The sequence below is a fragment of the Mesorhizobium sp. ArgA1 genome, from assembly GCF_053714375.1.
On record NZ_JBSKBQ010000004.1, the window covers coordinates 1 to 445,927 of the forward strand.

Genomic DNA, 445,927 nt, shown 5'->3' on the forward strand with positions numbered 1-445,927 from the left:
CCTGCCGGCAAACATCCGCGAATAGCTGTCTCATACGCAACGATCTGGGGATCGTGTGGTGCTAAGGAAACTTGGGGGCCGCACATCTCATTGATTATAAAGATCTATTCAAAAACAACTGTTGAAGTCGGGCCTGGATCCGCGATCCCAACGGCGTGAAGATCGAGCTGTTTGAATACACGGCCAGAAGCGCGCAATTCATCGGCGGCGACCGCATCGCCGACTGGTGATGGCGACGCGGCGCAGTTACTTCAACTCGATCTCGATAAAAGCATATTCGCCCTCATTGGCGCTGATGACGTCGTGCTCGACACCCTCCTTGCGGAAGTAGGGCGCACCCTTCTTCATCTCTGCGAAGCTCTCTCCGTCCTTGGTCACCAGCTTCACCTTGCCGTCCATCAGCGGCACGACGACATAGTCGTGGCCGTGCCGGTGCCAGCCGGTGTTGTCGCCGGGCTGGAAGCGGTACTCGGTGACGATGACGCGCTCATTGTCGATGAAGACGGTGGCCTTGGCGGATCCGGTCATTTGTCCCTCCTGTCCTGCCTCAAGCAGATGACATGGAGTGCGCAGATGCCAGCGCCAGAGGGGGCGGGCTATGACGCCAAAGAAAAGCCCGGCGCGACGCCGGGCTTCGAATATCGGTAATGCTTAGGCGAATCAGGCGAGGCTGCCGTTGATCCAGTGCGAAAGGGCGGTCTTCGGCGCCGCACCGACCTTCATGTCGGCCACTTCGCCGCCCTTGAAGATCATCAGCGTCGGGATCGAGCGCACGCCGAACTGCGCCGCAAGCTCGGGATTCTCATCGATGTTCAGCTTGGCAATTTTAATCTTGTCGCCGAGCTCATTGGCGATCTCTTCCAGCGATGGACCGATCATTTTGCAGGGACCGCACCATTCCGCCCAGAAATCCACCACGACGGGCTGCGAGGCGTTGAGCACATCGGCCTGAAAATTGCTCTTGTCGACCTTGACGGTGGCCATGCGAAAATCCTTTCGAAATTTATCTCGCACCAAATGTGGTGGTTGAGCAGTCCTTCTTCAAGCAGAACTTGTGTCACGCTCCCGTGAGTCGGGCAAGGGCGTCGTCCATAGCCTGCCCCGGCAGTTCGATCAGCCTCGGCGCCTCGGTAAACAGCAGCGCTGCCGTCACGTCGCGGCCGGGATAAAGCGGCTGGAGCAGCGCGCGATAGAGCGCCAGCTGCAGCATATAGGCCGGCGGCACCTGTGCGAGTGTGGCCGGTGCCGGCCGGTTGGTCTTGTAGTCGACGATCGAAACGCGCTCCGGTGTCACCGCCAACCGGTCGATCTTACCGGAGATCGACCGCAATCTGCCTTTGACCTCGAGGCTGCCCATAACAGCGACTTCGGCACGCGAGGAGGGCGAAAACAGCTCGGCAAAACGCGGATCCCCGAGGATCGCCATCACCGAGGCCAGCGCCGCGCTGCGTTCGGCTTCAGTCCAGTCGGAGCCGGCACGGCTAAGATACTGTCCCGCGGCGCCTTGCCGTTCGCCCTCGGGGATGCCCGGCAACATCTGCAGCAGCTTGTGCATCGTCAGCCCGCGCATCACCGCAAAACCGGGCTCCGCCTCGCTGTCGAGTACCGGCGAGCGCGTATCGACGACCGCCTCCTTGTCCTCGTCGATCAGGGCCGAAGCGCCGGAGGGCGACAGCGGGCGCGGCAGCTCCTCATAGGGCGGCAAGGCCCGGTAGAGGCTCGCCGGCAGCGGCAGAACCTGCTGCGGCAGTCGCGTCTCGTCTGGCGCCGCCTGCGCCACCGGCGGCAGCTTGGTCATGACAAAGCGGTGCACCGGTTCGCCGCTGGCGGGATGGCGGCGCTCGGTGCTTTCGGGCGCACCTGTCAGCGCGCGGCTGACGATCGAATGCCAGGTACCGGTGCTCGGTGCGCGCTTGCCGTGATAGCCGCAGACGATCAGCCGATCCTCGGCGCGCGTCATACCGACATAGAGCAGCCGGCGGTATTCGTCGTCGGCCAGCTCTCGCGCCCGGGTCGAGGCAGCTTTGGAAAAGCCGTTGGTCACGTCGGCGGCCGAGCGCCAGAGGTAGCCCTTGCCGTCAAAGTTGCGGCCGGAACCGTCGAATGGCATCAGCCGCGGCAGATGCTGGTCGCTGAACGGCGCCGACCCGCCGTCGACAAGGAAGACGACAGGCGCTTCCAGACCCTTGGCGGCGTGCACGGTCATGACGCGGACCTCGTCGCGCGTCTGGTCCATTTCCCGTTTGATCTCCGGGCCGGTGTTCTCCAGCGTCGCCAGGAAGGCCTCCAGCCCTGGCAGCCCAGTGCGTTCCTCGGCCAGGCAAAAGCTCAGGAACTCGTCGAGAACATCGCCGGCCTCCGGTCCGAGCCGGGCAATCATCTTCTTGCGCAGGCCGTCGCGCGCCAACAGGCCGGCATAGAATTCGAACACCGGCCGGAACGCCGCCTCATTGGCCCAGCCGTCGAGTCGGGCGACGATAGCGGCCAGCGCCGCATTGTCGCCGGCGTGCCGCCGCAGCGATGCGATCATCGACATTCCGGCCGGCCTTCCCGCGCCAAGCGTAAAAAGCGTCTCTTCCGACACGTCGAAGATCGGGCTGCGCAGGACGGCGGCGAGCGACAGATCGTCCTGCGGCTGGATAAGGAAATGGCCGAGCGCGATGAGGTCCTTCACCGCGATATGGCCGGGCAGGCTCAGCCGGTCGGCGCCGGCGACCGGGATGTCGCGGTCCTTCAGCGCCCGCGACAGCGCATGCACGAACCGGTCGCGCTTGCGCACCAGCACAAGAATGTCGCCGGCTCTCAACCTGCGCCCCTTGCCCTCGATGATCTCGCGGTCCTTGAGCCAGGCCTGGATCGTCGCCGCCACATGTTCGGCAACCCGCACCGCAGGCGCACTGGCATGGTTGACCGGCAGCGTCCAGTCGTCGGGTTCCTCGACGGCGTCGGCGCCGAGCGACGGCCAGACCTCGACATAGCCCGGCGCATCGTTGCGGATCGCCTTGTGGTCGAGCGGATCGGGGTCATGGCTGATGCCGCGCCGCACGCCCGGGTCGGCAAAGACGCGGTCGACGGCGGCCAGCACGTCGTCGGTAGAGCGGAACGACCAAGTCAGCTTGAGGTCGGCAAACGAAGCCTCGGCATCGCGCACGCGTCCGGCAAACAATAGCCGGCTGTCGGCAAAGGAATCCGGCGCCGCGCCCTGGAACGAATAGATCGACTGCTTTTCGTCGCCGACGGCAAACACCGTGCGGTTGGCCGTGCCGCGCTGGCCATGGCCGGCAAAGAACTCTTCCGCCAGCCGCTTCACAACCTCCCACTGGTCAGGGCTGGTGTCCTGGGCTTCGTCGAGCAGGATGTGGTCGATGCCCTGGTCGAGCTTGTACTGCACCCAGGGACCGGCATCGGGCCGCGCCAGAAGATTGACCGTGCGCGTGATGAGGTCGTTGAAGTCGAGGAAGCTGCGGCCGCGCTTCAGGCGCTCGTAACGCACGATCAGCCAGTCGGCGATGGTCAGCGCTGCAACCGTGCCTTCCAGCATCCGGAACAGTGCCAGCCGGTCGGAGACTTCGACGATCGCCTTGACGGCCGCCAGATAGCGATCGGGAAGGTCGGGCAGCCGATCGAGCAGCGCTTTCTTGAAGGTCTTTGCCGGATCGTAGGGGTCGCCATCGGCCTTGAGGAAGGCCTTGCCGAGCATCTGCAGCCGGCGGATCGGGTCGGTCTCGGCAAAGGCGGGAATGGCGTAAGGCAGCAGATTGCTCAGCACCCTGCCGGCATCGGCCGCTTCCGCCGCACGGGCAAAGCCGGCAAAATACTCCGGCGGAAAGCCCGGCAGCGGCCAGACCGAGGCTGCGATGTCTTCGGCACTCTGTCCCGGGCGGAAATGGAATTCGTCGAACAGAGCCTGAAAGCCAGCGCCGTCGCGACGAACCGCATCGATGAAGCCGCGTAAGCCGTCGCGCTTGCGCACGATCTCAGTCAGCAGCGCGTCGAGCCCGTGTTCGCCGCCGCGCTCCAGCACGGTGGCAAAGGCTTCGGCCAGTCCGGCGTCACCGGCTGACGTGCCCGAAATCATGTCGCGGCGGGCGGCTGCGAACAGCGAGGCCTCCATCTGCGGGTCGAGCAATTCGAAATGCGCGGGAATGTTGGCCTCGAGCGGAAACTGGTGCAGCACCGATTCGCAAAAAGCGTGGATGGTCTGGATTTTCAGCCCGCCCGGCGTCTCCAGCGCTTCGGCAAACAACCGGCGCGCCCGGCGCATGGTGTCGCGGTCGGGCCGGCGCTCGTCCAGTGCCTCAATCTTTGTGGCAAGCTCCGCATCGCCAAGCGCCGTCCATTCCGACAGCGTCGAGAACACGCGGTTCGACATGTTGGCGGCCGCCGCCCGCGTATAGGTCAGGCACAGGATCTTCGACGGATCGATGCCGTTGAGCAGCAGCCGGATGACGCGCTGCGCCAGCACATGCGTCTTGCCCGAGCCGGCATTGGCCGACACCCAGGCCGAGTTCTTCGGGTCGGAGGCGCGCGCCTGGCTGGCTGCGGTTTCGCTGGGGATGGGATAGGCCTTCTTCATGCCTCCCCTCCCTCATCGTTGCTGTCACCGCCGGCCGACCATTCGAGCACGCGTGCCAGATGGTCGTAATCGCCGTCGCTTTCGCCCTCGCGAAACGGCAGGGCTCGCGACAGATAGCCTGTCGTCGGATCGGCATAGTGGATGAGCAGCTTTTCCAGACGCGCCCAGGCTTCTTCCGCCAGGTCTTCGGCGGTTCTGGGTTGGCGGTTGTAGTCGAGGATGGATTCCTCGAACACTTCGCCATTCGGCTTCAGCCGCACGAATGCAAGTTGCGAGGGTTCGCGCGCGCCAAGCCCCCTGAAGGCGCCGCGCCGCAGAAGCGCGCCTTCCAGCGCCAGCTGCGGCGCCAGCAGCGTGTGCGCCTGGGCCTTGGAGGGCGAGGAACCCGTCTTGTAGTCGAGAATGTCAGCCATGCCGCCGGCCAGCAGGTCTACCCGGTCGGCATAGCCGGACAGCGTCACGCCGGTGCGGGCGACAGCGGTCTTTTCGGCGCGCTCTTCGGCATGCCGCCTTGCGACGGCGGGAGCCCTGCCACGCTCCCATTCGATGATGTTGGCGGCGAGCTTTTCGAAGCGCGGCCACCACACGGCCTCGACATCGGCGGGGAGGGCTATCTCAGCAAAGCACGTCCGGGCGGCGGCGATAAGCCTCTCCAGAGCTTCCGGTGCGCGCGGGTCGGCGACCTCTGTCGAAAATACATGCAGTATGTCATGAAACAGCGTGCCGCGCTCCGCGGCACCGGGATCGCGGATCACCGGCTCAAGCGGCAGAAGGCTCAGAATGCGTCGGGCATAGACCGCATAGGGGTCGCGGCGCAGCGTCTCGATCTCGGTGACCGAGAAATGCTGCGGCCGGACAGAAAGCGGCGGCTTCGGCTGCGGTCGTGGCGCGAAACGCTGCCGCTCGCCGGCATCGAGGGTTCGGGCCCAGGCCAGCAATTCATCGCCGCGCTGGCGCAGCGCGGTGGCGGGATCCTTGCCTATGAAGGTGAGGATGCGCTGCAGCCAGCGCGACGGCACCGCTGGTGCATCGCCGGCGCGGGCGGAGCGCGTCAGCACCACCTTCTTCGCGCCCATCGCCATCTGGAAATCATGGGCGGCAAGGCCGATGCGGCGTTCGGGCGGCTCGAGGTCGATACCGGTCTTCATCAGCCGCGACATGAAGCGGTCGCTCTCCGGCTTGCGCGGCCACACGCCTTCGTTCAGCCCGCCAATGATCAGCGTGTCGACGCTCTGCAGCCGCGCCTCCAGCGCGCCCCAGATGGCGATGTTGCGATCCGTGCCTTGCCCCGGCTTGACCGTCTCGGGCGCCACCAGCGCATCCATCACATCAGGCCATTCGTCGGCGGCGAAGTCGAAGGATGCCGAAGCGGCAACCACGCCGCGTAGCAGCTCGGCGAGTTTTTCGCCGGCGTCGCCGGCATAAAGTTCGGCAAGACTGCCATCGGCCGTGCGGCCGAGGTTCTCCAGCGCGGCGACGCTTGCCTTGGTCAGCGCGACCAGGTCGGCATTCTCTCCACCACGAAAGGCTGTGAGTGGCGCGAGCGCTGTCGTAAGCCGGCTCAGCAACTCACGCGCCTCCTCGATGCCGCGCACGTTCAGCCGCGAAAACCAGAAGGGTTGGCGCTTGTCGCCGCTCAACCCAGCAAGACGCTCCTCGAACAGCGCCGGCAGCGACGCGATGTCGGGGCGTCCGGTGCCGCCGCGGAGCGCCACCAGTTCGATGAGTTCAGCGGCATGGCGCACGCCGGCGCGCTCCAGGCTAAGACCAAGCAGCGGATGCTTGAGCAGCGACAGCAGGCCGACGGGATCGCCGGGTCGGAACACGGCCTGCAGCGTCAGCCGGAGCAGGCTGGCCGCCGGCGTGTTGGCAAGCGGCGTGCCGCCGGAATCGTCGGCGGTGACGCCGAAGCGCAACAGCTCGGCCGAGACGCGCCGCGCCAGCGCGCGGTCGCCGGTGACGAGTGCTGCCCGCTGTCCCGGCTGCTCGACGGCTGTCTTGAGCGCGATGGCGATCGCCAAGGCCTCGTCGCGTTCGCTGGCGGCTTCGACCAGCGTCACATTGGCGAAGGTCTCGGCGATGTCGCGGGCGTTGAAGCGGATGCGTGTCTCTGCCCAGAGTTCGGTGGTCTCGGCCGGCCGCAGCGCCTCGCCGACAAGCGCCGCGCGCAGCGCCAGCGCGGGTTCTGCTGTCACCACCTCCTCGACATCGCCGCGCAGCACGCCGATCTTGCCGATCAGTTTGGCCATGCCGTATTGCGGGTGGCCGAGCAAAGCCGGCCGCGCGCCAGGCGCCGCAATCGCCGCGAAGGACGGCTCGTCCAGCAGCCCATCGAGACCGGGCAGCACCACGGCGCCGTTGGGCAGGCCGGCGACCGCGGCAAGCAGTTCCGCCGTGGCGGGAATAGAGCCCGTCGAACCGGCAGCGATCACCGGGCCTTTGGGCGGGTTGCGTTCCAGCCGCTTCGCCTCGCGCCGGATCAGCGCGTTGCGGTGTGCGGCCGGGTTGGAGCGGTCGCGCTCCTCCAGCAATTTCGGCCAGGCATCGGTGACGATGCGGAGGAAATCGAGCGTCACCAGCCACCAGCCGGCAAGATTGCCGGTTACCAGATCGGCAAGCCTGGTCCAGTCGGTGCCTTCGGTTTCGATTTCGTCCATCAGTCGGGCAAGGTCGCGCGCCAGCCAGATCGCATCGGCGGCGGAAGCCGGCACGACGATCTCCTCATCGAACATCGCCAGCACATGCGCCGGCAAGGTGCGCTTCCAGGCCCGCACCAGCGGCGCCAGCAGCAGCAGCCGTTCGATGGCCGCGATCGGCGGCGCCATTTCAAGCTCGGCTGGAGTGTCTGCGCTGAAGGCGGCCTCGTCCTCGTCGAATTCGCCGAGCGGGCGGATTACCGGCAGGATGGCCGAACGGCCGCCCAAATGATCGACGAAGGCACCACGCAAGGCGCGGGCCGCGCGCCGCGTCGGCACATAGATGGTGACATCGGCGAGCGCCAGCGGGTCGCCTTCATACCGGAATCCGGGCACCAGTTTGCCGGCCAGCAAGGCTTGCGCCAGAGTCGGCAGGAATGGCGCTCCGGGCGGGATCGAGAGAACGCGGCGCGAGCCGCTCATACTGCCCTTTTGAGGGCGCCAGCGACCGCGGCTTCCGCAGAGGCAATGGCATCGGGCGTGCCGACCGTGATCCAGCGACCACGCATCTGCATGCCGACCAGGCGGCCGGTCGCAATCGCCTTGTCGAAATAGGCGTTGAGCGAATGCGCCCCGGCCGGCGCATCGCTGAAGATGGCGGGATTAACGATCGCCGCGCCGGCATAGATCAACCCGGCCGGGTCGCCTTTCGAGCGCCGCAGGTCGCCATCCGGCGCCATCAGGAAATCCGTGCCGACACTGTGGCCGGTCGCCGAGTCGAGATCGGTAAGCATCAGCAGAATATCCATTTTCGCGCCGTCCCATGCAAGGGCAAGGCGCTCGAGGCTGGGCTCTCCGCTATCGATCCAGAATGTGTCGGCATTGATGGTGTAGAAGGGTTCGGCACCCAGCAGCGGCAATGCCTTGACGATGCCTCCGGCCGAATTCAGCAGCGCGTCGCGCTCGTCGGAAATGACGATCTTTGGCGTTCGCCTTCCGGCGACATGGGCGACGATCTGATCCGGCAGATAGTGCACATTGACGATGGCCTTGGTGACGCCGGCAGCTTCAAGACTGTCCAGCCCCCAGTCGAGCAAGGTCTTGCCGGCGATCTTCACGAGCGGCTTCGGCATGGTGTCGGTGATCGGCTGCATGCGCTTGCCGAGACCCGCCGCCAGCACCATTGCAGTCTTGGGACCAGCCGTCACGGCGAGCGTTCCTCCAGCAGCCCATGGGCGACATAGAAATCGTGTAAACCCTTCAGGGCCGGGTGCGCCAGCGCCCGCCTGAGATAGTCGCGGATGCGTGGCAGGTGTTTCAGATAATAGGGCTTCCCGTCGCGCTTTTCGAGCCGCACGAAAATGCCGAGGATCTTCGAATTGCGCTGCGCCGCCATGATCGCATAGGCCTGGCGGAAGGCGGCCTCGCCGAAGGCCCCAGCGGCATGGCGCGCCGCGACATAGGCATCGACCGTATGGTGTTCGATGTCAGGCGAAACGGTGACGCGGGCATCCATGGCCAGCGACGCGACGTCATAGGCGGCCGGACCGATCAGCGCATCCTGGACATCGACGATGCCGAGACGGTCATGGCCGGTACGGTCGCCGCGCCAGATGATGTTGGGCGAATGAAAATCGCGCAGCATCAGCGTGTCGTCGCGTTCGTCCAACCGGTCGAGAACCGCGCTCCATTCCTTGTGATAGCCGGCGCGCAATGCCTCGCTTGCCGGCTCGCCGGTCACCATCGGCACATACCAATCGACCAGAAGGTCAGCCTCGATCAGCATGGCGTCGCGATCGAAAGGCGGCACGTCGTGCAAAACGCCCGGCACCGCCTCCATGCGCTGCGGCCAGGTCTTGCCATGCATCATCGCCAGCAATTCGGCGGCTGCCGCATAACGTTCTGCCACCGGCTCGCCCTGGCCGTCGAGAAAGCCTTCCGAGCCCAGATGCTCCAGCAGCAGAAACCCTTGATCGAGATCCTCGGCGTGAATTTCCGGGACGCTGACGCCTTGCGCCAGCAGCGCTTTGTCGATGGCGACGAAGGCCGTCACCGATTGCGCGGTGTGGGCGATCACCGCATAGGGTTTGCCGTCGCGTACCGGCGGCCCCAACACCAGCCGTGGCGAGTTCATCAGCACGCGCGGCGCAAAGCCGGCGAGCGAGACGATCTCATAGGAACGCGCCGAAGCGTCGCCGACGAAATGCCGCCGCGCGGCCTCGCCCCAGCCAGCCTTTTCAAGGAAATCGCGCATCGCCAGCGATCGTGCCACCCGCTCGAAGGCGGCACCTTCGCCCGACAATTTCGCCAATCGACCTTCACCCTGATGGACGAGTTCGATCCAGATCGACGTCCTGGGCAGCGCGGCCTCGGCCCGTTCCGGCCATTCGACAAGGGCAGTGCCCTGCAGCAGCGCTTCGTCGAAACCCAGTTCGTCGATCTCACTGGGCGAGGACAGCCGATAGAGATCGAAATGATGGACCGGGATGCGGGTGTCGTAGCTCTGCACCAACGTGAAAGTGGGGCTCGGCACATCGAGACCGGTGTCGTCGGCCAATGCCCTGATCAGCGCGCGCGCCAGGGTTGATTTGCCAGCGCCGAGGTCGCCCTTGAGCGCCACCACGTCGCCCGGCCGCAGCGCCATGGCCAGATCTTCGCCGAGCCTTGTGGTCGCAGCCTCGTCGGCGAGAAAACGCTCCAGCACCACAGTCGTCATCGAGCGCGCTACTCGGCCGCGGCGCGGACGCCCGACGGTGCATCGGGGAAGGTGCAGATGACGGTGGTGCCCTTGTCCTTGCCGGTCTCGATACGCACCGAGCCGCCATGCAGCTCGACAAAGCTCTTGACGATCGACAGGCCAAGCCCCGCACCGCGCCGGCGTCCGCCATTGGTGCGCGGCTCGAAGCGGCGGAACACCGAATCGACCAGGTCCGGCGGCATGCCGGGGCCGTCATCATGGACGGAGAACTCCACGCCTTGTTCCAAATGGCGGCAGGCCAGCGTGATCGTGCTCGCCTCCGGCGCGTAATTGGCGGCGTTGCTTAACAGATTGTAGAGGATCTGGCGGACCCGGGTCTCGTCGCCGTGGAAACTCTTCGGCGCTGCAGCGGCGTCTATCCTAAGCTTGATCGCATGCTCGTCCAGCCGGTCGGCGACCAGTTCGGCGGCCGCCTGGATGGTGCGCTCGACGCTTACCTCCGAAATGTCGAGCTGCATGATGCCGGCGTCGACGGTGGCGAGGTCGAGTATGTCGTTGACGATGGTCAGCAGCACCGAGGATGACGAGCCGACATGCTCGACATATTCGCGCTGCTTCGGGGTCAGCGGCCCGGTCGTCGGCAGCGACAACAGCTCGGTGAAGCCGATAATGTTGGTCAGCGGCGAGCGCAGCTCATAGGACACGTGCTGCACGAACTCGTTCTTCAGCTGGTCGGATTTCTGCAGCGCCTCGTTCTTGTCCTTCAGCGCCCGCTCGACATTGACGCTGTCGGTAACATCGACAAAGGTCATCATCACCTGCCCGTTGGGCAGCGGGATGACGGCGTAGCTGAGCACGGTGCCGTTCTTCAGCTCGGTCTGGCCGTGGCGCTCGCGGCGCTCGTCGTCGAAGCCGGTGATGGCGGCGACGAACCCGCCCCACGGGCTGTCGACGGCGCGCTGATCGCTGAGATCGCGGATAGCCGAGACATGGACGTTGGGCTTGACCACATCCTGGCTCAGCCCCCACAGCGCGACAAAGGCCGGGTTTGACAGGCGCAGCCGCCCATCCGGGCCGAACACCGCCACGCCTTCGGCCAGATTGTCGAGCGTCTCGCCCTGGACCCGCACCGCCGTCTGGTAGCGGCTTTCCAGATCCATCTTCTCGGTCAGGTTTTCGAACACCCAGGTCACGCCGCCCTTCGGCTGCGGGTTGGCCACCACCCGGATGGTCTTGCCATCAGGCAGATGCCACCAGTGCTCCTGCGATTCCACCGCGCGGTAGGCGCCAAGCAGGCCTTCCTTCCAGCGCCGCCATTCCGGCTGTTCGGCGATCTTGCCTTCGCTGCGCAGCCGGTCGAGCAAAAGCGCATTGTCCGGCGCGCTGTGCAGGAAGCCAGAGTCCAGCCCCCACAGTTTCTGGAATGCCTGGTTGAAGAAGCGCAGCTTCTCGTCGGTATCGAAGATCGCCACCGCCGTGTTCAGCTGGTCGAGCGTGTCGGCATGGCTGCGCACCGTGCGCTCATATTCGCCGCGGATCGTCTCGGTGGCGCTGGTGTCGCAGGCAAGGCCTGCCGAGCCGTCGCTGCCGGCGTAGTCGGTGACGGAGAAGACGCGGCGGTCGCCCTCGATCACCGTCGACAGCGTCTGCTCGAACACCGGGCGCGATTTGTGCAGTTCGGCGATCTGTTCGCGCGCCTGGCCGCCGAGAAATTCCTTCGCCTCGCGCACGGCGGCTTCGGCGCTCGGTGCCTCGACCGCTCCGGCATAGGCGCGGTTGACCCATTTCAGCCGCCCGTCCGTGGCGCGCAGCCATGCCGGCATCGGCAAGGCGTCGAGCAGGCCGATGATGGTGTCGTAATCGGCGGCAAGCCTCTGGTTCTCAATCTTGAGCCTCGCCTGGCTTCGCTGCGTTTCCGACAACGAGACGAAGCGCACCAGCACATGGGCAGCACTCTTGCGGCCGTGCACTTCCAGCGGCGCCCCGGCCTGCGATTCGATGACCAAATCGAACGGCTTCGCTTTCTCGCGCAGGCCCGCGACCGCATTTTCGAGCGCGGCCGCCGAACGCGGCATCAGCCAGCGGCCGAAGGCCAGGAACGCAGCGCGGTCTTCTGGCGCACCGCTTTCGAGCGGCAAGGTTCCGATCAGCTCGGGCTTCTTGTTTTCCGAAGCCCAGACGATGATGCGCTGGTCGCGCAGATTGAGCAGCGCTTCCGAACGCTGCAGCGCCGCGTTGACGTCGGCGATGCGGGCCCTGAGCTCGACATTTTGCGCCGAGGTGCGGGCTCTTTCGCGGATGAGGAAGATGGCGGAGACCAGAGCGGCGCCCATGACGCCGACGAACATGGCGAGCTGGATGACCTCGACCGCGCTGACCGACAGCCCGGCTTTCTGCGCAATGGATGGCTCGGCATGCGCGGCAAACGAGGTGAGTGGGGCAAGAGCGGACGTGGCGAGAAAGGTTCCCAGGCGGGCGCCCGCGCGCTTCTTCAGGCCGCCGCCTGCGATGGCGGAGCCAGTGATATCGGAATCGTCGTGGCCGCCGGAAACGGCCCATCCCGCGCGAGGCGGGTTTTCCCCCGGCATGTCTTGGTCCTCTTCGCCGCCTGAATGCAAGACCGCCCAGATCAGGATGACGTCGGCAGAACGCCCTCCTGATCTAACTCTTTTTTGAAGAGCATGATCTTTTCCGAAAACCGGTTCCCACTTTTCGGGATCATACCCTCGATGCGTGCGCCGGCCCTCGTCCCCGGCCCGCGAATCACCACAATAGCGCGTGCTGGAATCGGCGTGAAGAATCATTCAGCGCAAAAAAGAAGCCGGGCGAAATGTCAATCGCCCGGCTTCAATATCTAGTGGTAACTTGCGCTATGCTTAATAGCGGTAGTGTTCCGGCTTGAACGGACCCTGTGGGGTCACGCCGATATAGGCGGCCTGTTCGCCGGACAGTTCGGTCAGGCGGGCGCCAAGCTTGTCGAGATGCAGGCGCGCCACCTTCTCGTCGAGGTGCTTGGGCAGCACATAGACCTGGTTCTGGTACTGGCCGGGCTTGGTGTAGAGCTCGATCTGCGCCAGGACCTGGTTGGTGAACGAGGCCGACATAACGAAGCTCGGATGGCCGGTGGCGTTGCCGAGGTTGAGCAGACGTCCCTCCGACAAAAGGATCATGCGCTTGCCGTCCGGGAAGGTGATCATGTCGACCTGCGGCTTGACGTTGGTCCATTTTAGGTTGCGCAGCGACGCCACCTGGATCTCATTGTCGAAGTGGCCGATATTGCCGACGATTACCATGTCCTTCATCGAGCGCATGTGGTCGAGGGTGACGACATCCTTGTTGCCGGTGGTGGTGATGACGATGTCGGCGGTCGGCGCTGCATCTTCCAGCGTGACGACTTCAAACCCGTCCATCGCCGCCTGCAGCGCGCAGATCGGATCGACTTCGGTAACCTTGACGCGGGCGCCGGCGCCCTTGAGCGAAGCCGACGAGCCCTTGCCGACGTCGCCATAGCCGCAGACGACCGCGACCTTGCCGGCCATCATCGTGTCGGTGCCGCGGCGGATGCCGTCGACCAGCGATTCCTTGCAGCCATATTTGTTGTCGAACTTCGACTTGGTGACCGAGTCGTTGACGTTGATCGCCGGGAACGGCAGCAGGCCTTTCTTCTGCAGCTGGTAGAGCCGGTTGACGCCCGTGGTCGTCTCTTCGGTGACGCCGCGGATCGCTTCCTTCTGCTTGGTCAAGAAGCCCGGCGAAGCCTTGAGACGCTTCTTGATCTGGGCGACGAAGTATTCCTCTTCCTCGCTCTGCGGGTTGGACAGCACGTCCTCGCCGGCTTCGGCGCGGGCGCCGACCAGAATGTACATGGTGGCGTCGCCGCCATCGTCGAGGATCATGTTGGAGAGGCCGCCATCAGCCCACTGGAAGATCTTGTCGGTGTAGTCCCAGTAGTCTTCAAGCGACTCGCCCTTGACGGCGAACACCGGGATGCCGGCTTCGGCGATCGCCGCCGCGGCATGGTCCTGGGTCGAGAAGATGTTGCACGAGGCCCAGCGGATCTCGGCGCCGAGCGCCTTCAGCGTCTCGATCAGCACCGCCGTCTGGATGGTCATGTGCAGCGATCCGGTGATGCGCGCGCCTTTCAGCGGCTTCTTGGCGCCGAATTCCTCGCGGCAGGCCATCAGGCCCGGCATTTCGGTTTCGGCGATATCGAGTTCCTTGCGGCCCCAGCCGGCAAGCGAGATGTCGGCGACCACATAGTCCTTGCTACCTGTCATGGCAGTGCTCCGGTGCGATTTGTCTGCGAATGCGCCTGCGCCAACACGGCGCGTCGAAGGGCGCGGGAATGCCGGCCTGACTAGCAGATCGCCGGCTGAACGACAATGGGATATAAAGAAATCTTTATGCGCGTATGTGTTTAGCGGGTCAGCACTCTTCGCCGAAGCGCGAGGCGACCAGCTCCTCCAGCGCGTCCATCGCCGCCACGGCTTCAGCGCCGCTGGCGGTCACGCGGATGGAATAGCCGGGGCTCGCTGCCAGCATCATCAGCCCCATGATCGAGGTGCCGCCGACTCTCAGGCCGTCCTTCTCGACATGGACGGTGGCGTCGAAGCCGCTGGCCACCTGGACGAACTTGGCCGAGGCGCGCGCATGCAGGCCACGCTGGTTGATGATCGGAAACTCCCTGGTGATCGAATCTTTGGCTATCTGGTCCTTTTCCGATGTCATGCTCATTTGCTGCTCAGGAGCTGGCTGGCGACGTTGATGTATTTGCGCCCCGCGGCCTGCGCCTCGTCGAGCGCGGTCGCCATATTGTCACCCTTGCGGATCGACGACAGCTTGATCAGCATCGGCAGGTTCATGCCGGCGATGACCTCGGTGCGGCCGGATTCCATCACCGAGATGGCGAGGTTGGACGGCGTGCCGCCGAACATGTCGGTCAGGACGATGACCCCGGTCCCGGTGTCGACGCGGCCGACGGCGTCGACGATGTCGCTCCGGCGCTGCTCCATATCGTCATCGGCGCCAATCGCCACGGTTTCGAAATTGTCTTGTGGCCCCACGACATGTTCCACGGCAAGGCGGAACTCGGCGGCCAGTTGACCGTGCGTTACAAGCACGAGTCCGATCATTCGTTGGTGGCTCCCGTCATCGCCGCTTCACAGGCGCTTTTTATGCTCGCCGGCCATCCCAGGCGGCGGGAGCGCTATCTTGTCGACGCGCGGCGCGTTGACAAGCCCAAAATTGCGCCGGCCGTGGCCATTTTGACGCATTGCAGCAAAAAACCGGGGGCGGATCATACGAAAGGCGCAATCGCCAGCCGCGCCATCACCGCCGGCAAAGCCGCAGTGACGTTGCGCTCGGCGAGGTCGATGCGCGGCACAGTGCAGCCGGCGATCATCTCGGTCAACTCGTCCTGGAAACGGACCATTTCCTCGGCGGCAATCAGCTGGATCGCCAGGTCGATCACCGCCCCGGGTTCGAACAAAAGCGGCTTCGGGCCAAGCCCGGGCACTTCCGTGAGGCCGGCGATGCTGGCCGGCGCACGGCAGACCAGCCGCCCGAAATGCGCCTCGACAAACAGCTGGTCGTCGCCGATCAGCCGCGCAAACAGCCCGCGCCGGCCAAAATGATCGATCAGCGCCAGCGCCAGCGTCGTCTTGCCCGAGCCGGACGGTCCCGTGATCAGGATGCCGCGCTCGCCGATCAGGATCGCGGTGGCGTGGATGTTTTCAGGTTTCTTGATGGGCATACGCGGCTGCAATCAGCCTTCGGCCGGCAGCGTCACGACGAAGCGCGCGCCCTTGATGTCGCCGGGCTTGGTGCCGGGGATGTTCTCGGCGGTCAGCGTGCCGCCATGGGCTTCGACGATCTGCCTGGAGATCGACAGGCCGAGGCCGGAATTCTGGCCGAACGCCTCGCCGGCCGGCCGGTCGGTGTAGAAGCGCTCGAAGATGCGGTCGATGGCATCGGCGCGGATGCCGGGGCCGTTGTCATCGACGGTGACGATGTTGACCTTACCCGAGCGTGCCAGGGAAATGGCGATATGGCCATGGTCCTCCGGCACGAAGGAGCGAGCATTCTCGACCAGATTTGTGATGACCTGGCCGATCCTGAGATCATGGCCGGTGACGAAATAGCCTTTGACGCCCTGCGGCAGCTTGGCGGCCTTGAACTCGATCTCGACGGCCTTCTTGTTGCGCGTCGCCTCGCGCGACACGGCAACGAGATCGGTGATGAATTTCTTCAGGTCGACGATCGCCGCGTCTTCGCGCGCCAGTTCGGCATCGAGGCGCGAAGCATCCGAAATGTCGGTGATCAGCCGGTCGAGCCGCCGGACATCATGCTGGATGATCTCCATCAGCCGCGCGCGCGAATTGTCGTTCTTGGCCAGCGGCAGCGTCTCCACCGCGCTGCGCAGCGAGGTCAACGGGTTCTTCAACTCGTGCGAAACGTCGGCGGCAAAGCTTTCGATCGCCTCGATGCGGGCATAGAGGGCATTGGTCATGTCGCGCACCGCGATCGACAGATTGCCAATCTCGTCCTGGCGATCGGAAAAGTCGGGGATTTCCTCGCGGCTCTTGACGCCGCGCCGCACCCGCACCGCCGCCGCCGACAGCCGGCGCAGCGGATTGGCGATGGTGGACGCCAGCAGCATCGACAGGATGGCGGTCACCAGGGCGGCAATGCCGAACACGCGCAAAATCGCCTTGCGTTCGGCGGCGACGATCTTGTCGATGTCGCCGCCTTCTGTCGACAGCATCAGCACGCCGAGAACGGCGCGGAAGCGCTGGATCGGCACCGCCACCGAGACGATCTGCTCGCCCTGTTCGCTCACCCGCACGATCGTCGACGGGCTGCCGGTCAGCGCCTTGACCACCTCCGGGAAGGCGGCGCCATTGCCGCCGGGCTGCTCGTGATAGACGGGCAGGTCCTTGTTGCGGAAGACGTCGAAGACGAATTTCTGCACCCGCTCCAGCATATCCGGCTGCTCGTCCTCGACCGGCGGCAGGTCGTAGCGCAGGATCTGGCCGCGCGAATAGAGATGGCGCGAATCGAGCAGCAGATTGGCGTCGCGGTCATAGATGCGGGCGCGCGTACGCGTCGGCGAGATCAGCCGCCGCAGCACCGGCGCGACGCGCTCGGGATTGATCGGGAAATCGAGGTTATCGAGCTGGTCGGAGCCCGGCCCCAGACTTTCGCCGGCCTGCAGCTCGAGCAGCTTTTCCGGATCGATGCTGATCGAATCCGTCTCGACCGTCGCCGACGCCGCGATCGCTCCGGCGATGATCTCGCCCTGCGTCATCAGGCTTTCGACGCGGGCGTCGATCAGCCCGTCGCGGAAAGTGTTGAGATAAAGGATGCCGGTGACCAGCACGGCGAGGCCGGCCAGGTTGAGGAACAGGATGCGCCGGGTCAGGCTGGAAAAGATGTGATGGCCGAGGAAGCGGCGCATAGGCACCGTGATCCTCGACAGGAATGCGGGCAGAATCCTGGACTGCCGCCTGCCGGCGCCCGCCCGTCTGCCTCGCTCTACGTCCACTGCCATCGAATAGCAGCTCCCGGGTCCGTTCTCAGGCTTCGCGGAACCGGTACCCGACTCCGTAAAGCGTTTCGATCATTTCAAAATCATCGTCGACGGCCTTGAACTTCTTACGCAGCCGCTTGATGTGGCTGTCGATGGTGCGGTCGTCGACATAGACCTGCTCATCATAGGCCGAATCCATCAGCGCATCACGGCTTTTTACCACGCCGGGGCGCTGCGCCAACGAGTGCAGGATGAGAAATTCGGTGACCGTCAGCGTCACCGGCTCGCCCTTCCAGGTGCAGGTGTGGCGTTCCTGGTCCATCACCAACTGGCCGCGCTCGAGCGAACGGGCCTGCTGGCTGGGCGCCTTTGCCGCAGCCTCGCGAGTGCTGGCACGGCGCAGCACGGCGCGCACACGCTCGACCAGCAGGCGCTGCGAGAACGGTTTGCGGATGAAATCGTCGGCGCCCATCTTGAGGCCGAAAAGCTCATCGATCTCGTCGTCCTTCGAGGTCAGGAAAATCACCGGCAGATCGGACTTCTGGCGCATTCGGCGCAGCAGCTCCATGCCGTCCATGCGCGGCATCTTGATGTCGAGGATGGCGAGATTCGGCGGACGCGCCGCCAGGCCTTCCAGCGCCGACGCCCCATCCGTGTAGGTCTCGACACGATAGCCCTCGGATTCGAGGGCAATCGAGACTGACGTCAGAATGTTGCGATCGTCATCGACAAGCGCGATTGTTGCCATTTCAAGCGGCTCCCTCATGAGCTGTCCCTCCTATCTTAGAGAAGGGGCTTTTGCAGGACAAATTAGGTACAAAATGTGGCGCAGGCTCCATCCGCTGTCGCGGACGGCTTGCCGGCGGCCCCAATCGCACCTCTATACGGATTGGACGAACACTGTGTGCCAATCCTTTGGGCAACCACTGTGATTTTTTGCACATATAAACGATTTAAACAACTTTCAAATTTTTTAAATCGATTAATGATTTGATATCATTCGAGTTTTCTGGTTCTGACCGTCTCAGGCCCCATCGCGGGCATGCCGGAAATGCGCCGGCAAAGTGCGGCGAATGCAGGAGAAGGGACCCTTGATGTCGGAAGTCGGCAAACGCAATTCTGCCCGCGCGATCGATTGTATCGGCCTGAAAACCACCGGCACGGTGCATTATAATTTTGGTGCGGCCGCCCTTTACGAAGACGCGATCCGCCGTGGCGAGGCCAGGTTGACCGCGGGTGGCGCGCTGCTTGCCGAGACCGGCCAGCACACCGGCCGCTCGCCCAAGGACAAGTTTGTCGTGCGCGACGGCGCCACCGAACCCCACATCTGGTGGGACAGTAACAAGGCGATTTCACCGGCTCAGTTCGAAACGCTGCTCGCCGATTTCTGCGCCCATGCGGCGGACAAGGACCTCTATGTGCAGGACCTCATCGGCGGCGCCGATGCCGATCTGAAGCTGCCGACGCGGGTCATCACCGAATTCGCCTGGCACTCGCTGTTCATCCGCAACCTTTTGATCCGCCCGCAGGCCGCCGAGCTCGAGCAATTCGTGCCGGAGATGACGATCATCGACCTGCCGTCCTTCCGCGCCGATCCGGCCCGCCACGGCAGCCGCATCGAAACCGTGATTGCGGTCGATCTGACCCGCAAGATCGTGCTGATCGGCGGCACCTCCTATGCCGGCGAAATGAAGAAGTCGGTGTTCACCATGCTGAACTATCTGCTGCCGGAGAAGGGCGTCATGCCGATGCACTGTTCGGCCAATGAGGGGCCGGCCGGCGACGCGGCGATCTTCTTCGGGCTGTCCGGAACGGGCAAGACGACGCTGTCGGCCGACCCGTCGCGCACGCTCATCGGCGACGACGAGCATGGCTGGGGGCCGCACGGCATCTTCAATTTCGAAGGCGGCTGCTACGCCAAGACGATCCGGCTGTCGGCCGAAGCCGAGCCGGAAATCTTCGCCACCACGCAGCGTTTCGGCACGGTGCTGGAAAATGTCGTGCTCGATGCAAACCGCGTGCCGGATTTCAACGACGGCCGGCTCACCGAAAACACACGCTGCGCCTATCCTCTGGACTTCATCCCCAATGCCTCGAAGACCGGACGCGCCAGCCATCCGAAAAATATCATCATGCTGACGGCCGATGCTTTCGGCGTCATGCCGCCGATCGCCCGGCTGACCCCGGCGCAGGCGATGTATCACTTCCTCTCCGGCTACACGGCCAAGGTGGCTGGTACCGAAAAGGGCGTGATCGAGCCGGAAGCGACGTTCTCGACCTGCTTCGGCGCCCCGTTCATGCCGCGCCACCCCAAGGAATACGGCAATCTGCTGCGCGAGTTGATCGCCCGCCACGACGCCGATTGCTGGCTGGTCAACACCGGCTGGACCGGCGGCGCCTATGGCACCGGCAAGCGCATGCCGATCAAGGCGACGCGCGCCTTGCTGGCCGCGGCGCTCGACGGTTCGCTGAAATCAGCCGGTTTCCGCACCGATGCCAATTTCGGCTTCGAAGTGCCGGTGGCCGTGCCGGGCGTCGACAGCGCCATTCTCGACCCGCGCTCGACCTGGGCCGACAAGGCTGCCTATGACCGCCAGGCGGCGCGGCTGGTCGGCATGTTCGCCGTCAATTTCGAGAAATTCGAGAGCCATGTCGACGCCGTCGTGCTCGGCGCCGCGCCGCGCCTGCAGGAAGCTGCCGAATAGTCGAGGCATCGTCCTCGCCGCATCCTTGAAAGGCCCGGTCCCGATCGGGCCTTTTCTTTTTTGATCCGCCGAGCCATGACTGCGGCATGCCGATCGACGACAACATCATCATATCCGACGAAGCCGTGATCCATCCGGGCGACCTGCACGAGGATTTCATCCGCTCGTCCGGCCCCGGCGGCCAGAACGTCAACAAGGTGGCCACCGCCGTGCAACTGCGCTTCGACGCGGCCAATGCGGCCGGCCTGTCGGAACGCGTGCGCGCGCGCACGATCAAGCTTGCCGGCCAGCGCGCCACCAAGGACGGCGTCATCGTCATCGAAGCCGGCCGCTTTCGCACCCAGGAGCAGAACCGGGCCGATGCCCGGGCAAGGCTGACGGCGCTGGTCGCCAAGGCCGCCGAACCGCCGCCGCCGCCGCGCAAGAAGACGCGGCCGTCGAAGGGGGCGGTCGAGCGGCGGCTGAAAAGCAAGGCCGGGCGCGGTACGATCAAGAAGCTGCGCGGCCGGGTGGAGAACGATTAAGCACCACACCAGCATGATGCCGAAAACTGTGGGCGGCTTTCGGGTCGCCGTTTTTGTTTGGCGGTGGCATTGTCGGCCAGATCAATCAGGTGAAGCGTCCCCATGCTCGTACTGCCCAAAGGCGTCCGCCACATGCCCGGCTACTTGCCCCGCGCGGCGCAGGAAGCGCTGGTCGAAGACGTCCGCAAGGTGGTGCAGCAGGCACCGCTGTTCGTGCCGGCCATGCCGCGCACCGGCAAGGAGATGAGCGTGCGCATGACCAATTGCGGCCCGCTCGGCTGGGTCACCGACAAGGAACTGGGATATCGCTACCAGCCGACGCATCCGCTGACCGGAGAGCCATGGCCGCCGATCCCCGACGCGCTGCTGCAATTATGGCAAGAGGTCTCCGCCTATCCGCAGCCGCCGGAAGCCTGCCTGGTCAATTTCTATGCGCAGGACGCCAAAATGGGCCTGCACCAGGACCGCGACGAGGCCGATTTCTCGGCACCGGTGGTCTCCGTCTCGCTTGGCGACGACTGCCTGTTCCGGGTCGGCCAGACGACACGCGACGGCGGCACCAAATCGTTCAGGCTGAAAAGCGGCGATGTCGTCGTGCTCGGCGGCGAGGGACGGCTCTGCTTCCACGGCGTCGACCGCATCTACCCGTCGACCTCGGCGCTGCTGAAGAATGGCGGGAGGATCAACCTGACACTGCGGCGGGTCAACCCTACCCTGGAGCAGTAGGGGTATTCTTCGGCTTACTGTTTATTAAAGTATAGGTGCGACACAAAGGAATATTGTGTAAAAATTTGGTCTTGATGTTCTTCGGCTCGATTCACCTCGGATGGCACTATGCCGTGGACGGTATTGTCGGTATTGCCGCAGCGCTCGCCATCTGGTGGGGCTGTGGCAAATTGGGCCTGGAGAAGGACGACACTTTTCTGAGCGAGCGCGTTCTGGCACGGCACTAACCGATTCTACAGATTCTCCCTATAAAGTGCCCGAGCATTGCAACGTCGGCTCGGGGACAATGACAAAGAGCAGTGTGGTTTTCCGTCAGCTATGGGTAGTCACCAAACAAGCGATCCCGCTGGTTCGCCGGGATTCAGGCGTTTATCTGTTCATCGTCATCTACACATTGGCCGGACTGGTTTTTCTGTATGCAATAGGCGCTGCCGACCGTAGCGCGTATTCGATATATTTCGGGCGGTGGATATTGTTGAACGGCCTGATGCTGCCGACGTTCGCCATAATTGTCGACATAAGCCTGCTCCTACATCGCTTCGACAGCAGGCGCCGTCTGGCGGCGAAATATGTGTTTTCGACATCGCGGCTGGCATACTCGCTCTCGGGCCTATGCCTGCTCATGGCGCTCATGATCTTTCAAGGCACATTCACCTCGGTGAAGAACGGAATGCCGGTCTGGCAGGGCGGCTTTCCGTTTGACGTGCTGCATGCCGACATTGATGCGTTTCTGCATTTCGGCGCCGATCCGTGGCGATGGCTCTACCTGGTGGCCGAAAATGATTTCGTGCGGGCCGCCATCGAGTGGAATTACAACGTATTCTGGTTTGTCCTCAATTTCGGCGCCTTGTTCTTCGTCGCCACATCGCCCAGGACGGCGTCGGTTCGAACGCGCTATGTCATCTGCTTCATGGTGGTTTGGATCGTCATCGGCAACATATTGGCTGGACTGTTCCTGTCGGCTGGTCCGGCGTTTTACGGAATGGCCACGGGCGACACGGCACGGTTTGGCGAACAGCTCGCATTCCTGGCCCGTGGCGCCGAATCCTCCAATTCTGCTGTCTCCTACCAGCAATATTTGTGGAGGCTTCATGAGGCCAGGCAGACCGGCTTCGCGTCAGGCATTTCGGCCTTTCCCAGCGTGCATGTCGGCCTGGCGATGCTCAACGCGCTTTTTGCATGGGAGTACAATCGCCGTCTCGGCGCTGTAGCGTTTGTCTATGTGGCCCTTGTTACCGTCAGCTCGGTCTATCTGGCGTGGCACTATGCAATCGACGGCTATGCCGCAGCAGCTGTCTCGGTGATTGTCTATGTCGCCGCGCGCAAACTCGTCCCAGCCGACCGGCCCTATCTCCGGCGACTGGTGCAGGATACGCAACCGACCGATATAGCGACCAGCCCGGAGGCGGCCGTCACAGTTTCCTGAGCGCGACTTCCTCGACCAGGTGATTGGCGCCTTTGCGCAGGATGAGGTCGGCGCGCGCCCGCGTCGGCACGATGTTCTCGCGCAGATTTTTCAGGTTGATGTTGGCCCACAAGCCTTCCGCAATGGCGCGCGCGGCATCCTCGGAAAGCTGCGAATAGCGGTGGAAGAAGGAGTCCGGATTGCGGAAGGCGGTCTCGCGCAGCCGCATGAAGCGGGCAATGTACCAGTGATGGATCAGTTTTTCGTCGGCGTCGATATAGATGGCGAAGTCGAAGAAATCTGACAGGAACGGCACGATCTTGCCGTCCTTCGGCAGCTTGCCCGGCTGCAGCACGTTGATGCCTTCGAAGATCAGAATGTCGGGCCGGTCGATGGTGACGAACTCGCCAGGAATGACGTCATAGGTCAAATGCGAATAGACCGGCGCCTGTACATTGCGCTGCGCCGACTTGATGCCCGACAGGAATCTGAGCAGCGCGCCGACGTCGTAGCTGTCGGGAAAGCCCTTGCGCTCCATCAAATTGTCGCGCCGCAACACCTTGTTGGGCAAGAGAAAACCGTCGGTGGTGATGAGATCGACCTTGGGGCTCGACGGCCAGCGCGCCAGAAGCTCCTTCAGCACGCGCGCCGTGGTTGACTTGCCGACCGCGACCGAGCCGGCAATGCCGATGATGAACGGCGTCTTGACCACGTCCAGCGCATTGAAGAAGGCCTGGCGCTGACGAAACAGCAACTGGCTGGCCTCGACATGTGCTGACAGCAGCCGCGACAGCGACAGATAGATGCGCTTGACCTCCTCGAGGTCGACCGGGTCGTTGAGCGAGCGCAGACGGTTGATCTCGTCTTCGCTCAGCGTCATCGGCGTGTCGGCGCGGAAGTTCGACCATTGCTCGGCCGAAAAGAAACGATAGGGAGAATATTTCTCGGTCGGAGCAAGCTGGTCCATCGAGTTTCCTGCCCTCCTCGCAGTCAGCTTTTCGGCCGGGATGCCTTTTCGGCGACGCCCGAACGGCCGGTACGGCCCTCAAGCTCCCTCAGCACGTCGCCCAGCGGGACCCCCGCGATGCCGAGCACGACAAGCCAATGATATATAAGATCGGCACTTTCGGAAACGAGGGCTTTTTTATCCCCCGTGACGGCGGCAATCACCGTCTCGACCGCTTCCTCGCCGAGCTTCTGCGCCGCCTTGTCCATGCCCTTGGCGAACAGTTTTGCTGTCCACGAGTCCGGATCGTCGGACCGGGCGCGTTCCCCAATGATTGTCTCCAGGTCGGAGAGCGAAAAGTCAGCCATGGCGAGGTCGCTTTCTTAGCCGGAAACGCTCTAGGGCCGATCGACGGACGAGTCCAGCCGCATCGGCAGGCCGGCTTTGGCCATATGCGCCTTGGCCTGCGCAATCGTGTAGGTGCCGAAATGGAAGATCGAGGCCGCGAGCACGGCACCCGCATGGCCGTCGCGGATGCCCTCGACCAGATGATCGAGCGTGCCGACGCCACCGGACGCGATGACCGGCGCGCGCACCGCATCCGCAATCGCGCGGGTCAGCGCAATGTCGTAGCCGGCCTTGGTGCCGTCACGGTCCATCGAGGTCAACAGGATCTCGCCGGCGCCGCGCTCGACCATTTTTCGCGCGAAGTCGACCGCATCGATGCCGGTCTTCTCGCGGCCGCCATGGGTGAAGATCTCCCAGCGGTCTGCCTCGCTGGGCGCCGACACCTTCTTGGCATCGATGGCCACGACGATGCACTGGTTGCCGAACTTGTCAGCGGCCTCCGCGACAAAATCCGGGTTCTTTACCGCCGCCGTGTTGATCGACACCTTGTCGGCGCCGGCCAGCAGGAGCTTGCGGATATCGGCGACCTGGCGCACGCCGCCGCCGACCGTCAGCGGCATGAAACACTGTTCGGCGGTGCGGGCGACGACGTCGAAGATGGTCTCCCGGTTGTCTGACGATGCGGTGATGTCGAGGAAGCAAAGCTCGTCGGCGCCGGCCGCGTCATAGGCCTTTGCCGCCTCGACCGGGTCTCCGGCATCGACCAGGTCGACGAAATTGACGCCCTTGACGACGCGGCCGTTCTTGACGTCGAGGCAGGGAATGACGCGGGCCTTCAGCATCAGTCCTTCTCCATCGTAGCCAGCAACTCGCTGAGCAGCTCGCCGACCAGCGGCGGAACCTCGGACTGCGCGTCGAATGCCGGATCGTAGGCCGAGATGGTGATGCCGGAAATCGGCAGCAGACCAGCCATGCCGCAGACAGCCTGGCGCAGCTGTTTCGGCTCCGGGCCGCCCGGTGTCGTGTAGCGATTGGCCTGCAGCGCCTCGGGATCGTGTACGTCGAGATCGAGATGCAGGTGCACCCGCTTTGCGTCCGGTGCCTTCAGCCTGCCGCAGGCGGTCGCCCAGTCCGGGCATTCGGTGCGGATCACCGGCAGCGTCTTCAACAGTTCCTTTTCAGCCGGATCGAGATCGCGCGCATTGACCAGCACGCAGCGGGCCGGATCGATCGGTTTGAAGCCTGGGATGGCCGATGCCATCGGCTTCCAGCACAGGCCCAGGACCGTGGCCAGCGCCATGCCGTCGAGAAAGCCGTAGACGGAGGTTTCGGGTGTGTTGAGATCGCCATGCTGGTCGACCCAGATGATCGCATCGGCGCCTTCGCCGGCGACCGCACCCGCTGATGTCAGGCAGTTGCCGGCCAGAACGATCGGAAAGCGGCCGCGGTCCAGGGCGATGCGGACCTCGCCGGAGACGGCATTGCATACGGCAAAGCCGGTTGCGATCTCGCGCTCCTGCTCGTCGCCCACCCTGCCGATATCGGTGACGGCCACGTCATGCCCGGCTAGCGTCAGCGCATCGACGAGCCCGCCTGAGATCAGCGCGTCCGGTCCCTGGCCCATGCCGCCGTGATAGTGGCCGCTGTCATAGGAGGCCAGGATGATGGAGATTTTCAAGATCGGGTCTCCATTGCCTTGCCCTGCAGCACCGCCAGCGCCTCGGCCGGATCGATGCGCCCGTCATAGAGCGCGCGGCCGGAAATGGCGCCCTCGAGCTTTTTCGCATCGGGCATGGTCATGCGCACGATGTCGGCGATCGAGGCCAGCCCGCCCGAGGCGATGACCGGAATCGACACCGCGTCGGCGAGGTCGATCGTGGCATCCCAGTTGATGCCGGTCAGAACGCCGTCGCGGTCGATGTCGGTGTAGATGATGGCGGCGACACCGGCGCCTTCGAATTTCTGTGCCAGTTCGATGACGCCGAGGCTGGACGCCTCGGCCCAGCCCTCGACCGCCACCTTGCCGCCCTTGGCGTCGATGCCGACGGCGATCTTGCCGGGGAAGGTCTTGCAGGCTTCCCTGACTAGGTCGGGATCGCGCACCGCCACGGTGCCGAGAATGACGCGCGCCAGCCCGCGGTCGAGCCAGTCCTCAATCTGCGCCAGCGTGCGGATGCCGCCGCCGAGTTGCACCGGGTTCTTGGTCGCCTTGAGGATGGCGCCGACCGCCGCGCTGTTGACGCTCTGGCCCTTGAAGGCGCCATTGAGGTCGACGACGTGCAACCACTCAAAACCCTGGTCCTCGAAGGCCTTGGCCTGCGCCGCCGGGTCGTCATTGTATATGGTCGCGGTCGCCATATCGCCATGCTTCAACCGCACGCATTTGCCGTCCTTGAGGTCGATGGCGGGAAACAGGATCACGATCAGGCGCCCTCGACGATGACGAAATGGCCGGTCGAGGCGGCGAGCCTGTATTTCGATGCTTCCTGATACTCCGGCGAGTGATAGCAGGCGACGGCCACATCGTAGGACTCGAACTCAACCACGACATGACGGTTGCCCGTCAACGTCTCCGGATTTTCATAGCGCCCGGCCCGCACGATGAAGTTCGCGCCATATTTGGCGAAGGCTTTGGCGTTGGCCTCGATATACTGCTTGTAGATGTCGGGGTCGTGAACATCGATCAACGCGATCCAATAGCCCTTCTTGCTCATGGTTCTCAGGGCCTCCAGCGCAGGAAATTGGTGATAAGGGCCAGGCCGAGCGCCTGGCTTTTCTCGGGGTGGAACTGCGTGCCAGCGAGGTTGCCGCGTGCAACAGCTGCGGTCACCGCGCCGCCATAGTCGGCAACAGCCAGCACTTCGTCCGGCTTCGTCGCGTCAAGATGATAGGAATGGACGAAATAGGCGTGCAGGCCCTTGGCTCCCGTGGCAATGCCGGAAAACAGCGGATGCTTGCGGGTGAGATCGATCGTGTTCCAGCCGATCTGCGGAATCTTCAGCGCCGGATCGGCCGGCGTGATCTCCTTGACGTCGCCGGCAATCCAGCCAAAGCCTTTGGTCACGGTCTTTTCCAAGCCACGTTGCGACATCAGCTGCATGCCGACGCAGATGCCGAGGAATGGCCGCGCCTTGGTGATGGCGACCTCTTCCACCGCTTCCCACATGCCGGCGACGCCGCGCAGGCCCGCCGCGCAATCGGCGTAAGCGCCGACGCCGGGCAGGACGATGCGGTCGGCGCTGCGCACGCGCTCGGCATCGGCGGTCAGCTCGATTGTCGCGGCAATGCCGGCCTCATGCGCGGCGCGCTCGAAGGCCTTGGTGGCCGAGCGCAGATTGCCCGACCCGTAATCGATGATCGCAACCCGCATGTCAGGCTTTTCCAGGCGTATGGGTCAGCCCCAGCGTCAGGCCGGTCTGCGCCGGCCGGGCAAGGCTGGCGTCGGGCACGATGCGCGGCATCGGCGCCGGTTCGTCGGCCAGCGCCTCGGCATCCAGCGTCTGGCGAATATCGGCATCGTCGAGATTGTGAGCCTCGACGACGCCCCATTCATGCCAGCCGCGGCGGCGAAGCGCTGCGATCCGCAATCCCTGGCCTTCCAGGCCGATATAGAACGAGACCAGCAAAGACAGCGCCGAGCTTGCCCAATCCAGCCCCAGCCATTGGCCGAACAGCGAGATGAGGCCCATGGCGACGAAGGCGAGCGCGGCCTCGACCCACAGCCTGTGCCAGGCAAGCCACAGCGGCGCCAGCAGGAAAGCCAGCCAGGAAAAGCCGTCACGGACAAAAATGGTTGCGTCGGCCGCCTCGGTGCGGCCGCGCCCAGGTTCCATCACGACATAGATGGCCATCAGCCTACCCTTTCAGAGATCCCTTGGTGGAGGGAACCGCATCCGGCTGGCGCGGATCCCGCTCCAGCGCAAAACGCAGCGCGCGCGCCACTGCCTTGAAGCAGGTCTCGGCGATGTGGTGGTTGTTGGCGCCATAATGGTTGGCGACATGCAGCGTTATGCCGGCATTCTGCGCCAGCGCCTGGAAGAATTCACGCACCAGTTCGGTGTCGAACGTGCCGATCTTCGGCGACGAGAAGGCAACGTTCCAGACCAGGAACGGCCGGCCCGATACGTCTATCGCCGCACGTGTCAGCGTCTCGTCCATGGCGAGATCGATCGAGGCATAGCGCATGATGCCGCGCCGCTCACCCAGCGCCTTGGCCAGTGCCTGGCCGATCGCAATGCCGGTATCCTCGACAGTGTGATGGTCGTCAATGTGCACGTCGCCCTTGGCCTTGACCGTGATATCGATCAGCGAATGGCGCGACAGCTGGTCGAGCATATGGTCGAAGAAGCCGACGCCTGTAGACATGTCGGACTTTCCGGTGCCGTCGACATGGACCGACACGGCGATGTCGGTTTCCTTGGTCTTGCGGCTGACTTCGGCGGATCGGGACGCCATGACCTTGTCCTTGTCTTTGGGCACACGACTCTTTGGGCAAACGATTGGGGGCAAAACGAAAAGACAATGCCTCCAGACGCTCATTTGCTTGAAAGCGAAAGCCTTCTAGCAGCATGATCCGGCGATGGCCAGTTGCGATGCGGGCTTCCATCGGCCATGCCGGTGGCGGTTTGCAATCGTTAGCCCCATGCATACATATGGCCGATCGAAATCCCGCGCCAATCGCCTTATCGGGATTGCGCGAATCGGAGCAGAAAATGTCGAATGAACTGACCATGCACGCCACGACCATCGTGACAGTGCGCAAGGGCAACAAGGTGGTGATCGCTGGCGACGGCCAGGTCAGCCTTGGCCAGACCATCATGAAAGGGAATGCCAAAAAGGTGCGCCGCATCGGCAAGGGCGGCAATGTCATTGCCGGTTTCGCCGGCGCCACGGCGGACGCTTTTACCCTGCTTGAGCGGCTGGAAGCCAAGCTCGAACAATATCCCGACCAGCTGACGCGCGCCTGCGTCGAGCTTGCCAAGGACTGGCGCACCGACCGCTATCTGCGCCGGCTGGAAGCGATGATGCTGGTGGCCGACAAGTCGGTCTCGCTGGCGCTGACCGGCACCGGCGACGTGTTGGAACCCGAATTCGGCGTCATGGCCATCGGCTCCGGCGGCAACTATGCCTTGGCGGCCGCCCGCGCACTGATGGACACCGACAAGGACGCCGAGGAGATCGCCCGCAAGGCGATGCAGATCGCCTCCGATATCTGCGTCTACACCAACAACAACTTTGTCATCGAAACGCTCGATGCCGCCTGAGCCGCCGGTGCTCTACGATTTTCGGCCAGTGACGGAAAAAGACCTGCCGATGATTGCCGGATGGCTGGGCGAGCCGCATGTCGCCGAATGGTGGGATGATCCGGAGACGGAAATCGCCGCCATTCGGGAACTTATCGATTCGATTTCCGTCGAGCCGCTGATCGTCGAACTAAACGGCAGGCCGATCGCCTATCTGCAGAGCTACGATCCGCATCTCGAAGACGGTCATCCTTATGCCGACCAGCCGTTCGGCACGCTCGGCATCGACCTGTCGATCGGCGTGCCGGACCTTGTCGGAAAAGGTCATGGCTCGGCCATCGTGCGGCAGTTCGTGGAACAGCTGTTCGAGGAGGGCGCGCCGCGCGTCATCATCGATCCGCATCCCGACAATGGCCGCGCCATCCGGGCCTATGAAAAGGCTGGATTCTGGCCTATCGACCGCAGGCACTCGGAATATGGGGACGTCGTGCTGATGGCGGTCGATGCCGAAGGCGACGCACAAGAGAGGGAATAACCTGATGACGACACGGGACGGGGACAAAAACCACTCGGCCTATGAAGACAGCTGGCGGATGGGGCTTCTGCTCGTGCTCGCTCTGCTCATCTTCCAGGCCGGCGCGCTGTACGGCATGGGGCGCACGCCGATCTGCACCTGCGGCTACGTCAAACTCTGGCACGGCGTGGTGAACAGTTCGGAGAATTCCCAGCACATTTCCGACTGGTACACCTTTTCGCACATAATCCACGGATTCCTGTTCTACGCCTTGGCCTGGTTTCTGTTCCAGCGTTCGCCGATCGGTCTGCGCCTGGCTTTTGCCGTCGTCATCGAAGGCGGCTGGGAGCTCCTGGAAAACAGCCCGTTCATCATCGACCGCTACCGCGCCGGCACCATTTCGCTGGATTACTATGGCGACTCGATCATCAATTCGGTGTCCGACACGCTGGCCATGGTGCTGGGATTTGTGATGGCGCGAAAGCTACCTATATCAGTCGTCGTCGGCCTCGCCCTCATCTTCGAACTGGGTGTCGGCTACCTCATCCGGGACAATCTGACGCTCAACGTGATCATGCTGCTGCATCCGTTCGAGTCCATCAAGCAGTGGCAAAGTGGAATTTAGTGATATGACCACCTTCTCTCCCCGTGAAATCGTTTCGGAACTTGACCGCTTCATCATCGGCCAGAAGGACGCCAAGCGCGCCGTGGCCATCGCCTTGCGCAACCGCTGGCGCCGCCAGCAGCTCGAAGGCCAGATGCGCGAAGAGGTGATGCCGAAGAACATCCTGATGATCGGCCCGACCGGCGTCGGCAAGACCGAGATCTCGCGCCGCTTGGCGCGGCTCGCCGGAGCGCCCTTCGTCAAGGTCGAGGCGACCAAGTTCACCGAGGTCGGCTATGTCGGCCGTGATGTCGAGCAGATCATCCGCGACCTCGTCGAGATCGCCATCGGCCTGGTGCGCGACAAGATGCGCGAGGACGTCAAGGCGCGCGCCCACCTCAACGCCGAGGAGCGCGTTCTGGAAGCCCTGGTCGGCAAGACGGCGAGCCCGGCAACGCGCGATTCCTTTCGCAAAAAGCTGCGCGACGGCGAGCTCGACGACAAGGAGATCGAGATCGAGGTTGCCGATACCGGCACTGGCGGCATGCCCGGCTTCGAGATTCCCGGCATGCCGGGCGCCAATATCGGCGTGCTCAACATCAACGACATGCTGTCGAAGGCGATGGGCGGCAAGAAGACCAAGGCGCGCAAGACCACCGTGAAGGAGTCCTACGCGCTGCTGGTCAACGACGAGTCCGACAAGCTGCTCGACCAGGACGAGGTGGTGCGCCGGGCGCTGGATGCGACGGAAAATGACGGCATCGTCTTCCTCGACGAGATCGACAAGATCGCCTCGCGCGAGGGCGGCATGGGCGCCGGCGTTTCACGCGAAGGCGTGCAGCGCGACCTTCTGCCGCTGATCGAAGGCACGACCGTGGCAACCAAATACGGACCGTTGAAGACCGACCACATCCTGTTCATCGCCTCGGGCGCCTTCCATGTCTCGAAGCCGTCAGACCTGCTGCCGGAATTGCAGGGCCGCCTGCCGATCCGCGTCGAACTGAGGGCGCTGGAAAAGGACGATTTCGTCCGCATCCTCACCGAGACCGAGGCCAGCCTGATCAAGCAGTACATCGCGCTGATGAAGACGGAAGGCGTCGACCTGACCTTCGCCGACGACGCCATCGATTCGCTGGCCGGCATCGCCGTCGACCTCAACGCCAGTGTCGAGAACATCGGCGCCCGACGCCTGCAGACGGTGATGGAGCGCGTGCTGGACGAGATCTCCTATGACGCGCCGGACCGCAACGGCACCAGCGTCACTATCGACGCCGCCTATGTGGAAAAGCATGTCGGCGACCTCTCCAGAAACACAGATTTGTCGCGATTCATCCTTTAAACGGGGGCGCCGGATCAGTCCGGCGCCGGTTCAGGCAACAATTTCCGGCAAACTGCATGATGTGTGGCCGGATGGTACCATGCGGCCACCTTTCGTCTTGCCGTGCGACGGGGCGCTCTCGACTCAACCGGGAGCACTCCCTAGTTTGCGCGGCAATTCTTTAGGCGGCGGCATGAAAAAACTGATCCTGATCATTCTCGGCTTGACGCTGGCGGCGACGCTGTTCGCCGCCGACGCGGCAACATTGGTGCCGGCGGGCAACCGCAACGCCGTGCAGCCAGACATACCCGGCGCCTCCAGCCGTCGCACCCAGGCCACCAACACCACCTTCCAGGCCAAATACCGCAAGGTCTATGCGCTGCTGCAGAGCGACGCGGAACTGCGCGGCAAGATCAAGAAGGCGGCCGCCGCTTACGGCATCAACCCCTTGCACATCGTCGGCGCCATCGTCGGCGAGCACACCTACAATGTCGACGCCTATGACCGGCTGCAGACCTACTACGTCAAGGCGATTTCCTACCTCTCCAGCAAATTGTCCTTCGCCTATGACGGCGAGGACATCACCGATTTCGTGCAACGGCCGGAATTCAAGAAATGCACAATGTCGGACAGCTACGATCTGTGGGAATGCCGCGAGCAGGTGTGGAACCACTCTTTCCGCGGCAAGACCGTCGGCGGGACGAGCTTTCCCAACGACCGCTTCGGCGCCACCTTCTTCCAGCCCTATTATGCCGGCCAGACCTTTGGCCTGGGCCAACTCAACCCGTTGACCGCGCTGCAGATGAGCGATCTCGTGCACAAGGTTTCGGGACTGCCGGAGCTCGATGTCGGCGATCCGAATGGGGTCTACAAGACGATCATGGATCCGGATCTGACGCTGCCCTATGTGGCGGCGACGATCCGCAAGTCGATCGACGCCTATAAGAACATTGCCGGCTTCGACATTTCGGGCAATCCGGGGCTCACCGCCACGCTGTACAATGTCGGCAACCCCGAACAGCGCGCCTATGCGCTGAAGGCCGAGAACGACAAGCGCCGCGCCGCCGGCGAGCCGGTGAAACTGCCGGAAGAGAATTATTACGGCTGGCTGGTCAACGACAAGCTGGACGAGCTGAAGGCGCTGTTTTAGGCGCGCGGCCCTCTACCTCCCCCTTGTGGGGAGGTCGGACCAAAGGTCCGGGTGGGGCGGTGCCGCTCCCGCAGGTCTGGGTAAGTCAGCCCTTACGCCGCCAGCAATGACTTCAGCTTCACCGCCTGCGATCCCAAAGCCTCCGGCGCCGGCCTCGCCCGCTTGGCGATCAGCATCTCGGCCAGCCTGATGTCGCGCGCCACCGCATTGCCGGGGCCGATGCCGCTCGCCGCCACCAGCCTGCCATCCTCGGCGAGGTGGAAAAGAATGAATGCGCCGTCGCCGAGGTCGCGGCGCACGGCGCCTTTTCCTTCGTCGGAAAGCCCGGCAATCTGCAGCGACAGGCCGTACTGATCCGACCAGAACCACGGCACCGCCGCATGTGCCTCGGCCGCCCCCAGCATATTGTTCGCCGCCAGCGCACCCTGTTCCTGGGCGTTGCGCCAGGCCTCCAGCCGCACGCGCCGGCCGTTATAGACAGCGAGTGGAAACGAACAGCAGTCGCCGGCGGCAAAGATATCCGGATCGTCGGTGCAAAGCGTGGCGTCAACGGCAATGCCGTTGTCGATGGCCAGCCCCGCTTCCGCTGCCAGCGCGGTGACCGGAACGGCGCCGATGCCGATGACGGCGAGGTCGGCGACGATTGATCGTCCATCGGCGAATGTGATGCTGACCTCGGCGCCATCGTCGGCTATGGAAGCGATCCCTGCGCCGGTGAGCACGGCCACGCCTTCGGCCTCATGCGCCGCATGGATGACTTCAGCGATCTCGGCCGGCACCCCGCGCATCAGGATGCGCGGCTGCGCCTCGATGACGGTGACCGCCGCTCCGAGCTTGCGCGCCGCCGCAGCGAGTTCGAGGCCGATGAAGCCGCCGCCAATGATGGCGATGCGGTTTGCCGGGCTCAGGTGGCTGCGAATGGCGAGCGCATCAGCAAAGGTGCGGAGATAGACACAGCGCTCACCCAACCCCGGCATCGGCAGTTTGCGCGGCGTCGAGCCGGTTGCCAGCAGCAGCTTGTCATAGGGCAGGACCGAGCCGTCGGTCAGCCGGACCGTATGTGCCGTGCGGTCGATCGCCACCGCTTGAACCGAATGGATATGCCGGATCGCGCGTTCGGCCAGAAGCGAATCACTGGCGATCGCCTTGATCTCGGGCGCATCGCTCGTCATCGCGTCCTTCGACAAAGGCGGCCGCTCATAGGGCAGATGCGGTTCGTCACCGACCAGCGTCACCGGCCCGCCATAGCCGAGTTCGCGCAGCGTCAGCGCTGCCCGTCCGCCACATTCCCCGGCGCCGATGATGACCATCCCGCGCTTCATATCAGTCATCCGATCTGGATCAGCACTTTGCCGGCCTCGACCTTGACTGGATAGGTCCTGAGGTTGACGCATACCGGCGCGCCACGGGCGTCGCCCGTCTTGTAGTTGAAGCGGCCATTGTGCTTGGGGCATTCGATGATGTCGTCCATCACCAGCCCGTCGGCGAGATGCACCTTTTCATGAGTGCAAAGGCCATCCGTGGCGAAATAGTCGTTGTCCGGGCTGCGATAGATGGCGAAGGTGCGGCCGCCATGATCGAAGCGCATCACATCCTCTTCATCAATGTCACCGGCGGCGCAGGCCTCGACCCAGTCGCTCATTTGTACCTCCCCGAAAATCGGATCGCCGCGCTCATTCCGCCGCTGCGGCGGCGACGGCATCGTTGTGGAATTCCTCGCGGTACGGCCTGGCGGTCGGCGGCAATTCGCGCTTGATGAAATAGTCCTCGTTGCGCAACTGGCGCAGGAAAGCGGGGATCATCTCGCGATAGCCGGCAAGCATCGACGGCGTCGGCGCCGGCAGATCGTGCTTGATCAGTGCATGCAGCCTGGGCAGCGCGTGAAAGGGCACCATCGGGAACATGTGGTGTTCGACATGGTAATTCATGTTCCAGTAGATGAAGCGGCTGACCGCGTTCATCAGCACCGTGCGGCTGTTCAGGCGGTGGTCAATGACATTGTCGGCGAGGCCGCCATGCTGCAGCAGCCCGGTCATGACGTGATGCCAGGCGCCATAGAGGCGGGGCAGGCCGATCAGCATCAGCGGCAGCCAGGAATGCAGGTAGAGGGCCAAGCCGATGGCCGCGATGTAGATGGCGAGCCATATGCGGGCCACACGGATCGCCTTAGGCTGCTCCTGCTCGGGAATGAAGGTTTTTTCGGCGGCGCTGATGACGCCGGCGGCATTGCGCAGCATGTCTGACATCGCATTCCAGGCGTCGAGAATGCCGAAGAAGTTGAGCACCACACGCAAAAGGTCCGGCGGCCGCATGACGGCGATTTCGGGATCGCGGCCGACGATGATGGTGTCGGTGTGGTGGCGCGTGTGGCTCCAGCGCCAGGTCACCGGGTTGCGCATGATCATGAAGCAGGCGAGCTGGTAGACGGCATCGTTCATCCACTGCGTGCGGAAGGCCGTGCCATGGCCGCATTCGTGCCAACGGGAGTCGGTCGAGGAGCCGTAGAGCACGCCATAGACGAACAAGAACGGCACGCACCACCACGTACCCCAGAACCAGGCGCCGCCGGCCGCACTCAGGATCAACGCGGCGAGCCAGATCGCGGTGTCGCGGATCGCCGGCCCGTCGGAGCGCTGCATCAGCTCCTTCATCTGCTTGCGCGGAATGTCGGTGTGATACCACTCGGCGGCCGAAAGCCCTGTCTCGACGGCGAGCTTGGCGTCGCGGCCGATCAGGCTGTAGTCGCGCCGGAAGGGTGTTGCGGTCATGATTGCCTCCCACGGCAACGGCGCTCGCTCCAGCGAATGCCAGCCTGGCTTCGAGCGTGAAAATAGCGCCGACCGATGATAGACTCAACATCACAAAGATAGTTTCTATCATTTCCTATCAGGATGATGTAGTAAGCTTCGGACGAACCCGACGAGGCGAGCATGGCAAAACGGCCGACCATCACCGACCTGGCGCGCATTTCCGGCGTCAGCGTTGCTACGGTCGATCGCGTGCTCAACAGCCGCCTGCCGGTGCGCGAGGAAACGGCGCGCCGCGTCTATGAGGCGGCGACGGAGATCGGCTATCACGCTGCCGGCCTGATCAAGCAGCGCCTGCGCCATGAGCTACCGGAGTATCGGCTCGGCTTCCTGCTGCTCAGGGGCAATTACGTCTTCTACAGCGAATTTGCGCGCCAGCTTGAGCTGGCCGTATCGCAATCGCCGCGCTTTCGTGGCGTCGCCATGATCGATTTCGCAGACTCGCTGACGCCTGAAGAAATCGTCGAGCGCGCCCGCAAGCTGGCTTCCAAATGCCGGGCCGTCGCTTTGGTCGGGCCAGATCACCCGACAGTGACGGCCGCCGTCGAGGAGATGAAGGCCAAGGGTCTGCCGGTTTTTTCGCTGCTGTCCGACTTCGCCGCCGGCATTCGCGAGGGCTATGTCGGCCTCGACAACCGCAAGGTTGGCCGCTCCGCGGCCTGGATGATCTCGAAAGCGGCGATGCGACCAGGCAAGGTCGCGCTGTTCGTCGGCAGCCACCGCTTCCACGGCCATGAACTGCGCGAAATCGGCTTCCGCTCCTTCTTCCGCGAGCAGGCGCCGGAGTTCACCTTGCTGGAAACATTGGTCAATCTCGAGGCCAACGAGATCACCCAGGACACGCTGCTCAATCTTCTCGGCCGCCACCCCGATCTCGTCGGCTGCTATGTGGCCGGCGGCGGCATGGAAGGCGCGGTCGCGGCGTTAAGGCAAGCCAAGCCGGCCGAAATGCCGGCCGTCATCTGCAACGAGATCACGGCGGTGTCGCGCGCGGCTTTGGCAGACGGCATCCTGACCATGGTCATCTCGACACCGCTGGCGGCACTCAGCCGGGAGCTGGTCGACCTGATGGCGCATGCCATAGAGACGGGCGCCGCCAACGCGCCGGGCCAGACGTTTTTGCCGTTCGATATTTATCTGCCGGAGAATATCTAACGTTTGCGACGCCAGCGGAGGTCGCAGCATGGATCCCGGGGTTCCCGCGACGTCGCTTCGCACTGCTCCACCCTACGATGGCGAAGTGACAGGCCCATCCTCCGAAAATCCTTCACCCGGTTTTGGAATGGCTCTTGACGTCTCGGAAAAATGGAATAAATATTTCACCAGCTAGGGATTTTGGTTCTTTCGTTCCGGAACATCTGTTTCAAACAGGGAGCCTGGCGTTCCAATCCTTGGGAAAACGCCATCCGGAACAGAGACGATATCAGGGAGAGATTCCTCGGGCGATCGGGGATTCCGGGTAGATCGGTGCAGCCGGACACCAAATGTGGAGGAGAAACACAATGAAGAAACTGATTTTGGGCGTCGCCTTCGCGGCGCTGATGAGTTCGTCCGCTTTCGCCGCCAAGATCGGCGTCTCGATGGCCAAGTTCGACGACAACTTCCTGACCGTGCTGCGCAACGGCATGATCGAGCAGGCCAAGGGCATGAGCGGCGTTGAGCTGCAGGTCGAGGACGCGCAGAACGACGTCGCCAAGCAGCTCGACCAGATCAAGAACTTCGCCGCTTCGGGTGTCGACGCCATCATCGTCAACCCGGTCGACACTTCGGCCACGCAGGCGATGTCGGATGCCGCGGCGGCAGCCAAGATCCCGCTCGTCTATGTCAACCGGGAGCCGGTCAATGTCGACACGCTGCCGGACAACCAGGCTTTCGTCGCTTCCAACGAGGCCGATTCCGGCACGCTCGAGACCAAGGAAGTCTGCCGCCTGTTCACTGAGGCCGGCAAGAAGGAAGCCAATGTCTATGTCATCATGGGCGAGCTTTCCAACCAGGCCGCCGTGCAGCGCACCAAGGACATCGACGATGTCATCGCCACGCCGGAGTGCAGCTTCATCAAGATCATCGACAAGCAGACCTCGAACTGGAATCGCGACGAAGCCCAGAACCTGATGACCAACTGGCTCTCGACCGGCAAGCCGTTCGACGGCGTCATCGCCAACAATGACGAAAGCGCCATCGGCGCCATCCAGGCGATGAAGGCCGCCAACGTCGACATGAAGTCGGTCGTCGTCGGCGGCGTCGACGCCACTCAGGACGCGCTTGCAGCCATGCAGGCCGGCGACCTCGACGCCACCGTGTTCCAGGACGCGGCCGGCCAGGGCGCTGGCGCACTCGATGCAGCACTGAAGCTCGCCAAGGGCGAGAAGGTCGAGCACAAGGTCTACGTGCCCTTCCAGCTCGTGACGCCTGCCAACATCGACAAGTTCCTGAAGAAGAACTGAGCCGTACGCATACGGAGCGGCGCTCTCACACAAAAGACAGCGCCGCTCCTTCTTCCCTCGCTGCCGGCAAGGCGGCGAGGAACGACCGCGGCTGACGGAGGATCGAAGATTGTCACAGACATCGCATGGCGTCGGCGGGGTCAGCTATGACGCAAAGAAGCGCATATGGCCGGCCGAATTCAACGTCTTCCTGGCGCTCGTCATCCTCGTCATCGTCTTCGAACTGATCGGCCGCATCTTTCTCGGCGACTCCTTTTTGTTCAACACCCGCGACAACGTCGCCGGCATCTTCAATGAAGCCCGCCTGCAGATCATCATCCTTCAGGTGTCCATCGTCGGCATCATCGCCATCGGCGTCACGCAGGTGATCATCTGCGGCGGCATCGACCTGTCTTCGGGCTCGATCGTCGGCGCCACCGCCATGATCGCCATGAGTTTTGCCCAGGTGGCGACGGTCAACGGCAACCCCAACCCCAAGGCGATGTTCCTGGCGCAAGGCTGGACCGACCTGCCGGTCATCGTGCCGGTGCTGGTCGCGATCGGCTGCGGCATGCTCGCCGGCCTGATCAACGGCTCGTTGATCGCCTACACGCGCATCCCGCCCTTCATCGCCACCCTCGGCATGATGATCACCGCGCGCGGCATCGCCAAATGGTGGTCCAAAGGCCAGCCGATCTCGTTTCCCACCGACAGTTTTGCCGCCATCAGCACCGGCTCGAGGCCGGTGATCATCTTCCTGGCGCTGGCGGTGCTGTTTCAGCTGATCCTGACCTATACGCGCTACGGCAAGCATTGTTATGCCATCGGATCCAACGAGGATGCCGCGCGTATGTCCGGCATCAAGATCCCCAATCACAAGATCCTCGTTTACACGATCGCCGGCATTCTTGCCTCGCTCGCCGCGGTCGTGCTGTGCTCCAAGAACCTGACCGCCCAGTCCGGCATGGGTGTGATGTATGAACTCGACGCCATCGCCATGGCGGTCATCGGCGGCGTCTCGTTGTCGGGCGGCCGTGGCTCTATCATCGGCACGGTGATCGGCGCGTTGATCTTCGGCGTCATCATCTCCGGCTTCACCTTCCTGCGCCTCGACGCCTACTATCAGGAGATGGTGAAGGGCGTGATCATCGTCGGCGCGGTCGTTCTCGACCAGTGGCGTCAGCGCATGCGGGCATTGAGGGCTTGACCATGTCAGACATCGTCCTGAAGACCGAAAACCTCACCAAGCGCTATGGTGGCGTGCATGCGCTCGAAGGCGCCAATTTCGAGCTGCGCAAGGGCGAGCATGTCGCCATCATGGGCGACAATGGCGCCGGCAAGTCGACCTTCGTGCGCCAGATCACCGCTGTTGAGCAACGCACCAGCGGCCAGATCTGGTTCGACGGCAAGGAAGTGAATTTTGCCGGGCCGATCGAGGCCCGCACGGCGGGCATCGAAACGGTGTTCCAGAACCTGGCGCTGGCCGACGATCTCGATGTGCCGTCGAACCTGTTCCTCGGCCGCGAAAAGGTGCTGTTCAACCTCGGTCCGTTCTCGATCCTCGACCGCAAATACATGCGCAAGGCGACCGAGGCGGCGCTCGTGCGGACGGCGGTGAAAATCCCCAATCTGTCCAACACCATCCGCCACATGTCGGGCGGCCAGCGGCAATGCGTGGCGATCGCCCGCACCGCGACCTTCGCCTCCAAGCTGATCATCATGGACGAGCCGACGGCGGCGCTCGGCGTGCAGGAGACCGCGCAGGTCGAAAACATCATCCGTACGCTGAAGGACAATGGCGAGCCGCTGATCCTGATCAGCCACAATATGCGCCAGGTGTTCGACCTGTGCGACCGCATCGTCGTCTTCCGGCGCGGCCGCATCGTCGCCAATCTGCGCAAGGAGAACACTGACGGGAACGACATCGTCTCCTACATCACCGGCGCCAAGACCGGCGAGGCAGACCTTGCGGCCTGAACAGGATGGTCATCCGGTTTCTGGCGCGCTGGAAAAATAGCCTTGCCACCTTTCCCTGACAGGAAGGTGGATCCACCTCTCTCTCGAACCAATCCCTCAAAGGAAATTTCCATGACTGTTCGCTTCGCCCTCCTCGGTGCCGGCCGCATCGGCAAGGTCCACGCCCGCGCCGTCGGCTCCAACCCGCAGGCCAGACTGGTTGCCGTCGCCGACGCCTTCGAGAAGGCAGCGACAGAACTGGCGTCAGCCTATGGCGCCGAAGTGCGCACCATCGACGCCATCGAGAAAGCCAAAGACATCGACGCCGTCGTCATCTGCACGCCGACCGACACCCATGCCGACCTGATCGAGCGCTTCGCCAAGGCCGGCAAGGCGATCTTCTGCGAGAAGCCGATCGACCTCGACGTCAAGCGCGTCGAGAAGTGCCTGGCCGTGGTCGAGAAGGCCAAGGCGACGCTGATGGTAGGCTTCAACCGCCGCTTCGATCCGCATTTCGCCGCTGTGCGCAAGGCGATCGACGACGGCGCCATCGGCACGGTCGAAATGGTCACCATCACCTCGCGCGATCCGGGCGCGCCGCCGATAGACTACATCAAGCGCTCGGGCGGCATTTTTCGCGACATGACCATCCACGACTTCGACATGGCCCGCTTCCTGCTCGGCGAGGAGGTGGTGGCGGTCAGCGCCCATGCCTCGGTGCTTGTGGACAAAAAAATCGGCGAAGCCGGCGATTTCGATAGCGTCAGCGTCATCCTCGAGACCGCTTCCGGCAAACAGGCCGTCATCTCGAACTCGCGCCGCGCCACCTATGGCTATGACCAGCGCATCGAGGTGCATGGCTCCAAAGGCATGGTCGCCGCCGAAAACCAGCGGCCGGTGTCGATCGAGGTCGCCAACGACAAGGGCTATACCCGCCCGCCACTGCACGACTTCTTCATGACCCGCTATCTCGACGCCTACGCCATCGAGATCGCCGCCTTCATCGCCGCCGCAACCTCGGGCAAGAAGGCATCGCCCAGCGGCGCCGACGGCCTCGTGGCGCTGAAGTTGGCCGATGCCGCGCTGAAGTCGGCGACGACGGGCAAGACCGTCCGCCTCGACAAGTAAGAACCGGAATCCCAAGCCAGGAGCAGAGCGATGAGCACATCAGCCGATCGCAATTCGAAAACGCGCGCCATCGTCACCGGCGGCGCGCAAGGCATCGGCTTCGCTGTCGCCACAGCACTTGCCGATGAGGGCTGCCGGGCGCTGGCGCTTATCGGCCGCTCGCAGGAGAAGGGCGACAAGGCCGTTGCCCATTTCAAGAAGCTGGGCGTCGACGCCATCTTCATCAGCGCCGACGTCTCGAAAGTGGCCGACTGCAAGCGTGCGGTGACGACCGCCATCTCGCATTTCGGCACCATCAACGCGCTGGTCAACGCCGCCGCCACGTCCGCGCGTGGTTCGCTGGTGGAAACCTCCGAGGAAACGTTCGATCAGATATTTGCCACCAATGTGCGCGGCCCCTTCTTCCTGATGCAGGGCGTCGTGGCGCATCTGCTGGAGAAGAAAGCGCCGGGCTCGATCGTCAATGTCCTGTCGATGTCGGCGCATTGCGGTCAGTCGTTCCTCGCGCCCTATTCCTCCAGCAAGGGCGCGCTGGCGACGCTGACCAAGAACGTCGCCAACGCCTACCGCTCCAACCGCATCCGCTGCAACGCCGTGCTGCCCGGCTGGATGGACACCGAAGGCGAGGACATCGTGCAGAAGAAGTGGCACGGCGCCTCCGACGACTGGCTGGCAAAGGCCGAGGCCGGCCAGCCGATGGGCCAACTGGTGAAACCGGACCAGCTAGCGCGGCTGATCAGCTACATGGCCAGCCCGCAATCCGGCGTCATGACCGGGTCGCTGGTGGATTATGATCAGAATGTAGCGGGGACATCGCCGGAGTAAGGCCGGCGAGTCCGCTGGCCCTTTCTCCCCGTCACTATACGGGGAGAAATGCCCGGCAGGGCAATGAGGGGCAGCGCCGACTTTAACAGTTTCCGGGTCCAAGCTCAGCATGAAAGCCAATGCCCGCCTCATCTCTCCGGCGTTCGCGCCGCCCCTCACCTGCCTGCCGTCACCCTCTCCCCGTATAGGGACGGGGAGAGGGGCGCTAAACACCCCCGTGACAAGCGCCTCCGCATCGACTATATGAGCCCCCATGATCAACCTGTTCGCCACGTATTGGTACTTTAGCAGCTCGCTGGCGGCGGGAGGATTGCGCTCGATCTGAAGATTGCAGCAACAAGTCCGACAAGCCGCCAGACCTGGCGGCTTTTTTGTTTCAGCCGGCAGGTCTCCTAAGAAAACAGGAGCAGAAAGCCGTGTTGACCACCACAGACGACCTTCGGGTCATGGAAATTCGAGAACTGAGCACGCCGGACCAGGTGATGCGGGAGATTCCGCGCACGCTGACGGCAACGCGCACCGTTGCCGCATCACGCAACGCCATCCACTCCATCCTGACCGGGGCCGACGATCGACTTGTTGTCATCGTCGGCCCTTGTTCCATCCACGATCCGGTCGCGGCCGTTGACTATGCCAGCCGTCTGGCGGCGCTGCGCGAGACCCTGTCCGATCGGCTCGAGATCGTCATGCGCGTCTATTTCGAAAAGCCGCGCACCACTGTCGGCTGGAAGGGCCTGATCAACGATCCTGATCTCGACGGCTCCTTCAACATAGAGAAGGGGCTGCGGATGGCGCGCAACGTGTTGTCGGCCGTCAACAATCTCGGCCTGCCGGCGGCGACCGAATTCCTCGACATGACGATCCCGCAATACATTGCCGACCTCGTCGCCTGGGGCGCCATCGGCGCGCGTACCACCGAAAGCCAGATTCATCGCGAGCTGGCGTCAGGCCTGTCCTGCCCAGTCGGCTTCAAGAACGGCACCGACGGCAATCTCAGGATTGCCGCCGAAGCGGTGAAGTCGGCTGCCCAGCCGCATCATTTCATGGCGGTGACCAAGGGTGGGCGCAGCGCGATCGCTGCGACATCCGGCAATGAGGACTGCCACGTCATCCTGCGCGGCGGCGTCCAGCCCAACTATGATGCGGCGAGCGTCGAGGCCGCCTCGGTCGAACTCGCCCGCATCGGTGTGGCGCCCCGGCTGATGATCGATGTCAGCCACGCCAATTCGGGCAAAAAGCCGGAGAACCAGCCCAAGGTGGCGGCCGATGTGGCCGGCCAGGTGGCGGCGGGCGACGAGCGCATCATCGGCGTCATGATCGAGAGCAATCTGGTCGCAGGCCGCCAGGACGTGGTGCCGGGCAAGCCGCTCACCTATGGCCAGAGCATTACCGATGGCTGCATCGACTGGGCAACCACCGAGACCGTGCTGCACGGCCTGGCAGGTGCGGTGGAATGGCGCCGCTCAGCCCGCCGCGCCATGCTGGACAGCCGGCAGGGCGCGGCTTGAGAGGCAATCGCACACGGCAGCGCCATCCTCCTCTCCGACCGCTTCGCGGCCACCTCTCCCCCATTTCATGGGGGCGAGGAAACGCCAATCGCTGAGGTCGCCGCGTTGAAAGGCTTGGGTTCCTCGCCCCCACAAAGTGGGGGAGAGGTGGCTCGGCGAAGCCGAGACGGAGAGGGGGAGCGCCATCTACGCTGCCCTCAACCCCTCCCATGCCGTAAACACCGAAACCGCAAACAGCAGCAGCCCGGCCGCCCGGCCGGCAATCGCCGTCGCCCGCGGATTAGCCACCAGCAGCGTGCGGCTGCGGCCGGCCGTGATGGCCAGCCCGCCATAGATGGCGGCTTGGGTCAGAACCGTCAGCAGGCCCATGACGGTCGCCTGCATCCAGATCGGGCCGTAAGCCGGCTTCAGAAACTGCGGATAGACGGCGAGGATGAACAGATAGGCCTTCGGGTTGATCAGGCAGGTCATAAGACCCTGGCGGAACGCCTTCCATGCCGAACGGCTGCCGGCTGGCCCGTCATGGCCGACGGTGATGGAACTGCGCATCAGTGTGATGCCGATAAAGGCCATGTAGGCGGCGCCGGCCAGCAGCAGCGGCTTGAACAGGATCGGCACGAAATGCATCAGCAGACCGACGCCGATGGCGCCATTCAGCGTGTGCACCATGCCGCCGACCATGATGCCGCCGGTCGCTGCGAGGCCCCTGTCGCGGCCACCGGTCAGCGCATTGGCAAGCACGAACAGCATATCCATCCCGGGCACGATGATGATGCCGAACAGCAGGATAAAGAACAGCCAGAGATTTTCTGCGTAGCTCATGTCAGTTGCCTGTCGCCTCGCGCCGGGATGCCCCAGAGGAATTTGTTGATTTTCAAGCCGATAGGCAGTGCTATAAGCCAGCCCAACTGACGGGGGTGTGTCAGTAGCGTTTGATCGGGGAGAGGAAATGCGCAAGGCGTCGCGCCTGTTCGAGATCATCCAGATCCTGCGGCTGGCAAGGCAGCCGGTAACGGCGGCGATGATTGCCGGGCAGCTGGAAGTGACGGTGCGCTCGATCTATCGCGACATCGCCGCCCTGCAGGCGATGCGCGTGCCGATCGAGGGCGGGCGCGGCATCGGCTATATATTGCGCCCCGGCTTCGACCTGCCGCCGCTGATGTTTTCAATCGAGGAGATGGAGGCGATCGTGCTGTCGCTGGCGCTGCTCGAACGCACCGGGGATAGCGAGCTCAAGCAGGCGGCCAAGCGCGTCAGCGCCAAGATCGCCGGCGCGGTGCCGCCACCCTTGCGCCAGGCGTTCGACACCAACGCTCTTCATGTCTGGGGTTTTGCCGCGCCCGCAATCGGCACCATCGATCTGGCGCTGGTGCGGCGCGCCATACGCGACGAGGAGAAGCTCGACCTCTCCTATCGCGACGAAATGGGCCGCGCCTCCGAGCGGCTGATCCGCCCGATCGCGCTGATCTACTATGCCGAGACCGCCAACATCGTCGCCTGGTGCGAGTTGCGCCAGGCGATCCGCAATTTCCGCAGTGACCGCATCGAGGATTGCCAGCCGACCGGCTTACGCTTCAAGGGCGAAGGTGATCGCCTGCGGCAGGTCTGGGTCGACGGCTGGGAGGCGAACGCCTCTGCTGCGGCCGGTTGAAATGAGTGGGTTTAACGCACGTCCACCCAGCGCTTCTCTTGGAAAGAGCGCGCCATCGCATGGACGGTGCGCTCGATCTCCAGCCCTTGGGCGAATTCGATCACCCGCGCCGGCTTGCCGGCAAGCCGCGTCAGCAATTCGTGGCATTCGATGATCTTGAGGTCGTTGAAACCGAGGCCATGGCCCGGCGCCGGCAGGAAGGCGTCGTAGGGCTTGTGGTGCGGTGCCACCAATATTGTGCGGTAGCCTTGCTCCGTCGGGCGATCGGCGGTGACATAGAGCTGGATTTCGTTCATCCGCTCCTGGTCGAACAGGATCGAGCCTTTCGAGCCGAAAATCTGGATGGCGATGCGGCCCTTGCGGCCCCAGGCCGAACGGTTGACCAGCAGCGTGCCGGCAATGCCGTTCTCCAGATGCATCAGCACGCTGGCAATGTCGTAGGTCTCCACCGCGCGGCGGCCGCCGCTGGCAACCTTGCGATCGGCATAGGGCTTTGCCATGTCGCAGATGACTTTGGCGACGCGGCCGAACAGTGCCGAGACCAGCGACAGCGGATGCACGGCGAAATCATCGAGCGCGCCATAGCCGGAGGCGGCCTCATGCTTCCAGAAGAACAGCGCTTCCGGGTCGGCCATGAAGTCCTCGTCCATCTCGATGCGCAGATGGTTGACCTCGCCAATGATCTTCTCGTCGAGCAGCGCGCCGATGTGGCGGATCGCCGGGCTCTGAATGTAGTTGTAACCCAGCGCCGCGACCTTGCCCGATTTCTTCGCCGCGGCTGCCATCGCCTCGGCCTCGGCAAAGCTCGGCGCCATAGGCTTTTCGCACCACAGATGCTTGCCGGCTTCGAGGATGGCGATGGCCATTTCCGGGTGAAACTGGTTGGGCGTGGTCAAGGAGACGATATCGACCTCCGGGTCGTCGACGACGGCGCGCCAGTCGCCCGACGCCTTGGCGAAGCCGAACTCGCCGGCCTTGCGCCTGGCCAGCTCCTCATTGACCTCGCCGAGATGGACCAGCCTGGGCTTGGCGACATCGGGAAAGACGGCGCCGACGGCGCTCCACGCAATGGCGTGGCACTTGCCCATGAAACCCGTGCCGATAAGACCGACGCCGACCATCTTCTTCTCCACTGGATAAAATCCTCGGTGGATGAATTAGTCCATTTTGCTCCGAAATGGAATGTCTGCCTCATTTTTTATGGCGTTCTTGCGCAGGCTCGCTATGATGGGGCACAGAGGACGTTTCACGGATAAGCTTGGACGGGCCGACGATGGACGAACGGGTACCTCGCGACTTCGAGACGCTGCGCGCCACGATCCTCGATCGCCGCGAAACCTTGCCCAAGCGCATTGCCCAGATCGCCGCCTACGCGCTCGACAATCCCGACGATATCGCCTTCGGCACCGCCGCCAGCATCGCCGCTTCCGCCGGCGTGCAGCCATCGACACTGATCCGCTTTGCCCAGCAGCTGGGCTTCGACGGCTTTACCAGCCTGCAGCAGGTGTTTCGCGAGCGGCTGCGCGAGCGCAACTCGTCCTACGACGAACGCTTGCAGGCGCTGCGCGCCAAGGCCGATGCAGGAGCGGGCCACCGCGCTATCTTCGACGGCTTCGTTGCCGCCGCCAGCACCTCGCTCAACGACATTTCGCGCACGCTGGACGAGACGCATCTCGAAGACGCGATCTCGCTGCTGGCCAAGGCCGAGACCATCTATGTGCTGGCCAAGCGTCGCTCCTATCCGGTGGCGACCTACATCGCCTATGCGCTGGGCAAGCTGAAGATCCGCAACCAGCTGATTGAATCGGCCGCCGGCCTGAATGCCGAAATGATCGCGTTCGCCACCCCGGCGGACGCCGTCATCGCCATCAGTTTCTCGCCATACGCCCCGGCCACCATCGAGGAAGCCCGCAGCATTTCCGAACAGGGCGTGCCGATCGTTGCCATCACCGACAGCTCTTTTTCGCCGCTGGCGCAGTTCGCCGAGGTCTGGTTCGAGGTTGCGGAAGCGGATTTCGCCGGCTTCCGCTCGCTGTCGGCAACCATGGCGCTGGCCATGGCGCTGACCGTCGGCGTCGGCGAGAAGCGGCGCAGCATCGGCCGCAAGCGCAAGGCCTAGATCACCTCAACGGCCTCCTCGCCTGCCGCGGAAAGCCGCGCCGCGTCGCGCGCCGGCGGTGACCCGAACTGGCGGGCGTATTCCCGGCTGAACTGGGAAGCGCTCTCATAGCCGACGGCAAAAGCGACGCTGGCAACGTTGCCCGGCTGGGCAAGAAGGAGATGGCGGGCCTCCAGCAGCCTTATCTGCTTTTGATACTGGATCGGGCTCATCGCCGTCGCCGCCTTGAAGTGACGGTAAAAGGCAGCCTCGCTCATATGGGCGATCTGCGCGAGGTCACTGACCCGGATCGGCTGATGGCAATGCGTCCGGATCCAGGCGATCGCCTGGCCGATGCGGGACAGATGGCCATCGGTGCGCGCCAGCTGGCGAAGCTTCCCGCCCTGGGGTCCCTGCAGCAGCCGAAACAGCATCTCGCGTTCGAGCATGCTGGCCAGCACGGGAATCTCCGCCGGCCGGTCGAGCAGCCGCAGTATGCGACGCAATGCGTCGAGCAAATCGTCATTGACGGGCGAGGTGGCGAAACTGTCGCCGCCAAGCGCCGGCTCGTGCTCGACAAGGAGGGCGGCAACGGCCTGCAGATCAAGGGTGAAGCCGATGGCAAGGTAGGGACGCCCAGCGCTCGCTTCGACGATCTGGCTGATGGTGGGCGTTTCCACCGTGTAGATGAAATAGCTGGCGGGATTGTAACGCAGAGCCCTGTCGCCGATCAGAACCGTCTTCGCGCCCTGCAGCACGAACAGAATCCCGGAACCCCACACGCCCGCCACGGGTGCTGTCGTGGCTTCGCTGCGGCCGATCGAAACATGCGGGATCGCCGTTCTCGCCCGGCGTCCCTGCGCATGGCGACCGGCGATATCGATCAGTTCCCGCAATGCCTCGCGCATGGCGCCAACATCGCGCATCAATGAACGCCGCGCAAGCTGCATGAGAGGATTAGGCAAGAGTGGGAGAGTTTTCGGCGCGCGCCGTTCCCCACGACACGCCATCTCTGGGTCTTCGACGTGGATAGATGGAGATATGAAAATGACCCGATCGAAAACCGCTGTGGTGACCGGCGCCAACAAGGGCATCGGCCGCGAAATCGCCCGGCGGCTGGCGACAATGGGCTTCAAAGTGTGGCTCGGTGCCAGGGATGCCGAGCGCGGCACGGCCGCAGCGCAGGAATTGCGCGCCGAAGGCCTGGACGTTCAATGGCTTGAACTGGATGTCACGCTGGACGACAGCGTGGCCGCTGCCGCCAAAACTGTCGGCGCTGAAAGCCCCGGTCTCGATGTGCTGGTCAACAATGCCGGTATCGCCATCAATTATGAGTTGCCGCCGAGCGAGCAGCATCTGGCCGATATCAGGGCAACCTATGAGGTCAATGTGTTCGGACCGATCCGCGTAACCCAGGCCTTCCTGCCGCTGCTGCTTGTAGCGCCGGCCGCCCGCATCGTCATGGTGAGCAGTTCCACGGGATCCATCGGCCGGGCGCTCGATTCCGGCACCGCGAACCAGGCGGTGAACCTGATGGGCTATGGCAGTTCCAAGACGGCGCTGAACGCCATCACCGTGGCCTTCGCCCGCGAGCTCGCGCCGAGCGGCATCAAAATCAACGCCGCGGCGCCCGGCTATACCGCTACCGACCTGAACGGCTTCAAAGGCCACCGCACCGTGCAGCAGGCGGCTGACATCGTCATTCGCCTTGCGACCCTGGATGCCGATGGACCGAACGCCGGCTATTTCAACGACGATGGTCCGCTTCCCTGGTGAACGGAGCCGGACCCGCAGAGCCTCCCCGACCTACCGCTTGTTGGCACTTTTAACAGAAGGAATGCTCATTCCATATTGACTATGGATTGGAATTATTATTTCATATTGCTGGCGCCACGCTGCCGCTCGCGCGTGTCCCCCAACTACGTTGCAAGAGCAATTCCAGGGAAAGTGTGAGCGGTTTCCCCGGGAAAAAGCGCGAAAGCGCTTTTCCCTTGGGAATTGCGTAAAACAAAGAAATAGAACGGGTTCTCCGTTTCGGGAAACGGTGAACCACTCTAAAGACAACAAGACCGACGGGAGGTTCCAATGAGCGAAGCCGTGGATGCGAAATACGCTCCGCTCGATGTCATCACCATCGGCCGCGCTTCGGTCGACCTCTATGGCCAGCAGATCGGTTCGCGGCTGGAGGACATCACTTCGTTCGCCAAGTCGGTCGGCGGCTGCCCCGCCAACATTTCGGTCGGCACGGCCCGGCTCGGGCTGCGCTCGGCGCTGCTCACCCGCGTCGGCGACGAGCAGATGGGCCGCTTCATCCGTGAACAGCTGCGGCGCGAAGGCGTTAATGTCGACGGTCTCAAGACCGACAAGGAGCGGTTGACGGCTTTGGTGCTGCTCTCGGTCGAGAGCGAAGGCGTTTCGCCGATGATCTTCTACCGCTCGGACTGTGCCGACATGGCGCTAGCCGAGGAAGATATAGACGAGGCCTTCATCGCCTCGGCGCGGTCTATCGTCGCCACCGGCACGCATTTTTCCCGCCCCAACAGCGACGCCGCCCAGCGCAAGGCGATCCGCATCATCAAGGCCAAGGGCGGCAAGGTGGTGTTCGACATCGACTATCGCCCCAACCTTTGGGGTCTCGCTGGCCATGCTGAAGGCTTCGAGCGCTATGTGAAGTCCGACCGCGTCTCGGCGCAGCTGAAGACAGTATTGCCCGATTGCGATCTCATCGTCGGCACCGAGGAAGAGATCATGATCGCCTCGGGCGCCGACGATTGCCTGAGCGCGCTGAAGACCATTCGTTCGCTGTCCTCGGCGACCATTGTACTTAAACGCGGCGCCATGGGCTGCATCGTCTATGACGGGCCGATCAGCGACGGTCTCGAAGACGGCATCGTCGGCAAGGGTTTTCCGATCGAGATCTACAATGTGCTCGGCGCCGGCGACGCCTTCATGTCCGGCTTCCTGCGCGGCTGGCTGGGTGGCGAAGACCATGCGACGTCGGCGACCTGGGCCAATGCCTGCGGCGCCTTCGCCGTGTCGCGGCTGCTCTGCGCGCCGGAATATCCGACCTTCGAGGAGCTGCAATTCTTCCTCAAGAACGGCAGCAAGCATCTCGCGTTACGCAAGGACGAGGCGATCAACCACATCCATTGGGCAACGACGCGTCGGCGCGACATCCCATCGCTGATGGCGCTCGCCTGCGACCATCGCGTGCAGCTTGAGGATGTCGCAGCCAAGACCGGCGCCGATCCGGCCCGCATTCGTGACTTCAAGGTGCTGGCGGTCAAGGCTGCGGCCAAGGTCGCTGCCGGCCGCGACGGTTACGGCATGCTGATCGACGAAAAGCATGGCCGCGAGGCGATGTTCGAATTCGCCCGCCATCCCTTTGCCTGGCTCGGCCGTCCCGTCGAATTGCCGGGCTCGCGGCCGCTGCGCTTCGAATTCTCGCAGGACATCGGCTCGCAGCTGGTGGAATGGCCGGTCGACCACTGCATCAAGTGCCTGTGCTTCTATCACCCCGACGATCCGTCAGAACTCAAGCAAGAGCAGCAGCAGAAATTGCGCTCCCTGTTCGAGGCGGCGCGAAAGGTCGGCCGCGAATTGCTGGTCGAGATCATCGCCGGCAAGCACGGCAAGCTCGACGACACGACGATCCCGCGCGCGCTTGAAGAGCTTTACGCACTTGGCATCAAGCCGGACTGGTGGAAGCTCGAGCCGCAGGCCTCGGTCGGCGCCTGGGCCAAGATCGAAGCGGTGATCCTGAAGCACGATCCCTGGTGCCGGGGCGTCGTGCTGCTCGGCCTGGAAGCGCCGCAGGACGAGCTGGAAGCCGCTTTCGCCGCGACCGCCAAGGCGCCGATCGTCAAGGGTTTTGCCGTTGGCCGCACCATCTTCGTCCACGCCGCCGAACAGTGGCTGGCCGGCAAGATGTCGGATGACGAGGCTATCGCCGACATGGCTGCGCGCTTCGAACAGTTGACCGAAGCGTGGCTTGCCGCGCGTGGCCGTAAAGCAGCATAAAGGCGCGGCACAGGACTGCGGAGGAAAACACCATGAGCAAGACAATTCGCCTGACGATGGCGCAGGCGCTGACCCGCTTTCTGAGCAAGCAGATGACCGAGATCGACGGCAAGAAAGTGCCGATCTTCGGCGGCGTCTGGGCGATCTTCGGCCACGGCAACGTCGCCGGCATGGGCGAGGCGCTCTACCAGGTGCGCAACGAACTGCCGACCTTCCGCGCCCACAACGAACAGGCGATGGCGCATGCAGCGATCGCCTATGGCAAGGCCAATTTCCGCCGCCGCTTCATGGCCGCGACTTCGTCGATCGGCCCGGGCGCGCTCAACATGGTGACGGCGGCGGCACTCGCGCATGTAAACAGGTTGCCCGTCCTGTTTTTGCCGGGCGATGTCTTCGCCAACCGCATCCCCGATCCGGTGCTGCAGCAGGCCGAGGACTTTTCCGACGGCACGGCGACAGTCAATGACTGCTTCCGTCCGGTGTCGCGCTATTTCGACCGCATCACCCGGCCGGAGCAGATCATCCCGGCGCTGGCGCGCACCATGCAGGTGCTGACCGATCCGGCCGATTGCGGCCCGGTGACGCTGTCGCTCTGCCAGGACGTGCAGGCCGAGGCGTATGACTATCCCGAGAGCTTCTTTGCCGAGCGCGTCTGGCATCAGCGCCGGCCGCGCCCGGACCGCGGCGAACTGGCGGCCGCTGTGGCTGCGCTGAAGGGCGCGAAGAAGCCGCTGATCATCGCCGGCGGCGGCGTGCTGTATTCGCAGGCATCGGACGAGCTGGCGAAATTCGCCGAGGGCGCCGGTATTCCCGTCTGTGAGACGCAGGGCGGCAAATCCTCGCTGCCGGACACGCATCCGCTCAACATGGCGGCGGTCGGCGTCACCGGCACCTCGGCCGCCAACCGGCTGGCCGAAGAAGCCGATGTCGTGCTCGCCATTGGCACCCGCCTGCAGGATTTCACCACCGGCTCGTGGGCACTGTTCAAGAATTCCGGCAAGACCATCGTCGGCTTGAATGTGCAGCTCTTCGACGCCGGCAAGCATCGCGGCCTGCCTTTGGTCGCTGACGCGGCGGAAGGGCTCGCTGAACTCGGTGCGGCGCTCAAGGGCTGGAAGGCGCCGACCGTCTGGACCGACAATTCGGCCACGGGCAAGAAAGCCTGGCAGCTTGACGCCAGCAAGGTCACGGCCTCGACCAACGCCGACTTCCCCTCCGACGCGCAGGTGATCGGCGCCGTGCAGCGTGCCATGGGTTCTGAGGTCACGCTGCTGCATGCCGCCGGCGGTCTGCCCGGCGAATTGCACAAGCTCTGGCAGGCCGGCGCGCCGGGCTCGTACCACGCCGAATACGGCTTCTCGACCATGGGCTACGAGATTGCCGGCGGGCTCGGCGCCAAGATGGCTAAGCCCGATGAAGAGGTCGTCGTCATGATCGGTGACGGCTCTTACTTGATGCTGAATTCCGAGATCGCCACCTCGGTGATGCTCGGCCTGAAGCTCACCATCGTGCTCCTCGACAACAGGGGGTATGGCTGCATCAACCGGCTGCAGATGGCCACCGGCGGCGCCAACTTCAACAACCTCCTGAAGGACTCGCGTCACGAAATCCTGCCCGACATCGACTTTGCCGCGCATGCGGCGAGCATGGGCGCGATTTCGGAAAAAGTGCCGTCGATCGCCGGCCTGGAGAACGCGCTGCAGAAAGCGAAAAAGAACGACCGCACCACCGTGCTGGTCATCGACACCGACCCGCTTGTCTCCACCGATGCCGGCGGCCATTGGTGGGATGTCGCGGTGCCGGAAGTCTCCGCGCGCAGCCAGGTCAACGCGGCGCGCAAGGCCTATGACGAAAAGCGGCAGATGCAGACCATCGGCGATTGACGCGGTCTAGCTTGCCTTCTCCCCGTCACTATACGGGGAGGTGAGAAGTGGTCCGCGCAGCGGACGAAAAGCCAACTGCTTCGCTTTTCGAGTGACGAACGCCGGCAGGCGGATGAGGGGCAGCGCCAGCGGCCGAAGATGAACTGTTAAACCGGAGTGACGACTTGAAAGCCAAACTGGGCATGTCCCCCATTGCGTGGTGGAACGACGATCTTGCCGAACTCAGCGACGACGTCTCGCTGGAAGAATGTCTGCGCCAGTCGCGCTCGGCCGGCTTCACCGGCATGGAAATGGGTCGGCGGTTCCCCAACGACCCAGCTGTCATGCTACCGATCCTCAAAGCGGCCGACGTCACGCTCTGCGGCGGCTGGTTCTCCGGCACGCTGGTCGATGAGGACATGGGCAAGAACAAGGACCGCATCCAGCCGATGATCGACCTGTTCAAGGCGGTGAATGCACCTTGCATCGTCTATGGCGAGGTCGGCCGCTCGATCCAGGGCGACCGCTCCAGGCCGCTCGCCACCAAGCCGAAACTCACCGGCGACGAGATGAAGGCTTATGGCCGTCGTCTGACCGAATTCGGCGAATGGTGCGCCGAACAGGGCATGCCGCTGTCCTATCACCATCACATGGCCGCCGTGGTCGAGACGGAGCCGGAGCTTGACGCCTTCATGCGCCATTCCGGCGACGGTATTCCGCTGCTGCTCGATGCCGGCCATCTCGCCTTTGCTGGTGGCGACGTGCTGCGCGCCATCGACAACCACCACAAGCGCATCAGCCACGTCCATGTGAAGGACGTGCGCATGGCCGTGATCGACGGGCTCGACCGCACGAAGCAGTCCTTCCTCGACGCCGTGGCGCTCGGCGCCTTCACCGTGCCGGGCGACGGCTCGCTCGATTTCGGCGCCATCGTGCAGCGCTTCGCCGACCATGGCTATGAAGGCTGGTTCGTCGTCGAGGCCGAGCAGGACCCGAAGAAGAACCCGCCGCTGAAGATGGCGCAAGTCGGCCACAAGGAACTGATGCGGGTGATGACGGCCGCCGGCTACACGGTGGAGACGCAAGGCTTTCCCAATGCGTGAGCCGATCCGATGAAGGATTACGAGCACCCGTTCTTCCGGCCGTTGTGGCGGCGCGTTGCCGTCGTCGCCGTCTGCGTGATCTGGGCGGGAATAGAATTCGCCTCCGGCACCCCGTTCTGGGGCGTCATCGCGCTTGGCTTCGCCGGCTATGCCGTCTGGCAGTTTTTCTATCTCTACAAGCCGGCTGAAGAGAACAAGCCTCCAGCCGAACCGAAGGAATGACCGCAATGTCGAAACTGCTCGTCAAAGCCGACAAGGGCCATGGCCGTGTCGCCCATGTCACGCCCAAAAGCGCCGGCTGGACCTATGTCGGGTTCGACCTGCATCGGCTGAAGCCGGGTCAAAACGCCTCGGGAAAGACGGGCGATCGCGAAGTGTGCCTGGTCTTCGTCACCGGCAAAGGCAAAGCGGAAGCCGGCGGCCGGGAACTCGGCCTGCTGGGCGAGCGCATGTCGCCCTTCGAGGGCAAGCCTTGGTCGGTCTATGTGCCTGAGGGTTCGGACTGGTCGGTCACCGCCGACACCGAACTCGAACTCGCGGTCTGCTCGGCCCCAGGCCTTGGCGGCGGCCTGCCGGTTCGGGTCATCGCGCCCGACGATCTTGGCCAGGAAATTCGCGGCAAGGGCACCAACACGCGCTACGTCACCAACATATTGCCGGAAGGCAAGCCGGCGGACTCACTGCTGGTGGTCGAGGTCATCACGCCCGGCGGCCACACCTCGAGCTACCCACCGCACAAGCACGACCAGGACAATCTGCCTGAAGAGTCCTATCTCGAGGAGACCTACTACCACCGCCTCAACCCGCCGCAGGGCTTTGCCTTCCAGCGCGTCTACACCGACGCCGACAAGAACGGCGCCCGCGAGCTCGACGAAGCGATGGCGATCGAGGACGGCGATGTCGTGCTGGTGCCCAAGGGCTATCACCCCTGCGCCGCCTGCCACGGCTATGATCTCTATTATCTCAACGTCATGGCCGGACCGAAGCGGACGTGGAAATTCTACAATGCGCCCGAGCACGAATGGCTGATGAAGGCCTGAACAGCGCAAGCTGTTGGTCCAGCTGGAAAAAATCGTCGGCTAAGGACTTTTCTGGTCGATTTGCCATCGAAAACCCTCAGAAGCTTCGTCAATCCGTCATGGAAATCACCTATGGCAGCGGGACGGTGCATGTCGCCCAAAAGTGCGAAGCGGTTTTGGGATAACGACATGCCAAAGCAAACAGACTTAAAGCGCGCCGCATCGAGCCCTCTAGAGGCGGCGCGCTTTAACGAGGATTTTCGATGCGCTATGCCATTTATTTCACCCCAAGGCAGGACGAACCGCTGGCGCGGCTCGCTGCCAACTGGCTGGGACGTGACCCTTTCGGCGCCCCCACAAGGCCGGTCGAGGCCGTGGGCGACCTGTCGGCGGCCGAAGTCGCGTTTCATACCGCATCGGCGCGGCGCTATGGTTTTCATGCGACGCTGAAGGCACCCTTCCGGCTGGCCGCCAACGAAACGGAAACCTCGCTGCGTGCAGCACTTGACGCTTTTGCCGAAGCGACTCCGACGGTCACCATCCAGCGCCTTGTAGTCAGCCAGATCGACGGCTTCTTCGCTTTGGTGCCGGAAGGCCCGCTGCCGCCGCTCAACCGGTTCGCCGATGACGTCGTGCTCGGCTTCGACCGTTTTCGCGCGCCGCTGACCGAGGCCGAGATCGAGCGGCGCAGCCCGGATTCGCTTAAACCCGCCGAATTCCGCAATCTTTGCCAGTGGGGCTACCCCTATGTCTTCGAGACCTTTCGCTTCCACATGACGCTGTCCGGCCGGGCCGGGCCACAGGAAAGCCAACGTCTGCGTGCAGCAATCGACGGCCTGTTCGCAGAGGTGCTGCAGCAGCCGGTGCTGGTGGATGCGTTGACGCTGTTTGTCGAAACCGAACCGGGCGCCCCGTTCATGGTGCTCTCCCATCATGCGCTCGGGCGCCGCCCGGCCAGAAAAACCGCTTGACCGCGCCACCCTCGAGGACTGCCTGAAATGACCGCCGAAACTGTTCTCTCAAATGCCCGCATCGTGCTTGCCGACGAGATCGTCGAGGGTTCGCTGGTGCTGCGCGACGGGCTTGTCGCCGGCATCGACGCCGGGACAAGCCGAAACGGCGAAGATATGGGCGGCGACTACATCATTCCCGGCCTGGTCGAACTGCACACCGACCATCTCGAGGGTCACTATGCGCCGCGGCCGAAAGTGCGCTGGAATCCGATCGCCGCCGTGCTCGCCCATGATGCGCAGGTCGCCACCGCAGGGATCACCACCGTGCTCGACGCCTTGCGCGTCGGCATGGATGAGGATGCCGACCTCACCTCCGACGATATCCGCAAGCTGGCCGACGCCATCGAGGACAGCGTGCGTGAAGACCGCCTGCGGGCCGACCATTTCCTGCATCTGCGCTGCGAGGTTTCGGCGCCGGACTGCCTGGCCGCCTTCGCCAATTTCGATGGCGACGAGCGGGTCAAACTGGCCTCGCTGATGGATCACTCGCCGGGCCAGCGCCAGTTCGTCAGCCTCGAAACCTATGCCTATTACTACCAGCGCAAGCTGAAGCTGACCGACCGCGATTTCAAGCTGTTCTGCGAAAAGCGGATGTCGGACTCGGCGAAGAATTCCGCGCCGAACCGGGTGGCGATCTCGGCTGCCTGCAAGGAGCGCGGCATCGTGCTGGCGAGCCATGACGACGCCACATCAGGCCATGTCGATGAGGCGATTGAGCAAGGCGTGCGCGTCGCAGAATTTCCAACCACGCTGGAAGCCGCCAAAGCCTCGAAGGAGGCCGGGCTCGGCGTGCTGATGGGCGCGCCCAACGTCATGCGTGGCGCCTCGCACTCGGGCAATATCTCGGCCCGCACGCTGGCCGGCGACGGCCTGCTTGATATGCTGTCGTCAGACTACATTCCGTTCAGCCTGATCCAGTCGGCCTTCTTCCTCGGCGACGTCGTCGAAGGCATTTCCCTGCCGCAGGCGGTCGCCATGGTGTCGAAGAACCCGGCCGAGGCTATCGGCCTCAGCGACCGCGGCGTCATTGAACAAGGCCGACGCGCCGACCTCGTGCGCGTGCGCGTCGATGACCATGTGCCGGTTGTGCGCACCGTCTGGCGCCAGGGCCGCCGGGTAGCATGATGGTTTCGGCCTCGATCGAACGCGAACTCGCCAGCGAGGCCTTTCCGGTCCGCAACGGCGTCTTTGTCGCTGTCGTCGGCCCGAGCGGCGCCGGCAAGGATACGGTGATCGGCTACGCCAGGTCGCTGTTTGCAGATGAGACAAGGCTGGAGTTCGTACGTCGGGTCATCACCAGGCCGAGCGACGCCGCAAGCGAGGATCACGACACGCTGGCAGACGCCGCCTTTGTCGAGGCCGAGGCCGACGGCGCTTTCGCCATTTCCTGGGAGGCGCACGGCCTGCGCTACGGAATCCCGGCCGATGTCGACTGGTCGATCGCCAACGGCCATGTCGCGGTCGCCAATGTGTCGCGTGCGGTCATTCCGGTGCTGCGTGAACGCTACGCCAATCTGGCGGTTGTCGAGATCACCGCCTCGCCGGAAATCCTCGCCGAACGCCTGGCCAAGCGCGGCCGCGAATCGCGCGGCGAAGTGCTGGCTCGCCTTGCTCGCAGCGCCAATGTCGCTTTGTCAGGACCCGGCGTCACCTCGATCGAAAATGGCGGCCCGCGCGAAGCTGCCGGCGAGCGCTTCGCTGAGGTGCTGCGCAAGGCGATGGCCTTCTCCGACATGTCGGGCGTGATTTAGCGCTATTCCGCTGCCACAGCGCCCTTGCGGCTGGCCTCGAGCATTAGCCGCCTTGCCCGGAACACGCCCCATTGCTGGTCGACCAGCACACCGATCAGGATGACGCCGCCCATCACCGCGAAGTTGAGCGAGGAGGGGATGCCGAGCAGGTTGACCAGGTTCTGCAACTCCTGCAACAGCACGGTGCCGAGGATGACGCCGACCAGCGAGCCTTCGCCGCCACGCAGCGAGAAGCCGCCGAGCACGGCCGCCGCAATGGCGTAGAGTTCGTAGAACTGGCCATGGCTGGCCGGCGAGATCGAGCGCGTATACATGGCGAAATAGATCGCCGACAGCGCCGTGAGCACGCCGCAGATGACATAGGCGGCCATCACGACGCGGCCGGTGCGAATGCCGGAATATTTCGCCGCCTCCTCATTTTTGCCGATGGCGTAGAGATAGCGTCCGAACACCGAACGGTGCAGCACCACCCACATGACGATGGAAATCACGATCAGCGCGATGAAGCTGTTCGGCACGCCCCATGACCGGCCCGCGGTGAGGAATTCCAGCTCCGGAAAATTCTGCCCGAAGCCGAAGCCCGCGGTGCCATCGGCGGTGTAGAAGCGCGCCACGCCGCGATAGATCAGCAGGCCGCAGAGCGTCACCACGAAGGGCTGCAATTTGAGCCGGGTGATCAGCCAGCCATGCACAAGCCCGATAATGCCGCCGAGCACCAGGATCAGCGGCAGCGCAATCGGCCATCCCAAACCGCGTACGGCGATGAAGTCGATGAACAGCGTACCGAGCAGCGCAACCACCGAGCCGACCGACAATTCGATGCCGCCGGTGATGATCACGAAGGCCTGGCCAATCGACAGGATGCCGAAGAGGCCGATCAGGTTCGACGTATTGGCAAGATTGATTGGCAGCAGGAAGCGAGGGTTGATGATCGCCACCACTGCTCCGACCACCAGGATCAGGATCAGCAGGCCGAGATCTTTCTTGCTCATTGTTTTTCTCCCCAAAGCAGGTTCCGCAAAAGCGTTCCGTGGTTTTGCGACCGGAACCTGCGGCAGGCAAAATGCTATTTTGGCTTCTTGCCGACCGCCAGCAACAGCACGTTTTCCTGGCTGAATTGATCCTTGTCGAGAATGCCTGAGATCTGGCCCTCATGCATGACGGCGATGCGGTCGGACACGCCGATCACCTCTTCCATGTCGCTGGAGATCATCAGCACGGCGACGCCGGCATCGGCCAGCGCCCGCATCAGCCCATAGATTTCGGCCTTGGCGCCGATGTCGATGCCGCGCGTCGGTTCGTCGAGGATCATCACCTTCGGGTTCATGGCCAGCCATTTGCCCAGCACCACCTTCTGCTGGTTGCCGCCCGACAGCGAGCCGGTGCGCGTCTGCACCGACGGCGCCTTGATGCCGAGATTGCTCTTCTGCTTCTCGGCGGTGACGGTCTCGGCGCTTGCAGACACCAGCTGGCGCTTCGCATGTGCCGGCAGGTTGGGCAGCGAAATGTTCTGCGCGATCGACAGATCGAGCAGGATGCCGGTCAGCTTGCGGTCTTCCGGCACAAGAAATATGCCGTGCGCGACCGCATCGGCGGCCGAGCCCAGCACGAGCGGCTTGCCGTGGAGTTCGAGCGCGCCGCCAAGCGTGCTGTCGATGCCGAAGAACACCCGCGCCAGTTCGGTGCGGCCGGAGCCGACAAGACCGGCAAGGCCGAGGATTTCGCCACGCCTGACGTCGAGGTCGACCGGCCGGGCAGGGTAGGCGGGGGTGCGAACAGCTTTGGCCGAGAGTGCGGTCGCGCCCGGTGCCCGCGCCGCTTCGGAGGCTTTCTCGCGCTCCTTCAACATGCGGCCGATCATCAGCTTGACCATCTGGTCATGGTTGATGGCGCTCTTCGGCAAGGTGCCGGCCAGCATGCCGTCGCGCAGCACGACGACGCGGTCGGCGACACGCTCGATCTCGTGCAGGCGGTGCGAAATGAAGATGACGCTGATCCCGTCGGCCTTCAGCGCCTTGATGACGTCGAGCAGCTTGTCGGTCTCGGCGATCGGCAGGCTCGATGTCGGTTCGTCGAGGATGACCAGCCGCGCCTTGATCGACAGCGCCTTGGCGATCTCGACCATCTGCTGCTGGGCAAGCGACAGCGCCGAGACCGGCGTATCGGCGGAGAAATTGGCGCCGACGCGCTTCAACAATGGCGCCACCATGTCGCGCAGCCTGGCGCGGTCGACCAGTCTCAGTGGCCCGCCGCGCAACGGTTCGCGGCCGAAGAAGATATTGGCGGCGACGTCGAGGTTTTCGAACAGATTGAGTTCCTGGTGCACGAAGGCGATGCCCGACCCCAGGCTGCCTTCGACGGTCAGCCCGTCATGCGCAACGCCGTCGACGGCAATGGTGCCGCTGTCCGGCCTGGTGACGCCGCCGAGGATCTTCATCAAGGTCGATTTGCCGGCGCCGTTTTCGCCGACGAGGCCAATCACCTCGCCCGGCCTGACCTCCATGGAAAAACCATCCAGCGCGACAACGCCCGGATAGGTCTTGCGCACGTTCTCGAGGCCGAGGAACGGGGTAGTCGCTGCAATGGATGTGTCGGAATAGTTCATCAAGCCTGACAGCAGCCGCTGGGCCAAAACGGCCCCTTCAGCAGACTGACGGGCCTGACAGGGCCCGTCAATACGATCGCCGGCTCAAGGCGAACCCTGAGCCGGCGTAACTGCTCGTGGTCTCAGCCTCCGGACATCGCCTTCAGATTGGCGGCATAGGCGTCGACATCGTCCTTGCCGATGATCTTGGTCGGGATGATGATCAGGCCACCCTCCGGAATGCCCGACTTGTCGCCCTTGAGGTAGGCGGCCATCAGCTTCATGCCCTGATAGGCCCATTCGAAGGGCTGCTGCACGACGGTCGCGGCAACGGTGCCTTCCTTGACGCCGCCCAGCGTGATCGGATCGTCGTCGAAGCCGACGACGGTGATCGAGCCGAGCTTGCCGGCGTCGCGCAGCGCTTCATAGATGCGCGGCGTGTTGTAGGAATAGAAGCCGACCATGCAGGTGATGTCGGGGCTGGCGACCAGCGCGTCCTCGACATTCTTCTTGGCGCGCGCCTGGTCGATATCGTCGCCTCGCACGTCGACCAGTTCGATCTTGCTCCCGGCGAGCCCGTCCTTCATGCCCTGGATGCGTTCCTTGGCATTGTCGGCGCCGAGCAGGCCGACGAAGCCGAGGCACTTGCCGCCGTCCGGCATCGCCTTCTTGGCGATTTCGGCCGCCTGCTTGCCGGCATCGACATTGGACGAGCCGATATAGGCGACGCGCTTGGTCTGCGGGGCGTCGCTGTCGGTGGTGAACAGCGCCGTCTCAGAGGCGATCTTGTTCAGGCCGTCGGTCGAGGTCTTGGGGTCGACGGCCGAAACCATGATTCCCTTGACGCCGGCCGTCACCAGATCGTCCATCAGCCGTTGCTGGATGGCGACCGAGGACTGCTCGGGATATTTGAGCTCGAGATTGTAGTCTGGCAGTTCGGCCTGCGCCTTCTTGACGCCGGCCTCGGCCGCCTTCCAGAAGTCGGAAGCGCCGTTGACCACGAAGGCCAGCGTCGGCTTGTCGTCGGCGCGCGCGATCGCCGTCACTGTCAGGCCAAGCAGCAGGGCTGCGGTGGCAACGGATGCATGTCGTATCAAGGAATTCATGTTCAACCTCCCATTTTGGTTCAGTCGTCGGACTGACCGTTCTTGCCTTCACCTGAATTTGCCGCTTGCGGCTTGGACGCCCTCCTCCTCAGGGGTTCCCGGCACTCAAAAAGAATGGCGTCGTTCCAGTCACGATGCGGACTTTAGAGACTCATCTCGCGCTCGTAAATAGTCCGATTTGTCTGACATATCACATGTCGGAGATAAAGCTTGCGGAGGCAAATCCCGCTCGCCATCAGGCTGTTCACGGCACTTTCTGCCGCGCTGGCCATAACCGGAGCCGGGCGCGACGGATTGACGTTACAGCGCATTTTTGTATTAGTAAACAGTATTAGTAGAAGGCCTCGAGCCAGCGCTCGACGGGGCCATGAGGCTCTTTCCGAACGCGTTCCGCATCGGCTCTGCATCCAGGTGGATGCCTTGCAGTCTATAAGTTTCAAGAGCGCGGAGTCGCATGGTGGAGGAACTTCAAACCTGATAATAAACATAAACGCCCTCGACTATTTTCATTAATCGACGGCGCCACGCCATCTTGTCGGCCTGACAGGCTGCCGCTAGAGAGGCGAGGGATTAGGGACAAGAAATACCATGAGCGAGACGAAGGATCCGGAGACCACCGATACGGCGCGGCGGCGCAAAGCGCCGGCGAAGGGCGACAAGGTCGGTCGCGTCACCATGACCGATATCGCCAGGGCGGCCGGCTGTTCACAGGCGACCGTTTCCTTCGTTCTTAACAGCTCGCCGGGGATCAGGCTATCTCAGCAGACCCGCGATCGGGTGATCGAGGCCGCACGGGCGCTCGGCTACGCCGCCCCCGCCTTCTCGGCGCTGCGCAAGCCGGTTCCCGCCTTCGAGGGGCTTGATGGGGTCATCGGCTTCGCCGTCGATCAGCTGGCCACCAGTCCGGAAGCCGTCGTCGCCATCGAGGGAGCGCGCCAGGCGTCGTGGAACGCCGGCAATGTGTTGCTTGTGGCGCAGACCATGGGCGACGCCGTGATGGAGCCACGCGCCATTGCCGCACTCAGCAAGCGCGGCATCTCGGCGCTGATCTACATGACCATCTTCACCCGCGAGATCACGGCGCCGGACTTCCTCTACGGCCTCGACATCCCGGTGATCCTGCTCAACTGCTACACGTCGGACTATGCCTTCCCGGCCGTGGTGCCTTCCGAGATTGCCGGCGGCCAGAGCTCGACCCGGCATCTGATCGGCCATGGCCACCGCCGCATCGCCACCATCACCGGCGAGCCATGGATGCAGGCCGCGCAGGACCGGCTGAAGGGCTATCGCAGGGCGCTCGCCACCGCCGACATCCCGTTCGATCCGGAGCTGGTGGTCGAAGGTGACTGGTCGGCCAGCGCCGGCTATGCCGCGACCGTCAAGCTTCTGGCGTTGAAAGATCGACCGACCGCCATCTTCTGCCAGAATGACCGCACCGCCATCGGTTGTTACGAGGCGCTGAAGGAGGCGGGGCTGCACATACCGCAGGACATTTCGGTCGTCGGCTATGACGACGAGGAGATCGCCCGGCATCTGTTTCCGCCGCTGACGACATCGATCCTGCCGCACATGGCGATGGGCCAATGGGCGATCGAGCAGCTCGAAGTTCCGCCGCCCCCCGGCCGTGGCCGCTATCCCATCACCAAGCTGGAGTGCCCGCTGGTCGAGCGCGACTCGGTGGCGGCCGTGGCGGCGCAAGCCTGAACGGCCCATCCCGAAGCAAATCGGGATGGGCCGGTTTCAGTATTTGCGCATCAGGGCAGGATTTTTCCGAACCCCCGGGAACGTGCTGCGGCTAGAACCGCAAGATGACAAAGGAGCGCCTGCGATAGCAGCGCCGGCGCAGCCGGCCATGCCGCCAGAACGTGCGGCAGTGCCGTCTCCAGACGCGCCGCCTGTGATGGCGACGGTGCCATCGCCGATGATAGATCTGCTCGACATCGCCCGGGCCTTCGTCGTCACCGAAAGCACCGGCATCCTGCTTGTCGAGCTCATCGAGAATGCCGTTGCCGAGATTGGGAACCCCGGCCATGGCCTCGAGAGGCCGAACCGTAGTAGCAAGCGCCGCGGCCCCCGCAACGCCGAACAATGCTGTCAAGAATGATCGCCGATCCATCAAAACCTCCATCAGCAAGACCTAACGAAATGGAGATAGCGCGGCGGATTGAAAAGGCCAGAGGGTAAGTACCAGCAAGGTGCAAGGTATCTTAACGATGTCTTAGTCTGTCATCTGGCCAACCTGGAAAGGATGGGCGTCAACAAGGCAGAGTGTGCCAGATGTTGGCGCCGCTACGCGTTCTGCCAAGCGTGCGTCAAGTCCGAAGCAAGCTCAACGAATCGAGATCCAGCTCCATCGAATTCCCACTTGACTCGACCGCAACATCTAATTTTCAAATGACTGGAATCGCTGCCAGTGTCCAGCTAACTTTCCCTGAGGTATTCAAATGGCATTGAACGGGCCGCGCCCGACCTGGCTGACATTCGATTGCTACGGAACGCTGATCCAGTGGGACGAAGGCCTGATGGCGGCGATGGAAAAGATCCTCGCGCGCAAGGGCCGCAAGATCGAAGCGAAAGACTTCATCCCGGCCTATGACCAGCACGAGCACGAGCTCGAGCACACCAGGCCGCATTTGTCCTTCGCCGACGTCACCGCAAAGGCCCTGCAGCTGGCGCTGCGTGAGTTCTCGCTGGAAGCGGCGGCCGATGATGCGGAGCTGCTGACCTCGTCGATCGGCAAGATGCCGCCTTTTCCCGAAGTCGTCGCAGCGCTGCGCCGGCTAAAGGATGCCGGTTTCAAGCTGGCGATCATCTCCAACACCGATGACGCCATCATCGCCGGCAACGTCGCGCAGCTCGGCGGCGCCATCGACCGGGTCATCACCGCCGAACAGGCGCAGGCCTACAAGCCGTCGCGGCAGATTTTCGAACATGCGTGGCGAACCCTTGGCGTGACAAGGGACCAGCTTGTGCACATCTGCGCCAGCCCACATCTCGACCTGACCGCCGCGCGCGATCTCGACTTTCGCGCCGTATGGGTCGACCGCGGCACAGGGCGGCGCCCACCGGCCGACTACCAGCCGGACGCGATCGCCCACGGCCTGGATGACGTGCCCGGCGTCTTCGAAGCGGCAGGCTGGCTTCCGGCCCGGTAGGCGCGCATACGAAGCGCGCTACGTCCGATGTGACGGCCTGGCGCACCCGACAGGATTCGAACCTGTGACCTCTGCCTTCGGAGGGCAGCGCTCTATCCAGCTGAGCTACGGGTGCCTTCAGGAAGCCTGAAAACGAACCAGCCGATAGGCCGGCCAGCCACGGCTTCTTAGCGGAAGCCGGCGCGGGCTTCAACGGGGAATTGCGCCGTGAACTTGGCCCGGTCCGCAAAGGTTTGGCCGGATTGTCCCGCGTCCTGCCTTCGCAGGCCCAGGGCGTTCGTCATTCGAACAGCCAAGCAATTGGCTTTTCGTCCGCTTCGCGGACCATTCCTCACCCCGCCGTCTCCACCTTCGCCACCCTCCTCCGCACCCTGCGTGGCGCTCGCTTCGGCTTCTTCGCACCCGTCAGCTCGTGCATCGCGTCCAGCTGCATCTGCTGCATTTCGGCCAGCCGGGTCCATTGGCGCGAGATCAAATAGTCGAGCTTTTCGTGCAGATGGCGCACTTCCAGCTCGGCTTTCAGGTTCACCCGGTAGTCGTTGAAGGAGCGCAGGCGGTCCTTGGCCTCCGTCCGTCTCTGGCTCATCATGATGATCGGCGCCTGGATGGCGGCGATGCAGGAGAGCAGAAGATTGAGCAGGATGAAGGGGTAGGGGTCGAAGGCGCTGCTCATGCCCGCGATCAAATTGATGCCGATCCAGACGGCAAGCACGCTGCCGAACGAGATCAGGAACCACCAGCTGCCGCCGAAGGCCGCCATATTGTCGGAGACGCGGTCGGCGAACGACCTGTGCTCCTCGAACTCCTCTTCCGAGTTTTCCGAAATGGTGTCCTGCCTGGCGATCGATTCGACCACCTGGCGGTCGAGCTCGGAGAATTCGCCATGCTCCTGCTGCAGCAACTCCTCCATGTAGCGCATGCGGTAGCGGCCGAGTTCCTCGCGGCTGATGCGGGCGCCGCGCGGCAGGTCGGGATGGTCGGAGCGGATGCGGTCGGCCAGGCTCGGCCTGAGATCGTCGATGCGCACCAGGTCGCGCTTGCGGAATTTGCGGCCCGATATCGCCGACGGTTTCCGCTTCGGCTTCAGGCGGCCATGCCCGGCGGGTTCGGAGTCCGGCACATCGGGCGCTTCGAGCGCCTCGTCGGCAACCAGCTCGGCTTCGTGATCGCCGATGGGCGGCGCCTCGAAATACTCGCCGCCGCTGTCGTTTTCATCGGCGGCCTGTTCGGAAGGTTTTGGGGCGGTGCTCATGGTGCCGGCTCCTGCTGTCGCGCCCACGATATACGCCAAGCCGGCGCGGCATAGCCACTGTGGCGATGAAGATTCGGGGTTTGTGCAAGCGGTTGTGATCAATGGCGGCGGGCGTCCGGCGAGTCTGCCCGCAATCGCGCAGGGGAAACAGCCTGTGCGATTGCTTGGCCCCCTCCAGGAAGGATCGCGAGCATGGCCATCGCACTGGCGCCATGGTCATCGCCGGCTGGCCCCATCCTCACCCTGTGGCCAACATGGCGGGGCGCTTATATCCATGGGAGAGCTGACGGTGTCGCCATGAAGCGCTTCGCCAGGCCACCGGGGCAAAGGTCCGCCCCACAACAGGGATTGTCGCCATGTACAAGCATATCCTGATTGCCACCGACGGTTCGGAACTCGCCGGCAAGGGCGTTGCCCACGGGCTGACATTGGCCAACAGCCTTGCGGCCACGGTCACCTTCGTCAACGTCTCCGAGCCGTTTCCGGTCCTGGCATGGGGCGGCGCCGTCGCCGGGTTCACGGCCGGCGACGAACTGGTCAATTATGAGGAAACTGCCCGCCGTTACGCCGGCGAGGTGCTCGACCGCTGCAAGGCCTCGGCCGACGAACTCGGCGTGCCGGCCAGGACATTGCACATCGAAAACAAGACGCCCGCCGAAGGCATCCTCGACGTCGCCCGCACCGAGGCCTGCGACCTGATCGTCATGGCCTCGCACGGCCGCCGGGGCCTCGGCCGCCTGCTGCTCGGCAGCCAGACGGCCGAAGTGCTGTCGCTGACGGAAACGCCGGTTCTGGTGGTGCGGTAGGATTGCCGGCTATTTACTGAGCTGGGAAACCAGGCAGACCAGGAAGCGATGAATCGGTTGGCGGCAGGCCGGGTAGCGGCGAAGCCGGTTGCTGCTGCTGCGCAAACATCAGCCGCGTCTTCGTATCCGCCATGGTCGGCGACAGGCTGCGCTGGATCAGCGCTTCGACATGGTCGTTGCGCTGGCGGGCGCTGTCGGCGCCCATCACCACCACGATCAGCCGGCGGCCGTCGGCATTGTAGGACGTCACGATGTTGAAGCCGGAGGCCTTGATGTAGCCGGTCTTGATGCCGTCGACGCCGCGCACGCGGCCCAGCATGTCGTTGTGGCCGCGCACCAGCCGTCCGCGGAACATGAAGTCGCTCTCGGAGAAATAGTGGAACTGCTGCGGGAAGCGGGCGCGCAGCGCCATGCCCAGCACCGCCATGTCGCGCGCCGTCGTGTGCTGGCCGCTGTCGGGCAGGCCCGATGCGTTGCGGAATACGGTGCTCGTCATGCCGATCTGGCGCGCCTTCGATGTCATCATGGCGGCGAACTGGTCCTCCGAGCCGCCGAGATATTCGCCCACTGCCACCGCCACGTCATTGGCTGATTTGACCACGATCGCCCGGATCGCCGAATCCACATCGATGCTCTCGCCGCGCTTGAAGCGCAGCTTGGTCGGCGGCTGTCTCGCCGCATTGTCGGAAACCGGGATCTGCGTCTCCTTGCTGACGCGGCCGCTCTCCAGCGCCTCGAAAAGCAGATAGAGGGTCATCATCTTGGTCAGCGACGCCGGATAGCGCTGCGCCGTCGAACTGACCTCGAAGAGTGTCTTGCCGCTGGCACTGTCGATAACGATGGCCGCATATTTCTCCTGCGCCGCCGGCACCGCCAGCACGCTGTCGGGCGGCGCCGTGGTGCTGCAGCCGGCAACGAACACGAGCAGCAGGAAGGCTGCAAAGAATCTTTGGATGAGGGGAGGGAAACGGAAGTCGGGCAAGGCAGATCCGGCGTTGCTGAGAGGGGCCGGAACCTAGCCTAACCCATTGTGTTCGTCCATTTGGTTAATGGTGAAACTGCCAATCTCCCCCCTTGCGGGGGAGATGCCCGGCAGGGCAGAGGGGGGTGCTGGCCCGCCAACCTGTCGCCGAAGTTCAGCTCGTCCTTTTGTCATCGTACCCCTCCAATGGTTTGGAGGCCGGCGATCCTTCACACCCCCCTCTGGCCTGCCGGCCATCTCCCCCGCAAGGGGGGAGATCGGATGTGGCACCGGAATTCGCAAACCACCATACCGCCCGAAATCGCCTGTTTCCTGCCCTGTTTTGCCTGCGGGGTCGCGCTGCTGCTATAGCTGCCGCAATTGCTTGGGGGATTTGACAATGACCGGTGACATCGGCGCGGCCGCGCCATCTCTTATCAGGGCTTCGCTCAGCCGCACCGGCAAATGGGCCGGCAGCGTCGCTTTCATAGGCGGGGCGGCGTCCGACATCCTCAATCCGCTGGCGCCGTTCGCCGCCTATATCGCGCTGGTCGCCTCGGTCGCCGCCGCCATCATCGCCATCGCCATCGTGCTCAGGCTGGTGCTGGCGGCCAAGGCGCTGCCGGCGCTGATCTTTGCCACCAGTGCGGCGGCCGTCGCCGGCGGCGTCTACGGCCTGCAGCAGCAGACCAATTCGCAGAACGGGGTGATCGCCGGTCTGGTGCCGGCCGTCGCGCAGCTGCAGCAGCAGATGGGCATCGTCTCGGCGGGCGTGGCCAGGATCGAGCAGACGGTGACCGAGACCCAGCAGACCGTCGACCAGGTCAAGCAATCGACCGACGCGGTGGCGAAAAAGACCGAGGAGATCGCCTCGAACCAGCAGCAGCAGACTGAGCAGGGCGCGCAGACGCAAAAGACGGTCGATCAGGTCAAGCAGACCACCGAAACGCTCGCTGCCGGCCAGCAGAAACAGGCCGAGCAGGCCGACAAGCTGCAGGCGACCACCGAGCAGATCGCTGCCTCCATCGACACCATCGCCAAGGGCTTTGCCGCGCTCGCCGCGCAGGGCGGAGCGATCGCCGAGCCGAAGCGGCCTGACGAATTCTACCACAATGCCCGCGTCTACGAGCTGTCCGGCGACATGCTCAATGCCCGCCGCTCCTATCTCGCCTTTGCCGGCTTCGACGTCGACGCCGTCGATCCCTATACACGCTTCGCCACGCTGCTGCGGGTGCAGGACGGCAAGGCCGGCGCGCGCGAAGTGTTCGGCCAGCTTGCCGACAAGGCCAAGGCGCTGTCGATCAAGCTGGTCCACGTCATGCAGTTCGACGATGCCCAGCGCCTCGACAAGCTCAACGCCTTCATCACGGCCAATCCGGATTTCGCGCCGGCTTATTATCTGCTCGCGCAGGAGTTTTCCGAGGACCGCCTCGGCGTCCAGTCGCTGTCCGACAAGCGCAGCGAAGCCGAGGCGCTGACCAAATTCATGGGTTACGAAAAGGATGGCGGGCTGCTCAAATATTTCGTCGACCAGCGCGAGCTTGCCGACTGGCTGGACCGCAGCCGCAGCCGGCTGACGGCCCTTGGCGACGTGCTCGACCCCGCCCGCTTTGCGCCGTCGCTGACGCCGATGCGCTCCAATGCCGGCTGGACGATCTCCATCTCGCTGCCCGAGGCGGCGACCGGCATTTCCTGGCGCCTGGGTGAATCCGGTCCGTTCACCGACACCGGGCTGATGGCGATGAACGACCAGCGCACCGGCAAGCCGATGCCCAATCCGAGCTTCGAATTGCCCGACAGCACCACGGCCACCACCATCGGGGTAAAATATCTCGATCTCAGGGGCCGCGAGACCGGGCCGTTCAACATAAGTTTTGATCCGGAAGCCGCCCTGCAGCAGGGCAACAAGCAAGTCCTCGACCAGTTCTGGACGTCGTGGATCGCCTTCGATGCCAGCGGCAATCACGGCCTGGTCTATTTCTCCCAGATGCTGTCGTTCCGCTGCGGCATCAAGGAGGTGCGCTACAGCCTGAACGGCACCGCGCTCGACAAGGAGATCAAGCTGCCGCCTTGCGACAAGAAGGATCCCTACGCCATCCCCTACGACTACCAGCCTTACTTCAAGGTCGCCGACAGCGTGACGTCGATGGCGGTGCAGGTCACCTACACCGACGGCACCAAGTCGCCGATCAGGGAATACAAGCGGCAGTAGGCGCCCCGCCCTCCCGGCGGAGGGTGGAACTGGTCTGATGCAAAATGCCGGAAGCTGTGCTTGCGCATCCATCGCGGAGCGGGTTTGTTCGCTGCCATCAGAATCAGCAGGTGCACGGATGGACAGGGTCACGATCAAGGCAAAGGGCATTTCGGTCACGCTCGACCTCACGGTCGGGCACATCGCCGACATGACGGTCGACAGCGATGGCCGCCAGCTGAAACCGCTGCACCGTGCGCCATGGGTCGATGCCGGCGAGACGCTGCCGCCGGACCTGCCTGAAGGCACCGTGCGGCTGTCGGGCGATTTCCTCTGCGCGCCGTTTTCGGTCAGCGATATCGAGGCCGCCCCCCTGCATGGCTGGCCGGCCAACAGCGGCTGGGATGTCGTCTCCAATCAGGCGACATCAGACGGCTGGCAGGCCGTGTTCCGGCTGCGCCGCAGGGTGATGGGCGCCACGGTCGACAAGATCTTCACCCTGTGTCACGGGCACCCCTTCCTCTACCAGGAACATGTCTTTTCCGGCGGCTCGGGTGCGGTTTCCGCCGCCCATCATCCGATGACGGCAATGCGGGACGGCGGCCGGCTGGCCTTTTCACCCAAGCGCTTTGCCGCGACGCTGGACACACCGCTGGAGCCTGATCCGGCCCGCGGCCGCTTCAAGCTTGCCTATCCGGCGCGCTCGACCGATCTGACGCGCTTTCCGGCCGCCGACGGCGGCACGCTCGATCTCACCGACTACCGCATGGAGGATCGGCGCGAGGATTTCATCACCATGGTCGAGGCCGATCATGGCGGTCCGGGCTGGACGGCGCTGGCGCGCCGGGCCGAGCAGGATCTGGTGCTGGTGCTGAAGAACCCTGGCGAATTGCCGGTCACCATGCTGTGGTTCAGCAATGGCGGCCGCGACTACGCGCCATGGAGCGGCCGCCATCGCGGCGTGCTCGGCATGGAGGACGGCCGCGCCGCCGTCGGCCATGCCGCATCGGTCGGCGACAACTGGCTGAAGCGCGAAGGCGTGGCGACCGCCTTTGAACTCGGCGGCGAAGTCTCCTTCCGCCATGTCATCGGCGCGCTGCCGCAGGCTAGCGGCGAGCCGCCGCGCGATGTCGCGACGACCGGTGGGCAGTTGCGCGTCACTGGAGCCGACGGTTCGACCCGCGACATCGCTTTCGACATCGCTTTCCTGCGCATCGGCAAGTCAGCGTAGCCCTGCCGGCATCGCAAGTTCAGGGTTTGAAATTTCCACCGACAGCGGCCAAGATGCAGCCTGAAACCATCCGGCTGCAAAAAAGGCTCTCATGTCCGAAATCGCCCATCTCGCCGCCACCATCTTCAAGCGCGCCGGCAAGGCAAAGCGCTTCATCGTCGCCATTGCCGGCCCGCCCGGCGCCGGCAAGTCGACGCTGTCGTCCGGCCTGCATGATCTGTTGCCGGAAGGCGCTTCGGAAATCGTGCCGATGGACGGGTTTCACTATGATGACATCGTCCTCGACCAGCGCGGTCTGCGGCCAAGAAAAGGCGCGCCCGAAACCTTCGATTTCGCCGGTTTTGAGGCGCTGTTGAAGCGCATCCGCGCGGGCGAAACCGACATCGCCATTCCGGTGTTCGACCGCAGCATGGAGTTGTCGCGCGCGGCAGCCTCCATCGTTGCCGCCGAGACCAAGTTCATCCTGGTCGAAGGCAATTACCTGCTGCTCGACGAGGAGCCGTGGTCGCGGCTGGCGCCGCTGTTCGACTTCACCATCTTTGTCGATGTGCCGCGTACTGAACTCGAGCGCCGCCTGCTGGAGCGCTGGCACGAGCATGGCCGTTCCGACGAAGACGCCCGCGCCTGGATCGCTTCCAACGACATGCCCAATATCGACCGCGTGCTAGGCCGACGCAGGTCCGCCGACCTGGTTGTCGGCGATCAGGCGTAATTCGCCGGATTTCAGAACGGGAACCTTAAGACTTTCAGGTCGTTATTCTCCGACCGGCAATCGTGCCGCCGTGAGGGAACCGTCAAAATGGCAACCAAGGCAAAAACACCCGTCAAGAGTAAGACAGCTCAGTCCAAGGCATCGCCGGCAAAAGCCACTCAGGCAAAAGCAGGCGCGGGTCCCGCGATCGCGGCGCGCTCCAAGGATGCAAAGCCGGCTTTCGGCAAGGCCGCGCCGAAGAAGGTGGTGCCGGGCGTAGCGGCCAAGGCGGCGGCAAAGCCTGCCAAGGCCAAGAAGCCGGCAACCAGCGGCAGCTCGGTGGGCACCATGCGCAATGCAGCCAATGTGGCCGCCGGCGCGGTCGTCGCTACGGCCAAGGGCGCAGCATCGCTAGCCGCGTCTGTCATGGGCAGAGGCGGCTCCAAGGCCAAAGCCAAGGCGAAATAGAGCAATTCCAGGAAAGTGTGACGCGGTTTTCGTCCGGAATTGCGTCAAATGAAAGAGATCAGAGCCGCTTTCAAGCGGCTTTGATCGTCAGCCCTTGGCCGGGATGGTGAGGCCGCGTTGTACCGCGGGCCGCGCCAGGCCGCGTTCCAGCCATGCGGCGACGGTGGGGAAATCGTCGAAGCCGACGAGTTCGCGCGCCTCGTAGAAGCCGATCAGATTGCGCACCCAGCCCAGCATCGAGATGTCGGCGATGGTGAAATCGTCATCCATGATCCAGCTGCGACCTTTCAGCCTTGTCTCGATCACGCCGATCAGCCGCCGCGATTCGTTGCGGTAGCGATCCAGCGGCCGCTTGTCGGCGATCTCGCGTCCGGCGAATTTGTTGAAAAAGCCGACCTGTCCGAAGATCGGCCCGATCGCCGCCATCTGGAAGAACACCCATTGGATGGTTTCGTAGCGCCGCGCCGGATCGGCCGGGATGAGCTTGCCGGTCTTGTCGGTGAGGTAGAGCAGGATGGCGCCGGATTCGAACAGGCCTAACGGCTTGCCGCCCGGGCCATCGGGATCGATGATGGCCGGTATCTTGCCGTTCGGGTTCAGCGCCAGGAATTCCGGCGTCCAGCTCTGGTCCTTGCCGATATCCACCAGATGCGCCTCGTACGGCAGGCCGAGTTCTTCCAGCGCGATAGACACTTTCACGCCGTTCGGCGTCGTCGCGGAATAGAGCTGCAGCCGGTCGGGATGGCTGGCCGGCCAACGCTTGGTGATCGGAAAAGCGGACAGGTCGGTCATCGAAAGCTCCGGTCGGGAATTTGGCGCGGCATCGCGCCGTTTGGCGGGTTGCGAAGGATTATCCGCGACGTCTTTGCCGATCAACCGGCCGGTGGTGCACACACATTTTCACCAGCAGCCTGTCGTCAGACCGCCTTGAACGCCACCACGGCATTGGTGCCGCCAAAGGCAAAACCGTTGCTGATCGCCGCCCGCACCTTGCGCTCGCGCGCCACATTGGGCGTGACGTCGAGATCGCAATCGGGGTCGGCCTGCCGGAAATTGGCCGTCGGCGGCACGATGCCTTCGCGGATCGCCATCACGCAGGCGATCATCTCCAGCCCGCCCGAGGCACCGAGGCAATGGGCGTGCATGGACTTGGTCGAGGACACCGAGAGCTTGTAGGCATGGTCGCCGAACACGCGCTTGATCGCCGCCGTCTCGATCTGATCGTTGGCCTTGGTGCCGGTGCCGTGGGCGTTGAGATAGTCGACGTCCTCTGGATTGAGCCCGGCCTCGGCAAGACAGGCTTGCATCGCCCCCGTCGGACCCTCGACGGTCGGTGCGACGATGTCGGATGCGTCGGCGGAAAGGCCGGCCCCGGCAATCTCGGCCAGAATGTCAGCGCCGCGCGCCATGGCGTGCTCATAAGTTTCCAGAACCGCCATGCCGGCGCCTTCACCGAGCGACAAGCCCTGGCGGTCGGCCGAGAACGGCCGGCAAGTGTCGGGCGCCAGCACCCGCAGCGCTTCCCAACCCTTGAGAATGCCCCAGACCAGCGGCGCATCGGTGCCGCCGGCGACCATGACGTCGGCGCGGCCGAGCCGGATCTGGTCGACCGCCGAAGCAAAGGCGTGGTTGGACGACGAGCAGGCCGAGGTGACGCCGAACACCGGCCCGCGCAGGCCAAGCACCATGCTGACCTGGCCGGCCGCGGCGCTTGGCATCACCTTCGGCACGGTGAAGATGCCGGCCCGGTTTCTTCCATCGATCAGGATGGCGCGATAGTTTTCCTCGATCGCTTCCCAACCGCAGACGCCGACGCCGACGACCGTGCCCATCCGCCTGGTGGTGGCCTCGTCAGCGGTAAGCCCCGCTTGCTGCATGGCCTCGCGCGCTGCAATGGCCGCCAACAGGCTGAAGCGGTCCATCGACACGGTCTGCCTGTGAGCGATGCCATGCTCGGGCATCGCCTTGATTTCGCAGCCGACCTTGACCTTCAGATCATGCAGCAGCGGATTGTCGATCTGGCCGATGGCGGAACGTCCGGCGCGCATCTCGTTCCAGATCGCGGGCGCATTGGTGCCGAGCCCGCATATGCCGCCTATCCCGGTAATGACGACGCGCTTGTGCATTCAGGCTTTCTTCGCGATCAGCGCGCGAACAGCCTCGACCATGTCGCCGACATTTTTCAGATTGCTCCAGGCATCGACCGTGTTCATCTCGATCTCGATGCCGTACTGTTCCTCGAGATCGAAGATGATCTCGGTCAATTCCAGCGAATGGATGCCAAGCGCGGTCAGCTCCGTATTGGTGGTGATCTCTTCGCCGCTAGGCTCGGCATGAGCCTTGATCTTGGCGATGATTTCCGTTGCCAGCTCGTCAGCCATTCGATTCCTTCCCCAATTTTATCATTTCACGGTGCCGATTGGTTGGCGCCGCTGTTGCCTGGACTGAAAATCGCCGTCGCCTTCAAAACCCGCCAGGCGCGGCATGACCGTTCCAAAGCGGCTCCCTCTATAGAAACGGAAACGCTGTCAAGCAACAAGCTATATCAACAAGCACCATATCGACAAAGCAGCCGGAGTGCTTAACGTTGGGGCGATGGATACGTTGCAACATGGCTTGACCCCGGTGCTGCCGGCCCAGCGCGTCGCAGGGGCGGCTCGGCTTGCATGCGGCGTCAGCGCCGGCCGCACCAGGCTTTCGCGCCTCTATCAGGACGGATCGGCCAAGATCCGCATGCCGGCGGTCGCGGCCGATCCACTCGAAGCCGTGCTCATCAACACCGCGGGCGGGCTGACTGGCGGTGATCGGCTTGGCTGGGAAATCGATGTCGGGCCAAATGCCTCCGCTTCGATCACCAGCCAGGCCTGCGAAAAGATCTATCGCGCCGAAAGCGACCGTGCCGAAGTGCGGGTAAAACTCAAAGTCGGCGCGGATGGCCGTATTGCCTGGCTGCCGCAGGAAACCATCGTCTTCGACCGCTCGGCCTTTGCCCGCACGCTCGACGTGGATCTCGCCGCAGGCGCCGAGGCATTGCTGCTCGAGGCCACCGTCTTTGGCCGCCTGGCGATGGGCGAACAGGCCGCGCACGGGTATTTCCACGACCGCTGGCGAGTTCGCCAGGATGGTGCGCTCATTCATGCCGAGGATTTTCGCATCGGGCCGGCCATAGCGGCAGGCCTTGGCCGTCCGGCGGTCTCCGGCGGCGCCATTGCCGTGGCGACGCTGTTGATGGTTTCACCGCAGGCCGAAGCCTTGCTCGAGCCGGCCCGCGGCATCATCGGCGCTGAGGGCGGTGCCAGCGCCTGGAGCGTGAAGAAATCTGGCAAGCTTCTTGCGAGGCTGTTTGCCGAGGACGGTTACCAGCTGCGCAAGCGGCTGGTTCCGCTTGTCGAACTGCTCAACGGGCGGGCCGGTCTGCCCAAATTATGGTCACTCTGAACCAAATCCAGGCCAAACCCAGGGAAGCGCATGAACCTTACGCCGCGTGAAAAGGACAAGCTGCTCATCGCCATGGCGGCGATCGTGGCGCGCAAGCGGCTGGAACGCGGCGTCAAGCTCAATCACCCCGAAGCGATCGCGCTGATCACCGATTTCGTCGTCGAGGGGGCCCGCGACGGCCGCCCGGTCGCCGAACTAATGGAGGCCGGCGCCCATGTCGTCACCCGCGCGCAGGTCATGGAAGGCATCGCCGAGATGATCCACGACGTGCAGGTGGAGGCGACGTTTCCCGACGGCACCAAGCTGGTCACCGTGCACGAACCGATCCGGTGAGGGGAAAGAGATGCTCGAACTCAGGCCCAACTGTGAATGCTGCGACAAGGACCTGCCGCCGGATGCGACGGATGCGCTGATCTGCACCTTTGAGTGCACCTTCTGCGCCGGCTGCGTCGAGAACGTGCTGGGCGGTGTCTGCCCGAACTGCGGTGGCAATTTTTCGGCCCGGCCGATCCGGCCGGCAGAGAAGCTGAACAAATATCCGGCCTCGACCAGACGCGTGCTCAAGGCGGAGGGCTGCGGCCCGCGCAAGGCCGCTTGATTGTTATCCTGAATTGGAAGGTAGACCGATGATCTCCACTTCGACCAAACGCACCACGCTTGCCGCGCTCCTGCTGTTGGCGGCGGCCATGCCCGCCTATGCCCATGTTGGCATCGGCGCCACCTCGTCCTTCGCTGCCGGCTTCGCGCATCCGCTGTCCGGTCTCGACCACATGACGGTCATGGTCGCGGTCGGCCTGTGGGCAGCGCTCAAGGGCGGCAAGGCGATATGGGCCTGGCCGCTGGCTTTTGTCGGCGTCATGCTGGTCGGCGGCGCGCTCGGCATGCTGCATATGCCTGTGCCTTTCGTCGAGCCGGGAATCCTCGCCTCCGTCGTCGTGCTCGGCCTGCTGGTGGCGCTTGCGGTCGATCTGCCGGTTACGGCCGGCGTCGCCATCATCGGCCTGTTCGCGCTGTTCCACGGCCATGCCCACGGCACCGAAGTGCCGGAAAATGCCGGCGGGCTTGACTATATGGCCGGTTTTGCCGTCGCCACCGCGCTTTTCCATGTCATAGGCATCGCCGCTGGCCTCGGCCTCGGCATGCGCTTTCGCGGCCTTGCCCGCGCTGCCGGTGCTGCGTGTGCCGCGGTCGGAGTCGGCCTGGTCTTCGGCGTTATGTGAGGCCTGAGATGATCCCCGGCGAAGTCATCACCGCAAGCGGCGAAGTCGAGCTCAACAAGGGTTTGCCGACCGTGACGCTCAAAGTCGCCAACAGCGGCGACCGGCCGATCCAGGTCGGCAGCCACTACCACTTCTTCGAAACCAATGAGGGGCTGAAATTCGACCGCGACAAAGCGCGCGGCATGCGCCTCGACATCGCCGCCGGTACCGCGATGCGCTTCGAGCCGGGACAGCAGCGCGACGTCACGCTGGTGCCGCTCGGGGGAAGACGCGAGGTCTATGGTTTCCAGCAGAAAATCATGGGCAAGCTGTGAGATCGACGGGGTCGAACGCCCTGGGATCAGTTCGACGGCCTTGCCGCTGCATAGATGACGATTCCTGCGGGACCGTCGAATTCGACGGCGAGAACGTCCTCGGCCAGCACGCGCCGGGAATCGATAGCATTGAACAGCAGCGCGTTGGCGTCGATCTCCTTGCGCAATTCGGTAATGTCGTCCTGATGCTGCTTGACCTTGTTTTCGACGGCCGGCGGCGGACCGCCTTCGCTGCGCGCCGCATCTGTGAGGAAGACGATATCGACCGTATCGAGCTTGGATGTCTTGCGCACTGTGCCGATGTTTTCACGCGTCCGCTCGATCGCGGCGATGAGCTTTCCGGTCTCCGTCGTCGTGTGCGCCTCTTCCTGCCGCACGTCGGAGCCGACGATCCGGTTGACGGTCTCCTGGCTTTCAACGGCCTGCGCGGCTGGCGGGCCGTAGGCCGCGAGGAACACGCAAGTCGCAATGCTCTGGAGCCATCTGGCGTCGGCAAAGGGAATGGTCGGCATAGATCGCTCCTGGCGAACTTTTCTGCGCAACGCCGTTCGGCGCCAAAGAAGCCAAACGACTCCCGTCCGGCGAAGGTTCCCTCTGCGATAGGGCCGGCGGGCCGGATGCCGACCCGCCAGGCCTTGTCGTCAGCTCGCCTTCTTGGTGACCAGGGTCAGTGCGCCATCGGTGGTCATGCTGGCGGCAACCACCTGTGCGGAGGTGAGGCCCTTGGCCTGCAGCGCAGACTTGATCTGCGGCGTCGCGTCGATCGAGCTGCGCAATTTCTGCAAGCCGGCATCGCCGCGCTGGGCGATCACCTGATTGACCTGCGTCTGGGTGGCCTGGGGCAATTCGCTTATGTCGACGATGTTCACCTTCTGGATCGCCGGCGCTGCCGGCTGAGCGTTGGGCGCCGCAGGCTTGGGTTGCGGCGTGGGCTGCTGCTGGGCGCCGGCAATTGTCGCGGAAGCCAGCGTGGCGGCAGCTGCAAGAACGATGATTTTGCGCATGGATTTTCCTTCCATCGTATGGGCCAGGGATTTGGCAAACGGTCGGTTCGGGGTTGCATGTCAACCTCAACCGCCAAATGGGATCAGAAGGTGTCGCCAAGCGGGTCATTGCATGACCATTGGATGGCGACGATGTGGAGTTCGGCTTCGGCCAGACCGGTTTTAGGAGCATTTGCAGATGGCTAGAATTACCCGCGCCGCCTATGCGCAGATGTACGGTCCGACGGTCGGTGACAAGGTGCGCCTTGCCGACACCGAATTGTTCATCGAGGTTGAAAAGGATCTCACCATCCATGGCGAAGAGGTGAAATTCGGCGGCGGCAAGGTCATCCGCGACGGCATGGGCCAAAGCCAGGTTTCCCGCGCGGGCGGTGCGGTCGACACCGTCATCACCAATGCGCTGGTGATCGACGCAACGGCCGGCATCTTCAAGGCCGATATAGGCCTTCGGGACGGCCGCATCGCGGCCATAGGCAAGGCCGGCAATCCCGATATGCAGGACGGCGTCACCATCATCATCGGCCCCGGCACCGAGATCATCGCCGGCGAAGGCAAGATCCTCACCGCCGGCGGCTTCGACGCGCATATCCACTTCATATGCCCGCAGCAGATCGACGAGGCGCTGATGTCAGGCATCACCACCATGCTCGGCGGCGGCACCGGCCCGGCGCATGGCACGCTGGCCACCACCTGCACGCCGGGCCCCTGGCACATGGCGCGTATGATCCAGTCCTTCGACGCTTTTCCCATGAACATCGGCCTGTCGGGCAAGGGCAATGCCTCCCTGCCGGCAGCGCTGGAAGAGATGGTGCTGGGTGGCGCCTGCTCGCTGAAGCTGCACGAGGACTGGGGCACGACGCCGGCGGCCATCGACTGCTGCCTGTCGGTCGCAGATGACTATGACGTGCAGGTGATGATCCACACCGACACGCTGAACGAATCCGGCTTTGTCGAAAACACCGTCGCGGCGATCAAGGGCCGCACCATTCATGCCTTCCACACCGAAGGCGCCGGCGGCGGCCATGCCCCTGACATCATCAAGGTCTGCGGCCTGCCCAACGTGATCCCGTCCTCGACCAATCCGACCCGGCCCTACACCGTCAACACATTGGCCGAGCACCTCGACATGCTGATGGTCTGCCACCATCTGTCGCCGTCGATCCCCGAAGACATTGCCTTTGCCGAAAGCCGCATCCGCAAGGAGACCATTGCCGCCGAAGACATTTTGCACGATATCGGCGCCTTCTCGATCATCTCGTCGGACAGCCAAGCCATGGGCCGCGTCGGCGAGGTGGCGATCCGCACCTGGCAGACCGCCGACAAGATGAAGCGCCAGCGCGGGTCGCTGCCGCAGGAGACCGGCGACAACGACAATTTCCGTGTTCGCCGCTACATCGCCAAATACACCATCAACCCGGCCATCGCGCATGGCCTGTCCAGGGACATCGGCTCGATCGCCGTCGGCAAACGCGCCGATCTGGTGTTGTGGAACCCGGCCTTCTTCGGCGTCAAGCCGGACATGGTGCTGATCGGCGGCATGATCGCCGCCGCCCCGATGGGCGACCCCAACGCCTCGATCCCGACGCCGCAGCCAATGCATTACCGGCCTATGTTCGGCGCCTACGGCAAGGCCCGGACCAACTCGTCGGTGACTTTCGTTTCGAAGGCAGCACTCGAGTCGGGCCTGCACGGCCGGCTCGGCGTGGAAAAACAGTTCGTCGCGGTCGAGAACACGCGCGGCGGCATCGGCAAGCATTCGATGGTGCTCAACGATGCCACGCCGCATGTCGAGGTCGATCCGGAGACGTACGAAGTGCGCGCCGATGGCGAGTTGTTGACTTGCGAGCCGGCAACCGTGCTGCCGATGGCGCAGCGGTATTTTCTGTTTTGATGCGAGGGGCGATTTGATCGACCCGGCAAAATCCGTTGCGACCCGGTCGGGGCGGCCGCAATATGCGGCTCAAAGAAACCGCGTAACTGGTCATGGCCACCGAAATCGTCTCTGCCCACGACGTCTTCCCGCATATCCGCATCGTCATGGGCATGGTGATCGGGCTTGGCGTCACGCGCCTTTTGTCGGGGCTCGCCCGCATCGTCCAGCATCCCGACCAGTACAAGCTCTATCCCGTGCACCTCGCCTGGGTCGCTTCCATGTTGTTGCTGCTGGTGCATTTCTGGTGGTGGGAGTTCGGCCTCTACACGATCGAGACCTGGACCTTCGGCAAATACCTCTTCATCATCTCCTATGCCGTCACCTTGTTCCTGCTGTGCGCGCTGCTGTTTCCAGACTCCATGCTCGATTACACCAGCTATGAAGACTACTTCTATTCGCGGCGCGCCTGGTTCTTCGGCCTGCTCGGCGTCACCTACCTGCTCGACGTGGTCGATACGCTTTTGAAAGGGCCTGAGCACTTCGCTCATTACGGCCATGAATATCTGTTCCGCACGCCGGTCTTTGTTGCGCTGTGCATCGCCGCCATACTGGTGCGCGACCGCCGCTTTCACATCGCCTTCGTCGTCGGCACGCTGATCTACCAGGTATCGTTCATCCTGCGGCTCTTCGACACCATCGTCTGAGCAGGCGCGATGGTCTAGGGTTCGGGGGAAAGAGGTTCAACCATGTACAAGGCCATCGGATCGCGCGGATCCCGGGTCAGCCGCGTTCTCTGGATGCTCGAGGAACTCGGGCAGCCCTATGAATTCGTCGAGGTCAAATTGCGCTCGCCGGAAGCCTATGCGCTCAACCCGTCCGGCAAGGTGCCGATCCTGATCGACGATGAGCTGACGGTGACGGATTCGGCGGCAATCTGCGTCTATCTCGCCGACAAGCACGCCGACAAGGGCATGGGCGCCAATCCAGGTGTCGCCGGGCGCGCCGAGATGGATTCCTGGATGCATTTCGCCCAGTCGGAATTCGAGGCGCCGCTGTGGAACAAGTTGCGCCACCGCTTCCTGCTGCCGAAGGAAGTACGGGTCGATGTCGGCCCCGCCGCCGCCTACGATTTCGCCTCCGAGACCAAGGCGCTCGACCGCCGGCTGGGCGACAAGCCGTTTGCGCTCGGCGACCGGTTTTCCGCCGTTGACGTGCTGCTCGGCGACATGGGCAGCTGGGCTCGCGCCGGCAAATTTTCGGTCGAGTCAGAACGGGTCAATGCTTATTTCGACCGCGTGCTGTCGCGGCCGGCCCGGGCGCGGGCGCAAGCGAACGGAGGTTCCATCCGATGAAACTCAACCTCAACACCGATTTCACCAAATTCCCGCGTGCCGTCTCGGTGTTGCCTGCCGGCCGTGCCGAAACCACAACCCCGTCCGGTCGCGCCGTTCTGCCGCATGACGAGCGCCATCTGCGCCGCCGCGCCATCGAACTTGCCGACGGCAGCAAAGTGCTGGTCGACCTGCCCGAGCCTGTGACCCTGAACGATGGCGACCGGCTGGTGCTGGAGGACGGCCGCCATGTCGAAATCACAGCAGCGCCTGAAGAAATCTACGACATCCGCGCCCGCGATGGCGTGCATCTGACCGAACTCGCCTGGCATATCGGCAACCGGCATCTGGCGGCGGCGATCGAGCCCGGCCGCATCCTGATTTTGCGCGACCACGTCATTAAGGCGATGCTGGAAGGTCTCGGTGCCACGGTGCGTGACGTTTCCGAGCCGTTCAAGCCGGTGCGTGGCGCCTATTCCGGCGGCCACGACCACGGCCACGCGCACAGCCACGCCGAAGCGCATTCCCATGATGGGCATTCTCACGCGCACAGCGAGTCCCATTCCCACAGCCATTCTCATGCCGGGCATCACCACGATCATGATTGACCAGCCTTCCGGCATCGCTTTGCTGCGGATGATGGCATGGCTGTCGCCAACCTTTCCGGTCGGCGGCTTCTCCTACAGTCACGGCCTCGAACGGGCGGTGCATGGCGGGTTGGTGGCCGACGGCGAAGGCCTGGCCGGCTGGCTCGAAACGCTCGTCGAGATGGGCTCAGGTTGGAACGACGCCGTGCTGTTCGCCGAGGCCTGGCGTCGTGCCCGCGATAAGGGCGATCTCGATGACATCGCCGCGGTCGCCGAAGCGCTGGCCGGCTCGCGGGAGCGTCATGCCGAAACCATGCTGCAAGGCGGAGCCTTCCTGAAAGCGGCATCGGCCTGGCCCAACCCCGTGCTCGGGCGTTTGCCGGCCGAATGCGCCTACTGCGTCGCTGTCGGCGCCGTTGCCGGCGGCAACGGCATTGCGCTTCAGGACGCGCTGTCCGCCTTCCTGCAGGCCTTCTTCTCCAACCTCGTCCAGGCGTCGATCCGGCTCGGCGTCGTCGGCCAAAGCGGAGCGACTGCCCTGCTCGCCGGCTTCGAGCCGCTGGCGCTGGCCACCGCCGCGCGCGCTTCCGGCTCGACATTGGACGATCTCGGCGGCTGCGCCTTCGTCTCCGACGTCATGGCGATGAAGCACGAGACGCAATATTCCAGGCTGTTCCGCTCATGACTGTCCTCGCTTTCGCCCTCTCGGCCGTCCTGCTTTTGATCACCGCGCTGCATGTCTATTGGGGCCTCGGCGGCATCTGGCCGGGCAGGGACGGTGCTTCCTGCGCTCACGCCATTGTCGGCTTTCGCGGCATCGACGAGATGCCGACGCCGTTTGCCTGTTTTGCCGTTGCCGCGTGCCTGTGTCTGGCAACGCTGTGGCCGCTGGCGCTCACAGGTGTCTTTGCCTCACCTTTTCCCAGGGAAGGCCTCGCCGCCACGGCGCTGCTCATCGGGCTGGTGTTTCTCGGCCGCGGCATTGCCGGCTTCACGCCTTGGTGGCGCCGGCTGGCGCCGGAACAGCCTTTTGCGCGGCTGGACGTTAGTTTCTATTCGCCGCTCTGCCTGCTGATCGGGCTCAGCTTCGCAATCCTCGCCATCACGGAGTTTTCTGCATGACTCAGGCCAATGGTCCTCTGCGCATCGGCATCGGCGGTCCCGTCGGATCCGGCAAGACGACGCTCACCGAGAAGCTCTGCAAAGCGCTGCGCGACGACTTCTCCATCGCCGTCGTCACCAACGACATCTACACCAAGGAAGACGCCATGATGCTGGCCCGCCTGCAGGCGCTGCCCGAGGATCGCATCGTCGGCGTCGAGACCGGCGGCTGCCCGCACACCGCTATTCGCGAAGATGCTTCCATCAATCTGCAGGCGATCGCCGGCTTGAACAAAAGATTTCCGGATCTCGACATCGTCTTCATCGAATCCGGCGGCGACAATCTTGCCGCCACCTTCTCGCCCGACCTTGCCGACCTGACCCTTTATGTCATCTCCGTCTGCCAGGGCGAGGAAATCCCGCGCAAGGGCGGGCCGGCAATCACCCGTTCCGATTTCCTCATCATCAACAAGAGTGATCTGGCTCCCTATGTGAACGTCAACCTCGACGTCATGGAGAGCGACGCCACCCGCATGCGCGGCAAGCGCCCCTTCGGCTTCACCGACCTGTCGCGCGGCAAGGGCCTGCAGGAAGTGATCGACTTCATCGTCGAGCATGGCGGGCTGCAGTCGGCCCGCTCCGCCGCCTGACCCAGCACTTACCGGTTGCTGGCCACGGTTGGGCGCGGCATTCTCACGGGAAATGGAGGATCTTAGGATGAGCATCGCCCGTCTGCAGAAAGAGCCGCTGACCAACCTGCCCTATTACGAGGAGCGCGTCGATCTCGCCGCTGCCTTCCGCTGGACGGCGCGGCTCAACATGCATGAAGCGGTGGCCAATCATTTCTCGCTGTCCGTCAACGAGGACGGCACGAAATTCCTGATGAACCCCAACCAGGTGCATTTCTCACGCATCAAGGCGAGCGACCTGCTGCTGATCGACGCCAACGATCCCGAAACACTGTCCGGCCCGAATGCACCGGACCCGACGGCCTGGGGCCTGCATGGCGCCATCCATCGCAACGTCCCCCACGCCCGCTGCGCCATGCACGTGCATTCCATCCACGCCACCGTTCTGGCGTCGCTGGCCGACTCGACCCTGCCGCCGATCGACCAGAACTCGGCCATGTTCTTCAACCGCCATGTCGTCGACGCCCACTATGGCGGACTGGCTTTCGAGGAAGAGGGCGAACGCTGCTCGCAACTTCTGACCGACCCCAAGGTCAAGGTGATGGTGATGGGCAATCACGGCGTGATGGTCATCGGCGATACCGTCGCCGACGCCTTCAACCGCATGTTCTATTTCGAGCGCGCCGCCGAGACCTACATCAAGGCGCTGTGGACCGGCCGTCCGCTGCGCACGCTGTCCGACGCCATTGCCGAAAAGGCCGCCAGCGAGATGGACGACTATCCCGGACAGGCGGAGCGTCACCTTGCCGAGCTGAAGGCAATCCTCGACGAGGAAGAACCGGTCTACCGGAGCTGAGCGCTCTTGCCTTCTCCCCGTTCAACGGGGAGAAGGTGCCCGAAGGGCGGATGAGGGGCAGCGCTGACGTTCGCAATCGGTCTCAGAGACCGAGTTCGGCCCGCAGCTCTTCAGCACTATTGATAACAACAGCACCCTTCGGTCCTGCCATCGGCGCTTCCGGCCAGAAAATCGTCCGCATCCCGGCTGCCAGACCGGATGTGGCGCCGGTGACGCTGTCATCGACCGCCACCGCGTCCGCGGGGTCGACGTCGGCCAGCCAGGCGGCGCGCAGGAAGGGTTCTGGATGCGGCTTGCCCTCGCGCACATCGTTGCGGCTGATCGTGCGCATGCCGGGATAGATCAGGCCAACCGCGCTCAGATTGGCGTCGACGATCACGCGGTCTGAATTGGACACCACCGCCTGCTGCACGCCAAGCGCGCGCAATTCGTTGAAGACCTCGATCGCGCCGGGGCGCGGCTTCAGCGTTTCGGCCATCGGCATGTAATGATCGTATTTGCGCACGATCCAGTCATCGAAGGGCAGGTCGAGGCCGAACTCGGCGCGCAGCATCTCGTAGACTGGCCATGCGGCGATGCCCAGCACCCGCTCATGCAGGTCGACCGGCGGCGCGATGCCGACGCTGCGCAGCGCCGCGACCAGGGCGGCTTCATGCAGCGGCTCGCTGTCGACCAGCGTGCCGTCCATATCCCAGAAAACCGCTTTCGGCGTCATGCGAGGCTCCTTTTGCCGATCCCCTTAGAGCAATTCCAGGAAAAGTGTGAGCGGTTTTCCGTTTGGAATTGCGTAAAAACAGAGAGTTAGAGCGGGTCGCCGTTTCCGTGAAACGGGATTACGCTCTAAAGTGTTTGTATCCGGAGATAAACCGCCGAACCCGTTCGCCGGCGATTTTGGCTGGGGCGATTGCCTCGCTGCCTTCAGGCCGGTGCGGCAGGCAATTGCCCTTCGCATAGACAATTGCGCGCAGGCGCATTCCCTGCAAGACTATGACGCTTCGCCCAAACGGGCAGGCTTGGGAGACGGATTTTGAATTCGCGGCAGGACGGCGGCAGCAACAGGCTGGACGAGGCGGCGCGCGCCGGCTGGCTTTATTATGTTGCCGGCAACACGCAGGACCAGATCGCCGCCACGCTCGGCATCTCCCGGCAGACGGCGCAGCGGCTGGTATCGCTGGCGGTTTCGGAAGGGCTGATCAAGGTGCGCGTCGACCACCCGATCGCCAATTGCCTCGACCTTGCCGCGCGGCTGCGGTCGCGCTTCGCGCTCGATTTGGTCGAAGTCGTGCCGAGCGATCCGACCTCGTCCTCGACCACGATCGGCATTGCCGAGGCGGCCGCGGCCGAGATCGAGCGGCGGCTCAGGTCGCCGACGCCGATTGTCATGGCCATCGGCACCGGCCGCACGCTGAAGGCGGCGATCGAGCAGTTACCGCCGATGGAATGCTCGCAGCACAAGGTGGTGTCGTTGACCGGCAACATCTCGCCCGACGGCTCCGCCGCATTCTACAACGTCATCTTCACCATGGCCGACAGGGTCAAGGCGCGCTCGTTTCCGATGCCGTTGCCGGTTATCGCCTCGTCACCCGAAGAACGCGAAATGCTGCTCGCCCAGCCGATGATCCAGCCGACGCTGGCGCTTGCCGCGGAAGCCGACGTCACCTTTGTCGGCATCGGCGATCTCGGCCCGAAGGCGCCGCTCTATGAGGACGGCTTCATCTCGGAAAGTGAATTGAAGGCGCTGCAAAAGGCCGGCGGGGTCGCCGAGATCGTCGGCTGGGTGTTCGACCGGGAAGGCCGCATGATCGACGGCATCACCAACGACCGGGTGTCGTCGGCGGCCTTGCCGTCACGCGAAAAGTCGCTGGTTATTGCGCTCGCCATGGGCGAGCGCAAATTGCCGGGCATTCTGGCCGCGGTGAACCGGCGGCTGGTCAATGGCCTCATCACCGACGAGCGGACCGCCGCGGCCCTGCTCGGCGCCTGAGCGAGCGATAAAATCGGCACGGCTATTTATGCCGCCCGCAAACGTCGTTGCCATCGAGGAAACCCATGTCGCGCTGCAAATGCGGTGACAATTCCCGGACGTCGACATAGCCGCGCCGGCGGCTCAAAAGCTGAGAGAATTCGTGCGCCAGCACGGAAAACCAGCTCTGCGCCGGGGTCGAATGGAGCTTTTGCTGTACCGTGGTCATGATCTTCAGCCTCCGCTATGCTTGAACTGGATTGATCTTCGACACCAAATATCGGTCTGATTGGCCCCTGCCGCCAATCAAACGTCGATCATGACCCATAAGGAGGCCTTATGCCCCATCTCGGCTCGTCACCGTCGATTTCCCAACTGCCGCCGCTGCAGGCCATCAGGGTGTTCGAGGCCGTCGCACGGCATCTCTCCTTCACCAAGGCTGCGCAGGAACTCGGCATGACCCAGGCCGCCGCCAGCTACCAGATCAAGCTCCTGGAGGAGCGCATCGGCTCGCCGCTGTTCCTGCGCCAGCCGCGCCAGATCGTGCTGACCGAATCCGGCCAGCGCCTGGCGCCTGCGGTCAGCGAGGCGTTCAGCCTGCTCTCGAGCGCCTATTCGGCCGTACGCGGCGGCGCTGATGGCGTGCTTTGCGTGTCGACGCTGCTGACCTTCGCCTCGAACTGGCTGGCGCAGCATCTCGGCTCCTTCCAGCTGTCGCATCCGTCGCTGGCGGTGCGCGTCGATACCTCGAACAGGGTCATCGATTTCACCCGCGAGGACATGGACATTGCCATCCGCTCCGGCAGCGGCAAATGGCCGGGGGTGGAAACACATCTTCTGTTCAAGGCCGATTTCACGCCGGTGCTCAGCCCGGCACTCGCCGCCAGCATTGGCGGCGTCCACGAACCGGCCGACCTGTTCAAGCTGCCAATTCTCGATCCCGGCGACATCTGGTGGCGGGAATGGTTCGCCCTGGCCGGCGTGCCTGCGGATGAACTTGCCAGCCGTCCCGGCACCAGCATGGGCGCGCAGGCCTATGAGGCGAATGCGGCGATCGCCGGCCATGGCGTGGCGATCCTGACCACGGCGCTGTTCAAGACCGAACTCGCCGACGGCCGCCTGATCCAGCCCTTCGACCTAGTTGGCGACGACGGCCACGCCTATTGGCTGGTCTATCCGACGGCGCGCCGCAACGTGCCGAAGATCCGCGCCTTCCGCGACTGGATCCTGGCTGAGATCGCCTGCGCCTAGGGCAGAGGACCCCGTGGGCTTTTCCAAGAAGACATACTAGCACGCAGTTGCACTGCGGCGGGGCCGTTAACCAAGCCTGACAAAAACGCTGTCGATATCGCTGGCCTGGCAGGCCCCGTGCTTGTGGCGACTCAATCGAAGAGGATCAATCGTCCGCGGATTGAAACAGGATCGATCAGCGGGCTGATGAAAGTCTATCGTGTCGAAGAAATCGAAAACAACACCGTGCGTGTGACGCACGTGATCGAAGCATTCGCGCCGTTTCAAGCTGCTGCAAAAGCAATCGGCCGGGAAGTTAGGCTGCGCAAGGACGAACGCAACTGGATCCGGGTGACGGAAACGCTGACCAGAGCCAAGCAAGCCCGCGATGGAACGGTTTTCGAATATTCTATCGGAAGCTACCCGGCCCACGGCTGAGGGCATTGGTCCCTGGCTCCATTATGGATGGGGTTGCTGTGGCGAGCATGAAGCCGGTCTGCTAATCGCCGACAGCTACCCCCCAATCCATTTCAATATTCTCTCCCCGCCAGATGCCTCGCGGCACCGCGCTTGCTGCGCTGCAGCATCGAATCCGGCTTGACATAATTAAGGTCTAGTGAGTAATTGCTCAGTACCAAGGCAAATGCTCATCTTGGTTCATGGGAGGAATTTGATGAAACTGCGCACGCTCACCCTGGGCTTGTTGTCGGCCAGCGCTCTTGCCTTCGCCGCACATGCCGAATCCATCACCATCGCCACCGTCAACAATGCTGACATGGTCCGCATGCAGACGCTGACGGAGGACTTCACCAAGGCGAACCCCGACATCACGCTCAACTGGGTCACGCTCGAAGAGAACGTGCTGCGTGAGCGTGTCACCACCGACATCGCCACCAAGGGTGGTCAGTATGACGTGATGACCATCGGCACCTACGAGGTTCCGATCTGGGCCAAGCAGAGCTGGCTCCTGCCGCTCGACAAGCTCGGCGACGACTACGACGTCAAGGACATCCTGCCGGCCATCGCCGGGGGCCTTTCGGTCGACGGCAAGCTCTATGCAGCACCGTTCTACGGCGAGAGCTCCTTCGTCATGTACCGAAAGGACCTGATGGAGAAGGCTGGGCTGACCATGCCCGACGCGCCGACCTGGGACTTCATCAAGCAGGCCGCCGACAAGATGACCGACCGCGCCAATGGCGTGAACGGCGTCTGCCTGCGCGGCAAGGCCGGCTGGGGCGAGAACATGGCCTTCCTCACCGCCATGTCGAACTCCTTCGGCGCACGCTGGTTCGACGAGAACTGGAAGCCGCAGTTCGACCAGCCGGAATGGAAGAACACGCTGCAGTTCTACGTCGACCTGATGAAGGCCGACGGCCCCGAGGGCGCCTCGTCCAACGGCTTCAACGAGAACCTGGCGCTGTTCCAGCAGGGCAAGTGCGGTATGTGGATCGACGCCACGGTCGCCGCATCCATGGTCTCCGACCCTAAGAGCTCGAAGGTCGCCGACAAGGTTGCCTATGCGCTTGCGCCTGACACCGGTCTCGGCAAGCGCGGCAACTGGCTGTGGGCATGGTCGCTGGCCGTTCCGGCCGGTACGCAGAAGGCCGACGCTGCCGAGAAGTTCGTCGCCTGGGCAACCAGCAAGCATTACTCCGAGCTCGTCGCTTCCAAGCTAGGCTGGGCCAGCGCTCCTCCAGGAACGCGCACGTCGCTCTACGCCAATGCCGAGTACCAGAAGGCGGCTCCGTTCGCCAAGATGACGCTGGACTCCATCAACGCTGCCGACCCGACGCATCCGACCGTCAAGCCGGTGCCCTATGTCGGCGTCCAGTTCGTCGCCATCCCTGAGTTCCAGGGCCTTGGCACCACCGTAGGCCAGCTCTTCTCGGCGGCTCTTGCCGGCCAGTCGAGCGTCGACGATGCCCTGAAGCAGGCCCAGGACGCTGCCACCGCGGCAATGACCGAAGGCGGTTACATCAAGTAGGCTCCTCCCGGCGCCGACTGCCGGTCTCCTCCTTGACCGGCAACGGCCGCCCGAATCCCAGTTCGGGCGGCCCCTTTCACACTCTTGAAAATTTGGCTGACCTTGAAGGGTGACCGTCATGGCTACTCAGCAGACCCGTTCGCTTGCCCGTTTCATGATGGCGCCATCCGTGGTGCTGCTGTTCGTCTGGATGATCGTGCCTCTGGTCATCACCCTGTGGTTCTCCTTCCAGCAGTACAATCCGCTCAATCCGGTCCGCGACGGGTTCGTCGGCTTCTCCAACTATGCGCTGTTCTATTCCAACCCTGCCTTCCTGCAGTCGATCCTCAACACGCTTCTCCTGGTGGGCAGCGTGCTGCTGATTACCGTCGTCGGCGGCATCCTGCTGGCGCTTTTGATCGATCAACCGATGTGGGGACAGGGGATCGTGCGCATCCTCGTCATCTCACCGTTCTTCGTCATGCCGCCGGTCGCGGCACTGGTCTGGAAGAACATGATCATGCACCCGCAATACGGCGTCTTTGCCGACATTGCGCGTTTCTTCGGGGCTCAACCGATCGACTGGTTCGGGCAGCATCCGATGACGGCGATCATCATCATCGTTGCCTGGCAATGGCTACCCTTCGCCACGCTGATCCTGTTGACCGCACTGCAGTCGCTCGACGGTGAGCAGAAGGAAGCCGCCGAGATGGACGGCGCCGGCTTCGTCAGCCGCTTCATCTATCTGACGCTGCCGCACATGTCGCGCGCCATCACCGTCGTCATCCTGATTCAGACCATCTTCCTGCTGTCGGTCTATGCCGAGATCCTGGTCACCACCAATGGCGGCCCCGGCTACGCCTCCACCAACCTGCCCTTCCTCGTCTACCAGAAGGCATTGCTGGAGTTCAAAATCGGCCAGGCATCCGCCGGCGGTGTCATCGCCGTCATTCTCGCAAACATCGTCGCCTTCTTCGCCATGCGCGCAGTCGGCAAGAACCTGGACAAGTAAGGGAGGATACGATGGCACGTGCAGTCACCACCCAACACAAGGTCATTGCGACGGGCGCCGCCTGGATCGTCGCGCTGCTGATCTTCTTCCCGATCCTCTATACGATCATCACCTCGTTCAAGTCGGAGCAGGAAGCCATCCAGGGCTTCGCTCTGATCCCGTCGGGGACGTTCGAGAGCTATACCGAGGTTCAGGCGCAGAGCGGCTACTTCAAGTTCTTCTTCAACTCGGTGCTGCTCGCGGTCGGCTCGACCATCCTGGCCCTGATCGTTGCGGTTCCGGCCGCCTGGTCGATGGCCTTCTCGCCGGGCAAGTGGACCAAGGACATCCTGATGTGGATGCTCTCGACCAAGATGATGCCGGCGGTGGCGGTGCTGTTCCCGATCTACCTGATCTTCCGCGACACCGGTCTGCTCGACAGCCGCGTCGGCCTGATGGTCATGCTGATGCTGATCAACCTGCCGATCGTGGTGTGGATGCTCTACACCTACTTCCGCGAAATCCCGGGTGAAATCCTCGAAGCGGCGCGCATGGACGGCGCTACTCTGTGGGGCGAGATCGCCTATGTGCTGACCCCTATGGCTGTGCCGGGCATCGCCTCGACCATGCTCCTCAACATCATCCTGGCATGGAACGAAGCGTTCTGGACCATTCGTCTCACCACCACCGAGGCGGCGCCGCTGACGGCCTTCATCAGTTCGTTCTCAAGCCCGCAAGGCCTGTTCTGGGCCAAGCTTTCGGCAGCCTCGACGCTGGCGATCGCCCCGATCCTGATCATGGGCTGGTTCAGCCAGAAGCAGCTGGTGCGCGGCCTGACGTTCGGAGCCGTGAAGTAAACCGAAACTGCCTGAAGCAACCGGCGAAAGCAATTCCAGGAAAAGTGTGCAGCGGTTTTCCGTCCGGAATTGCGTAAAACCAAATACTTACCCCTCGGGGAGGAAACCATGGGAAATATCACGCTCAAGAACGTCTCCAAGCATTTCGGATCGACGGTCATCATTCCGGGTCTCGACCTGGTCATCGAGAATGGCGAGTTCGTCGTCTTCGTCGGCCCGTCGGGTTGCGGCAAGTCCACGCTGCTGCGTCTCATCGCTGGTCTCGAGGATACCAGCGGCGGCACCATCAACATCGATGGCCGCGACGTCACCGGCGAGGCGCCGGCTAAGCGCAAGCTGGCCATGGTGTTCCAGTCCTATGCGCTCTACCCGCATATGACGGTGGCCAAGAATATCGGATTCCCGCTGAAGATGGCGGGCGAGGATGTGGCGACGATCGACAAGAAGGTGAAGGACGCCGCGCGCGTGCTCAACCTCACCAACTATCTCGAGCGCCGGCCGGGCCAGCTCTCCGGCGGCCAGCGCCAGCGCGTCGCCATCGGCCGCGCCATCGTGCGCCAGCCTTCGGCCTTCCTGTTCGACGAACCGCTGTCCAACCTCGATGCGGCACTGCGCGGCACCATGCGTCTCGAGATCAGCGAGCTGCATCATCAGCTCAAGACGACGATGATCTACGTCACCCACGACCAGATCGAAGCCATGACCATGGCCGACAAGATCGTCGTGCTCAACGCCGGCAACATCGAGCAGGTCGGCTCGCCGATGGAACTCTACAAATCGCCGAAGAACCTGTTCGTGGCGGGCTTTATCGGTTCGCCGAAGATGAACCTGGTCGAAGGGGCGCCGGCCGCCAAATACAATGCAAAGACCATCGGCATCCGTCCCGAGCACATGAACATCTCGACCACGGCGGGCGACTGGAAAGCCACTGTCGGTGTTGCCGAACATCTCGGCTCCGACACCTTCCTGCACGTCCAGGCTGACGGTGTCGGGACGCTGACCGTGCGCGCTGACGGCGAAATGCCCGTCCGTCACGGCGACACCATCTATCTCACGCCCGACAAGGTCCGGATGCATCGCTTCGGCCCCGACGGAAAGGCGCTGACGCAGTGAGGCTGGAAGGCAAATCGGCGCTGATCACCGGGGCGGCGCGCGGCATCGGCAGGGCTTTTGCCGAAGCCTATGCGCGTGAAGGTGCCACGGTGGCGATCGCCGACATAAACCTGGAGGCTGCGCAGAAAACGGCGGCGGCGATCGGCGCGGCGGCCTATGCGGTCAGGCTGGACGTCTCCGAGCTCGCTTCGATCGAGGCGGCGGTGAAGGCGGTCGAGGCCAAAGCCGGCGGCCTCGACATATTGATCAACAACGCCGCTCTGTTCGATCTGGCGCCGATCGTCGAAATAACGAAGGCAAGCTACGACAGACTGTTTTCGGTCAATGTCGCCGGCACGCTGTTCATGCTGCAGGCCGCCGCCCGCTCGATGATCGCGCGTGGCAAGGGCGGCAGAATCATCAACATGGCGAGCCAGGCCGGCCGGCGCGGGGAGCCTCTGGTCGCCGTCTACTGCGCCACAAAGGCGGCTGTCATTTCACTGACCCAGTCTGCCGGGCTCGACCTGATCAAGCACCGCATCAACGTCAACGGCATCGCGCCGGGCGTCGTCGACAGCGACATGTGGGATGACGTCGACGCGCTGTTCGCCAGATACGAGAACCGGCCGAAGGGCGAGAAGAAGCGGCTGGTCGGTGCGAAGGCGTGCCTTACGGCCGCATGGGCAAGCCTGAGGATCTTGCCGGCATGGCGGTGTTCCTCGCCAGCGACGAGGCCGAATACATCGTCGCCCAGACCTACAATGTCGATGGCGGCCAATGGATGAGCTGAGGCGGATGAGTTGAGGGGGAGGCGCCCCTATCCTTTCCTCCGGGAGAAAGGCGTCGCGGGGCGGGGCGGCACGAATGCCAAAGGCACGTGCCGTCCCCGCACTCTCCTCGGAGGGTTGAGGGCGTAATTGTCAGGCCGGCAACGGGTAAGCACCGGCAAAAGGGTAAAGCAGATGACCGTGAAACTCTCCTCCTCCATCCTCGCCAAGCTCCCCGCCAAGGTTGCCGGTCCGCAGTACGAGCGCGCCAGGCTCAAACCCGGCATCGTCCATTTCGGCGTCGGCAATTTCCATCGCTCGCACCAGGCCGTCTATCTCGACGACCTCTTCAATTCGGGCATCGGCCATGATTGGGCGTTGATCGGCGCCGGCGTCTTCGAGGGCGAAAAGGTTGGCCGCACCAAGCTGCAGGAGCAGGACTGGCTGACCACCGTGGTCGAGCAGGATTCCGACCATATGAGCGCCCGCGTCACCGGCGTCATGATCGACTTCCTGACGCCGGGCGATGCCGACGCCATCATCGACCAGCTTGCCGATCCGGCGATCAAGATCGTTTCGCTGACCATCACCGAGGGCGGCTATTTCATCGATCCGGCCTCCGGCAAGTTCAACCCGACCCATCCCGACATCGTCGCCGATGCGCAGGCCGGCACGTCGCCGAAGACGGTGTTCGGCCTCATCCTGGCCGGGCTGATGCGTCGCCGCGCCGACGGCATCGTGCCGTTCACAGTCATGTCCTGCGACAACATTCCTCATAACGGCCATGTCACCTCGGACGGCGTCATTGGGCTGGCCCGCCTGATCGACGAGGATCTGGCCAACTGGGTGAGCGACAACGTCGCCTTTCCGAACGGCATGGTCGACCGCATCACGCCGGCCACCTCCGATCGCGAGCGCGGCATTCTGGCGACGGAATTCGGGCTTGAAGACAATTGGCCGGTATTCTGCGAGCCGTTCAAGCAATGGGTTCTGGAGGATCATTTCACCCACGGTCGCCCGCCGCTGGAAAAGGTCGGCGTCCAATTCGTCAAAGACGTTGCGCCCTACGAACTGATGAAGATCCGCATCCTCAATGGCGGCCATGCAACGATCGCCTATCCCGCGGGACTGATGGACATCCACTTCGTCCATGAGGCGATGCAGGAGCCGCTGGTGCGCGGCTTTCTCGCCAAACTCGAACAGGACGAGATCATTCCGACCGTGCCGCCGGTGCCGGACACCGTGCTGGAAGACTATTTTCAGCTCATCGAGCACCGCTTCTCCAACCCCAAGATCGGCGACACCATCCGCCGGCTTTGCCTCGACGGTTCCAACCGGCAGCCGAAATTCATCATCCCGACCATCGCCGACCGGCTGAAGGCCGGCAAAGGCGTTGCCGGTCTGGCGCTGGAATCGGCGCTTTGGTGTCGTTATTGCTTCGGCACGACCGACAGCGGCGCCGTCATCGAAGCCAACGACCCGAGCTGGGACCGGTTGCAGGCAACCGCCAAGGCGGCGAAGGACAAGCCCGGCGCCTGGCTTGCGATGGAGGACGTCTATGGCGATGTTGGCCGCGCAGCGCCGTTCGCCGAGGCCTTTGCCCATGCGCTCAACGTCTTGTGGGCGAATGGCGCGCGCGCGACGCTGACGCGCTACATTGCCGGCAAGCTCTGACGCGAGCCGCAATGACGCCCGAACTGGTCATCTTCGACTGTGACGGCGTGCTGGTCGACAGCGAGGCGCTGTCGGTCTCGGCCCTGCTCGGCATGATCGCGGCTGCCGGCGGCTCGGTCAGCGAAGATGCGGCCTACGAGCATTTCCTCGGCAAGAGCATGAAGAGCGTGCGCGAAATTCTCGGCCGCGATTTCGCGGTCGACATCACCGACGGCCATCTGACCGACATGCGCGTCGAACTGATGCGCAAATTCCGCGAGGAGCTGAAGCCGATACCCGGCATCACGGAGATCCTGCCGAAGCTGGGCGTACCCTGCTGCGTCGCTTCCTCCGGCACGCTCGACCGCATTCGCTATGCGCTCGACGTCACCGGGCTTCTCGGCCTGCTCGAACCGCATCTGTTCAGCGCCGCCATGGTCGCGCGCGGCAAGCCGGCGCCGGATCTTTTTCTGCATGCAGCCGCCGCCATGGGCGCTCATCCTGGCAACTGCATCGTCGTCGAGGACAGCCCGGCCGGCATCGCGGCTGCGCGTGCCGCCGGCATGCGCGTTTTTGCCTTCACCGGCGGTTCGCACGCGGGCAACCCGGCCTTGAAAGCGCGGCTTGCGTCGAGTGAACCGGACTTTATATTCGCTGACATGCTGCAATTGCCCGATCTGATTGCAGGCCTGGGAGCGAGAGTAAAAGCATCTTGACGAAAAGCTTCGTTTGCGCGGTCGATGTCGGCACCGGGAGCGCCCGCGCGGGCATTCTCGACACGTCAGGCACCTTGCTCGGCCGCGCCGAGCATCCGATCGTGATGCACCAGCCGAGGGCCGATCACGCCGAGCACAATTCGCAGGATATCTGGTCGGCGGTGTGCATTGCCGTGCGGGCGGCACGCGAAAAGGCAGGGGTGGCGGCGCAGGACATCGTAGGCATGTCGTTCGACGCCACCTGTTCGCTGGTGGTGCTGAACAGGGACGGCGGCCAGCTCAGTGTGTCGGTTACGGGCGAACGGCGCTGGGACACCATCGTCTGGCTCGACCATCGCGCCATCGCCGAAGCCGACGAATGCACGGCAAGCGGCCACCCCGTGCTCGACTATATAGGCGGCGTCATGTCGCCGGAAATGGCGACGCCGAAGCTGATGTGGCTGAAGCGCAATCTGCCCGGCACATGGCATGAAGCCGGCTATCTATTCGACCTCACCGATTTCCTGACCTGGAAGGCGACCGGTTCGCTGGCGCGCTCGCAATGCACGCTGACCGCCAAATGGACCTATCTGGCGCATGAGCAGGCCGGCTGGCGGCGTGACTTTTTCGAGACCGTCGGGCTCGGCGATCTGTTCGAGCACGGCAACCTGCCGGAGAAGGCGAGTGCGGTTGGCGCCGACATCGGCACGCTCTCGGCAGAAGCGGCAGCGGAGCTTGGCCTGACCGAGAACTGCCGGGTCGGCGCCGGCGTCATCGATGCCTATGCCGGCGCGCTCGGCGTGCTCGGCGGCTTTGCCGGCGACGAACAGAATATCGGCCGGCATCTGGCGCTGATCGCCGGCACGTCGTCCTGCGTCATGGCGATGTCGCCCGACCCTCAGCCTTTCGCCGGCGTCTGGGGCCCTTACTACGGCGCCGCACTGCCAAAACTGTGGCTGTCGGAAGGTGGCCAGTCGGCAACCGGCGCGCTGCTCGACCACATCATCCGCTGGCATGGCGCCGGCGGCGAGCCGGATGCGGCCATGCATGCGAAGATCGCCAGGCGCGTTGCCGAACTGCGCGCCACCGAGGGCGACAAGCTCGCCGCCAGGCTGCATGTGCTGCCCGACTTCCACGGCAACCGGTCGCCGCTTGCCGATCCGCATGCCGTCGGCGTGGTCAGTGGGCTGACGCTGGACTCCTCCTTCGACAGCCTGTGCAAACTCTACTGGCGCACCGCCGTCGGCATCGCGCTCGGCGTGCGCCATGTGCTGGAGGCGCTGAACGAGAACGGCTATTTGATCGACACGCTGCACGTCACCGGCGGCCACACCAAGAACCCGCTTTTGATGGAGCTCTATGCCGACGCCACCGGGTGCGCGGTGATCGAGCCGCTGGCCGACGAAGCGGTGCTGCTCGGCACCGGCATGGTCGCGGCTACCGCCGCAGGCCTATTCCCTGATCTGAACGCGGCTTGCGTGGCCATGCAGCAAGGCGGCAGGACGCGTGCCTCGAACCCGGCCGCATCAGGCCGCTTCGACCGCGACTATAAGATTTTCCTCGAAATGCACCGCCAGCGGCAGGCGCTCGACGCCATCAGCTAGAGCAATTCCAGGAAAAGTGTGAAACGGTTTTCCCGGGAAAAGCGCGTAGCGCTTTCCCTTGGGAATTGCGTAACAACAAATACTCTCGTCACGTCAGCGATTTCAACGCCGGCTCTCGATGATCTCGATGAAACGGGCGAACAGTCCGGCCTGGGATTTGATGCCGAGTTTGCGGTGGATGTTGCGGCGGTGAACCTTCACGGTTCCCGGCACGATGCGCATGGCTCTCGCGATCGACTCGGTGGAATGCCCCTGCAGCACCAGATCGACGACATGCTTTTCGCGCGGTGTCAGCGACAGGCTCTCCCAGATGTGCGCGCGGTCGAACTCGTTGACTGCGGCGATCGTCTCGTCCTGTTCCGCTTCGTCCGGCTCGTCGGCTGGAAGAGCGGGCCAGCGCAGTCGGGCGAAGCCGATCACCGCCGGCGCCATGTCGCGCAGCAGCCTGGCGTCGGCAGTGCCGAAGGGGCCCGAGGCCTGTAATCGCATCAGCGACAGCACCAGCGCATCCTTGCCCGGCAGCGGCACGAAGAAGCCGACCTCCTCGGCTAGCCTTGTCTGGCTGTAGTAGGTGCGAAAATACTCGCTGGCATAGAAACGGTCGGGCGCCAGTTCGCGCATGCGCCAGAACCCCTCCTTGCGCTCCACCGCCGCGTGATGAAACGGGTCGAGCAGATAGGGCCCTTCTTGATAGAGCGTGACGAAGACATGGCTCTCGGCCGGCGAGAAGGTTTCGAACAGCAGCGGCGGTCGTGAGGCGCCGCGATAACCGAAGATCACGCAGTGGTCGAAGCTGACATGCTGTCGCAGCCAGCCGACCATCGCCCTGCCGAACAGGTCGCCGCTGGTCTCTCGCGTTGCCGCGACAAGCGCAGCGAGTTGGCTGTATTCGTCGCTGCGGGACGCACTCAAACCATACCCCCTTAAACGAGAAAATAGATCTGATATACCACCTGCGAGGTATATACTAGCCGCCATTGGCTCTGGTAGCGTCCGGAAATAGCCCTGTTGCTGGAGCCAGCACGTTGACCGCAGTGCCCGACATCGAGTTTCGCGGCGTCACCAAGCGCTATGGCGCCGTGACCGCTGTCAGCGGCATCGATCTGACGGTCCCTCCGTCCGCCTTTGTCGCCCTTCTCGGACCGTCCGGCTGTGGCAAGACGACATGCCTGCGCATGATCGGCGGCTTCGAGCAGCCGAGCGAAGGCCAGGTGTTCATCCGCGGCCGGGACATGGCCGGCACGCCGCCCTATCGCCGGCCGGTCAACATGGTGTTTCAGCAATATGCGCTGTTTCCGCACCTCGATGTGGAAGCCAACGTGTCTTACGGACTGCGTCAGGCACGGCCGCGCCTCGCGTCGCAGGAAATCGGCCGCCGCGCCGGCGAGGCGCTCGAAATGGTGCGGCTCGCCGGCTATGGCGGCCGCAAGATCCACGAACTCTCCGGCGGCCAGCAGCAGCGCGTGGCGCTGGCGCGCGCGCTGGTGAACAAGCCGGCGGTGCTTTTGCTCGATGAGCCGCTGGCCGCGCTCGACAAGAAACTGCGCACCGACATGCAGATCGAGCTGCAGAACCTGCAGCGTGAGATCGGCATCACCTTCGTGCTGGTCACCCACGACCAGGAGGAGGCGCTGTCGATGAGCGACTTCGTCTGCGTCATGAACGGCGGTCGTATCGTCCAGCTCGGCCAGCCGAGCGAGATCTATGACGAGCCAGCCGACCTGTTCGTCGCCGACTTCGTCGGCAAGACCAATCTGCTGAGCGGCAAGGTCGCTGGGCATACAGGAGACCTCGTCAACGTGGTGCTGGCGGACGGAACCGTTATTGCCGCGCGCAAGCGAACCGCCTTGCAGCAGGGCGAGACCGTTTCGGTCAGCCTGCGCCCTGAATCGCTAAGCCTCGGCGCCCCGGGAGGCAGCCCATTCAAGGGCATCGTGCGCAACCGGATTTTTTTGGGCTCGACCGCGGAATACGCGATCGAGGTGCAGGGCATCGGAACGCTGCTGGCCAAGGCCGACCATGTGATCGGCCATGGCAATCTCTTCAAGCCGGGTGAACCCGTCGCCATCGGCTTTGCCTCCGGGACGCCGCTGGCGTTTCCGGAGAACAAGAACAACGGGACCAACCAGAGGGTAGCAAAAAATGTCGAAATCATATCGTGACGGACTGCCGATAAGCCCTGAGAACTTCGTCGACCAGCTGATGCGTTTGAAGCGCGGCTCGATCGGCCGCCGCGACTTCCTCGGCCTCACCGGCCTGGGCATCGCAACCGCGGTCATGGCGCGCGAAATCGGCATCATGCCGACGTCGGCCTTCGCCGCCGAAAACCTCGGCGACCGCATGTCGATCGCCACCTGGCCGAACTATCACGACCCGCAGACCTTCGAGAATTTCAAGAAGGACACCGGCGTCGCCGTCGAGGTCAACGTCTTCGGCTCCAACGAGGAGATGCTGGCCAAGCTGCAGGCCGGCGCCTCGGGCTGGAGCCTGTTCGTGCCGACCAATTACACGATCTCGACCTACAAGAAGCTCGGCATCATCGATCCGCTCGATATGGCGAAGCTGCCGAATTTCGACGGCTCCCAGGAAGACCCACGCTTCACCTCGGAAGGCACGATCGACGGCACGACCTACGCGGTGCCGAAGAACTGGGGCACGACGGGCTTTGCCGTCAACACCAAGAAGCTGACGAAACCGATGACCAGCTGGAAGGAGTTCTGGGATGTCGCCATGGCCGAGGGCGATGGCCGCACCATGGTCCACGACTACCAGCTGACCACCATCGGCAACGCGCTGAAATATTACGGCTATTCCTTCAACTCGTTGAAGCCGGACGAGCTCGCCAAGGCGGAAGAACTGCTGCTCAAGGTCAAGCCGCATCTGTTTGCCGTCTCGTCCGACTACCAGCCGGGAATGCGGGCGGGCGACGCCTGGATGACCATGTGCTGGACCAATGACGGCGCGCAGCTCCACCGCGATATCCCGGAGATCGCCTATGTGCTGGGCAAGGAGGGAGGCGAGATCTGGACCGACTTCTACGCCATCCCGAAGGACGCGCCGAACAAGCCGGCCGGCTACGCCTTGCTCAACTATCTGATGACCCCTGAGGTCGCGGTGAAGGAGCATCTGGCCAATGGCGCGCCCTCGACGGATGCGCGGGTCAACAAGCTGCTGCCCAAGGAAGTGCTCGACAATCCCATCCTCTATCCGGCGGCGGATCTTTTGACTCCCTTGGAATTCGGCGCGGCGGCGACGCTGACCGATCCCGGTCGCGCCGAGCTGATGGCCCGCTTCAAGTCGGCTTGAAGCCGGCTTGGATGAGACAAGCAACCGGCGGGCATATGTCCGCCGGCATCGGGGCGGTTTCCATGCACGGCAACAGATTTCGGCATAATATCCTGACAGCGCTGCTGCTCGCTCCGGCTACAGCGTGGCTGGTGGTGTTTCTGGTATTGCCGTTCATCGCCATTGCAGTATTCAGCCTCGGCGAGCGGGCGCCGGAAGGCGGCTACCAGGCCGCCTTCACGCTGGCGCAATACGCCAACCTTCCGGCGCGGGCGACCGCCTTCTGGAACACGATGATGCTGGCGCCGGTGGGCGCGCTCGCCTGTCTGCTCGTTGCCTACCCGGTCGCCTACTACCTTGCCTTGAAGGCACCGCAGCGCTGGCGGCTGATCCTGCTTGCGCTCGTCGTCATTCCGTTCTGGACCAGCCTTCTGATGCGCACCTATGCCTGGATGTACATTCTGGGCGGACGCGGCATCCCGGCGCTGCTGGCCTTTATCGGCATCGAGGATGTCAGGCTGATCAACACGCCGGGCGCCGTCCTGCTCGGCATCGTCTACGGCTATCTGCCGCTGATGATCCTGCCGATCTATGTCAGTCTCGAGCGGCTCGACCGGCGGCTGCTGGAAGCCTCCGCCGATCTCGGCGCGACGCCGCTCTCGACATTCCTGGGCGTGACGCTGAAGCTTTCGCTGCCCGGCGTGATGACCGGCTTCTCGCTGGTCATGATCCTTCTGCTCGGCGAATACCTCATCCCGACGCTGCTTGGCGGTGGCAAGGTGTTCTTCATCGGCAACGCGCTGGTCGACCTGTTCCTGCAGTCGCGCAACTGGCCGTTCGGCTCGGCCATCGCCATCACGCTGGTGGCGGTTTCGGTGGTGGTGCTGATTGCCGCCAACCGCATTTCGACACGGGTGTCGGGCGCCCGCAGGGTGGATCTGATCTGATGCGCGCCTTCGTCACCGCCGTCTTCGCCTTCCTTTATCTGCCGATCGCGCTGGTCGTGCTGTTCTCCTTCAACGCCGGCCGTCACGCCAGCGAGTTCACCGGCTTTTCGGTGCAGTGGTACGGCACGGCGCTGTCGAACCCGTTCCTGGTCGAGGCGCTGAAGAACAGCCTGTTCATCGCCACCACCAGCGCGCTTCTGGCGGCGGTGTGCGGCACGGCAGCAGCGCTCGGCCTGGCACGGGTCGGGCTCAGAACCCGTGCCATCTTCGACGCGCTGATGGGTGCCGCAATCGTCGTTCCCGGCGTCGTCATCGGCATCTCGACGCTGGTGGCGCTGGTCCAGCTGCTTGGCGTGCTCAACCCGTTCCTGGCCTCGATCTGGCCCGACGACCAGCCGCCGCGCCTGTCTCTCGGCTATGGATCGATCATTGCCGCGCACGGCCTGTTCTCGATGGCGCTGGTGACGATGATCGTCGGCACGCGGCTTGCCAGCCTCGACCGCAATCTGGTCGAGGCCTCGAGCGATCTCTACGCCACGCCGCTGACGACGTTCCGCTCGATTGTCCTGCCGCAGATCATGCCTGCGGTGGTCGCCGGCTTCCTGCTCGCCTTCACCTTCTCCTTCGACGATTTCATCGTCGCCTTCTTCGTCGCCGGCGCACAGACGACGCTGCCGATCTATGTCTTCGCCTCGATCCGGCGCGGCGTCACGCCGGAAATCAATGCCATCGCCACCATCGTGCTCGTCGCCTCGGTCCTGCTCGTTGTGCTTGCCCAATGGCAGCTGCGCCAGCGCAAGCCATCCAGCTGAAAGACGCATCATGATCCTCAAAGACCGCATCGCCGTGGTGACGGGCGCCGGCTCCGGCATCGGCCGCGCCGGCGCCATGATCATGGCCAGGGAAGGCGCGCTGGTGGTCATAGCAGACCGGGATCTGGCAAGCGGCGAGACGACGGCGGCCGACATCCTCGCGGCAGGCGGGCAGGCTGAGGCGATTGTCACCGAGGTCTCTGACGACGCGGCGGTAGGACAGCTCATCACGGCCACGCTTGGCAAACATGGCCGCATCGACATCCTGCACAATCACGCTGGCATCCAGGTCGGCGGAGCACTGACCGAAGTCGAAGTCGATGGCATGGATGCGTCCTGGCGCATAAATGTACGGGCGCAGTTTCTGGCCGCGCGGCTGGTCATGCCGGCGATGGTCGCGCAAGGCGGCGGCGTCATCCTCAACACGGCCTCGAATTCCGGCGTGTTCTACGATCGCGAGATGATCGCCTATGCCACCTCCAAACATGCGGTGGTGGCGATGACCAGGCAGATGTCGCTCGACTATGCCCGCCACAATGTGCGCGTCAACGCGCTCTGCCCCGGCTGGGTCGACACGCCCTTCAACGAGCCGTTCATCGCCCAGATGGGCGGCCGTGAGGCGATCGAGACCTACGTCCGCACCAAGATCCCGATGGGGCGCTGGGCCAGCGCCGAAGAGATCGCCGAAGCGATCCTGTTCCTCGTCTCCGACCGCTCATCCTTCATGACCGGCCAGGCGCTGGTCATCGACGGCGGTGAGAGCATCGGCTGAGCAAGGGGCTCTTTGCCCAAGCGAGAAGGCGGAATTTGCCTTCTGGCTCAATCGCTGCCCGCCCGTCCTCCCTTGCCTTCATGTCGCGTTTCGTTCATGGAGATGCCGCAAACGCCGCAAAACCGAAGGTTTCGCCGTTTGGAAGTGCGGCTTCCGGCCAATTGCCGACGCGCCGCAATCGGAAAGAGCAGGACAATGTCTGCGATCGAAGCCGGCGCTCGTGCGCCGGAAAATCTTTGGCGTCAGGAAATCAGGGCGACGCTGGCGCTCGCCTGGCCGATGGTGCTGACCAATCTTGGCCAGACGGCGATGACAGCCACGGACGTGATGATGATGGGGCGCCTGGGCGCCGACACGCTGGCCAGCGGCGCGCTCGGCGCCAACCTCTACTTCATGCCGCTGATCTTCGGCCTCGGCCTGATGCTGGCGACCTCGCCGATGATCGCGACAGAGCTTGGCCGCCGCCGCCATTCCGTGCGCGACCTGCGCCGCACTGTGCGACAGGGTCTGTGGCTGGCGATCCTGATCGCAATCCCGATCTGGATCTTCCTGTGGCATGGCGAAGCCGTTCTGCTGGCCATGGGCCAGGAACCGGCGCTGGCTCACCAGGCCGGTATCTACATGCGCTGGCTCGAATGGGCGGTGCTGCCCTTCTACGGCTATATCGTGCTGCGCTCGTTCATCTCGGCGCTGGAACGGCCGGGCTGGGCGCTGGTCATCGTCTTCGTCGCCGTCGCCTTCAACGCCTTCTTCAACTGGGTGTTCATGTTCGGCAATCTCGGCGTCACCTCTATGGGCATTGCCGGCTCGGGGCTTGCCACCACCCTCTCGAGCACGCTGATGTTCTGCGGCCTGGCCGCTGTGGTGATGCTTGAGAAGAAGTTCCGCCGCTACCGCCTGTTCGGCCGCTTCTGGCGGTCCGACTGGCCGCGTTTCAAGGGCCTTCTCCGGCTTGGCCTGCCGATCGCCGGCATCCTCGCCTTCGAGGTGACGATCTTCAACGCGGCAGCTCTGCTGATGGGCCTGATCGATGCGGATTCGCTGGCCGCGCACGCCATCGCCATCCAGATCGCCTCGATCTCCTTCATGGTGCCGCTCGGCCTCAACCAGGCTGTCACCGTGCGCGTCGGCCTGGCCCATGGCGCCGCCAATCAGGCAGGCGTTTCGCGCGCCGGCTGGACCGCTTTCGTCATCGGCGTTTCGTTCATGGCGCTGATGGGTCTGGTGATGGTCCTGTGGCCGCATCTGCTAATCAGCGCCTTCATCGACCTGACCGATCCGGTCAATGCCCGAGTGATCGCGCTTGCCGTGTCGTTCCTGGCCTTTGCCGCGCTGTTCCAGATCTTTGACGGCGCGCAGGCCGTTGCCGCCGGCATGCTGCGCGGCCTGCACGACACCAAGGTGCCGATGATCTATGCCGCGATCGGCTATTGGGGCATCGGTCTGCCGCTCGGCGTGCTGCTTGCCTTCCATTTCGGCTTGCACGGCGTCGGCATCTGGATCGGCCTAGCCTCCGGGCTGGCGGTGGTGGCGGTGCTGCTGCTCGCGCGCTGGCTCAGGCGCGACCGCATCGCGCCGCCGCTCGTCTTCAGCCATTGAAAACAAAAAGCGGACCGTCCAGTTGCCTTTTTGAGCTATAGCGGGAGCCCCCGTTGGCTACTGACCCCAACTTACGCCTGCCGGCTTTCGGGCCAGCCCTCTCCCATAGTCGAAACTGATAAGGTAGATTGTTGCATCGGAAAGGGGCGATGCAACACGCATTTGGACAATTCGAACTTGATGAAGCTGCGCGCAAGCTGTCGTTAAGCGGCGTTGGGCAGAAGATCCAGCCGCTTGTCTTCGATTTGCTGGTGTACCTGGTGCGCAACGCTGGCAGGGTCGTCCCCAAAGACGAGCTGATGGACGCTCTTTGGCCGGATGTCATCGTGACCGAAGCATCGCTTCAGCGCGTGGTCAGCCTCACTCGAAAGGCGCTTGCAGCTGGCGGCCTGCAGGACGCGATACACAGCTACGTTCGCCATGGCTATCGCTTCGCCATCGATGAGCCGGGACTGGGATATCTGCAGCCTGTCTCGTTAAAAGGAGCCGACGATATTGCCGAGGCTCGCAGGCTTGCAGCCTCGCGCGACTGGAGCGCGGCCGCAAAATTGTTCGCGCATTTGGCGGACAATGGCGATCTCTCTCCTGCGGACGTCGATCTCTGGGCTCTGGTCGTCGAATGTGGCGGGCGACCGACCGAGGCGATCCCTGTGCTGGCCCGTGCGGTGGCTGCCCATATCGAGGCCGGCGACCTCGCCCGCGCCGCAAGATCGGCAGTCACGCTCGCAAAGATCCAGGCCGAGCGCGGATCGGGGGCCGTGGCAGAGGGATGGCTGGAACGTGCGGCGTCGCTTCTGTCTCAGTCGCCAGACGATGATACGCAAGCCTATCTGCTGTGGATGAGGTCGCGCCTGGCATCCTCGGGCGGCCGCCCTGAGGAGGCGCTGCAACTAGCGTCAGCCGCTTACGCGATTGCTGAAAATTGCGACGATCCCGGCCTTCGGGCTCTGACTTTGACCTACAAGGGATTTTTCAATCTCGCCCTCGGCAAGATCGAAGAGGGCAGCGAGCAGCAAAACCATGCGGCGGCCATCGCTTTGTCGAGCCAGGTCGACCCGATCACCGGTAGTCTGGTTTACTGCAATATCCTCTGGAGCTGCAGGACGTACGCCGATTGGCCGCGTGCTCGCCAGTGGAGCGAAGGCTTCGAAAGCTGGTGCACCGCAAGTTTTGCGCAGACCTCGGGCGCGTGTGACCTTCATCGTGCCGAAGTGGTCGCGGCGCAGCAAATATTGCCTGAAGCCCTGAGCTGCATAAACGAAGCGCTTCCCAAACTCTCCGCCGAGGAATCCTGGTCGCTCGGCGAAGGCTTCCGCGTCCGCGGCGATATCTTTGCCATGATCGGCGACCTTGCATCGGCGCGCGCCGACTACGACCAGGCTTATGCGATGGGCTGGGACGCGGAGCCGGGCAATGCTGTGTTGTTGTTCGAAACAGGCGATCTGGACGGAGCGCTTGCCGCGCTCGATCGGGCTCTGCAAGGGATGTCGTGGTTCCATCTGCAGCGGCGCGGAAACCTGCTGGTGAACGCAGCCTGCATTGCGGCGCGCGGCGGGCGCTCTGCCCAGGCGTCGATTTATCTCAACGAAATCGATGCCCAGCCCGAACGCTGGCGGCAACCCGCAACGCAGGCATTGATAGCCGAAACCAAGGCGGCGCTTTGCGAGCCAGGCGACCCGAACGGCAATCGGCTGCTGCTGTTGGCCCGGCAGCTCTGGACCAGCGCAGGCGTCGAGTATCACGCGGCAAGGGTTCGGCTGCGGCTCGCAACTGCCTTGTTGCGGTCGGGCGACGTCAGCGGGGCGAAAGTGGAAATCACCGCAGCAGAGAGAGCGGCCCGCCATCTGGGATCTCGGCGCCTGGAAGAGGAAGCCGCAAGGCTTCGCCACAGCTTTTCGCGCGAGACCCAGCCTCTTGTCGATGGCTCTACGCAAGAACTCACCCTCTGACCCATGCCTCCTTTGACAGGACGAGCTGCTGATCGAGCCTATCGGCAGTGGCAGCGAAAGATCAGCCAGAGATCAGGTGCCGATAAGGACGATCAGTCCCCTCGACGGTAATTTTTCCCCAGCCAGGCAGACACGCCTGGCACTCAATAGCGCCGACGACGGTTGGCGCGAAATCGAAAGGGAAAGATCATGAACCTGTTTGTTATCCGCCGCCCCAGCGCCTGGGCATCTTTGCAGGAACTCGAAGCCGCCGGTGCCAAATCGGCAAAGGTCGCCAAGGAACAGATGTCGGGCACGGTCAGCTGGATCCGCAGCTATGTCGTGCACGAACCCGATGGGCGCATCGGCACCTTCTGCATCTACGAGGCCAAGGACGGCGAGGCCATCCGGGATCACGCCAAGCGCGTCGGCATGCCCGGTGAGGAATTCTACCCGATCGCCGACACGGTCATCATTCGCAATGATCCGATGACGGCGGCGGCCTGACGACCTCCAGTCGCTGCCTCGCGCAACCAGCGGGGCAGCGTCATCCAACCAGCAAGCATTAACAACACGGCGTTTGGAGCGGGATTCCCGTTCCATGCGCTGCGATTCCCCACGAATGCTGCGATTCCCCACGAATGGAGAAACCAATGTTTCACTACCTAAAACGCGTTTCGATCGGGCTGAGAGCACGCAGGGCCGAGAGGACCTTGCAGGAACTGCCTGACCACATCCTGAAGGACATAGGCATTCGCCGCGGTGCGATCTCCTATGCCGTTCGGGAACACTTCAAGGACCGTCTCGTCTGAGTGGCCAGCCCAATTGGAAACCAGGGACATGGAACTTCTGATAAACATGGCGAACATCATGTATGTGATCGCCTACTTCACGCTGGACATTTTGCGGTTGAGGATTCTCACCACCGCGGCCGCAATCTGTCTTGCCGTGTATTTCTATAGCCAGCCGGCGCCGCTCATGAACGTCGTCGGCTGGAACGTTTTCTTTGTGCTTCTGAATCTGGTCCAGATCGGCCGCATTTTGAAGGCGCGCTACGCGCCGGCCGGCGGCGCCTTTTGGCGCGGTCGAGCTGGATAGGCACTGCGTCCATGGCGCAACGGTATCGCCATTCTGCCAATCTTGCTCCTGTTCATGACCGGAGCCGGACATATCTACCAGCCATCGCCAGGTGCCCAATCAATGAGGAGGCAGTTCTGATGAAGGCAATCGTAGTAACGGACCAGGCCGCGGGAACGCCGGGGATGAAGCTTGCGCAGCGACCCGAGCCACAGGCAGCGATAAACGACGTCGTCGTCCAGGTTCATGCTTCGGGGTTCGTGCCGACCGAGCTGGCGTGGCCCTCGACCTGGACTGACCGCGTCGACCGCGACCGGACGCCATCGATCCCGGGGCACGAGTTGGCCGGAGTGGTCACCTCCCTTGGCTATGGCACCACGGGGCTGTCGGTGGGACAGCGGGTCTTCGGCCTTGCGGACTGGTATCGCGACGGCACACTCGCGGAGTATGTGGCCATGGAAGCACGAAACCTTGCGCCATTGCCAGGCGACGTGGACTTCACGGTGGGCGCTAGTTTGCCGATCTCAGGCCTGACCGCATGGCAGGGTCTGTTTGACCATGGCCGCCTTAGGGCGGGGCAGAGCGTCCTTGCACATGGTGCGGCCGGCGCGGTCGGATCGATGGTGACGCAACTCGCACGAGAGGCTGGCGCCTACGTCATTGGCACCGGACGCTCTGCCGACCGGCAGAAGGCGCTCGACTTCGGCGCGAACGAGTTCGTCGACCTCGAGAACGACGTCCTGGAAGACGTCGGCGGCGTCGATCTGGTGTTCGATGTCATCGGCGGCGACATCCAGAAGCGATCCGCTGCTCTGATTCGAGCCGGAGGAACACTGGTGACCGTCGTCGGGCCGCCCGAAGCGCGGCCCGCCAATGGCCTGGCGATCGACTTTGTTGTCGAGTCCGATCGCGCCCAACTAAGTGAGATTGTCCAGCGGGTGCGGGACGGACGACTGCGGACAAACATCGGCCACATCTCGACCCTGGACGATGCAGTTTCCGCGTTCAACCCGACCGAGCGACGCTCGGGGAAGACAATCATCCGCATTCGTTCGTGAACGACATGTCTGTCGATGCACGCGGCCGGTTGCTATTGCACAGATGCGCTCAGTTGCCGTCCGACGACATCGCGCCGAGCAGCCGGCGTATATCGCCGAACCTGGCGATCGAGCCGAACACCAATGCCGCAACCGCAACGAAGAACACCGACACAGCGGCCATGGTCGGCGTGTAGCCATAGCGCAGTGCGTTGAAGATCTTGATCGGCAGCGTCTCGGTGGTGAAACCGATCGTCATATAGGCGACGATGTATTCGTTGAGCGACAGCACGAAGGCAAAGGCATAGCCGGAGACGAGATAGGGCAGGATCAGAGGCAGCACCACGGTCTTCAGCACCGTGCGGTCGTCGGCGCCCATGGTGGCCGCGGCCTCGACCAGCGAGCGGTCGATCGAGGCAAAGCCCAGCGACAACGTCACCAGCGGCAGCGTCACGAAGAAGATGGCGTGGCTGATGATGGCGGTGAAGAACTGGCCGAACAGCCCGACCGTCGCCCAGAAGGAGAGGAAGCCGAGCGCGGTGATGACAGGCGGCAGGATGAAGGGCGCCAGCCCCAGCACCTGAAAGATGTTTGCCCATGGCGCGATGCGCCGCCACAGGAACCAGGCCAGCGGCAGCGCGACTGCAACGGCAATCGCCGCCGAGCAGACGGCCAGCGTCACCGAATGGACCAGCGCCAGCCGCCATTCCGGGTCAGTGAAGATTTGCGCATACCAGCCGAACGAGAAGCCGATCGGCGGGAAGGTGAGCTCCTGCCGCGAGTTGACCGACACGCCGGCGACGACGATCAGCGGCGCCGCTAGAAACAGCGCAATGACGGTGAAATAGACACGGCGCAGCAAGGTCGCGGTCATAGTGCATTCTCCCGGCGTCCGACGAGCAGCGTCAGTCCAACCAGCGCCAGCGAGATCAGCACCAGGAACACGGCCATTGCCGCGGCGAACGGCATGTTGGACTGGTAGATCGCCTGGTCGGTGATTAGCACCGACAGCGTCCAGTGTTGCGGCCGCCCAAGGATCTGCGGCAGCAGGTAGGAACCGAGGGCAAAGACGAAGACCATGATCAGCGTCGCCACGATGGTGTTGCGCAGCGCCGGCGCGACGACGTTGAAGAAGGCCCGCACCGGCGAGGCGCCGAGCGTGCGCGCGGCCTCGAGCAGCGTAGGGTCGAGGCGCACGAGAGCGGGGTAGAGCACCAGGATGGTGTAGGGCAGCGCCTGGTAGACCATGCCGGTCAGCACTGCGCCGAAGGTCGGCAGCAGCGCCACCGGCTTGTCCATCAACCCGATCGCCACGAACAGGTTGGTGATTCCGGCGGTGCGCGAAAACAGTGTCGACCAGGCAAAGCCGATGATGACTTCCGACAGCGACAGCACCGACAACAGGCCGACCAGCCACAGCGTCTGCACGCGGCGCGGCCGGCGGGTCAAAAGATAGGTGAACGGGAAGGCAATAGTGACGCAGCAGACGGCGACCAGCACCGCCAGCATCAGCGAAAAGCCGAGCACGCCGCCGAAGAACACCGACAGGAACCGGGCGTAATTGTCGAACACGAAATCCGGCGTGTAGAAGCCGGAAGGATTGCGTTTGAAAAAGCTCACCGCGATCATCGTCGAGAACGGCACGACGAAGAAAACGATCAGCATCAGCGCCGGAAAGAACAGCGGCGTGTAGTCGGCTACCGACTTCGGAGCTTCGCGTCTCATGCCCCAAGCACCACGCAACTGGCCGGCGGCAGCGTGACGCCAACCTTGGCGCCGACCGGCACGTCATGCCGCTCGCGCGGCGTCGTCACCGCAATGATGCTGGTGCCGCCAACATCGACAAAGGTCTCGATGGTGCCGCCGAGATCGCGCACGAAACTGACCTCGCCGGTAATGGCCGAGCCGCCGGGGCTGCCCAGATGCACGTCCTCGGGGCGGACTGACACCGAAGCCTTGGTCTGACCCGCCGGCATGGCAAGGCCCGGAATGGCGGTGCCCAAAATGGTGGTGCGCCCGGTGCTGTCGACTTCGGCCGGCAGCAGATTGGTGATGCCGATAAAGTCGGCGACGAAGGCGTCGGCCGGCTTGCGGTAGATCTCGATCGGCGGCGCCGCCTGCAGGATTCTGCCATGGCCCATGACGACGACGAGGTCGGCCATGGTCATGGCCTCGCGCTGGTCGTGGGTGACGACGATGGTGGTGATGCCGAGCCGCTGCTGCAACTGGCGCAGTTCCACCTGCATGGCCTCGCGCAGCTTGGCGTCGAGCGCCGACAGCGGCTCGTCGAGCAGGAATAGTTTCGGCGACAGGGCGAGTGCCCGCGCAATCGCCACGCGCTGGCGCTGGCCGCCCGACAGCTTTGCCACCGGACGGTCGGCAAAGCCGGGCAGATGGATCAGGCTCAGTAGCTCGTCGACGCGTTTCTTCTGCTCCTCCTTCGAGGCGCCGCGAATGCGCAGCGCATAGGCGATGTTGTCGCCGACGGAGAGATGCGGAAACAGCGCCAGCGACTGGAACACCATGCCGAGATTGCGCTTGTGCGTCGGCAGCGGCGTGATGTCCTCGCCGTCGAGCACGATGGCGCCGCTGGTCGGCTCCTCCAGCCCGGCAATCATGCGCAGCAGCGTGGTCTTGCCGCAACCCGACGGGCCGAGCAGGCACACGAACGTGCCATGCGGAACGTTGAGCTGGACATTGTCGACGGCGGCGAAATTGCCGAATGTCTTGGTGATGGCGTTGATGTCTAGTCCGGACATGCTCATCCCTCTCAGGCAGTGCACTGGAGCAATTCCAGGAAAAGTGTGTAGCGGTTTTCCGTCCGAAATTGCTAAAAAGCAGGAAGTAGGCCGCCGTTTCCATGAAACGGTGAACTGCTTCTAACGTGGCCGCCGGAAGAAATCCGGCGGCCAGTCAGTTTTCAAGCGAATCGAACGGCTCAGCCTACGATCAGCTCGGTCCACTTCTGGTTGATCCAGTCAGCCTTCGACGTATAGAGGTCGTAGCGCGGGATGATCGGATCGATGTCCGACGACACCGAGGCGAACTCTTCCGGCTTGAGGTCGAGCACCTCTTTCTTCAAGGTCGGCGTGGTGCCGACCTTGCGCGACATGACGCCCTGCATCGACGGCTGGCTCATATAATCGATGAAGGCATGCGCCTCGTCGACCTTGGTCGAGGCGCGCGACAGCACCCAATTGCCGGAATCCTGGATGCCGCCTTCCTTCGGGAAGGTCGAGCGGACATGGAAGCCATCGGCGGCCGCGAGCCCGGTGACGTCGTGATAATACTGGCCCATCGGGATTTCGCCCGATTTCAGCGCCTGCTCGAACTGCGCCTCGTCGCGATACCACAGGCGCACATTCGGCTTGAGCTCGGCGAGCTTCTCGAACGCCTTGTTCAGCCCGTCCTCGGTGTCGAGGGCGTTGGTGCCGCCCATGAACGTCTTGGCCGTCACTTCGAGCAGGAACGAGTTGGAGGCAAGCGCCAAAAGACCGAGCTTGTCTTCATTGGCCTTGTCCCACAGCGCATCCCACGATGTCGGCGCGTCCTTGTAGACGTCGGTGTTGGAGACCAGCGTGATCCACCAGGCGACGGCGCCGATGCCGGCGACGCGGCCATCCGGATATTTGTTGATGAAGCGCGGTAGCAGGTCGCCATAGTGCTTGAACTTGGACGTATCGAGCGGCGTCCACAATTCCGTCGACTGGCCCTTCAGCGTAGAAGTCTGCGACATCATCGAAAGGTCGGCCGGCGCCTGACCGGCCTTGGCCGCCTGTTCCAACTGCACCAGCCAGGCTTCGCCGGTCGGCTCGGCGACCGATTCCACCGCAATGCCGGTGGCCTTGGTGAAGTCGGGGAAGACGTTCTCGTCGAAGGATTTCTTGAAATAGCCGCCATAGACGCCGACCTTCAGCGACTTGTCCTGCGCCCGCAGGATGGACGGCATGGCAAGCACGCCGGCTGTTGCGAGGCCCGCGCCAAGCACGCCGCGCCGTGTCATGGATTTTCCGATCAGTCTGTTCATCCGATTTCTCCTCAGTTGATGCCGGCCTTTCCGGCAGGTTCCCTTCACACGACTGTCGCCGCTTGGGCGTCAGTGGGCCGCCGCTCGTTGTTCGAGCGTACGGGCGTATTGCGTCAGTGGAAAGCACATGACGAAGAAGATCAGCGCCACCAGCCCGTAGACCTTGAACGGTTCGAAGGTGGCGTTGTTGATGGCGTTGGAGGTCCTGACGAGCTCCTCGAAGCCGATGATCGAGGTCAGCGCCGTCGATTTGATCAATTGCACCAGGAAGCCGACGATGGGCGCCCTCGTGATCGAGAACGCCTGCGGCAGGATGATCAGCCTGAGCTCCTGCAGGCGGTGCAGGCCGAGGCTGGCGCCGGCATCCCACTGCCCGCGCGGCAGCGCATCGACGCCGCTGCGCCAGATCTCGGCCAGATAGGCGCTGGCGAAGAAGGTGAGGCCGAGCACGGCTGCCGTCCACGGCTCGATGCGCAGGCCCAGCATCGGCAGGCCGAAGAACATCAGGAACAGCTGCATCAACAGCGGCGTGCCCTGGAACAGCGCGATGTAGCCGGAAGCGATGCGCCGGCTCCATTTATTCTGAGCGATGCGGAAGAACAGCACGATCAGCCCGACCAGCGCCCCGCCGACGAAGGCGGCGAGCGACAACAGCACCGTCCAGCGCGCGGCGAGCACAAGGTTGCGCACGATATCCCAGAAGGTGAATTCGATCATGACACGCCGGCCCCCAAGACGCGGCGCCCGCCTGTGACCAGCAGCCGGCGCAAGGCCATCGACATCAAGAGATAGACCAACGTCACGATGAAATAGGTCTCGAAGGAACGGAAGGTGCGTGCCTGCAGCATGTCGGCCTCATAGGTCAGTTCGCGCACGGCGATCTGCGAAACCACGGCTGATTCCAGCATCATGATGACGATCTGGCTGGTGAGCGCCGGATAGATCACCTTCAGCGCCTGCGGCAGCACGATCTTGATGAACACCTGTCGTGGCCGAAGCCCCAGTGAAAGAGCGGCTTCCGTCTGTCCGCCGGGCACGGCATCGAGGCCGGCGCCGACAATTTCAATCGTGTAGGCCGCCATGTTGAGCGTCATTGCCAGCATGGCGGCCAGGATCGGATCGAGCCTTATGCCGAGGCTGGGCAGACCGAAGAAGATGAAGAACAGCTGCACCAGGAAAGGCGTGTTGCGCATCACCTCGACATAGACCGCGATGGCGCGCTTCACGAATACCGGGCCGTTGCGCCGACCGGCAGCGCCCAGGATGCTCAGCAGCGTACCCACGAGCGTGGTCACGACGATCAATAGGATCGTCGTGAGCGCGCCGCGCGTGATGTCGCCCAGAGCAGCTGGAAGCCAGGCAAAGGCCACGGAAACTCAATCCTTGAGGTTGTCGGGATTGAGCGGCGTCTTCAGCCAGGCCTTCGAGCTCTCGTCGAGCTTGCCGTCGGCAAGCATCTTGGCGACCGCATCATTGACCGCCGTCTTCAGCCGGTCCTCTTTTTTGTTGAGGCCGATATGCGAGGGCGAGGTTAAAAGCTGGAACTTCTGCTCCGGCTTCAGCGCATCCTGCTTGGCCAACACCTGGGCGCCGACGTCGTTGCCCACCACCATCAGCTGGGTCTGGCCGGAGATGAAGGCCTGGATGACGGAGTTGTAGTTGTCGAAGCGCTTGATGTCGGCCGATGCCGGCGCAGCTTCGGTCAGCGACGTATCCTCCAGCGTGCCGCGGTTGACGGCGATCGACTTGTCGGCAAGGTCTTCCTTGCCTTTGACCGAGAGCGCTGCCGGACCGATTACGGCGATGTAATAGGGCGCATAGGCGGCGGCGAAATCGATCACCTCCTCACGCTCCTTGGAATAGCCGACGCTCATCAGGATATCGACGCGCTTGTCGGTGAGATAGGGGATGCGGTTCTGACCGGTGACGCTGACCAGGTTGAGCTTCACTTTCAAGGCATCGGCGATTGCCTGCGCCACGTCCACGTCATAGCCCTTGATGCTCATATCGGCGCTGGCCGAGGAGAAGGGCGGGAAGTCGGAGAAGATGCCGACATTGATAGCGCCGGCCTTGGTGATGTCGTCGACGGCGTCGGCATGAGCCTGGGAGGCGAGGCCGAGGCCGGCGAGCATCAGCGCGGCGGCTACGGAAGATTTGAGTTTCATGTGGAGTGTCATTGGTATTCCCCTTCTGGATGCTTGTTTGTTTGAAACGGCCGCCGGCTCCAGCGCGGCGGCCGCCTTGCGATTGAAGTCAGGCCCCCTTGCTCGTAATGGCGGGGCTGAACACCATCAGGCTCAGGATCTCGAACAGGACCTGCGCGCCGACATGGGCGGTGTTGGTGGTGGCGTCATATTGCGGCGCCACCTCGACGACGTCGCCGCCGACAATGTTGAGGCCCTTGAAGCCGCGCAGCAGTTCAAGCACCTCACGTGTCGTCAGGCCGCCGACTTCCGGTGTGCCGGTGCCCGGCGCAAAGGCCGGATCGACGCTGTCGACATCGAACGAGATGTAGGTCGGGCCGTCGCCGACAATCTTGCGCGCCTTCTCGATGATGGCGGGGATGCCGAGCCCGGTCACCTCTTCGGCATGCACGACCGTCATGCCGGATTCGTAGGTGAACTCCCACAGATATTCGGCCGAGCCTCTGATGCCGATCTGGATGGTGCGGGTCGGGTCGAGCACGCCGTCCAGCACCGCGTTGCGGAACGGGCCGCCATGGTGGAACTTGGTCATGTCGAACAGCCCGCTGGTGTCGCAATGGGCGTCGATATGGATCATGCCGACCGGCGCCTTCTTACCGACCGCCTTCAGGATCGGGTGGCTGATCGAGTGGTCGCCGCCGACCGAGAGCGGCAGCACGCCGGCATCGACGATCTGGTTGGTGCGCTTCTCAATGTCTTCGTGGCTGATCTCCAGCCGGTAGCGGCTGCGGAACGGCGTATCGCCGATGTCGGCGACTCGCAGCTCATGCGTCGGCGCGCATTCCAGCACATGATTGTAGGGGCCGATGCGCTCGATGGCGCGCAACGCCCTCGGTCCAAAGCGTGAACCGGGACGGTTGGTGACGCCGAGATCCATCGGCACGCCGATGATCGCCACCTGCAAATCGCCGAAATCCGGATTGTCGGCAGCGACTTCGCGGTAGGGTGCGGCGAGGAAGGTGGGGATGCCGGAATAGGGCGCCAGCCTGGTGCCGCTCTTGGAGAAGATCTTGTCGGCAACCTTGCGGAATTTAGGGTCGAACATCTCGCCGCCATGGCTCTCGCCATATTTGCGGCGCAACGCGTCGAGCTTGCCACGATCGTAACCCATGTCGGTCTCCTCCTGCCGGGCTTGTGCATGCGGCAGCGTTTGCGAACTGACCGTCATCCGGCCGGGTCGCTGTCCCGCTGGCTGCCTGCAGATTTCACGTCATTGATGCTGTTGACCTGCCAAAGTGTCCGGCAGCCGCATTGAAAAATCAATTGATATTGTTACGGTGTTGATTGTGAGAAAATCTCACAGAGTATCCGGTTACTCATGGCCAAGCGTCTACCGCCCCTGAATCCTCTGCGTGCCTTCGAGGCGACGGCGCGGCACGCCTCGCTGACCAAGGCGGCGGCCGAGCTCAATGTCACCCATGGCGCGATAAGCCACCAGATCAAGGCGCTCGAGCAATCACTCGGCGTCAAGCTGTTCGAGCGCACCGGACAGCGGGTAAAGTTGACACCGCACGGCGCCGAACTGCTGCCGGCGGTGTCGACCGCGTTCGACGGCATCGCCGCCGCCACCCAGCGCATGACCAGGCCGGCCAGCGCCGGCACGCTGTCGGTCTCCTGCGTGCCGGCCCTGCTGCTTCTGTGGATGACGCCGAGGCTCGGCAGCTTCATGGCGCAATATCCCGACATCAGGCTGACGCTGATCCCTTCCAACGACCCCAAGGATATTCGCGCCCCGCAGGTCGATGTCTGCGTGCTCTATGGCGACGGCAGCTGGACCGACTGTTGGATGCGCAAATGGTCGGGCCTCGAACTGTTCCCGGTGGTCAGCCCGACGCTGATCAACAACCGGCCGATCCGCATCTGCCGGGATCTTGCCGACCACGTCATCCTGCATGGCGATGACGGCCGCGAATGGCACACCTGGCTGGCCGCCGCCGACGGGCTGGATCTCGAACGTGGCCGCCGTCACCATCTCGGCGATGCGCGCACGGCTATCGAGGCCGCGGTGCATGGCCATGGCGTGGCGCTTGGCGATTCCGTCACCGCCAGCATGCTGCTCGCCAGGGGCCTGTTGGTGGCGCCCTTCAGCCTGTCGGTGCCGGCGGTCGACGATTTCTATGTCGTTTGCCGCAACGAGATGCGCTCGGCGCCGATCGTGCAATTGTTCATCGACTGGCTGTTCGCCGAGAAGGAACAGGCCGACAGCCGCGCCGATGCGCCGGTGGCCGGCCGCATCGGCATCCGCAGGAAGCGCCCGGCGCTGAAAGTGATTGGCGCCAAGGCCGCATCCTAAGAGCCGTAAGCACCACAACAATACTGCCGCAGCGTCCTCTTTTTGTCGGGCCAGCCCGGAAAGCGGGAAGCGCGTTCAAAAATTCAATGCTAAGAGGCATTTGGCCAAGAGCAATTCCAGGAAAAGTGCCTAGCGGTTTTCCGTCCGGAATTGCGTAAGACAAAAGCTAGAGCCAGCAGCGAAGGCGGCAACAGACATGGCAAAGACCGATATAGCGCGGCGCGTCTACAACCACACCTGGAAGCTGGATCCGATCGTCCGAAGCCTGCTCGACACCGATTTCTACAAGCTGCTGATGCTGCAGATGATCTGGGGGATGTATCCCAAGGTCGACACCACCTTCTCGCTGATCAACCGCACCACCTCGGTGCGCCTTGCCGATGAGATCGACGAAGGCGAACTGCGCGACCAGCTCGACCATGCCCGCACGCTGCGCTTCTCCAAGAAGGAGATGATCTGGCTCGGCGGTAACAATTTCTATGGCCGCAAGCAGATATTCGAGCCGGAATTCCTCGCCTGGCTGGAAGGTTTCCGGCTGCCCGAATACGAGCTGTCCAAACGCGACGGCCAGTACGAGCTCTCCTTCAGCGGCCCCTGGATGTACACTACCCTGTGGGAAATCCCGGCGCTGGCCATCATCAATGAGCTTCGTTCCCGCGCGGCGATGCGCGCCTTCGGCCCGTTTGCGCTCGACGTGCTCTATGCCCGCGCCAAGGCCAAGATGTGGGCCAAGACGGAGCGGCTGAAGGCGCTGCCCGGCATCCGCATCTCTGATTTCGGCACCCGCCGTCGGCACTCCTTCCTGTGGCAGCGCTGGTGCGTCGAGGCGCTCAAGGAAGGCATCGGCGAGGCCTTCACCGGCACCTCCAACGTGCTGCTGGCCATGGACAACGACCTCGAAGCGCTCGGCACCAACGCGCATGAACTGCCGATGGTGTTTGCGGCGCTTGCCAAGACCGAAAAGGAATTGAAGCAATCGCCCTATAAAGTGCTGCAGGACTGGCAGCGCTATTACGGCGGCAACCTCTTGATCGTGCTGCCTGACGCCTTCGGCACCGCATCCTTCCTGCGCGATGCGCCGGACTGGGTTGCCGACTGGACCGGCTTCCGGCCCGACAGCGCGCCGCCGATCGAAGGCGGTGAAAAAATCATCGACTGGTGGCGCGAGAAGGGCAAGGACCCCAGGCAGAAGCTGCTGATCTTCTCCGACGGGCTCGAGGTCGAGACCATCGAGGAGACCTACAAGCACTTCCAGGGCAAGGTGCGCATGTCCTTCGGCTGGGGCACCAACCTCACCAACGACTTCGAAGGCTGCGCGCCGACCGAGACCAACAGCCTCGATGCGATATCGCTGGTCTGCAAGGTCACCGAGGCCAATGGCAGGCCGGCGGTCAAGCTGTCGGACAATCCGGCCAAAGCGACGGGCGACCCCGAGGAGATCGAACGGTATTTGCGGATTTTCGGGGCGAAAGATCGGGTGAGGCAACTGGTCAAGGTTTGAGATGGCGGATCATTTCGCCAGGCAAATGGAAATCCGGATAAGTTGAGTTCCCGCCCACCCCCCTCTGTCCTGCCGGACATCTCCCCCGCAAGGGGGGAGATTGGCGGCGTCGGGCGCCGCGCCTCTTTCTTCGCCGTTGAAAATCGGCGAAAGCCTAAGCGAAATCCAATCTCCCCCCTTGCGGGGGAGATGTCCGGCAGGACAGAGGGGGGTGTGAAGGATCGCGGCCGGCTGACCTACGCCGCCTGTTCATTTTTCCTCCTCCCCACCTCCGCTTTCGCCCATGCCTCCGATCGCGGCCACGTCCTCCTCCTCCCCACCGGCTACTACATCGCCGGCGGCGCTGTCGCCGTTGCCGTCAGCTTCCTCGTCCTCGCCCTGCTGCCACCCGGCGCCCTCGACCGTTTCTGGCGCCGTCGCCTGGAACTTTTCACGTTCAGCGCAGCCCCCCGCACAGTCGTCAGCCTGCTCTCCTTTGCCGGCTTCGCAACGCTCATCGCCGCTGGCCTGTTCGGCAGCCGCGACCCTCTCTCCAATCCGCTCCCTCTTGTCGTATGGACACTGCTCTGGGTCGGTCTCGTCCTCCTGCAAGGTCTGCTTGGCGGTCTCTGGTCCTGGCTGAACCCCTGGTACGGCCCATGGCGGATCGTGACCCGCCTGCTTGGTCAGCGCGATGCCGAGGTGCCGAAATCGCGTTTGCCTGCATGGCTCGGTAGCTGGCCGGCCGTCATCCTGTTCTTCACCTTTGCCTGGTTCGAACTGATCGATCCGGCGCCCGATGACCCGGCACGGCTGGCCTATGCCGCTGGCCTCTATTGGCTTTTCACCTTCATCGCCATGCTCGCCTTCGGCTATCCCGGCTGGAGCCAACGCGGCGAATTCCTGACGGTGTTCTTCAGCATGGTGGCGCGCTTTGCGCCTGTCGAGCGAGGTGAAGAAGGCCGCCTCAACCTTTGCTGGCCGGGCGCGAAACTGCTCGCCGCCGTGCCTCTGCCGGCCAGCGGCATCGCTTTCCTGCTGCTCAGCCTATCGTCTGTCTCCTTCGACGGACTGTCGAAAACCTTCTTCTGGCTCGGTCTGTTCGGCATCAATCCGCTGGAGTATCCCGGCCGCACCGCGCTGATCGGCATCGGCAGCTTCGGCCTCGTGCTCACTTTCGTGCTGCTGGCGGCTGCATTCATGCTGGCCGTCATCCTCGGCCAGCGCCTTGCCGGCAGCGGGCATGCACTTGGCGAGGCGGCAGGACTGCTGGTCTGGTCGATCGTGCCGATCGCGCTCGCCTATCATGTCGCGCATTATCTGACGGCGCTGCTGGTCGACGGCCAGTATGCGGTGGCTGCTTTATCCGACCCGTTAGGACTGGGCTGGAACCTGTTCGGCACCGCCGACATGCGGATCGAAGCCGGCATCGTCGCCGGCGCCGGCTCCGCCTGGTGGCTGTGGAATGTGCAGGCCGGCATCATCATCGCCGGCCATAGTTTGGCGGTGCTCGTCGCCCATGGTCTGGCCTGGCGGCTGCACCCGGTTCCATCGCGCGCCGCACTCAGTCAATTGCCGCTCACCGTGCTGATGGTCGCTTACACCATCTTCGGTCTCTGGTTGCTTGCCACGCCGACTGCCGGATGACAAAAGGTGACCGGCGTGCCAGCGCATGACCCCGAAAATCGGGTTCGATTTTCGGAAAGGATCATGCGCAAAGCAAAAAATGCTCCAGCGTCCTTTGCGCGTCCTGATGGACGCGCGGCGCTGGATGCGGAAAGCCCGCTTGCCACGTCGAGGCTTTGATGATTTAGTTTGTATACATGCGATTTCTGCCCCTCCCACAAGGGAGTGGCCTTGCCTCGTTACAGACAGTCAAAACTCGAAAACAGGGGAACTGCCGTGACTGACAAGAATGGGTTTTTCGATCTCTCCAAAAGCACGCTTAGCCGCCGTACGGCGCTAAAAGGTCTCGCTGCCGGGGCCGGCCTGACGCTCGCGCCGGGCTTCGTTCGTTACTCGCAGGCGCAGAGCTCGGCGCCGATCAAGATCGGGTTCCAGTCGCACCGCACCGGCATCGGTGCCGCCTATGGCCGCTGGTACGAAAAGACCAGTGCGGCCGCGGTCAAGGCGATCAACGATGCCGGCGGCATCAACGGCCGCCCGGTCGAACTGGTGATCGAGGATGACGGCACCGATCCCGGCCGCGGAGCCGAAGTGGTCGGCAAGTTCGCCACCCAGCACAAGACCGACATCGTCTTCGGCACGCTGTTCTCGCATGTCGTGATCGGCTCCGCGCCGGCCGCAGGTGAAAACAAGATTCCCTATTTCGTCGTCAGTGAAGGCCACCATGTCGCCTCGACCAAGTTGAACCGCTACGTCTTCCAGCCCGGCATCACCGACGTGAAGAGCCAGATCCAGTCTATGGCGCCGTGGATCGCGGCCAATGCCGGCAAGAAGGTGACGCAGATCTTCCCCGACTTCGCCTTCGGCTACGACCACCGCGACTACCTGCCGCCGGCGTTGAAGGCGCAAGGCGCCGAGGTCATCGCCCAGATCGCCATCCCGCCGACGGAATCTTCCTTCACCAAATATTTTCCGCAGATCCCGGCCGAGACCGAGGTGATCTACCACGTCATGGTCGGTCCGGCCGTGCTGACCTTCGTCAAGGAACTCGGCGAGTTCTACGGCTCGAACCGGCCGCAACTCTTCGGCTTCATGGATTCGCTCGAAGCCACCGACATCAACAGCCCCGGGCTGGAATTCCTCGACGGCAGCCATTTCTGGGAAGGCTCGCCGCGCTACGCGCAGGCGGACGACAGCGCCGCGCAGAAGGCCTATCGCGCCGCCGTCGGCATCGACGACAATGGTGCGGCCGTCGGCGACCCCAAGGACGTCTCCACCGCCTCGCACATGTTCGGCTGCTGGGAAACGCTCTACGTCGTCAAGAAGGCGATGGAAGACGCCGGCTACAAGGGTCCGGAAGACCGCGCCAAGCTGGTCGAGGCGACCGAGGCGCTGACCGAATTCGCCGAAGGGCCGGAGCATCCGCAGGGACCGAAGACCTTCAACGGCAAGATCCACCAGTGCTTCGGCATCCAGAACATCTCCAAGGTCGAAGGCGGCAAGCTGACGGTCGTCCACAAGACCAAGATCGAGGATGGGCTTTACGAGGCCGAAGGGGATTACACGACGCAGGCGCTGTAGGTTTTGCTCGCCTGTAACGTGGGAGCCCAGCCACCCCCCTCTGTCCTGCCGGCCATCTCCCCCGCAAGGGGGGAGATTGGAGGTCGCCCAGGGTTTCGCCAATCGCCAAAGTCGTCGTCAAAAAGGCGCTGCCACACGTACTGCCAATCTCCCCCCATGCGGGGGGTGAGGAGCGGTCCGCGAAGCGGACGGAAAGCCAATTGCTTGGCTTTCCGAGCGACGAACGCCCGGAGCGATAGCGAAGGGCCGAGCCCGGCAGGGGTGCACTTGGCACCGACCAGCGTGTAGCCCATGCATTTTGGACCCCATCTCCTCCTCGCCGCGCTCGAAGGCCTCGTCACCTCCGCCGTACTGGCGCTGACGGCGCTGGGCCTGTCGCTGGTGTTCGGCGTCATGCGCGTCGTCAATGTCGCCCATGGTGAGTTCTTTATGCTCGGCGCGGTGCTCGCCTGGGCAATCTCGACGGCCATCCCCGGCCATCCCACGGTCGGCTTCCTAGCGGCATTGGTGATCGCGCCGCTGATTGTCGGCGCCATAGCGCTGGGGGCAGAAAGGCTGGTGCTGCGCCGGCTCAATTACAATCCGGAAGCCACCATCGTCGCCACCATCGGCATGCTCTACATCATTCAGCAGCTGGCGCTGAGCTTCTACGGGCCGGAGGCGCGGCCGGTGGAGTCGCCCTTCAGCTACCGCATCCTTTTGCCCTGGTTCGGCTATTCCGGCTACAAACTGTCGATCATCGTCGCTTCGGCGCTCCTGCTGGTCGCCACATGGCTGGTGCTGACGCGCACGAAGATCGGCCTCATCATGCGCGCCACCCAGTATGACAGCGAGACGGCGCAGGCCTTCGGCATTCCGGTCGACCGCGTCTATGCCGGCGTGTTCGCCCTCGGCGCCATGCTGGCGGCTATCGCCGCCGTGCTGATCGTGCCGATCAGCCAGGCGCACTACCTGATGGGACAGGACCCGCTGCTCTTATCCTTCATCGTCGTCATCATCGGCGGCCTCGGCTCGCTGCGCGGCACGGTCGTCGCCGCCGTGCTGATCGGCCTCTCCGACGGCATCATCTCGGTGTTCTTCTCGCCGACCTTGGCCAAGATCATCGCCACGCTGCTGGTCGCCATGGTGCTGGTGTTCCGGCCGCAAGGCCTGTTCGGGCAGGCGCCGAGATGAGCGAAGCTTCGCCGGCAAAAGCCTATGCACTCCACCTCGGCGTCATCGCGCTGCTCTTCGCACTGAGTTTCGTCCTGCCCGACTATCATCACGGCCTTATCGCCCGCATCATGGTGCTGGCGGCGTTCGCCATGGGCTACAACATGCTGTTCGGCTATGTCGGCCTGCTCAGCCTCGGCCACGCCATGTTCTTTGCCGCCGGGCTCTATGGCGCAGGTCTTGCCGTCATCCATCTCGGCTGGAGCGTGCCTTTGGCCTTCCTCGCCGGCATCGCCTGTGGCGCGTTGCTGGCGCTGGTAATCGGCCTGCTGGCGCTGCGCACTACGGGCGTTGCCTTCATGATCGTCACCATGATGTTCGCGCAGGTCTTCTACCTCACGATTCTCTACTTCGCCGCCTGGACCGGCGGTGACCAGGGCCTGGTGGTGCCGCAGCCGGCGCGGGTTCTGAACCTCGGCGCGACATCGCTCGACCTCACCAACCCGACCGTGCGCTACATGAGCGCGCTGGCGCTGTTCTCGGTGGTGCTGCTCATCACGCTCGCCATCGTCCGCTCCCGCTACGGCCGCGTTCTGGTCGCCGTGCGCGAAAACGAGGAGCGCACGAAAATGCTCGGCTACGACACTTTCTCGAACAAGCTCATCGCCGTCGTCGTTTCCGGCGCCATCTGCGCAGCGTCCGGTGCCGTCTATGCGCTGCTGTTCGGCTATGTCGGCTCGAGCTTCGCTTCGGTGCAGTATTCGATCTTGCCGCTGCTTTGGGTGTTGCTCGGCGGCGCCGCCACGACGCTTGGCGCCCTGATCGGCACGGTGTTCATGTACTATGTTATCGACGTCGCCAGCGGCTACACCTCCGCCTACCTGTTGATCGTCGGCATCGCACTCATCCTCCTGGTACTGTTTTTCCCCAAAGGCATTTTGGGCACCATCCGCCAGCGCTGGCTCGGGTGGCTGCCATGATGCCGCTGCTGACGACAAAGAACCTGGCGCGCAATTTCGGCGGCCTGCGCGCCGTCGACGGTGTCGACTTCCAGCTGATGCCGGGCGAGATCCGCGCCGTCATCGGCCCCAACGGAGCCGGGAAAACCACCTTCGTCAGCCTGATCAGCGGCCGCATCCAGCCATCCGCCGGCATGATCCTCTTCGACGGGGCCGACATCACCAGCCAGCCGGCCTATCTCCGGGTGCGCCAGGGCATTGCCTACACATTCCAGATCACCAGCGTCTTCGCCAACCTCTCCGCCTACGACAATGTCGCGCTGCCGGTGCAGCGCACGCTGACCGACGGGCGCTCGAAGGGTGCGGTGCGCACCGGCGTCATGGCCGCGCTCGAGCGCACCGGCCTTGCCGACCGCGCCCATATGCCGGCCGGCCAGCTCTCCTACGGCCATCAGCGCCTGCTCGAAGTGGCGATGGGCCTGGCGCTGAAGCCGCGGCTCCTGATCCTCGACGAGCCGACGCAAGGCTTGGCCGACAGCGAGATCGACAATTTCATCGAGCTGGTCCGCGAGATCGCCAAAAGCGCCACCGTGCTTTTGATCGAGCACAACATGCCGGTCGTCATGCAGCTGGCCGATCGCATCACCGTCTTCAACGCCGGCAGGATCCTGGCCGAAGGCACGCCCGAGCAGGTCCGCGCCAACACGCAGGTGCAGGAAGCCTATCTGGGGACGGCGCCATGACCGGAGCAGTCACAGGGACAAGCGTGTTGACCATCTCCGGGCTCGACTGCTTCTACGGCGAGGTGCAAGTGCTCTACGGCCTCGACCTTGTGCTCAACAAGGGCGAGGTGCTGTGCCTGTTCGGTCGTAACGGCGCCGGCAAGACGACGACGCTGAAGGCGATCATGGGACTGGTGCCGGCGGTAGCCGGCTCGATCCAGCTCGCCGGCAAGGAATTGACGGTCCTGCCGGCGCATGACGTGCCGAAAGCCGGCGTCGCCTATGTGCCGCAGGGCAGGCGTCTGTTCGCTGAGATGACGGTCGCCGAAAACATCGAAATCGGCCTGATGACTCGTGGCAAGGGCAAGGTCGTGCGGGAAAACGTCCTCGACCTTTTTCCATTGCTGCGCCAGCGGCTGCGGCAGCGCTCCGGCACGCTGTCGGGCGGCGAGCAGCAGATGCTGGCCATGGCGCGGGCGCTGTGCATCGAGCCGCAGGTGCTATTGCTCGACGAGCCGACCGAAGGCCTGATGCCGTCAATGATCGCCAAAATCCGCGAGACGGTGGTGCAGCTGCGGGAGCTGGGTGTCTCCACCATCCTGGTCGAGCAGCGCGTCGATGCCGTGCTGTCGGTCGCCGACCGCGTCTGTTTCATCGAAAACGGCCGCAACCGCGAGACCGTCGATGTAGAGGAACTGCGGGCCGATCCGTCGGCGGTCAGGCGGTATGTTGGGGTCGGCTGAGCTCTACCCTCCCCCTTGTGGGCCCACAAGGGGAGGTAAGGCGCAGCGCCGCTTCAGCTAAAGAAAAGAAATCCCGCTATCAAAAACGTCGGGATCAGCACCAGGCCCGACCACGCCATATAGCCGAAGAAGCCCGGCATTTTCACGCCGCGATGCCTGGCGATGGCGTAGACCATGAAGTTGGGCGCATTGCCGATATAGGTGTTGGCGCCCATGAACACGGCGCCGGCGGAAATCGCCGCCAGCGTCGAGACGAACTCCGTCATCAGATGGCTGGGATCGCCGCCGGCAAGTTCGAAGAACACCAGATAGGTCGGCGCATTGTCAAGGAAGGACGACAGCCCGCCGGTCAGCCAGAAATAAGCGAGATCATTGGGCTGACCCGACGGCGAGGTGACCAGTCCGACCAGCGGCGCCAGCGCCCCGTCATGGCCGGCCCGAAGGATGGCGATGACCGGCACGATGCAGATGAAGATGCCCGCAAACAGTTTCGCCACTTCGGCGATCGGGCCCCAGATGAAGCCATTGGCATGACGGTTCTCCTTGCGCGAGACAGCCAGAGACAGGAAAGCCAGCGCCAGGATGATTGCGTCGCGCACCAGGTTCTGCAGCTCGAGGGTCACGCCCACCGGGGAAAAGCTGATGCCCGGCTTCCAGGCCGCCGACAATAGGATCGCGCCGATGACGCCGGCCAGCAGCGGCAGGTTGGCCAGGCCGCGAATCCGCACCTTCGTATCCGGCGTCGGATCCTTGATCTTTGGCGCACCCTCTTCGCGGCGATGCAGAATGATATCGATGGCCACGAAGACAAGCAGCACAAGGCCGCCGGTAAACAGCGTCTCGCGCCAGAGGTTCGTCGTCGTCCAGAAGAAGTCGACGCCGCGCAGGAAGCCGACGAACAATGGCGGGTCGCCCAAGGGCGTCAGCGAGCCGCCGATGTTGGAGACAAGAAAAATGAAGAAGATGACGACATGGGCGTTGAACGGCCGGTTGTCATTGGCGCGCAGCATCGGCCGGATCAGGATCATCGAGGCACCGGTCGTGCCGATCACCGAGGCTAGCATCGCCCCGACAAGCAGCAAGCCGGCATTGACCAGCGGCGTGCCATGGATGTTGCCGGCAACAAGGATGCCGCCCGAAATGGTGTAGAGGGCAAACAAAAGGATGATGAACGACATGTATTCGGTGAGCAGCGTGTGCAGCACCGCCTCGGACGCCGAAGGCATGCCGAAGGCAACCATCAGCGGCACCACCACCAGCACCGCCCAGCCTGCGGCGATCTTGCCGTAATGATGTTCCCAGACGTGGTGGAACAGCAGCGGTCCCGTGGCGATCGACAATAGCAGGCCGGCAAACGGCAGCCCCCACCACAGCGACATAGAAGCGCCAGGCAGTTCGTGGCTCTCAGCCGCAAGCGCCAGTCCGGGAAAAACCAAAATGGCGACCGTCAAGGCCGCCAAAACTACCGGCGATTGTATGGAGCTCTCCCGATGCCTCACGATCTAGGCCGAGGTCTTGTCTTCGAGCCTCACACCCGCGTCTCGCATGCGCTTCAGCATCGCCTCGACCGAGCCGTTAAGATCGATGCCGCGGCAGGCATCGAGGCGCACCGTCGTCTTGAAACCCTGCTTTACCGCGTCGAGCGCCGAAAAGGCGACGCAGAAGTCGGTCGCCAGGCCGACCAGGGTCACAGTATCGATGCCGCGCTCCTTGAGGTAGCCGGCGAGTCCGGTCGATGTCTTGTGGTCGTTCTCGAAGAAGGCGGAGTAGCTGTCGATGTCAGGGCGAAATCCCTTGCGGATCACCAGTTCGGTCTTGGTCCAGGCGAGTCCCGAATGGAAGTCGGAACCAAGGCTGCCCTGAATGCAATGGTCGGGCCACAGCGTCTGCGGCCCATAAGGCATCTCGATCGCGCTGAAAGGCTGCGCCCCCGGATGGCTGGAGGCAAAGCTTGAATGTCCGGCCGGGTGCCAGTCCTGCGTCAGCACGACATGCTCGGCGTGCCGGATCAGATCGTTGACCAGCGGCACGATTTCGTCGCCGCCGGCAACCGCCAGCGCGCCGCCGGGGCAGAAGTCGTTCTGCAGGTCGATGACAACAAGCGCTTCGTCGGCCATGGCGCCTCTCCTCTTTTCGTCGTCTCGAGCGGGGATTCGAGTGAAAAACGCCGCGGATGCGACCGGATGCAGAAACTTGACCAGATGGCGGCCTGCGTCAACCTCCGGCCGCATAACAAATGCGTGGCGGCCAGCTTCCCTCAAACTCCGGCTTTGACAATTCCCTCCAGCTTGATATCATTTGCATACGAATGAATTTGGCCAGACCGAATACTGGCGGTGTCTAGGGAAGACCCCATTTTGGGAAGGCCCACTTTTAGGAAGGTAAAGCGTGATCCGTTACGCGAAACCCACCACGCTCGACGAGGCGCTCGCTCTTCTGGGCGAGGGCGCCTGGCGCGTTCTTGCCGGCGGCACCGATTTCTATCCGGCGCAAGGCGCCAAACCGTTCCGCGATGATGTTCTCGACATCAACGGACTGGCCTCGCTGCGTGGCATCGCCGAGACCGAGACACATTGGGTTTTGGGCGCCCGCACCACTTGGACCGACCTCGTCCGCCATCCCTTGCCGGCGGCGTTCGATGCGCTGAAGCAGGCCGCGCGCGAAGTCGGCTCCGTGCAGATCCAGAATGTCGCCTCCATCGCCGGCAACCTCTGCAACGCCTCGCCGGCCGCCGACGGCGTGCCGGGTCTGCTGGTGCTGGACGCCGAGGTCGAACTGCGCTCGGCGGCCGCAACACGCTATCTGCCCTTGCCAGATTTCATTCTCGGCAACCGACGCACGGCCTTGCTGCCCGGCGAAATGGTCACCGCCATCCGCATCCCCAAGCATGCGGCCGCCGGTGCCTCCGCTTTCGTCAAGCTCGGCGCGCGGCGTTACCTCGTCATCTCCATCGCCATGGTGGCGGCGCGCCTCGTCATCGACAACGGCATTGTCGCGGAAGCAGCCGTCGCTGTCGGCTCCTGTTCCGCAGTCGCCAAGCGGCTCTCCGATGTCGAAGCTGCGCTGCGCGGCAGGCCTGCCCTCCAGACACTCGCCGACACGGTCCTGTCCGCGCCGATGGCCGAGCTGTCGCCGATCGCCGATGTGCGCGGCAGCGCCGAATACCGGCTCGATGCGGCGCGCGAAATCGTCGCCCGCGCCGTGCTGCAGGCCTGTGGCCTCACGGACGACAACAGCATGGTGGCGGCATGAGCCAAGCTCGGTCTGAGGAAGTTCTGCCCGACCTCGTGCCGGCTTTCGGCCTCGAGCGCGCCGACATCGCTTTCGCGGTCAATGGCGCCGCCGTTTCGGTCAATGTGCCGCCGCTGCGCCGGCTGTCGCAGGTTTTGCGCGACGAATTGCAGCTGACCGGCACCAAGGTCGGCTGCGACGCTGGTGACTGCGGCGCCTGCACGGTGCTGGTCGACGGCGAAGCCGTCTGCGCCTGCCTGATGCCGGTGGCCTCCGCCGCCGGAACATCGGTGACGACCGTCGAGGGCCTTGCCAATGGCCGGTTGTCGGCGCTGCAGGCGTCATTCCTGGCGCATGGGGCGGCGCAATGCGGCATCTGCACGCCGGCGCTGCTGGTCGCGGGAACGGCGCTGCTGGAGACAACGCCGAACCCGACGGAGGTCGAGGTGCAGGATGCGCTCGGCGGCATCCTCTGCCGCTGCACCGGCTACAGAAAGATCATCGCGGCAGTGATGGATGCCTCCTTGCAGGCAGCAAGTCTGGATTTCCGCATGCCGCAGTCGGGTCATGCGATCGGCTCGTCGCCGGTTAGGCTCGACGGCGTGCCAAAAGTCACCGGTGGCGAGAAGTTCGGCGGCGATTCCTTCCCCGCCGATGCGCTGGCCGTGCTGGTGGTCCGTTCGCCGCATTATCACGCCAGCTTCACCTTCGGCGATCTGGAAGGTTGGGCAAAAAGACATCCCGGCATTGAAGGCGTCTTCACCGCCGCCGATATTCCGGGCAAGAACTGCTTTGGCGTCATCGGCCCGTTCGCCGATCAGCCAGCGCTGGCCGAAGGGTTTGCGCGCCTGCGCGGTGAGGCTGTGGCGCTGGTCGCCGGCGAGCGCGAGGCGATGCTCGATCTCGATTTGTCGGATTTCCCGGTCCACTGGACCGAACTGCCGCATCTTTTGCAGCCCGGCGAAGCGCAGGGCGACGGTGCGGCGCTGATCCATGCCAACCGCCCGGCCAATCTTTTGACCAAGGGCTTTGTTGAGCGCGGCGATCCTGAGGCGGCTCTTGCCGCCGCTGCCGTCACCGCGTCCGGCGCCATCGACACCTCCTATGTCGAGCACGCCTACATCGAGCCGGAAGCCGGCCATGCCTATATGGATGGCGACACGCTGGTCGTCGTCGCCTGCACCCAGGCGCCCTATATGGACCGCGACGACACGGCGAAAGTGCTCGGCCTGCCTGTCGAGAAGGTGCGCATCGTGCCAACCGCCACCGGCGGCGGTTTCGGCTCCAAGCTCGACGTCTCGCTGCAGCCGCTGATCGGGCTTGTGGCGCTGAAGACGGGCCGGCCGGCGGCGCTTGCCTACACCCGCAACGAATCCATGATGTCGACCACAAAACGCCATCCCGCCGAGATGAAGGCGACGATCGGCGCCGGTGCCGACGGCCATATCACCGGCATGGTTTTCGCAGGTGACTTCAACACCGGCGCTTATGCCAGCTGGGGGCCGACCGTCGCCAACCGTGTGCCGGTGCATGCGTCCGGCCCCTATGCGACGCCGAATTACCGGGCCGAAGGCCGCGCCATCCACACTCACGGGCCGATATCCGGCGCCTTCCGCGGTTTCGGAGTGCCGCAGGCGACGATCATGCAGGAGACGCTCTATGACGAGCTCGCCGGCAAACTGGGCATGGATCGGCTCGATTTCCGCTTGAAAAACTGCCTTCGGAACGGCTCCGAAACGGTTACCGGGCAGAGGCTGGAGTCGGGCGTCGGTATTTTCGAGTGCCTTGACTCGCTGCGGCCGCATTGGGCTCGCGCGACGGCCGACGCAGATACATTCAATTCCTCCAATACGAGCAAAAAGCGCGGCGTCGGCATCGCGTCGTGCTGGTATGGCTGCGGCAACACCTCGCTGCCCAACCCGTCGACCATAAGGGTCGGTATCTCGCCAACGGGTGACATCATCCTGCATCAGGGCGCCGTCGATATCGGCCAGGGTTCCAACACTGTCATCACCCAGATCTGCGCCGACGCGCTCGGCTTGCCGCTGGAAAGATTCCGGCTGAAGGGCGCCGACACCGCGATCAGCCCCGACGCCGGCAAAACATCGGCTTCGCGCCAGACTTTTGTGACCGGCAAGGCGGCCGAAAAGGCCGGCCGCACCTTGCGCGAAAAAATCCTGCGCTTTGCCAATGTCTCGGAGAACGCGGCCCTGCAACTGGATGGCCCGGCGATCGTCATCCGCGAAGGCGAAGCCACCCGCCGCATCGATCTCGCCGCCCTCGATGTCGATGCTGACGGTTTTGTCTTCCGTGCCGAGGAGACCTATGATCCACCGACGCTGCCGCTCGACGCCAAGGGCCAGGGCAAGCCTTACGCCGTCTACGGCTATGGCGCGCAGATCGCCGAGTTGGAGGTCGATCTCAAGCTCGGCACCGTCAAGCTGCTGAAAATCACCGCCGCGCACGATGTCGGCAAGGCGATCAACCCGCTGCTGGTCGAAGGCCAGATCGAAGGCGGCATCGCGCAAGGCATCGGCATGGCGCTGATGGAGGAATACATCCCCGGCCGCACCGAGAATTTGCACGACTATCTCATCCCGACCATCGGCGACGTGCCTGAGATCGAGCACATATTGATCGAGGTTCCCGATCCCGAGGGACCGTTCGGCGCCAAGGGCCTGGGTGAGCATGTGCTGATCCCGACCGCACCCGCCATCCTCAATGCCATCCGCCACGCCACCGGCGTTCTCATCACCAAGGTTCCGGCGACGCCGACGCGCATCCGCGCTGGCATCCGTCAAAAAAATGGCATCCGCGACAAGGAGGCACGCCCATGAGCGAGCTTGCCGAACGCTTCGAAACCCACGACCCCGGCGAGAAGCAGGTGGCGGAAAAGATCCGCTGCGATGCCTGTCCGGTGATGTGTTATATCGCGGATGGCCGCACCGGCGCCTGCGACCGCTACGGCAATGTCGGCGGCCGTATCGTGCGCATGGACCCGCTGACCATTCTCGACCACGCAGCCGAGACTGGCGCCGCAATGGTTCCCTTCACCGCCGAAGGCGAGCAATGGGATGGCGAGCTCGTCAACACCGGCCGCCGCTTCGTCACCGCAATAGGCGCTGGCACCACCTATCCCGACTACAAGCCGGCGCCGTTTATCGTCAGCCAGGAGGTCGAGGGCGTCGATCTTGTGACGGTGGTTACCGAGGGCATCTTCTCCTATTGCGGCGTCAAGGTGAAGATCGACACCGACCGCCATCTCGGCCCGGAGACGGCAATCGTGCGCTCGCAAGGCGAGGCGATCGGCCATGTCACGACAGGCGAATATGGCTCGCAGATGCTGTCGCTGGGCGGCGTGCATCATCTCACCGGCGGCTCCAAGGCCGAAGGCCGGGCAACCTGTGACGCGATGCTCAATCTGTGCAACCGCAAGCCGGTCGAACTGACCATTGACGGCGGCGCCACCATTATCGTCGAAGCCGGCAAACCACCTGTCATCGACGGCAAGCAGGAACACCGCATGCGCGTCGGCTGCGGCTCGGCCACCATCGGCATGTTCGCCACACAGTGGCGTGGCCTGGTCGACGAGGTGGTGGTGGTCGACGATCACATCACAGGCGTCGTGTCAGAGCATCAGGCCGGCAAGGTGCTTGGCTGGCAGGATACCGGCATCAAGATCATCGGCCGCCGGTCGACGCCAGGCCGCTATTTCAAGGTTTCCGAGCCCGGCCTCGGCTGGGGCGGCACCTCGATTTCCGACCCGCTGTCGATCCTTGGCGAGTGGAACGCCAAGAAGGGCGCGCGTCCCGGCCTGTCGCTGCTGATGGTGTCGACCACCGGCGAACAGTTCGCCTATTACGAACTCGACGACGAATTGAAGCCGGTCGAAAAGCCGTTCCCCGAGCGCTTGCAGAAATCGGTCGGGCTGATCGAGGACAATTGCGAGCCGGCGCTCTGCACGGTGCTGTTCATTGGCGGCGCCGGCGGATCGCTGCGCGCCGGTGTCACCGAAAACCCGGTCAACCTCACCCGCTCCGTCCAGGGCCTGAAGACCTACGTGACCGTCGGCGGCGCGCCGGTCTATGTCTGGCCGGGCGGCGGCATCACGCTGATGGTCGATGTCACACGGGTGCCGGAAGGCGCGTTCGGCTATGTGCCGACCCCCGCTTTGGTGGCCCCGATCGAATTCACGCTGCGCCGCGACGACTATGTCAGGCTGGGCGGCTACGAGGCCGAGATACGCAGCGTCGAGGATATTGTCGCCAAGGGTGGCGAATACCTCAACCCGCGCCGCGGTACAGGCGTCGAGGCCCGGAACCCGTGGCCACCGCTGGCGCAGTTGCGCCGTGCTGGTTCGAACGGGGCCGCCTGATGCAAGGTCCGCAAGTCCAGTGGCTGCAGGACGGCAAGCGGCTGCATCTCAACCACGGGCCGATCGACCTGATCGTCGAGGCCTTCGGCGAGGCGGATGAGTGTCGTGCCGCCTACGACCAGGCCGTCGCGCGCTTCCAGACGATCCTGATCGAGTTGGTCGAGGAGCTTCCCGAATTGCGACTGCCAGCCTTTTTCCTGGCGCCGCGCAGCTTCGCCGGGCCGACGGCGCGGCGCATGGAAGCAGCCGTCATGCCCCTCGCGGAATGCTTCATCACGCCGATGGCCGCCGTTGCAGGATCGGTAGCCGACGAAATGCTTGCCGCATTGCTTGCCGGCCGCAAGCTCGACCGCGCCTATGTCAACAATGGCGGCGACAGCGCTCTCCATATCGGCAAGGGCCAGTCGATGAGCCTGGCGATCGCCGGCACAGGCAACGGTATGGCCGACCGCATCACCATTGGCTCAGCAGACGGTGTGCGCGGCGTCGCCACCAGCGGCTGGCGCGGCCGTTCGTTTTCGCTGGGCATTGCCGATGCCGTCACCGTGCTTGCGCGCAGCGGCGCCGAGGCCGACGCGGCGGCGACGCTCATCGCCAACGCCGTCGACCTGCCCGGCAATCCCGCCATCAAGCGCACTCCAGCGCACGACCTTGCGCCAGACAGCGATCTCGGCGCGCGGCTGGTGACACAAGCCGTCGGCACGCTTGCGCTTGGCGACGTGGAGCGGGCGCTGGACAGCGGCCTTGCTGTCGCCGAAGATTTTCGCCGGCGCGGCCTGATTGACGCATCGGCGCTGTTTCTTGGCGGTGAGACCCGCATCAGTGGTTCCATGGCGCTTGCCGCGCCCAACAAAAGTCCAGGGAAGGAAGTCGCCCATGCCTGAGTTTCCGATCCGCAAGATCGCGGTTTTGACTGAGGAGATCTTTCACGATGGCGGGCCGGTCGCTGCCGCGCCGCGGCGTCGCGCTGCGGCCGTGGCGCTGGTGAAGAACCCGTTTGCCGGCCGCTACGTGGAAGAACTGCAGAGCGCCATGGACGATCTGAAGCCGCTTGGCCTGCTGCTCACCGACAAGCTCATCGCCGCATTGGGTGGCGACGTGAAACAAATCGACGCCTACGGCAAGGGCACCATCGTCGGTTCGGCGGGTGAGCTCGAGCATGGCGCGCTGTGGCATGTGCCTGGCGGCTACGCCATGCGCGAGCGGCTCGGCGACGCCAAGGCGATCGTGCCGTCGGCAACCAAGGTCGGCGCCTTCGGCTCACGGCTGGACGTGCCGCTCGGTCACACCAACGCCGCCTATGTGCGCAGTCATTTCGATGCCATGGAAGTCGGCATCAGCGACGGGCCGCGTGCCGACGAAATCCTGTTCTGCCTCGCCATGAGCTGCGGTCCGCGCGTGCATGACCGCATGGGTGGCCTGGCGGTTGGCGATATCAAGGCCTGGGACGGCTTGCGATGAGCGGCGGCGACAATCTTCTGAAGCTGGTCGAGGCCGACGAGCCAGACGATCATGATTACCGCCTGCAGGAGCAGGTCGGCTTCATCCTGCGCAAGGCGCATCAGCGCCATGTCTCGATCTTCGCATCGCAAATCGGCGACCTGACGCCGCCGCAATTTGCAGCGCTCGCCAAGCTGCACGATGTCGGCGAGACCTCGCAGAACCAATTGGGCACGCTGATCGCCATGGATGCGGCGACGGTCAAGGGTGTCATCGACCGGCTGAAGGCGCGCGGTCTGGTCGATCTCACCAAGCACGAGATCGACAAGCGCCGGCTGCTGGTCAACCTGACGCCGGAAGGACGCGAGGCGATCGAGCGGCTGATCCCGCTGGCGCGCGCCATCACTCAGGAAACGCTGGCACCGCTGACCGCCAAGGAAGCGGCAACCTTCATGCGCCTGCTGGCGAAACTGGCCTAAATATCAGGCGCGCAGCCGAGCGCCTTCGGGATCGAAGAACGGCATCGGCGCCACCACCGCACGGGTCGGCTTGCCGTCGACATCGATGCGAAGGTCCGTTCCAATCGCCGTGAACGGCAGCCGCAAATGTGCGGTGGCAAGCACCTTGCCCAGCGAATAGCCGTGATCGCTGTAGGTAACGATGCCGGCATCCTCGCCATCGGCCGTCACCCGGGCGTCCGTCGCCGCAGGCTTGTCGCCGTCCAGGATCAGCCCGGTCCAGCGGTCGTCCAAGCCCCCATTGAGGCACTTGTCTCGCACCTTCAGCAGCGCTTCGCGGCCGATGAAATCGCCCTTGTCGAATTTGATGAAACGGTCGAGCCCGACATTGAAAGGCGTGCGGCTTTCATCCATGTCGATGCCATGCGCCGGATAGGCCTTTTCCAGCCCGAGCGTGAACATCGCCAGCACGCCATAGGGCTTCAGGCCGAAATCGGTGCCGGCTTTCATCAGCGTATTCCAGACTGAAGCGGCCTCGTCGGCCGGCACGAACAGTTCGAAGCCGAGTTCGCCGGTGACGCCGGTGCGCGAGATCAGCACTTTCGTCTCGCCGACATGGCCCGACGTGAACGCCCAGCGCTTCAACCCATCGAGATCGGCATCGGAGATCATCGCTTTCAGAAGCTCTCGCGAGCGCGGCCCCTGTATGGTCGGGAACGCGACCGCCGCGGTGATGTCGGTGACATAGGCTTTCCGCGCTTCAGCATGGTGCTGCAGCCAGGGCAGTATCTTCAGCCGGTTGACCGAACCGGTCACCAGCATGAAATGCTCCGGTCCCAACCGAAACACGGTGAGGTCGTCCATGATGCCGCCATCCTCGCGGCACACGGTCGTATAGCGGACATGGCCGGGCTTCATCGCGGCGGCATCGTTGACGATGACGTGGTTGACCAGCGCCTCGGCGTCCGACCCCTTGATGTCCATCTTGCCCATGGTGCTGAGGTCCTGCACGCCGACATTCCTGCGCGTGTTCAGGTGCTCGTCGGCAATGCCGGAATAATATTTGGCCGAGACGAACTCGCCGCCGACTCGGCCCATCGTCGCGCCGAGACCGACAATGCTGCCGTAAAAGGGGGAACGCCGCTCAACCACAAATAGTCTCCATCATCAATGAAAAACGGCAGCGCCTGATGGCGCTGCCGGGGGTCAGGCTTGGGAGGGGATTAGCTGCCGTAGACGTCGAATGAGAAATATTTATCGTTGATTTCCTTGTACTTGCCGTTGGCGCGCAGCGCGTCGATCGCGGCGTTGAACTTGTCGGCCAGCTCCTTGTTGCCCTTCTGCAGTGCGATGCCGACGCCGGGGCCGTGAATGGCAAGGTCGGCGGTCATCGTGCCGAGCAATTTGCAGCAGGCGCCGTCGGGCTTCTTCAGCCACTCGGTCAGGATGATCGAGCCGTCCATCATCGCATCGAGCCGGCCATTGGCCATGTCGGTGCGGGCGTCGTCGCCGGTCGGATAGGCCTTGACGGTCGAGCCTGAATATTTCTGCTCGGCGAAATTCTGGTGGATGGTGGCGTTCTGCACGCCCAGCACCTTGCCCTTCAGATCGGCCGGCGAGGTCCCGGCGATGGTCGAATCCTTCGGCACGGCGATGGCCGGTGGCGTCTGGTAGTATTTGTGCGTGAACTCGACCTTCTCGGCCCGTTCCGGCGTGATGGTGATGTTGATGATGGCGTCGAACTTGCCGGCCTGCAGCGCCGGAATGGAACCATCGAAATCCTGCACGGAGAATTCGCACTCGGCCTTCATCTCGGCGCACAGCGCCTTGCCGAGGTCGATGTCGAACCCACCCAGCGTGCCATCCGAATTGGCATAGTTGAATGGCGGATAGGCGCCCTCGGTGCCGATCCTGAGTTTCTCGGCAGAGGCAGCACCGGTGGCAAGCAGCAGGGCTGCGGAAGCGGCAAGCACGAAACGACCGAAAAGACGCATGTTCTGGGTCCCCGTTGATGAAGGAAGTCTATGGTCTTTTGCGGGCTTCACGGAGACGGAAACGACACGCTCTGCGGCGATCACGGCGCGGCAAGGCGTCCTTCCCCAGGAAATCTTACTGTGATCCAAATTACAGATCGATCATGGACATAGGCGTATGCTCAGCCAGTCATAGACGGTCGGGGGAGGGACCTGGGGATGGACCAGCAGGAATTCGTGCAGGAAGCCGCGCAGCGGCGCATCGATGAAGACATCGCCAAGCGCATCAAGGCCCACCAGGCCAATATCGAGCGGCTCGAAACCGCAAGGGAAAGTGCAGGCAATCTCGAAGCGGCCGTCGCCAACCGCCCGCTGGTCATGCTGGCGCAGGGCGATTCCTGGTTCGACTATCCGCTGACCGGCAACGGATTTCCGTTTGTCGACACCGATGTGATCGCGCAGCTGCGCCGGATTGGCCCGATGCCGCCGACCATCCTCAACCTTGCCCATCATGGCGATGCCGCGACCGACGAGATGTCATTGCCCAAGCAGCAGCGGATGATCTCGGCGCTGCGCAACAAGGCGAACTGGCTGGACGGCAAGCCCGACGCGATCCTGTTTTCGGCCGGCGGCAATGACATCGCCGGCGACCAGTTCTGCATCTTCCTCAACTTCAATGACGGCCATGCCGCCGGGCTGAACAAGGACCGTTTCACCAAGGCGCTCGGCATGGTCGAGGCCTGCTATCTCGATTTGTTTGCGCTGCGTGACCGGGTCGCACCCGGCGTGCCGATCTTCGGCCATTGCTATGATTTTCCCATCCCGAACGGCGCGCATCCGTCCTGTGTCGGTCCATGGCTGAAACCGTCGCTCGATTTCTGCAACTGGTCGGTCGCCAAAGGCACGGTCATCGTCCACGACACGCTGGCGGCGTTCCGCGATGTCGTCAAACGCCTGGCCGACGAGCCGCGCAACAATTTCCATCTGGTCGACACGCAGGGAACGCTGAAGCCGGCCGACTGGGCCAACGAGCTTCACCCCGATCCCGCCGGCTTCAAGAAGATCGCGCAGAAATTTGCCGATGCGCTGAAGGCGACGTTGCAGACTTGACGACGGTGCCGAACTCGGGACCGTTGGCGTATCAGACTCCGAACAAGTGTTTGGCTTGCTCTTCGGTATAATAGCCAAGCCGGACATCCTCGGCGATCAGTTTTGGGTCGCGCTGGCGCGGATCGCCATAGCCGCCGCCACCTGGCGTGCCGATGCGCACGCGGTCGCCAGCCTTGAGCGCGATGTCCTGCTCCTTGGACAGATGCGGCGGCACATGTTCCTCGCCGTCACGGTAAACCGTCACTGTGTTGGGGGCGCCGTCCTTGCCGCCCAGCGCGCCCTGCGGGCCGAAACGGCCATGGTCCATGACGAAGGACGCACGCGCCTCGCCCCGCAATATCTCGACCTCATAGGCGAGGCCGAAACCGCCGCGCTGCTTGCCGGCTCCGCCCGAGCCTTCGCGCAAGGCGTAATGGCGGTAGAGCACGGGAAACGCCTGCTCCATGATCTCGACCGGCGGCGATTTCGAAATGCCGATGGTCGAGCAGCCATTGGTCAGCCCGTCATGGCCTGAATTGCCACCATAGCCGCCGCCGGAGATCTGGTACATCACATAGTCGCGCCCGCGTGCCGGGTCGTTGCCGCCCAGCGCGAAATTGCCGCTCGAGCCAGCCGGAGCCGCCGTCACCTTCTCCGGCAGCGCCTGCACCATCGCCGCGAACACCGCCTCGGCAATGCGCTGCGAGACTTCGGCCGCGCAGCCGGAAACCGGGCGCGGGTATTTCGCGTCGAGGAAGGTGCCCTCCGGCCGCTTGACGATCAGCGGCTCGAAGGCGCCGGCGCTGATCGGCACGTCAGGGAAGATGTGGCGCATGGCGAGATAGACCGACGACAATGTCGTCGCCAGCACGCTGTTCATTGGCCCGGCGCAGGGCTTAGATGAGCCGGCGAAATCGAAGGTCAGCGTGTCGCCCTTCTTCTCCACGGCGAGCGCAATGGTCAGCGGCTCGTTGACCACGCCGTCCGAGTCCACAAAGGCCTGCGAACTGTAGGTGCCGTCGGGAATGGCGGAGATGTTGGCGCGCATCTGTTCGGCGGCGCGGCGGCGCAGTTCGGCGATCGCCTCGACAACAGTTTCGTCGCCGTAACGATCCAGGATTCCATTGAGCCGATCCTGGCCGATCAGCAGCGCCGCGGCCTGCGCCCGGATATCGCCGATGCGCTGGTCTGCAACGCGGATGTTGGAGCAGATGATGGCGTAAATCTCGGGATCGAGCACGCCCTTCTTGAACAGCTTGACCGGCGGCAGCCGCAGCCCTTCCTGTTCGACGGCAGTGGCCGATGCTGAGAAGCCACCCGGCACCGAGCCGCCAATATCGGGCCAGTGGCCGGTATTCGATAGCCAGCAAAATATCTTTCCGCCGCGATAGACCGGCATGGCGAAGCGCACATCCATCAGATGCGTGCCGCCGAGATAGGGATCGTTGACAATGTAGATGTCGCCCGGCTCCGGCGCCAGGCAACGACCGCCGGCGATCATCTCGATCACCGTCTTGGTCGAATACTGCATGACGCCGACGAACACCGGCAGGCCCTGGCTGCCTTGTGCGATCAGCGAACCGTCGACAGCGGAATAGATGCCGTCGGAACGGTCATTGGCCTCGGCGATGACAGGCGAGAAGGCGGCGCGCGAAAAGGTCAGGTCCATTTCGTCGCAGACCTGCTGGAGGGCTGCCTGGAGGACCGAAAGCGTGATGGCGTCGAGCTTTTGCATCTCAGGCCTCGCCGATGTCGATGATGATGTTGCCGTCGGCGTCCGAGCGGGCGCTGTCGCCGGGTTCGAGCACGGTGGTGGCGTCCATCTGTTCGAGGATCGCCGGCCCCTCAATGACGGCATCGAGCGGCAGCTTTTCGCGTGCGTACACCGGCGTGTCGTGCCAGCGTCCGGCATACCAGACAGGCCTTGTCTCGCGCAGGGCCTCGTCGAGCGTCCTGGCGCGCCCGGCCGGGTCGATCAGCCGCGACAGGTCGATCGCCGGGCGTACGCCGGTGACCGATGTGTTGAGGTTGACCAGATTGGCGCGAATTTCCGGCAGTTCGACCTTGAAGCGGGCGAAATAGGCCTTTTCGAACAGCGCTTGCAATTCGTTCCGGGTCACCGACGAAGACGGCAGCGCCAGGTTGATGATGTGGGTCTGGCCGACAAACTGCATGTCGGCGGAATGGGTGACACGGATCGTCTCCGGCTTCACCGCTTCCTTGCCGATCAGCTCTTCGCCTTCCCCACGGTGGCGTTCCAGCACCTCGCGAAGCCCGGCTTCATCGAGCACGGCGACCGGCTGGTTGATGGTGTTGACGAAGTCGTGGCGCAGATCGGCGACGACGCAGCCGAGCGCGTTGGTGATGCCCGGACGCGCCGGCACCAGTACGCGGGGCAGGCCGAGTTCGCGCGCCAGCGCGGATGCGTGCAACGGCCCGGCACCGCCAAAGGCAAACAGCGCGAAATCGCGCGGATCGTGGCCACGCGACACCGAGACCATGCGGATGGCGCCGGCCATCTTCATGTTGCCGAGCCGCAGGATTGCGCCCGCCGCCTCGACGCCGGACAAGCCGGTGGCCTTGCCTATTCTGTCCTCGAAAATGCCGGTGACGCCCTCGACGGTGACCGGATTTTCGACCGCCAGCAGCTTCTTCGGCGCCAGCCGCCCCAGCACCAGATTGGCGTCGGTGATGGTCGGCTCCACACCGCCGCGGCCGTAGCAGATCGGGCCGGGATTGGCGCCGGCACTTTCGGGACCGATCTGGATCAGCCCGGCCGCATCGACGCGCGCGATCGAACCGCCGCCGGCGCCGACTGTATGCACGGCCACCATCGGCACATGGATCGGCATCGCATATTCGATCTCGATCTCGTTGGAGACGGCAGGCTCGGCATTGCGGATCAGCGCCACATCGGTGGAGGTGCCGCCCATGTCGTAGGTGACGAGGTTTTCGAAGCCGGCGCGCTTGCCCGTATAGGCGGCGGCAATGACGCCCGAGGCCGGGCCGGACATCACGGTCTTGGCCGATTCGCGAGTGACGAAACGGGCCGAGATCATGCCGCCATTGCCGTTCATGATAAGGAAGTCGCGGGCATAGCCCTTGGCCGCCAGTTCCTTGCGCAGCCGCTCGACATAGCGCTCGAGGATCGGCTGGACCGAAGCGTTGACCGCTGCCGTCACCCCACGCTCGAATTCGCGAGCTTCCGACAAAAGCGCATGGCCGGTGGTGATATAGCCGTTCGGCCAGAGTTCGGCGGCAATCTCGGCCGCGCGCCGCTCATGCGACGGGTTGGCGTAGGAGTGCAGGAAATGGATGACGAGGGATTCGCAGCCGATGTCGACCAACGCCTTCACCGCCGCGCGCATCTCTTCCTCGTCCAGCGCTGTGCGCACCGCGCCCGAGGCCTCGACGCGCTCCGACACTTCGAGCCGGAGATCGCGCGGGATGATCGGCACGAAGCTTCCGGTCATGCCGTAGGGCTGTGGCCGTGTGCGGCGGCCAAGCTCGATCACATCGCGAAATCCGCGTGTGGTGATCATGCCGGTTTTCGCCAGCCGGCGCTCCAGCACTGCATTGGTTGTGGTGGTCGTGCCGTGCACGATGAGGTCGATGCCGTCTATGGCAAAGCCGGTGGCGCCAAGCGCTGAAACGACGCCGAAAGCCTGGTTGTCGACCGTGGTCGGCGTCTTGGCGATATGCACCTTTCCGCCGTCTTTTCCGTCGATCAAAATGAGGTCGGTAAAAGTTCCGCCGACATCGATGCCGGCAACGACGTTACCCAGGGAATCCGGCTGTTGCACCGAAAAATTCTCTTTCATTGTCGAAACCCGAAATGGCAGGACTACGAATATGCCACAGTTTGGAAAGCTGTTTTAGCGTGGTATCTTGACACAAATATCGTTTGTATACTAATAAATTTGGGACACAAGAGCTTACCGCTTTGGAGTGTGTGAACGGCACGCCGGGACCTGAATGGTCCGGGCGCGCAGGAAATGATTTGGCGCCCGCATATGTGAGTGGGCAAGACTGAGTTGGATTTGATGAACACCACATCCGCGTTCAACACCGCCGGCGCCCGTCCGCTGCAGTTCCCGATTCCGGCCAATGTCTATGCCGAAACCGTCGTCTCGGTGAAGCACTACACCGACCGCCTGTTCTCGTTCCGCATCACCCGTCCGCAGTCGCTGCGCTTCCGCTCCGGCGAGTTCGTCATGATCGGCCTGCCCAATGCCGAAAAGCCGGTCTACCGCGCCTATTCGGTGGCGAGCCCGGCCTGGGACGAAGAGCTGGAATTCTTCTCGATCAAGGTGCCCGACGGCCCGCTGACTTCCGAACTGCAGAAGATCCAGGTCGGTGACACCGTCATCATGCGCCAGAAGTCGACCGGCACGCTCGTCGTCGATGCGCTGACCCCGGCAAAGCGCCTGTTCATGATCTCGACCGGCACCGGCATCGCGCCTTTCGCCAGCCTGCTGCGCGACCCCGACACCTACGAGAAGTTCGATCAGCTCATCCTCACCCACACCTGCCGCGACAATGCCGAACTGGTCTATGGCCAGGAGCTCGTGTCGGCGCTCGAAAGCGATCCGCTGATCGGTGAGCTGACCACCGGCCGCGTCACCCTCTACAATTCGACCACCCGCGAAGAATCCGGCCGCATGGGCCGCATCACCGCGCTGATCGGCTCCGGCAAGTTCTACAGCGATCTCGGCATCGAGAAGCTCAATCCGGAAACCGACCGCATCATGATCTGCGGCTCGATGCACATGCTGAAGGACGTCAAGGAACTGGCAGAAAGCCTCGGCTTCCATGAAGGTTCGCTCAGCCATCCCTCGACCTTCGTCGTCGAGCGTGCTTTCGTCGGCTGACATCAGCCGGCGCTTCGGCGCCTACGCCCTCGAATTTGAATTTTGACCATGTGGTCAAAATTCAGCTGCTTTCGTCGCCTTTTTCCGCTATGACCGCTTGAAGGACTCGTGAAGCATCGATTCACGGGCTATCTTCGGCGTGTGTCGCCCAAAACCGCCCTGCGGTTCGGGAGGAACGACACGGCGTAAAATCGTCGAGCGAAAGGGCAGGAGATGAGCAGCACAATCCGCGAAGCCGATCTCGGCGCGTCCAAGGTCACGCCCTTGCCGGCGCGGGCGGCAGCCAACACGCCTGTCCCACAGTCGCACGGCATTGCCCGCAACACCGGCATGCGGCTCGATTTGGGCTTCATGGAATCGGTGCGCTCAGTCAACCGCTCGGCGCTGGAGCGCCGCGTCGCCAGCCTGACCAAGCGCCGCTCGATCAAGGCCGACAACCAGGCTGCCTGGCTGTTGCGCGCCGTCTCCTGCATGGATTTGACGACGCTGAATTCCAACGACACCGAAGAGCGCGTGCGCCGGCTCTGCGCCAAGGCGATCAACCCGTTCCGCCGCGACATCGTCGAGGGACTTGGCATAGAGGGCGAAAAAATCCGCCCGGCTGCGGTCTGCGTCTATCATCCGTTCGTCGCTACGGCTGTTGACGCCGTGCGCGGCACCGGCATCCATGTCGCTGCCGTCTCCACCGCCTTCCCGCATGGCCTCGCGCCGCTGTCGACACGCCTTCAGGAGGTCGAGGCATCGGTCCGCGATGGCGCCGACGAGATCGACGTCGTGATCCCGCGCGGCCTGGTCTTCGGCGCCAAATGGCAGGAGCTCTACAACGAGATCGTCTCGATGCGCGAAGCCTGCGGCGATGCGCATTTGAAGGTCATCCTGGGCACCGGCGATCTCGCCACGCTGCGCAATGTCATGCTGGCCTCGATGGTGGCGATGATGGCCGGCGCCGACTTCATCAAGACCTCGACCGGCAAGGAGAGCGTCAACGCCACGCTGCCCGTTGGGCTGGCCATGGTGCGCGCCATCAGGGCCTATTTCGAGGAGACCGGCTTTCTCATCGGCTTCAAGCCGGCCGGCGGCATTTCCACCGCCAAGGCTTCGCTCGACTGGCTGGTGCTGATGAAGGAGGAGCTCGGACGGCCGTGGCTGGAGCCGGACCTGTTCCGCTTCGGCGCCTCAAGCCTGCTGACCGACATAGAGCGCCAGCTCGAACACCATCTGACGGGGCACTATTCGGCCAATCATCGCCACGCGATGGCGTAAAACCCCCACCCCGATCGGCTTTGCCGATCGACCCTCCCCACAAGGGGAGGGTGAAGGAGGCACCACATGAACATCCTTGAACGCTATCACGCCATGGAATACGGCCCGGCGCCGGAAGCCCGCAACGAGGCCGATGCGTGGCTCGCCGCGCGCGACTTCGGCAAGGCGCTGTTCATCGACGGTGCCTGGAAGGCCGCTGCGGGCGGCAAGACCTTTGACACCAGCGAGCCGTCATCCGGCAAACTGCTGGCCAAGGTGTCGGATGCCGGCGCTGCTGATATCGACGCGGCTGTTGCCGCAGCGACCAAGGCGCTGCCGAAATGGTCGGCGTCCTCTGGCTACCAGCGCGCCAAAGTGCTCTACGCCATCGGCCGCGCCATGCAGCGGCATCAGCGCCTGTTCGCGGTGCTTGAGACAATCGACAACGGCAAGCCGATCCGCGAAAGCCGCGACATCGACGTGCCGCTGGCCATCCGCCATTTCATCCATCATGCCGGCTGGGCGCAGGCGCTGGACAAGGATTTCCCCGGCCACAAGGGTGTCGGTGTCGTCGGCCAGATCATCCCGTGGAATTTCCCGCTGCTGATGCTGGCCTGGAAGATCGCGCCGGCGCTCGCCGCCGGCTGCACTGTGGTGCTGAAGCCGGCCGAATTCACCCCGCTCACCGCCATCCTGTTCGCCGAAATCTGCGAGCGTGCCGGCGTGCCCAAAGGCGTCGTCAACATCGTCCAGGGCGGGCCTGAAGCGGGCGTGGCGATCGTCAACCACCCCGGCATCCAGAAGATCGCCTTCACCGGCTCGTCCGAGGTCGGCAAGATCATCCGCAAGGCCACTGCCGGGTCCGGCAAGAAACTGTCGTTGGAACTCGGCGGCAAGTCGGCCTTCATCGTCTTCGAGGATGCCGATCTCGACAGCGCGGTCGAAGGTCTGGTCGACGGCATCTGGTTCAACCAGGGCCAGGTCTGTTGCGCCGGGTCGCGGCTACTGGTGCAGGAAGGCATCGCCGATGCCTTGATCGCCAAGGTTAAGGTCAGGATGAGCCGGCTGCGCGTCGGCAGCCCGCTGGACAAGAACACCGATATCGGCCCGCTGGTCGACGCCACCCAGCTCGACCGGGTCAAAGGCTTGGTCGCTGAAGGCGCAAAACAGGGCGCCGTCTGCTGGCAGCCGGATGCCGTGCTGCCCTCCTCAGGCTATTTCCATCTGCCGACGCTCGCAACCGGCGTTTCGCCGGCTAATATCCTGGCGCAGGAGGAAGTGTTCGGCCCGGTTCTGGCGACCATGACCTTCCGCAACACCGAGGAAGCGATCGAGCTTGCCAACAACACGCGCTATGGCCTCGCCGCCTCGGTGTGGAGCGAGAACATCAACCTTGCGCTGCATGTCGCGCCGCAGCTGAAGGCCGGCGTCGTCTGGGTCAACGGCACCAACATGTTCGACGCCGCCTGCGGCTTCGGCGGCTACCGCGAAAGCGGCTTTGGCCGTGAAGGCGGGCGCGAGGGCATGTTCGAATATCTCACGGCAAAGCTGCCGCTTGGCCCGGTGATCAAGCCGGCGGCGTCTTCGGCACAGCCTGTCGAGCAATCGGATGGCGGCGCCATCGATCGCACGGCAAAGCTGTTCATCGGCGGCAAGCAGGTGCGGCCCGATGGCAATTATTCGCTTGCCGTCGCCACCGCCAAGGGCAAGCTCGCCGGTGAAGTTGGCCTCGGCAGCCGCAAGGATATCCGTGATGCCGTTGCGGCGGCGCGCGCCTGCAAAGCCTGGCCGGATGCGACCGCCTACAACCGTTCCCAGGTGCTCTATTATCTCGCCGAAAATCTGTCCGGCCGAGCCAATGAGTTCGCCGCCCGGCTTGCCGAACTCACCGGCGCCAACGCCAAGGCCGCGCGGGAAGAAGTGGAGCAGTCCATAGAGCGCCTCTTCCTCTATGCCGGCCTCGCCGACAAGTTCGAGGGTAGGGTGCATCAGCCGCCCGCCCGCGCCGTCACGCTCGCTCTGCACGAACCGGTCGGTGTCGTCGGCATCGTCGCACCCGACAGCGCGCCGCTGCTCGGCCTGATATCGCTGGTGGCCCCGGCACTCGCCATGGGCAACACCGTGGTTGCGGTGCCATCGGAAAAATACCCGCTGCTCGCCACCGATCTCTATCAGGTGATCGAATATTCCGACGTTCCGGCCGGCGCCATCAACATCGTCACCGGCCGCACGGCGGAACTTGCCGGCGTGCTGGCCAAGCACGATGATGTCGACGGGCTCTGGGTTTTCGCCGACGCCGACACCTGCGCCAAGACGGAAGCCGACTCCATCGGCAATCTCAAGCGGGTCTGGACCGGCAACGGCCGCAGCCTCGACTGGGCGTCGGATGAGGTCGCGGGCGATGCCCTTCTGCGGCGCGCCGTCGAGGTCAAGAACGTCTGGGTTCCTTACGGCGACTGATAGGCACTTCGTGCCCTCAACAAACCAAGGCAGCGTGACTCATTGTCCTGTTGTCATACATGTTGTCGCGCCAGAGCAAGTGATATCCATTACATGGCGGTCACGAAGGTGATCACGTTCGGGGCTTGACGCCCGGGCAAGTGTTCTTTAACCAGAAAAAACATTTATATTCGTGAACCGCAGGCCGCATAGTCGCGCCTGTCTGGCACAGGACGCCCCGGTCAGCCTTCCGTAAATCCGGTTGACCAAGAGGCGAGGAGAAAAGCATGGCGGATCTGGCGGGCAAGGTCGTTGTCGTCACGGCGGCGGCGCAAGGCATCGGCAAGGCGAGCGCGCTGGCCTTCGCCAAGGCAGGTGCCGTCGTCCATGCCACCGACATCAACGAAGCGCTGCTGGCCGAACTCGCCAAATCATCCGGGATCAAGACACGCAAGCTTGATGTTCTCAATGATGATGCCGTGACATCGGGCTTTGCCGAAATCGGCCGCGTCGACGTTCTGTTCAACTGCGCCGGCTTCGTTCATTCCGGCTCGATCCTCGAGATGAAGGATGCCGATCTCGATTTTGCCTTCAACCTCAATGTCCGCGCCATGATCCGCACCATTCGCGCCGTGCTGCCCGGCATGCTGGAGCGCGGCGACGGCTCGATCATCAACATGTCTTCGGTTGCCGGCGCCGGCAAGGGCGTTCCCAACCGCTTCGCCTATGGCGTCACCAAAGCGGCCGTCATCGGCCTCACCAAGGCGATAGCCGCCGACTATGTCGCCAAGGGCATTCGTTGCAATGCCATCTGCCCCGGTACCGTCGAAAGCCCGTCGCTGCAGGACCGTATGCACGCGCAGGGTGACTACGAAGCTGCCCGCGCGGCCTTCATCGCCCGCCAGCCAATGGGCCGTCTCGGCACGCCCGAGGAAATCGCCGACCTTGCCGTCTATCTCGCCGGCGCCACCTACACGTCGGGGCAGGCCTACAATATCGACGGCGGCTGGTCGATCTGAGCAATAGTCTCGATCCGCGGGATCGAGCAGTCCATTAGTCCGGCTTGCCCGAGGTCGGATCCGATAGCCAGAGTCCGCCCCTCGTCGCTTTGGCAGAGTGAGTTTGAAAACGGCCCTGGGCCGCAATTTGGAGAGCAAGATGAAACTGCTGCGCTATGGCGAGATAGGGAATGAACGCCCCGGTCTGCTCGATGCGGATGGAACGATCCGCGATCTTTCAGGTCATGTCTCCGACATTGCCGGCAAGGCGCTCGATCCGGCGTCGCTCGAGACATTGTCGAAGCTCGATCCGAAGTCGCTGCCGGCGGTGTCGGGCAGCCCACGGCTCGGCGCCTGCGTTGCCGGCACCGGCAAGTTCATCTGCATCGGGCTGAACTATTCCGACCATGCAGCCGAAACCGGCGCCACCGTGCCGCCGGAGCCGATCATTTTCATGAAGGCCAGCTCGGCCATCGTCGGCCCGGATGACGACGTGCTGATTCCGCGCGGCTCGGAAAAGACCGACTGGGAGGTCGAGCTTGCCGTGGTCATCGGCAGAAAAGCAAAATATGTCAGCGCGGCCGAGGCGCTGGACTATGTCGCCGGCTATGCCGTCGCCCATGACGTCTCCGAGCGCGCCTTCCAGGCCGAGCGCCAGGGCCAGTGGACCAAGGGCAAGAGCTGCGACACGTTCGGCCCGACCGGCCCGTGGCTGGTCACCAAGGATGAAGTGGCCGACCCGCAGAACCTGAAAATGTGGCTGACCGTCAACGGCAAGACCATGCAGAACGGCTCGACCAAGACCATGGTCTACGGCGTTGCCTATCTCGTCTCCTATCTCAGCCAGTTCATGTCGCTGCACCCCGGCGACATCATCTCCACCGGCACGCCGCCCGGCGTCGGCCTCGGCATGAAGCCGCCGGTGTTCCTGAAGGCCGGCGACGTGGTTGAGCTCGGCATCGAGGGGCTCGGCCAGCAGAAGCAGACATTCAAGGCAGACGCGTAACAGCGTGATCTCCCAGGAGATGCATTAACCAATCGGCCGGGCCGTCATCGCCAATGACTGCCCGGCCGTATTTGCTTGAACAACGGCTATTGGTTGTCAGCGCCAGCCGAGAGCCGGCGCGACGTGCTTCAGGATCGCCTCGATGACATGGGCGTTGTACTCCACACCCAGCTGGTTGGGGACGGTTAGAAGCAGCGTGTCGGCTTCGGCGATCGCTTCGTCCTCTTTCAGCTGGTCGACCAGGACATCCGGTTCGGCCGCGTAGGTTCGCCCGAAAACGGCGCGCTTCTCGGGCTCGATATAACCGAAATGATCCTCTGAATCGTTGCCGCCGAAATAGGCGCGGTCGCGGTCATCGACCAGGGCGAAGATGCTGCGGCTGACCGACACGCGCGGCTCGCGCGCGTGGCCGGCTTCCTTCCACGCTGCGCGGAAGGCGCGGATCTGTTCGGCCTGCTGGATGTGGAGCGGCTGCCCGCTCTCGTCGAACTTCAGCGTCGAGCTCTGCAGGTTCATGCCGAGCTTGGCCGCCCATACGGCGGTGGCGTTGGTGGCGGCGCCCCACCAGATGCGGTCACGCAGACCGTCCGAGAACGGTTCGAGGCGCAGCATTCCGGGCGGATTGGGAAACATCGGCCGCGGATTGGGCTGCGCAAAGCCTTCGCCGCGCAGGACGTTCAGGAACACCTCGGCATGGCTGCGCGCCATATCCGCGTCGCTCTGGCCTTCCTGCGGCACGTAGCCGAAGTAGCGCCAACCGTCGATCACCTGCTCAGGCGAGCCGCGGCTGATGCCGAGTTGCAGCCGGCCACCGGCGATCAGGTCGGCAGCACCTGCATCCTCGGCCATATACAGCGGATTCTCGTAACGCATGTCGATGACGGCGGTGCCGATCTCGATGCGGCTGGTGCGGGCGCCGACCGCGGCCAGAAGCGGATAGGGCGAAGCGAGCTGGCGGGCAAAGTGATGCACGCGGAAATAGGCGCCGTCCGCGCCCAGCTCCTCAGCAGCTACCGCCAGGTCGATCGACTGCAAAAGCGCATCGGCGGCCGAGCGCGTCTGCGACTGCGACGAGGGCGACCAATGGCCGAAGGAAAGAAAGCCGATCTTTTTCATGCGCGCATCCTGTTCTTGCAGGTCCCTACTTCGTCGCCCGTGCGATTGGGTTCAATCGAATCTCACGCAACGCAGTGTCAACGGCGCCGACCCTTGACGGTTTCGCGACGATACCCATCGGCATGCAAAGCGCCAGGATTGTTGTAGCAGCCAGTCGGCATGCTGGTGACGACTTGAATACCGTTCAAGCACACTCCCAAACTGGCCATGGCTCCTCTCTTCGCTGGGCGGTTGGGTCTAGGCCAGCATCTGCCGCTTCGCGTCTTTTGGCGCAAATGAACCAATCAAACGCGCTCTGCCGCAAACTCCATTCGCTTCATCGCCCGGTTTTGAAATCTTCTCGCTCATTTAATTCTACAAAATCGGTAGGCTTAATGCGGATAGCAAGTTCTGCGAGAAGGAGCCTCGGATGTCAAAAAAGCTGGTGGTGGGGTTGTCTGGCAACCTGACCCGTCCGTCCAAAACCAAGGCGTTCGTCAGCCACATCGCCGGTGAGGTCGCGAGCCGTGCAGGCGCGGCTTTGAGCGTTTTCGACATCGACGACCTCGGCCCGTCCTTTCCGCCCGCTAGGCAGCTTGGCGATCTCGATCCGTTGGCGCGCGGCATCGTCGAGCAGGTGCTCCGCGCCGAAGTGCTGGTGGTCGGCTCGCCGACCTTCAAGGGCAGCTACACCGGGCTGTTCAAGCACTTCTTCGACCTGCTCGACCCGACATCGTTGCGCGGCAAGCCGGTCATCCTCGCGGCGACCGGCGGCGGCGAGCGGCATGCGCTTGTCGTCGAACACCAGCTGCGGCCGCTGTTCGGCTTCTTCGAGGCGCAGACCCTGCCGACCGCGATCTACGCCTCGGACAAGGATTTCGCCAATGGCGTGCTGGTGTCCGAAGCCGTCCAGGCGCGAGCCCGGCAGGCAGTGGCCGAGGCGTGCCGGGTGGCCGGCGTGCCCTACAGGGTCGGCCTGGCCGCCTGATCCGGACCGCGACATCCCCTTTCCCGCACAGACCAGAGGACGCCTGCACATGACCAGAGCCAGCAAATCCCAGGGCAAGCCGCGGCAGATCAAGCTCGGCGCCTTCCTGCCCGGCGGCGGACAGCATATCGCTGCCTGGCGCCATCCCGATGCGCCGGCCGACGGCGCCACCAATTTCGAGTTCCACAAGCAGCTGGCGCTGACCGCCGAGCGCGGCCTGTTCGACGCCTACTTCCTGGCTGACAATCTGACCGTCGGCCTCTGCGCCCGCGAAGGCGGCAATGCCAAGATCGCCGGCTTCGAGCCGGTGACGCTGTTTGCAGCACTTGCGCCGCTGACCACGCATCTGGGCTTCATCGCCACGGCCTCCACCACCTATGAGGAGCCCTACACGCTGGCGCGCAAATTCGCTTCGCTCGACCTGTTGTCCAACGGCCGCGCCGGCTGGAACGTGGTGACCTCGGCCGGCGACGAGACGGCGCGCAATTTCAACCGCGACGTTCAGCCCAACCACGCCGAACGCTATGCGCGGGCGCATGAGCATGTCGAGACGGTCAAGGCGCTGTGGGACAGCTGGGAAGACGACGCCTTCATCCGCGACAAGCAGTCGGGCCGCTTCTACGACAAGGACAAGTTGCACGACATCGACCACAAGGGCGAGCATTTCAGCGTCAAGGGTCCGCTTAACGTGCCGCGCCCGGTGCAGGGCCATCCGGTTGTCGTACAAGCCGGGCAGTCCGAGGACGGCCGCGGCCTTGCCGCGCACTCGGCCGAGGTCATCTTCACCGCCCATCAGAAGCTCGAGACGGCGCAGGAGTTCTACCGCGACATCAAGGCACGCGTGGCGGAAGTCGGCCGCGATCCCGATCAGGTGCTGATCATGCCGGGCGTAGCGCCCTTCGTCGGCCGCACCGAGGAAGAAGCCCGCGCCAAATACCGAGAGCTCAACGACCTCATCCTGCCCGAGGACGGTGTTGCGCTGCTCAACGGCCTCGCCGGCCAGACGCTCGACATCAGGGGTTATCCGCTCGACGGCCCGCTGCCGCCGAGCAAGGAAACCGAAGGCATGAAGAGCCGCCAGGCGCTGATCCGGCAGATTGCCGACGAGCACAACTTCACCATCCGCCAGCTCTACCAATGGGTGGCGACGGCGCGCGGCCACTACACCATCGTCGGCAGCGTCACGCAGGTCGCCGACCAGTTGGAAGAATGGTTCACCAGCGAGGCGGCCGACGGCTTCAACATCCTGCCGCCCTGGCTGCCCGGCGCGCTCGACGATTTCGTCGACCTGGTCATTCCCGAACTGCAACGGCGCGGCCTGTTCCGCACCGCTTATGAAGGCCGCACACTGCGCGAGAACCTCGGTCTCAGGCGGCCGCAAAACCCATGGACCGTCGCCCGCTCGACCGTCCTTGCCGCCGAATGATCCTCATAGCTGAAGGGATGACGCGATGACATTGCAGCACATCGATCGGCCGATCACCATCCGAGCCAGCCGCAGCGAAAGCGGGCTCGGCGACGACTTTCTGCGCCTCGGCGGCCGGACGGCTGGACGCCTGCTGTCGCGCTACGGCGTGCTCGTCGGTTTCCTGCTGCTCTGGCAGGTGGCGAGCAGCGCCGGATGGGTCAACGCGGCGGTGCTGCCGCCGCTCGACATGATCATCGCAGCGCTCTGGAAGGGGCTTGCCGGCGGCAGCCTGCTTGGCGACATCGCCATAAGCCTGCAACGCGCCGGCATTGCCTTCGGCGCGGCGGTGGCTGTCGCCATCCCGCTCGGCCTGTTCATGGGCCAGGTGCGCCCGGTCGAAACCGCGCTCGATCCGATCCTGCAGGTGTTCCGGCAGACATCGGCGCTGGCACTCTATCCAGTGTTTATCCTGTTGCTGGGGCTCGGCGAAACCTCGAAGATCTTCGTCATCTTCTGGGCCACCCTGTTTCCGCTGCTGCTCAACACCACCAGCGGCGTCAAGGAAGTCGATCCCAAGCTGCTCGAAATGGCCCGCGTCTACGGCGCGGGCCGGCTCACCGTGTTTCGCCGCGTCGTGCTGCCGGGCGCCGTGCCGTCGATCTTCGTCGGCCTGAGGCTGAGCGCCACCACCGCGCTGCTGCTGCTGATCGCGTCCGAGATGATCGGCGCCAACAAGGGCATCGGCTTCCAGGTGATGAACGCGCAGTACAATTTCCAGATCCCGCTGATGTTTGCGGCAATCGTCATCCTCGCCGGCCTCGGCCTGATCGCCAACCAGGCGCTGGTCGTCCTGCAGCGGCGGCTCTGCCGCTGGAGCAGTCCTGCCAACTGAACAGCCCACAACTCAACCCAGGCCTCCCTCAAACCCAGGAAAGACCGGATCCATGACAATCACCCGCCGTTCACTGCTTGCCCGCGCACCGCTTGCCGCCGGCCTCATCGCCACCGGCCTGCCGCGCCTCGCCTTTGCCGAAACCGCACCGGTAAAATTTCGCTATCTCGCCAGCCGCGGCTCCATCTCGCCGCATGAACTGGCCGACGAACTCGGCTATTACAAGGGGCTCGGGGTCGAGCTGGAGAATGTCGGCTATGCCTCTGGCGGGCCGGAATCGCTGTTTGCGCTCTCCTCCGGTAGCGTCGACCTCGGTTCGGCTGCGACCGCAGCTGTGATCAACTCGATATCGGGCGGCAACGACTTCGTCGCAGCCTATCCGAGCAACGGCATCAACAAGGATGTGAAGAGCGTCTTCTACGTGCTGGAAGACAGCCCGATCAAATCGATCGCCGACATCGCCGGCAAGACCATCTCGGTCAACACGCTCGGCGCCCATCTCGACTATACGGTGCGCGAAGCCCTGCACAGCGTCGGCCTGCCGCCGGATGCCGCCAATCTCGTCGTCGTGCCCGGCCCGCAGCTGGAGCAGACCTTGCGCTCGCGCCAGGTCGATATTGCCGGCCTTGGCTACTGGCAGGCGACGTTCGCGGGCGCGCTGGTCGCCAATGGCGGCGTGCGCGGTGTGTTCGACGACACCGATGTACTCGGCGAACTCGCCGGCGGCTTCGTCGTGCTCCGGCGCGACTTCATTGCCGCCAATCCGGATGCGGCACGCAACTTCGTCGAACAGTCGGCGCGCGCCTCAGACTGGTCGCGCCAGAATCCGGACGAAGCCCGCAAGGTGGTGGCCAACATCTTGAACAAGCGCGGCGAGAACGGCGATCTCGCCCGCTACTGGACCGGCTTCGGCTTGCGTGAAGGTGCGCAGGCGACCGATCGCGACATCGATTTCTGGGTCGCCGTTCTGGAGCGCGACGGCCGCCTGGCCAAAGGCAAGTTGAAAGCCGCCGACATTCTGTACCGTCCCGGCGAAACCAAGACCAACTGAGCCCTGAAATAGCTGAGAGATGAGATGACCGGTTCCAACCGTGGCGGAGAGGTCTCGATCCGCGACCTCTCCAAATCCTTCAGCCTCGGCGGGCGGCGGCTTGCCGTGCTGCGGACGCTCAACGTCGACATCCGTTCGGGGGAATGCCTTGTCATCGTCGGCGCCAGTGGCTCCGGCAAGACCACGCTGCTGCGCATCCTTGCCGGGCTGGAGGCGGCCGACAGCGGCGGCGTTGCCATCGACGGCCAGCCGGTGCATGGCGTCGGCGCCGAGCGTGCCGTGATTTTCCAGGAACCGCGCCTGCTGCCCTGGCTGAGCGTGCTCGGCAATGTCGCCTTCGGCCTCGAAGTGCGCGGCGTGCCAAAAAGGGAAGCCGAGGAACGCGCCCGCTTCTACATCGCACTGGTCGGCCTTGCCGAATTCGCCGATGCCTATCCGAGCCAGCTTTCAGGCGGCATGGCACAGCGCGTCGGCATCGCCCGGGCGCTTACCGTCCAGCCCGAGATCCTTCTGCTCGACGAGCCGCTGGGAGCGCTGGACGCCATGACCAAGATCGGCATGCAGGAGGAACTGGCGCGCATCTGGAGTGAGGAGAACGTCACCATGGTGATGGTCACCCACGATCTGGAAGAGGCGATCTATCTAGCCGACCGGGTGCTGATCTTGCCCAAGGAGAAAGGCGGCGCGGCGCGGTTGATCGACATCGACCTGCCACGCCCGCGCGAGCGCAGCGAAACCCGCTTCGTGCGCTATCGCGAAGAATTGCTGCGCGAGTTCGGCCTGCATTGATCGAGGCCGGACCTCAGCCCGGCCATGGCCATTCTCGCGACTATTGCTTGGTGAACATGCCCGTATAGGTGCGGTCGGCAAGCCCATAGGTAACGGCCAGCGTTCCGTCCGCCTGCATGACCGCGCTTACATCCCCGCCATTGGGAAGGCGTCGCAGTTTCAACGTGTTGCCGAAAATCTTGCCTTCGCCGTCGGCCACGCCCGGTTTGTTGTCGGCGATATCGCCCCAGGCGTAGGTGGCGGTGACGTTGCCACCGCGCGAAATCGTCAGCACTGCGAGCTTGCCGTCATACATCCCGTCCAATTGCCCGCCCCATATGCCGGAAAATGCGACATATCTGGCCGGGATGCCCTCGCCGGGGGGCATGACCCTGACAGACGGATCGAGGACGGCAGCACCGTCCGGAGGAGAAACCATGGCCGGTGCAATGGGCTGAGGTTCAGGAGCCGGGGCTGGTTCAGGCGCAGACTGGCAGGCGACAAGCATGAATGCCGCGAAACCGAGCGTCGGAAAGAGACTGTTTGGTGGAGCCAATCGGAATCGAACCGACGACCTCTTGAATGCCATTCAAGCGCTCTCCCAACTGAGCTATGGCCCCACTCCGGCAGTCAGCCGGCGCCGTTGCCGGCGTAGAGGTCCGGCGCGGTTTTCAACACCGCGCCGTTTAGTGCAGGCGGCTTCTAACCCCGCCTTCCCTGAATATCAAGCCTGCAAGAACCGCTTTTTCGTCACAGCTCAAGAAAGGCTGCGGGCACCAGGCCCGCGGCCGATCAGACCTCGTCGTCGTCGTCGCCGACGCCGATCATATCGGCGACGTCGTCGTCTTCTTCCTCTTCGTCGGCAAGGAAAGTATCGTCCTCGTCGTCGCCGAGGTCGACATCGTCCTCGTCATCGCCCAGATCGGGAAGGTCGTCGCTTCCGCCCTTGGCATCGTCGTCGGCCTCTTCAAGCGAGACGACTTCAACGCCTTCTTCTTCCTCGGCGTCTACTTCCTTCTCGGCCACTTCCTCTTCCTCTTCGATGGCGGCAATCTTGCCTTCCTCGAAATAGGAACGCGGATAGGTCTTGCCCGTATAGGGCGAGACGATCGGGTCCTTGTTCAGGTCGTAGAATTTTCGACCCGTCTCAGGGTCGACACGCTTTGTGCCAAGTTCGTTTTTTGCCACGGCAAGCCTCGTCAATAAAAGAGTGGTCCCCATAACCAGAGTTTACCGCGCTGTCAAAGCGAAAAGCCGGCGTCACAAAACCAAGTCCTGAAAGGCCTCGCGCCAAGTGACGACCATGGGGATGACCATTTGTGCCCGCCGTGATACGAGACCGCCGCAACAAATGAAAAGCGCCGGTGCGCCGGCATTCCGTCCAGGGAAATTCCATGTCTCACGCCGCCGCTGCCAAGCCGGCCACCGCCCGCAAATCCCCAGCCCTTTCCGGCACCGCCCGCGTGCCGGGCGACAAGTCGATTTCACACCGCTCCATGATGTTCGGCGGCCTGGCCTCCGGCGAAACCCGTGTCACCGGCCTGCTGGAAGGCGAGGATGTGATGCGCACGGCCGCGGCTATGAAGGCGATGGGCGCGCATATCGAGAAGCGCGGCGCCGAATGGGTGATCCGCGGCACCGGCAATGGCGCGCTGCTGCAGCCGGAAGGCCCGCTCGACTTCGGCAATGCCGGCACCGGCTCGCGCCTCACCATGGGCCTTGTCGGCACTTACGACATGGAAACGACCTTCATCGGCGACGCTTCGCTGTCGGGACGGCCGATGGGCCGCGTGCTCGAACCCTTGCGCCAGATGGGCGTGCAGGTGCTGAAGGCAACGCCCGGTGACCGCATGCCGATCACGCTGCATGGGCCGAAGCACGCAGCACCCATCACTTACCGCGTGCCGATGGCCTCGGCGCAGGTCAAGTCAGCCGTGCTGCTCGCCGGCCTCAACACGCCGGGCATCACCACGGTGATCGAACCGGTGATGACGCGCGATCACACCGAAAAGATGCTCAAGGGTTTCGGCGCCAATCTGTCGGTCGAGACCGACGAGCGCGGCGTGCGCCACATCTTCATCGAGGGCCAGGGCAAGCTGACAGGACAGATCATCGCGGTGCCCGGCGACCCGTCCTCGGCCGGCTTCCCGCTGGTCGCGGCACTGATCGTGCCGGGCTCCGACATTGTCATAGAGAACGTGCTGATGAACCCGACCCGCACGGGCCTGCTTTTGACACTGCAGGAGATGGGCGGCCAGATCGACATCTTGAACCCGCGCAATGCCGGCGGCGAGGACGTCGCCGATCTGCGCGTGCGTCATTCCGACCTCAAGGGCGTCATCGTGCCGCCGGAGCGGGCGCCGTCGATGATCGACGAATATCCGGTGCTGGCTGTTGCCGCCAGCTTCGCCGAGGGCGAGACGCTGATGCAGGGCCTGGAAGAGCTGCGGGTGAAGGAATCCGACCGGCTGGCGGCGGTCGCCACCGGACTTAAGCTCAACGGCGTCGACTGCACCGAGGGCGAGGCTTCGCTTGCGGTGCGCGGCAAGCCCGGCGGCAGGGGCCTAGGTGGCCATCCCAACGGCCAGGACACGACCGTGCAGACCCATCTCGACCACCGTATCGCCATGAGCTTTCTGGTCATGGGACTGGCGACGGAAAAGCCGGTGACCATTGACGATCAGGCGATGATCGCGACGAGTTTTCCGGAGTTCATGGGGCTGATGAAGGGACTGGGCGCGGAGATTGATGTCTAACGCTGAACGCGGTCCGGGCTGGATAAGACGGGCTGACGGCAAGATATTCTACCGAATGAGTCGGTGGTCACCGACCTATGTCGTGAGCCAGGAGGAATTCGACCGCCTCCGATCGCTTACGAACTCGGAATGGACCCTAGCCTGGTCAACAATCATAATTCCCGCAGCTGCGTTCTTTGCGTGGTGGCAAGGCCTCACAGCCGTAAACGTATTTATTTATTGCATCATCGGCTATTGCATTGTGAATTTGGCAGTAAGCGTGGTTTATTGGCGCCGTCGCCGCCAAACCTTGCGTGGCTCCATTCTCACGAAAGAGCGCCTCGTTTTTCTCTCGCCGTCGGACGTCACTTCAAGGGCGTTGTCTGGCTTGAGCATCTGGCAAAAACGACGCCATCTGGTGGTCAATCTATGCATAGTTGTTGGCTGTATAATTTCCCTTTCGCAGAGCCTTTTGGGTTACTCGTTGGGTTCCGTTAGACCCATTCATCCTATCGCCGCTGCACTCGGCCTCTTGATATTCGTTCCCACCATGTACTTGCTGATCAGTCATATGTGGTTTGGTCGGTTTACAGAAAAATCCAATGTAGAGGACGATCGTGAGTAAGATTGGCGAGGCCAAGACTTTCACCATCGCCATCGACGGTCCCGCCGGCGCCGGCAAAGGCACGCTGGCCCGCCGGCTGGCCGACCACTACCGCCTCAACCTCCTCGACACTGGGCTCACCTATCGCGCCGTCGCCCATGCACTGCTTCAAGTCGGACTGCCGCTCGACAATGTCTCAGCCGCCGAGACCGCCGCGCGCCAGGTCGATCTGGCAAAGCTCGACCGGGCGGTTCTCTCGGCGCATGCGGTCGGCGAAGCGGCGTCGAAGGTCGCGATTTACCCGACGGTACGGCGCATCCTGGTCGAAAAGCAGCGCGATTTCGCAAAAACGCCGCCCGGCGCGGTGCTCGACGGGCGCGATATCGGCACCGTGGTGTGTCCCGACGCCGACATTAAGCTCTATGTGACGGCGAGCGCCGAGGTGCGGGCGCGGCGACGGTTGGCCGAGATCGAGAGCATCGGCGGCAGTGCCAACTTCGCCGAAATCCTCGCCGATATCGTGCGCCGTGACGAACGCGACATGGGCCGCGCCGACTCGCCGCTGAAGCCGGCGGCGGACGCGCACTTGCTTGATACCTCCGAAATGGCTATAGAGGCCGCGTTTCTGGCGGCCAAAACGATCATCGACGACGCCTTGGCCAAAAGAGATAAAGCCTGATTGAAGGTTTTCGCCGCGTTTTCCGTTGCCGGAAGCGAAGAAAATACCCATATCGGGCACGAACCAGCCTGCCAGCATTCTTCATGCGCCGGAATTGCCGCCTAGGCGGCCCAGGGCTTTTGTAGCCCGGAACGCCGGCAGGCCAACGCAACGCTAACCCACGGCGCCCGTCCCGCTTAAGATGCGGGGCACTCCAGGAGAAAATATGTCAGCTGCAAATCCCACTCGCGACGATTTCGCGAGCCTGCTCGAAGAATCATTTACCACCGGTCACTCCGGCGAAGGTCAGGTCGTCAAGGGCACGATCCTGGCGATCGAAAAAGACATGGCCATCATCGACGTCGGCCTCAAGGTCGAAGGTCGCGTGCCGCTGAAGGAATTCGGCGTCAAGGGCAAGGACTCGACACTCAAGGTCGGCGACACTGTCGAGGTCATGGTCGAGCGCATCGAGAACGCACTGGGCGAGGCCGTCCTGTCGCGCGACAAGGCCCGCCGCGAAGAGAGCTGGGTCAAGCTCGAAGAGAAGTTCACCAAGGGTGAGCGCGTCGAAGGCGTCATCTTCAACCAGGTCAAGGGCGGCTTCACCGTCGACCTCGACGGCGCCGTGGCCTTCCTGCCGCGCAGCCAGGTCGATATCCGCCCGATCCGCGACGTCTCCCCGCTGATGCACAACCCGCAGCCCTTCGAGATCCTCAAGATGGATCGCCGCCGCGGCAACATCGTTGTGTCGCGTCGCACCGTGCTCGAGGAAAGCCGCGCCGAACAGCGTTCGGAAATCGTGCAGAACCTCGAGGAAGGCCAGGTTGTCGAAGGCGTCGTCAAGAACATCACCGATTACGGTGCGTTCGTCGACCTCGGCGGCATCGACGGCCTGCTGCATGTCACCGACATGGCCTGGCGCCGCGTCAACCATCCGACTGAAATCCTCAACATCGGTCAGACGGTCAAGGTGCAGATCATCCGCATCAACCAGGAAACCCACCGCATCTCGCTCGGCATGAAGCAGCTCGAGTCGGATCCGTGGTCCGAGATCGGCACCAAGTTCCCGATCGGCAAGAAGATCAAGGGCACCGTCACCAACATCACCGACTACGGCGCGTTCGTCGAGCTGGAGCCGGGCATCGAAGGCCTCATCCACGTTTCGGAAATGTCGTGGACCAAGAAGAACGTGCACCCCGGCAAGATCCTGTCGACGACGCAGGAAGTCGACGTGGTGGTGCTCGAGGTCGATCCGGCCAAGCGCCGCATCTCGCTCGGCCTCAAGCAGACGCTCGAGAATCCGTGGCAGGCTTTCGCCTCGAGCCATCCGGTCGGAAGCCAGGTCGAGGGCGAAGTCAAGAACAAGACCGAGTTCGGCCTGTTCATCGGCCTCGAAGGCGACGTGGACGGCATGGTGCACCTGTCCGACCTCGACTGGACCCGTCCGGGCGAGCAGGTCATCGAAGAGTACAATCGCGGCGATATGGTCAAGGCGCAGGTGCTCGACGTCGACATCGACAAGGAGCGCATCTCGCTCGGCATCAAGCAGCTGGCCAAGGATACGGTCGGCGAAGCGGCGACTTCAGGCGAACTGCGCAAGAACGCGGTCGTCACCTGCGAAGTCATCGGCGTCAAGGATGGCGGTCTGGAAGTGCGGCTGGTCGACAGCGGCATCGAGACCTTCATCAAGCGTTCCGACCTCAGCCGTGACCGCGACGAGCAGCGCCCCGAGCGCTTCACCGTCGGCCAGAAGGTCGACGCTCGCGTCATCGCCTTCGACAAGAAGACCCGCAAGCTGCAGGTCTCGATCAAGGCGCTGGAAATCGCCGAAGAGAAGGAAGCAGTCGCTCAGTACGGCTCGACCGACTCCGGCGCTTCGCTGGGCGACATCCTGGGCGCCGCGCTGAAGAAGCAGGGCAGCTAAGTTTTGGCTGCCTGCCGCGCCTCGCGCGCGGCCTGAAACAAGAAACCCGCGGGCCGCAAGGCTCGCGGGTTTTTCATTTCGCGGCACTGGCACAAGACAAGGACCGTGCAATCCCTTCAACTCCGCACTCCTGGCAATAGGGTGATGAGCATGAAGGTCGTCGAACTCTATCGTTATCCGGTCAAGAGCCTGCGCGGCCATGCCGTGCCGAGCGCCGACATCGAGACCATGGGCATGGAAGGCGACCGCCGCTGGATGGTCGTCGACAAGGACGGACAGTTCCTCACCATTCGCCAGATACCTGATATGACGACGATCGACGTCGAGCATCGCGGCGCGGGCATCCTGTTGAAACAGGACAGGCATGGTTCGCACGCCGTCGAGGTTCCAGGCCCGGGTGCTGCACTCCGTCAGGTCAAGATCTGGAAGGATATGGTTGCCGCGCGGTCGTGTGATCCAGCCGCCGGCGCTTATCTCTCCACGATTCTTGGCCGGCCCGTCGATCTGGTCTATTTCGACGATCCGCAAAACCGGCCGGTCGACCCTGAATTCGGCGAGCCTGGAGATTACGTCGGCTTTGCCGACGGTTTTCCGCTGCTGGTGGCCACGACGGGCTCGCTGGAGCATCTGAACAGCCATCTGGCCAGGCCCATCGAGATGGCGCGGTTTCGCCCCAACATCGTCATCGACGCGGAAGGCGCTTGGCCCGAAGACAGCTGGAAGACGATCCGCATCGGCGCTGTCGAGCTGCGCATCGCCAAGCCCTGCTCGCGCTGTGTCATCACCACCCGCGACCCGCACAGCGGCGAGCAGCCGGACCCGCGCGAGCCGTTGCAGACGCTGGGCAAACTCCACCGCTCCGCCAAGGGTGGCATCATCTTCGGTCAGAACGCGATACCGAACAACGCCGGTACAATCTCGATCGGCGACGCAGTCGAGGTCGTGGAGGCGGGCGTCTCGAACCTGACATAGTCGCAGGTTCTTCTGATGCTGTAGAAGCGTTGGCGGCCGCCATACTCGCCAGGTCGCAGAAGACCGCTATTGGATGCCAGACGGTTCGGAGGCCCTATGACCCGCATCGGTTTTGTCGCAGCATTCCTGCTGGCCGGCACAGTGGCAGCGGCGGCGGCATTGCCGCCCTACTGGCAGCGCAAGGCCGAGATCGACGCCATCACCGACAGCCGCGATGTTGCCCGCAGGCTGGAAAATCATGGCCCCATCGACGTGATCGAGCATATCGGAAACGACCACTACCGGGTGGTCGGCGGCGGCTGCACGCTCGATGTGTTTATCGTCGATGACGCGAGCGCGGAACCGATGCCGGGCCCGCGCAAGTTCAAGCTGCAGATAGGCAAGCTCGTCTGCAAATGAGCCGCCCCGCGGCCGCCCCTCAGGCGCGGCCGTAAAGCGGCACCAGCGTGCCGCTCATCGCCAGATTGGCCGGCGATGCCAGATAGGCGATGGCTTCAGCGGCTGCTTCCAGGCTGACCCATTTGGTGACGTCGGCATCCGGCATGTCGGCACGGTTGGCGGGCGTATCGAGCGTCGAAGGAGCGACAGCATTGACCAGAATGCCCTTGTGCTTCAGCTCCTCCGCGATTGCCACCGTCATCGCCGCCACCGCGGCTTTGCTGGCGGCATAGGCGACCATGCCGGAACCGCGGCGCGGGTCGAGCCCGGCGCGCGCCGTGACATTGACGATGCGGCCGGCCGTAGCCGAGCCAAGCATCGAGCGCACCGCGGCGCGGCAGCACAGGAAGGTAGTGCGGGCGTTGGTGTCCATCATTTCGGCAAAGGATGCGGATTCGATCTTTTCCACAGGTGCTGCGGCAAAGCCGCCGGCCAGATGGATGGAGGCCCACAGATCCGGAACGCTGGCGTAGAAAGCATCGACCTTGGCGGGATCGGCAAGATCGACATTGTGCGCCAGCCGGACGCGCTCATCCGACACGAAGGGAAAATGCGAGGGGGCCGACGCGTGAGCATTGGGCACATGGCAGATCGCGCCGTCGGCCAATAGTTTGCCGACGACCGCTGCGCCGAGTGCCCCGGTGCCGCCGGTCACCACGATATGCTTTCCCTGAAGTGTTTCCGTCATCCTCGACGCTCCTGTCGTTTTTTATGATTATGTCTGTCGTTATGCCGCGCCGACGCAGAGCGTCGCCCCTTTCGCGCGATCACTCAACCGCCATCTCGACATGGCAGTATTGCGTCTTTGCATCGCTCGAAGGAGCCGACCGTCCCCTTTGACTGGCGCATGGACATTCGGCGCGTGGTCAAGCCTCAGTTGATAGTGATTTCGATGACGTGAGGCAGGCCAGTTGCGCGGGCGCGTTTGAGCGCATCGGCGAGATCAGCAGTACCGGCAAGCCGTTCGGCTGATATGCCGTAGGCCTCGGCCAGCTTGCAGAAATCCGGCGGCGCCGGCGACACGCCGACCGGTTCGACGCCGACATCGAGCATCGATGTCTCGATCTCGCGATAGCCTCTGTTGTTCCAGACGACGAAGATGACCGGCGCCGGTGCATCGAGCGCAACCGCGATCTCCGGTAAGGTGAACTGGAAGCCACCGTCGCCGGTCAGGCAAACCACCGGCACGCCTGGCATGGCAAGCGCCGCGCCCATCGCCGCCGGCGGCCCGTAGCCGAGTGCGCCGAAGCCAGTGGCGGCGTTGAACCAGCCGCCCGCCCGGTCGTGGTCGTAATACAGATTGGCGGCGTAGATCGGCTGCGTGGAATCACCGACGATGATGGCGCCCGGCAAGGCGTCGCGGATCGCTTCCACCGCATGCACCTGCGCGGCATAGGCCGGGCTCAATTCCGCAAAAGCCGCCTTTCGCGCCGCGTCGGCACGCGTTTCGCCGCCCTTCGCCGCCGCATGATCGGGGCCGAGCGCGGCAAGCAGTGCATGCAGCGCCTCCGCACAATCGGCCTGGATGGCGACGCTCACCGGGCGGCGGGCAAGCTGGTCGGCGCCGATATCGATGCGGATCAGGTTGGCCGGCAGCACGAAACCGCCATCACTGTAACCGTCATAGTCGGTCGGGCCGAACTCGGTACCGGCCGCGATGACCAGATCGGCGTCGGCCATCAGCGCACGCACCGCCTTCAGGCTGGGGCTGGCGGGCACGCAAAGCGGATGCGCGTGCAGCAGGCCGCGCGCATTGGCGGTCTGGACGACGGGTGCGCCGAGCCGCTCGGCCAGGCGCTGCAATGGCTCATCGGAGCGCTTGGCGCCGCCGCCAGCCAGGATCAGCGGCCGGCGCGCCGCTGCGATCAGCCTGGTGGCGTCGGCAACGGCCACGCCATCCGGCGCCGGCGGCGTCGCATTGGTGAGCATGGCAGCGATGCCGTCGGCCGGTTTGACCATGACATCGGTCGGGATTTCGATATGCACGGGCCCCGGCCGCGCGGAGGAAAACAGCGCAAACGCCTGCGCCAAAGCGCCGGGCAATTCGCTGGCCTCGGTGACGCGCTGCGAAAACAGCGCCACCTTTTCCATCATGCCGCGCTGGTCCGGCAGCTCGTGCAGGAAGCCCAGCCCCTTGCCCAGCGTCGGCATCGCGTTGACGCCCGAAATCACCAGCATCGGCACGGAATCGGCGCGTGCCTGGCCCATGGCGGTGATGGTGTTGGTCAGCCCCGGTCCGGTGATGACGAAGGCGACGCCCGGCCTGCCAGAGGCACGGGCATAGCCGTCGGCCATGAAGCCGGCGCCCTGTTCGTGGCGCGGCGTGATGTGGCGAATCTTCGAGCGCGCAAGCCCACGGTAGAGCTCGACCGTGTGGACACCCGGAATGCCGAAGACGGTGTCGACGCCATGCGCTTCGAGGAGTGAGATCAGCGCTTCGCCGATGGTGGTCATAGGCCTTCTCCCTTTTGCGGCGCGAGGCCGAGCTCGGCCTCTATGGCTTTGACGCCGATCGCCGCCAATTCGCCAGGCGAGAACATCTCTGCGGCCAGACAGCCTTCTATCCAGAGCCCGTCGAGGATGGCGTTGATCGCGATGGCGTGGCGGCGGAGTTCATTTGCCTCCGGCTTGCGCCGTTCGGCGGCAAGCACTTCGGCCACGACCGCTTCCACCTCGTTGCGAAAGCCAAGGTAGCCTTCGCGATGGGCGCGAGCCAGGCTCGGATCCGCGCCGGCGCGGCCGATGAAGGTTGCCCAGAGCGAAAACACCCGCGCGTCGATGATCGGCGCGTTGAGGTTGGCGGTGACGAAGGCCGCAAGGCGCTGGCGCGGCGAGGCGTTTTCCATGAGCAATGCCGCCTTCGCCTGCTCGGTCATGCGGCCCATCAGCGCCGCGTAGGCTTCCTGCAGCAATTCTTCCTTGCCGGGGAAATAGTGCCGGATCAGCCCGGCGGTGACGCCGGCGCGCAAGGCGATGGTGCGCACGCTGGCGCCCTCCAGGCCATGTTCGGCCACGCTGTCCAGGGTCGCGTCGATCAAATCCTGCCGCCGCCGCTCCTCGCCCTCGCGGCGGAACTTGCGGCGCTCATTCATTGGCGCAGGATGGGCCGCGTCAGGCATGTCGGCCCGCCTTCGCAGGCGATGCAGAGCGCGTCCGCCTCGAAGATTTCAACCGTGCAGCCGGCGGCTTCCATCGCGGCCTTGGTCCTGGGAAAGCCTGCGACGGCAATGACCTTGTGCGGGCTGGTCGGCAGCACGTTCAGGCTGAGGCCGTTGGACGCGGCGAACTCCTGCGGGTCGCCTTCGACCAGCCGGATGCCGCGCGCCTTCAGCATCTGATAGAACGGGGCCGGCAAAAGCGGTGAATAGACCAGCGCAAGATCGTCGGCCAGCGGGCTGATCACAGACATCAGATGCAGGCACGCCTCCTCGCCCTGCCACAGTGGCAGATCGAAGCCGTAGACGGAGATGCCCAGCGGCGTCAGCAGGTTGGAGACCTGCTGGATGCCTTCCTGATTGGAGCGCACACCGCGCCCGATCACCAGCGTGCGGGCATCCAGCCATACGCAATCACCGCCCTCGACCTGGCCGGGAGCCTCGACGCGGCCGAGGATCGGAATGCCGAGGCGTGTGTAGGTTTCCTCGTGCAGCGAAGGCTCGCTGGCGCGCAACGGCTTGCCCATGGACAGGATCAGCGCGCCGCGGTCGGTCATCAGCGACGGATCGTGGGTGAACACCGAATCCGATAGGCCGTCGGCCCTGTCCTCGATCCATTCGATTTCGGCGCCGGAAGCCGCTACCAGCTCGGCAAGGATCGCGTGCTGCGAGGCGGCTTTCGCCGGGTCGAACCCGGGGCCATAGTGCCAGGAGGCTCTGTCGGCATCGCGCATGGCGTTGGCCGCCGACCGCATCAGCACACGCCGCAACGGCGCCGCCATGGACTGTGATCCGAAAGCGCTCATCAGTGCCCTTTTCAAGGTGAAAAAAATCGGGAAAATTTCATCGAAAGCTATTTATACACTTGCACAATAAGGCCGCAAGTGCCGTAATGAGCGGGATTGACGGGCTCGCGCTGTTGGGTCCATGCTGAAGTCTGGAGTGGGCATTACAGCGTATGTTGATTAGCCGGATAGACGTTCGACGATCTACGGTCGACCCTGTGGTAGAGGTCACCCGGTGAGCGCGGTGGGAGCCGCCGCAGTCCAATCCGGCAAGGCGCAGAATAGCGCCGCCGAAGCCATCCATGTCGAGAACCTGCATAAGAAATTCGGCCAGCTGCATGTGCTGAAGGGCGTTTCGCTGTCGGCGCGCGACGGCGAGGTGATTGCCATCATCGGCGGCTCGGGCTCCGGCAAATCGACGCTGCTGCGCTGCATCAACTGCCTGGAAAATCCGACCAGCGGCATCATCCGCGTCAATGGCGAAGAGATCAAACTCAAAGCTGACAGCCATGGCCACACCGTGCCCGCCGACCGCCGGCAGATCGAGCGCATCCGCTCCAAGCTCGGCATGGTGTTCCAGAACTTCAACCTGTGGAGCCACATGACGCTGATCGAGAACGTCATCGAGGTTCCGGTGCATGTGCTGGGCGTCAAGCGCGACGTGGCGATAAGGGAAGCCGAAAAGCTTCTGGCGCGGGTCGGCCTCGCCGAAAAGCGCGACGTCTATCCGGCCTATCTCTCCGGCGGCCAGCAGCAGCGCGCGGCGATCGCCCGTGCCTTGGCCATCAATCCGCGCGTCATGCTGTTCGACGAGCCGACCTCGGCGCTCGACCCGGAACTGGTCGGCGAGGTGCTGAAGGTGATCGGCGACCTGGCGCGCGAGGGGCGCACCATGGTCCTGGTCACGCATGAAATGAAGTTCGCCCGCGAGGTCGCGACCCATGTCGTCTACCTCTACAACGGGCTGGTCGAGGAAGAGGGGCCGCCGGAGCAGATCTTCGGCGCACCGAAATCCGAAAGGCTGAAGCAGTTCATCCGCAACATCGGCTAGGAAAGCCGGGACGGAAGAAAACCGGGAACCAACAACAAACTGGGAGTCGTGAAAATGAAGACTGTTCTGAAAACATTCGCCGCAGCGCTGCTGCTCGGCGTCGCCGCCATGGGCGTGGCCAAGGCTGATCCGGTCAAGATCGGCGTCGCCGCCGAGCCTTATCCGCCTTTCACCTCGCCCGACGCTTCGGGCAAATGGGTCGGCTGGGAAATCGACTTCATCGACGCCGTCTGCGCCGAGGAGAAGCTCGACTGCGTCATCACTCCTGTCGCCTGGGACGGCATCATCCCGGCGCTGACGACCAAGAAGATCGACCTCATCGTCTCCTCGATGTCGATCACCGCCGAACGCGAGAAGACGATCGACTTCTCGGACAAGTACTATAACACGCCGACCGCCATCATCGGCCCGAAGGACCAGAAATTCGGCGCCACGCCGGACGACCTCAAGGGCAAGGTGGTCGGCGTCCAGGTATCGACCGTGCATGCGGTCTACGCCAAGAAGCACTTCACCGGCGCACAGGAAATCAAGGAATACCAGACGCAGGACGAAGCCAACAACGATCTGGCCGCCGGCCGCCTCGATGCGGTACAGGCCGACTCCATCGCGCTCGGCGAGTTCCTGAAGTCGGACCAGGGCAAGGCCTGCTGCGACCTGAAGGGCATGGTGGCTCCCGACGATGAAGTGCTCGGGCCGGGCGTCGGCGCCGGCGTGCGCAAGGAAGACACCGAGCTGAAGGACAAGATCAACGCCGGTATCAAGGCGATCCGCGCCAACGGCAAATATGACGAGATCTCGAAGAAGTACTTCGATTTCGACATTTATGGTGGCGGCGGCGCGCAGTCGAACTGACGATCCTCGCATGAGCTTGGGAGGCATGGCGCCAGCGCCATGCTTCCCTGCCAGATCTTTCCCAGACATGCTTGCCGCCGGCGCTGCCGTCGGCGGTTAGAGTCAGCAATCCGGGGGCGACGCTGATCGACGCACTTCTTTCGGCCTCCGCGGCCGGCATCATCGAACTTCTCTCGCCCAACCCGCCGGGCTGGGGCGGAACTCTTTTGCTGGGACTGCTCCATTCGATCGAGATCGCGCTGGGCGCCACGTGCCTCGGTCTCCTGATCGGCACCGGCGGCGCCTTTGGCAAGCTCTATGGCGGCCCGGTCGTGCGCGACCTGCTCGCCGTCTACACAACCGTGGTGCGCGCCGTGCCCGAACTGGTCCTGATCCTGCTGCTCTATTACGCCGGGACGGACCTGATCAACCAGGCGCTGACCGCAATGGGCTATCAGCGCGTCGACATCAGCGGCCTTGCCGCAGGCATTGCCGTGCTCGGCTTTGTTCAGGGCGCATATTCAACGGAAGTGATCCGCGGTGCGATCCTGGCCATTCCGCAGGGCCAGATCGAAGCTGGCCGTGCCTATGGCATGTCACCCGGCCTGATGCTGCGGCGCATAACGCTGCCGGCGATGCTGCCCTTCGCCATACCGGGCCTCGCCAATCTGTGGCTGATCGCCACGAAGGACACCGCCCTTCTGGCGGTCGTCGGTTTCTACGAACTGGCGCTGGCGACGCGGCAGGCCGCGGGCGTCACCAAAGCCTATTTCACCTTCTTCGTCGCCGCAGGCGTGCTCTATCTCATCCTTTCGCTGGTTTCGAACCTGCTCATCGGCCGCCTTGAGGCTTGGTCGCGGCGCGGCATGCCTTCGCTCAAGGATGCGCGCTGATGGCCGGAGAAGCGACCATCATCAACGTTGCCGCGCGGACGTCGCTATGGCTGCAGCCACACCGTATCGTGCTGATCCTGATCGCCCTGGCGCTGGTGCTCGGGGCCATCTTCTTCATGCGCTGGGACTGGCTGCCGCAATATTATGAAATGGGACTGCTTGGCATCTGGCGCTCGCTGTGGATCCTGGCCGTCACTTGCTTTCTCGGCTTCCTGCTTGCCGTGCCGCTCGGGCTGGCGCAGGCCGCGGGCCCTTTCTGGCTCTCCGCTCCCGCCAAGACATTCTGCACCGTCATCCGCGGCACGCCGCTGCTGATCCAGCTGTGGCTGCTCTATTACGGGCTGGGCTCGCTGTTTCCGCAATATCCGTGGATCCGCGAATCCTGGATGTGGCCCTATCTCAGACAGGCCTGGCCCTATGGCGTGCTGGCGTTGACCTTGTCCTTCGCCGGTTACGAGGGCGAAGTGATGCGCGGCGCCTTTGCCGGCGTGCCCAAGGGGCAGCTTGAGGCAGCCCGCGCTTTCGGCATGAGCCGCTGGAAGACTTTCCGCCGCATCTGGTTACCGCAAGCCATCTACCGGGCGCTGCCGACGCTGACCGGCGAAACCGTGCTGCAATTGAAGTCGACGCCGCTGGTGGCGACGATCAGCGTCATCGACATATTCGCCGTCTCGTCCAAGGTTCGGCAGGACACCTACCTGACCTACGAGCCCTTGCTGCTCCTGGCGCTGATCTACATGATCATCACCGGCATTCTGGTATTTGCCTTCAGCAAGATCGAGGCACGGATTCCGAACAAGATTGGGTAGTGAAGTAGTGAATGGTGAATGGTCCGCGGAAAAGGGTCGCAATTTTCGCGGCCTCGCTTAAGACGACCATTCACTATCGACCATTCACCATTCACCGGGACCCATCATGCAACTCTCACTCGACCAGGTAACAGGGCTGTGCCGGATGGCGGCACTCGGCGCCGGTGCCAATGAGGAGGCGGCGCAGTCGCTCACCGCCTCGATCATCGCCGCCGAGGCGGAAGGGCTTTCGACCGTCGGGCTGAGCCACTTCATCGATTACCTCGAAGCGCTGGAAGCCGGCCGCATCGACGGCAATGCCGACCCGGTGATCACCCGGCCGGCGCTCGCCGTCTATCTCTCCGACGCGCGCGGCGGCCTGGCGCATACCGGCTTCGACCGCGCCATCGACGACCTCGCCAAGGCGGCAAAGCTGTTCGGCGTCGCCATCTTCTCGCAGAAGAACGCCTATACGTGCGGCGCGCTCGGCTATTTCACCGGGCGTCTGGCGCAACTGGGACTGGTCTCCTTCGCCGCCACCAACGGGCCGGCCGTGCTTGCCGGCTCGGGCTCGGTCAAGCCGGTCTATTGCACCAATCCGATGTCGTTTGCCGCACCCGCCGCCGATGGCGCGCCGCTGGTCATCGACCAGTCTTCGAGCGCCACCGCCTTCGTCAACATCCGCAAGGCGGCCGAGGACGGCAAGAAGATCCCGGAGGGATGGGCGCTGGACGCCAGCGGCAACCCGACCACCGATCCTGCCGCCGCCATGAAGGGCGCCATGCTTGCCTTTGGCGGCCAGCGCGGCGCCAACATCGCGCTGATGGTCGAAGTGCTGGCGGCCGGCATTTCGGGGGCCAACTGGTCGCTCGACGCGCCATGGTTCACCGGCGGACCGGACAGCCCTGGAACCGGCCTGTTCGTGCTTGCCATCGAGCCCAAACTGCTTGATCCGGATTTCGAGCAGCGCATGAAGGACCAGCTCGACCGGCTGCGCCGGCGCTTTGGCGTGCACGTGCCGGGCCGTGCCCGTGCCGAAGCAGCCGAGAAGGCGCAGGCCCGCGGCATAAACGCCCCCAAAGCCGTGGTGCAGCGCATTTCCGAATTCGCCGAGCGCTATTCGGGCTGAGCAGTTCTGCTCGCAACAGATTTTCCGCGCCTTGGCTGAACCTTTCTGCCGATCGCAACGACCAATAGCTGCCGGGTCGGGTTTGCCCGGTCGGTGTCTTCTGTCGGATGCGTTTAGGGCCCGGGCGGGGTATGCCGTCTCAGGTTAGCCGTCCCGTTGCGCCCTGTCTCGACCGTTGTGTCACCCGGAAAACCCCGCTTCGGCGGGGTTTTCTGCTTTCGTTCTGCCTGCATGCTAAACCTGATTACAAAAGTTAACTTTTGTTAACTTGACTTGATGGGAGCCATCGGGCGTTTGCGAGGGGTCATCACAACAACAGGAGCTACGATGTCCGTAACCACCGACGCTTCCCGCGGCAGACTGATCATCCCGGTGTTTGGCCGCCTGTATTCGTCGTTGCATGACGGCGTGGAAACCCTGCTCCGCGTCGTCGCCGGTGGGTTTCTCACCATCCACGGCTCGCAGAAGATCACCGATCCCTTCGGCGCCGCCGAGATGGTCGAAGGCCTCGGTTTCTATCCCGGCGCGTTCTGGTCGCTGCTTTTGTCCTGCACCGAGTTCTTCGGCGGCATACTCATTGCCGTCGGCCTGCTGACCCGGCCGGCCGCCTTCGCCGGAACGTTTGTGCTTCTGGTCACGGTCTGGTTCCACTGGATCATTGTCGGCCAGGGCTTTTCAGGTGCCGAAAAGTCGCTTTTGTGGGCGACGATCCTGTTGTTCTTCGTCATCCGCGGCGGCAACCGCCAGTCGGTCGACGCGCGCATCGGCAAGGCATTCTGACAAGGTCGAAATGGGGTGGCAGCGACGACGCGTCACCCTTTGCCTTTGGCCCAAAACGGACTATGAAACGGCTTCAGCCAAGCTTTCGAGCGCCGGAGCCAGCCATGACCGAAATCCTGCAGATCCCCAAGCTCGTGGTCGTCTTCGGCGGCTCCGGCTTCGTCGGCCGCCACATCGTGCGGGCGCTGGCCAAGCGCGGCTACCGCATCCGGGTTCCGGTGCGGAGGCCCGATCTTGCGGGACATCTGCAGCCGCTCGGCAATGTCGGCCAGATCCAGCCGGTGCAGGCCAATGTGCGCGTGCGCTGGTCGGTCGACCGCGCCGTTCAGGGTGCCGACCATGTTATCAACCTGGTCGCCATCCTGCATGAGGGCGGCCGGCAGAAATTCAACACCGTGCACGAGTTCGGCGCCCGCGCCGTCGCCGAAGCCGCGCGCTCGGTCGGCGCCGGCCTCACCCATATTTCGGCGCTGGGCGCCGATCTCAACGCCGAATCCAACTATGCGCGCACCAAGGCGCTTGGCGAAAAGACAGTCCTGGAAACCATCCCCGACGCCGTCATCTTCCGCCCCTCGATCAATTTCGGACCGGAGGACAGCTTCTTCAACCGCTTCGCCGACATGGCGCGTTATTCGCCGGTGCTGCCGCTGATCGGCGGCGGCCAGACCAAGTTCCAGCCGGTCTATGTCGGCGATGTCGCCGAGGCGGTTGCGCGCTCGGTCGAAGGCAAGGTCAAGGGCGGCCAGATCTACGAGCTCGGCGGCCCGCAAGTGCTCACTTTCAAGCAGTGCATGGAAGAGCTGTTGACCGTGATCGAGCGCAAGCGGCTGCTGGTGCCGGTGCCGTGGTGGGTGGCCAATCTGCAGGCCTCGATCCTCGGCCTGCTGCCCAATCCGCTGCTGACCAAAGACCAGGTGCTGCAGCTGCGCGAACACAACATCGTCTCGGAGGCGGCCAACAAGGCCAACCGGACGCTTGCCGGCCTCGACATCCAGCCGCAGTCGATTGGCACCATCCTGCCGAGCTACCTCTGGCGCTTCCGCGCCGCCGGCCAGTTCCAGCGCAAGCCTGCTAGCATCGCATAGTAGCAGGGCGTCGCGCCCGTTAAGCGCGCCGCGTTACCTGCATCGGCAGGCCGCCCTGCGGCTGCGTCGTCAGTTTCTGCACCGGCCACGGCTTCGTTTCCGCCGTCGCATCGAAGCGGAAGCGCGACAGCATGATGGCCAGCGCAATGATCGCTTCCTGCATGGCGAAGCTGGCGCCAATGCAGATGCGCGGACCGGCGCCGAACGGCAGATACTGGAAGCGATCGATCTTCTCGCGGTTTCCCGGATGGAAGCGCTCGGGCATGAAGGCATCGGGCCTGTCCCACAGTTTTCTGTGCCGGTGCACGACCCAGGGCATAACCAGCACGGCGGCGCGCTTCGGGAGCACCAGATCGTTCCACGTCTCCGTCTCGATCGGCTCGCGGTTGATCGACGGCGCCGGCGGATAGAGCCGCAGCGCCTCCTCGAAGGCGGCGCGGGTGAACGGCATGGCGTCCAGCCACTTCGTCGGGTCTGGCTCGCGCGCCAGCACGGCATCGATCTCGCGCTCGACCTTTTCGCGCTCCCATGGCGCTTCGGCGAGGCAGTAGAGCGTCCAGCCGAGCGCCCGCGCCGTCGTCTCGTGACCGGCGCCGATGAAGGTGATGATGTTGTCCTCGACCTCGGCCCGCGTCAGCCCGTCCGGACCCTCGGCGCGCAGGAGAAGCGTCAGGAAATCCTGCGGCGCTGTGTCGGGGTCGCGCTTCAGCCGCTCCTCGCGCATCTTGACTGTATCGGTGACGATCTTGCGGAAGTAGGCCATGGTCTTGCGGCCGCGGATGCGGGTCGGCCGCGGCAGCCATTCGGGCGCGCGCAAAAGGTCGAGCGGATCGACACGGCCCATGGTCTCGAACAGGCGGTCGATCTCCTGCGCGAAACTGCCGGGCTCGCCCGAAATCTCGCCGGAAAACAGCGTTTCGGCGAGGATATCGTAGGTGAGCAGCGTCATGTCGTGGGCGATATCGGACATGCCGCCATTTTCGTAGCGGGTGACGAACTGCATCGTTCGACGCAGCATCGGCTCGGCGAAGCCGAAGATGTGACGCGGCGTGAACACCGGCGCCATCGCCTTGCGCGAGCGCTTCCACACTTCGCCTTCGGCGGTCAGCAGGCCGTCGCGCAGGATCGGGCGCAGGATCATCTGGCGTACGGTGGCCATCTTGTAGTTCTTGGCGTTGTCGATCAGCACGTGGCGGATGAGGCCGGGATCGTTGGCGACGATCAGATGCCCGCCGATACCATTCGCCGAAATCCAGGGTTCGTTGTAGGTGTGCTCGCCCCACAGTTCGAGCGGATTGCGGTAGACGATCCGCATCATCTCCAGCGTCGAAGGCGGCGTCGTGCGCGGCTTGGGCGCCGGCGGCACGAAAGGGACGGGCTGCGTGTCCATCATGTACTCCGCTGATGCCTCTATGTAGTGGCTGGCAATCCGGGCGTCCATGTGACCGAAGGGCAGACTGGAACGCTGCAGCGCGGGCACGCTTCGACCGGCGTTGTGTTCATCGGATCGTGACCGTCTGTGAAACGGATCCGCCTTGTCGAGCCGGACACTCTGCCGTAGTGACAGTCACCAACAGATACTGCCAATCGCCCAGGAGAGCCCGCCTTGAAGCACAAGCTGAACATCATCATCGGCAGCACGCGGCCGGGTCGCGCCGGGCCGGTCTTCGCCCACTGGCTGGAGGGGTTTGCCCGTGAGCACGGCAAATTCGAGCCGGTGCTGACCGACATTGCCGCGTTCCAGCTGCCGGTTCTGGACGAGCCGCATCACCCGAGGCTCGGCAACTACCAGAACGATCACACCAAGGCCTGGTCGAAGGCCATCGATGCCGCCGATGCGTTTGTGTTCGTGGCGCCGGAGTACAATTATTTCGTCGCGCCGGCGATCGTCAACGCGATCGACTACCTCCTCCGCGAGTGGAAGCATAAGCCAGCCGCCATCTTCAGCTATGGCGGCGTCTCCGGTGGCCTGCGCGCGGCGCAGGCGCTGAAGCCGCTGCTGACCGCGGTCGGCATCATGCCGATTCCTGAAGGTGTCGCGTTGCCACTGTATCAGAAATTGCTGGACGACAACGGCGCCTTCAACGCCAGCGAGCATGTGGCTGGCGGGGCCAAGACGATGCTGGACGAGCTGCTGCGCTGGAGCGAGGCGCTGAAACCGATGCGCGCCTGAAAGCGCCGATTTTCGGCCAAAAAGCGCGGCTTGCTCATGCCATAAAGAGATGAAATGGTCGGCAGGTGACTGAGCCGGGGGCGGTTCGACTTGCGGTTTTTGTTTGCCTTGCTGCTGATGCTTGCGACCACCGCCACCGCGGTGGCGGAGCGGCGCGTGGCGCTGGTCATTGCCGATGACGACTACCGGCTGGTGCGGAAGCTCTCCAATCCGGTCAATGACGGCGAGGCAATGGAAGCGGCGCTGAAGAAGCTCGGCTTCGAGGTTGTTCTCGAAACCAATCGGGACCTGCGGCGCATGCGCCGCGCACTTGACGATTTTCGTGAGGACGCCAAGGGCGCCGATGTGGCGCTGGTGTATTTTTCCGGCCACGGCGTCGAAATCTCCGGCGACAACCGGCTTCTGCCGGTCGACGCCGATGCCTCCTCGCTCGACCAGCTGGAGAAGACCAGCCTGTCGCTGGAGGAGGTGCGCGATGCCGTGGCCGCCACGGCAAAGGTCGGGCTGATCGTGCTCGATGCCTGCCGCAGCGATCCGTTCGCGGGCGGCAGCGGCGAAGGACGCGGCGCGACGTCGCTGATCAAGGATATGGTGGACAAGATCAAGCCGGGCCTCGGACGCGTCGGCAAGGCGGAAAACATCCTGTTCGCCTTTTCGGCGGCGCCCGGCGAGACGGCTGCGGACGGCACCGACGCGAATTCGCCTTTCACCGCAGCGCTGACCAAATATCTCGGCACCGACGGGCTCGAAATCCGCTCGGTGCTGACGCTGGTCCAGCAGGAGGTCTATGACCTCAGCCGCGGCAAGCAATTGCCCTATGTCGAGAACGGGCTGCCGAAGCTGTTCTTCGCCTCGGCGGCCAAGGAACAACTGCCAGAGCGCGAACGGCTGCTGCTCGCCATGGCCGACGTCACGCCGGAAATGCGTGGCGCGGTCGAACGGATCGCCAGCGACGCCGACATGCCGCTGGCGCCGCTCTATGGCGCGCTGATCAGTTCCGACACCAGCCACCTTTCCGGCGAAAGCCTGGACGCCAAGCTGCGCGAGGCCGCCGACGCCTTCGTCAAGGTGCGTGGCGAGATGAAGTCGCTGGCCGCCGACGACCCGAAGGTGACCGAACTGCGCCGCCAAGCCGAGGACCAGTTGTCACTCGGCGCCTTCGACGGCGCACGCGTGATCCTCGCCAAGGCTGCCGACGTCGACAACGTCTCGCGCCAGGCATTGAAGGCCAATTTTGTCAGCCGCACACTGTCCGAAGCCGCGACGCGATTTCTGTCAGGCGGCGCGGCGCGCGCCAGCCTCGACTACGCCACCGCCATCAAGGACTATGAAACGGTGCTGTCGCTCTACGGCGAGGCAGGGCAGACCTCGCTCAGCCTGGAGCAGGCCGACCGCCAGAGCCGCACAATGGAAGAACTTGGCATCCTCTACACGACGGTCGGCAATGTCGAAGCAGCTGGCCGCGCCTTTACGGCACTGCTGGCCAATCTCGAGCAGCGGTCGCGTCAGGAAACCGACCCCAGCGTCAAGCGCGATCTCGCCATCAGCCATATCAAGCTCGCCAACATCAAGATGGCGCAAGGCGACCTGCCGGCCTCTCTGCAAAGCTATGAGGCGGCCAGGGACATGCTGCAGGATCTGACCGCAGGGGTTCCGGACAAAACCCCCTGGCTCGGCGATCTGGCCATGGCGAACGACAAGATCGGCAACGTACTGGCGACGCAAGGCGACGTGGGTGCGGCAGCCCAGGCCTATCAGCAAAGCCTGGCCATCAAGCAGCAATTGGCCGATGCGGAGCCGAACAGCGTCTATCTGCTGCGCGATCTCACCATTACCTATGACGAAATCGGCGACCTTGCCCGCACCGCCGGCCAGCTGGACGGCGCCCAGACGGCATTCGAAGAGAGCCTGAGAATTCGGCTGGCGCTGGCGCAGAACAACCCCGATGACCCCAGGCACCAGCAAGCCGTCTCCGTGAGTTACACTAGGATCGGCGATGTTCTGCGCGAGCGTGGCGACGCTGCCGGTGCGCTCGACGCCTACAACAAGAGCCAAGGGATCGCCGAAGCGCTTGTGCGACGCGACTCAAACGACACCGATCTGAAGCGCGACCTGTCGGTCGGTTACGCCAAGATCGGCAAAGCTTACAGCGACCAGAAGGATTGGCCGCCCGCGCTGGAGTCCTTCCAGCAGGCGCTGGCCACGGCGCGCGACCTTGCCGCCATCGATCCCGGCAACACGGACTGGCAGCGCGACCTGTCGGTCTGTCTCGAACAGGTCGCCGAGGTGCTTAGAGAGCAGGGCGATGCCGGCGGTGCTCTGCAAAACTATCAGGACAGTCTTGCCATAGCCGACCGGCTGGCCAGGCTCGATCCTGCCAATTCGAACTGGCAACGCGATAAGTCGATCACCCTGCAGAAGATCGGTTATCTGGAAACTGACCGACGTCACTTTGAGGGTTCCAAGGCGGCCTTCGAAGCCAGCCTCGCCATAGCCCAGAACCTGGCCCAGTCGGATCCGAACAATGCGATCTGGCAAATCGATCTGGCGCGCGCCTACGTCGCCTATGCCTATGTGGCGAGGGATCCGAAGGCGGCGCTGACCAAGGCGCTCAAGCTGACGCAGGACCTTGAAAGTACGGGACGGCTGGCGCCCGGAGACAGATTCATGATCAAATATCTGCGCAACCTTCTGGCTCATTCCAACCCTCGAAAAAAATAGCCGGCTGCGGGCCTGAGATTCGGCCCTGAAATCCCTGCAAACCTTGGAAAACAGGCCATTTGCGCCTATATCTAGGCCATCAAAGCGGCGTGATTCGAAGCCATTATTTCGCGCTGGACATGCGGCATTAATCAGACAGGTTTTCATGAGCGATCAAAGCGACAACGCCAACGGCGCTGAGGCCGAATACGGCGCCGATTCCATCAAGGTTTTGAAGGGGTTGGACGCTGTCCGCAAACGGCCCGGCATGTATATCGGCGATACCGACGACGGCTCGGGCCTGCATCACATGGTCTATGAGGTGGTCGACAACGCCATCGACGAGGCGCTGGCCGGCCATGCCGACCTGGTGACGGTGACGCTCAATCCAGACGGTTCGGTCACCGTTATCGACAATGGCCGCGGTATTCCGACCGATATCCACACCGGCGAAGGCATTTCGGCGGCCGAAGTGATCATGACGCAGCTGCATGCCGGCGGCAAATTCGACCAGAATTCCTACAAGGTATCAGGCGGCCTGCACGGCGTCGGCGTCTCGGTCGTCAACGCGCTGTCGGCCTGGCTGAAGCTGAAGATCCGCCGCAACGGCCAGATTTTCGAAATGAGCTTCACGCACGGCAATTCCGATGCGCCGCTGAAGGCGACCGGCAGCTACGAGCAGGACAAGCAGCCCGGCACCTATGAGGGGCGCAGCGGCTCCGAGATCACCTTCTTTCCGTCGGCCGAGACCTTCACCATGGTCGAGTTCGACTTCGGCACGCTGGAACACCGTCTGCGCGAGCTTGCCTTCCTGAATTCGGGCGTGCGCATCATCTTGACCGATGCCCGCCATGCCGACCTCGTGCGCCACGAGTTGCACTATGATGGCGGCCTGGAAGAGTTCGTCAAATATCTCGACCGGGTCAAGAAACCGCTGATCGACAAGCCGATTGCCATCAAGGCCGAGCGCGACGGCATCACCGTCGAAGTGGCGATGTGGTGGAACGACAGCTACCACGAGAACGTGCTGGCCTTCACCAACAACATACCGCAGCGCGACGGCGGCACCCATCTGGCCGGCTTCCGCGGCGCGCTGACGCGCCAGATCACCGGCTACGGCGAGTCGTCGGGCCTGACCAAGAAGGAAAAGGTTGCGCTGATCGGCGACGATTGCCGCGAAGGGCTGACGGCGGTGCTGTCGGTCAAGGTTCCCGACCCGAAGTTTTCCTCGCAGACCAAGGACAAGCTGGTCTCGTCCGAGGTGCGCCCTGTGGTCGAAGGCCTCGTCAACGAGGCGCTCGGCACGTGGCTGGAGGAACACCCGACCGAAGGCAAGGTGGTCATCGACAAGGTGATCCAGGCGGCCGCGGCGCGTGAGGCCGCGCGCAAGGCGCGCGATATCACCCGCAAGAGTTCGCTCGGCGTCACCTCGCTGCCTGGCAAGCTCGCCGACTGCCAGGAGCGCGACCCGGCGAAATCCGAAATCTTCATCGTCGAGGGTGATTCCGCCGGCGGCTCGGCCAAGGGCGGCCGTTCGCGCCAGAACCAGGCGATCCTGCCACTGCGCGGCAAGATCCTCAATGTCGAGCGCGCGCGCTTCGACCGCATGCTCGGCTCCGAGATGATCGGCACGCTGATCACCGCACTCGGCACCTCGATCGGCAAGGACGAGTTCAATGCCGACAAATTGCGCTACCACAAGATCATCCTGATGACCGACGCCGACGTCGACGGCGCCCATATCAGGACCCTGCTGTTGACCTTCTTCTTCCGGCAAATGCCGGAGCTGATCGAACGCGGCCATCTCTACATCGCCCAGCCGCCGCTCTACAAAGTGACGCGCGGCAAGAGCTCGCAATACATCAAGGACGAAAGCGCCTTCGAGGAGTTCCTGATCGGCTCGGGGCTGGAAGAGGCGTCGCTGACGCTTGCCTCAGGCGAGGCGAGGGCCGGACAGGATCTGCGCGGCTCCATCGACGACGCGCTGGCGGTGCGCCAGCTGATCAACGGACTGCACACGCGCTACAACAGGGGCGTGGTCGAACAGGCGGCGATCGCCGGCGCGCTCAATGCCGACGTTTTGAATGACCTCGGTCGCGCCAACGCCATGGCCGAACGCGTCGCCCAGCGCCTCGACATCATTGCCGAGGACACCGAACGCGGCTGGACCGGCCGGCTGTCGACCTCCAATGAAGGCGTCGGCGGCTATGTGTTCGAGCGCACGGTGCGAAGCGTCAAGGAATATGCGCAGCTCGACGCCGGGCTGATCAATTCAGCCGACGCACGCCAACTGGACCGCTATGCGCCGCGCCTCACAGAGGTCTATGGCGAGCCGCCGGTGCTGCGCCGCAAGGATGTCTCCGAAACCATTTCGGGGCCGCTGGCGCTGCTCAACGCGGTGTTTGCGACCGGGCGCAAGGGGCTGACCATGCAGCGCTACAAGGGCCTCGGCGAGATGAACGCCGAGCAGCTCTGGGAAACCACGCTCGACCCGAATGTGCGCTCGCTGCTGCAGGTCAAGGTCAATGATGCGACCGATGCCGATTCGCTGTTTTCGCGGCTGATGGGCGACGAGGTCGAGCCGCGGCGCGAATTCATCCAGGACAACGCGCTCTCGGTCGCCAATCTGGATATTTGAGGGCAGGCGCCTTTCCGTCGCTTCGTCATCCTCAGCTCGGCTCCAGCTTCCGGCCGAGGTCGACAGCGTCGCGCAGCACCTGCAGATGCGAGCGCGGCGCGGCGCCCGCCGGCGGGGCGACCTCGTCGCCGGTTGCCGTCAATGACCAATAGAGCGTGTGGGTGAAGACGCGGCCGAGCGAACCCTTGAGCTCGACCTGGATGTTCTCCACGCCGGGGCCGAAATTTTCCGTCATCGGTCCCGAAATAGGGTCGCCTGTCGCCCAGCCATTGCCGCGATCGAAGACATTGGTCCAGCGCGTTGCCGCAAACACCGCGCCATGATGCACCGCGCGCTGCGCCTTGCCTGCGGGGCTGTGTCCTTCCTGGTATAGCACGGTGCCGCGGGCCTTCCCGCCATCGGCAATCGGCGGGCAGGCCGAAAACAGCCGCTCGGCAAGGCCGCGCCTGAATTCGGCGAGATTGTAGGTCACCAGGAATTCGCTGTGGGAAAGCGGACTGCCAAGGGTGACGAAGTCGCTGATCTTCCATGGCAGCGGATGGTCGTCATCCTTGGTGCGGAGTTGCTGGTAGAGCGCCCACTGGGCCCGCTGAAAGCCGGCGAGATCTCCAGGGCTCGCAGGCCACGCCGAGCCGTCGGAACCGAGCGTCGCCTTGTCCACGGCCTCGACCGCTTCCAGCTTCGCCCTGTCGCGAACAGCTTCCAGTTTTCGTGGCCGGAACTCGGCCCACAAGATCTGCAGCAGGTCATAGGCGATGATCGACCCCAGGCTATGCGAGACCAGCACGATGCGGTCATAACTCTTGTCCATCATCAGTCGCCTGAGCAGCGTCAGGCCACGGTTGCGGATCAGCGCTCGCTTCTCCACCGTTGCCGCCTCGGCGCGCACATAGGCGGCGACATCGCCGAAATAGGGCAGGCCGAACTGGTCCACCGCCCAGATGACAAAAGAGGCGAGAGCGGTGACCACCAGGCTGGTGGTCAAGGAGGCCGACAGCGCCAGCACCAGCGCTGCGCCGAGAATGAGGATGACGATCAAAAGCGTCACAAGATAAAGCTTGCGGGCGTCGGGCGGGATGTCGGCGGGCTTGCGCCACAAAAGGTTGGTCACCCAGGCAGCGAGCCGGCCACGTGTCGTACCTTGGGTGATGTCGGCCCAATAGAGCTCATAGAAATCGGTGCGACGGTGGCCGATATCGTAAGGCGTGGTAATGCGGCGCAGTTCGTGCGAATTGGTCCGCCGGTCGGGTGTGATCCAGCTCTGGTTGATCCTGGCGCCAGGTTCGGCCGGATCGGCTATCTGGGCGTGGGGCTCGGCACGGCTGAGATCAGTGCTCCAGACGGCCCTGACAAAACCCCGCAGCGTACCCATCGGCCGCTGCTCACCCATACCATGCACGATCACAACCGCCTGGCTGAGCTTGCGCGGCGCTTTCTTGGAAACCGGCGATACGGCAGCTTTGGGCACCAACGTCTCCGTTGACGGCAAGCCCGTCGATACGGCTGGATTTCGCCATGCTAGCCCCGAACCCGCCTCTGGCCAACAGGCCGCTGGCCATGTCGGACCGGCAGGGGCCAATCCACAGTTTTGGCAGCTTGGCTCGCCGAAGCGCAAAATAGTTCCATTCCCGGCAAACAAAATCATTTCATTACCCGCCGGAACGGAAGTCGCTGAGAGACATTGTGAAACCATCGATCACGATTTTCTCAGGGAGGTTTTCATGGGACGCGGTATTCTGCTCTGGTTGCTCGGCATTCCGATCCCGATCATCATTCTCATCATGCTGTTCGTACGGTAGGAGGCGTCGATGCAGCCCACCGTATCGGCTATCGACCTATCCGCTTCAGAAGAGTCCTCCGCTACAGCCGTCAGCTGGGGCCCCATCATCGCCGGCGCTTTCGCGGCCTCGACGCTGACCTTCATCCTCATGCTGCTCGGCTCGGGGCTGGGGTTGACCATGGTATCGCCATGGTCTGGCTCCGGCGCCTCGCTCACCACCTTCGCCGTGTCCGGTGCTATCTGGCTGGTCGTCGTGCAATGGCTGTCCTCCGGTGTCGGCGGCTATCTTGCCGGACGCCTGCGGACAAAATGGGTAGGCATCCACACGGACGAGGTCTACTTCCGCGATACCGCGCACGGCTTCCTCGCCTGGGCGCTGGCGACATTGCTGGTCGTAGGCGTGCTCGGCTCGGCGCTGTCTGCTGTGGTCGGGTCAGGTGTGCAGGCGGCTTCGACTGTGGCGTCGGGCGCCGCCATGGGCGCATCGGCCGGAGCGTCCGCAAATGCCGGCAGCGCATCGGCCGACAACGCGACGTCCTATCTCGTGGATTCGCTGTTCCGGCCCGCCGATGCCACCAAGCTCGCGGCGGCCAATCCGGACAGCGACGCCGCAGCGGCCGGACAGGCCTCGCGCATCCTGATCGCCAGTGCCGCTGCAGGCGAGATCTCGGCTGACGACAAGACCTATCTGTCGCAGCTGGTCGCCGCCCGCACCGGTCTCTCCGAGGCCGACGCCAAGGCGCGTGTCGATGCGCTGGTCGCCAGGGTCGAGGACGCCAAGGTCAAGGCGAAGCAGGCCGCCGACACCGCCAGGAAAGGCAGCGCCACCTTTGCCCTGCTCGGCGCCCTGTCGCTTGTGATCGGCGCCTTCATCGCCAGTGCCGCCGCGGCGCTCGGCGGAAGGCAGCGCGACGACGAGGAAGCGGTTTTCCTGACCAACCGCTGAACCGGCCGTTCAACATAGAAAAGCCCGGCGCGAAGCCGGGCTTTCCTGCAATCTGCGGCTGGCCGGATCAGTGATCCATCGCCTTGACGATTTCCTCGGTCATCTTCTTGGCGTCGCCGAGCAGCATCATGGTGCCATCCTTGTAGAACAGCGTGTTGTCGATGCCGGCATAGCCCGAGCCGAGCGAGCGCTTGACGAACAGGCAGGTGCGCGCCTTGTCGACGTCGAGGATCGGCATGCCGTAGATCGGCGATGATTTGTCGTCGCGAGCGGACGGGTTGGTGACGTCGTTGGCGCCGATGACATAGGCGACGTCGGCCTGCGCGAACTCGGAGTTGATGTCCTCGAGCTCGAACACCTCGTCATAGGGCACGTTGGCTTCGGCCAGCAGCACGTTCATGTGGCCGGGCATGCGGCCGGCGACCGGGTGGATGGCGTATTTGACTTCGACGCCATTGGCCTTGAGCTTGTCGGCCATTTCGCGCAGCGCGTGCTGCGCCTGGGCGACCGCCATGCCGTAGCCCGGCACGATGATGACCTTCTGCGCGTTCATCATCAGGTAGGCGGCGTCGTCGGCCGAGCCCTGCTTGACCGTGCGCTCGATGCCGTCATCGGCGGCTGCTGCGGTCTCGCCGCCGAAGCCACCCAGGATGACCGAGATGAAGCTTCGGTTCATGCCCTTGCACATGATGTAGGACAGGATCGCGCCCGACGAGCCGACCAGCGCGCCGGTGATGATCAGCGCCAGATTGCCGAGCGTGAAGCCGAGGGCCGCGGCCGCCCAGCCGGAGTAGGAATTCAGCATCGACACGACGACCGGCATGTCGGCGCCGCCGATCGGGATGATCAGCAGCACGCCGAGCACCAGCGACGCGGCGACGATCAACCAGAACACCAGCTTGGCTTCGGTGGTGACCAGAAGCACGATCAGCACGATCAGCGCGATGCCGAGCAGGGCATTGATGATGTGGCGGCCGCCGATCATGATCGGCTTGCCCGACATGCGGCCGTCGAGTTTGAGGAAGGCGATGACCGACCCCGTGAAGGTGATGGCGCCGATGGCGACGCCGAGGCTCATCTCGATCAGCGCCTGGGCATGGATGTCTGCGTTGGTGCCGATGCCAAAGCTTTGCGGCGCGTAGATGGCGGCAGCCGCCACCATGACGGCGGCGAGGCCGACCAGCGAGTGGAAAGCGGCGACCAGCTGCGGCATCGAGGTCATGGCGATGCGGCGCGCGGTGACCGCGCCGACGCCGCCGCCAATGGCGAGACCCAGCACGATCAGGCCGAATCCACCGGCCGAAGGGACGGCAAGCGCCAGCGTGGTGGCAATGGCTATGCCCATGCCGATCATGCCGTAGAGATTGCCCTGGCGGCTGGTGGTCGGATGCGACAGGCCGCGCAGCGCCAGGATGAACAGGATGCCGGAGACCAGATAGAGGAAGGAAGCGAAGTTGGCGTTCATGGCGCTCTACTTGTCCTTCTTCTTGTACATGGCCAGCATGCGCTGGGTGACCAAGAAGCCGCCGAAAATGTTGACCGACACCAGCATCAGCGCGACGAAACCGAAGCCGGTGGCAACGCCCGAGGCCGAGATGCCGACGGCCAGCAGCGCGCCGACCACGATGACCGAGGAGATGGCGTTGGTGACCGCCATCAGGGGCGTGTGCAGGGCGGGTGTCACCGACCAGACGACGTAATAACCGACGAAGATCGCCAGAATGAAAATGGCGAAGCGGAAAACGAAAGGATCGATGGCGCCGCCGGACAGTGCATGCGCGGCGTCACCCGCCGCATCGGCGCCACCGGGCGCGGTCGCCATGTTCTGTACCGCAAGCCGGACGGCGGCGGAGGCCTGGTCGAGCTGGTCGAGGGCTTTCTGCAGGGTCTGATCCATCACGCAATGCCTTTCGACTTCGACGAGGGCGACTTGGGTGCGGCGGGTTTCTTGGGCGCGGCCTTCTTTGCAGCCGAAGCATCGGCGACCATGGTGGTGGCCGGGATTGCGGCCGGCTCGACACGAGGCTGCTGGTCGGCTTTGGCGAAGGCCGGATGCACAATCTTACCGCCGTCGGTCAGCATCGTTGCCTTGACCAATTCGTCGTCGCGCTTGATGGCAAGCGTCTTGGTGGCCTTGTCGACCAGCGTCTCGAGGAAAGCGAACAGGTTCCTGGCGTAGAGCAGCGAGGCCGATGCGGCAACGCGGCCGGGCACGTTGAGATGGCCGACGATTTTTACGCCATTGGCCGTGGTCACCACCTGACCTGGAACTGCGCCTTCGACATTGCCGCCGCGCTCGACGGCAAGGTCGACGATCACCGAGCCCGGCTTCATCGAGGCGACCATCGCCGCCGACACCAGCTTCGGCGCCGGACGGCCGGGGATCAGCGCCGTGGTGATGACGATGTCCTGCTTGGCGATGTGCTCAGCGGTGAGCGCAGCCTGCTTGGCCTGATACTCCTTCGACATTTCCTTGGCGTAGCCGCCGGCGGTCTCGGCCGCCTTGAACTCCTCGTCCTCGACGGCGAGGAACTTTGCGCCGAGCGAGGCGACCTGTTCCTTGGCGGCGGGACGCACGTCGGTGGCGGTGACGACGGCGCCGAGGCGGCGCGCCGTGGCGATCGCCTGCAGGCCGGCAACGCCGACACCCATGATGAAGATCTTCGCCGCCGGCACCGTGCCTGCCGCCGTCATCATCATCGGCAGCGCCCGGTCATATTCCGATGCGCCGTCGATCACCGCCTGGTAGCCGGCAAGGTTCGCCTGGCTGGACAGCACGTCCATCGATTGCGCCCGGGTGATGCGCGGCATGAATTCCATCGAGAAGGCGGTGACGCCGGCCTTGGCCAAGGCCGAGATCGCGGCATCGTTGCCATAGGGGTCCATGATGGCGATGACCGCCGCACCCGATTTGTAGCCTTTCAACTCGGCATCGGTGGGACGTCGCACCTTCAGCACCACATCCGCCCGGCCCGCATCCGAAGCCTTGCCGATCACAGCACCGGACTTGGCAAATTCCTCGTCGGGAATGCGCGACCTGGTGCCGGCGCCGGTTTCGACGATCACGTCGAAGCCCAGCGCCGCCAGCCGCTTCACCGTATCCGGCGAGGCGGCAACCCGCGGCTCGCTGGCGTCGAGCTCACGAGGGATGAAAACCGTCTGTCCCACCGCATGATCCTTTCGGCTGGAACCTGTTTGCGCAACATGGCGGCCGGAGTCCGGCGGCCTTCCGGCAAAGGGTCTGAAAGTCTATCGGAGAATGAAGGCGCCGGCGGCCAGGATCAGCAAGAACAGGATGGTCGCCGAGAAGAAGCCGCCCGCAAAGAAGCCGAAAGCCATGGCCAGCAGCAGGGCGCCGCAAAACAGCGAGCCGTATTTGGCCAGCGCCAGGAACCCGTGATAGGTGCGGTCGTGCTCCGCATAATCCATCTTCGCGCCCAGTTCGACAGGACCGGTCGGCGTGTGATCAGCCATAGGAATACCCCTTCGAAGACATCTTTGAGGCACATAGCGAAAAGCCGGGCCGAGGGCAATGGCGCTATTACCCCTGCGGCTGCGACAAGAGCGTCACGAAAAGCGCGGTATCGCGCCAAAGGGTATAAAAACGGCCGGCTACCATACCAGCGCGACGATGTAAGCAGCATAACCGGCCAGCAGCACAACGCCTTCGGTTCGATCGACCCTTCGGCGCGTCCACGCGAAGACAAAGATCAGCACCGTGGCCACGAACAGCACCGGAAAATCGAATTTGACCACGCTGGCAGGTACGTCGATTGGCGACACCAGCGCGGTCACGCCGCCAATCCCCAGAATGTTGTAAAGGCCCGAGCCAAGCACATTGCCAAGGGCAAGGTCGGACTGGCCACGAAGCGAGGCAACAAGGGAGGTCGCCAGCTCCGGCATCGACGTCCCGATCGCCACCACGGTCAGGCCGACCACGGTTTCCGATATGCCGAGCGCGTGGGCCAGCCGGACGGCGCCGCTCACCAGGAACTCGCCGCCGAAGATGATCAGCACAAGCCCGGCAAGCGCAACGACCAGTGGCAGCCAGATCGGCTTGCCGCTTCTACCGGGCACGAACCCGGGATCGGCCTCTTGTGCGGCAAGGGCCCGTTCGACCGCAGCCCCTTGATCCGCTGTGGCGGGCGAGCGCTCCTGGCGATAGGCGACATACATGTATGCGCCGAGCAGCATAAGGAAGGCCAATCCGACCAGCCGGCCGAGCGGCATGGTGGCGCCAATGGCGATAAACAGTGCGGTGACCGCGATCAGCACCACGCCGTCACGCTTGAGCAGCGAGGATTTTACGGCAACCGGCGTGACGACGGCGGTGATGCCGAGGATGAGCAAGGAATTGGCGATGTTGGACCCGACAATGTTGCCGACGGCAATTCCGGGCGAGCCGGCAAGTGCCGCCTGTACCGACGTCACCAGTTCAGGCGCGGAGGTGCCGAAGCCGACCAGGGTCAGCCCGATGAGCAATGGCGAGACGCCAAACGAGGAAGCCACGCCGACGGACCCGCGCACAAGCAATTCGCCGCCCAGAATGAGCAACACAAGCCCGGCAATGATCGAAAGCCACATCCACGTCCCCCAAAAGCTCCGATCCGACCGAAGCTCGAATGGCGCCACCTAAGGTGGCCTTTCTGAAGTTAGGCACACCCCAGTCGGGCCGCAACCATTTCAGGACCGATCCGCCAGCGTTCGGCCGCCCTCAGACGGCGATGCTACTTTGGAGGGGCTCTTCACCGGCTGACAGCTTCCTTCAACTGGCGAGATGCGGGAACAGCCCGAGCAGCCCGACAACGATCAGATAAAGCGCGACGATGTAGTTGAGGAGCCGCGGCATCACCAGGATCAGCACACCGGCGATCAGGGAGATGAGCGGGGTAAGCGCGAGCGAGTGGATGGTCATGCCGGCATGCTTTCACGTTAACAATTCGGAGGACCCGCCTTTCAGGCAGGGGTACGCAGCACCACGGACGCGGCGCCGCCGCCACAAGCAATAACGACGAAGCCACCGGAAAGGTCCATGGCACGAGAATGAATATCCGTTCAGGCGGCGTCCCGGTAGTATTTCGCTGTTGGCACGATGGACAAAGGTGTCAGCCGATTGATCGCCGGATTGCCAAACATCAGCCTTTGCTCCGTCGCTGTCGATCTGAAGAACGGTAACCGGTCGAGTATCCGTTGAACATTCTCTTCATTGCCGGGAATTTCGAACAGTGCGAGCGGAGGGAGAACGCCCGGAAACACCTTGCCCGCGGTCCTCTGCGTGGCGCTGAAGAAGCGGGCATAAAAAGCTGAATGCTCCAACTTAATCGGGATAAACATCGCGGTCTGGCGAAAATAACAGTAGGCCGCCATGCAAATCCTGAGCGTCAGGAAAGGCAGCACTCCGGGTGCCGGCGCGCTGTCGGGATCTGTCGCGAAGCGGGTTCCGTCGATGAAGGTTTCCCCGCGGGCAAGCCGGGGAAGCAATATTTCGGGATAAGCGTCGGTCGAAGGCGAGTATGGCTGGTCACTGGAAATATAGTGGAGGCGCACTGTACTGACCAATTCGCCGTAGCAGTAGACACCGAACCGATAGGAATTGGGCAGATCGTCCCAGCGATCCTCGAACATGCCGCTGGCGATCGGGCCGCACATACCCGAGCGCAGATAGGACTTATAGCGGAGTCGGTAGATCGCCTCCAGATCTTCGCCCCCGGTAATGAGACGATATTCGACATGATCCAGTAATTGCATCATGGATCGGTTGAGCGCCGAGTCGATCCTCGCGCTGGCCTCAGCCGACGCAATCTTCCTTGCAGTATCCATTGCCAGTCCTCGAATTCCGCCTGGAAATAGGCTATTCGAGTTGAAATGAGACACAAGCTGAAAATTCAACATTGCTTATTTACCGCTTGTTAACCTTAACGGCTGCGGTCGTTCACCGATCTTGGACACGAAAAAGCAAATGGCGCAGCCGGTGGTTGCCTGATCCGGCCTAGCGGCGGCGGTCATCGAAATGATTCTGAAGTCAGATCTTGGAAGCGCCGGACTAGCGGGTTTGGACGACGCATGAGCGGTCGTCATTTCATCAAGTGAACAATGCTCTCTGTTTCTAAATGCATTTCCAGGTGGAGAACCGCTCACACTTTCCTGGAATTGCTTTTGCGCAGACGCGATTCCGGACGGAAAACCGCTTCACATTTTTCCTGGAATTGCGTTTAGCTGGCTGTCCGTTTGCCGGCGAGATGCAGGTCAGCGGCAAACGGCCATGTGACGCTCGACATCGTCTCGATGCCCGATGCGCTGAGCGCGGCGCCGAACAGGAAGCCCTGCACGAAGTCCGGCTTGACCAAATGGACCAGCGTCTTCAGCTGCTCGAAGGTCTCGACCCCTTCGATGGTGACCGAAAGGCCCAATGTCCGGGACAGGCCGACGATGCCCTTCAGAAGGTCGAGCGACTGCCGGTTCTGGTTCACATCGACCAGGAAAGAGCGGTCGATCTTGATCTTGTCGAGCGGCAGCTTGTGGAGATAGCTCAGGCTGGAGTAGCCGGTCCCGAAATCGTCGAGCGCGATGCGAACCCCAAGCTGCTTCATTTCCTCGATATACTGGCGTGTCAGCGACTTGTCGTCGAGCAGGGCGGTTTCGGTGACTTCGATCTCGAGGCGCCTGGCGGCGAGCCCCGAACTGGCAAGCGCGTCACGAACCTTCTGGACAACGTCGCGATTGCGGAAATCCTTGGCCGAAAGGTTGACCGACACGCTGGTCTGGGCCGGCCATTTGGCGCATTCGGCGCACGCGGCCTCCAGCACGAAAGTGCTTATGTCGGAAACGATACCCATCTCCTCGGCCAGGGGGATGAAGACACTGGGTGAGACAGGGCCGAGATCGGGGTGGTCCCAACGACAGAGCGCCTCGCAGCTGGCGATGCGCATGGTGTTTACAGCCACGATCGGCTGATAGACGACGCGTAATTCCCTGGCCAGCACGGCGTTGCGCAGATCGGCCTTCATCAGCTGGCGATTGCGGAAGGCGGCGTCCATGGCCGCCTCGAACAGCCTCCAGCTGTTCTTGCCGAGCTCCTTGGCCTTGTAGAGGGCAAGGTCGGCCTTGACGATCATGGCATCAACATCGGTGTCCTTGACCGTGGACAGCACCGCGCCGCCGCTGGCCTGGATGCGCAAGCCGTGGCCGGCGACGTCCACCTCACCCTGCAGGTCCGCGAATATATGGTCGAGGAGGGTGCTGAGATGGCTCTCGTCCTCGACGCGGTCGAAGAAGATCATGAACTCGTCACCGCCGAAGCGGCTGACCGTGATGCCCGGTCCGGCAACCGCCGCGAGACGCTCGGCCACTGCGTAGATCAACCCGTCGCCGACAGGATGACCGAGGGTGTCGTTGACACTCTTGAAGTCATCGAGATCGAGCACCGCCAGACCGCAGAGCCGCTCCTGCTCGCCGGAGGCCATGGCTTCATGGACAAGTTCGTGGAAATAGGCGCGGTTCGGCAGGCCGGTGAGGCTGTCAAAGCGCGCCATGAAGCGGATCTTTTCTTCAGCCTCGACGCGGGCGGTGACGTCCTCGAAGGTGATGACGCCGAGGTCCTGATTGCCTTCGCGCGCCGAGAACTCGTAGTACTGGCCGTTGGCGAGCGAGACCAGTACCTTGCGGTCGCGGCCTTCGCGCAGGGCGCGCGTCAGTTGCGCCTCGATGTAGCGGCAGTCTTTCGGGGCCAGCATGCCGCCGGCAACGCCGCGCATCAAGAGGCCGTGGATCGACCGCCCCAGCAGCGTGCCCGGCGATTTCAATGACATCAAAAGTGCTGCCTCGGCGTTGGCGACGACCACCTTCCCGTTCGAGTCGAGCATGACAAGGCCATGCGACATCGTATTTAGCGCCCGATCGAACCTTTGCGCCAACTCCTTCGCCTGCCTGTGACCGATGACCGCCGAGAACAGAACGTTGCGGACATGGTCGGCGCTGCTGATGGTGACGATTGTCGTCGGAATGATCATCAGCCCGAGGACGAAGTCGGGGACGTCCATGCGCAGGAAGAGCGCAAGTGCTGCCGGTCCAATGAGGGTCACGGAAAAAATCTGCACCATGCGCCTGGACCCGTAGCTTCGGCCAACAACGGTGAGCAGGGTGGTCAATGCCAACGACACAGACGCCAGTTCGGCGAAGTCATCGGGCCGCACGTAGATCGACACGAAACAGAACGACCCCAACGCGAGGCCCTGCGCACTGCCTTTGAGAATGTAACCGCGTTCCCACGCCTCTGCCTTTTCGACAGTGAGTATAGGGCTGCCGCTCCTGTGGAAGCTGCGGATGCTGAGGTAACGCCAAAGGCTGATCGACAACAGAAGGAAGGCGAAGCCAAGATACAGCGGATCGTGCGTCCGCAGGTAGATCGTCAAACCGAGGATCCAGTAGCATACGCCGCCGACCACCAGCATGTAGGCGTTGTCGGACAACGCCCGCACAAACTGGATGTAAACATCCGACGGGATGTCTTCGGTCTTTGCTCTGTCCATACCGTTGGCCCAACGCTAAGCCTTGTCATGCCACACCCGCCTTAAGAAAGGCTTAGAACAGCGGCTTTGGCCCGTTTGCCGAGGGCGGGCAAATGCAGTACAGATTGGGAAATCAAGCTTCAGGTAAACAAGGCGTGTCGATCACTCTGCGGCCTGAAGTTCGGGCCGCGCCGGTGTGTTGGCCAGCCGCCCGACAAGCCTTTTGCGCTCGCCATCGGCCTTTTCGGCGCTGGCCTGCCTGACATGACCGTAGCCGCGAATGAGCGCCGGCACCGAGGCCAGCGCCACGGCGGCCTCGACCCTGCCCGGTGCAAGTGCCGCCGCGATAAGCTCCAGATCAGCCTCATAGCGGGCCAGAAGCTCGCGCTCCATGCGCCGCTCGGCGCTGTAGCCGAACAGGTCGAAAGCCGTGCCGCGCAGGCCTTTCAGCGCCGCCAGCAGGCGAAAACCCTTCATCATCCACGGGCCGAAGTTCGATTTCCTCGGCTTGCCGTCATTGCCGCGCCTGCCCATGATCGGTGGCGCCAGATGAAATTCGAGTTTTTCATAGCTCTGGAACTGCTTTGACAGTTCCGTGGCGAAGGAACCGTCGGTGTAGAGCCGCGCCACCTCATATTCGTCCTTGATCGCCATCAGCTTGAACAGGTTTCTGGCCGCCGCTTCGGTCACCGCCGTCGAACCGGGCACGGCCTTCGCCTCGGCGGCACGCAAAACGGCCAGCTTTTCGGCATAGCGCTTGCTATAGGCGGCGTTCTGGTAGGCGGTGAGGAAAGCGACGCGGCGGGCGATCACATCGTCCAGCGTCTCGGCGATCGGCGCGGCCTTGCCGGGCTGGGCGATGAGGCCGCGCACGAATTCCGGCTGATGCGCGGCGCGCCGGCCCCAGCGGAATGCGGCGATGTTCATCGCCACCGCCTCGCCGTTCAATTCGATAGCCTTTTCAACGGCTTGTGCAGACAGCGGCAGGCCGCCATGCTGGAAGGCAAAGCCGAGCATGAACATGTTGGCGCCGAGCGAATTGCCGAACAATTGGGTGGCGGTGCGCGTGGCGTCGAAGAAATGCGCCTTGCCGTCGCCGGCAGCAGCGCGGATCGCCTTCTTCAGCCGTTCGATCGGCAGCGAGAAATCGGCCGCGCGGGCGAATTCGCCGGGCATGATCTCGGCGGTGTTGGCAAGGAAGATGGTATGGCCTTCGCGCACCGCGCCAAGCACCTTCTTGGCGCCGGACACGACGAGGTCGCAGCCCAGCACCAGGTCGGCTTTGCCCGCCGAAACGCGGATGGCGTGGATATCGTCCGGGGTGCGGGCGATGCGGACATGGGTGAACACCGAACCGCCCTTCTGGGCGAGGCCGGCCATGTCGATCATGCCGCAGCCCTTGTCCTCGAGATGGGCGGCCATGCCGAGCACCGCGCCTATGGTGACGACGCCTGTGCCGCCGACGCCGTCGATGATCGCCGCCCAACCCTCGCTGCCGAGCAGGAATTCGGCCGGGACCGGTACGCCGTCGAGCGAATCGGTCCGCCCGGCAATGCCTTCGGCCTTCCTGATCTTGGCGCCGTGGACGGTGACGAAGGACGGGCAGAAGCCGTTGACGCAGGAGAAATCCTTGTTGCAGCTCGACTGGTCTATTCTGCGCTTGCGGCCGAACTCGGTCTCGACCGGCTGGATCGAGACGCAGTTCGACTGCACGCCGCAATCGCCGCAGCCCTCGCAGACCAGTTCGTTGATGAACACCCGCTTGTCCGGATCCGGAAAGGTGCCGCGCTTGCGGCGGCGGCGTTTTTCGGCCGCGCAGGTCTGGTCGTAAAGCAGCACCGAAACGCCCTTGACGTCCCGCAGCTGACGCTGGACGAGATCGAGGTCGTCGCGATGATGGATGGTGGCATTGGCCGGGAATTCGGCCTTGCCTGCATATTTGTCCGGCTCGTCGGTGACGATGGCGATGCGGTCGACCCCTTCCGCGCGCACCTGCCTGGCGATCATGTCGACCGTCAGGCCGCCCTCATGCGGCTGGCCGCCGGTCATGGCGACGGCGTCGTTGTAGAGGATCTTGTAGGTGATGTTGGCGTCGGTCGACAGTGCGAAGCGGATCGCCAGCGTGCCGGAGTGGTTGTAGGTGCCGTCGCCGAGATTCTGGAAAATGTGCTCACGCTTGGAGAATGGCGCCTGGCCGACCCATTGCGCACCTTCGCCGCCCATGGCGGTAAAGCCGACCGTGTTGCGGTCCATCCACAGGGCCATGAAGTGGCAGCCGATGCCGGCGGCGGCGATCGAGCCGTCGGGCACCTTGGTCGAGGAATTGTGCGGGCAGCCGGAACAGAAGAACGGCGTGCGCGAACCGATATCGCTGGCATCGGCGAGCATCGCCTGGAACTGGCGCAGCTTCGCCACCTTCGCGGCGATCTCTTCCGATGGGCCGATGGTGCGAAGGATCCGCTCGCCCAGCGCAATGGCGATCTCGTTGGGGTCGAGCGCGCCCTTGGCCGGGAACAGCCAGTCGCCGCGCTCGTCCTTCTTGCCGACGATGGCCGGCTGGGTGGCCGTGCCGTAGAGATTTTCGCGCAGCTGCACCTCGATCAGCGAGCGCTTCTCCTCGACGACGACGATGGTGTCGAGGCCACGGGCGAATTCGGAGATATGCTGCAGGTCGAGCGGCCACGGACAGCCGACCTTGAACAGGCGAATGCCGATCCGATTGGCGGCCGCCTCGTCGACGCCGATGTCTTCCAGCGCCTGTCGGACGTCGAGATAGCTCTTGCCCAGCGTGATGATGCCGAGCTTCGGGCTGCGGCCGCCGGAATAGACGATGCGGTTCAGTCCGTTGGCGTGGATGAAGGCGGACGCGGCGGCACGCTTGTGCTCATGCAGCCGCTCCTCCTGGCCGAGCATGTCGATCTCATGGCGGATGTTGAGGCCGCCGGGCGGCATGTCGAACTCCGGCACGACGATGTCCAGCCGTTCGAGCGCGGCATCGACGGAGGCCGTCGATTCGATGTTGTCCTTGACGCATTTGATCGCCGCCCAGGTGCCGGCAAAACGCGACATGGCAAAGCCGTAGAGCCCGTAGTCGATGATCTCCTGGACACCGGCCGGGTTGAGGATCGGCACCATGGTGTCGACGAAAAGGAATTCGGTGGCGTGCGCGTTGGTCGAGGATTCGGCCATGTGGTCGTCGCCCATCAAGGCGAGCACACCGCCATGTCTAGACGAACCGGCGAGGTTGGCGTGGCGAAAGACGTCGCCTGAACGGTCGACGCCCGGCCCCTTGCCGTACCAGACCGAAAACACGCCGTCATGCGTGCCTTCGCCCAGCAATTCCGCCTGCTGCGAGCCCCAGCAGGCGGTGGCGGCAAGCTCCTCGTTGAGGCCGGGCTGGAAGACGATATCGGCCTGCGCCAGCTGCTTTTTCGCCCGCCACAGCTGCATGTCGAGGCCGCCGAGCGGCGAGCCGCGGTAGCCGGAAACGAAGCCGGCCGTGTTGAGGCCGGCGCGGCGGTCGCGCTCGCGCTGCATCAACAACATGCGGATGACCGCCTGCGCGCCGGACAGGAAGATGCGCTCCTTACCAAGATCGAACTTGTCGTCGAGCGCGACGTCGTGCAGCGTCATCAGGCATTTCCTCTGCGGAGGCTGCGCGGGGGCAGGCAGCCAACGTAGGAGTGAGATGGCGCAGTCTTTCTCCGCTTGCAAGGCAGGTCAAACGAAATCGAAAGTGCCAGGCAAAGCGCAACGAACGGTCTGCCGTCATCACGGCTCCCGCACGAAACCGATCCGCGGCGGTTGTCCGGCGACCGAAAATTTCTACTCAGTCGCGTCGCGCAAAACGCGTCAGCCTTTCGAGCAATCCGGCTTGGGCTCACCGGGCAGCTTGCCGTCGGGGTGGCCGGCAAGGTCGGGATTGGCGGTATAGAGCTGGTCGACCACCAGCGGACGATCGGGCAGGATCGACTGATCCTCTGTCGAGATCAACGTGGTGTCGATCTTCTGCAGGAACGTGCCGTCAGGACCCCTGATGCTGATGGAAATCGCATAGGGCTTGTCTTTGACGATGCAGGTCAGCGCCGGGCTTTCCAGGCTGACCTTGTCGAGCTTCGGCCAGACCTTCTGCTCGACCACCAGGGGAGGACCGCCGGCCGGATTCTGGAAGCTCGCGACCGCAACCTGGCCTTCGCCCATCGGCTGCAGGGGCCGCAGCGTCACGACATAGGTCGCCCGGGCGAGACGGTAGTTGAAGACGACGACCTTGCCGGAAACCTCGAACAGTTTGCCATCGCCGCCGGTGTCGCGGCAGGCGCCAAGCGCAACAGCGGCAATGAGCGCCGCACCGACAAGGATCGAACGAAAAAAACCCCTAGGCATTGTTGACCTCATGGGCCGCCGTGCGGCGGCGGCGATAGTGGCGGCTTGCTTTCTGGCGGTTGCCGCACACCGCCATGTCGCACCAGAGGCGGCTGGAATTGCGGCTCCTGTCGACGAACAGCCAACTGCAATTGGGACAGATCCTGAGCCTGGAAATCGTATCGTCGCGAAGTAGCGACAAGGCTGAAACCGCCAGCGCCGCCTCAAAGGCGATCGGCGTCGCTGGATCGCCGAACGGCTTGCCCGGGGCGCCGATCTCGGCCGGGCTCTGATCGAGGCCCTTGGCGCAGGCTTTTAGAAAAGGGGCGAGGTCGCCAGCGGCAAGCGCACCTTTCGACACGGCGCCGCGAAACAGCCGGTCGGTCGTCTCGCGGATCGACAGCACCACTGGCGCGATCATGTCCGGCGCGGCAGCCGCCAACCGCCTGCCGCCAAGCTCGGCGCCCCGAAAGCCGCTGGCAGCCTCGGCAAAGCGCGCGATCTCGGCCGGATCGGCAAACCGGTCGAAGGTTTTTCCCGGAGCGTTGCGCAACACTACGGTGTTGGCCGTGTCGAGCGCGAGCATGCCACCGGTGAAGCGATGCGGGGTCCAGGATACCGTCATATCGGAAATCTAACCGATAAATCGCGTTTGACAAGTTAGATTCTACGATGCAAACCTTGGCGCGGGCTCCGCGGAATTTGTTGGAGAGCACGTCGTTGCCCCAAAACCGCTTTGCACTATTGGGCGACACGCTCTGAAGGCTATCGATGCTCTATTTCTTCCAGCAGGTGCTGAACGGGCTGCATTCGGGCGCGCTCTATGCGCTGCTTGCCTTTGGCTACGTGCTGACCAACGGCATCCTGCACCGGACCAACCTCGCCTATGGCGCGCTGTTCGCCTTTTGCGGCCAGACGATGATCCTGACCGTGGCCTTCGCCTATCAGGCATTGTGGCTGACATTGCTGGCGGCGGTCGTGCTCGGCGTCGTCACGGCTTTCCTCTACGCCGCGCTGATCAGCCACGTGCTGTCGCGCAACGTCTTCGAACCACTGGCCGACCGAACGCCCAATGCCATCGTGGTGACGACGCTCGGCATCCTGCTGGTGCTGTCGGAAGCAAGCCGCATTGCCGCCGACACGCATGACTGGTGGCTGCCGCCGATGCTGGCGCAGCCCATTGTTTTCGCTCAGGATGCGAGCTTCAAGGCGACGCTGACGCTGATCCAGCTCATCGACTGCGCGACTGTTCTGGCGGCAATCGTCCTCGCCGCATGGGCGTTTGCCAGCTCCGGCTTCGGCCGCCGCTGGCGCGCCGTCTCCGACGATCCCCACGCGGCAGCCTTGTGCGGTGTTGATGTGCGCAGGGTGTTCCGGCACGCGGTGCTGTTTGGCGGTTTCTGCGCCGCGCTGGCCGGTGTCATGGCCGCCCTTTACTATGGCAATGTCAGCTTCGGCTCCGGCCTCGTCTACGGACTGAAGATCCTGTTCGTGACGGCAGTGGGCGGCTATCTCTCGCCGCCGCGGGCGGCGCTCGGTGCGGCCGCCTTCGGCATGGCGGAGTCGTTATGGGCCGGCTATTTCCCGATCGAATGGCGCGATGGCTGGATGTATCTGTTCCTCGTCGCAGCGCTTGTGCTGATCGGTCCCGGCCGCGACCAGCAGAAGATCGCCTGATCGCCGCATTGGGTGTCAGACTTTGGTTGCATGACGCAGCAGCCGGTCGGCACTTTATCCCCTGCCTCCCGCCACAACGGCGTTGATCGCGCCTATGCCATGTTGACCAGCCGAACCACGCGCGGCATACCGTTGGGCCACAGCGGCGCGACGGAAAACTAGGGGAGCCGGCGCGCCTTCGACACCAGGGAGGAATGCATGGCAGGGCTGCTGGCTCTATCCAGAACGATTGACCGTGTGAACGAGTTCATCGGCAGGTGGATATCCTGGCTCATTCTGGTGTCGATCCTGGTCAGCGCCGCGAATGCCATCATTCGCAAGGTGTTCGACACATCGTCGAATGCCTGGCTGGAGCTGCAGTGGTATCTGTTCGGCGCCGCCTTCATGCTGGCCGCCGCCTATACGCTGAAGCAGAACGACCATATCCGCATCGACATCGTCTACGGCATGTTCTCACGCCGTGTACAGCACTGGATCGACCTTCTCGGTCATCTCTTCTTCCTGATGCCGTTCGTGACGCTGATGGTGATCTATTTCGTGCCTTACGTGTCGCTGTCGTTCCGCAATGGCGAAATGTCGAACAATTCCGGCGGGCTGATCATCTGGCCGGCAAAGGCCATCCTTTTGGTCGGCTTCTTCCTGCTGGCCCTGCAAGGCATCTCCGAGATCATCAAGAAGATCGCCATCATGCGTGGCGACATGGACGATCCCAACCCGTTCATATCGGTGCATGAGCAGGCGGAGCTCGAGGCGAAAGCCCTCGCCGAAGAAGCCAAGGCGCTCGCCCAGGAGGCGCGTCCATGATCGAGTTCATCGCCCAGAACATGGCGCCGATCATGTTCGCTTCGTTGGTCATCTTCCTGTTGATCGGCTATCCCGTGGCGTTTTCGCTGGCCGCCAACGGCCTGATGTTCTTCGGCATCGGCGTGCTTCTGTCGCCCTATTCGGGCGGCTCGATCAATCTGGCCTGGCCGCTGCTGCACGCGCTGCCCGACAATTTCTACGGCAGCCGGGTGATGTCCAACGACACGCTCTTGGCGATCCCGTTCTTCACCTTCATGGGCATTGTGCTCGAGCGATCCGGCATGGCCGAGGACCTGCTCGACACGATCGGCCAGTTGTTCGGGCCGATCCGTGGCGGCCTTGCCTATGCGGTGATCTTCGTCGGCGCGCTGCTGGCGGCCACCACCGGCGTCGTGGCGGCGTCTGTCATCGCCATGGGTCTGATCTCGCTGCCGATCATGCTGCGCTACGGCTATGACCGGCGCGTGGCTTCGGGTGTGATTGCCGCCTCGGGCACGCTCGCCCAGATCATCCCCCCTTCGCTGGTGCTGATCGTGCTCGCCGACCAGCTTGGACGGTCCGTCGGCGACATGTATGCCGGCGCGCTGATCCCGGGCCTGGTCCTGACGGGGCTCTACACGCTCTACATCCTGATCGTAGCGATCGTCCGGCCGCACTCGATGCCCGCGCTGCCGCTGGCGGCCCGCACGCTCGGCCACGGCGTGCTGTCGCTGCTGGCGGCGCTGCTGGTGACGGTGGCTGTCTCCTACGCCGCCTACCGCTATCTCGCGCCGGCGCATGGCGACAATGCCGATATCCTCGGCGCCAGCGTCGGCGTGATCCTGATCTACGTTGTGGCGATCGCCGACAAGGGCCTGAACATCAACATGATGTCCAGATTGGCGCAGCAGGTGATCATCGTATTGATCCCGCCGCTGGCGCTGATCTTCCTGGTGCTTGGCACGATCTTCCTTGGCATCGCGACCCCGACCGAAGGCGGCGCCATGGGCGCGGTTGGCGCCCTTGCCATGGCCGCGATGAAGGGGCGGCTGTCGCTGGATGTCATCAAGCAGGCACTGGCTTCGACAACGAGGCTGTCGTCCTTCGTGCTGTTCATCCTGATCGGCGCGCGGGTGTTCTCGCTCACCTTCTACGGCGTCAACGGCCACGTCTGGGTCGAGCATTTGTTGACATCGCTGCCAGGTGGCGAGGTCGGCTTCCTGATTGGGGTCAACATCCTGGTCTTCGTGCTCGCCTTCTTCCTCGATTTCTTCGAGCTCGCCTTCATCATCGTGCCGCTTTTGGCGCCCGCCGCCGACAAGCTCGGTATCGACCTGATCTGGTTCGGCGTATTGCTCGGGGTCAACATGCAGACCTCCTTCATGCACCCGCCTTTCGGCTTCGCGCTATTCTACTTGCGCTCGGTCGCCGCCCGCGTGCCCTATCTCGACCGCCTCACCGGCAAGCAGATCGCGCCGGTCACCACCGGCCAGATCTATTGGGGAGCGGTGCCCTTTGTCTGCATCCAGGTGATCATGATCGGGCTTACCATCACCTTCCCGCAAATGGTCATGCGCTACAAGGGTGCCGCCGTCGACCCAGGCACGATCGAGATCAAATTGCCGGACATGCCAGGCCTTGCGCCTCTCGGCGCACCGCCACCGGCCGATGGCGGCGCATCACCCGCGGCGCCACCTTCGAACGATCTGGCGCAGCCACCGAACTTTGGCGAGACGCCGCCGGCCAACCCGGCGCCGCCGGCGACGGATCTGTCCAAGCCGCCGAGTTTCAACTGATGCCGAACCGGATAAAGCGATGAGAGCCGTGCGTCTGGAAGCCGTGGGCAGCATTGCGCTACGGGAAGTGGACAAGCCCGTTGCGGGGCCGCAGGACATTCTCGTGCGCATCGAAGCCTGCGGTGTTTGTGGCACCGACCGTCACCTCCTCCACGGCGAGTTCCCTTCGAGCCCGCCGGTGACACTTGGTCACGAATTCTGCGGCATCGTCGAGGCCGTCGGAGAAGCGGTCTCCGGCATCGCCGTCGGCGACCGCGTCACCGGCGACCCCAATATCTCCTGCGGGCGCTGCAGCCATTGCCGGTCCGGCCGCGTCAATTTGTGTAGCAATCTCAGGGCCATCGGCATCCATCGCGATGGCGGCTTCGCCGACTATGTCGTGATGCCGCAGAGCCAGGCTTTCCTTCTGCCTGCGAACCTCAAGCCAACGCATGGCGCCTTCTGCGAGCCGCTGGCGTGCTGCCTGCACGCCGTCGACCTTGCCGGCATCAGGCCCGGCGCTTCGGTGGTGGTGCTCGGTGGCGGTGTCATCGGCCTGCTCACCGTGCAATTGGCCAGGCTCGCAGGAGCGTCGACAATCATCCTGTCGACGCGGCAGGCCTCCCGCCGGGCGCTCGCCGAAGAACTCGGCGCAACGGTGACGGTCGATCCGAGTACCGTTGATCCGATCGAGGCCATTGCCGGGCCAGCCGGCCTTGTGCCGGGTGGGGTCGACGTGGTGCTCGAATGTGCCGGTGTCCCAGAAACCGTCGAACAATCGATGCGGCTGGCGAAGTCGGGCGGCACGGTCGTGATTGTCGGCGTGATGCCGCAAGGCATGAAGGTACCGTTCGAACCGTTCGACCTCTTGTTTCGCGAACTGAAGGTTCTTGGCTCGTTCATCAACCCGTTCACCCACAGGCGGGCAGCGGACCTTGTCGCGTCCGGCTCAATCGAGATCGACAAGCTCATTTCCAGACAGGTCGGCCTCGAGGAAGCCCCCTCGGTGATCTCCAATCCGGCCGCACCCGGCGAGGTCAAGGTGCTGGTGGTGCCGGGCAAGGGCTGAAGCACTCGGCATCAGGCCACGCCAGGCAAAGAAAAACCCCGGGCCGAGCCGCCCGGGGTTTCTTTGGATGTGGCCAGTGCGCCTACAGCTTGCCGTTGCGCTGCTGGACCATCATGAAGGTGTCGTAATTGTACTCGGCAACCTGCGCCCACAGATAGTGCTCTTTGCGGAAGCCCTTGATCGAGTCCCAGATCTTCTTGAACGGCGCGTTGGAGGCCTCCATCTCGGCGTAGACCTCATTGGCCTTCTCGAAACAGGCAGCCATGATCTCCGGGGTGAACGGGCGCAATTTGGCACCGCCGGCCACCAGCCGCTTCACTGCCGCAGGATTGAGGAAGTCGTATTTCTGCAGCATGTTGGCATCCGCCGCCTGGGCGGCGGTGTGCACCAGCGACTTGTAGGCCGGCGAAAGCTCTTCGTATTTCGCCTTGTTGAACAACAGATGGACGGTCGGGCCGCCTTCCCACCAGCCGGGATAGTAGTAGTAGGGCGCGACCTTGTAGAAACCGAGCTTCTCGTCGTCATAGGGCCCGACCCATTCGGCGGCGTCGATCGTGCCCTTTTCCAGCGCCGGATAGATGTCGCCACCGGCGATCTGCTGCGGCACGACGCCGAGCTTCGAGACAACTTTGCCGGCAAAGCCACCGATGCGCATCTTGAGGCCGGACAGGTCGGCGACGGTGTTGATCTCCTTGCGGAACCAGCCGCCCATCTGCACGCCGGTGTTGCCGCCGGGCAGGCCGAAAAGACCTTGCGTGGCGAGAAACTCGTTGAACAGGTCGATACCGCCGCCATGGTAGTGCCAGGCATTCATGCCGCGCGCATTGAGCGAGAACGGCACCGCCGCACCCAGCGCCCATGTCGGGTCCTTGCCCCAATAATAGTATGACACCGTATGACAGGCCTCGACGGTGCCGGCAGTGGTGGCGTCGGCGGCCTGCAGGCCGGGCACGAGCTCGCCGGAGGCGAAGACCTGGACCTGGAAATTGCCGTCGGTCGCTTCCGACAGCATCTTGGAGAAGACTTCCGCGCCGCCATAGATCGTATCGAGCGACTTGGGGAAGGATGACGCCAACCGCCATGTCACCTTCGGATTGGACTGGGCGATTGCCGGCGCGGCAAGCGTGGCGGCAGCTGCCGCGGCGCCCACGCCGGTGACCCCGGCCTTGCGGATGAATGAACGACGATCCATGCAGTTCCTCCCTATTGGACCAACAAACCGATATCGGGGACATCTGTCACCCGGTATCGGTTTGCCCGAAACAATACACGGGCAAGGGGTCGAGTCCAGCATGGCGGGGAGATTTGAAGGCGGCACTGGCGACAAATCCGTGAGGCGGGCGCCCAGCCTGCAACTATAGTCTAACGTTTATTGCGTGGCCCATGCGAGACAACGAAACTTGCCATGGAAAAGCGCCTTCGGATCGCCTATTTTGCAGGCACAATAGCTATTCGCTTCGCCTCAAAGGGAATCCGGACCCAAAATGCACCAGCCGCTCGTCGCCATATCGACCGACGTCCGTCAGTTCGACAACTACACCTGGCATGCCGCCCCGCAGCAATATATCGAGGCGGCACTTTCCGGCGCCGGCGTGTTCCCGCTCTTGGTGCCGTCCTTCGGCGACCGGCTCGATTTCGACGAGCTGCTGTCATCGGTCGGTGGCGTGATGGTGACCGGCTCGAAGTCCAACGTGCATCCCTCGCTCTATGGCGGCGACGTCAGCGAGGCCAACGGCCCCTACGATCCAGCGCGCGATTCCACCACGCTGCCGCTGATCCGCAAGGCGATCGAGCGCGGCGTGCCGCTGCTTGCCATCTGCCGCGGCATCCAGGAATTGAATGTGGCGCTGGGTGGTACGCTTGGCACCGAGATCCAGGAGCGCGAGGGCTCGCTCGACCACCGCGCGCCGGTGAGCGACAACCAGGACGAGCGTTTTGCCATTCACCAGACGATTTCGATCAAGGCCGGCAGTTGCCTGGCCGGTGTGTTCGGCGCCGGCGAGATGAAGGTCAACTCACTGCACCGCCAGGCGATCGACCGGCTCGGCTCAAAGCTGCAGATCGAAGCCGTCGCCGATGACGGCACGGTCGAGGCGGTTTCGGTGAAGGATGCCCGCGCCTTCGCCGTCGGTGTGCAGTGGCACCCCGAATACTGGGTCAAGTCGGACAGCAACTCGGCCAGGATTTTCCGCGCTTTCGGTGACGCGGTGCGCCTGCATGCTGCGGCGAAAGCCGGCGCGCGGGCGGCGGCCGAGTAAATCCCGACGATCAATTGCCGGCGGATTGATCCCGGTCATCGGTTGTCGCCAGCGAGAGCAGCGGCGTGGCCGGCGCGTAGGATTCGTAGCCATCGCCATCGGCAACCGAGAAAGTGACGATCGGGTCGATGCCGTCGGCGCTGAAGGCGACCGTGCCGTCCTGCTCCTCGCGCCAGAATTTCGCCCGCTCGATGCCGGGCAGCAGCCGGCGGCAATTCGGCGCCACCGTCAACAGCGACAGGCCATCGTTGATCGCGGCGCCGCGGGTAACCGCGCAGTCACCTTCGTCGCCATTGGCGACCAGCCTGAAGCTGGTGGATGGCGTGATCTCGTCGGCAGCGCTTTGGCCACCGCTACCCTGAAACAGCTGAACGCCGCCGAACAGCGCCGCGGCGGCGATCGATGCGGAAAGTATCTTCATTCTGGTATTCATCCACGCACACGCATTGGATGAATAATCATTTCGAAGGGTTAAGCCGACGTTAATAAATGTGGCCGTCGCGCCCCGGCGTTAACCGGTCGCCTTCACATTCACCGTCTCGGGCACCGGCGTCAGCGGCCGGCGCTCGCTGAACCATGAGACCAGATTGTCGACGCACAGATCCGCCATGGCGCGGCGCGTGTGGTGCGAGGCCGAACCGACATGCGGCAGCAGCGAGGTGTTGGGCGCTTCGAGCAAGGCCTTGGGCACATTCGGTTCGTCGGCAAAGACATCGAGCCCGGCGGCGGCGATCGTGCCGTTGGCAAGGGCTGCAGCGAGTGCCGGCTCATCGACCGTGCTGCCGCGGCCGATGTTGACGAAGACGCCATTGGCGCCGAGCGCTGCCAGGATTTCGGCATTGACCGCCTTTTCGGTCGAAGCGCCGCCCGGCACCACCGAAATCAGCGTATCGACCGCTTCGGCAAGGCCCTTCAGCGTCGGGTGGTATTGGTAGGCGAGATCTTCAATCTTGCGGCGGTTGTGGTAGGCGACCGGCAGCCCGAAGGCTTCCAGCCGGCGTGCAATGGCCAGGCCGATGCGGCCCATGCCGAAAATGCCGACATGGCGGCCGCGCAAGGTCAGCCGGCTCAGCGGATAGTTGCCCTTCTTCACCCAGCTGCCGTCGCGCAGCCATTTTTCGGCGGTGTACAGCTCACGCACTGTGTTGAGCAAAAGGCCGATCGTGGTGTCGGCGACCTCTTCGGTCAAAACATCGGGGGTATTGGTGACCATGATGTTTTTCTTGGCCGCGTGGACGGCATCCACCGAATCGTAGCCGACGCCGAAGGAGGCGATGAGTTCGAGGTTGGGCAGTGCATCCATCAATGCCGCGTTGACGCCGGCGAAGGACGCAATGGCGCGCACGTCACGGCGCATTTCGTCGGTGACCAGCGCCGGATCGGCGCGTTCGATCTTGACCCTTCTGAAGGTGCGGTCGATGCGCTCGACCGCATGGTCGTTGAAATGCCCCGGCACCAGAACGGCGACCGAGTGCAGCTGCTCAGGCCTGGTCATGCACGCTCCACCGGCTTGCCGGTCGACTGGCGCACATGCAGTTCCGGCTTGATCAGTTCCTGTGACGGCCGTACCGCCTGTCCGTTCAACTTGTCGAGCAGGGCGCTGGCGGCGCGGCGGCCGACCTCGCGCTGGCCATTCCAGACTGTGGTGAGCGCCGGTGTCGCGATGGCCGCCTCCTCGAGATCGTCATAGCCGGTGACCGAGATGTCGGCGCCGGGCACCAGGCCGGCGCGGGCAATGCCGTTCATCAGCCCTATGGCCACGAGATCATTCCAGCAGCAGGCGGCGGTTGGCTTGTCTTTCAGCGCCAAAAACTGTCCAGCCGCCTCGAATCCGCCCTGCTTTGTGCGCGGACCGGGAATGCGCCAGGACGGCCTGACTTCCAGTCCGGCGGCTTCCATGGCGTTGAGATAGCCCTGGTAGCGGTCGCGCCCGGTCGAAGTCTGGTCGGTGCCGCCGATCATGGCGATGCGCTTGTGGCCGAGCGAGATCAAATGATTGGTGGCAAGTCCTGTGCCATAGGCATCGTCGCCACGGAACACCGGCACGTCGGCGCCTTCGACGGTGCGCGCGATCAGCACCGCCGGCAGGCCGTTTTCCTCGGCCATGACGATGTCGGAAGCCGGTGTGCCGATGGCGGGCGACATGATGACGCCGTCGGCGCCGAGCTGCAGCAGCGTGTCGATGAAGGTGCGTTGTTTTTCCAGCTGGTCGTAGTGGTTGGACAGGATGAAGGTCTGCCGGCTGCGGTCGAGCTCGCTCTCGATCGAGCGCAGGATTTCGGCAAAGAACGGGTTCATGATGTCGTGGACGACGACGCCGACAATGCCCGAGCGCGAGGTGCGCAAAGATGCTGCGCGACGATTGTAGATATAGCCGATGGCGCGGGCGTGTTCCTTGATGCGGTCGCGCGTGCTGCCTGCGACCAGCGGGCTGTCGCGCAACGCGAGGGAAACCGTGGCCGTGGACACGCCAAGCGCATCCGCGATCGTCGAAAGCTTGATCTTCTGTGCCAGCCCTTCGCTCCCCGAGTTTTTTAAATTTTTTAAATGCGGCGTTATGCCATCGGATTCGGAGCAAATCAAAGTTTTTTCGCCAGCGCCTCGGCCTCAACGTCGACAGTAGTCCTGTTATGCAGCCGCAGACGATGCTCGCGATGGAGGATGTAGAGGCCACTGGCGACAATGATGGCAGCCCCCACCAACGTCCAGCGATCGGGGAACTGATGAAAGATGATCCAGCCGGACAGTATCATCCAGACCATCTGCGAATAGGGGTATGGCGCCAGCGCCGTGGTGGTCGCGAGGCGGTAGGCCTGCACCAGAAGCCAGTGGCCGCCGGCGCCGAACACGCCCAGCATCACCAGGATGAACCAGTGCCAGCCATCCTGCGGTAGCTGATGTGAGAACGGCAGCATGGGTAAAAGCAGCACGGCCGGCGCGAGTGCTGAAAACAGGATCAGGCTCTCCGAGCTTTCGCTGGCCGACATGCGCCGCGTCATGATGACGTAAAAGGAGTTCGACAGCATCGAGCCGAGCGCAAAGAGATGGCCGACGCCGAAGACGCCGACGCCCGGCCTTGTGATGACCAGCACGCCGACAAAGCCCGACAGGATCGCCAGCCAGCGCCGCCAGCCGGCCCATTCGCCAAGCAGCGGTCCGGCAAGGGCGGTGATCACCATCGGGCCGAAGAAGTAGATCGAGGTGGTTTCGGCCAGCTGCAGGGTTTTGAGCGCCATGACGTTGCACATGGTCGAGCCGAACAGCAGACCGCCGCGCAGGATATGGGCGGGCAGGTTGTTGGCGCGGAAGCGCGAGGGCTCGCGCCAGCCGCGCAGGAAGACGCCGACGAGCAGGACATGGACGGTGAAGCGGGCCCACGCGACGATCAGCGCCGAGATGCCGGCCAGCACCAGATATTTGCTCGAGGTGTCGAGAAAGGTGAAAAACACATAGGTCGAAAGCATGAATAGCATCGCCGCGGGCGGCGTTGCGCTTTCGTCTGATTTTGCGGGAACGTTCAAGGTCAGGCCGGGCAGGAAGGATAGACGCCTACCTTTGCGGCAATCGCCTACGCCCGGCAAGCCAAAAGCGACTGGCATAACAGGCGCTGCCGACAGGCTCAGAGCACCGCGCGCCCATTGCCCAAGAATTAGGCATGCATGCGGGCGCCCTTGGTGATCTTGTCGACAAGTTTCTTGTCGGCGCGCAACGCGATGCCGACGATCCTGGCGTCGTCGGGCGCGAATTGCGCAAAGACGGCGCGGTTGGCCGCGTCGAAGCAGGTGACAAACATCTCCTCGACATAGGCCGAGGTCACAACACCGCGTTCCAGCGCCCGGCGATGGATGGCGTTGAGCGTCGGACCATCGGCCGACAGCACGATGACCGGCTGGATCGACAGCGGATTGTAGAGGTTGCCGGCGCGGTCGCGATAGGGCTCGCCGATGATCTCGGGAAACTGCGCGACGATGCCGCTGGTCAGGAACGCGGTGACATTGAGTTTCTGCCAGACGGCGAGATCATCCCTCAAGACGATTGCAAATTTCGTATCGAATACCAAAATCAGGACTCCAAAAGTGGCCCCTATGGGCAGGATAGGCGATGGCGCAGGATCTAGACGGTGAGGCGGCACAGGGTCTTGAACGTTCGTGCGCGAACTCAATCACCCTTGGGGACCGCATCGTTTCAGCGCCCGGCGGCAGCGGCATCGAACGCATCGAGGCGCATTTCCATGGCAACGCCTTCGATCTGCACCGCCATGACACGCTGGCCATCGGCGTGACGCTGTCCGGCGTGCAGCGCTTCCACTATCGCGGCGCGGTGCAGAACAGCTTGCCCGGCCAGGTGATCGTGCTGCATCCCGATGAAGTGCACGATGGCGGCGCCGGCACCGAGGACGGCTTGCGCTACCGGATCCTCTATCTGGAGCCGTCGCTGCTGCTCGACTGCCTCGACGGCGCGCCACTGCCTTTCGTCAGGGATGCGGTGGTGAGCGATCCTGCCTTGCGCGGCACGCTGCTTTCGGCACTGTCGCCCCTCGACGAGGAACTGGACGAGTTGTTCGTTACGGATTTCGTTGCCGACCTGGCGCAGCATCTGGGGCGCCACGGCGGACAGAAGGCAAAGCCGACGGGAAAGACGGCTTGGCGTGCCGCGGCGCTGGCACGCGACTATCTTGAGGAGAATGCCGAGCGGCCCGTGCGTTCCGATGAGCTGGAAGCCGTCACAGGGCTCGACCGCTATGCGCTGTCACGCCATTTCCGCGCGACCTATTCCACCAGCCCGCATCGTTTCCTGTTGATGCGCCGGCTGCAAAAGGCAAGACGGATGATCGAGGCAGGCGAACCGTTGGCCGAAATCGCCGTTGGCGCCGGCTTCAGCGACCAGAGCCATTTCAACAGACATTTCAAGAAAGCGTTCGGCCTGACGCCCGGGCGCTGGTCCACGCTGGTGCGCGGACCCGCGGTGGCGGCCTAAATCACTAAGCAGGCAACGTGCCGATCAATCGTCGATGTCGATGTCGTCGTCGACGAGCACCAGCTCTTCGTTCGACAGATTGGCCTCGATGCGGGCGAGCAGCTTGAACAGCGTCTTCTGCTCTTTCTTGTCGAGGCCCTTCAAGGCCTGCTTTTCGGTCTTCTTCACCGACTTTTCGATGGCGTGGATGATTTCGCGGCCGGTGTCGGTGAGGAAGATATGCGCCTGGCGGGCATCCGCCGAGGAGGCGCGCTTTTCCAGGAAACCCTGCGCCTGCAGCCGGTTGATGGTCTTGGTGATGGTCGGCGGGCGCACGCCGAGGCGGCCGGCGAGATTGCCGGGCGTCTGGCCGTCCTCGCGGTCGAGCGTGAGCATGATCTGGTCCTGGCCGGCATAGAAGCCGTGCGCCAGAAGCCGCGCCGCCAGCGCGGTCCTTGCCAGCCTTGCCGCCGAATGCAGCCGGCTCATCGTTGCAGTCTTGTCCGCCTTGGCCATGATGATCCCTCTTCGGCCGTACCGGTGCGTGCAGCATAGACGCAGCCGGCCGGTTGGCAATCGACGATCAAAAAGATTCCGGCTTTCGAAACAGCTTTGCCGGCAAGCATTTGTGGTGCCCACCGTGGTGATGCCAGATGTTTATTTCAGTTAGATGACAAACAAGTTTCCGCCAAGGCGATTGCAACGGTTTGGCGCGGCGCGGCTCCGAACAGGTCGACGAAGAGTTGTTTCAGGCGACGGCTTGGACGGTCCGCATCCCTCGCAGGGGTGATATTTCGGTCCACCCATCCGCTCCGGCACCCCTGGGTCAAACGCCAAGGCGGTTTGTCTCGTGCAAAAGGCCGGCACACATCCTATATCAGGCCGACAATCCCATTTTGCGGCCCGGAATTTCGCGGCCCAGCTATTTCGAGGCAAGACATGAGCGATGCACAGACGACGCAAATCCCCGTGACCGTTCTGACCGGCTATCTCGGCGCCGGCAAGACGACGCTGCTCAACCGCATCCTGTCGGAAAACCACGGCAAGCGTTATGCCGTCATCGTCAATGAATTCGGCGAGATCGGCATCGACAACGAGCTGATCGTGGAATCCGACGAGGAAATCTACGAAATGAACAATGGTTGCGTCTGCTGCACGGTGCGCGGCGACCTGATCCGGGTCGTCGAAGGCCTGATGCGCCGCCCGGGCCGTTTCGACGCCATCGTCGTCGAGACCACGGGTCTGGCCGACCCGGTGCCGGTGGCGCAGACCTTCTTCATGGACGATGACGTGCGCTCCAAGACCAAGCTCGACGCGGTGGTGGCGCTGGTCGACGCCAAGCATCTGCCGCTTCGGCTCAAGGATTCCAGGGAGGCCGAGGACCAGATCGCCTTCGCCGATGTCGTCGTGCTCAACAAGAGCGACCTGGTGACGCCGGAAGAACTGGCCAAGGTCGAAGCGACCATCCGCGCCATCAACCCGGCGGCCAGGATCCACCGCACCACGCGGGCCGGTGTGGCGCTGTCCGAAGTGCTCGACCGCGGCGCCTTCGACCTGTCGCGCGCGCTGGAAAACGACCCGCATTTCCTCGAAGCGCACGATCATGATCACGACCACCATGACCATGACCATGACCATGATCACCACCATCACGATCATGACGGCCACGACCATCATCACCACGATCACGCGCACCCGTCCGACATCCATGACGTGACGGTGCAGTCGGTGTCGCTGCGCGGCGGCGAGATGGACCCGAAGAAGTTCTTCCCCTGGATCGAGAAGATCACCCAGATGGAAGGCCCCAACATCCTGCGGCTGAAAGGCATCATCGCACTCAAGGGCGACGACGAGCGCTATGTCATCCAGGGCGTGCACATGATCATCGAAGGCGACCACCAGCGCGCCTGGAAGGACGGCGAGAAGCATGAGAGCCGGCTGGTCTTCATCGGCCGAGAGCTCGACGCCGAGCGGTTGAAGAAGAGTTTTGACGCCTGCCAGGCGGCTTGATTTCCAAGCCTTATAGAGCTAGCGCTGCCGCTTCTTTCCTTCTCCCCTTGTGGGAGAAGGTGGCCTCGCGAAGCGAGGTCGGATGAGGGGTGCTCCAGCTTGGCACCGACGGCGATCCTTCGCCCACCCCTCAACCGTCTCGGCGCTGCGCGCCGATCCACCTTCTCCCACAAGGGGAGAAGGTTGGCGCCACACCTGGCCGCGCTGGCTGCTTTCAGGGGGTGGCGACAAACTTCATTGGAACGGTTCTGATGCCCACAGTTGCCCCCCTCGACCTCGATGGCCATTGCGTCGCCGCCGTCTTCCTCGACAACGTGCCGCATTTTGCGCTGGCCGACGGCGCCATTCATCGGCTCGACAATGGCCACAAGACGGCGCAGGCCAATGACGGGCTGCTGGCTGCCTTCCACGATGTCGCCAATGACCGGCTGATCACCGGCGGCGAGGACGGCAAGATTCTTGCCGTTACCGCAGGTGGCAATGTCAGCGAACTGGCGAGCGCCGGCAAGAAATGGATCACCAGCGTTGCCGCCGGGCCGCAAGGCGCCATCGCCTATGCCACGGGCAAGACCGCCTTCGTGCGCTTTGCCGACGGCAAGACCAAGGAGTTCGCCCATCCGCGTTCGGTCGAGGGGCTGGCCTTCTCGCCCAAGGGCATGCGCTTCGGCGTCGCCCGCTACAATGGCGCGACGCTGCATTTTCCGGCCGCCGAGGGCAAGCCGGTGGAACTGGAATGGGCCGGCGCCCACACCGGCATCACCTTTTCGCCGGATGGCGCCTTCCTGGTCACCACCATGCAGGAAAACGCGCTGCATGGCTGGAAGCTGGCCGACGGCAAGCACATGCGCATGACCGGCTACCCCGGCAAGGTCAAAAGTCTGTCATGGAGCGTCAAAGGCAAATGGCTGGCGAGTTCCGGTGCGCCGGCAGCGATTGTCTGGCCGTTTTCCGGCAAGGACGGCCCGATGGGCAAGGCACCCCTGGAACTCGGCACGCGCGGCAACGCCATGGTGACCGCGGTCGCCTGCCATCCGAGCCAGGATGTCGTCGCCATCGGCTATGATGACGGCATGGTGATGGCTGTACGTTTCGCTGACGCCAAGGAAGTGCTGTTGCGCCGCCCGGGCAAGGGCGCCATCACATCGATGATGTGGGACAAGGAAGAGCGCCGCATCGCCTTCGGCAGCGCCGCGGGCGATTGCGGCGTCATCGACATCTCTGCTTAAGCCTTATTCGGCCCCGCACGACACCTTGCCGGTCAAGGTCTTGGGCTTGCCGTCCTTTTCTGTATCGGCCGCGGCATCATATATGGCGAGCGTGTAGCGGCCGACATATTCGCCTTCGTCGCGAGCCTTGGTGAGGATCGTCAGTTCCACCGAGTTGATGGCGTCTTTCACCTCCGTCTCGTGGTAGATGTTCAGCCGCAATTCCTTGTCGTCGAGCCAGTACTGGGTGAGGTTCGAATCCTCAAACACGGTCTTGCGCAGGCTGTCGCCTTCCGGCCTGCCGACGATTTCCAGATCGCCGCGAAAATTGAAGGTCGGGCCGCCCATGCCGGTGGTGACGCCGGCACCAACCTCGAATTTTACCGCCTTGCCGTCAACGGAACACCATACGCCACCCGATGCGAAGGCCGTACCAGCCGATAGCAGAAGCATTGCCGTTGAAACGATTGCCCGCATTTTCTCCCTCCAGAACCACAAGCCAACCGCATTGGCGCCGGGCTTTGCGTCAAGGTCAAGGCCGGCCTGGTGCCGCTGACCCAATGCAGGGCAACCCGGCGGCCAATTGCGGTTTGAGATGGCGATTGGCTAGAGTGCTTGCCGAGAGGGATTTTCATGCATTCAAACGACCATTCAGGCCTATCGATCGGCGGCATCAGCCGTGACCGCATCGCCGCATTGCGGACAAGCGAGGCGGAAGCCTTCCGCACGGCGCGGCCGAAATCCGCGGCCAAGGCAGGCAATGGCCTGCCGGGCTTCTTCGGCGGCGTGCCGATGCACTGGATGAACGATTGGCCGACGCCGTTTCCGATCCTGGTCGACAGCGCCAAAGGCGCCACCATTACCGACATTGACGGTATCAGGCTCGACGATTTCTGCCTCGGCGACACTGGCTCGATGTTCGGCCATTCGCCTCCGCCGGTGGCGCGGGCCATCCGCCGCCAGGCCGGACGCGGCCTAACCTATATGCTGCCTTCGGAGGATGCGCTGGCCATCGGGCCGCTGCTCATGCAGCGCTTCGGCCTGCCGTTCTGGCAGATCGCCACAACCGCCACCGACGCCAATCGCTTCGCGCTGCGGGTTGCCCGTGCTATCACCGGCCGCGAAAAAATACTGGTGTTCAATGGCTGCTATCACGGCTCCGTCGACGAGACGATGGTGCGGCTGGTCGACGGCAGGCCGGTCAACCGGCCGGGACTGGCGGGCGAATTTCGCGACCTGACCAGGGCGGCGAAGGTCATCGAATTCAACGATGTCGCCGGGCTGGAAGCGGCGCTCAAGGACAAGGATGTTGCCTGCGTCATCGCCGAGCCGGTGCTGACCAATTCCTGCATGGTGCTGCCCGATCGCGGTTTTCACGATGCGTTGCGCAAGCTGACACGGGCGGCCGGCACGCTGCTGCTGATCGACGAAACGCACACCATCTCCACCGGCCCGGGCGGCTACACCAAAAAATTCGGACTGGAGCCGGACTTCTTCGTGCTGGGCAAGCCGATTGCCGGCGGCGTGCCGGCGAGTGTTTGGGGCATGAGCGATGAAGTCGCCAGCCGCTACGCCGACTACAACAGGACCAAGCAGCCCGGTTATTCCGGCATGGGCACGACGCTGTCGGCCAACCCGCTGCAATTCGCGGCGATGCGCGCCACGCTTGAAGAGGTGATGACGCAAGAGAACTACGCCCGTATGGACCGTCTGGCGCTGCGGCTCGACGCCGGGCTGACCGGGGTCATCGACCGCTACAATCTGCCCTGGCACGTCGCCCGTGTCGGCGCTCGAGTCGAGTTCATCTGCGCGCCCGGCCCGCTGCGCAACGGCGCCGAGGCCGAAACGGCGCATGCGCCGGAACTCGAAGCGGCGGTCCATGTCGCGCTGGTCAACCAGGGCGTGCTGATCGCGCCGTTCCACAACATGATGCTTATCTCGCCGGCCACCACCGGCGCCCAGGTGAACCGGCTGATCACCGCTTTCGCCACGGTTGCGGCAAGGCTGACGGCATGAGACAAGCGAGTGAATGGACGGCGACTGAACGGGCGGCTACCGAACTGACCGCCAAGGAAACCTTGAGTACAGTAATCATGACTTCACCTTCGGGCTCGACGCCCGCCGAGGCGCAAGCCTTTCTTGACGCCCATCCCGAAATCGAAGCTTTCGATATCGTGCTGACCGACGCCAATGGCGTCGGCCGCGGCAAGATCGTGCGCCGGCATGAGCTGAAAAGCATTTTCGAGGGTGGCCGCCACATGCCGATCTCGATCCTCGGCCTCGACATCACCGGCGAGGATGTGCACGAGACCGGACTGATCTGGACGACCGGCGACGGCGACCTCAGGGCATGGCCAATCCCCGGCACGCTGGTGCCGCTCTATGGCACCAGCCCACCGCGCGGCCAGCTGCTGATGGCGATGTACCATCTCGACGGACAACCAATGTCGTCGGACCCGCGGCTTTCGCTGGCCAGGCAGGTCGACATATTGGCAGCCAAGGGCCTCTATCCCGCCGGCGCCTTCGAGCTCGAATTCTTCCTGCTCGCCAATGAGCGTGACGCCGACGGCAAGGTAAAGCCGGCTGACGCCGTGCTCGACGGCCGCCGCTCGGCCAAGACCGAGGTCTATTCGGTCGACCATCTTCACGGCATGGAGCCGCTGTTTTCCGACATCTATGCCGCGGCCAAGGCGCAAGGCATACCGGCTGAGACGGTGATTTCCGAATATGCGCCCGGCCAGTACGAATTGACGCTGAATTACCGCAAGGATGTGATGCGGGCGGCCGACGATCTGGTGATGCTGAAGCGGCTGGTGCGGGCGCAGGCGCGCCGCCACGGTGTCACCGCCTGCTTCATGGCCAAGCCGATCGAAAAATACGCCGGCTCCGGCATGCATTTCCATGTCTCGCTACAGGACAAGAACGGCCGAAACGTATTTGCCGAAGCCGGCGGTGAAAGCTGGTCGCTGCCGCTGCTGCAAGGGCTCGGCGGTCTGATCCAGACCATGGCCGAATCGATGCTGGTGTTTGCGCCGCATGCCAATTCCTGGCGGCGCTTCGTGTCCCAATCCTATGCACCGGTGGCGCCGACATGGGGCGTCAACAACCGTTCGGTGGCGCTGCGCGTGCCGGCGGGTGACGCGAAGAACCGGCGCATCGAACATCGGCCGTCGGGCGTCGATGCTAACCCGTATCTGATCGCGGCGACGGTGCTGGCCGGCATCGTCAAGGGACTGGATGAAGGTCTCGACCCCGGTCCGGAGACGACTGGTAATGGCTATGAAGCAGCCGTCACGCGCACGACCATGCCGGTCGACTGGCGCGCCGCGATCGAGGCGGCGCGGGCGTCGAGCTTCCTTAAAGAGGCGCTGGGCGAAGACCTGCACCGCACCTTCGTGGCGATCAAGCAGTCCGAATATCTGCGCGTCGCCCGCACCGTCAGCGAGCTCGACTACCACCTCTATCTGCACGAGGTGTGATGGGCGAAACTGTCACGCTGTGATCACGTTATCGCTGCCTGCATCAAATGAGGTAGCAATTTAACGCGTCAGAACATATCATGAACGGATGAGCGCACTCACCGTCCGTGAAAAACTGGCAATCCTCTCCGATGCCGCCAAATACGACGCCTCCTGCGCTTCATCGGGCTCGGCGAAGAAAGACTCGCTGAAGTCGGGCGGCATCGGCTCTACCGAAGGCATGGGCATCTGCCATTCCTATGCGCCGGACGGCCGCTGCATTTCGCTTTTGAAAATCCTGCTGACCAATTTCTGCATCTACGATTGCAGCTATTGCATCAACCGTTCGTCCTCGAATGTGCGGCGCGCCCGCTTCAGCATCGACGAGGTGGTGAAGCTGACCATGGATTTCTATCGGCGCAACTACATCGAGGGCCTGTTCCTGTCCTCCGGCGTCATCCGCTCGCCCGACGAGACCATGGGCGAAATGGTCGAAGTGGCGAGGCGGCTGCGGCTCGAAGAGAAATTCTCCGGCTATATCCATCTTAAGACCATTCCGGAAAGCTCGGCTGAACTCGTCGAGCAGGCCGGGCTTTATGCCGACCGGCTGTCGATCAATGTCGAGCTGCCGACCGACGAAGGCGTCAAAAAACTGGCGCCCGAGAAGAAGCCGGAAACGATCCGCCTGTCGATGGCGAACCTACGCCAGAAGATGGAAGAAAAGACCGAGCCGACGCTGAGGACCAAAAAGCGCGAACGCTTTGCGCCGGGCGGACAGTCGACGCAGATGATCGTCGGCGCCGACAAGACATCCGACGACGGCATCTTGCACACCAGCGCAAGGCTCTATGGCAGCTATCATCTGCGGCGCGTCTATTATTCCGCCTTCAGCCCGATCCCGGATTCGTCATCCTCTCTGCCGCTCCAGAAACCACCGCTGATGCGCGAACACCGGCTTTATCAGGCCGACTGGCTGATGCGCTTCTATGGTTTTTCACAGCCGGAAATCCTCGCCGGCAGCAGCGACGGCATGCTCGATCTCGCCATCGACCCCAAGCTCGCCTGGGCGCTGCGCAACCGGGGACGATTTCCGGTCGACATCAACCGCGCCGACCGCGAGTCGTTGCTGCGGGTACCCGGCCTCGGCACCAAGGTGGTGGCAAAAATTCTGGAAACCCGCCGCCATCGGCGGCTGCGGCTCGAAGATCTTGGACGTATCTGTCATTCGATCGCCAAGGTGCGGCCTTTCATCATCGCGGAAGGCTGGTCGCCGGGCGGGCTGACCGACAAGACCGCTCTGCGCGATACGATCGTAAAATCCTGCGAACAGCTGTCGCTGTTTTGATCATGCAGCCGGCTCAATTCAATCTTGCCCGATTCAGCGTGCGGCTCGCCAGCGAGACCGATTTTGCCGGCTGGCGCGACGCGGCGAGACGGCTGGCGCTGAACGAGGTCCGGCCAGAGGATATCAGCTGGCATGTCTCGACTTGTTCCAATGCACCGCAAAACGATCTGCCGGACGTGCCGGAGGGCGCGCAACTCGTCGTGCCGCGCGAGTTCATTGCACATGCCGAAACCGCCTTTTGCCATTCCGATCCGACCCGGTCTGCTTTTCTTTACCGGATGCTGTGGCGCCTGCGCGCCGAGCCGAAGCTGCTGGCGATTGCATCCGATCCCGACACCAGTCGGCTTGAAGCCATGGAAAAGGCGGTGCGGCGCGACAGTCACAAGATGCATGCCTTCGTGCGCTTCCGGAAGATCGGCGACGGCAATGAGGAGCGCTACGTCGCCTGGTTCGAACCGGAGCATTTCATCGTCGAGCGCAACGCGGATTTCTTCATCAGGCGTTTTACGGGCATGCGCTGGACCATCCTGACGCCCTACGCCTCGGCCGACTGGGATGGCGAAAGGCTGGCCATCGGCCCGGGCGCCGCCAAGGGCGATGCGCCGACGCAGGACGACGCCGAGGCGCTGTGGCTCACCTATTTCGAAAACATCTTCAACCCGGCGCGGCTCAAGGTGAAGGCCATGCAAAAGGAGATGCCGAAGAAATATTGGCGGAACCTTCCCGAGGCCTTGCTCATTCCAGATCTGATCGCAGGAGCGGACAAGGCCGCCAAGGACATGATTGCCAGAATGCCGACGACGCCGGCGCCGTACCACGCCAAGGTGCAGGCGAAACACTGGCCAAAGCGCGAGCCCGCCGAGGCGCCGGACGATGACGCCAGCACGAACTCCGAATTGCGCGAAGCCGCGAAGAGTTGCCGCCGCTGCCCGCTGTGGCGCGACGCGACACAGACCGTGTTCGGCGAGGGGCCCGACAATGCCAGGGTGGTCTTCGTCGGCGAACAGCCGGGCGACCAGGAGGACCTCGCCGGCAAACCTTTTGTCGGGCCGGCGGGCAAGGTGTTCGATGCGATCCTGGACGATGCCGGTGTCGACCGGCAAAAAGTCTACGTCACCAATGCCGTAAAGCATTTCAAATTCGAACCGCGCGGCAAGCGCCGCATCCACTCCAAGCCGAATGCCGGTGAGGTGCAGGCCTGCCGCTGGTGGATCGGCAGGGAGTTGGACCTGATCAAGCCGGACCTTGCGGTGGCGCTTGGCGCAACGGCGGCGCTGTCGCTGCTGGGCAAGGCGATCCCGGTGACGAAAATGCGCGGTCAGGTGATCGAGCGCGAGGATGGTTTGCGCGTGTTCATCACCATCCATCCATCCTTCATACTGCGCATCCACGAGCCGGCAGACAAGGAAGCCGAGCGCGAACGGTTCTTGCAGGATATGAAAGAGGTGAAGCGGCTGATGGCGGCTTGAGCGGTTCGCCTATCTGATCAGGATTGCTCTGAGATCATTCACATTCGTGCCCGTAGGTCCCGGCACAAATAGATCTCCGACGGCATTGAACGCCGTCCAGGCATTGTTCCCCGCAAGCATCGCCTTGGCGTCGACGGCGGCTGAACGCATGCGCGACACCGTCGAACCATCGGCGAAGGCGCCGGCATTGTCTTCCGAGCCGTCAATGCCGTCGGTGTCGGCGGCCAGGGCATGGATATTGTCCGCACCGCTGATGCCAATGGCGAAAGCCAGCAGGAATTCCGAGTTGCGGCCGCCCTTGCCCCTTTTCCCGTCAATGGGGGCGCGCAAAGTGACCGTTGTCTCGCCGCCCGACAGGATCAGCACTGGCTTCTGGAATGGCCGGTTGCGCGTCGCCACCTCGCGCGCAATGGCGGCATGCACACCGCCCACCTCACGCGCTTCGCCCTCGATGGAATCGGAGAGGATGACGGCTTCGATGCCTTGGCGTTTTGCCTCCGCCACTGCTGCTTCCAGCGACACGCAGGCAGAAGCGATCAGATGCACTTCATTGCGTGAAAGGCGCTCATCCCCAGGACTTGGCGCATCGGCGGTCGGAGAATTGATATGCGCCATGACGGCTTCGGGCAGTTTCATGCCGTAGGCTGCAATCGAGGCCAGCGCATCGGCGCGGCTGCCGGTATCCGGCACGGTCGGGCCGGAGGCCACAAGAGCCGGATTGTCACCGGGAATGTCTGACACCACCAGCGAGATCACTTTGGCCGGCCAGGCGGCCGCGGCCAGCCGGCCGCCCTTGATGGTCGAGACATGCTTGCGAATGGTGTTCATCGCCGCAATCGGCGCGCCGGAAGCAAGCAGCGCCTCGTTGACGGCGATCTCGTCGGCCAGCGTCAGGCCGGCTGCAGGCGATGGCAACAGAGCCGAGCCGCCACCCGATATCAGCGCCACGACCAGATCGTCAGCCGTCAGCCCCTGCACCTTCTCAAGCAGTCGCCGCGAGGCCTCAAGCCCGGCCGCGTCCGGCACCGGATGCGCCGCTTCGACGATCTCGATGCGCTCGCACTTGGCGCCATAGCCGTAACGGGTGACGACCAAGCCTTCGATCGGACCGTCCCAGACCTTCTCGAACGCCGCCGCCATCTGCGCCGAGCCTTTGCCGGCGCCGATAACGATCGTGCGTCCCTTGGGCTTTGCCGGCAGATGATCCCGGATCGTCCGCTCCGGATCGGCGGCGGCGACTGCGGCTTTGAAGATCGAAATGAGGAAAGATTTGGGATCGGTCATTTTGTTTCCGGCGGCAAAGCCAGTTTGCGCGGGTCGACGCCCAGATGGGCGCAGATCGCCTCGACGACGACGCCATGGTCCTCGCGTTCGGGCAGACCGGAGACCGTAATCGCACCGATGACGCCGGCACCCTTCACACTTATCGGAAAGCCGCCGCCGGCCAGCACATAGTCGGCGATGTCCAGCCCCTCACCAACTTTGAAAGTGCGGTCGGGGCGCTGCTGTTCCAACACCAGCCGGTAGGTGCTTTTGAGATAGCGCTTGACGACATTGATCTTGCGCCGCGCCCAGTCGGGATTGGAGGCGTTCGAACCCGGCATCGCGGCGTAGAACAGCGGCCGATCCCACAGCCTGATGTCGACGATGATGGGCATGGCCTCAGCCAGCGCCCGCTCACGGATCGCCGCGCCTATCTTGAAGGCGACGGCCTCGTCGAAGGTCGGGAAGACCAGCGTCTCTTCCTGTTTCTGGATCAGCGCGATGTCGTCCGCAGCGGCCATGGTGTTCCCTGTCAAATGTCGCCGCACGGTTTGACCGATGGCTGCCGTGGGGTCAAGCCTGACTGGTCATGTCGCTCTTGGCCGGCCGCCCCGCAACATAGACCTCGCGCACCGCGCGATCGTCGCCCAGCGTCTGCAGCAGGAACAATTCCTCGGCCAGCGTCTGCGCCGTCTCCATCCGCAGCCGCATCGCCGGCGTCGCACGGGCGTCGAGCACGGTGATGTCGGCATCGGTGCCTTGATCCAGCGTGCCGACCTTGTCCGCCACCGACAGCGCCTCGGCATTGCCGCGCGTTATCTGCCAGAAGGACTGGAACGGGTTCAGCTTCTCGCCATTCAGCGCGATCACCTTGTAGCCTTCGTCCATGGTGCGCAGCATCGAGTAATTGGTGCCGCCGCCGACATCGGTGGCCGCCGCGATGCGCAGTGCCTTGTCGCGGCGGCGAAAGCGCTGGTAGTCGAACAGGCCGGATCCGAGAAACAGGTTCGAGGTCGGGCAGAACACCGCCACCGAGCCTGAGTCCGACAACGCATCCGCTTCGCGCTCCGACAGATGGATGCAGTGTCCGAACAGGCTCTTTGGCCCCAACAACCCGTACTGCTCGTAGACGTCGGTATAATCGCGCGCCTGCGGATAGAGCCTTTGCGTGAAGGCGATCTCAGCGTGGTTTTCCGACAGATGCGTCTGCATGTGCAAATCGGGATGTTCACGACACAGCGCACCGGACATCTCGAGCTGTTCGGGCGAGGAGGTGATGGCGAAGCGCGGCGTGATCGCATAATGCTGGCGGCCCTTGCCATGCCATTCCGCGATCAGTGCCTTCGTATCGTCGTAGCCGGATTGCGGCGTGTCGAGCACGCCTGCCGGCGCGTTACGATCCATCATCACCTTGCCGGCAATGTTGAGCATGTTGCGGTCGTGCGATTCGGCAAAGAAAGCCTCGGCCGAGGCCTTGTGCACGGAACAATAGGCGGCGACAGTCGTCGTGCCGTGGCGCACCATCTCGTCCAGGAACAGCCGCGCTATGCGGCGGCCATGCTGGGCGTTGGCGAACTTTGTCTCTTCGGGAAAGGTGTAGGTGTTCAGCCAATCGAGCAGCTCGGCGCCATAAGAGGCGATGACCTGCATCTGCGGGAAATGCACATGCGCGTCGATGAAGCCCGGCAGCAGCAGGTGCGGCCGGTGATCGATCTTCTTTACGCCCTCGCCGGCCTGCCTTTCGACATCGGCGTAGGCGCCGGCGGCAACGATCCGGCCATCGCGGATCAACAGGCCGCCATCCTCCTCATAGCGCCAGGCGGCATGGTCGTCGATGGTTTCGGGCCAGCGCAAAAAGCTCAGCGTGCGGCCGCGCAGAAGTGTGGAGGTCATGCTTATTTTCCCGCGCCTTCGAACCAGGCGACCAGCAGCGCCCGCTCCTTGTCGCTGATCTGGGTGATGTTGGCCGGCGGCATGGCATGGCAGCGCCCAGCCTGCAGGTAGATCTCGCGGGCATGCTCGGCAATGCCGGCGTCGGTGTCGAGAATCACGTCCTTCGGCGCCTGATAGATGCCTTCATAAACCGGCTCGGCCGCATGACACATCGAGCAGCGGCCAAGCACGGTGTCGCGCACGGCCGGGAAATGCGAAGAGGCGATGTAGACCTCGGCCGCAGCGGACGCCTTGGGTTCGCCGGTCAGTATTTTCGGCGCTGTCGATAGCCAGATGATGATCATGAACAGCACGGCGGCCGCCATCCAGGTCCAGTGCGGGTTGCCGGCACGCTTATGCACGGAGTTGAAATAGTGCCTGATCAGCACGCCGATGATGAACACCAGCGAGGCGATGACCCAGTTGAACTCCGTCGCAAACGCCAGCGGATAGTGGTTCGACAGCATCAGGAACAGCACCGGCAGCGTCAGGTAATTGTTGTGCAACGAGCGCTGCTTGGCGATCTTGCCGTATTTCGGATCGGGCTTGCGGCCGGCAATAAGGTCGGCAACGACGATCTTCTGGTTGGGGATAATCACCATGAAGACGTTAGCCGACATGATCGTGGCGGTGATGGCGCCGAGATGCAGGAAGGCGGCGCGGCCGGTGAACAGGTGCGTCAGCCCCCAGGCGATGAACACCAGCACGCCATAGAGCACCAGCATCAGGCCGGTGTCGCTTTTGCCGAGCGGCGAACGGCAGAGCAGATCGTAGACCACCCAGCCAACGCCGATCGTGGCCATCGACAGCAGGATGCCGACCGGCACCGACATCGGCAGCACGTTGGGATCGATCAGGAACAGGTCGGCGCCGGCATAGTAGACCACGCACAGCATGGCGAAGCCGGACAGCCAGGTGGCGTAGGATTCCCATTTGAACCAGGTCAGATGCTCGGGCATTTCGGCCGGCGCCACCAGATATTTCTGGATGTGGTAGAAGCCGCCGCCATGCACCTGCCATTCCTCGCCGAAGGCGCCGACCGGCATGTCGGGGCGCTGGCGCAGGCCGAGATCGAGGGCGACGAAATAGAAGGACGAGCCGATCCAGGCGATGCCGGTGACGACGTGCAGCCAGCGCACGGCAAAGCTCAGCCAGTCCCAGAAAATCGCGAAATCCATCATGTGAAATCGTCCCTGCCGATTGGCTGACTTTACGGTGTGGTACGCAAACGAAAAGAGGCGAGGTGTACGATGACTTTCAAAAAAAAATGGAAAATACTAGGTTGATCCCACGCAGACGTTTGAGAGCCACGAAAATCTTATGGCCTATCTCGACAACATCGCCGTCTTCGTTCGCGTCGTCGAGCTTGGCAATCTGTCGGCGGCGGGCCGCGACATGCGCATTTCGCCGGCGGTCGCGTCGAACCGTATCAAGGAACTGGAAAAACACCTTGGGGTTAGACTGTTCAACCGCACGACCCGGCAGTTGATGCCGACGGAGCACGGCAACGTGTTTTATTCCGGCGCCAAGCAGGTGCTGGAAGCGATCACCGAGGCGGAAGCCGCAGTCTCGGCGCTCTCCGGCCAGCCGCGCGGAACCATCCGGGTGACGGCGCCGCTCGGCCTCGGCCGGCGGCTGGTGGCGTCAGGCATTCCGGATTTCCACGACAAATACCCCGATATCGAGGTGCGGCTGAGGCTCTCGGATCACAACATCGATATCATGAAGGAAGGCATCGACGTCGCCTTCAAGCTCGGCATCATCGAGGATTCCAGCCTGAGGATGCGCGGCATCATGGAATGCGAGCGTGTGCTCGTCGCGGCGCCGAAATATCTGGAAGCGCGCGGCGAACCGGTAGAGCCACAGGAACTGATCGGCAAGAAGCACGACTGCCTGATGCTGCGCTATTCGGGCGCGCGCGAATATGTCTGGACGCTGCAAACGCCGTCCGGCCCGCAGAAATACGAGGTGCACGGCCCCTACGACACCGACGACGGCGACGTGCTGACCGGCTGGGCGCTGTCCGGGCGCGGCATCATCAACAAGCCGCGCTTCGAGGTCGAACCGTTCATCCGCGACCAGCGGCTGCAGGTCATCCTGGCCAGCACGCCGCCGACGCCGGTGCAGTTCGCCGCCGTCTATCCGCACAAAAAGCTGCAGGATCCCAAGGTGCGGCTTTTGCTCGACTTCATGGCTGAGCGCTGCCAGCGGCTGATCAGGGATATTCTGGCTGGAAAGTGAGGGGCGGCGGCAACGGGCACAGCGGATCGCCCTATTGGTGACCGGGCTGGCAGGCAAGTGCCGGCCTTGTGGTCCATTCGCCGGGCTTGCCTTGCGCGGCAGCGAACTTAGGTTGATGCGATGCATCTCGCCCTTTCGCTCAACATCGCTGCCGCCAACGCAGAGGCCGTGCTGGATTTCGGCCGGATCAGCAACTTCGTGCGGCAGGCGGAAGCCACGGGCGCCGACATGGTCATCATCTCCGACACCGCGGACCGGCCGTCAAGCAGCCCGTTCGAAGCGACGACGCTGCTGGCGGCGCTAGCGACGGTGACTGACCGGATCGGGCTGGTGGCCAGCGCCTCGACGCTCGTGCATCAGCCCTACAATCTGGCGCGCCGTTTCGCGTCCCTCGACATTATCAGCCATGGCCGCATCGGCTGGAACGCCACGTTGACGCAGACCCCACGCGAGGCAGAGAATTTCAGCCGGCCCGAAGGTTTTTCCGACGATGATTTCCGTCGTCGCGCCCGGGAGTTCATCAACGTTGTGCGACTGTTGTGGATTGGCTGGGAACACGACGCGCTGCTGTTCGACAAGACGGCAGGCCGCTTCCATGACCCGGACAAGATGCACTCCATGAATTTCACCGGCGAATTCTTTTCGGTGCGCGGGCCGCTCAATGTCGCCCGATCGCCGCAGGACAGGCCAGTGCTGGTGATGTCCGGTCTGACAGAGGCTGAACTCGATTTTGCAAGCCGCCGCGCCGATTTCGTGTTGTTGGACGAGCGTGAACCTCCGGAAACGAAAGCTGCCTCCGATGAGCTCAAGCGCAAGGCGCAAGACGCGGGGCGCGACCCGATGACGATCAAGGTGCTGGCGACCGCGGATGCGCGGCCGGAACTCGACGTCGGCATTCTGAAAGCCCTGTGCCTCTCGTGTGGCTGCGACGGGATCGTCTTGGCCGTGCAGCCCCGGGCTGCGGCCCTAGAGGATTTTGTCGAACGACTCTTGCCCGAACTCAAGCGACACGGATTTGCCAAAACACAATCTGGTAAGACGCTGCGCGATCGCCTTGGGCTCGGTGAGGGCGGCAGGCCATGAGCACCCGCCAGATGAAACTCGGCGCTTTCCTGTGGGCGACGGGCCACCACATCGCCGCCTGGCGCCACCCCAAGGCGCATGTCACTGCCGGTATCGACATCGACCATTACGTCCAGCTTGCGCGCACGGCGGAAGCGGCGAAGTTCGACATGGTGTTCTGCGAGGACGCCGCCGGTCTGCGCGAAGCCAATGTCGGCATTGCCAGCCAGACCTCGCGCTCGATCGGCTTCGAGCCGATCAGCCTGCTTTCGGCGCTCGCCGTGCAGACCAGCCGCATCGGCCTCGTCTCGACGGCGTCGACCAGCTACAACGAGCCCTACGGCCTGGCGCGAACTTTTCTGTCGCTCGATCACTTAAGCGGCGGCCGCGCCGGTTGGAATCTGGTCACGTCGGCAAGCCCCATCGAAGCCGCCAATTTCGGCGCGACAGGCCTCAAGCCCCATGCCGACCGCTATGAACGCGCGCGTGAATTCGCCGAGGTGGTGTCAGGACTTTGGCAAGGCTCCCGACTTTCCGGCCATGATGGCCAGAGCTTTTCGGTGCGCGACCCGCTCGACCTGCCGCGTTCGCCGCAGGGCGCTCCTGTCATGGTCCAGGCCGGCGCCTCGGATGTCGGCCGCGACCTTGCCGCCCGCACCGCCGATGTCGTGTTCACGGCGGCGCAGACCTTCGAGCAAGCGAAAGCCTTCTACGACGACCTGAAGAGCCGCATGGCTGCCTATGGGCGCGAGCCCGACGACATCAAGATCATGCCTGGCGTGTCACCCGTGGTGGCGGAAACCGAGGCCGAAGCGCAGGAGAAACATGAGGAACTGCAGGCGCTGATCCCCGACGATGTCGGCGTGGCGCTGTTGTCCAGCTATCTCAGCATTTCCGATCTCTGGCGCTATCCGATCGACGGGCCGATGCCGGAATTGCCGGAGACCGAGGGAATGAAGAGCCGGCAGGCACTGGTTGTCGAGCAATCGCGCCGCGACGGGCTTTCCATCCGCCAGCTTGCCCGCCATTTCGCCGGCGCGCGCGGCCATTGGCGCATCGTGGGCACGCCGGCGCAGGTCGCCGACGAGTTGCAGGCGCGGTTCGAAGGCGGCGGCGCCGACGGCTTCAATGTCATGCCGTCTTACTTTCCCGGCGAGCTTGATGCCTTTTGCGAACTCGTAGTGCCGGAACTGCAGCGCCGTGGACTATTCCGCAAGGAATACGAAGGCAGCACCTTGCGCGAGCATCTGGGGTTGAAGCGGCCCGCCTAGTTGCGGCGAAAACCTAGCCCGCTGTTTCTTTGTCTCGTCTAACCTGATGGTCGACATTTGGCGCGGTGTTGTGAACGACCAGCGCCGTCATGATCTCGGCGGCCGCCAATGCAGCGATCACCGGCGGGCGCTTGTCCTTGACCGCGTCTCCGCCGATCGGCGAGACGAGACGGGCGAATTCCGCTTCCGTGCCCTCCGCCGATTTCAGGAACCAGTGCTTGAATGTCGCTTTCTTGGTCTTTGAGCCGATCATGCCGACGTAGGCCGTGTCGTCGCGCTTCAGCGCCTCGGCGACGATCAGGAAATCGAGCGCATGGTCGTGGGTGAGGATGGCGAAAGCCGTGCCGGCGGGCGCATTGCGTATCTCGGCCTCCGGCATTGGCGTCAGCCGGGTTTCGACAGTTTGCGGCATGCCTTCCAGCGCCTCGGCCCGGGTTTCGATGACGACGGCATGGACGGGAAGGAGCGCGATGGTCGAGGCCAGCGCCTGGCCGACATGGCCGCCGCCGAAGATATAAACATGCGGCAGATGCGCCTCCTCGGCCTCCGCCGATACAACCAATTCTTGCGCCAGCTTCGCATCGACCAGCCGGATCAGCACTTCGACGCGCCCGCCGCAGCATTGGCCGATCTCCGGGCCGAGCGGCACATCGAGCGTGGCGCAGGTTTCATCGACCTCGATGCGGGCCTCTTTACCCTCCCCCTTGTGAGGAGGGTGGGTGAGCGGATGCCGCGAAGCGGCGTCAGCGAACCGGGGTGGGGGTGGCCTGGCACCGCCGTCTGCACCCCCACCTCCGCCGGCTTTGCCGGCCGACCCTCCCCACGAGGGGGAGGTTAAAGACGAGAGCATCTGCCGGGCCTTGTCGATCGCCATGTATTCGAGCTGGCCGCCCCCGATCGTGCCGAAAATCGCTGCCTGCGAGACGAGCATGAACGCGCCCTTCTCGCGCGGCGTCGAGCCCTTGGTGCCGGCCACTTCGACCAAGGCAAGCCGCCCGGCGCTGCCGAGAAACGCTTTCAGGCTTTGCACTTTCGAGTTCATTGTCTGCATTCCCACCTTGGAAACATAGCGTTTCCGGGCTGAATTTGCACGTTTTGGTCCGATCAGGCCGGCTTTGCGCCTCTCAGCCGCTCGATCGCCATCAGCACACGCTCCGGCGTTGCGGGCGCATCGAGTCGCGGACAGACCTTGTGGTCGGCAACGCTTGCGACCGCATCCGACAGCGCATGCAGCACCGACATGCCGAGCGGGAAGGGCGGTTCGCCGACCGCCTTGGAGCGGTGCACCGTCGGCTCGCTGGCTTCCGGCCAGTCGGCCAGCGTGACGTTGAAGATCTTCGGCCGGTCGGATGCCAGCGGGATCTTGTAGGTCGACGGTGCGTGGGTGCGCAGCCGGCCCTTGTCGTCCCACCACAGTTCTTCCGTGGTCAGCCAGCCCATGCCCTGGATGAAGCCCCCCTCGATCTGGCCGAGGTCGATGGCACGGTTCAGCGAACGGCCGGTGTCGTGCAAGATGTCGGTGCGCTCGACTACATATTCGCCGGTCAGCGTGTTGACCGAGACTTCCGAGCACGAAGCGCCATAGGCGAAATAGTAGAAGGGGCGCCCTTCGCCCTTGTCGCGGTTCCAGTGGATTCTCGGCGTTTTGTAAAAGCCTGCCGCCGACAGCTGGATGCGGGCCATATATGCCTGCTTGATAAGGTCGGCGAAGGCGATCTCCTGATTGCCGATGCGCACCCGGTTGGGCAGGAACAGCACCTGGTCGCGCGGTACCTGGTATTTTTCGGCAGCGAAATCGGTCAGCCGGTCCTTGATCTGGCGGGCGCCGTTCTGCGCCGCCATGCCGTTGAGATCGGAACCGGACGACGCCGCGGTGGCCGAAGTGTTGGGCACCTTGCCGGTCGTGGTTGCGGTGATCTTGACCTGGTCGAGGTCGATCTGGAATTCTTCGGCCACCACCTGCGCCACTTTGACGTAGAGGCCTTGCCCCATCTCGGTGCCGCCATGGTTCAGATGCACCGAACCGTCAGTGTAGACATGCACCAGTGCGCCGGCCTGATTGTAGTGGGTGGCGGTGAACGAGATGCCGAACTTGACCGGCGTCAGCGCCAGGCCGCGCTTGATGAAACGGCTGTTGGCGTTGAAAGCCTGGATGATGCGGCGGCGGCTTGCATAGTCCGCACTCGCCTCCAGTTCGGCGACGATGCGGTGGATGATGTTGTCCTCGACCGTCTGGTGATAGGGCGTGACGTTGCGGCCCTCTTTATCACCACCGGTGCCATAGAAATTCTGCTTGCGGATTTCGAGCGGGTCCTTGCCGACGGCAAAGGCGACCTCGTCGATGACGCGTTCGGCGCCGACCATGCCTTGCGGGCCGCCGAAGCCGCGAAAGGCAGTGTTCGAGACAGTGTTGGTGTAGAGCGGCGCCGACTGCGCATGCACTGCCGGCCAGAAATAGGTGTTGTCGCAGTGGAACAGCGCGCGGTCGGTGACCGGGCCGGACAAGTCCGACGAAAAGCCGCAGCGCGCCGCGAACATGAAGTCGACGCCCAGAATGTTGCCGTCGTCGTCGAAACCGACTTCGTAGTCGACGAGGAAATCATGGCGCTTGCCGGTGGCGATCATGTCGTCGTCGCGGTCGGGCCGGATCTTGACCGCGCGATGGTGTTTTTTCGCAGCAATCGCCGCGAGGGCGGCAAACTGGTTGCCTTGCGTCTCCTTGCCGCCGAAGCCGCCGCCCATGCGGCGGATTTCCACCGTGATGGCGTTGCTCGGCACGCCAAGCGCATGGCTGACCATATGCTGCACTTCGCTCGGATGCTGGGTCGAGGAATAGATGGTGACGTCCTGGTCCTCGCCCGGAATGGCAACGGCGATATGGCCTTCGAGATAGAAATGCTCCTGGCCGCCAATGCGCATCTTGCCCTTCAGCCGGCGCGGTGCCGTCTTGATCGCGGCGGCGGCATCGCCGCGCTTCAAGGTGAGCGGCGGGGTGACCAGCTTGTCCTTGCGCGGATCGAGGTCGCCAATGTCGGTGACGAAGGGCAAAGGACTGTATTCGACCTTGGCGATCCGCGTGGCCCGGCGCGCCTCCTCGCGCGTTTTGGCAATAACGCAGAAGATCGGTTGGCCGTAGAACTGCACCTTGTCGTCGGCCAGCACCGGCTCGTCGTGACGGCCGGTCGGCGAGATGTCGTTTTCGCCGGGCACGTCGCTCGCGGTCAGCACGTCGACGACGCCCGGCGCTGCACGCACCGCCGACAGATCCATTTTGGTGATGGTCGCATGCGTGGCCGTCGACAGACCGAGGCAGCCATGCAGCATGCCCGCCGGTTCCGGCAGATCGTCGATGTAAACAGCGGTGCCGCTGACATGCTTGTGCGCGGAATCATGGCGCTGGTCAGTGGCGACGCCGCCGGAAATCTTCTGCGCCTTGAGGTTGGGGGAAGCGTGCTTGTTCATCAGGCTGCCTCGTTGCGTGACACCTGGAACGGCGCCTTCGATCCCGTCGTCTCGGCAAAGAAGCGCAGCAACAGGTTCTTGGCCGCAAGCGCCCGGTATTCCGCCGAAGCCCTCATGTCGGTCAGCGGGGTGAAATCGCCGGCATATTCGGCCATAGCGGCCTCCACCGTTGCTTCCGTCCAAGGCTTGCCGATCAGCGCCTTTTCGACGCCGAAGGCGCGCTTCGGGGTTGCCGCCATGCCGCCATAGGCAATGCATATGTCGGCCACCGTGCCATCCTTGGCCAGGTCGAGGAAAAAGGCGCCGAGGGCCGCGGTGATGTCCTCGTCGCGGCGCTTGGTGATCTTGTAGACGGCAAACTTTGTGCCCTTGGCCGGCACGGGAACATGCACGGCCTCGACGAATTCGCCCGGCTGCCGGTCCTGCTTGCCATAGGCGATGAAGAAATCCTCGAGCGCGATGGTGCGCCGCTTTTTGCCCCGGCGCAGCGTCAGCTGCGCGCCGAGCGCGATCAAGGGCGGTGGTGTATCGCCGATCGGCGAGCCGTTGGCGATGTTGCCGCCGATCGTTCCCATATTGCGCACCTGCTCGCCGCCAATGCGGTCGAACAATGGCCCCAGAGCCGGGATGCGCCTGGCCAGTGTCGCGAAGGCGTCGGTGTAGGTGACGCCGGCACCGATGGTGATGACGTCGTTGTCTTCGGAGATCGCGCATAACCCGTCGAGATTGCCGATAAAAACCGCCGGTGAAATGTCGCGCATATGCTTGGTTACCCAGAGTCCGACATCGGTCGAGCCGGCGACGACAGTCGCATTCGGCTCTTTGTCCAGCACGGCGGCGAAATCGTCGGCGTTGGCCGGCACGATCAGTCGCTGCTTGCCGGCACCGATCTCGACGCGGGCGCCGTCATGCATGGCCTCGAGCCTTGCGGTGATGGCCTTGCGCTCGGCCGCCAGCGGATCCTTTGCCGCCTTGCCGTAGCTGGAAATGGCACGGGCGGCGCGGATGATCGCCTCATAGCCGGTGCAGCGGCAGAGATTGCCCTGCAGCGCCTTTTCGATCTCCGCATTCGACGGATCGGGCGATTTCATCCACAGGCAGTAGAGCGACATGACGAAGCCCGGCGTGCAGAAGCCGCACTGCGAGCCGTGGAAATCCACCATTGCCTGCTGCACCGGATGCAACTGGCCTGATACACCGCGCAGATGCTCGACCGTCACCACGTGGGTGCCGTCGAGCGAGCCGAGGAAGCGGATACAGGCGTTGACGCTTTCATAGACCAGCTTGCCGGCCGAGAGTTTGCCGACCAGCACGGTGCAGGCGCCGCAATCGCCCTCGGCGCAGCCTTCTTTGGTGCCGCGCAGGGAACGATCGAGCCGCAGCCAGTCGAGCAAGGTCGCGTCTGGCGCCACCGACGACAGCGCGACATCCCTGCCATTGAGGATGAAGCGGATCTCGTTGCGTATCGTGATCTTGGCCATGCTTCAGCTCCCCCTGTAGGTCGAATAGCCATAGGGAGAGATAAGCAATGGCACATGATAATGCACTGTCGCAGCCATGCCGAAGCGGATCGGCACGCTGTCGAGGAAGGCCGGTTCCGGCAATTTTGTTCCCTGGCCGCGCAGATAGTCGCCGGCCGCGAAGACCAGTTCGTATTCGCCAAGGCGGAACTCCGCGCCTGCCAGCAGCGGCGCATCGCAACGGCCGTCGGCATTGGTGACAACGGTCTTCAGATGTGTTCGCGCGTCGCCCTCGAGGTGATAAAGCGCGATCGACAGGCCCGCCGCCGGCTTGCCGGTCGCGGTGTCGAGCACATGCGTCGTCAGACGTCCGCCATCGGCTTTCGACGTTTCTGCCACTGGCGCCTCCCATTTCGGTACAGTCGAACAAAGCAATGAATTGTGCGCCAATTAAAGGCGATGCATAAGTCCCGGTCGAGCGGAGCGGCACAAAAACACTTTCAAAAATTTCGGGGGAATGCGCAGGCAGCCCTTTCGACTATCCTGATCACAACTTCCGGCAGCGTCCGGCAGGGAGGGGCAATGCGTTACTTGAGAGACATGCGCGGCTACGGAGCCAATCCGCCGGATCCGAAATGGCCGGGTGGCGCGCATATAGCCGTCCAATTCGTCGTCAACTACGAGGAAGGCGGCGAGAACTGCGTGCTGCATGGCGACAAGGCGTCGGAAGCCTTCCTGTCGGAAATCGTCGGCGCCGCCCCCTGGGTCGGCCAGCGCCACTGGAACATGGAATCGATCTACGAATATGGCGCGCGGGCCGGCTTCTGGCGGCTGTTGCGCCTGTTCAGCGAGGCTGATGTGCCGGTGACCTGTTACGGGGTCGCCACCGCCCTTGCCCGGTCGCCCGACCAGGTCACGGCCATGCAGGAAGCCGGCTGGGAAATGGCCTCGCACGGGCTGAAATGGATCGACTACCGCGACCACAGCGCCGAGGATGAGCGCCGCGACCTCGAAGCGGCGATCAAGCTGCATTACGAGGTGACCGGACAGCGCCCGACGGGCTGGTACACCGGTCGCACCTCGATCAACACGGTGCGGCTGGTCGCCGAAGAAGGCGGCTTCGACTATGTGTCGGACACCTATGACGACGAATTGCCCTACTGGTTCGCGCATGAGGGCGGCGCGCAGCTCGTCATCCCCTACACGCTCGACGCCAACGACATGCGCTTCGCTACGCCGCAGGGCTTCAATTCGGGCGACCAGTTCTTCGCCTATTTGAAAGACAGTTTCGACACGCTCTATGCCGAAGGCAAAGCCGGCCGGCCGCGCATGATGAATATCGGCCTGCATTGCCGCCTCGTCGGACGTCCCGGCCGGGTGGCCGCGCTGAAGCGCTTCGTCGACTATGTGAAATCGCACGACAAGGTGTGGCTGGCACGGCGCACCGATATCGCCAGGCATTGGCGGGAGCACCATCCCTACCAGCCGCCCGCGCTCAAGCCGTCGAAGATGGAATTCGAGACCTTCGTCCACACATTCGGCGGCGTGTTCGAACATTCGCCGTGGGTCGCCGAACGTGCCTATGAACTGGAGCTTGGACCCGCGCATGACAGCTCCGGCGGCCTGCACAATGCGCTTTGCCGCGTCTTCCGCGCCGCCAGCGAGACCGAACGGCTCGGCGTGCTCAACGCCCATCCCGATCTTGCCGGCAAACTGGCCAAGGCCAGGCGTCTGACGGCGGAATCGACCAGGGAACAGGCTTCCGCTGGCCTCGACGCGCTGACTGACAAGGAGCGCGAGCTGTTTTCCAAACTCAACGCTGCCTACGTCACCACCTTCGGCTTCCCCTTCATCATCGCGGTGCGGGGCAAGACCAAGGAGGAAATCCTCGCCGAGTTCGAAGCGCGCATCGGCAACAGCCGTGGCGTCGAACTCGATACCGCCTGCAAACAGGTCGAGCGCATCGCGCTGCTCCGCCTGAAAGACATGCTCCCGCAATAGGGTTCAGGACTATGGATATGATCAAGACAACCGAGCGAACCTATTATGCGCCGCATGGCGGCCATCCCGGCCAGAACGAGCTTTTGACCGGTCGCGCGGTCTTCACCGAGGCCTATGCGGTCATCCCCAAAGGGGTGATGCAAGACATCGTCACCAGCCCGCTGCCGTTCTGGGACAAGACCAGGGCCTGGATCATCGCAAGGCCGCTGTCGGGTTTCGCCGAGACTTTTTCGCAGTACATCGTCGAGGTTTTGCCTGGCGGCGGCAGCGACCGGCCGGAGCCGGACGCCGGCGCCGAGGGCGTGCTGTTCGTGGTCGAAGGCGAGTTGACCGTTTCGCTGGCCGGCAAGACCCACGTGCTTCAAACCGGCGGCTTTGCCTTCCTGCCGCCGGCCAGTGGCTGGACGGTGCGCAACGAAGGCCGAGAGGCCGTGCGCTTCCACTGGATCAGGAAGGCCTATGAGGCGGTCGACGGCATCGACGCGCCGGAAGCTTTCTTCAGCAGCGATCAGCAGGTCGCGCCGAGCCCGATGGCCGGCACCGAGGGTCGCTGGGCGACGACGCGCTTCGTCGATCCAGCCGACATGCGCCACGACATGCATGTCACCATCGTCACGCTCGAGCCCGGCGCCGTCATCCCGTTCGCCGAGACGCATGTGATGGAACACGGGCTCTATGTGCTGGAGGGCAAGGCGGTCTACCGTCTCAACCAGGACTGGGTCGAGGTCGAGGCCGGCGACTTCATGTGGCTGCGCGCCTTCTGCCCGCAGGCCTGCTATGCCGGCGGCCCCGGCAAATTCCGCTATCTGCTCTACAAGGACGTCAACCGGCACGCCAAGCTCGGCGGCGCGGGCTTCGGCGGTCGCGCGCGGTGACCCGAATCGCAGCGCGGCCGCTGACCCGCGAAAGCTTTGCCGGCTTCGGCGACGTCATCGACATGGGCGGCGACAACCACTATCCGATCAACGCCGGCCGCGCCGAGCGCTATCACGACCTGGCCAAGGCCGAGGCGGCGGGCCCGAATTCGCGCGTGCTGATCTCGATGGTGCGCGGTACGCCTTACGAACTGCCGCTGAAACTGACCATGGTCGAGCGGCATCCGTTCGGCAGCCAGGCTTTTATTCCGCTGTCGCCGCGCCCGTTCCTGGTCGTCGTCTGCCATGACGGCAAGGACGGTCCGGGCGAACCGCACGCCTTCATCACAGCGCCCGGGCAGGGCATCAACTACCCCCGCAATCTCTGGCACGGCGTGCTGACGCCGCTCGGCGAAGCCCAGGATTTCGTCATCGTCGACCGCGGCGGCGACGGTTCCAACCTCGAAGAGTTCCACTTCTCGCACCCCTACGAGATCCATCTCCCTGACGAGACCTGAGTAAATGACCGACATTTCGCTGATCGACCGCCTGCTCGACGTCATCGAGCACGACATCGTGCCGAAGACGGCTGACGGCGTGGCCCACGGCAACAAGCTGTTCGGCGCCGCGATCCTGCGCAAGAGCGACCGCTCGCTGGTGCTGGCCGAAACCAACAACGAGATGGAAAACCCGCTCTGGCATGGCGAGGTGCACTGCCTGAAGCGTTTTTATGAAATGCCGAAGGCGGAGCGTGTCGACACCAAGGACGCCATCTTCATCGCCACGCATGAGCCTTGTTCGCTGTGCCTGTCGGCGATCACCTGGACCGGCTTCGACAATTTCTACTATTTGTTCAGCCACGAGGATTCGCGCGACTCGTTTGCCATCCCGCACGATCTGAAGATCCTGAAAGAGGTCTTCACCCTCGATCCCGGCGGCTACAATGCCGAGAATGCTTATTGGAATAGTTTTTCCATTCGCAGACTGGTGCGGGCACTGCCGCAGGCCGAGCGCGAAAGGCTGGAGGGGCGGATCGGCAGGATATCGGCACGCTACGACGCGCTTTCCGGCGTCTATCAGGACAGCAAGGCCGAGAACGAGATTCCATTGAACTGAGGTCGTGAAGCAGGCTGTGGCCAGGTCGCATTTTTCGCTGCTCCAGTCGCGATTGGCGATTGAAAGTCTTGGGCTGGCGGGGCGTTATGCCAGCGCATGAAAACCGTCACCGAATTTCCCCGCAAGGTCGTCGAATTTCCGGATATGGGCATCGTCATGCCGGATGGCTGCCGGCTGTCGGCGCGGGTGTGGATGCCGCAGGATGCCAGCAGCGATCCGGTGCCGGCGATCCTCGAGCACCTGCCCTACCGCAAGCGCGACGGCACGATCTTTCGCGATCAGCTGACGCATCCCTATTTCGCCGGCCACGGCTACGCCTCGATCCGCGTCGACATGCGCGGCAATGGCGATTCCGAAGGGCTGATGGACGACGAATATTCCGAGCAGGAATTGCAGGACGCCTGCGACATCATCGCCTGGGCGGCAGCGCAGCCCTGGTGCAACGGCAGCGTTGGCATGATGGGCATTTCCTGGGGCGGCTTCAACTGCCTGCAGGTCGCGGCCAGGCAGCCGCCGGCGCTGAAGGCTGTCATCAGCCTGTGCTCGACCGTCGACCGCTATGCCGACGACATCCATTACAAGGGCGGTTGCCTGCTGACGGAGAATTTCGGCTGGGCTTCGACCATGCTCTCCTATTCGTCGCGGCCGCCGGATCCGTTGATCGTCGGCGACAACCGCTGGCGCGATCTGTGGCTGACGCGGCTGGAGAACCAGTCTTTCCTTTTGCCGTTGTGGCTCAACCACCAGCACCGCGATGCCTATTGGAAGCGTGGTTCGATCTGCGAGGATTTCTCCGCCGTCAAAGCCGCGGTGCTGTCGATCGGCGGCTGGCATGACGGCTACCGCAACACGATTTCGCACCTCGTTGCCAACATCCAGGCGCCGGCAAAAGGCATTGTCGGGCCGTGGATCCACAAATACCCGCACTATGCCGGACCCAAACCCGCCATCGGCTTCCTGCAGGAGGCGCTGCGCTGGTGGGACCGCTGGCTGAAAGGCATCGACACCGGCGTCGAGACCGACCCGGACTACCGCGCCTATGTCATGGACTCAGTGCGGCCGGCGCGCTGGCACCCGGAGCGGCCGGGCCACTGGATTGCGGAGCAGGAGTGGCCGTCGCCCAACATCAAGGTCGAGGCAATCGAACTCGTCGCCGCCGGCGCCAAGCCGGCGATCGTTGCGACACCGCAAAGCTGCGGACTCGCCGGCGGCGAATATTTTCCCTTCACCTTCGGTCCGGAGCTGCCGGGCGACCAGCGCCCCGACGACGCGCTGTCCCTCTGCTTCGATCAGCCTGTGCTCGCCGAGGCGCTCGACATCGTCGGCGCGCCGGAGGTCGAGGTACGCCTTTCCTCTGACCGTAGGCAAGCCAACATCGCGGTGCGTCTTTGTGACGTCCATCCCGACGGCGCCTCGGAGCTGATCTCCTACGGTGTGCTCAATCTCACCCACCGCAACTCGCATGAATTTCCGGAAGCACTGGTGCCTGGTGAGGCCGTTTCTGCGCGCGTCGTGCTTGACCAGTGCGCCTACCGCGTGCCCGCCGGACACAAGCTGCGCATCGCCGTTTCCAATGCCTATTGGCCGATGATCTGGCCGTCGCCCGAGCCGGTGCGGATCGACCTTTCGGCGACGACGCTGAGACTGCCGTTGCGCCAGCTGGCAAAAGCTGACGAAGTTTCATTCCAAGCCCCCGAAGGCGCCACACCTTGGGCGACCGAGACGGTCCGTGCGGCGAATTCCGAACGCCACATCGACCGCAACGAGAAGACCGGCATCGTCACGCTGTCGATCACGGATGATTTCGGCGAAGTGCGCGATCTCGCGCACGGGCTGGCCAATGGCAGCATTGCCCGCGAGAGCTGGACGATCCATCCCGACGACCCGTTGTCGGCCTCGGGTCGCACGCGCTGGACACAGACCTTGTCGCGAAATGGATGGTCGGTGCGCACAGAGATATCGGCCGAGATGCGCTGCGACGCGCAAAACTTCACCGTCAGTGCCAGAATCGAGGCTTATGAGGGCGAAACGCTGGTTTTCGAGCGCGATTTCGAAGAGACGATCCCGCGCGACCTGCTCTGAGCGCAAATTCGACTGGTCCAGTTGCGACGTGCGATTTACGCCACGGCATGTCGCATTCGGTCTTGCTTACGGCTTTCCCTTACGGTCATTATTCCCCTCACAAGAAAAAAGAAACGACCACAAGGTCGAAACCAACAGAGTGAGGAACTCATCATGACAAACGAACTCGACTATCTCAGCCGGCGTGTTGCGTCCGGCAAGCTCAGCCGCCGTGATTTTCTCGGCCGCGCTGCCGCGCTCGGCGTCACCGCACCCTTCGCCAACATGCTGCTTTCCAGCGCGGCTCGCGCGGAAGGCCCGGTCAAGGGCGGCACGCTGAAGGCTGGCCTGGTCGGCGGTGAATCCACCAACAGCCTCGACCCCGCGCTGATGATGACGCAGGTGCCGTTCGCCTTCGGCAAGTGCTGGGGCGAAATGATCGTCGAGCTGTCGCCCGAGGGCAAGCTCGAGAACCGCATTGCCGAAGAGATCGGCTCGTCGGACGACGCCAAGGTGTGGACGCTGAAAATTCGCGACGGCGTCGAATTCCACAACGGCAAGACCGTGACCGCCGAGGACGTCGCCGCGACGCTCGAGCGCCATTCCGACGAGAAGTCGAAGTCGGGCGCGCTCGGCTACATGAAGGGCATCGAGAGCATCAAGGCCAGCGGCAAGGAAGTGGTGCTGACGCTGAAGGAGGCCAATGCCGACCTTCCCTATCTGCTCAGCGACTATCACCTGATCGTCCAGCCTAATGGCGGCAAGGACAAGCCAGACGGCGGCATCTCGGCCGGCCCGTACAAGATCGTCACCAACGAGCCCGGCGTGCGCCATGTCGGCGAGCGCTTCGCCAATTACTGGCAGGGCGACAAGATGGGCCATGCCGATCAGATCGAAGTCGTCGTCATCAACGACGCGACGGCGCGCACGGCGGCCCTGCAGGGCGGCCAGGTCAACATGATCAACCGCGTCGAGCCGAAGATCGTCGACCTGATCAAGCGCGTTCCGGGCGTCACCATCCGCAACCATGCCGGCCCTGGCCACTACGTCTTCATCATGCATTGCAACACGGCGCCGTTCGACAACAACGACCTCAGGATGGCGCTGAAGCTGGCGATCGACCGCGAGGAGATGCTGAACAAGGTGCTGCGCGGCTACGGCTCGCTCGGCAACGACTTCCCGATCAACGCCTCCTATCCGCTTTTCACCGAGATCGAGCAGCGCAAGTACGATCCGGACAAGGCCAAGTTCCACTACAAGAAGTCGGGCCATGATGGTTCCGTGCTGCTGAGGACCTCGGACGTCGCCTTCCCGGGCGCCGTCGACGCAGCCCAGCTCTACCAGCAGAGCGCCGCCAAGGCCGGCATCAAGCTCGAGATCAAGCGCGAGCCCGGCGACGGCTACTGGAACGAGGTGTGGAACAAGCAGCCCTTCTGCGCCTCCTACTGGGGTGGCCGCTCGACCCAGGACCAGATGTACTCCACCGCCTACCTGTCGACCGCCGACTGGAACGACACGCGTTTCAAGCGCCCGGACTTCGACAAGATGGTGCTTGCGGCGCGCGCCGAGCTCGACGAGGCCAAGCGCAAGGCGATGTACCACGACATGGCCGTCATGGTGCGCGACGAGGGCGGCCTGATCCTGCCGATGTTCAATCAGTTCATCGACGCAACCGGGGCCAAGGTCGGCGGCTGGGTTGACGATCCGCATCAGGAGCTGATGAACGGCTACGCCCTGGCGAAGTGCTGGCTCGAAGCCTGAGCCCGGCCTTGCGGAGATGTCCTCACCCATCGTGAAACTGGTGGCCCAGCGCATTGCGCTGGGCATCGTCCTCCTGTTGGCCGTTTCGGTCCTGATCTTCGCCGGCACGCAAATCCTGCCCGGCGACGTTGCACAAGCCATTCTCGGACAGTCGGCGACGCCGGAGTCGCTCGCCAATCTGCGCGAGCAGCTCGGACTGAACCAGCCCGCCTACATCAGGTATTTCCACTGGCTGGGCGGTGCGCTCACCGGCGATCTCGGCACGGCAATGTCGAGCGGCCAGGATATCGCGACCTCGATCAAGGGCCGGCTGTGGAACACGCTGTTCCTCGCCTTCTGGGCAGCGATCGTGGCCGTGCCGCTGGCCATCATCCTCGGCCTGATCGCGGTGCGCTACCGCAATGGCTGGGTCGACAAGCTGATCTCCGGCCTGGCGCTCGCTTCGACGTCCTTCCCGGAGTTCTTCATCGGCTACGTGCTGGTCTTTTTCTTTGCCGTCAAATATCAATGGTTTCCGGCGATTTCCACGGTCTATGACGGCATGCCGTTCGGCGAGCGCATGCAGGCGATCGCGCTGCCGGCCGCCGCGCTGACGCTGGTTGTTCTTGCCCACATGATGCGAATGACCCGCGCGGCCATCCTCAATGTCATGCAGTCGGCCTATGTCGAGACAGCGGAACTGAAAGGCCTGTCGGCCTTCAACGTCATCCGCAAGCACGCCTTCCCCAATGCGATCGCGCCGATCATCAATGTCGTCATGCTCAACCTCGCCTACCTCATCGTCGGCGTCGTCGTGGTCGAGGTGATCTTCGTCTATCCCGGCATGGGACAATACCTGGTCGACCACGTCACCAAGCGCGACGTGCCGGTCGTGCAGGCGGTCGGCCTGATCTTTGCGGCCGTCTATATCAGCCTGAACATCATCGCGGACATCGGGGCGATCGTCGCCAATCCGCGCCTCAGACATCCGAAATAGGGAGCGGGCATGCTCGATATCAAACGCATTCCCATCCCGGCGCTGATCGGCATCGTGCTGACGGCGATGTTCGTCGTGGCTGCTGTCTTCGCGCCATGGATCGCACCACATGGCAATGCCGAGATTGTCAGCGACGTTCCCTGGGAACCGATGTCATCCGCGCATTGGCTGGGCACCGACAATCTTGGCCGCGATCTGTTGTCGCGCATGATCTATGGCGCCCGCGTCACCTTGTTCATCGCGGTGCTGGCCACCGCGCTGTCGTTCTCGCTCGGCGCCATACTCGGCTTCTCCGCGGCGGTGTTCGGCGGCTGGTTCGACACGCTTCTGTCGCGCCTCGTCGACCTGCTGATGTCGATCCCGACGCTGATCATGGCGCTCGTTGTGCTCTCGGTGCTGCCGACCAATCTGGTGACGCTGATCCTGGTGATGGGCGTTCTCGACTCGACCCGCGTCTATCGGCTGTCGCGCGCAGTCGCCGTCGACATCAACGTCATGGATTATGTCGAAGCCGCCAAATTGCGCGGCGAAGGCAGCGGCTGGATCATCTTTCGCGAGATTCTGCCCAATGCGCTGTCGCCGCTGGTTTCGGAACTCGGCCTGCGCTTCATCTATGCCGTGCTGTTCTTGTCGACGCTGTCCTTCCTCGGCCTGGGCGTACAGCCGCCGGATGCCGACTGGGGCGGTATGGTCAAGGAAAACAAGGACGGCATCGTGTTCGGCATTGGGGCCGCGCTCTTCCCCGCCGCCGCGATCGCGGCGCTGGCGATTTCGGTCAACCTTGTTGCCGACTGGATCCTCAACCGCACGACAAGCCTGAAGGGAGGACGCGGGTGATGGCCGACACAAAAGCAAAGCCCGGCCTGCTGCTCGATATCCGCAACCTGCGCATCGAAGCGACAGTGTTTCCCCCCGGCGAGGCGCCGAAGAACATCGTGCTGGTGCACGACGTATCGCTGACGCTGGAAAAGGGCAAGGTGCTCGGCCTGATCGGCGAGTCCGGCGCCGGCAAATCTACAATCGGCCTGTCGTCGATGGGCTATGGCCGCGGTGGCGTGCGCATCACCGGCGGCGAGGTGCTGCTCAACGGCCGCGACATCCTCAAGGGCGGCAAGGAAGGTTTCCGCAAATTGCGCGGCCGCGAGGTCTGCTATGTCGCGCAATCGGCGGCCGCCGCCTTCAACCCGGCGCACAAGCTGATGGACCAGGTGGTGGAAGCCACGCTGCTGCACGGCACCGCGACACGGGCCGAGGCGGAGAAGCGCGCTATTGCGCTGTTCAAGAAGCTCAGCCTGCCGAACCCCGAAACCATCGGCGAACGCTTCCCGCACCAGGTCTCGGGCGGCCAGCTGCAGCGGGTGATGACGGCGATGGCGCTGTGCTCGGAGCCAGACCTGATCGTCTTCGACGAGCCGACCACCGCGCTCGACGTGACGACGCAGATCGACGTGCTGGCGGCGATCAAGGACGCCATCCGTGACACCCATGTCGCGGCGCTCTACATCACCCACGACCTTGCAGTCGTCGCCCAGGTCTCGGACGAGATCATGGTGCTGCGCCATGGCAGGCTGGTCGAATGGGGCGGCACCCGCCAGATCATCAAGGAGCCGCGCCAGGAATACACCAATGCGCTGGTCTCCGTGCATGAGATCGAGCACGCCGAACAGAAGCCAGGTACTGCGCCGTTCCTCTCGGTCAAGAACGTCACCGCCGCTTATGGCGGCAGCCATGTCAAGGTGCTTAAGAACGTCTCGGTCGACATCTATCCGGGCCAGACGCTGGCCGTCGTCGGCGAATCCGGCTCCGGCAAGTCGACGCTGGCGCGCGCCATCACCGGGCTTCTGCCGCCCGAGGAAGGCACCGTCACCTTCGATGGCAGGCCGCTCGCCAACCGGCTCGCCGACCGGCCGAAGGAGGATCTGCGACAATTGCAGATGATCTACCAGATGGCCGACGTGGCGATGAACCCGCGCCAGACCGTCGGCACCATCATCGGCCGGCCGCTCGAGTTCTATTTCGGCATCCGCGGCCGCGAACGCGACAAGCGTGTGGCCGAACTGCTCGACGAGATCGAGATGGGCAAGGGCTTCCTCGACCGTTATCCGGCCGAATTGTCCGGCGGCCAGAAGCAGCGCGTCTGTATTGCTCGCTCTCTTGCCGCCAAGCCGAAGCTGATCATCTGCGACGAGGTGACATCGGCGCTCGACCCGCTGGTGGCCAACGGCATTCTCAAGCTTCTGTTGAACCTGCAGCAGCATGAGAAGGTCGCCTACCTCTTCATCACCCACGATCTGGCGACGGTGAAGTCGATCGCCGATTCGATCGCGGTGATGTATCGCGGCGAGGTGGTGCGCTATGGCGCCAAGAGCAAGGTGCTGACGCCGCCCTTCGACGCCTATACCGATCTGCTGCTGTCTTCCGTTCCCGAGATGGAAATCGGCTGGCTGGAAAAGGCGATCAAGGGACGGCGCATGGCAAGCGCGGGCAACTGACGCAAGCGCAGCGCGAGCATCTACACGCACTGGCCGAACGTCTGGCCCATGACAGAAGAGGGCCTGCCGCCTAAAGGCAACAGGCCCTTGTTTCTGCCCAATCGCCCGGAGCCGTCATGGCGCTCAAGACCAAGCTTCTCCTCATCGTCCTCGACGGCGTGCCTTACCGGAACTGGCGCCGGCTGATGGGCAATCTCGAGGGCTGGGTGCAGTCGGGCGAGGCGCGGGTGTGGAAGATGCGCTCGGTGCTGCCGTCGACCTCGGCCTGCTGCTATGCCTCGATCCACACCGGGGTTTCGCCGCAGGAACACGGCATCCTGTCCAACGAGAACCGTTTTCTCGTCGACAAGCCGGACATTTTCTCCGAGGTCAGCAAGGCTGGCGGCAAGACCGGTGCGGTGACGCACTCCTACTGGTCCGAATTCTTCCGCTCCTATCCGTTTGACCTGGTCGAGGACATGGAGTTCGACGAGCCAGATGGGCCGATCACGCATGGCCGCTTCCACACCATGACCGGCTACAATTTGCGCAACCAGATGACGCCGAGCGATGTCGACCTGTTTGCGACGCTGACCATGCTGACCCGGCGCCACGGTATCGATTATGGCATCCTGCACACCTGTACGCTGGATTCGATGGGCCACCGCTTCGGCCACGATTGCCACGAGATGGATCATGCCGTCTACGCGATGGACGGCATGCTGGCTGCCTTCCTGCCAGGCTGGCGGCAAGCCGGCTACGAGGTGATCGTCACCGCCGACCACGGCCAGACAGGCCGCGGCCATCATGGCGGCCATGACGACGACATGCAGGATTTCGCGCTGTATTATTTCGGGCAAGGCAAAGGGCCGGAGGCCGATACGCTGCTCGACCAGTTGCAGCTGGCCCCAACGGTGCTGAAGCGGCTGGGCGTGGCAGTACCGGCGACGATGAAGGCGAAGGCTTTTCTGGATTGAGCTGGGCGCTCTTCCCTTCCCCACAGCCCCCACTGGCAACACACATCTTCTTCGGTTAGCTTCCGCAAAATTCCTTTGGCGGAAGGATGAACCTTTTTGGCACGATCGGCGACAGAGCTAACAGGAGCCAGGCGGCTCGACCGGCCATGACGGCAGCGACCGAGACTGATCGCGCGCTTGTCGACCGGGTCGCGAAGGGCGACCGTGCCGCTGTTCGGCTGCTGTTCATGCGTCATCACGCGCGGGTCTACCGCTTCGTGGCGCGCCAGACGGGATCGGAAATGATGGCCGACGATATCGCAAACGAGGTCTTTCTTGAGCTGTGGCGCCAGGCGCCCGGCTTCGAAGGACGCTCGGAAGTCTCGACATGGCTGCTCGGCATCGCCCGCTTCAAGGCGCTTTCGATGCTGCGCAAGAAGAAGGAAGACTGGATCGACGACGACGATGCGGCGCAGGTCCCCGACAGCGCCGACACGCCCGAAGTCGCCACCATGAAGGAAGACAAGGGCGCCGCCTTGCGGCGCTTCGTCGATGCCTTGCCGGAAGAACACCGCTCGGTGATCGACCTTGCCTATTACCACGGACAGTCGGTGACGGAGATCGGCGAGGTGCTCAACATCCCGGTCGCTACCGTCAAGACCCGAATGTTCTACGCCCGCAAGAAACTCGGCGAAGCCCTGAAGGCCGCCGGTTACGATAGGGGGTGGCCATGAGCAATCCTGAAGATATGAGCGCCGCTGAAAAGATGTCGCGCCGCGACGAAATGGAAACGCTGCTGCCGTTCTACCTGAACGGCTCGCTGGAAGGTTCCGACCTCGAAGCCGTCGAAGAGTGGCTGGCAACAGATCCGGCCGCGATGGCGGCGCTTGGCGAGGCCGAGGCCGAATTTTCCGGCACGACTGCCGCCAATGAAGCGATCCGGCCGCCGGCCGACGCGCTCAGCCGTTTTGCCAAGGCGCTCGACGCCGAGGCCGGGCCGGCGCGCGCGCCGGCGGGCCGTTCCTGGTTGGCGCAGGCGCTCGACCGTTTCATGGCGGTGCCGGTCGGCGTTGCCTGGGCGGCAGCCGCGGTCTTGCTGGCGTTGGTGGTGGTGCAGTCCTACGTGCACACCGGCGGCAAGGGCAGTGATTTTGAGATTGCCGGGGCCGAGGATGAGCTGGCGAAACTGCCCTTCGCGCTGGTCAAGTTCAAGCCGGAGGCCAGGATGTCCGACATCGCCGTCTTCCTCGACCAGAACGGGCTGAAGATCGCCGGCGGGCCGACTGCCTCGAGCGTCTTCCGCATCGCCATCCCGGCCAAGACCGGAGCAGACTACGCCAAGCTCGTCGGCCTTATTGCCGCCCAGCCTTTCACGGAGACTGTGATCGAGGGAAGGAAACCGGTTGATGGCAGCTAAGGCAGTCATTCGACTTGCAGCACTCCTAGAGCGGTTCACCGTTTCACGGAAACGCCGGACCGCTCTATCTCTTTGTTTTGACGCAATTCCGGACAGAAAACCGCTACGCACCTTTCTTGGAATTGCTCTGGCGGCGGCGATGACAATCGCCGCCGTGCCTGCGTCGGCGCAGACCAAAGATCCCAATGCCGGCCGCACAAAGACCGACTGCACCGACCCGGCCGGTGCAGCCGCGGCCGACTGCCCCAAGGACGACAATGGTGCAAATGGCGAAGCCGGCGGCGGCCAGGGCACTGTTGTCCTTCCGGCCCTGATCGTCGACCTGTTTCCCAATCCGCCCGCTTCCGCAGCGCCGGTGCCGACGCCCCGGCCGTCAGCGCCGCCTGCCGACTCGCAGGCCGGACCGCCGGCCGGCGGAGCGATCGTTTCGCCGACCGATCTTGTCGCGACTGCACCCCGCCGCGCCGTGGTCGGCGAGTTCGTGCCCGACGAAGTGCTGGTGACCATCGATGGCGACGCAGGCGCCGTCCAGCAGATCGCAGCCTCTTTCGGCCTTGAAGTGCGCTCGCAGCGCCAGTCGCGGCTGCTCGGCACCACTTTGGTGCGCTTCGGCATCCCCGATGGCCGCCCGGTTGGCACCGTGCTGGCGCAGCTGGCCGCCGACGGCCGCACCCAGCGGCGCGAGCCCAACCATGTCTATTCGCTGCAGCAGGCGGCCGGCATCGTCAACTATGCGTTCGAGCGCATCCAGCTCGACAACAAGGAGGCCAACGGCGAAAACGTGCGCATCGCCGTCATCGACACCGGCATTGACGACACCAATCCGGCGCTGGCCGGCGTCATTGCCGACCAGTTCGACGCTATGCCCAATGTGCCGATCGAAAAGCGTGACCACGGAACCTCGGTTGACGGGCTGATTGCCGGCGTCGGTGCGCTCGAAGGCATGGCGCCCGGGGCTCGAATCTATCACGCCCGCGCCTTCGAAGACGGCAAGTCGACCATGGATGTCATCCTGTCGGCGCTCGACTGGGCGGCGGACCAGAATGTCTCGATCATCAATATGAGCTTCGTCGGCCCCAAGAACGACCTGCTCGCCACCGCTTGCCGCAATGCCCGTGGGCTCGGCATCATTCTCGTCGCCGCCGCAGGGAACAACGGTCCGAAGGCGCCCTATGGCTATCCGGCCGCCTATGACGGCGTCATCGCGGTGACAGCCACCGACGCCAAGGACGGGCTGATGCAGCAGGCCAATCGCGGCGCCTACGTCTTCATCTCCGCGCCCGGCGTCGAAATGGTTGCGCCGAGCGGCGCCGGCTCGGACGTCGTCACCGGCACCTCGTTTGCCGCCGCCATCGTCTCCGGTGCGATCGCCAACCTGATCCACGCCGCACCCGAGCGCTCGGCTGACGATATCGCAAAGGCGCTGGCCGCCACCGCGAGGGATCTCGGCCCGAAGGGGCGGGACAATGATTTCGGCTACGGGTTGCTGGACACCAAGGCTGCTGAAGCGGAGAAGGAGTAGCCGCCCTGGCTCAAGCCTCGGTTTGCCGAGGACGTACCAGAAAATAGATCGCCACTATGTGCGTGATCATCAGCAGCGGTACATAGATGACTGGGATCGCGTAGGTGCCGCCCAGCCACTCCGCGTGCGCGGGAAGGTCGACCTGTATGGCATGGTAATAGTCGACGACGATGTCGACAGTTCCCACGAGATTGAAGGCGACGACGAACAGCCCGAAGAGCGGCCTTATTCGCAATGTGAGCAGCGCCAGCATGGCCAGCACACCGGTAGCGAAGTCGCCGTATGCGGCGAACACGGCGAAGCCGGCGGGCAAGTTGGGACTTACGACACCCGGAAGGATGAAGACCAGCCCGAAGAAGCGGAAGCTGTGAAAAGTTGCAATGGCACGATGCGCCGCGACCCGGTCCATCGCGCTTAACCACGGCCAGATATAAGCGCCAAAGCAAAGCAGCCACGCGACATAGCCTAGAACGAGATGGATTTGGAACAGGACTTCCGTCGACATTTGGCCTCCCATCAACAGTTGGTTCACACAGCCTCGAACACCGCGGTCAGGACGCCGAGCCGGCCCTGCATGAGATTTCGTCCCAGGTTGGTCGAAAGCTCAGCGAAGTCCGGTCCCATCACCACGCCGAGATTTGGTGAAGGCGGCGGTCCGGATGCGCGCAGCTGCGCGAACCAGGCCTTGGCGGTCTCGGTGTCGTCTTGCCATGCCAGCACGCGGAAGCCGGCCGGTTCGATCGTCTCGCCCGTCGCTTCGGCTGTGAGGAGGAAGCTCGTCGCCGGTGTTCGCGCCCAAGGCAGCGGATAGTGCGGCTCGCCAATGACCGAGACGACGTCGAAGGTGGCAAACCTGCCGCCAGGCTTCAGCACGCGCCGGATCTCGCTGTAGAGCCGCGCGCGGTCGGAAATGTTCATCGCCACATGCTGCAGCAGCACGACGTCGAAATGGCCATCATCGAATGGTAGCCCCAGCGCGCTGGCAATCTGAAATGACAGCTGCCCGCTCTGTCCCGTCCGCTCGGTCAGATAGCGCGCGGCATCCACGAAAGGCTCGCTGAGGTCGACGCCGGTAACCAGGCAGCCATGGGTCGCGGCCAGAAAGCGAGCCGGTCCGCCGACGCCCGAACCGACGTCCAGAACCGACATGCCGGCCGCGATCCCCGTCAATCGAGCAAGCTCGGCGGTGGCAGCAAGCCCGCGGGTGTGAAATTGATCGAGGGCACCCAATTGCTGGGGCGTAAGACGCTGATCCTCCGAGCCGAGGGCAGCCAGTACCGTCTTCAGCCGCTCGGTCAGGCCGGTCGCGCGATAATGGTCACGCACGCCATCAAGTTCATCGGTCATTGCAATCTCCTTGGCAAGATGTCTCCTGGCTTGCAGCTCTTACCTAAGCCCGCTTCCATAATTCGACCATCCGCTGTAATCAGAACAACCTATGAAGCAGAACTACACAATCCGGTACGGTGCGCTGGAGGGCGTGGAGGTGTTTCTGGCTGTCGCCAGGCACCGCAACTTCCGCCGCGCCGCCACCGATCTCGGCGTGACGCCGTCCGCGGTGAGCCAGGCGGTGCGCACGCTGGAAGCCCGCATGGGTGCGGCGCTGTTCGTCCGCACGACACGGAGCGTCGGTCTGACCGAGGCCGGCCAGCGCTTCCTCGACCGCGCCGGGCCTGCCTTCGAGGAGATCGTCGCGGCCGGCGAGGCCGCGCGCGACGTCGGCCAACGGCCGACGGGGCTGCTGCGCCTATCGGTGCCCCGTTCCGTCGTGCCACTGATCCTGGAGCCGATGATCGCGTCGTTCTGCAGGGCCTACCCAGAGATCGAACTGGAGATTGCCGCGAGCGACGAGATGGTCGATCTGGCGACCGGCGGCTTCGATGCTGGCATTCGCCTGGGCCAGTTCATCGCGCCCGACATGGTCGCGGTGCGACTTACGCCATCGTTTTCGTTCGTGGTTGTCGGCAGCCCCGACTATCTCGAGCGCCACGGCTGTCCAGAGCGTGTCGACGACTTGCGCCACCACGCCTGCCTGCGCTTGCGCCGCTCGAACGGCGCTATTGCGCCCTGGTCTTTCGCTGACGGCAACGAGGCGGTCAAGGCGATGGTCACAGGCCCGCTGATCGCGCACGACTATCCGACGTTGCTGGGGGCTGCTATGCAGGGCGTAGGGCTGGCGCAGACGCCTCGACCCGTCGCTGAAGGTCCGATCGCCGAGGGAAAACTCAAGCCGGTGCTGGAGGGCTTGGCCGCGACCACGCCGGGTGTCTTCCTCTATCATCCCGGCAAGCGCCAGGTCCTGCCGAAACTGCGGGCTTTCATCGATCACCTCAAATCTGCGGCTTGAGGCAATGAATGGGTAGAAAGCGGCGGAAGCGCTCAAGAAGTGAGTAGTCTGACGGCGAAGATCATGGACGGAACCTAACCGCCTGAGGCTGAGTTTTTCTCCTAGATGAAGGAGAACGAAATGCACATCCAAGGCGTTTATGCGGCCCTGACAACCAAGGATATGAAACGGGCTGAACAGTTTTATTCGATCCTCTTCGGGCGTGAGCCAGACGATCGACCTATGGATAATCTCATTCAGTGGCGCGATGTCGCCGGGGCCAACATTCAACTCTTTCGCGACGAGACCAGCGCTGGCCACGGCCGTTGCACGATCGTCGTCCCGCAAATGTCCGTTGCGCGGCAGGAACTCGCCCTTGCTGGCCTCTCGATCCGGGACGAGAAAGCCGGCGAATTCGGAAGGATTGCGCAGCTGAATGATCCGGATGGCAATTTGATCACCTTGGCGGAACCACCCTCAAAGTAAGGTCCGCTGATCGTCGAAGGGACTTCAGAGCGTCGCGAGGCCATTTCACAGGGCCGGACCTAACCGGACAGGGCTTCCGTCGGAAAAGCGCGACAGCCGGAAGCGGCTGAGATCATGCCCGGGATCGGTTCCCTGGATCAGGTCGGAAACGACGCGCCCGATTCCAGGCCCGATGCCGAAGCCGTGACCACTCATCCCCGTCGCGACGAAAAGACCGCCGACTGCCCGCACGCGATCCACGACGGGGACGACGTCGGGCATTGCGTCGATCATGCCGCCCCAGCCGGCCTTTAGGCGAACCGTCTCGAATTGCGGAAAAAGACGTTTGAATCTGCGTTCTATCGAACGCAGACGGGCCGGTTCAGGAGCTGGGCTGAGCACACGCATTCTCTCAAAAGGGCTTCGCGCATCCGGCGCCCAATCGCGCGGCGTCGACCAGGCATCGGGGTAGCCCGATGGAGCGAACGGAAAGTAGCGTGTTCCCAGTGGATTGTCCCTGAGGGCGGGAAGATATTTGGTGGCGTGCCGGAATGCGTCAGGACCCAGGTACTGCAGATGGCTGCCGCCTGCGGCGAGCGTGTAGCCGCCATCCTGCCGGCGCCGGAAAGCGATGCGTTCGTCAGTCGCCGCACCTGCATAGATTTCAGGCAGGGGTTCCGTTGCGGCTACGGTTACCCTGACGCTGAGTTGGGGGATGGAGACGCCGTGTCTGCGCAAGAACAGGGATGACCACGCGCCACCCGCGACCAATACGCTGGAGGCCTCGATGTATCCCGCCTCGGTCCACACGCCCTTGATTTTGCCGCCTGAGATTTCGAGGGTTCGCGCCGCGCAATTCTCGACGATTTTGACGCCTTTTCGTACGGCAAGCCGGGCAAGCGCAGGCACTGCCAGCCAAGGCTCCGCACGCATGTCGGACGGCGTCGTCATGGCGCCCTTGAATCTGCGCGACATGCCTTTGATGAGCTTCGCGGTTTCGTCACTGTCCAGGAGGCAGGTGTCGAGATCATGGATCGCGGCGATCCTCATGAACGCCTCGAAGCCGGCCATGTCCTTGTCGGTCTCAGCCAGATAGGTCACCCCTGTCTGGGCCAGCCCGATGTCTTCGCCGCATTCCTCGGCCAGTTGCCGCCACCGGCGAATAGCCTCGATGACGATGGGCAGCTCATCCTCATCTCGTCCCTGCTTTCGAATCCAGCCCCAGTTTCGGGAGGACTGTTCGGCCGCGACGCGTCCTTTCTCCAGCAGCGTCACCGGAATGTTGCGCTGCGCCAGGAAAAGCGCCGTCGTTACGCCGATAACACCGCCGCCAACGATCACCACCTCCGAACTCTTCGGCGGTGGCCCAGGATGTTGGATTGGATCCGTTTCGGAGAACGGGAATTTGGGCAAGTGATACACCCTGGATGACTGGTCGACGGCTTACTGGTTGCCACCCCCTACAAGCCAAATCAAGGACAGGTCCAGGCAGACCATTGTCCCACGACAGCAAAGCTCTGAACCTTCGCAGGCCTCCTATGCCGAGCTATGCGATGATCTAGTCGTACATGATGGCAATCTCCTTCGATGGGAGTCACGTCTCCGACCATCACACAGGAATACCGACCAAGGGAAGGCGCCCGCAACGGTCGCACGGCACGTTGACCTTCAGCAACCACCAGCCGGTCACCTACGCCTTTTGGACACCTAAGCCTTATTAGGTAGTTGGCACAAGCATTGGGAACAATCTCAATTAGTGCAAGTTTCCCTTCGGCCAAAATCGGTTCATACGAAGAGAACTGGCATGCTGAAATTGCTCACCGCAAGCACGACCGCAATGGCGTGGTCCTGCGTGTGGTGAGAATAACTAGCAGCGAGGTTCGCGCCATTGACGTTCAGAGGTGGATCATCTTCAGAGCTCCAGGGCGACACGCGTCCGGCCTGGATTCATTTTAGCATGGGCCACTGGACGTGGAGCGCCATTCCCTTATGCATATTGCTGCTGTGGCTGATATCTCCGGCAGACGATGGCGCCGCAATGCAGCAGAAGCTCGTTGCAGCGCAGAGCGAATTGGCGGCGGCAAAAGCGCAACTGGACTTGATGCAGCGCGCCGAACGCGACGCCAGTGAGCAGGCACGCGTAGCTGCCGACACTGCGGCCAAGCAGGGACAAGCCTTGAAAGAGGCGGGTCAAAGAGACGAAGCCCTCACACTCGATCTCGAAGCGGCCCGCCGCGTCATCACCTTGGCCCGCCAGGCCAGCGAAGCCAACAAGACAAGCGCAGATCTGGCTGCGGCCAAACGGGCCAATGCCGAAAAGGGCCGACAGGCGGCCGAGGCCGCTTTGAAGCAGGCCGGCGACGCATTGAAGCTGGAACGCGCATGGACGGAATCAGTCATGCGTGATCTCGACGGTGCCCTCCAGGAACGCGACGCGGCAAAGCAGGCTTCCGCAGAGTTGAGCGCTGCGTTGGAGCAAGCGCGCGAAAAGGTTGTCCGCATGGCCATCAACCTCAGCGCTGCGCGCAAGGCGATCGAGCTCGTCAAAGCCCAAAGTGTGCGTCGCATCGCGCGTATCAAGCACGCAACCGAAGCTCGGGTCGCGGCAGGTCCACTTGCAAGCCAGCCGGCCCGTCAATCGGGGTTGCAGGAAAAAAACAAGAAGGTTCAGAACTCGTCAAAACGGGTTCTGGTGGCGACGACCATTACCCTTCCCGACGCATTGCTCCCGACCCCGCGGGGGCCTTGATGGTGAAAGCCAAGAGTGCAGCTGGGCGAGCCCAGACCTGTGCCGCAGGAGGAATCCCGCAATGTACAAATACGTGGCAGTCGCAATAATGATCGGAGTAGCCACTGGACCTGCGTCGGCCGTTGACGTGGGGGGCGGCGGCAAGGTCGGCGGTCTCGGGGTCGGGGCCGGAGTGAGCGCCGGTCAGCAGGGCGTCTCTGTGGGGGTGGGTGCGAGCGTCGACGGTGTGGGCGGAACAACTGTTGGGGCATCGGTCGGCACGGGCAACGGGTCGCTTGGCGTCGGTGTCGATGCTGGCGGCAATTTGGGCAACGCAAGCGCAAGCGTATCGACAGGTACCAAGAACCCGTCCGCCGCTGCGGCGGCTACAAGCGGCAGCCCGGCCCCAGACAACACTGCCGTTGTTTCGGCCAATAGCGCCACGCGCACCATCGACCTACCATCCACCCTCAAGCCCTCCAAAGCCGGGCGCGGCGAGCTCGGTAGGATTATCACGGGCTATCCCTTTGGGCCCCTGGCATCATTGAAAGCGAAACCCGGGACGACGCCCGCAGTCGTGAGCGCCTGCCGCGCGGCGATCGTGTCTGCCGCAACGCCGCTTGGCGCCTTGCGTGTGTCGGCGGTGAGTGCCGGTCCAATGCGCCAACGTCACGCTGCGCTGATGGCGCCGATCGAGGTGCGAATACAGTACGCGCGCCAAGGCGATATCCAAGTGCGACAAGCGAAAGTCACATGTCGCCTCGATGCGGCGGGAAGGGTCACCGCGGTAACATAACGAGTGCCTGTCGGCTGGACGACAGACGGCGACTCTGTGTCGAACCAAGGTCGTCGCTTCCAGCGATTGAGAGTTCTGTCTAACCCGGCGCGCCGGCGACGGAGCCCCTGACCACCAGGTCGACCGGCCAGACCTCGCCGCGCGCGCCCTCTTCCAGCCCCGATATGCGCGCCGCCAGCCGCTCGGCGACGCGGGCGCCGGCGAGGCGGATCGACGAGCGCGTCGTCGACAGCGGAACGGAGAAATTCTCCGGCTTCAGCCATGGGAAGACATCGTCATGGGCAATCAGCGACAGGTCGCCGGGAATGGTCAGGCCAAGGTCGCGCACCGCGCGCACGACGCCCAGCGACATGATCAGGCTGGAGCAGGCGATCGCTGTCGGCGGCTCGCTCTGTTCGAGCAGGCGCCGGGCGGCGCGATAGCCGTTCTCCTCTGTCATCGTCACCGAGCAGACATGGCGCTCACCGAGCGTCAGGCCGCTGGCGGCCAGCGCTCGGCGCATGCCGCGTTCACGATGGATGGCGAAGGTTTCGCGGTCGTCGCCATTGATCAGGGCCAACCGGCGGTGACCGAGCTGGACCAGCAGCCGGGCCGCCTCGTGGAAGGCGCCCTCATTGTCGATGTCGGTGAACGGGTAGTCGAAGTTGAAGCCGTCGCTGCGGCCATGGACGATGAAGGGAATGCCCAGCGTGTTGACCAGCGCCACCCGCCGGTCGGCCGGCCGCGGCGAGGAGATGTAGACGGCGTCGACCTGTCGGTTGGCGACGATGCGGCGATAGGTGGTCTCCTGGTCGTCGGCATCTGCCGGCGACAGAACGAGGTCAAGTTCGTGCGAGCGGGCATAGTCGCCCAGGCCGGAAAGGAATTCGACGAAATGCGGATCGATATCGACGGAGGCGCCGGTCGGCAGGACATAGCCGATCATACCGGTCTTGCCGGTCGCCAGCCGGCGCGCGCTCGGATTGGGCCGGTAGCCGTGGCGCTTGGCGGCATCCACCACGCGCCGGCGGGTTTCCTCGTTGACCTCCGGATAGCCGTTCAGCGCGCGGCTGACCGTTGTCTGCGATAGAGCCAGCATATGGGAGAGCTGCTTCAGGTTCACCCGGGAGGCCTCCAAGCCTCAAAGCGCTTTTAATTTTGAAATCCACGCGGGCGCCGTGATGGGCGCAGCCGAGCTTGGCGACCATACGCACTGGTCCGGCCAGATTGAAGCATAATTTGCTGTTGCGCTGCCAAAAAACTATGCTGCACTGCACTTTATCAAGTGTTGCGGCCCCGAAATTAAATCGATTAGGCTCCTAGCCTCTTGACTTCCATTGGATTCAATGGCGAGATCAAAAAGACCAAAGCGCTTTGGAAGACTCTTTCGAAAGGTTGCGGTTCCTTTCTGAGTGAGTCACAGTCCTGCGGCGTCGGCGGACGGAATGGAGGTTCCGTCCTGATATATGTGACCACTGGGAGGAATGCGATGAAGAAGATGCTTCTGCTTGGCGCCGCGTTTGCAACGCTCGCCCTGACCCTGCCGGCGCAAGCCGAACTGAAGTTCAAGCCGGGTGAAGACAAGCGCTTCAACTGGGCCAACTACGAAGAGCTGAAAAAGGTCGATCTCAAGGGCGAGACGCTGACCATCTTCGGGCCATGGCGCGGCGAGGACGAAGGCCTCATCCGCACGGTTCTGGAATATTTCCAGGAAGCCACCGGCGCCGAGATCAAATACTCCTCGTCGGAGAATTACGAACAGCAGATCGTCATCGACACCCAGGCCGGCAGCCCGCCCAACATCGCCGTGCTGCCGCAGCCGGGCCTGATCCAGGACCTGGCCTCCAAGGGCCTGCTGACGCCGCTGGGCGACGACACCGCCAAATGGGTGAAGGACAATTACGGCGCCGGCCAGTCATGGGTCGACCTCGGCACTTTCAAGGACAAGGACGGCAAGCCGGGCTTCTTCGCCTTCCCCTACAAGGCCGACGTGAAATCGCTGGTTTGGTACTCGCCGGACAATTTCGAGGAAGCCGGCTACAAGGTTCCCAAGACCCAGGAAGAGCTTGCCGATCTCGAGAAGAAGATCATCGCCGACGGCGGCACGCCGTGGTGCATCGGTCTCGGCTCGGGCGGCGCCACCGGCTGGCCGGCGACCGACTGGGTCGAGGACATCATGCTGCGCACGCAGACGCCTGACGTCTACGACAAGTGGGTGAAGAACGAGATTCCGTTCAACGATCCGGCGGTGGTTAACGCCATCGACATTTTCGGCAAGATCGCCACCGACGACAAGATGGTCGATGGCGGCGCCAAGGCGGTTGCCGCGACCGACTTCCGCGACAGCCCGAAGGGCCTCTTCTCGGTGCCGCCGAAATGCTACCTGCATCATCAGGCCTCGTTCATCCCGACCTTCTTCCCGGAAGGGACCAAGGTTGGGCAGGACGCCGACTTCTTCTACTTCCCGCCCTACGCCTCGAAGCCCGACCTTGGCACTCCCGTTCTCGGCGCCGGTACGCTCGCCATGATCACCAAAGACAGCAAGGGTGCCCGCGCGTTCATCGAATTCCTGAAGATGCCGCTGGCGCATGAAATCTGGATGGCCCAGGGCGGCTTCGTGACGCCGCTCAAGTCGGTCAACAAGGATGCCTATGCCAGCGACGCGTTGAAGAAGCAGGGCGAAATCCTCGCCAATGCCTCGACCTTCCGCTTCGACGGTTCGGACCTGATGCCGGGCAAGATCGGCGCCGGCGCCTTCTGGACCGGCATGATCGACCTGGTCGGCGGCAAGTCGGCCCAGGATGTCGCCACCGACATCCAGAAGAGCTGGGACGCGATCAAGTAATCATCGGCAAATCGGCAGCCGCTCAGGCTGCAGTTTTCAGGACGTCCTCCACAGACTGGATCCGGGCCCGTGGGCCCGGATCCGACCGGCGCAGTTCGCCGGACCGATTTGCGTTCGTTCGTTCCGAATAACTTAAATCGGCGCATCGCCACATCGCCAGGGCTGTCCAAAGCCCGGCTGATCATGCGCAGGGAGAGGGACCCATGGCGGCTCAGATTCTTTCGGCCATTTTTGTCATCATCATCGGCGTCGGCGGCTGCGTCGCCTATTTCTGGGGCGCCAACAAGCTGGTCGACCTGATCTTCCCGTCGCGCGGCGTCGCCGGGGCTGCGGCCATCGACAATCTGCGCCGGCAGGGGCTGGTGCGTCCCTGGCTGTTCGTCGGCCCGGCGATGATCATCCTCACCGTCTATTTGATCTACCCGGTGGTGGCGACGCTCTGGCTGTCCTTCCTCGATCGCGGCGGTCAGCACTTTGTCGGCTTCGCCAACTATGAATGGGCGTTCGGCGACCGCGAGTTCCGCAACTCGATCCTCAACAACATCATCTGGCTGGCGGTGGTGCCGGCGGCGTGCACCTTCCTCGGGCTGATCATCGCCGTGCTCACCGACAAGATCTGGTGGGGCACGATCGCCAAGAGCCTGATCTTCCTGCCGCTGGCGATCTCCTTTGTCGGCGCCAGCGTGATCTGGAAATTCATTTACGAATATCGCGGCGAGGGCCAGACGCAGATCGGCCTGCTCAACGCTATCATCCAGTATTTCGGCGGCCAGCCGCAGGTCTGGATATCGCTGCCGTTCTGGAACAATTTCTTCCTGATGATCATCCTGATCTGGATCCAGACCGGCTTTGCCATGGTCATCCTGTCTTCGGCGCTGCGCGGCATCCCCGAGGAGACCCTCGAAGCCGCGGTCATCGACGGCGCCAATCCGTTCCAGATCTTCTGGAAGATCATGGTGCCGCAAATCTGGGGCACCATCGCCGTGGTCTGGACGACCATCACCATCCTGGTGCTGAAAGTGTTCGACATCGTGCTGACCATGACCAACGGCCAGTGGAACAGCCAGGTGCTGGCCAATCTGATGTTCGACTGGATGTTCCGCGGCGGCGGCGATTTCGGCCGCGGCGCAACAATCGCCATCATCATCATGATCGCGGTCATCCCGATCATGGTCTGGAACATCCGCCAGGCGAACAAAGAGACGGGAGGGCATTGAGATGGCCGTTGCGACCGGAAAATCCTTTGCCAGCCGTTTCGGTGTCCACATCGCCGTGCTCATCTTCGTTGCCATCTGGACCGTGCCGACGCTCGGCATCCTGGTCTCGTCCCTGCGCGACAAGGACCAGATTATCGCCTCGGGCTGGTGGAACTCGTTCTCCAGCTCCACCCAGACCGAAGCCGGCCGGTTGCCGCCGGCCTCGGCGCAGGTCGAGAAAGATGGCAAATTCGTGCTTGCCGGCAACATCTTCGGCGATACTGCCGCCCGCAACATCAGCGCCTTCGGCGTCAAGTCGGCTGCGCCGACGCAATATCCGGCCGGCACGGCCGCCGATCTCGGCGATGGCGTGACCTTGCAGCTCAATGCCGACGGGACGTTCGTCATGAGCTCGCCCAAGGCTTTCGAAGGCGATCGCGGCCAGCGCGTCTATTATGCCTCGTCGGCGCCGCCGAAATTCACCACCGATAATTACAACACGGTGCTGTTTTCCGAAGGCATCGGCCGCTCCTTCATGAACTCGCTGACCGTCACCATTCCGGCGACCGTCATCCCGATCCTGATCGCGGCCTTCGCCGCCTATGCGCTGGCCTGGATGCGCTTTCCCGGCCGCGCGCTGCTGATCGCCGTCATCATCGGCCTGCTGGTCGTGCCGCTGCAGATGTCGCTGATCCCATTGCTCAAACTCTACAACGGCGTCGGCACTTTCTTCGGCGTGCCGTCGAAAACCTATCTCGGCATCTGGCTGGCGCACACCGGCTTCGGCCTGCCCTTCGCCATCTATCTCCTGCGCAGCTACATTGCCGGCCTGCCGCGCGAGATCATGGAATCGGCGCGCATCGACGGCGCCAGCGATTTCGAGATCTTCGTCAAAATCGTGCTGCCGCTGTCGTTCCCGGTGCTGGCCTCCTTCGCCATCTTCCAGTTTCTGTGGGTGTGGAACGATTTGTTGGTGGCGATGGTTTTCCTTGGTACCGAGGGCGATCAGATCGTGCTGACCGCCAAGCTCAATGCGCTGCTCGGTTCGCGCGGCGGCGACTGGGAAATCCTGACGACATCGGCCTTCGTCACCATCATCGTGCCGCTGATCGTGTTCTTCTCGCTGCAGCGCTATTTCGTCCGCGGGCTGCTGGCCGGCTCGGTCAAAGGAGGTTGAGACTGATGCAATCCGCTTTGAAGGCGACTTCCAAACCCGATCTCGCCGTCGATCGCGATTGGTGGCGGGGCGCGGTGATCTACCAGATCTATCCGCGCTCCTACCAGGACTCCAATGGCGACGGCATCGGCGATCTCAAGGGCATCATCCGCAGGCTGCCCTATATCGCTTCGCTGGGCGTCGATGCCATCTGGATTTCGCCCTTCTTCAAGTCGCCGATGAAGGATTTCGGCTACGATGTCTCGGACTATTGCGACGTCGACCCGATGTTCGGAACGCTTGCCGATTTCGACGCACTGGTTGCGGAAGCCCATCACCTCGGCCTCAAGGTTATGATCGACGAGGTGCTGTCGCACACCGCCGACATCCATCCTTGGTTCAAGGAGAGCCGCGCCAACCGCAGCAACCCGAAAGCCGACTGGTATGTCTGGGCGGATGCCAGACCGGATGGCACGCCGCCCAACAACTGGCTGTCGATCTTCGGCGGCTCGGCCTGGCAGTGGGACACCAGCCGCCAGCAATATTATCTGCATAATTTCCTGTCCGAACAGCCGGACCTCAACTTCCACAATTCGGAAGTCCAGGACGCGCTGCTCGACGTCACCCGCTTCTGGCTGGAGCGCGGCGTCGACGGCTTCCGCCTCGACACCATCAATTTCTACTTCCACAGCCAGGGGCTGGAGAACAATCCGCCGCTGCCGCCGGAAGAGCGCAACGACCAGACCGCACCTGCGGTCAACCCTTACAACTATCAGGACCATATCTACGACAAGAGCCGGCCGGAGAACCTTGCCTTCCTCGAACGGTTCCGGGCGCTGCTCGACGAATATCCGGCGACTGCCGCCGTCGGCGAAGTCGGCGATTCGCAGCGCGGGCTGGAAGTGGTCGCCGCCTACACGGCCGGCGGCAAGCGCGTCCACATGTGCTATTCCTTCGATTTCCTGGCGCCGGAAAAGATCAGTGCCGCCAAGGTGCGCCAGGTGCTGGAAGCCTTCGGCAAGGTCGCCAGCGACGGCTGGTCATGCTGGGCCTTCTCCAATCATGACGTGATGCGTCCGGCCTCACGCTGGGCCGCCGATGAGGCCGATCCGGCCGCCTATCTCAAGGTGATCTCGGCGCTGCTGATGTCGCTGCGTGGCTCGGTCTGCCTCTATCAGGGCGAGGAGCTTGGGTTGGGCGAGGCCGAGCTTAAGTTCGAGGATCTGCAGGACCCCTACGGCATCCGCTTCTGGCCCGAATTCAAGGGCCGCGACGGCTGCCGCACCCCGATGGTGTGGGATGCAGCCGCCAGCAATGCCGGCTTTTCGACGGCCAAGCCCTGGCTGCCGGTACCGGGCAAGCATTTGTCGCAAGCGGTCAACGTGCAGCAGGGCGACGCCGCCTCGCTGCTCGAGCACTACCGGCGCTTTCTCGGCTTCCGCCGCCAGCATCCGGCGCTGGCCAAAGGCGACATCGAGTTCATCGAAAGCGAGGGCGACACCGTCGCCTTCACCCGCCGCGAGGGCAACGAGCAAATCGTCTGCGTCTTCAATCTGGGCAGCAGGCCGGCCGAGGTCGATCTCGGCGGCCAGGCGCTGCAGCCCTTGGCCGGACACGGTTTTTCGGGACAATCCGGCACAGGCTCCATCCGCCTCGGCGGCTACGGCGCCTGGTTCGGGCGTATCGACTGAGTTTTGACGAAACGGAATTTCTTGAGGAAATCTGGGTTCTCTAGGGAAATCACTGGGAGGAAATCATGGCCGATGTCACGCTGAGACAAGTGAAGAAATCATACGGCAATCTGCACATTCTCCATGGCATCGACCTCGACATAAAGTCGGGCGAGTTCATCGTCTTTGTCGGCCCTTCGGGCTGCGGCAAGTCGACCTTGCTGAGGTCCATCGCCGGGCTTGAGGAGATCACCTCCGGCGAGCTGAAGATCGCCGGCGAGGTCGTGAACGATGTGCCGCCTTCGAAGCGCGGCATCGCCATGGTGTTCCAGTCCTACGCGCTCTATCCGCACATGACCGTCTACGACAACATGGCGTTCTCGATGAAGATCGGCAAGGAAAGCAAGGCCGAGATCGACAAGCGCGTGCGGCAGGCCGCCGAAATCCTGCAGCTGACCAAATATCTCGACCGTCTGCCCAAGGCGATGTCGGGCGGCCAGCGCCAGCGTGTCGCCATCGGCCGCGCCATCGTGCGCAACCCGAAAGTGTTCCTGTTCGACGAGCCGCTGTCGAACCTCGACGCCGCGCTCCGCGTCGCCACCCGCATCGAGATCGCCAAGCTCAAGGAATCGATGCCCAACACGACCATGATCTACGTCACCCACGACCAGGTCGAAGCCATGACGCTGGCCGACCGCATCGTGGTGCTGAAGGACGGCCATATCGAGCAGGTCGGCACGCCGATGGACCTCTACAAGAAGCCCGGCAATCTGTTCGTTGCCCAGTTCATCGGCTCGCCGGCCATGAACATCCTGCCGGCGACCATCGACAAGACGGGCGACCCGACCGTCGTCAGCCACGTCGGCGGCCGCAAGGCGACAGTGCCGATCGCGACGCCGGCGTCCGCCAAGGGTGCGGCGGTCAGCTTCGGCGTGCGGCCGGAGGATCTGTCGGTCGCCACCGGCACGGAATATCTTTTCGAAGGCGTGGTGGACTATGTCGAGCAGCTCGGCGAGGTCCAGCTGGTCTATGTCGACATCGGCCGCGCCGACCTGCCGCTGGTGACCAAGCTGCCCGGCAATGTCGAGGTCAAGCGCGGTGCAAAGCTCCGGCTGACTGCGGATGCCGGCGACCTGCACATCTTCGATGCCGACGGACACTCCTTCTCGCTCAAGCCGGTGGAAGTGAAAGCTGCCTGAGAGTCGGCTCGTCGTATCGGCATGAAAAAAAGCGGCAGGCCAGGCCCGCCGCTCTTTTTTGGAAACTTCGGCTGTTAGCGGTTGCCGAAGAGGTTCCGGTCGCTGCCCTGCGGGGCAGATTTCTGTACGTCGCCCGACGAGTTCAACAGCTTGTACACCGGCGAACCGGTGTTCGGAACCGACGACGTCTGTGTGTTGTCGACGTTGACGGTCGCCTGGTTGTCGACGGCGCTGGAGCCGACATTGTCGTTGCGGGCATAAGCACTGCCGGCGGCAACCAAAAGCGCAGCGGCAGCAAGAGCAATCTTCTTCATTTCAGGTCTCCTGAGTTTCATCATGCGGCAAAGCGACTATCCCGCCGCTCTGCGTTTTGTTCGATGTTCGACTGGGATCGTTGTTGGAAAACCCGGAGGTCGGATCCCGATCGGCCGTTAGCGGCCGAAGAGGTTGCGGTCGGCGCCCTGTGCAGGGGCCTGAGCAGCCGAATCCGACTTCGCAACCGAAGCCGTGTGGCCACTGTCGGTCGACGTAACCGCAGGCTGGTTGGCACCGTTCGAACCATAGTTGTCACTGGCGGCGAAAGCGCTGCCGGAAATGGCCACAACGGCGGCGGCAGCGAGGATAATCTTTTTCATTTCAAATACTCCTGAATTTCTTCGAAATCCCAACAGCGACGGACGGGCCGCCACTCTTTTTGTTTGGATCGGGATCAGCTGTTAATGGCCGAAGAGGTTGCGGTCGCTGCCCTGAACGAGGGGCTGCTTGTCCACGGGCGCCGACTTCTGAATGGAAGCCGTATACGAGCCGTCAGCCGCTGCGGTGGGCTGGTTCGCTCCATTGGAACCGTAGTTGTCGCTACCAGCGGAGGCGCTGCCGGTGATGGCCAAAACGGCGGCGGCAGTGAGGATGATCTTTTTCATTTTTAGCACTCCAGTTTGTCTGTCCGTCTAGCGGCCGGCGTGTGGTGGGAGAATTCGCGTCGTTCGGACAGCCCCGATGTGGGAAAGCCAGAGGCTGGTTTCCAATCACGAAGTTGTTCCGGCTGGGCCATGACTTCGCCTCTTGTAATTTTCGTAAGCATGCCTACTATCTAATTTTATCCTGACAATACAAAGCTTTACGTAACAGCGCCATCCGGCTCACCGAGTGTGTCAGGGCGTCAGCGTTCACACCGTCCTGCACGCATTGTCAACAGAAACGAACCGTTCGGTTCGATTTTAGAAACTGCTAATAGTCACTTTTCGATACCGTTGCTCTTTTTTGACCCGGCCAAGAGCCGGGCAAGAGGCGATTCGAAACAGCAAAGATCGCTCGCCAAATCAGGATTTCGGCCCCGCAGTCGCCAGCCTATGCGCATGCGATGCGTGTCGCGCCGCATGGAGACGATGTCGCTTTCATGCCGATGTCGCGACCGCTGCCGTGATTAGATGATCGCATCTCAGGTGCCGCTTCGTGACGACGGAGCGGAGAATTGGGAAGCCGGTCTAAATCCGGCGCTGCCCCCGCAACGGTGGTGGAGTTCAAGTCGCAACGGGAGACCACTGGGCGAGAAGCCTGGGAAGGTGTCGCGATGGTCCGCAAGGACAACTCCAGAGCCCGGAAACCAGCCCGAGATGCTTGAACTCGACTGATCGCGGTGGGCGGTCAAGAGGTGGATAGTGCATGTCCGGCATCGCGCCGGCCTGCAGCCGATCCTTCCTCCATCACCACCAAGTTCAGTCCTTGAACCATGAGGACAGAACTATGGATGCGCGCAACGACATGCAGAGGCTCTTGAACAGCCGCAAGCAAGGTTATTCGCTCGAGCAGCCCTTCTACACCGACCCGGACTACTTCAAGCTCGACATGGAGCTGATCTGGTATCGCGACTGGCTGTTCATCGGCCATGATTGCGAGCTGCCGAAACCCGGCAGCTATATCACCGTGCAGATCGGCGACTATCCGGTGGTGCTGGTCCGCGACCAGAAGGGCAACATCAACGCCTTTCACAATTCCTGCCGCCATCGCGGCAGCCGCGTCTGCAACACCGAGAAAGGCACGGCGGCAAAGCTCGTCTGCCCCTATCACCAGTGGACCTACGAGCTCGATGGACGACTGCTGTTCGCCCGCCAGATGGCCGAGGGTTTCGACAAGAGCCAGTTCGGCCTGAAGCCGGTCGCCTGCGAAAGTGTGGCCGGTTACGTCTTCATCTGCCTGGCGAAAGAACCCGCAGACTTCGCGCCGATGCGGGCCATGATCGAACCGTACCTCAAGCCGCACCGGCTGAATGAAGCCAAGGTCGCCTTCGAGAGCACGATCATCGAGAAGGGCAACTGGAAGCTGGTCTGGGAAAACAACCGCGAGTGTTATCACTGCGCTGGCAACCATCCCGAACTGTGCAAGACATTTCCGGAAGCGCCGACGGTGACCGGTGTGCAGGGCGCAGACAGCGACCCGGAGATGGTGGCGCACTGGGCAAAATGTGAGGCGGCGGGCCTGCCGAGCAAGTTCCGCATCGATCCGGCCGGACAATATCGCGCCACCCGCGCGCCGCTGCTGCGCGATGCCGTCAGCTATACGATGACAGGAAAGCGCGCGGTGACGAAGAACCTTTCCGATACCGTTGCCGCCGATCGCATCGGCACCTTGATGCATTACCACTATCCGACGACCTGGAACCACATCCTGATCGACCATGCCGTGACCTTCCGCGTGCTGCCGATCAGCGCCACAGAAACCGCGGTGACGACCAAGTGGCTGGTACACAAGGATGCGATCGAGGGCGTCGATTACAGCCTTGAAGAGCTCACGCATGTCTGGACCGAGACCAACGACCAGGACCGCCGCATCGTCGAGGAAAACGCCTTCGGCATCCTGTCGCCGGCCTATGAGCCGGGCCCCTATTCGGAGCTGCACGAGGGTGGCGTGATCCAATTCGTCGAATGGTACGCGGCCTTCATCGGTCCCCGTCTTGCCGAAGGCGGCCGGCCGGCGCTGCGCAGCGTGGCGTGAGAGAGGTCGGGGGATGAATGCGATGACGGATCTTGGGCTCTATCGCCATCTCGACCAGATGGCGCCGTGGAACGACAGGCTGCAGGTGCTGGAAGTGATCGGCGTCAGCGACGAGGCGCCTGACGTCAAGACCTTCACCTTCCGCTCCGACAACCAGACCTGGTTCCGCTACAAGCCGGGCCAGTTCGTGACGCTGGAGCTGCCGACACCGGACGGGCCGCTGATGCGCACCTACACGCTGTCGTCCTCGCCGTCGCGGCCGTTTTCGATCGCGGTGACGGTGAAGGCACAGGCCGGCAGCATCGGCACGCGCTGGATGTTCGACCATCTGGTGCCCGGCTCGCACGTCAAGGCCTATGGACCGGCCGGCGACTTTTCGCTGCACAGCCACCCGGCGGCAAAATATCTGTTCATTTCTGCCGGCTCCGGCGTGACGCCGATGATGTCGATGCTGCGCTGGCTGAACGATTGCGCGCCATGGACGGATGTCGGCTTCGTCAACTGCGCGCGGCGTGCCGAAGAGATCATCTTCCGCAAGGAACTCGAACTGCTCGGCGGCCATATGCCCGGCCTGTCGCTCGGCTTCATGATCGAGGAACGCTCGAGCCGTGAAGGCTGGTACGGTCATATGGGCCGCATCGACGCGATCCGGCTGCCGCTGCTGGCGCCCGATTTCCGCGAACGCGAGATCTTTTGCTGCGGCCCCGATCCGTTCATGCGCGCCGTGCGCGGAATGCTGGATGCCGCGGGCTTCGATATGACGAAATATCATCAGGAGAGTTTTGCCGCGCCTGCGGTGGAGGAAGTCCCGGCGCCGTTTGCCTCACCAGCTGAAGACGGCACCGCTGTTCCTGTCGAAGCCGTGACGTCGATCCGCTTCTCGCTTTCGGAGGTCGACGCCGGCTGCGTCGCCGGCCAGACCGTGCTGCAGACGGCGCGCAGCTCAGGTGTGCGGATACCAGCCGCCTGCGAGTTCGGCCTGTGCGGCACTTGCAAGGTGAAGAAGGTCTCCGGCGCTGTCGAGATGAGCCACAATGGCGGCATCCTCGACCACGAGATCGATGACGGTTTCATCCTTGCCTGCTGCTCGAAACCGCTGTCGGCGCTCGAAATCGAGGCGTGAGCGAACTGACATCGCCGCCGCGCTGGCTGTCCTCGCTGGGCCTTGACTTGCCAAAGAAAGACCAACTGGTTAGACGCAGTTTCAGGGGGGCCTGATAAATCGTGTAATATGAGCGGCCTGTTCCGGGCGGCTGCGGCGGGGAAGAAGCGATGCAGCAACGGGTCTACGCGGTGGCGAGCAAGGACATCGTTTTCGAATCGTTCGATGGCGAAGCCGTCGTTCTCGACCTTTCGAACGGCAAGTATTTCGGCTTTTCCGATTCCGGCAGCCGGGTATGGCAGGCATTGTCGTCAGGCGTCGGCGCCCAGGCGCTGGTTGAGGCGAGCGCCGGCGGCGCAGCGACGATCGGTCTGGCTGATCTCGACAGCTTCATTGCGCGACTGGTCGACTTCGGGCTGCTCGCGCCTGCCGAAACGCCGGAGCAGCCGCTTTCCACCGCCCTCGCGGCCGAACTCGCCGCCACCAGTGAGCCGCTCAAGGTCGACGTTCATGACGACCTTGCCGATCTCATCATCGTCGATCCTATCCATGAGGTCGAGGAACCGCTCGGCTGGCCTGCGGTGAAGCAGGCATAGACATTTCCCGGGCGACCCGCCGCGGTGCCGGACGCTGGAACAATCAGGCCATGCCCTCGATCACGCTGCAAACCCTGCCGGACTATGCCCGCCATGTGCTGGCAGCGGCAGAAGACGCCGCTGCCTGCTATCCCGTCACCACCAAGGTTCGGTTGCCCGGGCTGGATCTGAGTGTCCATCTCGATCATGGCGCGCTGGCGGACGCCATGGGCCGCGCCTTCGTACCGGCTCCGGACGATTCATCCGCATCCGGCGACTGCCGCATTTGTGTCGCCCATCCGGGCATAGCCGGCGTTGCCGCCCCGGCGAGCTGGGGGCGCGGCGAGTACAACCATCATGCCTTTGCCAACCGGCTGGCCGAGGCCGGATTGCGCGGCAGCTACTATCACGACCTCGACTTCTGGCAGTTCCATGATCCGCAACGCCATGTCGGGGTGCAGCTGATGATGTCGGCCGACGCCTTCCCGCCATGGGAACAAGGGGCGCCGCTGCGGGCCTTCCTGCATTGGGAATATGCGGCGCGCGGCATGCGGCTCACCCATGCCGGCACCCTCGGTATCGGCGGCAAGGGTGTGCTGCTTGCCGGCTCCGGTGGTGCCGGCAAATCGGGAACTGTCGTCGCCGGCCTTATCAACGGGCTCGACAGCGTCGGCGACGACTATGTGCTGATAGACAGGACCGAAGACGTGACGGCGTATCCGCTATTTGCCACGCTCAAGCAGGACCCGGAAGGGTTCAGGCGGCTGCAACTGGACCGCAGGCTGAAATCGTACCAACCCCTAAACTGGCAAGGCAAGCACGCCTTTCACATTGACGAGATTGCATTCCGGCGAATTCCTGCAAGTCTGGACATTATTGCGTTGATGGTGCCCCATATCAGTGGAGGTACGAAAAGCTCGATCATGCCCATAGCGCGCAAGGACGCCATGATTGCGCTGGCGCCGTCCGGCATCGTGCAAATGCCGGGCGAGCGGGAGGCGGGCTTTCGCTTTTTCAGCGAACTCACCCGCGATCTGCCGTGCTACCGGCTGTCGCTGGGAACCGAGCCGCGCGAGATCGCCGGCGCGATTGCCGATTTCCTGGTTCGGGGCCTGTCGTGAAGCTGAGCGTGATCATGCCGGTCCACAACCGCGAACGCCATGTCGGCTCTGCGCTGCGCTCGCTGCTCAGACAGCGCGATGCCGCCGACCTCGACATCATCGTCATCGATGACGGGTCGACCGATGGCTCGGCGGGGGTGGTGCGCTCCCTGATCGCGGAGGCACCCTGCATTCGCCTTTTCCAGCAGGAAAACGCAGGGGTGACGCGGGCGCGCAACGCCGGTCTCAGGCAATTGCTGCCGCAGACCGGACTGGTGTCGTTCCTCGATTCGGACGACATTTCCCCGCCGGGCCGCTTCAAGGCGGATCTTACCTGTTTCGAGAATGATCCCGACCTTGACCTGACCTATTCGCTGATGATGCTGGTCGACGGCATAGACGATGATACGCTGGAGCCCGAAGCCGGCAGCCATAGCATTACGGTTCGCGGCATTCACCTGTCGGCCGGCCTTTTCGCGCGCAGGCTTGTCGACCGGATCGGCGGCTTCGATACGGATTTCAAGCAGGCCGAGGACACCGACTACCTGCTGCGCATCTTCGAAAGCGGCCCTAGATATGTCATGCCCGATACGGTCGCGCTTTACTACCGACGCCATCCCGGCAACATGACAAGGGAAGCCGATGTCCAATCCCGCGAATTCATGCGCGCCATCTTCAAATCGATGAAGCGCCGCGAGGCCGACCCATCGCTGCGGCCGATCGAAGGCATCTTCGATCTGAGGCCCCTTGCTGACTGGCGGTTCTCATAATGGCCAGCTACGGCGTCGTCATTCCTGCGTTCAACGCGACCGGCACCATCGCCGAGACACTGCGCTCGGTCGCCGCCCAGACTGTCAAGCCAGATGCCATAATCGTCGTCGACGACGGCTCGAGCGACGATCTTGCCGCTGTGATCGGCACGCTGAATATGCCGGTGACGCTGCTACGCCAGGACAATGCCGGCCCCGGCAGCGCCACCACCAAGGGCATATCGGTGCTGTCGACACCGTTGGTGGCGACGGTAGATGCCGACGATCTGTGGCTGCCGGCCAAGATCGAAAAACAGCTTGCGCATTTCGAGCGATTTCCGGCGACGGCGGGTGTCTTTACCCATATGCGCAGTTTCCGCGATAACCGGCCCGATGTGGCTGAGGCTGCCGCTGTACCGGGTTGGTCGCGCACGACGATGATGATCCGCCGGGAGGTGGCCGAGGCGGTCGGTCCGATCATCGATCCGCCGGGCGGACGCGGCGAGATGATCGACTGGATCGCCCGAACGCGCGAAGCGGGCTTTGTGCTCGACATGCTGGGCGACGTGCTGGCCCTGCGCCGCATCAGGCCCGGCAGCCTGTCCTATGGCCGCGATTCGCGCGACCGCGGCTATCTCGAAGTCGTCCGGCTGGCAATGCAGCGCCGGGCGCGAAACAAGGCGGTTGAGAATTGACTGCCACGACGATCCGCCACATCGGCCGCCGGTTTCCGGACTATGGCTGGTCGTGGCCGACCGGCGGCCTCGACCAGTTGCTGAAGGCTGCCTTGCTGCCCGATGAGGAGGCCGCCGGCCGCTGCGCCGCGCGCTGGCTGGACGAGAACGACATCGACCAGGTTGCCTTTCGTGAGCACCGGCTGCTGGCGGCGATTTCCGACAGGTTCGGCCGCAAGCTCGCCGCCCATCCGGCCCATCCTCGGCTTGTCGGCCTGCAAAAGATGTTGTGGACCAAATCGCGGCTGGCGATGCGCGAGGCCGAGCCGGCTTTGCAGGCGATGATCGATGCCGGCTGCGCCGTCATGCTGATCAAGGGCGCCAGCCGCATCGCCGTCGACGCGTCGGCGCAGCGCGGCCGGGTGGCGCACGACATCGACATATTGGTGCGCCCGCAAGACATGGTTGCAGCCTTCGACGTGCTCAGCGAGCGCGACTGGCAAATCGCCACCGGCGTCAGCCCGCAATATCTGCGCACCAGGCTGGCGTCGCTGCGCTCGATGAACTTCTTCAAGGGCAGTTTCGGCGACATCGACCTGCATCAGTTCGCTTATGACGGGTCGCAGCAAAGCACCGAGGACGATCTGGCGATCTGGCAGCGCGCGCTTGCAGCCGAGTTCAATGGTGTGAACCTGCTCGTGCCCTCGCCTGCTGACCGCATGGCGCTCGCCATCGCGCATGGCGGCCTCGATGCCCATACCCACAGCGACTGGCTGGTCGACTGTGCGGTCGCCATTCAGGGCGGCGAAGTCGATTGGGAGGTATTCGCCGATATCGTCGCCAGGCGCCGCCTGGCCGTCGCCGCTGCGGTGGCGCTCTCATACCTCAGCCTGCAGATCGGCATCGCGGTTCCGCCGGCCGAACTCGCCAGAACCGTTGCGATGGCCGATCGCGCCGGCCTGTCGCGTTGGTCTTCGGTATTGCAGGCCAAGCCGCGCACCGATTTCGGCAGCCTGGTCTGGCTTTCCCGCGGCTTCGCCAAGCAGTTGCGCCTGAAACGCAGGAAAGGCCGCCTGCAGGCGGCACCCGAACTTGTCTGGCGTGGCAGGTCGATGCCGTACAAGGCAAAGCCGGTGCCGCCGCCATTTGCGCTTTCGCAGGCTCTCCCGCATGCCGACAGGGCTGGAGAGATGGTGCTGGACATCACCGTCCGGATCGTCGTTCCGCGGGTTCGCCGACGCATCGAGATGGAGATCAATGCCGGCGACCGGCATATCGTGCGCTTGCGCTCGATGGCGATCAGCCGCGCCGGTGGCGAAAAGGTGCTGCGGTTTCGCGGCCGGGTGAAGCTGGAAACCGCCGGCCAGGCGCTGGTCCTCGAAGCCCGGCCGTCACGCCAGTTCCGAAACTGGGACAATGAGGCTGACGTCGCCGCCTATGGCGCGTTGCCGTTCCAATTGGTGTCGGCGCGGTTTTTGCCCGCCTGACGACCGGACCTCCTCAGACGCCATAGCGCTCGGTGCGGATGATTTCTGCCGGCATGCCGGCGTCGATCAACGCCTGGGCAGCGGCCGAGACAAAGGCGTTCGAGCCGCAGACGAAGGCCAGCGCCGGCGGTTGCGGCAGCCGCGTGAGCGCCTGCATCACCATGGCCGTGTCGATGCGCCTTGAATAGTCGGACGGGCGCTGTGCCGCCTCGCGCGTCAGCGTCAGCACCAGGTCGAACCCGTCGCGGCGGTCGTCGAGGCCGACCAGCTCGTCGCGAAAGATCACCTCGTCCCAGACCCGCACCGAAAACATCAGCGCGACCGGCACCGTCGATTTGCGCAAGATGCGGTGGCGCACCATCGCCATCAGCGGCACCACGCCGGAACCGCCGCCGACCAGAAGCAGCGGCCCGCCATCCCCATCGGACCAGACGAAATGGCCGCCAAGCGGCCCGCGCAGCTCGATCTCGTCGCCGACCGCCGCCACCTCGTGGAAGAAAGGCGAGACCTCGCCGTCGTCGAGTTTCTCGATCGCCAGTTCGATCGTGGCGCCGCTCTCCGGCGCCGAGGCGATAGAGTAGGAGCGGCGCGCCTGGTAGCCGTCCGGCGCCGTCAGCCTGACATCGACATGCTGTCCGGCGCGATAGGCGAAAGGCCGCGACAGCGCGAAAAAGAAACTGGTGACGCGCGGCGTGCGCTTTTCGATCCGGGTGATTTTCGCCGTCTGCCAGGGAGAGTTCAGCGCTTCGCTCATGGATCGCCGCTATAGCGCTGTTCGCGCCACGGATCGCCATAGATGTGATAGCCGCGCAATTCCCAGAAGCCCGGCTCGTCGCGTTCGGTGAATTGCAGCCCGTTCAGCCATTTGGCCGATTTCCAGAAATAGAGATGCGGTACCAGGAGCCGCGCCGGCCCGCCATGGTCAGCCGTGATCGGCTTGCCTTCGTAGAGCAGCGCCACCATCGCCTTGCCGGTGGTAAGATCCTTGGCCGGCACGTTGGTGGTGTAGCCATCATACCCATGCGCCAGCAGGAAGCCGGTCGGCGCTTCGATGCCGGCATCGGCAAGAATGTCGTCGACCAGCACGCCTTGCCAGGCGGTGTCGAACTTGGTCCAGGCGGTGACGCAATGGATGTCGCGCGTCATCTTGGTCACGGGCAGCGCATTGAACTCGGCCCAGTTCCACTTCTTGATCGGGCGTGGTCCATGCTTGAGCGTGAACGACCAGTCCTCATTGCGCACCCGCGGCGTCGGCCCCGCCGACAGCACAGGAAAACCCTGTTCGAGATATTGCCCGGGCGGAATGCGCGCGTCGGTGTCGGTTGGAGGCTTTCGACCGGAGGAAAAACCGCGAGTGACCATTGGGACTGTCCGTTTGCAGCAGGCCGTTGCTGGCCTGCTGCAGTGTTCTCGAAGACGTCCCGGCGGGCAACAGGATTCTTGGTGGCGTGGGGCGGCAGGCTTGCCGGCGGTTCCGGCGAACCTGCCGCTTCATGCCTCAGCCGGCGGCGAAGGGCACGGCGACGAAGATCTGCGCGTCACCGCGGTCGACCAAGAGCAGCACCGACTTGCGGCCCGACTTGCCGGCCTCGGCGATCGCCTGGTTGGCCTGCCTTGCGTTGCGCACCGGCAACTGGTCGACGGCAACGATGACGTCGCCCGGCTGCAGGCCGGCATTCGAGGCCGCCTTGTCCGGATTGACGCGCTCGACCACGGCGCCACGCTGGTTGGACGCCAGGTTCAGCTCCTCGCGGATATCGGGCGTGAGGTCGGTCAGGCCAAGGCCAAGCGACGGTACGCGAAGCGCCTGGCCGGCCGACGGTTCTTGATTGTCGCCCTCGGTGGAGGCCGTCTTCACATCGTCGCTGTTGCGGCCGACATCGGCTGATATTTGCACCGTCTTGCCGCCGCGCCAGACATCGAGCGTTTCCTTCACGCCGGGCGCGACATCGGCGACGGCGCGCGACAGGTCCTTGGGATCCTTGATAGGCTCTCCGGCAAAGCTGGTGATGACGTCGCCGGTCTTGATGCCCGCCTTTGCCGCCGGCGATCCCTGAGTGACCTCCGAAACCAGCGCCCCGCCGGGATGGTCGAGGCCGACGGCGCCGGCCACATCCGGCGTCACGGGCTGGATTTGCACGCCGAGATAGCCGTACTGGATGTTGCCGCCCTTCATCAGCTTGGCGACGACCTTCTGCGCCTGGTCCGAGGGAATGGCGAAGCCGACGCCGACGCTGCCGCCATTGGGCGAATAGATCGCGGTGTTGATGCCGACGACATTGCCCGCGACATCGACCAGCGGGCCGCCGGAATTGCCGTGATTGATCGGTGCGTCGATCTGGATGAAATCGTCGAACGGCCCGCTGTTGAGGTCGCGGCCCCGCGCCGACACGATGCCAGCGGTGACCGTCGTGCCGATGCCGAACGGATTGCCGATGGCGAGCACCTGGTCGCCCGGCATGAGCTTGTCGGAATCGCCCCATTTGACGGTCGGCAGTGGCTTGTCCGCCTTGATCTTGAGCACGGCGAGATCGTTCTTGGCGTCGCGGCCGACCAGCTTCGCGGGAAGCTCGGTGCCGTCGTCCAGTGTCACCTTGATCGATGTGGCGCCGTCGACGACGTGGTTGTTGGTGACGATGGTGCCGTCCGCGTCGACGATGAAGCCGGAGCCCAGCGCTTCGGCGCGCTGCGCCTGCTGTGGCGGCGTCTTCGGCATCGGAATGCCCTGGTCGCCGAAGAACTGACGGAAATAGTCGTCGAAGGGCGAATTGCCGCCGAAGGATTGCTCCTCGCTCATATCTTGTGGCTGCCCCTTCATCACAGTGGTGACTGTCACCACCGCCGGCTTGTCGACGGCCACGATCGGCGCGAAGGAGCCGTTGGGCGCGGTTATTCCGGCGACAGGGGTCTGGGTTGTCGCGACGGCGGTGCCTGCGCTTTGCGCGAAAGACGCAATGAAGGGGCTGGCGATCAGCGCAGCGCCCAGCAAGGCCGCGACGCGATGTCTGCGAATTATGTCTGACATGGTCGTTTGTCCGGGCGAGAGATGATCCGGCGCCGTGGCCTGGGGAAGGTCATCAGCGTGTCGACGGTCGCGGTTGCCCGTCTCGCCTTGGCATGGCAGCCGGCCGGATCGACAGCCTGCATCTAGGGCGTCGATCGGCCCGATTTAGGGTTTTTGCGCCATCTTACGAAGATTTAATATCAGATCACATTTTCGTTAGACGGGGGCGGGGCCAACCTTCAACGGCCCTCGGCGCGCCTGAGATAGGCGGTGGCGATCTCGCGCATCCGATTGCCGTCGAAGCTTGGCCCGTGGCCGCCATGGCCGAGGCGGACGGGCAGGTCGAGCAGCCGCTGCATGGTTCTGACACAGTCGGGCCGCGACGAGTCCGGCAGGTCGTCGATCAGCATGGAATCGTAGATGGCATCGCCGGCAAAGAACAGGCCGTCGGCCTCGTCGAACAACGCGATCGAGTCGGGAGAATGTCCGGGCAGATGCAGCACGCGGAAGTGCCTGTCGCCGAGGTCGACGATGTCGCCCTCGTCCAGCGTGCGCGTCAGCGGCGCCGGCGGGATCTTGTAATCGGCCGCCGTCCAGCCTGGCGCCGGCAATTTCGAGACCGCGCCGTCGAGATTGGTGAACATGTAGGCGTAGGTAACCGCTTCATCCATCGTCTCGAAGCTGGCCGCGCTCATCGTCGGCCCCAACCTTACCGGGAACTCATGCAGCGAGCCGACATGGTCGAGATGGATATGGGTGGCCACAGCGATGAGCGGCTTGCCCTCGGGCGTGTCGATCTGAGGCGCCAGCGGACAGATGCCCATGCCGGTATCGACCAGCAGGTCGGCATCGCGGCCTTTGAAATGCCAGATGTTGGCGCGCACGAAATCATGGACGAACGGCTCGGTCAGCATCGTTGTGCTGGCATCGATGACGGTCTTGCCAAACCAGTCGCCGACCACGCGTTCGCCCATGAAATTCCCGCCCACGGGATCGAGGCCAATCAGACGAAGGGCTTCCCGACCTTGTATTTTTCCGGCACCAGCCGCTTCAGATAGGCCATGCCGGCTTCCGACAGCTGGTTGACGTCGGGCTTCATGAAATCGTCTGGCATATGACGCGTCTTGCCGGCGACGTTCTTCAGCGGCACCTTCTTCAGCACGGTTTTCGAGCCCTCATATTGCAGCGCCACCGAGCCGCCGCCTTCCCCGGCAACCGCAACCGCGAAGGCTCCGGCATCGAAGGCCTCCTTGGCGTCGACGGCGCTGATCGCGCCGATATAGCCGCGCGGCATGTAGCCCAATGCGTCGACCCGCGCGCGCTTGCCCGGCAGGCCTTCGGCCAGCGCCCGCTCGAGCGCGGCCGGCAGGTCTGAGCCCGACAGTTTGACGTTGCCATGGGCGTCGCGTTCCAGCTTGTCCGGCGGCACTAGGCTTTCGACCAGCGCCTTGCCGTCGGCGGTGCTGACGCCTTCGGAAACGGCCACGATGCAGCGCTTGTGGCGGTCGAGCGAAGCGCGCACGTCGTCGATGAAGCCGGCGGCCGAGAATGGCCGCTCCGGCACGTAGACCAGATGCGGGCCGCTCTCGGGATCGAGCTGCCAGGCGGCGGCGGCGGCTGTGAGGAAGCCGGCGTGGCGGCCCATGACGATGCCGACATAGATGCCGGGCAGCGCGCGAAAATCGAGATCGACGGACAGAAAGGCGCCGGCAACGAACTCGGCAGCCGAGATGAAGCCGGGCGTGTGATCGTTTTCCTCGAGATCATTGTCGATGGTCTTGGGCGCATGGACGAAAGCAATGCTGCCGCCGGCGGCATCCGTCAGGATCTGTTGGGTGCCCGATGTGTCGTTGCCGCCGATATAGATGAAGGCGTCGGCGCCGGCCTTCCTCAAGCCGTTGAGGATGACCTCGCAATAGGCGGCGTCCGGCTTGTCGCGCGTCGAGCCAAGGGCCGCACTCGGCGTTCCGGCGATGAGCCGCAGCCGGTCTTCGGGGATGGCGGAGAGGTCGACGTAATTACCGTCACGAATGCCGCGCACGCCGTGGATCGAGCCCAGCACCTTGGCGCCGGGATGGCGCTTGCGGATTTCCAGCGTGGCGCCGACGACCGTCTGGTTGATGACGGCGGTCGGGCCGCCGCCCTGCGCGATGACAAACGTTCCAGCCATGCTTGATGTCTCCCGGCGTGATGGTTTTCAAGGCACCTTGGCCTGTCTTGCCGCCTCGCGCAACGGGAGTTTCGAGCGGCGCCAAACCGCCGCAGAAGGATCAGACCACGACGACCGGGTTCTTCTTGGAAACGCGGCTGTAGAGGTCGATGATGTCCTGGTTGATCAGGCGCACGCAACCCGACGACATCGCCTGGCCGATGCTCGCCCATTCCGGCGAACCGTGGATGCGATAGCCGGTGTCCTTGCCGTCCTGGTAGATGTAAAGCGCGCGCGCGCCGAGCGGATTGGTGAGGCCGCCGGGTTGCCCATTCTGCCACTTCACCAGTTCCGGCTTGCGCTGGATCATTTCCGGCGGCGGCGTCCAGATCGGCCATTCCTTGCCGTACTGGATATTGGCGCGGCCGGACCAGCGGAAGCCGTCCTTGCCGATGCCGACGCCGTAACGAATAGCGTCGCCGCCCTCCTGCACGAGATAGAGCTTTCGCTCCTGCAGATGAACGACAATGGTGCCGGGCGCCTCGCCGGTCTCGTTGACGACAATCTGCCGGCGGAACTCCGGCTTGACCTTCTGATAGGGCACGGCCGGCACTTCGAAACCGCCATCGGTGATCGCGGCGTACATGACGTCGGGGCCGGTGATGTTCTTGTCGACGCTGATCGCCGGGCGGATCGGCCGCACCGAACCGGTGACCGTGTCGTCCAGCTGCAATTGCGGCAGTTCGAGCGTCGCGGTGCTGCAACCGGCCATGCCAAGCAGCGCCATGGCGCCGGCCCCTGACAGGACCGAGCGGCGGGAATAAAGATGTTCGGTTTCGACTGCGTCGCCATTCGGCGGCGTCACATTCTGCGGCAACTCACGCATGCACCCAGACCCTACGCTGTCGGCGGGAAACACGGTCCGGCCGGATAGCGGGCAGTTTCGCCAAACATGGTTGAAAAAGGGTGAAGGCCTTCGCGCTTGCGTTAATCCTGCGCCCTGTGGGCCCAGGCACGCCACGCCAAATGGCACGCCGCGCATTTTTTGAGATGGCTCTTTACATTCCCGCGAACCCGAGGATTTATCCTTTTCTTTGCGCTCAAGGAGACAAAGATGTCGTTCGAAAACTGGGCCGCTTTCGCCGCCGCCTCCACCGTCCTGCTGATCATTCCCGGCCCGACTATTCTCCTGGTCGTGTCCTATGCGCTGGGCCAAGGCTGGCGTACCGCTCTGCCTATGGCTGTCGGCGTGGCGCTGGGCGACTTCACCGCAATGACGCTGTCGATGCTGGGCATCGGCGCGCTCTTGGCGGCGTCGGCTACCGTGTTCACCATCCTGAAGCTGATCGGCGCCTGTTATCTGATCTATCTCGGCATTAAGCTGTTTCGCGCCGGCGGCGCGCTAAAAGCCGAACCGCGCACCGACGCCGTGTCGGCCGCCAGGATGATGGCGCATGCCTGGCTGGTCACCGCGCTCAACCCGAAAAGCATCACCTTCTTCGTCGCTTTCCTGCCGCAGTTCCTCAACCGGGAGGCCGAATTCTGGCCGCAGATGCTGATCTTCGAGACGACCTTCCTGGCGCTGGCCTTCGCCAATGCCTTCGGCTACGCGCTGATCGCGGCGCGTGCCCGCAACGTCGTGCGCAACCCCAAGGCAATCCGCATCTTCAACCGCACCGGCGGCACGCTGCTGGTCGGCGCCGGCATCGCCACGGTGGCGATGCGTTCGGGGAACTAGTGACATGACTATCAAGGACGAGTTCGGCCTGACGCTTTCGGGCGCCACACAATCCGGGTTTTCGTCCTACAGCCAGGCCGTCCGCGAATTGCAATGCTTCATCGGCGACCCCGTCGCTTCTGTCGATCGCGCCATTGCGGCCGACCCGGGCTTCGTCATGGCGCACGTATTCAAGGGGTATCTGTTCGGCCTCGCTACCGAGCGTGAGGCAACGGTGGTGGCCACGGCATGCCACGAAGCGGCGCTGCCGCTCGCCGCGACAGCGCGCGAACAGGCGCATGTCGCGGCGCTTGGCCATCTCGCCGCCGGCCGTTGGCACGAGGCCTCGCGCTTGCTCGAAGATATCGCCATCGACTTCCCGCTTGACGCGGTGGCGCTGCAGACCGGGCACCAGGTCGACTTCTTCACCGGCAATGCCCGCATGCTGCGCGACCGCATCGGCCGCGCTCTGCCGTCATGGCAAAAGGATATGCCTGGATACCACGCCATCCTCGGCATGCAGGCGTTCGGGCTGGAAGAGATGGGCGACTACGCACAGGCGGAGAAGTTTGGTCGCACTGCGGTCGCCATCGAGCCACGCGACGGCTGGGGCCAACATGCCGTGGCTCACGTCATGGAGATGCAAAGCCGGCAAAGGGATGGCATCGCCTGGATGCGCGCCAATCCTGAGGCGTGGACGAAGGAGAGCTTCCTGCAGGTGCACAATTGGTGGCATTTGGCGCTGTTCCACTACGATCTCGGCGAGACCGGTGAGGTGCTCGATCTCTATGACGGGCCGATCTACGGTACGCCGTCGACGATGGCGCTCAACATGGTGGACGCCTCGGCAATCCTGTGGCGGCTTCATCTCGGCGGCGTCGATGTCGGAGACCGCTGGATAGCGCTTGCCGCCAACTGGCCCAAGGTAGGTGCCGGCAATTACGCCTTTAACGACGCTCATGCGATGATGGCCTTCGTGGGAGCGGGGCTTGAATCGCCAGCCAAGACCTTGCTCGATGCGCAACGCGAGGCGATGCGCGGCAGCGACGACAACGCTGCCTTCACCAGGGATGTCGGCCATCCGTTGACGCTGGCGATCAAGGCCTTTGGCGAGGGCAATTACGCCGAGACGGTGCGCCTGATCAGGCCGATTCGCTCGATCGCTTATCGCTTCGGCGGCAGCCATGCGCAGCGCGATGTCATCGACCTGACGCTTATCGAGGCGGCGCTGCGCACCGGCGGCGCGGCACTTGCAAGGGCCTTGGCGGCCGAGCGCCAACTGGCCCGGCCGGACAGCCCGCTGTCGGCGCTGTTTTCGCGACGCGCCGCCGATTTGTCAGAGAATTGACCCGAAACGCATCTTGTTTTAAGAACTGGTCGAGCCAGATTTTTTCGAGACCCGAAAAAATTAATGGCAATGGGAGGAATGCATGTATCTCGGCCTCGATCTTGGCACGTCGGGCGTCAAGGCGCTGTTGATTGATGCCGGGCAGAAGATCATCGGCTCCGGCCATGCTTCGCTCGATGTGTCGCGGCCGCTCCCCGGCTGGTCCGAGCAAAACCCAGCTGACTGGATCCGTGGTTGCGAGACGGCGATTGCCGAGCTGAAATCAGCTCACCCCCAAGAGCTCGCCGCTGTCGAAGGCATCGGCCTCTCCGGCCATATGCATGGCGCCACCTTGCTTGATGCCGGCGATCAGGTGCTGCGCCCCTGCATCTTGTGGAACGACACGCGCAGCCACGCCGAAGCGGCGGCACTCGACGCCGATCCGCGCTTCCGCCAACTGACCGGCAACATCGTTTTCCCCGGCTTCACGGCGCCGAAGCTCGCCTGGGTCAAGAACAACGAACCCGCTGTCTTCGCCAAGGTGGCGAAGGTGCTTTTGCCCAAGGATTTCCTGCGGCTGTGGCTGACCGGCGAGCATATCTCCGAAATGTCCGACTCGGCCGGCACGTCCTGGCTCGATGTAGGCAAGCGGCGCTGGTCTTCCGAATTGCTCGCAGCGACATCGCTCGATGAGAAGCAGATGCCGTCGCTGGTAGAAGGCACGGAAAAGGCCGGCGCCTTGCGCGCCGAACTCGCCTCGAAATGGGGCATTGCGCCGGCCATTCCCGTTGCCGGCGGCGCCGGTGACAATGCGGCATCGGCCTGCGGCATGGGCACGGTCGACGCCGGCCATGCATTCGTCTCGCTCGGCACATCCGGCGTGCTGTTTGCCGCCAACGCGTCCTATCTGCCGAACCCGGCAAGTGCCGTGCACACATTCTGCCACGCGCTGCCCAATACCTGGCACCAGATGGGCGTCATCCTGTCGGCCACCGATTCGTTGAACTGGCTATCGGAGATTTCGGGGAAGAAGGCCGGCGAATTGACCGCCGAACTTGGCGACGCTTTGAAGGCTCCGTCGGGCGTGTCGTTCTTGCCCTATCTCTCGGGCGAGCGCACGCCCTACAATGATTCCGCCATTCGCGGCGCCTTCACCGGGCTGGCGCATGAGTCCAGCCGTGCGGTGCTGACGCAGGCGGTGCTTGAAGGTGTCGCCTTCGCCTTCCGCGACAGTCTCGAAGCGCTGAAGAAGGCGGGCACGAATTTGACCCGAGTGACGGCAATCGGCGGCGGCTCGCGCTCGCGCTACTGGCTGAAGGCGGTCGCCACCGCACTGCAGCTGCCGGTGGACATTCCGGCAGACGGCGATTTTGGCGCCGCGTTTGGGGCGGCCCGGCTCGGGCTGATCGCGGCGACAGGGGCGGATCCGCTCAGTGTCTGCACCGCCCCACGGACGGATGCCACGATCGAACCAGATGCCAGCTTGAGCGATGCCTATGCGGATGCTTATCAACGCTATCGGGCGCTGTATCCGGCAATCAAAGGCGCCACGGCGTGAGCGGTTTCTCGCCCACGCCGCAGCTTGGCAACTTACTGCGCCGGGACCTTGTCCAGAAACCCGGTGACGCTCTTCAGGCGGCCGTTCTCAATGATGCCGATATCGGTGCCTTCGATGACCGATGGAATGCCTTCCGGGCCGAGATTCCACGAGAAGCGGATTTTGTCGCCGAACCCGTCCGGTGTGCCCTTCAGCGAGAACCGGAAGCCGGCGAAGCGCTGCTGCACGCCGTCGATAAGCGCGGCCACACCGGCATGGCCGTCGCCCTGCATCAGCGGATCGCGGTAGCTGACGTCTTCGGTGAAGGTTGCCTTGAGCAGTTCGGCGCGGCGATCCGCATCGGACTCGTTCCAGGCGGTAATGTAGTTTTGAGCGATCGTGTTGAGGTCGGTCATGGACTGTCTCCATCGTTGAGCGGCTTTGACACCAGCCTTTTCACCCCTTGGAAGAACGAAACCAATTACGCCTGAGGTAATCGGGGCGAACTATTCGAGAGAGGACAGAAATCATGAGCAGCGGATTTTTCGGCGACATCAAAGCAATCAAGTATGAAGGGCCGGATTCGACCAATCCGCTGGCCTACCGGTTCTACAACCCCGATGAGGTCGTCGCCGGCAAGCGGCTGGAAGACCATCTGCGCTTCGCCGTCGCCTACTGGCATTCCTTCGCCTGGCCTGGCGGCGATCCGTTCGGTGGCCAGACCTTCGACCGTCCCTGGTTTCCCAAGGCCGGCGGCATCGACACGATGGAACTTGCGAAGCTGAAAGCCGACGTTGCCTTCGAGATGTTCTCGCTGCTCGGCGCCCCCTATTTCTGTTTCCACGACGCCGATGTGCGCCCCGAGGGCAAGGATTTCTCCGAAAGTGCGGCGCGGCTCGACGAGATCGCCGACTATTTTGCGGGTAAGATGAAGAAGACCGGCGTCAAGCTGCTCTGGGGCACGGCCAACCTGTTCTCCAACCGCCGCTTCATGTCGGGCGCCGCCACCAATCCCGATCCGGATGTCTTTGCCTATGCGGCGGCGACGGTGAAAAGCTGCATCGACGTAACCAAGCGGCTGAAAGGCGAGAACTACGTGCTGTGGGGCGGGCGCGAAGGCTATGAAACGCTGCTCAACACCGACCTTGCCCGCGAGCAGGAACAGGCCGGGCGCTTCCTCAGCCTCGTCGTCGACTACAAGCACAAGATCGGCTTCAAAGGCACGATCCTGATCGAGCCGAAGCCGCAGGAGCCGACCAAGCACCAGTACGACTACGACGTTGCCACGGTCTATGGCTTCCTCAAGCGCTTCGGTCTGGAAAAGGAAGTGAAGCTCAACATCGAGCAGGGCCACGCCATCCTCGCCGGCCATTCCTTCGAGCACGAACTGGCGCTGGCCAATGCGCTCGGCGTCTTCGGTTCGATCGACATGAACCGCAACGATTACCAGTCGGGCTGGGACACCGACCAGTTCCCCAACAATGTGCCGGAGATGGCGTTGGCCTATTATCAGGTCCTGCAGGCCGGCGGCTTCAAGACCGGCGGCACCAATTTCGACGCCAAGTTGCGCCGCCAGTCGCTCGATCCGCAGGATCTGCTGATCGGCCATATTGGCGGCATGGATTCTTGCGCGCGCGGCCTCAAGGCAGCCGCGAAGATGGTCGAGGACAAGGCGCTGTCGGGCCCGCTGGCCGAGCGCTATGCCGGCTGGAACACCGCCGAGGCCAAGGCGATGCTGTCGGGCAAGCGCACGCTGGAAGACATTGCGGAGCGCGTGGTGAACAAGAAGATCGAGCCGCAGCCACGCTCCGGCCGCCAGGAACTGCTCGAAAACATCGTCAACCGCTACGTCTGAGATCGGAAAGCCGATTCGTATTGCTTGAGGGCGGCTGGAAAATACTCCCGCCGCCCGGAACGGCCTTGCGCCAAAGGACTCATTTGGCGACAAGGTTTTGCCCCTTGTCGCCCATCAATGACCTCGCTCTTGCCTTCAAACTGCCGTCACGTATCTCGTATAAGAGGTCCGTTGTGGCGGGTGAAAAGGAAGGAGGCGAACCGATAATGCAACACGAACGCGAAATCGACGCCCTACTCTCATCCGGGGAGACCGGATCGATCATCGACCGGCTGATGGCGCTGCCGCGGCCGACCGACAATGTGAAAAACGAATGGGATCGCGCTGTCAGCAGCCGATTTGAAGTCCGGCTGGCGAGGCAGATGCGCTCGCAGATGGACGCCGGCGGCGATCGCCAGAACGCCGCCTGATCTCTCTTTGTCTGTGCATGTCGTTGTCCCAAAACCGCGACACACTTTTGGGCGACATGCATCAACCTCGGCGTAGCCGCACCGGCGCTTCGCCGAACGCTCTTGAAAACGCTCTGGAAAATGCCGCGGCGGACGAGAACCCCGTCCGCCCGGCAATATCCGCCATGGCGATCCGTGTATCGACCACCAGCCTCCGCGCCGCGCCCAGCCGCAGCCTGAGGTAATAGGCGCCCGGCGTCTCGCCGATCGACTTGCGAAAAATGCTCTCCAGCGTCCGTGCCGTCACCCCGGCACGTTTTGCCACCGCGTCGATGGTCAGCGGCTGGTCGACATGCGATTCCATCAGCCTGATGGCCTGCGCCAGCCGCGGGTCGTAGCCATCGAGCCGGCCGAGCGAGACCAGCGGCTGTGCGTCGGTCGCGGCGCGCGCCTGGTCGTAGATGAAGACGCTGGCGACATCGAGCGCGACGGCCATGCCGAGGCGGATGCGGATCAGATGCAGCATCAGGTCGAAGGTCGGCGACGCCCCGCCCGAGGTGAACACCGGCCCGTCGATGACATAACGGTCGGGGCGGACATCGACGCCGGGAAAGGCCGAGGAAAAATCCTCCATGTCCTCCCAATGGGTGGTGGCGCTACGCCCTTCCAACAGGCCTGCCCGTGCCACCAGCCAGGTGCCGGCCTCGACGCCGCCACAGGCGCGGGCGGCTCGTGCTGCGCGGCGCAGACCCGACAGCAGCGTCGACGTGGCATAGTTCTGCGTTCCGAAGCCGGCGACGACGACAAGCACGTCGGTCGGCTCGGCCGCATCGAAACGGCCGCTGACCGCCACGGGCAGGCCGCAGGTGGTGACCGGAGCCTCGCCGGTGACCGAGACCAGTTTGAAATCGAACAGCGTCTCGCCGGAAATGCGGTTGGCGGCGCGCAGCGGGTCCACGGCCGAGGCCACGCACATGATGGACGAGCCGGAAAACACCAGCAGCGTCACCTTCAGCGGCGAGCGTTCCGAGCGGAAGATGGTCGGCTTTTCGCTTTTAATCATGGAAGCTTCGTAAATCGCAAAACAGTTCCTTGCAAGTCGGATCATTGTTACGACTTCTGATGTTTGGGAGGAGAGTTCCATGCCGCTCGCGATGAACCGTGAGGTCTTCATTACCTGTGCTGTCACCGGCTCCGGCGGTTCGCAGGATCGCTCTCCACATGTGCCGCGTTCGCCCAAGCAGATCGCCGATTCGGCCATCGACGCGGCCAAGGCCGGTGCAGCCATCGTCCACTGCCATGTTCGCGATCCCGAGACCGGCAAGCCGCGCCGCGATGTCCATCTCTACCGCGAGGTGACGGAACGCATTCGCGCGGCAGAAGTCGACGTCATCCTGAACCTCACCGCGGGGATGGGCGGCGACATGGTGTTCGGCTCGCCCGAAGCGCCGTTGCCGCTCAAGGAGAAGGGCACCGACATGGGTGGCGCCACCAACCGCATGGAACATGTGCGCCAGTGCCTGCCGGAGATCTGCACGCTCGATTGCGGCACCATGAACTTCGCCGAAGCCGACTATGTCATGACCAACACGCCCGGCATGCTGCGCGCCATGGGCGGCATGATGACGGCGCTGGGCGTCAAGCCGGAGATCGAGGCATTCGACACCGGCCACCTCTGGTTCGCCAAGCAGCTGGTTGAGGAAAAAGTGCTGAATCCCGATGCGCTGGTGCAACTCTGCATGGGCGTGCCGTGGGGTGCGCCGGACGACCTCAACACCTTCATGGCGATGGTCAACAATGTGCCGTCGAGCTGGAACTGGTCGGCCTTCGCCATCGGCCGCAACCAGATGGCGTACGCCGCGGCGGCCGTGCTGGCCGGCGGCAATGTCCGCGTCGGGCTGGAAGACAATCTCTGGCTCGACAAGGGCGTGCTGGCGACCAATGCACAACTGGTCGAGCGCGCCGCCAGCATCGTCACCAATCTCGGCGCTCGTATCCTCGGGCCGGAGGAAGTGCGCAAGAAGCTCAACCTGACCAAGCGGGCGCCGATCGCGGCATAGTTTGGAGGGCGTCGATATGACAACCGTCAAATTCACCGCGATGAAGGATGGCGACAGGGACGACTACGAATTCCTGACCGCCCATGAGATCGACTATGCCGCCAAAACCGGCGAGCGGCTGCTCGACGCGCTGGTCCAGCTCGACGAAGGCCTGTCCGGCTACAAGATCACCCGGCTCGGCCATTCGCTGCAGGCGGCGACGCGCGCCTGGCGCGACGGTGCCGACACCGACTGGATTGCCTGCGCGCTGCTGCATGACATCGGCGACATCTACGCGCCCTACAATCACGACGAATACGCCGCTTCGATCCTGAAGCCCTTCGTGCGCGAGCAATGCACCTGGGTGGTGGAGAAGCACGGCGATTTTCAGCGCCTCTATTACGCCCACCATCTCGGCGGCAACCGCCATGCGCGCGACCGCTTCGCCGGGCATATGTATTTCGACGATTGCGACCAGTTTTGCGAACGCTGGGATCAGTCGAGCTTCGATCCCGACTACGACACGCTGCCGATCGAATTCTTCCGGCCCTTCGTGCTCGAGGTTTTCGCCCGCAAGGCCTACGACCCCTCAGTGATCCGCGCCGGCGAGCGCGTGCCTCTCATCGACCCCGAAACAGCCAAGACAAGAACCGGAGCCTGACCATGAGCATCATCAACAAGGCGGCCGCCATTGGCGGCGGTGTCATCGGCGCCGGCTGGGTGGCGCGGCTGCTGCTCAACGGCATCGACGTGTCGATCTTCGATCCGGACCCGGAGGCGTCGCGCAAGGTCTCGGAAGTGATGAAGGGCGCCCGCCGCGCCTACAAGCAGATGGTTCCCGGCGGCCTGCCCAAGGAGGGCAAGCTCACCTTCGCCAAGACCATCGCCGAGGCGGTTGCCGATGCCGACTTCATCCAGGAGAGCGTGCCGGAACGGCTCGACCTGAAACATCGCGTGCTGGCCGAGATCGACCTTTATGCGCCGGCCAACGCCATTGTCGGTTCGTCGACCTCCGGCATCAAGCCGACCGAAATGCAAGTGGCGATGAAGAAGCATCCGGAGCGGCTGGTTGTCGGACACCCCTTCAACCCGGTCTATCTCCTGCCGCTGGTCGAGATCGTCGGTGGCGAACAGACGTTTCCGGAAGCGATCGAGGTCGCCAAGGAGATCTACGCCTCGATCGGCATGAAGCCCGTCGTCGTCCGCAAGGAGATCGAGGCCTTCGTCGGCGATCGCCTTCTGGAAGCGGCATGGCGCGAGGCGCTGTGGCTGATCAAGGACGGCATCTGCACCGTCGAGGAACTCGACGACATCATGCGCTATGGCTTCGGCCTGCGCTGGGCGCAGATGGGCATGTTCCAGGTCTACCGCGTCGCCGGCGGCGAGGCGGGCATGCGCCATTTCATGGCGCAGTTCGGGCCGTGCCTGAAATGGCCGTGGACCAAGCTGATGGACGTGCCGGAGTTCAACGACGAACTTGTCGATTTGATCGCCACCCAGTCGGACGACCAGGCGCATGGCCTGTCGATCCGTGAGCTGGAAAAGATCCGTGACGACAATCTGGTCGCCATCATGGATGCGCTGTCGAAGCAGAACAAGGGCAAGGGCTGGGGCGCCGGCGCCTTGCACAAGGACTATACCAGGCAGCTGGCCAAGCTGGCGGCGAAGAAGCCGACCGCTTCCAAGGCGGCCGAGAAGGCCAAGGCGAGCAAGCCGGTGAAGAAAGCCGAAAAGCCGAAGAAAAAGAAGAAGGGCTGAGGCGATGGATTTCGGTCTGTCGGAGGAACAGAAGCTTATCGTCGAGACGACGCGTGCCTTCGTCGAGAATGAGCTTTACCCGCATGAACGCGAGGTCGAGCGCACCGGCGTGCTGCGCCGCGAGCTGATCGAAGAGATCAAGGTCAAGGCGATCGAAGCCGGGCTCTACGCCGCCAACATGCCGGCCGATGTAGGCGGCGCGGGGCTGGATACGGTGACCTGGCTGCTCTACGAAAAAGAGCTCGGCCGCGCCAACTACGCGCTGCACTGGACCTGCGTGGCGCGCCCCTCCAACATTCTGCTCGCCGGAACGCCGGAGCAGCGCGAAAAATACCTGTTCCCCTGCATTCGCGGCGAGAAGTGGGATTGCCTGGCGATGACCGAGCCGGGTGCCGGCTCCGACCTGCGCGGCATGAAGGCGACCGCCGTGCAGGACGGTGACGACTGGGTGCTGAACGGCACCAAGCATTTTATCAGCCACGCCGATCTCGCCGATTTCGCGATCTGCTTCATGGCTTCGGGCGAGGAAGAAACGCCGCGCGGCAAACGCAAGAAGATCACGGCCTTCTTCGTCGACAAGGGCACCAAGGGTTTCACCGTGCGTGACGGCTACCGCAACGTCTCGCATCGCGGCTACACCAACGCCATTCTCGAATTCGACGATTGCCGGTTGCCGGCAAGCCAGGTGCTCGGCGAGGTGCACAAGGGTTTCGACGTCGCCAATTCCTGGCTCGGCGCCACCCGCCTGCAGGTCGGGGCCACCTGCCTCGGCCGCGCCGAGCGGGCGCTCGGCCACGCCATCGAATATTCCGCGCAGCGCCAGCAGTTCGGCCAGCAGATCGGCAAATTCCAGGGTGTGTCGTTCAAGCTGGCCGATATGGCCACTGAATTGAAGGCCGCCGACCTGATGGTGTTTGAAGCGGGCTGGAAGTACGATCAGGGCACTGTCACCGATCAGGATATGGCGATGGCCAAGCTGAAGGCGACCGAAATGCTGGCTTATGTCGCCGACGAAGCCATCCAGATCCATGGCGGCATGGGGCTGATGGACGACCTGCCGCTGGAGCGCATCTGGCGCGACGCCCGCGTCGAGCGCATCTGGGAAGGCACGTCGGAGATTCAGCGACATATTATTTCGCGGGCGCTGCTGCGTCCGTTCGGCGCTTAGAGCATGATGGCCAAAACCAGATCCGGTTTTGGAAGAGATCGCGCTCAAAACGAAAAGATGACCATGCATAAACTCGAACGTCTCCTGCGCCCAAAATCCATCGCCGTGTTCGGCGGGGCGCAGGCCGCCGCCGTCGTCGCGCAGTCGATCAAGATGGGCTTTGCCGGCGAGATCTGGCCGGTGCACCCGAGCAAGGACGAGGTTGCGGGCCGCAAGGCCTATCGCTCGGTCGCCGAATTGCCCGGCGCGCCGGACGCTGCCTTTGTCGGCGTCAACCGGCATCTCACCATCGAGGTGGTCACGGCGCTGGCCGAGCGTGGCGCCGGCGGCGCCGTCTGCTTTGCCGCCGGGTTCCTCGAGACCGAAGCCTATGACGACGACGGCGAACGGCTGCAAGCCGAACTGGTCGCCGCCGCCGGCCAGATGCCGATCATAGGGCCGAACTGCTATGGTCTGATCAATTATGCCGACGGCGCGCTTTTGTGGCCCGACCAGCATGGCGGTATCAGGCTGCCCGAAGGCGCCAAGGGCGTCGGCATCATCACCCAGTCCTCCAACATCGCCATCAACATGACGATGCAGAAGCGCGGCCTGCCGATCGCCTTTCTGATGACCGCAGGCAACCAGGCGCAGACCGGCCTGTCCGAAATGGCGCTTGGCCTGATCGAGGACGAGCGCGTCACCTCGCTCGGCCTGCACATCGAAGCCTTCGATTCGGTAGCCGGCTTCGAGCGGCTGGCGGCGCGGGCGCGCGAGCTGAAGAAGCCGATCATCGCCATGAAGGTTGGGCGTTCGGAACAGGCCAGACAGGCGACCGTCTCGCATACCGCCTCGCTCGCAGGCTCGGACGCTGCCTCGGGCGCCTTCCTGCGGCGGCTGGGCATTGCGCGCGTCGATTCCATCCCTGCCTTCATCGAGGCGCTGAAGCTGTTGCACATCACCGGGCCATTGCCCGGCTATACACTGTCGTCGATGAGCTGTTCGGGCGGCGAAGCTTCAGTCATGGCCGACAGCGCCGAGGGGCGCTGGGTCAATTTTCCGGAGCTCACCAGCAAGCACCGTGCCCATGTCAAATCGACGCTCGGGCCGCTGGTCGCGGTCGCCAACCCGTTGGATTACCACACCTTCATCTGGAACAACGAGCCGGCGATGACGGCCACCTTCACCGCCATGGTGTCGGGCGGCTTCGACCTCAACATGCTGGTACTCGACTTTCCGCGCCCCGACCGCTGCTCGGTCACCGACTGGTGGGCGACGCTGCGCGCCTTTGAGTCGGCGTTGAAGACCAACAAGGCGCATGGCGCGATTGTCTCCTCGCTGCCGGAGAACCTGCCGGAGGAATACACTGCCGAGCTGATGGCGCGTGGCATGGTGCCGTTGTTCGGCATCTCCGAAGCCATGGATGCCGCTAACGCCGCGGCCTTCATCGGCTGGGCCTGGGCCGAGCCGCAGGCGCAGCCGATCGACACGACGGCCGCGGGTGCTGCCGGGGGCGGCCATGTGACCCCTGACGAGGCGGAAGCCAAGGCGCGGCTGATCAAGGCCGGTCTGGCGGTGCCGAAGGCCGAACGCGCCGCCAATGCGGTCGAGGCGGTGATCTCGTCGATGGCGCTCGGCTTCCCGGTGGCGTTGAAGGCCCTGGGTGTGACCCACAAGTCGGAAGTCGGCGCCGTCAGGCTAAACCTCAAGGACGCCGAATCGGTCAGCACAGCGGCGCATGATCTTCTACCGCTCGGCACAGGCCTCTATGTCGAGCGCATGGTGCGTGACGGCGTCGCCGAACTGCTCGTCGGCTTCACCCGCGATCCGATGTTCGGCGCTGTCATGACGCTCGGCACCGGCGGCGTGCTGGTCGAGCTGTTGCGCGACAGCGTGACCCTGATGCTGCCGGCAACCCGCGACGACATCGAGGCGGCCTTGCGCCGCCTGAAGCTGTTCCCGCTGCTCGACGGCTATCGCGGCCGGCCGAAGGCCGATGTCGCGGCGGCCATCGACGCCATCGCCGGCATTGCCGCCTTCGTGCAGCAGAATGCCGGCGAGATCGAGGAACTCGACATCAACCCGCTGATCGTCTGTGCCGAAGGCAAGGGCGCCTGGATCGCCGACGCGCTGCTGGTGCTGGGGGAAAAGAAGAATGTCTGACGTCATTTCCACCCGCCGCGAGGGCACCATCCTCGAGGTCACGCTCGACCGGCCCAAGGCTAACGCCATCGACCTGAAGACGTCGCGGCGGATGGGCGAGACCTTCAAGGCATTCCGCGACGATCCGGAGCTTCGCGTCGCCATCGTCAAGACGGCCGGCGACAAGTTTTTCAGCGCCGGCTGGGATTTGAAGGCCGCGGCCGGCGGCGATGCGGTCGACGGCGACTATGGCGTCGGCGGGTTTGCCGGGCTGCAGGAACTGCGCGACCTCAACAAGCCGGTCATCGCCTGCGTCAACGGCATGGCGGTGGGCGGCGGCTTCGAACTGGCGCTCTCCTGCGACCTCATCTACGCCTCCGATCATTCCTCCTTCGCGCTGCCCGAAATCCGCGCCGGCACGCTGGCCGACGCCGCGACGATCAAACTGCCGAAGCGCATTCCTTATCACGTCGCCATGGACCTTTTGCTCACCGGCCGCTGGATGGATGTGGCGGAGGCGCATCGCTGGGGGCTGGTCAACGAAGTGCTGCCGAAGGAAAAGCTCGAGGACCGCGTCTGGGAGATCGCGCGGCTGCTCGCCAGCGGTCCTCCGCTGGTGTTCGCGGCGATCAAGGAGACAGCCCGCGTGGCCGAGGCGCTGACCTTCCAGGATGCGATGAACAAGGTGACAAGGCGGCAATTGGCGACGGTCGATGCGCTTTACGGGTCCGAGGATGGTATGGAAGGTTTTCGCGCGTTTGCGGAAAAGCGTGAGCCGGTGTGGAAGGGCAGATAGCCACGCAGCAGCATGACCGACTACAAAACCCTCATCGACGCCGAGACCTGGGCCTTCGTCGAACGCACCAATTCCTATTATCCGCCCGATACGATTGACTACACCGTCGCCCAGCAACGCGCGATCTATGACCGGATGTGCCGCGAGTTCTTTGCCGGCTATCCCGGTGGCGTGACGGCGGAAACGACCATCATTGCCGCTCACGATATCCCGATCCGCATCTATCGCTCCGCCTCGCCCAACAAGGCGGCGATGGTGCTCTACATCCATGGCGGCGGCTTCATCCTCGGCGGGCTCGACAGCCACGACGATGTCTGCGCCGAGCTCTGCGCCCGCACTGGCTACGAGGTGGTCTCGGTCGACTACCGCCTGGCGCCGGAGCATCTGCACCCGGCCGCCTTTGACGATGCGCTGCATGCCTTCGAATGGACGACCAGAACCTACGACTGTCCGGTCCTGCTGTGCGGGGACAGCGCCGGCGGCAATCTCTGCGCTGCTGTCGCCCACGCAACGCGCAGCCATGCCAAAAAGCCGATCGGCCAGGTGCTGATCTATCCCAGCCTCGGCGGCGACTGGTCGAAAGGCTCCTATATCGAACATGCAGAAGCGCCAATGCTGACCATGCGCGACCTGGCGTTCTACAAGAATATCCGCACCAGCGGCGTCGACGGCACCGGCGACATCACCTTGTCCCCGCTCGCCGATACCGATTTCACAAAACTGCCGCCAACCGTGCTGATCACTGCGCAATGCGATCCGCTGTCGTCTGACGGCGAAACCTACCGTGATCGCATTCTTGCTGCGGGCGTCCACGCCGCCTGGTTCGAGGAGCCGGGGCTGGTGCATGGCTATCTCAGGGCCAGGCACACGGTCGGCCGGGCGCGCGCATCCTTCAGCCGCATCGTCGAGGCGGTGTCGGTGTTGGGCAAAGGCGACTGGATCTGGTGAACCGTTCAGCCGCGGACAAAAGCAATCAGCGCCTCGGCCATGCGGTCGTTGAACTCTCGACGAAAGCGGTTTTTCTTCAGCCATTCCGGATTTGAGCCGACGGTCTTGTTGGCGTCGACAACAACGCCTTTGCCGTCGACGATGAAATAGTCGATGGCGCCGAAATTCAAATTGAGCCGCTGCCGTACCGCCAGCACCTCCGGCGGAACGGCGCCGCCGACCTCATTGCTCAGGATCTTTGAGCCGGCGCACAATACGTCGTCATAGACCTGTCGCATGTTGAGTTCGGCACCTAGCAGGAACATGTAGCGATGCTTGACGATCGGCAGATCGAGGGTTTCGAAGGCGAATTTTTCGACCATCAGCCGATCGTTGCGCCATACGTCCGGCGGAACCTCGCCGATTGTCTGATAGACGCGATAGGGCGGGCACAGACGTTCCTTGTAGCCGGGTTCGAAGAGCTTGCGGATGGCATGCGCGCTCCGGGTCAGGCTGTTGCGGTGTTGCCACCAGCGCTGCTCCGGCCGGCCCCTGGAGTTGAGGACGGTCTTGACGATAACCGGACCTTTGTGGCTGTCGCCGGCCTCGAGCTTCAGGGTCGAATAGAGGTACCTGTGGATGGACAGCGCACGGCCATTGATGCTGCGCTGGTAGCGTTGGCCGATCTCACGGTAGGGTGGCGGGACCACGGTCAGGTCGACATGCAGCAAAGCTGCCGGCGCCCTATCCTGGCGGGCCGGTCGGTCGAGCAGGCGGACTTTCAATCCGGCCTGCTCCACATAGGGCAGCAGCTGCGCGATGCTGTAGCCCCGCACCATGTGGAAATTGTGCAGGCTCTCCACATAGACATCGAGATCGGCCACCATGAGCCGCTATTCCCTGATATCGACGCCTGAGAAATCATGGTGATCAAACGGGTCCATGACATAGCCGGTCACCCGTTCGCGCATCGGCACCGAGACCACGGAGTGGGCGATGACGACCCATGGCATCTGCTCCCGGAAGATCGCCTGCGCCTGCGCATAGAGCTTGGCACGAGCAGCGGGACTGACGATCCCGGCCGCCTGCTTGAGGAGATCGTCGAAGGCCTGGAAACACCAGTTGGCGCGATTGGTGGTGCCGACGCCGGCGCAGCCGAGCGGCACCGACAGGAAATTGTCGGGGTCGCCATTGTCGCCGGTGAAGCCGAACAACATGGCGCCGTCGCGGTCTCGTGCCTTCGAGCGGGCAAGATATTCCGCCCACTCATAGGTGACGACATCCACGGTGACGCCGATCTTTGCCAGATCGGACTGGATCATTTCCGCCATGCGCTGAGCATTGGGATTGTATGGACGTTGCACCGGCATGGCCCAGACCTTCATGTGCAGGTCCTTGATGCCGGCATCCGCAAGCGCCTGCCTGGCGGCAGCCGGGTCAAAGACATGATCGGGGCTTGTCTTGTCATAGGCCCAGGAGGTCGGCGGCAGCGGATTGCGCGCGACTTCGCCGGTGCCGCGGAACACCACGTTGACCAAAGCCTGCGTGTCGATGGCCATGGCGATCGCCCTTCTTACCTTTGGATCGTCGAAGGGCTTCTGCAAGGTGTTGAAGGCGAGGTATCCGGTGTTGAGGCCTTCCTGTCGCAGGATCTTGATGCCGGGCGTCGCCTTGATCGCCTCTAGGTCGGCCGGATTTGGATAGGGCATCAGATCGCATTCGCCGGCACGTAGTCTTTCCATGCGAATGCTGGCATCGGCGGTAATGGCAAATACAAGGTCGTCGATCTTCGGCTTGCCGCGCCAGTAATCCGGGTTGGCCTTGTAGCGGATGACTGCATCCTGCTGGTAGTCGACAAGCTGGAACGGGCCCGTCCCGACCGGCTTCAGTGCCAGATCGAGCAGCCGCTTCTCGGCCACGAGCCTGTCGGCATATTCCTTGGAGACGACCGAAGCAAAATCCATCGCCAGATCTGCAAGCATCGGCGAATGCGGCGCTTTCAGCGTCATCATCACAGTGTAGTCGTCAAGCCTGCGCCAGCCAGCGACGAGGTTCTTCATGCCCAGCCCGTCGAAGTAGATGTACTGGCGGCTGGCATAGGTGTTGAATGGGTTCTGGGCGTTGGACTGACGATCGAAGGTGAACAGCACATCGTCGGCGTTGAAGTCGCGGCTCGGCGTAAAGCCCACGACGCTGTGGAACTTCACGCCATGCCGCAGGTGGAATGTGTAGGTGAGGCCGTCGTCGGAAATCTCCCAGCTCTCGGCCAGGCCGGGGCGCACCTTGGTGGTGCCGGGCTCGAACTCGACGATGCGGTTATAGAGAGCGGTGGCCGAGGCGTCGCGGGCGCCGGAGGCGAGCGCTGGATCGAACGTGTCCGGACTGACCTCGGTGCAATAGACCAAGGTCTTGGCCAGGGATTGATGCGCCGGCAACGCACATGGAAAAAACGCCGCCAGCAACAGAACGAAGTGCCTGCGTGTCATGATACCCCCCAGGGTTGGGATGACGCTAGCAGAAGCCGGGACCGACGGTAAGTAAGCGGCGGGTGTTTCGCGCCAAGCTGATTTCCATCCTGAGTTGCCTGACACAAAAAATAGTCGGCGCTTCTGTGAAATGGCGGACAGACCCAGCCGCCGTTTTGCATGAACCTTTCCGCTCCCGCCTGCGACTGACGACCAGGCGCCGCATGGTGCGGGGCCGGAAAGGATGCCCCCAATGACCAGGACCTTAGAGGCTCCACGGTCTCCGGGACCAACGCAAGCCCAGCGCGACCACCGCCTTCGGGACGGGGTCGATGCGCTGGGCTTTCGGCTGATTCCGTTGACCCTGCGCAGGAGCAGGCGTATCGTGCGGACGAGGAAAGCAGACAATTCGATCAGGGACGAACGTGCTGGAACGCCGCGCCTTGCCCTGATTCGCGCGGCCGAACCGGATGTTCCTCCCGAAAACTTCGGGGGGAGTTTTATGTCCTGCAATCGCGGCACGTCCAAGTCATCTCCAAGTGGCGGTTTGCGAAGTGGCGGTTTGCGCCGTTCGCTCCATCTGGCCGGCGGTTTGCTTGCCCTGGCGCTGAGCGCCACGCTCTGGCTGGGCACAGCTGCCCGAGCACAGGAAAGCCAGATCATCTATCCCGGCTCGATGGCCGTGACCGGATTTTCCGGCACAGTCATTCCCAATTTCGACGAAGGATTGCCGCCCGGAGTCGACCCGGTCGACGAAACCTTCATCGACACGACGCGCGCCACCCTGCGCGTTTTCGATGTTTCGGCGCTCGGCGGACCCGCATCGGGCCAGCTGGTCTACACGCCGCCGCCTTTCGAGGTGACGGCCGAGCAGATTGGCCAGGTGTTCGCCGTAACCTATGATGACGGCGTGCGCGACGGCGTCCCGTCCGGCATCCCCAACCTCTATGCCGGCGCCACCTCGCTGCACGGCATTAGCATCGTCACCCCTGACGAAGATTCCGACGGACGGCCCGAGCGGCAACGCCGCGGCGCGGCGGGCGCTGTCTTTATGGACGGCCAGTTCGGCACCGAGAACGGCGGCGGCCCCGGCACGATCTGGAAGATCGACGGCATCACCGGCGCCGTGTCCAAATTCGCCGACATCGACACCAACAGCGGTCCCGGCATCGGCGACGTCAGCTTCGACAGCAGTCACCGCCAGTTCTTCGCCAGCGACCTCGACACCGGCCTCATCCACCGCATCGACGCCAACGGCACGCTGATCGACACGTTCGACCACGGGGTTGCCGGGCGACCGGCGCATGGGCTTGCGCCCGTCGCTGACGACGGCGCGGTGATGGACATACAGGGTGCCGCCTTCGACTCGGAAGACCCCGACACATGGGGCTATACGCAGGACGAGCGCCGCGTCTGGTCCGTCGCCTATCATGGCGGCCGGCTCTATTATTCGGTCGGCGAGAAGGCCGAGATCTGGTCGGTGGGCATTGCCCGCGACGGCAGCTTCGCCGGCGATCCGCGCTGGGAACTGACGGTGAGGGCCGACAAGGATTACGCGGTCACCGACATCGCCTTCGACAACAAGGGCTTCATGTACCTGGCGCAGCGCGGCCCGGTGGAAAACCGCTACGATTACAGCCAGTTCGCCGATTCCGGCAAAGGCGAGGTCATCCGTTACTGGCGCGAGAACCCGGACGATCCGGCGACGGAATCGGAGTGGGTGGAAGAGCCGCAGGAATATGCGGTCGGCTTCCCGCAAGGCAACCGGCAGTCAGCCGGCGGGCTCGACCTGCAATATGGCTACGACGCCGACGGCAATCTCGACACCGGCGTGTGCACCGACACGCTGGTCAACACCGGCGACAAGCTGCGCGACAACCCCACGCTTGCCGACCAGCTCGCCGCCGGCGGGCCGCTTGCCGTGCATGGCGTTCAGATCACGCCGACGCCGCTGGTCAAGCCGGCAAACGTACCGCCTTTCGGCTCGTGGTTCGTCGACTTCGACGGCTATTTCGAAGACCCCGAAGTGGAAGGCCATGTCGGCGACGTCGAGGTCTGGCACCCCTGCGAAGGCCGTGCCGGCTATTATGAAGAGATCCCCGGCGGTTATCTGCCGCCCTTCTATCCGCCGGACTTCCCACCGCCCGGCGACCTGCCTCCGTGCATCGATGTCGAGGATGTGCAGTTCTACTGCACGCCTCGCGGCCTCCAGGCCGACCTCTATCTCCATGACCATGCCGGCTTCGGCGGCGATTCGATCAAGGCCCAGTCCAGGACGCCAGGCGTCGGGGTGACATCACCCCAGTCGCATGCCCCCGGCAAGCCTTACACGGTCGACATCACTGGCCATTCTCCGGGCGACAGAGTCGATGTTGGACTTTGCTTCTACAGGCAGTCCGACAAGGACAAGGGTGGCTACTACCCTTGCTGCAAGATGACCTTGCCGCTCAGAACCCCAGCCGTCAGCTGCGAACGTTGAGGAGGGGAAGATGAAAAATCTCACGCTTTCCCCGACCGCAACGCGCAGTCAATCCACCGGCAAGCAGCCAACAGTCATGGAGACCATCATGAAACCCCTGTCATACGCCAGGCGCGGCGCGCGCTGGCTGATGGCGGCCGGTATCGCGGTCGCCATGTCCACCCCTGTGGCAAGTCACGCCGAAGACGCCGTCCCGATCACCCCGGAACTGCGGCTCGACCTAGACAACTCGAAAATCGTCACCCCGAGGCCGGAACGGGTCGTGCCGTTCTTCACCAAGAAAGGCACCCAGCGGAGTTGCGACTACGTCGTCTACTCCCTGAGCTTCGGCCTGCACGGCGATGCGCAAAGCTTTGCCGACCCGGGCATGATTGCTCTGTTGAAGAAGCTCAAGATCGAGTTCAAGGATCAGCTTCCGCACGGTCTGTCGATCGTCAGCGCGCATGTGTCGGGCGACGGCACGGACGCTGCGGGCGGCCCGCTGCCCGGCGTTTCGATCAGCACTTCGGCCGATCCGAACGATACGGCAACCGTGTCCGATTTCCGGCTCTCTGCCGCCGATCTCGACGGTGCGGGCGCTGCCAACGAACGCGTCATCAACTTCCAGATCACCGCCAAGATCGACCATGCGGCGTTTCCCTCGCCGACAGTCATCGATAATCAGGGCCTGATCAAGGTGACAAACGGAGCCGGCACCGGAACCATCATCCCGTCGCAGGATCCGGGCAAGCCAGACGATGGCGACTACAAGACCGGGGCCAAGACCTCGATCAAGATCGACCTCACCAACTGTGACAAGCGGCCTCCGCCTCCCGATCGGGAATGCTTCAAGGTGGAGCGCGGCACGGTCGATTGCGTGCCAGGCGGCGGCGCCTTCATCTATCACATGCCTGTCGGCCCGGAGATGGGCGGCAAGTGGGTGCAGGTGTCGACGACCGCCCCCGGTATCACCATCATCCCCGACACCCAGCTGGTGCCGGCGGGCGGCGGTGTGCTCAACTGGAAGATCATCGGCGCATCGCCCGGCGACGTCATCCACCTCATCGTCACCGGCATCGAGACCTATGCCGGTCCGAAGGAGGGTTGGGGGCTGTGCTGCACGCAAACCATCGACATCGTCATCCCGCGTGACCTGAGATGTCCGCCCAAGGACAAGGAGCCGGACCTCAAGGTCGAGAAACGGGCCGATGTAACGCGGTGCACGATGGGCGGCGGCTGCGACTTCACCATCAAGGTTACCAATGTCGGCGACGGGCCGTATCACGGCAAGATCGTGCTCGACGAGGTGACGCTGCCGGCCGGCTCGACGCTGGATTCAGGGCCCAATCCGCCCTGGGTCTGCGTACCCGGCGTGACCCCGATGACCTGCACCTATCCGGTGACCACGCTCAACCCGGGCGCCTCCGTCGACCTCAAGCTCGGCTTCAAGCCGGCCGGAGGCTGGCAAGGCAGCGCGCTGCGCAACTGCGCCACCTACAATTACGGCGCCAGCGGCAAACCGCTGTTCGGCAGCCAGCAGAACGACCGGGGCTGCGCCTCGATCCCGATCTGCCGGCGTGGTGATCGCGACCGCGATTGCCGGCCGCCGGTCGACAAGAAAGTCGACCTGATCCTGAAGAAGCGTGCCCGCATCCCGGTCTGCACGGCCGACGGCATCTGCTACTTCGTGATCGACATCATCAACAATGGCAGCGTTCCTTATAACGGGCCGCTGACGGTCATCGACAATTACCCGGGCGGCGCGCCGGCCTCTTCGACCTTCGGCCCGTCTCCGCCCTGGACATGCGGACCGAACGGTCCCGGCCAATTCCGCTGCGACAATGCCGGCATCGTGCTGATGCCGGGCGCCTCGACGCCGATCGTCGTCAAGGCGGTGATGCCGGCCGGCTACCAGTCGGACTCGGTGGAAAACTGTGCGGCGCTGAAACCTGTCCCCGGCGAGGCCGACCTCACCAACAACAAGGCCTGCGCCAAGGAACGCTTCCGGCATCCCAATGGCGGCAAGCCAACCTTGCGCATAACCAAGGTATGCAACGGCTCGCTCGCCGGTGCAGCGGTGGTTTCCTGCCGCATCACCGTCATCAGCCTCGGCACAGCTGCCCCCACCGGTCCGGTGCGGGTCAACGATGCCGCCACGCTGATCTCGGGCGGCGCGCCGGTGCAGATCCAGACCGTCACGCCCGACGGCGCGGAATGGGCTTGTGGCGCGGTTCCGGCCAATGCGCTGTCGTGCCAGATTCCCGGCGCCGTGATGACGCCCGGGACCTCCAGGCACTTCGACGTGACGGTCTCGGCCAATGGCGCATTCGAGAACTGCGCACGCGGCTCGTACGGCCCGGCTCCGGGAGACGACGTCGTCTACCCGATCGGCCAGGCCTGCGCCAAGGGCGGCGGCACGTCCACCATCAGCGTCAAGAAGACCGGCGATGCCGAGTGCCAGCCGGGACAGCCCTGCTCGTTCGAGATCACCATCACCAATGACGGCCAGACCCCATTCTCGGGTCCGGTCCGCATCGGCGATGCGATCGGCGTGGACGGGCTCGGCCGGCTGGAAGGTGTCGAGATCACCTCGATCGAACCGCCCTTCGGCTGCTCGCCGGAGCCGACGACGCTGCCTGCATCCTGCATTGCCAATTTGACGCTCGGCGCCGGGGAAAGCCACGCGCACACTGTCACGGTGGTCATTCCCGACGACGGCCGCCTGGCCAATCTGCAGGGTGACGTTAACGGCCAGAACTGCGTCGGCGTGCTCTCTCCCGACACCAGGGTGCAGGGCGGCGGTGATGTGCTGCCCGGCGATCTGACCAACATCCAGGGCGATCGCGGCAGGGCCTATGCGTGCCATCCCTTCACCATCAAGCGCGAGGTGAAGAAAGAGTGCTCGCCGGGCTTCGTCATGAACGACGCCGGCCGGTGCGTGTGTCCGGAAGGCACGACGTTCCGCAACGGCCAGTGCTCGCCTGATGGCGGCGTCATCATCGAGCCAAAGCCAAAGCCTTGTGTGCTGCTCAAGGGTCAGATCCGCACCGAGGATGGACGCTGTGTCTGCCCGCGCGGCACCGAGCTTGAGAATGGCGCTTGCGTCAGGATCGACAAGCCTGGCTGCACCATTCCCGGCTCGGTCCCGACGTCGGACGGCAATGGCTGCTACTGCCCGGACGGCACGCATCTCGACCGACAGGCAAATGCCTGCGTGCGCGACAAGCAGAAGCCCGAGCAGTGCACCATCCGCGGCCAGGTCCACGATGCTGACGGCGACTGTGTCTGCCCGCGTGGCACCGAGGTGCGCAATGGAGCCTGCCGGCCGATCCGGCCGAAGCCTGAACAGTGCTCGATCCGTGGTCAGGTTCATGACGCCGCCGGCGATTGTGTCTGCCCGCGTGGCACCGAGGTGCGCAATGGAGCCTGCCGGCCGGTCCGGCCGGAGCCCGAGCAGTGCACCATCCGCGGCCAGGTTCATGATGCCAATGGCAATTGCGTCTGCCCGCGGGGTACCGAGGTGCGGGACGGTGCCTGCCGGCAGAAGAAGCCGGACGTCGAGCAGTGCACCATACGCGGCCAGGTGCACAACAAGCGCGGCGACTGCGTCTGCCCGCGCGGCACTCAGGTGATCGACGGCGCATGCCGCAAGCCGCAAGCGGAATGCGCGCCGGGCTCGGTGATGATCAACGGCCAGTGCCAACCGATCAGGCGGCGCTGCCCGGTAGGCACGATTGGACGGTATCCGAACTGCCGGGCCATCCGGCAACAGCCGGGGCTGGATCCGACCTTGTTGCTCAATCCGGGTGTGCTTCAGCAGTTCATACCGCAGCGCACGCCGCAGACGCAGGTACAGCCGCAAAGGGATCCGGCGTCAAACTTCAAGCCGTAGGATTTGGATACGAGCCAAAATCGGAACCCGCCGGAGCGATCCGGCGGGTTTTTCTTTCAGGCGGCAGTGTTGTCGACCCTCGCACTGTTCCAGGCCGAATCTCAGCTGGCGGGCGCGTAGCGCACCAACGTCACGCCCTGGGCAAGGCTTTGCGTGCCGAGCGGCTGCAAGGCCAGCGACAGGCCGGACTGGAAGTACGGCTTGCCGCCGCCGAGAACGACCGGCTGCATGTAGAGCCGGTATTCGTCGATCAGGCCCGCTTGCGCGAATTGCGCGGCAAGATCGGCGCCGCTGACGGAGATTTCGCCCTCCGTCTGGGATTTGAGCTGGTTTGCAACGGCTTCGACATCGCTGCCCGCCAACCGGGCATTGGGTCCGACGTCGCGAAGCGTCGTCGAAAACACGACCTTCGGGGTCTCTCGCCAGGCGCGGGCAAAATCCCGCTCGACCTCTTCCCCGGTCTCGCGCTCCGGACTGTCCCAGAAGCGCATCGCCTCGTATATCCGGCGTCCGCAGAGAGCGATCGCGGTCCGCCATCTCTTCGTTGAAATGCCGGTGCAATTCTTCCTCGGGCACCGGCAAGCCGATGTCGCCGGACGGTCCTTCAATGTAGCCGTCCAGCGAGGTCAGCATGGAATAGACGATCCTGGCCATCGCTTCGCTCCGTTCTGTCTCCACCGAGTGAAACACAACTGATTGCAAACGGCAATCGGTTGTCCATAGACGAGCATAGTCACGGGCAGGCCACTGCCGAAGCGATCCCATGACCGGGGTCACAATATATTCCGCTTGCTGGTGAACCTTGATGCCGCCCGCGATGACCAACTCCTGAGGGAACACTTTCAGGAGAGAGACAATGTCTTCAGCAAGATATGTTTTCCGCAACACGGCAACCACTGTTGCCCTGATTGCAACCGCACTCGCCACCGCGCCGGCCCTTGCCGATCAAGCGAACATCAAGTCGATGTCGTTCGACACGGAAAGCGCCAATACGACAATCCATGTCGGCTCAAGCGACAAGCAGAAATGGGACACGCTGAAAAGCGGCAATGTCCAGTTCTGGGGCCATATGAAGATCGACACGCGCTGGCCAGGCTACGTTCAGGATGTTGGTGTCGCACTCGGTGTCTGTGGACCCGGCCAATGCGGCCCGTTTCCGCCGATCTGGAGCGCAGCGCCGGTCAGCCGTGACTACGACCATCAGGAAAATTTCGCCTTTGATCCGTCCAATATACCCCTGTCATCGGACACCGGCATTGCCGTCGTGCCCTATGGCGACCAGATCATCGCCAGGTGCAACCAGCACCTGCAGGCTGACGGTCCGACGAAATCCTATTCGTTCAGCCACACGTTCCACGCCAGCTTCACGGCGCTCACCGACAAGGCACTCGACATGGGCAATGCCGTCGCCGAAACCCAGCAGGGCAGCTGGCCCTATCCGCTTTTCGACTCGAACTACGCCGCACACGGCACATTCCAGGTGCAGGTGGTTTGCGACCCGGTGATCAAGCCCAATGTCCAGGACATCACCGCCGATTTCGGCAAGTTCGAGGTCGAGAACGTCAAGCTGTTCCTGACCACCTACCAGTCGAACCAACCGGGTTCGACTCCTGGCACGGTCTGTCCCTCGCTGAAGGTTACCAGCCGGGCGCAGGCCAACCAGGCCGGACCGGTCTCGATGCGCATCTGGCGACAGAAGGACGGTGGGCCGATCACCTCCGAGTTCAAGCAAGCGTGGGCATCGTACGACGCGAGCAAGAATGGCTATTTCGCCAGCTATGAGAAATGGGAGAACGTCGGCGCCACGGCCTATTTCCAGTACAAGACCGAGATTGTCGGCGACGGGCCGTTCGAACCCTTCGACGGCTGGAAGGACATCTCTGTGCATTGTACCGGCGCCGGTGGCGATGGTTTCACCGACGCACCACAGGGCAACCCCGATAACCCGCCGGCGCACTCGGACTGGCATGGCGAGGTCACCGTTTCCGACAGCGCCGGCTCCAGGAAGCTCTGCCCGCGCAAAGGCCAGGTGGCGTTCGAGGTCGAACGCGACGCACCGGGCGCATTCCACTATCGCATCGGTTGCTCGAACGGCGCCTTCTTCACCGGCACGGCGGTCGCCTTCAATCAGGGCGGGGCCTTCAAGGCGAGCGCCGCCCATGACCTCAACATTACGAGGACGCGCTCCATTCAGTGCACGCTGCAGGAAATCAAGCAGGGCGGTGCGATCGCGACTGTCGACAAGGACAGCGAGGATTTCACTTGCATCAAACGCAATGTCGATACCGATGCCGACGACCTCACCGTCGACACGCGCCCTGATCTCGGAAAGGCACCGGAACGTCCCCCGGTCGTCGTCGATCCTGGCCGCCATTGCTTTCCCAGTCAGAGTCTGATCCGTGGCAAGTGCGTGGACAAGCCGCTTGTCGCCGCGTGCCGAAGCACCGAAAGGCTGGTCAACGGGAGATGCATTGGTGTCAGCATCCACTGCCTGCCGGGATACCATCAGGTCGGCCTGAAATGCGTTCGCAACCAGATAATCGCCGAGCGGTGCAAGCCCAACGAGCGGCGGATCGACGGTGTGTGCGTCGGCAAGCCTCCAGTCATCATCGACTGCAAGCGCGGTTACCATCTGGTCGGCAAGGCCTGCGTAAAGGACGCGATTATCACCACTGGCTGCCGGACAACCGAAAAGCTGGTGCGTGGACATTGCGTGCCGAAGCCGCCCGTCAAGACGTTCAATTTGCAGAGATTGAAGCAAGGCAACGGCAAGCTGTTTGCGCCGGGATTGGCCAAACCGCGGCGTCACGTGAACTGAAATTTGACGCTACAGACCTTGGAGAGGCGGCCCACTGCCGCCTCTCTGCATTATGTGGATCAGCCATTCACACCGGATTCCTGTCGACAAGCAGCGCCGAGGCGATTAGGGCGGAAGCAAGCTCAAGAACGGGAAGCGGACATGGCTGGAAAAACCCTGATCGCGCCATCGGTGCTGGCGTCGGATTTCTCGAAGCTCGGCGACGAGGTCGAAGCCGTGGCCGCAGCCGGCGCCGACTGGATCCATCTCGATGTCATGGACGGGCATTTCGTGCCGAACATCACCTTCGGCCCGCCGGTGATCAAGGCCATCCGCAACCGCACCAAGGCTTTCTTCGACTGCCATCTGATGATTGCGCCGGCCGATCCCTATCTGGCCGCCTTTGCCGATGCCGGCTGCGACGGCATGACCGTGCATGCCGAGGCCGGACCGCATCTCGACCGTTCGTTGCAGACCATCAAGGGTCTCGGCAAGAAGGCTGGCGTGTCGCTCAATCCGGCGACCCCGGAAAGTTCGATCGAATATGTGCTCGACCGGCTCGACCTGATCCTGATCATGACCGTCAATCCGGGCTTTGGCGGCCAGGCCTTCATCCCGGCCATGGTCGACAAGGTCAAGCGGGTCAAGGCGCTGATTGGCAGCCGGCCGATCCGCATCGAGATTGACGGCGGCGTCTCGCCGGAGACAGCGCCCTTGGTGACATCAGCCGGCGCCGATGTGCTGGTGGCGGGCGCCGCCGTCTTCAAGGGCGGCAGCGTCGAAGCCTACCGGGCCAATATAGAAGCCATCCGAAACGCGGCCGACCGGGCCGCCGGCTAACGTCGGTTTTCAGGAAGAATCCCGACAGCTCTGACCTCTTGGCTTGATCTTTCAGCCGGCGAGATGTCCCGGAAAACGGTCAACTGGCGGCAGTCGGTGGGACGTCGTCGCGGCGAGCGAAGCGATCGCGGGGCCAGTTGGCAATCTGACGTGCGTTAAGAAAAAATTACCCGTGCTCGTGATCTCAAAACCATGTCGCGAAGACGCGAGTCGCGCCGTAGGACAAAGTTTCTTCGCAACAACAAGTTTTTCACGATATTCGTTACTTCCCGAAAGCAAGATGGGCAGAACCTTCCTCTTAAAGTCGAATATCGGGATCTTTCGCTTGAGGCATGGATGCCTTGCGAGGTACAGTAGATTCGTAGGGGAATCGTTTGCTTCGCGAACGGGCTGGCGGAGCATGGGAGAGCGATAGGAGTCATATTGACCTACGGATCTGCCGATACGAGCGAAGGCGTGGGGGCCAAGAGCACACTCGCCAGCACGGTCTACCAACAGCTTCGCGACGATCTCCTGCGCGGCGTTTTTGAAAGTGAAAGCAAGCTTCGTGTCGAATGGGTGGTTTCCCGTTACGGCGCCGGTGCCTCACCGGTTCGCGAGGCTCTGAACCGGCTTGCTTCGGAAGGCTTGCTCGGCCGCCACGACCAGCGCGGTTTCTTCATCATGCCGGTCAGTGCCCCGGAACTCGAGGAATTGACGCGCACCCGCTGCTGGCTGGAAGAGCGGGCGCTGCGTGAATCCATTGCCAACCGCACCGGCGAATGGGAAGAGCAACTGGTCCTGGCCTTGCATCGGCTGGCACGCGCGCAGCGCCGTTTGCCGGAGGATCCGTCCTCGAACAATCCGGAATGGGAAAAGCTGCATCGCGCCTTTCATCGGGCGCTGATCGCCGGCTGCCGGTCGCACTGGCTGATAGGTTTTTGCGACCAGCTTTCCGACCAAGCCTCCCGCTATCGGCTGATCTCCCAGGAAGGCAGCGAGCGCGACGATATCGGCGAGCATCGCCTGATCGCCGAGCGTACCGTGGAGGGCGATGCCGATGGCGCCGTCGAAGCGCTGCTCAGCCATTATCGCCTGACGGCGGCCATGTGCATGGAGCGGTTCAACGAGAGCGGCGATCTCCGGGTCAGCAAGGCGCTGCGCGGCCGCAGATAGAAGCAACTTCCGGCTTCGATCCGAAGTCCGCTTGCCGCGGTTTTCCAAAAACGATTGTTTTCTTTCGAGGCCATGCGCTAGGGAAGACGCATGAGCAATCACCTGTTCGACGCCTTTCGCGACCGCATGCCCGCGCCCCAGCGCACCCTGATGGAGACCGATGACGGGCGTTCGATCCGTTATGGCGACATGCTGGTGCGGTCGGCACGATTGGCGCAGGCGCTTAAGCATTTCGGCGTCAGGCCTGGCGACCGCGTCGCGGTACAGGTCGAGAAAAGTCCCGAATGCATTTTCCTTTACCTCGCCTGCCTGCGCGCCGGCGCGGTCTTCCTGCCGCTCAACACCGCCTACACATTGACGGAGCTCGGCTATTTCTTCGGTGATGCCGAACCGCGGTTGGTCGTTTGCGACCCGGCGCGGGCAGGCGATATCGCGCCGTTGGCGCAGGCGTCGGGCGCCGTCACCGTCACGCTAGGCAGCAACGGTGAAGGTTCGCTGACCGAACTGGCTGCGCAACAGGCGACGGATTTCGACGATGTGGCACACGGGCCGGACGACCTCGCGGCGATCCTCTACACATCGGGCACCACCGGCCGCTCGAAGGGCGCCATGCTCAGCCACGAAAACCTGGCCTCCAATGCGCGCGCGCTGGTCGAGCAATGGCGCTTCACCGGGGATGACGTGCTGATCCATGCGCTGCCGATCTTCCACACGCATGGCCTGTTCGTCGCCACCAACGTCACCCTGATGGCCGGCGCTTCCATGCTGTTCGAGCAGAAATTCGACGCGAGCCGCATCGTCTCGCTTCTGCCGCGTGCCACGGTGCTGATGGGCGTGCCGACCTTCTATAGCAGGCTGTTGCAGCAGGAGGCACTGGACTCCCACGCTGCGAAAAACATCCGCCTGTTCGTTTCCGGCTCGGCGCCGCTGCTTGCCGAAACGCACGAGGCCTGGCGCGAACTGACCGGCCACGCGATCCTCGAGCGCTATGGCATGACCGAGACCAACATGAACACGTCCAACCCCTATGAGGGCGAGCGCCGCGCCGGCACGGTCGGTTTTCCGTTGCCCGGCGTTTCGCTGCGCATAGCCGATCCGGACAGCGGCGCTGCCCTTGGCCAGGGTGAAGTCGGCATGATCGAGGTGAAAGGGCCGAATGTCTTTTCCGGCTACTGGCGCATGCCGGAGAAAACCAAAGCGGAATTCCGCGACGACGGATTCTTCATTACCGGCGATCTCGGGCTCATCGACACCGATGGCTATGTCCATATTGTCGGCCGTGGCAAGGACCTGATCATTTCCGGCGGCTACAACATCTACCCGAAGGAGGTCGAGAGCGAGATCGACGCGCTGGACGGAATCTCGGAAAGTGCGGTCATCGGCGTTGCCCATCCCGATTTCGGCGAAGGCGTCACCGCTGTCGTGGTGCGGGCGCCGGCCTCGCAAATCACCGGCGCCGAGATCGTTGGCGCCATCGCCGGCCGGCTGGCGAGATACAAGCATCCCAAGCAGGTCATCTTCGTCGACGAGCTGCCGCGCAACACGATGGGCAAGGTGCAGAAGAACCTGTTGCGCGACACCTACAAAGGCCTCTACGGCGGATCGGAAGCCGGCTAAATAGATCGGCTGTTCACGGTTCGGCAGTGTCGCCTTACTTGCGAGGCCTCTCGATCCGCGTGCCGGAACCCCACAGAGCGCGATTAAGCAAGCTGCGCTTGCGGTTGCGCGGAATAAGGTCGACATCGCTGACGAGCTTGGCGCCGCCCTCACGCCTTTCCAGGGTGATCTTGCGGCTGTGGAAGGCTTCGAGTTCTGCGCGGTGCGCCACGCTGATGATGGTGACATCAGGCAGTTCGCGGATCACCGTCACCATCATCGTGTCCTGGCTCTTCTCGTCGAGCGCCGAAGTCGCTTCATCCAGCACCACGATATCGGGGCGATGCAGCAGCAGGCGCGCGAAGGCGAGGCGTTGCTTTTCGCCACCCGACAGCGTCTGGTCCCATGGCGCGTCTTCCCTGATCCTGTCGGTGAGATAGCCAAGCCCCACCTTGGCGAGGGCAGCCTTGATCTGCTTGATCGTCCACTTGTCCGCCGCCGCGGGATAGGCGACCGCGCGGCGAAGCGTGCCGGTGGGGATGTAGGGGCGTTGCGGCAGCATGAACAGGCGCCTGTCGGCGTGGAAATTGACGCTGCCGCCGCCCCATGGCCACAGGCCCGCGACGGCCCGCACCAGCGTCGACTTGCCTGAACCAGATTCGCCGGCAACCAGTACCCGCTCGCCCGGCTCGATCACGACCTCGGTTTCCTTGACCACGGAGGTGCCGTCGTCGAGTGTCACGGAAAGATTGTCGAGGCTGAGGATGGCGCCGTCTTCGGTTTCGCCCCGGTTGATGCGTCCGAGCGCATCGCTCTGCTCGGCGCGCTCGAGCCCGTCGAGCGACATCATCAGCGAGGCAATGCGCCGCGCGGAGGCGTTCCAGTCGGCGAGACGCGGATAGTTGTCGACCAGCCAGCCGAACGCGCCTTGCACGATGCCAAAGGCAGACGCCGCCTGCATCACCTCGCCAAGCGTCATCGAGCCTTCGAGGAATTTTGGCGCGCACAGCAGGATCGGCACGACCGGCGCAAACAGGCTCGATCCCTGCGACACCGCCGCCGTGCGCATGTGCTGTCCGGTCAGCAGCGCCCATTGCCTCAGCACATGGCCGAAATTCCTGTCGATGCCGCCGCGCTCCTCCTCCTCGCCGCCCAGCAAGGCGATGCTCTCGCCGTTTTCGCGCACGCGCGTCAGCGTGTAGCGCAGTTCGGCCTCCGCCTGGTTCTTCCGCTCGGAGAGCTGGACGAAATTGCGGCCGATGACCACCATCGAGGTCGAGGTGATGGCGGCATAGATGATCGCGGTGATGACCAGGAAGCCGGGAATGGTGATGCTCTCGCCGCCGATCGGCAGGGTGAGCGCGCCGCCGATGGTCCACAGCACGACGATGAAGGTCGAAGCCGACAGGAACGCGTTGAGGACGCCGGCGATGAAATCGACCGGCGACTCGGTGGCGATGCGCAGATCCTCGGTCATGCGGGCCTCGGGGTTCTGGTGGTCGCCGCCCACGAGGTTCAGCTGGTAGTAGCGGCCGTTTGCCAGCCAGCGCGCGACGACCCCGGTGGTCAGCCAGGAACGCCAGCGGCGCTGGATCGTCATGCGCAGGTAGACCTGCGCGACGACAAGGCTGCCGCTGCAGATCACCAGCGGCACGAATACGGCGCTGAGGAGATAGACTGTGCGGGCGCTGCGCTGCTCGAGGGCATCGAACATCGAGCGGTTCCAGACATTGATGCCATACTGGAAGCCGATGTTGATGCAGATCAGCAGCAGCACTCCGATCGTGAATGGCCAGGCGAGCCGGTCGCCGCGCCGGCTCCAGTAGCCGCGCGCGCTGATCCAGAAACGCCGCAGCAGGTATTTCTTGCGCGCCTGCTCAGCCTCTTCGGGCGTCAGCTGCGGATCGGGTTCGATAGCTTCCGGCGGCGGCCCCGCCTGGCCGTCGACCTCCGGCGCTGGGTCGGCGGGCGTTGGTTCCTTTTCGCGGGGCTCCTCCTCGCCCGTTCGTCGGGCGCGCGGCTTTTGTCGTGACGGCTTTTCCCGACGCGACTTCGGGGCATCGCTCGGTCTGATGCCGTCGGTCGGTTTCGATTTGGGTTTCGCCTCGGACATACGCACCGACAACGGCCTCAAAATCAAAAGGTTTCATGGCTTGAGATGGCACCAGCCTCGTCATTCCGGGCCGAGCAGCTCCACGACATGGTCAGCGATCGCCAGGCTTGCAGTCAGACCGGGGCTTTCAATGCCGAACAGATTGACGATCGGCCCAGAGCCATGGTCGGACGGCCCCTGGATCACGAAGTCGGCAGCCGGCTGTCCCGGACCGGACAGTTTTGGCCTGACGCCGGCATAGGCCGGTTGCAGGGCGTCGTCCGCAAGGCTGGGCCAGTAGCGCCGGATCTGGTCATAGAAGGCAGCACTTCGGTTGGGATCGACGGTATAGTCGACGCGATCGATCCATTCGACATCCGGGCCGAAGCGGGCGCTGCCACCAAGGTCGAGGGTCAGGTGCACACCAAGGCCGCCATGGACGGGCACCGGATAGATCAGCCGCGAGAAGGGCGAGCGGCCGGACAACGAGAAGTAATTGCCACGCGCCAGCCATAGCGGCGGAACGAGGTCTTGCGGGAAGCCTTCCATGCGTCTGGCCAATGCCTGGGCATCGAGGCCGGCTGCGTTGATGAAGGCACCGGCCTTGACACGGAACCCCTCGCCATTGGCGTCACGCGTGTCGATCCGAATCCCGTCGGCTTCGATGGCCGCGCCGGCGACGGCAGTGAGCAAAGCAACGGAGGCGCCGGCCGCTTCCGCATCACCGCGCAGCGACAGCATCAGTGCCTGGCTGTCGACGACGCCGGTCGACGGCGACAGCAGCGCGCCGGCGCAGGTCAGCGCAGGTTCGAGGCCTTCGGCCTCTGCGCGCGTCAGAAGCGTGAGGTCAGCGACCCCGCTTTGCGTTGCGTTGATCTGGATCGCCCGCAGCCTGTCCAACTGATCAGGTTCGACAGCAACGATCAACTTGCCGGTGCGCCGGTGGGCGACGCCGTGCTCATGGCAATAGGCGTAGAGACGCTCGCGGCCCTCGACGCAGAGCCGGGCCTTCAAGCTGCCCGGCGCATAGTGGAGCCCGGCATGGATGACTTCCGAGTTGCGCGAACTGGTTCCCGTGCCGATGGCGTTGGCCTTTTCGACCACCAGCACCTCGCGGCCGGCCAGCGCCAGCGCACGGGCAATGGCGAGGCCGACAACACCGGCGCCCGCGACAACGCAATCGACATCATGCATGGGCAGACTTTAGCGTGAACCGCTGCTGCCTGCAAAAACCCTGTCGCCGCCGATCCACACGCCCTTGACGTCGAGGTTGTCCGACAGTGCGACGATATCGGCCACCGTGCCGTTGGCGAAGCGGCCGAGCCGGTGCGCCTGGCCGAGCGCCTGCGCCGGATAGAGCGAGGCCATGCGCAATGCCTCCGACAGGTCCAGCCCGACGATCCTGTGCACATAGCGGACGGCTGAGATCATATCGAGATCGGCACCGGCCAGCGTGCCGTCGGCCAGCCGGAGGCTGCCGTCCTTGCGGTAGATGATGCGGCCGTTGAGGGTGAACGAGGTCATGTCGGTTCCGATCGTCGCCATGGCGTCGGTGACCAGCACGACCCTGCCTGGCCCCTGCTTGGCGCGCAACGCGATCGCCATGGTGGCCGGGTCCACATGGATGCCGTCGGCGATGATGCCGGCCGACAGGCCGCCTATGTCGATGGCCGCGCCCGCCAGCCCCGGCTCGCGGTTGCCGATCTGGCTCATGGCGTTGAACAGATGGGTAACCACGCTGGCGCCGGCATCGGCAAAGGCTCTGGCCGTGGCATAGCCGGTGTCGGAGTGGCCGAGGCTGACGACGATGCCGGCCTTGGTGAGTGCAGCGACGCGGGCTGGCTCGACGGATTCGGGCGCGATCGTCGTCAGCAGCACCGGCAGGTTTTTGCGCGCGACGATCAGTGCCGCCTCGTCGGCATCCGTCATCGGTCGGATCAGCGCCGGGTCATGCGCGCCCTTGCGGGCAACGGAAAGATGCGGTCCCTCGAGATGCAGGCCCAGGAAACCCGGCACCTTCTGCCGCGCCGCCTCGGCGCCGGCGGCAATGGCCGCGGCGGTGATTGCGGGCGTGTCGGTAATCAGCGTCGCCAGCAGCGCCGTGGTGCCGAATGGCGCATGCGCCCGGCAGATGGTTGCGAGCGAGGCGACATCGGGATGGTCGTTGAGCATGACACCACCGCCGCCATTGACCTGCAGGTCGACGAAGCCCGGCGCAAGCATGCCGCCTCCAGTGTCGATGCGGGCAACCCCGGACGGAATGGCGCCGACAGCATGAATGCCTTCGACCACATCGCCCTGCACGACAAGGGCTGCATTGTCGTGCCAGTCATCGCCGTCGAAGATGCGGGCGCCAGTCAGGGCAAAACGGTCGCTCATACGGTTTCCGTCACCTTGCGCAGATTGCGCGGCACATCCGGATCGAGGCCGCGATGGCGTGCGAAGGCCTCGACGAAGCCGTAGAAGGACACGATCAGCGTCAGCGGGTCGGTCAAGGGATGGCCGGTGGCGACGTGCGGCAGCGGCCGTGCACTCCTCGACTTGTCCGAGGTGACAAAAACGGCGGCGCCCTTGCCGGCAAGGTTGTCGGCGGCTTCGGCCACGGACGGCTCGGAGGCATCGCGGGCGGCCAGCGCCAGCACCGGAAAACCCGGACCGACCAGCGCCAGCGGGCCGTGCATGACTTCGGCGGCACTATAGGCCTCAGCATGCATGCCGCAGGTCTCCTTGAACTTCAGCGCCGCCTCGTTGGCCATCGCCGCGGACGGGCCGCGGCCGAGGATGAACAGCGATTGCGGCGTTTCCAGCGCGCCGGCCAACGCCATCCAGTCGCAGGCGATCGCCTCGCTGAAATGCTCGGGCAAGCGGGCAAGGGCGGCCAGCAGCTTGTCGTCGCCGGTGCAATGCGCCATCAGCGCCAGGCCGGCGACCGCCGAATTGACGAAGGTTTTTGTCGCCGCGACACTGCGTTCGGGCCCGGCCAGGATGTCGATGGCAAAATCCGATGCACGCGCCAGCGGCGAATCGGCGGTGTTGGTGATGGCAACGGTGAGCGATCCGCCCGCCCGCGCCGTTTCGGCCATGGCGACAATGTCGGGGCTCTTGCCCGATTGCGAGATGGCCAGGCAAGCCGAGCCGGCGAGCTTGAGCTTGGCGCCGTAGATCGACGCGATCGACGGGCCGACCGAAGCAACGGCAAGACCGGCGGTCAGTTCGACGGCATATTTCATGAAGGTGGCGGCATGGTCGGACGAGCCGCGCGCGACGGTGACGACAAAGCTCGGATCGCGCTCGCGAATACCGCGCCCGGCCTCGGTCAGCACTGCTGCCGAGCCGTCGAGCAGGCGCGCGACGGCTTCGGGGATTTCGTCGATCTCGCGCCGCATGTGAGTTGTTTTGGGGATCATGGTCGGCCCTCTTCGCTCGGCCCTGTCAGGCGCAGTTCGGCGACGAAATCATAGGCGTCGCCCCGGTAGATGGAGCGGGTGAATTCGATCACCTTGCCGCTCGCGAGATAGGAAATGCGTTCAATATGCAGGCCGGCAATGCCCGCCGGCACTTCGAGCAGGCGCGCGTCTGTGTCGCCGAGATTGGCGGCCGAAATGCGCTGCACCGCCCGCACCGGGCGGTTGCCGGTCAGTTCCAGCGCCGCATAGAGCGAGGAACCGATCCCGGCCGGATCCGGCAGCACGCTGGCCGACAGCGAGGCACGCTCTATGGCCAGCGGCGTGTCGTTGGCGATGCGCAGGCGCGACACCCGCGCCACCAGTTCGTTCGACGACAGGCCGAGCACCATCATCTCGTCGGGCGAGGGCGCGTAGAGGCCGCGGTCGAGCCAGGCCGAACGCACGGCCATGCCGCGCCGGGCCATGTCCTCGGTGAAGGAGGTGAGCCTGGACAGCGACTGCTCGACGCGCTCCATGCGCGGCGCGACAAAGGTGCCGGAACCATGGCGTTGGACGAGGATGCCGCCCTTGACCAGATCCTGCACCGCCTTGCGCACGGTGACGCGCGAAATGTCGGCCTTGGTCGCGATGTCGCGCTCGGAGGGAAGCGCATCGCCCGGCCCGATCAGGCCGCGATTGACGGCGTCCTCGATGCTTTTCCTGAGCTGCAGATAGAGCGGCGCGCCGCTTTGTGACGACTGCTTCAGCGTGGCGAAGATCTGGTCGGCGGCCTCGCTCATCGCGCTACCTCCGCTTTGGCGAAGATGCGCGCCGCCATCTGCACGGCGCCGCCCAGCGCATCGTCGAGCGGCGGTTTCAGCAGCGCCTGGTAGCGCTGGGAAAGGCGCGACGCATAAAGCGGCGCCAGCCCGCCGAGGAGGCAGAGCGGGGCATCGTGCGAAAGATCGAGTGCGCCGAGCGAGGCCTCGACATCGGCAACCGCCTTGTCGACGATCCAGTTGGCGACGGCGTCGCCCTTCTCGGCGTGCTCGAACACTTTGGGCGCGAAGCCGCCGAAATCGCCGGGTTTGGCGTTGGTGGTGAATTCGACCACGTCTTCGGGATTGTTGCGGAAGGTCGCCATCATGCTGTCGGTCAAGGGCGAGCCCGGGCGGACGCCGTCATGGGCAAGCAGCGTCTGTTCGAGCAGGTCGCGGCCGATGCGAGCGCCGCTTCCCTGGTCGCCGACCTGGAACCCCCAGCCGCCAATGGCGCGCGACATGCCACCCTTGCGCGCCATATAGGCGGTGCCGGTGCCGAGAATGGCCATGGCGCCGTCACCCGAGCCGACCGCGCCTTCGAGCGCGATCTCGGCATCGGTCTCGACGCGGCTGATGCTGAACGGCAGGATTGCTTCGAGTTGCTGCCGGTAAGTCCCGACATTGGCGCCGGCAAGGCCAAGAATGGCTGGTGTCTGCGGGATCTGGTCCGGGTCCTGCCCTCCGGCGATGAAGGCCTGCCGTGCCGCCTCGACAATATGGGTGCGAGCCCCAGTCAGATCGGTGCGGATGTTGGCTGCGCCACTTTTGGCGCGGCCAATGACAGCGCCATCGCCTGTCGCAAGGGCTGCCCTGCAGCTGGTGCCGCCGCCATCAATACCGAGCACGAAATTCACGCGATTTCTCCTCGGGGCGAATAATACCAATAAAATACCAATAGCCAAGGGTTAATTTCCGTTTCAAAAAGATTAAGACGTATTTTATTGAAAATCCTAGGCATTTCGTCGGCCCAGCGATTTCTGACACCAAAATCCGTTAATGCGTGTGGACAAGTGGTATTTTTTTGGTATTGTTCCCTCATCGGAGGTACAGGGATGGCCGAACCGCGCACCGAAGCGCTTCACAGGAATGCCGAGGGACTGGACATCCAGGCCCCGGACACCATCCTTTCTTCCTTGGTCAATGCACAGATCGAGGCCGCCAAGGCCGTCCGCGACGCCATTCCCGCCATCGCTGCCGCAGCCGAGCTCATTGCCGGCCGGCTGAACGGCGGCGGCAAGCTCGCTTATGCGGCCGCCGGCAGCTCCGGCCTGATGGCACTGGCCGACGCCCTGGAATTGCCCGGCACTTTTGGCATCAAGCGCGAGCGCATCGTCATTCTGATCGCCGGCGGCGACGAAGCTTTCAAGACATTGGCCGGTGGGCCGGAAGACGACACCGACGAAGCCTCGGCGGCAATCGCCGGCGCCGGCATCGGCAAGGGCGACTGCCTGATCGCGATTTCGGCCAGCGGCTCGACGCCGTATGCGGTCCAGGCGCTGAAGGATGCGCGGAGCCGAGGAGCGGCGACCATCGCCATCGCCAACAACAAGAACACGCCGCTGTTCAAGCTGGCCGACGTCGCCATCCTGCTGGAAACGCCGCCGGAGGTGATTGCCGGCTCGACGCGCATGGGCGCTGGCACAGCGCAGAAGATCGCGCTCAACATGCTGTCGACGCTGACCGCCATCCATCTCGGCCACGTCCATGACGGCTACATGGTCAATCTCACCGCCGACAACATCAAGCTGCGCGACCGCGCGGCACGCATCGTCGCCGCCATCAGCGGTCACGACAGGCAAGATGCCGCGCGCCTGCTCGAAGCGAGCGGCGGCGTTGTCAAGACAGCCATTCTGCTCGCCGCCGGCGCCGCCAACGCCGATGTGGCCGAGAAGATACTGGAAAGGACCGGCCAGAAGCTCAGGCCAGCCCTTTCCGCGATCGAGGGGAACAAGGGCGCGAAGGCCCCTGTTCTCAAAACCGAACCTGAAAAAGGTCAACAGGGAGACTAGCATGACAACGAAACTACTGACGGCACTGCTTCTCGGCACCAGCATTCTCGGCACCGCCGGGCTGGCTCACGCCGCCGACGTAACGCTCAACATCGAAAGCTGGCGCGGCGACGACCTCACCATCTGGAAGGACAAGCTGATCCCGGCCTTCGAGGCCAAGAACCCCGGCATCAAGGTGGTGTTCGCACCGTCGGCTCCGACCGAGTATGACGCCGCTCTCGGCGCCAAGCTCGCCGCCGGCTCGGCTGGCGACCTGATCACCTGCCGCCCGTTCGACAAGTCGCTCGAACTGTTCAAGAAGGGCAACCTGGCCGACCTCTCGGCACTGCCCGGCATGGAAAACTTCTCGCCTGTCGCCAAGGCGGCCTGGCAGACCGACGACGGCAAGTCGAGCTTCTGCGTGCCGATGGCCTCGGTCATCCACGGCTTCATCTACAACAAGGACGCCTTCGACAAGCTCGGCATCAAGGTGCCGACGACGCGTGACGAGTTCTTCGCCGCGCTCGACAAGATCAAGGCCGACGGCACCTACATTCCGATGGCGATGGGCACCAAGGATCTGTGGGAAGCCGCGACCATGGGCTATCAGAATATCGGCCCGAACTACTGGAAGGGCGAGGAAGGCCGCGCAGCGCTCATCAAGGGCGAGCAGAAGCTGACCGACGCCGACTGGGTCGCGCCCTATGCCGAACTGGCCAAGTGGAAGCCATACCTCGGCGACGGCTTCGAAGCCCAGACCTATCCGGACAGCCAGAACCTGTTCACCCTCGGCCGCGCCGCCATCTACCCGGCCGGCTCGTGGGAAATCGGCCTGTTCAACACCCAGGCGCAGTTCAAGATGGGCGCCTTCCCGCCGCCGGTCGAGAAGGCCGGCGACACCTGCTACATCTCGGACCATACCGATATCGGCATGGGCCTGAATGCAGCCTCGAAGAACGCCGATGCAGCCAAGACCTTCCTGTCCTGGGTCGCCTCGCCGGACTTCGCCACCATCTACGCCAACGCACTGCCGGGCTTCTTCAGCCTGAATTCCAGCCCGGTGAAGATGGAAGACCCGCTGGCGCAGGACTTCGTCTCCTGGCGCGACAAGTGCAAGTCGACGATCCGCTCGACCTACCAGATCCTGTCGCGCGGCACGCCGAACCTCGAAAACGAGACCTGGGTTGAATCGGCCAACGTCATCAACGGCACCGATACGCCGGAAGCTGCCGCCAAGAAGCTGCAGGACGGCCTCGACAGCTGGTACAAGCCGGGCAAATAAGAGCTCACAGACAGACCGGCCGGGCGCGTGCCCGGCCGGCCTTTACATTACAGATTGCGATTGTCGGCGCTGCCTCTCGGCCTTACCCTTTTGTCTTGTGGGGAAAGGCTGGCTGACCAGTCGCAGGCCTTCGTCCTGCCCATGCCGGGCAAGGACACCGGGGTCGTGCATCGAGGCAACATCTGGCATCGACACCCTTTGGAACCGAGAGACCGCGGGGACCGCACTCATGGCCGCAGAAACACGACCGAAACGACCATTCCGCTGGCATATCGGCATCTTCCTGGCGCCGGCGCTGCTGGTCTATACGGCGATCATGATCCTGCCGCTGGCCGGCACGCTGCAGCTGTCGCTGTTCCGCAACATCGAGCAGCACCAGGTCTTCGTCGGCTTCGATAATTTCCGCACCTTGTTCGGCGATCCCAACTGGTCGGTGAATTTCTGGAATGCGCTGAGGAACAATGTCTGGTTCTTCATCATCCACATGCTGGTGCAGAACCCGATCGGCGTCATGCTGGCGGCCTTGCTGTCCAGCCCCAGGCTGAGGTTCGCCGCCTTCTACCGCACGGCGATCTTCGTGCCGACCATCCTGTCCTTTGTCATCGTCGGCTTCGCCTGGAAGCTAATCCTTTCGCCGTTGTGGGGCGTGGCTCCGCATCTGATGGACCTGGTCGGCCTGAAAAGCTTCTTCACGCCATGGCTCGGCAAGGAACAATACGCGCTGACCGCGCTGAGCCTGATCTCGGTGTGGCAGTTCATCGGCATCCCGATGATGCTGATCTATGCGGCCCTTTTGTCGATCCCCGAAGAGGTGATCGAGGCGGCGGAGTGCGACGGCATCACCGGCATGTCGCAGTTCTGGAAGATCAAGCTGCCGCTGATCCTGCCGTCGATCGGCATCATCTCGATCCTGACCTTCGTCGGCAATTTCAACGCCTTCGACCTGATATACACCGCGCAAGGCGCACTCGCCGGGCCGAACTATTCGACCGATATTCTCGGCACCTTCCTCTACCGCGCCTTCTTCGGCTTCCAGCTGCAGGTCGGCGATCCCAATATGGGTGCTGCGATCGCCACGATGATGTTCCTGATCATCCTCGGCGGTGTCTGCGTCTACCTGTTCCTCGTCCAGACGCGCCTGCGTCGCTACCAGTTCTGAGGAGCGAGAGATGAGCACCGCCACCCGTTCGCTGCCCCGCATCATCGGCGCCCACGCGATCTTGCTGACCTACACAGTGATCGCGCTGTTCCCGGTGATCCTGGTCATCATGAATTCGTTCAAATCGCGCGCCGGCATCTTCAGCGAGCCGCTGACGCCGCCGACACCAAAGACCTTCGACCTGGTCGGCTACAACACGGTGATCGGACAGGGCGACTTCATCCACTATTTCCAGAACAGCCTTGTCGTCACCGTAGCCTCGCTGTTCTTCGTGCTTCTGTTCGGCGCCATGGCGGCATTCGCGCTGTCGGAATATCGCTTTCGCGGCAACACGCTGATGGGGCTTTATCTCGCGCTCGGCATCATGATCCCGATCCGGCTCGGCACCGTCGCCATCCTGCAATTGATGGTGGCGAGCGGACTGGTCAACACGCTGACGGCGCTGATCCTGGTCTACACCGCACAAGGCCTGCCGCTGGCCGTCTTCATCCTGTCGGAATTCATGAAGCAGGTGTCCGACGATCTGAAGAATGCCGGCCGCATCGACGGCCTGTCGGAATACACCATCTTCTTCCGGCTGGTGCTGCCGCTGGTGCGGCCATCTATGGCGACGGTCGCCGTCTTCACCATGATCCCGATCTGGAACGATCTATGGTTCCCGCTGATCCTGGCGCCGTCGGAAGAGACCAAGACGGTGACGCTCGGCGCGCAGCTCTTCCTCGGCCAGTTCGTCACCAACTGGAACGCCATCCTGGCAGCACTCTCGCTGGCGATCATGCCAGTACTGATCCTCTACGTCATCTTCTCGCGGCAGCTGATCCGCGGCATCACCTCCGGAGCCGTCAAGTGAGTTTAGAAAAACCCCTTCGCGTTGTTGTCGCCGGGCTCGGCAATATGGGCCGCAGCCATGCGCTGGCCTATCACACCAATCCGGGCTTCGAGATCGCGGCACTCATCAACCGCTCCGACGTGGTGCTGCCGGGCGGCCTTGCCGGCCACGAAATTCGACGCTCCTTCAACGACGCATTGCGCGACGAAAAGCCCGATCTCGCCTGCATCGCCACCTATTCCGACAGCCATGCCGACTATGCGGTGAAGGCATTCGAGGCCGGCTGCCATGTCTTTGTCGAAAAGCCGCTGGCAACGACGGTGGCAGACGCCAAGCGCGTCGTCGCGGCAGCCAAGGCCAACGGCAAGAAGCTGGTGATCGGCTACATCCTGCGCCATCACCCGTCCTGGGTCCGGCTGATCGCCGAGGCACGAAAGCTCGGTGGCCCTTACGTGTTCCGCATGAACCTCAACCAGCAATCGTCGGGCCCGACCTGGCAGACGCACAAGCAGTTGATGCAGACGACGTCGCCGATCGTCGATTGCGGCGTGCACTATCTCGACGTGATGCTGCAGATCACAAATGCCAGGCCGGTCGAGGTGCGTGGCATGGGACTGCGGCTGACCGAAGAGATCGCGCCGACCATGTACAATTACGGCCATTTGCAGGTGCTGTTCGATGACGGTTCGGTCGGCTGGTACGAGGCCGCCTGGGGACCGATGATCTCGGAAACGGCCTTCTTCGTGAAGGACGTGATCTCGCCCAATGGCTGCGTGTCGATCGTCATGAAGGAGGGCGTCAAGTCCGACGACATCGACACCCACACCAAGACTTCGACCATCCGCCTGCACAGCGCGGCGACCGGCGCCGACGGCAGGTTCGCCAGGCCGGACGAGATGCTGTCGATGGAGGGCGAACCTGGCCACCAGGATCTCTGCGACCTCGAACAGGCCTTCGTGCTGAAGGCGATCCGGGAAGACATCGACCTCACCAGGCATATGGACGATGCGGTGAAATCGCTCGCCGTCTGCCTTGCCGCCGATGAGAGCGTGCGCAGCGGCGCCGCCGTCAAACTCTAGAACAAGGACGAAGCCGTGGGCTCGCTGGTAATCGAGAATGTGAAGAAGGCCTTCGGGCCGGTAGAGGTGCTGAAGGGCATCAACCTCGAAGTGAGGGATGGCGAATTCGTCGTCTTCGTCGGCCCGTCGGGCTGCGGCAAGTCGACCTTGCTCCGGGTCATTGCCGGGCTCGAGGATTCGACTTCGGGTCGCGTGGTGATCGACGGCGCCGATGTTTCGGCCACGCCACCCGCGAAACGCGGCATCGCCATGGTGTTCCAGACCTATGCGCTCTACCCGCACCTGACGGTAAAGAACAATATGGGCCTCGGTCTCAAACAGGCCGGCACGCCGGCTGCCGAGATCGACCGCCGCATCGGGATCGCATCGTCGATGCTGTCGCTGGAACCCTATCTCGAAAGGCGGCCGGCGGAACTTTCGGGCGGCCAGCGCCAGCGCGTCGCCATCGGTCGCGCCGTGGTGCGCGAACCGAAACTGTTCCTGTTCGATGAGCCCTTGTCGAACCTCGATGCCGCGCTGCGCGTCAACACGCGGCTGGAGATCGCGCAACTGCATCGCCGGCTGAAGGCGACGATGATCTACGTCACCCACGACCAGGTCGAGGCGATGACGCTGGCCGACAAGATCGTCGTGCTCAATGCGGGAAAGATCGAGCAGATCGGCGGACCGATGGAGCTCTACAATTCGCCGGCAAACGAGTTTGTCGCCGGCTTTATCGGCTCGCCGAAGATGAACTTCATCGACGGCGCGCGGCTGGGCGAGACGGCCAAGACAATCGGTGTGCGGCCGGAGCATCTGAAGGTCGATGCGAAGTCCGGCGCCTGGAAGGGAACGGTGGTGCACGCCGAGCATCTCGGCGCCGACACCAATCTCTATCTCGACTGCGAGAAGGCCGGGCTGATCACCGTGCGCATCTTCGGCGTCTACGACGCGGAGCCGGGCGCGACGCTTTATGCAACGCCCGAGCCGGGCAAGACATACCGGTTTGGGGCGGACGGGAAGACAATCAAGTAATCGACTGCTAGAGCAATTCCAGGAAAAGTGTGTAGCGATTTTCCGTCCGGGATTGCGCAAAAACAAAAAGTTAGAGCGGGTCAGCGATTCCGTGAAACGCTGAACCGCTCTAGGCACTCGGCGATCACACCGCGCCGAGCAGCACCGCCCCGTGAATAGCCGCCTGCCAGCCCAGGGCCGCCCAGCGTATGTCCAGGGGCTGGACAACAAGCGAATGCGGCAGGCTGTCGGCGATGCGCTGCTTGAGCGTCTGGCGGGGATAGGCCTTCATGTCGACAATGCCGCCGCCGATCAGGATCGTCTGCGGGGAAAACAGGGCGGCTGCCGTTGCGATGGTCACCGCCTGCTGCCAGACGATCTCGTCGAGCCATTCGCGCAGCGACGTCGGCTGCCCGGTCGCCGAAAACAGCTCGGCCACCGGGATATCGTAGTCCGTCGCGAGTTCCACGAGCGTTGCCCCCGAGGCATAGGTCTCGACCCGGTTTGGCAGCCCGCTCTCGTCGGGCCGGTAGATCGGCATATGGCCGATTTCAAGCGCCCAGCCGCCACCCCTGAAGATGCCTTCCTTGCCGAGATAGGCCGCGCCGATGCCGGTGCCAAGATAGACCGCCAGCACCTCCTTTTGCCGCTTCACCGCACCGGCGACGCTTTCGCCCAGCAATTGCAGCACGACATCGCGCTCGAGGCGGACCGGGATGCCTAGCTTAGAGGCCAGTTCCCTGCCTAGCCGGATGCCGTTAAGCTCGGGAATGTTGGCCGTGTGCAGCACCGTGTCGAAATCCCGGTCGATGAATCCAGGCACGGTCGCGACGACGCGCCGGGGTGTGAGCCCGGCATCGCGGCAGGCAGCGGCGACGGCATCGGCCAATCCCGCCGCCGGCGCCCTCTGGCGCAGTTGCGCGGTGGGGTACGCGCGGGCAAAATCCACCGGGATGCCATGGTCGGCGAAGCCAACCTTGACCGACGTTCCGCCGATCTCGACCACGGCGATTGCGTCATCCGTCGTTTGATCGGTCATGCGAGCGTTTCCAGAAATTCCGAAAGACAGGCGCGGAATTCGCGTCGGTATGCGGCGCGATCCTGCGACTTTGCGGTGATGGTGCAAAGCCGGGCCGACGGAATGAGCCGTGCCAGCGCCCGCGCGTCGGCCAGTCGATGGACGAGGTCATGGTCATGGCCGATGACCAGGGTCGGCACAGCGATAGCGCGAATATCGCCCTCGCTCACACCGGGGCCATCGCCCGCGATTGCCACTAGCAACCCGCCGAAACGAGCCGGATCCGGACGACTGAAGAACCCCTGCAAGCTGCTGAGATTGTCAGGCGCCAACCTGGCCAGTTCGGCGGCAACTGCGCTGTCATCGAACAGCCGTCTGGCGTCCTCAGGTGAATGGCGCATCAGGAGGTCGCCGACCACGGCATAGGGCTTCATATTGGTGGGCGCCGCCTCGGATATCCAGGCAGGTCGGGCGAGCACCAGCGCACGTACCCGGGCCGGCTGGTGCACTGCCAGACGCAACGCCAGCGCAGCTCCCATCGAGATGCCCCCGACGACGGCCGGGCCAATGCCGATAGCCTCGGCCAGCGCTTCGACGTCCTTGGCAAACGTCGCGATCGAAAGCTGGTCGACGGGTCCGTAGCCGGATCCGCCCTGGCCCCGGCATTCGAGCGTCACGCGCCGTGTCTGCGGCAGATCGGGGAACACATCGGCGACCTGCGCCTCGTCGCCGCCCAGCCCATGCTGAAAGATGACGGGAAGGCCGGTGCCGACGTCTCGGTAGGCAAGATCGGCGCCGTCGCGGCTAAAGGTCTTCACGCTTTGTCGCTCGCTTCCAGCACACTGCGCAGAAAGGCGCCAACACCAGGCGCCTCGGCCTCGGTCAGTCCATGCGTGATCAAGGGGCCCCCAAAGCCGGCGGCTTTCAGGCGGCCGATGAAATGCGGGAAGTCGACGACGCCCATCCCTGCGGCGGCAAAACTGCCATCGGCATGGCGGTCCTTGGCATGAGCCATGCCGATCTCGGCGGCCAGCAAATCGACAGCCTCGTCGATCAGGCGATGCCGCTCGGCTGCATCGGCCACTTCGAACAGATTTGCCGGATCAAGAACGATGCGCAGGCGCTTGCTGTTCATTTCGTCGAACAGGCGGCGCGCGGCTTGTGCGCTGGAAACGACATTGGCCAGTTCCGGCTCGATGCCAAGCTCGATGTCGAAGCGCTCGGCGATTGCGACCGCCGCTTCCATCTCCGTGCGAAGATCGCTCCAGGCGGCGTCACCGGCATTGTCGGGATGCCAGCGCCACTGATCCTGCGCATCCCTGGTACCGGTGCAGAGTGTGATCAGACGCGTGCCCATATCGGCGCATGACGCGGCCAGCACTTCGAGCCGGGCAAGCCCCTGGACGCGAACCGAGCGATCGGGATGGATCATGTTGTAGGTTCCGGACACCGCCGCGATAGAAACCCCTGTTTGCTCGCTTGCCACCGTAATGGATCGGGCCGCATCGGGCTCGATGCTGTCCGGCATGGAGGGCAGGCCAAGGCACGCCATGTTGAACTGCGCCGTGGTGTAGCCGGCATCCGCGACCGCGCGCAGCACCGGCAGAGCGCCCGTAGCGGCAAAGGTCTTGGCGAAAATACCAAGCTGCATCACACGACCCCATCGACATCGGCGAGGTTGACGGCGCGGCCGCCGGCAGCGGCGGAGCGCGCGATGGCCGCCATGCCTCTGACCGATGCGATGCCGTCGTCTATGCCGGCGCCAACCATGGGCGCGCCGTTTAGCACCACATCGGCAAAGCCTTCGAGCTGGCGGCGATAGAAGTGGCCGTCGGCGCCAAGTGTGCGATGCCAGCTGCCATCGGCCTCGCGAAAGATGTCGACCTCGCTGCTCTTGTAGTACCAGGGGTTATAGGTCTTCGCGAGAACGCTGCCGTTCTGGCCGTAGATCTGGAACCCTTCATGCCAGTCCATGCGAACAGCGACAGTCAGGTCGAGATGACCGATCGAACCGTCGGCGAAGATGGTAGTGATGAACCAGCAATAGGCGCCATAGCGCTCGGTGAGCCGGGCTTCGACCGCCTCGATCGGCCCGTGCAGATGGCGCGCCGTGTCGAGGAGGTGGCTGCCATGCGCCAGCATATAGTACTGGCGCAAATCCGCCTTGGGATTGACGGAAGGCTTGCGCGCCTTGGCGCTGGTGATGATGAGCGGCTGCACCGCATCGGTCATGGGGTAGCGGTGGGTGCTGTCGCAATACCAGCCCTTGAACGCCAGCCGCTCGCCCATCTCGTCGTCGACGAAGGCCTTGGCCGCCTGGATACCGGGATCGAAGCGCTTCATATGGCCGACCTGAAGCACCTTGCCGCTCTTGTCGACCGCGGCTCTCAGGCCTTCGACCTCCTCGACCGAAACGCCCAGCGGCTTTTCGCACAGCACGTGCTTGCCGGCATCGAGCGCCAGTTCCGTAGCCTTCACGTGAAACGTGTCCGATGTCGCGATGATGACGGCATCGAGGTCAGGATCGGCCAGCATCTGGCCATAGTCGGCATAGGATTTTTCAGGCGCATAAGTCGCGGCCATCCTGTCGCGCAGATCGTCGGCGACGTCGCAGATGGCATAGAGGTCGGCGTTGCGCGCCTTGGCGCAGGATTCGAAATGCGCCGCCTGCGCAATCGGGCCGCAGCCGAGCACGCCGACACGCAGCCGCTTTTCGTCTTTGCGAGGCATGGAATTCTCTCCGGATTAGCGCGCGGCAAGGCCGCGAAGTTGAAATTGCGGATCGCCCGACAAAGCTGCCTGGTGCAGCAGGCAGGCAGCGCCCAGAGCGGGACCGTCGGCGCCGACACGCGACAGTTCCACCGTGGGAACGGGATAACCTTCGGCCAGGAAGTCTGACAGGAACGCTTCCACCTGTTCGGCGACAAACGGATAGACGGCATTGACCGAGCCGGAGAGAATGATGCGCTCCGGCTGCAGGGTGCAGGTGAGCGTCGCCAGGCCACGGCCGAACCAGAGCGCCCAGTCGTGCGCGGTGGCGATGGCGGCCGTATCGCCGCCAGCGAGTGCCGCGACAAACTCGTCCACGCCGGCCCGCCGCCCGGTTATGTGGAAGTAGCGGGCGAGAAGCGCGTCCTTGCCGACATAGGATTCCAGACGGCCCGGGCGCTTCGCGTCATAGACAAAACCTTCGTCGCCGATGCGCAGATGTCCGATCTCGCCGGCGCCGCCGAGCCGGCCGCGATGCAGCCTGCCGGCATTGATGGTGCCGCCGCCAACGCCGTTCTCGATCAGGATGACCAGAGCATCCTCGCCGTCTTTTCCCGGCTGTGCCCGGTATGTCTCGGCCACCGCGACTGCATTGGCATCGTTTTCCAGGAGAATCGGAAACTCATCGCCAAAGGCATTGCCCAAAAGCTCGGCGAGATTGACCCCGTGCCAGCCAAGGATCGTCGCATGGTATGAGACGCCATCAGTGGCGGGGAAGCCGGGCACGGCGACATTGAGCCCATAGGGGCGCGTACCCTCAGGCAATTGCAACCGGATCTCGGCGACGAGCTCCCCGATGATGGCGACTGCGGCTTCGGGCGCGCTGCCCGGTCCGGCAAATGCCCTAGAGGCGCTGGCACGCAGTCTGCCGGCAAGGTCGACTGCCACGACAGCGATCCAGTTCACGCCGATATAGGCGCCCAGGAAGAAGCCGCCATCGCCTTCGATCTCGACCAGGATTCCGGGGCGGCCGACCCGGGCCTCGCCGTCCTGCTCATCATCCGTTCCGCCCGACCGCTCACGCGCCAGACCCGCCTCGGTCAGGCTGAGCACCAGGGCGCCGGTGGTCGAGCGGGTCAGGCCGAGGTCGCGTGCGAGCGCTGCCCGGCTCAACGCACCGGCACGAAACAGCGACGCAAGGGCTCGCGTTTCATTCGGCCGAAGATCGGTCGACACCAGCACTTTCTCCTATCGAAATTTGTTTGATAAGAATACTAATCGAATTTCTGTTCGATCTCAATGGGCTCGAAATATTTGGCATTTCCAGCCATTGATGCAGATTTCAGACGATAATTTGTGTCTTTAGCTTACAAATTTGAGAGGATGCGATGCCGGTTCTAGCGCGCCTTCGAAAACAGCGACCGGTGAAGAGCGGACCGCTCAGCAAAGCTGACGCGCAATCCAGGTCCATGCGCTAAAATCGTTCCTCGTGATTCGGCCCCGATCGGGCCTCAACGCAAGGAACGGCATGAGCAAGGCTCTCTCCACATTCGCATTGGTCGCAGTGTTCACCGCATTGCTCATGGCCCTCTGCCTGGCGGTCGCCAGGCACGGCTATCCCTATGGCGCGATCGGGGTGCGGCGGCTGGACGGCATTGCCGATGCCGGTTCGTTCCTGCCGCTCGCCGCCGTCTATTTCTTTGCCGCCATGCTCATGATGATCCTGCCCATTCGAGCCGCCGGCATCGTCTTGACCCATGCGGCGGATGCGCTGTTCTGGGCGGTGATAGCCTTGTTCGCCACCATTGTCGGCTGTCTCGTCGCCCGCTGGGCCTTTGGCCAGAGCAGCGTGCTGTGGGCGCTCCTGAACTGGCGCTTCATATTCGCCGCGGCAATCGTCGGCTGCCATTTCACCATGAACGAGCTGCGCCGCAACATCCTGCTGAGAAGCCTGTTCTTCGTCATCTTCGCCGCGGCGACACCGGCCTGCCTGTTCTGGACGTTTCCGACCTGACAAAGGTCTGCTTCATTTCGTCCGTTTTGAGGTCGCGGCTTTCGCAGCCGCGCGGCATCGGCTATCCAGTCGCCAGCGTCACTTCGCCCCTCACCGTGTCGTCATTTGTCTGATAAATGGTTCAGACATACGGCACCGCCAGTGAACAATTACAAGGAAACCGCGACATGACCCTGTTCCGCAAGAATCTGATCGATGGCGAGTGGGTCGGCGAAGCCGGCTCGCGCAACATCAACCCGTCCGATACCGGCGATCTCGTTGGCGAATATGCCTCGGCCGGCGCCGAAGACGCAAAGCAGGCGATTGCAGCGGCCAAGGCCGCTTTCCCGGCCTGGTCACGCTCGGCGCCGCTCGCCCGTCACAGCGTGCTGAAGAAGGCCTCGGACGAGATCATGGTGCGCAAGGACGAGATCGGCCGCGCGTTGTCGCGCGAAGAAGGCAAGACTCTGGCAGAGGGCATTGGCGAAACCATCCGCGCCGCCCAGATCTTCGATTTCTTCGCCGGCGAGACGCTGCGCCTGTCCGGCGAGCTGGTGCCCAGCGTGCGGCCCGGCGTCGGAGTCGAGATCACCCGCGAAGCCGTCGGCGTCGTCGGTATCATCACGCCGTGGAATTTCCCGATCGCCATTCCCGCCTGGAAGATCGCGCCGGCACTCGCCCACGGCAACACCATCGTCTTCAAGCCGGCCGAACTCGTCCCCGAAAGCGCCTGGACCATTGTCGACATCCTGCACCGCGCCGGCCTGCCGAAAGGCGTGCTCAACCTGGTGATGGGCAAGGGTTCCGTGGTCGGCCAGGCCATGCTCGACAGCCCCGACCTCAACGCCATCACCTTCACCGGCTCGGTCGGCACCGGCAAACGCGTCGCCGCAGCCAGTGTCGAACACATGCGCAAATTCCAGCTCGAAATGGGCGGCAAGAACCCGCTCGTCGTGCTCGATGACGCCGATCTCGCCATCGCTGTCGATTGCGCGATCAACGGCGCCTATTTCTCGACGGGCCAGCGCTGCACGGCCTCGTCGCGCCTGGTGGTGACCGAAGGCATTCACGACCGCTTCGTGGCGGCGCTCAAGGAGCGCCTGGACAAACTCGTCATCGGCGATGCGCTCGATGCAAAGACCCAGATCGGCCCCGTCGTCGATGCGAGCCAGCTGAAGCAGGACGAAGACTATATCGCCATCGGCAGCCAGGAAGGCGCCAACCTTGCCTTCGGCGGCGAGCGGCTCGATCGCGAAACGCCCGGCTTCTACCTCAGGCCGGCGCTTTTCACCGAGAGCACCAATGCCATGCGCATTTCGCGCGAGGAAATCTTCGGGCCGGTCGCCAATGTCATCCGCGTCAAGGACTATGACGAGGCGCTGGCGGTGGCCAACGACACGCCCTTTGGTCTGACGTCCGGAATCTGCACCTCCAGCCTCAAGCATGCCACGCATTTCCGGCGCAATTCGGAAGCCGGCATGGTGATGGTCAACCTGCCGACCGCCGGCGTCGATTTCCACGTCCCGTTCGGCGGCCGCAAGGGCTCGAGCTACGGCCCGCGCGAGCAGGGCCGCTATGCCGCGGAGTTCTACACAACGGTGAAGACAGCCTACACATTTGCCGGCTAATCGGTGGTGAACCGATGACGGCGGCGAAAGAGGGACTCACCTGGCTCAATCCGCCGCCGCACCATGCGTTCGGTGACGACACGGTGCGTGTGCGCACCGGCAAGGAAACCGATTTCTGGCGCGAAACCTTCTACGGGTTCTGGCGCGACAATGGCCATTTCCTCTACCGGCCAGTCGAGGGGGACTTCAGCGCCGAAGTCACCGTCCAGGGCGACTATCGTGTGCTCTACGACCAGGCCGGGCTGATGCTGCGGCTGAGCGAGACGCACTGGATCAAGGCCGGTCTCGAATACACGGACGGGCTGGCGTATTTTTCAGTGGTCGTCACCAATGACACGTCCGACTGGTCGCTGCTCAGCATTCCCAACGATCCCGACGGCGTCCGCATCCGCCTGACCCGCCACGCCGAGGCGATCCGCATCCAGTATCTGGATGCGACCGATGGCCGCTGGAAGCCTGTGCGGCTGGCCTATTTCCCGGTCTCCAAGTCTGTCGATGTCGGCATGATGTGCTGTTCGCCGCAGCGCGAAGGGTTTGAGGTCACCTTTTCCGGCTTTACCGTCGGCCCGCCGATTTCGCGGCAATTGCACGACTGACGGCGATTTCGATCGCGCGGGAGCATGATCCCAAAAAGTGGTGCCGGTTTTTGGAAAAGATCATGCTCCAATAAAGGGTTAGATCAGCGAAGCGGTTCGGCGTTGAACACCTTCTGGACGATCAGCCAGCGGCCGTTGAGGAAGAGGCACGACAAAAGATCGGTCACCTCCCGCGGAGGGATGGCGCCGGCGCTCCGTGCCCTAATCGATACCATTCGTCGGGGGACTCGGGGTCAGTCAGAGGCGACCAGCTCCTAACCGTTCGCGCGGTGCTGGAAGAACTGCAAAAACAGTTCCCGCTCGGTGGTGATGTCGAGCTTTTCGTAGATGCGGCGGCGGTGGTTCTTCACCGTGCCGACGGTGATGCCCAGCCGCTCCGCGATGTTGGCGGTCGGGTGTCCCGCGAGGATCAGTTGCACTAGTTCACGCTCGCGCAGGGACAGCTCCGGCCACAGGCTCGTCGGGATGGTCGGCTCCTGCCGGGGCGAGGCGCCCGGCCCGGTCGGCGCCGATGTGCGGGAGAATTCGGCTCCACGCGCCTTGGTGTCCAGCGCATGCAGCGCCTCGAACACCGGTAGCCGCTCGTCCAGCAGCGCGATTTCGCCGTCTTTGAATGAGGCGGTTGAACGGTCGAGAAAGATACCGAGGCACCAGTCGCCGCCGTCGGCCAGCATGATGCCGACTTCGTCGCAGATTTCCGACTGCGCCAGGAAACCGGCTATGTACTGGCCGCGCTTGGCCTCGTCGTCGGCAAGCCGCTTCAGCGGCAGGATGCCCAGCCGTCGCTCGCGCCGCCATGAGGCGTAGAACGGGTCGAAGACATAGTAATTGTCGAGATAGCGCCGGACCATTTCGTCCGAGAAGCGCCGGTGCTTGATGAACTCCGGCGTCTGCGTCGCTGAATAGCGCGTCACGGTGACGAGGTCGTGCTCGATGTCGGCGCCGATCAGGTCGATCATGCAGTCGACATGCCTGTCCGTACCGGTGGCGGCGATCGCCCTGGCCAGCGGCGCCCAGATGTTGCTGCCCATGCGCATGCCCTTTTCTCGACGATCCCGCCCCAAGCGTCATTGTGTCTTTTGGCATATGGCGCAAAGCCGCCCAATGACTCTAGCCTGGCCCCATCCTAGAGCAATCTTGAGGCGACCGTGACCCAACCCAACCTCACCAGCCCCATCGTCGGCAATCCCATCGTCATCGGCATTGACGCCGGCGGCACCATGACCGACACGATCCTTGTCGATCAGGACGGTCACTTCAAGATCGGCAAATCGGCAACCACGCCGAAGAACGAAGCCGAAGGGTTCCTCGCCTCGGCGGAAGACGCCGCGGACGCCTGGGGCATCTCGCTGGAATCGCTCTTTTCCGGCGTCAACGTCGTACTTTATTCCGGCACGGGCATGCTCAACACGTTGCTGTCGCGCACCGGCCGCCGCCTTGGCCTGATCACCACCAAGGGTCTGGAGGACATGATCCTGATGGGCCGCGGCCTGCAGGCATGGGCCGACTATTCCTACGCCGACCGCCTGCATGCGGTGACCCATCATCATCCCGATCCGCTGGTGCCGCGCCGCCGCACCCATGGCGTCACCGAGCGCATCGACCAGTTCGGCGACATCGTGCTGCCGCTCTACGAGCACGAGGTTTCGGCGGCTGCGAAAAAACTGATCGCCGACAAGGTCGAAGCGATCTGCATCATGACCATCTTCTCGCACGTCAATCCGGTGCACGAGAAGCGCATTGCCGAGATCTGCCGCGAGGAAGTGCAGAAGGCCGGCGCCGACATTCTCGTCTACACCAGCCACGAAGTCCGCCCGGTCGTCCGTGAACAATCGCGGCTGAACTCGGTGCTGATCGAGGCCTATGCGACGTCGCGCGGCCGCAAGCAGCTCAAGGGCATCGAGGACGTGTCGAAGAAATACGGCTTCAAATATGGTGTGCAGACGCTGCTGTCCTTCGGCGGCCTGACCTCGATCAACCACCCGCGCCTGCACGAAACCATGATCTCCGGCCCAATCGGCGGCATTCTCGGTGCGGCCTATGTCGGCAAGCTCATCGGCAATGACTCGCTGATTTGCTCGGACATGGGAGGCACCTCCTTCGATATGGGCGTCATCTCGCGCGGCCAGACGCGGATCGAGAACGAGCCCTTGATGGACCGCTTCAAGCTCAACGTGCCGACGCTGCATCTCGACACGATCGGCGCCGGCGCCGGCATGATCCTCAAGGTCGACCCGCTGACAAAGAAAGTCTCGCTCGGTCCGGAAAGCGCCGGATCAGATCCCGGCCCGATCTGCTTCGCCAAGGGTGGCACCGAACCCACCATCGCCGATTGCGACGCCATCCTCGGCCGCCTCAACCCTTATTATTTCCTCGGCGGCAAGGTTGTCTTGCAGGTCGAGAAGGCGCGCAAGACCTTCGAGGAAAAATGCTCCAGCATCCTTGGCGTCGGCGTTGAGGAGGCCGCGGAGGGCATGATCGACATGCTGGAAGCTGACGCCAACAACGCGCTGCGCCGCGTCATCTCCGGCCAGGGCATCCACCCCTCGGAGTTCACCCTGCTCTCCTACGGCGGCTCGGGTCCATTGCATCTGGCCGGCTGCTCCAGGGGCATCGGCTTCAAGGACATCATCACCTTCCAGTTCGCCGCCGCCTTCTCGGCCTTCGGCTGCACCACCGCCGACTTCATGCGTCGCCATTCGGTGTCGACGCAGCACGACATCGGCGCACGGGCAAGCGATGACGAACTGCTCGCCTTCGGCAAGAAGGTCACCAATGTCTGGAACGACCTGACCAAGGCAGCAGTCGGCGAGATGATCACGGACGGCCACGGCCGCGACAAGATCAAGACCGTGCCGTTTCTGATGATGCGCTACACCGGCCAGCTCGAGGACGTCGAAGTGATGGCGCCGCTTGCCGAGATCAACTCGGCCGACGACATGCGCAAGGTCATCGACGAGTTCGAGGCGGTCTATGCCAAGGTCAACCACCGCGTGTCGCGCTACGGCGAGGCCGGCTTCACCATCACCGAGCTGGGCCTCATCGCTACCGCCGACAAGGTCAAGCCGGTGCTGCTGAAGCGCCCGCTCGGCAAATCGGATCCGGCAGCCGCCCACAAGGGCGTGCGCGAGGCCTATATCGGCGGCCGCTGGCACAAGGCCAATCTCTACGAGATGGACCTTCTGCAGCCCGGCCATGAAGTGATCGGCCCGGCCATCATCGAACATCCCGCCACCACGCTGGTCGTTCATCCGCAGGACCGTGTCCATGTCGATGAATGGACGCTGCTGCACTACACCCACGCTTGAAAGGGCATCGCCATGTTGGACAAACCTGCCTCAGCGCTGCGCCTTCGCGAAAGACTGCTCGATTCCGAGCGGCTGATGGAAGAGACCGGCTGCTATGACGGCATCACCGACCTCACCTTGCGCAACCAGGACCCGCTGAAATTCGAGACGCTGCACACCAAGCTGCGCGCCTATTGCGTCTCGGCCCGCGAAATGGCCCGCCGCATCTCGGCTTCGCCCGGCGTGCGCGAGGTCGGTGAAATGGTGGTGGCCATCTACACCCCCGAGGGTGACGCCATCGCGCTCTCCAACGGCATCATGGTCCACGTCCACACGATGAGCCGCTTCATCAAATGGATGATCAAGAACAATTACGAGGAAAACCCGAAGATCCGCGAAGGCGATATCTTCGCCAACAACGATGCCTTCATCGGCACGGTGCAGGTGCCCGATGTCATGGACGTGGTGCCGATCTTCCACGAAGGCACGCTGGTCGGTTGGGCGGGTGCGGTCTGCCATGAGCTGGAAGCCGGCGGCATCACGCCCGGCGGCGACGTCTGCCTGGCGCAGGAGCGCTTCACCGAAGGCCTTTTCGTCTGCGCCGAGAAGATCGGCGAGAATGACGAGATCCGCCGCGACTACGTCATCCGCTGCGAGCGCAATCTGCGCATGCCGATCTATTGGGTGCTCGACGAGAAGGCCAAGGTCGCCTCCTGCATCGACATGCGCGAAAGCGTCAAGCAGCTGATCTCCGAGATCGGTTTGGACTACTGGATGAAGGTGTCGAAGGAGTTCATCGAAGAAGGCCGCCGCGCCCAGCTCGCCCGCACCCGCCAGCTCACCGTGCCCGGCATCTATCGCGGTCATACTTTCTACGGTCACGTCACCGCGGGTAAACCAGGCTTCCAGATGCTTGGCGATCCGGACTGGCTGTACAACATCCCGATCGAGATGGAGATCACCACCGACGGCAAGATCACCATGGATTTCGAGGGCACGCAGCCCTGGGGCTACCATTCGATGAACTGCACGCCGGCCGGCATGGATGGCGGCATGTTCGTCACCTTGACCCAGCACATGAATTTCGAAGGCCTGGTCAATGACGGCGCCTGGATGGCGACCGAGCTGAAATTGCCGCATGGCACCTGGACCAACCCCGACAACGAGATGGTGGCGACCGCCACCTCATGGGCGCTGCTGCTGCCCGCCTATGGCGTCTTCCAGCGGCTTTTGTCGCGCAGTTTCGTTGCGCGTGGTTTCGTCGAGGAAGCCTTCGTCGGCCAGGTCAACAGCCCGATGATCGAGATGGGCGGCGAAAGCCAGTACGGCACGCCGTTCGGCATGGCGCATTTCGAATGCGCCGCCGCCGGCTCCGGCGCGCTGGCCATCGCCGACGGCCTCGACACCGCCTATGTCGGCTGGAATCCGGAATCCGACATGGGCAACATCGAGGTCTGGGAACAGTCCATGCCGATGATCTATATCGGCCGTTCGATCGTCCCCAATTCGGGCGGCGCCGGCAAATATCGCGGCGGCTGTTCCTTCGTCTCGACCTGGCTGATCAACAAGACCCCGCATCTGCGGCTCCACACCTCGGAGCACTCCTCGCGCGTTTTCGACAATGGCGGCATGTGCGGCGGCTATCCGGCGCCGACCTGCCAGAAGCATCGCGCCGTGCGCAACTCCAACATCCATGAACTGGCGGCAAAGGGCGAACCGCTGGCGCATGCACCGGGCATCGATCCGCATGTCTCGGACTATGAGAAGACCATCGGCGGCGACCATGTCCTGGTCGAGGGCCCCTACATTACCTCGCCGCACAAGTCGGGCGACATCTTCAGCCATGCCTACAATGGCGGCGGCGGTTACGGCGACGTGCTGGAGCGCGATCCGATCAAGACGGCCTGGGATGTTGAGAACGGCTACCTCACCCGCGAAGCGGCGATCCAGATTTTCGGCATCGTGCTGAAGGACGACGCCGACGGCTATCCCGTTGCCGATATCGACGCCACCGCCGAACGCCGTGCCGCCATGCGCAAGCAGCGTCTGGCCAAGGCGATCCCGGTTTCAGACTGGATCGCCGCCGAGCGAAGCCGCATCGAGAAAGCCGACTTCGCGCCAGAGGTGAAGAAAATGTACGCCAGCGCGATCAAGCTGTCGTCGCGCTTCACCGGGAAATTCAGTGATTTCTGGACCGTCGACGCCAGATCGATCTTCATGCCGGGAGCAAAACCATGACCTCATACAGCAAGGAAGTCCTCGGCGATCTGGCCGCCGGCAAGCTGCCCTGGCCGCAGACCCGGCGCATCATGAGCGCCTACAAGGATGATGACCGCTTCTTCAAGATGGTCGCCGTCTATCAGGATCGTGTTGCCTGGAAGGACCCGATCCTGCTGCCGGTCTCGGATCATCTCTTCATCTGCCAGAGCGGCGACGAGCGGATCACCCGCTGCGAATGCGGCCACTCCTTCGGCGACTATCGCAAGAACTGGAAGCTGAAGGCCGCGATCATCGTGCGCAACACCGAGGAATCGCTGCGCGAAATCTATCCCAACAGCGACATTCCCGATCCGCAGTGGATGGAAATCCGCGAATTCATCTGCCCGCAATGCGGCACCATGCACGAGGTCGAGGCGGCCGCACCCGGCTATCCGATCGTGCACGATTTCGAGCCGGATCTGGAAGGCTTCTATCGTGAATGGCTGGGCAAACCATTATAAGGACATCTGTTTTGTGAACCGCGTTGCAGGCAAGGTAGCGCTCGTCACCGGGGCCGGAATGGGCCTCGGGCGGGCGGCTGCTGTGTTGCTTGCGGACGAAGGCGCCAAGCTTGTCGTCACCGACATCGATGAAGCGGCCGCTCACCAGACGGCCGATCTGATCATCCGGGGAAGTGGCGAATGCCTGCATCTTCAGCATGATGTTTCCGAACCCGACGCCTGGCCGAGGGTGATGGCGGCGGTGGCAAAACGCTTTGGCAGGCTCGACGTGCTGGTCAACAATGCCGGCATCGCCATCGCCAAAAACATCGAGGACACCTCGCTTGACGAATGGCGTCGCACCATGGCGGTCAATCTCGACGGTGTCTTCCTCGGCTGCCAGCACGGCATCGCCCTGATGAAACAATCCGGAGGCGGCTCGATCATCAACCTGTCGTCCATCGACGGCATCATCGGCGAGGCTGACCTCGCGGCCTACTGCGCCTCCAAGGGTGGCGTGCGTACGCTGACCAAGGCGGTCGCGGTACACTGCGCCGCGAAGAGCTACGGCATACGCTGCAACTCGATCCACCCTGGCTATATCTGGACGCCGCAGACGGAAAGCTATCTGCGTGACCTCGGCAAGCTTGAGCAGGAAAAAGCCAAGGCGCTGGCCCGCCATCCGATAGGCTTCCTCGGCGAGCCCAACGACATCGCCTACATGGTCGTCTATCTCGCGTCGGACGAATCCAAATTCGTCACCGGCTCCGAAATGGTCGTCGACGGAGGTTACCTTGCCGTCTGAATCTCAAATCCTGTTGGGCCCGGTCGTCCGCATCGAACAGTCTGGAGACTACGCCTGATGACAAACCTTTCCGGCCGCAGCGCGATCGTTACCGGCGGGTTTTCCGGCATGGGCTTCGCCATTGCCACCGCACTGGCGCAGGCCGGCGCCAACGTCGCCGTCGGCTCCTACATAGCGCCCGCCGGCGCCGACAAGTCCGATGCAGCCTACTATCCCGGCGCCGACGAGATCGAGCGCGTGCGCGCAGCCCTGTCTGCCCATGGCACCAGGGTCCACGCCGCCCATCTCGATGTCCGCGAAAGCGATGTGACGAACCGGTTTGCCGCGGACGCGCAAGCGGCCATCGGACCGGCCGACATTCTAGTCAACGCCGCCGGTACCACCGCTGAACAGCCGGTCTGCGGCCATTCCGACGCGCTGTGGGACAAGATCGTCGACACCAATCTCACCGGCGCTTTTCGTGCAACCCGCGCGGTGCTGCCCGGCATGATCGAGCGCGGCTGGGGCCGCATCGTCAACATCGGCTCGACTGCGGCGTCTGTTGGCTGGAAGGACAACCCGGCCTATTGCGCGTCGAAAGCGGGCCTGCTTGGCCTGACCCGCTGTGTGGCGCTGGAGGGCGCCGCGCACGGCGTCACCTGCGTCATGATCAGCCCGACCTGGGTCGAGACCGAACTGATGCGCCGCAATGTGGCGCAGGTCGTCGAGCGTGAGGGCAAGGGCCGCACGGCAGAGGAAGCGATGGCGGAGATCGCCAAAGGCAGTCCGCAGCAGCGCCTGCTGCAGCCGCAGGAGATCGCGGCTCTGGCCGTGTTCCTATGCTCGGATCTGGCCAAGGGCATCACCATGGAAAACATACAGATCACCGGCGGCGCGCTGTGGTAGCGTAGTCGCGGGATGGTTGCGGCCTTCATGGGAGGAGGCCGCATAAGGTAAGGAAAAGGTCCAACCGACAGGGGAACGAACATGAAAAACAATATCTGGAAAGGCGCCGGCATCGCGGCGGCGCTTCTGCTTGCTTCCACCGCTCAGGGCGCCGAGCTCGGCGCCAAGGACGAGGCGATCAAGCTCGCAATGCTGGAATGGACCGGTTCGCATGTCTCCACCCACATTGCCGGGCAGCTCCTGGAGAAGATCGGCTACAAGGTTGAATACGTCACTGCCGGCAACTTCCCGCAGTTTTCCGGCCTCGCCGACGGCACGCTCAGCGCCTCTGTCGAGATCTGGCTGAACAATGTCGGGGACATCTATCCCAAGGTGCTGGCCGAAAAGAAGATCGAGGACCTCGGCAAGCTCGATCTGAAGACGCAGGAGGGCTGGATCTATCCCAAGTTCATGGAGACGGTCTGCCCCGGCCTGCCGGACTGGAATGCGCTGAACAAGCCCGAATGCATCCAGGCGCTGTCGACGCCCGAGACCGCGCCGAACGGCCGCTTCCTCGACTACCCCGCCGACTGGGGTTCGCGCGCGGCGACAATCCTGGCCCACAACTCAATGCAATACACCGCCGTACCGGCCGGATCGGAAGGCGCTCTGGTCGCCGAGCTGGAAGCTTCCGAAGCCGCCAAGTCACCGCTGGTCATGATGTTCTGGGGGCCGCATTACGCGCTGGCCGAAAACGATGTCGGCTGGATCAGCATGCCGCCCTGCAAGGACAAGAGCAACGAGCACTGCATCACCCCGCCCGATGTCGACAAGATCGTCTGGTCGGGCTTCGGCCCTAAATGGCCGGCGGCTTATGCGTTCCTGAAGGCGTTCAAGATGGATGCGACCGAGCAGCAGAAGATGATGCTGGCCGTCGACAAGGACGGCAAGGACCTCGACGCGGTCGTCAAGGAATGGGTCGACAAGAACGAAGCTGTCTGGAAGCCCTGGGTCGACGCGGCCAAAGGCTAAGGCGCTGATGTCTGGCCGCTCGGACGGCGACCTTGTTTGCCGGCCCGGCTTCGCATTTTTGCGGGGCCGGGTCTGGGCTGTGTGAGGGCCTGAAGCGATGAACGACACGCCCTCGATCAAACTCGCCTGCCGCAATGTCTGGAAGGTCTACGGCCGTCGGCCTGGCTACTATTTCGATTCCCGCGGCTACGTCATCGAGCCCGATGTGCTGGCCGAGCGACTGCGCTCGGAGGCCCATTTGCCAGCCGTCGTCGACGCCACATTCGAGGTCGCGACCGGTGAAATCTTCGTCATCATGGGGCTCTCCGGTTCCGGCAAGTCGACGCTGGTGCGCTGCCTGTCGCGGCTGGTCGAGCCGAGCGCCGGCGAGATTTTGCTCGACGGCCGGGATCTGCTGAAGGCCAGCGGCAAGGAGCTGATCGAACTGCGCCGCCATGCCATGGGCATGGTGTTCCAGAATTTCGGGCTGCTTCCGCATCTCACCATTTTGGGCAATGTGGCTTTTCCTCTCAAGATACAGGGTAAGCCGGCTAAGGAGCGTGAAGCGCGCGCCCGCGAAATGATTGCGCTGGTAGGCCTCGAAGGCCGCGAGGCTTCCTTCCCGCACCAGCTTTCCGGCGGCCAGCAACAGAGGGTCGGCATTGCCCGCTCGCTCGCCGTTGGTCCAGAACTGTGGTTCCTCGACGAGCCATTCTCGGCACTCGATCCGCTCATCCGCCGGCAGATGCAGGACGAATTCCTGCGGCTTCAGCGCATGCTGAAGAAGACCATCGTCTTCATCACCCACGACATGGCCGAGGCGTTCCGGCTGGCAGATCGGCTGGCCATCATGCGCGCCGGCAAGATCGTCCAGATCGGCCGCCCGGCCGATATCGTGCTCAATCCGGCCGACGACTATGTCGCGCAGTTCACCGAGGACATGCCCCTCCTGCGTGTTATCACAGCCGGCGATCTCGCAACGCCGTCTGAGGGAGTGGCGATGCCCGATCTGAGCGTTGCCGCTGATGCCAGCCTGGAGGAGTTGATCCCGCGCCTGGCCTCGGGCGTCAGCGCCTTTTCAGTTCCAGGCGCCGGCCCACCCAGGCTGCTGACCGCCGGCGCGGTGCTTGCCGTGCTGGAGCGGGAACGGACAAGGCGCACGCGCACATGACAGCGCCCGCCACATCGTTTCGATCCTCATCGAGGGTCGCGATCGAGCCGGCGCTGTTGCCCTGGTGCGCGTTCATTCTGCTGACCGCATTGTGTTTCATCCTGAAGACGGATTTCCCCTGGCTGGTCACCTTTCCGAAGGAATGGGCCGTGCCCTTCGCTCCCGCCATCAATGCGGTCACCGACGCGGTCGTGACAGTCGTCCAGCCGGCATTTCGCGCCCTGTCCGCCGTGCTCGACGCGCCGATGCGCGGTGCGCGCCTCGTTCTGGTCTGGCTGCCCTGGCCGGCGGTGATGCTGGCGGTGGCAGCACTGGCACTGAAGTCGAGCGGCATCAGGCTGTCGGCTTTTGCTGTGCTGACGCTCGGCTACATTCTGCTTGCCGGCTACTGGCCGCAAAGCATGAGCACACTGTCGCTGGTGCTGCTGGCCGTGCCGATCTCGCTGATGCTCGGCTTCGCGCTCGGCGTCCTTGGCCATGCCAGCCCGCGCTCGCGACCGGTGCTGATCGCCGCGCTTGATCTGATGCAGACCGTGCCGGCTTTCGCCTATCTTATCCCACTGCTGCTGCTGTTCGGCTTCGGTCCGGTGGTCGGCCTGATCGCCAGCGCCATCTACGCAACCCCGCCAATGGTGCGCAACACCATGCTCGGGCTTGAGCGCGTGCCTTCCGACATCAGCGAAGCCGGCCTGATGAGCGGTTGCACGCGGCGCCAGCAATTCTGGCAGGTCGAGGTGCCGACCGCGCTGCCGCAAATCCTTGTTGGCTTCAACCAGACGACGATGGCGGCGCTGTCGATGGTGATTGTCGCCGCCATCATCGGCGGCTTCGAGGACATCGGCTGGGAAGTGCTGTCGTCGATGCGCAAGGCCGAGTTCGGCCAGAGCATCCTGTCGGGCCTGGTGATCGCGCTGCTTGCCATCCTCATTGACCGGCTGACCATCGGCTTCGCCAAGACGCGGCCGAACGGGCCAACGGCAGCCATGCGCTGGATGACCGGGAGCGGTCTGGCGATGATCCTCACCTTCGCGGCGGTGCTGGCGATTGCCATCCGCCTGCTGTGGCCGGATGCGAGCCTGCTGCCGGCGACTGGGCTACGCATGCAGGTCGGTGGGGTCAATCAATGGCTGCTTGGTCTCGTGCGCGACTATGCCTGGTTCTTCGACGGCTTCCGTAACGGGGTGCTCTACTGCCTGCTGCTGCCGCTCAGGATCGGCATTTCAGGCGCCTCCGTTCCTGCCATCTGGGGGTTTTCTCTCTCGGCGAGCGCCAATGCCGCCTATGTCATCGCCATCCTGCTTGGCTGTGCTTTTATGCTGCACCGCTTCGGTTGGCGGTCGGCACTGGCGCTGCTGGTCGCCGGAGCCTTGCTCTACACCGGCTTCCTCGGTTTCCCCTGGCCGGTCTTCATCTTGGGCATCGCCCTGCTTGCCTATCAGGTCGCCGGCATGCGGCTGGCGTTGTTTGCGGCGGCCGGTTTCCTGTTGATCCTAGTCAACGGCTTGTGGCCGCAGCTCATCCAGTCGCTCTATCTCTGCACGCTGGCTGTGCTGCTGTGCCTCCTGATCGGCGGCGCGCTCGGCGTCTGGGCCGCCTACAGCGACCGCGCCTCGCGTCTCCTGAAGCCGATCTGCGATGCCTTGCAGACCATGCCGCAATTCGTTTTCCTCATCCCGGCCTTGATGTTCTTCAAGGTCGGCGAGTTCACGGCGCTGATCGCAATCGTGCTCTACGCCATCGTGCCGCCGATCCGCTATGTCGAGCACGGCCTGCGCCATGTCCGCGCCGATGTGGTCGAGGCGGTTGAGCAGATGGGCGCGACATCGACGCAGACGCTGTTCCAGGCCAAGCTGCCGCTGGCGCTGCCGGTGGTCATGCTCGGCCTCAACCAGACCATCATGGCGGCGCTCTCCATGCTCGCCATTGCGGCGCTGGTCGGCACGCGCGATCTCGGCCAGGCGGTCTATGTCGCCTTGGGCAAGGCCGATGCTGGTATGGGCCTGATCGCCGGGCTGTCGATTGCGTTTCTGGCCATTCTTGCCGACCGGCTGTTCCAGGCCGCGGTGGCGCGATCTGCTGCGGCCTAGTCTAAGGCCTGCCCCATTCCGGCCTCTTCGCCGTGCGAGGGAGTTTTCGATAGCCGCCTTTGCCCGTGACAACATTTCCGGTTGAGCCGACGGCAGTAGGTAGGTTATGCTGCAGTGCACAATTGATGCCTGAAGAAGCTGTGGGCGCCTGGCGCTCGCTTCCAAGATCAACGGATGAAAGATCCGGCATGAAGATCCCGAAATCCATTCTGATCGATCCGGAAGGCAACAAGGCCTATGCCGCCTTCGCCGTTGCCGTATCGGTCTTTGCATTCGCCTATTCCACCAATTTCGGCAAGATCCTGATCCTTGCCTATTATCTGGTGTGGCTGCCGCTGCTGTTCGTCGACTACCGGCGCTTCACGCGCGATCTTTCCAGCACCTGGCTGCCGCTGCTCTTTGTCACCTATATCTGTCTTTCGGTCTTCTGGTCGCAGGCGGCCGGCACCAGCGCGCGGGCGGGGCTGCAATATTTCTCGCACATCCTGTGCGCCTACATCGCCGCGCGCACCATAAGCGTGCGCACGCTGGTGCTGGGCTCGCTGATCGGCATCTTCATCGTGCTGCTTTATTCGCTGAAGGTCGCCGGCTATGCGCTCGACACGATCGACGGCACCACCAATTTCGTCGGCGCCTTCGGCTCCAAGAACCAGGTCGGCTTCTTCGCCTCGCTGGGCATCTTCTTCTGCCTTGCCTTTCTCGTCTTTTACCGGCGCAACTGGATGAGTTTCGTCTGGACCGCGCCGATCATGCTGTTGTCGGTCTACATGCTGGCGATCGCCCATTCGGCGACCTCGGTCGCCTCGCTGCCGGCGGTGATCGGCATCGTTGCTTTGCTCACCGTGAGCAAGATCCTGTCGCGAGCCTATCGGCGCGTCATGTTTGTCGTCGGCGCCGTCGCGCTGGTCGTGGGTGTGGTGGCCGCCCTCAACCTCGGCCTGCTCGACTTCGTGCTCGGCATCTTCGGCAAGGATTCGACGCTGACCGGCCGCACCTATCTCTGGGAACAGGGCTGGCTGGCGGCGCAGCAGCATCCAGTACTCGGCTATGGCTATGCCGCCTACTGGATACAAGGCTCTGCCGATCCGGAACGGCTCTGGGCAGAGTTCTACATCTCGACCCGCACCGGCTTCCATTTCCATAACACCTATATCGAGACCTTGGTCGAGCTTGGCTTCATCGGCATGACCATACTGGCGCTGATCATCCTGCGCTCCTTCTGGGGCCATGTTTCGAAAGTGGTGTTCGGTGAATGGAGTGCCGATTCGGTGGTGCTTGCCGGCGCGGTCGGCTTGATGCTGGTCCGCTCCTTCTTCGAGGTCGAGATACTCGGCCCCTATTTCACGGCCTCGTTCATCGTCTATTACGGCCTGTTCAAGCTGCGCCCAGTGCCGGTTGCCAGGGCAAGGCGGGTCTATGCCCCCGTGCAGGATGAGAAGGCCGCCAGCGGCCGCATGCCGGCACGCGTCTAGAGCAATTCCAGGAAAAGTGTGAAGCGCAGTTCCCGGAAAAAGCGCGTAGAGTTTCCCCCCGCGGGATTGCTTCAAAACAAGACGTCAGACCCGCTCCACAGATCAGGCGACGGCCCGCTTGCGCTGCATCAGCCGTTGGAGGAAGCGGCGCAACGGTTCGTCGTAAATGCGCGTTGCAATATCGGCGATGGCGATGACCGAAACCGCCATGACGATGCCGAACCAGGGATGGTGCGCGAACGGGTCGATCGAGGCGGCCTTGCCTGCGCCGGCGATGATCATCAGCATCGGCGTGTGGATGATGTAGATCGGGTAGGAAATCCGCCCCAGCCAGCCATAGAGGCCTGACAGGCGGGCAGCGGTTGGCGCCACGGCGCCGATCACCACCAGGGCCGGGAAGACGAAGACTATGCAGGCGAGATCGTAGGCAACGCGCGCGCCGCCGGCCGGCGCAATGGCAAAGACCATAAGCGTCAGCGCGATGGCGGCCTCGACCCACCACCCACCCCGCACGAAGCCGAGGCTGCCTTGATAGCGCGCCATCGATCGGCAAAGCAGCACGCCCAGGAAGAACGAGAAAAAGACGCGCGGCAGGCCGCTGATGATGGTCTTGCCAGTCATGCCGAAGTCGAGCGTGCCGGCCACGATCGAGGCGACCACCAGCAGCGCCAGGCTGACGGCGATGAGCACGCTCAGCACGCGCTTCGACAGCAGGAAAAACACAGCGACATAGGCGATGTTGACGATCAGCTCGAAGAACAGCGACCACGACGCCGGATTGAGCGGGAAGATCGTGTGATAGGCATCGCTGACCAGCGGCATGAACAACATGCCCGTCGTCAGCATGGTGCCGATCTCGGAGATCGGCATGTATTCCGCAGGGATCAGCCTGTTCTTGACCAGCAGATAGAAAAAGCCGAGCAGCGTGCCGGCAAGGTAGAGCGGGTAGAGGCGGATCAGTCGGATGGCCAGGAACGTGCCGAAGCCCATGCCGTTTTCGATCTTGCGGTCATAGGCATGCGCGATGACGAAGCCGCTGAGCAGGAAGAACAGGTCGACCGCGAGATAGCTCGACGGCAGCACCTTGCCGTCGGCCAGGAATGGCGAGAAGTGGTAGAGCATCACGCTGATCGCCGCCACGCCGCGGATGGCATCGAGATTGATGTAGACATGGCGTGGGGCGGCGCGCTGCATCGTATGCCTTCAAGCGGTCGAAACGGTCAAAGCAATTCCAGGAAAAGTGCGAGCGGTTTTCCGTCCGGAATTGCTTACAAACAAAGAGCGGGATCGGTTCGCCGATCCAGCCCGCCCGCACCTTGGCGCGAACGAGCCGAAATTGTTCCTCCCGTCTTCCTCGCGCGAGTCTCGTCGAGCGAGCCCCGGGGTGGCCGACTATTGGCTGGCCGTCGGCGCCAGCTTCACCTTGATGACGTCGCCCGGCAGCACCGGTGTGTCTTCCTTGGCCTCGATCTCGCTTGTCTTGCCGTCGGAAACGCGCACCAGCGAATAGAGAAAGGTCGGTTCCTGACTGCTTGTGATGGCGGCCGTCGTGGCGGGATCCGATGCCTGGGCTATCAGGCCCTTCTGCATGCCCACCCGGAGCGCGGCCTCGTTCAGGTCGGCTTCGACCTGCTGCCGGCTGGCGGCAAGGTTCGAATTCAAGGTGTTCTGAACATCGATGGCGTCCTGCGATGCCTTGCTGATCGACTGCCTGGCGGTGAGGATGGCCGTCTCATAGTCGAGAATCTGGCCTTGCAGATTGGCGACGGACTGCTCCGAACTCAGTACGCGAGTGTTGACGACCAGGCCCTTCTGCACCAGCGGGCTGATGCTTTCGAGCTGTTGTTTGGCGAGGTCGACCTGCCGCTGCTGGTTGACGATCTTCTTCTGCAGCGCTTCGATTTCGCCCTGCAGGACCCCTTTCAATTCGTCGAGCGCCTGCAGCTTCAGCTTCAGCGCCTTCTGGTCGGCGGTCAGAATCTGCATTTCGTCGGCGACGATGGCCTGAAGTCGCGGATCACCCTCGACCTCCTTCGGCACCTCGAAATTCGCCTTGCCGGCGAGGTCCGCGTCGATACGGGCACGCTTGACGATCAGCCGCACGCGCTGGTCGTCATAAATGTCGAAATTGCCTTTGGCGGTCACCAGGTCCTTGCCCAGTTGCGGGCCATAGTCGGCGTTGCGCCTGTTGCCGCCGGCGATGCTGACCGCCTTCAGCACGGTCAGATCGGGCACATAGGGAAACTGGCCGGGCGTCTGAATCTCGCCCGAGATGTAGAACGGTCGGAACTGCACCATCTCTACCGAGGCTTCCGGCTTGTCCGACAAGGCAAGCTTGCGCTGCAGGGCGACGCTGATCGCGGCCGCGACCTCCGAAGTGGTCTTGCCGGCCGCAGGCAACTCACCCACGAACGGCACCGACAGGGTTCCAGCAGGACCGACCGAATATTCGCCGTTTACCGCCGTCCAGTCACGGAACGTGCCTTCGACGGTCTGCCATTCGGCAACGCGGATGTTGAGCTTGTCCTGCGAGCCGAGCCGGTACTCGTCGGCCATCGCTGGACTGGAGAGCGCCGGAACCGTGAGCGACAGTGCGAGGCACGTGGCGACGAGCCGTGCCGGCCGCATCGGGCCGGCAAGGCGAAAATACGCTGATATGTCTGTTTTCAACTGAGCGTTTCCGATCCGTTTTGGCCCCATCCGCCCGATAGGCCTGCTGCCGGCTGCTGGTTGAGCACCGCGGCTGCAATGCAAGGCCGGCCCATCGCCGAATGGCTTTGGGCCGGATAGGTTTCGGGCCGAACCGGCCCGATTGCTGACCAGTTGCGGTCGGTCAGTAGGAACCGCGCGACATCCACACCGCAGGCACGGTCTTGAGGATGATGCGAAGGTCTTCGAACAACGACCAGTTCTCGACATAGTGGCGGTCGAACGCGACGCGGCTGTCATAGGAGACATCGTTGCGCCCGCTGACCTGCCAGAGCCCGGTCAAGCCAGGCCGCGACTTCAGATAGTAGACCGCGGCGCTGCCATAGATCTCAAGCTCGTCGCGCACCACGGGACGAGGTCCGACAAGGCTCATGTCGCCCTGCAGGATATTGATGATCTGCGGCAATTCGTCGAGGCTGAGCTTGCGCAGAACGGCGCCGACGCGGGTGACGCGCGGATCGTTCTTGAGCTTGCGGGTCGCGATCCATTCGGCATTGGCTTCCGGGTTGGCCGCCAGATAAGCGGTCAGCACGCGTTCGCCGTCTTCGACCATGGTGCGGAACTTGAGGCACGGGAAAATCCGCCCGCCGCGTCCAATTCGCTTGTGGCCGTAGAAAATCGAGCCACCGTCGGAAAGCTTGACCAGAAGGGCCACCATCAGGAACAGCGGGCTGAGCGCCACCAAGCCGACAAGTGAACCGAAAATATCGAAACTGCGTTTTAGCAGCCCGCCAATCGGTGGCGGAAAATCTATGCCGACCTGCGAAAATGCCGCATTGGCCGACTTGGCAACATCCCTCATGCAAAAGCTCCATACGTTGAACGGATGGTTTATGTCACGATATCAAAAAAATGCTGCAGCGCAACACACAATTTCCTATACGGGTGAAATAGTCACGTCATGAATTGACTAAATAATAAACGCGCCCTGCCCAAATTTTGCCCTTTATGGCGAGTTTGTGACGAATAATTAGCAACGACAGGAAATGTAATGCCTTTTTCTGGCCAATTTTGGCCGAATCGTCCTTCCCTGCAGAGGGAATGGCTTTAATTCGTTTTCGAATCGCTCGTTTTGCTAAATCAATCAAGTAAAATACTAATCAACATTGTAGATTCTACTCAAGTAGAAATCGTTTGACGAGTTAGGCTACCACCCCTGCGTGTGCATCGCAGCATGGCAGAGTCGAACGGGTCGGCAGATTGAAAATTATCGCCGGTTGCCCTTGCCGTCAGTTTCGCGCCTTAATAGAGTCGCAAATTATTCCTGTTAGAGTCTGGATGGGTTGGGAAGGCCGGAAGCAACCGGCCGAAAAGGAGCAGCTAAATAAGCTCGCTGGCGAATGGGGAGATACTCGGGTGGGTAAGTCATCGCTTTTGCATGCTCGGGCCGGTTGACGGGCCGCCGATCATGTCGTTACCAAAATTCGTCATTGGAATGGTCTTTGCCCTCGCGATCGTGGTTGCGTGGTCCTATGTCGACGGCGCGACGATCACCACAACGGTGCTCCGCGTCATCGGCTGCGCTGTCCTCATCCAGATTGGCTATTTCCTGCTGGTCTATGTGATGATCGCCAGGAGCGCCCCGACATCGGCAGACAGGGCTCGCGACGCCGAAAGAAGCCTCGGCGCTGAAAAGGCGGCTGAAGGCGAGAAGCTCTCGGCCAGGCGCAGCGTGCACTGAACAGTCTGAGGCCGCGACGTCGGCCTCGGATCATCGCCGATCTAGCCGGCCTCGGCCGGCTCCGGTTCCGATTGCTCGCCTGAAAGCATTTTGGACAGGCGGCTGCCGGCCTTTGCTTTCAACCTCTGATATTGTCCGACTTCGACGATGCGGCCGGTTTCGATCGCAACAACCCAGTCGGCGAAGGCGATCATCGACGGCCTGTGCGCAATGGTCAGGATGGTCATCGATCCGCGCAAGCCGTCGATCGATTTGGCGATCAGGGACTGGTTCTGCCAGTCGAGCGCGCTGGTCGCCTCATCGAGAATGAGCAGCAAGGGCTTGCGCAGCAGCGCGCGCGCCAGCGCGATACGCTGGCGTTCGCCGCCTGAGAGCCGCACGCCGCGATCGCCGACCACCGTGTCGAGCCGCAACTCCAGCCGCTCGACAAAGTCGGCGCCATGCGCGGCGCGAAGTGCAGTCCACAGCTCCGCGTCGCTGGCCTGCGGTGCGGCAAGGCGCAGATTGGCGGCGATCGTGTCGTGCAGCAGGAACACATCCTGCGGCACATAAGCCACCTGGTCGCGCCAGCGCCGGCGGTTGGCAGCATTGATCTCGACACCGTCGGCGAGGATCTTGCCTTCGCTGGGTTCCAGCAGGCCGAGCAGCATGTCGGCAAGCGTGCTCTTGCCCGATCCGGAAGGACCGATCAGCGCCGTCACCTTGCCGGCGGGCAGGCCGAAGGTGACATCGCTCACCACCGGCTTGCCGCCAGCCTCATAGGCAAAGGAGACCTTGCGGATGTTGAGCCCCATATCGAGCGACAGTCTAACATCGGATTCGGCATTCGCCGGTTCGCGCTCGGCGTCGAAACACGCCTGCATGTCGCGCATCGAGGCATAGGCAGGCAGGTTGATCAGCACCTGCTGCGCCTGCATCTGCAAATCCATGAAGCGCGGCGCAATGCGCATGAACACCAGAAGCAGCACGACGATCTCGGCCAGCGAGAGGTTGAAGCGGACCAAAGCGACATAGATGAACAGGCTGAGGCCGATGACGCTGGCGACCTGGAACAGAGCGGTGCCGATGGTGCTGTTGCGTACATAGTTGATGTTGTCGGCCTTCATCTTCTCCAGCGTCGCGCGAAGCTGCGCGTAATAGGTCGCCTCGACATTCAGGCTCTTGGCCACCTTTATGCCGCCGAGGAACTCCGAGACCGTTCGGTACTGTTCCTGACGATTGGTGGTCAAAACCCGGCCGAAGGCGCTGGCCCGCGCGCGAAACGGTTGCAGCGCCAGGAAGGTGACGATGCCGACAACGATGGCGAACGCGGTCATGACGGGGGAAATGAACAGCGAAACCACGAGATAGCCCGCCAAAAGGACGGCGATCTGCACCAGCATCAGCAGCGAGAAGGCGGCCGACTGCACGCGGTCGATGTCACCGGTCAGCGCGTGGTCGAGGTCGGAGCTGCGCATGCGCGCGAAGATCCCCCACCGCGCTTTGCCGATGCTCTCGAACAGGTTCATGCGCAGGCGGTTGATGAAGTCGAGCAGCAGCCGCGCCATGTAGACGGATTTGTAGCGATTGAACGCCGCCTGCAGCGCGACAAGCCCGACCAGCAGGCAAAGCACCGTGGTCAGTTGCAACGTGCCGTCCGGCGCCAGCCAGCGGACGAAGTCATGGTCAGGCAGCCTGACGGCGAAATCCTGCTCGGGCCGCCCGACCAGGTGCAGCAGTGGCACCAGAAGCAGGATCGAGATGCCTTCGGTCAGGCTCCCCAGGATCAGAAACAGCAATGCCGTCAGTGTTCTGCGCCCGCCGATCCGGGCCATGGCGGCGCCGAACCCGGCGACGTCTCGGTAAAATGAAAAGCGAAGGATTTGCGATGCGGACATGTCAGCTCACCGCGGCCTGTTGCCGGCGGCCAGATCGTTTTCGATCAGGGCGACCGCTTCACCGATCCGGTCGAGCCCGCTCGGCACTTCGAGGCGGCAGACGCCAACCTGGCTGGCCAAGGCGGCGCATTGGCTAAGATGCGTCGTGGCAAAATCGCCGACCAAGGCCGGGCGGCCGAACCGGGTCACATAGGAGAACTTAATGATTGCCGGCAGGGCGCCGACGCTTGGCAGCGGCGTAATCGCTGCCTTGTCGCTGCGCTCGAGGATATAGATCCGGGTCGCCGGTACCGCATCGCCTGAGAACCCGCCGCGCAGGCGGTGCTGCATCTTGTCGATGGCCGCATGCACTTGCGGGCGGATCTCCGCCTGGATCGGGATGGCGGCGGCGGCATCGGCGGCGAGCTTCAGCTGCGGGAAACCCGGCACGATCATCGGCCGGTCCGCCAGATCGAGCGCCACGACATCGTCGGTCAGCAACCGATGGCCGGCCCGGATCATCGCACTTGCCATCGTCGATTTGCCGGCGCCTTTGTCGCCCATGAAAACAGCGCTGTTGCCGCCGACGGCAATGGCGCTGGCGTGCAGGATGAGCAGGCCGCGCTGATGCAGGAGCAGCGCCATGACCGGACCGAGCAGCGGGAACGCCACCAGCGCATCGTCCACGCCCGGCGCCGGCTCCACCTCGATGCGGCAGGCGTCGGTGATCAGAAAGGCGCCGACCGTCTGCCATGCCAGATATTGCTGCCGCGGCTCGAAGCGGAAAGCGGTTCCGGTCTCGGGCGAGGGCTTTGGAAGGTCGATCGGGCCGACCGTGATCAGCACGTCGACAGAGGCCGGACCGCTCGGCTCCAGCTCGGGCAGCTCGATCTGCGAAGCGATCGTCAGGCCATAGGCTTGGTAGAAGTGCCGCACGCGGGCAACACTTGGATGCCGGTTATCGGCGGCGAGTGACATGTTGGCCGGCATCACGCGTGGCTCCCGCGCAGTTGCACCTGCCGCAGCCACAACGACAGCGCGATCGAACGCCAGACATACTGGACATCGGGCAAGGTGGCCGCCTCCGGTTGCCGCGAGATGCGGCCATAGGCGGCGGTCACTTCGGGCAGGTTGACGTAAGGGGCAATCAGCGCCGCATCCGAAACCAGCACCTTGTCGAGGAGATCGCGGTGGTTGCCGAGCATGCCTTTGACCAGGTTGGAGGTGAAATCGATCTTGTCGCGCCGCCACTGCACCGCCGGCGGCAAAATTCCTTCCATGGCCCGGCGCAGAACCGAACGGCCGAAGCCCTGGTTCAGCTTTTCTGCACCGGGCAGCGCCAGGCAGAACTCGACCAGTGGTTTGTCCCAGAAGGGATAGCGCGGCTCGACGCCGAAATTCGCTGCCGCCTTGTCGAGAACCTCGAAAGCGTGCGGCACCATCCCGTTCGACAGCAGCCAGCGATGGGTCAGGGTCTCGCTGGCGCTGACCGCGGGCGGCATATAGCCGGCTCTGCGGAACCGCTCGACAAGGTCCGTCCGCTTCGCCAGATCCGGATTGATCAGGCCACGCCAGCTCGTCGCCGGCCGCCCAGTCGGATGGCGCCGCAATTTGCCCAGCGCGCGGTTTGCGAGCCGTCTGATTTTGGCAATGCGCCAGGCCGGCCCGTAAAGGGTGAGGAACTGGTAGTAGAGGCCGAGCATGCCGTCGCCATAGGTGTTGGAGGCGCTGCGCAGCTCGCGCCACAACTCCATCCATTTGCCCGCATCGGCGAGTTCGTGCAGATGGCCGTGACCCTGCGAAACCACCTCGTCGCCGCCATGGCCATCCAACAGCACTTTCATGCCCTTGGCGCCCGCGGTTCTGTAGATGTCGCGGGTCAGCGATAGGCCAGGCGCCAGGAACGTTTCTTCCTGCTCTTCCAGGATGCGCTCGAATTCAGCGAAGGGCGCATAGTTGCCGACGGAAATCAGGGTGCCGTCGACCTTCTGCTGCCCAAGCACCGCCTCGATGAAAGGCCGCTCGTCCATCGGCGAACCCTTTTCGAACACCAATGAGAAGGTCGGCAGCCTCGGCTTCCGCTGCGCCGCATTCTGCAGGCCTGCAACGCACGCGATCGAGGAGGAATCGAGCCCTCCGCTCAGCATCGCACCGACCGCCGGCGTGCCGCGCATGCGGTTGCGGACCGATTGCGAAAACAGATGGCGAAACTCTTCGGCCGCGTCCGACCGCATCGGCCTGGGCGAAGGCTCGATCTGCCAGTAGCGGCGCAACACTACCTGGTTGCCGGTCACGGTCAGGCTGTGGCGCGCCGGCAGGCGGAAGATATCGGCGTAGGCGGTTGATTGCGGATCGTCCGGCAGCCCAGCGAGAAATCCGGAAATCTGGCGTTCGCTGATGCGCATGTCGACGCCGCCGACATCGAGGATCGGCCCGATCTCGGAGGCAAAGACGAAGCTCCGGTCGCTCGAATGGTAGTAGAAAGGTTTGACGCCGAAATGGTCCCGCACACAAAACAGCTGCTGGCGCTCGCCATCCCAGATGGCAAAGGCAAAATCGCCCTGCAGATGGTCGGGACAGGCTTCGCCCCAGCGCAGATAGGCGCGCATCAACAGCACGGCGTCGGCAACCGAGCTGTCCCTGATGCCGAGCCTGGCCAGCAATTCGTCGCGATTGTCCAGGCGGCAGTCCGCGGTGATCGCGAGCTTGCCGCCAGCCATCGTCAGCGGGCCGGGGCCAGCTTCATCGGTGGTGTTGAGCCAGGCGTGGCCAAGAACGACGCCTTGGTCCATCCACCACGAACTGCCGTCAGGCGCGCGATGCTGCATGCGGGCAAGCATGCGCTGGATATCGGCCGCGGCCGCCGGCTTGCCTTCCTGCCTGAGCAGAATTCCGGCTACGCCGCTCATCGGTCACTGGCCGTGGTCGACGAGATGGGTAAACCTGCCAAGCGAGCCGCCAAGCACGATGTGGTCGCCGCTGACCAGCCAGGCATGCGCCTTCAATTCAGTTCCGGTATCGCGCTCGATGCCGATACGGATATTCGAAGCGTTGCCCTGGCGGGCAAGCAGATACTGGCCGGAAAGCGCCTGGGTGAGGCAGCTTGCGCCCGGCACCAGCCGCGCCGCGGCGGCAACGCCCCAGGCGACGCGCCTGAGATCGCCGATGCCGGCCGGCTTGCTCGCATCGAGCCGCGTCACCACGCGACGCACCCGGTTGTAGGAAAACAGCGTCAGCCCCATCCGCACCGCGATGACCACCGCGAGGCAGTGGGCGAGAAAGAACATCTCCGGCCCGCTCAGCGAGAGAACCCTAGACAAGTTCCTCATTATGGAGCCTCGCAAGCCCGGCATCCGCCAGACCTTTCAACAATCCGTCGACATCGGCTTTGCAGCGTTCGGGCTCGACATTGTAGCGCTCGAGCACGGCGCTGCGGATTTCCGCTATCGGCTTCGGCTCCTGGATCAGCTCCCAGATAAAGGCCCCGACGCTGTTCAGGCTGTAATAGATGTTGGATCGCATATCGAGCAGCGCCAGGCCGTTGCCGAATTCGCAGGCCACGGCATCCTTGCTGGCGCTCACCAGATCATGATCCGAGGGGTTCCAGTCCATCCTAAACCTCGCTCACACGACACACGGCTTACAACAACAACGCTTCGGCAATTCCGGACAAGACGCGAGAGCCGGGACCTGAGCCCCGACTCCCCTTAATGCGCTCTGTTTCAGAGTCCGGACTTTGTCACCCCAACGAGAGAGTCTCAGGAGAAGGTGAGTTCGCCGATCGGCGTATGTGCCGGAAACGAGGCGTCGAGTGCCGTGGTGCCGCTACCGCCTTGCGTGATGGTCTCGATCGAGCCGTGGACCGTCAGGCTTGGGGTTTCGTACTCATGCTTTTCAACATTCTGTTCCATTTTACTCTCCAATTACGGACTGGAAGCGGCCTGTCGATTGCCGGCAGCGATCTATTGCTGCACCGCAATAGCTGCATGGCAGCATTTATGAGTCAAGCCTGATTTACCCGCCGTTAATCAATTCTCGGTTGCGGCTGCCGTCAAGGGTGATCAAAACGCTTGCATCCGCATTCTAGCCGCGCATCCCAGGTAGATTCAACGACCTATCCGTGAATCGTAATTAAGCATCTGATTTAATTGCATTAAAATTTTCGCCCGAGATGCCTGTCTTTTGGGCTCGGCCGAATTCGGACAAAATTGTTGCGGGGTGTGCCGCAGCATGGCCGGATACGGCCGAAGATCACGTCCGCTTGCGCAGTTGTGTCGCCAAACGCTCTGGTTGCAGGGAATTTGGCACTGAAGGAAAAACTGGACGCGGCAGATGATTTTGGCGATGCTTTGCTTCGCACTTGCAATATAACTCGCCTCACAAAATTTTTTGCGGAGATGCTCCAGCATATGGCCTTGCAGGAAGGGACCTTCGAAAGGTTGCGCGCCGCCGGCTGCGCCGACGAAGTGGCCTATGTGCAGGCGTGCCTGCGGCTGTTCTTCAATGCGGAAGCGAGCGCCAGCAGTGCGCCTGCGCCGGCCATCTCCGTTGCCGATGTTTGCGATATCGCCAGGCTGAACAAGGTCGCGACCTTTGTCTTGAAAGCCTTGTCGCGCCCACCCGTGGGCGAGACCCCGCTTGGGCTGCTCGAGTGGCTCGACACCTACCGCCGGCGCACGATCGCGATGAACTCGTCCGGCATCATGGATTCGATGGCCATCGACAAGGCGCTGCGCGACAGCAGGATCGATTTTGTCTTCTTGAAGGGACCGTTCCAGCAGCAACTGCTCTATGGCGACCACTTCATGAAGCCGTCCGGCGATGTCGACATATTGGTATCGCCGGCCGGCTTCTTCAAAGCCCGCGATGCGCTGCGCTCGATCGGCTACGAGGTCGCCGGCAAGTCCCGCTCCGTCTGGTGGGTGCGGTTTTTGGGCGAACAGCACATGGTTCGCAGTCAGGGCCAGAAACTGTCCACCGTCGATCTCCATTACCGGCTGCAGCAGCCGGGGTCGCCGAGCCCACGCGACACGGACGGCTTCCTGCGCCGCAAGCGCGCGCTTGCGATCGCCGGCTCCAGCGTGCCTTTCATCTCGGCTTCCGACACCTTGCTGTTGTCCTGCATCAGCGTCGCCAAGGCGCTGTTCAACCACGAGCCCTGCGCGGGCTATGTCTGCGACATCAGAGCCGCCGCCAGCCGCCTGAGCGAGGCCGAGCAGCAGGCTGTACTCGACCACGCGGCCGAGCAGGGGCTGGCCGACACGTTGCTGCTGGGCCTGCGCGCCGCCGACGTGCTGCTTGGCGGCTCCGGCACGCTGCTGTCGGATCGGGCGACGCGGATCCTGTCACGCATCGGCAATGAAGACCTGTTCCACATGGTCATCGCGCCGTGGCTGTCGTCGCTCAGATGGCCACAGCGACGCACCGTTTTATGGGAGCTGTGTGGACGCGAACCGGTCCGGTACCTGAGCGAGGCCGGCTGGGCCGCATCCGCCGACCTCAGCCGGCGGATTTTCGAACGGCCGGAAGGCCGGTGATGATGGCGATCGCAGGACGGCAGCAGGCAGAGACGATTCCGTCCCGGTTGGGTGGCGACGGATCATGGGAGGATGGGTTGGGGTTCCCTGCGGTGGACAAGGGGCAGGGCAAAGTCAACAACCATCTATGGAATTGAAAGGCGTCCCCATGTCCGTATCAGAATCCCGGGTCTGCGTGATCATCGCGGCCCGCAACGCGACCCGGACCATTCCTGCGGCCATCGCCTCGGCGTTGCGCGAGCCGGAGGTGGCGGAAGTCGTCGTCGTCGACGATGCCTCCACCGACGACACCGCAAAAGTCGCCACTGCTGCCGACGATGGCACCGGCCGGCTGTCGGTGATCCGCCTCGACGTCAATCGCGGACCGTCCTGTGCCCGCAATGCCGCCATTGCCGGCTCGAAATCGCCCTTCATCAGTATTCTCGACGCGGACGATTTCTTCCTCGAGGGCCGGTTTCGCCAGCTGTTTGCCAGCACCGACTGGGATTTCGCCGCCGACAACATCATGCTGATCCGCGACGATACGGCGACCGATGTCTCGAAGATCGTCGCCCCGTCCTTTTCGGCCGAGCCGGAGTTCCTCGACTTCGAGCGGTTCATCGAAGGCAATATCTCCAGGCGGCGCGTGCAGCGCGGCGAACTCGGCTTTCTCAAGCCGGTCATATCAAGGGCTTTCCTCGACAGGCATGGGCTGCGTTACGACGAAAACCTGCGGCTCGGCGAAGACTATGAGCTCTACGCCCGCGCCTTTGCGCTTGGCGCGCGATTCAAGGTCATCCGGTCCTGCGGCTATGGCGCCATCGTGCGCGCCGATTCGCTGAGCGGCCGTCACAAGACGCAGGATCTGAAGCGCCTGGCCGATGCCGACCTGGCGCTTCTCAAGATCGACAGCCTGCCTGAAGGCTCGAAGGCCGTGCTGCGCAAGCACGAGCAGCATGTGCGCGACAAATACCGGCTGCGCAATTTCCTCGACGTGAAGGCCGAGCGCGGCATGGCGTCGGCCGCCGCCTATGCGCTGGCCAGCCAGTCAAACCTCATTCCCATCGTTCGCGGCGTTGCCTCGGACAAGCTCGATGCGTTGTTTCGTCACGTCGGTTTATCACCGAGACAGCAGCCAGTGCCGCCCTTGCGGTATTTGATGGCGGGAACCAGCACGTCGCTGGACAAGTAGGCCTGTCCAGTCCGCGGCAACGGGTACGGAAGGTGGAAAAATTGCCTTTCTGAAACTCGGAGGTTGCCTACGCGCCCCGACGATGGCACTGTATGTTGCGGTGCAGCAATTTTGGAAGGCCAACCGGATGGCTTCAATTTTCGGCTTCAGGTCCAGGGACCCGGCCCGGGACAAGCAGACCGACCTGGCTCGTTTCGACCGTCTGGCAAAGCTGCTGGATCAGATCACGGCCGAGATCTCGGCCGAGAAAACCGGGCTGGAGAATCGCTATCGGTCGGAGTCCACCAACGCGGCCTTCCTGGTCGAGTCGATTGAGAACGGTTCAACGTCGGCAAGCAAGCGGTCTGAGGTCGGCGAATTGACGAAATCGATTCTGAACTGCGAACAGCGCATAGCCGAATTGGCGCGCCAGACCAGCCGGATGAAGGACCTGCGTCATTCACTCGACGCGATCGTCGACGAAAATGGCCAGGGTTCCGATTCGCAGGGCGAATTCATCAAATCCGCAAGCCGGGCCTGACAGCTTCGGCTCGGGCCGGTCATACGAGGCACAAACGAGAAAGTTCGAGGGGACGGAGGATCGAGACCAGCCCGTTAGTGATGCGGGCCATCGGTGACTTTGGGTTGGGGCGGAACAGCACAAAGGTGAATTGATATGAACGCAGATCCGAAGACGATCCCCATCGTGGCGGTCGATGCCATGATTTCGGCGCAGCCAAATCGGCAAGTGCGTCTTCTATCCGTCGGCGCGCTTCTGCTGGCGGCAGCCGCAGCGCTCTTCGGCGCTGCGCAGCCCTCCCGCGCCCAGGATGCCTCCCCGGAGATACAAAGCGCACCGTCCTTCGTCGACGATTTCAAGAGTTTCGATCGCTCGCGCTGGTATGTCTCCGACGGCTGGTCGAACGGCAAGCACCAGAACTGCACCTGGTCGAAAAGCCTGGTCAAACTTTCCGACAACATGCTCACGCTCGGCTTCGAAAAGCGCAAATTGAAGGATCGCGAGTTCGCCTGCGCCGAGATCCAGACCAAGCAGCGCTTTGGCTACGGAACCTATGAGGCGCGGATGAAGACCGACACCGGTTCCGGCCTCAACGCCGCTTTCTTCACCTATATCGGCCCCGCCGACAAACAACCCTGGTACGAGATCGACTTCGAGGTCCTGACCAAGGACACCTCCAAGGTGCAGGTCAACAGCTACATCGCCGGCAAGCCCAAGAACGAGAAGCTGGCCGAAGTCGAAGGCGGCACCGACAAGGGCTTCAACGACTATGCCTTCATCTGGGAAAAGGACCGGCTGCGCTGGTACGTCAACGGCAAGCTGGTCCAGGAAGTGACCAATCCCGAGCAATTGCCGACCCATTCGCAGAAGATATTCTTCAGCCTCTGGGGCAGCGACACGCTGACGAACTGGATGGGCGCGTTTTCGGATCCCGGCCGTCAGGTGTCGATGCAGGTGCAACGCGTCGCCTTCACCGCGCTCGGCCAGCCGTGCCAGTTTCCGGAATCGCTGGCATGTAGTGTAAGCAGCATAAAGTAGATCTGAACCGGCCCGACAATATCAGGCCAAAGGGCATGAACAGGAATTAACCCGAATGAATTTGACGGTCTTTGGAATTGGCTATGTCGGTCTCGTGCAGGCCGCGGTGCTGGCGGAAGTCGGGCACCAGGTGGTGTGCGTCGATGTCGACGAGAAGAAAGTCGAACGGCTCAACCAGGGCTTCGTGCCGATTTTCGAGCCGGGACTGGAGGCCCTGGTCAAGGAGAACCATGCGGCCGGCCGCATCAAGTTCACCACCGATGCCGCCGCAGCCGTCAAGCATGGCGAGATCCAGATGATCGCGGTCGGCACGCCGCCCGGTGAGGACGGCTCGGCCGACCTCAAATATGTGCTGGCGGTGGCCGAGACCATCGGCCGCGAGATGGACGGGCCCAAGATCGTCGTCGGCAAGTCGACCGTGCCGGTCGGCACCTGCGAAAAGGTCAAGGCCAGGATCGCCGAGACGCTGAAGGCGCGCGGCCGCCAGGATCTGGCTTTCGACGTCGCCTCCAATCCGGAATTCCTCAAGGAAGGCTCCGCCGTCGCCGACTGCATGAAGCCCGACCGCATCATTGTCGGCACCAACAGCGAGGGCACCGAGGCGGTGATGCGCGAGCTCTACGCGCCGTTCAACCGCAACCACGAGAAGATGATCGTGATGGACGTGCGCAGCGCCGAATTCACGAAGTACGCCGCCAACTGCATGCTGGCGACCAAGATCTCCTTCATGAACGAGATGGCCAATCTGGCCGAGCAGCTCGGCGCCGACATCGAGGAGGTGCGCAAGGGCATCGGCTCGGATCCGCGCATCGGCTACCACTTCATCTATCCCGGCCTCGGCTATGGCGGCTCGTGCTTTCCCAAGGACGTGCGCGCTTTGATCAAGACCGCCGAAGGCGTCAAGTTCGACGCCAAGCTGCTGCGCGCCGTCGAGGAGCGCAACAACGAGCAGAAGTCGGTGCTGTTCGACAAGGTGCACCGCTATTTCAAGGGCAATCTCAAGGGCAAGACCTTCGCGCTCTGGGGCTTGGCCTTCAAGCCCAACACTGACGACATGCGCGAGGCGCCGGCGCGCGTCCTGATGGAAGCGCTGTGGAAGGCCGGCGCCAATGTGCAGGCTTATGACCCCGAAGCGATGCAGGAATGCCAGGCCATCTACGGCCTGCGCGACGATCTGCTTCTGTGCGGCACCAAGGAGGCAGCACTGCGCGGCGCCGACGCGTTGCTGATCGCCACCGAGTGGAAGAGTTTCCGCGCCCCGTCCTTCGACGCGGTGAAGGATGCGCTGACCACGCCGGTCATCTTCGACGGCCGCAACCTCTACGATCCCAAGGTGATTGCCCGCCACGGCATTGAGTATTTCTCGATCGGCAGGATGGCGGCATAGGCAGGGCGGCACAACGAGGAGCCAGGTTCATGAAAGTTCTGTTTGCAGGCGGCACCGGCTACACGCCGCAATTCAGCGGTGGCGTCCAGTCGAGCACTCACCACCTGGTCGAGCAATTGCGCGAGAACGGTCACGAGGCATCCGTTCTGGCAGCGCTGTTCGGCGACGGCATGTTCGGCTTCAGGGCGCGCGCCAAGATGAAGCTCCTTCGTCAGCGCGCGGTGATCGACAATTTCCCGGGCTATCCAGTGGTGCGGGCGTGGTTTCCCTGGGAAGCGGCCGGCTTCGCCGTCGAAAAGTTGAGGCCGGATGTCGCGGTCGTGCAGTGCCACAATTCGGTGCCGATCGGCAGAGAACTGCAGACGCTTGGTGTGCCGCTGGCCGTCTATCTGAGGAATGTCGAATTCGACGAATTGGCCGGCGATCTGCGTGAACTCCATTCGGCGGTGTATATCGCCAATTCCGAGTTCACCGCGCGCGCCTACAAGGCAAAATTCGATATCGATTCGACGGTTATCCCGCCGACCATCAATCCCGCGTTCTACAGCACACCGACGACCGGTGAATTTGTCACCCTCATCAATCCCTATGAGGAAAAAGGCTTCGAACTTGCGGTGCGCATTGCCGCCGCCTGTCCCGAGATCCCGTTCCTGTTCGTCGAAAGCTGGAAGCTCGACGACGATCATCGGGCCCGGATCGAAGCAACAATCTCTCCCCTCCAAAACGTCAAGCTGGAAGGCCGCACCAGCGACATGAAGACGGTCTACGGCCGCACGAAAATCCTGCTTGCGCCCAGCAAATGGGAAGAGGCCTGGGGCAGGGTGGCCTCGGAAGCGCATTGCAGCGGCATTCCAGTTGTCGGCTCGCGGCGTGGCGGCCTGCCGGAAGCGATCGGCTCCGGCGGCGTGGTGCTGGACTACGACGCCCCGCTCGCCGACTGGGTCGCAGCGGTCAGACGGCTGTGGAACGACGAGGCCGAGTACAAGCGGCTGTCAGCGGCAGCACGCCAGTTTTCGGAGCGTCCGCAAATGAATCCCGACAGCCAGTTCGCGACGTTCATGGGCGTTCTCGACAGCGCAAGGCGTATCGGCCTGGAGCGCGCAGCCTAACCGCGTCGCGTTGGAATTCAGCTGACACGCTGCGGCGCCGGGCGACGGCAGTTGCGCAAAGTTCCCGCGAGCCGGTTCCCCATCCGGATCAATTTTTATTGCTGCAGTGCAATATTTTGTGGCACCGCAGCAATCAACGTGTATTCTGCCTGTCTACATTAGGGCTTGTGCGATGTGGACCGCTTGGGGGTCCGGGCAAGCCCCAACCTTATGGGCGGTTCATGCGCGTGGGCTTTGTCGTCGGCGAATTCCCCCTCCTTTCGGAAACCTTCGTCGTGGACCAGATGGCTGGACTGCTGGCGCGGGGCTTCGACGTGGAGGTCGTATGCGACAGGACCAAAGGTGACGGCCGAATCGACCGGCAAAGGGAGCCAATGGCGACGCTGCTCGCCAGAACCCGACACTGGTGGCGATGGGCAGCTGGGCTCAGCGAATTTGTACGGCGGCTGCCGCCGCGCCTGCGATACAAGGCTTCGACCGCTCTTGATGCTGTCTTTGCACGCCGCCTGAACCGCTGTGACGTGATTGTCGCTCACTTTGGACAGAACGGCGAGAGAGCAGCCGCGCTGAAGAAATGGAGGGTTCTCAAGCCACCGGTCATAACCATCTTTCACGGCGCTGATGTTGCGATCCCGGCGCGGCAGGCAGTGCTTGCGACACAATATGCCGGGCTGATCAAGCGTGGGACCTTGAACCTGACGGTCAACGATTACTTCCGCACGATGCTGCTGGAAGCCGGCCTGTCCCAGGCGAACACGACGGTCCACCATATGGGAATTGACACCCGCGAAATCGGTTATCGCTGGGAATCGTGGGAAGGCACCCAACTGGTCGTGACGACGGTTTGCCGGCTGGTCGAAAAGAAAGGCGTCGAGTTCGCCTTGCGTGCCCTGGCCGCCCTGAAGGCCTCACATCCGCAGATAGACTGGCGCTACGATATTATCGGCGACGGCCCACTGCGGATGGACCTGGAGAAGCTGGCGCTGGAACTGGGCTTGAGCGGGCGCGTAACATTCCTCGGCAGTCTCCCTCACGCGGAAGTGAAACAGCGGCTTCGCAAGGCGCATCTCTTCCTGCTGCCAAGTATCACCGCCAGCGACGGCGACATGGAAGGCATCCCGGTCGCGCTGATGGAAGCCATGGCCGCCGGGTTGATTGCGGTGAGCACGTATCATTCGGGCATCCCCGAGCTCATCGAGGATCGCGAGACAGGGTTGCTTGCGCCCGAGCGAGACGTTTCAGCGCTTGCCGGCAAGCTTGCCTGGGCCGCGGAGCACCCGACGGAATGCGAGCGTATCGCGCTTGCCGCACGCCGCAAGGTCGAGGGAGATTTCAACGCAGATGTTCTGAACGAACGTTTTGCGCAGATCGTTACCCAACTGGCCACATCGGGCCTTGCGCGTGAAACTGCCAGGCATGTCGGCGTTTCCGGGGGCTTGGCGGATCCTTCATCTGCCGGCTGACACTGCTCCTCTTCGTTTGACCGACTGACACGCCAAGTCGAGGGAAATCTTGCTACGCTGCACCAAAAATGTTGCAGTGCAGCAAGACCTGTACTAACGTCCCTGCGGGTGGGCCAACAGCGGTAGAGTTCTATGCTGCATGTCTTGTGCCTCCGGCACCCTGTTTTCGACCCGGCTTTTGTCAAAGGCACACCGGCTCTCCGTGCGAGCGCATCCTGCCGATGAAGATTTGCTTCGTAGTCGACAAGTTTCCCTCCCTGTCCGAAACCTTTGTTCTCGACCAGATTGCCGGATGCCTTGAGCGCGGCATGGAAGTCGGTGTTGTTTGCAACGAGACGTCCTTCGGCAGGGACAGCAACATCGACGATCCGCGCTGGCAGGCGCTGCCGGGAAAGGTCGTCTGCTGGTGGGGTGGCCTGGGGCGCTATCGCCCGTTGCTCAGGAAGTGGACCGGCAGGTTCTGGGACAAGCTCTCGACGGCCATCGACATTGCTCATGCGCGAAAATTGCAGGGCGCCGACGTCATCGTCGCCCATTTCGGCAACAACGGCATGCGTGTGGCGCGCGCCATCAAGCGCGGCAGGATTTCCGCTCCCCTGGTGACGATATTTCACGGCCGCGATGTCGGCGAGCCGCTGCATGACAATACGCTGGCGCGCTACAAAATCGTGTTCGAAAAGGGCGCTCTTCAACTGCCGGTAAACGGCTATTTCCGCGATGCCTTGATTGATGTCGGTGCATTGCCGGAGCAGGTTGTGGTCCACCATATGGGGGTGCGGCCAAATGAGATCGACTACCAGTGGCGCTCGTGGGAGCAGGCCACGCTCTCTTTCATCTCGGTCTGCCGCCTGACCGAAAAGAAGGGGATCGAATATGCGCTTCGCGCGCTTGCCGGCCTGCCGCGGCGCGACTGGGTCTATTCGGTGATCGGCGGCGGAGAACTTCTTGAGGAGTTGAAGGCGATCGCCGCAAATCTCGGCATCGCCGACAGGGTGCGTTTTCTTGGGTCCCGGCCCCACAGCGAAGTCAAGCAGCGCCTGCGCGATGCACATGTGTTCCTGCTGCCCAGCGTCGGCGCGCGCGATGGCGATCTCGAAGGCATTCCGGTTTCGCTGATGGAAGCGATGGCCGCCGGCCTGACAGTGGTCAGCACATATCATTCCGGGATCCCCGAACTGATCGAGGATCACAAGACGGGTTTTCTCGTGCCCGAGCGGGACGTAGCGGCGCTGACCGGCAAACTTGCCTGGATCGCCGAAAATCCGAAGCCGTGTGAAGGGATCGCCCTGGCTGCGCGCAAGAAGATCGAGGCGGAGTTCAACTCCGATCTGCTGAACCAACATTTCGTGGAAATCGCCATGCGGCTTGGCGAAACGAGGTCGCTTGCATGAACGCCAATCCTCCCCCCCAATTCGGTCGTGTCGCCCTGCGCGGCGGGCTGGTAACCATCGGCGCCCAGGGCTTCAAGATGGCGATCCAGTTTCTCTCCGTCATCGTGCTCGCCCGTCTGCTCGTTCCCGAGGATTTCGGTCTGGTGGCTTCCGTGGGGCCGGTCGTGGCCTTTGTCGGCCTGCTTCAGAATCTGGGCCTGCAGCAGGCTGTGGTTCAGCGCAAGGACATCAGCAACCAGCAGCTCAACCAGGTGTTCTGGATCAGCGCGCTCGTCGGGCTGGGCAGTGCCGTGGTGGTGGCCGGCCTGGCGCCTGCCATCGCCGCATTCTACGGCGATCAACGCATGTCTGGCATCACCCTTGGCTCCGCCCTTCCGCTGCTTCTCGGCAGCCTGGCCGCGGTGCCGCTGGCGTTGATGAATCGCCACCTGCAGTTCGGCCAGCTCGCACTGAACGACGTGGTAAGCGCCGCCGCCGGACTTCTGGCCGCCGCGATCGCGGCCTATGCGGGGCTGGGCTACTGGTCGCTAGTCATCGGCCCGGCGGTTTCGGCGGTCGTCGCCCTGGCCGCCGCCTGGCGGGTGGCGCGATGGACGCCGTTGCGGCCGGACCTGAAAGTCGACGCCGACATATTGTCGTTCGGCGCCAACCTGACCGGCTTCAACCTCGCCAACTTCTTCTCGCGCAATCTCGACAACATTCTCATCGGTAAATATTCCGGTGCGATCGAGCTCGGCTATTACGACCGCGCCTACAAGCTCCTGCTGTTCCCGCTGCAGAACATCAACCAGCCGCTGACGCGGGTGATGGTGCCGCTGCTCAGCCGCATCCACGATGACAAGGCCCGCTTTCGCGATATCTATGTGCGCACCAACTGGATGCTGGCGGCCGTTACCATGCCGGGCATCGCGGCGCTGACGCTGACCTCCAATCAGATCGTCGGACTTCTCTTCGGCCCGGGCTGGGCGCCGGTCGCACCGATCTTTGCCTGGCTGGGCATCGCCAGCCTGGTCCAGTCTGTGTCAAGCACGACGGGATGGATATTCATCTGTCAGGGCAAGACGAAGACCATGTTCCACTGGGGCATCTATTCGTCGCTGACGACCGTCGCCGCCTTCATCGTCGGCCTGCACTGGGGCGCCGTCGGCGTTGCCGCGGCCTATGCCATCAGCGGTTATGTTCTGCGCGTTCCCGTGCTCGCGGTGCTGATCCATCGCGTCGGTCCGGTGACCGCTGCCGACTTCCTGCTTATGCAGGGGCTTTTCATCGCCTCGTCCCTGCTTGCCTGGTTCTTGTACCTGTGGTTGCCGGCGTCTCTGACGGGCCAGTCAGACCTGCTCGCGGTCTTTTTGGCGCTTGCCCTCAACTACGGCATCGGCCTTGTTTTCATGCTTGCCGTCCCGCAGTCGCGACGCGCTTTGTTCACCACCCTGTCCAACGCCGCTCGCAACATCCGCTGAGCGGCCGCCGATCAGCGGCGCCAGCAAGTTTGTGGCCGACATTGCCGAAGCGTGTTCTTCAAGCACGGCCTGAAGGCTTGTCTTGCGATAGCGGTCGAGATTTCCCGCAAACCGGCCGAGCTTTTCGCGCGCCTCTTCGGGCGTCACGGTGTCGATGTCGAGCAGCACATCGTCGACACCGATTCGCTTGGCAACTTCCTTGGTCTTGAACTCATAGGCGATTGGCAGCACCGGCGTGCCGACGCAAAGCGACATGATCATCATGTGCATGCGCGTCGCGACGACGAAGTCGAAGCCCTTCACCAGCGCCATCAACTGATCCGGCGTGTGGAACGAAGCGTCCACGGTCACATGCTTGGCGATCTCCGGATCGAGCTCGGCGACGATCGCCCGCGCGGTCTTGGAATCGTCATGGGCATATTCCGGCACGCCCTGACACGTCGAGACGAAGGTCACCTCCTTGCCAAGGTCTCTGACGAGTATTGTGGCGATCTCGCGGATCGAATCGAGATAGCGGCGCATGCCGCCCTCACCATCGCTGACGTAGTTCCAGTGGCGCACGGAAATGGCGACGCGGCCCGTCGGCGCGGGCGGCTGGCTGGAAGCGAGTGACTTGCCGATCCTGTCGGTATCGGCCAGGGCGAATACGGCATCGGCCACCACGTGGCACTTGCCGAGATCCTTCACCAAATCCTGGATATGGGTCCGCGACCGTTCATCGCGCAACAGGATGAGCGGGCTGCGGTCAAAGATTGGGCCAAGCTCCTGGCGGTTGTAACTTTTGTTGAACGGGCCGAGGGATTGCGTGAAGAAGACCGGATCCTTGCCAAATATGGCGTCGAGCCGGAACTGATTGAGGCGTCGCTCGAGATTATAGTTCTCGACGAGATAGGTTCCCCCCGTGGTGACCACCATGTCCGCGTCGGCGTAGATGTCGAGACCGCGCCGGTCGCCCTGGCTGAAAAAAGCGCCAAGCGCGCTGCTGCCAAACCAGCGCAGGGCCTGGAGAACGAGCCGATTGTAGATCGGCTTGAACCGGTCCTTCAGCCCGCTGCCGTTCTTGTATCGGAACAGCGATTCCGACAGCAGCTTGTGAAATTCGAGGTCCGGATAATCCTTCTTCGGATAGAGCCTTTCCGCAACCTCGGGCTGGCTGTCGAACACGGCGAACCGCACGTTTCCCGACACGATCGTCTTGAGAATGTGCCGGATCGCCAGCAGAATCGCCGCATCCCCGGTGTTCAGGCAGACTGTGTTTTCGACGACGATCTTCATGGATTTACCTCATTTCGTCAGCAGATCCGCGGCCAGGCCAGCGGTGCTCAAGACGGGCGTAGTGACCGAAAATGCTGCACGCCAGGACAATCCCGATGCGGTCCGCGTCACGATTTAGGGCGTTGCACCGGGCTGGTGGCCAACGCACGGCCCGAGCGGCACTCAAGCAGGGCGGAGATTAACGCATCAATTTTGCACTGCAACAAAAAACGTGCACTTATTGCTACGCCGCACCAAAAATGTTGCGATGCAGCAAAAGCTGGGTTAGCATTCCCCTGGGTGGGCCAACAGCGGTCGAGTTTTCATGCTGCATGTCTTGTACCTTGTGCACGACGTTTCCGACCCGGCCGTGCGCCGGCGGACCATAATGCTCAGGGCAGGCGGCGCGCATGTCACATTGGCCGGCTTCCGTCGGACCACAAATGCTGTTCCCGACGTCGAAGGGCTGCAGCCGATCGACCTCGGTGCGACGCGTGACGGCCGATTCGGCCAGCGTATGGCGGCGGTCGCCAAGGCGGCGTTGTCGATAGGCTCGAAGCTTTCAGGCATGCCGAAGCCCGATCTCATCATCGCGCGCAATCTGGAAATGCTGGCGCTGGCCAGGCGTGCCAAGTCTGCCTTTCGCGGCGGCGTGCCGATCGTCTACGAGTGCCTCGACATCCACCGCCTGGTGCTGCGCGACGACATGCTGGGCAAGGCGCTGCGCACCGCCGAACGCTATCTCGCCCGCGACGTGAAGCTTCTGGTGACCTCGTCGCCGGCCTTCATCGCCAACTATTTCAAGCCGTTCGGGCAAGTCTCAGCCCCGGTGGAACTGGTCGAAAACAAATACTTCGAAACCGCGCCGGTCTCCACAGACAATGGCTTGAAAGCCGATAACCCCGTCGCACCCCCATGGCGCATCGGCTGGTTCGGCGCGCTGCGCTGCCGCCGCTCGCTCGAGCTGCTGGCCGATTTCACGCGCCGTCAGAGCGGGCGCTTCGAGGTCATCCTGCGGGGCCGTCCGGCACTCTCTGAATTCCCGGATTTCCACGCTTTTGTCGAAGCCGAGCCCTATCTTTCCTTCCGTGGCCCCTACCGCAACCCGGAGGACATGGCGGCGATCTACGGCGAAGTGCATTTCTCCTGGGCCATCGACTTCTTCGAGGAAGGGCAGAATTCGGAATGGCTGCTGCCCAACCGTCTTTATGAGGGCTGTCGCTTCGGCGCCGTGCCGATCTCGATGGGCAATACCGAGACCGGGCGCTTCCTCAACCAGCAGGACATCGGCGTCCTGCTCTCCGACGCCACGCCCGAGACGCTGGAAACCGCGCTTGGCCGCATGGATCAGGAGCGTTTCGGCAAAGCCAAGGCGCGCGTGCTGGCCCGCAATCCACGAACCTGGAGCTACGACCGCAGCGACTGCCGCGCCTTTGTCGACCGGCTGCGCGGTCTGGCGGTTTCACCCGGCTCCTTCGTCACCGAGGCGCTGGCCTAGAGATGGCTGGCAATGACAAAAATGCAGAGCATGGAAAGGCGCCGATGACGCAAACCGGAGCGCTTCCGCCAAGCCTGATCATTATCCCGTGCCTCAACGAGGCGGCGCATATCGGTGCATTGCTCGAGCAGTTGGAGCCAGCCGCTGCAAGGCTCGGCGCCCGCATCGTCGTTGCCGACGGCGGCAGCACGGACGGCACTTTGGCCATCGTCGAGGCGGTTGCGGCCAAGGATTCTCAGGTCGTTCTTCTGCACAACCCCAAGCGCATCCAGAGCGCGGCGATCAACCTCGCCGTCGCCAGCTTCGGCGCCGGCGCCGAATACTTCATCCGCATCGACGCCCATGGCGGCTATCCCGCCGATTATTGCGACCGGCTGGTCGAGGAGGCGCTGGCCACATCAGCCGATTCGGTCGTCGTCTCGATGCTGACCAGCGGCAGCGGCGCGGTGCAGAAAGCGGTGGCGGCGGCGCAGAATTCCAAGCTTGGCACCGGTGGCTCCAAGCACAGGCACCTGTCCGCCGGCGAATGGGTCGACCATGGTCATCACGCGCTGATCCGGATTTCGGCCTTCACCGCTGTCGGCGGCTATGACGAGACCTTCAGTCATAATGAGGATGCCGAACTCGACTACCGGCTGCGCCAGGCGGGTTACCGCATCTGGATGAGCGGCAAGACGCAGATGGTGTACTATCCGCGCTCCTCGCTGAAAGGCCTCTATTTCCAGTATCTCGGCTATGGCCGCGGCCGCGCCAAGAATGTGCTCAAGCACCGCATGATCCCGAAAGTCCGGCAGATGATCCCGCTGCTGGTGGCGCCGGTCGTTCTTCTCTCGGCTTTTTCCTTCATCCACTGGCTGGCGGCGGTGCCGCTGCTGGTCTGGGCCTCGGTCTGTCTGGGTTATGGCGTGTGGACCGCGATTGCCCAGCGCAATCCAAACAATGTGCTGGCCGGCATTTCGGCGATGGTCATGCATTTCGCCTGGTCTGTCGGTTTCTGGCTGCAACTGCTGGGCGCGCGACCGCAGCGCAAGGTGGCGTGATGAGCATGGCCTCCAGGGATCGCCGCATCGACATTTGCGTCTGCACATTCCGACGGCCGGAACTGGCCGACACGCTGCGCTCGCTCGCGGCTCTCGCCATGCCCGCCGGCTTCGGCATCGGCGTCATCGTCGCCGACAATGACGACGAGCCGACCGCCGAGGCGCTGGTGACCGAGCTGGCGCGGGAATTGAAGCTGCTGGTTCGCTATCGGCACGCACCGGCGCGCAACATCTCGGTGGCCCGCAATGCCTGCCTTGACGCCAGCACGGCGGATTTTGCCGCCTTCATCGACGACGATGAGACAGCCTCCCCGCAATGGCTGGCCGAACTGATTGCTGCAGCGGAGACAAGCGGCGCCGAGGCCGTGCTCGGTCCGGTCCGGGCGCTCTACCGCCCGGATGCGCCGGCCTGGATGCGCAAGGGCGATTTCCATTCGACCTTGCCGGTCTGGGTGCGAGGCGAAATCCGCACCGGCTACACCTGCAACGTCCTTTTGAGGATGGGCGCCGACAGCCTGCGTGACCGGCGTTTCAGCCTGGCGCGCGGCCAGAGTGGCGGCGAGGACACCGAGTTCTTCGCTTCGATGGTCAAAGCCGGCGGCCGCATCGCTTTCGCACCGGAAGCCTGGGTCGAGGAAGTGGTGCCGGGTTCGCGAGCCGCGTTCGACTGGCTGCGCCGTCGCCGCTTCCGGTTCGGCCAGACGCATGGCCACCTCATCGGCCAAAATGTCGGTGTTGTCGGGCGTGCGAAGGATGTCGGCCTTGCCTCGGCCAAGGCTGCCTACTGCTTCGGCATGGCGGCACTGACGGCAATCAGCCCGATCCGCCGCAACCGCAGCGTGCTGCGCGGCATCATGCATGTTGGTGTCGTCAGCGGCCTGGTCGGTATCAGCGAGATCCGCCAGTACGGCCTGCCTTCGCCACAGCAAGGAGGCAAGCGTGCTGCCTGACGTCTCCTTTGTCATCGCCGCCTACAATGCGGCGGCCACGCTCGACCGGGCCATCGCAAGCGCCATCGCCCAGCGCGATGTGAGCGTCGAGATCATCGTCGTCGACGACCAGTCGCGCGACAACACGCTCGACGTCGCACGAACCTACCCGCAGGACCTCGTCCGCGTCGTCGCACTGCCGGCAAACCGCGGACCGGGAGGCGCCCGGAATGCCGGGATCGAGCTGGCTTCCGGCCGCTGGGTCGCGGTGCTCGATTCCGACGATGCGGTCCTTCCCGGCCGGCTCGCCGCGATGATTGCGCGTGCCGAGAAAGCAGGTGCGGTGATCGCCGTCGACAACCTCCAGGTGGTGCGCGAGGACGGCGTTGCGGAAGCGACGATGTTCCCTGCCGAATATCTGGAAGGCCTGCGTGAAATCACGCTCGCCGACTACATCGCCGGCAACATCATCTTCGAATCCACGTTCAATCTTGGCTATCTCAAGCCGATCTTCCAGCGCCGCTTCCTGACCGAAAACGGGCTCCGCTATGATGAAAATCTGAGCATCGGCGAGGATTACATTCTGCTCGCCAACGCGCTGGCCAAGGGCGGCAAATGCGTGGTCGAGCCGACGACCGGCTATATCTATCACATCCGTACAGGCTCGATCTCGCGTGTGCTCGAGCTTCGCCATGTCGAAGCGATGCGCAAGGCCGATGCGGTCTTCGCCGAGACGAATTCGATGGACGCGGCTGCCGCGGCCGCCTTCGCCAGGCGCGCTCGCAGCCTGCGCAAGGCGGCATCGTTTCTGTCGCTGGTCCAGCACATAAAAGCGCGTTCGCCGTTGAAGGCGATACGCACCGCGCTAAGTGATCCGGCGGCTGTCGGGCATATGTCGATGCCGATTGCCATCCGGCTCAGAAGGGTTGCGGCACAGTTTGCCGTGGGGACGGGGAGATGAAGCATGCCAGGGCGTTTTTATAGCCGGCGATAGATAGAAATCTTTTCTCTCAGAAGGAATACCAGATGCAGAAAGTCAGGAAGGCAGTCATCCCGGTGGCGGGGCTTGGAACACGGTTCCTGCCGGCGACCAAATCGATGCCCAAGGAAATGCTGCCCGTGGTCGACCGGCCCGTCGTCCAATATGCGGTGGACGAGGCGTTCGAAGCCGGCATCGAGCACATCGTGTTCGTCACCGGCCGCAACAAGGCTGTCATCGAGGACTATTTCGACCTGCATCCTGAACTGATCGGAACGCTTGAGCAGACCGGCAAGAAGACCCAGCTGGAGGCGCTCGAAAGCATGCTGCCTGTGGCCGGTGCCACCAGCTTCATCCGTCAGCAGTCGCCGCACGGCCTCGGCCATGCGGTGTGGTGCGCGCGCGAAGTCATCGGCGACGAGCCGTTTGCCCTGCTGCTGCCTGACATGGTGTCGTTCGGCGGCCGCGGCTGCCTCGCCGAAACCATGGATCTCTACCGGCAGACGGGCGGCAACGTCATCGCCGTCGAGCGCTGCGAGCCGTCGGAGACCAGTAAATATGGTATCGTCGGCCGGGGCGCTGAGGTCGGCAACGGCTTCGAGGTGACGGCGATGGTGGAAAAGCCGGCGCCGGCCAACGCACCGTCGAACTATTACATCAACGGACGCTACATCCTGCAGCCCGAAATCTTCTCGCTGCTCGGCAACCAGCAGCGCGGCGCCGGCGACGAAATCCAGCTTACCGACGCCATGGTCCGCCTGGCGAAAAGCCAGTCCTTCTATGCCCAGCCTTTCAACGGCCGCATGTTCGACTGCGGCTCGAAGGAAGGCTTCATCGAGGCCACCATCGCCTTCGCGCTGGCGCGCGACGACATGAAGGGGCCTGTGCTGGAGATGCTGCAGGCGTTCGTGCGGTCGCACGAGCGTCAGGAAGTGGCCGCATAATGCCCATCTTTCGAGGGCATATGCGTTTGGACGAAGGCGCAGCCCATGCCTGCGCGCCTGGCCGCTCAGGTTTCACGCCAGATGGCATGAAGCTTGCGTTGCCTGCTTTGCCTCCGATCTCCGCAGCTTCGGAAGAGATGGGGCCTGACCCCGTCTCGCTCCCGAGCCTGTAACCTAGAATTGGACCGAAGATGAATTATGCCAGCTTTCCTCTCGACAAGAGGATGCCGTTGCCCAACACCGATCAGGAAAAGGGTGAAGACTTCATCGACGTCGAGCGCCTGCTTGGCATGGCGGCGCGGCAGGTCAAGGTGGTGGCGGTCTGCGCCATCATCGGCCTGTTCATGGGCGTGCTTTATCTGCAGACCACGCCCAAGCAATATACCTCGGTTGCCAGCGTGCTGATCGACGAAGGACTGAACAAGGTCGTCGACGACATCTCGGCTGCATCCGTCACCATGCAGACCGACGCCGCCCTTCTCAGCCAGATCGAAATCATAAACTCGGCGCGTCTGGCCTCAGTGGTGGTCGACAAGCTGAAGCTTGACCAGAACGCAGAGTTCATGAACCCGCCGCAATCGGCCCTTGCCAAGGGCATCGGCTTCGTGCGCGGCGTGGTCGGCTATTTCCGCTCGAGTTCCGCCGACCAGATTCCCGGCATGGAAAATGTCGATGAAGCGACACGCCAGGCGATGATGCTGACGGCGCGCCATGACTATGCGGTGCTGAAGCTGCAGAGCGAGGTGCTGGCGCAGCGCACCGGCCGCAGCTATGTGATAGCCATCGGTTACCAGTCGTCGAATCCGGCGCTCGCCACCGCCATCACCAAGGCCTATGCGGACGCCTATCTCGCCGACCAGCTCAACGCCAGCTTCGACGCCACCGAGCGCGCGGCGGTCTGGCTGCAAGGCCGGCTGACCGAGCTTCGCCAGAACTCGCAGGCGGCCGCTCTGGCGGCCGAAAAATTCCGCTCTGAACATGGACTGGCCGCCAACAGCGACGGCCAGCTGATCAGCGACAAGCAGATCGCCGACCTTACCGCCCAGCTGATCGTCGCACAGGCCGATACGGCGCGCGCCAGCGCCCGCTATCAGCAGTACAAGACCATCGTCGAAAGCGGTTCCGACAACGCCTTCAATGATTCTGCAATATCGAGCGACCAGCCGGCGAGTTCCGTCATCGCAACCCTCAAGACCCGCTATCTCACAGTTGCCAAGCGGCTGCAGGATGTGACGGCCAATTTCGGCGCCGAGCATCCGCAAGCGGTGGCGTTGGCCAAGGAGAAGGCCGATCTGTCGACCCAGATTTTCGGCGAGTTGAAGCAGCTGACCGAAAGCTACCGCAACGAACATGAAGTCGCTTTGTCGCGCGAGACATCGCTGAGGCAGAAGATCGCCGACGCGGCCGGCAAGAGCTCCGTCGACAACCAGTCGCAGGTCAAGCTGCGCGAGCTCGAGCAGCAGGCGCAGGCGCTGACCACGCTCTACCAGACTTTCCTCGGACGCTATGAGGAAGCCTCGCAGCAGCAGTCCTTCCCGGTCGGCAAGGTCCGCATCATCTCGGATGCATCAGCACCGCTTTCGGCCTCGAGCCCGCGCAGCTCCAGGGTGCTGGCACTTGCGCTGGTGCTTGGCGTGCTGCTCGGCGCCGGCTTTGGCGGCCTGAACGAGTTCAACGAGCGGTTCTTCAGGACCGGTGAGGACGTTCGCGATCGCGTCGGCCTCAAATTCCTCGGCTATCTGCCGACGATCGGCGGCAGGCTGAGCAAGGATGCTGACGACGGGCCCGCGGATGCTAAGAGCACCAACACCTTGTCGGCGGCCGAAAAGCGGGCGCGCATGCGGGTCAGCGTCGACGCGCCGGCATCGATGTTCTCCGAAACACTGCGCAACGCCAAGATAGCCTTCGACGTCGTCATGGAAGGGCAAGGCAGCCGGGTCATCGGCGTGATCTCGGTCCTGCCCGGCGAGGGCAAGTCGACGGTTGCCGCCAATCTGGCCGGATTGCTTGCCGCCAACGGTTCGAAGACCCTTTTGATCGACGCCGATTTGCGCAATCCGGGCCTCAGCCGCAACCTCGGCATGGAGGCCGAGCAAGGGCTGATGGAGGCCGTGGTCAACGGCCAGACGTGGCAGTCGGTCGGCAAGGTGGACCGCCAGACCAAGCTGGCGATCATCCCGGCCGTACTGCGCGGCCAATTCTCGCACACCAGCGAACTGCTTTCGTCGGTCGGCATGCGGCGCTTCATCGACAACGCCAAGGAGACGTTCGAGTACATCGTCGTCGACCTGCCGCCGCTCGGCCCCGTGGTCGACGCCAAGGCCTTCGCGCCGCTGGCCGACGGCTTCGTGCTGGTGACCGAATGGGGCCGCACGCCGCGTGCCATGGTGCGCTCGCTGCTGGAGCAGGAGCCTTACATCGCCAGCAAGGTCGTCGGCGCCGTGCTCAACAAGGTCGACCTGAAGAAGCTGGCGAAATACGGTTCGCTCGGCGGCTCGGAGAAATTCTTCGACCGCTATTCGACCTATTATCTCCAAAAGTCGGATCTGCGCACCAAGACGGCCGCCTAAAGCAAGAGCAATTCCAGGAAAAGTGTGAAACGGTTTTCCCGCCCTGCCTTTTTCTGGACAGGCTCTGCCTCAGGAAAAGATCAACTTGCCGAATTTGTCGGCAATCCTGACGGCTGTCAGCCGGCCGCTCTGAAAGGCGCCGGTGTCGATGTCGAGCCTTCGTCCGTCAAGCCGGGGGATGTCGACTGGCGTGTGCCCGTGCACCACAAAGCGGTCGAGCAGATGGGCTGCGTCGAAGAACTCGTCGCGGATGTTGAGCAGGTCCTGCTCATCCTGCGCCACGAGGTCGATGCCCGGCCTGATGCCGGCATGGACGAAGACGAATTTGTCCGAACAGAGCAACACCGGCAGACTGCGCAGGAAGTCGATATGATCGGTCGGGATGACCTCTCTCACACGCTGGTCGACCTCGTCGCTTGACGCATAGAGGCTGGCAAGCCGCGCCGGATCGACGCCGTAGGAAAACAGCGTCTCGCGGCCGCCGACCGCCAGCCAGCGCTCCCGCGACAGATAGCCGTCGAGATAGTTCAGCATCGCGACTTCGTGGTTTCCTGCCAGGCAGACTCGCAAAAACCCTTTCGGCGGCGGTGCCAGCAGATGATCGAGCACGCGCGCCGATTGCGGCCCGCGATCGATATAGTCGCCAAGCATGACGATGATCTTGCGCCCGCGAAATTGCAGCCCGTCGAGCGCGATCTTCGCTTCCAGCGACAGCAATTCCTTGTAGCAGCCATGCACGTCGCCGATCGCGTAGACGACGGTGTCGTCCATATCCATTTCCAGGCGCTCGCGTGGCGCCGGCCGAGGGGTTCTGGATCGCTGAAACAAGGCCACTGGGACTCGATGCCTGCCGAAAATCGGGTTTCGTTTCCAAGGGCGCGCCCTCGTGGCGCGCCGCAGAACCGTGGATACATGGCAGGCGTTGGAAATTCCATAACGGCGACCGACTGCTTTCGCCGCCGGCTCAGGACCTGCTGGTCAAGCAGCCTGAGATGGTAGGGGAATACGGCGTGGTCGAGCAGCAGCCGATGCGCGGCTCGGCCTCAACAACCCCAGCCGCCACGCCTCTGTGCCGGCTCGGCCTCCGGCAACGCCAGGCGGTCAGACCCCGATGCCACGTCCTTTGAGCGCCGCGGTGATCTCGTCGAGGATGACCGGATCGTCGATGGTCGCCGGCATCGTCCACTCTTCCTTGTCGGCGATCTTCTGCATGGTGCCGCGCAGGATCTTGCCGGAGCGAGTCTTGGGCAGGCGCTTGATCGTCACCACGGTCTTGAAGGCGGCGACCGGGCCGATACGTTCGCGCACCAGCCCCACCACTTCGCTTTCGATGGTGCCGGCATCGCGGGCGACGCCGGCATTGAGCACGACGAAGCCGACCGGTATCTGGCCCTTCACGGCGTCGGCGATGCCGATGACGGCGCATTCGGCGACATCGGGATGCGCTGAAAGCACCTCTTCCATGGCGCCGGTCGACAGCCGGTGGCCGGCGACATTGATGATGTCGTCGGTGCGGGCCATGACATAGAGATAGCCGTCCTCGTCGATCATGCCGGCGTCGGCCGTCTTGTAGAAGCCGGGGAACTCCTCGAGATAAGCCTGCCGGAAGCGGGCGTCGGCGTTCCACAGTGTCGGCAGGCAGCCGGCCGGTAGCGGCAGTTTCACCACCACATTGCCGAGTGTGCCGCGCGGCACTTCATGGCCGGCATCGTCGAGCACGCGGATGTCGTAGCCCGGCATCGGCACGCCGGGCGAGCCGTACTTCACCGGCAGCAGGCCAAGGCCCGCCGGGTTGATGGTCATCGGTGAGCCGGTCTCGGTCTGCCACCAATGGTCGACCACCGGCACGTTGAGTCTCTGCTCCGCCCATCTGATGGTTTCGGGATCGGCGCGTTCGCCGGCGAGAAACAAGGTGCGGAATTTGGACAAATCGTATTTCGGCACGAATTCGCCCTTCGGGTCCTGCCCCTTGATGGCGCGGAAGGCGGTCGGCGCGGTGAACAGCGCGACGACCCCATGCTCGGCAATTACTCGCCAATATGTGCCGGCGTCGGGCGTGCCGATCGGCTTGCCCTCGAACAGCACGCTGGTTGCGCCATGCAGCAACGGCCCGTAGACGATGTAGGAATGGCCGACCACCCAGCCGACATCGGATGCCGCCCAGAACACCTCACCCGGCTTGACGCCGAACTCGTTTTCCATCGTCCATTTGAGCGCGACCATGTGGCCGCCATTGTCCCGCACGATACCCTTCGGCTGGCCGGTCGTGCCGGAGGTGTAGATGATGTAGAGCGGATCGGTGGCGAGCACCGGCACGCAGTCGACATTGGCTCCCGCCGCGCGCTCGCGCGCAACCGCATCGGCAAAGTCGATGTCGTAATGGTCCTTGAGTTCGCAGCGCAGCTGGTCCCGCTGCAGGATCAGGCACGCGTCCGGCTTGTGACGGGACATCTCGATCGCCTTGTCGAGCAACGGCTTGTAGGCAACCACGCGTCCCGGCTCCAGGCCGCAGGACGCCGAAATAATCAGCTTCGGCTTGGCGTCATCGATGCGTGTGGCAAGCTCGTGCGAGGCAAAGCCGCCGAACACCACCGAATGCACCGCCCCGATGCGGGCGCAGGCCAGCATGGCGATCGCCGCTTCGGCCACCATCGGCATGTAGATGATCACGCGATCGCCTTTGACGATGCCGCGGTTCTTCAGCACCGACGTCAGCGCCACCACCTCGCGCTTCAGTTCGGCATAGGTGAATTTCTTGACCGTGCCGGTGATGGCGCTGTCATGGATCAGCGCGATCTGGTCGGCGCGGCCGCCGGCGACATGCCGGTCGAGCGCGTTGAAGCAGGTGTTGCAGGTGGCGCCGTTGAACCAGCGCCCGTAAACGCCGGCACTGGCATCGAACACGCTGGTCCACGGCGAATACCAGTCGATCGCCTCGGCGGCATCGGCCCAGAACTGTTCCGGGTCGCGTTTCCAGCCGGCATAGACCTCGTGGTAGCGTGACGCCATTCATTCCTCCTCGGGGAAACTCCCTACCTTGCATAGCCTATGCGGGTTTTCCCGGCCATGTCTTCCCCCAAATGCCATGTGCACGAGGACAAGGCTGTGCCCGGTTCGCGCAACTGCCCGACCGCCTACAGCCTGTCGGAATCCTACCAATACACCCCACCCGGCAAACCGGCCATATTGGCTGTGCAGGTGCAGCGTTTCAGCCAGGGTTTTGAGGGACGCGATCGCCGTTTCATCGCCGTGACCGGGCAGGCACGCTGAGCAATTCCAGGAAAATTGTGAAACGGTTTTCCAGGGAAAAGCGCGTAGCGCTTTCTGTTGGGAATTGCGTCAAAACAGAGATAGAGCGGGTCAAACGTTTCGGTAAAACGCTCTGAGCCACAGTCTGCCTTGCGGCAGCCAGCAAACGGTCACGCGCCCTGAAACAGCGCGTTCGTGCCAGATGTCAGCTTTAAAGCGGCAAGGCCGCCAGCATCAGGCCGACGCCACCTGCAATCAATATGGCCGCTGCCAACGCCTTTCGATGGCGTTCGAACGCCGTCGGCGCCCGCTCCCAATTGTAACGCATACTCAATGCTCTCCCAAATCCCGGCGACTCCATAGCTTACTTAAGGTAAGAAAAGCAAGACCTTGACCCTGTCCGATAGCCGGCTTGACGGTTTGCGGCATTGATTTTCAGGCGCGATCACCGACTATTTCTGGGGGCGGGTTACCTTCTCTCAGACCTCGAATGATGTGGAAATTACCACACTTCAGGAATGGACGTCTCCACCATGCGTGGTCGCACTTGTCATCGGGACGGTGGCGTTGCCGGATTGCCACAGATCGTTCGGACCGGCCTGTTCTGCCTCTCATCCGCGCAATAGACAGCGCCGCATTGCCGCGCTATCTGCTCTCCAGCAAACTGGTCTGGAGGGTTCCATGGCCCAAATCGCTTCTGAAATGGTTCTGCGGCTGGCGGACGATGCCTCTGTCCAGCATGTCGGCGACGGCGCTGTCGTGCTTTTGGCGCGTAGCGGCCAGCTTTACACTTGCAACGGAACCACCGAAGCCTTTCTCGACAAGGTCGACGGCGCCCGCAGCCTCGACCAGATCGTCGTCCTGCTTTCCGACGAGTTCGAGGTCGACAAGGATACGCTCGACCAGGACATGGCGGCGCTGGCCGCCGAACTGGTGAGCGAAGGCATTCTCGCCGACCCGGCTCTCTGATGGCGGACGGCGTTCTCCTGCGCATCCTGTTTCGCGTCCACTTGTGGACGAGCGCGCGGCTGATGCCGATTCTGATCGGCCGCCGCAACTTCGAATCGGTGTTGAAATGGGCGCCGCTCAGCGCGCCTGCCCCCTATCGCGGACTGTCGTCCGCCTACATCGTGGCTGCCGTCAACCGCACTGTCCGGCACCCGTGGCTGATGCGCGATCGCAGATGCCTCAGGGAAGGCCTGCTGGCTCACCGCTTCTTGCGCTTTGCCGGCTTCGATCCGGATCTGCGCTTCGGTGTCGATCCGAAGTCGATGCAGGCGCCGCGCATGTCGGCCCATTGCTGGGTCTGTCTCGACGGCCGGCCAGTGGTCAGCGACAGCCTGCCCGGCATGGTGCAGATCTACCGCCATCACGCCGATGCCGGAAAGGCGCGCGCTGCTTGACCGGTTCGGTGGCCACTTTCTGCTATGACCTCAAGGGCCAGGTCATCAGCATATCGGCCTCACGGGCCGACCTGTGGCCGAGCTTCGACCTCATGCTGGGCACGTTGCGTGTGAGCGAACCCGTCGTAACAGGTTTTCAGATCGACATTGTCGAGACGTCGCAGTTACAGGAATCCCCTGCCGGCAAACTCGCTTTCGACGGCGATGTGCCGGAGGACGGCCATTGCCGGCTGATCGACGGCGGCGACATCGTTCACCTGATCTTTCCCGGCCTGCAGACCGTCTCGATCAATGCCGATGAGGGTTGGGCGGAAATCCGCGTTCATCCTGACGCCAAGGTCAAATGGACGTTGCTGATGATGGTGCTGGATGCCGCGCTCGATGCCGGCGGCCAGCACATGCTCCACACCGCCGGCCTGACATTGCCCGGCCACAAGGCGCTCGTGCTGATCCATGCGCCGAGCGGCACCGGCAAGTCGACGACTTCGCTGGCGCTGGCCTCGCAGGGCTTCGGCCTTTGCTCTGACGACGCCATGATCCTCAAGGTTTTGGCCGATGGCGGCGTCACGGCCTGGGGCTTGCCGCGCAAGGTGAAGGTCCACCGTAACACCGCGGCAATGCTGCCTTTCGTGGTTCCCTGCCTTGGCGACAAATGGGACGCCAATGGCGAGCAGGCGGTCTCGCTGGAACGCCTCGCCGAGATTATCCGCATCGAGGAGACAGGCGACAGGCCGGTTGCGGCATTGCTTCATCTCGCCCGCTCGGCGGATGCGCAGACCCGGCTCGTCCCCATGACCAGGGCAGACGCCATGGTGGCGCTTGCCACCGACAATGTCAGGACGGGCATGACTGGCCTTTTGCCGGCGCAGAAGCGCCGCATGGCAACGATCGCGACGCTGGTCAAAGCCGTTCCGACCTTTACGCTGGAAGTCGGCGCGAGCCCGGCCGAGGCGGCCCCGCTGATCCGCTCGGCGGTGGACTAAAGCATTATTCAGGCAAAATGCGACTTTGGCCTGGCAAGCCGCTGAATCCAACGAAAAGCGTCGCGGCGCAGACGCGAATGCATCTTGTCCCTGGAATTGACCCCGAGCAACGTATCGCCGTTGATGAGCCACTTGGCCAAACGTATCGAGAGGTCGGGCTTGATCCGGCCAGCCAGTTCGATCGCGCGCGATGCATTAAACAGCCGCCCCGTCACATTGAGGACTGTCGCCAATTCGAGCTCGATGCCGCTCATGCGCGCCGCCTCGAACAGCTGGTCCTCATCAACGGATGACCGCAGCGCGCGTACACCTTGCAACACGTCGACGCAAAGCTGCAGCCGGTGGAATTTATGACCGCCCGCGGCATGCACGATGGCGATGGTCAGCAGCGCGGCCGGCGTATCGGCTTCGCCGCCGTCGATGATCTGCAATTCGCGAAAGCCCAGCGACAGCCGTCGGCGCATACCGGAATCATGCACCAAATTGCCGTGCAGTTCGATCAACAGGCTGGTATTCTCTTTCTCCAGCCATTTGAACTCCTGCAGATCCTGCGACTGCGCCTCGCCGCTCCAAAGATCGAAGCCGCACCCGGCAATCGCCGTGTTGGCCTCGGCGATGCTGGCCGGGTCTACCAGGATGTCGATGTCGGTGTAGGGCCGGTCAGCTGCGTGGCGGTAAAGTTTGCGTGCGAAGACCGGCCCCTTGACGATCCGGGCCGGAACGCCTTTCGCCGCCAGTGCCTTCATGATGCGGTCGCCATGATACTGCAGCAGCATCGACTGGCCGGTCGCCAGGGTCGACTGGTCGCGCAGTTCCGACAATTTCTGCTGCAAGGCAGCTTCCGCCGGCAGTTGGGCGCTGATTTCCCCGAGCTTGCGCAGCATGATCGGCAGCACGCCGTGGAACTCGGCGTTGGCGAGCAGCGCCAGCAAGCTTTCGGCAGCAACATCAATGCCAATGGCAGCCGGGGCCTCCGGGTCGGCGAAGCTCAGCAGCAGTTTTTCATCGGTAGGCGCAAGAGATGGCAGCATCAACCTGGATGTCGTTCGCCCACTGGAGCAATTCCAGGAAAAGTGCGAAGCGGTCTTCCGTCCGGAATTGCATCAAAACAAGGAGCCAGAGCAGTTCGCCGTTTCAGTGAACTGCCTTGGAAGGGCGTATGTTGCAGAAAAGTATGCATGAAGCCAGAGTATGGTGGCCAAACCGGCTCATGAATTGACTTTGTGTGGTTTCCGTCCATTCTTTTGCACCGGACTCAAAGGGTATTTGGAAATGACCAAGAAAAGGTATGAGGCGCCTTTGCTGCGCAAGGCGGGAAAATTATCCAGCCTTGTGGCCGGTGGAGCGTCGAAGACGCTCTAAGACTTCCAAGACTTCGGTTCGGCTGAGGCGAAATACCGGTGGCCTTGGCAGGTGCTGCTGCTGGACTCGCCGCAAAGGGGGAATGAAATGACCAAGAAGCAATATGAGACGCCGGTGCTGCGCAAGGCAGGCAAGCTGTCCAGCGTGACCGCGGGTAACGGTGCGTCCGGCCCCGCAGGCTAGGCGGAAGTTGATAAGACGGCCTGATCGCTACATTCCCCAGCGCAGCGCGGCTGTACGCACCGGCGCGTCCCACAATGACGTTGCCTCATCATCCAGCATGGTCAGCGTGATCGAGCAGCCGGCCATGTCGAGCGACGTCACATAAGACCCAACCAGCGAGCGGGTCACCGTCACGCCCTGTTTTTCGAAGATGTTGCGGGCGCTGTTGTACATCAGATAGAGCTCCATCAGCGGTGTGCCGCCAAAGCCGTTGATGAACAGCAGGGCGGTGCCCTTTGCCTTGTCGCCGAGATCGCCCAGGATCGCGGCGCAGATTTCCCCGGCAATGGCATCGGCGCTTCTCAACGTGTCGCGACGCCGGCCGGGCTCGCCATGGATGCCGACGCCGAATTCCATCTCGCCATCGCCAATGTCGAAAGTCGGCCTGCCGGCCGCAGGAACGGTGCAACTGGTCAGCGCCACTCCCATTGAACGCGTCGCAGCGTTGACGCGATCGCCGAGCGCCTTGAGATCCGCCAGCGCCATGCCTTGCTCGGCGGCGGCGCCGACGATCTTCTCGACCACCAGCGTACCGGCAACGCCGCGCCGGCCGGTCGTGTAGGCCGAGTTCTCGACCGCGACGTCGTCATTGGTCACCACTTGCAGGATGCCGTCGGCCATCTCGGCCGCCATGTCGAAATTCATCACATCGCCCTCATAGTTCTTGACGATGAACAGACAGCCGGCGCCTGCATCAACGGCTGCGGCCGCCGCCAGCATCTGGTCCGGCGTCGGCGAGGTGAACACCTGGCCGGGGCAGGCGGCGTCCAGCATGCCGTGGCCGACAAAGCCGGCGTGCAGCGGCTCGTGGCCCGAGCCGCCGCCCGAGATCAGCGCTACTTTCCCCGGCTTCAGCACCTTGCGGCGAATGAATTTGTGCTCGTCACCCAGCATCAGAATGTCGGCATGGGCGGCAACGACACCATCGAGGCTTTCGGTCAGCACCGTGTCGACGGAATTCAGAAATTTCTTCATGTGTCCTCCCGAACGCAGGAAACGCTCAGCCCCCGCTTTTGCCGGTGATGCTGGTAATCTTCTGGATGAAATCATTGACCGCCCTGTCGAGCGCCGCGTTCTGCTTGTCGTCGCCGAAATCCGGTACGATCAGCGACACATGCCGGGTCTTGCGCATGCCTGAGGCTACCGACAGTTTCCCCGGATGCGCCAGATGGTAGGCAGCCAGAAAATGATCGCGCTCGGCCGGGCTGAAATGGCAGACGGAAAAAATAGCCGGCAAATGTTTTGACGGGATCGGCGTCGAATAGGCCGGGCTGGAGATTTGCGTCACGAAGCTGCGGTGCTTGCCCAGCGCATCGGCGAGGCGTTGGCGCATGCCCGACGGGCGTTGGTCGATGACCTGCGACAGGATCGTCTTGTAGGCGCGGATCGCCTCTTCGGAGCCGGGTTCTGGTGTCTTGTCGACCATCTCAGTCACGCCTAGATCGAAACATCTGAGATGGCCGCCTTGGCCATGGCGAGTTGGGCAGGGGCCACCGAGAGATCGCGCAGGCCGGCTTCGAGCAGCGCCGGTATTGAGGCCGGATCGCCGCCGGCATCGCCGCACAGGCTGACCGGGATTTTTGCGCGCAAGCCGAACGAGGTCACCGCAGCGATCAGCCGCAGCACGGCTGGATGCCGCACCGAATTGAGATGCGCCACCGCAGCGTTGTCGCGGGCGGCGGCCATCACATACTGGGTCAGATCGTTGGAGCCGATCGAGAAGAACGCGACGTGGGCAAACGCCTCCGGCGCGATCGCCACCGACGGCACCTCGACCATGATACCGAGCGGTGGCATTTTGTGCGCGACGCCACGCGCGATGAGCCCACCCTGCTCCTCCGCGAACAAAGTGGCGGCACGTTGGTACTCCTCCGTGACGGCGATCATTGGAAACATCACCTTCAGATTGCCGTGCACAGCGGCGCGCAGCAACGCCCGGATCTGCAAGCGAAACACATCCGGCCTTGCCAGCGACAGCCTGATGCCGCGCAGGCCGAGGAACGGGTTGCTCTCCTCGACCGTAAAGCCCGGCACCGGCTTGTCGCCGCCGGCATCGACGGTGCGGATGGTCACCGGCTTGTCGCCGGCCCATTCCAGCACCTTGCGATAACAGCGGTATTGCGTCTCCTCGTCCGGCAGCGCCTTGCCGAACAGGAATTCGGTCCGCATCAGCCCGATGCCGTCGCAGGTCGAAATGTCGATGCCATCGACCTCGGACGGATCGGCAATGTTGACCTGCACACGCACCGTCGTGCCGGCCCGGGTTACCGCCGGTTTTGCCAGATAGGCTTCGGCCTTGTCGCGTCGCGCCAAAAAAGAGGATGAGGACCGACGGAAAGCTTCGATCTCGGCCTTGGACGGCGCCAATACGATGCCGCCATGCTCGGCATCGAGCAGGGCCAAGCCATCGGGATTTGCCGGTGAAGAGCCAAGCCCAACCACCATCGGCACGCCGCGCGAGCGCGCCAACATGGCGACATGGCTGGCGGTGCTGCCGGCCCTCAGCGCGATGCCGCCGCCGGCACTCCAGTCGGTCTCGAGAAAGCGCGTCGGCGCGATGTCTTCGCCATAGAGAATGGCGCCCGCTGGCGCGGTGCTCTCCTGCTCCTCGGTCAGGGCGCGCAGCACGCGGTCGCGGATATCGCGCATGTCGGCAGCACGTGCCCGGAAATAGTCCTGGTCTGACGTTTCATAGCCGGCAATCTCGGCGTCCAACGCCTGCCGCCACGCCATGTCGGCCGGCATGCCGGACGGGATCGTGGCGAAGGCCGGTCCGGTCAGCGCCTCGTCCTCCAACATGGCAAGCTGGAATTCGAGAATGCCGGCCGCCTCGTCGTCGGCGGTTTCGATCAGGGTCGCGAGCCGGTCCGTCGCGCTGGCGAGTGCTGCTTTCAGTGCAGCTTTCTCCTCGCCGGCTGTCGCCTTGCCCATGTAGCGCGCAGGGCCGCGGTCGAGATTGAACAGCGGCCCTTCGGCATAGCCGGCCGAAGCCGAAATGCCTTGCAGCCTAAGCGGTTCGGGCATGGCCCGCACCCTCGTCGAAATCGCGCCGCACCAGTTCGGCCAGCGCGCCGACCGCCTCAGTGGCGGCTTCGCCGCGGGCCCTGATATGCAGCATGGTGCCTTTCGGCGCCCTGGTCGCCATCACCTTGACGATGCTCTTGGCGTCGAACCACGGGCCATTGGCGGCAAGCGCGATTTCCACTTCGGCGGCAAAGCTCTTGGCGAGCTTGGTGAACTTCACCGAAGGGCGCGCGTGCAGGCCCACCTCGTGGGTGATCAGGACGGTGGCCTCGGCAAATGCTGACATGCGCTCAAAATTCCCGTTCATTCACGACGGCGACAATTCATGCGCCGTCGCCACCACTTCCTTCAGCGAGGCGCCGCCGGACGCCTCCGTCGCGGCCATCACCGCGCCTTCGACGATCGGCGCGTTGCAGACGATGATCTTCTGCGCCCGCGGCTCGCCGATCATTTCCACCGCCATCTCCGAATTGGTCTCGGCGCCGCCGAGATCGACGAGGATGGCGACACCGGCTTCCGACCAGGCCTTGTCGATGGCGCCCATGATCGCCTCGACGCTGGTGCCGAGCCCGCCATGGCCGTTTCCGCCGCACCATGCAAGCGGCACTTCGTCGCCCACCATCTGCCGGACCATGTCGGCCGTGCCTTCGGCGACCAGCGGCGAATGCGAGACGATGACGATGCCGACATTGCTCATGCTTGGCCCTCGATGCTTTCGGCGACGGTCCGCACCAGCAGCGCAGCCGAACGCGCGCCGGCGTCCATGTGGCCGATAGAGCGGTCGCCGAGGAATGAGGCGCGACCGCGCAGCGCCTTCATAGGCACGGTCGCTTCGGCCGCACGGTCGGCGATGTCGGCGATTTCCCCTACCGTCTTGCCTCCAGCCAATGCGTCATGCACAGGCTGCAGCACGTCGAGCATCGTCTTCTGGCCGACCTGCGACTTGCCGCGCGCCGCGACGGCTTCGATCGCCTTGCCGAACGCAGCCGTCAGGTTGGCGCGATCGGGCGCAGCCGAGATCTCCTTGCCGAGCGCCATGAACAAAGTGCCGAACAGCGGACCGGACGCGCCGCCCACCGTCATCACCAGCCTGGTGCCGATCGCCTTCAAGGCTTCGGGCAGCGGTTTGGTGGAAAACGCCGCGGTCTCGCTTCGCACGGCCTCAAACCCGCGTCTCATGTTCAGCCCATGGTCGCCGTCGCCGATCGCCTGGTCGAGCGCCGTCAACTCGTCGGCGTGCGCGGCAATCGTGTCCGCTGCCGCTGTGATCAGCCTGGCAAGGTCCAGTGCCGCCATATCCAAATTCCCGGTTGCGGTCATGCCGGCAGTATCGAAAGTTTTTTCATTCGACAACTGAAGCATGCGATCAGGCCGCTGCATGCAGTGCGGCGGCCGCCGCGAACACTTCGGCCACTGCATGCGCGCCCGGGTCGACCACGCCTTGCAATTTGGTACCGACATAGGCGGAGCGCCCGGCCTTCGCCTTCTCCATGGCCGCAGTCGCCTCGGCGCCGCGCCGGGCGGCTGTCGCCGCCTCGTCCAGGCCGCTGGCATCGAGCGCTTTCAGCGCCGGCTCCAGCGCATCGACCATGGTGCGGTCGCCGATCCTTGCGCCGCCGTAGAAGGTCATGCGGTCCAGGCCGGAAAGCAGCGCCCTGGACAGGGACGTACCGGAATTCGAAGCCTGCGCCGCCGCGGTGAAGAAGATCGACAGCAGCACACCTGACGATCCGCCCATGGCGACGCCCAGCCCATCGCCCACCGCCGCAAGCGTGGCGGCGGGATCGGCAAGCGGCAGCGTGTCGAGTTTTTCCAGCACGCTGCGCGCGCCGGTGGCTACCGTCGAGCCGGTATCGCCATCGCCCGCCTTGGCGTCCAGCCCGTTCAAGGCCTCTTCGAGTGCAATCAGCCTTTCGCAGATCGTGACGACAAGCCTCCGGGTGCGCGCATTCTCACTGGGCTTGCGCGCCGCGCTCTGTCCGGAGGCCTTCACCATGGGAACGACGGCCGGCGCGGCAACGGCCTTTGCCGGCATCCAGGCATGTGGCCCGACCGGCGCCAGGAAGGCCGCCTCGCGCGCGGCATCGAGCTTGATCAGCGACAGCGAGAAGCCGTTCATGTTGAGCGCCGTCATCAGCGGTCCGGGGCCGATCGCCAGCTTCACGGTTTTGGCCAACGGCGAGGCCAGCACGGCGTTGGCGACCAGCGACATTTCGAGCGGCGGCACCGAACCGAGATTGTTGATCAGCAGCGCATGGCTGGCCTTCGGGTCAAGCCGCGCGGCAAGCCGCTCCGTCATGATCGCCACCAGTCTGTCAGCGCTTTGTACCGCGATGCGCTCGACGCCCGGCTCGCCATGGATGCCGAGGCCGAGTTCGCCATCGTTTTCGCCAAAGCGGTCTTCATGCGGTTGGCCGGGGATCGAGCAGGACGACAGCGACATGCCGAGCGAGATGATGTCCTTCGCCGCCGCCCGTGCCGCTGTTGCGATGTAGGCCAGATCGTCGCCGGCTTCAGAAAGATGGCCGGCGATCTTGTGCACAAACAAGGTGCCGGCGACGCCGCGTGGTTGGTTGATATCCGGCAACGCGATGTCGTCGGCGACGATCGCCATCTCGACGCGAAACCCTTCGGCGCGCGCCTTCTCGGCCGCCAGGCCGAAATTGAGCCGGTCGCCAGTGTAATTCTTGACGATCAGCAGGCAGCCGGCCGGACCGGTCACCGCGCGGATCGCCGCCAGCACCGCTTCGACGCTCGGCGAGGCAAAGATCTCGCCCGAGACCGCCGCCGTCAGCATGCCCTTGCCGACGAAGCCGGCATGCGACGGCTCGTGCCCGGCGCCGCCGCCGGAGACGACGGCAACCCGGGTCTTGTCCCAGTCGGCTCGCAGCACGACCTTGATCTCGGGATAACCGTCGAGGCGCGCGAGATCGCCCGAACCGATGGTCCGCAGCAGCCCGTCCAGCGCCTCGGTGACGATCGTTTCCCTGCGGTTGAAAAAGTGCTTCATCGAATTCGTCCTGTATTCGTCAATCAGAAGCCGGTGCCGTGCCCTTGGCGAGACACCGAAAACCTCACATCAGCCCCATTCACATCAGTCTTTGCCCATCGGCGCCGAAATAGAGCGGCGAGCGGTAGCGGATCACCACTTTGTCGCCTTCCGCCAGATCCGTGTCGGGGTCGGTCAGCGTCACCAGCTTCTTGGCTCCGACCGTGACATGCAGATGGTTTTGGTCGCCGAGATGCTCGACCCAGTCGACGACGCCATCGGCATGGCCGTTTGCGGCCTTCTCGATCGACAGATGTTCGGTGCGTGCGCCGACCGTCTTGGTGCCCACCGGCGCGCCGCCATCGGGCAGCAACCCCGCCGGCAGAAGATTGATCGCCGGCTGGCCGAGCCTTGCTGCGACATGAAGATTGGCCGGCTCCGAGTAGATTGTGCGCGGCGTACCGATCTGCACCAGCACGCCGTCGGCAAGGATGCCGATGCGGTCGGCCATGGTCATAGCCTCGATCTGGTCGTGCGTGACATAGAGCATGGTGGCTCCAAGCTCGGCCTGGATGCGCTTGAGTTCGAGCCTGAGATCGGCCCGCAATTTGGCGTCCAGCGATGACAGCGGCTCATCCATCAAATAGATCGACGGCTTGCGCACCAAAGCGCGGCCGATGGCGACGCGCTGCATTTCACCGCCTGACAGCTTGGTCGAGCGGTTGTTCAGCTTGTGGTGGATGCGCACCATCTTCGCCACCTCTTCGACGCGGCGGCGGATTTGGTCCTCCGGTATTTTCCGCGCCGGCGAACGCAACGGGAAGGCGAGGTTGTCGTAGACCGACAGATGCGGATAGAGCGAATATTGCTGGAACACGAAAGCGGTGTCGCGCTCGGCCGGGGACAGCATCGTCGCATTGTGGCCGCCAATATGGATCGTGCCGCTGTCGGGCCGCTCCAGCCCGGCGATCAGCCGCAGCGTCGTCGTCTTGCCGGCGCCGGTCGGCCCAAGCAGCACGACGAACTCGCCATCCTTGATCTGGAGGTCGAGATTGCTGACGGCGGCGTGCTCGCCGAAACTCTTCGTCACGCCTTTGATGTGTACGTCAGCCATGCTGCGCTCTCCCTTGAGAGGCGGTGTCGTGGATCGCGGTGCGCACGGCGCGGCCCGATCCCTTGTCGAACAGCGACAGTCGCGAGCTGTTCAGCGTCAGGCCGACATGATCGCCGGCGGCGAGCCGGATTTCGGCCGGCACCCGCGCCTTGATGATGCCGTCCGCCGTCTCCACGGCCACGATCTGCGTCGTACCGAGATATTCGGTGCCATAGATCGCGCCACGCAGCTTGGACGCATCGTCGAAGCGGATGTGTTCCGGCCTTATGCCGAGTGCCATGTCGGCCGGCGCGATGTCTTCGCGCACCTCCGGCACCGCCACCTTGGCGCCTTGCACGACGATCTCCTTGGCGCCTTTCGCCAGTCCGCCGCCAAAGCCCAGAAAATTCATCGGCGGCGAGCCGATGAAATCGGCGACGAACATCGTTGCCGGGCGGTCGTAGATTTCGCGCGGGCTGCCGAACTGCTCGATCACGCCATGGTTCATGACAGCGATCTTGTCGGCCATCGACATCGCTTCCATCTGGTCGTGGGTGACATAGACCGTGGTGGCGTGGATGCGGTTGTGCAGTTCGCGAAGCTCGTGGACCATCAGATCGCGGAACTCGGTATCGAGCGTGCCAAGCGGCTCGTCCATCAGAAAACACTTTGGCCGCCGCACAATGGCGCGACCGAGCGCGACGCGCTGGCGGTCGCCGCCGGCAAGGCCGGAGACCGATTTGTTGAGCAGATGGTCGATGCGCAGGAGCTTGGCGGTCTCCTCGACGCGTTGGCGGATTTCGGCCGCAGGCATGCCTTGCGCCAGGAGCGGGAAGCCGATGTTCTTGCGCACATTCATGTGCGGATAGAGCGCGAACAGCTGGAAGACGAAGGCGATATCGCGCTCCCGCGCCCGGCGCATGGTCACGTCCTCGCCGCCGAGCAGGATCTGGCCACCGGTCGGCAGTTCCAGCCCGGCGATCATCCGCAATGTCGTTGTCTTGCCGCAACCCGACGGCCCGAGCATGACGAAGAACTCGCCATCCTCGACGACGAAGCTGGAGTCCTGCACAGCGACGAAATCGCCGAAGGCCTTTCTCAGGTGTTGGACGCGGATTTCGGCCATGGCTATTCCGGGAATTTCGAGACGATGATGAACATCACCGTGCCGGCGAGCATGGTGATGAAGGAGTAGGTGTAGAGCGCCAGCGCGAAGGGTTGGAACAGCATCAGGAAGCCGATGGCGATGATCGCGGTCGCGATGTTTTCCAACAGGCCACGCCTGGCCCAGCGCGGCCAGCGCGATTTGCGTTTGGTGGGTTGTGTCAGGCTCATTTGCGCACCGCGCCGAAGGTGATGCCGCGCAGCAACTGCTTGCGAAGCAGGATGGTGAAGACGAGGATCGGCACCAGGAAGATCGTCGTGCCGGCGGCCACCGCCGGCCAGTCCTGGCCGCCTTCACCGATGATGGTCGGGATGAAGGGCGGCGCGGTCTGCGCCGTGCCCGAGGTCAGCAGCGCTGCGAACGCATATTCGTTCCAGGCGAAGATCAGGCAGAAGATGGCGGTCGCGGCGATGCCGGTGGTGGCCTGCGGCAGCACGGTGCGCCAGAAGGCCTGCAGCCTGGTGTAGCCGTCAATCATCGCCGCTTCTTCATACTCGCGCGGGATCTCGTCGATGAAGCCCTTGAGCAGCCACACCGCCAGCGAGACATTGACCGCGGTGTAGAGCAGGATCATGCCGAGCGCGGTGTCGGAAAGGCCGAGCTCGCGGTACATCAGATAGATCGGGATCGCCACCGCGATCGGCGGCATGAAGCGCGTTGACAGGATGAAGAACAGAAGGTCGTCGGCCAAAGGCACCTTGAAGCGCGAGAAGCCGTAGGCCGAGAGTGTGCCGAGGAACACCGCGCAGAAGGTCGAGCCGAAGGCGATGATCAGCGAATTGACGAAGCGCGGCAGGAAGTTGGACGGGCCGGCAATCACCATGTTGCGCTTGCGCACCGTCTCGTCGCAGAAGCCGGTCGCCGGCCCCAGCGAGTTGATGTATTCCGGCGTCTGCCGCGTGCGCGTGGTGAACAGGTTGCAATAGCCCTCGATGCTCGGCTGGAAGACGATCTTCGGTGGATAGGCGATCGAATCCGGCGGCGTCTTGAAGCTGGTGGCAAAAATCCACAACAGCGGTACGATGGAGATTAGCGCGTAGGCGACGATGATCGTGCCGGCGATGCCTTTTGCTGTTCCCGAAGGGGCAACAACGGAGTGGGCAGTGGTCAGGCTCATCTCTGCTTCACCTTGTTGAGCGCCTTCACGTAAATGTTGGCGAGGCCGAACACCGCGACGAACAGGATGATGGCGAAGGCTGAGGAATAGCCGGTGCGCCAGCTCTCGAAAGCCTGCCGTTTCAGCGTGATCGAGGCGACCTCGGTGGTCGAGCCGGGTCCGCCGCCGGTCAACAGATTGACCATGTCGAACATCTTGAAGTTCTCGATGCCGCGGAAGAGCACCGCCAGCATGATGAAGGGCAGCGCCATCGGCAGCGTAATCGACCAGAACTGCCGCCAGTTGGAGGCGCGGTCGACCTCGGCCGCCTCATAGATGTATTCAGGTATGGAGCGCAGTCCGGCGAGGCAAATCAGCATCACGTACGGCGTCCACATCCAGGTGTCGACGATGATGATCGACCACGGTGCCAGCGAGACGTTGGAGAGCATCTGGATGTTTGTCGGCGGGATGCCTGACACAAACGAGATGACGTAGGAGAACAGCCCGATCTGCGGCTCGTAGAGGAAGCGCCAGAAATTGCCGACGACCGCAGGTGACAACATCATCGGCACCAGGATGATCGTCGTCCAGAAGGCATGGCCGCGGAATTTGCGGTCGATCAGCCAGGCCAGAGTGAAGCCGATCAGCGTCTGCAGCAGGATCGTCCAGAACACGAAATGCGCCGTCGTCTGCATGGCGATCCAGATGTCCTGGTCGCCGAGGATGCGCTGGTAATTGGCAAAGCCGAGATTCTTCACCACCTCGTTCGGCCGGTTGGCGCGGAAGTTGGTGAAGGACAGATAGATCGCCCAGAACAGCGGGAAGATGTTGATGGCCAACAGCAACAGGATCGTCGGCGAGATGAACAGCCAGGCGAGACCCTTGTCGCTAATGCCCCGGACCTTGCGCGCCAACGGCTCCGGGGTCGCCCGGGCAACGTTCTCCGCAGTCCGATTGAGCATGGTGAGTCCTGCTTCGGTCACGTGGGTCGTCTCTGTCATGAATTTATCTGAACTGCGTCCCGTGCCAAGGTCGGCACGGGACGCGTCGGTCTGGCTCGGGAGGAGCCGTCGAACCGTTGTCCGGTTACATCTTGCCGTCGTCCTGGAACACTTGCGTCCAGTCCTTGACGAGCCCGTCAAGCGCATCCTTGGCCGAACCCTGGCCGGCGACGACATAGTCGTGGAAGCGCTTCTGCGAGGCCTGCAGCAGAGGCGCGTAGCTGGGCTCGGCCCAGAAGTCCTTCACGATCGCCATCGAGTCGAGGAAGGTCTGCGCATAGGGCTGGCTGGACGGGAAGGCCGGGTCTTTCACCACCGCGTTCAGGCAGGAATAGCCGCCGAGGGACCACCATTTGGCCTGCACATCCTTGTTGGCGAACCACTTGATGTATTTCAGCGCCGATTCCTGCTTGTCGGAATAGGACACGACCGAGATGCCCTGGCCGCCGAGCTGGGCGAACTGGTCGCCGTCCGGACCCTTCGGGTTGACGAAGTAGCCGATCTTGTCGCCGCCGACATTCTCGTCCTTCTGCAGGCCGGGCCAGGTGAAGGCGAAGTTCATATGCATGGCCACCTGGCCGGATTTGAAGGCGTCGACGCCTTCGCCCATGTAGCTGTTCGACGCGCCGGGCGGGGTGCAGCAATCATAGAGCGCCTTGTAGAACTCCAACCCCTTCACCGATTTCTCGGAGTTGACGAAGCCTTCCATTTCGTAGGGCTTCTTCGGGTTTTCATACTGGAAGCCGAAGCTGTAGAGCACGTCCATGGCGCCCATGGTGATGCCTTCGGAACCGCGCTCGGTGTAGATGGAGGCGCCATAGACGGTCTTGCCGTCGATCTCGCGCTTCTGGAAGAATTCGGCGACCTGCTTCAACTGGTCGAAGGTGGTCGGCGGGCCGAGATCCCAGCCATACTTTTCCTTGAATTCCTTCTGCAGTTCCGGCTTGGAGAACCAGTCCTTGCGGTATGTCCAGCCGACGACGTCGCCCATGGCCGGCAGCGCCCAGTAGTTCGGCGTGTTCTTCGGCCATTCGGAATAGCCGACGACGGTTGCCGGCACGAAGTCGTCCATGCTGATCTTCTCCTTGTCGAAGAAGTCGTTCAGCTTGACGTAGTGGCCGTTCTCGGCGGAGCCGCCGATCCACTGGCTGTCGCCGATGATCAGGTCGCAGAGCTTGCCGTGCGAGTTGAGCTCGTTGAGGAAGCGATCGGCATAATTGGTCCACGGCACGAACTCGAATTTCATGCCGATGCCGGTTTCCTTGGTAAAGTCCTTGGACAGTTCGACAAGTGCGTTTGCCGGGTCCCAGGCGGCCCAGCACAGCGTCAGGTCTTCAGCGTGCGCAACGTTCGAGACGGCTGTCGACGCGGTAATAGCCGAAGTCAGTCCCAACGCCAGTTTCAAGCTCGATTTCATGCCTTCCTCCCATTTGCGAAACGCGCCCGGATGGCGGTTTCAAGAGCCCCTCAACCCTCGCTCCTCCGAGGGCCCAAACATGGCGGCGCGGTGCGTCGCAGATGTTTAGTGATTTGTTTAGTGATGCAATTTTTACTAAACAAGGCAAGCGAATTCGTTGCTGCGTTGCACCATCACGAAAAGACGATTGAAATCGTTGGGAAATGATTGCCGGGGGTTCGCCCGCAAGTTGTTTAGCCGGCGTCGCTTGCAATCTTCGTCTGTGGCGTCACTGGTCGGACAGGCGGCGCGGGCGGCAGCAATGCGCGTATATCGGCGAAGGGAAATGTCGGCTCGAAGCGGAAGGCCTCGGCAAGTGAACCGGCGACGCTGTTGCATTGGCCGGCGCGAAACTCATTCTGGACGCGCGCTTTGTCGACATATTGCTCCGGCCTTTGCGACCGGTGCGCGCGGATCGCCTGCGTTTTGACATCGCGGTGGGCGGAAATGTCGACATAATGCGTCGGCGCAAAGCCGGTGCCGCCCATCGTATCGGCATGCAGCACCGGCACGGCGAAGGAAGCCGCGATGCGCACGCCGTCCGACAGCGCACGGTGGTCGGCGTGATAGTCGTTGGGCGCATGCGTGATCACCAGATTTGCTCCGGTGTCGCGTATCAGCGCTTTCAACGAACCGATCAGCGCCGCATCGGCCACCAGTTCGCCATCGGGGAAGTCGAGAAAGTGAAGGGTCGCGCCGAGCAATGCCGCAGCGGTCGCGGCTTCCTCGCGGCGCACACGAGCCAAAACGCGCGGGTCGCCCGTGCCGCCCTTGGCACCATCCGTGGCCACGGCAAAAGTGAGGTCTGCGCCTTGCGTGGCATAGGCGGCCATCGTACCGAACATGAATATCTCGATGTCGTCCGGATGCGCCCCGAGCGCCAATACCTTCACCGCACTCTCCCGGAAATGGAAAAACGTGACGAACGGAATCCTGCTCGCCCTTATCGCCTATGCAAGCTATTCGTGCAGCGATGCGGTTATCAAGAGCCTTGGCGCACAGTTCACCGTCTTCGAGATCGCCTTCTTCGTGACGCTGTTTGCCGGCGGCTTCCTGTTTTTCAGCCGGCCGGCCGATGAGCGCTGGCGTGGTTTCTGGCGCCCGCCAACCGCATCGCGCCGACGCATTATTCGCAGATCGTCTGGGCGGTTATCCTCGGCGCGCTGTTCTTTCAGGAATATCCCGACTGGCTGTCCTTGGTCGGCCTTGCGGTCGTCGGCGCTTCCGGCCTGCTGACCATGGTGCGCGAGGAAGTGCGGTTGGGTACGGTGCGCTGGAACCCGCTTGCCCGGACAAGACTGTGAGCGAGCGGCGGTTGCACGGTTATAGTGACCGCTGATATGCGGACGCGATGACGACAAGACCCTTGCCGGAGCTGCCGGTGTCCGCCGTACTGCCGGCGCTGAGCGAGGCGCTCAGTGCTGGCAACAGCGCCGTGCTGGTGGCGCCACCCGGCGCCGGCAAGACGACGCTGGTGCCGCTGGCGCTGCTCGATGCGCCGTGGCTGGGCGCCGGCAAGATCGTCCTGCTCGAACCGCGCCGGCTCGCCGCCCGCGCCGCTGCCCGCCGCATGGCCGAATTGCTCGGCGAAGAGCCCGGCGCCACCGTCGGCTATGCCATGCGCATGGAGAACCGCACCTCGGCCCGGACCAGAATTCTCGTCGTCACAGAAGGCGTGCTGGCGCGCATGGTCCTCGACGATCCGGAACTGCCCGGCGTCTCGGCGGTGATCTTCGACGAGTTCCATGAGCGTTCGCTCGACGGCGATTTCGGCCTGGCGCTGGCGCTCGACGTGCAAGGCGCGCTCAGGCCGGATCTGCGCTTGCTGGTGATGTCGGCGACGCTCGACGGCGCGCGCGTGGCGAAACTCCTGTCCGGCGCACCGGTGATCGAAAGCGAAGGCCGCGCCTTTCCCGTCGACATCCGTTACGACGAACGGCCGGCCGGCGTTCCCGTCGAAGACGCCATGGCCAAGGCGATCCGCTCCGCCCTTGCCGAGGAGAGCGGCAGCGTGCTCGCCTTCCTGCCTGGCCAGCGCGAAATCGAGCGCACCGCCGAGCGGCTGCAGGACCGCCTCGGCGCCGACACCGACATCGTGCCGCTCTATGGCCAGCTCGACAACAGGGCGCAGGATGCCGCCATCAAGCCGGCGCCGCCGCGCCGCCGCAAGGTGGTGCTGGCGACGTCGATCGCCGAGACCTCGATCACCATAGACGGCGTGCGCGTCGTCATCGATTCCGGCCTGTCGCGGCTGCCGCGCTATGAACCGGCCAGCGGACTGACGCGGCTGGAGACGGTGCGGGTTTCCAGAGCCTCGGCCAATCAGCGCGCCGGCCGCGCCGGACGCACGCAGCCAGGTGTCGCCATTCGGCTGTGGCGGGCCGAGCAGACGGCGGCCCTTCCCGCCTTCACACCGCCCGAGATCCTTGAGGCCGACCTCTCCGGCCTGCTGCTCGATTGCGCCGCTTTTGGCGTCGCCGATCCGGCGAGCCTGTCCTTCCTCGATCCGCCGCCTACGCCTGCGCTCAACGAAGCGAGGGCGCTGCTCGGCGCGCTGCACGCCATCGATGCGGCCGGGCGGCTGACGGAGCAAGGCGGTGCGATGCGCAGGCTCGCGCTGCCGGTGCGGCTGGCGCACATGGTCGCCGAAGCCGCCGGCAGTGGCCATGCGATGGAAGCGGCGACGCTGGCCATGCTGCTCACCGAACGTGGCCTCGGCGGTGACGGCGCCGACCTCGAACGGAGGCTCATGCGCTTTCGCACGGACAAGTCGCCGCGCGCCGTCGCGGCAAGGCAATTGGCTGAGCGGCTCGCGAAACCCTCCTCCTTGAGGGGAGGGTCGATCCGCGTAGCGGATCGGGGTGGGGTCGGTCCGGGCACGCCGACCTCCCTCGGTGCCGGCACGCTCCTCATCCACGCATGGCCGGACCGCATCGCCAGGGCGCGCGGCGAGCGCGGCCGCTTTGTGCTCGCCAACGGTTCCGGCGCCATGCTCGACGCCGCCGATCCGCTGGCCGGCGAGACCTGGCTGGTCGTCGCTGATTTGCAAGGCAAGGCGCAGAACGCCCGCATCACCGCGGCTGCCGCCGTCGACGAGGCCGATATCCGCGCCGCACTCTCAGACAGGATCGAGACCCGCCGCGAGGCGAGCTTCGACCGCGAGCGGCGCGCGGTGCGCGTGCGCGAGACAGCCCGGCTCGGCGCCATCACTCTGTCCGAGCGCATGCTGCCGGCGCCTTCCGGCGTCGATGCCGACCGCGCCATCCTGGATGCCTTGCGCGAACACGGCCTGTCGCTGTTGGAGTGGGGCAAGGAGGGGGAGACGCTTCGGCAGCGCCTTGGCTGGTTGCATCGCGGCCTGGGCGCGCCCTGGCCCGATGTTTCGGACGCCGCCCTCATCGAACGCCTCGACGACTGGCTGCTGCCGTTCCTGTCCGGCAAGGCATCCTTCTCCGCGATCGATCCCGGCACGCTGTCGTCAGGCCTGACGGCGCTGGTGCCGCATGATCTGCAGCGCAAGATCGGCACGCTGGCGCCGACCCATTTCGACGCGCCGTCCGGCAGCCATGTCCCGATCCGCTATGATGGCGAATGGCCGGTGCTGGCTATCCGCGTGCAGGAGCTGTTCGGCCTCGACCGCCATCCCGCCATCGCCAACGGCGCCGTGCCGCTGACGCTCGAGCTGCTGTCGCCGGCGCACCGGCCGATCCAGACCACGCGCGACCTGCCCGGCTTCTGGCGCGGTTCCTGGGCCGATGTGCGCACCGACATGCGCGGGCGCTATCCCCGCCATGTCTGGCCGGAAAATCCTCTGCTCGCAGCCGCTACGGCGCGGGCAAAACCGCGCGGGACCTAGCGCTCGTCCTTTCCCGGCTATAATCCTTGGCCATGATCAACATCCTGCACGCGCCCGACTTCCAGCAAAGCCAGCGGCTGCGCCTCAACACGCTGATCCGGCTGCGCTGGCTGGCCATTGTCGGCCAGAGCCTGACCGTGCTGTTCGTCGCCTATGGGTTGAAATTCCCGCTGCCGGTCAGCCTCTGCTTCGCGCTGATCGCCTGTTCGGCCTGGCTGAACCTGGTGCTGACCTTCCGCTATCCGGCAGCGCACCGGCTAACCCCGTTCCCGGCTTTCTTCATCCTGACCTTCGACAGCCTGCAGCTTGCCGGCCTGCTCTACATGACCGGCGGCCTCACCAATCCGTTCTCGCTGCTGATGACCGTGCCTGTGGTCGTCTCGGCGACATCGTTGCCGCTTCGTCTCACAGCCATTCTTGGCGGGCTGGTGACGGTGGGGGCAAGCTTGCTGGTGTTCTTCCACCTGCCGCTCCCCTGGTACGAGGGCGCGCCGCCGCCCATGCCGTTCATCTATGTCGCCGGCATCTGGATGGCGGTGTTCTCCTCGATTGCCTTCACCGCCATCTATGCCTTCCGCGTCGCCGAGGAAGCCCGCCTGCTCGCCAATGCGCTTGCCGCCACCGAACTGGTGCTGCAGCGCGAGCAGCATCTGTCGGCGCTGGATGGGCTCGCCGCTGCCGCCGCGCACGAGCTCGGCACACCGCTCGCCACCATCGCCCTTGTCTCCAAGGAAATGGAAAAGGCGCTTGGCGACGACCCGAAATACGGCGAGGACGTCAAGCTGCTGCGGTCGCAGAGCGAGCGCTGCCGCGAGATCCTGAAACGGCTGACCAGCCTGTCCTCCGAGGGCGAGGCGCATCTGTCGCGGCTGCCGCTGACCTCGCTGGTCGAGGAGGTGACGGCGCCGCACCGCGATTTCGGCATCTCGATCAAGCTGCGGCCAGGCGAACGCATCGGCCCCGAGCCGGTCGGGCGGCGCAACCCCGGCGTCATCTACGGTCTCGGCAATCTGGTCGAGAACGCCGTCGACTTCGCCCGCAAGGCCGTCACTATAAGCTGGAGCTGGGACGAGCTCGACGTCACCTTCTCGATCATCGACGACGGCCCGGGCTTTCCGCCGGAAATCATCGACCGCATCGGCGAGCCCTATATGTCGACGCGCCAGGGCAACGAAACCGGCGGCGGCCTGGGTCTCGGGCTGTTCATCGCCAAGACGTTGCTGGAACGCTCCGGCGCCACGCTCGATTTCCGCAATTCGAGCGGGCTGGGTGAGGGCGCTATCGTGCAGATATCGTGGCCGCGCACCGTCTTCCTCAACCCGCAATCGGTGGGGACCTCGATGTTCGACACCGCCTGAAACATTTTGATTTGGTGCATGATCCTTTCCGAAAATCGACTGCGATTTTCGGGGTCATGCATTGGCTCAGACCGGCAAAATTGGACAATGGCGTTCAGGAACTATATCTGCGTAAAATTAAGGCAGCAGGATTTTTTGAGACGATGACCGGCGAAGAAGCAATTGGTGCAATGGTTGAAGGCGAGGACACCTCGCTGCTGATCGTCGATGACGACAAGCCGTTCCTGACGCGGCTGGCCCGCGCCATGGAAACCAGGGGTTTCGTGGTCGAGACGGCCGAGAGCGTCGAGGAGGCGGTCGGCAAGGCGCGCGCCCATCCGCCGGCCTATGCGGTGGTCGACATGCGGCTCGGCGACGGCAACGGTCTCGACGTCGTCGCCGCCATTCGCGAGAAGCGCGATGATGCCCGCACCGTCATCCTCACCGGCTATGGCAACATCGCCACCGCGGTGACGGCGGTGAAGCTCGGCGCCATCGACTATCTGTCGAAGCCCGCCGACGCCGACGATGTCTTTGCGGCGCTGACCCGCACCGCCGGCGAGCGCGCCGCCCCGCCCGAAAACCCGATGTCGGCCGATCGCGTGCGCTGGGAACACATCCAGCGCGTCTACGAAATGTGCGACCGCAACGTCTCCGAGACGGCGCGCCGGCTGAACATGCACCGCCGCACGCTGCAGCGCATTCTGGCCAAGCGCGCGCCGCGTTAGAGACTGTTTGGTGATTCTACTCCGGCGGCCATCTGATGGCGCTTTCTGCGCTTCCGGCCTTCGCCGGCCGAAGCATTCGTAAATCGCTCTGCGCCGTGGTTAAGGCTACGGCCGGCGTAGGCCGGTGCTCACGGACCCAAATGTCCGCTGCGCTCCGGTTCTCGAAACCACCACCATATGACTCGCCAGAGCGAATTTCGAAACAGTCTCTGAGAGGGCGGAGGAAACATGCGAGACGAGCGGCCGAAATCCATCCTTCGCGAATTCCTCGACGGCGAGGCGGCGGGTGGCATCATCCTGATGGCGGCGGCGGCCCTGGCCTTGCTCGTTGCCAACTCGCCGCTGGCCGAAACCTATTTCGCCTCACTCCACGCCTATATCGGCCCGCTTAGCCTCTCGCACTGGATCAATGACGGGCTGATGGCGGTGTTCTTCCTGCTGGTCGGCCTCGAGATCAAGCGCGAGATGCTCGACGGCCAGCTCTCGACCTGGCCGCGCCGCGTGCTGCCCGGCATTGCCGCGGCCGGCGGCATGCTGGTTCCCGCGCTGGTCTATGTCGCCATCAACCGAAACAACGCCGCCGCGCTCTCCGGCTGGGCTATCCCGACCGCCACCGACATCGCCTTTGCGCTCGGCGTGCTGTCGCTGCTCGGCAATCGCGTGCCGGCGTCGCTGAAAATCTTCCTCACCGCGCTCGCCATCATCGACGATCTCGGCGCCGTCATCATCATCGCCATCTTCTACACAAGCGGGCTGTCGCTGGCCTATCTCGCCGCCGCCTTCGCCGTCATCGCGGTGCTTATTGTGCTCAACCGCATGCGTGTGACGACGCTGACGCCCTATCTCGTGCTCGGCGCCATTCTGTGGGTGCTGGTGCTGAAATCGGGTGTGCATGCGACGCTGGCCGGCGTCGCGCTGGCGCTGACCATCCCGCTCAAAGTGTCTCCCGGCAGCGGCCGCGATCTCGACCATTCGCCGCTGCACCGGCTCGAACACGGTCTGCACAAAATTGTGCCGTTCTTCGTCATCCCGATCTTCGGCTTTGCCAATGCCGGCGTATCGTTGGCCGGCCTCAGCGCTGCCGCTTTGGTCGAACCACTGACGCTCGGCGTCGCCGCCGGCCTCGTGCTCGGCAAGCTGGTCGGCGTCTTCGGCTCCTCGGCGCTGGCGATCCGGCTCGGCTTTGCCGACCTGCCGGTCAACGCCGGCTGGCTGCACATGATCGGCATCTCGCTGCTCTGCGGCATTGGCTTCACCATGAGCCTGTTCATCGGCCTGCTCGCCTTCGCCAGCGACGTGGCGCTGCAGGACGCGGTCAAGGTCGGCATCCTCGCCGGCTCGCTGATCGCCGCATTGCTGGGTGCCGCCGTGCTGCTGATGGCGCCGGCGGCAGGTGACGCTACTGACGAGGATTAGGCCAGACAGACGGCAGGCCGAAGGCCGCAAGCAGTTCGGGGCCGAGCGGCGGCACGTAGATTGTCAGCGACGCGATTTTGTCGTCGGCGGGCTCGATGACATGCAGCGAGTGGGCTCGCCATACAAGGTCCTGATGGCTGCTCGCGTAGACCCCGACGGCCGGCTGGCCATTCGCCCGGGTGGCCACCGTGCGATAGCCGGCAAAATTGCCCCAGACGGTATCGAGGAAAGTGCGGATCGCCTCACGTCCCCGATACCATTCCAGCCATGGCGGCATATGATAGGTGGCGTCCTCTCTCAACAGTTCGATCAGGCCGTCGAGGTTGGCGGCCTGCCAGGCCTGCATGTAACGCTCCAGCAACTGGGCCTCTTGCCGATTGGGCCGCGACCGCTGCAGCGGACGCCCCTGAGGATATCGCTCGCCAAGCGTTGCGCGGGCCCGCTGCAGGGCGCTGTTGATCGAAGCGGTCGACCCGCCCAGCAATTGTGCCGTCTCGAGCGCCGACCACCCCAGCACGTCGCACAGCAAAAGCGAGGCCCGCTGCCTGGGCGGCAGAAGCTGGATCGCGGCGACGAAGGCCAGTTGCACAGCCTCGCGCGTTTCATAGCGCGCTTCCGGGCCGGGCTCGCCGTCAACGAGGTCCGGAAGCTCCGCGTCAGGATAAGGCTCCAGCCAGGTGAGGTCTGGCGCCGGCCCGCCTGTGGCCGGCCCGCGCGAGGGCGGACGCTCGGGTTGCTGGAGAATGCGATGCGCCGTCGACCTCGCCTTGATGGCGTTGAGGCAGCTGTTGGTGGCGATCGTGTAGAGCCAGCCGCGAACCGAGCCGCGTCCGTCGAATTGCGACCTTGCGCGCCATGCCCGCAGGAACGTGTCCTGGACCAGGTCGTCCGCCTCGTGCAGCGAACCCATCATCCGGTAGCAATGCAGCTTGAGTTCGCGGCGGTGGGCTGCGGTCAGACGCTCGAAGGCCGGCCGATCGAGGATCGGTCGGCCCAGTGGCTCAACAGGGCCAGGAGCATCCGTCATGGGCAGCCTGTGGCGCTGAAATCGCCGTGCATCCTGAGCGCCTCAGGCCGCTGCCGCAAGTCCGCTGCCGCTGACGGTGAAGGAGCTGCCTTCCGATTTTCCGGTGGCGAGCGCGACCACCGCGCGGCCGACATCGGCCGGCGTCTGCAGGTCGGTCATGCTCGCGAGGACGTCTGCAGGCTGGATGCCCAAATAGGCCGCAAAGCCATCGAGCCCGGCATCGCCTATGCCGGTCCCTGGCATGATGCGAGCCGGTGCGAGCGCCATAAAACGAAGGTCCAGCCCAAGCCGATCCGATTCCTTTTGGCAATGACCGGCCAGGAACATCTGCATGCGTTTTGCGCCTGCATACCCGCCGGCGAACGGCGGTCCGCCGCTCAAGGCTGCGCCACTGGAGATCAGCACAACCCGGCTCCCCGGCTTGAGCGGATTGTCGAGCGCGGCCTTGCAGAACAGGAACGATGCCTTGACGTCCATTTCCCAGTTTGCGGAGAAGACCTGCCAGCTTTGTTCCTGCAAAGGCGCGGAGGGGGCAAGGGCGCCGGCGCAGATCACCAGCACATCCGGCGCAAGTGCGTCGAAAACCGCTTCGGGTGCGGTCTCCACCGTCGCGTCGACCGCAAGCGTCTTCACGTTTGGTCTTTCCCAGGAGAGCTCTTTCAGGGCCGCCGCGCCACGGGCAACGGCAAGCACTGTCGCGCCCTCGCCGAGTGCAGCCTCTACGATTGAGCGGCCGACACCCCGGCTGCCTCCGACGACGACGACATTTTGACCTAGTAACGATCGCATGGATCACCTCGCTTTCCGGCCACTGGACCATCCAGCGCCTATTGATCAGGACAGCGCAGGGGAGTGGAAATCATCGGTGCAGGATAAAAAATCTTCGCGGCTATCGGCAGCGCCCCCGCAAAAACTTGATCGGGCGAAATCGACAGGCGGCGACACAGCGGCGGCGCGGCGCACATTTGCGCCAGGCCTACTCGCTCTCCCCTTCCAGCGCAGGCATCGCCACGCCCGCAAGCTCCGCCGCTAGCAGTCGCGCGGCACCGGCGCGTGCAATCCGCAGCATCAGCGCCTTGCGCGTTGCCGCTGCCATGCGGTGCTCCGGCGCATCGCGCAGGATCTCGGCGCCGTAGCCATCCGAAAGGATGAAGCCGCATTCCTCGGGGAAGATCTCCGCCGGCACGCCGGGATGGGTGGCGAAGAAGAAGCGATCGGAATGCAGCCGGTAGTCGGGCCATTTGCGGTCGACGCGAAAATCCTCGATCGAGGATTTGATCTCGATGATCCAGATGTCGCCCTGCCGGGTCAGGGCGACGAGATCGGCGCGGCGCCCGGTGGCGAGCGACAGTTCGGGCAGCACATGCATGCCCATCTGCATCAACAGCCGCTGCACGCCACGCCGCACCAGCATGGCGCGTTCCGACTGGCGGCCGTCGATCAGAGGATTGAGGGGAATCGGGGAAATGATCGGCATGGCAGCCACCATGCCAGATTTTGTTCACGGTTTGAACCTGTTATGTGAAGACGATTATCGGTTTGACAAACCCATTTGAGGGAGGCCAGTTTTTCATCGCTGACGCCTCATCAAAGCTTCATGAACGGTTACTAATGTTCCCAATTTGGAGGGAACGTTTGGTGGAGGAAGCCAGGCCGCACAGACCGATCTATCGCTTACAGCGGATCGACGGCGACCATGTGATGACCATTGTCACCTTCTACTCGGCTGCGGAGGCCCTGACGGTGCTACAGAACCTGCCGAACGGTTACAGGCTGACGCTCGACAACCGCCAAGTGTTGCCTTCATCCGCTCGTCACGATGGTGATGCAAGTTAGCCGGTGCCGATGGGGTATAGTGTATCGGCGCAACTCCCAAGACCTCCAGCTAGCCCGGGATGCCGCCCGGGCATTCTTTTATGCAGTGCCTAGTTTCGCTTTGATCGTTGCGACAGCCGCCGTTGCTCGCGAGGGCTACCAAGCCGTAGGGCAATAGCCGGCGCAGTTCCCCAACGCCAAACTGCACCGGCCAAGCGAGCCAAGAAACGCCGCTCTGAATTTATCTTACCGCACATTAGCAATCTCTCAAGCAAGACTGAGTGCCCAAGGTCGATGGGCACAAAGGTGCAAGGCACGCCGTAGGGGAATAGCCGGTGCGGCCTGGGGCTATCGTTGGGGTGCAGGCCGCACCGGCCACTGCGGGTTATGATTGGATCGTCCCTCCCGCACTGCCTAAAGTATTTACATATTAGCAATTGCGCAACTAAGCATTTTGGAGCTACCCAGCCGTAGGGAATGGCTACGGCTTTTGGGAGCGCTGGCGTCGAGCTAGTTCTTTTATCTGTTCGTTGGTGAGCTTCGGCGCCTCCCCTGAAGGGCTTTGGGGGAAGCATTCCGAACCGATGAGAATGTCCGCAGTGTTGGCGAGGTCATACCCTTGGGGGCGCGGTGTGCGCCGTTTTGCTGATCATCGAGCTTCTGGCAATTCACCTGCTGCTCTGAGCCGGCGTGCCTTCCACAAGGCGGGCCGTTGGCGTTAGGATTGCAGTTCCTGCTTGGGGAAGGGGAACTATGTTTTCGCGAGGTGTCACGGTTGATCTAATTTTCACCGCTGCAGCGGGCGTCGCTACTGTCGTATGCGTGCTCTTAACCCAAAGGTACAAGGTCAAGCAGTCACTTCTTATCCGCCTGTTTTTCCTGATCATGATCGGGGCAATTTTGCTGGAAATGAAGGTGGCAGTCGCTTTCGGATTTTGATCCCGGCATCAGCGCCTCACCAGGCGATTGTCCGGTTCGCAAACCTAGGTGACGTCTTGATCCGAGCGCCTTCCGCGATCGCACCATATCTGGTCTGGGTGCAGTCTGGTACTGATCCGCAGCGGCCCTATGTCGTGCAAGTCAACTTGCGTTCTTGGTTAGAGAACGGCAGGACTAAAGTCTTGCGCCGTGAGCGCAAAGGTCTGATGTAACCGCTTTGGTTCCGTTCTTGTCCATTGGACGTTCCGCATTTTAGCCAAACGAGATATTAGACCTCGAAGTTTTCGTCCGCGTCCAACGTCCAGTCTATTCCGGCCCGGCCTTTCAAGCCGACGTCGGCCTGTCCCCGGCCGGCGCCGATCCCGCAATATCGTCAAGGATCGGGCAGTCCGGCCGGTCATCACCATGGCAGGCGTGGATCAGCTTCTGCAATGTCGTGCGCATCGACTGCAGCTCGCGCACCTTCTCCTCGATGGCGCTGACATGGGCGGCGGCGATCTCGCGCACGTCGTGGCTGGCGCGGCTGCGGTCTCGGTAGAGCGCCATCAACTGGCGGCAATCTTCGATTGAAAAGCCGAGGTTGCGGGCGCGGCGTAGGAAGGAGAGCCGGTGGATGTCGTCGCCGGAATAATCACGATAGCCATTGCCGGCACGCGCCGGCGCGATCAGGCCGATCTCTTCATAGTAGCGGATGGTTTTGGCCGGCAGGCCGGACCGCGCCGCGGCATCGCCAACATTCATAGCGGTTCCTCGATGTGGTTCCCTGAATCTAGGCCATCCGACAGGACCGCCCATTGTTTTTCCTTCACAATCCCGTGACTCCTGTTGCCGAAATGCCATAGTTGACGGCTTACCGGCAGGTAAGCTCTTGCATATAGGCATCGCGCCCTTGGCAAGCAAAGCAAATGCCAGCAAGAATGATTTCAGGAAAAGCGGCCGCAACGTGCCGCTCGATTCTGGCGGGGCAGCGGACCATTTCATGCGCATGAAGTCATTTGCAATCGTCGCTGCACTTGCATTGTCGACCGCGATCTCGGGTTGCAGCACGATCGGCTCACGGCTCTTCTCCAACAACTACGGCGCGGTGAACGATGCAGGCTATCAGCTGCCGCGCATTCCGATCGAGAAGGTGCCGCTGAAGTATCATCGGCAGGAGGTGAACTACGACACCTCGGAAAAGCCGGGCACCATCGTCGTCGATACGCAGAACAAGTTTCTCTACTTCGTCGAAGGCGACGGCCGGGCGATCCGCTACGGCATCGGCGTCGGCCGCGAAGGTTTCGAATGGCACGGCACCGCCCACATCGCGCTGAAGCGCGAATGGCCGACATGGACCCCGCCGCGGCAGATGATCCAGCGCCAGCCGGAACTGGCCAAGTTCGCGGGCGGCATGGAGCCGGGCCTGAAGAACCCGCTCGGCGCGCGCGCCATGTATCTGTTCAACAAGGGCGGCGACATGGGCTACCGCCTGCATGGCAGCCCGGAATGGAATTCGATCGGCAAGGCGATGTCGTCGGGCTGCATCCGGCTGATGAACCAGGACATCATCGACCTCTACGACCGCACATCGGTCGGCGCCAAGGTCATCGTGATGTAAGGACCACGATCCCGAAAGGCAGGAACCGCCTTTCGAACGAGATCATGGACTGACTTGAAATGCTTTTAGTGCGCGGACCGTCTGGGCAACAACTGACGTCCAAAAACAGAAAACCGGGCAATTCGGCCCGGTTTTTTGTTGTCTGCGTTTTGGCCGGGGCCGGTAGGCGGCCGGCGGAGTAAAATTCTCAGGAGACCTGCTCGACCTGCTGCACTTCCGGCACGAAATGGCGGAGCAGGTTCTGGATGCCGTGCTTCAGCGTCGCCGTCGAGGACGGGCAGCCGGCGCAGGCGCCCTTCATATGCAGGAACACGGTGCCGTTCTCGAAGCCGCGGAAGGTGATGTCGCCGCCATCCTGGGCAACCGCCGGGCGCACCCTGGTGTCGAGCAGTTCCTTGATGGTGATGACCAGTTCCTCGTCGGCCTTGTCGTAGAACTCGCCGGTCTGGCTGGTCTCGGCGGCAGGGCCGGCGTTGACCATGACGGGCGCGCCCGACATGAAATGCTCCATGATGGCGCCGAGGATGGCCGGCTTCAGATGCTGCCAGTCGGGGCCGTCCTTGGTCACGGTGATGAAGTCGTAGCCGAAGAACACGCCGGTGACGCCGGGGATCTCGAACAGCCGGCCGGCCAGCGGCGAGGCTGAGGCAGCACTGTCGGCGTCGCGGAAATCGGCGGTGCCTTCAACAAGCACTTCCTTGCCGGGCAGGAATTTCAGCGTTGCCGGGTTCGGCGTCGATTCGGTCTGGATGAACATGGCCGTCTCCGTGCCCCAGTCGGGCAGCTAGTTTGGAATAGTTCTAAATAGGCTCAATCGGCGTGACATTCAAGCGAAACGCATCGCTCAAACGGCTGGCTGGCGGAATGTTTTTTTCTGGCTGGGGAAGGAATCCCGGGCGGGCTTCAGGCGAGGCTGTCGATCTCCTCGTCGGACAAATTCTGCGGCACCACGGTCACCGGAATGGGGAAGGCCGCGCCCTTGCCGGCCACGGCGCCGACCAGCGGTCCAGGACCTTCCTTGCCGGCGCCTGCCGCCAGCACCAAAATGGCGATGTCCTGGTCTTCCTCGATCAGCTTGTGGATCTCTTCGGTCGGCTTGCCTTCGCGCACCACCATTTCTGGCTCGATGCCGAGCTTCTGGCGCACCTTGTTGGCGTAGCCGTCGAGCGCCGCGCGCGCCGTGGCGTTGGCCTCCTCGCGCATGATCTTCTCGACGCCCAGCCAATGCTGAAAATCGTCCGGTGTGATGATGTAGAGCAGCACCAGCGTACCACTGGTGCTTTGTGCCCGCTTCGAGGCGTAGGCGACGGCGCGTTCGCACTCCGGCGTGTCGTCGATGATCGTCAGGAACTTCCTGCGATGGCCGGCTTCGCGACTGAGGCGTTTTGAGACCATGTCTATCTACTCGATGGGTTCGGCCGCAATCTGCCACCGCGGCAGATCGGCGGCAAGCCACCGGCCTTATGCCAGTGTGGTGCAGTGCACAGTGACGGCTAGAGCATGATGCCGAAAAGTGTGAAGCGGTTTTCGGACGACATCATGCTCTTCTCTTTGATTTAGAGCCGGATTCAGATTTCAGGTCGATTCGACCTGAAATCATCCGGCTCTAGGCTCAACCCTGCAGCAGGCCGATAACGTCGCGCACGGTCTTCATGGTGGTCTCGGCCAGCACGCCGGCGCGCTCCCCGCCATCCTTCAGCACCGCGTCGACATAGGCGCGGTCGCCTTCGATGCGGCGCATCTCGCCGGCGATCGGCGCCAGTTTTTCCACGGCGAGGTCGGCCAGCGCCGGCTTGAACACGGAAAACTGCTGGCCGCCATATCGCTTCAGCACGTCGGCCTTCGAGATTTCAGCCAGGCCGGCATAGATGCCGACCAGGTTTTCCGCTTCCGGGCGGCTTTCCAGTCCGTCGACCTCGCTCGGCAAGGCCTCCGGGTCGGTCTTGGCCTTGCGGATCTTCTTCGAGATGGTGTCGGCATCGTCGGTCAGATTGATGCGCGACAGGTCGGACGGGTCCGACTTCGACATCTTCTTGGAGCCGTCGCGCAGGCTCATGATGCGCGCCGCGGGGCCGCCGATCACCGGTTCGGTGATCGGGAAAAAGCCGTTCACCGTCTCTTCGCCGACCTGCATCTCGACGCCGACGCCAAGGCTGGCGATACGGCTCGAAAAGTCGTTGTTGAATTTTTGCGCGATGTCGCGGGTCAGCTCCAGATGCTGCTTCTGGTCCTCGCCCACCGGCACATGGGTGGCGCGGTAGAGCAGGATGTCTGCCGCCATCAGCGAGGGATAGGCAAGCAGGCCGAGCGAAGCGTTCTCGCGGTCCTTGCCGGCCTTGTCCTTGAACTGCGTCATCTTGTTCATCCAGCCGATGCGCGCCACGCAGTTGAAGATCCAGGCAAGCTCGGCATGCTGCATCACCCGCGACTGGTTGAAGACGATGTGCTTCTTCGGGTCGATGCCGGAGGCGAGGAAGGCGGCGGTGATCGAGCGTGTTTGGTCGGCGAGGTCGTCATGGACGAGCTGTGCCGTCAGCGAGTGCAGGTCGACGACGCAATAGATGCAGTCGGACGTGTCCTGCAGGGCGACGAATTTCTTGATGGCGCCGAGATAGTTGCCAAGATGCAGGTTGCCGGTCGGCTGGACGCCGGAAAAGACGAGCTGTTTGAAGGCGGTCATGTTTTTCCTCGTGGCTTGTGGAGGGCCGTTTCGCGCGCGGCGAAAGTCTTTCGACGGCGCGCTTATGGACGAAGGCGGGGAGAGGATCAAGAGGCGGGAGATCGCCCGCGCTGACCGTCATGTTGATTTATCCTTGTAGTCTGCTACATAATAACAGCTACATAAATGAATGTAGGTGCCGCCATGACGATTAACATCAACAACAAGGAGGCAGACAGCCTGACGCGGGCTTTCGCCAAGGTCGAGGGCGTGGGCATTACCGAGGCGATTGTCATCGCTATGCGTGAAGCCCTGGAACGCCGCCGTAACCGCGAGACACCGCTGGAGACAGCTGCTCGGCTCCGCGCTGAATTCGGGATCGAATTGAGTGATCAGGCGCGTAAACCGCTGCCGCGCTCGGTTTATGACGAATTGTCCGGCGAAGACTGATGTTCGTCGACGCAGCAGCTATCGTCGCGATACTGAGCCAAGAAGCCGAAGGCGAGCGCTGTGCGCGGGCGGTGGTGGATGCCTCGGCTCCATTCACTTCGGCAATCGCCGTGTGGGAGGCTGCAATGGCGCTTTCGCGATCGGAAAAGCTGGCAGTCCCGGTTACGGTAAGCTTGGAGATCGTCGGCCGCTTTCTCGAACAGCGAGCAATTGCAGTGCGGGAGCTGCCACCCGCCTCCAATGCAACAGCTCTTGCCGTCGAGGCCGCATCGCGGTTCCGCAACAACGCTATCCGGCTGAATATGGCCGACTGCTTCCACTACGCTTGCGCGCGCTATTACGCCGTTCCGATACTGTCCACAGCAGACGAATTCCGGCTTACGGATCTGGAGACGGTTCCTTAACGGGAGGCGCCTTGCCGGCCCCGCGTTTGACGTTGCGCCGGATCATGCCGAAATCGGCGCCGCCGGTAGCAAACGCCGTGACGAAGTAGAGCAGCGCCCCGCCGGTGACGAGCGCCAGAACCGTCGTCGCCTTGATCACCAGCGGTGAGCCGGGGCCGAGCCTGACGGCCAGCCAGTGCTCGGCGAAATAGAGCGCGGCACCCATCACCACCGCCGACAGAACCAGCCGGGGAATACGCTTCAACAGCGGTACGTCGCGGCCCCAATGGCCCCGCCGGATCAAGACGGCGAGCAGCATCAGCGCATTGACCCAGCCGGCGACGGCCGATGCCACGGCAATGCCGGGCGCGCCCATCTTCGGAAACAGCGTGAGCGCGGTCGCGACATTCACGCCGACCGAAATGGCGGCGAACATCATCGGCGTGCGCGTGTCCTCGCGGGCGAAATAGCCGGGGGTGAAGGCTTTGATCAGCACGAAGGCCGGCAGGCCGAGGCCGAAGATCGCCAGGATCGCGGCAACCGTCGGTGTCGAGCCGTTGGCGGCGAAGGCGCCGCGCTCATAGACCAGCCGCACGATCGGCTCGGACATCACCCACAGTGCCGCCGCTGCCGGCAAGGTCATGAACAGCGTAAACTCGACCGAGCGGTTCTGCAGATTGGCCGCCTCGACCAGATTGCCTGATTTCAGTGCCCGCGACAGTTCCGGCAACAGCACGATCGCGACAGCGACGCCAACCACGCCGAGCGGCAATTGGTAGATGCGGTCGGCGTAAGCCAGCGAGGACACGGCGCTGTCCTGCGCCGACGCGATCGCCGTGCCGATCAGCTGGTTGATCTGGGTGATGCCGCCGGTGATCGCCGCCGGCAGCGCCAGGATCAGCAGCCGTTTGACGTTGGGCGTCAGCTTGGGCCGGCGAAAACCGAGCACGATGCCGGCATTGCGCACCGCGACCCAGACGATGGCGAGTTGCACGATGCCCGCCGCCAGCACGCCCCAGGACAGGCTGAAGCCGACATCATGCGCATCCATGCCGTGGTACCAGGCGTAGCCAAGCACGCTGATCAGGATGATGTTGAGGAAGGCGGGCGCGACGGCAGCCGCGAAATAGCGGCGCAGCGAATTCAGCATGCCGGCCATCATGGCCGCGAGCGACATGCAGATGAGATACGGGAACATGATCGTCGCAAGCAGGACGGTCGTCTCGAACTTGCCCGGCGTGTCGGCAAAGCCCGGCGCCACCAGATAGCGCACGATCAGCGGCATCGCCAGTTCCATGACGATGGTCAGCGCCAGCAGCGCGGTGAACAAGACGCCGAACACTTCTTCCGAAAAGCGCTTGGCGCCGTCGGTGCCGTGGGTCTCGATCTCCTTGGCGAACAGCGGCACGAAGGCGGCGTTGAACGCGCCTTCGGCAAACAGCCGGCGGAACGTGTTTGGAAACTGGAAGGCGGCGTTGAAGGCGTCGGCCACCGGCCCGGTGCCGAGCGCGGCCGCCATCAGCATCTCACGGCCAAAGCCGAGCGCGCGGCTCATCAGCGTGCCGGACGCAACCGTGGCGAATTTCTTGACGAGGCTCATGCGCGCGGAGATTGCCTGGGTGCCTGGGAAAAAACAGGTGATTGGGACAAAGTGATGGTCACTCGGCCGCCGCCTTGGCCTTGCCGCCGCGCTCCGGGGCAATGCCCTCGAGTGCGGCGATCAGCCTGGTGTGGATGGCGGCGGTGCGCGCCGGGCTGTCGATCTTCTGTCCCGTCAGGTCGGTGACATAGAACGTGTCGATGACCTTTTCGCCGAAGGTGGTGATGTGGGCCGAGGCGATGTCGAGCGACAGATCCGACAGCGCGCCGGTGATCTCCGACAACAGGCCCGGCCGGTCCAGCCCTTCGACCTCGATCACCGAGAAGCGGTTCGACAGCGTGTTGCGGATTTCGGCGCGCGGTGGAATCTTGAACACCTTGGCGCCGCGCTTCGGCCTGGTGCGCTTCTCGATCATCTCCGGCAGCCAGCTCTTGCCCGACAGCACGTCCTCGATCAGCCTGCCGACGCGCTCGGCGCGGCGGCGCTCGTCCTCGTCGCGGTCGAACTCCCTCGATATCAGGATGATGTCCAGCGCGCGGCCGTCGGATGTGGTGAAGATCTGCGCGTCGACGATGTTGCCGCCGGCCCCCGCACAGGCTCCGGCAATGACAGAGAGCAGGCGCGGGTGGTCCTGCGCCAAAACGGTGATCTCGGTCACCGCTTCGAACTGGTGGGTCCTTACCACGGTGGCGAGTTTTTTTCCGGCAGCGTCGGCCTCGCGAATGAATTCCGCATGGCGCAGTTGATCGGCGAGATCGACGGTCAGGAGGTAATTCTCGTAGTGCAGGCCGACATAGCGCTTGCGCGCCTTGTCCGGCCAGGCGGTCAGTGCTTCGGCCAGCCGTTCGCGCGCGGCGGCCGTCCGCTTGGCGCGAGACACTTCCGAGAAGCCGCCGGTCAACAAGAGCTCGGTCTCGTAGTAGAGCGTGCGCAGAAGCTGGCCCTTCCAGCCGTTCCACACGCCCGGCCCGACGCCCCTGATGTCGCAGACGGTGAGGATCAGAAGCAGCTTCAGCCGCTCGACCGACTGCACGATCGAGGCGAAATCCTCGATCGTCTTGCGGTCGTTGAGGTCTCGGGTCTGCGCCGTCATCGACATGACGAGATGGTTCTCGACCAGCCAGGCGACGGTCTCTGTGTCGGCGGCCGACAGACCCATATGCGGGCAGATGCGCCGCGCTATCCTTGCGCCGGCCTCGGAGTGATCCTCCGGCCTGCCCTTGGCGATGTCATGCAAGAGCACCGCGACATAGAGTGCCTCGCGGCTCTTCTTCAGCCCCGGCATCAGCGTGTGCGACAGGGGATGCACCTTCTCGCCGTCACCGCGCTCGATCTCGGCCAGCACGCCGATGCAGCGGATCAGATGCTCGTCCACCGTATAGTGGTGGTACATTGAGAACTGCATCATGGCGACGATCTTGCCGAAGTCGGGGATCAGCTTGCCGAGCAGGCCGGCCTCGTTCATGCGCCGCAGATTGAGCTCGGCGTTGCGGTCCGAGGTCAGGATGTCGAGGAACAGCCGGTTGGCCTCCGCGTCGCGCCGCAGCGACTTGTTGACCAGACCGAGCGAACGGGTGAGCAGCTTCAGCGCATCGGGGTGGAATTCCAGCCCGTGCTTGTCGGCGAACCAGAACAGCCTGAGCAGGTTGACCGGGTCGCGCTCGAACACTGTGTCGTCGGCGACGTTGATGCGGTGGTTGTCGACGATGAAATCCGACGTGCCGGCCAGCTTGCGCTTGCGGCGCTGGAAGGTGAGGAAAATGCGGTTGAAGCCCGGCACGTGCTTGGCCTGCTCTTCCTCGAGCGCGGCGCAGAAGATGCGGGTCAAGTCGCCGACATCCTTGGCGACGAGAAAATAATGCTTCATGAAGCGCTCGACCGCCGACAGGCCGGGATGGGTGGTGTAACCGAGACGCTCGGCGATTTCGCGCTGAATGTCGAAATGCAGCCGTTCCTCGGGCTTTCCGGTGAGGAAATGCATGTGGCAGCGCACCGCCCACAGAAAGTCCTCGGCCTTGAGGAATTCCCTGTATTCCGCCTCGGTGAAAACGGCCTTGTCGACCAACTCCTCGCCGGTACGCACGCGATAAAAGTACTTCGCGATCCAGAACAGCGTCTGCAAATCGCGCAGGCCGCCCTTTCCGTCCTTGACGTTGGGCTCGACGAGATAGCGACTTTCGCCGGCCTTGGCATGGCGTTCGTCGCGCTCGGCGAGCTTGGCCTGCACATATTCAGGTCCGGTGGTGCGCACCACTTCGTGGTCGAAGCGGGTCAGCAATTCGTCGAAGAGTTTTTGCTCACCCCACAGGAACCGCGCCTCCAGGATCGAGGTGCGGATGGTGATGTCGCTGCGCGACAGCCTCAGGCACTCGTCGATGTTGCGGGTGGCGTGGCCGACCTTCAGTCCAAGATCCCACAGCATGTAGAGCATGTATTCGACGATCTGTTCGCCCCACGGCGTCTGCTTGTAGGGCAGCAGGAACAGCAAATCGATGTCGGACCCCGGCGCCAGCGTGCCGCGGCCATAGCCGCCGACGGCGACGACGGCCATGCGCTCGGCGGTCGACGGGTTTTTCACCCGGTAGACGTGGGTAGCAGCGAACTCGTAGAGGGCGCGGATGATCTCGTCCATGAGATGCGACAGCCGGGCAGCACAGGCCGCGCCGCTGCCGTCGTCCATCAGCATGCGTTCGGCGACCTTGCGGCCCTCGGTTAGCCGACCCTTCAGCAACCGCAGCGCGCCGACGCGCGCGCCGGGCTCGGCGCCATTGCCGGCCGAGGTCAGCGCCGTCATCTCGCGGCGCAGCGCCTCGCTGTCGATCAGCTCGTCGAGCTTGAGGGAAATTCTTGCCATATATGCCGGTTGGTCTCGCCTTTTGCGCGGCGTCTATAGCGCGTTTTCACGGTGCTGGGTATGGGGCGGACGGACGCGTCGGCCGCGATACCTGAACGGGATGATTTTCTCCCGCCGTAACCGGAAGAGATCGATGATTTGCCTAGCGAGTCGCCTTATCTCGATCCCAACTTTGGCCGCAATCGGCTTGTGGCGTTTCTTGCCCATCCCGCTTGCCGCCCTTTCCTCTGTGCGCTCCTGCCTGAGCAGGCTCGGCAATCGCACCGGTCCGCCGCCAAGGAACTGAGCCTGCAGGCACAAAGCCGGCACAAGCTGATAAATGACGTCGCCGGACGAGGTCGCAAAACGCGGATTGAAGACGAGATGATCGACGGGGATGGTGATCTCATTCGTCGCCTCGATGAGGTCTCGTGCAGCCTGTCTCGACACGATGTACCCGGCCGCGCCGATATGGACGGCGTGTAGCCTGCTCGCAGAAAAACCGTGGCCACAGGCAAGCTGCTTGCGTGAAATCACGGTTCGATTGAAGAACGTTTCCAATTTGACGATGTCGGCATCGGCGGGGATCCAGCCGGCACGGGCAAGCAATTGGCCAGCCTTGTCGGCGAAGACGATGTCGTCCTCGAAGATGGCGCCATAGTCGTCATCGCCTGCCGCGATGATCGACCAGCATTGCTTATGGCTGAGCAGGCAAGCGATCTCGCCGTCGGCCATACGCAAATGCTTCTTGCCCTGCGGCATTTCGGCCGGCCGATCGCGCGCGTCGATGGCGGTGACCCGTTCAAAGGCGACGCCAATGCGGGCGAACTCGGCCGTCACATGGGCGAGGCGGTCGCGGGACCGATCGAGATTGATAACCAGGCATTTCATTCGGGTGGGATCGATGCAGTGGGACGCGGGTGGTGGCGTCCATAACATGGGAAAGAAATCGCGAAAGCGATTTTTCCCTCCATGCCGCCCGATGGCGGCCATGATCGAAGGTCGAAATCGCCCCTTGACCTTCCAGTTACTGGAAGCACTACCTCCGCATTCAGACAGGCATGAAGGCATTTATTCGATGGCGCATTCCGAGCATCACCACCACGCGCACACGGCCGATGGCGGCTGCTGTGCGGCAAAGTCGGCTGTGCCGGCCGCCGAGGCCGTGGTGCGCGATCCTGTCTGCGGCATGCGCGTCGATCCGGCCGCCGGCAAACCGACCGCCGAGCATGGCGGCCGTCTCGTTCACTTCTGCAGCGAGGCGTGCCGTACGAAATTCGTCGCTGCGCTCGAAAAATACCTGACCGCCACCGACCCTGTCTGCGGCATGAGCGTCGACCGCGCCACTGCGAAGCATTTTTCCCGCCACGAAGGTCAGGGTTTCTATTTCTGCTCGGCCGGCTGCCAGGCGAAGTTCGAGGCCGAACCGCAAAAATATCTCGGCGACAGGCCGGCGCCGTCGCCAATGCCGAAAGGCACGCAATACACCTGTCCGATGCATCCCGAGATCATCCGCGACAAACCCGGCTCGTGCCCGATCTGCGGCATGGCGCTGGAACCGATGGGTGTTCCCACCGGCGATGAGGGCCCGAACCCCGAACTGATCGACTTCACCAGGCGCTTCTGGGTCAGTGCGGTGCTGTCCGTGCCGCTGCTGATCGTCGCAATGGCGCCGATGTTCGGCCTGACCGTCCAGGCCTTTGTCGACGAGCGCACGATGGTCTGGCTGGAACTGGCGTTGGCGAGTCCGGTGGTGCTGTGGGCGGCGCTTCCCTTCTTCCATCGCGGCTGGGACTCGGTCGTCAACCGCAGCCCCAACATGTGGACCCTGATTTCGCTAGGTGTTGGCGCTGCCTATCTCTACAGCCTCGTCGCCACGCTGTTTCCGGATATCTTTCCGCATCAGTTCCGCGGCCATGGCGGCAGCGTGCCGGTCTATTTCGAGGCAGCGGCGGTCATCGTCGCGCTGGTGTTCCTCGGCCAGGTACTCGAATTGCGGGCACGTGAGAAGACCGGCTCGGCCATCCGCGCCCTGCTCGACCTGGCGCCGAAGACGGCACGGCTGATCGGTGACGACGGCTCCGAGACCGACGTGCCGCTCGATACGGTCAAGGCCGGCGACCGGCTGCGCATCCGTCCGGGCGATGCCGTGCCGGTCGACGGCGTCGTAACAGAAGGCCGTTCTTCCATCGACGAATCGATGATCTCGGGCGAGCCGCTGCCGGTCGAAAAGACGCAAGGCGATGCCTTGACCGGCGGCACGCTCAATAAGAACGGTTCGCTGATCATGCGTGCCGAAAAGGTCGGCGCCGAGACCACGCTGGCGCGCATCGTCGAGCTGGTCGCCAAGGCGCAGCGCTCGCGCGCCCCAATTCAGGGCCTGGCCGACCGTGTCTCCTTCTACTTCGTGCCCGCCGTCGTCCTGGTCGCGCTTGCCGCCTTTGCCGCCTGGGCGGTCTTCGGCCCCGAGCCCAGCCTGATCTTCGCCATCGTCTCGGCAGTCTCGGTGCTGATCATCGCCTGTCCCTGCGCGCTCGGACTGGCGACGCCGATGTCGATCATGACCGCGACCGGACGCGGGGCGCACGCCGGCGTGCTGATCAAGGAAGCCGCCGCGCTCGAACGTTTTGCCTCGGTCGACACGCTGATCGTCGACAAGACCGGCACCTTGACCGAAGGCAAGCCTCGCTTGACCGATGTCGTCGCTGCCGAAGGCCTCTCGGAGAATGAATTGCTGACGCTCGCCGCCGGCTTGGAAAAGGGCTCGGAACACCCGCTTGCCGAGGCCATCGTCGGCGGCGCCGGTGAGCGTGGCCTGACAATCGAAAAGGCCAGTGGCTTCGAAGCCGTCACCGGCAAGGGCGTGTCCGGCATGGTCTCGAGCAGGAAGGTCTCGCTCGGCAACGCCGCCATGATGGCCGATCTCGGCATCGATACGGCTTCGCTGTCGGCCAAAGCCGAGGCTCTGCAGGCCGAAGGCAAGACCGCGATGTTCGTTGCCGTGGACAGCAGGTTGGCCGGCATCGTCGCCGTCGCCGATCCGGTCAAGGCAACGACTGCCGAGGCGATCCGGGCGCTTCATGACAGGGGCCTGCGGATCATCATGGCGACCGGTGACAATGAGCGCACGGCGCGCGCCATCGCCAAAAGCCTCGGCATCGACGAAGTGCGCGCTGGCCTGCTGCCGGAACAAAAGGCTGCCCTTGCCGAGGAACTGCGCGCCAAAGGTGCCGGCGTCGCCATGGCCGGCGATGGCGTCAACGATGCGCCGGCCTTGGCCGCCGCCGATGTCGGCATCGCCATGGGCGCCGGCGCCGATGTCGCCGTCGAAAGCGCGGGGATCACGCTGGTCAAGGGCGATCTCAACGGCATCGTTCGGGCGCGAACGCTGGCCCAGGCGACGATCCGCAACATCCGCCAGAATCTGTTCTTCGCCTTCCTCTACAATGTGCTTGGCGTGCCGGTTGCCGCCGGTGTGCTCTATCCGCTCACCGGCACGCTTTTGTCGCCGATGTTGGCGGCCGCGGCGATGAGCCTGTCTTCGGTTTCGGTCATCGCCAACGCATTGCGGCTCAGGACGTTGAAACTCTGAGCAAAGCCACCAAATACGAAGTCCAATCAACAGGAGATCATGGATGACCTTGGCTAAAAAGATCGTGCTTTTGCTGATGGCGGCGGGAATGCTGCTCGCGGTTTTCCTCGAAAGCGTTCCGGCGCAATCCGAAGAAATGAAACACGACATGGGCGCGATGGCGACGGACGCGACCGGCCCGTCGACCGAAGGCTACAAGGCGGCGATGGACAAGATGCATGCCGACATGATGGCCTCGGAATATACCGGCAACGCCGATGTCGATTTCGTGCGCGGCATGATCCCGCATCATCAGGGCGCGATCGACATGGCCAAGGTGGAACTCGCCAACGGCAAGGATCCTGAAATCCGCAAGCTGGCGGAAGGCGTGATCGCCGCGCAGGAAGCCGAGATCAAGCAGATGCAAGCCTGGCTCGCCGCTCATCCGGCGAAGTAGGGCGGCAGCAAGCGGGAGCGAGAATCCAGGATCAATTCTGGATTTCCCCTTGCGTTTATGATGCCATGCGCGTCGACCGCGCCAGCCCGGGAGCCCCCATGCCATCGACGATAAGAACCACCACGCTGCCTTCCGGCGAAGCCGTCCAGGTGCTAGGCCAGGGTACCTGGAAGATGGGCGAGGATGCCCGTCGCCGTGCTGGTGAGGTCAACGCCCTGAAGCTTGGGTTCGATCTTGGCATGACGCTGATCGACACCGCCGAAATGTATGCCAGTGGCGGCGCCGAGGAGGTGGTGGCGGAGGCCATTGCCGGCCGCCGGGACGAGCTCTTCATCGTCTCCAAGGTGCTGCCGTCGAATGCCTCGCGCGCCGGCGTGGCGCGGGCCTGCGAAAACAGCCTGAAGCGGCTGCGCACCGACCGCATCGATCTCTATCTCCTGCACTGGCCGGGCAGCGTTCCCTTGGCTGAGACGGTCGACGCTTTCGAGGCGTTGAAGAAGGCCGGCAAGATCCGCCACTGGGGCGTCAGCAATTTCGACACCGACGAGATGGAGGAGCTGACCGGGCTGCGCTCGGGCGACAACGTCCAGACCAATCAGGTCCTCTACAATCTGTCGCGGCGCGGCCCCGAATTCGACCTTGCCACATGGAGCCGCCAGCGCGGCATCCCGCTGATGGCCTATTCGCCGGTGGAGCAGGGCGCCTTGGCGCGCAATTCCAGGCTTGATGCTGTTGCCGCCCGCCACAACGCCACGGCGGCGCAGATCGCGCTGGCCTGGGTGATGGCGCAGCCCGGCGTCATTGCCATCCCGAAGGCCAGCAGCCAGGACCATGTCCGTCAGAATGTCGCTGCGCTCGACATCAGGCTCACCGGCGAAGACCTCGCCGAACTCGACCGCGCCTTCCCGCCGCCGACGCGCAAGCGCGGGCTGGAGATGATCTAGAGGCTGGCATTGGAACGATTTTCATCCGGACATCATCACACCAGCTATAGAATCGGAACGGTGACGGTGACATCGCTGCGCGATGGCTATGTCGACATGCCGGTCAGGCGACTGCGCAAGCCGGGAGACATTGCATTCGGCGATGACCTGCCATCGCAGGTACCGCTCATCGACGGTGCGCTCCGGCTGTCGGTCAACGCTTTTGCGATCGACGACGGAAACGAAATCACACTGGTCGATACCGGTGCCTCCGACGCCTGGCACCCGACGATGGGGCACCTGCCCGAGGCGCTGCGCGAGGCGAAGATCGCCGTCCACCGGATACGTACGGTCGCCTTCACCCACACCCATCTCGACCATATACAGGGCCTCGTCCTTGCCGATGGCGGCGACGGCTTCCCGCAACTTTCTCGTTTGCTTGTTCCGCGCCTTGAACTCGACATGTTCCGCGAGAAGGCGAGGCTGGAACGCTTCCACGATCGCGCCGAGCCTTTCGACACCGGGCAGCGCCTCACTGCCGACATTGATACGCTCGCCGCCCATGGCCATGAAGTCGGCCACACCTGCTTTCGTCTTGTCAGCGGCGGCGAAACGCTGTTGATCTGGGGCGATACCGTGCATGTGCCGTCGCTTCAGTTTGACCATCCCGAGATTGCCTGGGAGTTCGACGCCGACCAGGAGAAGGCGCGGGCAAGCCGGCTGCGGCTGCTGGCGCTTGCGGCTAACAATGACTGCTACGTCGCCGGCGCGCATCTCGATTCACCTGGCGTCGGCCGGGTTTTTCGAACCGACACGGCTTTCCGCTTCGAGCCTCTATAGAATTGGATCAGCCAGCGCCGCCCGAGCCCGCTTCAGCGCACGCGAAAACACCGCTGGGTCGTCGAAGGCGCGCGCCAGCGTGAGTGCGCCCTGAATGGCGCCGACCGTTTCTTCGGCGATTTCACCTGCCCTGGCCGGGCTGTGTCCGCTGTGGGTCAGTGCTTCGGTGAGATGCGCCACCCAGCGGCCGAAATAGCTTCTGATCGCTTTGGCAAAAAGGTCGCGGGATTCGTCCAGCGCGAAGGCGCCGATCAGGCACACCCGACGCCCCGAGCGGAAATAGCTGTCGGTTGCCTCCAGCATGCGCTCGATGCCGGCATGCGGGTTGGCCTTGTCCTGCAGAGGCACGAAGACATTTTCCTCGAACCAGCCGTCTATATGGGCGATGACGGCCGCCGCCATCTCTTCCTTGCCGCCGGGAAAGAAGTGGTAGAGGCTGCCTTTGCCTAAGCCGGTCGCCGCGCCGATCAGCGTCAGGCTTGCCCCCTCATAGCCGTGCTCGCGGAAAACCTCGCCGATGATGGAGAGCAGGTCGGCGCGATCGGGCGCGATCCTGCGCATGCGCTTAGTCTTTCCGCTCGGGCATGATCTTTACGGAAAACCCCGACACACTTCTCGGGATCATGCTCTAGAGTCCGAGTTCGGTCAGGCCGGGATGGTCGTCGGGCCGGCGGCCGAGCGGCCAATGATATTTACGCTCGGCCTCAGTGATCGGCAGGTCGTTGATGCTGGCGACACGCCGGCGCATCAACCCGGCAGCGTCGAACTCCCAATTCTCGTTGCCGTAGGAGCGGAACCAGTGGCCGCTGTCGTCGCGCCATTCATAGGCAAAGCGCACCGCGATGCGGTTGTCGTTCCAGGTCCACACCTCCTTGATGAGTCGATAGTCCAGCTCGCGCGCCCATTTGCGCTTCAAGAAGCCGACGATCTCGCCGCGGCCGGAGACGAATTCAGCCCGGTTCCGCCAGGTGCTGTCCTCGGTATAGGCGAGCGAAACACGCTCGGGGTCGCGGCTGTTCCAGGCGTCCTCGGCCAGGCGTGCCTTTTGCGCTGCCGTTTCGGCCGTGAATGGCGGCAAGGGCGGACGGCTCATGAAATCTCCTCTCGGCTCCGATCTTCGATGACCGACATTGTACCGATTGGTACAGTGAGTCAATACAGCTGTCCGTTGCGACGGCCCGAGGTGGCTGGACTTATCGAACCTCGGCTTTCAGCTTTTCAAAGGCGTCCCGGACATATCCGGCCAGCGGATGCCTGGCGTTTTGCTGCTGAAAAGTTTCGACGGCCAGGCGAAACGCGGCGACTGCTACCAGGGAGACCAGTCGCAGACTGTTGCGTGCCTGGTCCGGCCGCAACTCGCATAAGCCATCGAAAATGGCTTGCTCGAACTGCAGGTAGCCCGTGTGCCTGCGCGAGCGCAGCGTCCTGCTTTCCCGCATGACCTTGGCCGTCGCCATCATTTCTGCACCCTGGAAGCTGCCGACAAGATTGAGCAATGCGTCGCGGGCGATGTCGATTGCCGTTCCGGTTGGTGGCTCGGCAAGGACCGACGCTTTGACCACGCTTGCGTAGTGGCTCAAAGACGCGAACAGAACCTCGTCCTTGCTCTTGAAATAGTGGAAGAACGTCCGGCGCGAGATGCCGGCGGCTGCAGCTATCTCGTCAAGCGTGGTCGCGTCGTAGCCACTGGCCAGGAAGGCGTTCAGGCCGGCTTCGGCGATGCGGCGGGATGTTTCTCGCCGCTTCCGCTCGCGCAGGCCTTCTGGTTTTGGCGCGTCGTTCATGGAGCGCTCCTGCCATGACCATTTCTCAAATGCGACATGAAATTTGGTGCAGATTCAAGTCCCGTCATCACGCCTGCCATAATGACGCCATCAAATTATTGCACTGAGTGCAATTATTAGCGATTTCCGACACGCCCCGCCCCACCGGGCCATCCAGACAGAGGCATCCATGGCAGCTCGCTTGCGTTCCCGTCGCGAGGCTCACATCAGTCGTGGTCGGTTCGGTCCACGCGCGCGACGCGCGGACCACCACCTAATATGGCCGTTTGTGCTGGTCCTGAGCATGCTCGCAGTCGGTTGCGCGTCCGCGCCCCTGGATCAGGTAGGCTCGCTGCAATCCTATGACGAGTTGAAGCCGTCGGACGGTTTGTTGGCCCGCTCGCTAATGCGGGTGAGCAAGGACGACGTGCTTGCGGCAAAAACCGTTCGGATCATTCCGACGGGCTTTTCGCAGCCCGCTGCCGGAAAATCGACATTGACACCGGCGCAGCGCGGCCTGATCACGAACGCCGTCGACAGGACCCTTTGCTCCGGCCTGAGCCAGCGCTTTCAAGTGGTCGCCCTGACCGAGCCGGCCGACCTGACGGTCCACGCGATGGTAACGCATGTGACGCCGACGAATGCGCTGGCGGTAGGCGTTTCGAAAGTGGCGTCCACGGCGGTTTCCGTCGCGCTGCCCGAGATGCACATTCCGGTTCCGCGCCTGCCGATCGGATTGGGCAGCCTGTCGCTTGCAGCCGAAGCGATTGGAGACAACGGCGAGCAGGTGGCGGCCATGATCTGGGGACGTGGCGCGAACGCCCTGCTGGATTCCGGCCGGGTCGCCCGAGAGGGCGACGCCTACGACCTGGCGGCGAAGTTCGGCCACGATTTCAGCAAGCTCCTGGTCACCGGCAAGACGCCCTTCGCCAAGCTGCCGTCGCTCCCGACCAGGGCGGAGCTGCGCGCCATGTTCGGCGGCGGGCCTAAATACCCGGCCTGCAAGGCATTCGGCAAATCGCCCGGACTGGCCGGCTTCCTCGGCGATCGGATGGGATTGCCGCCGGCCTGGACCGACAAGGGGGCCCCGGTGCGCAATGACTGAGGCGGTGACGCAAATGCAGAAAAAGTCTCCGATGCCGCTTTCCACGACGGTTTTTCAACAGGGCAGAAGGATGCGTTTCCTTTGGCTGGTTGCGCCCGTCGTCCTGGCGCCGGCCCTGCTTGCGGAGAGTGGGTGGCCGCAAGGCAGCACCTTTCGCGAAATGCTGGAATTTGCGGGTACCGTGCTGATCCTCATCTGTATCGGCGGCCGCTGCTGGGCATCGCTGTATGTTGGCGGACGCAAGAACCGTGAACTCGTCACAAGCGGCCCCTATGCCTATACACGCAACCCACTCTATTTCTTCTCGGCCCTTGGATTGGCTGGCGTCGGGCTGGCATTCGGGTCGCTGATCCTTTCCGCGTTTCTCTTTGCCTTCACCTATCTGGTCTTTTCCTATGTCGGGACGCGCGAAGCAGTCGCGCTGGACGCGATCTTTGGCGAGGCCTATTGGCGGTATTGTCGAAGCGTACCGGCCTTCTTTCCCCGTCTGCGGCGCGATTACGACGACGTCTTGGGCCCGTCTCCCGTCACGTTCGACTCGGTGGCGCTGAGGCGGACCGCCATCGACAGCTCTTACTTCCTGGTGGCGATACTGGCGGTCGAATCGCTCGGCTGGCTCCAGTCGGCAAGGCTGGTGACGCCGATCTTCCGACTGTTTTGATTACCGGCCCGCCAGCCCCTTCAGCCGATAGAGCGCTTCCAGCGCTTCGCGCGGCGTCATCTCATCCGGGTTGAGCTGGCCGAGTGCGGTGCCCAATGCGTCGCTCTTCGCGGGCTTTGGCGCCTCTCGCTTCACCGCCACCGAAAACAGCGGCAGATCGTCGACCAGCCGGTTGGCCTTGCCTGAGACTTCGCCCTCCTCGAGCTGATGCAGCACCTCTTTCGCACGGCCGACAACCGCTTCCGGCAAGCCGGCAAGACGGGCCACCTGGACGCCATAGGAACGGTCGGCGGCCCCCTTGCCGACCTCGTGCAGGAAGACGACGTCGCCTTCCCATTCCTTGACCCGCATGGTGACATTGGAGAGGCGCGGCAGCTTGCCGGAGAGCGCCGTCATTTCATGGAAATGGGTGGCGAAGATCGCGCGGCAGCGGTTCTTCTCATGCAGGTACTCGACGGCCGCCCAGGCAATCGACAGGCCGTCGAACGTTGCGGTGCCGCGGCCGATCTCGTCCAGGATCACCAATGCTCGCTCGCCGGCCTGGTTGAGGATCGCCGCCGTCTCGACCATCTCGACCATGAAGGTCGAGCGGCCGCGCGCCAGATCGTCCGAGGCACCGACGCGCGAAAAAAGCCGGTCGACGACGCCGATATGGGCCGACGTTGCCGGCACGAAGGAGCCGGTCTGGGCCAGGATAGCGATCAGCGCATTTTGCCGAAGGAACGTCGACTTGCCGCCCATATTGGGGCCGGTGAGCAGCCAGATGGCGCCGGCCTTGGCGCCGCCTTGCGGCGACAGATCGCAATCATTGGCGACGAACGAACCGTCGCCCGAGCGCCGCAGCGCCTGTTCCACCACCGGATGCCGTCCGCCTGAAATGTCGAAGGCAAGGCTGGAGTCGACCAGGGGCCGGCACCAGGCTTCGCTCTCCGACAAAAGCGCAAGCGCCGCCGACACGTCGAGCACGGCCAGCGCATCGGCGCCCGCGCGGATCTTCTGCGCCTCGCCGACGGCCTCAGTCGTCAGCGTGTCGAAAGCGGCAAGCTCGATGCTGAGCGCCCGGTCGGCGGCATTGGCGATCTTGGTCTCGAGTTCTGCAAGCTCGGTCGTGGTGAAGCGCATGGCGTTGGCCATGGTCTGGCGATGGATGAAGCGCGCCTTGGCGCCGTCGCTGCCGGTCATGATGGAATGGTGGTTGGCGGTCACTTCGATGTAATAACCCAGCACATTGTTATGCCGGATTTTCAGCGAGCGGATGCCCGTCTCCTCAATCAGCGAGCGCTCCAGCCCGGCTATGACCTTGCGAGACTCATCGCGCAAGGCCCGCATCTCGTCGAGCTCGGGGTGGTAGCCGCCGCGCACGAAGCCGCCGTCGCGCCGGAGCAACGGCAGCTCATCGCCGAGTGCTTGCGTCAGATGCTGGGCAAGTGCCGCGGGCAGCGCCCGGATGGCGGCAAGTGCTTCCGCCAACTCATGCGGCAACATGGTGGTTGCAAAGATTTCGGCAATCGCACCGGCCGCCTCGAAACCGGCGCGCAACGCGCCGAGGTCGCGCGGACCGCCGCGGTTGAGCGCCAGCCGCGACAGCGCACGCGGCATATCCGCGACGCTCTTCAGGCTGGACCGCACCGCCTGGCAAACCTGAGTGTCGGCGCGGAAGAACGACACCGAATCGAGCCTGGCGCCGATCGCCGCCGGATCGGTCAGCGGCGCCATCAGCCGGTCGGCAAGCAGCCTTGCGCCACCGCCGGTCACCGTGCGGTCGATCGCCTTGAACAGCGAGCCGTCGCGGCTGCCGGACAACGTGCGCAACAGTTCCAGATTGCCGCGTGTCGCCGGATCGATGAACAGTGTCGATCCCTGCTCCTCGCGTTCGGGGCGCGACAGCGGCGGCCGCTCGGCCTTCTGCGTCTTTTCGACATAGGCGATCACGCCCGAGATCGCCGACAGTTCGGCGCGCGAGAAGGCGCCGAAACTGTCCGGCGTCGCCACCTCGAAGAAGCGCGCGATGCGGCCCGCGGCCGAGGCCGAATCGAACAGCGATGGCGGCTGCGGACTGGCGACGCGGCCGATGACGTCGAACACCGGCTTCAGCTCGGGATCATAAAACACCGGCTCGGCGACGATCAGCTCGCGCGGATCGACGCGGAAGACGTCCGCCAGCAGGCGGTCGGCCGTGGTTTCGGCAACGCGGAAAACGCCGGTCGAGATCTCGATCCAGGCCAACGCAAAGGCGTGATCGCTGCTGCCGCCCTTCACCCTTCCCAGCGCCGTCAGGAAGCTCGATTCCGACGGCGCCAGCAATTTGTCCTCGGTGATGGTGCCCGGCGTCACCAGCCGCACCACGTCGCGGCGCACCACTGATTTGCCGCCGCGCTTCTTTGCTTCCGCCGGATCCTCGATCTGTTCGCAGACGGCAACGCGAAAACCTTGGCCAATCAGCTTCTGCAGATAGTCGTCGGCCGCGTGCACCGGCACGCCGCACATCGGAATGTCGTGGCCTTGATGCTTGCCGCGCTTGGTCAAGACGATGCCCAGAGCCCGGCTCGCCTTCTCCGCGTCGTCGAAGAACAGTTCGTAGAAATCGCCCATGCGGTAGAACAGCAGCGAATCCGGGTTCGCCGCCTTGATCTCGATGAACTGCTCCATCATCGGCGTCACGCCGGCACTGGCTGGTGCCGGTGTGGTCGTCTCGTTGGCATCGGGGTCGGTTGGCATGTGCATATTCATGCGGGGACGCTAGCAGATGTAGCGGTGCGGTTTAATGCCGGGCACTCGAAAAGCAGGGGAAAGCGCTTTCATGCCGCCACCTGGCGTCGGATTGCCTGACGTCACGATCCGCAATACTGGTCGCAGTGACGGAGGGCTTATGGACAAGGACGGGCACGAGACCCCCGAGGAGATGGTAGCCTCGACCGCTTCGCCCTACGAGCGCCTGCGGATCAAGACGGCATTGCTCGGCAATCGCACCGTGGGCAGGCTGCGTGATGCGACGCGCAAGCGGCTTCCCTTCCTGCTGCCGGTCGACGGCCCGCTCTCCGGTCTCGATGGCGGCCGGCAGGTTGCGGTCCACATGCTCAGCCATGACCCGCTGGTGATCTACACGCCGATCGGCGGTTCGCGGCCGCTGGCCTCCATCGTGGCCATTGGCCGGCGCCTGGCTTCGCGGCGTGCTGCCTTTCTCATGATGCCAAGCTGGACGCTCGAGCGGCCACACACCGTGGTGAAACTAGGCAGGGATCTGGCATGGTATCGCGAACGCTTTCCGCTGCACGAGCTGATCTTCCTTTGCAACACCGAGGAGGAGCGGCGCCTGGTCAGCGCGGTTGGCGGCAACGCAATCTTCTCCAACCACAATCTGATGGTCTCCGAGCACATTTTTCGGCCATTGCCGGATGTCCCGGTCGCATTCGACGCCGTCTACAATGGCCGCATCTCGCACACCAAGCGACATCATCTTTCCTTCGACATCGAAAGGCTGCTCCACATCACCGTGTCGATCGGCGAATTGCCGCCGGCGGGCGACCGTGCCTTCATCCGGCGGCTGCAGGCGCAATCGCCATTGCATCGTATCGCCAATCCGATCGTCAACGGGCTGACCGACCGGCTGGCGCCGCAGGAGGTCAATCGTGCCTACAACCAGGCCGCTGTCGGCCTGTGTCTGTCAGCCGCCGAGGGCGCGATGTGCTCAAGCATGGAATATATGATGGCCGGCTTGCCTGTGGTGAGCACACCAAGCCTCGGCGGCCGCGATGTCTTTTTCGACCCGGACTATTGCATCGTCGCCGAGCCGGAGCCGGCAGCGATCCGCCGCGCGGTCGAAACGCTGCGCGACCGCGCCATTCCGCGCGAGGAAATCCGCAGCCGCACCATGGCCAAGGTATGGCCGCAGAGGCGGGAACTCATGGAGTTCCTGTCGGCGCTGCAGGAGCGGATGGGAAGCAAGGAGCCGCCGCTTTTGCAATGGCCCTTTCCCGGGACCAGGACGCTGCGCCGATGGGCAAGCGTGCGCCAGCATGCGCGTGAGATCATAGAGCACGTCTCGACGTGACATCTCTCATGGAGAGCCTCGTCCGCGCTGAGCCAGCTTTGCCGCGCTTGGCGGTTTACAGCCGCCGTCTGTGGCCTTAGTCCTTGCTGAGATAAGGAGCGCCCGTCTCAAGGGTGCGGCACCGGCGAGGAAATCAAGAGCATCATGGCCAAGAAAACCGAAAACAGCGGCCCGTCCGTCAGCGCCCAGGAGGCGCTGGAATTCCACGCCATGGGCCGTCCCGGCAAGCTGGAGGTCGTCGCCACCAAGCCGATGGCGACGCAGCGCGATTTGAGCCTCGCCTATTCGCCGGGCGTCGCGGTTCCCGTTCTGGCCATCGCCGAGGACCCCAGCCGCGCCTTCGACTATACGACGCGCGGAAACATGGTCGCCGTCATTTCCAACGGCACCGCGATTCTCGGCCTCGGCAATCTCGGTGCGCTCGCGTCCAAGCCAGTGATGGAAGGCAAGGCGGTGCTGTTCAAGCGCTTCGCCGATGTCGATTCCATCGATCTCGAAGTCGACACCGAGGATGCCGACGAGTTCGTCAATTGCGTGCGCTTCCTCGGGCCGTCATTCGGCGGCATCAATCTGGAAGACATCAAGGCGCCGGAGTGCTTCATCATCGAGCAGCGCCTGCGCGAATTGATGGATATCCCGGTCTTCCATGACGACCAGCATGGTACCGCCATCATCTCCGCCGCCGGGCTGCTCAACGCGCTGGAGATCACCGGCCGCGACATGAAGACCACGAAGATGGTCTGCAACGGCGCCGGTGCCGCCGGCATCGCCTGCATCGAGCTGATGAAGGCGATGGGGTTTGCGCCGGAAAACATCATCCTGTGCGACACCAAGGGCGTGGTCTTCCAGGGCCGCACCGAGGGCATGAACCAGTGGAAGTCGGCGCATGCGGTCAAGACCGACACGCGCAGCCTTGCCGAGGCGCTGGACGGCGCCGATGTCTTCCTCGGCCTGTCGGCCAAGGGCGCGCTGACCACCAAGATGGTGCAGTCGATGGCCAAGAACCCGATCATCTTCGCCATGGCCAATCCCGACCCGGAGATCACGCCAGAGGAAGTGGCCGAGATCCGCACCGACGCCATCATGGCCACCGGGCGTTCCGACTATCCGAACCAGGTCAACAATGTGCTCGGCTTCCCCTACATCTTCCGCGGTGCGCTGGATGTCAGGGCCACCACCATCAATGACGACATGAAGATCGCTGCCGCGCGTGCGCTGGCCGAACTGGCGCGCAAGGACGTGCCCGACGATGTCGCCGCCGCCTATCAGGGCAACCGACCGAAATTCGGCCCCAACTACATCATCCCGGTGCCGTTCGACCCGCGCCTGATCTCGGCCATCCCGCTCGCCGTGGCCAAGGCCGCGATGGAGTCGGGCGTCGCCCGCAAGCCGATCCTCGATCTCGACCGCTATGCGCAGGAGCTGTCCGCCCGCCGTGACCCGATCGCTTCGACCTTGCAGCGCATCTACGACCGCGTCCGCCGCCAGCCCAAGCGCATCGTCTTTGCCGAGGGCGAGGAGGAGCAGGTGATGCGCGCCGCTGTCTCCTATGTGAACCAGAAGCTCGGCACCGCCATCCTGCTCGGCCGCGACGACATCATCAAGGAGAACGCCAGGCACGCCGGTATCGACTTGAACAAGCAGGGCATCGAGATCATCAATGCCAGGCTGTCGCGCCGCAACGGCATCTACACCGACTATCTCTATGAGCGCCTGCAGCGCAAAGGCTTCCTGTTCCGTGACTGCCAGCGGCTGATCAACAACGACCGCAACCATTTCGCGGCCTGCATGGTGGCGCTGGGCGACGCCGACGGCATCGTCACCGGGGTCACCCGCAACTATTCCACCGCGCTCGACGATATCAGGCGCATCATCGACGCCAAGCCCGGCCACCGCGTCATCGGCGTGTCGATCGTGCTCGCGCGCGGCAGGACCGTGCTCGTCGCCGACACCGCCGTGCACGACATGCCCAATGCAGAGCAGATCGCCGACATCGCCGAGGAAGCCGCAGGCTTTGCCCGCCGCATGGGTTACGAGCCGCGGCTCGCCATGCTCGCCTACTCCACCTTCGGCCATCCGCAGGGCGAGCGCTCCGAGCGGGTGCAGGAAGCGGTACGCATCCTCGACAAGCGGCGTGTTGATTTCGAGTACGATGGCGAGATGGCCGCCGATGTGGCCCTGAATGCGCGCGCCATGGCGCAATATCCGTTCATCAGGCTGACAGGCCCGGCAAATGTGCTGATCATGCCGGCGTTCCACTCGGCCTCGATCTCGACCAAGATGCTGCAGGAACTGGGCGGCTCGACGGTGATCGGCCCGCTGCTGGTAGGGCTGAACAAGCCGGTGCAGATCGTGTCGCTGAACGCGAAGGACTCGGACATCGTGAACATGGCGGCGATCGCGGCCTATACGGCGGGGACTTGAGAGACACGCAAAAGCCGGTGATGGCAGCGGGGGCGCAAGCTCAGGAGCGCACCGGCTCTTGGCATAACATATTGATAAGATTCAGCTGATATAGGGAACCTCTTGCCGACTTGCCGTTACGGCATCTTCGGTGCGTTCAGACCGCCAAACGGGGGTGCGGCCATGAAGTATGACGGGGTTTCTGCATCCATGGTCGGCCAGGGGGTCTACCACGACGAGCGCCTGGACGCGCTGCTCAGCATCACCGGCCGCATGGACGGCTATCTCTACCGCTGCCGCAACGACCAGTCCTACACCATGCTCTATATCAGCGACGGCATCTTCACCGTCAGCGGCTATCGGCCGAGCGATTTCATTCACAATGCGGTGCGCGATTATGTCTCGGCCATCCACCCGGATGACCTTGCCGGCGTCTACGCCGCCGTCGACGCTGCGCTGGAGGCTCGTTGCAACTGGAATGTCGACTATCGCATCGTGCCTGAGGCCGGCGAACCCCTTTGGGTGCGCGAGATCGGCGGCGGTGTCTGGGACGACGCCGGCGAACTCGAATTCCTCGAAGGTTTCGTCGTCGACATCAGCGACCGCAAGGTGGTTGAGGACCTCAATGCCGAGCTTTTGCTGGAGCTCAAGGCCGCCAATGAGGAGCTCTCGGTGCAAAAGCGCGAGATCGAGCTCGCCAAGCAGCAGAGCGACCATTCGGCCAACCACGACGCGCTGACCGATCTGCCCAACCGGCGCGCCTTCCACAATGAGTTGAGGTCGGTGGTGGCCCGCTGCGGTGCCACCGGCGAGGCGGCCGGTCTTCTGTTCATCGACCTCGACCGCTTCAAGGAAGTCAACGACACGCTCGGCCATGAGGCCGGCGACGCGCTACTGCAGCGTGTTTCGAACCACCTTCGCACCATCCTGCGGAGCGATGATTTCGTGGCACGGCTCGGTGGCGATGAATTCGCCTTCCTGTTTTCGGGCCAGGCGGACCGGGCCAGGCAAAAGGCCGAGCGCGTCGCCGAGCGCATCCTCGAGAGGCTGCGCATCAAGGTGCCGGCGCCGAACGGCGACATCCAGGTCGGCTGCACTGTAGGCGTCGCCATGTATCCGGCGGAAGCCGGCGATTGCGACGCCTTGGTCGCGTTGGCCGACCGGCTGATGTATGTCGGCAAAAAGAGCGGGCGCAACCGGCTGGTCATGGCCGAAGAAATGGCGTCCTCGCCGTCGGGGGCGGGAGCTCGCAAGACCGCTTAGAGCACCCGAACAAGGGGATTGCTGATGCTTCGCGCGGAACCGCGGCAAGTGGTGGGCGAGCCAGGGATTCATGAAGGTGGCGCTGAAATGAAAAAGGCCCGCGGCAATGCCGCAGGCCTCTCGTTTAGGATATCAGGCTCGATCAGAACGAGCGCTGGAAGCGAAGAATGCCGCCGACGTTGCTCTTCTTGGTGGCCTTGGTCCAGTTGTTGAAGTCGGCGTCGCCGAACTTGCCGGCATTAAGGTAATCGACTTCAGCCGTGACCGTAAAGCCGGGCACAACGGTATAGGCAACGTTGGCAGCGATGCCGAGGTTCTTCCAGTCGTCATAAGACACCTGGGCGTTGAACGCGGTCTTTTCGTTGAACTTGTAGGTGCCGCCGCCCCAGATTGCCCAGTTGCCGCCCCACTGCTTGTAGAAGCCGCGACCGCTGGCCGGGAATGCGTAGGTCGTGTCAGTCAGGTTGTCGTCGGTGCCGTAGCCACCCATGACAAAGAGCGTGAACTCCTTGCTGACATTGACGTCCAAACGAACCTTGCCGGCCACTTCCTCGTAGTTGCTGTCATAGGCGACGACGCCCGACACCGAACCCCAGTCGCCCTTGTACTTCAAGCCGCCGACGACATGCGGAACGTAGCTGTCGATAGTGCCTACACCGCTCACACCAGCCGAGCCGGCGCCCGCGCCTTCTTCGAGCGAAATCACTCCGGAGAACCCATTGCCCACGTCAAAGTAATACTGGACGACGTTGCTTTCCTGCCCGCCGTAGGGGACCAGCGTATCCTGGATGACGGCGCCAGCGTAGTTGGTGAACGTATCGAAGGCCGTGTCGTCCTTACCGACGCGCAGGCCACCGAGCTGGATATAGGCGTAGCGCAGCGAGACGGTGGCGGCATTGCCAGCCGCATTGATGTCGCCTTGAGGTTCGCCATCCGCGCCAACATCAGCCTGACGGTTGCCGAAGTTAAAGCGGGTCTCCGTGAAGGTCTTCAAGGTGCCGAGTTCGGTTTCCTGGCCGGTCCAGGTCCTCAGCGTGAAGCGAGCGTTCTTGCGCCAGGTGTCGTTGCTGTTGCCATCCTCAACGTCGTCGCTGGTCGCACCGTCGAACGAGCCGACGTCGCCGCCGCCGATGTCATAACGGACATAGCCGCCGATGCGCAGGCAGGTTTCGGTACCGGGGATGTAGAAGTAGCCGGCGCCGTAGACGTCGCAGATCTTGACGTATTCGGCCGGTTCCGGCTCGGCGACGACGACCGCGTCGGCGGCGCGTGCCCCCGAAACCGCGATCAGCGCTGCGGCGGAGCCGAGAAGAAGGCTCTTGATGTTCATTTTCTTGAATCTCCAGTCAAAGGTTCAAATTCAGGTCGGACACGGCGCTTGGGCCTGCCGCTTCACCCCATACCGAGAGCCGCGCATCGCGCCGTGCTCTCGCCTTCGACATGGCCTATGCAGCGGCGGCGATCAACAGAGATTGTGTCCCAAAAGCGGCTTTCTGACTCTTCAAAAAGTATTGTTGCGCAATTATCACGTCATATATTTGATAAAGTGGCACAACTGGCACATTCGGTACATAAGAGACGGAGGTATTTGGGAATGTATGGCGAGATATGCCCTTAAAATTCGATTATGACTGTTTTGTGAAATGCATTTAACTGGCTTAATAACGCGAGGCGTGATCAGCCAGTCGTTCCGGATCGAGGCGGTAAATCAGGGCGGCGAAAAATCGCGCGCGGCCGACACGACGTCCTGCACCATGTCCTGCTTGAGCATTTCGATCGGCACGCGGCCGCCAAGTTCCGGTGCGGCGCGGTTCAGCCAGAACCAGGCAAGCCTCGGATTGGCGATCGCCGACAGCACCTCGCTGATTCCTGCAGCCGGCCTGCCATCGACGAACTGGGCCAGCGGAAAGACATGCTTGCGGCCGCCCTTGCGCAGCGCAATGACCTCGCTACGCCGCTGCCAGCGATGCAGCGTCGAGCGTGGGATACGGAAGTTCTCTTCCAGATAGGTCGACCCTGCGACCTCGCCCGCCCAGTCTTCGATCAGCATCGACTGCAGCGACCGCTCTCCGGGTAGGGAAGATGTAGCCTTGTCTGGAGCGGATGCCGACGTCGTTTTGTCAGCGCCAGCAGTTGCCGCGTTGTTGGGCGCCTTGCCCCGGCGCGCGGCCTTGTCCGCCATCGACTGGACCAATTCGGTGGCGAGCGCGGTCCATTCGCCTCTGACGGTATCGATGGCCAGTCGCTGCGGCTGCGAAAGGAAAGTCAGCGCGGCCGCGGCGCTGCCGGCAATGGCGCCGGCTGAAGCCAGCGCCTGTGGGTCCAGGGCCATGCCGTGCTGGACCAGCGCCTGCTGGACCGCCTCGGCGACCAGCCCTGCCAGGGCTTCCTGTGAGATCCCGTCCGTCGGATTGTAAAATTGGGTCATGCATCTGTCTTGCTGGCCACGCGCTCCTCCCAGCTTGCGGCCGGTTGTTGAACGGCTAGAGCAGAGAGCACAAAGCGCGGCGGCGACAGCCGCAGCGACCCGAACGGTTGCTGTCTTGCATTTGACACCCCAACTGTCTGCGGGGCGTCCCGAATGTCAGCCGCGAGACGCCTCACTGTGCGTGTAGGTCTGCTCTGTGACAAGCGCACGACAGAGACGTCGTTTGACGCCCCTTGCGAGGTGACGCAGCGGGACTACAGCAGCCCGGCCAGTTGGGCCGCGCTGCGCAGGTTCTGCCGCGGCCGTGGCCCGAGCTGCTGGATCACCAGTCCGGCGGCGAGCGAGCCGAGGTCGCCGCAATCCTTCAGGCTGCGGCCGGCCGTATAGCCATAGAGGAAGCCGGCTGCATAGAGGTCGCCGGCGCCGGTCGTGTCGACCAGTTCGCGGATATTCGTCGCCTGGATGGTGACGGTCTCGTCGCCGCGAACGATGACCGAACCTTTTTCGGAGCGGGTGACCGCGGCTATTCTGCAATCCTTGCGGATCGCCTCCAGCGCCTCGTCGAAGGATTTGGTCTGGTAGAGCGACTTGATCTCGTGGCTGTTGGCAAAGACGATGTCGACGGTGCCCGAACGCATCAGCTCGAGGAACTCGTCTCGGTAGCGGTCGACGCAGAACGAATCCGACAGCGTCATCGACACTTCGCGTCCGGCTTCGTGTGCAAGCTTCGCGGTCTGCCGGATCGCCTCCTTGGCGCGCGGCGGATCCCACAGATAGCCCTCGAAATAGGTGACCTTGGCGCCGGATGCCTTGTCGGCCTCGACGTCCTCCGGGCCGAGCTCGACGCAGGCGCCGAGATAGGTGTTCATCGAACGCTCGCCGTCGGGGGTGACGAAGATCATCGAGCGCGCCGTCGGCGGCTGTCCCTGGAGCGGCCTGGTGTCGAAAGCGACGCCCTGGGCATGGATGTCATGGGCATAGATTTCGCCAAGCGGATCGTTCGACACCTTGCCGAAGAAGGCGGCGCGGCCGCCGAAGCTGGCGATGCCCGCCGCCGTGTTGCCGGCGCTGCCGCCCGAGGCCTCGATCGCCGGGCCCATGCGGCTGTAGAGCAGCTCGGCGCGCCTGGTGTCGATGAGGTTCATCGCACCCTTGATGATGCCGTTGGTCTCGAGAAAAGCGTCGTCGCACTGGGCGATGATGTCGACAATGGCATTGCCGATGCAAAGCACGTCATAATCCGGCATCAATGTCTCCGCCCAAAGCATGATGCCGAAAAGTGTGAAGCGGTTTTCGGGCGAACATCATGCTTTATTTCTTAGATTTAGAGCCGGATTCAGATTTCAGGTCGACCAGACCTGAAACCATCCGGCTCTAGGGAACCGAGCCGGCTTCCTGCCGCGCCCGGGCGGGTCTACAGCATCACCCGGAAAAATGGCAAACGATTTCCGCTTTTTGCCGGTGTGGCGGGAGGCGGCGCGACGCGGGCGTGCGCGGGGCGAGGCACCATCACAGTTCGACCGTGGCCGAAGCATTTCACCGTCACGTCGCCTACAAGCATGGCCTCAAATCAAGTCCTGGAAGCACCCGCCATGGCCACAAAAATCGACATGACCACCGAACTGGCGCTGCTTGGCCTGCTGGCCGCACTGTGGGGCGCGTCCTATACCTTCATCAAGATCGGCGTCGAGACGATCCCGCCACTAACCTTCATCGCCGCCCGGACCCTTATCGCTGGCGGCATCCTGCTCGCGCTGATCCGCTGGCGCGGCCTCTCCATGCCGAAGGACAGCGCGACCTGGTGGCGGTTCATGGTCCAGGCCTGCCTCAACAGCGTCGTGCCGTTCACGCTGATCGCCGCCGCCGAGCGCTCCATCGATGCCGGCCTGGCCACCATCCTTAACGCGACATCGCCGATCTTCACCTTCCTGCTGACCGCGCTCATCACCCGCCACGAGCAGGTGACCGCACGCAAGCTGTTCGGTGTCGGCGCAGGCATAGCCGGCATTTGCCTGATCGTCGGCACCCAGGCGCTTGGCGGTCTCGGCCATCAATTGTGGGCGCAGCTTGCCGTCGTCGCGGCTACGGTCAGCTATGCGGGGGCCGCCATTTTCGGGCGCAACTTCAGAGGTCTCGATCCGATGCTGCCGGCCGCCGGCTCGATGATCTGCGGCGCGGCCATCCTTGTCCCCTTGAGCCTATTGGTCGACCAGCCGTGGACGCTGGCGCCGTCGACGGCCTCGATCCTGGCCTTGCTGGCGCTGTCTGTGTTTTCGACGGCGCTGGCCTTCTGCATCTTTTTCCGCCTCATCCACACGCTGGGTTCGGTCGGCACCACGTCACAGGCCTATCTGCGCGTGCCGATCGGCGTCGGCATCGGTGCCCTGTTCCTCGGCGAAAGCCTGGGGCCGACGGTATTTTGGGGGATGGGTTTCGTCGTCATCGGTGTCGCGGCAATGACCATTCCCGCCCGCTCGCGAGTGCTGGCGCGCTAGCTGCCTTGCGGCCCGTGCAGTCTCAGCCTATCTCGGAGGTGTCCGTTTCGACCCGAGGCTGGAGTCGCCCGTGATATTCGACGCTGCGCGCGCCGCCCTGAGCCGTTTGTTCTCTCCCGAATTCCGCGCGGTTTTCCTCAAAACGCTCGGATTGACCGTACTGGTGCTCGTGGCTTTGTGGCTTGCGCTGACAAGTCTTGTCGACTGGCTGGCCTTGCCGTGGCTTCAGGCCCTGTTGCCCAGCCTGCCGTCCTGGGCCAGTTGGCTGGGCGGCATCGTCGCGGCCATCGTGCTCGCCTTCGGCATGGCGCTGCTGATCGCGCCGGTGACGGCAATCGTTGCCGGCCTGTTTCTCGACGACATCGCCGAAGTGGTCGAGCGCACCGATTATCCCGCCGACCCACCCGGCCGACCTGTGCCGGCGCTGCAGTCGCTGGCGCTGGCGATAAAATTCTTCGGCGTCGTCGTCCTGGGCAACATCATTGCCTTGCTCCTTCTGCTGGTGCCAGGCGTCAACATCGCCGCCTTCTTCATCGTCAACGGCTACCTGCTAGGGCGCGAATTCTTCGAATTCGCCGCCATGCGCTTTCGGCCCGAGGCCGAGGCCAAGGCGCTGCGCCGGAAATATGCCGGCACGGTGTTCCTCGGCGGACTGTTGATTGCCGCCTTCCTCGCCGTGCCGCTGCTTAACCTGCTGACGCCGCTCTTTGCCGCCGCCATGATGGTGCACCTGCACAAGGCGATCGGCGCGCGGGAGAGCGCCAGGCGATAGGCCTGTCAACGCAGAAGAAAACCGCGCCCCAATTCGTCGTCCGGTTCGATAGTGAGCTCGGCTCGACCGGAATAATAGGCGCGGCCGCCGACACGAGCGATGATCGCATCATGCGGGCCGGCCTTGGTCGTGCGCGCCACCGCGCCGGAGAAGCGCGAGCCGGCGATGCTTTCGAATGTCCGCGTCTGATCCAGGGCGATTTCGCCCTTGGCGCGCATCGCCGCCAGCCGCGCGGTGACGCCGGAGCCGGTGGGCGAACGGTCGACCTCGGCATCGGCAAAGACGCAGACATTTTTCGTCGTCTCGCCGGAAAACGCATCGCGCCCGTCGGTCAGGATGGTGCCGTAAAGGAAAGCGAGATCGGCATGGTCGGGATGCGACAGCGGGAACTCGGCCTTCAGCCGCTCGGTCAGCGCGGTTGCCGCGTCGACGAAATCGCGCACGCGGTTGCGGCCGAACTCCAGGCCGAATTGATGGCAGTCGGCCAGTGCATAGAAGGCGCCGCCATAGGCAATGTCAAAGGTAATCCTGCCATATCCCGCCAATTCGATCTGTTGGTCACGGGCAAACAGGAATGCCGGCACGCTCTCGAACGACACGGCGCCGGCCTTGCCGTCCCTGACCTCCACCGAAGCGACGACCAGGCCGCATGGCGCCTCGATGTTGACGGTCGTGATTGGCTCCTGTTTCGCCACCAGCCCTTCGTCGATGGCATAGCGGCCGAGCGCGACGATGGCGTGGCCGCACATCGTCGAATAGCCCTCATTGTGCATGAACAGCACGGCGATGTCTGCGCCGGGCAAATCGGGCTCCACCAGCAGCGCGCCATACATGTCGTAATGGCCGCGCGGCTCGAAGATCAGCAGCTTGCGCAAATGGTCGAGATGGTCGCGCACATAGGCGCGCTTCTCAAGGATCGTGCCCTTGGGGATATCAGGATAACCGGAGGTGACGATCCTCAGCGGCTCGCCGCCGGTGTGCATGTCGACGACGGTGAGCGTCATGCGCCGGGACCCGTTCAGTTTGGAGACTTGGAGAACAGCGCCTGCAGCTTGCCGAATGGCATGGCGGCGCGGGCAAAGCCGAACGTGCCGTCCTGCTGGATCTCGCGCGCCGCTGTTTCCAGCATGCCGAAGGCGAAATTGGTCAGCCACGGCCCGAGAGAAATGCGCTTGACCCCGGCCATGGCGAGATCAGCGATGGTGAAGCCAGGCATTGCCATGATGTTGACCGGCCGGTTCACGGCCGAGCAGACTTTCTGGATCGTCTCGATATCTTTGAGGCCCGGCGCATAGAGCACATCGGCGCCGGCCGTCTCGAAGGCCTGCAGCCGCTTGATCGTGTCGTCGAGGTCATTCTTCCCCCACAGAAAATTCTCGGCCCGCGCGGTGAAGACGAAATCGTGCTTGAGCGCCCGTGCGGCTTCGGCTGCCGCGGCGACGCGCTCGACGGCATGTGAAAAATCGTAGATCGGCTTGTCGGGATCGCCCGTATGATCCTCGATCGAGCAGCCGGCGAGCCCCGCCGCTTCGGCCGCAAAAACCGTCTCTGCGGCACTCGTCGCGCTGTCGCCCTTGCCCTTCTCGAGATCGGCCGAGACCGGCAGGCTGGTTGCCGCCGTCACCTCGCGGCAATGGTGGATCATCGCCTCGAACGTCACCGCTCCGTCGGGCAAGCCGCGCGAAAAGGCAAAGCCGGCGCTGGTCGTCGCCAGCGCCTTGAAGCCGAAGGACGCCAGAAGCTTGGTCGTGCCGACATCCCATGGATTGGGCATGACGAAGGTCGAGGCGTGCAAGTCGCGAAAGATCTTGCCCTTGTCCATGGTGCTTCCCTTATGTGGAATTGTGCGGCGGATTCTACCGCGCCGATTTGCGCCGGGCAAACGAATGCGGTTGGCTCAGAAGCGTTTGGCGTTCTCTGCTGCCAATTTGTCCAGCGCGTCGGAATCCTTGACGTAACGCGACGTCTTCCCGTCCCAGTGGTAGGTGACGGAAATGGTCTGCGACGCCGAGGGCGGCGTTGCCTCGTCGCAGCTTTCGCCGTTCGGCACGGTGGCATCGGTGACCGTCACCTTGATCGCGGCATAAGGCTGGCCGTCAGCGATGGTTTGGAACGCGACATCCTGCGTGCGTTTGTAGGCGCAGAGGTTCTCGTCGAACGTATAGATCATGTCGACCAGTTCGAATTTGTCGTCCCGCACCATGATCATCGGCGTGATCACATAGCCCTGGCTCGAGTTGAAATGCGTGCTCATGGTGATGAGGACGTCATCGTCTGCACCGACGGAAAGCTTGCCCGGATCGCGAAAGTAAGTGCCGCGGTCGACGGCGACATTGACCGCGTCGAGCAGCGCCGGCTTGGCCGCAATGTCGTAGAGCGCCAGCACCGCATAGCCTTCGGCGCTATCTGGAGAGTCGCCGAGGTCGTAGAGCATCGCCAGCCGGTCCTTGCCGCCGGCCCTGATCGCAAGCACGGCAGCGTTGGACAGGCTCGATGTTTCCGGCGGCGAGCCGCCGCTGTCGGGCCCTTCGATGTGGCGCATCTCGATCGGCAAGCCGCCGTGAAAAAAGCCGTCCGCGTTCAACGCCAGGTCTGGAATGACCAGCTTTGCCAGGTCGAGATAGGTGACGTTCTTATGGCCGGGGACGGCACTGTCCAGCTCGGGAAAGCTGACAGCCTGCGCGCTTGCCGCCGCCCAAAACCATGGCAGCAGCAGGCAAGCAAGGATCAGTCGAAGCAAATTGGAAGTCATGAAGTAGCGCCCCTCGAAGCGGGTACGCTAGCACGGGCAATGGAACCGCACAGCCGGGTCACCGCGCTGAAATCAGATCAGTGGATCGGCACCAATCCGGCAAGTTCGCGCATGTCGTCGAACAGGACGCCACCGGCGTCGGCCAGGCCATCGCGGTCGGAAAAGGGATCGCCATGATAGGAGTAGACACGCATGCCGGCAGCAATGCCTGCCTGTGTCCCGGCGACGCTGTCCTCGATGACGATGCAGTCGGCCGGCGCGAAGCCCATCGTTTTTGCCGCATGCAGGAACAGGTCCGGAAACGGCTTGCCGCGGCTGACCATGGTTGCCGAGAACATTGCATGCTCGAACAGCGGCAGCAGGCCGGTCTGGCCGAGCGTGATGTGCATCTTCGAGATGCGCGCCGACGTGGCGACGCAATAGGCGATGCCGGCCGCGCGCACCATTTCGATGAAGTCGCGGACGTAAGGGATCGCCTCGACGCCGTGCGAGAATAGATCCGGCAGACCGGCGTTCCAGCGATCGACGAAATCGGCGCCGAGCCGGACGTCGGTCGAAGCTTCGATCTCTTTTTGCACCGAAGCCATGCTGCGGCCGGAGAAATGCTTGCGGCAATATTCGAAGGTGGTGGCGAAGCCCGCCGCACTCAACCACTCGGCCAGCCGCCGGTTGGCGAGGTTCTCGGTGTCGACGAGGATCCCGTCGCAGTCGAAGATGACCAGTTTTGGTATGCTCATTTAGGCGGTGCCGGTCGATCCGAACCCGCCCGAGCCGCGCGTCGTTGCACCGGCCAGGCTGCGCTCCTCGACCGTCGCCTGCGTCACCGTGGCAAACACGATCTGGGCAATGCGCATGCCGCGCGTCACCGCGAAATCCTCGTCGCCGAGGTTGACCAGCAGCACCTTGACCTCGCCGCGATAGTCGCTGTCGACCGTGCCTGGTGAATTGAGGACGGTCAGCCCGTGCTTGAAGGCAAGGCCGGAACGTGGCCGCACCTGGCCTTCCATCCCTTCGGGAATTTCCAGGATCAGCCCGGTCGGTACCAGGGCGCGCTTGCCCGGCAGGATCAGCAGCGGCCGGTCATCCGGCACCGCGGCGCGCAGATCCATGCCGGCGGCGCCGGGGCTTTCATAGGCGGGGAGGGGAAGTCCTTCACCATGCGGCAACCTGACAAAGCCGACAGTGGGACCAATGACGGAGGAGGTGTGGAGGGCTGCGCGCATAAAATCGATCCTATCGGCGCGAACCGCGATTCAGTCAACTCGCCCGCCACGCTATCAACGCCTTTCTTTGCGGCGTCACGATGACCTACCGCACCTCGACTGGCACAACCGTCGTCTCCTTGATCTCTTCCATGACGAAGGAGGCCGAAACATCCGACAGCGCCACCTTGGCGATCAGCCGCTGGTAGAGCCGGTCATAGGCTTTCATGTCAGCCACGCGCGCCCGCACGACATAGTCGAGGTCGCCGGACATCCGGTAGACCCCGGTGATCTCGGGAAAGGCGGTTACCGCCGCGCGAAATTTCTGCAGCCAGTCTGGATCGTGGTTGGAGGTGCGGATCAGGATGAACACCGAAAGCCCGAGCCCGAGCTTGTCGGCATCGACCAGCGCCACCCGTCCGGTGATGACGCCGTCCTCCTCCAGCCGCTTGACACGGCGCCAGCAGGCGTTGCGCGACAGCGCGACTCTTTCGGAGAGCTGGTCGACCGACAGCGTGCCGTCGCGTTGCAGCTCTGCCAGCAGTCTCCGGTCAATCTCATCGATTTCTGCCGCCATGTTGGGATGAATGTCCCAAATTTATGATGCTTGCAAGGACAAATTGAGACCGATGAACCTTTTGCCTGTGGCACGATACTCAATATCGGGGCTTATCCCGGCAGAGGGATCACCATGACGACGCTGTTTTCGAAGCTTTTCACCTCTCACCCGGCCAAGGTGGGCGAGACCTATTTCAGCCATATGGCCTTTGCCGCCTGGTTCTGCTCGCGCCTCTTGATGGCTGCCGGTGCAGCGCTTGTTCACGCTTTCTTGCCGTTTCTCTTCGAAACTACGGCAAGCCGAATCGTTCGCGAACTCTATGAGCGGACGCACAACAGAGGCTCACACGCGGTCAAGGAGCCCCAGGCTCTCGTGGATCGCGCATAACAGACGGTAAAAGCGATGTGCCGATGGGCGGCCTATCTGGGTGAAGCGGTCTTCCTCGAAGACATCGTCACCGCGCCCTGTCACTCGCTGATCGCCCAGAGCCATTGCGCCCAGGAAGCCAAGTCGCCGACCAATGGCGACGGCTTCGGTCTCGCCTGGTATGGCGACCGGCCCGAGCCCGGCCTCTACCGCGACATCTTGCCGGCCTGGTCGGACCCCAATCTGAAGAGCCTGTGCCGGCAGATCAAATCCGGCCTGTTCCTCGCCCATGTCAGGGCATCGACCGGCGGCGCCACCAGCCGCATGAACTGCCATCCCTTCATCTGCGGCAACTGGTCGTTCATGCACAATGGCCAGATCGGCGGCTTCGACAAGATCCGCCGTGCGCTGGAGAATTCGCTCTCCGACGCCGTCTTCGACCAGCGCGAAGGCACCACCGATTCCGAACTGTTCTTCCTGCTGATGATCGACGAGGGTCTCACCAGTGACCCGCAAGGGGCCGTGTCGCGCGCCACCGCCCGCATCATCGAGGCATCGCGCCGCGCCGGTCTGGAACCCGCCTTGAGACTCACCGCAGCCTTTTCGGATGGGGAGGCGCTGTTTGCCGTGCGCTATGCGACCGACGCCCACGCGCCGACGCTCTACACCTCGGTCCGCAATGGCGGCCGCTGCATCGTGTCGGAGCCCTTCGATCGCGAAGGCGGCGACTGGCAGGCCATCCCTCCAGCGAGTTTTGTCACCATTGAAGGTGACGGAATGAGCATTCGGCCGTTCGTGCCGGCAACTGCGAAACTGGCGCTGGTTGGATAGGTCATAATTCAGGCCGCACCAACCTCAACCGAACCGCTCAGCGCAATTCCGATCAAGCGCTCCCTGTCCTAGAATGCTGAACTCACTTCAAGTGGCGCCTGCCATTTGGGGAAGGCGTCGCTGCCGGAGCATTCGTCATGGACCCCGTCTTCTCCTCGACCGTCGACCTCGCCGCCGCAATCGCGGCACGAAAGATCTCCGCCCTCGAAGTGCTGGACGCACATCTGGCGCAGATCGACCGGCACAACGAGGCAGTCAACGCGGTCATTAATCTCGACCGCGAAGGCGCCCGCGAGCGCGCGAAGAAGGCCGATGCGGCGCAGGCGCGCGGCGACGCGCTCGGCCCGCTGCATGGCGTGCCTTTCACTTTGAAGGACATGCACGAAACGGCAGGCATGAAGACCACCGTCGGGTTTCCGCCTTTCGCCGACCATGTGGCAAAAGCGGACAGCCTGGTCGTTGCCCGATTGAAAACTGCCGGCGGCATTCTGATCGGCAAGACCAATGTCGCGACCATGCTGGGCGACTGGCAGTCGGACAATCCGCTGTTCGGCCGCACCAGCAATCCGTGGGATCTCTCGCGCACATCAGGCGGCTCCAGCGGTGGCGCCGCGGCAGCGGTTGCGACCGGGATGACGCCGTTCGATGTCGGCACCGACATGCAATCATCAATCCGCCTGCCTGCCGCTTTCTGCGGCGTCTATGGCCTGAAGCCGACCGAGCACCGTGTGTCGCTGGCCGGCGCCTTTCCCGATCCGGGCGGAACGGCGCGCACCGTGCGGCTGATGTCCTGCCTCGGTCCGCTGGCGCGGTCCGTGGACGATCTGGCGTTGATCTACACAATCATCGCCGGCCCGGATGGAGCCGACACCGACCTTGCGCCGGTGCCGGTCGAGACCATGCCAAAAATCAATCTCAAGACATTGCGCATCACTGTGGGGCCGTCCTTTCCCGGCTTTCCTGTGGGCCGAGACATCAGCGCTGCCGTCGACACCCTGGCGAGGCAGCTTCGGGCGGCAGGCGCGACCGTCGAGCCGGCAAAACTGCCGAAGCTCAATCTGCACGACGATCTGGAGCAGGGCGGCATGCTGATCGGCATGATGATGGAGGCCGCGCAGCCAGAGCCGCCTGAGCAGCCGACGCCAGTCTCCCGCTGGCTCGAGGCACTCGCCCGCCGCGACCGCTCCATCCTCGCCTGGGATAGTTTCTTCGAAACCTGCGATGCCTTGCTGTGCCCGGCCGCCATGACCACGGCCTTCCCGCATTGCGAACCCGGCACCCCCATCGACGTCGATGGCCAAGAGCAAAACTACTGGATTCTGCCGGCCTATGGCGCGGTCTTCAACTATTCCGGACACCCGGCCCTGACGATACCCTGTGGACCGGACCGCGACGGCCTGCCCATCGGCCTGCAATTGGTCGGCAAGCGCTGGTCGGAGGCACGGCTGCTTGGTGTCGCCAAGGCGATCGAACCGTTCAGTGGCGGCTTCAAGCGTCCGCCCAGCTACTAGCAAAGCGCTCCAGCCCGTACGGCGCCAGCAATGGGTCTCGTTCACCATCGAGGATCTCGCGCGCGGCGAACAGACCTACCGCAGGCGCCAGCGTGATGCCCGAATGCATGACCGCGATGTAAAGGCCATCCATGCCTTCGGCGCGGCCGATGATCGGAAAGCGGTCGATCGGCGTCGGCCGGTAGCCGACCGTGTGGAAACCAAGCTCCAGCCCGTCGCCACCGCGCAAGGCCGCCTTGGCTACCGCAAACAGTTCACGCGCCGTGGCGTCGGGGTTGTCGCCGGGATCGCCGCCGGCGAAATCCGAACCGGCAATGATGCGGCCCTCCGCCGTCTGGCGCATATGCAGCCTCTCGGCATGCACCAGGCCGTTGAGCAGCTTTTTGTATGGCCGCGAGTGGACGATCAGGCCGGGCGGCGTCTCGATCGGCAGTTTGATGCCGGCGGTGGCGGCGATGGCCGGGGCGCCGGTGCCGGCGGCGATCACCACCTCGTCGGCGGCAACCCGCTGGCCGGAAATCTCCACGCCGGAAACCTTGCCGTTGGAATGCACCAAGGCGGTAACGGCTCCGGTCGTGATTTTCGCGCCGTTCCGTTCTGCATCGGCCAGCAGCGCCTTGGCCGCCGCAACCGGTTCGGCCACGCCCTCTTCGGCGACATAGACGGCGAATTCAGGAGGCTCGACGAGGTTGGGCTCGATTTGCGCCGCCCGGTCGCGGCCGACGCGTTCGATGCCGTAGCCCCATGACGAGTGTTCAGCCGCGTAGGCTTCGAGCCGGTCGGCCGGTAGATCAAAGCAGAGCCCGCCGCACCAGGCGAGAGGCAGACCGGGCAGCTCGTTTGCCAGCCTTTTCCACTCGGCCATGGCGCGGATGCGCAGCCGGAAATAGGGCTCCGGATTGCCCCAGCTGGCGTTGATCCAGGCAAAGGAATTCGGCGTCGCGACGCCACCTGCGCCGCTCTCGGAAACCACCGTCACCTGCGCGCCGGCCTTGGTCAGGTGCCAGGCAACGGACGCGCCGATAATGCCGGCACCGATGACGATGACTTGTTTCGGATTGCTCATGCCGATCCTTTTCAAACTGGCATCCGTGATGCCATTGCAGCGGCTCAAGCTCAAGTGCGCTCAGGGTCCGTCCGCCCGAAACTGTCGACAGGCCGGGAAAGCGCTGCTAGAAGCCCGCGCCACAGACAGGATTCCAAAAATTGGCAGAAGACATCGAACAGGCGGTATCGCGCCGCCGCACTTTCGCGATCATCGCCCACCCCGACGCCGGCAAGACGACGCTCACGGAAAAGCTGCTGCTGTTCGGCGGCGCCATCCAGCTTGCCGGCGAGGTCAAGGCCAAGAAGGACCGCATCCAGACCCGGTCCGACTGGATGAAGATCGAGCGCGAGCGCGGCATTTCGGTCGTCACCTCGGTGATGACCTTCGAGTATGAGGACAATGTCTTCAACCTGCTCGACACGCCCGGCCACGAAGATTTCGCCGACGACACTTATCGCACCCTGTCGGCGGTCGACAGCGCTGTCATGGTCATCGACGCCGCCAAGGGCATCGAGCCGCGCACGCTGAAGCTGTTCGAGGTCTGCCGGCTGCGCGACATCCCGATCATCACCTTCGTCAACAAGATGGACCGCGAAAGCCGCGATCCCTTCGAAATTCTCGACGAGATCGAGCAGAAGCTGGCGCTGGACACAGCCCCCATCACCTGGCCGATCGGCAGGGGCAAGACCTTTTCCGGCACCTATCACCTGGCGCTGAACGCCGTGCGCAAGGGCGACGCGGAGAAAGACCGCACGCCGGTCAACGGTCCCGATTCCAACCGTGTCGCCGGCCTTTTGCCGGAAAACGAGCGCGAAGCCTTCATCGAGGAACTGGAGCTCGCGCGCGAAGCCTGCCGTCCGCTCGATATCGATTCCTTTCGCGAAGGCCACCTGACGCCGGTCTATTTCGGCTCGGCGCTGCGCAATTTTGGCGTGCGTGACCTGATCGAGGCGCTTGGCGCCTTCGGCCCGCCGCCGCGCGCGCAGGAGGCCGATGTCAGAAAGGTCGAGGCGACCGAGGAGAAGATGACCTCCTTCGTGTTCAAGATCCAGGCCAACATGGACCCCAACCATCGCGACCGCATCGCTTTCGTGCGCGTCTGTTCGGGCAAGCTCGAGCGCGGCATGAAGGCCAAGCTGGTGCGCACCGGCAAGCCGATGAGCCTATCGGCGCCGCAGTTCTTCTTTGCCCGCACCCGCGTCACCGCCGACGAGGCCTTTGCCGGCGACGTCGTCGGCATCCCCAATCACGGTACGCTGCGCATCGGCGACACGCTGACCGAGGGCGAGGAAATCCTGTTCCGTGGCGTGCCCAACTTCGCCCCGGAAATCCTGCGCCGTGTTCGCCTCGGCGACGCGATGAAGGCCAAGAAACTCAAGGAAGCGCTGCACCAGATGGCCGAGGAAGGCGTCGTGCAGCTGTTTTCGCCGGAAGATGGGTCACCGGCAATCGTCGGTGTGGTCGGCGCCCTGCAGCTCGACGTTTTGAAGGAACGCCTGAACTTCGAATACACGCTGCCGGTCGAATTCGAAATGTCGCGCTTTTCCGTCTGCCGCTGGATTTCGGCCGACGACAAGGCCGAGACGCTTCGCTTCATCGAAGCGCATCGCGGCGACATCGCCCGCGACCTCGACAATGATCCGGTGTTCCTGGCCCAGCACGCCTTCTCGCTGAACTACGAAGCCGAACGCTGGAAGGCAATCCGCTTCGCCACGATCAAGGACTATCAGGTTCGCGATAGGGCGGCTTGAGCGCAGTTTTCCCCTTCTCCCCGTTCACGGGGAGAAGGTGCCCGAAGGGCGGATGAGGGGCCGCGCCGGCGCTCAAGGATCGATCGCCTCCCGGCCCCTCCCGGCTCAGGACGTTTGAAGCTCGACAAGCCAAGCAATTGGCTTTTCGTCCGCTACGCGGACCTCTCACCCCTCGGCCGCTTCCTCGATCTTGGCGATGTCGATCTTGCTCATCTGCATCATTGCCGACATCACCCGGCCAGCCTTGGCCCTGTCCGGATCCAGAAGCAGGCGCGGCAGCTGCTCCGGCACGACCTGCCACGACACACCGAATTTGTCCTTCAGCCAGCTGCATTGCGACGGTTCGCCGCCACCTTCGATCAGCTTCTCCCAGAAATAATCGACCTCTTCCTGCGTCTTGCAATCGATCGACTGTGACATCGCCTCGTTGAACTTGAATTGCGGTCCGCCGTTGAGCGCCTGAAACTGCACACCGTCGAGTTCGAACGTGGTCACCAGCGCTTTGCCCGCATCGGCGTGACCGTCGGGCCAACGCAAAACGCTCAGCACCTTCGAATTCTTGAAGATGGAGATGTAGAAATTCATCGCCTCTTCGGCCTGGTTGTCGAACCACAGGCAGGTGGTGATCTTTTGCATGTCGTGCTCCTCGGGGTGTCTTTGGTTGCGGTTACAGTGAAACGGCTGACTCCAGAAATGGTGCCATTCCCTTGCCGTTGCCCCAAGGACGCGCGTACGCGGAGCGATCCGACACCGGTCCGCAATCTTTTCGCATTGCAAAAATGTGGCCAGACCATACTTGCCGGTCTATAAACCCTGCGATCCAAATTCAGCGCCGCCACGCTCCGCACCGGGCGCAGCCAGCCAGCTAAGGAATATTGATGCCCGCCTATCGTTCCCGCACCACCACCCATGGCCGCAACATGGCCGGCGCTCGCGGCTTGTGGCGCGCCACAGGCATGAAGGATAGTGATTTCGGGAAGCCGATCATCGCGGTGGTCAACTCCTTCACCCAGTTCGTGCCCGGCCATGTCCATCTCAAGGACCTTGGCCAACTGGTGGCACGCGAGATCGAGAAGGCCGGCGGCGTCGCCAAGGAATTCAACACCATCGCCGTCGACGACGGCATCGCCATGGGCCATGACGGCATGCTCTATTCGCTGCCGTCGCGCGAGCTGATCGCCGACTCCGTCGAATACATGGTCAATGCGCATTGCGCCGACGCCATGGTCTGCATCTCCAATTGCGACAAGATCACGCCCGGCATGCTGATGGCCTCGCTGCGCCTCAACATCCCGACCGTCTTTGTGTCCGGCGGGCCGATGGAAGCCGGCAAGGTGGTGCTGGCCGGCAAGACGCAGGCGCTCGATCTGGTCGACGCCATGGTTGCCGCCGCCGACGACAAGATCTCCGACGAGGACGTCAAGGTCATCGAACGCTCGGCCTGCCCGACCTGCGGTTCGTGCTCCGGCATGTTCACGGCCAATTCGATGAACTGCCTGACCGAGGCGCTCGGCCTGTCGCTGCCCGGCAACGGCTCGACGCTGGCCACCCACGCCGACCGCAAGCGGCTGTTCGTCGAGGCGGGCCATCTCATCGTCGATCTTGCCCAGCGCTACTACGAGCAGGATGACGAGACGGCACTGCCGCGCAGCATTGCCTCGAAGGGCGCCTTCGAAAACGCCATGACGCTCGACATCGCCATGGGCGGCTCGACCAACACCGTGCTGCACATCCTGGCCGCCGCCCATGAGGGCGAAGTCGACTTCACCATGGAGGACATCGACCGGCTGTCGCGGCGGGTGCCTGTGCTGTGCAAGGTGGCACCGGCAAAGTCCGACGTGCATATGGAAGATGTCCACCGTGCCGGCGGCATCATGGCCATCCTTGGCCAGCTCGACAATGCAGGGCTGCTCAACCGCGACCTGCCGACGGTGCACACGGCGAGCCTCGGGGAAGCGCTAGACCATTGGGATATTTCCCGCACGACGAGCCAGAATGTCCGCGACTTCTTCCTCGCCGCTCCCGGCGGCGTGCCGACGCAGGTCGCCTTCAGCCAGGATCGCCGCTGGGACGAGCTCGATCTCGACCGTGAGAAAGGCGTCATCCGCTCCGCCGAGACGCCGTTCTCGAAGGACGGCGGCCTTGCGGTGCTAAAGGGCAATCTGGCGCTCGACGGCTGCATCGTGAAGACCGCCGGCGTCGACGAATCGATCCTGAAGTTCACTGGCCCGGCGCGGGTGTTCGAAAGCCAGGACGCTTCGGTGAAGGCGATCCTGTCCAACGAGATCAAGGCCGGCGACGTCGTCGTCATCCGCTATGAAGGACCGCGCGGCGGTCCCGGCATGCAGGAGATGCTCTACCCCACGAGCTATCTGAAGTCGAAAGGCCTGGGCAAAGCCTGCGCGCTCGTCACCGACGGCCGCTTCTCCGGCGGCACGTCAGGCCTGTCGATCGGCCATGCCTCGCCGGAAGCGGCCGAGGGCGGGCTGATCGGGCTGGTGCAGGAAGGCGACACGATCGAGATCGACATCCCCAACCGCACCATTCACCTTGCCGTCAGTGACGCCGAGCTCGAAGCGCGCCGCGCCGCAATGGAAGCAAAGGGCGCTTTGGCCTGGAAGCCCGAGGAAAAGCGCAAGCGCAAGGTGACGACGGCGCTGCGCGCCTACGCCGCCTTCGCCACCAGCGCCGACAAGGGTGCGGTGAGGCACGTGCCGGAGTAGGGCGGCTTCTTCCTTCTCCCCCTGTGGGAGAAGGTGTCGCCGAAGGCGACGGATGAGGGGTGTTCCAGCGGAGTGAGAGGTTTGTGTTCCCTGGAACACCCCTCATCCGTCTCGGCGCTGCGCGCCGATCCACCTTCTCCCACAAGGGGCCTGTTGCGTTATTAGGCTTTGGACGCCTGGAGAGACGGCAGGGGCGCAGCGAGGTGGTTTCCGGCGCGGGTTT

The 445,927-nt window shown here is 63.5% G+C and carries 412 protein-coding genes, 2 tRNA genes, 2 pseudogenes and 1 riboswitch; of the genes and pseudogenes, 240 read left to right on the top strand and 176 right to left on the bottom strand.

The window, feature by feature from the left end; genetic code table 11:
- Positions 1-246: 246 nt before the first annotated feature.
- From ACWGTI_RS12125 to ACWGTI_RS12185, 13 genes are all read right to left on the bottom strand, one after another.
- Positions 247-528: a cupin domain-containing protein gene (locus ACWGTI_RS12125; RefSeq protein WP_127289572.1), complete on the bottom strand. Its 282-nt coding sequence runs from the start codon at positions 526-528 to the stop codon at positions 247-249.
- Positions 529-660: 132 nt separating this feature from the next.
- Positions 661-984 carry a thioredoxin gene (gene trxA / locus ACWGTI_RS12130; protein WP_023672297.1) on the bottom strand — a complete coding sequence of 108 codons (324 nt, stop codon included), beginning with the start codon at positions 982-984 and terminating at the stop codon, positions 661-663.
- A gap of 73 nt (positions 985-1,057) precedes the next feature.
- On the bottom strand, positions 1,058-4,576 hold the full coding sequence (gene addA, locus ACWGTI_RS12135; protein ID WP_454587329.1) for a double-strand break repair helicase AddA: 3,519 nt from the start codon (positions 4,574-4,576) through the stop codon (positions 1,058-1,060).
- On the bottom strand, positions 4,573-7,695 hold the full coding sequence (gene addB / locus ACWGTI_RS12140; RefSeq protein WP_454587330.1) for a double-strand break repair protein AddB: 3,123 nt from the start codon (positions 7,693-7,695) through the stop codon (positions 4,573-4,575). Before addB ends, addA begins: the two co-directional genes overlap by 4 nt.
- Entirely contained in the window at positions 7,692-8,420 is a 729-nt protein-coding gene (locus ACWGTI_RS12145; protein WP_454587331.1) for a nucleotidyltransferase family protein, read from the bottom strand. The genes addB and ACWGTI_RS12145 overlap by 4 nt, the downstream gene beginning before the upstream one ends.
- Positions 8,417-9,928 (bottom strand): tRNA (adenosine(37)-N6)-threonylcarbamoyltransferase complex ATPase subunit type 1 TsaE, encoded by a 1,512-nt coding sequence (gene tsaE, locus ACWGTI_RS12150; protein ID WP_454587332.1) that lies wholly within the window; start codon positions 9,926-9,928, stop codon positions 8,417-8,419. Before tsaE ends, ACWGTI_RS12145 begins: the two co-directional genes overlap by 4 nt.
- A gap of 8 nt (positions 9,929-9,936) precedes the next feature.
- Positions 9,937-12,498: an ATP-binding protein gene (locus tag ACWGTI_RS12155; RefSeq protein WP_454587333.1), complete on the bottom strand. Its 2,562-nt coding sequence runs from the start codon at positions 12,496-12,498 to the stop codon at positions 9,937-9,939.
- A 288-nt stretch (positions 12,499-12,786) separates the two neighbouring features.
- Positions 12,787-14,187 carry an adenosylhomocysteinase gene (gene ahcY, locus ACWGTI_RS12160; RefSeq protein WP_454587334.1) on the bottom strand — a complete coding sequence of 467 codons (1,401 nt, stop codon included), beginning with the start codon at positions 14,185-14,187 and terminating at the stop codon, positions 12,787-12,789.
- Between the two features lie 148 nt (positions 14,188-14,335).
- On the bottom strand, positions 14,336-14,638 hold the full coding sequence (locus ACWGTI_RS12165; protein WP_454587689.1) for an HPr family phosphocarrier protein: 303 nt from the start codon (positions 14,636-14,638) through the stop codon (positions 14,336-14,338).
- A gap of 2 nt (positions 14,639-14,640) precedes the next feature.
- Positions 14,641-15,042 carry a PTS sugar transporter subunit IIA gene (locus ACWGTI_RS12170; RefSeq protein WP_454587335.1) on the bottom strand — a complete coding sequence of 134 codons (402 nt, stop codon included), beginning with the start codon at positions 15,040-15,042 and terminating at the stop codon, positions 14,641-14,643.
- A 164-nt stretch (positions 15,043-15,206) separates the two neighbouring features.
- Entirely contained in the window at positions 15,207-15,662 is a 456-nt protein-coding gene (locus tag ACWGTI_RS12175) for an HPr kinase/phosphorylase (protein WP_454587336.1), read from the bottom strand.
- Positions 15,663-15,674: 12 nt separating this feature from the next.
- The gene (locus tag ACWGTI_RS12180) at positions 15,675-17,459 is read right to left on the bottom strand and encodes a stimulus-sensing domain-containing protein (RefSeq protein WP_454587337.1); all 1,785 of its coding nucleotides are present in this window, start codon (positions 17,457-17,459) and stop codon (positions 15,675-15,677) included.
- A gap of 25 nt (positions 17,460-17,484) precedes the next feature.
- The gene (locus tag ACWGTI_RS12185) at positions 17,485-18,186 is read right to left on the bottom strand and encodes a response regulator transcription factor (RefSeq protein WP_143975642.1); all 702 of its coding nucleotides are present in this window, start codon (positions 18,184-18,186) and stop codon (positions 17,485-17,487) included.
- 346 nt (positions 18,187-18,532) lie between these two features.
- Here ACWGTI_RS12185 and ACWGTI_RS12190 point away from each other — a divergent pair, with 346 nt between their 5' ends.
- From ACWGTI_RS12190 to ACWGTI_RS12210, 5 genes are all read left to right on the top strand, one after another.
- On the top strand, positions 18,533-20,143 hold the full coding sequence (locus tag ACWGTI_RS12190; protein ID WP_454587338.1) for a phosphoenolpyruvate carboxykinase: 1,611 nt from the start codon (positions 18,533-18,535) through the stop codon (positions 20,141-20,143).
- A gap of 86 nt (positions 20,144-20,229) precedes the next feature.
- On the top strand, positions 20,230-20,667 hold the full coding sequence (gene arfB / locus ACWGTI_RS12195; protein ID WP_056569055.1) for an alternative ribosome rescue aminoacyl-tRNA hydrolase ArfB: 438 nt from the start codon (positions 20,230-20,232) through the stop codon (positions 20,665-20,667).
- A gap of 102 nt (positions 20,668-20,769) precedes the next feature.
- Positions 20,770-21,393 (top strand): alpha-ketoglutarate-dependent dioxygenase AlkB family protein, encoded by a 624-nt coding sequence (locus tag ACWGTI_RS12200; RefSeq protein ID WP_454587339.1) that lies wholly within the window; start codon positions 20,770-20,772, stop codon positions 21,391-21,393.
- A gap of 74 nt (positions 21,394-21,467) precedes the next feature.
- Complete coding sequence (locus ACWGTI_RS12205; protein ID WP_454587690.1) at positions 21,468-21,620, top strand: hypothetical protein; 153 nt, start codon at positions 21,468-21,470, stop codon at positions 21,618-21,620.
- Entirely contained in the window at positions 21,548-22,819 is a 1,272-nt protein-coding gene (locus ACWGTI_RS12210; protein ID WP_454587340.1) for a phosphatase PAP2 family protein, read from the top strand. The genes ACWGTI_RS12205 and ACWGTI_RS12210 overlap by 73 nt, the downstream gene beginning before the upstream one ends.
- Here ACWGTI_RS12210 and coaA read toward each other — a convergent pair.
- Genes coaA through hisB form a run of 9 tightly spaced genes read right to left on the bottom strand, consistent with a single transcriptional unit; the run spans position 22,806 to position 28,547 of the window.
- Complete coding sequence (gene coaA / locus ACWGTI_RS12215; protein WP_454575351.1) at positions 22,806-23,765, bottom strand: type I pantothenate kinase; 960 nt, start codon at positions 23,763-23,765, stop codon at positions 22,806-22,808. The two genes, ACWGTI_RS12210 and coaA, sit on opposite strands and share 14 nt — an antisense overlap.
- A 23-nt stretch (positions 23,766-23,788) precedes the next feature.
- Positions 23,789-24,112, bottom strand: coding sequence for a phosphoribosyl-ATP diphosphatase (locus tag ACWGTI_RS12220; RefSeq protein WP_454587341.1), 324 nt, complete (start codon positions 24,110-24,112; stop codon positions 23,789-23,791).
- 30 nt (positions 24,113-24,142) lie between these two features.
- Positions 24,143-24,937, bottom strand: a complete 795-nt coding sequence (gene hisF, locus ACWGTI_RS12225; protein ID WP_454587691.1) for an imidazole glycerol phosphate synthase subunit HisF — start codon at positions 24,935-24,937, stop codon at positions 24,143-24,145.
- Positions 24,934-25,770, bottom strand: coding sequence for an arginase family protein (locus ACWGTI_RS12230; protein WP_454587342.1), 837 nt, complete (start codon positions 25,768-25,770; stop codon positions 24,934-24,936). The genes hisF and ACWGTI_RS12230 overlap by 4 nt, the downstream gene beginning before the upstream one ends.
- Positions 25,767-26,513 (bottom strand): 1-(5-phosphoribosyl)-5-[(5-phosphoribosylamino)methylideneamino]imidazole-4-carboxamide isomerase, encoded by a 747-nt coding sequence (gene hisA / locus ACWGTI_RS12235; RefSeq protein WP_454587343.1) that lies wholly within the window; start codon positions 26,511-26,513, stop codon positions 25,767-25,769. The genes ACWGTI_RS12230 and hisA overlap by 4 nt, the downstream gene beginning before the upstream one ends.
- A gap of 2 nt (positions 26,514-26,515) precedes the next feature.
- Entirely contained in the window at positions 26,516-26,806 is a 291-nt protein-coding gene (locus tag ACWGTI_RS12240; RefSeq protein ID WP_454587344.1) for a DUF1330 domain-containing protein, read from the bottom strand.
- 5 nt (positions 26,807-26,811) lie between these two features.
- Positions 26,812-27,462: an imidazole glycerol phosphate synthase subunit HisH gene (gene hisH, locus ACWGTI_RS12245; RefSeq protein ID WP_454587345.1), complete on the bottom strand. Its 651-nt coding sequence runs from the start codon at positions 27,460-27,462 to the stop codon at positions 26,812-26,814.
- Position 27,463: 1 nt separating this feature from the next.
- Positions 27,464-27,943 (bottom strand): DUF2628 domain-containing protein, encoded by a 480-nt coding sequence (locus ACWGTI_RS12250; RefSeq protein WP_454587346.1) that lies wholly within the window; start codon positions 27,941-27,943, stop codon positions 27,464-27,466.
- Between the two features lie 4 nt (positions 27,944-27,947).
- Positions 27,948-28,547, bottom strand: a complete 600-nt coding sequence (gene hisB, locus ACWGTI_RS12255) for an imidazoleglycerol-phosphate dehydratase HisB (protein ID WP_454587347.1) — start codon at positions 28,545-28,547, stop codon at positions 27,948-27,950.
- Between the two features lie 257 nt (positions 28,548-28,804).
- Between hisB and hslV the strand changes: the two genes are divergently transcribed.
- From hslV to ACWGTI_RS12280, 5 genes are all read left to right on the top strand, one after another.
- The gene (gene hslV / locus ACWGTI_RS12260) at positions 28,805-29,356 is read left to right on the top strand and encodes an ATP-dependent protease subunit HslV (protein ID WP_112559910.1); all 552 of its coding nucleotides are present in this window, start codon (positions 28,805-28,807) and stop codon (positions 29,354-29,356) included.
- Positions 29,346-29,870, top strand: a complete 525-nt coding sequence (locus ACWGTI_RS12265) for a GNAT family N-acetyltransferase (RefSeq protein WP_454587348.1) — start codon at positions 29,346-29,348, stop codon at positions 29,868-29,870. The genes hslV and ACWGTI_RS12265 overlap by 11 nt, the downstream gene beginning before the upstream one ends.
- 4 nt (positions 29,871-29,874) lie before the next feature.
- Positions 29,875-30,474, top strand: coding sequence for a DUF2585 domain-containing protein (locus tag ACWGTI_RS12270; RefSeq protein WP_454587349.1), 600 nt, complete (start codon positions 29,875-29,877; stop codon positions 30,472-30,474).
- 4 nt (positions 30,475-30,478) lie between these two features.
- Positions 30,479-31,792: an ATP-dependent protease ATPase subunit HslU gene (gene hslU, locus ACWGTI_RS12275; protein ID WP_454587350.1), complete on the top strand. Its 1,314-nt coding sequence runs from the start codon at positions 30,479-30,481 to the stop codon at positions 31,790-31,792.
- Between the two features lie 172 nt (positions 31,793-31,964).
- The gene (locus tag ACWGTI_RS12280) at positions 31,965-32,921 is read left to right on the top strand and encodes a DUF1402 family protein (RefSeq protein ID WP_454587351.1); all 957 of its coding nucleotides are present in this window, start codon (positions 31,965-31,967) and stop codon (positions 32,919-32,921) included.
- Between the two features lie 92 nt (positions 32,922-33,013).
- On the opposite strand, the gene ACWGTI_RS12285 is transcribed toward ACWGTI_RS12280, so the two are convergent.
- From ACWGTI_RS12285 to ACWGTI_RS12295, 3 genes are read right to left on the bottom strand one after another with little or no spacing between them, the layout of a single operon-like run.
- On the bottom strand, positions 33,014-34,252 hold the full coding sequence (locus ACWGTI_RS12285) for an NAD(P)/FAD-dependent oxidoreductase (protein WP_454587352.1): 1,239 nt from the start codon (positions 34,250-34,252) through the stop codon (positions 33,014-33,016).
- Positions 34,249-34,563 carry a MocE family 2Fe-2S type ferredoxin gene (locus ACWGTI_RS12290; RefSeq protein WP_454587353.1) on the bottom strand — a complete coding sequence of 105 codons (315 nt, stop codon included), beginning with the start codon at positions 34,561-34,563 and terminating at the stop codon, positions 34,249-34,251. Before ACWGTI_RS12290 ends, ACWGTI_RS12285 begins: the two co-directional genes overlap by 4 nt.
- A 31-nt stretch (positions 34,564-34,594) precedes the next feature.
- The gene (locus ACWGTI_RS12295; RefSeq protein WP_454587354.1) at positions 34,595-35,689 is read right to left on the bottom strand and encodes a fatty acid desaturase family protein; all 1,095 of its coding nucleotides are present in this window, start codon (positions 35,687-35,689) and stop codon (positions 34,595-34,597) included.
- A 162-nt stretch (positions 35,690-35,851) separates the two neighbouring features.
- Here ACWGTI_RS12295 and ACWGTI_RS12300 point away from each other — a divergent pair, with 162 nt between their 5' ends.
- From ACWGTI_RS12300 to ACWGTI_RS12330, 7 genes are all read left to right on the top strand, one after another.
- Positions 35,852-36,883 carry a LacI family DNA-binding transcriptional regulator gene (locus ACWGTI_RS12300; RefSeq protein WP_454587355.1) on the top strand — a complete coding sequence of 344 codons (1,032 nt, stop codon included), beginning with the start codon at positions 35,852-35,854 and terminating at the stop codon, positions 36,881-36,883.
- 347 nt (positions 36,884-37,230) lie between these two features.
- Positions 37,231-38,172 carry a sugar ABC transporter substrate-binding protein gene (locus ACWGTI_RS12305; RefSeq protein ID WP_192255366.1) on the top strand — a complete coding sequence of 314 codons (942 nt, stop codon included), beginning with the start codon at positions 37,231-37,233 and terminating at the stop codon, positions 38,170-38,172.
- 109 nt (positions 38,173-38,281) lie between these two features.
- Entirely contained in the window at positions 38,282-39,358 is a 1,077-nt protein-coding gene (locus ACWGTI_RS12310) for an ABC transporter permease (protein WP_454587356.1), read from the top strand.
- A gap of 2 nt (positions 39,359-39,360) precedes the next feature.
- On the top strand, positions 39,361-40,128 hold the full coding sequence (locus ACWGTI_RS12315; RefSeq protein ID WP_454587357.1) for an ATP-binding cassette domain-containing protein: 768 nt from the start codon (positions 39,361-39,363) through the stop codon (positions 40,126-40,128).
- Positions 40,129-40,239: 111 nt separating this feature from the next.
- Positions 40,240-41,235: an inositol 2-dehydrogenase gene (gene iolG, locus ACWGTI_RS12320; protein ID WP_454587358.1), complete on the top strand. Its 996-nt coding sequence runs from the start codon at positions 40,240-40,242 to the stop codon at positions 41,233-41,235.
- 30 nt (positions 41,236-41,265) lie between these two features.
- Positions 41,266-42,060, top strand: coding sequence for an SDR family oxidoreductase (locus ACWGTI_RS12325; protein ID WP_454587359.1), 795 nt, complete (start codon positions 41,266-41,268; stop codon positions 42,058-42,060).
- 416 nt (positions 42,061-42,476) lie between these two features.
- Positions 42,477-43,568: a 3-deoxy-7-phosphoheptulonate synthase gene (locus tag ACWGTI_RS12330; RefSeq protein ID WP_454587360.1), complete on the top strand. Its 1,092-nt coding sequence runs from the start codon at positions 42,477-42,479 to the stop codon at positions 43,566-43,568.
- A gap of 186 nt (positions 43,569-43,754) precedes the next feature.
- Here ACWGTI_RS12330 and ACWGTI_RS12335 read toward each other — a convergent pair whose 3' ends face one another.
- Complete coding sequence (locus tag ACWGTI_RS12335; RefSeq protein ID WP_454587361.1) at positions 43,755-44,390, bottom strand: LysE family translocator; 636 nt, start codon at positions 44,388-44,390, stop codon at positions 43,755-43,757.
- A 127-nt stretch (positions 44,391-44,517) separates the two neighbouring features.
- On the opposite strand from ACWGTI_RS12335, the gene ACWGTI_RS12340 reads away from it, so the two are divergent.
- The gene (locus tag ACWGTI_RS12340; protein WP_454587362.1) at positions 44,518-45,219 is read left to right on the top strand and encodes a helix-turn-helix transcriptional regulator; all 702 of its coding nucleotides are present in this window, start codon (positions 44,518-44,520) and stop codon (positions 45,217-45,219) included.
- An 11-nt stretch (positions 45,220-45,230) separates the two neighbouring features.
- Here the strand turns inward: ACWGTI_RS12340 and ACWGTI_RS12345 are convergent, their stop codons facing one another.
- Positions 45,231-46,340, bottom strand: coding sequence for a Gfo/Idh/MocA family protein (locus ACWGTI_RS12345; RefSeq protein ID WP_454587692.1), 1,110 nt, complete (start codon positions 46,338-46,340; stop codon positions 45,231-45,233).
- A 152-nt stretch (positions 46,341-46,492) separates the two neighbouring features.
- On the opposite strand from ACWGTI_RS12345, the gene ACWGTI_RS12350 reads away from it, so the two are divergent.
- Positions 46,493-47,338, top strand: coding sequence for a MurR/RpiR family transcriptional regulator (locus ACWGTI_RS12350; protein ID WP_454587363.1), 846 nt, complete (start codon positions 46,493-46,495; stop codon positions 47,336-47,338).
- Here the strand turns inward: ACWGTI_RS12350 and ACWGTI_RS12355 are convergent.
- Positions 47,335-48,243: an AraC family transcriptional regulator N-terminal domain-containing protein gene (locus ACWGTI_RS12355; protein WP_454587364.1), complete on the bottom strand. Its 909-nt coding sequence runs from the start codon at positions 48,241-48,243 to the stop codon at positions 47,335-47,337. The genes ACWGTI_RS12350 and ACWGTI_RS12355 overlap by 4 nt on opposite strands.
- Before the next feature lie 121 nt (positions 48,244-48,364).
- Here ACWGTI_RS12355 and ACWGTI_RS12360 point away from each other — a divergent pair, with 121 nt between their 5' ends.
- The 10 genes from ACWGTI_RS12360 to phnN all read left to right on the top strand — a co-directional run bounded on the left by ACWGTI_RS12360 (position 48,365) and on the right by phnN (position 58,085).
- Positions 48,365-49,093 carry an SDR family oxidoreductase gene (locus tag ACWGTI_RS12360; RefSeq protein ID WP_454587365.1) on the top strand — a complete coding sequence of 243 codons (729 nt, stop codon included), beginning with the start codon at positions 48,365-48,367 and terminating at the stop codon, positions 49,091-49,093.
- Positions 49,094-49,402: 309 nt separating this feature from the next.
- Positions 49,403-51,337, top strand: a complete 1,935-nt coding sequence (locus ACWGTI_RS12365) for a bifunctional 5-dehydro-2-deoxygluconokinase/5-dehydro-2-deoxyphosphogluconate aldolase (protein ID WP_454587366.1) — start codon at positions 49,403-49,405, stop codon at positions 51,335-51,337.
- Positions 51,338-51,369: 32 nt separating this feature from the next.
- Positions 51,370-53,220, top strand: coding sequence for a 3D-(3,5/4)-trihydroxycyclohexane-1,2-dione acylhydrolase (decyclizing) (gene iolD / locus ACWGTI_RS12370; RefSeq protein ID WP_454587367.1), 1,851 nt, complete (start codon positions 51,370-51,372; stop codon positions 53,218-53,220).
- A gap of 164 nt (positions 53,221-53,384) precedes the next feature.
- On the top strand, positions 53,385-54,302 hold the full coding sequence (iolE, locus tag ACWGTI_RS12375) for a myo-inosose-2 dehydratase (RefSeq protein WP_454587368.1): 918 nt from the start codon (positions 53,385-53,387) through the stop codon (positions 54,300-54,302).
- Positions 54,303-54,311: 9 nt separating this feature from the next.
- Positions 54,312-54,524 (top strand): DUF3329 domain-containing protein, encoded by a 213-nt coding sequence (locus ACWGTI_RS12380; RefSeq protein ID WP_454587369.1) that lies wholly within the window; start codon positions 54,312-54,314, stop codon positions 54,522-54,524.
- Between the two features lie 5 nt (positions 54,525-54,529).
- Complete coding sequence (gene iolB, locus ACWGTI_RS12385; RefSeq protein WP_454587370.1) at positions 54,530-55,342, top strand: 5-deoxy-glucuronate isomerase; 813 nt, start codon at positions 54,530-54,532, stop codon at positions 55,340-55,342.
- Positions 55,324-55,506, top strand: coding sequence for a hypothetical protein (locus ACWGTI_RS12390; RefSeq protein WP_454587371.1), 183 nt, complete (start codon positions 55,324-55,326; stop codon positions 55,504-55,506). The genes iolB and ACWGTI_RS12390 overlap by 19 nt, the downstream gene beginning before the upstream one ends.
- Before the next feature lie 78 nt (positions 55,507-55,584).
- Positions 55,585-56,292, top strand: coding sequence for a DUF1045 domain-containing protein (locus ACWGTI_RS12395; protein WP_454587372.1), 708 nt, complete (start codon positions 55,585-55,587; stop codon positions 56,290-56,292).
- A gap of 27 nt (positions 56,293-56,319) precedes the next feature.
- Entirely contained in the window at positions 56,320-57,459 is a 1,140-nt protein-coding gene (locus tag ACWGTI_RS12400; protein WP_454587373.1) for an alpha-D-ribose 1-methylphosphonate 5-triphosphate diphosphatase, read from the top strand.
- Complete coding sequence (gene phnN / locus ACWGTI_RS12405; RefSeq protein WP_454587374.1) at positions 57,456-58,085, top strand: phosphonate metabolism protein/1,5-bisphosphokinase (PRPP-forming) PhnN; 630 nt, start codon at positions 57,456-57,458, stop codon at positions 58,083-58,085. Before ACWGTI_RS12400 ends, phnN begins: the two co-directional genes overlap by 4 nt.
- A gap of 2 nt (positions 58,086-58,087) precedes the next feature.
- On the opposite strand, the gene ACWGTI_RS12410 is transcribed toward phnN, so the two are convergent.
- From ACWGTI_RS12410 to ACWGTI_RS12420, 3 genes are all read right to left on the bottom strand, one after another.
- Positions 58,088-59,077: an ABC transporter permease gene (locus ACWGTI_RS12410; RefSeq protein WP_454587375.1), complete on the bottom strand. Its 990-nt coding sequence runs from the start codon at positions 59,075-59,077 to the stop codon at positions 58,088-58,090.
- 74 nt (positions 59,078-59,151) lie between these two features.
- Positions 59,152-60,690 (bottom strand): sugar ABC transporter ATP-binding protein, encoded by a 1,539-nt coding sequence (locus ACWGTI_RS12415; protein ID WP_454587693.1) that lies wholly within the window; start codon positions 60,688-60,690, stop codon positions 59,152-59,154.
- A gap of 122 nt (positions 60,691-60,812) precedes the next feature.
- Positions 60,813-61,775, bottom strand: coding sequence for a sugar-binding protein (locus ACWGTI_RS12420; protein ID WP_454587376.1), 963 nt, complete (start codon positions 61,773-61,775; stop codon positions 60,813-60,815).
- A 588-nt stretch (positions 61,776-62,363) separates the two neighbouring features.
- Between ACWGTI_RS12420 and ACWGTI_RS12425 the strand changes: the two genes are divergently transcribed.
- The 3 genes from ACWGTI_RS12425 to ACWGTI_RS12435 all read left to right on the top strand — a co-directional run bounded on the left by ACWGTI_RS12425 (position 62,364) and on the right by ACWGTI_RS12435 (position 64,930).
- On the top strand, positions 62,364-63,479 hold the full coding sequence (locus tag ACWGTI_RS12425; RefSeq protein ID WP_454587377.1) for a LacI family DNA-binding transcriptional regulator: 1,116 nt from the start codon (positions 62,364-62,366) through the stop codon (positions 63,477-63,479).
- 217 nt (positions 63,480-63,696) lie between these two features.
- Positions 63,697-63,879, top strand: a complete 183-nt coding sequence (locus ACWGTI_RS12430; RefSeq protein ID WP_454587378.1) for a hypothetical protein — start codon at positions 63,697-63,699, stop codon at positions 63,877-63,879.
- Positions 63,880-64,219: 340 nt separating this feature from the next.
- Positions 64,220-64,930 (top strand): haloacid dehalogenase type II, encoded by a 711-nt coding sequence (locus ACWGTI_RS12435; protein ID WP_454587379.1) that lies wholly within the window; start codon positions 64,220-64,222, stop codon positions 64,928-64,930.
- A gap of 38 nt (positions 64,931-64,968) precedes the next feature.
- Here ACWGTI_RS12435 and ACWGTI_RS12440 read toward each other — a convergent pair.
- Both ACWGTI_RS12440 and ACWGTI_RS12445 read right to left on the bottom strand, forming a co-directional pair.
- A tRNA-Arg gene (locus ACWGTI_RS12440) sits at positions 64,969-65,045 on the bottom strand.
- 216 nt (positions 65,046-65,261) lie between these two features.
- Positions 65,262-66,182, bottom strand: a complete 921-nt coding sequence (locus ACWGTI_RS12445) for a DUF1003 domain-containing protein (RefSeq protein WP_454587380.1) — start codon at positions 66,180-66,182, stop codon at positions 65,262-65,264.
- Between the two features lie 356 nt (positions 66,183-66,538).
- On the opposite strand from ACWGTI_RS12445, the gene ACWGTI_RS12450 reads away from it, so the two are divergent.
- Positions 66,539-66,988, top strand: a complete 450-nt coding sequence (locus ACWGTI_RS12450; RefSeq protein ID WP_454587381.1) for a universal stress protein — start codon at positions 66,539-66,541, stop codon at positions 66,986-66,988.
- Between the two features lie 13 nt (positions 66,989-67,001).
- Here ACWGTI_RS12450 and ACWGTI_RS12455 read toward each other — a convergent pair whose 3' ends face one another.
- Positions 67,002-67,970: a D-alanyl-D-alanine carboxypeptidase family protein gene (locus ACWGTI_RS12455; protein ID WP_454587382.1), complete on the bottom strand. Its 969-nt coding sequence runs from the start codon at positions 67,968-67,970 to the stop codon at positions 67,002-67,004.
- 379 nt (positions 67,971-68,349) lie between these two features.
- Between ACWGTI_RS12455 and ACWGTI_RS12460 the strand changes: the two genes are divergently transcribed.
- The 4 genes from ACWGTI_RS12460 to ACWGTI_RS12475 all read left to right on the top strand — a co-directional run bounded on the left by ACWGTI_RS12460 (position 68,350) and on the right by ACWGTI_RS12475 (position 72,530).
- Complete coding sequence (locus tag ACWGTI_RS12460; RefSeq protein WP_454587383.1) at positions 68,350-70,161, top strand: methyl-accepting chemotaxis protein; 1,812 nt, start codon at positions 68,350-68,352, stop codon at positions 70,159-70,161.
- A 118-nt stretch (positions 70,162-70,279) separates the two neighbouring features.
- Entirely contained in the window at positions 70,280-71,371 is a 1,092-nt protein-coding gene (locus tag ACWGTI_RS12465; RefSeq protein WP_454587384.1) for a hypothetical protein, read from the top strand.
- 91 nt (positions 71,372-71,462) lie between these two features.
- Complete coding sequence (locus ACWGTI_RS12470; RefSeq protein WP_454587385.1) at positions 71,463-72,083, top strand: nucleoside/nucleotide kinase family protein; 621 nt, start codon at positions 71,463-71,465, stop codon at positions 72,081-72,083.
- An 87-nt stretch (positions 72,084-72,170) separates the two neighbouring features.
- Complete coding sequence (locus ACWGTI_RS12475; RefSeq protein WP_454575299.1) at positions 72,171-72,530, top strand: hypothetical protein; 360 nt, start codon at positions 72,171-72,173, stop codon at positions 72,528-72,530.
- A gap of 87 nt (positions 72,531-72,617) precedes the next feature.
- On the opposite strand, the gene ACWGTI_RS12480 is transcribed toward ACWGTI_RS12475, so the two are convergent.
- The 3 genes from ACWGTI_RS12480 to ACWGTI_RS12490 all read right to left on the bottom strand — a co-directional run bounded on the left by ACWGTI_RS12480 (position 72,618) and on the right by ACWGTI_RS12490 (position 74,911).
- The gene (locus ACWGTI_RS12480; RefSeq protein ID WP_454587386.1) at positions 72,618-73,322 is read right to left on the bottom strand and encodes a glutathione S-transferase family protein; all 705 of its coding nucleotides are present in this window, start codon (positions 73,320-73,322) and stop codon (positions 72,618-72,620) included.
- Between the two features lie 125 nt (positions 73,323-73,447).
- Positions 73,448-74,656 (bottom strand): beta-ketoacyl-[acyl-carrier-protein] synthase family protein, encoded by a 1,209-nt coding sequence (locus tag ACWGTI_RS12485; RefSeq protein WP_454587387.1) that lies wholly within the window; start codon positions 74,654-74,656, stop codon positions 73,448-73,450.
- A complete protein-coding gene (locus ACWGTI_RS12490) occupies positions 74,657-74,911 on the bottom strand; it encodes an acyl carrier protein (protein ID WP_454575296.1) in 255 nt (84 codons plus the stop codon).
- A gap of 214 nt (positions 74,912-75,125) precedes the next feature.
- On the opposite strand from ACWGTI_RS12490, the gene ACWGTI_RS12495 reads away from it, so the two are divergent.
- Genes ACWGTI_RS12495 through ACWGTI_RS12515 form a run of 5 tightly spaced genes read left to right on the top strand, consistent with a single transcriptional unit; the run spans position 75,126 to position 77,502 of the window.
- Positions 75,126-75,968 (top strand): urease accessory protein UreD, encoded by an 843-nt coding sequence (locus ACWGTI_RS12495; RefSeq protein WP_454587388.1) that lies wholly within the window; start codon positions 75,126-75,128, stop codon positions 75,966-75,968.
- A gap of 30 nt (positions 75,969-75,998) precedes the next feature.
- Entirely contained in the window at positions 75,999-76,301 is a 303-nt protein-coding gene (locus tag ACWGTI_RS12500) for an urease subunit gamma (RefSeq protein WP_023693076.1), read from the top strand.
- A gap of 10 nt (positions 76,302-76,311) precedes the next feature.
- A complete protein-coding gene (locus ACWGTI_RS12505) occupies positions 76,312-76,566 on the top strand; it encodes a DUF1272 domain-containing protein (protein WP_454587389.1) in 255 nt (84 codons plus the stop codon).
- 28 nt (positions 76,567-76,594) lie between these two features.
- On the top strand, positions 76,595-77,188 hold the full coding sequence (locus ACWGTI_RS12510; protein ID WP_454587390.1) for a HupE/UreJ family protein: 594 nt from the start codon (positions 76,595-76,597) through the stop codon (positions 77,186-77,188).
- 8 nt (positions 77,189-77,196) lie between these two features.
- Entirely contained in the window at positions 77,197-77,502 is a 306-nt protein-coding gene (locus ACWGTI_RS12515) for an urease subunit beta (RefSeq protein WP_454587391.1), read from the top strand.
- 26 nt (positions 77,503-77,528) lie between these two features.
- On the opposite strand, the gene ACWGTI_RS12520 is transcribed toward ACWGTI_RS12515, so the two are convergent.
- Entirely contained in the window at positions 77,529-78,014 is a 486-nt protein-coding gene (locus ACWGTI_RS12520; RefSeq protein ID WP_454587392.1) for a hypothetical protein, read from the bottom strand.
- Positions 78,015-78,143: 129 nt separating this feature from the next.
- On the bottom strand, positions 78,144-78,506 hold the full coding sequence (locus ACWGTI_RS12525) for a hypothetical protein (protein WP_454587393.1): 363 nt from the start codon (positions 78,504-78,506) through the stop codon (positions 78,144-78,146).
- A 178-nt stretch (positions 78,507-78,684) separates the two neighbouring features.
- Here ACWGTI_RS12525 and ureC point away from each other — a divergent pair, with 178 nt between their 5' ends.
- From ureC to ACWGTI_RS12565, 8 genes are all read left to right on the top strand, one after another.
- Positions 78,685-80,397: an urease subunit alpha gene (gene ureC, locus ACWGTI_RS12530; protein WP_454587394.1), complete on the top strand. Its 1,713-nt coding sequence runs from the start codon at positions 78,685-78,687 to the stop codon at positions 80,395-80,397.
- 92 nt (positions 80,398-80,489) lie between these two features.
- A complete protein-coding gene (locus ACWGTI_RS12535; RefSeq protein WP_454587395.1) occupies positions 80,490-81,083 on the top strand; it encodes a hypothetical protein in 594 nt (197 codons plus the stop codon).
- 42 nt (positions 81,084-81,125) lie between these two features.
- Complete coding sequence (locus ACWGTI_RS12540; protein ID WP_454587396.1) at positions 81,126-81,731, top strand: glutathione S-transferase family protein; 606 nt, start codon at positions 81,126-81,128, stop codon at positions 81,729-81,731.
- Positions 81,728-82,318, top strand: coding sequence for an urease accessory protein UreE (locus ACWGTI_RS12545; protein ID WP_454587397.1), 591 nt, complete (start codon positions 81,728-81,730; stop codon positions 82,316-82,318). The genes ACWGTI_RS12540 and ACWGTI_RS12545 overlap by 4 nt, the downstream gene beginning before the upstream one ends.
- The gene (locus ACWGTI_RS12550; RefSeq protein WP_454587694.1) at positions 82,311-82,982 is read left to right on the top strand and encodes an urease accessory protein UreF; all 672 of its coding nucleotides are present in this window, start codon (positions 82,311-82,313) and stop codon (positions 82,980-82,982) included. The genes ACWGTI_RS12545 and ACWGTI_RS12550 overlap by 8 nt, the downstream gene beginning before the upstream one ends.
- Positions 82,979-83,419 (top strand): DUF3995 domain-containing protein, encoded by a 441-nt coding sequence (locus ACWGTI_RS12555; RefSeq protein ID WP_454587398.1) that lies wholly within the window; start codon positions 82,979-82,981, stop codon positions 83,417-83,419. The genes ACWGTI_RS12550 and ACWGTI_RS12555 overlap by 4 nt, the downstream gene beginning before the upstream one ends.
- Positions 83,416-84,048 carry an urease accessory protein UreG gene (gene ureG / locus ACWGTI_RS12560; RefSeq protein WP_454587399.1) on the top strand — a complete coding sequence of 211 codons (633 nt, stop codon included), beginning with the start codon at positions 83,416-83,418 and terminating at the stop codon, positions 84,046-84,048. Before ACWGTI_RS12555 ends, ureG begins: the two co-directional genes overlap by 4 nt.
- A gap of 67 nt (positions 84,049-84,115) precedes the next feature.
- The gene (locus ACWGTI_RS12565; RefSeq protein ID WP_454587400.1) at positions 84,116-84,883 is read left to right on the top strand and encodes a class II aldolase and adducin N-terminal domain-containing protein; all 768 of its coding nucleotides are present in this window, start codon (positions 84,116-84,118) and stop codon (positions 84,881-84,883) included.
- An 82-nt stretch (positions 84,884-84,965) separates the two neighbouring features.
- Here the strand turns inward: ACWGTI_RS12565 and ACWGTI_RS12570 are convergent, their stop codons facing one another.
- Entirely contained in the window at positions 84,966-85,598 is a 633-nt protein-coding gene (locus ACWGTI_RS12570; protein WP_454587401.1) for an HAD family hydrolase, read from the bottom strand.
- A 312-nt stretch (positions 85,599-85,910) separates the two neighbouring features.
- Here ACWGTI_RS12570 and ACWGTI_RS12575 point away from each other — a divergent pair, with 312 nt between their 5' ends.
- Positions 85,911-86,867, top strand: coding sequence for a sugar-binding transcriptional regulator (locus ACWGTI_RS12575; RefSeq protein ID WP_454587402.1), 957 nt, complete (start codon positions 85,911-85,913; stop codon positions 86,865-86,867).
- 22 nt (positions 86,868-86,889) lie between these two features.
- On the opposite strand, the gene ACWGTI_RS12580 is transcribed toward ACWGTI_RS12575, so the two are convergent.
- A complete protein-coding gene (locus ACWGTI_RS12580) occupies positions 86,890-87,075 on the bottom strand; it encodes a hypothetical protein (protein WP_142867970.1) in 186 nt (61 codons plus the stop codon).
- 110 nt (positions 87,076-87,185) lie between these two features.
- Here ACWGTI_RS12580 and ACWGTI_RS12585 point away from each other — a divergent pair, with 110 nt between their 5' ends.
- The 10 genes and pseudogenes from ACWGTI_RS12585 to ACWGTI_RS12630 all read left to right on the top strand — a co-directional run bounded on the left by ACWGTI_RS12585 (position 87,186) and on the right by ACWGTI_RS12630 (position 97,698).
- Positions 87,186-88,097 carry a LysR substrate-binding domain-containing protein gene (locus tag ACWGTI_RS12585; RefSeq protein ID WP_454587403.1) on the top strand — a complete coding sequence of 304 codons (912 nt, stop codon included), beginning with the start codon at positions 87,186-87,188 and terminating at the stop codon, positions 88,095-88,097.
- Between the two features lie 117 nt (positions 88,098-88,214).
- Complete coding sequence (locus tag ACWGTI_RS12590; protein WP_454587404.1) at positions 88,215-88,514, top strand: hypothetical protein; 300 nt, start codon at positions 88,215-88,217, stop codon at positions 88,512-88,514.
- 235 nt (positions 88,515-88,749) lie between these two features.
- On the top strand, positions 88,750-90,060 hold the full coding sequence (locus tag ACWGTI_RS12595) for an ABC transporter substrate-binding protein (RefSeq protein WP_454587405.1): 1,311 nt from the start codon (positions 88,750-88,752) through the stop codon (positions 90,058-90,060).
- 118 nt (positions 90,061-90,178) lie between these two features.
- The gene (locus ACWGTI_RS12600; protein WP_454587406.1) at positions 90,179-91,051 is read left to right on the top strand and encodes a carbohydrate ABC transporter permease; all 873 of its coding nucleotides are present in this window, start codon (positions 90,179-90,181) and stop codon (positions 91,049-91,051) included.
- 11 nt (positions 91,052-91,062) lie between these two features.
- On the top strand, positions 91,063-91,887 hold the full coding sequence (locus tag ACWGTI_RS12605) for a carbohydrate ABC transporter permease (RefSeq protein WP_454587407.1): 825 nt from the start codon (positions 91,063-91,065) through the stop codon (positions 91,885-91,887).
- Positions 91,888-91,995: 108 nt separating this feature from the next.
- Complete coding sequence (locus ACWGTI_RS12610) at positions 91,996-93,000, top strand: ABC transporter ATP-binding protein (RefSeq protein ID WP_454587408.1); 1,005 nt, start codon at positions 91,996-91,998, stop codon at positions 92,998-93,000.
- Positions 92,997-93,769: pseudogene (locus ACWGTI_RS12615) on the top strand (L-iditol 2-dehydrogenase). Before ACWGTI_RS12610 ends, ACWGTI_RS12615 begins: the two are co-directional and overlap by 4 nt.
- A 172-nt stretch (positions 93,770-93,941) precedes the next feature.
- A complete protein-coding gene (locus tag ACWGTI_RS12620) occupies positions 93,942-95,420 on the top strand; it encodes a mannitol dehydrogenase family protein (protein ID WP_454587409.1) in 1,479 nt (492 codons plus the stop codon).
- An 11-nt stretch (positions 95,421-95,431) separates the two neighbouring features.
- Entirely contained in the window at positions 95,432-96,115 is a 684-nt protein-coding gene (locus ACWGTI_RS12625) for an HAD family hydrolase (protein ID WP_454587410.1), read from the top strand.
- Positions 96,112-97,698 carry an FGGY-family carbohydrate kinase gene (locus ACWGTI_RS12630; protein WP_454587411.1) on the top strand — a complete coding sequence of 529 codons (1,587 nt, stop codon included), beginning with the start codon at positions 96,112-96,114 and terminating at the stop codon, positions 97,696-97,698. Before ACWGTI_RS12625 ends, ACWGTI_RS12630 begins: the two co-directional genes overlap by 4 nt.
- A gap of 102 nt (positions 97,699-97,800) precedes the next feature.
- On the opposite strand, the gene ACWGTI_RS12635 is transcribed toward ACWGTI_RS12630, so the two are convergent.
- Positions 97,801-98,610 (bottom strand): LuxR C-terminal-related transcriptional regulator, encoded by an 810-nt coding sequence (locus ACWGTI_RS12635; RefSeq protein WP_454587412.1) that lies wholly within the window; start codon positions 98,608-98,610, stop codon positions 97,801-97,803.
- A 113-nt stretch (positions 98,611-98,723) separates the two neighbouring features.
- Between ACWGTI_RS12635 and ACWGTI_RS12640 the strand changes: the two genes are divergently transcribed.
- From ACWGTI_RS12640 to ACWGTI_RS12690, 11 genes are all read left to right on the top strand, one after another.
- Positions 98,724-99,860 carry an ABC transporter ATP-binding protein gene (locus ACWGTI_RS12640; RefSeq protein ID WP_454587413.1) on the top strand — a complete coding sequence of 379 codons (1,137 nt, stop codon included), beginning with the start codon at positions 98,724-98,726 and terminating at the stop codon, positions 99,858-99,860.
- Positions 99,841-101,004 (top strand): ABC transporter substrate-binding protein, encoded by a 1,164-nt coding sequence (locus ACWGTI_RS12645; protein ID WP_454575269.1) that lies wholly within the window; start codon positions 99,841-99,843, stop codon positions 101,002-101,004. The genes ACWGTI_RS12640 and ACWGTI_RS12645 overlap by 20 nt, the downstream gene beginning before the upstream one ends.
- A 62-nt stretch (positions 101,005-101,066) precedes the next feature.
- Positions 101,067-101,930: an ABC transporter permease gene (locus ACWGTI_RS12650; RefSeq protein WP_454587695.1), complete on the top strand. Its 864-nt coding sequence runs from the start codon at positions 101,067-101,069 to the stop codon at positions 101,928-101,930.
- A complete protein-coding gene (locus tag ACWGTI_RS12655; RefSeq protein WP_454587414.1) occupies positions 101,930-102,742 on the top strand; it encodes an ABC transporter permease in 813 nt (270 codons plus the stop codon). Before ACWGTI_RS12650 ends, ACWGTI_RS12655 begins: the two co-directional genes overlap by 1 nt.
- A 10-nt stretch (positions 102,743-102,752) precedes the next feature.
- The gene (locus tag ACWGTI_RS12660) at positions 102,753-103,514 is read left to right on the top strand and encodes an SDR family NAD(P)-dependent oxidoreductase (protein WP_454587415.1); all 762 of its coding nucleotides are present in this window, start codon (positions 102,753-102,755) and stop codon (positions 103,512-103,514) included.
- Positions 103,515-103,709: 195 nt separating this feature from the next.
- Positions 103,710-105,113 carry an MATE family efflux transporter gene (locus ACWGTI_RS12665; RefSeq protein ID WP_454587416.1) on the top strand — a complete coding sequence of 468 codons (1,404 nt, stop codon included), beginning with the start codon at positions 103,710-103,712 and terminating at the stop codon, positions 105,111-105,113.
- A 149-nt stretch (positions 105,114-105,262) separates the two neighbouring features.
- On the top strand, positions 105,263-107,062 hold the full coding sequence (locus ACWGTI_RS12670) for a winged helix-turn-helix domain-containing protein (protein ID WP_454587417.1): 1,800 nt from the start codon (positions 105,263-105,265) through the stop codon (positions 107,060-107,062).
- 189 nt (positions 107,063-107,251) lie between these two features.
- Positions 107,252-107,548: a nickel-binding protein gene (locus ACWGTI_RS12675; protein ID WP_454587418.1), complete on the top strand. Its 297-nt coding sequence runs from the start codon at positions 107,252-107,254 to the stop codon at positions 107,546-107,548.
- A 146-nt stretch (positions 107,549-107,694) separates the two neighbouring features.
- Positions 107,695-107,853 carry a DUF1127 domain-containing protein gene (locus ACWGTI_RS12680; RefSeq protein ID WP_454587419.1) on the top strand — a complete coding sequence of 53 codons (159 nt, stop codon included), beginning with the start codon at positions 107,695-107,697 and terminating at the stop codon, positions 107,851-107,853.
- Between the two features lie 58 nt (positions 107,854-107,911).
- The gene (locus ACWGTI_RS12685; RefSeq protein WP_454587420.1) at positions 107,912-108,139 is read left to right on the top strand and encodes a hypothetical protein; all 228 of its coding nucleotides are present in this window, start codon (positions 107,912-107,914) and stop codon (positions 108,137-108,139) included.
- A 119-nt stretch (positions 108,140-108,258) separates the two neighbouring features.
- Entirely contained in the window at positions 108,259-109,176 is a 918-nt protein-coding gene (locus tag ACWGTI_RS12690; protein WP_454587421.1) for an NADP-dependent oxidoreductase, read from the top strand.
- Between the two features lie 49 nt (positions 109,177-109,225).
- Here the strand turns inward: ACWGTI_RS12690 and ACWGTI_RS12695 are convergent, their stop codons facing one another.
- The 8 genes from ACWGTI_RS12695 to speB all read right to left on the bottom strand — a co-directional run bounded on the left by ACWGTI_RS12695 (position 109,226) and on the right by speB (position 116,497).
- Complete coding sequence (locus tag ACWGTI_RS12695) at positions 109,226-110,029, bottom strand: ABC transporter permease (protein ID WP_454587422.1); 804 nt, start codon at positions 110,027-110,029, stop codon at positions 109,226-109,228.
- A complete protein-coding gene (locus ACWGTI_RS12700) occupies positions 110,026-110,880 on the bottom strand; it encodes an ABC transporter permease (protein ID WP_454587423.1) in 855 nt (284 codons plus the stop codon). The genes ACWGTI_RS12695 and ACWGTI_RS12700 overlap by 4 nt, the downstream gene beginning before the upstream one ends.
- Positions 110,877-111,914, bottom strand: a complete 1,038-nt coding sequence (locus tag ACWGTI_RS12705; RefSeq protein ID WP_454587424.1) for an ABC transporter ATP-binding protein — start codon at positions 111,912-111,914, stop codon at positions 110,877-110,879. Before ACWGTI_RS12705 ends, ACWGTI_RS12700 begins: the two co-directional genes overlap by 4 nt.
- A 179-nt stretch (positions 111,915-112,093) precedes the next feature.
- Positions 112,094-113,182 carry an ABC transporter substrate-binding protein gene (locus tag ACWGTI_RS12710; RefSeq protein ID WP_454587425.1) on the bottom strand — a complete coding sequence of 363 codons (1,089 nt, stop codon included), beginning with the start codon at positions 113,180-113,182 and terminating at the stop codon, positions 112,094-112,096.
- A gap of 69 nt (positions 113,183-113,251) precedes the next feature.
- On the bottom strand, positions 113,252-113,899 hold the full coding sequence (locus ACWGTI_RS12715) for an amino acid ABC transporter permease (protein ID WP_454575258.1): 648 nt from the start codon (positions 113,897-113,899) through the stop codon (positions 113,252-113,254).
- Positions 113,896-114,552: an amino acid ABC transporter permease gene (locus ACWGTI_RS12720; protein ID WP_454587426.1), complete on the bottom strand. Its 657-nt coding sequence runs from the start codon at positions 114,550-114,552 to the stop codon at positions 113,896-113,898. The genes ACWGTI_RS12715 and ACWGTI_RS12720 overlap by 4 nt, the downstream gene beginning before the upstream one ends.
- A 6-nt stretch (positions 114,553-114,558) precedes the next feature.
- Positions 114,559-115,359, bottom strand: a complete 801-nt coding sequence (locus tag ACWGTI_RS12725) for a transporter substrate-binding domain-containing protein (protein WP_454587427.1) — start codon at positions 115,357-115,359, stop codon at positions 114,559-114,561.
- A gap of 76 nt (positions 115,360-115,435) precedes the next feature.
- Positions 115,436-116,497, bottom strand: a complete 1,062-nt coding sequence (gene speB / locus ACWGTI_RS12730; RefSeq protein WP_454587428.1) for an agmatinase — start codon at positions 116,495-116,497, stop codon at positions 115,436-115,438.
- 207 nt (positions 116,498-116,704) lie between these two features.
- Here speB and gcvA point away from each other — a divergent pair, with 207 nt between their 5' ends.
- From gcvA to ACWGTI_RS12770, 8 genes are all read left to right on the top strand, one after another.
- Complete coding sequence (gene gcvA / locus ACWGTI_RS12735) at positions 116,705-117,679, top strand: transcriptional regulator GcvA (protein WP_454587429.1); 975 nt, start codon at positions 116,705-116,707, stop codon at positions 117,677-117,679.
- Between the two features lie 196 nt (positions 117,680-117,875).
- Entirely contained in the window at positions 117,876-119,180 is a 1,305-nt protein-coding gene (pncB, locus tag ACWGTI_RS12740; protein ID WP_454575253.1) for a nicotinate phosphoribosyltransferase, read from the top strand.
- A gap of 189 nt (positions 119,181-119,369) precedes the next feature.
- Positions 119,370-120,806: a hypothetical protein gene (locus ACWGTI_RS12745; protein WP_454587430.1), complete on the top strand. Its 1,437-nt coding sequence runs from the start codon at positions 119,370-119,372 to the stop codon at positions 120,804-120,806.
- Between the two features lie 255 nt (positions 120,807-121,061).
- Complete coding sequence (locus tag ACWGTI_RS12750) at positions 121,062-122,366, top strand: ABC transporter substrate-binding protein (RefSeq protein ID WP_454587431.1); 1,305 nt, start codon at positions 121,062-121,064, stop codon at positions 122,364-122,366.
- 291 nt (positions 122,367-122,657) lie between these two features.
- On the top strand, positions 122,658-123,539 hold the full coding sequence (locus ACWGTI_RS12755; RefSeq protein ID WP_454587432.1) for a branched-chain amino acid ABC transporter permease: 882 nt from the start codon (positions 122,658-122,660) through the stop codon (positions 123,537-123,539).
- Positions 123,536-124,498: a branched-chain amino acid ABC transporter permease gene (locus ACWGTI_RS12760; RefSeq protein ID WP_454587433.1), complete on the top strand. Its 963-nt coding sequence runs from the start codon at positions 123,536-123,538 to the stop codon at positions 124,496-124,498. Before ACWGTI_RS12755 ends, ACWGTI_RS12760 begins: the two co-directional genes overlap by 4 nt.
- On the top strand, positions 124,495-125,220 hold the full coding sequence (locus ACWGTI_RS12765; RefSeq protein WP_454587434.1) for an ABC transporter ATP-binding protein: 726 nt from the start codon (positions 124,495-124,497) through the stop codon (positions 125,218-125,220). The genes ACWGTI_RS12760 and ACWGTI_RS12765 overlap by 4 nt, the downstream gene beginning before the upstream one ends.
- Complete coding sequence (locus tag ACWGTI_RS12770; protein WP_454587435.1) at positions 125,217-125,942, top strand: ABC transporter ATP-binding protein; 726 nt, start codon at positions 125,217-125,219, stop codon at positions 125,940-125,942. The genes ACWGTI_RS12765 and ACWGTI_RS12770 overlap by 4 nt, the downstream gene beginning before the upstream one ends.
- A gap of 53 nt (positions 125,943-125,995) precedes the next feature.
- On the opposite strand, the gene ACWGTI_RS12775 is transcribed toward ACWGTI_RS12770, so the two are convergent.
- Together ACWGTI_RS12775 and pncA are read right to left on the bottom strand one after the other, a co-directional pair.
- Positions 125,996-127,321 carry a sodium:proton antiporter gene (locus tag ACWGTI_RS12775; protein WP_454587696.1) on the bottom strand — a complete coding sequence of 442 codons (1,326 nt, stop codon included), beginning with the start codon at positions 127,319-127,321 and terminating at the stop codon, positions 125,996-125,998.
- A 123-nt stretch (positions 127,322-127,444) separates the two neighbouring features.
- Positions 127,445-128,059, bottom strand: coding sequence for a bifunctional nicotinamidase/pyrazinamidase (pncA, locus tag ACWGTI_RS12780; protein ID WP_454575246.1), 615 nt, complete (start codon positions 128,057-128,059; stop codon positions 127,445-127,447).
- Positions 128,060-128,330: 271 nt separating this feature from the next.
- Between pncA and ACWGTI_RS12785 the strand changes: the two genes are divergently transcribed.
- The 6 genes from ACWGTI_RS12785 to ACWGTI_RS12810 are packed head-to-tail and all read left to right on the top strand — an operon-like array spanning position 128,331 to position 135,467.
- Complete coding sequence (locus ACWGTI_RS12785) at positions 128,331-129,194, top strand: FAD binding domain-containing protein (protein WP_454587436.1); 864 nt, start codon at positions 128,331-128,333, stop codon at positions 129,192-129,194.
- Positions 129,191-132,010: a molybdopterin-dependent oxidoreductase gene (locus ACWGTI_RS12790; protein ID WP_454587437.1), complete on the top strand. Its 2,820-nt coding sequence runs from the start codon at positions 129,191-129,193 to the stop codon at positions 132,008-132,010. Before ACWGTI_RS12785 ends, ACWGTI_RS12790 begins: the two co-directional genes overlap by 4 nt.
- Positions 132,007-133,548, top strand: coding sequence for a 6-hydroxynicotinate reductase (locus ACWGTI_RS12795; protein WP_454587438.1), 1,542 nt, complete (start codon positions 132,007-132,009; stop codon positions 133,546-133,548). Before ACWGTI_RS12790 ends, ACWGTI_RS12795 begins: the two co-directional genes overlap by 4 nt.
- The gene (locus tag ACWGTI_RS12800; protein ID WP_454587439.1) at positions 133,548-134,432 is read left to right on the top strand and encodes a UPF0280 family protein; all 885 of its coding nucleotides are present in this window, start codon (positions 133,548-133,550) and stop codon (positions 134,430-134,432) included. Before ACWGTI_RS12795 ends, ACWGTI_RS12800 begins: the two co-directional genes overlap by 1 nt.
- Entirely contained in the window at positions 134,425-135,009 is a 585-nt protein-coding gene (locus tag ACWGTI_RS12805) for an amino acid synthesis family protein (RefSeq protein WP_454587440.1), read from the top strand. The genes ACWGTI_RS12800 and ACWGTI_RS12805 overlap by 8 nt, the downstream gene beginning before the upstream one ends.
- The gene (locus ACWGTI_RS12810; RefSeq protein WP_454587441.1) at positions 135,006-135,467 is read left to right on the top strand and encodes a MarR family winged helix-turn-helix transcriptional regulator; all 462 of its coding nucleotides are present in this window, start codon (positions 135,006-135,008) and stop codon (positions 135,465-135,467) included. The genes ACWGTI_RS12805 and ACWGTI_RS12810 overlap by 4 nt, the downstream gene beginning before the upstream one ends.
- A 3-nt stretch (positions 135,468-135,470) precedes the next feature.
- On the opposite strand, the gene ACWGTI_RS12815 is transcribed toward ACWGTI_RS12810, so the two are convergent.
- Together ACWGTI_RS12815 and ACWGTI_RS12820 are read right to left on the bottom strand one after the other, a co-directional pair.
- Positions 135,471-136,598: an aminomethyltransferase family protein gene (locus ACWGTI_RS12815; protein ID WP_454587442.1), complete on the bottom strand. Its 1,128-nt coding sequence runs from the start codon at positions 136,596-136,598 to the stop codon at positions 135,471-135,473.
- 71 nt (positions 136,599-136,669) lie between these two features.
- Entirely contained in the window at positions 136,670-137,440 is a 771-nt protein-coding gene (locus ACWGTI_RS12820) for an ABC transporter substrate-binding protein (RefSeq protein ID WP_454587443.1), read from the bottom strand.
- Between the two features lie 198 nt (positions 137,441-137,638).
- Here ACWGTI_RS12820 and ACWGTI_RS12825 point away from each other — a divergent pair, with 198 nt between their 5' ends.
- Positions 137,639-138,529, top strand: coding sequence for an SGNH/GDSL hydrolase family protein (locus ACWGTI_RS12825; protein WP_454587444.1), 891 nt, complete (start codon positions 137,639-137,641; stop codon positions 138,527-138,529).
- Positions 138,530-138,560: 31 nt separating this feature from the next.
- Here the strand turns inward: ACWGTI_RS12825 and ACWGTI_RS12830 are convergent, their stop codons facing one another.
- Together ACWGTI_RS12830 and ACWGTI_RS12835 are read right to left on the bottom strand one after the other, a co-directional pair.
- Entirely contained in the window at positions 138,561-140,243 is a 1,683-nt protein-coding gene (locus ACWGTI_RS12830; protein WP_454587445.1) for a hydantoinase B/oxoprolinase family protein, read from the bottom strand.
- Between the two features lies 1 nt (position 140,244).
- Positions 140,245-142,329 (bottom strand): hydantoinase/oxoprolinase family protein, encoded by a 2,085-nt coding sequence (locus tag ACWGTI_RS12835; RefSeq protein ID WP_454587446.1) that lies wholly within the window; start codon positions 142,327-142,329, stop codon positions 140,245-140,247.
- A gap of 222 nt (positions 142,330-142,551) precedes the next feature.
- Between ACWGTI_RS12835 and ACWGTI_RS12840 the strand changes: the two genes are divergently transcribed.
- From ACWGTI_RS12840 to ACWGTI_RS12860, 5 genes are all read left to right on the top strand, one after another.
- Positions 142,552-143,379: a ferredoxin--NADP reductase gene (locus tag ACWGTI_RS12840; RefSeq protein WP_454587447.1), complete on the top strand. Its 828-nt coding sequence runs from the start codon at positions 142,552-142,554 to the stop codon at positions 143,377-143,379.
- Positions 143,380-143,592: 213 nt separating this feature from the next.
- Entirely contained in the window at positions 143,593-144,642 is a 1,050-nt protein-coding gene (gene deoC, locus ACWGTI_RS12845) for a deoxyribose-phosphate aldolase (protein ID WP_454587448.1), read from the top strand.
- A gap of 66 nt (positions 144,643-144,708) precedes the next feature.
- Positions 144,709-147,081, top strand: coding sequence for an aldehyde dehydrogenase family protein (locus ACWGTI_RS12850; RefSeq protein WP_454587449.1), 2,373 nt, complete (start codon positions 144,709-144,711; stop codon positions 147,079-147,081).
- A 266-nt stretch (positions 147,082-147,347) separates the two neighbouring features.
- Positions 147,348-148,079, top strand: a complete 732-nt coding sequence (locus ACWGTI_RS12855) for an SDR family oxidoreductase (RefSeq protein ID WP_454587450.1) — start codon at positions 147,348-147,350, stop codon at positions 148,077-148,079.
- A gap of 139 nt (positions 148,080-148,218) precedes the next feature.
- Positions 148,219-149,064, top strand: a complete 846-nt coding sequence (locus ACWGTI_RS12860) for a fumarylacetoacetate hydrolase family protein (protein WP_454587451.1) — start codon at positions 148,219-148,221, stop codon at positions 149,062-149,064.
- Between the two features lie 96 nt (positions 149,065-149,160).
- Here the strand turns inward: ACWGTI_RS12860 and ACWGTI_RS12865 are convergent, their stop codons facing one another.
- On the bottom strand, positions 149,161-150,180 hold the full coding sequence (locus ACWGTI_RS12865; protein WP_454587452.1) for an LLM class flavin-dependent oxidoreductase: 1,020 nt from the start codon (positions 150,178-150,180) through the stop codon (positions 149,161-149,163).
- 409 nt (positions 150,181-150,589) lie between these two features.
- On the opposite strand from ACWGTI_RS12865, the gene msuE reads away from it, so the two are divergent.
- From msuE to ACWGTI_RS12890, 5 genes are read left to right on the top strand one after another with little or no spacing between them, the layout of a single operon-like run.
- Entirely contained in the window at positions 150,590-151,147 is a 558-nt protein-coding gene (gene msuE, locus ACWGTI_RS12870; RefSeq protein WP_454587453.1) for an FMN reductase, read from the top strand.
- Between the two features lie 49 nt (positions 151,148-151,196).
- The gene (locus ACWGTI_RS12875; RefSeq protein ID WP_454587454.1) at positions 151,197-152,573 is read left to right on the top strand and encodes an LLM class flavin-dependent oxidoreductase; all 1,377 of its coding nucleotides are present in this window, start codon (positions 151,197-151,199) and stop codon (positions 152,571-152,573) included.
- A gap of 25 nt (positions 152,574-152,598) precedes the next feature.
- Complete coding sequence (locus tag ACWGTI_RS12880) at positions 152,599-153,447, top strand: ABC transporter permease (protein ID WP_454587455.1); 849 nt, start codon at positions 152,599-152,601, stop codon at positions 153,445-153,447.
- 52 nt (positions 153,448-153,499) lie between these two features.
- Positions 153,500-154,498 (top strand): ABC transporter substrate-binding protein, encoded by a 999-nt coding sequence (locus tag ACWGTI_RS12885; RefSeq protein ID WP_454587456.1) that lies wholly within the window; start codon positions 153,500-153,502, stop codon positions 154,496-154,498.
- A 24-nt stretch (positions 154,499-154,522) separates the two neighbouring features.
- Entirely contained in the window at positions 154,523-155,287 is a 765-nt protein-coding gene (locus ACWGTI_RS12890) for an ABC transporter ATP-binding protein (RefSeq protein ID WP_454587457.1), read from the top strand.
- Positions 155,288-155,327: 40 nt separating this feature from the next.
- On the opposite strand, the gene ACWGTI_RS12895 is transcribed toward ACWGTI_RS12890, so the two are convergent.
- From ACWGTI_RS12895 to ACWGTI_RS12905, 3 genes are all read right to left on the bottom strand, one after another.
- The gene (locus ACWGTI_RS12895) at positions 155,328-155,705 is read right to left on the bottom strand and encodes a hypothetical protein (protein WP_454587458.1); all 378 of its coding nucleotides are present in this window, start codon (positions 155,703-155,705) and stop codon (positions 155,328-155,330) included.
- A 105-nt stretch (positions 155,706-155,810) separates the two neighbouring features.
- Positions 155,811-155,886: transfer RNA gene (locus ACWGTI_RS12900), tRNA-Ala, on the bottom strand.
- A gap of 172 nt (positions 155,887-156,058) precedes the next feature.
- A complete protein-coding gene (locus ACWGTI_RS12905; protein WP_142867911.1) occupies positions 156,059-156,454 on the bottom strand; it encodes a TIGR02300 family protein in 396 nt (131 codons plus the stop codon).
- 206 nt (positions 156,455-156,660) lie between these two features.
- Between ACWGTI_RS12905 and aroA the strand changes: the two genes are divergently transcribed.
- The 5 genes from aroA to ACWGTI_RS12930 all read left to right on the top strand — a co-directional run bounded on the left by aroA (position 156,661) and on the right by ACWGTI_RS12930 (position 162,558).
- Positions 156,661-158,022, top strand: coding sequence for a 3-phosphoshikimate 1-carboxyvinyltransferase (gene aroA, locus ACWGTI_RS12910; protein WP_454587459.1), 1,362 nt, complete (start codon positions 156,661-156,663; stop codon positions 158,020-158,022).
- A 605-nt stretch (positions 158,023-158,627) separates the two neighbouring features.
- Positions 158,628-159,284, top strand: a complete 657-nt coding sequence (gene cmk, locus ACWGTI_RS12915; protein WP_454587697.1) for a (d)CMP kinase — start codon at positions 158,628-158,630, stop codon at positions 159,282-159,284.
- 205 nt (positions 159,285-159,489) lie between these two features.
- The gene (rpsA, locus tag ACWGTI_RS12920; protein ID WP_112563700.1) at positions 159,490-161,187 is read left to right on the top strand and encodes a 30S ribosomal protein S1; all 1,698 of its coding nucleotides are present in this window, start codon (positions 159,490-159,492) and stop codon (positions 161,185-161,187) included.
- 150 nt (positions 161,188-161,337) lie between these two features.
- A complete protein-coding gene (locus tag ACWGTI_RS12925; RefSeq protein ID WP_454587460.1) occupies positions 161,338-162,159 on the top strand; it encodes an MOSC domain-containing protein in 822 nt (273 codons plus the stop codon).
- A gap of 96 nt (positions 162,160-162,255) precedes the next feature.
- The gene (locus ACWGTI_RS12930; RefSeq protein ID WP_454587461.1) at positions 162,256-162,558 is read left to right on the top strand and encodes a hypothetical protein; all 303 of its coding nucleotides are present in this window, start codon (positions 162,256-162,258) and stop codon (positions 162,556-162,558) included.
- Between the two features lie 19 nt (positions 162,559-162,577).
- Here the strand turns inward: ACWGTI_RS12930 and ACWGTI_RS12935 are convergent, their stop codons facing one another.
- From ACWGTI_RS12935 to ACWGTI_RS12950, 4 genes are all read right to left on the bottom strand, one after another.
- Positions 162,578-163,285, bottom strand: a complete 708-nt coding sequence (locus ACWGTI_RS12935) for an SDR family NAD(P)-dependent oxidoreductase (protein ID WP_454587462.1) — start codon at positions 163,283-163,285, stop codon at positions 162,578-162,580.
- 185 nt (positions 163,286-163,470) lie between these two features.
- On the bottom strand, positions 163,471-165,051 hold the full coding sequence (locus tag ACWGTI_RS12940; protein WP_454587463.1) for a 5-guanidino-2-oxopentanoate decarboxylase: 1,581 nt from the start codon (positions 165,049-165,051) through the stop codon (positions 163,471-163,473).
- Positions 165,048-165,716 carry a TetR family transcriptional regulator C-terminal domain-containing protein gene (locus ACWGTI_RS12945; protein ID WP_454587464.1) on the bottom strand — a complete coding sequence of 223 codons (669 nt, stop codon included), beginning with the start codon at positions 165,714-165,716 and terminating at the stop codon, positions 165,048-165,050. Before ACWGTI_RS12945 ends, ACWGTI_RS12940 begins: the two co-directional genes overlap by 4 nt.
- Positions 165,686-166,558: a dimethylarginine dimethylaminohydrolase family protein gene (locus ACWGTI_RS12950; RefSeq protein ID WP_454587465.1), complete on the bottom strand. Its 873-nt coding sequence runs from the start codon at positions 166,556-166,558 to the stop codon at positions 165,686-165,688. The genes ACWGTI_RS12945 and ACWGTI_RS12950 overlap by 31 nt, the downstream gene beginning before the upstream one ends.
- A 214-nt stretch (positions 166,559-166,772) precedes the next feature.
- Here ACWGTI_RS12950 and ACWGTI_RS12955 point away from each other — a divergent pair, with 214 nt between their 5' ends.
- The 7 genes from ACWGTI_RS12955 (at position 166,773) to ACWGTI_RS12985 (ending at position 173,094) form a co-directional block, all read left to right on the top strand.
- The gene (locus ACWGTI_RS12955; protein ID WP_454587466.1) at positions 166,773-167,588 is read left to right on the top strand and encodes an ABC transporter ATP-binding protein; all 816 of its coding nucleotides are present in this window, start codon (positions 166,773-166,775) and stop codon (positions 167,586-167,588) included.
- 54 nt (positions 167,589-167,642) lie between these two features.
- Positions 167,643-168,440: a transporter substrate-binding domain-containing protein gene (locus tag ACWGTI_RS12960; protein ID WP_454587467.1), complete on the top strand. Its 798-nt coding sequence runs from the start codon at positions 167,643-167,645 to the stop codon at positions 168,438-168,440.
- A gap of 158 nt (positions 168,441-168,598) precedes the next feature.
- Positions 168,599-169,312: an ABC transporter permease gene (locus ACWGTI_RS12965; protein WP_454587698.1), complete on the top strand. Its 714-nt coding sequence runs from the start codon at positions 168,599-168,601 to the stop codon at positions 169,310-169,312.
- The gene (locus tag ACWGTI_RS12970) at positions 169,312-170,121 is read left to right on the top strand and encodes an ABC transporter permease (protein WP_454587468.1); all 810 of its coding nucleotides are present in this window, start codon (positions 169,312-169,314) and stop codon (positions 170,119-170,121) included. Before ACWGTI_RS12965 ends, ACWGTI_RS12970 begins: the two co-directional genes overlap by 1 nt.
- Positions 170,122-170,227: 106 nt before the next feature.
- Complete coding sequence (locus tag ACWGTI_RS12975; protein WP_454587469.1) at positions 170,228-171,229, top strand: Ldh family oxidoreductase; 1,002 nt, start codon at positions 170,228-170,230, stop codon at positions 171,227-171,229.
- Between the two features lie 327 nt (positions 171,230-171,556).
- Complete coding sequence (locus ACWGTI_RS12980; RefSeq protein WP_454587470.1) at positions 171,557-172,009, top strand: DoxX family protein; 453 nt, start codon at positions 171,557-171,559, stop codon at positions 172,007-172,009.
- 104 nt (positions 172,010-172,113) lie between these two features.
- A complete protein-coding gene (locus ACWGTI_RS12985) occupies positions 172,114-173,094 on the top strand; it encodes a complex I NDUFA9 subunit family protein (protein WP_454587471.1) in 981 nt (326 codons plus the stop codon).
- 19 nt (positions 173,095-173,113) lie between these two features.
- Here the strand turns inward: ACWGTI_RS12985 and ACWGTI_RS12990 are convergent, their stop codons facing one another.
- Positions 173,114-174,484: a cytochrome P450 gene (locus ACWGTI_RS12990; RefSeq protein ID WP_454587472.1), complete on the bottom strand. Its 1,371-nt coding sequence runs from the start codon at positions 174,482-174,484 to the stop codon at positions 173,114-173,116.
- Between the two features lie 216 nt (positions 174,485-174,700).
- Between ACWGTI_RS12990 and ACWGTI_RS12995 the strand changes: the two genes are divergently transcribed.
- The 3 genes from ACWGTI_RS12995 (at position 174,701) to gyrB (ending at position 180,605) form a co-directional block, all read left to right on the top strand.
- Positions 174,701-175,267 (top strand): NADPH-dependent FMN reductase, encoded by a 567-nt coding sequence (locus ACWGTI_RS12995; RefSeq protein WP_454587473.1) that lies wholly within the window; start codon positions 174,701-174,703, stop codon positions 175,265-175,267.
- A 90-nt stretch (positions 175,268-175,357) separates the two neighbouring features.
- Positions 175,358-177,988 carry a caspase family protein gene (locus tag ACWGTI_RS13000; RefSeq protein ID WP_454587474.1) on the top strand — a complete coding sequence of 877 codons (2,631 nt, stop codon included), beginning with the start codon at positions 175,358-175,360 and terminating at the stop codon, positions 177,986-177,988.
- Positions 177,989-178,133: 145 nt separating this feature from the next.
- The gene (gyrB, locus tag ACWGTI_RS13005) at positions 178,134-180,605 is read left to right on the top strand and encodes a DNA topoisomerase (ATP-hydrolyzing) subunit B (RefSeq protein WP_454587475.1); all 2,472 of its coding nucleotides are present in this window, start codon (positions 178,134-178,136) and stop codon (positions 180,603-180,605) included.
- Positions 180,606-180,636: 31 nt separating this feature from the next.
- Here the strand turns inward: gyrB and ACWGTI_RS13010 are convergent, their stop codons facing one another.
- On the bottom strand, positions 180,637-182,073 hold the full coding sequence (locus tag ACWGTI_RS13010) for a hypothetical protein (protein WP_454587476.1): 1,437 nt from the start codon (positions 182,071-182,073) through the stop codon (positions 180,637-180,639).
- On the opposite strand from ACWGTI_RS13010, the gene ACWGTI_RS13015 reads away from it, so the two are divergent.
- Both ACWGTI_RS13015 and ACWGTI_RS13020 read left to right on the top strand, forming a co-directional pair.
- A complete protein-coding gene (locus ACWGTI_RS13015; protein WP_454587477.1) occupies positions 182,042-182,404 on the top strand; it encodes a hypothetical protein in 363 nt (120 codons plus the stop codon). The genes ACWGTI_RS13010 and ACWGTI_RS13015 overlap by 32 nt on opposite strands.
- A 9-nt stretch (positions 182,405-182,413) precedes the next feature.
- Complete coding sequence (locus tag ACWGTI_RS13020) at positions 182,414-183,331, top strand: hypothetical protein (protein WP_454587478.1); 918 nt, start codon at positions 182,414-182,416, stop codon at positions 183,329-183,331.
- A 67-nt stretch (positions 183,332-183,398) separates the two neighbouring features.
- Here the strand turns inward: ACWGTI_RS13020 and ACWGTI_RS13025 are convergent, their stop codons facing one another.
- The 11 genes from ACWGTI_RS13025 to ACWGTI_RS13075 form a co-directional block, all read right to left on the bottom strand.
- On the bottom strand, positions 183,399-184,796 hold the full coding sequence (locus tag ACWGTI_RS13025) for an NAD(P)(+) transhydrogenase (Re/Si-specific) subunit beta (RefSeq protein ID WP_454587479.1): 1,398 nt from the start codon (positions 184,794-184,796) through the stop codon (positions 183,399-183,401).
- Positions 184,797-184,802: 6 nt separating this feature from the next.
- Complete coding sequence (locus ACWGTI_RS13030) at positions 184,803-185,228, bottom strand: proton-translocating transhydrogenase family protein (protein WP_454587480.1); 426 nt, start codon at positions 185,226-185,228, stop codon at positions 184,803-184,805.
- Positions 185,228-186,499, bottom strand: coding sequence for a Re/Si-specific NAD(P)(+) transhydrogenase subunit alpha (locus ACWGTI_RS13035; protein ID WP_454587481.1), 1,272 nt, complete (start codon positions 186,497-186,499; stop codon positions 185,228-185,230). Before ACWGTI_RS13035 ends, ACWGTI_RS13030 begins: the two co-directional genes overlap by 1 nt.
- Before the next feature lie 81 nt (positions 186,500-186,580).
- Positions 186,581-186,805 (bottom strand): aa3-type cytochrome c oxidase subunit IV, encoded by a 225-nt coding sequence (locus ACWGTI_RS13040; RefSeq protein WP_454587482.1) that lies wholly within the window; start codon positions 186,803-186,805, stop codon positions 186,581-186,583.
- Between the two features lie 138 nt (positions 186,806-186,943).
- A complete protein-coding gene (locus tag ACWGTI_RS13045; protein WP_454587483.1) occupies positions 186,944-187,915 on the bottom strand; it encodes a calcium/sodium antiporter in 972 nt (323 codons plus the stop codon).
- A gap of 181 nt (positions 187,916-188,096) precedes the next feature.
- The gene (locus ACWGTI_RS13050) at positions 188,097-188,246 is read right to left on the bottom strand and encodes a DUF3096 domain-containing protein (protein ID WP_127866594.1); all 150 of its coding nucleotides are present in this window, start codon (positions 188,244-188,246) and stop codon (positions 188,097-188,099) included.
- Between the two features lie 140 nt (positions 188,247-188,386).
- Complete coding sequence (locus ACWGTI_RS13055) at positions 188,387-189,151, bottom strand: N-acyl amino acid synthase FeeM domain-containing protein (protein WP_454587484.1); 765 nt, start codon at positions 189,149-189,151, stop codon at positions 188,387-188,389.
- Positions 189,152-189,543: 392 nt separating this feature from the next.
- Positions 189,544-191,859: a putative bifunctional diguanylate cyclase/phosphodiesterase gene (locus ACWGTI_RS13060; protein ID WP_454587485.1), complete on the bottom strand. Its 2,316-nt coding sequence runs from the start codon at positions 191,857-191,859 to the stop codon at positions 189,544-189,546.
- 141 nt (positions 191,860-192,000) lie between these two features.
- Positions 192,001-195,471, bottom strand: a complete 3,471-nt coding sequence (locus ACWGTI_RS13065) for an indolepyruvate ferredoxin oxidoreductase family protein (protein WP_454587486.1) — start codon at positions 195,469-195,471, stop codon at positions 192,001-192,003.
- A 219-nt stretch (positions 195,472-195,690) separates the two neighbouring features.
- Positions 195,691-196,221, bottom strand: a complete 531-nt coding sequence (locus tag ACWGTI_RS13070) for a hypothetical protein (RefSeq protein ID WP_376740371.1) — start codon at positions 196,219-196,221, stop codon at positions 195,691-195,693.
- Complete coding sequence (locus ACWGTI_RS13075; protein WP_454587487.1) at positions 196,214-196,825, bottom strand: CGNR zinc finger domain-containing protein; 612 nt, start codon at positions 196,823-196,825, stop codon at positions 196,214-196,216. Before ACWGTI_RS13075 ends, ACWGTI_RS13070 begins: the two co-directional genes overlap by 8 nt.
- A gap of 146 nt (positions 196,826-196,971) precedes the next feature.
- On the opposite strand from ACWGTI_RS13075, the gene ACWGTI_RS13080 reads away from it, so the two are divergent.
- From ACWGTI_RS13080 to ACWGTI_RS13095, 4 genes are all read left to right on the top strand, one after another.
- Positions 196,972-197,877: a branched-chain amino acid ABC transporter permease gene (locus ACWGTI_RS13080; RefSeq protein WP_454587488.1), complete on the top strand. Its 906-nt coding sequence runs from the start codon at positions 196,972-196,974 to the stop codon at positions 197,875-197,877.
- 198 nt (positions 197,878-198,075) lie between these two features.
- Positions 198,076-198,681 carry a TRAP transporter small permease subunit gene (locus ACWGTI_RS13085; protein WP_454587489.1) on the top strand — a complete coding sequence of 202 codons (606 nt, stop codon included), beginning with the start codon at positions 198,076-198,078 and terminating at the stop codon, positions 198,679-198,681.
- Complete coding sequence (locus ACWGTI_RS13090) at positions 198,678-200,456, top strand: TRAP transporter large permease (RefSeq protein ID WP_454587490.1); 1,779 nt, start codon at positions 198,678-198,680, stop codon at positions 200,454-200,456. The genes ACWGTI_RS13085 and ACWGTI_RS13090 overlap by 4 nt, the downstream gene beginning before the upstream one ends.
- A gap of 19 nt (positions 200,457-200,475) precedes the next feature.
- Positions 200,476-201,504, top strand: coding sequence for a zinc-dependent alcohol dehydrogenase family protein (locus ACWGTI_RS13095; RefSeq protein WP_454587491.1), 1,029 nt, complete (start codon positions 200,476-200,478; stop codon positions 201,502-201,504).
- An 82-nt stretch (positions 201,505-201,586) separates the two neighbouring features.
- Here the strand turns inward: ACWGTI_RS13095 and ACWGTI_RS13100 are convergent, their stop codons facing one another.
- A complete protein-coding gene (locus ACWGTI_RS13100; RefSeq protein ID WP_454587492.1) occupies positions 201,587-202,696 on the bottom strand; it encodes a TRAP transporter substrate-binding protein in 1,110 nt (369 codons plus the stop codon).
- Between the two features lie 292 nt (positions 202,697-202,988).
- Between ACWGTI_RS13100 and ACWGTI_RS13105 the strand changes: the two genes are divergently transcribed.
- Positions 202,989-203,762: a gamma-glutamyl-gamma-aminobutyrate hydrolase family protein gene (locus ACWGTI_RS13105; protein ID WP_454587493.1), complete on the top strand. Its 774-nt coding sequence runs from the start codon at positions 202,989-202,991 to the stop codon at positions 203,760-203,762.
- A 10-nt stretch (positions 203,763-203,772) separates the two neighbouring features.
- Here the strand turns inward: ACWGTI_RS13105 and ACWGTI_RS13110 are convergent, their stop codons facing one another.
- From ACWGTI_RS13110 to ACWGTI_RS13130, 5 genes are all read right to left on the bottom strand, one after another.
- On the bottom strand, positions 203,773-204,183 hold the full coding sequence (locus ACWGTI_RS13110) for a hypothetical protein (protein WP_454587494.1): 411 nt from the start codon (positions 204,181-204,183) through the stop codon (positions 203,773-203,775).
- A 90-nt stretch (positions 204,184-204,273) separates the two neighbouring features.
- Positions 204,274-205,257: a 2-hydroxyacid dehydrogenase gene (locus ACWGTI_RS13115; protein ID WP_454587495.1), complete on the bottom strand. Its 984-nt coding sequence runs from the start codon at positions 205,255-205,257 to the stop codon at positions 204,274-204,276.
- Positions 205,254-206,276, bottom strand: a complete 1,023-nt coding sequence (locus ACWGTI_RS13120; RefSeq protein WP_454576025.1) for a LacI family DNA-binding transcriptional regulator — start codon at positions 206,274-206,276, stop codon at positions 205,254-205,256. Before ACWGTI_RS13120 ends, ACWGTI_RS13115 begins: the two co-directional genes overlap by 4 nt.
- A 65-nt stretch (positions 206,277-206,341) precedes the next feature.
- The gene (locus tag ACWGTI_RS13125; protein WP_454587496.1) at positions 206,342-207,226 is read right to left on the bottom strand and encodes a DMT family transporter; all 885 of its coding nucleotides are present in this window, start codon (positions 207,224-207,226) and stop codon (positions 206,342-206,344) included.
- 185 nt (positions 207,227-207,411) lie between these two features.
- On the bottom strand, positions 207,412-207,822 hold the full coding sequence (locus ACWGTI_RS13130; protein WP_454587497.1) for a DUF2000 family protein: 411 nt from the start codon (positions 207,820-207,822) through the stop codon (positions 207,412-207,414).
- Between the two features lie 41 nt (positions 207,823-207,863).
- On the opposite strand from ACWGTI_RS13130, the gene ACWGTI_RS13135 reads away from it, so the two are divergent.
- Positions 207,864-208,739, top strand: coding sequence for an AraC family transcriptional regulator (locus ACWGTI_RS13135; protein WP_454587498.1), 876 nt, complete (start codon positions 207,864-207,866; stop codon positions 208,737-208,739).
- Positions 208,740-208,763: 24 nt separating this feature from the next.
- Here the strand turns inward: ACWGTI_RS13135 and ACWGTI_RS13140 are convergent, their stop codons facing one another.
- Positions 208,764-209,234, bottom strand: coding sequence for a MarR family winged helix-turn-helix transcriptional regulator (locus ACWGTI_RS13140; RefSeq protein ID WP_454587499.1), 471 nt, complete (start codon positions 209,232-209,234; stop codon positions 208,764-208,766).
- 423 nt (positions 209,235-209,657) lie between these two features.
- Between ACWGTI_RS13140 and ACWGTI_RS13145 the strand changes: the two genes are divergently transcribed.
- Positions 209,658-210,728, top strand: coding sequence for a CobW family GTP-binding protein (locus ACWGTI_RS13145; protein WP_454587500.1), 1,071 nt, complete (start codon positions 209,658-209,660; stop codon positions 210,726-210,728).
- A 251-nt stretch (positions 210,729-210,979) separates the two neighbouring features.
- Positions 210,980-211,954 (top strand): WD40 repeat domain-containing protein, encoded by a 975-nt coding sequence (locus ACWGTI_RS13150; protein WP_454587501.1) that lies wholly within the window; start codon positions 210,980-210,982, stop codon positions 211,952-211,954.
- Positions 211,955-211,957: 3 nt separating this feature from the next.
- On the opposite strand, the gene ACWGTI_RS13155 is transcribed toward ACWGTI_RS13150, so the two are convergent.
- The gene (locus ACWGTI_RS13155; RefSeq protein WP_454587502.1) at positions 211,958-212,410 is read right to left on the bottom strand and encodes a hypothetical protein; all 453 of its coding nucleotides are present in this window, start codon (positions 212,408-212,410) and stop codon (positions 211,958-211,960) included.
- A 156-nt stretch (positions 212,411-212,566) separates the two neighbouring features.
- On the opposite strand from ACWGTI_RS13155, the gene ACWGTI_RS13160 reads away from it, so the two are divergent.
- The 4 genes from ACWGTI_RS13160 to ACWGTI_RS13175 all read left to right on the top strand — a co-directional run bounded on the left by ACWGTI_RS13160 (position 212,567) and on the right by ACWGTI_RS13175 (position 218,205).
- Positions 212,567-213,949: an aspartate aminotransferase family protein gene (locus tag ACWGTI_RS13160; protein ID WP_454587503.1), complete on the top strand. Its 1,383-nt coding sequence runs from the start codon at positions 212,567-212,569 to the stop codon at positions 213,947-213,949.
- A 77-nt stretch (positions 213,950-214,026) separates the two neighbouring features.
- Positions 214,027-215,412, top strand: a complete 1,386-nt coding sequence (locus ACWGTI_RS13165) for a glutamine synthetase family protein (RefSeq protein ID WP_454587699.1) — start codon at positions 214,027-214,029, stop codon at positions 215,410-215,412.
- Positions 215,413-215,500: 88 nt separating this feature from the next.
- On the top strand, positions 215,501-216,736 hold the full coding sequence (locus ACWGTI_RS13170; protein ID WP_454587504.1) for a putative DNA modification/repair radical SAM protein: 1,236 nt from the start codon (positions 215,501-215,503) through the stop codon (positions 216,734-216,736).
- 2 nt (positions 216,737-216,738) lie between these two features.
- A complete protein-coding gene (locus ACWGTI_RS13175) occupies positions 216,739-218,205 on the top strand; it encodes a UdgX family uracil-DNA binding protein (protein WP_454587505.1) in 1,467 nt (488 codons plus the stop codon).
- 9 nt (positions 218,206-218,214) lie between these two features.
- Here the strand turns inward: ACWGTI_RS13175 and ACWGTI_RS13180 are convergent, their stop codons facing one another.
- Genes ACWGTI_RS13180 through ACWGTI_RS13195 form a run of 4 tightly spaced genes read right to left on the bottom strand, consistent with a single transcriptional unit; the run spans position 218,215 to position 222,581 of the window.
- Positions 218,215-219,489 (bottom strand): glycerate kinase type-2 family protein, encoded by a 1,275-nt coding sequence (locus tag ACWGTI_RS13180; RefSeq protein WP_454587506.1) that lies wholly within the window; start codon positions 219,487-219,489, stop codon positions 218,215-218,217.
- Positions 219,486-219,989, bottom strand: a complete 504-nt coding sequence (locus ACWGTI_RS13185; RefSeq protein WP_454587507.1) for a heme-degrading domain-containing protein — start codon at positions 219,987-219,989, stop codon at positions 219,486-219,488. Before ACWGTI_RS13185 ends, ACWGTI_RS13180 begins: the two co-directional genes overlap by 4 nt.
- A gap of 52 nt (positions 219,990-220,041) precedes the next feature.
- Positions 220,042-221,361, bottom strand: coding sequence for a guanine deaminase (gene guaD, locus ACWGTI_RS13190; RefSeq protein ID WP_454587508.1), 1,320 nt, complete (start codon positions 221,359-221,361; stop codon positions 220,042-220,044).
- Between the two features lie 2 nt (positions 221,362-221,363).
- A complete protein-coding gene (locus ACWGTI_RS13195) occupies positions 221,364-222,581 on the bottom strand; it encodes a urate hydroxylase PuuD (RefSeq protein WP_454587509.1) in 1,218 nt (405 codons plus the stop codon).
- Positions 222,582-222,720: 139 nt separating this feature from the next.
- Between ACWGTI_RS13195 and ACWGTI_RS13200 the strand changes: the two genes are divergently transcribed.
- The 3 genes from ACWGTI_RS13200 to ACWGTI_RS13210 all read left to right on the top strand — a co-directional run bounded on the left by ACWGTI_RS13200 (position 222,721) and on the right by ACWGTI_RS13210 (position 225,974).
- Entirely contained in the window at positions 222,721-223,641 is a 921-nt protein-coding gene (locus ACWGTI_RS13200) for a LysR substrate-binding domain-containing protein (protein ID WP_454587510.1), read from the top strand.
- 168 nt (positions 223,642-223,809) lie between these two features.
- The gene (locus tag ACWGTI_RS13205) at positions 223,810-224,724 is read left to right on the top strand and encodes an LLM class flavin-dependent oxidoreductase (RefSeq protein ID WP_454587511.1); all 915 of its coding nucleotides are present in this window, start codon (positions 223,810-223,812) and stop codon (positions 224,722-224,724) included.
- Complete coding sequence (locus ACWGTI_RS13210; protein WP_454587512.1) at positions 224,721-225,974, top strand: LLM class flavin-dependent oxidoreductase; 1,254 nt, start codon at positions 224,721-224,723, stop codon at positions 225,972-225,974. The genes ACWGTI_RS13205 and ACWGTI_RS13210 overlap by 4 nt, the downstream gene beginning before the upstream one ends.
- 13 nt (positions 225,975-225,987) lie before the next feature.
- Here ACWGTI_RS13210 and xdhC read toward each other — a convergent pair whose 3' ends face one another.
- The 4 genes from xdhC to uraH form a co-directional block, all read right to left on the bottom strand.
- Positions 225,988-227,016 carry a xanthine dehydrogenase accessory protein XdhC gene (gene xdhC / locus ACWGTI_RS13215; protein ID WP_454587513.1) on the bottom strand — a complete coding sequence of 343 codons (1,029 nt, stop codon included), beginning with the start codon at positions 227,014-227,016 and terminating at the stop codon, positions 225,988-225,990.
- Positions 227,017-227,078: 62 nt separating this feature from the next.
- Entirely contained in the window at positions 227,079-229,436 is a 2,358-nt protein-coding gene (gene xdhB, locus ACWGTI_RS13220; RefSeq protein WP_454587514.1) for a xanthine dehydrogenase molybdopterin binding subunit, read from the bottom strand.
- Positions 229,436-230,917, bottom strand: a complete 1,482-nt coding sequence (gene xdhA / locus ACWGTI_RS13225) for a xanthine dehydrogenase small subunit (RefSeq protein WP_454587515.1) — start codon at positions 230,915-230,917, stop codon at positions 229,436-229,438. The genes xdhB and xdhA overlap by 1 nt, the downstream gene beginning before the upstream one ends.
- A 3-nt stretch (positions 230,918-230,920) precedes the next feature.
- Positions 230,921-231,295, bottom strand: coding sequence for a hydroxyisourate hydrolase (uraH, locus tag ACWGTI_RS13230; RefSeq protein WP_454587516.1), 375 nt, complete (start codon positions 231,293-231,295; stop codon positions 230,921-230,923).
- 183 nt (positions 231,296-231,478) lie between these two features.
- Between uraH and puuE the strand changes: the two genes are divergently transcribed.
- From puuE to ACWGTI_RS13295, 13 genes are all read left to right on the top strand, one after another.
- Positions 231,479-232,897 (top strand): allantoinase PuuE, encoded by a 1,419-nt coding sequence (puuE, locus tag ACWGTI_RS13235; RefSeq protein WP_454587517.1) that lies wholly within the window; start codon positions 231,479-231,481, stop codon positions 232,895-232,897.
- Positions 232,898-232,908: 11 nt separating this feature from the next.
- Positions 232,909-233,772 carry a bifunctional allantoicase/(S)-ureidoglycine aminohydrolase gene (locus tag ACWGTI_RS13240; RefSeq protein ID WP_454587518.1) on the top strand — a complete coding sequence of 288 codons (864 nt, stop codon included), beginning with the start codon at positions 232,909-232,911 and terminating at the stop codon, positions 233,770-233,772.
- The gene (locus ACWGTI_RS13245; protein ID WP_454587519.1) at positions 233,769-234,269 is read left to right on the top strand and encodes an ureidoglycolate lyase; all 501 of its coding nucleotides are present in this window, start codon (positions 233,769-233,771) and stop codon (positions 234,267-234,269) included. Before ACWGTI_RS13240 ends, ACWGTI_RS13245 begins: the two co-directional genes overlap by 4 nt.
- Positions 234,270-234,273: 4 nt before the next feature.
- Entirely contained in the window at positions 234,274-234,867 is a 594-nt protein-coding gene (locus ACWGTI_RS13250) for a nucleoside deaminase (RefSeq protein WP_454587520.1), read from the top strand.
- Between the two features lie 96 nt (positions 234,868-234,963).
- Positions 234,964-236,949: a CocE/NonD family hydrolase gene (locus tag ACWGTI_RS13255; protein WP_454587521.1), complete on the top strand. Its 1,986-nt coding sequence runs from the start codon at positions 234,964-234,966 to the stop codon at positions 236,947-236,949.
- Positions 236,950-237,102: 153 nt separating this feature from the next.
- Complete coding sequence (locus ACWGTI_RS13260; protein WP_454587522.1) at positions 237,103-238,689, top strand: ABC transporter substrate-binding protein; 1,587 nt, start codon at positions 237,103-237,105, stop codon at positions 238,687-238,689.
- Positions 238,690-238,705: 16 nt separating this feature from the next.
- The gene (locus ACWGTI_RS13265) at positions 238,706-239,665 is read left to right on the top strand and encodes an ABC transporter permease (RefSeq protein ID WP_454575943.1); all 960 of its coding nucleotides are present in this window, start codon (positions 238,706-238,708) and stop codon (positions 239,663-239,665) included.
- Positions 239,666-239,674: 9 nt separating this feature from the next.
- Positions 239,675-240,502, top strand: coding sequence for an ABC transporter permease (locus ACWGTI_RS13270; RefSeq protein WP_454587523.1), 828 nt, complete (start codon positions 239,675-239,677; stop codon positions 240,500-240,502).
- Positions 240,502-242,157 (top strand): ABC transporter ATP-binding protein, encoded by a 1,656-nt coding sequence (locus ACWGTI_RS13275; protein WP_454587524.1) that lies wholly within the window; start codon positions 240,502-240,504, stop codon positions 242,155-242,157. The genes ACWGTI_RS13270 and ACWGTI_RS13275 overlap by 1 nt, the downstream gene beginning before the upstream one ends.
- 116 nt (positions 242,158-242,273) lie before the next feature.
- Entirely contained in the window at positions 242,274-243,113 is an 840-nt protein-coding gene (locus ACWGTI_RS13280) for an alkaline phosphatase family protein (protein WP_454587525.1), read from the top strand.
- A 146-nt stretch (positions 243,114-243,259) separates the two neighbouring features.
- Positions 243,260-243,826, top strand: coding sequence for a sigma-70 family RNA polymerase sigma factor (locus ACWGTI_RS13285; protein WP_352555779.1), 567 nt, complete (start codon positions 243,260-243,262; stop codon positions 243,824-243,826).
- Between the two features lie 14 nt (positions 243,827-243,840).
- Entirely contained in the window at positions 243,841-244,509 is a 669-nt protein-coding gene (locus tag ACWGTI_RS13290) for an anti-sigma factor (protein ID WP_454587700.1), read from the top strand.
- Between the two features lie 139 nt (positions 244,510-244,648).
- The gene (locus ACWGTI_RS13295) at positions 244,649-246,031 is read left to right on the top strand and encodes a S8 family serine peptidase (protein WP_454587526.1); all 1,383 of its coding nucleotides are present in this window, start codon (positions 244,649-244,651) and stop codon (positions 246,029-246,031) included.
- 10 nt (positions 246,032-246,041) lie between these two features.
- Here ACWGTI_RS13295 and ACWGTI_RS13300 read toward each other — a convergent pair whose 3' ends face one another.
- Positions 246,042-246,536 (bottom strand): hypothetical protein, encoded by a 495-nt coding sequence (locus ACWGTI_RS13300; protein ID WP_454587527.1) that lies wholly within the window; start codon positions 246,534-246,536, stop codon positions 246,042-246,044.
- A gap of 23 nt (positions 246,537-246,559) precedes the next feature.
- Positions 246,560-247,378, bottom strand: a complete 819-nt coding sequence (locus ACWGTI_RS13305; RefSeq protein ID WP_454587528.1) for a class I SAM-dependent methyltransferase — start codon at positions 247,376-247,378, stop codon at positions 246,560-246,562.
- A 91-nt stretch (positions 247,379-247,469) separates the two neighbouring features.
- Here ACWGTI_RS13305 and ACWGTI_RS13310 point away from each other — a divergent pair, with 91 nt between their 5' ends.
- Together ACWGTI_RS13310 and ACWGTI_RS13315 are read left to right on the top strand one after the other, a co-directional pair.
- Positions 247,470-248,378, top strand: a complete 909-nt coding sequence (locus tag ACWGTI_RS13310) for a LysR family transcriptional regulator (RefSeq protein WP_454587529.1) — start codon at positions 247,470-247,472, stop codon at positions 248,376-248,378.
- Positions 248,379-248,483: 105 nt separating this feature from the next.
- A complete protein-coding gene (locus tag ACWGTI_RS13315; RefSeq protein WP_454587530.1) occupies positions 248,484-248,843 on the top strand; it encodes a VOC family protein in 360 nt (119 codons plus the stop codon).
- A gap of 45 nt (positions 248,844-248,888) precedes the next feature.
- On the opposite strand, the gene ACWGTI_RS13320 is transcribed toward ACWGTI_RS13315, so the two are convergent.
- On the bottom strand, positions 248,889-250,235 hold the full coding sequence (locus ACWGTI_RS13320) for an NAD(P)/FAD-dependent oxidoreductase (RefSeq protein ID WP_454587531.1): 1,347 nt from the start codon (positions 250,233-250,235) through the stop codon (positions 248,889-248,891).
- 625 nt (positions 250,236-250,860) lie between these two features.
- Here ACWGTI_RS13320 and ACWGTI_RS13325 point away from each other — a divergent pair.
- Positions 250,861-251,571 (top strand): hypothetical protein, encoded by a 711-nt coding sequence (locus ACWGTI_RS13325; protein WP_454587532.1) that lies wholly within the window; start codon positions 250,861-250,863, stop codon positions 251,569-251,571.
- Between the two features lie 61 nt (positions 251,572-251,632).
- The gene (locus ACWGTI_RS13330; protein ID WP_454587533.1) at positions 251,633-252,346 is read left to right on the top strand and encodes a hypothetical protein; all 714 of its coding nucleotides are present in this window, start codon (positions 251,633-251,635) and stop codon (positions 252,344-252,346) included.
- Positions 252,347-252,425: 79 nt separating this feature from the next.
- On the opposite strand, the gene ACWGTI_RS13335 is transcribed toward ACWGTI_RS13330, so the two are convergent.
- A complete protein-coding gene (locus ACWGTI_RS13335) occupies positions 252,426-253,448 on the bottom strand; it encodes a substrate-binding domain-containing protein (protein WP_454587534.1) in 1,023 nt (340 codons plus the stop codon).
- Between the two features lie 366 nt (positions 253,449-253,814).
- Between ACWGTI_RS13335 and ACWGTI_RS13340 the strand changes: the two genes are divergently transcribed.
- The 5 genes from ACWGTI_RS13340 (at position 253,815) to ACWGTI_RS13360 (ending at position 260,391) form a co-directional block, all read left to right on the top strand.
- A complete protein-coding gene (locus ACWGTI_RS13340) occupies positions 253,815-255,170 on the top strand; it encodes an ABC transporter substrate-binding protein (protein ID WP_454587535.1) in 1,356 nt (451 codons plus the stop codon).
- A gap of 203 nt (positions 255,171-255,373) precedes the next feature.
- Entirely contained in the window at positions 255,374-256,387 is a 1,014-nt protein-coding gene (locus ACWGTI_RS13345) for a carbohydrate ABC transporter permease (RefSeq protein ID WP_023668891.1), read from the top strand.
- Between the two features lies 1 nt (position 256,388).
- Positions 256,389-257,543, top strand: coding sequence for a carbohydrate ABC transporter permease (locus ACWGTI_RS13350; protein WP_454587536.1), 1,155 nt, complete (start codon positions 256,389-256,391; stop codon positions 257,541-257,543).
- A gap of 5 nt (positions 257,544-257,548) precedes the next feature.
- Positions 257,549-259,213 (top strand): beta-galactosidase BglA, encoded by a 1,665-nt coding sequence (gene bglA / locus ACWGTI_RS13355; RefSeq protein ID WP_454587537.1) that lies wholly within the window; start codon positions 257,549-257,551, stop codon positions 259,211-259,213.
- Positions 259,214-259,278: 65 nt separating this feature from the next.
- A complete protein-coding gene (locus ACWGTI_RS13360; protein ID WP_454587538.1) occupies positions 259,279-260,391 on the top strand; it encodes an ABC transporter ATP-binding protein in 1,113 nt (370 codons plus the stop codon).
- 74 nt (positions 260,392-260,465) lie between these two features.
- Here ACWGTI_RS13360 and ACWGTI_RS13365 read toward each other — a convergent pair whose 3' ends face one another.
- The 3 genes from ACWGTI_RS13365 to ACWGTI_RS13375 all read right to left on the bottom strand — a co-directional run bounded on the left by ACWGTI_RS13365 (position 260,466) and on the right by ACWGTI_RS13375 (position 261,311).
- Positions 260,466-260,705 (bottom strand): DUF680 domain-containing protein, encoded by a 240-nt coding sequence (locus tag ACWGTI_RS13365; RefSeq protein WP_454587539.1) that lies wholly within the window; start codon positions 260,703-260,705, stop codon positions 260,466-260,468.
- 117 nt (positions 260,706-260,822) lie between these two features.
- Positions 260,823-261,026: a DUF680 domain-containing protein gene (locus ACWGTI_RS13370; RefSeq protein ID WP_454587540.1), complete on the bottom strand. Its 204-nt coding sequence runs from the start codon at positions 261,024-261,026 to the stop codon at positions 260,823-260,825.
- Between the two features lie 81 nt (positions 261,027-261,107).
- A complete protein-coding gene (locus ACWGTI_RS13375) occupies positions 261,108-261,311 on the bottom strand; it encodes a DUF680 domain-containing protein (RefSeq protein ID WP_454587541.1) in 204 nt (67 codons plus the stop codon).
- Between the two features lie 503 nt (positions 261,312-261,814).
- Positions 261,815-262,017: riboswitch (cobalamin riboswitch) on the top strand.
- Positions 262,018-262,134: 117 nt separating this feature from the next.
- Here ACWGTI_RS13375 and ACWGTI_RS13380 point away from each other — a divergent pair.
- The 7 genes from ACWGTI_RS13380 to ACWGTI_RS13410 all read left to right on the top strand — a co-directional run bounded on the left by ACWGTI_RS13380 (position 262,135) and on the right by ACWGTI_RS13410 (position 269,069).
- On the top strand, positions 262,135-263,382 hold the full coding sequence (locus tag ACWGTI_RS13380; protein WP_454587542.1) for an aromatic ring-hydroxylating oxygenase subunit alpha: 1,248 nt from the start codon (positions 262,135-262,137) through the stop codon (positions 263,380-263,382).
- A gap of 22 nt (positions 263,383-263,404) precedes the next feature.
- Positions 263,405-264,505, top strand: coding sequence for a 2Fe-2S iron-sulfur cluster-binding protein (locus ACWGTI_RS13385; protein ID WP_454587543.1), 1,101 nt, complete (start codon positions 263,405-263,407; stop codon positions 264,503-264,505).
- 149 nt (positions 264,506-264,654) lie between these two features.
- On the top strand, positions 264,655-265,080 hold the full coding sequence (locus ACWGTI_RS13390) for a PqqD family protein (protein WP_454587544.1): 426 nt from the start codon (positions 264,655-264,657) through the stop codon (positions 265,078-265,080).
- Positions 265,081-265,130: 50 nt separating this feature from the next.
- Entirely contained in the window at positions 265,131-266,180 is a 1,050-nt protein-coding gene (locus tag ACWGTI_RS13395; RefSeq protein WP_454587545.1) for a serine kinase, read from the top strand.
- On the top strand, positions 266,177-266,929 hold the full coding sequence (locus ACWGTI_RS13400; RefSeq protein WP_454587546.1) for a glycosyltransferase family 2 protein: 753 nt from the start codon (positions 266,177-266,179) through the stop codon (positions 266,927-266,929). Before ACWGTI_RS13395 ends, ACWGTI_RS13400 begins: the two co-directional genes overlap by 4 nt.
- Positions 266,929-267,603 carry a glycosyltransferase family 2 protein gene (locus ACWGTI_RS13405; protein ID WP_454587547.1) on the top strand — a complete coding sequence of 225 codons (675 nt, stop codon included), beginning with the start codon at positions 266,929-266,931 and terminating at the stop codon, positions 267,601-267,603. The genes ACWGTI_RS13400 and ACWGTI_RS13405 overlap by 1 nt, the downstream gene beginning before the upstream one ends.
- Positions 267,600-269,069, top strand: coding sequence for a nucleotidyltransferase family protein (locus ACWGTI_RS13410; RefSeq protein ID WP_454587548.1), 1,470 nt, complete (start codon positions 267,600-267,602; stop codon positions 269,067-269,069). Before ACWGTI_RS13405 ends, ACWGTI_RS13410 begins: the two co-directional genes overlap by 4 nt.
- Before the next feature lie 13 nt (positions 269,070-269,082).
- On the opposite strand, the gene ACWGTI_RS13415 is transcribed toward ACWGTI_RS13410, so the two are convergent.
- The 6 genes from ACWGTI_RS13415 to ACWGTI_RS13440 form a co-directional block, all read right to left on the bottom strand.
- On the bottom strand, positions 269,083-269,823 hold the full coding sequence (locus tag ACWGTI_RS13415) for an FAD-binding oxidoreductase (RefSeq protein ID WP_454587549.1): 741 nt from the start codon (positions 269,821-269,823) through the stop codon (positions 269,083-269,085).
- On the bottom strand, positions 269,820-270,431 hold the full coding sequence (locus tag ACWGTI_RS13420) for a molybdopterin-dependent oxidoreductase (RefSeq protein WP_454587550.1): 612 nt from the start codon (positions 270,429-270,431) through the stop codon (positions 269,820-269,822). Before ACWGTI_RS13420 ends, ACWGTI_RS13415 begins: the two co-directional genes overlap by 4 nt.
- Positions 270,432-270,567: 136 nt before the next feature.
- Positions 270,568-272,094, bottom strand: a complete 1,527-nt coding sequence (locus ACWGTI_RS13425; protein WP_454587551.1) for a DegQ family serine endoprotease — start codon at positions 272,092-272,094, stop codon at positions 270,568-270,570.
- 218 nt (positions 272,095-272,312) lie between these two features.
- Entirely contained in the window at positions 272,313-273,047 is a 735-nt protein-coding gene (locus ACWGTI_RS13430) for an MBL fold metallo-hydrolase (RefSeq protein WP_454587552.1), read from the bottom strand.
- 29 nt (positions 273,048-273,076) lie between these two features.
- A complete protein-coding gene (locus ACWGTI_RS13435; RefSeq protein ID WP_454587553.1) occupies positions 273,077-274,243 on the bottom strand; it encodes a diphosphate--fructose-6-phosphate 1-phosphotransferase in 1,167 nt (388 codons plus the stop codon).
- Between the two features lie 100 nt (positions 274,244-274,343).
- The gene (locus ACWGTI_RS13440; RefSeq protein ID WP_454587554.1) at positions 274,344-275,108 is read right to left on the bottom strand and encodes a L,D-transpeptidase; all 765 of its coding nucleotides are present in this window, start codon (positions 275,106-275,108) and stop codon (positions 274,344-274,346) included.
- Positions 275,109-275,336: 228 nt separating this feature from the next.
- Between ACWGTI_RS13440 and ACWGTI_RS13445 the strand changes: the two genes are divergently transcribed.
- The 3 genes from ACWGTI_RS13445 to xylB all read left to right on the top strand — a co-directional run bounded on the left by ACWGTI_RS13445 (position 275,337) and on the right by xylB (position 278,824).
- Positions 275,337-275,960 carry a LysE family translocator gene (locus ACWGTI_RS13445; protein ID WP_454575915.1) on the top strand — a complete coding sequence of 208 codons (624 nt, stop codon included), beginning with the start codon at positions 275,337-275,339 and terminating at the stop codon, positions 275,958-275,960.
- A gap of 4 nt (positions 275,961-275,964) precedes the next feature.
- Entirely contained in the window at positions 275,965-277,287 is a 1,323-nt protein-coding gene (locus ACWGTI_RS13450) for a tetratricopeptide repeat protein (RefSeq protein WP_454587555.1), read from the top strand.
- Positions 277,288-277,369: 82 nt separating this feature from the next.
- Positions 277,370-278,824, top strand: a complete 1,455-nt coding sequence (gene xylB / locus ACWGTI_RS13455; protein WP_454587556.1) for a xylulokinase — start codon at positions 277,370-277,372, stop codon at positions 278,822-278,824.
- A gap of 32 nt (positions 278,825-278,856) precedes the next feature.
- Here the strand turns inward: xylB and ACWGTI_RS13460 are convergent, their stop codons facing one another.
- Complete coding sequence (locus ACWGTI_RS13460) at positions 278,857-279,219, bottom strand: nuclear transport factor 2 family protein (RefSeq protein ID WP_454587557.1); 363 nt, start codon at positions 279,217-279,219, stop codon at positions 278,857-278,859.
- Positions 279,220-279,332: 113 nt separating this feature from the next.
- On the opposite strand from ACWGTI_RS13460, the gene xylA reads away from it, so the two are divergent.
- Together xylA and ACWGTI_RS13470 are read left to right on the top strand one after the other, a co-directional pair.
- Positions 279,333-280,658, top strand: a complete 1,326-nt coding sequence (gene xylA, locus ACWGTI_RS13465) for a xylose isomerase (protein ID WP_454587558.1) — start codon at positions 279,333-279,335, stop codon at positions 280,656-280,658.
- A 206-nt stretch (positions 280,659-280,864) separates the two neighbouring features.
- Entirely contained in the window at positions 280,865-281,068 is a 204-nt protein-coding gene (locus ACWGTI_RS13470; RefSeq protein ID WP_454587559.1) for a hypothetical protein, read from the top strand.
- 61 nt (positions 281,069-281,129) lie between these two features.
- Here the strand turns inward: ACWGTI_RS13470 and ACWGTI_RS13475 are convergent, their stop codons facing one another.
- The gene (locus tag ACWGTI_RS13475; protein ID WP_454587560.1) at positions 281,130-282,110 is read right to left on the bottom strand and encodes a GlxA family transcriptional regulator; all 981 of its coding nucleotides are present in this window, start codon (positions 282,108-282,110) and stop codon (positions 281,130-281,132) included.
- Between the two features lie 79 nt (positions 282,111-282,189).
- Here ACWGTI_RS13475 and ACWGTI_RS13480 point away from each other — a divergent pair, with 79 nt between their 5' ends.
- From ACWGTI_RS13480 to ACWGTI_RS13510, 7 genes are all read left to right on the top strand, one after another.
- Positions 282,190-283,107, top strand: a complete 918-nt coding sequence (locus ACWGTI_RS13480) for a 3-keto-5-aminohexanoate cleavage protein (RefSeq protein WP_454587561.1) — start codon at positions 282,190-282,192, stop codon at positions 283,105-283,107.
- A gap of 16 nt (positions 283,108-283,123) precedes the next feature.
- Positions 283,124-283,747, top strand: a complete 624-nt coding sequence (locus tag ACWGTI_RS13485; protein ID WP_454587562.1) for an HD domain-containing protein — start codon at positions 283,124-283,126, stop codon at positions 283,745-283,747.
- 2 nt (positions 283,748-283,749) lie between these two features.
- Positions 283,750-284,844 carry a carnitine 3-dehydrogenase gene (locus ACWGTI_RS13490; RefSeq protein WP_454587563.1) on the top strand — a complete coding sequence of 365 codons (1,095 nt, stop codon included), beginning with the start codon at positions 283,750-283,752 and terminating at the stop codon, positions 284,842-284,844.
- Between the two features lie 4 nt (positions 284,845-284,848).
- On the top strand, positions 284,849-286,012 hold the full coding sequence (locus ACWGTI_RS13495) for an acyl-CoA dehydrogenase family protein (RefSeq protein ID WP_454587564.1): 1,164 nt from the start codon (positions 284,849-284,851) through the stop codon (positions 286,010-286,012).
- A gap of 63 nt (positions 286,013-286,075) precedes the next feature.
- Complete coding sequence (locus ACWGTI_RS13500; protein WP_454587565.1) at positions 286,076-288,154, top strand: acetate--CoA ligase family protein; 2,079 nt, start codon at positions 286,076-286,078, stop codon at positions 288,152-288,154.
- Positions 288,147-288,929, top strand: a complete 783-nt coding sequence (locus ACWGTI_RS13505) for a carnitinyl-CoA dehydratase (protein ID WP_454587566.1) — start codon at positions 288,147-288,149, stop codon at positions 288,927-288,929. Before ACWGTI_RS13500 ends, ACWGTI_RS13505 begins: the two co-directional genes overlap by 8 nt.
- 12 nt (positions 288,930-288,941) lie before the next feature.
- Complete coding sequence (locus ACWGTI_RS13510; RefSeq protein WP_454587567.1) at positions 288,942-289,877, top strand: alpha/beta hydrolase; 936 nt, start codon at positions 288,942-288,944, stop codon at positions 289,875-289,877.
- 5 nt (positions 289,878-289,882) lie between these two features.
- Here ACWGTI_RS13510 and ACWGTI_RS13515 read toward each other — a convergent pair whose 3' ends face one another.
- Both ACWGTI_RS13515 and ACWGTI_RS13520 read right to left on the bottom strand, forming a co-directional pair.
- The gene (locus ACWGTI_RS13515) at positions 289,883-290,743 is read right to left on the bottom strand and encodes a hypothetical protein (RefSeq protein WP_454587568.1); all 861 of its coding nucleotides are present in this window, start codon (positions 290,741-290,743) and stop codon (positions 289,883-289,885) included.
- Positions 290,744-290,749: 6 nt separating this feature from the next.
- On the bottom strand, positions 290,750-292,342 hold the full coding sequence (locus ACWGTI_RS13520) for an ABC transporter substrate-binding protein (RefSeq protein WP_454587569.1): 1,593 nt from the start codon (positions 292,340-292,342) through the stop codon (positions 290,750-290,752).
- 223 nt (positions 292,343-292,565) lie between these two features.
- Between ACWGTI_RS13520 and ACWGTI_RS13525 the strand changes: the two genes are divergently transcribed.
- Positions 292,566-294,800 carry a hypothetical protein gene (locus tag ACWGTI_RS13525; RefSeq protein ID WP_454587570.1) on the top strand — a complete coding sequence of 745 codons (2,235 nt, stop codon included), beginning with the start codon at positions 292,566-292,568 and terminating at the stop codon, positions 294,798-294,800.
- Positions 294,801-294,810: 10 nt separating this feature from the next.
- On the top strand, positions 294,811-298,671 hold the full coding sequence (locus tag ACWGTI_RS13530; protein WP_454587571.1) for a DUF7929 domain-containing protein: 3,861 nt from the start codon (positions 294,811-294,813) through the stop codon (positions 298,669-298,671).
- Positions 298,672-298,772: 101 nt separating this feature from the next.
- Here ACWGTI_RS13530 and ACWGTI_RS13535 read toward each other — a convergent pair whose 3' ends face one another.
- Positions 298,773-299,162, bottom strand: coding sequence for a dihydrofolate reductase family protein (locus ACWGTI_RS13535; RefSeq protein ID WP_454587572.1), 390 nt, complete (start codon positions 299,160-299,162; stop codon positions 298,773-298,775).
- A gap of 365 nt (positions 299,163-299,527) precedes the next feature.
- Here ACWGTI_RS13535 and ACWGTI_RS13540 point away from each other — a divergent pair, with 365 nt between their 5' ends.
- From ACWGTI_RS13540 to ACWGTI_RS13555, 4 genes are all read left to right on the top strand, one after another.
- The gene (locus ACWGTI_RS13540) at positions 299,528-301,489 is read left to right on the top strand and encodes a hypothetical protein (RefSeq protein ID WP_454587573.1); all 1,962 of its coding nucleotides are present in this window, start codon (positions 299,528-299,530) and stop codon (positions 301,487-301,489) included.
- 141 nt (positions 301,490-301,630) lie between these two features.
- Positions 301,631-302,308, top strand: coding sequence for a ribulose-phosphate 3-epimerase (gene rpe / locus ACWGTI_RS13545; protein WP_454587574.1), 678 nt, complete (start codon positions 301,631-301,633; stop codon positions 302,306-302,308).
- Positions 302,309-302,731: 423 nt separating this feature from the next.
- On the top strand, positions 302,732-303,463 hold the full coding sequence (locus ACWGTI_RS13550) for a GntR family transcriptional regulator (RefSeq protein WP_454587575.1): 732 nt from the start codon (positions 302,732-302,734) through the stop codon (positions 303,461-303,463).
- Positions 303,464-303,553: 90 nt separating this feature from the next.
- On the top strand, positions 303,554-305,080 hold the full coding sequence (locus ACWGTI_RS13555; protein ID WP_454587576.1) for a malonate--CoA ligase: 1,527 nt from the start codon (positions 303,554-303,556) through the stop codon (positions 305,078-305,080).
- Between the two features lie 34 nt (positions 305,081-305,114).
- Here the strand turns inward: ACWGTI_RS13555 and ACWGTI_RS13560 are convergent, their stop codons facing one another.
- The 6 genes from ACWGTI_RS13560 to ACWGTI_RS13585 are packed head-to-tail and all read right to left on the bottom strand — an operon-like array spanning position 305,115 to position 312,212.
- Positions 305,115-307,172 carry an ATP-binding cassette domain-containing protein gene (locus tag ACWGTI_RS13560; protein WP_454587577.1) on the bottom strand — a complete coding sequence of 686 codons (2,058 nt, stop codon included), beginning with the start codon at positions 307,170-307,172 and terminating at the stop codon, positions 305,115-305,117.
- A 60-nt stretch (positions 307,173-307,232) separates the two neighbouring features.
- Complete coding sequence (locus tag ACWGTI_RS13565) at positions 307,233-308,345, bottom strand: NAD(P)/FAD-dependent oxidoreductase (protein WP_454587578.1); 1,113 nt, start codon at positions 308,343-308,345, stop codon at positions 307,233-307,235.
- Positions 308,346-308,354: 9 nt separating this feature from the next.
- Entirely contained in the window at positions 308,355-309,530 is a 1,176-nt protein-coding gene (gene nagA / locus ACWGTI_RS13570) for an N-acetylglucosamine-6-phosphate deacetylase (protein WP_454587579.1), read from the bottom strand.
- A complete protein-coding gene (locus ACWGTI_RS13575; protein ID WP_454587580.1) occupies positions 309,527-310,558 on the bottom strand; it encodes an SIS domain-containing protein in 1,032 nt (343 codons plus the stop codon). Before ACWGTI_RS13575 ends, nagA begins: the two co-directional genes overlap by 4 nt.
- Positions 310,555-311,337, bottom strand: a complete 783-nt coding sequence (locus ACWGTI_RS13580) for a GntR family transcriptional regulator (protein ID WP_454587581.1) — start codon at positions 311,335-311,337, stop codon at positions 310,555-310,557. The genes ACWGTI_RS13575 and ACWGTI_RS13580 overlap by 4 nt, the downstream gene beginning before the upstream one ends.
- The gene (locus tag ACWGTI_RS13585) at positions 311,334-312,212 is read right to left on the bottom strand and encodes a BadF/BadG/BcrA/BcrD ATPase family protein (protein WP_454587582.1); all 879 of its coding nucleotides are present in this window, start codon (positions 312,210-312,212) and stop codon (positions 311,334-311,336) included. The genes ACWGTI_RS13580 and ACWGTI_RS13585 overlap by 4 nt, the downstream gene beginning before the upstream one ends.
- Before the next feature lie 198 nt (positions 312,213-312,410).
- On the opposite strand from ACWGTI_RS13585, the gene ACWGTI_RS13590 reads away from it, so the two are divergent.
- The 6 genes from ACWGTI_RS13590 to ACWGTI_RS13615 all read left to right on the top strand — a co-directional run bounded on the left by ACWGTI_RS13590 (position 312,411) and on the right by ACWGTI_RS13615 (position 318,709).
- Positions 312,411-313,367, top strand: a complete 957-nt coding sequence (locus tag ACWGTI_RS13590) for an N-acetylmuramic acid 6-phosphate etherase (RefSeq protein WP_454587583.1) — start codon at positions 312,411-312,413, stop codon at positions 313,365-313,367.
- A 1-nt stretch (position 313,368) separates the two neighbouring features.
- Positions 313,369-314,628, top strand: coding sequence for an ABC transporter substrate-binding protein (locus ACWGTI_RS13595; protein ID WP_454587584.1), 1,260 nt, complete (start codon positions 313,369-313,371; stop codon positions 314,626-314,628).
- 229 nt (positions 314,629-314,857) lie between these two features.
- Positions 314,858-315,787 carry a carbohydrate ABC transporter permease gene (locus ACWGTI_RS13600; RefSeq protein ID WP_454575886.1) on the top strand — a complete coding sequence of 310 codons (930 nt, stop codon included), beginning with the start codon at positions 314,858-314,860 and terminating at the stop codon, positions 315,785-315,787.
- A 10-nt stretch (positions 315,788-315,797) separates the two neighbouring features.
- On the top strand, positions 315,798-316,637 hold the full coding sequence (locus ACWGTI_RS13605; RefSeq protein WP_454587585.1) for a carbohydrate ABC transporter permease: 840 nt from the start codon (positions 315,798-315,800) through the stop codon (positions 316,635-316,637).
- Positions 316,634-317,695, top strand: a complete 1,062-nt coding sequence (locus tag ACWGTI_RS13610; protein WP_454587586.1) for a Gfo/Idh/MocA family protein — start codon at positions 316,634-316,636, stop codon at positions 317,693-317,695. Before ACWGTI_RS13605 ends, ACWGTI_RS13610 begins: the two co-directional genes overlap by 4 nt.
- Before the next feature lie 15 nt (positions 317,696-317,710).
- On the top strand, positions 317,711-318,709 hold the full coding sequence (locus tag ACWGTI_RS13615) for an ABC transporter ATP-binding protein (protein WP_454587587.1): 999 nt from the start codon (positions 317,711-317,713) through the stop codon (positions 318,707-318,709).
- A gap of 124 nt (positions 318,710-318,833) precedes the next feature.
- Here the strand turns inward: ACWGTI_RS13615 and ACWGTI_RS13620 are convergent, their stop codons facing one another.
- Genes ACWGTI_RS13620 through ACWGTI_RS13640 form a run of 5 tightly spaced genes read right to left on the bottom strand, consistent with a single transcriptional unit; the run spans position 318,834 to position 323,651 of the window.
- Positions 318,834-319,727 carry an ROK family protein gene (locus tag ACWGTI_RS13620; protein WP_454587588.1) on the bottom strand — a complete coding sequence of 298 codons (894 nt, stop codon included), beginning with the start codon at positions 319,725-319,727 and terminating at the stop codon, positions 318,834-318,836.
- The gene (locus ACWGTI_RS13625; protein ID WP_454587589.1) at positions 319,724-320,524 is read right to left on the bottom strand and encodes an alpha/beta fold hydrolase; all 801 of its coding nucleotides are present in this window, start codon (positions 320,522-320,524) and stop codon (positions 319,724-319,726) included. Before ACWGTI_RS13625 ends, ACWGTI_RS13620 begins: the two co-directional genes overlap by 4 nt.
- A complete protein-coding gene (locus tag ACWGTI_RS13630; RefSeq protein WP_454587590.1) occupies positions 320,521-321,357 on the bottom strand; it encodes a sugar phosphate isomerase/epimerase family protein in 837 nt (278 codons plus the stop codon). Before ACWGTI_RS13630 ends, ACWGTI_RS13625 begins: the two co-directional genes overlap by 4 nt.
- Positions 321,357-322,436, bottom strand: coding sequence for a Gfo/Idh/MocA family protein (locus tag ACWGTI_RS13635; protein ID WP_454587591.1), 1,080 nt, complete (start codon positions 322,434-322,436; stop codon positions 321,357-321,359). The genes ACWGTI_RS13630 and ACWGTI_RS13635 overlap by 1 nt, the downstream gene beginning before the upstream one ends.
- Positions 322,437-322,451: 15 nt before the next feature.
- Entirely contained in the window at positions 322,452-323,651 is a 1,200-nt protein-coding gene (locus ACWGTI_RS13640; protein ID WP_454587592.1) for an ROK family transcriptional regulator, read from the bottom strand.
- A gap of 292 nt (positions 323,652-323,943) precedes the next feature.
- On the opposite strand from ACWGTI_RS13640, the gene ACWGTI_RS13645 reads away from it, so the two are divergent.
- The 3 genes from ACWGTI_RS13645 to ACWGTI_RS13655 all read left to right on the top strand — a co-directional run bounded on the left by ACWGTI_RS13645 (position 323,944) and on the right by ACWGTI_RS13655 (position 326,632).
- Positions 323,944-324,429, top strand: a complete 486-nt coding sequence (locus ACWGTI_RS13645; protein WP_454587593.1) for a hypothetical protein — start codon at positions 323,944-323,946, stop codon at positions 324,427-324,429.
- A gap of 167 nt (positions 324,430-324,596) precedes the next feature.
- A complete protein-coding gene (locus tag ACWGTI_RS13650; RefSeq protein WP_454587594.1) occupies positions 324,597-326,036 on the top strand; it encodes an aldehyde dehydrogenase family protein in 1,440 nt (479 codons plus the stop codon).
- A 14-nt stretch (positions 326,037-326,050) separates the two neighbouring features.
- Entirely contained in the window at positions 326,051-326,632 is a 582-nt protein-coding gene (locus tag ACWGTI_RS13655) for a DUF1349 domain-containing protein (protein WP_454587595.1), read from the top strand.
- An 83-nt stretch (positions 326,633-326,715) separates the two neighbouring features.
- Here ACWGTI_RS13655 and ACWGTI_RS13660 read toward each other — a convergent pair whose 3' ends face one another.
- Together ACWGTI_RS13660 and ACWGTI_RS13665 are read right to left on the bottom strand one after the other, a co-directional pair.
- Positions 326,716-326,847 (bottom strand): hypothetical protein, encoded by a 132-nt coding sequence (locus ACWGTI_RS13660; RefSeq protein ID WP_454587596.1) that lies wholly within the window; start codon positions 326,845-326,847, stop codon positions 326,716-326,718.
- A 39-nt stretch (positions 326,848-326,886) separates the two neighbouring features.
- Complete coding sequence (locus ACWGTI_RS13665; protein ID WP_454587597.1) at positions 326,887-327,669, bottom strand: helix-turn-helix transcriptional regulator; 783 nt, start codon at positions 327,667-327,669, stop codon at positions 326,887-326,889.
- A 111-nt stretch (positions 327,670-327,780) separates the two neighbouring features.
- Here ACWGTI_RS13665 and ACWGTI_RS13670 point away from each other — a divergent pair, with 111 nt between their 5' ends.
- From ACWGTI_RS13670 to ACWGTI_RS13710, 9 genes are all read left to right on the top strand, one after another.
- Positions 327,781-329,940 (top strand): hydantoinase/oxoprolinase family protein, encoded by a 2,160-nt coding sequence (locus tag ACWGTI_RS13670; RefSeq protein ID WP_454587598.1) that lies wholly within the window; start codon positions 327,781-327,783, stop codon positions 329,938-329,940.
- Positions 329,941-329,952: 12 nt separating this feature from the next.
- Complete coding sequence (locus tag ACWGTI_RS13675; protein ID WP_454587599.1) at positions 329,953-332,157, top strand: hydantoinase B/oxoprolinase family protein; 2,205 nt, start codon at positions 329,953-329,955, stop codon at positions 332,155-332,157.
- On the top strand, positions 332,154-332,639 hold the full coding sequence (locus ACWGTI_RS13680) for an acetone carboxylase subunit gamma (protein ID WP_454587600.1): 486 nt from the start codon (positions 332,154-332,156) through the stop codon (positions 332,637-332,639). Before ACWGTI_RS13675 ends, ACWGTI_RS13680 begins: the two co-directional genes overlap by 4 nt.
- A 13-nt stretch (positions 332,640-332,652) precedes the next feature.
- Entirely contained in the window at positions 332,653-333,423 is a 771-nt protein-coding gene (locus ACWGTI_RS13685) for a glucose 1-dehydrogenase (protein WP_454575869.1), read from the top strand.
- A gap of 57 nt (positions 333,424-333,480) precedes the next feature.
- Positions 333,481-334,308: an SDR family NAD(P)-dependent oxidoreductase gene (locus tag ACWGTI_RS13690; RefSeq protein WP_454587601.1), complete on the top strand. Its 828-nt coding sequence runs from the start codon at positions 333,481-333,483 to the stop codon at positions 334,306-334,308.
- Between the two features lie 81 nt (positions 334,309-334,389).
- Entirely contained in the window at positions 334,390-335,319 is a 930-nt protein-coding gene (locus ACWGTI_RS13695) for an ABC transporter substrate-binding protein (RefSeq protein WP_454587602.1), read from the top strand.
- A gap of 97 nt (positions 335,320-335,416) precedes the next feature.
- A complete protein-coding gene (locus ACWGTI_RS13700; RefSeq protein ID WP_454587603.1) occupies positions 335,417-336,469 on the top strand; it encodes a quaternary amine ABC transporter ATP-binding protein in 1,053 nt (350 codons plus the stop codon).
- Positions 336,466-338,556, top strand: a complete 2,091-nt coding sequence (locus ACWGTI_RS13705; RefSeq protein WP_454587604.1) for an ABC transporter permease — start codon at positions 336,466-336,468, stop codon at positions 338,554-338,556. Before ACWGTI_RS13700 ends, ACWGTI_RS13705 begins: the two co-directional genes overlap by 4 nt.
- Before the next feature lie 188 nt (positions 338,557-338,744).
- The gene (locus tag ACWGTI_RS13710; protein ID WP_454587605.1) at positions 338,745-340,028 is read left to right on the top strand and encodes an O-antigen ligase family protein; all 1,284 of its coding nucleotides are present in this window, start codon (positions 338,745-338,747) and stop codon (positions 340,026-340,028) included.
- A gap of 102 nt (positions 340,029-340,130) precedes the next feature.
- On the opposite strand, the gene ACWGTI_RS13715 is transcribed toward ACWGTI_RS13710, so the two are convergent.
- From ACWGTI_RS13715 to ACWGTI_RS13725, 3 genes are all read right to left on the bottom strand, one after another.
- Positions 340,131-341,222, bottom strand: coding sequence for an acyltransferase family protein (locus ACWGTI_RS13715; RefSeq protein WP_454587606.1), 1,092 nt, complete (start codon positions 341,220-341,222; stop codon positions 340,131-340,133).
- 198 nt (positions 341,223-341,420) lie between these two features.
- A complete protein-coding gene (locus ACWGTI_RS13720) occupies positions 341,421-342,698 on the bottom strand; it encodes a polysaccharide biosynthesis/export family protein (protein WP_454587607.1) in 1,278 nt (425 codons plus the stop codon).
- A gap of 163 nt (positions 342,699-342,861) precedes the next feature.
- Positions 342,862-343,539: a sugar transferase gene (locus tag ACWGTI_RS13725; protein ID WP_454587608.1), complete on the bottom strand. Its 678-nt coding sequence runs from the start codon at positions 343,537-343,539 to the stop codon at positions 342,862-342,864.
- Positions 343,540-344,145: 606 nt separating this feature from the next.
- On the opposite strand from ACWGTI_RS13725, the gene ACWGTI_RS13730 reads away from it, so the two are divergent.
- The gene (locus tag ACWGTI_RS13730) at positions 344,146-344,418 is read left to right on the top strand and encodes an exopolysaccharide production repressor exox (protein WP_454587609.1); all 273 of its coding nucleotides are present in this window, start codon (positions 344,146-344,148) and stop codon (positions 344,416-344,418) included.
- A gap of 41 nt (positions 344,419-344,459) precedes the next feature.
- On the opposite strand, the gene ACWGTI_RS13735 is transcribed toward ACWGTI_RS13730, so the two are convergent.
- From ACWGTI_RS13735 to ACWGTI_RS13760, 6 genes are all read right to left on the bottom strand, one after another.
- Positions 344,460-346,295 carry an ABC transporter ATP-binding protein gene (locus tag ACWGTI_RS13735; RefSeq protein WP_454587610.1) on the bottom strand — a complete coding sequence of 612 codons (1,836 nt, stop codon included), beginning with the start codon at positions 346,293-346,295 and terminating at the stop codon, positions 344,460-344,462.
- 6 nt (positions 346,296-346,301) lie between these two features.
- Complete coding sequence (locus tag ACWGTI_RS13740) at positions 346,302-347,264, bottom strand: serine kinase (protein ID WP_454587611.1); 963 nt, start codon at positions 347,262-347,264, stop codon at positions 346,302-346,304.
- Positions 347,264-349,183: a lasso peptide isopeptide bond-forming cyclase gene (locus tag ACWGTI_RS13745; RefSeq protein ID WP_454587612.1), complete on the bottom strand. Its 1,920-nt coding sequence runs from the start codon at positions 349,181-349,183 to the stop codon at positions 347,264-347,266. Before ACWGTI_RS13745 ends, ACWGTI_RS13740 begins: the two co-directional genes overlap by 1 nt.
- Before the next feature lie 3 nt (positions 349,184-349,186).
- Complete coding sequence (locus ACWGTI_RS13750; protein WP_454587613.1) at positions 349,187-349,603, bottom strand: lasso peptide biosynthesis B2 protein; 417 nt, start codon at positions 349,601-349,603, stop codon at positions 349,187-349,189.
- Positions 349,587-349,886 (bottom strand): PqqD family protein, encoded by a 300-nt coding sequence (locus ACWGTI_RS13755; protein ID WP_454587614.1) that lies wholly within the window; start codon positions 349,884-349,886, stop codon positions 349,587-349,589. The genes ACWGTI_RS13750 and ACWGTI_RS13755 overlap by 17 nt, the downstream gene beginning before the upstream one ends.
- 146 nt (positions 349,887-350,032) lie before the next feature.
- Positions 350,033-350,185 carry a lasso RiPP family leader peptide-containing protein gene (locus ACWGTI_RS13760; protein WP_454587615.1) on the bottom strand — a complete coding sequence of 51 codons (153 nt, stop codon included), beginning with the start codon at positions 350,183-350,185 and terminating at the stop codon, positions 350,033-350,035.
- Positions 350,186-350,683: 498 nt separating this feature from the next.
- Here ACWGTI_RS13760 and ACWGTI_RS13765 point away from each other — a divergent pair, with 498 nt between their 5' ends.
- The 9 genes from ACWGTI_RS13765 to ACWGTI_RS13805 all read left to right on the top strand — a co-directional run bounded on the left by ACWGTI_RS13765 (position 350,684) and on the right by ACWGTI_RS13805 (position 361,329).
- Entirely contained in the window at positions 350,684-351,811 is a 1,128-nt protein-coding gene (locus ACWGTI_RS13765) for a nucleotidyltransferase family protein (protein WP_454587616.1), read from the top strand.
- Between the two features lie 148 nt (positions 351,812-351,959).
- Positions 351,960-352,982 (top strand): glycosyltransferase family 2 protein, encoded by a 1,023-nt coding sequence (locus tag ACWGTI_RS13770; RefSeq protein WP_454587617.1) that lies wholly within the window; start codon positions 351,960-351,962, stop codon positions 352,980-352,982.
- A gap of 127 nt (positions 352,983-353,109) precedes the next feature.
- Positions 353,110-353,502 carry a hypothetical protein gene (locus ACWGTI_RS13775; RefSeq protein WP_454587701.1) on the top strand — a complete coding sequence of 131 codons (393 nt, stop codon included), beginning with the start codon at positions 353,110-353,112 and terminating at the stop codon, positions 353,500-353,502.
- Positions 353,503-353,637: 135 nt separating this feature from the next.
- Positions 353,638-354,519, top strand: a complete 882-nt coding sequence (exoK, locus tag ACWGTI_RS13780) for an endo-1,3-1,4-beta-glycanase ExoK (RefSeq protein ID WP_454587618.1) — start codon at positions 353,638-353,640, stop codon at positions 354,517-354,519.
- Between the two features lie 55 nt (positions 354,520-354,574).
- Positions 354,575-355,906, top strand: a complete 1,332-nt coding sequence (locus ACWGTI_RS13785) for a UDP-glucose dehydrogenase family protein (RefSeq protein WP_454587619.1) — start codon at positions 354,575-354,577, stop codon at positions 355,904-355,906.
- Positions 355,907-355,935: 29 nt separating this feature from the next.
- Positions 355,936-357,015 carry a glycosyltransferase gene (locus ACWGTI_RS13790; protein WP_454587620.1) on the top strand — a complete coding sequence of 360 codons (1,080 nt, stop codon included), beginning with the start codon at positions 355,936-355,938 and terminating at the stop codon, positions 357,013-357,015.
- Positions 357,016-357,236: 221 nt separating this feature from the next.
- A complete protein-coding gene (locus ACWGTI_RS13795) occupies positions 357,237-358,478 on the top strand; it encodes a glycosyltransferase (RefSeq protein ID WP_454587621.1) in 1,242 nt (413 codons plus the stop codon).
- Positions 358,479-358,699: 221 nt separating this feature from the next.
- On the top strand, positions 358,700-359,869 hold the full coding sequence (locus ACWGTI_RS13800; RefSeq protein ID WP_454587622.1) for a glycosyltransferase: 1,170 nt from the start codon (positions 358,700-358,702) through the stop codon (positions 359,867-359,869).
- Positions 359,866-361,329, top strand: coding sequence for a lipopolysaccharide biosynthesis protein (locus ACWGTI_RS13805; RefSeq protein ID WP_454587623.1), 1,464 nt, complete (start codon positions 359,866-359,868; stop codon positions 361,327-361,329). Before ACWGTI_RS13800 ends, ACWGTI_RS13805 begins: the two co-directional genes overlap by 4 nt.
- 225 nt (positions 361,330-361,554) lie before the next feature.
- Here ACWGTI_RS13805 and ACWGTI_RS13810 read toward each other — a convergent pair.
- A pseudogene (locus ACWGTI_RS13810) lies at positions 361,555-362,604 on the bottom strand (polysaccharide pyruvyl transferase family protein); the annotation flags it as partial.
- 304 nt (positions 362,605-362,908) lie between these two features.
- Between ACWGTI_RS13810 and ACWGTI_RS13815 the strand changes: the two are divergent.
- From ACWGTI_RS13815 to ACWGTI_RS13840, 6 genes are all read left to right on the top strand, one after another.
- A complete protein-coding gene (locus ACWGTI_RS13815; RefSeq protein ID WP_454587624.1) occupies positions 362,909-364,081 on the top strand; it encodes a glycosyl transferase family 1 in 1,173 nt (390 codons plus the stop codon).
- Between the two features lie 44 nt (positions 364,082-364,125).
- Positions 364,126-365,121: a glycosyltransferase family 2 protein gene (locus tag ACWGTI_RS13820; RefSeq protein WP_454587625.1), complete on the top strand. Its 996-nt coding sequence runs from the start codon at positions 364,126-364,128 to the stop codon at positions 365,119-365,121.
- Positions 365,121-366,071 (top strand): glycosyltransferase, encoded by a 951-nt coding sequence (locus ACWGTI_RS13825; protein ID WP_454587626.1) that lies wholly within the window; start codon positions 365,121-365,123, stop codon positions 366,069-366,071. Before ACWGTI_RS13820 ends, ACWGTI_RS13825 begins: the two co-directional genes overlap by 1 nt.
- Positions 366,061-367,011 carry a glycosyltransferase family 2 protein gene (locus tag ACWGTI_RS13830; RefSeq protein ID WP_454587627.1) on the top strand — a complete coding sequence of 317 codons (951 nt, stop codon included), beginning with the start codon at positions 366,061-366,063 and terminating at the stop codon, positions 367,009-367,011. Before ACWGTI_RS13825 ends, ACWGTI_RS13830 begins: the two co-directional genes overlap by 11 nt.
- A 65-nt stretch (positions 367,012-367,076) precedes the next feature.
- On the top strand, positions 367,077-367,973 hold the full coding sequence (gene galU, locus ACWGTI_RS13835; protein ID WP_454587628.1) for a UTP--glucose-1-phosphate uridylyltransferase GalU: 897 nt from the start codon (positions 367,077-367,079) through the stop codon (positions 367,971-367,973).
- A gap of 191 nt (positions 367,974-368,164) precedes the next feature.
- Positions 368,165-370,543 carry a polysaccharide biosynthesis tyrosine autokinase gene (locus ACWGTI_RS13840; protein WP_454587629.1) on the top strand — a complete coding sequence of 793 codons (2,379 nt, stop codon included), beginning with the start codon at positions 368,165-368,167 and terminating at the stop codon, positions 370,541-370,543.
- Between the two features lie 69 nt (positions 370,544-370,612).
- Here ACWGTI_RS13840 and ACWGTI_RS13845 read toward each other — a convergent pair whose 3' ends face one another.
- Positions 370,613-371,320, bottom strand: a complete 708-nt coding sequence (locus tag ACWGTI_RS13845) for a metallophosphoesterase family protein (RefSeq protein WP_454587630.1) — start codon at positions 371,318-371,320, stop codon at positions 370,613-370,615.
- Positions 371,321-371,644: 324 nt separating this feature from the next.
- Complete coding sequence (locus ACWGTI_RS13850; protein WP_454587631.1) at positions 371,645-373,552, bottom strand: propionyl-CoA synthetase; 1,908 nt, start codon at positions 373,550-373,552, stop codon at positions 371,645-371,647.
- Positions 373,553-373,609: 57 nt separating this feature from the next.
- Here ACWGTI_RS13850 and ACWGTI_RS13855 point away from each other — a divergent pair, with 57 nt between their 5' ends.
- The 4 genes from ACWGTI_RS13855 to ACWGTI_RS13870 all read left to right on the top strand — a co-directional run bounded on the left by ACWGTI_RS13855 (position 373,610) and on the right by ACWGTI_RS13870 (position 376,178).
- Positions 373,610-373,813 (top strand): DUF2259 domain-containing protein, encoded by a 204-nt coding sequence (locus tag ACWGTI_RS13855; RefSeq protein ID WP_454587632.1) that lies wholly within the window; start codon positions 373,610-373,612, stop codon positions 373,811-373,813.
- A gap of 660 nt (positions 373,814-374,473) precedes the next feature.
- A complete protein-coding gene (locus ACWGTI_RS13860; RefSeq protein ID WP_454575842.1) occupies positions 374,474-374,761 on the top strand; it encodes a PqqD family protein in 288 nt (95 codons plus the stop codon).
- Positions 374,761-375,195 carry a lasso peptide biosynthesis B2 protein gene (locus tag ACWGTI_RS13865; protein ID WP_454587633.1) on the top strand — a complete coding sequence of 145 codons (435 nt, stop codon included), beginning with the start codon at positions 374,761-374,763 and terminating at the stop codon, positions 375,193-375,195. Before ACWGTI_RS13860 ends, ACWGTI_RS13865 begins: the two co-directional genes overlap by 1 nt.
- A complete protein-coding gene (locus ACWGTI_RS13870; RefSeq protein WP_454587634.1) occupies positions 375,192-376,178 on the top strand; it encodes a serine kinase in 987 nt (328 codons plus the stop codon). The genes ACWGTI_RS13865 and ACWGTI_RS13870 overlap by 4 nt, the downstream gene beginning before the upstream one ends.
- 8 nt (positions 376,179-376,186) lie before the next feature.
- Here the strand turns inward: ACWGTI_RS13870 and ACWGTI_RS13875 are convergent, their stop codons facing one another.
- Positions 376,187-377,209 (bottom strand): nucleotidyltransferase family protein, encoded by a 1,023-nt coding sequence (locus tag ACWGTI_RS13875; RefSeq protein WP_454587635.1) that lies wholly within the window; start codon positions 377,207-377,209, stop codon positions 376,187-376,189.
- Between the two features lie 418 nt (positions 377,210-377,627).
- Here ACWGTI_RS13875 and ACWGTI_RS13880 point away from each other — a divergent pair, with 418 nt between their 5' ends.
- Positions 377,628-377,723: a lasso RiPP family leader peptide-containing protein gene (locus ACWGTI_RS13880; protein WP_454587636.1), complete on the top strand. Its 96-nt coding sequence runs from the start codon at positions 377,628-377,630 to the stop codon at positions 377,721-377,723.
- Between the two features lie 27 nt (positions 377,724-377,750).
- Here ACWGTI_RS13880 and dhaK read toward each other — a convergent pair whose 3' ends face one another.
- The 14 genes from dhaK to ACWGTI_RS13950 all read right to left on the bottom strand — a co-directional run bounded on the left by dhaK (position 377,751) and on the right by ACWGTI_RS13950 (position 390,482).
- A complete protein-coding gene (gene dhaK, locus ACWGTI_RS13885; RefSeq protein ID WP_454587637.1) occupies positions 377,751-378,737 on the bottom strand; it encodes a dihydroxyacetone kinase subunit DhaK in 987 nt (328 codons plus the stop codon).
- Between the two features lie 25 nt (positions 378,738-378,762).
- A complete protein-coding gene (locus tag ACWGTI_RS13890; protein WP_454587638.1) occupies positions 378,763-379,188 on the bottom strand; it encodes a hypothetical protein in 426 nt (141 codons plus the stop codon).
- Positions 379,189-379,199: 11 nt separating this feature from the next.
- Complete coding sequence (gene ptsP, locus ACWGTI_RS13895; RefSeq protein WP_454587639.1) at positions 379,200-380,786, bottom strand: phosphoenolpyruvate--protein phosphotransferase; 1,587 nt, start codon at positions 380,784-380,786, stop codon at positions 379,200-379,202.
- Positions 380,770-381,072 (bottom strand): HPr family phosphocarrier protein, encoded by a 303-nt coding sequence (locus ACWGTI_RS13900; protein WP_454575834.1) that lies wholly within the window; start codon positions 381,070-381,072, stop codon positions 380,770-380,772. The genes ptsP and ACWGTI_RS13900 overlap by 17 nt, the downstream gene beginning before the upstream one ends.
- A gap of 21 nt (positions 381,073-381,093) precedes the next feature.
- Complete coding sequence (dhaM, locus tag ACWGTI_RS13905) at positions 381,094-381,483, bottom strand: dihydroxyacetone kinase phosphoryl donor subunit DhaM (RefSeq protein ID WP_023738108.1); 390 nt, start codon at positions 381,481-381,483, stop codon at positions 381,094-381,096.
- Positions 381,480-382,082 (bottom strand): dihydroxyacetone kinase subunit DhaL, encoded by a 603-nt coding sequence (gene dhaL / locus ACWGTI_RS13910; RefSeq protein ID WP_454587640.1) that lies wholly within the window; start codon positions 382,080-382,082, stop codon positions 381,480-381,482. Before dhaL ends, dhaM begins: the two co-directional genes overlap by 4 nt.
- A gap of 70 nt (positions 382,083-382,152) precedes the next feature.
- On the bottom strand, positions 382,153-383,796 hold the full coding sequence (locus ACWGTI_RS13915) for a dihydroxyacetone kinase subunit DhaK (protein WP_454587641.1): 1,644 nt from the start codon (positions 383,794-383,796) through the stop codon (positions 382,153-382,155).
- 79 nt (positions 383,797-383,875) lie between these two features.
- Entirely contained in the window at positions 383,876-384,889 is a 1,014-nt protein-coding gene (locus tag ACWGTI_RS13920) for an ABC transporter ATP-binding protein (RefSeq protein WP_454587642.1), read from the bottom strand.
- The gene (locus ACWGTI_RS13925; protein ID WP_454587643.1) at positions 384,882-385,994 is read right to left on the bottom strand and encodes an ABC transporter ATP-binding protein; all 1,113 of its coding nucleotides are present in this window, start codon (positions 385,992-385,994) and stop codon (positions 384,882-384,884) included. Before ACWGTI_RS13925 ends, ACWGTI_RS13920 begins: the two co-directional genes overlap by 8 nt.
- 2 nt (positions 385,995-385,996) lie before the next feature.
- On the bottom strand, positions 385,997-386,203 hold the full coding sequence (locus ACWGTI_RS13930) for a hypothetical protein (protein WP_112560587.1): 207 nt from the start codon (positions 386,201-386,203) through the stop codon (positions 385,997-385,999).
- On the bottom strand, positions 386,200-387,150 hold the full coding sequence (locus ACWGTI_RS13935) for a carbohydrate ABC transporter permease (protein ID WP_112560588.1): 951 nt from the start codon (positions 387,148-387,150) through the stop codon (positions 386,200-386,202). Before ACWGTI_RS13935 ends, ACWGTI_RS13930 begins: the two co-directional genes overlap by 4 nt.
- Positions 387,147-388,094 (bottom strand): carbohydrate ABC transporter permease, encoded by a 948-nt coding sequence (locus tag ACWGTI_RS13940; RefSeq protein WP_454587702.1) that lies wholly within the window; start codon positions 388,092-388,094, stop codon positions 387,147-387,149. Before ACWGTI_RS13940 ends, ACWGTI_RS13935 begins: the two co-directional genes overlap by 4 nt.
- 124 nt (positions 388,095-388,218) lie before the next feature.
- Entirely contained in the window at positions 388,219-389,550 is a 1,332-nt protein-coding gene (locus tag ACWGTI_RS13945; protein WP_454575829.1) for an ABC transporter substrate-binding protein, read from the bottom strand.
- Positions 389,551-389,783: 233 nt separating this feature from the next.
- Positions 389,784-390,482, bottom strand: a complete 699-nt coding sequence (locus ACWGTI_RS13950; RefSeq protein ID WP_454587644.1) for a PIG-L deacetylase family protein — start codon at positions 390,480-390,482, stop codon at positions 389,784-389,786.
- Positions 390,483-390,507: 25 nt separating this feature from the next.
- Here ACWGTI_RS13950 and ACWGTI_RS13955 point away from each other — a divergent pair, with 25 nt between their 5' ends.
- The 5 genes from ACWGTI_RS13955 (at position 390,508) to nhaA (ending at position 396,926) form a co-directional block, all read left to right on the top strand.
- A complete protein-coding gene (locus ACWGTI_RS13955; protein ID WP_454587645.1) occupies positions 390,508-390,825 on the top strand; it encodes a hypothetical protein in 318 nt (105 codons plus the stop codon).
- Between the two features lie 115 nt (positions 390,826-390,940).
- Positions 390,941-393,445: an ATP-dependent helicase HrpB gene (gene hrpB / locus ACWGTI_RS13960; protein WP_454587646.1), complete on the top strand. Its 2,505-nt coding sequence runs from the start codon at positions 390,941-390,943 to the stop codon at positions 393,443-393,445.
- Positions 393,446-393,477: 32 nt separating this feature from the next.
- Positions 393,478-394,803: an ActS/PrrB/RegB family redox-sensitive histidine kinase gene (locus ACWGTI_RS13965; protein ID WP_454587703.1), complete on the top strand. Its 1,326-nt coding sequence runs from the start codon at positions 393,478-393,480 to the stop codon at positions 394,801-394,803.
- Between the two features lie 143 nt (positions 394,804-394,946).
- A complete protein-coding gene (locus tag ACWGTI_RS13970; RefSeq protein ID WP_454575825.1) occupies positions 394,947-395,510 on the top strand; it encodes an ActR/PrrA/RegA family redox response regulator transcription factor in 564 nt (187 codons plus the stop codon).
- Positions 395,511-395,738: 228 nt separating this feature from the next.
- Complete coding sequence (nhaA, locus tag ACWGTI_RS13975; protein ID WP_454587647.1) at positions 395,739-396,926, top strand: Na+/H+ antiporter NhaA; 1,188 nt, start codon at positions 395,739-395,741, stop codon at positions 396,924-396,926.
- Here the strand turns inward: nhaA and ACWGTI_RS13980 are convergent.
- The 3 genes from ACWGTI_RS13980 to ACWGTI_RS13990 form a co-directional block, all read right to left on the bottom strand.
- Positions 396,910-397,953: an RNA polymerase subunit sigma-70 gene (locus tag ACWGTI_RS13980; protein ID WP_454587648.1), complete on the bottom strand. Its 1,044-nt coding sequence runs from the start codon at positions 397,951-397,953 to the stop codon at positions 396,910-396,912. The two genes, nhaA and ACWGTI_RS13980, sit on opposite strands and share 17 nt — an antisense overlap.
- Positions 397,954-397,995: 42 nt before the next feature.
- Positions 397,996-398,742 (bottom strand): SDR family NAD(P)-dependent oxidoreductase, encoded by a 747-nt coding sequence (locus ACWGTI_RS13985; RefSeq protein WP_454587649.1) that lies wholly within the window; start codon positions 398,740-398,742, stop codon positions 397,996-397,998.
- 187 nt (positions 398,743-398,929) lie between these two features.
- Positions 398,930-399,430: an MmcB family DNA repair protein gene (locus tag ACWGTI_RS13990; protein ID WP_454587650.1), complete on the bottom strand. Its 501-nt coding sequence runs from the start codon at positions 399,428-399,430 to the stop codon at positions 398,930-398,932.
- Between the two features lie 44 nt (positions 399,431-399,474).
- On the opposite strand from ACWGTI_RS13990, the gene ACWGTI_RS13995 reads away from it, so the two are divergent.
- Complete coding sequence (locus ACWGTI_RS13995) at positions 399,475-399,789, top strand: hypothetical protein (RefSeq protein ID WP_454587651.1); 315 nt, start codon at positions 399,475-399,477, stop codon at positions 399,787-399,789.
- A 1,242-nt stretch (positions 399,790-401,031) separates the two neighbouring features.
- Here ACWGTI_RS13995 and cueR read toward each other — a convergent pair.
- Positions 401,032-401,448 carry a Cu(I)-responsive transcriptional regulator gene (gene cueR, locus ACWGTI_RS14000; RefSeq protein ID WP_454587652.1) on the bottom strand — a complete coding sequence of 139 codons (417 nt, stop codon included), beginning with the start codon at positions 401,446-401,448 and terminating at the stop codon, positions 401,032-401,034.
- A 238-nt stretch (positions 401,449-401,686) separates the two neighbouring features.
- On the opposite strand from cueR, the gene ACWGTI_RS14005 reads away from it, so the two are divergent.
- On the top strand, positions 401,687-402,304 hold the full coding sequence (locus tag ACWGTI_RS14005; protein ID WP_112560709.1) for a L,D-transpeptidase: 618 nt from the start codon (positions 401,687-401,689) through the stop codon (positions 402,302-402,304).
- Between the two features lie 187 nt (positions 402,305-402,491).
- Here the strand turns inward: ACWGTI_RS14005 and ACWGTI_RS14010 are convergent, their stop codons facing one another.
- From ACWGTI_RS14010 to trpS, 3 genes are all read right to left on the bottom strand, one after another.
- Positions 402,492-403,061, bottom strand: a complete 570-nt coding sequence (locus tag ACWGTI_RS14010; protein WP_112560600.1) for a NifU family protein — start codon at positions 403,059-403,061, stop codon at positions 402,492-402,494.
- A 146-nt stretch (positions 403,062-403,207) separates the two neighbouring features.
- Positions 403,208-403,699: a universal stress protein gene (locus ACWGTI_RS14015; RefSeq protein WP_023672856.1), complete on the bottom strand. Its 492-nt coding sequence runs from the start codon at positions 403,697-403,699 to the stop codon at positions 403,208-403,210.
- Positions 403,700-403,916: 217 nt separating this feature from the next.
- Entirely contained in the window at positions 403,917-404,984 is a 1,068-nt protein-coding gene (trpS, locus tag ACWGTI_RS14020; RefSeq protein WP_454587653.1) for a tryptophan--tRNA ligase, read from the bottom strand.
- A 183-nt stretch (positions 404,985-405,167) separates the two neighbouring features.
- On the opposite strand from trpS, the gene ACWGTI_RS14025 reads away from it, so the two are divergent.
- Entirely contained in the window at positions 405,168-405,413 is a 246-nt protein-coding gene (locus tag ACWGTI_RS14025) for a type II toxin-antitoxin system VapB family antitoxin (protein ID WP_454587654.1), read from the top strand.
- Positions 405,413-405,817 carry a type II toxin-antitoxin system VapC family toxin gene (locus ACWGTI_RS14030; protein ID WP_454587655.1) on the top strand — a complete coding sequence of 135 codons (405 nt, stop codon included), beginning with the start codon at positions 405,413-405,415 and terminating at the stop codon, positions 405,815-405,817. Before ACWGTI_RS14025 ends, ACWGTI_RS14030 begins: the two co-directional genes overlap by 1 nt.
- Here the strand turns inward: ACWGTI_RS14030 and murJ are convergent.
- Genes murJ through ACWGTI_RS14045 form a run of 3 tightly spaced genes read right to left on the bottom strand, consistent with a single transcriptional unit; the run spans position 405,792 to position 411,120 of the window.
- Positions 405,792-407,396, bottom strand: coding sequence for a murein biosynthesis integral membrane protein MurJ (gene murJ, locus ACWGTI_RS14035; RefSeq protein WP_454587656.1), 1,605 nt, complete (start codon positions 407,394-407,396; stop codon positions 405,792-405,794). The genes ACWGTI_RS14030 and murJ overlap by 26 nt on opposite strands.
- 58 nt (positions 407,397-407,454) lie before the next feature.
- The gene (locus tag ACWGTI_RS14040) at positions 407,455-410,250 is read right to left on the bottom strand and encodes a [protein-PII] uridylyltransferase (protein WP_454587657.1); all 2,796 of its coding nucleotides are present in this window, start codon (positions 410,248-410,250) and stop codon (positions 407,455-407,457) included.
- Positions 410,251-410,283: 33 nt separating this feature from the next.
- Positions 410,284-411,120 (bottom strand): glycosyltransferase family 25 protein, encoded by an 837-nt coding sequence (locus tag ACWGTI_RS14045; RefSeq protein WP_454587658.1) that lies wholly within the window; start codon positions 411,118-411,120, stop codon positions 410,284-410,286.
- A 187-nt stretch (positions 411,121-411,307) separates the two neighbouring features.
- On the opposite strand from ACWGTI_RS14045, the gene ACWGTI_RS14050 reads away from it, so the two are divergent.
- From ACWGTI_RS14050 to ACWGTI_RS14065, 4 genes are all read left to right on the top strand, one after another.
- Positions 411,308-413,821 carry a heavy metal translocating P-type ATPase gene (locus tag ACWGTI_RS14050; protein ID WP_454587659.1) on the top strand — a complete coding sequence of 838 codons (2,514 nt, stop codon included), beginning with the start codon at positions 411,308-411,310 and terminating at the stop codon, positions 413,819-413,821.
- Between the two features lie 43 nt (positions 413,822-413,864).
- On the top strand, positions 413,865-414,257 hold the full coding sequence (gene copM, locus ACWGTI_RS14055; RefSeq protein WP_454587660.1) for a CopM family metallochaperone: 393 nt from the start codon (positions 413,865-413,867) through the stop codon (positions 414,255-414,257).
- Between the two features lie 98 nt (positions 414,258-414,355).
- Entirely contained in the window at positions 414,356-415,201 is an 846-nt protein-coding gene (locus ACWGTI_RS14060; RefSeq protein ID WP_454587661.1) for an aldo/keto reductase, read from the top strand.
- 66 nt (positions 415,202-415,267) lie between these two features.
- The gene (locus ACWGTI_RS14065) at positions 415,268-416,020 is read left to right on the top strand and encodes an MBL fold metallo-hydrolase (protein ID WP_454587662.1); all 753 of its coding nucleotides are present in this window, start codon (positions 415,268-415,270) and stop codon (positions 416,018-416,020) included.
- On the opposite strand, the gene ACWGTI_RS14070 is transcribed toward ACWGTI_RS14065, so the two are convergent.
- The 3 genes from ACWGTI_RS14070 to ACWGTI_RS14080 all read right to left on the bottom strand — a co-directional run bounded on the left by ACWGTI_RS14070 (position 416,015) and on the right by ACWGTI_RS14080 (position 417,804).
- On the bottom strand, positions 416,015-416,581 hold the full coding sequence (locus tag ACWGTI_RS14070; protein ID WP_454587663.1) for a TetR/AcrR family transcriptional regulator: 567 nt from the start codon (positions 416,579-416,581) through the stop codon (positions 416,015-416,017). The genes ACWGTI_RS14065 and ACWGTI_RS14070 overlap by 6 nt on opposite strands.
- A gap of 67 nt (positions 416,582-416,648) precedes the next feature.
- On the bottom strand, positions 416,649-417,113 hold the full coding sequence (locus ACWGTI_RS14075; protein WP_454587664.1) for a nuclear transport factor 2 family protein: 465 nt from the start codon (positions 417,111-417,113) through the stop codon (positions 416,649-416,651).
- Between the two features lie 100 nt (positions 417,114-417,213).
- Complete coding sequence (locus ACWGTI_RS14080) at positions 417,214-417,804, bottom strand: TetR/AcrR family transcriptional regulator (protein ID WP_454587665.1); 591 nt, start codon at positions 417,802-417,804, stop codon at positions 417,214-417,216.
- 268 nt (positions 417,805-418,072) lie between these two features.
- On the opposite strand from ACWGTI_RS14080, the gene ACWGTI_RS14085 reads away from it, so the two are divergent.
- Both ACWGTI_RS14085 and ACWGTI_RS14090 read left to right on the top strand, forming a co-directional pair.
- A complete protein-coding gene (locus tag ACWGTI_RS14085) occupies positions 418,073-418,888 on the top strand; it encodes a DUF3313 domain-containing protein (protein ID WP_454587666.1) in 816 nt (271 codons plus the stop codon).
- Positions 418,881-419,549, top strand: coding sequence for a methyltransferase family protein (locus ACWGTI_RS14090; protein WP_454587667.1), 669 nt, complete (start codon positions 418,881-418,883; stop codon positions 419,547-419,549). The genes ACWGTI_RS14085 and ACWGTI_RS14090 overlap by 8 nt, the downstream gene beginning before the upstream one ends.
- On the opposite strand, the gene mutS is transcribed toward ACWGTI_RS14090, so the two are convergent.
- Positions 419,550-422,279 (bottom strand): DNA mismatch repair protein MutS, encoded by a 2,730-nt coding sequence (gene mutS, locus ACWGTI_RS14095; protein ID WP_454587668.1) that lies wholly within the window; start codon positions 422,277-422,279, stop codon positions 419,550-419,552.
- Between the two features lie 139 nt (positions 422,280-422,418).
- On the opposite strand from mutS, the gene ACWGTI_RS14100 reads away from it, so the two are divergent.
- From ACWGTI_RS14100 to ACWGTI_RS14110, 3 genes are all read left to right on the top strand, one after another.
- On the top strand, positions 422,419-423,600 hold the full coding sequence (locus ACWGTI_RS14100) for a glycosyltransferase (protein WP_454587669.1): 1,182 nt from the start codon (positions 422,419-422,421) through the stop codon (positions 423,598-423,600).
- Between the two features lie 144 nt (positions 423,601-423,744).
- On the top strand, positions 423,745-426,024 hold the full coding sequence (locus tag ACWGTI_RS14105; protein ID WP_454587670.1) for an NADP-dependent malic enzyme: 2,280 nt from the start codon (positions 423,745-423,747) through the stop codon (positions 426,022-426,024).
- A 162-nt stretch (positions 426,025-426,186) separates the two neighbouring features.
- Positions 426,187-427,266, top strand: a complete 1,080-nt coding sequence (locus ACWGTI_RS14110; RefSeq protein WP_454587671.1) for a diguanylate cyclase domain-containing protein — start codon at positions 426,187-426,189, stop codon at positions 427,264-427,266.
- A gap of 142 nt (positions 427,267-427,408) precedes the next feature.
- On the opposite strand, the gene ACWGTI_RS14115 is transcribed toward ACWGTI_RS14110, so the two are convergent.
- The 3 genes from ACWGTI_RS14115 to ACWGTI_RS14125 form a co-directional block, all read right to left on the bottom strand.
- On the bottom strand, positions 427,409-428,596 hold the full coding sequence (locus ACWGTI_RS14115) for a porin (protein WP_454587672.1): 1,188 nt from the start codon (positions 428,594-428,596) through the stop codon (positions 427,409-427,411).
- A 378-nt stretch (positions 428,597-428,974) separates the two neighbouring features.
- Positions 428,975-429,694 (bottom strand): antitoxin Xre/MbcA/ParS-like domain-containing protein, encoded by a 720-nt coding sequence (locus tag ACWGTI_RS14120; protein ID WP_454587673.1) that lies wholly within the window; start codon positions 429,692-429,694, stop codon positions 428,975-428,977.
- 254 nt (positions 429,695-429,948) lie between these two features.
- Positions 429,949-430,941 carry an adenosine kinase gene (locus tag ACWGTI_RS14125; protein ID WP_454587674.1) on the bottom strand — a complete coding sequence of 331 codons (993 nt, stop codon included), beginning with the start codon at positions 430,939-430,941 and terminating at the stop codon, positions 429,949-429,951.
- A gap of 345 nt (positions 430,942-431,286) precedes the next feature.
- Here ACWGTI_RS14125 and ACWGTI_RS14130 point away from each other — a divergent pair, with 345 nt between their 5' ends.
- Positions 431,287-432,189, top strand: a complete 903-nt coding sequence (locus ACWGTI_RS14130) for a DMT family transporter (protein ID WP_454587675.1) — start codon at positions 431,287-431,289, stop codon at positions 432,187-432,189.
- Between the two features lie 70 nt (positions 432,190-432,259).
- Positions 432,260-432,961 carry a sulfate transporter family protein gene (locus tag ACWGTI_RS14135; protein ID WP_454587676.1) on the top strand — a complete coding sequence of 234 codons (702 nt, stop codon included), beginning with the start codon at positions 432,260-432,262 and terminating at the stop codon, positions 432,959-432,961.
- Between the two features lie 5 nt (positions 432,962-432,966).
- Here the strand turns inward: ACWGTI_RS14135 and ACWGTI_RS14140 are convergent, their stop codons facing one another.
- From ACWGTI_RS14140 to ACWGTI_RS14165, 6 genes are all read right to left on the bottom strand, one after another.
- Positions 432,967-433,965 carry a proline racemase family protein gene (locus tag ACWGTI_RS14140; protein WP_454587677.1) on the bottom strand — a complete coding sequence of 333 codons (999 nt, stop codon included), beginning with the start codon at positions 433,963-433,965 and terminating at the stop codon, positions 432,967-432,969.
- Between the two features lie 14 nt (positions 433,966-433,979).
- Positions 433,980-434,783: an isocitrate lyase/PEP mutase family protein gene (locus tag ACWGTI_RS14145; RefSeq protein WP_454587678.1), complete on the bottom strand. Its 804-nt coding sequence runs from the start codon at positions 434,781-434,783 to the stop codon at positions 433,980-433,982.
- Positions 434,784-434,858: 75 nt separating this feature from the next.
- On the bottom strand, positions 434,859-435,713 hold the full coding sequence (locus tag ACWGTI_RS14150; RefSeq protein WP_454587679.1) for a hypothetical protein: 855 nt from the start codon (positions 435,711-435,713) through the stop codon (positions 434,859-434,861).
- A 77-nt stretch (positions 435,714-435,790) separates the two neighbouring features.
- Entirely contained in the window at positions 435,791-436,450 is a 660-nt protein-coding gene (locus tag ACWGTI_RS14155) for an HAD family hydrolase (RefSeq protein ID WP_454587680.1), read from the bottom strand.
- A complete protein-coding gene (dut, locus tag ACWGTI_RS14160) occupies positions 436,451-436,936 on the bottom strand; it encodes a dUTP diphosphatase (RefSeq protein WP_454587681.1) in 486 nt (161 codons plus the stop codon).
- Positions 436,937-437,021: 85 nt separating this feature from the next.
- Positions 437,022-437,492, bottom strand: a complete 471-nt coding sequence (locus ACWGTI_RS14165; protein WP_454587682.1) for an Lrp/AsnC family transcriptional regulator — start codon at positions 437,490-437,492, stop codon at positions 437,022-437,024.
- Positions 437,493-437,606: 114 nt separating this feature from the next.
- Between ACWGTI_RS14165 and ACWGTI_RS14170 the strand changes: the two genes are divergently transcribed.
- The 3 genes from ACWGTI_RS14170 to ACWGTI_RS14180 all read left to right on the top strand — a co-directional run bounded on the left by ACWGTI_RS14170 (position 437,607) and on the right by ACWGTI_RS14180 (position 440,182).
- Complete coding sequence (locus ACWGTI_RS14170; protein WP_454575795.1) at positions 437,607-437,861, top strand: DUF6356 family protein; 255 nt, start codon at positions 437,607-437,609, stop codon at positions 437,859-437,861.
- A gap of 15 nt (positions 437,862-437,876) precedes the next feature.
- Entirely contained in the window at positions 437,877-438,671 is a 795-nt protein-coding gene (locus ACWGTI_RS14175) for a class II glutamine amidotransferase (protein ID WP_454587683.1), read from the top strand.
- Positions 438,672-438,808: 137 nt separating this feature from the next.
- Entirely contained in the window at positions 438,809-440,182 is a 1,374-nt protein-coding gene (locus tag ACWGTI_RS14180) for an amidase (RefSeq protein WP_454587684.1), read from the top strand.
- On the opposite strand, the gene ACWGTI_RS14185 is transcribed toward ACWGTI_RS14180, so the two are convergent.
- Entirely contained in the window at positions 440,160-441,248 is a 1,089-nt protein-coding gene (locus ACWGTI_RS14185) for an NAD(P)/FAD-dependent oxidoreductase (protein WP_454587685.1), read from the bottom strand. The two genes, ACWGTI_RS14180 and ACWGTI_RS14185, sit on opposite strands and share 23 nt — an antisense overlap.
- Positions 441,249-441,388: 140 nt before the next feature.
- On the opposite strand from ACWGTI_RS14185, the gene ACWGTI_RS14190 reads away from it, so the two are divergent.
- Positions 441,389-442,981 carry a peptide chain release factor 3 gene (locus tag ACWGTI_RS14190; RefSeq protein ID WP_454587686.1) on the top strand — a complete coding sequence of 531 codons (1,593 nt, stop codon included), beginning with the start codon at positions 441,389-441,391 and terminating at the stop codon, positions 442,979-442,981.
- A 165-nt stretch (positions 442,982-443,146) separates the two neighbouring features.
- Here ACWGTI_RS14190 and ACWGTI_RS14195 read toward each other — a convergent pair whose 3' ends face one another.
- Positions 443,147-443,617: a VOC family protein gene (locus tag ACWGTI_RS14195; protein ID WP_454587687.1), complete on the bottom strand. Its 471-nt coding sequence runs from the start codon at positions 443,615-443,617 to the stop codon at positions 443,147-443,149.
- Between the two features lie 242 nt (positions 443,618-443,859).
- Here ACWGTI_RS14195 and ilvD point away from each other — a divergent pair, with 242 nt between their 5' ends.
- Positions 443,860-445,704 carry a dihydroxy-acid dehydratase gene (ilvD, locus tag ACWGTI_RS14200; RefSeq protein ID WP_454587688.1) on the top strand — a complete coding sequence of 615 codons (1,845 nt, stop codon included), beginning with the start codon at positions 443,860-443,862 and terminating at the stop codon, positions 445,702-445,704.
- The last annotated feature ends 223 nt before the right edge of the window (positions 445,705-445,927 follow it).

Excerpts from the sequence above, each read along its gene's own strand:
- ACWGTI_RS12125 (WP_127289572.1), bottom strand. The coding sequence starts at position 528 with ATGACCGGATCCGCCAAGGCCACCGTCTTCATCGACAATGAGCGCGTC.
- trxA (WP_023672297.1), bottom strand. The coding sequence starts at position 984 with ATGGCCACCGTCAAGGTCGACAAGAGCAATTTTCAGGCCGATGTGCTC.
- addA (WP_454587329.1), bottom strand. The coding sequence starts at position 4,576 with ATGAAGAAGGCCTATCCCATCCCCAGCGAAACCGCAGCCAGCCAGGCG.
- addB (WP_454587330.1), bottom strand. The coding sequence starts at position 7,695 with ATGAGCGGCTCGCGCCGCGTTCTCTCGATCCCGCCCGGAGCGCCATTC.
- tsaE (WP_454587332.1), bottom strand. The coding sequence starts at position 9,928 with ATGACGACTGTGGTGCTGGAGCGTTTTCTCGCCGACGAGGCTGCGACC.
- ACWGTI_RS12155 (WP_454587333.1), bottom strand. The coding sequence starts at position 12,498 with ATGCCGGGGGAAAACCCGCCTCGCGCGGGATGGGCCGTTTCCGGCGGC.
- ahcY (WP_454587334.1), bottom strand. The coding sequence starts at position 14,187 with ATGACAGGTAGCAAGGACTATGTGGTCGCCGACATCTCGCTTGCCGGC.
- ACWGTI_RS12165 (WP_454587689.1), bottom strand. The coding sequence starts at position 14,638 with ATGACATCGGAAAAGGACCAGATAGCCAAAGATTCGATCACCAGGGAG.
- ACWGTI_RS12170 (WP_454587335.1), bottom strand. The coding sequence starts at position 15,042 with ATGATCGGACTCGTGCTTGTAACGCACGGTCAACTGGCCGCCGAGTTC.
- ACWGTI_RS12175 (WP_454587336.1), bottom strand. The coding sequence starts at position 15,662 with ATGCCCATCAAGAAACCTGAAAACATCCACGCCACCGCGATCCTGATC.
- ACWGTI_RS12180 (WP_454587337.1), bottom strand. The coding sequence starts at position 17,459 with ATGGCAGTGGACGTAGAGCGAGGCAGACGGGCGGGCGCCGGCAGGCGG.
- ACWGTI_RS12185 (WP_143975642.1), bottom strand. The coding sequence starts at position 18,186 with ATGGCAACAATCGCGCTTGTCGATGACGATCGCAACATTCTGACGTCA.
- ACWGTI_RS12190 (WP_454587338.1), top strand. The coding sequence starts at position 18,533 with ATGTCGGAAGTCGGCAAACGCAATTCTGCCCGCGCGATCGATTGTATC.
- arfB (WP_056569055.1), top strand. The coding sequence starts at position 20,230 with ATGCCGATCGACGACAACATCATCATATCCGACGAAGCCGTGATCCAT.
- ACWGTI_RS12200 (WP_454587339.1), top strand. The coding sequence starts at position 20,770 with ATGCTCGTACTGCCCAAAGGCGTCCGCCACATGCCCGGCTACTTGCCC.
- ACWGTI_RS12205 (WP_454587690.1), top strand. The coding sequence starts at position 21,468 with ATGTTCTTCGGCTCGATTCACCTCGGATGGCACTATGCCGTGGACGGT.
- coaA (WP_454575351.1), bottom strand. The coding sequence starts at position 23,765 with ATGGACCAGCTTGCTCCGACCGAGAAATATTCTCCCTATCGTTTCTTT.
- ACWGTI_RS12220 (WP_454587341.1), bottom strand. The coding sequence starts at position 24,112 with ATGGCTGACTTTTCGCTCTCCGACCTGGAGACAATCATTGGGGAACGC.
- ACWGTI_RS12240 (WP_454587344.1), bottom strand. The coding sequence starts at position 26,806 with ATGAGCAAGAAGGGCTATTGGATCGCGTTGATCGATGTTCACGACCCC.
- hisH (WP_454587345.1), bottom strand. The coding sequence starts at position 27,462 with ATGCGGGTTGCGATCATCGATTACGGGTCGGGCAATCTGCGCTCGGCC.
- ACWGTI_RS12250 (WP_454587346.1), bottom strand. The coding sequence starts at position 27,943 with ATGGCCATCTATGTCGTGATGGAACCTGGGCGCGGCCGCACCGAGGCG.
- hisB (WP_454587347.1), bottom strand. The coding sequence starts at position 28,547 with ATGGCGTCCCGATCCGCCGAAGTCAGCCGCAAGACCAAGGAAACCGAC.
- hslV (WP_112559910.1), top strand. The coding sequence starts at position 28,805 with ATGTCGAATGAACTGACCATGCACGCCACGACCATCGTGACAGTGCGC.
- ACWGTI_RS12265 (WP_454587348.1), top strand. The coding sequence starts at position 29,346 with ATGCCGCCTGAGCCGCCGGTGCTCTACGATTTTCGGCCAGTGACGGAA.
- ACWGTI_RS12270 (WP_454587349.1), top strand. The coding sequence starts at position 29,875 with ATGACGACACGGGACGGGGACAAAAACCACTCGGCCTATGAAGACAGC.
- hslU (WP_454587350.1), top strand. The coding sequence starts at position 30,479 with ATGACCACCTTCTCTCCCCGTGAAATCGTTTCGGAACTTGACCGCTTC.
- ACWGTI_RS12280 (WP_454587351.1), top strand. The coding sequence starts at position 31,965 with ATGAAAAAACTGATCCTGATCATTCTCGGCTTGACGCTGGCGGCGACG.
- ACWGTI_RS12285 (WP_454587352.1), bottom strand. The coding sequence starts at position 34,252 with ATGACTGATATGAAGCGCGGGATGGTCATCATCGGCGCCGGGGAATGT.
- ACWGTI_RS12290 (WP_454587353.1), bottom strand. The coding sequence starts at position 34,563 with ATGAGCGACTGGGTCGAGGCCTGCGCCGCCGGTGACATTGATGAAGAG.
- ACWGTI_RS12295 (WP_454587354.1), bottom strand. The coding sequence starts at position 35,689 with ATGACCGCAACACCCTTCCGGCGCGACTACAGCCTGATCGGCCGCGAC.
- ACWGTI_RS12300 (WP_454587355.1), top strand. The coding sequence starts at position 35,852 with ATGGCAAAACGGCCGACCATCACCGACCTGGCGCGCATTTCCGGCGTC.
- ACWGTI_RS12305 (WP_192255366.1), top strand. The coding sequence starts at position 37,231 with ATGAAGAAACTGATTTTGGGCGTCGCCTTCGCGGCGCTGATGAGTTCG.
- ACWGTI_RS12315 (WP_454587357.1), top strand. The coding sequence starts at position 39,361 with ATGTCAGACATCGTCCTGAAGACCGAAAACCTCACCAAGCGCTATGGT.
- iolG (WP_454587358.1), top strand. The coding sequence starts at position 40,240 with ATGACTGTTCGCTTCGCCCTCCTCGGTGCCGGCCGCATCGGCAAGGTC.
- ACWGTI_RS12325 (WP_454587359.1), top strand. The coding sequence starts at position 41,266 with ATGAGCACATCAGCCGATCGCAATTCGAAAACGCGCGCCATCGTCACC.
- ACWGTI_RS12335 (WP_454587361.1), bottom strand. The coding sequence starts at position 44,390 with ATGAGCTACGCAGAAAATCTCTGGCTGTTCTTTATCCTGCTGTTCGGC.
- ACWGTI_RS12340 (WP_454587362.1), top strand. The coding sequence starts at position 44,518 with ATGCGCAAGGCGTCGCGCCTGTTCGAGATCATCCAGATCCTGCGGCTG.
- ACWGTI_RS12345 (WP_454587692.1), bottom strand. The coding sequence starts at position 46,340 with ATGGTCGGCGTCGGTCTTATCGGCACGGGTTTCATGGGCAAGTGCCAC.
- ACWGTI_RS12350 (WP_454587363.1), top strand. The coding sequence starts at position 46,493 with ATGGACGAACGGGTACCTCGCGACTTCGAGACGCTGCGCGCCACGATC.
- ACWGTI_RS12355 (WP_454587364.1), bottom strand. The coding sequence starts at position 48,243 with ATGCGCGATGTTGGCGCCATGCGCGAGGCATTGCGGGAACTGATCGAT.
- ACWGTI_RS12360 (WP_454587365.1), top strand. The coding sequence starts at position 48,365 with ATGACCCGATCGAAAACCGCTGTGGTGACCGGCGCCAACAAGGGCATC.
- ACWGTI_RS12365 (WP_454587366.1), top strand. The coding sequence starts at position 49,403 with ATGAGCGAAGCCGTGGATGCGAAATACGCTCCGCTCGATGTCATCACC.
- iolD (WP_454587367.1), top strand. The coding sequence starts at position 51,370 with ATGAGCAAGACAATTCGCCTGACGATGGCGCAGGCGCTGACCCGCTTT.
- ACWGTI_RS12380 (WP_454587369.1), top strand. The coding sequence starts at position 54,312 with ATGAAGGATTACGAGCACCCGTTCTTCCGGCCGTTGTGGCGGCGCGTT.
- iolB (WP_454587370.1), top strand. The coding sequence starts at position 54,530 with ATGTCGAAACTGCTCGTCAAAGCCGACAAGGGCCATGGCCGTGTCGCC.
- ACWGTI_RS12390 (WP_454587371.1), top strand. The coding sequence starts at position 55,324 with ATGGCTGATGAAGGCCTGAACAGCGCAAGCTGTTGGTCCAGCTGGAAA.
- ACWGTI_RS12395 (WP_454587372.1), top strand. The coding sequence starts at position 55,585 with ATGCGCTATGCCATTTATTTCACCCCAAGGCAGGACGAACCGCTGGCG.
- ACWGTI_RS12400 (WP_454587373.1), top strand. The coding sequence starts at position 56,320 with ATGACCGCCGAAACTGTTCTCTCAAATGCCCGCATCGTGCTTGCCGAC.
- phnN (WP_454587374.1), top strand. The coding sequence starts at position 57,456 with ATGATGGTTTCGGCCTCGATCGAACGCGAACTCGCCAGCGAGGCCTTT.
- ACWGTI_RS12410 (WP_454587375.1), bottom strand. The coding sequence starts at position 59,077 with ATGAGCAAGAAAGATCTCGGCCTGCTGATCCTGATCCTGGTGGTCGGA.
- ACWGTI_RS12415 (WP_454587693.1), bottom strand. The coding sequence starts at position 60,690 with ATGAACTATTCCGACACATCCATTGCAGCGACTACCCCGTTCCTCGGC.
- ACWGTI_RS12420 (WP_454587376.1), bottom strand. The coding sequence starts at position 61,775 with ATGAATTCCTTGATACGACATGCATCCGTTGCCACCGCAGCCCTGCTG.
- ACWGTI_RS12425 (WP_454587377.1), top strand. The coding sequence starts at position 62,364 with ATGAGCGAGACGAAGGATCCGGAGACCACCGATACGGCGCGGCGGCGC.
- ACWGTI_RS12430 (WP_454587378.1), top strand. The coding sequence starts at position 63,697 with ATGATAGATCTGCTCGACATCGCCCGGGCCTTCGTCGTCACCGAAAGC.
- ACWGTI_RS12435 (WP_454587379.1), top strand. The coding sequence starts at position 64,220 with ATGGCATTGAACGGGCCGCGCCCGACCTGGCTGACATTCGATTGCTAC.
- ACWGTI_RS12445 (WP_454587380.1), bottom strand. The coding sequence starts at position 66,182 with ATGAGCACCGCCCCAAAACCTTCCGAACAGGCCGCCGATGAAAACGAC.
- ACWGTI_RS12450 (WP_454587381.1), top strand. The coding sequence starts at position 66,539 with ATGTACAAGCATATCCTGATTGCCACCGACGGTTCGGAACTCGCCGGC.
- ACWGTI_RS12460 (WP_454587383.1), top strand. The coding sequence starts at position 68,350 with ATGACCGGTGACATCGGCGCGGCCGCGCCATCTCTTATCAGGGCTTCG.
- ACWGTI_RS12465 (WP_454587384.1), top strand. The coding sequence starts at position 70,280 with ATGGACAGGGTCACGATCAAGGCAAAGGGCATTTCGGTCACGCTCGAC.
- ACWGTI_RS12470 (WP_454587385.1), top strand. The coding sequence starts at position 71,463 with ATGTCCGAAATCGCCCATCTCGCCGCCACCATCTTCAAGCGCGCCGGC.
- ACWGTI_RS12475 (WP_454575299.1), top strand. The coding sequence starts at position 72,171 with ATGGCAACCAAGGCAAAAACACCCGTCAAGAGTAAGACAGCTCAGTCC.
- ACWGTI_RS12480 (WP_454587386.1), bottom strand. The coding sequence starts at position 73,322 with ATGACCGACCTGTCCGCTTTTCCGATCACCAAGCGTTGGCCGGCCAGC.
- ACWGTI_RS12485 (WP_454587387.1), bottom strand. The coding sequence starts at position 74,656 with ATGCACAAGCGCGTCGTCATTACCGGGATAGGCGGCATATGCGGGCTC.
- ACWGTI_RS12490 (WP_454575296.1), bottom strand. The coding sequence starts at position 74,911 with ATGGCTGACGAGCTGGCAACGGAAATCATCGCCAAGATCAAGGCTCAT.
- ACWGTI_RS12495 (WP_454587388.1), top strand. The coding sequence starts at position 75,126 with ATGGATACGTTGCAACATGGCTTGACCCCGGTGCTGCCGGCCCAGCGC.
- ACWGTI_RS12500 (WP_023693076.1), top strand. The coding sequence starts at position 75,999 with ATGAACCTTACGCCGCGTGAAAAGGACAAGCTGCTCATCGCCATGGCG.
- ACWGTI_RS12505 (WP_454587389.1), top strand. The coding sequence starts at position 76,312 with ATGCTCGAACTCAGGCCCAACTGTGAATGCTGCGACAAGGACCTGCCG.
- ACWGTI_RS12510 (WP_454587390.1), top strand. The coding sequence starts at position 76,595 with ATGATCTCCACTTCGACCAAACGCACCACGCTTGCCGCGCTCCTGCTG.
- ACWGTI_RS12515 (WP_454587391.1), top strand. The coding sequence starts at position 77,197 with ATGATCCCCGGCGAAGTCATCACCGCAAGCGGCGAAGTCGAGCTCAAC.
- ACWGTI_RS12520 (WP_454587392.1), bottom strand. The coding sequence starts at position 78,014 with ATGCCGACCATTCCCTTTGCCGACGCCAGATGGCTCCAGAGCATTGCG.
- ACWGTI_RS12525 (WP_454587393.1), bottom strand. The coding sequence starts at position 78,506 with ATGCGCAAAATCATCGTTCTTGCAGCTGCCGCCACGCTGGCTTCCGCG.
- ureC (WP_454587394.1), top strand. The coding sequence starts at position 78,685 with ATGGCTAGAATTACCCGCGCCGCCTATGCGCAGATGTACGGTCCGACG.
- ACWGTI_RS12535 (WP_454587395.1), top strand. The coding sequence starts at position 80,490 with ATGGCCACCGAAATCGTCTCTGCCCACGACGTCTTCCCGCATATCCGC.
- ACWGTI_RS12540 (WP_454587396.1), top strand. The coding sequence starts at position 81,126 with ATGTACAAGGCCATCGGATCGCGCGGATCCCGGGTCAGCCGCGTTCTC.
- ACWGTI_RS12545 (WP_454587397.1), top strand. The coding sequence starts at position 81,728 with ATGAAACTCAACCTCAACACCGATTTCACCAAATTCCCGCGTGCCGTC.
- ACWGTI_RS12550 (WP_454587694.1), top strand. The coding sequence starts at position 82,311 with ATGATTGACCAGCCTTCCGGCATCGCTTTGCTGCGGATGATGGCATGG.
- ACWGTI_RS12555 (WP_454587398.1), top strand. The coding sequence starts at position 82,979 with ATGACTGTCCTCGCTTTCGCCCTCTCGGCCGTCCTGCTTTTGATCACC.
- ureG (WP_454587399.1), top strand. The coding sequence starts at position 83,416 with ATGACTCAGGCCAATGGTCCTCTGCGCATCGGCATCGGCGGTCCCGTC.
- ACWGTI_RS12565 (WP_454587400.1), top strand. The coding sequence starts at position 84,116 with ATGAGCATCGCCCGTCTGCAGAAAGAGCCGCTGACCAACCTGCCCTAT.
- ACWGTI_RS12570 (WP_454587401.1), bottom strand. The coding sequence starts at position 85,598 with ATGACGCCGAAAGCGGTTTTCTGGGATATGGACGGCACGCTGGTCGAC.
- ACWGTI_RS12580 (WP_142867970.1), bottom strand. The coding sequence starts at position 87,075 with ATGACCACGGTACAGCAAAAGCTCCATTCGACCCCGGCGCAGAGCTGG.
- ACWGTI_RS12585 (WP_454587403.1), top strand. The coding sequence starts at position 87,186 with ATGCCCCATCTCGGCTCGTCACCGTCGATTTCCCAACTGCCGCCGCTG.
- ACWGTI_RS12595 (WP_454587405.1), top strand. The coding sequence starts at position 88,750 with ATGAAACTGCGCACGCTCACCCTGGGCTTGTTGTCGGCCAGCGCTCTT.
- ACWGTI_RS12600 (WP_454587406.1), top strand. The coding sequence starts at position 90,179 with ATGGCTACTCAGCAGACCCGTTCGCTTGCCCGTTTCATGATGGCGCCA.
- ACWGTI_RS12605 (WP_454587407.1), top strand. The coding sequence starts at position 91,063 with ATGGCACGTGCAGTCACCACCCAACACAAGGTCATTGCGACGGGCGCC.
- ACWGTI_RS12610 (WP_454587408.1), top strand. The coding sequence starts at position 91,996 with ATGGGAAATATCACGCTCAAGAACGTCTCCAAGCATTTCGGATCGACG.
- ACWGTI_RS12620 (WP_454587409.1), top strand. The coding sequence starts at position 93,942 with ATGACCGTGAAACTCTCCTCCTCCATCCTCGCCAAGCTCCCCGCCAAG.
- ACWGTI_RS12625 (WP_454587410.1), top strand. The coding sequence starts at position 95,432 with ATGACGCCCGAACTGGTCATCTTCGACTGTGACGGCGTGCTGGTCGAC.
- ACWGTI_RS12645 (WP_454575269.1), top strand. The coding sequence starts at position 99,841 with ATGTCGAAATCATATCGTGACGGACTGCCGATAAGCCCTGAGAACTTC.
- ACWGTI_RS12650 (WP_454587695.1), top strand. The coding sequence starts at position 101,067 with ATGCACGGCAACAGATTTCGGCATAATATCCTGACAGCGCTGCTGCTC.
- ACWGTI_RS12655 (WP_454587414.1), top strand. The coding sequence starts at position 101,930 with ATGCGCGCCTTCGTCACCGCCGTCTTCGCCTTCCTTTATCTGCCGATC.
- ACWGTI_RS12660 (WP_454587415.1), top strand. The coding sequence starts at position 102,753 with ATGATCCTCAAAGACCGCATCGCCGTGGTGACGGGCGCCGGCTCCGGC.
- ACWGTI_RS12665 (WP_454587416.1), top strand. The coding sequence starts at position 103,710 with ATGTCTGCGATCGAAGCCGGCGCTCGTGCGCCGGAAAATCTTTGGCGT.
- ACWGTI_RS12670 (WP_454587417.1), top strand. The coding sequence starts at position 105,263 with ATGCAACACGCATTTGGACAATTCGAACTTGATGAAGCTGCGCGCAAG.
- ACWGTI_RS12675 (WP_454587418.1), top strand. The coding sequence starts at position 107,252 with ATGAACCTGTTTGTTATCCGCCGCCCCAGCGCCTGGGCATCTTTGCAG.
- ACWGTI_RS12680 (WP_454587419.1), top strand. The coding sequence starts at position 107,695 with ATGTTTCACTACCTAAAACGCGTTTCGATCGGGCTGAGAGCACGCAGG.
- ACWGTI_RS12685 (WP_454587420.1), top strand. The coding sequence starts at position 107,912 with ATGTATGTGATCGCCTACTTCACGCTGGACATTTTGCGGTTGAGGATT.
- ACWGTI_RS12690 (WP_454587421.1), top strand. The coding sequence starts at position 108,259 with ATGAAGGCAATCGTAGTAACGGACCAGGCCGCGGGAACGCCGGGGATG.
- ACWGTI_RS12695 (WP_454587422.1), bottom strand. The coding sequence starts at position 110,029 with ATGACCGCGACCTTGCTGCGCCGTGTCTATTTCACCGTCATTGCGCTG.
- ACWGTI_RS12700 (WP_454587423.1), bottom strand. The coding sequence starts at position 110,880 with ATGAGACGCGAAGCTCCGAAGTCGGTAGCCGACTACACGCCGCTGTTC.
- ACWGTI_RS12705 (WP_454587424.1), bottom strand. The coding sequence starts at position 111,914 with ATGTCCGGACTAGACATCAACGCCATCACCAAGACATTCGGCAATTTC.
- ACWGTI_RS12710 (WP_454587425.1), bottom strand. The coding sequence starts at position 113,182 with ATGAACAGACTGATCGGAAAATCCATGACACGGCGCGGCGTGCTTGGC.
- ACWGTI_RS12715 (WP_454575258.1), bottom strand. The coding sequence starts at position 113,899 with ATGATCGAATTCACCTTCTGGGATATCGTGCGCAACCTTGTGCTCGCC.
- ACWGTI_RS12725 (WP_454587427.1), bottom strand. The coding sequence starts at position 115,359 with ATGACACTCCACATGAAACTCAAATCTTCCGTAGCCGCCGCGCTGATG.
- speB (WP_454587428.1), bottom strand. The coding sequence starts at position 116,497 with ATGGGTTACGATCGTGGCAAGCTCGACGCGTTGCGCCGCAAATATGGC.
- gcvA (WP_454587429.1), top strand. The coding sequence starts at position 116,705 with ATGGCCAAGCGTCTACCGCCCCTGAATCCTCTGCGTGCCTTCGAGGCG.
- pncB (WP_454575253.1), top strand. The coding sequence starts at position 117,876 with ATGGCAAAGACCGATATAGCGCGGCGCGTCTACAACCACACCTGGAAG.
- ACWGTI_RS12745 (WP_454587430.1), top strand. The coding sequence starts at position 119,370 with ATGTCCGGCAGGACAGAGGGGGGTGTGAAGGATCGCGGCCGGCTGACC.
- ACWGTI_RS12755 (WP_454587432.1), top strand. The coding sequence starts at position 122,658 with ATGCATTTTGGACCCCATCTCCTCCTCGCCGCGCTCGAAGGCCTCGTC.
- ACWGTI_RS12760 (WP_454587433.1), top strand. The coding sequence starts at position 123,536 with ATGAGCGAAGCTTCGCCGGCAAAAGCCTATGCACTCCACCTCGGCGTC.
- ACWGTI_RS12765 (WP_454587434.1), top strand. The coding sequence starts at position 124,495 with ATGATGCCGCTGCTGACGACAAAGAACCTGGCGCGCAATTTCGGCGGC.
- ACWGTI_RS12770 (WP_454587435.1), top strand. The coding sequence starts at position 125,217 with ATGACCGGAGCAGTCACAGGGACAAGCGTGTTGACCATCTCCGGGCTC.
- ACWGTI_RS12775 (WP_454587696.1), bottom strand. The coding sequence starts at position 127,321 with ATGTCGCTGTGGTGGGGGCTGCCGTTTGCCGGCCTGCTATTGTCGATC.
- pncA (WP_454575246.1), bottom strand. The coding sequence starts at position 128,059 with ATGGCCGACGAAGCGCTTGTTGTCATCGACCTGCAGAACGACTTCTGC.
- ACWGTI_RS12790 (WP_454587437.1), top strand. The coding sequence starts at position 129,191 with ATGAGCCAAGCTCGGTCTGAGGAAGTTCTGCCCGACCTCGTGCCGGCT.
- ACWGTI_RS12795 (WP_454587438.1), top strand. The coding sequence starts at position 132,007 with ATGAGCGAGCTTGCCGAACGCTTCGAAACCCACGACCCCGGCGAGAAG.
- ACWGTI_RS12800 (WP_454587439.1), top strand. The coding sequence starts at position 133,548 with ATGCAAGGTCCGCAAGTCCAGTGGCTGCAGGACGGCAAGCGGCTGCAT.
- ACWGTI_RS12805 (WP_454587440.1), top strand. The coding sequence starts at position 134,425 with ATGCCTGAGTTTCCGATCCGCAAGATCGCGGTTTTGACTGAGGAGATC.
- ACWGTI_RS12810 (WP_454587441.1), top strand. The coding sequence starts at position 135,006 with ATGAGCGGCGGCGACAATCTTCTGAAGCTGGTCGAGGCCGACGAGCCA.
- ACWGTI_RS12820 (WP_454587443.1), bottom strand. The coding sequence starts at position 137,440 with ATGCGTCTTTTCGGTCGTTTCGTGCTTGCCGCTTCCGCAGCCCTGCTG.
- ACWGTI_RS12825 (WP_454587444.1), top strand. The coding sequence starts at position 137,639 with ATGGACCAGCAGGAATTCGTGCAGGAAGCCGCGCAGCGGCGCATCGAT.
- ACWGTI_RS12830 (WP_454587445.1), bottom strand. The coding sequence starts at position 140,243 with ATGCAAAAGCTCGACGCCATCACGCTTTCGGTCCTCCAGGCAGCCCTC.
- ACWGTI_RS12835 (WP_454587446.1), bottom strand. The coding sequence starts at position 142,329 with ATGAAAGAGAATTTTTCGGTGCAACAGCCGGATTCCCTGGGTAACGTC.
- ACWGTI_RS12840 (WP_454587447.1), top strand. The coding sequence starts at position 142,552 with ATGAACACCACATCCGCGTTCAACACCGCCGGCGCCCGTCCGCTGCAG.
- deoC (WP_454587448.1), top strand. The coding sequence starts at position 143,593 with ATGAGCAGCACAATCCGCGAAGCCGATCTCGGCGCGTCCAAGGTCACG.
- ACWGTI_RS12850 (WP_454587449.1), top strand. The coding sequence starts at position 144,709 with ATGAACATCCTTGAACGCTATCACGCCATGGAATACGGCCCGGCGCCG.
- ACWGTI_RS12855 (WP_454587450.1), top strand. The coding sequence starts at position 147,348 with ATGGCGGATCTGGCGGGCAAGGTCGTTGTCGTCACGGCGGCGGCGCAA.
- ACWGTI_RS12860 (WP_454587451.1), top strand. The coding sequence starts at position 148,219 with ATGAAACTGCTGCGCTATGGCGAGATAGGGAATGAACGCCCCGGTCTG.
- ACWGTI_RS12865 (WP_454587452.1), bottom strand. The coding sequence starts at position 150,180 with ATGAAAAAGATCGGCTTTCTTTCCTTCGGCCATTGGTCGCCCTCGTCG.
- msuE (WP_454587453.1), top strand. The coding sequence starts at position 150,590 with ATGTCAAAAAAGCTGGTGGTGGGGTTGTCTGGCAACCTGACCCGTCCG.
- ACWGTI_RS12875 (WP_454587454.1), top strand. The coding sequence starts at position 151,197 with ATGACCAGAGCCAGCAAATCCCAGGGCAAGCCGCGGCAGATCAAGCTC.
- ACWGTI_RS12880 (WP_454587455.1), top strand. The coding sequence starts at position 152,599 with ATGACATTGCAGCACATCGATCGGCCGATCACCATCCGAGCCAGCCGC.
- ACWGTI_RS12885 (WP_454587456.1), top strand. The coding sequence starts at position 153,500 with ATGACAATCACCCGCCGTTCACTGCTTGCCCGCGCACCGCTTGCCGCC.
- ACWGTI_RS12890 (WP_454587457.1), top strand. The coding sequence starts at position 154,523 with ATGACCGGTTCCAACCGTGGCGGAGAGGTCTCGATCCGCGACCTCTCC.
- ACWGTI_RS12895 (WP_454587458.1), bottom strand. The coding sequence starts at position 155,705 with ATGGTTTCTCCTCCGGACGGTGCTGCCGTCCTCGATCCGTCTGTCAGG.
- aroA (WP_454587459.1), top strand. The coding sequence starts at position 156,661 with ATGTCTCACGCCGCCGCTGCCAAGCCGGCCACCGCCCGCAAATCCCCA.
- rpsA (WP_112563700.1), top strand. The coding sequence starts at position 159,490 with ATGTCAGCTGCAAATCCCACTCGCGACGATTTCGCGAGCCTGCTCGAA.
- ACWGTI_RS12925 (WP_454587460.1), top strand. The coding sequence starts at position 161,338 with ATGAAGGTCGTCGAACTCTATCGTTATCCGGTCAAGAGCCTGCGCGGC.
- ACWGTI_RS12930 (WP_454587461.1), top strand. The coding sequence starts at position 162,256 with ATGACCCGCATCGGTTTTGTCGCAGCATTCCTGCTGGCCGGCACAGTG.
- ACWGTI_RS12935 (WP_454587462.1), bottom strand. The coding sequence starts at position 163,285 with ATGACGGAAACACTTCAGGGAAAGCATATCGTGGTGACCGGCGGCACC.
- ACWGTI_RS12940 (WP_454587463.1), bottom strand. The coding sequence starts at position 165,051 with ATGACCACCATCGGCGAAGCGCTGATCTCACTCCTCGAAGCGCATGGC.
- ACWGTI_RS12945 (WP_454587464.1), bottom strand. The coding sequence starts at position 165,716 with ATGCCTGACGCGGCCCATCCTGCGCCAATGAATGAGCGCCGCAAGTTC.
- ACWGTI_RS12950 (WP_454587465.1), bottom strand. The coding sequence starts at position 166,558 with ATGAGCGCTTTCGGATCACAGTCCATGGCGGCGCCGTTGCGGCGTGTG.
- ACWGTI_RS12960 (WP_454587467.1), top strand. The coding sequence starts at position 167,643 with ATGAAGACTGTTCTGAAAACATTCGCCGCAGCGCTGCTGCTCGGCGTC.
- ACWGTI_RS12970 (WP_454587468.1), top strand. The coding sequence starts at position 169,312 with ATGGCCGGAGAAGCGACCATCATCAACGTTGCCGCGCGGACGTCGCTA.
- ACWGTI_RS12975 (WP_454587469.1), top strand. The coding sequence starts at position 170,228 with ATGCAACTCTCACTCGACCAGGTAACAGGGCTGTGCCGGATGGCGGCA.
- ACWGTI_RS12980 (WP_454587470.1), top strand. The coding sequence starts at position 171,557 with ATGTCCGTAACCACCGACGCTTCCCGCGGCAGACTGATCATCCCGGTG.
- ACWGTI_RS12985 (WP_454587471.1), top strand. The coding sequence starts at position 172,114 with ATGACCGAAATCCTGCAGATCCCCAAGCTCGTGGTCGTCTTCGGCGGC.
- ACWGTI_RS12990 (WP_454587472.1), bottom strand. The coding sequence starts at position 174,484 with ATGGACACGCAGCCCGTCCCTTTCGTGCCGCCGGCGCCCAAGCCGCGC.
- gyrB (WP_454587475.1), top strand. The coding sequence starts at position 178,134 with ATGAGCGATCAAAGCGACAACGCCAACGGCGCTGAGGCCGAATACGGC.
- ACWGTI_RS13020 (WP_454587478.1), top strand. The coding sequence starts at position 182,414 with ATGCAGCCCACCGTATCGGCTATCGACCTATCCGCTTCAGAAGAGTCC.
- ACWGTI_RS13025 (WP_454587479.1), bottom strand. The coding sequence starts at position 184,796 with ATGAACGCCAACTTCGCTTCCTTCCTCTATCTGGTCTCCGGCATCCTG.
- ACWGTI_RS13030 (WP_454587480.1), bottom strand. The coding sequence starts at position 185,228 with ATGGATCAGACCCTGCAGAAAGCCCTCGACCAGCTCGACCAGGCCTCC.
- ACWGTI_RS13040 (WP_454587482.1), bottom strand. The coding sequence starts at position 186,805 with ATGGCTGATCACACGCCGACCGGTCCTGTCGAACTGGGCGCGAAGATG.
- ACWGTI_RS13045 (WP_454587483.1), bottom strand. The coding sequence starts at position 187,915 with ATGTGGCTTTCGATCATTGCCGGGCTTGTGTTGCTCATTCTGGGCGGC.
- ACWGTI_RS13050 (WP_127866594.1), bottom strand. The coding sequence starts at position 188,246 with ATGACCATCCACTCGCTCGCGCTTACCCCGCTCATCTCCCTGATCGCC.
- ACWGTI_RS13055 (WP_454587484.1), bottom strand. The coding sequence starts at position 189,151 with ATGGATACTGCAAGGAAGATTGCGTCGGCTGAGGCCAGCGCGAGGATC.
- ACWGTI_RS13060 (WP_454587485.1), bottom strand. The coding sequence starts at position 191,859 with ATGGACAGAGCAAAGACCGAAGACATCCCGTCGGATGTTTACATCCAG.
- ACWGTI_RS13065 (WP_454587486.1), bottom strand. The coding sequence starts at position 195,471 with ATGACGCTGCACGACGTCGCGCTCGACGACAAGTTCGATCTTGGTAAG.
- ACWGTI_RS13070 (WP_376740371.1), bottom strand. The coding sequence starts at position 196,221 with ATGCCTAGGGGTTTTTTTCGTTCGATCCTTGTCGGTGCGGCGCTCATT.
- ACWGTI_RS13075 (WP_454587487.1), bottom strand. The coding sequence starts at position 196,825 with ATGACGGTATCCTGGACCCCGCATCGCTTCACCGGTGGCATGCTCGCG.
- ACWGTI_RS13080 (WP_454587488.1), top strand. The coding sequence starts at position 196,972 with ATGCTCTATTTCTTCCAGCAGGTGCTGAACGGGCTGCATTCGGGCGCG.
- ACWGTI_RS13085 (WP_454587489.1), top strand. The coding sequence starts at position 198,076 with ATGGCAGGGCTGCTGGCTCTATCCAGAACGATTGACCGTGTGAACGAG.
- ACWGTI_RS13090 (WP_454587490.1), top strand. The coding sequence starts at position 198,678 with ATGATCGAGTTCATCGCCCAGAACATGGCGCCGATCATGTTCGCTTCG.
- ACWGTI_RS13095 (WP_454587491.1), top strand. The coding sequence starts at position 200,476 with ATGAGAGCCGTGCGTCTGGAAGCCGTGGGCAGCATTGCGCTACGGGAA.
- ACWGTI_RS13100 (WP_454587492.1), bottom strand. The coding sequence starts at position 202,696 with ATGGATCGTCGTTCATTCATCCGCAAGGCCGGGGTCACCGGCGTGGGC.
- ACWGTI_RS13105 (WP_454587493.1), top strand. The coding sequence starts at position 202,989 with ATGCACCAGCCGCTCGTCGCCATATCGACCGACGTCCGTCAGTTCGAC.
- ACWGTI_RS13110 (WP_454587494.1), bottom strand. The coding sequence starts at position 204,183 with ATGAAGATACTTTCCGCATCGATCGCCGCCGCGGCGCTGTTCGGCGGC.
- ACWGTI_RS13115 (WP_454587495.1), bottom strand. The coding sequence starts at position 205,257 with ATGACCAGGCCTGAGCAGCTGCACTCGGTCGCCGTTCTGGTGCCGGGG.
- ACWGTI_RS13125 (WP_454587496.1), bottom strand. The coding sequence starts at position 207,226 with ATGCTTTCGACCTATGTGTTTTTCACCTTTCTCGACACCTCGAGCAAA.
- ACWGTI_RS13135 (WP_454587498.1), top strand. The coding sequence starts at position 207,864 with ATGGCGCAGGATCTAGACGGTGAGGCGGCACAGGGTCTTGAACGTTCG.
- ACWGTI_RS13140 (WP_454587499.1), bottom strand. The coding sequence starts at position 209,234 with ATGGCCAAGGCGGACAAGACTGCAACGATGAGCCGGCTGCATTCGGCG.
- ACWGTI_RS13145 (WP_454587500.1), top strand. The coding sequence starts at position 209,658 with ATGAGCGATGCACAGACGACGCAAATCCCCGTGACCGTTCTGACCGGC.
- ACWGTI_RS13150 (WP_454587501.1), top strand. The coding sequence starts at position 210,980 with ATGCCCACAGTTGCCCCCCTCGACCTCGATGGCCATTGCGTCGCCGCC.
- ACWGTI_RS13155 (WP_454587502.1), bottom strand. The coding sequence starts at position 212,410 with ATGCGGGCAATCGTTTCAACGGCAATGCTTCTGCTATCGGCTGGTACG.
- ACWGTI_RS13160 (WP_454587503.1), top strand. The coding sequence starts at position 212,567 with ATGCATTCAAACGACCATTCAGGCCTATCGATCGGCGGCATCAGCCGT.
- ACWGTI_RS13165 (WP_454587699.1), top strand. The coding sequence starts at position 214,027 with ATGACTTCACCTTCGGGCTCGACGCCCGCCGAGGCGCAAGCCTTTCTT.
- ACWGTI_RS13170 (WP_454587504.1), top strand. The coding sequence starts at position 215,501 with ATGAGCGCACTCACCGTCCGTGAAAAACTGGCAATCCTCTCCGATGCC.
- ACWGTI_RS13175 (WP_454587505.1), top strand. The coding sequence starts at position 216,739 with ATGCAGCCGGCTCAATTCAATCTTGCCCGATTCAGCGTGCGGCTCGCC.
- ACWGTI_RS13180 (WP_454587506.1), bottom strand. The coding sequence starts at position 219,489 with ATGACCGATCCCAAATCTTTCCTCATTTCGATCTTCAAAGCCGCAGTC.
- ACWGTI_RS13185 (WP_454587507.1), bottom strand. The coding sequence starts at position 219,989 with ATGGCCGCTGCGGACGACATCGCGCTGATCCAGAAACAGGAAGAGACG.
- guaD (WP_454587508.1), bottom strand. The coding sequence starts at position 221,361 with ATGACCTCCACACTTCTGCGCGGCCGCACGCTGAGCTTTTTGCGCTGG.
- ACWGTI_RS13195 (WP_454587509.1), bottom strand. The coding sequence starts at position 222,581 with ATGATGGATTTCGCGATTTTCTGGGACTGGCTGAGCTTTGCCGTGCGC.
- ACWGTI_RS13200 (WP_454587510.1), top strand. The coding sequence starts at position 222,721 with ATGGCCTATCTCGACAACATCGCCGTCTTCGTTCGCGTCGTCGAGCTT.
- ACWGTI_RS13210 (WP_454587512.1), top strand. The coding sequence starts at position 224,721 with ATGAGCACCCGCCAGATGAAACTCGGCGCTTTCCTGTGGGCGACGGGC.
- xdhC (WP_454587513.1), bottom strand. The coding sequence starts at position 227,016 with ATGAACTCGAAAGTGCAAAGCCTGAAAGCGTTTCTCGGCAGCGCCGGG.
- xdhB (WP_454587514.1), bottom strand. The coding sequence starts at position 229,436 with ATGAACAAGCACGCTTCCCCCAACCTCAAGGCGCAGAAGATTTCCGGC.
- xdhA (WP_454587515.1), bottom strand. The coding sequence starts at position 230,917 with ATGGCCAAGATCACGATACGCAACGAGATCCGCTTCATCCTCAATGGC.
- puuE (WP_454587517.1), top strand. The coding sequence starts at position 231,479 with ATGCGTTACTTGAGAGACATGCGCGGCTACGGAGCCAATCCGCCGGAT.
- ACWGTI_RS13240 (WP_454587518.1), top strand. The coding sequence starts at position 232,909 with ATGGATATGATCAAGACAACCGAGCGAACCTATTATGCGCCGCATGGC.
- ACWGTI_RS13250 (WP_454587520.1), top strand. The coding sequence starts at position 234,274 with ATGACCGACATTTCGCTGATCGACCGCCTGCTCGACGTCATCGAGCAC.
- ACWGTI_RS13255 (WP_454587521.1), top strand. The coding sequence starts at position 234,964 with ATGAAAACCGTCACCGAATTTCCCCGCAAGGTCGTCGAATTTCCGGAT.
- ACWGTI_RS13260 (WP_454587522.1), top strand. The coding sequence starts at position 237,103 with ATGACAAACGAACTCGACTATCTCAGCCGGCGTGTTGCGTCCGGCAAG.
- ACWGTI_RS13265 (WP_454575943.1), top strand. The coding sequence starts at position 238,706 with ATGTCCTCACCCATCGTGAAACTGGTGGCCCAGCGCATTGCGCTGGGC.
- ACWGTI_RS13270 (WP_454587523.1), top strand. The coding sequence starts at position 239,675 with ATGCTCGATATCAAACGCATTCCCATCCCGGCGCTGATCGGCATCGTG.
- ACWGTI_RS13275 (WP_454587524.1), top strand. The coding sequence starts at position 240,502 with ATGGCCGACACAAAAGCAAAGCCCGGCCTGCTGCTCGATATCCGCAAC.
- ACWGTI_RS13280 (WP_454587525.1), top strand. The coding sequence starts at position 242,274 with ATGGCGCTCAAGACCAAGCTTCTCCTCATCGTCCTCGACGGCGTGCCT.
- ACWGTI_RS13285 (WP_352555779.1), top strand. The coding sequence starts at position 243,260 with ATGACGGCAGCGACCGAGACTGATCGCGCGCTTGTCGACCGGGTCGCG.
- ACWGTI_RS13290 (WP_454587700.1), top strand. The coding sequence starts at position 243,841 with ATGAGCGCCGCTGAAAAGATGTCGCGCCGCGACGAAATGGAAACGCTG.
- ACWGTI_RS13295 (WP_454587526.1), top strand. The coding sequence starts at position 244,649 with ATGACAATCGCCGCCGTGCCTGCGTCGGCGCAGACCAAAGATCCCAAT.
- ACWGTI_RS13300 (WP_454587527.1), bottom strand. The coding sequence starts at position 246,536 with ATGTCGACGGAAGTCCTGTTCCAAATCCATCTCGTTCTAGGCTATGTC.
- ACWGTI_RS13305 (WP_454587528.1), bottom strand. The coding sequence starts at position 247,378 with ATGACCGATGAACTTGATGGCGTGCGTGACCATTATCGCGCGACCGGC.
- ACWGTI_RS13310 (WP_454587529.1), top strand. The coding sequence starts at position 247,470 with ATGAAGCAGAACTACACAATCCGGTACGGTGCGCTGGAGGGCGTGGAG.
- ACWGTI_RS13315 (WP_454587530.1), top strand. The coding sequence starts at position 248,484 with ATGAAGGAGAACGAAATGCACATCCAAGGCGTTTATGCGGCCCTGACA.
- ACWGTI_RS13325 (WP_454587532.1), top strand. The coding sequence starts at position 250,861 with ATGCAGCAGAAGCTCGTTGCAGCGCAGAGCGAATTGGCGGCGGCAAAA.
- ACWGTI_RS13330 (WP_454587533.1), top strand. The coding sequence starts at position 251,633 with ATGTACAAATACGTGGCAGTCGCAATAATGATCGGAGTAGCCACTGGA.
- ACWGTI_RS13340 (WP_454587535.1), top strand. The coding sequence starts at position 253,815 with ATGAAGAAGATGCTTCTGCTTGGCGCCGCGTTTGCAACGCTCGCCCTG.
- ACWGTI_RS13345 (WP_023668891.1), top strand. The coding sequence starts at position 255,374 with ATGGCGGCTCAGATTCTTTCGGCCATTTTTGTCATCATCATCGGCGTC.
- ACWGTI_RS13350 (WP_454587536.1), top strand. The coding sequence starts at position 256,389 with ATGGCCGTTGCGACCGGAAAATCCTTTGCCAGCCGTTTCGGTGTCCAC.
- bglA (WP_454587537.1), top strand. The coding sequence starts at position 257,549 with ATGCAATCCGCTTTGAAGGCGACTTCCAAACCCGATCTCGCCGTCGAT.
- ACWGTI_RS13360 (WP_454587538.1), top strand. The coding sequence starts at position 259,279 with ATGGCCGATGTCACGCTGAGACAAGTGAAGAAATCATACGGCAATCTG.
- ACWGTI_RS13365 (WP_454587539.1), bottom strand. The coding sequence starts at position 260,705 with ATGAAGAAGATTGCTCTTGCTGCCGCTGCGCTTTTGGTTGCCGCCGGC.
- ACWGTI_RS13370 (WP_454587540.1), bottom strand. The coding sequence starts at position 261,026 with ATGAAAAAGATTATCCTCGCTGCCGCCGCCGTTGTGGCCATTTCCGGC.
- ACWGTI_RS13375 (WP_454587541.1), bottom strand. The coding sequence starts at position 261,311 with ATGAAAAAGATCATCCTCACTGCCGCCGCCGTTTTGGCCATCACCGGC.
- ACWGTI_RS13380 (WP_454587542.1), top strand. The coding sequence starts at position 262,135 with ATGGATGCGCGCAACGACATGCAGAGGCTCTTGAACAGCCGCAAGCAA.
- ACWGTI_RS13385 (WP_454587543.1), top strand. The coding sequence starts at position 263,405 with ATGACGGATCTTGGGCTCTATCGCCATCTCGACCAGATGGCGCCGTGG.
- ACWGTI_RS13390 (WP_454587544.1), top strand. The coding sequence starts at position 264,655 with ATGCAGCAACGGGTCTACGCGGTGGCGAGCAAGGACATCGTTTTCGAA.
- ACWGTI_RS13395 (WP_454587545.1), top strand. The coding sequence starts at position 265,131 with ATGCCCTCGATCACGCTGCAAACCCTGCCGGACTATGCCCGCCATGTG.
- ACWGTI_RS13405 (WP_454587547.1), top strand. The coding sequence starts at position 266,929 with ATGGCCAGCTACGGCGTCGTCATTCCTGCGTTCAACGCGACCGGCACC.
- ACWGTI_RS13415 (WP_454587549.1), bottom strand. The coding sequence starts at position 269,823 with ATGAGCGAAGCGCTGAACTCTCCCTGGCAGACGGCGAAAATCACCCGG.
- ACWGTI_RS13420 (WP_454587550.1), bottom strand. The coding sequence starts at position 270,431 with ATGGTCACTCGCGGTTTTTCCTCCGGTCGAAAGCCTCCAACCGACACC.
- ACWGTI_RS13425 (WP_454587551.1), bottom strand. The coding sequence starts at position 272,094 with ATGTCAGACATAATTCGCAGACATCGCGTCGCGGCCTTGCTGGGCGCT.
- ACWGTI_RS13430 (WP_454587552.1), bottom strand. The coding sequence starts at position 273,047 with ATGGGCGAACGCGTGGTCGGCGACTGGTTTGGCAAGACCGTCATCGAT.
- ACWGTI_RS13435 (WP_454587553.1), bottom strand. The coding sequence starts at position 274,243 with ATGGCTGGAACGTTTGTCATCGCGCAGGGCGGCGGCCCGACCGCCGTC.
- ACWGTI_RS13440 (WP_454587554.1), bottom strand. The coding sequence starts at position 275,108 with ATGCGTGAGTTGCCGCAGAATGTGACGCCGCCGAATGGCGACGCAGTC.
- ACWGTI_RS13445 (WP_454575915.1), top strand. The coding sequence starts at position 275,337 with ATGTCGTTCGAAAACTGGGCCGCTTTCGCCGCCGCCTCCACCGTCCTG.
- ACWGTI_RS13450 (WP_454587555.1), top strand. The coding sequence starts at position 275,965 with ATGACTATCAAGGACGAGTTCGGCCTGACGCTTTCGGGCGCCACACAA.
- xylB (WP_454587556.1), top strand. The coding sequence starts at position 277,370 with ATGTATCTCGGCCTCGATCTTGGCACGTCGGGCGTCAAGGCGCTGTTG.
- ACWGTI_RS13460 (WP_454587557.1), bottom strand. The coding sequence starts at position 279,219 with ATGACCGACCTCAACACGATCGCTCAAAACTACATTACCGCCTGGAAC.
- xylA (WP_454587558.1), top strand. The coding sequence starts at position 279,333 with ATGAGCAGCGGATTTTTCGGCGACATCAAAGCAATCAAGTATGAAGGG.
- ACWGTI_RS13470 (WP_454587559.1), top strand. The coding sequence starts at position 280,865 with ATGCAACACGAACGCGAAATCGACGCCCTACTCTCATCCGGGGAGACC.
- ACWGTI_RS13475 (WP_454587560.1), bottom strand. The coding sequence starts at position 282,110 with ATGATTAAAAGCGAAAAGCCGACCATCTTCCGCTCGGAACGCTCGCCG.
- ACWGTI_RS13480 (WP_454587561.1), top strand. The coding sequence starts at position 282,190 with ATGCCGCTCGCGATGAACCGTGAGGTCTTCATTACCTGTGCTGTCACC.
- ACWGTI_RS13485 (WP_454587562.1), top strand. The coding sequence starts at position 283,124 with ATGACAACCGTCAAATTCACCGCGATGAAGGATGGCGACAGGGACGAC.
- ACWGTI_RS13490 (WP_454587563.1), top strand. The coding sequence starts at position 283,750 with ATGAGCATCATCAACAAGGCGGCCGCCATTGGCGGCGGTGTCATCGGC.
- ACWGTI_RS13495 (WP_454587564.1), top strand. The coding sequence starts at position 284,849 with ATGGATTTCGGTCTGTCGGAGGAACAGAAGCTTATCGTCGAGACGACG.
- ACWGTI_RS13500 (WP_454587565.1), top strand. The coding sequence starts at position 286,076 with ATGCATAAACTCGAACGTCTCCTGCGCCCAAAATCCATCGCCGTGTTC.
- ACWGTI_RS13505 (WP_454587566.1), top strand. The coding sequence starts at position 288,147 with ATGTCTGACGTCATTTCCACCCGCCGCGAGGGCACCATCCTCGAGGTC.
- ACWGTI_RS13510 (WP_454587567.1), top strand. The coding sequence starts at position 288,942 with ATGACCGACTACAAAACCCTCATCGACGCCGAGACCTGGGCCTTCGTC.
- ACWGTI_RS13515 (WP_454587568.1), bottom strand. The coding sequence starts at position 290,743 with ATGGTGGCCGATCTCGATGTCTATGTGGAGAGCCTGCACAATTTCCAC.
- ACWGTI_RS13520 (WP_454587569.1), bottom strand. The coding sequence starts at position 292,342 with ATGACACGCAGGCACTTCGTTCTGTTGCTGGCGGCGTTTTTTCCATGT.
- ACWGTI_RS13525 (WP_454587570.1), top strand. The coding sequence starts at position 292,566 with ATGCCCCCAATGACCAGGACCTTAGAGGCTCCACGGTCTCCGGGACCA.
- ACWGTI_RS13530 (WP_454587571.1), top strand. The coding sequence starts at position 294,811 with ATGAAAAATCTCACGCTTTCCCCGACCGCAACGCGCAGTCAATCCACC.
- ACWGTI_RS13535 (WP_454587572.1), bottom strand. The coding sequence starts at position 299,162 with ATGCGCTTCTGGGACAGTCCGGAGCGCGAGACCGGGGAAGAGGTCGAG.
- ACWGTI_RS13540 (WP_454587573.1), top strand. The coding sequence starts at position 299,528 with ATGTCTTCAGCAAGATATGTTTTCCGCAACACGGCAACCACTGTTGCC.
- rpe (WP_454587574.1), top strand. The coding sequence starts at position 301,631 with ATGGCTGGAAAAACCCTGATCGCGCCATCGGTGCTGGCGTCGGATTTC.
- ACWGTI_RS13555 (WP_454587576.1), top strand. The coding sequence starts at position 303,554 with ATGAGCAATCACCTGTTCGACGCCTTTCGCGACCGCATGCCCGCGCCC.
- ACWGTI_RS13560 (WP_454587577.1), bottom strand. The coding sequence starts at position 307,172 with ATGTCCGAGGCGAAACCCAAATCGAAACCGACCGACGGCATCAGACCG.
- ACWGTI_RS13565 (WP_454587578.1), bottom strand. The coding sequence starts at position 308,345 with ATGCATGATGTCGATTGCGTTGTCGCGGGCGCCGGTGTTGTCGGCCTC.
- nagA (WP_454587579.1), bottom strand. The coding sequence starts at position 309,530 with ATGAGCGACCGTTTTGCCCTGACTGGCGCCCGCATCTTCGACGGCGAT.
- ACWGTI_RS13575 (WP_454587580.1), bottom strand. The coding sequence starts at position 310,558 with ATGATCCCCAAAACAACTCACATGCGGCGCGAGATCGACGAAATCCCC.
- ACWGTI_RS13580 (WP_454587581.1), bottom strand. The coding sequence starts at position 311,337 with ATGAGCGAGGCCGCCGACCAGATCTTCGCCACGCTGAAGCAGTCGTCA.
- ACWGTI_RS13590 (WP_454587583.1), top strand. The coding sequence starts at position 312,411 with ATGGCCGAACCGCGCACCGAAGCGCTTCACAGGAATGCCGAGGGACTG.
- ACWGTI_RS13595 (WP_454587584.1), top strand. The coding sequence starts at position 313,369 with ATGACAACGAAACTACTGACGGCACTGCTTCTCGGCACCAGCATTCTC.
- ACWGTI_RS13600 (WP_454575886.1), top strand. The coding sequence starts at position 314,858 with ATGGCCGCAGAAACACGACCGAAACGACCATTCCGCTGGCATATCGGC.
- ACWGTI_RS13605 (WP_454587585.1), top strand. The coding sequence starts at position 315,798 with ATGAGCACCGCCACCCGTTCGCTGCCCCGCATCATCGGCGCCCACGCG.
- ACWGTI_RS13620 (WP_454587588.1), bottom strand. The coding sequence starts at position 319,727 with ATGACCGATCAAACGACGGATGACGCAATCGCCGTGGTCGAGATCGGC.
- ACWGTI_RS13630 (WP_454587590.1), bottom strand. The coding sequence starts at position 321,357 with ATGCAGCTTGGTATTTTCGCCAAGACCTTTGCCGCTACGGGCGCTCTG.
- ACWGTI_RS13635 (WP_454587591.1), bottom strand. The coding sequence starts at position 322,436 with ATGCCTCGCAAAGACGAAAAGCGGCTGCGTGTCGGCGTGCTCGGCTGC.
- ACWGTI_RS13645 (WP_454587593.1), top strand. The coding sequence starts at position 323,944 with ATGAGCAAGGCTCTCTCCACATTCGCATTGGTCGCAGTGTTCACCGCA.
- ACWGTI_RS13650 (WP_454587594.1), top strand. The coding sequence starts at position 324,597 with ATGACCCTGTTCCGCAAGAATCTGATCGATGGCGAGTGGGTCGGCGAA.
- ACWGTI_RS13655 (WP_454587595.1), top strand. The coding sequence starts at position 326,051 with ATGACGGCGGCGAAAGAGGGACTCACCTGGCTCAATCCGCCGCCGCAC.
- ACWGTI_RS13660 (WP_454587596.1), bottom strand. The coding sequence starts at position 326,847 with ATGGTATCGATTAGGGCACGGAGCGCCGGCGCCATCCCTCCGCGGGAG.
- ACWGTI_RS13665 (WP_454587597.1), bottom strand. The coding sequence starts at position 327,669 with ATGCGCATGGGCAGCAACATCTGGGCGCCGCTGGCCAGGGCGATCGCC.
- ACWGTI_RS13675 (WP_454587599.1), top strand. The coding sequence starts at position 329,953 with ATGTTGGACAAACCTGCCTCAGCGCTGCGCCTTCGCGAAAGACTGCTC.
- ACWGTI_RS13680 (WP_454587600.1), top strand. The coding sequence starts at position 332,154 with ATGACCTCATACAGCAAGGAAGTCCTCGGCGATCTGGCCGCCGGCAAG.
- ACWGTI_RS13690 (WP_454587601.1), top strand. The coding sequence starts at position 333,481 with ATGACAAACCTTTCCGGCCGCAGCGCGATCGTTACCGGCGGGTTTTCC.
- ACWGTI_RS13695 (WP_454587602.1), top strand. The coding sequence starts at position 334,390 with ATGAAAAACAATATCTGGAAAGGCGCCGGCATCGCGGCGGCGCTTCTG.
- ACWGTI_RS13700 (WP_454587603.1), top strand. The coding sequence starts at position 335,417 with ATGAACGACACGCCCTCGATCAAACTCGCCTGCCGCAATGTCTGGAAG.
- ACWGTI_RS13705 (WP_454587604.1), top strand. The coding sequence starts at position 336,466 with ATGACAGCGCCCGCCACATCGTTTCGATCCTCATCGAGGGTCGCGATC.
- ACWGTI_RS13710 (WP_454587605.1), top strand. The coding sequence starts at position 338,745 with ATGAAGATCCCGAAATCCATTCTGATCGATCCGGAAGGCAACAAGGCC.
- ACWGTI_RS13715 (WP_454587606.1), bottom strand. The coding sequence starts at position 341,222 with ATGCAGCGCGCCGCCCCACGCCATGTCTACATCAATCTCGATGCCATC.
- ACWGTI_RS13725 (WP_454587608.1), bottom strand. The coding sequence starts at position 343,539 with ATGAGGGATGTTGCCAAGTCGGCCAATGCGGCATTTTCGCAGGTCGGC.
- ACWGTI_RS13730 (WP_454587609.1), top strand. The coding sequence starts at position 344,146 with ATGTCGTTACCAAAATTCGTCATTGGAATGGTCTTTGCCCTCGCGATC.
- ACWGTI_RS13735 (WP_454587610.1), bottom strand. The coding sequence starts at position 346,295 with ATGTCCGCATCGCAAATCCTTCGCTTTTCATTTTACCGAGACGTCGCC.
- ACWGTI_RS13740 (WP_454587611.1), bottom strand. The coding sequence starts at position 347,264 with ATGCCGGCCAACATGTCACTCGCCGCCGATAACCGGCATCCAAGTGTT.
- ACWGTI_RS13745 (WP_454587612.1), bottom strand. The coding sequence starts at position 349,183 with ATGAGCGGCGTAGCCGGAATTCTGCTCAGGCAGGAAGGCAAGCCGGCG.
- ACWGTI_RS13750 (WP_454587613.1), bottom strand. The coding sequence starts at position 349,603 with ATGAGGAACTTGTCTAGGGTTCTCTCGCTGAGCGGGCCGGAGATGTTC.
- ACWGTI_RS13755 (WP_454587614.1), bottom strand. The coding sequence starts at position 349,886 with ATGGACTGGAACCCCTCGGATCATGATCTGGTGAGCGCCAGCAAGGAT.
- ACWGTI_RS13760 (WP_454587615.1), bottom strand. The coding sequence starts at position 350,185 with ATGGAACAGAATGTTGAAAAGCATGAGTACGAAACCCCAAGCCTGACG.
- ACWGTI_RS13765 (WP_454587616.1), top strand. The coding sequence starts at position 350,684 with ATGGCCTTGCAGGAAGGGACCTTCGAAAGGTTGCGCGCCGCCGGCTGC.
- ACWGTI_RS13770 (WP_454587617.1), top strand. The coding sequence starts at position 351,960 with ATGTCCGTATCAGAATCCCGGGTCTGCGTGATCATCGCGGCCCGCAAC.
- ACWGTI_RS13775 (WP_454587701.1), top strand. The coding sequence starts at position 353,110 with ATGGCTTCAATTTTCGGCTTCAGGTCCAGGGACCCGGCCCGGGACAAG.
- exoK (WP_454587618.1), top strand. The coding sequence starts at position 353,638 with ATGAACGCAGATCCGAAGACGATCCCCATCGTGGCGGTCGATGCCATG.
- ACWGTI_RS13785 (WP_454587619.1), top strand. The coding sequence starts at position 354,575 with ATGAATTTGACGGTCTTTGGAATTGGCTATGTCGGTCTCGTGCAGGCC.
- ACWGTI_RS13790 (WP_454587620.1), top strand. The coding sequence starts at position 355,936 with ATGAAAGTTCTGTTTGCAGGCGGCACCGGCTACACGCCGCAATTCAGC.
- ACWGTI_RS13795 (WP_454587621.1), top strand. The coding sequence starts at position 357,237 with ATGCGCGTGGGCTTTGTCGTCGGCGAATTCCCCCTCCTTTCGGAAACC.
- ACWGTI_RS13800 (WP_454587622.1), top strand. The coding sequence starts at position 358,700 with ATGAAGATTTGCTTCGTAGTCGACAAGTTTCCCTCCCTGTCCGAAACC.
- ACWGTI_RS13805 (WP_454587623.1), top strand. The coding sequence starts at position 359,866 with ATGAACGCCAATCCTCCCCCCCAATTCGGTCGTGTCGCCCTGCGCGGC.
- ACWGTI_RS13815 (WP_454587624.1), top strand. The coding sequence starts at position 362,909 with ATGCTGCATGTCTTGTACCTTGTGCACGACGTTTCCGACCCGGCCGTG.
- ACWGTI_RS13820 (WP_454587625.1), top strand. The coding sequence starts at position 364,126 with ATGACGCAAACCGGAGCGCTTCCGCCAAGCCTGATCATTATCCCGTGC.
- ACWGTI_RS13825 (WP_454587626.1), top strand. The coding sequence starts at position 365,121 with ATGAGCATGGCCTCCAGGGATCGCCGCATCGACATTTGCGTCTGCACA.
- galU (WP_454587628.1), top strand. The coding sequence starts at position 367,077 with ATGCAGAAAGTCAGGAAGGCAGTCATCCCGGTGGCGGGGCTTGGAACA.
- ACWGTI_RS13840 (WP_454587629.1), top strand. The coding sequence starts at position 368,165 with ATGAATTATGCCAGCTTTCCTCTCGACAAGAGGATGCCGTTGCCCAAC.
- ACWGTI_RS13845 (WP_454587630.1), bottom strand. The coding sequence starts at position 371,320 with ATGGATATGGACGACACCGTCGTCTACGCGATCGGCGACGTGCATGGC.
- ACWGTI_RS13850 (WP_454587631.1), bottom strand. The coding sequence starts at position 373,552 with ATGGCGTCACGCTACCACGAGGTCTATGCCGGCTGGAAACGCGACCCG.
- ACWGTI_RS13855 (WP_454587632.1), top strand. The coding sequence starts at position 373,610 with ATGTCTTCCCCCAAATGCCATGTGCACGAGGACAAGGCTGTGCCCGGT.
- ACWGTI_RS13860 (WP_454575842.1), top strand. The coding sequence starts at position 374,474 with ATGGCCCAAATCGCTTCTGAAATGGTTCTGCGGCTGGCGGACGATGCC.
- ACWGTI_RS13865 (WP_454587633.1), top strand. The coding sequence starts at position 374,761 with ATGGCGGACGGCGTTCTCCTGCGCATCCTGTTTCGCGTCCACTTGTGG.
- ACWGTI_RS13875 (WP_454587635.1), bottom strand. The coding sequence starts at position 377,209 with ATGCTGCCATCTCTTGCGCCTACCGATGAAAAACTGCTGCTGAGCTTC.
- ACWGTI_RS13880 (WP_454587636.1), top strand. The coding sequence starts at position 377,628 with ATGACCAAGAAGCAATATGAGACGCCGGTGCTGCGCAAGGCAGGCAAG.
- dhaK (WP_454587637.1), bottom strand. The coding sequence starts at position 378,737 with ATGAAGAAATTTCTGAATTCCGTCGACACGGTGCTGACCGAAAGCCTC.
- ACWGTI_RS13890 (WP_454587638.1), bottom strand. The coding sequence starts at position 379,188 with ATGGTCGACAAGACACCAGAACCCGGCTCCGAAGAGGCGATCCGCGCC.
- ptsP (WP_454587639.1), bottom strand. The coding sequence starts at position 380,786 with ATGCCCGAACCGCTTAGGCTGCAAGGCATTTCGGCTTCGGCCGGCTAT.
- ACWGTI_RS13900 (WP_454575834.1), bottom strand. The coding sequence starts at position 381,072 with ATGTCAGCATTTGCCGAGGCCACCGTCCTGATCACCCACGAGGTGGGC.
- dhaM (WP_023738108.1), bottom strand. The coding sequence starts at position 381,483 with ATGAGCAATGTCGGCATCGTCATCGTCTCGCATTCGCCGCTGGTCGCC.
- dhaL (WP_454587640.1), bottom strand. The coding sequence starts at position 382,082 with ATGGCGGCACTGGACCTTGCCAGGCTGATCACAGCGGCAGCGGACACG.
- ACWGTI_RS13915 (WP_454587641.1), bottom strand. The coding sequence starts at position 383,796 with ATGAAGCACTTTTTCAACCGCAGGGAAACGATCGTCACCGAGGCGCTG.
- ACWGTI_RS13920 (WP_454587642.1), bottom strand. The coding sequence starts at position 384,889 with ATGGCTGACGTACACATCAAAGGCGTGACGAAGAGTTTCGGCGAGCAC.
- ACWGTI_RS13925 (WP_454587643.1), bottom strand. The coding sequence starts at position 385,994 with ATGGCCGAAATCCGCGTCCAACACCTGAGAAAGGCCTTCGGCGATTTC.
- ACWGTI_RS13930 (WP_112560587.1), bottom strand. The coding sequence starts at position 386,203 with ATGAGCCTGACACAACCCACCAAACGCAAATCGCGCTGGCCGCGCTGG.
- ACWGTI_RS13935 (WP_112560588.1), bottom strand. The coding sequence starts at position 387,150 with ATGAGCCTGACCACTGCCCACTCCGTTGTTGCCCCTTCGGGAACAGCA.
- ACWGTI_RS13940 (WP_454587702.1), bottom strand. The coding sequence starts at position 388,094 with ATGCTCAATCGGACTGCGGAGAACGTTGCCCGGGCGACCCCGGAGCCG.
- ACWGTI_RS13945 (WP_454575829.1), bottom strand. The coding sequence starts at position 389,550 with ATGAAATCGAGCTTGAAACTGGCGTTGGGACTGACTTCGGCTATTACC.
- hrpB (WP_454587646.1), top strand. The coding sequence starts at position 390,941 with ATGACGACAAGACCCTTGCCGGAGCTGCCGGTGTCCGCCGTACTGCCG.
- ACWGTI_RS13965 (WP_454587703.1), top strand. The coding sequence starts at position 393,478 with ATGATCAACATCCTGCACGCGCCCGACTTCCAGCAAAGCCAGCGGCTG.
- ACWGTI_RS13970 (WP_454575825.1), top strand. The coding sequence starts at position 394,947 with ATGACCGGCGAAGAAGCAATTGGTGCAATGGTTGAAGGCGAGGACACC.
- nhaA (WP_454587647.1), top strand. The coding sequence starts at position 395,739 with ATGCGAGACGAGCGGCCGAAATCCATCCTTCGCGAATTCCTCGACGGC.
- ACWGTI_RS13980 (WP_454587648.1), bottom strand. The coding sequence starts at position 397,953 with ATGACGGATGCTCCTGGCCCTGTTGAGCCACTGGGCCGACCGATCCTC.
- ACWGTI_RS13985 (WP_454587649.1), bottom strand. The coding sequence starts at position 398,742 with ATGCGATCGTTACTAGGTCAAAATGTCGTCGTCGTCGGAGGCAGCCGG.
- ACWGTI_RS13990 (WP_454587650.1), bottom strand. The coding sequence starts at position 399,430 with ATGCCGATCATTTCCCCGATTCCCCTCAATCCTCTGATCGACGGCCGC.
- cueR (WP_454587652.1), bottom strand. The coding sequence starts at position 401,448 with ATGAATGTTGGCGATGCCGCGGCGCGGTCCGGCCTGCCGGCCAAAACC.
- ACWGTI_RS14005 (WP_112560709.1), top strand. The coding sequence starts at position 401,687 with ATGCGCATGAAGTCATTTGCAATCGTCGCTGCACTTGCATTGTCGACC.
- ACWGTI_RS14010 (WP_112560600.1), bottom strand. The coding sequence starts at position 403,061 with ATGTTCATCCAGACCGAATCGACGCCGAACCCGGCAACGCTGAAATTC.
- ACWGTI_RS14015 (WP_023672856.1), bottom strand. The coding sequence starts at position 403,699 with ATGGTCTCAAAACGCCTCAGTCGCGAAGCCGGCCATCGCAGGAAGTTC.
- trpS (WP_454587653.1), bottom strand. The coding sequence starts at position 404,984 with ATGACCGCCTTCAAACAGCTCGTCTTTTCCGGCGTCCAGCCGACCGGC.
- ACWGTI_RS14025 (WP_454587654.1), top strand. The coding sequence starts at position 405,168 with ATGACGATTAACATCAACAACAAGGAGGCAGACAGCCTGACGCGGGCT.
- ACWGTI_RS14030 (WP_454587655.1), top strand. The coding sequence starts at position 405,413 with ATGTTCGTCGACGCAGCAGCTATCGTCGCGATACTGAGCCAAGAAGCC.
- murJ (WP_454587656.1), bottom strand. The coding sequence starts at position 407,396 with ATGAGCCTCGTCAAGAAATTCGCCACGGTTGCGTCCGGCACGCTGATG.
- ACWGTI_RS14040 (WP_454587657.1), bottom strand. The coding sequence starts at position 410,250 with ATGGCAAGAATTTCCCTCAAGCTCGACGAGCTGATCGACAGCGAGGCG.
- ACWGTI_RS14045 (WP_454587658.1), bottom strand. The coding sequence starts at position 411,120 with ATGAAATGCCTGGTTATCAATCTCGATCGGTCCCGCGACCGCCTCGCC.
- ACWGTI_RS14050 (WP_454587659.1), top strand. The coding sequence starts at position 411,308 with ATGGCGCATTCCGAGCATCACCACCACGCGCACACGGCCGATGGCGGC.
- copM (WP_454587660.1), top strand. The coding sequence starts at position 413,865 with ATGACCTTGGCTAAAAAGATCGTGCTTTTGCTGATGGCGGCGGGAATG.
- ACWGTI_RS14060 (WP_454587661.1), top strand. The coding sequence starts at position 414,356 with ATGCCATCGACGATAAGAACCACCACGCTGCCTTCCGGCGAAGCCGTC.
- ACWGTI_RS14070 (WP_454587663.1), bottom strand. The coding sequence starts at position 416,581 with ATGCGCAGGATCGCGCCCGATCGCGCCGACCTGCTCTCCATCATCGGC.
- ACWGTI_RS14075 (WP_454587664.1), bottom strand. The coding sequence starts at position 417,113 with ATGAGCCGTCCGCCCTTGCCGCCATTCACGGCCGAAACGGCAGCGCAA.
- ACWGTI_RS14080 (WP_454587665.1), bottom strand. The coding sequence starts at position 417,804 with ATGAACGACGCGCCAAAACCAGAAGGCCTGCGCGAGCGGAAGCGGCGA.
- ACWGTI_RS14090 (WP_454587667.1), top strand. The coding sequence starts at position 418,881 with ATGACTGAGGCGGTGACGCAAATGCAGAAAAAGTCTCCGATGCCGCTT.
- mutS (WP_454587668.1), bottom strand. The coding sequence starts at position 422,279 with ATGAATATGCACATGCCAACCGACCCCGATGCCAACGAGACGACCACA.
- ACWGTI_RS14100 (WP_454587669.1), top strand. The coding sequence starts at position 422,419 with ATGGACAAGGACGGGCACGAGACCCCCGAGGAGATGGTAGCCTCGACC.
- ACWGTI_RS14105 (WP_454587670.1), top strand. The coding sequence starts at position 423,745 with ATGGCCAAGAAAACCGAAAACAGCGGCCCGTCCGTCAGCGCCCAGGAG.
- ACWGTI_RS14110 (WP_454587671.1), top strand. The coding sequence starts at position 426,187 with ATGAAGTATGACGGGGTTTCTGCATCCATGGTCGGCCAGGGGGTCTAC.
- ACWGTI_RS14115 (WP_454587672.1), bottom strand. The coding sequence starts at position 428,596 with ATGAACATCAAGAGCCTTCTTCTCGGCTCCGCCGCAGCGCTGATCGCG.
- ACWGTI_RS14120 (WP_454587673.1), bottom strand. The coding sequence starts at position 429,694 with ATGACCCAATTTTACAATCCGACGGACGGGATCTCACAGGAAGCCCTG.
- ACWGTI_RS14125 (WP_454587674.1), bottom strand. The coding sequence starts at position 430,941 with ATGCCGGATTATGACGTGCTTTGCATCGGCAATGCCATTGTCGACATC.
- ACWGTI_RS14130 (WP_454587675.1), top strand. The coding sequence starts at position 431,287 with ATGGCCACAAAAATCGACATGACCACCGAACTGGCGCTGCTTGGCCTG.
- ACWGTI_RS14140 (WP_454587677.1), bottom strand. The coding sequence starts at position 433,965 with ATGACGCTCACCGTCGTCGACATGCACACCGGCGGCGAGCCGCTGAGG.
- ACWGTI_RS14145 (WP_454587678.1), bottom strand. The coding sequence starts at position 434,783 with ATGGACAAGGGCAAGATCTTTCGCGACTTGCACGCCTCGACCTTCGTC.
- ACWGTI_RS14150 (WP_454587679.1), bottom strand. The coding sequence starts at position 435,713 with ATGACTTCCAATTTGCTTCGACTGATCCTTGCTTGCCTGCTGCTGCCA.
- ACWGTI_RS14155 (WP_454587680.1), bottom strand. The coding sequence starts at position 436,450 with ATGAGCATACCAAAACTGGTCATCTTCGACTGCGACGGGATCCTCGTC.
- dut (WP_454587681.1), bottom strand. The coding sequence starts at position 436,936 with ATGCGCGCAGCCCTCCACACCTCCTCCGTCATTGGTCCCACTGTCGGC.
- ACWGTI_RS14165 (WP_454587682.1), bottom strand. The coding sequence starts at position 437,492 with ATGGCGGCAGAAATCGATGAGATTGACCGGAGACTGCTGGCAGAGCTG.
- ACWGTI_RS14170 (WP_454575795.1), top strand. The coding sequence starts at position 437,607 with ATGACGACGCTGTTTTCGAAGCTTTTCACCTCTCACCCGGCCAAGGTG.
- ACWGTI_RS14175 (WP_454587683.1), top strand. The coding sequence starts at position 437,877 with ATGTGCCGATGGGCGGCCTATCTGGGTGAAGCGGTCTTCCTCGAAGAC.
- ACWGTI_RS14180 (WP_454587684.1), top strand. The coding sequence starts at position 438,809 with ATGGACCCCGTCTTCTCCTCGACCGTCGACCTCGCCGCCGCAATCGCG.
- ACWGTI_RS14185 (WP_454587685.1), bottom strand. The coding sequence starts at position 441,248 with ATGAGCAATCCGAAACAAGTCATCGTCATCGGTGCCGGCATTATCGGC.
- ACWGTI_RS14195 (WP_454587687.1), bottom strand. The coding sequence starts at position 443,617 with ATGCAAAAGATCACCACCTGCCTGTGGTTCGACAACCAGGCCGAAGAG.
- ilvD (WP_454587688.1), top strand. The coding sequence starts at position 443,860 with ATGCCCGCCTATCGTTCCCGCACCACCACCCATGGCCGCAACATGGCC.